Consider the following 461,373-nt stretch of genomic DNA (forward strand, 5'->3'; position numbering starts at 1 on the left):
GTGGGCTGGGGTACGCTTACTCAACCGTACTACGCGGCGGCTGAGCTTAACGTCAGCGGGAGAAAGTGTGTATCAGCAATCTTTGCAATTGAATGCTATTTCGCTAACGCTTCCTGTGCAGCAAAAACACAATACTAAAGATTTGGCAGGATTAGTGCGAATTAGCTGCTCTCAGTCAATTGCGCAAAGCGCGTTATCTCTGGCGATTAGCGAATTCCTTCAACTTTATCCTAACATGATGATCGATATGCAAATCTCCAATAAATCAGTGAATCTGATTGAAGAGCGTATTGATTTGGCGATCCGCATTACGAATCAACTTGAACCTAGCCTGATAGCGAAACCGTTATCTACCTGCCATTCTGTAATTTGTGCGTCTCCCGCTTTTTTGAAAAATAAAACGTTACCCACTCAACCCGAAGATTTGGCGCTATTAGAATGCCTGACATACAGCTTTTTTGGTCGTAGTTTGTGGAGTTTTGAAAAAGAAGGAAAAACCTCGACAGTATTGGTGGATGGCCGGTTAAGTGCGAATGAATCCGTATTCTTGATGGAGGCAGCGTTGAATGGTGCAGGCATTGCCATGCAACCTTATTATTCTGTTGCCAAGTATCTGCAATCAGGGGAATTAATCCAACTATTACCTGATTATACCCCTATGCCATTGGGTATTTATGGCGTGTATACCAGCCGCCAACATATGCCGACACCGCTCAGAGCGGTCATCGATTTTCTAGCGAATTGGTTTAATACTTCCTCCCATTGGCACTCATTGATGCAGCAGGGCTAAGGATAAATCCTGCTCAATTTGCGTAAATGATTGCTGCAAATGTTCCGTAAATATTTGGGTAAGTTGCGAAGAAGGTCGATGATTTGGCGTGATTAAACTCACTGTAAAAGGAATGGAGAAACTCAGTGGACGGATCACCAGTTTACCCGATGATTGCTGATGGAAATCCAACGCAGTTAATGGGTTAACAATCGAAACGCCAATGCCCTTTAATGTCATTGCACAGATTGACGAGGCGGAATGAGTTTCCATCACCATTTTTCGCGTCACATGATACTCAGAAAAAGTGGTGTCAATCAATTGGCGATAGCTATCTGTTAATGAAAGACTAATAAAGCGCTCGCCATGAAAATCATGGGGAGTGAGTACGGTTTTCTCTTCAAAAGGATGCCCAGCAGGTAATACACAGACTTCATTTAATGACCCTAATGTTAATTGTTCAGTACCCGGTGGGGTTTGTAAGTGCTCAGTTAATCCTACATCGTAGCGTTGGGCGGATAGCCATTCTTCAAGTACGGGGGATTCTTGGGGGATTACCGTTAAATTGACATCAGGGTAGCAACTCATAAAGGATTGGCAGACTTGAGGAAGCAAGGATTGTGCAAAAGCGGGTAAGCAAGCAATGGAAATTTGCGCATGTTCAAAACGACGAATGGTTTCTGCCGAGTTTCTGATGCGCTCTAAGCCATAGTAAGAGTGTTCAACTTCTTCATGAAAACGTAGCCCTTGGGCGGTGGGATGCAAGCGACCTTTCACGCGATCGAATAATTTAAATTGCAATAAATATTCAAGGCGAGCTAGCTCTCGGCTAATCGTTGGCTGAGAGGTATTCAGTAAAGCTGCGGCTTCCGTTAAGTTTGGGGTGGTCATTACTGCACGAAAAATTTCAATATGCCGCCAAGAAATTGCCTGCATCTCCATTCCTTTTAAATTCATATCAAATATGAATAGACTTTAGCAAAAAGGATATTTTTTTTCCCGATTTATTTGTCGAATAATCGAACGCATTATAATAAAGCTTGCTAACGAGGATTCGATGACAACATTCGCCAGCACGACCAGCCAATATCTTACCCCTGAACACCTACGTGCATTACCTGCTCAATTTGGTACGCCGGTTTGGGTATATGACAGTGAAGTGATTGTTGAGCGTATTAAGCAATTACAATTATTCGATACAGTGCGTTTTGCACAAAAAGCCAGCTCGAATATTCATATTCTTCGTTTGATGCGAACCCAAGGCGTGAAAGTGGATTCGGTCTCGTTAGGGGAGATTGAGCGTGCGTTAGTTGCTGGTTTTCAACCGGGGAGAGCGAAATCAGAGATCGTCTTCACCGCGGATGTATTAGATCCAGCAACATTACATAAAGTCACCGAATTAGATATTCCAGTCAATGCTGGCTCTATCGATATGCTGAAACAAATTGGCGAATATAAAGCGGGGCATCCTGTTTGGCTGCGTATTAATCCGGGATTTGGGCATGGTCATAGCCAAAAAACCAATACGGGCGGTGAAAATAGCAAACATGGTATCTGGCATCATGATCTGCCTGAAGCGCTAGCTATTATTCGTCAATATAATCTGAAGCTCGTGGGTATTCATATGCACATTGGCTCTGGTGTTGACTACCAGCATCTTGCGAATGTGTGTGATGCGATGGTGGAGTTAGTCATTTCCGCTGGCGTGGATATTGACGCTATATCTGCGGGCGGTGGCTTATCGACGCCATACCGTGAGCAGGATGAGCTGATTGATGTCGCGCATTATTACAGCTTATGGAACAGTGCCCGTCAGCGTATTGAGCAACATTTAGGGCATAAAATTGAACTGGAAATTGAACCAGGTCGCTATCTGGTTGCCGAGTCTGGCGTTTTATTAGCACAAGTCCGTGCGGTAAAAAATATGGGCAGCCGTCATTATGTGCTGGTGGACAGTGGATTTAATGATCTGATGCGCCCAGCGATGTATGGCAGCTATCACCATATTTCTGTTTTACCTGTGAATGGGAACAGTGTGGAAAATCAGCCACTTAAAGAGACAATTATAGCGGGGCCTCTGTGTGAATCAGGCGATGTATTTACTCAGTTAGAGGGTGGAATGGTAGAAACCCGTTTATTACCTGATGTGAAAGTCGGAGACTTTTTAGTTTTCCATGATACGGGGGCTTATGGTGCATCGATGTCTTCTAACTACAATAGTCGACCATTATTGCCTGAGGTTATGTTCGTTGACGGAAAACCCACATTAATTCGTCGTCGTCAGACCATCCAAGAGTTATTGGCTTTAGAGTTATAATATCATCATAAATTATTCAAGGGAGCCAATGGCCCCCTTGTTATTTTCCACGCTACAAATTAACTAAGCCGCTTTTTTCTTTTTCGGTTGAGATTCATCCTCTGACTCACAGTGTGGCTTTTTTGATGGGATAACCCCCAAGTCATCAAACTCAAACTCATCAACATTAATGGTGCGCAAGCGGCTATCCTCGGCTTTACGTAAAATATCCGCTTCTTCCTGAGTAATTGCATTCTCTTGCAACATTTGGTCAGCTAATTTATCTAAACGGGTAAAGCTAAAATGACGTTCTTTCAAGCGGCAAATACGTTCGAAAATTGGCTCTGCGGCAATAATGTCATACAGAGCTTGGTTAACGAGCCCATGTGGGTTGTGTTCAGTCGGTGTTAGATATTGACCGCGTCCGATTCTGTCTCGCGTTTCCGAAGGCTCCATAATTAATTGTGCCAGTTTATGATCCAGACGATCAGATGGCATTGACATCGCGCGACCTGTCGGGAATAACACAATTCTCAATACGCCAGCAATTAAGCGATTTGGGAAGTTTTTCAGTAAATCATCCATCGCTTTTTCAGATTGATATAGACAATCTTCTACTGCCCATTTCACTAAAGGTAAATCCGCTTTTTGGCGACCTTCATCTTCATAACGTTTCAAGGTTGCCGATGCGAGATACAGGTGGCTTAAAATATCCCCCAGACGAGCAGAGATACGTTCACGGCGTTTTAAACTACCACCCAGAACGCCCATTGAAACATCCGACAATAAAGCTAAGTTAGCACTGTGGCGATTTAACATTTGATAGTAACGGCGAGTTTCATCTTTGGTTGGTGCACTACTACCATGACCATTAGTAAGACCTAGCCAGAAACTACGGCATTTGTTGCTAATAACGTGTCCAATATGTCCAAAAACGGCTTTATCGAATTTATTCAGGTTATTGTCTTGAGCGGAGGCCATTTCATCAAGAACATATGGATGGCAACGAATTGCCCCTTGTCCAAAGATGATCATGCTGCGAGTTAAGATGTTGGCACCTTCTACCGTAATTGCGATAGGAGCCCCTTGATAGGATCTGGCCACGAAGTTAGAAGCACCTAAACAGATACCTTTACCGCCAGTAATGTCCATTGCATCAATGATGGAATGTTGGCCACGATGAGTGCAGTGGTATTTGACAATAGCTGATAGAACAGCGGGTTTTTCACCGAGCATTATGCCCGAAGTGATTAAGGTTGCTGCGGCATCCATCAGGTAAGCATTACCTGCGATACGTGCTAGAGGCTCTTCAATTCCTTCCATCTTGCCAATCGGCAGCTTGAATTGGCGACGAATATAAGCGTAAGCACCCGTTGCCATAGCCACACTTTTCAGGCTACCTGTCGAGTTAGATGGAAGTGTAATTCCGCGTCCAACAGAGAGGCATTCCACCAGCATTCTCCAACCTTGCCCTGCCATTTGTGGCCCACCGATGATGTAATCGATAGGCACGAAAATATCATTTCCGCGAGTTGGACCATTCATAAACGGCACGTTCAGAGGGAAGTGGCGATGGCCAATTTCAACTCCCGGGGTATTGGTTGGGATCAAGGCGCAGGTAATGCCGAGATTTTTTTCTCCACCCAGCAGCTTATCAGGGTCAGTTAATTTAAATGCCAGACCCAGTACAGTCGCTATTGGGGCGAGGGTAATATAGCGCTTATTCCATGTTAAACGCATGCCTAAGACTTGTTCACCCTGCCATTCTCCCATACAGACGACACCTGCATCTGGGATGGCACCAGCATCAGAACCCGCTTCAGGACTAGTCAGTGCAAAGCAGGGGATTTCTTCACCAGTAGCTAAGCCAGGTAAATAGCGTTTTTTCTGCTCATCAGTACCATAATGTTGCAGTAATTCACCCGGACCTAAGGAGTTTGGAACTCCGACGGTGATGGCTAGGATGCCAGAAACGCCCGCCAGCTTTTGTAATACTTGAGATTGGGCGTAAGCCGAAAACTCCAGCCCACCGTATTCTTTTTTGATGATCATGGCGAAAAAGCGATGATCTCGCAGGTATTGCCAGACTTCAGGGGTTAAATCTGCCAGTTCATGGGTGACTTCGAAATCATTCACCATGCCACAGACCGTTTCTACTGGACCATCGATAAAGGCTTGTTCTTCAGCAGTGAGTTGTGGTTTTGGATAATTGTGGAGTTTGTTCCAATTAGGAGCCCCACGGAACAGGTCACCCTCCCACCACGTTGTTCCTGCGTCAATTGCTTCTTTTTCGGTTCTGGACATTGGCGGCATGACTTTTTGAAATAAGGTCATGGCTTTTGCTGAGAAAAGAGATTGACGAACAGGGGTAAAGACAAATGGGAAAAGCACCAGAGCGACGGGTAATAATACCCAATAACTCCATATGTCGACTGCGCCCATGACGGCTGTGTAGGCAAGTAATAATATTGTGCTGAGAATTAATGAGCTTTTGTGGTAGCTCAGCACGCCGATTAAGGCGATAAATAAAACGATACTGAGAAGGATCATAGTGAAACTCCTGTCTACTTGTAAGAGGTCTGACCTGTTGGTTTCTTTAATCTATATCCGTTAATAAACAATTATCAAGATGTTTACATCTTAATTACAACTTGGCTCACAAAATAATCAAGTCATGCCGTGAATTATTGGGAATACCCGCAGTTTTGTATCGTCACAAATTGCCTAAATGTGTGGTTGATGGAGATTTCACCAAACTTGGCTGATACAACACAATCAGAAGTAGAAACAAAGTGTACCCTGTGCAACAATCGGGAAATCAAAGATTAATTACCTAGAAAGGCGTAATTATCTTCATCAAGTATTCGTTAAATTTAAGGGGAAACTCATGTACCAAGACTTGATCCGTGGTGAGCTGACGGAAGCTGCAGATACGCTATCCAATTTTTTAAGTGATGAAGCTAACCTGCAAGCTATCGAGAAAGCGGCAGTATTGCTGGCAGACTCTTTTAAAGCGGGCGGAAAAGTTCTCTCTTGCGGTAATGGTGGCTCCCATTGCGATGCGATGCATTTTGCAGAAGAGCTAACCGGTCGTTATCGTGAAAACCGTCCAGGTTATCCAGCAATAGCCATTTCTGATGTAAGCCATTTATCTTGCGTGAGTAATGACTTCGGTTATGAGTTTGTTTTTTCTCGTTTCATTGAAGCTGTTGGCCAAAAAGGGGATGTTTTATTAGGCATTTCAACGTCAGGAAATTCTGGCAATATCATCAAAGCAATCAGTGCAGCACGTGAAAAAGGTATGAAAGTCATTACTTTGACAGGTAAAGATGGTGGCAAGATGGCTGGTAGCGCTGATATTGAAATTCGCGTCCCTCATTTTGGTTATGCAGATCGTATTCAAGAGATTCATATCAAAGTGATCCATATCTTGATTCAATTAATTGAAAAAGAGATGGTTAAGTAACTTCTTTTGAGGCATCGGAGGCTTTAAATGTGCGAACTGCTTGGCATGAGTGCCAATGTACCCACAGATATTACTTTTAGTCTGAGTGGATTGATTTCCCGGGGTGGACAAACAGGTCCACATAAAGATGGCTGGGGAATTACGTTCTATGAAGGACTCGGGTGTCGTACATTTAAAGATCCTCAGCCAAGTTTTGTTTCTCCTGTGGCGCGGTTTGTGCAGGAATATCCAATCAAATCAGAATGCATAGTCGCACATATTCGTCAGGCAAATCGAGGCGATGTTTCTTTGGTCAATACGCACCCGTTTACTCGTGAGTTATGGGGGCGCAATTGGACATATGCCCATAATGGCCAGCTGAAAGGTTTTCGGTCATTGAAAACAGGTCATTATCGACCTATCGGTGAGACGGACAGTGAATGGGCGTTTTGTTGGATTTTGCATCAACTAAATCAAAAATATCCTCGAAAGCCGACAAATTGGCAATCAGTATTCCGGTTTATTGCGACTTTAGCTCAACAATTACGTGCAAAAGGCGTGTTTAATATGCTGCTATCCGATGGTGAGTATTTGATGGCATTCAGTTCAACGAAGCTTCACTGGATCACTCGAAAAGCCCCATTTGGTAAAGCAAAATTACTCGATCAAGATATCGAGATTGATTTCCAACAATGCACCACACCGAGTGACGTGGTGTCCGTGATCGCCACAACACCACTCACTGGAAATGAAACTTGGCAAAAAATAGAGCCTGGTGATTTTGTGCTATTTCACCGTGGTCAACGCATATTGTGACTTAGATCCCAATAACTGAGTCGGGCTTTCTGGCATGCTGTTAACATTATATTTACCTAATATTACAGAGACTTCGGCTGGTGTTTTTGTCCGCTCGAAGTAGTCATAAGCTGGCTGGAGTTGCTTCCAAAAAGCATAATGGCTGGAATTTCGGTAACGTAGCATATTTGTTTTAGTCATTCTAAAAGGATAGATGTTAACATCTATAATCGGCTGACCGTTTTGGAGTGCACGTTCGACGGTTTGGTAGATTTCTCCCATGGATTTATCTGTCATGGCATAGCATCCTGTCGATACACAGCTACCATGAATCATCAAATAATTACCGGTATACCCCTGCGCTTTATCAAAATCATTAGGAAAACCTAAGTTAATAGACCGGTAAAACTGGCTATTAGGGTTAAGTTGCTCGGCTGTAATCTGATAAAAACCTTCGGGACTTTTTAGGTCGCCCTCTATTTTTTTTGGGCCCAGCCCACCAGAAAACTTACAGATTGGATAAGTTTTGACTAATTTAAACTTTCCGTCAGACGCTTTTTGGTAGAGCTCAAGCACACCTTCTTGTTTAAATATTTGAATAAATATCGATGATTTCTGTTCGATATTCGCCCTTTCATTAAGATTAATTAATGTTTCTTTATTTTGGGCGTTAACAGTCGAAGATAAAGCAAACAGTAAGCTAAGACTGAGAATTGTACGTATACGCATAATTAAGCCGAATTTTGAAAAATAAATTGTTTAAAAATAGTACATGTTAGGGATATTTTAGACGAAGGAAATAAAATTTAATATAGAAAGTTAATAATTCTGTCTGAATGTTTGTTGATTACAAAATAATCAACAATCGATAAAGATGAATGCATAGGTAGGTAATTACGAGTTGTTACAACATAATTTTAAATTATATTACGATTTGCTTGAGCTACGTCACTTCTATAACCGGACAGAGGGAGAGGGAACTGATAAAATTATCGACGGCAGAAGAAGATAAAGTGTAGCAATATTGTGAAATTTACTTACTCAAGTGGCGAAAGTAACTTGGGTTATTTTTATTATTGAGTCGCTATCATTCATTGCTGAATCGTTAGCTTAGGGTTTAACTGATAAACTTGTGCAGATCTTATGATTAAAATTAAAAAAGGCCTTAACCTTCCAATCGCAGGTGAGCCAGCCCAAGTGATAGAAGACGGCCCGAAAATTCAACACGTAGCGGTGCTAGGTGAAGAATATGTCGGGATGCGTCCTTCCATGCTGGTTAAAGAAGGTGAGCGTGTAAAAAAAGGACAGATTCTTTTTGAAGATAAAAAGAATCCTGGAGTGGTATTTACTAGCCCTGCCTGTGGCAAAATTGTTGCCATTCATCGTGGTGAGCGTCGTGTTCTTCAGTCTGTTGTCATCGAAATTGATGGCGATGAACAAGAGACTTTTGAATCTTATGCAGCAGACCAGCTTTCAACGTTGACTAAAGAGCAGGTTGAACAAAATCTTTTAAGATCAGGTTTATGGACAGCTTTAAGAACGCGCCCATTTAGTCGTTCTCCAGAGCCTGGTTCATCCCCAGCTGCGATTTTTGTGACTGCAATGGATACGAACCCGCTTTCCGCAGATCCAACAATAATCATTGGTGAAAATTCGCAAGCTTTTAACGACGGTTTGGTGGTTCTGAGTCGTTTAACCGAAGGCAAAGTTCATGTTTGCCATGGTGCTGGTGAAATCCCAAAACAAGCAGCCAACTCACAAATTGTTTATACGCAATTTGCGGGACCACATCCTGCTGGGTTAGCTGGTACTCACATTCATTTTCTTGAGCCAGTTAGTCTCAAAAAAAGAGTGTGGAGCCTAAATTATCAAGACGTGATTGCGATTGGTAAGTTATTTACCACCGGTCATTTATATACTGATCGAGTTATTGCAGTTGCGGGACCTCAAGTCGAAAAACCGCGTCTGTTACGAACCCGTCTAGGCGCAGATATTTATGAATTAACTAAAGGGCAGCTTAAAGCCGGAGAAAACCGTTTAATTTCGGGGTCTGTGCTTTGGGGGGTGACCTGTGATGAAGCTCATCACTATCTTGGTCGTTTTCATAACCAAGTTTCTGTCTTAGCAGAAGGCCGTGATAAAGAATTGTTTGGCTGGATTATGCCGGGGGTGAATAAATTTACCATCACTCGTACAACCATCGGTCATTTTCTGAAAAATAAACGATTTAACTTCACGACAACCATGAATGGTGGCGAACGTTCCATGGTTCCAATTGGTAACTATGAGCGTGTTATGCCACTCGATATCATGATTACGCACTTATTACGTGATCTACTCGCGGGCGATACAGATACTTCTCAAGAGTTGGGCTGTCTGGAACTTGATGAAGAAGATTTAGGTCTGTGTACATATGTGTGCCCAGCTAAGTATGAATATGGTCCAGTGCTGCGTGATGTTCTGACCAAGATTGAGCTAGAAGGGTAATTCCATGGGTCTGAAAAATTTATTTGAAAAATATGAGCACCATTTTGAACCCGGTGGAAAGTTAGTCAAACTCTATCCATTGTATGAAGCTGTTGTGACAGTTTTTTATACTCCGGGCACCGTCACAAAAGGTCGTTCACACGTTCGTGACACAATAGACCTCAAGCGCATGATGATTTTAGTCTGGCTTGCGGTTTTCCCTGCTATGTTCTGGGGAATGTATAACGTCGGAAACCAAGCTATTCCTGCGCTGTACCACCTGTATAGCGGTGCAGAATTGCAGCAAGTACTGGCGAGTGATTGGCACTACAGTCTGGCTCAATTATTAGGGGCTTCATTAACTCCTGATGCGGGCTGGGGCAGTAAAATGTTGCTGGGGGCCGTTTACTTCCTACCGATTTATTTAGTGGTATTCCTTGTCGGTGGCTTCTGGGAAGTATTGTTCGCGATGATCCGTGGTCATGAGATCAACGAAGGTTTCTTTATCTCCTCTATCTTATTTGCCCTGATTGTCCCGCCAACCATTCCATTGTGGCAGGCAGCACTCGGTATCACCTTTGGTGTGGTTGTGGCAAAAGAGATTTTTGGTGGTACAGGGCGTAACTTCCTTAACCCTGCATTAGCGGGTCGTGCTTTCTTATTCTTTGCTTACCCAGCGCAGATTTCGGGTGACTTAGTTTGGACTGCGGCTGATGGTTTCTCTGGCGCAACTCCGTTATCCCAATGGGGTGCTGGTGGTCAAAGCGCACTGGTGAATACCATTACCGGTGAACCGATCACTTGGATGCAAGCTTTCCTAGGAAACATGCCGGGCTCAATTGGTGAAGTTTCCACACTGATGATTTTCATTGGTGGTGCATTCATCATCTTTTTCCGTATTGCCTCATGGCGTATTGTTGCCGGTGTGATGTTGGGCATGATTGCTATGTCTTACCTGTTCAACTTTATTGGTTCAGATACTAACCCACTATTTGCAATGCAATGGTGGTGGCACATGGTATTAGGTGGCTTTGCTTTCGGTATGATCTTTATGGCGACAGACCCTGTTTCAGCTTCCTTTACTGATAAAGGTAAGTGGGCATACGGGATTCTGATCGGTGTAATGTGCGTACTTGTTAGGGTTGTAAACCCTGCATATCCAGAAGGAATGATGCTAGCAATCCTATTCGCCAACCTGTTTGCTCCTCTGTTTGACTATATGGTCGTTCAAGCAAATATTAAACGGAGAAAAGCCCGTGGCTAATGATAAACCAGTAAATAAAGATGGCATTGGCAGAACCTTTATTGTTGTTTTTATTCTCTGCTTAGTGTGTTCCATCATCGTTGCCGGTGCTGCCGTCGGTCTCAAACCGAAGCAGCAAGAGCAAATTATGTTAGATGCTCAGCGTAATATTTTAAGTGTTGCGGGTTTACTCGAGCCTAAAATGAGCGCTGAAGCAATTCAGAAAACCTACAGTGAGCGTATCGAACCAAAACTGTTGAATTTCAAAACTAACGAATTATCCGATAGCATTGGTCGCTACGACTTAAACAGTGAATTACGCAGTGATGAAACCAGTATTGCTCTGTCTCCAGCAGAAGATATTGCCAAAATACGTCGCCGCGTAAATAGTGCTGAAATCTATCTGGTAAAAGATGAACAGGGAAAAGTTTCCCAAATTATCTTACCTGTTTATGGTTCAGGTTTATGGTCAGTGATGTACGCCTTTATCGCCGTTGATATTGATGGTGTGACCTCTCGTGGTATTACTTACTATGCACATGGTGAAACTCCAGGTCTAGGTGGCGAAGTCGATAATCCACAATGGAAAGCTCAGTGGCCAGGTAAAAAACTGTTTAATGAGCAGGGTGTTCCTGCAATTAAAATCGTGCGTAGCGGTGCTACCGATAGCCCCTATGGTATCGATGGCCTTTCAGGTGCAACACTGACATCAAACGGGATTCAACATATGTTTGATTTCTGGTTAGGCGATAACGGTTTTGGTCCGTTCCTGAAAAAAGTTCGTGAAGGAGCGCTGAATAATGGCTGATTCTAAAGAAGTAAAACGCGTCCTACTTGGACCATTGTTCGATAATAACCCAATTGCATTGCAGGTTTTGGGGGTATGCTCGGCATTAGCCGTCACCACCAAACTTGAAACGGCACTGGTTATGACTATCGCTGTAACCTTAGTCACAGCGTTCTCTAACTTTTTTATCTCATTAATTAGGAATTACATCCCAAGCAGTGTTCGTATTATTGTTCAAATGGCAATTATTGCATCGTTAGTAATTGTTGTTGACCAAATCTTACGTGCCTATGCCTATGAAATTTCAAAACAGCTTTCGGTATTCGTTGGCTTAATTATTACCAACTGTATCGTTATGGGACGTGCTGAAGCATATGCGATGAAAGCACCTCCAATTGAAAGTTTTATGGATGGTATCGGTAATGGTCTTGGGTATGGTGTGATCTTAGTACTGGTTGGCTTCCTTCGTGAGCTGTTCGGTTCTGGTAAACTGTTTGGTATCACGGTATTTGAATCACTGCAAAATGGTGGTTGGTACATGCCAAATGGCTTATTCCTGTTAGCACCAAGTGCATTCTTTATCATTGGTATGCTGATTTGGGGTTTACGTACTCTGAAACCAGCTCAGATAGAGAAGGATTAAGAGTATGGAACATTATATTAGTTTATTTGTTAAAGCCATTTTCATTGAAAACATGGCATTAGCCTTCTTCTTAGGGATGTGTACATTCCTTGCGGTATCGAAGAATGTAAAAACTGCGTTTGGACTGGGTATTGCCGTTACTGTTGTTTTAGGTATTTCTGTTCCTGCCAATAACCTTGTATACAACCTAGTGTTGCGTGATGGGGCTTTGGTTGAAGGTGTGGATTTATCATTCCTAAACTTCATTACCTTTATCGGTGTGATTGCTGCATTAGTTCAAATTCTGGAAATGATTTTGGATCGTTACTTCCCATCACTGTATAACGCACTAGGGATCTTCTTACCGTTGATCACCGTTAACTGCGCAATCTTTGGTGGTGTATCTTTCATGGCTCAGCGCGACTATAACTTTACGGAATCCATCGTTTATGGTTTTGGTTCCGGTATAGGTTGGATGTTGGCTATCGTCTTAATGGCGGCTATCCGTGAAAAAATGAAGTATTCAGACATTCCAGCGGGTCTAAAAGGGTTAGGTATCACCTTTGTTACGACCGGTTTGATGGCATTGGGCTTTATGTCCTTCTCCGGTGTGCAGCTATAAAGGCGAGAAGAATTCATGGATATTATTATTCTAGGCGTAGTTATGTTCACCCTGATTGTCTTGGCTTTGACAGGTCTGATCCTGTTTGCAAAGTCCAAGTTGGTCAATACAGGGAACATTAAAGTTGAAGTCAACGGCGATCCTGATAAGAGCTTTGATGCTCCAGCAGGCGATAAGCTGTTAGGTATGTTAGCAAATCAAGGTATCTTTGTTTCTTCTGCCTGTGGTGGCGGTGGTTCATGTGGTCAGTGCCGTGTGAAAATCAAAGAGGGCGGTGGTGACATCCTGCCAACTGAGCTTTCTCACATCAATAAACGTGAAGCGAAAGAAGGTTGCCGTCTGGCGTGCCAGGTTAACGTAAAACAAGATCTTAAGATTGAATTACCTGAAGAAATTTTCGGCGTGAAAAAATGGGAATGCGAAGTTATCTCCAATGATAACAAAGCGACGTTCATTAAAGAGCTGAAGTTAAAAATTCCTGAGGGAGAGGTGGTTCCATTCCGTGCGGGTGGTTTTATTCAGATTGAATGTCCTCCTCATGTGGTGAAGTACTCAGACTTTGATGTACCTGAGGAATACCGTGAAGATTGGGATAAATTCAACCTGTTTCGCTATGTTTCTGATGTTAAAGAAGAAACAGTTCGTGCTTACTCGATGGCGAACTACCCGGATGAGCACGGTATTATCATGCTCAACGTGCGTATTGCGACACCGCCTCCGCGTAATCCTGACGTACCACCAGGAATTATGTCATCTTACATTTGGTCATTAAAGCCGGGTGATAAAGTAACAATTTCGGGTCCATTCGGTGAGTTCTTCGCGAAAGATACTGATGCAGAAATGATCTTCATCGGTGGTGGTGCGGGTATGGCTCCAATGCGTTCTCACATTTTCGACCAGTTACGTCGTTTGAATTCTAAACGTAAGATTAGTTTCTGGTACGGTGCGCGTTCAAAACGTGAAATGTTCTATGTAGAAGATTTCGATCAGTTAGCTGCAGAACATGACAACTTTACATGGAATGTTGCCCTTTCTGACGCTTTACCGGAAGATAATTGGGATGGATACACAGGGTTTATTCACAATGTCCTGTATGAAAACTATCTCAAAGATCATCCAGCACCAGAAGACTGTGAGTTCTACATGTGTGGGCCTCCAGTGATGAATGCAGCGGTCATCAAGATGCTGAAAGATCTGGGTGTTGAAGACGAAAATATTTTACTGGATGATTTTGGTGGTTAATAAATAGGCCAAAACTATTCACCAAGCGCCCAGCTTACTGGGCGCTAATTGACTGTAAAGAGGAAAAAAACGGTTTTTTCCTCTTTTTGGTTGTAAACTTAAATAATCAAACTGGTATTTCTATTTTTAAACGTGAGTATTCTCTAGGTTTGTGAAATGTTGAGTTTTTTGGAAGCCTCAGCACCTCTCTAGTGGCGCTTACAATTAACGCTGAGAAAATTTATGCTAAACAGAAAAGTAATTGCCCCTGTGCTGTTATTCGCAGCCACTCTCTTTCTTGCAGCCTGTGGTGGACCTGAGCAACAAAATCTTCAGGGACAAACCATGGGTACCTATTATTCTGTTAAATATGTAACTGATTCTTCAGAGCCGACACCTGAAGCGATTCAAACTGAAATTGATAAACGTTTGGAAGAGGTTAATGACCAAATGTCGACTTATCGTCCGGGCTCGGAATTAAGTCGCTTTAATCAATCTACAGAAGTGAATGTTCCTTTCCCTGTCTCTGCGGCAACAGCAAAAGTTGTCAGTAAAGCGATTGAAATTAACAAATTAACGGATGGTTCATTAGATGTGACCGTTGGGCCTCTGGTTAATCTTTGGGGATTTGGTCCTGAAGGTCGAGTGACTAAAGCTCCGACAGACGAAGAGTTAGCTAAACGTCGTGCATGGGTAGGTATTGATAAACTTACAGTGCAAGATAACAACTTGATCAAAACTATCCCAGAGCTTTATGTCGATCTCTCTTCCATCGCAAAAGGCTATGGTGTCGATGTAGTCGCTGAGTACTTGGAATCTATTAATATCAATAATTATATGGTTGATATTGGTGGTGAGGTTCGAACTAAAGGTAAGAATGGTAAGGATACTCCATGGCGTATCGCGATTGAAAAACCGGCAACGGATGGTGTGAGCCAAACTGCTCAAGAAATTATCGAACCGGGTGATTTATCTATCGCGACTTCGGGTGATTATCGTAATTATTTTGAGCAAGATGGTGTGCATTTTTCTCATACTATCGACCCTAAAACAGGTAAACCTATTTCTCATAAGCTAGTTTCTATTACTGTACTGGCTGATGATTGCATGACGGCTGATGGTTTATCGACAGGCTTGAATGTACTGGGCCCTGAAGCTGGTCTAGCACTAGCAGAAAAAATGAATGTTCCTGTTTTTATGATAGTAAAGACAGATAAAGGTTTCGAAGAGCGTTACACTAAGGCATTCGAACCATTTTTACAGAAGAAACAGTAAATAGGAGAATAAAGGAATGCTGAATGTTTTTCTGGCAACCTTTGCCTTATTTTTGTTGGCATTTTTGGGTATGTCTCTTGGATACATTATTAAGCGTAAAAGTATTCAAGGAAGCTGCGGTGGTTTAAGCAGTATTGGTGTTGAAAAGGTTTGTGACTGCCCTGAGCCTTGTGATGCCCGTAAAAAACGTATGGCACGTGAAGAAGCCCGTAAAAAAATGTTAGAGAAAAATCGAATTATTTGATTTTTAAACTGACTATTTTATCTTCAGCCTTAGTCATGATGGATATCATCTGACTAAGGTTATTTTGTTATAAAATAAAGTGCATTTTTGTGTGAAAAAGCTCGGTGACTAAAACAATATTTTTACTACTTAGATTCATCAGACTACAAATAATTCAGTTGAGCAGGAGCTTGATGCCGGGAATGCTGCATATAAACGTTTAGATTCACCATTAATACCCAATATGACTTGATGATTATCTTCAGGCTTTATTTGGCAGGTAAAGTTAACGGAAGATCTCCAGTGCTTACCAGACTGGGTAACAAATTCAACTATCCAGTGATGGGGATCTTCAACGCGATAAAAAAAGGATAATGCATCAGGGGTAGTAGACAGATTTTTTACATTATATAGATACATACCTTGGACAGGAGAATGCAGCTCTGAAATATCATGAATGATTCTAACCTTATTTAAATCTTCTCCCCAAAAATTTTCAAATGTTATATGGCAACGTTCGATTGTCATTTTATTTCCTCTCGTTGCTATGGTTAAATTAATTGCATCTTTTTAGAGCATGAAATAGAGACAGGGTAATTAACAAATAAGCTCTTCACGTTACCATTAAAACTAATTTTGACTTTACCATTATCTCGTTCATTAATTTTACATGATAAAAAATCGCCACTATCCCAAGTTTCTCCACTCTTCGTTATGATTTTTCCTTTCCAACTACTCATTTCTGTGACAGAAAATTGAAATTCAAATATATCAGTAAGTGTTTGTTTATCTTTTAAATTATAAGAAATAAATGCACTTTCATACTCATTTGCATTATTTTGAAAAATAATTTCTACTTTTTTTATATCTTCATTCCACATGTTTTCAATTGATAATATACCTTTTGACATAGCCAAATTTTTTCCTCGATGAATATTTGGATTTTAAATATCATGGCATTTTAAATTGATAGTGTAATTAATATTGAATGTTATTGATTAATGAAAAGAGAGGGGCTAATAGAAATAAATTAAGCTACTTAAAATGGACATCATATGGTGCCAAATAAGTAGCTTAAAAATAAGGTTACTTCTTAAAGGCTTTAGGGGAATCAACCATCACCGCATCAGCGCCAATATCTTTAGCAAGCTGGTAGTCACTTTCATTATTTACGCCAAAGACAATAATATAAGCGTTACCATTTTTTCTAAAGCAATCAATCGCTTCTTTATCCCACGATAAAGTCGCAGGAGAGCGGGCTTCACCTAACGTATATTTCTCGACAACTTCGACTTTGCGATGTAGTTCAAAGCCATACCAACGAGTTGCTGATTTATCATTTTCTACCGAGCATTGGTGGCTCATTACGCTATTGGCTAACAGAGTGCGAGTTTCATCGCGACTTTCAAAGAGCTGAGTTTGGGGTGAAAGCGGTTTCAGTGCTTTCAAAAATGAATCATTAGTGGAATAGAAACGTACCTGATTAAAAGCTTTAGTCTTGTTTAACAACGCTAGAATTGCTTGAGCTTGAGTTTCTGGGTTCGCATCGGGGGACTTTAAATCAATATAAAAAGTCGTGTCAGGATATTGGGTTAATACGTTTTCTAATGTAGTAATCGTGGTTTGGCGAGCAGGTAATTTCGCGTTATTCTTTTGATTAAACTTATAGGCCGCATTAATTTGGCTCAGCTGTTTAGCGGTGTAATTTGAAACCATACCGTTCTTATCTGTTAGTGCATCTAAATCACTTGGGCGATAAAGCACCAGCTGATTATCTTGGCTTAATTGAACCGTTAACCAAATCGCATCGGCATTATTTTTCTTTGCTAACTCGATAGCATAGAGGGTGTTTTCTGGCGCATCTGCTGTCCCTGCACGATGGGCAACAATGTGTGGTGTTAAGGCAAAGGCTGATTGGCTAGCCAAAAGTAGTAACCCGATAACAGTAGATTTTTTGAATATTGATGTTGATATCATTGGCATGTGTATTATCCATAAAAATAGTGAATTCAAGAAACTAGAGAGAAATTAAATGAATACCTGTTTTAATGTTTTTAGTAGACTTTGTAAGTAGCGAGCCAGCAAATTAGGAGTAACTTTGAGTATTTAGGCTCATTAGTAGTGTCTCAGAAATTTATTTCAATCAGATGAATAAGTTGTGAGTGGAAGTTGTGTTATTACATTTATAATTATTGTCATCTTCAAAATGGTATTTTCAGAACTCATTGCATGGCTAACAAAATAACTGTATATTTAAACAGTTATTATTGGTGCGTAGGGCATCTATCATGCGTAAAATTATTCATATTGATATGGACTGCTTTTTTGCAGCGATAGAAATGCGTGACAATCCTGAGCTGCGCCATGTTCCCCTTGCTGTTGGTGGGAGTGCAGATCGTCGTGGTGTGATCAGTACAGCAAACTATGAAGCGCGTCGCTATGGGGTGCATAGTGCTATGTCTACGGGAATGGCTCTAAAGCTCTGCCCTCATCTTAAAGTGGTGCCCGGTAGAATGGCGGTTTATAAAGAAGCCTCGATTCATATTCGTCAAATATTTTCCCGTTATACAGATTTAATCGAACCGCTATCTTTGGATGAAGCCTATTTAGATGTGACAGATTGTTCACAGCTTCATGGCTCTGCCACATTAATTGCCGAGGCAATCCGTCAACAAATATTCGATGAGCTACAACTCACTGCATCAGCGGGAATAGCGCCAATTAAGTTTCTAGCTAAAATTGCATCGGATTTGAATAAGCCCAATGGACAATATGTTATTACTCCTCAAGAGCTACCTTCATTTGTTGCTTCTCTTCCCTTAAAGAAAATCCCAGGGGTGGGGAAAGTCACAGCTCAAAAACTCGCGGATATGGGGCTATTAACCTGCGCAGATGTGCAAAAGTATGACATGTTGTCGTTGATTAAAAGTATGGGGAAATTTGGTCAGGCTCTATGGGAGCGCTGCCATGGCGTTGATGATCGCCCTATTAATCCAGAAAGGATTCGTAAATCTGTGGGGGTTGAGCGCACATTAGCAAAAGATATTCATCATTGGGATGAGTGTTTGCCACTGTTAGATACTTTGTATGATGAGCTCTATTTTCGCTTAGAGAAAATTAAGCCGGATCTACGAATTGCTCGGCAAGGCGTAAAATTGAAATTTGAAGATTTTCAACAAACGACCCAGGAACATGTGTATCCCATCATTAATAAACAAGATCTCATTCAGTTAGCAAAACAGGCTTGGGACAATAGGCGATTAGGGCGAGGTGTCAGGCTGGTTGGCTTACATGTATCGCTTCAGAATCCTCAGTTAGAGAGACAGTTGTCTTTGATATTGTGAACATAGCCTAATGCATCATAGCCCATCAGCATATAATCGCTATTGCCATTCATATTCTTCAACTAATCTAACTTATTCATTTTTTTTGATTAACTATTGCAAATGTTTGGTGTTTCAAATGACGATGAATTGAACTACTCTTCTCAAATAAGGTAAGTTCATTGGTGGATCAGTGTATTCTAGAGGGTTGAAAATATTATTTTCATGGTCAAATTATTTGATTTTATTCTGGTTTATTTCAGTGCACACTACCACCGTGACAAGGAGAAAATTGAAGGTTTCACAGACTGATGCACAGTAGACATTAGTGATTAAGCGAACTTGCCTTGCCATTATTTGAGTTCGAAAATATGGGGTGAGTATTCATGAACTATAATAATTTTAGGTTTATACCTAATAACTGCGGTTTTATTTAAAAATAAATAATTGTTAATAATAGGTGATTTTATGAAGAATACTCTACTTTCCTCTATGATCCTGACGTCTTGTTTTGTTATGGCTACTGCTTCCCAAGCTGCTCAAAAAGAAGCAATTAAACTTGATTCAATTTTACAGGCAATTGATAGTATGGACCCGACTCAATTTGCTAAATTATTAACTGACGATTCAAAGTTTAAATTTGGTAATTTCCCTGAAGCAGTAGGGAAAGAAGCCATTGCAAAAGCTCAGACCGACTTCTATAGCAACATTAAAGGGTTAAAACATGAAGTTGTTCACTCTTGGCATGATAAGTCAAGTATTGTTGCTGAAATGAATGTCACCTATACCCGGCATGATGGTAGCACGGTCACGTTGCCAGTGACTGATGTATTTAAAATAAAAAATAATAAAGTGGCAGGTACATATATCTATATGGATATTGCTCCTCTTTATACGACTAAATAAGTACACAAGCAGTATCATTAATATGGATGAAGCTAAATCTTACGGTTGTTCACTTTATTTTCTAAATAACTCATTTAAGCAGAAAAGATCAGTTTCACTTTTTTCTTGTAATAAAAAACAAAAAAAGTGGGGTCATATGCCGATGACCCCAAATTTCATTGAATACGGGTTAGTTTTTAACGGGGATCGCTTTGAGGATCGCGGTTAATAACGTCCAGTATTGACCTACGCTTTCGATATGTACACGTTCGTCTGGTGAGTGAGCACCGCGGATAGTTGGTCCAATAGAAACCATGTCCATTAGTGGGTAAGGTTTTTTGAACAAACCACACTCAAGACCCGCATGGATCACCATGATATTGGGTGTTTTACCGAACAATTTTTGGTAAGTATCACTCACAATATGCATGACTGGCGAGTCAGCATCTGGCTGCCATCCAGGGTATCCACCTTCTGCGCGGAACTGAGCTTTTGCTAACTTACTTAAAGAGGTCAGCATGTTCACAACGTAGTTTTTACCTGTATCGATCAGGGAACGAACTAAGAAGATCACTTCAGCTTTATCTTCCGTCATTTTCACGACGCCTTCATTCAGCGAAGTTTCTACAACCCCTTTGACAACATCACTCATACGGATTACGCCGCTTGGTGCTGAGTTTAGGAAGAAAACCAAACGTTGTTGGCAATCATCAGTTAGTGCTTTTAACGCGCTGGAAGTTTCTTCTAAAACTAAAACTAAGTTAGGTTCTACAGCAGCCAATTCATTTTTCAGAATACCTTCGTAGCGAGTTCTTAATGCCGTTAATTCAGCAACTTTATCCGCTGGTACTGCAATGGTGGCATGACCTTCACGAGGGATAGCATTACGCAAAGTACCGCCAGTGAATTCCAACAGTTTTAAGTTTAATTCTTCAGCATGGCCAGCTAAGAAACGAGCTAATAGCTTGTTAGCGTTTCCTAAACCTAAGTGAATATCTCCACCAGAGTGACCACCTTTGAGGCCTTTTAACGTCATGGTGAACGTTTTATAACCTTGAGGTAAAGCTTCACGGGTTAAATCAAATGTTGCGGTGAAGTCTACGCCACCCGCACAACCCATGTAGATCTCGCCTTCTTCTTCTGAGTCAGTATTGATTAGAATATCAGCTTGTAGCCAGTTAGGTTGTAAGCCAAAAGCACCGTCCATTCCGGTTTCTTCTGTCATGGTTAGTAAGACTTCCAGTGGACCATGTTCAACGCTTTCATCAGCTAATACGGCAATCGCTGATGCCATACCGATACCATTATCCGCACCTAAAGTTGTACCTTCCGCAGTCACCCACTCGCCGTTGATATAAGGACGGATAGGATCTTTAGTAAAGTCGTGTTCAGTGTCGTTATTTTTCTGTGGCACCATATCTAAGTGAGCTTGCAATACAACTGGCTTGCGGTTTTCATAGCCTGGAGTTGCTGGCTTACGAATTAGAATATTTCCAACTTGGTCACGCTCAACGTGAAGACCTTTACCTTGTGACCACTCAATAATATGAGCAGCTAAGGCTTCTTCGTGTTTAGAAGGGTGAGGGATGGAACAGATTTTAGCGAAAATATCCCACAGCGGTTGTGGTTTTAGTGTAGCGAGTTGTGACACTGTTTTCTCCTTAGATCTTTTTCCCCGCCATATTTCAAGCTGTAGAGTTTACGAACACCCAAACAATCAACTGGCGAAGTTCACGGTTGAATTTTGTATTGTACTTAAGTGTGAAAACTCAAGTTTTAAGCGGTTTTATGTATTGAATCAGCATACCACTTTCTATCGAATAATGGAGAGTGCTAATAAGAATAATTCATTCTGAGGGATGGTTTTGCTGGTTTTTCCTGCGTCGAATCACTATAATCTCGCGCAACCTTTTTTCCGCAAGACACATTTCTGTTTTACTCAAGTCGGGACCCGAATTTTATGAGCGAAAAATATGTCGTAACGTGGGATATGTTGCAAATACATGCCCGTAAACTCGCACAACGTTTATTACCAGCAAAACAATGGACAGGCATCATCGCAGTAAGCCGTGGTGGTTTAGTCCCAGGCGCATTATTGGCGCGTGAGCTGGGTATTCGTCATGTTGACACCGTTTGTATCTCTAGCTACGACCATAATAATCAGCGCGAAATGCAAGTGATTAAGCGTGCAGAAGGTGATGGCGAAGGCTTTATCGTTATCGATGATTTAGTTGATACTGGCGGTACGGCACAAGCGATTCGAGATATGTATCCGAAAGCTCATTTTGTCACCATCTTTGCTAAACCAGCAGGTCGTCCATTAGTTGATGACTATGTGGTTGATATTCCACAAAACACATGGATTGAACAGCCTTGGGATATGGGGGTTGTTTTCATTGAGCCTCTGTGTGAACAAGATAAATAATCTGGTTGTGTTGTTCAAAGATTAGTGAGTGTTTATTTATGATAAACAACACATTAATACCTAAATGATTTGAACAAAACACGATATGATATAGGGGAGTGCAAATGCACTCCCCTTTGTTTTTTATGTGGCAGATTGATTGGTAAGATTAGGGAAGAAAAATGACTCAACAAAATTTATCCGAAAAACTGTTTAAACCTAGAGTTAGACAAGTCGAAACCTCGACATTAGTTTCCTATTCCTCCCATACACTGTCGCAATTCAAAAATCATAGTGTATTAAGTGGCTCCCAGCATACCCATTGGTATCGCATGATTAACCGTCTTCTATGGATTTGGCGTGGAATTGACGCTATTGAAATTGAAGAGGTTCTCAGCCGGATTGCGGTGGCTGATGCAAAACGTAGCAGTGATGAGTGGTTAGATACCATCATTGGTAATCGCCGAGGTAATTGGTGTTTTGAATGGTCAACGCAAGCAATGCATTGGCAGCAAAAAGCATTGAAATATGAAAAAGGGGATAAAGCGAGTGAAGCTTGGTTACACGCTGCTAATTTATATAGTATTGCCGCCTATCCATTTATTAAAGGGGATGAGCTAGCAGACCAAGCCATATTACTCGCTTGCAAAGCATACGATAGCGCTGCAAAATTCTCTGACTATCAGCTCAAGAAAATTGCATTCAAGGTTGATGGGGGAAAAGAAGTTTGTGGTTTCCTACATATTCCATCTGGAGTGCAAGGGCCATACCCTACGGTCATGGTTTGTGGGATGCTTGATAGCTTACAGATTGACTATAGCCGCTATTTTCGTGACTATTTAGAACCTCTGGGTATCGCAATGTTAACATTGGATATGCCATCTATTGGTTATTCTATTAAGTATAATCTATCCCAAGAAACCAGTACTCTGCATGAGCAGATCGTTCGCCAGCTCGACTCTATCCCATGGATTGACCATACACGGTTTGGGATAACGGGAATTCGGTTTGGAGCGAATATTGCTATCAGGTTGGCATATATGTGCCCTGATAAAATTAAAGCAGTGGCAACCATTGGCCCTATTGTTCATAGTTTATTACACGAAGAAAAATACCAAAAAAATATCCCTCGTATGGTTTTGGATGTTTTTGCGAGTCGATTAGGCATTTTTCAAGTTGATGGGCAATCATTACGCCATGAGCTAAGTTGTTATTCGTTAAAAACTCAAGGTCTATTAGGGCGTCGTAATCCAGTACCTATGATGTCCGTTTGTTTCAAAGATGATCCTTATAGCCCGAAAGCTGATTCTGATTTAATTATTCGATCATCTATGGATAGTCATTTATTAGTATTGCCGAATAGCCCTGTTTTCGAGGCTTTCGAGCGTTCTATGTCTGAAACGACAAAATGGTTAGAAAGTAAAATATTATAATTCTATTGAATAACTTGCTTATTTTTTAACATTTGTTAAAAAGGGATCTTCCCAAGAAGGAGATCCTTAATATGGCTTTACCGACTGATTACTCGAATGGAAAATATTTAAAGAAATTTGCTGCAATAGGTCCTTATTTACGAGAGAAACAATCTCTTAAAGATTGCTATTTTTTCGATAGTCTCGTGGTTTGTGTGAATGCGAATATCGCACCAGAGAAACGTGAGTTTTGGGGGTGGTGGTTAGAGTTGGTATCTACCCATGAAGGATTTGAATTCGCCTATCATCTTGGGATGTATGATAATCAGGGAAATTGGCAGGCAAAAACGCTAAAGAATTCAGAGACAACGAAAGCCGTAGAAAAAAATCTCGTTTCGTTTCATAAAAGTCTTTCTCAAAGATTATCAGAGCTTGAATTAACCTTATTCCCATCACCTTTAATGACAGAATTAAAACTGGAATTAAGCGCATAAAATTGTTTTAAGCCAACTTTTGTTTAATTTTGCGTTATGCCTGTTGGCATAACGCGCTTCTCCTGATAAAACTGATAGCTACGTTGTATTTATTAATCCTAATGGCAGAAAAATGATGAAAAATAGCCAAACGCTAGTGGTTAAACTTGGCACTAGTGTATTAACAGGGGGCTCACGTCGTTTAAATCAAGCTCATATTGTTGAGTTGGTAAGACAGTGCGCGCAGCAGTATGAAAAAGGTCACCGTATTATTATTGTCACCTCTGGCGCCATTGCTGCTGGTCGTGAACATCTTAATTACCCCGAATTGCCGGCTACCATTGCATCTAAGCAGTTGCTAGCGGCGGTCGGTCAAAGTCGTTTGATCCAACTATGGGAACGGCTATTTTCCATTTATGGAATTCATATCGGCCAAATGTTATTAACTCGCGCTGATTTAGAAGACCGTGAGCGTTTTTTGAATGCTAGAGACACTCTTCAAGCTTTGTTAGATAACGGGATTATTCCTGTTATTAACGAAAATGATGCGGTTGCAACAGCAGAAATCAAAGTTGGAGATAATGACAACTTATCTGCTTTAGCCGCTATCCTTGGGGATGCAGATAAATTGTTATTACTGACAGATATCGAAGGCCTGTATGATGCAGATCCTCGCAGTAATCCGGATGCGAAACTCATTCCAGAAGTACATGGTATCAATGATGATTTACGTCGGATGGCTGGGGATAGTGTCACTGGATTAGGAACGGGGGGGATGGCAACTAAACTACAAGCTGCAGATGTGGCGGGTAGAGCCGGGATTGATGTCATTATTGCTGCGGGAAATAAACCCGATGTGATCAACTCAGTGATCGAAAATATTCCTGTAGGCACACGTTTTTATGGGCAGAAAAACCCAATGGAAAATCGTAAGCGTTGGATTTTTGGTGCACCAGCCGCAGGAGATATCTATATTGATGATGGGGCGCAACTGGCTATCGTAGAAAAAGGTAGTTCGTTATTGCCAAAAGGCATAAAAAAAATCGAGGGTGATTTTTCTCGTGGTGCAGTAATCCGTATTCGCAATATGGCAGGTAAAGATCTAGCCCACGGAGTGAGTCACTATAATAGTGATGCATTAAGGATGATTGCTGGTCATCACTCTCAAGAAATTAGTAAAATCCTTGGCTATGAACACGGCTCTGTCGCGGTTCATCGCGACGATATGATAGTGAGTTAATTATGTTAGAGAAAATGGGTAAAGCGGCGCGTACTGCGTCATGGCAACTGGCTCAACTAAATACAAAACAAAAAAATACAGCACTTGAGCAAATTGCGGATCTGTTAGAACAAGAAAGTGCGGTGATCCTAGCGGCTAACCAACAAGATATGGCTCAAGCTAAACAAAGTGGCATGAGTGAGGCTTTACAAGACCGTTTACTGTTAACTGAAGCTCGTCTAAAAAACATTGCTGATGATGTCAGAAAAGTGTGCCAATTAGCCGATCCGGTTGGTCAGGTATTGGATGGTAGCGAGCTTGATAGTGGCTTGAGTTTACAACGTCGTCGTGTACCTCTTGGGGTTATTGGCGTGATTTATGAGGCGCGTCCTAATGTCACTGTCGATGTGGCATCCTTATGCTTAAAAACGGGTAATGCCGTGATCCTCAGAGGCGGTAAAGAAACACATAATACCAATCTTGCCGTGGTAAATGTTATTCAGCAAGCATTAAAAAACAGTGGGTTACCTGCTGATGCAGTTCAGGCAATCAATAATCCAGATCGTGAGTTAGTCACACAGTTGCTCAAACTGGATCGTTATGTTGATATGCTTATTCCGCGTGGGGGCGCTGGTTTACATAAACTGTGCCGTGAACAATCGACTATTCCTGTAATCACAGGAGGAATCGGTGTTTGTCATACCTTTGTGGATGAATCTATTGATTTTGATAAAGCACTCAGTGTGATTACCAATGCAAAAGTTCAGCGTCCAAGCGCATGTAACTCGCTTGAAACGCTTTTAGTGCATGAAAACATTGCTGCAGATTTCTTACCTCGCTTGAGTGAAAAAATGGCACAACAGAAAGTGACGTTACATGCGAGCGAGAAAGCCATGCCATTTCTTGAAAAAGGTGCAGCAAAAGTTGTGCCTGTAAAAGCTGAAGAATTGGTTGATGAATGGCTGTCACTGGATCTGAATGTAGAAATTGTTTCAGGTATCGATGAAGCAATTGATCATATTCGCCAATATGGTACTGCGCATTCAGATGCAATTTTGACAGAGTCTATTTCTCTAGCAGACGATTTTGTTAAACGTGTGGATTCAGCGGCAGTGTATGTCAATGCGAGCACTCGCTTTACTGATGGCGGTCAATTTGGATTGGGCGCGGAAGTAGCAGTAAGTACTCAAAAATTACATTCTCGCGGACCGATGGGTCTGGATGCACTGACTACCTATAAATGGATTGGTTATGGCGATTTTTTAAGTCGACCTTAATTGAGACATAATAATTGTAAGCCACACAGTGTTGTGGCTTTATTTTTTATATTGTTTGCCATTTTGGCTTACCTTCAAGAAGCATGAGTGCAGCTAATTTATAATAGTAATCATGATAATGGGATGATATCGATGTTTTACATTATTGGTCCAAGAGGCTCGGGAAAAACAACAATTGGTAAAAGACTCGCAGAAAAAACGGGATACCAATTTATTGATACAGACAAATGTATTGTCGAACAAGCGGGAATGAGTATTGCTGAAATTGTTGAACAGCACGGATGGGATTATTTTCGCCATCTTGAAAGCGATGTTTTGAAATCAATTCAATCTCAAGATGCGATTGTTTCTACAGGTGGCGGAATTATTTTGGCTCCTGAAAACCAGCAAGTGATGCGTGATAATGGTGTCGTTATTTATTTGCATTCGACGCCAGAGATTCTCGCTAAGCGACTCGCAGCTGAACCGCAAGCTGAGCAGCGACCAAGCTTAACGGGGAAATCATTGCTTGAAGAAATTGCAGAAGTCATGGAGCAGAGGGATCCCATTTATCTATCAACAGCCCATCACGTTATTGATGCCAATCAGTCTATTGATGCTATTATTAGCCAGATCGCAAATTTGACATAATTATTGGCTATATCGAGCGCTTTAGGAATAAACCGCTTAATGCTACGGAATGACCGCGACATAATTATTGCAGTATCTAATTGTTAGTTAATAAATAAAACAATCACCATAATAAAGAGAATCATTATGTTGGCAAAAATAATTAAAAAAGTACTTCGATTTTTATTTCGCGTCGAAGTTATTGGCGATGCGAAAGAATTCAATCAAGACAAATGCATAATTACGCCTAACCATGTTTCTTTCCTTGATGGTGTGTTAATTGCACTATTTTGCCGGTGAAGCCCGTCTTTGCTATGTACAGCACGGTGGCAACACCAAAAATGATCAAGCGGCTCAAGCCTTATGCGGATGTTGTGGCTCTCGATCCTAAAAACCCTTTAGGTTTAAGGCACCTTGTCAGAGAAGTTGATAAAGGGCGTCCGATCGTCATTTTCCCTGAAGGGAGAATATCTGTTCATGGCTCATTAATGAAAATTTATGAAGGGGCTGCCTTTATTGCGGCTAAGTCTGGCGCAAAAGTTGTCCCTATCCGAATTGATGGTCCAGAACGTAGCCACTTAGGTCGTCTGAAAGGCATTATGCCATTAAAGTGGTTTCCCAAAATCACACTGCATATTCTACCTGCTGAATCTATTCCTATGCCGGAAGCTCCTCGTGCGGTAGAGCGTCGTGCTTTAGCGGGTGAGCATCTGTATCAAATCATGAAATCAGCGCGTATGGCATCCCGTCAACCAATGACATTGGTGGAAGCGTTCCTTGATAGTATCGAACGTTATGGTCGTCGTTCCCCTTGCATTGAAGATATCTCATTTAAAGAAGATACCTACCAAGGGCTACTAAAAAAATCCCTAGGCGTCGGGCGGATTATCGAGCGTTATACTCATGAAAATGAGCGAATTGGCATTTTATTACCGAACACAACAGTAACCGCTGCGGCTATTTTCGGTGCGTTAATGCGAGGTCGTGTTCCTGCAATGCTGAACTATACAGCGGGTAGCCATGGAATTAGCAATGCACTTAAAGCATCAACAGCAAAAGTAGTCTTTACCTCCAGACAATTTCTCGAAAAAGGTAAATTAACCCATATTCCTGAACAAGTTCCTGAAGCAACGTGGATTTATCTTGAGGATTTAAAAGATACCGTTACTTTCCAAGATAAATTATGGATTGTGAAACACTTATTCTCCCCGCGTAAGGCGATTGTTCCTCGTAATATCGATGATGAGGCTATTGTATTATTTACTTCTGGCTCTGAAGGAACGCCTAAAGGTGTGGTGCATAGTCATGGCAGCTTAATGGCAAACGTCGAGCAAATTAAAACTATTGCTGATTTTACTCCGCGCGACCGCTTTATGTCCTCATTACCCCTATTTCATGCATTTGGTCTAACGGTAGGGCTGTTTATTCCTCTATTTTCGGGGAGTCGTGTATTCCTATATCCAAGCCCTCTGCATTATCGAATTATTCCTGAATTGGTTTATGACCGAAATTGTACCGTGTTATTTGGAACATCAACATTCTTAGGTAATTATGCGCGATTTGCGCATCCATATGATTTTGCTCGGGTTCGCTATGTAGTTGCTGGAGCGGAAAAGCTATCAGATAAAACTAAGAAGATTTGGTATGAAAAATTTGGTATTCGAATTCTTGAAGGTTATGGCGTTACTGAATGTGCGCCAATCGTGTCTATCAATGTACCAATGGCTGCAAAAGAGGGGTCTGTAGGACAAATTTTACCGTGTATGGAAGCGCGTCTGATTCCGCTGCCGGGGATTGAGCACGGAGGGAAATTACAGCTGAAAGGCCCGAATATTATGAAAGGGTATTTGCGTGTAGAAGCCCCTGGTATCCTTGAAGTACCTAAAGCAGAAAATGCTCAAGGAGAAATCGAAGACGGTTGGTATGACACTGGGGATATCGTCGAACTTGATAATAAAAACTTCTGTACGATTAAAGGGCGCGTGAAACGTTTTGCTAAATTAGCGGGTGAAATGGTTTCTCTGGAAAGTATTGAACAAATGGTGACTGAAGTTTCTCCGCAAAGTGACCATGGTGTGGTCACCAAACCAGACAGTAGTAAAGGTGAAGCACTGGTGCTATTCACTACGGATAAAGAACTGGATCGTAGTACGCTTTCTGCGGCAGCAAAAGCAAAAGGTTTAACGGAACTGGCTGTTCCTCGAGATATTCGTTGGGTGAAAGAATTGCCCGTGCTAGGAAGCGGTAAAACAGACTTTGTTACTCTGAAACAAATGGCATTGAAAGGGGATTAGTATGCAGGATAGCGCACCGAATACGCCATTAATGAGTACTGGAATGAAAGCTGTCTTGGCATCCCAATTCCTGTCTGCATTTGCTGATAATGCTTTACTTTTTGCAATATTAGCCCAGCTAAAAGCGGAGTTTTATCCAGAATGGAGCCACCCAATTCTGCAAATGGTATTTGTATTTACCTATATTATTTTGGCCCCTTTTGTGGGGCAAATCGCTGATCGATTCTCCAAAGGTCGCGTAATGCTGTTTTCCAATGTATTTAAATTTATTGGCGCGCTCGGGATCTGTTTAGGGCTTAATCCATTCTTATGTTATGGGTTAGTCGGCATTGGTGCTGCATCTTATTCACCTGCAAAATACGGAATTTTAGGTGAGCTTACGGGGGGAGAAAACCTTGTTAAAGCGAACGGATTAATGGAGGCCTCGACGATTGCAGCGATTTTAGTAGGATCCGTAGTTGGGGGGATGCTGTCGGATATCAACTTATTATTAGCACTTGGTACTTGTACTGTGTTGTATGCGTTGGCGGTTGGCGTAAACTTCTTTATTCCGCATCTTGTGGCGGCAAGGCCTGCAAAAGGTTGGAATTTTAAATTATTACTTAGTGATTTTTTCACCGCTTGCCGAGTTTTATGGGCAAATCAAGAAAGCCGATTCTCTTTAGTGGGAACGAGTATGTTTTGGGGAGCAGGGGTCACATTACGCTTTTTATTAGTGGCATGGGTACCCGTAGCGCTCGGTTTACAAGATAATACAACGCCAACTATTTTGAATGCGATGGTGGCTGTGGGGATTGTTGTTGGTGCTGGTTTAGCCGCCAAATTTATCACTTTAAAAACGGTATATCGTTGTATTCCTGCGGGTATTGTTATTGGGGTGATGGTGGTATTACTCTCATTACAAACTAATATTATTCCATCTTATTTTATCCTGATGGTGTTAGGGATTTTTGGGGGCTTATTTGTTGTGCCACTGAATGCTCTTTTACAGGAAAAAGGTAAAGAAACCGTTGGTGCAGGGAACGCAATAGCTGTGCAAAACCTTGGCGAAAATAGTGCAATGTTATTAATGCTAGGGTTATATTCACTCGCTATTAAGGTCGGATTCTCTGTAGTCGGCGTAGGCATTGGTTTTGGTGTGGTATTCGCAATAGGTATTGCGGGATTATGGATTTGGGATCGCGCTCGTAAGAAAACAGTATAATGGTGAATAACCAAATGATAGATGAGAAACAGCTCGAAATATTAAGTATTCAGCTAGGTGAATATTTACTAAAACAAGGTAAAACAGTGACAGCGGCGGAATCCTGCACAGGTGGTTGGATTGCGAAAGTTCTGACTGATATTTCTGGTAGCTCAGCTTATTTTTACCGTGGTTTTGTGACTTACAGTAATGAAGCTAAACATCAAATGATTGGTGTTAAAGAATCTTCATTAAACACATTTGGTGCGGTGAGTCAGCAAGTCGTTCAGGAAATGGCATTAGGGGCCCTCAGTGAGGCTAATGCAGATTTTGCTATGTCAGTCAGTGGCATTGCAGGTCCTGGCGGCGGAAGTGATGAAAAACCTGTGGGTACAGTATGGTTTGGTTTTGCTTTAAAACGGGATGATAATTCTGTCGATGTGGTCACAAGCCACCAAGTATTTGGCGGTGATAGAAATCAAGTTCGTCTACAATCAACGGGTTATGCACTTCAAATGCTTTTGCAGCTAATAACTGAAAAATTCTCTTGATACTGTATGATTATACAGTATACTTGATTTCAACAAATCGAATTCAATCGTTTTATTTGCAATGGTCAAGGCCATTGCCTGAAGGAGTCAACATGGCTATTGATGAAAACAAACAAAAAGCGCTTGCAGCGGCACTCGGTCAAATTGAAAAGCAGTTTGGTAAAGGCTCCATTATGCGTCTTGGTGAAGACCGTACTATGGACGTTGAAACTATCTCAACGGGATCTTTATCTCTTGACGTCGCTTTGGGTGCTGGTGGCTTGCCATTAGGACGTATTGTTGAAATCTACGGTCCTGAATCCTCAGGTAAAACTACACTGACTTTACAAGTGATCGCTTCCGCACAACGCAGCGGTAAAACATGTGCGTTTATTGATGCAGAACATGCCCTTGATCCTGTTTATGCTAAAAAGCTTGGTGTAGATATTGATAACCTGCTGTGTTCTCAGCCAGATACTGGTGAACAAGCATTAGAAATCTGTGACGCACTGACTCGCTCTGGTGCTGTTGATGTTATCATTGTTGACTCAGTTGCAGCTTTAACACCTAAAGCTGAAATTGAAGGTGAAATCGGTGATTCTCATATGGGTCTAGCGGCTCGTATGATGAGCCAAGCAATGCGTAAGCTTGCTGGTAACCTGAAAAACTCAAATACCTTACTGATCTTTATCAACCAAATTCGTATGAAAATTGGTGTGATGTTTGGTAACCCAGAGACTACCACTGGTGGTAACGCACTGAAGTTTTACGCTTCTGTTCGCTTAGATATTCGCCGTATTGGTGCAGTTAAAAACGGTGAAGAAATTGTTGGTAGTGAAACTCGCGTTAAAGTCGTGAAAAACAAAGTTGCTGCGCCATTTAAACAAGCTGAATTCCAAATTCTTTATGGCGAAGGCATCAATACCTTTGGTGAGTTAATCGATCTTGGTGTTAAACACAAGCTTATTGAGAAAGCCGGTGCTTGGTATAGCTACAATGGCGACAAGATTGGTCAAGGTAAAGCTAATTCAACGACCTATTTGAAAGAGCATCCAGATGTTGCCAAAGAAATTGATACAAAGCTGCGTGAAATGTTATTGAGCCATACTGGTGAACTTAGCAATACAACAACAGACTTCGTCAGTGATTCTGATGTAGAGGAAACGCCTGAGGAATTTTAATCTTCAGTTAGTTTCTTGAAAGTAAAGAGAAATATAAGCGTCATTCTGTATGGGATGGCGTTTTTTTATTTTTAGCTATCATAATAATAGTTTCTTGAACAGTTTTTTTGTGGAAAAATACCCTAGAGAGAAGTATAAACATACTTTCAGAAAATATTCAGACGCTTTACAATGAAAGCCACGAATGGATGTATCTATATTTTACTTCTACACAAAGAGACTTTATCTTATCAGTCACTTTTTAATCGGAGAGTTGATTAGAGGTGATGTTACATTCCATCTCAACAATTCGTAATTCTGTTTCCAGCTTGATATCGGGATAAATATGAGTAAAAGCACCGCTGAGATCCGTCAAGCGTTTCTCGACTTTTTCCATACGAAAGGTCATCAGGTGGTAGCCAGCAGTTCGCTAGTACCAAACAATGACCCAACACTATTGTTCACTAACGCAGGGATGAACCAGTTCAAAGATGTATTTCTTGGTCTGGATAAAAGAGCATATTCCCGAGCGACAACCGCACAACGTTGTGTGCGTGCAGGTGGTAAACATAACGACTTAGAAAATGTGGGTTATACAGCACGTCACCACACATTCTTTGAAATGTTAGGTAACTTTAGCTTCGGTGATTATTTTAAACACGATGCTATTCGATTTGCTTGGGAATTATTAACTAGCGAACAATGGTTTAACCTACCAAAAGAAAGACTGTGGGTAACTGTATACGCCACTGATGATGAAGCTTATGACATTTGGAACAAAGAGATCGGCGTTCCAGCAGAGCGTATCATTCGTATTGGTGATAACAAAGGGGCTCCTTACGCATCTGATAACTTCTGGCAGATGGGGGATACAGGTCCTTGTGGTCCATGCACCGAAATTTTTTATGATCATGGGGATCATATCTGGGGAGGACCTCCAGGAACACCAGAAGAAGATGGCGACCGCTATATTGAAATCTGGAACCTTGTTTTCATGCAATTCAACCGTCAATCCGACGGGACTATGGAACCGTTACCAAAACCATCTGTAGATACAGGAATGGGTCTGGAGCGTATTTCTGCGGTTCTACAACATGTCAATTCTAACTATGACATCGACATTTTCCGTGAACTGATTGCAGCAGCAGCAGAAGCAACTGGCGCGACCGACTTATCTAACAAGTCTCTACGTGTTATCGCTGACCATATTCGCTCATGTGCTTTCTTAATTAGTGATGGTGTAATTCCATCAAATGAAGGCCGTGGTTATGTATTACGCCGCATTATCCGTCGTGCTGTACGGCACGGTTATATGCTGGGTGCTAAAGATACATTCTTCTACAAATTAGTTCCTACTTTAATCAAAGTGATGGGTACCGCGGCAGATGAATTGCAGCGCCAGCAAGCGATAGTTGAGAAAGTTCTAAAAACTGAAGAAGAGCAATTTGCGCGTACTTTAGAGCGCGGCTTACAATTATTAGATGACGAGCTGGCATTACTGAAGGGTGACACTCTAGAAGGCGAAACTGCTTTCCGCTTATATGATACCTACGGATTCCCACTGGATTTAACTGCTGACGTTTGTCGTGAGCGTAATATCAAAGTGGATGAAGAAGGCTTTGAGCGTGCAATGGAAGACCAACGTCGCCGTGCGAGAGAATCCAGTGGTTTTGGCGCTGACTATAATGCCCTGATCAAAGTTGATAAGCGTAGCGAGTTCTCTGGCTATCAACATGATGAACAGCAAGCGACTATCACTGCACTGTATAAAGATGGCCAACCTGTTGACGCACTAAGCGTGGGTGAAGAAGGGCTAGTTATTCTTGATAAAACTGCATTCTATGCAGAGTCAGGCGGTCAAGTTGGTGATACAGGTGTGCTAACGAATGAAAGTGGAAACTTTGTCGTTTTGGATACTCAAAAGTATGGTCAAGCAATTGGTCATGTTGGCAAAGTGGAATCAGGTTCTTTGGTTGTTAACCACCGTATCTCAGCGAGAGTTAATAGCGAAAGACGTAATGCTATTCGTCTGAATCACTCAGCCACGCACTTATTACATGCGGCGCTACGCCAAGTACTTGGTGAGCATGTTTCTCAGAAAGGCTCATTGGTTAATGACAAATATCTACGTTTTGACTTCTCTCATTTTGAAGCCCTGACACAGCAGCAGCTGCGCCAAGTCGAAGATATTGTGAACGCACAAATTCGCCAAAACTCAGAAATTGAAACTGAATTGATGGATTTAGAGGGCGCGAAAGCGAAAGGTGCTATGGCATTATTCGGTGAAAAATATGAAGAGCGCGTACGTGTTCTGAGTATGGGGGATTTCTCCATCGAATTATGTGGTGGTACTCACGCTAGCCGTACTGGAGATATCGGTTTATTCAGTATTCTAAGTGAGTCAGGCACTGCTGCCGGCGTTCGCAGAATTGAAGCGACAACAGGTGCAACGGCAATTGAGCATCTTCATGCTCAATCTGAGCAACTTTCTGCAATTGCCCATTTATTAAAGGGTGATGCGAATAGCCTTGTAGAGAAAGTAAAAGCAGCATTGGATAAATCGCGTAATCTTGAAAAAGAGATTCTGCAATTGAAAGATCAGCAAGCTTCTCAAGAGAGTGCATCATTGGGTAGCAAAGCAAAAGATGTCAAGGGTATCAAGCTATTAGTTAGCCAATTAAATGATACAGATCCTAAATTATTGAGAACCATGGTTGATGATTTAAAAAATCAGCTGAAGTCCGCGATTATCGTGCTTTCAACCACGAGTGGTGATAAAGTCAGTATAATTGTTGGTGTGACTAATGATTTGACTGCTAAAATTAAAGCAGGTGATTTAGTATCTTATGTTGCTCAGCAAGTAGGCGGTAAAGGCGGCGGGCGACCTGATATGGCAATGGCTGGCGGTAGTGATGTAAAAGCATTACCTACAGCGATGGCAAGTGTTGAACAATGGGTTGATTCGAAACTGTAAGCGCTTATTGAGGTTGCCTTGCTTGATGTGAGGCAACTTTAATCTGTTGCAACATTGTTAATATGTTGCCGGTAGTGTTATATTTTGCTTGTAAATAACTAGAATTATTGCCTTGATGGCATCAATGCTTTAGGTGAATATCATTGCTTTACGTTTTCACGGTGTGTGATGGACAATAGCGGGGGATACCTAGAGACCCGACTCTTTTAATATTTCAAGGAGCAAAGAATGCTTATTCTGACTCGTCGAGTTGGTGAAACACTCATGATAGGCGATGAGGTAACAGTGACTGTATTGGGAGTAAAAGGCAACCAAGTTCGTATTGGTGTTAATGCCCCAAAAGAGGTTTCTGTTCACCGTGAAGAAATTTATCAACGGATCCAGGCCGAAAAGACTCAACCAGACAATCAATAATAATGAATAAGCGTCCAGTGAGTGATCACACAGCAATAATGGGCGCTTGTCTTCTATTCCCCTTTAAAAACCTCGAAAATTTCTTATTCCTATCTGTTTAATTAAGAATAATGGTACTAAAGGTACGTTCCTTTTCTCATTTGTTATTTTTATTCTGTATTATTTTTCTACAGTTAACCAATATGTTATGGTTTTGAAGTCAATATTACCCATTTTTTTGATGCAACTTTGGTTGATAAAATTCTTTAGGAAAGCACAGAAATATGGCTTTTTCGGTGTTAAACTAATCATCTTGCTTGTGAAATGTGCAAACGAACGCCAGAATGCAAAAAGTTTGGAAAAATTGTTTGACTTCTAAGGCTAGGAAAGTAATATGTGCGCCACACAGAGACGAGATGTTTGAAAAAACAAATCATGTGTAACTAAAATATGGTGAGGTGGCCGAGAGGCTGAAGGCGCTCCCCTGCTAAGGGAGTATGCGGTCAAAAGCTGCATCGAGGGTTCGAATCCCTCCCTCACCGCCATTTTAGGCTCTGCATCCGTAGCTCAGCTGGATAGAGTACTCGGCTACGAACCGAGCGGTCGGAGGTTCGAATCCTCCCGGATGCACCATTTTAAGTCCTATGAGTTAGACTGATAGGGTGATGTTTTAGTTTAGCAGGCTAAAACGAAGCAGTAGTTTTAGCTTGATGTTGAAGTAGATTTTGATAAGCAGTATTGAGAGAGAAGTACGATTGCACGAAAATGCATCCGTAGCTCAGCTGGATAGAGTACTCGGCTACGAACCGAGCGGTCGGAGGTTCGAATCCTCCCGGATGCACCATCTCTTAAACTCTTCTGTAAAGTATCAATAATCCCTTTTAATAATATTCAAACTGATAAATTACTGATTGCTGTAAATGCAATTGTCGATTGATAATCGAAGAATTTTGCATCCGTAGCTCAGCTGGATAGAGTACTCGGCTACGAACCGAGCGGTCGGAGGTTCGAATCCTCCCGGATGCACCATCATTAAGAAACTCCTCAATTTGAGGAGTTTTTTTTTGCCTAAAATTAGTCTTCTCTATTCAATTCTAAGTAGAATCATTCATTTCATAACTCTCTAAACCACACATCTAGACAGCGACAATTTCTGTGATTTAAGCTAAAGTAACCTCCTTAATAAAATAAATCTAAATCACAGGCGGGAGGTCAATTTGATCCCGGACGTATCAAAAGCGCTCTCTTGGTTAGAGGCGCACCCGGAAATTCTCAATGGTATTCAACGCGGTATTGAGCGTGAAACATTGCGTGTCACACCTCAAGGCGCAATTGCTGAGACTTTACATTCAGATGAGTTAGGTAAGGCACTGACGCATAAATGGATCACTACCGATTTTGCTGAGTCTTTACTCGAATTTATTACACCTGTAGATAAAAGTATCAGCCATAATTTGGCTTTTCTCAGGGACTTGCACCGATATACCGCTCGTCATTTACATGATGAAAGAATGTGGCCGTTGAGTATGCCTTGCTTTATTGAGGGTGAAGATAAAATCACTCTGGCACAGTACGGCACTTCTAATGTTGGCCAATTTAAAACTTTATACCGTGAGGGTTTAAAAAACCGCTATGGTGCTTTAATGCAAACCATCGCAGGGGTGCATTATAACTTTTCATTCCCGATTGAATTTTGGCAAGCTTGGGCTGGAGTGGAAGATGAACAAAGTGGTAAAGAAAAGATTTCTGAAGGCTATTTACGTCTGATCCGAAATTATTACCGTTTTGGCTGGGTGATCCCATATCTATTTGGAGCTTCCCCTGCAATCTGTGGTTCATTCCTGAAAGATAGGGAAACGTCACTCGATTTTAATAAAACTGAGTGTGGTACTTACTATTTACCTTACGCTACATCTTTAAGAATGAGTGACTTGGGATATACCAATAAATCACAGAGTGATTTAAATATTACGTTTAATCACCTAGATGAATATGTTGAAAACCTCAAGAAAGCTATCCATAAACCTTCAGCTGAGTTTGAAAAGCTAGGTGTTAAAAAAGATGGTAAATACATTCAGTTAAACACTAATGTGCTGCAAATCGAAAATGAACTGTATGCACCAATTCGTCCTAAACGTGTCCCGAAAGGTAATGAATCACCTTCTGATGCGTTACTGCGTGGTGGTATTGAGTATATTGAGGTTCGCTCTCTTGATATCAATCCATTTAGTCCTATTGGCGTTAATGAAACCCAAGCTCGTTTTGTGGACTTATTCTTAATCTGGTGTGTATTGGCAGATGCTCCTGAGATGAATAGTCAAGAGTTAGATTGTTGCCGTAAAAACTGGAATCGCGTGATCTTGGAAGGACGTAAGCCCGGACAAGTGATCGGTTTTGGTTGTGGTAGTGAGCAAAAGCCTCTTGTTGAAGTTGGGCAAACACTATTTAACGACCTGATCCGTGTTGCTGAAGTACTTGATACTTGTTGTGATGCCAAATACAAAGAAGTTTGTCATCAATTTGTGGCTATGTTTGAAGATCCGACCTTAACTTACTCTGCTCTTGTCATGGATGAGATGTTAGAGAAAGGTATTGGAGGTTATGGTCTTGAACTGGCTGAAAAATATTATCAGCAATTGATCAATGAGCCTTATGAAGTGATCACTGAAGAGCAATTTGAGCAAGCTCGTTTGGCTTCAATAGAGAAACAGAAATTGATGGAACAGGATAAAAGCGAGAGCTTTGAAGAGTATTTACGGATTCACGCAGGACGCTAAAAGAAGTGGCCACATTAAGTGGCCAAATAAAAAATCTCTTAGAGAATTAGGGATGATAACAATTTGCGCGTCTTTCATATATTCAGACTCTGCGTTTTTAGATTAGTTTCATTTTCTTCATAAATATTTTTTAGGAGGTCATGAAATGCCATTATTAGACAGTTTTACTGTAGATCACACGCGTATGGCAGCTCCTGCTGTTCGTATAGCAAAAACAATGAAAACACCAAGTGGTGATACAATCACTGTTTTTGATTTACGCTTCACAGTTCCAAATAAAGAAGCAATGACAGAAAAAGGCACGCATACCCTTGAGCACCTCTTTGCTGGATTTATGCGAGATCATCTGAATGGAGATGGTGTAGAAATCATTGATATTTCCCCTATGGGGTGTCGAACCGGTTTTTATATGAGTTTGATTGGTCAGCCAGATGAGGCACGTGTGGCAACAGCATGGAAGGCTTCGATGGAGGATGTGTTAAATGTCCAAGATCAAAATAAGATCCCTGAGCTCAATGTTTATCAGTGTGGAACTTATATGATGCACTCTTTAGAAGAAGCGCAGCAAATTGCTAGTCAGGTTCTTGCTAAAGAGATCGGTATCAACAAAAATGATGAGCTGGCTCTACCTGAAGAAAAATTAGCTCAATTACATATTTAGTGGGTTATGCCTTAATTTAAAAAGCCTTAAAATCATGCATACAGGCTGATTTTAAGGCTTTTTTGTTTTATAACTGACTAGAATTCAGGTTCTTGAGAATCAAAAGCTAAAGGGATAATTTTTACCTGTTTAATGGTATTGTCGTTCATCACTAAAACTTCGATGAGATAGCTCCCTATGGCTATTTGTTCTTTTGGTTGAGGGATATCCCCTAAAACCTCTAAAACCATCCCATTGACCGTTCTAGGACCATCTACAGGTAAGTTCCAATCGAAGGCTTTATTCAAATCTCGAATATTTGTTGTTCCATCAACCAATACGCTACCATCACTTTGTGGAATAACTTCTTCTGCTAGGGAAGGTGACATTGATGTGGTGAAATCGCCAACAATTTCTTCCAAAATATCTTCTACCGTGATTAAGCCTTGGATTTCGCCATATTCATCAACGATTATCCCCAATTTTTCTTTTTTATGTTGGAAGTTCACGAGTTGAATATTTAGGGGGGTGCTATCAGGAATGAAGTAGATATTATCGGCAGCTTTTATCAGATTTTGTTTGTTAAACTCCCGTTTTTCCATCATCAAACGATAGGCTTCACGCACTCGTAAAATACCAATAGAGTCATCCAAAGAATCTCGATACAGGACTATTCGACCATGAGGTGAGTGGGTTAGTTGCCTCACAATCGACTTCCAATCATCATTAACATCGATGCCGACAATTTCATTGCGTGGCAGCATAATGTCGCCAACCGTGACTTTGTCTAAATCGAGGATAGAAATCAACATATCTTGATTACGTCGGCTAAGTTTATTTTTAGATTCATTGACGATGGTGCGTAGCTCTTCTTTATTCACTGCATCGCTGCGTATAGTGGAAGGGCGGATCCCGCAGCAACGTAAAAACGAAGCTGAAATCGCATTGAATCCCAAAACAATAGGCATCATGATTTTTTGTAATGGATTTAATATTAGACTGCTCGGAAACGCAATTCGCTCAGGATAAAGTGCTGCAAGCGTTTTAGGCATGACTTCTGCGAATAATAGAATTACAAACGTTAGAATTCCCGTTGCTATTGCTACACCGGTATTGCCGTATAAGCGCATACCAATGATAGTCGCAAGGGCTGAGGCAATAATATTAATTAAGTTATTACCAATAAGTACTAAACTTAACAGTTTATCTGGATGCCTCAGTAATTTCTCAACACGCATAGCGGAACGATTACCTTGCTTCGCTAAATGTTTTAATCGATAACGGTTCAATGTCATCATACTGGTTTCTGATGCTGAAAAATAAGCAGACAAAAAGATTAAAACAATCAATATGATGATTAGAGTACCAGTGGATACATCATCCAAAACAAGGTTCCTTATAACAGGAGTTCAACGTTAACTTTCTGACTAAGAGACGGTCAGTTGTTGGACTAAACGATTACCGAAAAAAGCTAACGTGAGGATCAATGAGCCCCCTACGTGGAAAAATAACACGCGTTTTCCACGCCATCCGCCATGGAAGTGTCCCCATAGCAAAATAACGTAAACAAACCAAGCCACAACCGACAATATCGATTTATGGATATTTTCTTTATCAAAAATATTATCGATATAAATAAAACCGGTGCACAAAGTCAGCGTGAGTAAAATAACCCCCACCTGAGTAACGTGAAACATTTTGCGCTCAATGACCATCATTGGTGGCATATCAGGGCTAAACTTCAGAATTTTATTCTTTAGCTGATAATCGATAATCGCCACTTGAAACGCATATAATGCCGCAATTAAGAGTGTTGCATAGCTTAAAAGTGCTAAACCAATATGAACAAATAACGGAGTACTGGCTTCCAAGTGAGTTATAAATTCACCCGGCATTGTCGTTGATAAAATGAGGTTAATAATCGCGAAGCTATAGACAATGGGCGTTAAATACCATGCTCGCCCTAAATACCCCACAACGGTCATGATTAAACACATCAATAAACTGACGGAAGAGCCGAGATTCAATAAAGTTAAGTTTTGCCCGCTCACTTCACTGAAAATTTGTAATTTCAGTGTAATTGCGTGAGTAATCATCGCGATGATGGCTAATAAAATAGCTAATCTGCGATAGATTGCTTGCTTACGCACTTGACTGGGAACGATCAGCAGCAGACTGACCATGTATGTACAAACTGCTATGACTGCAAATACGGGCATAGTATAGTGTCGTTATTCATTTTTAGTGGATAGATACTTTATAGTATAACTCGTGCGCGTGTAGGCTCCAACCATTGGTATGGCGAATCCCTTGATATTCTTTATCGATAGCTCATTAGAGTTAGGTAAACAAGGCAGCGAAAAAGCATCAGATATGATACACTCCTCAGCCAATATCAGCGTTGGATTGTGTCGTGGCTATTTTTATTTGCCCTTGAAATATATAGCGCGAGTAACCAAATAAGGCTACATATAGGCCCATAACAGAATTGAGCTAAGACATATGTTTGATAATTTAACTGACAGACTATCGCGCACTTTGCGCAATATCAGCGGACGTGGACGTCTGACTGATGACAACATTAAAGATACATTACGCGAAGTTCGCATGGCGTTACTGGAAGCTGACGTTGCATTGCCAGTTGTCCGTGAGTTTATTCAAAAAGTCAAAGAAAGCGCTGTTGGTCAAGATGTTAATAAAAGCCTAACACCGGGACAAGAGTTCATAAAGATTGTTCAAAATGAACTGACCCGTGCCATGGGTGAAGAAAACCATCAACTGAATTTGTCTGCTCAGCCACCTGCCGTGGTATTGATGGCTGGCTTGCAAGGTGCAGGTAAAACAACCAGCGTTGCTAAGCTGGGTAAACTGTTAAAAGAAAAGCAAAAGAAAAAAGTGCTTGTGGTCTCTGCCGACGTATACCGTCCTGCGGCGATTAAACAGTTAGAAACATTAGCAGAAGCGGTTAGTATCGATTTCTTCCCTTCTGATGCACAAGAAAAACCTGCATCTATTGTCCAGAAAGCGCTAAAACACGCACAACTTCAATTTTATGATGTTCTACTGGTGGATACTGCCGGTCGCTTGCACGTTGATGAAGTGATGATGGAAGAAATCCAAGAAATTCATCGCATTATTAACCCAGTAGAAACGCTGTTTGTCGTCGATGCAATGACGGGGCAAGATGCTGCAAATACAGCTAAAGCCTTTAACGAAGCCTTGCCATTAACGGGTATCGTATTAACGAAAGTTGATGGTGATGCACGTGGCGGTGCTGCGTTATCGATTCGTGCCATTACAGGTAAACCAATTAAATTCCTCGGGGTCGGTGAAAAAACGGATGCCCTTGAACCATTCCACCCTGAGCGTGTTGCATCACGTATCTTGGGAATGGGGGATGTATTATCCCTGATTGAGGAACTTGAGCACAAAGTTGATCGCGATGAAGCAGAAAAGCTAGCTAAGAAACTCAAAACAGGCGATACGTTCGACCTAAATGACTTCTTAAACCAGTTAAAGCAGATGCGTAATATGGGCGGAATGACCAGCATGTTAAGTAAAATGCCAGGCATGTCCCAGATACCAGATGCAGTTAAATCCCAGATGGATGATAAAATAACTATCCGTATGGAAGCCATGATCCAATCAATGACGCGTAAAGAACGTGAAAAGCCAGAAATTATTAAAGGCTCACGCAAACGCCGTATTGCTGCGGGTTCTGGGACTACAGTTCAAGAAGTTAATAAACTCTTGAAACAGTTTGATGATATGCAACGCATGATGAAAAAGATGAAAAAAGGCGGCTTAGCCAAAATGATGCGCGGCATGAAAGGTATGATGCCTCCGGGATTTCCGGGGCGTTAAGCAGTAAAGCTTGAAACTAAAATGCACTTTTGATTGATTTTTGCGTCAAAGTGAGTAAACTTTTCGGGCTTTTTATATAACAACCGGACTCTATCCCTCGATGGAGTCTGGTTGTTTTGTTAACTAATGAGGATGTTATGGTAACAATTCGTTTATCTCGTGGCGGCGCTAAAAAACGTCCGTTCTATCAAATCGTTGTAACCGATAGCCGCAATGCGCGTGACGGTCGTTTCATCGAGCGTATCGGCTTCTTTAACCCGATCGCTACTGGTCAAGCAGAAGAACTGCGTTTAGACCTAGACCGTATCGAACATTGGGTTGGCTTAGGCGCAACTGTTTCTGACCGTGTTGCACAACTGGTCAAACAAGCTAAGAAAGTAGCTTAATCTGTCACGGTGGTAACAATGAGCACGCAAACTAAACTTCAGCCCCCAGCAAACCCAATTGTTTTGGGCAAATTAGGAGCTGCATACGGTATTCGTGGTTGGCTCAAAGTTTTTTCGTCCACCGAACATGCTGAAAGTATTTTTGATTATCAGCCTTGGTTTATCCAACGTTCTGGTCAATGGCAACATATTGAAATAGAAGATTGGAAACATCACAACAAAGATATCATCGTCAAGCTGAAAGGGGTCGAAGACCGTGATGCAGCGACATTATTGACCAACTTTGAAATTGCGGTTGATTCAACCCAACTTCCTGAGTTGGAGAATAACGAATACTATTGGAAAGACCTTATGGGTTGCCACGTAGTAACGTTAGATGGTTATGACCTTGGTACCGTTGTTGACATGATGGAAACCGGATCGAATGACGTTCTGGTGATTAAGGCAAATCTGAAAGATGCATTTGGCATCAAGGAGCGGCTGGTTCCGTTTCTTGATGGGCAGGTTATCAAGAAAGTCGATCTCTCCGCCCAAGTTATTGAAGTGGAGTGGGATCCTGGTTTTTAAATCTCCGATTAACGGTTTTTATGAGTGGGATAAATCATGTGGATTGGTGTAATTAGCCTGTTTCCCGAAATGTTCCGCGCAATAACCGAGTACGGGGTAACTGGTCGGGCAGTGAAAAATGGCTTGCTGACTGTTGAGTGTTGGAATCCTAGAGATTTTACGCACGATAGACATAAAACAGTCGATGACCGCCCATATGGTGGTGGTCCAGGCATGCTGATGATGGTGCAACCGTTAAAGGATGCGATTCGTACAGCAAGAACTGAGGCCGGTGATGGTGCAAAGGTCATTTATCTGTCACCACAAGGTCGCAAACTCGGTCAAGATGGGGTTTGTGAGCTGGCAACCAATGAGAAGCTAATTCTTGTTTGTGGCCGCTATGAAGGTATTGATGAACGGATCATTCAAACCGAAGTTGATGAAGAATGGTCAATCGGTGATTACGTTCTCAGTGGTGGGGAGCTCCCCGCAATGGTGTTGATAGACTCAGTCTCTCGGTTTATTCCTGGAGTTCTGGGGCATCAAGCTTCAGCTCAAGAAGATTCTTTTGCAGATGGCTTGCTGGACTGTCCTCACTATACTCGACCTGAAGTGCTAGATGGCATGCAAGTTCCTGAGATTTTACTTTCAGGAAATCATGCCAAGATTGATAGCTGGCGCATGAAACAATCACTTGGTCGTACCTGGCTTAGAAGACCTGAGCTTCTAGAAAGCCTAGCTCTGACTGACGAGCAGAGGATGTTGCTAGCTGAATTCCAACGGGAATATCAGGCTGAGCAATCAATGAATCCAGACAATTAATTGTCTACATATATCAGTTTACCTAGGGTAAGAGAGTTATTATGAGCAACATTATTAAACAACTTGAACAAGAGCAGATGAAGCAGGACGTACCTTCATTCCGTCCAGGCGACAGCGTGGAAGTTAAGGTATGGGTCGTTGAAGGCTCTAAGAAACGTCTGCAGGCATTTGAGGGCGTGGTTATTGCTATTCGTAACCGCGGTCTGCACTCTGCATTCACTGTTCGTAAAATTTCTAACGGCGAAGGTGTTGAGCGTGTATTCCAAACTCATTCACCAGTCGTAGATAGCATTACTGTTAAACGTCGTGGTGCTGTTCGCCAAGCTAAACTGTACTACCTGCGTGAGCGTTCTGGTAAGGCTGCTCGTATTAAAGAGCGTCTGAACGTTAAGTAATACGCTTTCGCTACATCCGAAAGTTGAGGCCCGCTTATAGCGGGCCTTTTTTATATTCGTCATATATTCGTCATATTTCGCGCTGTGGCGGTGTTGGCTTCATTCAGCCACACAGGTCACATACTTATGTATGCTCCCTGTGCTGTCTTCATTTTGCCGCCTAGCCACAACTCGAACTATTTAGAATATATCACCCAATAAAATTATTTTTGTAAATATATGTTTACTAATTTATTCATTATATTCTCTTGGATATAAAACTTACCTCTAACTATTGTTTTAATTACTTTAAATTCAATTGGATATCATTATGTAATTTTTTATGTACATCAAATTGAGTTATTTTACAGTTTTGGATTGAAATCTTTACGATGCATGATATGTTATCTCTCACGCACCAAACACAAGATCGATAAATAACATCACTAATAAATAATAAGCTAAATAGGTAATCAAATGATCATGCAAAAAGATGTACTCAATAATGTGAATATTCAAGACGAGCAGGTTTTAATTACTCCTGAAAGTCTGAAGCAAAAATATCCATTGAGTCACAGCAATCTGCATGCCATTGCGACATCGCGTAAAGTAATTGCTGATATTATTCATCAGCGTGACCCGCGCTTACTCGTGGTATGTGGTCCTTGTTCAATCCATGATGTTGATGCCGCCATTGAATATGGCGAGCGTTTGCAGAAACTAGCCGCTGAGTTAAGTGATAGCTTATATATTGTGATGCGTGTGTACTTTGAAAAACCACGTACAACGGTTGGTTGGAAAGGTTTAATCAGTGATCCATTTATGGATGGTAGTTTTGAAATGGAAAAAGGGCTACATATTGCTCGTGATCTATTAACTAACTTAGTCAATATGGGACTACCGTTAGCGACAGAAGCGCTCGATCCTAATAATCCACAATACCTAGGTGACTTATTCAGCTGGTCAGCCATTGGAGCGAGAACTACAGAATCTCAAACTCACCGTGAAATGGCCTCTGGTTTGTCCATGCCAGTTGGTTTTAAAAATGGTACAGATGGTAGCCTATCGACAGCAATAAATGCATTAAAAGCCGCTGCGATGCCACATAGATTTATGGGCATTAACCAATCTGGGCAAGTGTGCTTACTTCATACTAATGGTAATAAAAATGGTCATGTTATTTTACGTGGCGGAAAAACACCTAACTACGATGCTGAAAATATTGCAGCGTGTGAAGCTGAAATGAGAAAGGCAGGGCTTGAACCATCATTAATGGTAGATTGTAGCCATGGTAACTCAAACAAAGATTACCGTCGTCAGCCACTTGTTGTTGATTCAATTCTTGAACAAATTATTAATGGTAATGAATCAATTACAGGTATTATGCTTGAAAGCCATATTAATGAAGGAGGCCAAACATCTGAACAGCCAAGAGAAAACATGCAATACGGTGTTTCAGTTACAGATGCCTGCATTAACTGGGAAACAACAGAGTCCGTGCTGCGAAAATTGCATCAAGCATTATCACCAATGCTTGAACAGCGTGGGCAAAAATTAAGTAAAGTGAGCTGAGCAAGGTATTGGTATGTCTGTTGAATTATCCCATTTGAGGGAGCAAATTGATGAGGTTGATAAGTCATTATTAGATCTATTAGCTAAGCGGCTTCAGCTAGTTGCAGAAGTGGGTGAAGTTAAAAGCCAACATGGATTACCTATCTATGTACCAGAGCGTGAGTCCAGCATGTTAGCCGCACGCAGAGCTGAAGCTGAACGTATGGGGATCCCTGCTGACCTAATCGAGGATATCCTCCGAAGGATTATGCGGGAATCTTATGCGCGTGAAAATGATAAAGGTTTTAAAACACTAAATCCGGAAGCTGGTCCTATTATTATTGTGGGTGGAGAAGGGAAGATGGGGCGATTATTTAACCGCCTTCTGACGCTCTCTGGCTACCAAGTCAAGGTATTAGCTGAGCAAGATTGGCCTCATGCATCATCTATTGTTTCTGGTGCAAGTGTCGTGATCATCAGTGTTCCTATTCATTTAACGGTGGATGTGATTAACCAGCTGCCAAAATTAGATCCAAAAACGATTTTAGTCGATATCGCATCAGTTAAACAGAAACCACTGGAAGCTATGCTTCAGGTACATAAAGGTCCCGTTCTTGGTTTACATCCGATGTTTGGTCCCGATATTGGTAGCGTGGCTAAACAGGTATTTGCATACTGTGATGGTCGAGATGCTGATGTTTACCAATGGTTCCTTGAACAGTTGCAAGTATGGGGCGCTCGATTAAAACAGATCAAGCCTGAAGAACATGATCGCAATATGAGCTTCATACAAGCGTTACGCCATTTTACAACGTTTACTTACGGGAAAAATTTGGCGGATGAGCAAGTTGATTTACAACAATTGTTGGATCTTTCTTCTCCGATTTACCGTTTAGAACTAGCAATGGTAGGGCGGTTATTTGCTCAAGACCCCCAACTATATGCAGATATCATTATGTCCTCGGACGAAAATGTAGAGTTGATCCGCCGCTATTATCGACTTCTAGGTCAATCGATTGAAATGTTGGAACGTAATGATAAAACCGAATTTATCCGACAATTTACGCAAGTGAGCCAATGGTTCGGCGAAGATGCTCATCATTTTATGAAAGAAAGCCAATCTTTATTACAAAGAGCTAATGACAATCGTAAATAACGTAATTTCCCCTACTTCCTACTTGGCGGTAGGGGAAATCACTCAAGAGTTTTTCAAAAAAACATCATAAATATCAATATTTATTTAAAATAAGTAATTGTACTTATTATCTTAGTTTGTCCCAAATGAGGCTATTTCTCATTTAACTTGCACTATAATCTCTCGTGCAATCACAAATCAATCAGTTTTAAATATTCATATTTGTAAATTGAGCGATTTATGTGGTAAAGATCCCTTATATTCTACCGATAACTCTAATCATTAAATGATGAATAGAGTGGTAAGTATATGTCTTTTCGAAATCTCAAAATTAGTGTGAAGTTAACTGTCGCATTTGGAGTTTTTATCGCTCTGATTGTTTTAAGCTCCCTATTTTCATTAGTGAATATGAATCGCGCTAATGAAAGTATGCAGACTATTATTTTCAAAAGTTATCCCATCACGGCAAATGCTAACTCGGTCATGGATAATTTTTATTCTTATATTGGTATTCAAGAGCTCATTTTATTAGATGACAGAGGTAGTGAGAAGCGCAAGGATGAGTTGGTTAAAATCAGCCAAAATATTTCGGACTTACTGGATGAATTAGATCGAAGTATTACCGATAGTCGCTCTCGGGAAACCTTAGAAAATATTCATGAGGTGAGAGTTAAATTTCATGATTCGCAAAAACGAATGATGGAATTTATGAATCAAAACAATCGTCAAGCAGCGATAGAAGAAATGATGACCAAAACATCAGCAATCCAACGTGAGTATCGTGAACAGGTTCAAAATCTGATTGCAACTCAAAATATGCTGATGCAAGAATCGGGATACAAAGTTGAAGATGACTATAAACTGAATAGAACATTACTCGCTTTTCTTTCTATCATCAGTATTGTCGCGGGCTGTGTGATGGGCTGGTACATCACGATGACTATTACTCGCCCATTAGAACAGGCTGTTAATTTTGCAAAAGCGATTGCTAGTGGTGATTTAACACAGGATATCAAAGCACAATCTAAAGATGAAACCGGCATATTGCTAGATTCTCTCGGTAATATGAAAAAACATTTACTAGAGATCGTGCAAGAAGTACAAAATGGCTCTGAAAGCATCTCTGCAGCCGCTGGCCAAATAGTGGCAGGTAACCAAAATCTTGCTGCACGTACAGAAGAGCAGGCTGCTTCAGTGGAGGAAACGGCAAGCTCGATGGAGCAAATTACGTCCACAGTAAAAAACACCACTGAACATACCCATGAAGCAACTATGCTTGCGGATGATGCGGCTGTTATTGTTAAAAATAACGGCCAAATGATGAATCAGCTAACGGATAAAATGCGAACAATTAACGCATCTTCGCAGCAAATGACGGATATTATCAATCTTATTGATACGATTGCTTTTCAAACTAATATTCTTGCATTGAATGCCTCCGTAGAAGCGGCTAGAGCAGGGGAGCATGGACGAGGATTTGCAGTGGTAGCAGGAGAAGTTCGATTATTAGCACAAAAAAGTGCGGCATCAGCGAGCGATATTCGTGGCTTGATTGAAAATTCATCCTCCCAAACTCAAGAAGGAATGGAATTAGTTGAGCAAGCAAGTCAGCAAATCCATGGCATGATAGAGAGTGTTGATGAGATGAACGCGTTATTGCGTGAAATTGGTCAAGCCAGCCATGAACAGAGTGATGGTATTTCTCAAATCAATAGTGCGGTAGGGCAATTGGATTTAACGACTCAACAAAATGCGAGTTTGGTTGAAGAGTCGGTTGTTGCTGCGGGTTCATTGAACGAGCAAGCATTCCATCTACAGGAATTAGTTAATTACTTTAAACTCTCATCTTCTCCCCTCAAGTCATAGTAGATTAATAACTAACACGGGCAGATTGCCTGTGTTAGTTATCTGAAATTTTATGGTGCTATTTTTTCTGGCTCAACGGGAACCACGTTTTCTGATGGGTAACAGCCAAGGATTTTTATTGACCGAGTAATTTCTGCTAGCTCTTTTAACGCTTGTTGCAGATTATCCGAACGTAAGTTGGCATGAACATCCACATAAAACATTTCTTCCCAAGGCTTACCATTGATTGGGCGAGATTCTAATTTACTCATCACAATCTTATTATTTTTTAAGATAATTAAGGCATCGACTAAAGCCCCTGCTTGTTGACCGGTAGTCATTAATAATGTTGTTTTTGCAGGGACTTGCTCAGTTACGTCGATAGCTTTTGGTGCTACAACAATAAAACGAGTCATATTAATTTGCTGATTAGCAAGATTGTGTTCAAGTACCTCTAGGCCATATAGCAATCCACCAGCTTCGCTACCTAAAGCTGCAACATTCGGTGAGTTATGCTCTGCAACTTTTTGCATTGCAGTTGACGTACTATCGCAATATTCAATTTTCCAATGAGGAAATTGAGATAAATATTGGCTGCACTGCTGGAAAGGTTGGGGGTGACTATAAACAATTTCTATTTTACTCAGATCGCTATTTTTAGTGGTAAGTAAGCAGTGATTAATTGGAAGACGGATCTCACCAACGATTGATAAAGACGTATTTTGCAATAAATCGTAAACATCGTTAATTGCCCCGGAGCTGGTATTTTCAATAGGTAAAATACCGTAATCAGCTTGACCGCTTTCTACTAATGAAAAAATATCTTGGAATTTATGGCAGCTACATTCAACGAGTTGGTCAAAATGACGAGCAGAATACTGACGAGCAGCGACATGAGAGTAAGAACCTTTGGGACCCAAAAAGGCAAAGCGTGCTGTATCACTAGGCGTAAGATTTAAATGTTTCTGTAAAATAGTCTGCTGAGTGAGGACGGAATCCTCGATAATCATTTGGAATAATCGAGTGATATAGAAACCATCAAGGCCTAGTGGCTTGCCTTTATTGATCAAAGCATCGAGTAGCTGACGTTCACGCTCTTTATCGCGAATAGGTCGATTATCATCAATTTTGGTTTCTGCAACTTCAATGGCATAACCTCGACGTTTTGCGAGAAGTCCAAGGAGTTCGCTGTCTAACTGGCTAATTTTCTCACGCACTTTCAGTAAATTAGTACTATTTTTCATTCTGCGCCCCTATCAACATCAGTGAATAAAAAAAGCCCCCAAAAGAGGGGGCTTTAAAATTTTGTCTTCTTTTTTTTCTCGAACGACAAAAGCCCCTTAATAAGAGTGGCTAAAGAAGAAAAAGAAAACAAAATTTAAATTCATTACAAAATACCTTTAAATAGAAGTCACTCAAATAGACATGATAGTGAAGGGGATGTCAACAAAAAATAGCAATCAACGTAAAAACGCGCCCATGATGAGCGCGTTTGGAAAGTTTCAAGATAAGTGGATTGATAATATAAAAATACAACGTAACTACTTAAACGTAACTGATTATAACGTAACTAGATTCGCTTCTTTTACACTATTACATGCCCTTCTTGATTCTCCTTTATGTTGCACTTTATTTAACTGTCTTTCGAGCTTATTGATTAGTTCATTTATTGCAACGTACATATCTTCATGCTTAGCAGTTGCTACCAATTTTCCGGTAGCGGTTTTTATGTTGGCATCAACCATAAAACCTTGGGGCTCTTTTGATAACACCACATGAGTGTTAATTAGGGAAACTTGCCATTTATCGAGTTTTGTTAGACGGTTCTCAATGTGTTCACGAATTGCTGGGGTAATGTCCATTTGTTTGCTAGTAATATTAACTATCATATAGTTACCTCTCATTGTTTCCGTCTTTAATGACTTCAGAATACCGAGTTATAACAATAAAAAAATGACATAGATCACATTTAAATCATGGGGTAGGGATCACTCATCCGAAGTGTGATTTTGACTAAGAAAGGGGGCTAAAAGGATTGCCAAAATAGATAAATTGAGGGAAACTGACAGAGTTGACTATAGAAACGGTGAATAGTCGGTGCTTCTTTTGGGTTAAAAATTAGGGTGTTGATTATAAATGAAAAATAGTTAAATTTTTCATGAAGATAATACCCAAAAATGAAAACAGCAGCCTAGGCTGCTGTTTGTGATCTTAACGGAGCCTATTGGTTAGCCGCAAGAATGCGTCCTACTTTATTTGCTTCGTTATCTAAGCCCATTTCTTTATAAGCAATTTCCATGTAAGTCAGTGCCTTACGAGTTGCTTCAGTATCTGGGTAATCTCTTAGCATCTGTTGAACCCGATTAACAACCGCGACATAAGCCCCACGTTTGTTGTAATATTCAACCACAGAGAGATCGAATTTAGCTAAACGATCTTTTAAATAGACTAAGCGTTTACTCGCATCATTTGAATATTGGCTATTTGGATAATAACGGACTAATTGGCTAAGGTCTTTAAATGCAACTAATGCATGTTGAGGATCTCGGTCAGATCGGTCTATACCAAAGAAACCTTGTAACATACTGTCATCTAGCGCCATTGCTGTTAGACCGCGCATATACAGTACATAGTCAATATTTGGATGGGTTGGATTTAAACGCATGAAACGGTCAATGGTTGCTATCGCCATTGGTAGCTCAGCTGATTTATAATAAGCATAAATCAGGTCTAATTGTACCTGCTGGGCATATGGACCAAACGGGTAGCGGTTATCAAGCGCTTCAAACTGTTTAATAGCCGCGCTATAGTTACCGTCCTGTAATTTTTGCTGACCCGTACTATAAATTTCAGCTGGGGAGCTATCGGGGCTGACTTCGTTATTGCTGGAGCATCCGGCAAGAGCCAGGCTCAACGTGGCAGCTGCCACCAGATATTTCATACGTATCATCACGTGTAGGTTATCCTCTGACTGTATCAAGGGAGCCTATCCGAAGGCTCCCGGCAAAATTCGAGTTACAATAGCACACATTTTAAATGAAACGGCAGCGCCGTCAAAATACAAACACTAAAAAGTAGATTAATTTATGGCTCAACAAGTACAACTTAGTGCAACCATCGCTGAATCACAGCTTGGTCAACGTTTAGATCAGGCTTTGGCCGAATTGTTCCCTGATTATTCACGTTCTCGAATAAAAGAATGGATTTTAGACGATAGAGTGCAGGTTAATGGCAAAGTTATCAATAAGGCAAAAGAAAAAGTTTTAGGTGGCGAACAAATTTCAATCGATGCTCTTATTGAAGAAGATACTCGTTGGGAGCCTCAAGATATACCTCTTGATGTTGTTTATGAAGACGAAGATATCCTAGTTATCAATAAACCACGAGGTTTAGTTGTTCATCCCGGAGCAGGTAACCCAGATGGAACCATCTTGAATGCGTTGTTATACCGTTATCCTGAGATTGCGGATGTGCCGAGAGCAGGGATTGTTCATCGCTTAGATAAAGACACAACTGGCCTGATGGTTGTAGCAAAAACAGTTCCAGCACAAACGCATTTAGTTGACGCTTTGCAGCGTAGAGAAATAACTCGAGAATATGAGGCTGTTGCGGTAGGTCGTATGACCGCAGGGGGAATGGTTGAAGAACCCATTTCACGTCACCCAACGAAAAGAACTCATATGGCGGTTCACCCAATGGGGAAACCCGCAGTAACTCATTACAGGATTATGGAGCATTTCCGTGCACATACCCGTTTACGCCTGCGCTTAGAAACAGGAAGAACGCACCAAATTCGTGTGCATATGGCACATATTAATCACCCACTAATTGGTGACCAGTTATATGGCGGTAGACCTCGTCCATTGAAAGGTGCCACGGAAGAGTTCTTTGAGGTAATGCGCAAGTTTGATAGACAAGCTTTACATGCAACGATGCTGCGCTTATATCATCCAATTTCGGGGATCCAAATGGAATGGCATGCACCATTACCTGATGATATGGTAGAGCTAATCAACGCATTAAAAGCGGATGCTGAATTACATAAAGACAACATGGACTGGTAATGAATACATTGATTTTCCCTGAATGGCCACAGGCAAAAAATATTTCAACATGCAGTACTACTCGCTTAGGTGGTGTTAGTCAGCCACCTTTTGAGAGTTTAAATTTAGGCGATCATGTTGAGGATTTACCTGAAGCTGTCAGTGAAAATCGGCGTCGTCTCGAAGTGCTTGCTCAATTACCACAACAACCTGTGTGGCTTGAGCAAGTACACGGAACTCATGTTTTACATCTGAATGGTGAATATATTGAAAATCGCCAAGCGGATGCGGTGTATACCGATAAGGTTGGGCAAGTCTGTGCAATTATGACGGCTGACTGCCTACCCGTATTATTTTGTAGCCGTGATGGTAAAGAGGTAGCAGCTGCGCATGCGGGTTGGCGAGGGCTGTGTGATGGCGTACTCGAAAATACAGTGGCACAGTTTAAATCTCCACCCCATGAAATCATGGTATGGCTTGGGCCTGCAATTGGTCCTGAAAAATTTGAAGTTGGGGCTGAGGTTAAATTGGCATTTATTAATCAGTCGGCCGAATTAGTCGAGGCATTTGTTCCTCATCAAGATAAATACCTTGCAAATCTCTATTTATTAGCCCGTAAAAAGCTCGAAGCCGTGGGGATCTCCTCTATTTATGGTGGTACTTTCTGCACCGCTAGTGAAGAAAATAGATTTTTTTCCTACCGACGTGAGGGTAAAACAGGACGGATGGCATCACTTATATGGATAAATACTTAAATATTAGATTAATATTTCAAATTAAAAGATATTGCAAAAATAATCCATTCTAAAACTTGAATCCCCAAAAACAGACCGCATCTTATCTTCAGTAGCAAGTTTAACTTATTCTATTGGAGGTGTTATGCGTCTGGACCGTTTAACTAATAAATTCCAGCAAGCTCTCGCTGACGCCCAGTCATTAGCCCTTGGGCGCGAAAATCAGTTTATTGAACCAATTCATTTATTAAGTGCTTTATTTAATCAAGAAAATGGCACCGTTCGTCCATTGCTGACGACGCTTGGTGTTAATGCCATTGAATTTAAACAAAAAATTGAAGATGTATTATCTCGGCTGCCACAAGTACAAGGTATTGCAGGGGATGTTCAACCATCAAGTGATTTAATGCGTCATTTGAACCTATGTGACCAGCTGGCTCAGAAAAATGGAGATGAATTTATCTCCTCAGAATTATTTTTGCTCGCTGCTTTAGAAGCCAATACAACCCTTGCCGATATGTTGAAAGCGGCGGGTGTGAATAAAGATAATTTGAAAAAGGCGATAGAACAGATGCGTGGTGGAGAAAAAGTGAATGATCAAAGCGCTGAAGACCAGCGCCAAGCCTTGAAAAAATATACTGTCGATTTAACTGAACGAGCAGAGCAAGGCAAATTAGACCCAGTGATTGGTCGTGATGAAGAAATTCGTCGTACCATCCAAGTATTACAGCGTCGTACCAAAAACAACCCAGTGTTAATTGGTGAACCAGGTGTTGGTAAGACTGCAATTGTTGAAGGATTGGCTCAGCGTATTGTTAATGGTGAAGTTCCAGAAGGCTTAAAAAACAAACGTGTTTTATCACTGGATATGGGCGCTCTGATTGCAGGGGCAAAATATCGTGGTGAATTTGAAGAACGTTTGAAAGGTGTTTTGAATGACCTAGCTAAGCAAGAAGGTAATGTCATTCTGTTTATCGACGAATTGCATACGATGGTTGGCGCAGGTAAAGCCGATGGTGCGATGGATGCCGGTAACATGTTAAAACCAGCACTGGCACGTGGTGAATTACATTGTGTGGGTGCGACAACATTAGATGAGTATCGTCAATATATTGAGAAAGATCCGGCGTTAGAGCGTCGTTTCCAAAAAGTATACGTGGCGGAACCATCTGTTGAAGATACCATTGCAATTTTACGTGGTTTAAAAGAGCGTTATGAATTGCATCACCATGTGCAAATTACAGACCCTGCAATTGTAGCGGCGGCGACGTTATCCCATCGTTACATTACAGACCGTATGTTGCCAGATAAAGCTATCGACTTAATCGATGAGGCTGGTGCAAGCTTACGTATGCAAATGGATTCTAAGCCAGAATCTTTAGATAGACTAGAAAGACGTATTATCCAATTAAAGTTGGAGCAACAAGCTCTGAAAAAAGAGTCCGATGATGCGAGTAAAAAACGTCTTGAAATGTTAGAAGAAGAGCTGGCGGAAAAAGAGCGTGAATACTCCGCATTAGATGAAGAATGGAAAGCCGAAAAAGCATCATTAACAGGTACACAGCACATTAAAGCTGAATTAGAAAATACGCGTATTGAAATGGAAAAAGCACGTCGTATGGGTGATTTAGCTAAAATGTCTGAACTGCAATATGGTCGTATTCCTGAGTTGGAAAAACAGCTAGAAGCTGCGACTAAAGCAGAAGGTAAAAGCATGAAGCTTTTACGTAACAAAGTGACTGATGTTGAAATCGCGGAAATTTTAGCTCGCTGGACAGGAATCCCGGTCTCTAGAATGCTGGAAAGCGAAAGAGAAAAATTATTGCGTATGGAGCAGCAATTACATCAACGTGTAATTGGGCAGGACGAAGCTGTTGTTGCTGTATCGAATGCTATTCGTCGTAGTCGTGCCGGTTTATCTGATCCAAACCGTCCAATTGGCTCCTTTATGTTCTTAGGTCCAACTGGGGTAGGTAAAACAGAGCTGTGTAAAGCGTTAGCAAACTTCATGTTTGATAGCGACGATGCGATGGTTCGTATCGATATGTCCGAATTTATGGAAAAACATGCAGTCTCTCGTTTAGTGGGTGCACCTCCAGGATATGTTGGATACGAAGAGGGTGGCTATTTGACTGAAGCGGTAAGACGTCGTCCATACTCAGTTATTTTATTGGACGAAGTTGAGAAAGCACACCCAGATGTATTTAACATTTTATTGCAAGTGCTGGATGATGGACGTTTAACTGATGGTCAAGGTAGAACGGTAGACTTCCGTAATACGGTTATCATCATGACATCAAACTTAGGTTCTGATCTCATCCAAGAACGATTTGGCATGATTGATTATTCAGAAATGAAAAATATGGTGATGGAAGTGGTATCCCATAACTTCAGACCTGAGTTTATTAACCGTATAGATGAAGTTGTTGTGTTCCACCCATTAGGTAAAGAGCAAATTGCGAATATTGCAAATATTCAATTGGCTCGTTTGTATAAACGTTTAGAAGAGCACGGTTATGAAGTGACAGCAACGGCTGCAGCATTAGAAAAAATTGGTGAAGCAGGTTTTGACCCAATCTTTGGTGCCCGTCCGTTGAAACGTGCAATTCAGCAAGAGATTGAAAACCCACTGGCACAAGAAATTCTGTCAGGTAAATTGATTCCGGGTAAACCAATTACTCTGGATGTTGAAAATGATGAAATTGTGGCAAAACAGTAATTAGGTCATAGATATTATGTTCATCAATTCAAATTAAATCGAAAGGCGGCTGATAAAGCCGCCTTTTTTATCATTAAAACAGCCAAAAATGGCCTATCTTGGTGGATAATTGCTCTTAAAGTATAAACGGTGAGCAATTGAATGTTATTTTTCAAAAAACACTTGCCAGATTTTTCTGACTCCCTATAATGCGCATCCACTGACCGGGAACAAGCCAACGCAAAGCGCGATGGACACTGAACCGGCAGCGAGAGAATCTGAAAAGATTAAGCAAAAAAATGCTTGACTCTCACTGAGGAAAGCGTAATATACGCCACCTCGCGACAACGACCTAAGTTGATAAAAACTGAGTCGATTTCCAAAAGAAATGTCGCACTGCTCTTTAACAATTTATCAGACAATCTGTGTGGGCACTCACAAGACACTATCAAAAAATATTTGATTTTAAAGTCTTGAAGAGTGACTAACACGTTAATTCATATATATGAACTAATAGGTAATTTGGTTTCTTCGGAAATCAAACGACAGTAAACATTCTTTGAGCATCAGACACTTTTAATTGAAGAGTTTGATCATGGCTCAGATTGAACGCTGGCGGCAGGCCTAACACATGCAAGTCGAGCGGTAACAGGGGAAGCTTGCTTCTCGCTGACGAGCGGCGGACGGGTGAGTAATGTATGGGGATCTGCCCGATAGAGGGGGATAACTACTGGAAACGGTAGCTAATACCGCATAATCTCTCAGGAGCAAAGCAGGGGAACTTCGGTCCTTGCGCTATCGGATGAACCCATATGGGATTAGCTAGTTGGTGGGGTAATGGCTCACCAAGGCGACGATCCCTAGCTGGTCTGAGAGGATGATCAGCCACACTGGGACTGAGACACGGCCCAGACTCCTACGGGAGGCAGCAGTGGGGAATATTGCACAATGGGCGCAAGCCTGATGCAGCCATGCCGCGTGTATGAAGAAGGCCTTAGGGTTGTAAAGTACTTTCAGTTGGGAGGAAGGCGTTGATGCTAATATCATCAACGATTGACGTTACCAACAGAAGAAGCACCGGCTAACTCCGTGCCAGCAGCCGCGGTAATACGGAGGGTGCAAGCGTTAATCGGAATTACTGGGCGTAAAGCGCACGCAGGCGGTTGATTAAGTTAGATGTGAAATCCCCGGGCTTAACCTGGGAATGGCATCTAAGACTGGTCAGCTAGAGTCTTGTAGAGGGGGGTAGAATTCCATGTGTAGCGGTGAAATGCGTAGAGATGTGGAGGAATACCGGTGGCGAAGGCGGCCCCCTGGACAAAGACTGACGCTCAGGTGCGAAAGCGTGGGGAGCAAACAGGATTAGATACCCTGGTAGTCCACGCTGTAAACGATGTCGATTTGGAGGTTGTTCCCTTGAGGAGTGGCTTCCGGAGCTAACGCGTTAAATCGACCGCCTGGGGAGTACGGCCGCAAGGTTAAAACTCAAATGAATTGACGGGGGCCCGCACAAGCGGTGGAGCATGTGGTTTAATTCGATGCAACGCGAAGAACCTTACCTACTCTTGACATCCAGAGAATTTAGCAGAGATGCTTTAGTGCCTTCGGGAACTCTGAGACAGGTGCTGCATGGCTGTCGTCAGCTCGTGTTGTGAAATGTTGGGTTAAGTCCCGCAACGAGCGCAACCCTTATCCTTTGTTGCCAGCACGTGATGGTGGGAACTCAAAGGAGACTGCCGGTGATAAACCGGAGGAAGGTGGGGATGACGTCAAGTCATCATGGCCCTTACGAGTAGGGCTACACACGTGCTACAATGGCGTATACAAAGAGAAGCGACCTCGCGAGAGCAAGCGGAACTCATAAAGTACGTCGTAGTCCGGATTGGAGTCTGCAACTCGACTCCATGAAGTCGGAATCGCTAGTAATCGTAGATCAGAATGCTACGGTGAATACGTTCCCGGGCCTTGTACACACCGCCCGTCACACCATGGGAGTGGGTTGCAAAAGAAGTAGGTAGCTTAACCTTCGGGAGGGCGCTTACCACTTTGTGATTCATGACTGGGGTGAAGTCGTAACAAGGTAACCGTAGGGGAACCTGCGGTTGGATCACCTCCTTACCATTGAAGTGTTTTTGTGAAGTGCTCACACAGATTGTCTGATGAAATAGAGTAACGGTATCGATAGGCTTGTAGCTCAGGTGGTTAGAGCGCACCCCTGATAAGGGTGAGGTCGGTGGTTCAAGTCCACTCAGGCCTACCAAATCGAATAAATACTGCGTTATAGATTAACTCGTTTACTCATGTAAACGTCGTCAATCTATGCCTGGTCTTGATTCGATTAACTCTGAATTTCTTGCGAAAAGAAAAATCGATACTGGAATTACCTTTATGGGGCTATAGCTCAGCTGGGAGAGCGCCTGCCTTGCACGCAGGAGGTCAGCGGTTCGATCCCGCTTAGCTCCACCATAAATTTTTCTGATTATTCAGAATAGATTAGTCAAATAGTCTATTGCGAATAATTATGCTCTTTAACAATCTGGAACAAGCTGAAAATTGAAAACAACGCACATTGTTTTGCTTAAACAATGTGAGAGTCTCTCAAAAAATCTCAACTTGAAGATGTTCTCTGAACATTCGAGTCGACGAGCGACATGAGTTCAAGGCAGACAGCGCACAGCAAGCGCAGCGTACTTAAGGTACGTGAGCATTGCGAGCACTGACTAACGCCGAAATCATGAAGCACAGTCACTCGTTGTAAGAAGACACCTTCGGGTTGTGAGGTTAAGCGACTAAGCGTACACGGTGGATGCCTAGGCAATCAGAGGCGATGAAGGACGTGCTAATCTGCGAAAAGCGTCGGTAAGGTGATATGAACCGTTATAACCGACGATATCCGAATGGGGAAACCCAGTGCAATCCGTTGCACTATCGTTTGATGAATACATAGTCAAACGAAGCGAACCGAGGGAACTGAAACATCTCAGTACCTCGAGGAAAAGAAATCAACCGAGATTCCCCTAGTAGCGGCGAGCGAACGGGGAACAGCCCAGAGTCTTAATCAGCATTAGCATCAGGAGAACGGTCTGGAAAGGCCGGCAGTATAGGGTGATAGCCCCGTATCCGAAGGTGTTAGTGTTGTGAACTCGACGAGTAGGGCGGGACACGTGTTATCCTGTCTGAATATGGGGGGACCATCCTCCAAGGCTAAATACTCCTGATTGACCGATAGTGAACCAGTACCGTGAGGGAAAGGCGAAAAGAACCCCGGCGAGGGGAGTGAAATAGAACCTGAAACCGTGTACGTACAAGCAGTGGGAGCCTTGATTTATCAGGGTGACTGCGTACCTTTTGTATAATGGGTCAGCGACTTATATTCTGTAGCAAGGTTAACCGTATAGGGGAGCCGTAGGGAAACCGAGTCTTAACTGGGCGAATAAGTTGCAGGGTATAGACCCGAAACCCGGTGATCTAGCCATGGGCAGGTTGAAGGTTGGGTAACACTAACTGGAGGACCGAACCGACTAATGTTGAAAAATTAGCGGATGACTTGTGGCTGGGGGTGAAAGGCCAATCAAACCGGGAGATAGCTGGTTCTCCCCGAAAGCTATTTAGGTAGCGCCTCGTGAATTCATCTTCGGGGGTAGAGCACTGTTTCGACTAGGGGGTCATCCCGACTTACCAACTCGATGCAAACTACGAATACCGAAGAATGTTATCACGGGAGACACACGGCGGGTGCTAACGTTCGTCGTGAAGAGGGAAACAACCCAGACCGCCAGCTAAGGTCCCAAAGTCATGGTTAAGTGGGAAACGAAGTGGGAAGGCTCAGACAGCCAGGATGTTGGCTTAGAAGCAGCCATCATTTAAAGAAAGCGTAATAGCTCACTGGTCGAGTCGGCCTGCGCGGAAGATGTAACGGGGCTAAACCATGCACCGAAGCTGCGGCAGCGATATGTAAATATTGTTGGGTAGGGGAGCGTTCTGTAAGCCTGCGAAGGTGTGCTGTGAGGCATGCTGGAGGTATCAGAAGTGCGAATGCTGACATAAGTAACGATAATGCGGGTGAAAAACCCGCACGCCGGAAGACCAAGGGTTCCTGTCCAACGTTAATCGGGGCAGGGTGAGTCGACCCCTAAGGCGAGGCAGAAATGCGTAGTCGATGGGCAACGGGTTAATATTCCCGTACTGGTGATAATTGCGATGGGGGGACGGAGAAGGCTAGGCTGGCCGGGCGACGGTTGTCCCGGTTTAAGGATGTAGGTGGGTGAATTAGGCAAATCCGGTTCACTATACACTGAGGTCTGATGACGAGTCACTACGGTGGCGAAGTAGCTCATGCCCCGCTTCCAGGAAAAGCCTCTAAGCTCTAGATTATCATTAATCGTACCCCAAACCGACACAGGTGGTCAGGTAGAGAATACTCAGGCGCTTGAGAGAACTCGGGTGAAGGAACTAGGCAAAATGGTGCCGTAACTTCGGGAGAAGGCACGCTGGCATTAGGTGAAGTCCCTTGCGGATGGAGCTGAAGCCAGTCGAAGATACCAGCTGGCTGCAACTGTTTATTAAAAACACAGCACTGTGCAAACACGAAAGTGGACGTATACGGTGTGACGCCTGCCCGGTGCTGGAAGGTTAATTGATGGGGTTATCCGTAAGGAGAAGCTCTTGATCGAAGCCCCAGTAAACGGCGGCCGTAACTATAACGGTCCTAAGGTAGCGAAATTCCTTGTCGGGTAAGTTCCGACCTGCACGAATGGCGTAATGATGGCCAGGCTGTCTCCACCCGAGACTCAGTGAAATTGAACTCGCTGTGAAGATGCAGTGTACCCGCGGCAAGACGGAAAGACCCCGTGAACCTTTACTATAGCTTGACACTGAACATTGAGCCTTGATGTGTAGGATAGGTGGGAGGCTTTGAAGTGTGGACGCCAGTCTACATGGAGCCAACCTTGAAATACCACCCTTTAATGTTTGATGTTCTAACGTGGCCCCATTATCTGGGGTGCGGACAGTGTCTGGTGGGTAGTTTGACTGGGGCGGTCTCCTCCCAAAGAGTAACGGAGGAGCACGAAGGTTGGCTAAGCATGGTCGGACATCATGCGGTTAGTGCAAAGGCATAAGCCAGCTTGACTGCGAGAGTGACAGCTCGAGCAGGTACGAAAGTAGGTCTTAGTGATCCGGTGGTTCTGAATGGAAGGGCCATCGCTCAACGGATAAAAGGTACTCCGGGGATAACAGGCTGATACCGCCCAAGAGTTCATATCGACGGCGGTGTTTGGCACCTCGATGTCGGCTCATCACATCCTGGGGCTGAAGTAGGTCCCAAGGGTACGGCTGTTCGCCGTTTAAAGTGGTACGCGAGCTGGGTTTAGAACGTCGTGAGACAGTTCGGTCCCTATCTGCCGTGGGCGTTGGAAGATTGAAAGGGGCTGCTCCTAGTACGAGAGGACCGGAGTGGACGCACCACTGGTGTTCGGGTTGTCATGCCAATGGCATTGCCCGGTAGCTAAGTGCGGAAGAGATAACCGCTGAAAGCATCTAAGCGGGAAACTTGCCTTGAGATGAGTCTTCCCTGACCCTTTAAGGGTCCTAAAGGAACGTTTAAGACTAAGACGTTGATAGGTTGGGTGTGTAAGCGTAGCGATACGTTGAGCTAACCAATACTAATGAACCGTGAGGCTTAACCTGACAACACCGAAGGTGTTTTAGAGAGATGAAGTTGATTTTCAATAGCGAGTGAGAAGCCGAAAGGTGAGGGACACACAGCTTGTTCAGGATTGATATTCTGGTTTAAGGATAAAAACTTAAACGGGAATAAACAGAATTTGTCTGGCGGCAATAGCGCGGTGGTCCCACCTGACCCCATGCCGAACTCAGAAGTGAAACGCCGTAGCGCCGATGGTAGTGTGGGGTCTCCCCATGTGAGAGTAGGGAACTGCCAGACATTAAATTAAGATTGATTGCAACACGCAATGAGTCGCCGAAAGGCAAAGAAGAATAAGTGGAGCGGTAGTTCAGTTGGTTAGAATACCTGCCTGTCACGCAGGGGGTCGCGGGTTCGAGTCCCGTCCGTTCCGCCACTTATAGCAAGCCCCGTGATGAAAATCACGGGGTTTTTGTTTTTTATCTATTCTAAAAGTTATCTTTCATACTATTTTCTGTTTTTTCTTTTAAATCATTACTTTAAATTTTGATACAGAGTATAGCCAGCGACTGCACCTGCGACATCATAGGTAAAGTCATGCCAACTCCAACCTGTTCCAGCTGCTCGGCTATCATAAAGTTCTTTAACTGTACCAAGAGAGATAGAAAATAGTATTCCAAATTGAGCCGCTTGCTGATGAGACATATTTTGTCTATCCGCATAAGCATTTCCCGCCGCTGCCATTGCAGCTGAAAAAGCAAAATGCTGCGCTTTATCTTTGCCTTTCCAATTATCATTTGCCCAGTGAAAACCAGAACACCCCGTCACTACGCACAGAGATAAACTAAGCGTTAATGTTCTTAATTGAATAAATAACATGGAGGGTATACCTCTACAACAACCGATCAGGTTAGAGTACGTTAGATAATAAAAAGCGCCACATGAGCGGCGCTTTCTGATAGTCATTAATTATAATATTCGACTTATTAATCGGTCTACACGGATCCGTCTTAATCGCCGAATAAGTTTTTTTACTTTGACAGGGTAAGTCTGGATACTATCCAGTTCACTGTAGTGGTTAACGACTTTGGTATTTGTTCGAATACACTCTAACTCATGGCTACGTTGTTCTTGCAGCTCTTGTTTTGGATCGTGGATCAATACAGCATTTTCGAGATCTAATCCCCAAGCTCTAGGGTTTAAGTTATTACCTGTAATGAGTTGCCATTCATTATCCACCCACATCCCTTTTAGATGGTAAGTATTATCTCCATCTTTCCATAGACGTATAGTCAGCTGCTTACTATCAATAAAGCGTTGTAAGCGGCTCACAAAACGGCGTAGATTAATTTCATATAGATAAGGCAAGGCACCAATAATTTTGAATGGTTCTTCCGGGGGAATGTAAAAGTCATTAGCTGTTTTATCACCAATGATAATTTCCACTTGTTTTCCATCTCGCAATAATTTGGTGATGATCCTGACTAACACTGCGGGTAAATTAAAGTACGGTGTACAAATCGTTAATTTATTTGTTGTAGCCCCCATCAAGTGAGTGACCGTACGGTTTAATTCATTCTTTTTACCTAATCCAACAAATGGAGTAACCGCTAATTCATAGTTAGATGCATTACCTGTAAATTGGTAATTGATACCTCTTAAAGATAGGCGGAATTGTTTGATCAGGTTTTTAAATTCGGCTGTTTTCGGTCTACTTGCCGTATTTAGACGATGAATCGCGTCAGATGACAATAACGAGTCATCAATAAATTTTTTCATCGTTGTTGTTAATTGGCTATTTTTGATCAGATGATATCTATCATAGCGATACTTATCGTGACGATGTAAATAAACATCGTTGATACTCGCACCGCTATATAGCAGGGTATCATCGAATAAGAAACCTTTTAGATGTAATACCCCTAATGCTTCTCGCGTATTAACTGGAATTCCAAAAACAGGAATTTCAATATTAGGGTAACTCTGAGCAACTTCATAGTACCAGTCGGCATTGGTTAAATTGGCGGCTGCACCAATACGCCCACGCTGAGCACGGTGCCAATCAACTAGAATTTTAATATCTAGGTTAGGATTTGCTTGTTTAGCGGCATAGAGAGCATGAAGGATGTCTTTACCCGCATCATCTTTTTCTAAATACAGCGCTGTAATATAGACTGTATTTTTAGCTTGCGAGATTTGTTCAAGCAGAGCACCACGAAAATCTTCCGTCTTATAGAGCGTTTTTACATCAGCAACTGACTGAGACAATTTAGGCATATTTGCCAAGTGTTGTTGATGTTTTGCTTGTTTTAGTTTTGACAACATCACAGTGTGAATTTTCTCTTGTTAGTCCAATAGCAAATCGCTTTATACAAATATTTAAGCGAATGATCTGTCGATGATATCATATTTACCTCACTCATTAGGAATAAATTGAGTATCGGTTTAATCCATATACAGGTTATAAATTATTCCCTGCGCTGAGATTATTGATGTTAATTATAGATGCAGGGTTAGGTTTACGACACCATCCTCAAATTGAACATCAATTTGGAACCCCAGTTTTTTGGCTAGGCTGATCATATTACGATTTTCCGGCATGGTAATCGCTGTGAGCTTTTTAATTCCATGTGCTCGAGTATAATTTAAAAGTTTTTGCATCAACTTATAGCCTAGAGTCTGTCCTTTCATATCTGAGCGAACAAGTACCGCAAATTCAGCCTCTTGGTTATCTGGATCTGCCATCGCACGAGTTACACCAATAATTTCTGGATAAGAATCTGCATTTTTCACTGCGACGAATGCCATTTCTCGGTCGTAATCAATCTGTGTCATATTGGCTAGGTCGTCGTGGGTAAACTCACTAATTTCACTGAAATAGCGATAATAAAGATCCTCTTTAGTCACTTGTTCAATAAATGATTTTAAGAGCGGCTCATCTTCCGGGAGAATAGGTCTCAATAGGCACGTTAAATCATCTTTTAGATTAATGATTTCTTCTAATTCATTTGGGTAGGGGCGGATCGCTAATCGGGTACTCGGATTATTATCGATAGGGCTTAATGTCATCGAGACATCGAGCAGAGTAAATTCATCACCCGCTGCAAGTAGTGGGTGTATATCTAAACGTGTAATATTAGGGCAATCGATAATTAAGTTGGAAACCCTGACAAGTAAGCTAGCAAGCCCAGGAATATTTAGTGGCTCTAAGGAACTTCGAGCTTTAATTTTGGATCCTTTGATGGCATTGATAACTAAATAACGCGCCAATGCTAGGTTTAATGGTGGTAAAGCAACGGCAGCTTGACTCTCTTGCTGCCACTCAATACCCCCTTCTCCTAGCATGATTAACAAACCAAATACTGGATCGAGTTCAACTGCAATTCTTAGCTCTTGCGCTCCAGCTCGATTTGCCATGCTTTGAACCAATAACCCTTCAATACGAGCATGTGGAAAATTAGTAGATACCCTTTCTATTATGGCATTCGCTGCTTCAGCCACTTCATTGGCATTTCTTAAATACAGCATAACCCCTTGGACTTCAGACTTATGAACTATGTCTGGTGAACGCAATTTTAATGCAACTGGGTAACCGATTTTTTCTGCAATCTCAACAGCTTGTTCACTCGAATGGGCAATCCAGGTTGGTAGACTATGTAACCCATATGCCTTTAGGATAGGTTGAACCTCATGGGTATCTAAGTTCAGATTATTGTTTTGAATAGCCTGCATAATGCATGCATGAACTTGCTGAGTATTGGCGGTGATCCCAATAGGAAGTGCAGGCGTTTCTTTCAGTTGTTTTTGGTTACGGCGATATTCCACCATATGCATATAGGCAGTGATAGCCCCTTCAGGAGTTCGATAAGTTGGAATGCCTGCTTCACTAAATAGTTTTCGAGACTCTTGAGAGGAATACTCGCCACACCAGTTAGTTAATATAGTTAGCCATTTGCCTCTAGGGTGCTGTTTGATGGTTTTAATGATTTTAGCTGCCATGGATTTACTCTCAGTGATCGCACTTGGAGTATGGATTAGCAGTAAAGCATCATGGTCGTGGCTATCAAGCATCTTATTTAAGACATTGAGATAACGATCGACGGTAGAATCATCCCCTAAATCAATCGGGTTTTGAGTTGAAAGATCTAATGGTAGTAAGGCACTAAGTTCATTTTGTGTTTCAGTGCTGAGTTTTGCTAGCTTGCCACTGCGCAGTAGGAGTTCATCTAAAGCCATTGCAGCAGGTGCAGATCCATTACTTATGATCGATAACCGTTCCCCTCTAAGCGGTGTCATATAGCTTAATGTTTCTACAGCAGAAAACATCTCATGGGTATCTTGAACACGCAATAAACCAGCTCGCTGGATTGCGGCATCATAAGCCGCATCTAAGCTTGGTTTTTCACCAAGAAGTTCTTGTGCTTTACGGGTTCGCCCACTTTTGATCACGAGAATGGGTTTATTGCGGGAAGCACTGCGAGACGAAGATAAAAAGCGCCTCGCATCACTAATATTTTCTAAGTACAACAGGATGGCGCTGGTTTTACTATCCCGAGCAAGGTAATCAAGTAAATCATCGATATCGATATCGATACTATCTCCGAGGGCGATGAAGTAGGAAAAACCAATATCACGGTGCCTTGCCCAATCAAGAACGGTGTTAGACACGGCCGCGGATTGGGAAATAAATGCCAATTTTCCTTTTAAAATAGGGATTGGAGAGAAGCTGGCATTCAAGCCTTGCCATGGAGCCAAAAAACCTAAACTGTTGGGACCCAGTAACCGAATTTGGTATTGCTGAGCCACTTTTTTAAGTTCATTAAATTGGATTGATGGTGATGACAAGATAATGACGACATTACAGCCTGCCTCGCCGAGCTGACGCAAACACTCAACATTACGTGAGTAATGGGTACAGATCACCGCAAGATCAGGTTTTAATGGGAGCTTCTCTATTGACGGATAAGCCAAAACACCAAGGATTGAGTTTCGATTGGGGTTAACCGGCAGGATAGGACCTTTGAAACCGCTGCTAAGTAGGTTTTTCATCATGACTGAACCGGCTCGGTTTGGGTCTTCTGATGCACCAATAACCACAATTGATTTTGGTCTAAATAATGACTCTAACTGACTCACTAACCCCATGATGTCAAACCCTTTGCTTAGATGAGCATTAATACCGCTCAATTGATATTGATAACTTAAGCAATACTATGCCGCATCTTGAGAGAAGCGCCAGTTTATCAGAGGAATTTAATTGAATTATACAAGCACCCTCACGTTTTATTATGAAGGTGTTTTTTGCACCATAATGAGTTGGAAGCGGTTGCGAATAAAAATGACTGATAATCCCTATAAAGGGTTATTGAGGATCTTGGGATAGGATTCTCTGAGCCGTTGGATGATGAGGTTTCCCTTCAAGATATTTATGTTTAAATAAATTGAAATGGATAAATAATTGTTTTGAGGCCTCAATATCTCCAGCTTGTTCGAGCACAGTTGCTGCGACTTCTACAGTGCAATGTTGCTCTTCCCTTGAAGGAATTCGTAATAAATAGTCAGTTCTTGCCTTGTCATTAATGGATAACATGGGAATATTATCCAAATAAGGGCTTTTACGAAACATTTTACGGGCTTCAGGCCAAGTACCGTCTAATAGAATAAATAGAGCTGGTTTATCAGAAATTGAGGGCTGATTGACGACGATGCGGTCATTTTGTGCATAACTTTCAGGAAAAATAAGGTAAGGTTGCCTAGTTGTATCTTGCAGTACTGCAAGCAATTGGCTATCGGGTTCGGTTCGTGACCATTGATATGCTAACGTATCAGGCAGAATATCTGCGATTAATTTTCCTGTGTTGCTTGGTTTGAAAACTTCACCATCAAACATGATCAGGCAAAATTGGCTTTTCGCTTGCACCGATACTGTTTCATCACATAGACATTGTGGGATAGGTAATAAGCAATACTGGCAGCGCTTTACTCGACATCCTCTCGCTTTAAAAGGTTTTGTCGAAAGGGCTAAACGTTGTTGGCGAAGATGATAGACAGCATTCTGACTCATGGTTGATAAGATACTTTTCGTAGCAACAAAAATAAGGGACGTATTGTACGCAAAACGATTTGTATACGATAGAAGTATATTCAACAACTTTTCGGTGAGATAATAGCGCGAATCGGTAGCGTAGCTTTGCAACATCATGTAATCTTCGCGCCATAGCTTAGTAGGGGATAGCGATGAACGACACGAATGATTTTAGTGGTAAAAACGGCAAAGTAAAAGTGATGTATGTCCGTAGTGAAGGACAGGATAATAATAAAGGTAATGATAAACGCCGTGGCGGTCGCGATGGTGCCCGTGACGGACGAGATGATCGAAGAGGCGATAAGCGTAGTGGTGGTCGTAATGACCGCAATGACCGTTCTAGTCGCCCAGGTCGCCCTGAAGGTGGCCGCTCAGATAGACGTTCTGAAAATAGAGATGAAGCACCTCGTGATCGTTCTCCATGGCGTACTATTTCTAAACAAGATAGTGAAGAGTTAGAAAATGATCATGGCGGTATCTCTGGTAAAAGCCAAATCGATCCTGAACAACTGCGTAAGCAACGTCAGGAAGAGACGCGTATTTACGGTGAAAATGCGTGCCAAGCAATGTTTAAAAATCGTCCGGATGGTATTGTCCGTGCATGGTTCTTGCAATCAGTAACACCTCGTTTTCGTGATGCATTGAAATGGATGGCAGCAAACCGTAAAGCTTACCATGTAGTCGATGCTGAAGAGTTAGAAAAAGCATCAGGTACTGAACATCATGGTGGCGTCTGCTTTATTATTAAAAAACGTGGTGGTATGCAAGCTGAAGCTTATTTGCAAGAAGCAGCAGATACTGACTGTGTTTTAGCGTTAGAAGATGTGGGTAACCCACATAACCTTGGTGGGATCATGCGTAGCTGTGCCCATTTTGGTATTCAAGGCGTCATTTTACAAGATGCTGGCATGTTGGAATCAGGTGCTGCAATTCGTACCGCAGAAGGTGGTGCTGAACATGTCAAAGCCATTGATGCTGATGGTTTTACTCCGACATTAGAAAAATTCCGTCAAGCTGGTTACACCATCGTAACGACCTCTAGCCATAAAGGCAGCCAAGATATTGCGAAAGTCCAGTTGCCGAAGAAAATGGTATTAGTTCTTGGGCAAGAGAGTGATGGCTTAAGCGACAGTACATGGGATCAGGGAGATATGAGCCTATATATTGGCGGAACAGGTAAAGTGGAAAGCTTGAACGTTTCTGTTGCCACAGGGATTATGTTGTCCCAATGGTGGTCACAAAATAAAGTTAAGTCATAGTTTTCTATAATTAACTTAGCCATCGTAAAAACCATACACGAAAAGCCAATAAGCTGATAAGTGTATGGTTTTTTTATTAGTGGGCCCCGCCCCCATCTTTAGAGCCAGCCCCAAATGGTGGTTTAGCAAACCAGACGATCACCATCAATAAGATAAATATCCCTGCAGATATCCAAAAAATCTCATTGGCTGACAAAATTAAACCTTGTTCAGTAATTTCACGAGCAATATAAGCAGCACTTTGCTGCTCATTCATCCCGATCTTCGCCAATTCACTGTACATATGCTGAGCATTCGGATTGTATGGATTGACAAATTCCGCCAGATTTTCATGGTGCATGGATTCACGTTGGGTCCACATTGTTGTGGTAATCGACGTACCAATTGCACCAGCGAGTGTTCGAGTAAAGTTCGATAAACTTGAAGCTGATGCCATTTTTTCTGGGGGTAATCCCGATAATGTAATGGTTGTTAGTGGCATAAAGAAGCAGGCAATCGCCAATCCTTGAACAAATTGAGGCCATGCTGCGGCGGCAAAGCCCATTCCCGGTTCAAAGGTATAAGCTCGCCAATAGTAACAAACTGCGTACATAATAAAGCTGAATGTCACCAAGTAGCGCATATCAATGCGATTACCAAAACGACCAATAATTGGTGTAATTAACAATGGCAATAATCCAACTGGGGCGGAGGCTAAACCTGCCCAAGTTGCGGTGTAACCATAAACCTCTTGGAGTAATTGCGGTAGTAAGACGATCGTCCCGAAATAGAGCATATAAGCCAAACTCAGTGATAAACAGCCGATAGTAAAGTTGCGTTCTTTGAATAAGGAAAGGTCAATGACGGGATGCTCATCAGTTAATTCCCAGACAATTAAAAAGGCGATTGCCACAACGGCTACGACTGTCAGTACGATAATCTCTGTCGAGTTAAACCAATCAAGTTCTTTTCCTTGGTCGAGCATAATCTGTAATGCACCAATGCCGACGACTAAAAGAACTAACCCAATTGTATCAATTGGTTTAATGGATATTTTCGTTTCACGCCCTTTTAGTGTTTTCATTATGGCAAAGATAATTGCGACACTAAAAGGGACATTAATAAAGAATATCCAACCCCAATGGTAATTATCGCTGATATAGCCCCCAAGAATGGGACCACAGATAGGCGCTATAACGATGGTCATCGACCATAGCGCTAATGCCATATTTCGTTTAGCTGGCGGATAGTTATTAAGCAGCAAACTTTGTGATAATGGGATCAGGGGACCTGCAACTAAACCTTGTAGAACTCGAAATAAGATCAGCATTTCTAAGCTACCAGAAATACCACATAGCCATGAGGTGAGGGCAAATAACCCTGTAGACCATAAGAATAGTCGGACTTCACCTATGCGCTTTGCTAGCCATCCAGTGACCGGGATTGAGATGGCATTAGCAACGCCAAATGAGGTAATTACCCATGTCCCTTGTGAATTGGATGCACCAAGGTTTCCGGCTATTGTCGGAATTGCGACGTTAGCAATGGTTGAGTCCAAGACTTGCATAAAGGTTGCCAAAGACAGCGCAATGGTCATCCAAGCGAGTTTTGAGCCTGTTAATGGGGCATTAGTCACGCGGTTATCTCCGTTTATTTATTGCCAGAGTTATTATTAATAATCTCAGCAACAATTTTATCGGCAGGAGACATATCAACAGCTAAAGCTGACGTGTGATAAGCTGGTGTATCACGTAAGCCTTTAGATAACACTTTTCCATCTTTATTTTTGGTATCAACTTCAACTTCAGTGGATAATCCAATACGTAATGGATATTCATCCAGTTGAGCTGGGTCAAGGGCAATTCTTACTGGTAAGCGCTGAACAACTTTGATCCAGTTACCGCTGGCATTTTGTGCCGGTAATAAAGAGAATGCGCTACCAGTTCCCATATCAAGCCCAACAACGGTTCCTTTGAATACAATTTTTTTACCGTAAAAATCTGAGGTGACTTTGGCCGGTTGACCAATCCGCATATCAGCGAGTTGGGTTTCTTTAAAATTAGCATCAACCCACATACCGCTTGAAGGGACAATTGCCATCAATGGTGTTGAAGGTGTGATTTGTGAACCAATTTGCACACTTCGGCGAGAAACATAACCATCCACAGGACTGACAATTTTTGTTCGTTGCAAAGTGAGCCAAGCATTTCTCACTTGGGTGGCTGCTTGTTCGACCAGAGGTTGTTTTTCTAATGCCGTACCCAGGACGATGGCTTGGTTTGCGTTATACTGTTCAATTGCTACGTCTAAAGCTCCTTTGGCGGTGACAACAGCATCTCTGGCATGTTGAAGTTCTTCTTTGCCAATAAGGTTACTGCTACCAAGGACTTCACGGCGTTTTAAGTCATTTTGTAAACGTGCTAATTCCGAGCGTTTAACTTCAATATTGGCTTGATATTGGCGGCTATTAATAATGTGCTGACGAGATTGCCGAACGCTATTGGCTAATTCTGTTTTTGCTTTTTCTAAAGCGAGCTCTGCATCTCGAGGATCTAATTCGACAAGAACGCTACCGCTTTGAACAAAATCGGTGTTGTCGACATTAACCGTCATAACGCTACCTGAGATTTGAGCTTGGATTTGGACTTGATTCCCGGCGACATAAGCGTTGTCTGTTGACTCATAGTGACGTAAAACAAGATACCAGTAAGCCGCCCAGGCTATCCCAATAGCAACAAAAATAAAGGTTAGGAACATCAGGGCATTTCTGCGTTGTCTTTTTTTATTCAACGGCGGTGTTTGCGTTTCAGGCAGATCCTCGCGGGCGTTCATACTGGTATTTCCCCATATAGGATAATAAAAACTACAATCGTTTCCAGTAGTTAGTATCAACTACTGGAAACCAAGATATAAAATGATGTTATTGCTGACGGGTTGTAGCAAAGTATAGTCGGAAAGGATAATGAAATATTAGTAACTGGAAAATCTTTTTTTCCTTTTTAAACCTTAGAATGCCTCAAATACATTAACCATTCAAAGAGTAAGGTTATTTGTCATTGTTCCTTCATGTTATCCAGTTTAGATAGTAACTTACGCATTAGTTTATCAAGTTGTTGTTTTTCTTCGATATCTAAGCTTGACCAGATATCAATTAATGCTTTATGTTGTGGAGGTAATAACCCACTTAAAAACTCCGAGCCTTTCTCTGTTAGATGCAGGTGTAGGCAGCGTCTATCATTGTGACTCTCTTTACGTTCAATCCAACCATTTTTTTCTAGTTCATCAGCAATACGTGTAGCATTGGTTCGAGAAGAACCTAGGGCTGCACTTAATTCGGATGGCTGTATACTGTGAGATTCTTTGGTATCAAGGATCATTAAGGCCATAAATAGGGTTTCATTTACCCCTTGCGCTCTGAGCATATTATTGCGCGATTCCAATAATTTTCCATGAACATGCATACACAGGCGAGTTAATAAAATCTCTTGATAAGGAATTGGGTTTTCGAGTGAATCTTGTTGCGCGACGCGAGCGTTGAGTAATTCTTCTGTCGGTGTAAATGAACTTTCCATTATTTGGATACCTTATTCGTTTCAGTTGGTAAGATTTCAACTGTAATCAACCGTGTAAATGGTATATTAAAAGTTAGAATTAGCAATTATACTTAATTAATATCATCCAGTTTATTTTGATAATGATACATTAATCATAAATTTTATGAATGTATTTCACCAAAGTTAGTATAGTTCAATTAACAATGACTGCATTTTTACTATAAAATAGGCAAACTGACGATATAATAATTGCATTTTATACGACAAATAAAATCATATAAAACAATATATAATCACATTGTATTAACTCAATACCATTTTTTTTATTACTCAATAATTACAATATAGATGGTTATTTATCCGTTTGAGGAATAAATACAGATAAACCGCTTATAATTTATCATATAAAAACATATTTATTTCAGGCTGAACAATAATCATACCATTTTATCAAGATATACCTTTTGTTTAACTGTGTCACTTATTAACTTTTTCTATATAAACTATACCTTGGTTAAACTATTTATCATTGTTAGCTATTCGTAATAATAATTATTGTAATTTCTCAAAATAGAGATGAGGAATAACGATAAATTAACTGATTTAAATTTAACCAAGCCAGCCAATAACCATAATAATAAACGGACTGTTATAGTTATTGGAATGATAAGTAGATGGCTATTCAGGGGAGGTAACCTGTGGGTCAAATCGAAAACCTATTAACCAGATAATTAAACTGATGCCTGTTAATGAGGCTCCTGAGATAACAATTCCAATCCAACCTGCTTGCTCATAAGCATATCCAGAGAGTAAAGAACCAAGCGCCCCACCAATAAAATAGCTAGTCATATAGCCAGCAGTTAACCTGTTTCGAGCTTCCGGCATAATACGGTATAACGTACTTTGATTTGTTACATGAACGGCTTGGATGGCAAGGTCGAGAATTAAAATTCCGACAATAAATGCAATCAATGAGTATTTTGCTAATCCAATTGGAAACCAAGAAAGTAGCAATAATACTAAACCAACGGTAGTGACTAATTTGCCTTTGCCTTTATCGACTAAACGACCTGCTTGCGAGGCCATCAAGGCCCCCGCAGCGCCGACCAATCCAAACAATCCAATCGTCCCTTCTGAGTAGTTAAATGGTGGGCTGGCCAACAAAAATGCCATGGCAGTCCATAACAGTGCAAAATTGGCAAAAGTCAGGGCGCCCAGTAATGCGCGAGTCGCTAAAACTGGCGTGGTGAAAAATAGCCGCCCAATTGAACCAATCAGTTGAAAGTAATTAAGTGCCGATTTTTGATGGTATCGAGGAAGCTTAATGGCTAGCACGATAATAAGAATGAACATTAATCCAAAAGCAACCCAGTAAATTGCTCGCCAACCACCCACCATGGCGACAGCACCAGAAATTGTTCGAGCTAATAGAATACCGAGTAATAACCCACTCATAATGGTACCAACGGCTTTACCTCTTTGATGAGGTTTAGCAATAGATGCAGCCATTGGAACGAGTATTTGAGCGACGACGGAAAATAAACCAGTCAGGGCGGTACCGAGTAAGATTTGCCAAATACTATCGGAAACAGCGGTGATCAATAAGCCGCTAGCTGACAGTGATGTCATAATAATAATGAGTTTTTTACGCTCAAAAAGATCCCCTAAAGGGACTAAAAAGAGAAGCCCCGCCGCATACCCTAACTGAGCGGCAGTCACGATAAAACCTGCCATGTTAGTGGTTAAATTGAATTGTACAGCGATAGTTTCCAGTAGCGGTTGCGCATAGTAATTACTGGCAACAACTAAGCCAGTGGCAATCGCCATGAGTAAAGTGAGTCCAGTAGTGAGTTCCGTCGATGATGTTTTCATGCTCGCCATGCTTCAGAGGTCATTTTGTGATTCAGTGGGTTGGCCATAAGCCTAACCCACTGCGAAGGTTCATTGTATAAATGATTTCATTTATTTTATTATTTTTTTGAGGGATTTAATGCGGGATATTTTTGTTGGTGTTATTCAAAAAAGCCAATCATCATCTTCAGTACTCACGGCTTTGCCGATGACATAGGATGAACCTGAGCCAGAGAAAAAATCATGGTTTTCATTAGCATCAGGAGAAAGTGCCGATAAAATTTCAGGACTAACTTGGGTGATAGCTTCAGGAAACAATGCCTCATAGCCTAAATTCATTAATGCTTTATTGGCGTTGTAATGTAGGAAGCTTTTTACATCTTCACTCCACCCCACACTATCATAGAGCTCTTGAGTATATTTAATCTCATTTTCATATAAATCAAAAAGTAAGGAAAACGTGAACTCTTTAATTTCATTTTGCTGCTGTTCATTATAGGTGGCGAGAGACTTTTGAAATTTATAGCCAATATAATAACCGTGGATCGCTTCATCACGAATGATCAAACGAATTAAATCTGCTGTATTGGTGAGTTTTCCACGGCTAGACCAGTACATTGGTAAATAGAATCCAGAATAAAACAGGAAAGATTCTAAAAACACACTGGCGACTTTTTTCTTCAATGGATGGGAGTCACAATAGTAAGACAGAATGATTTTAGCTTTATTTTGTAGGGCACTATTTTCTTCGCTCCAACGATAGGCTTCATCAACATCTGGGGTAGAGCAAAGTGTTGAGAATATTGAGCTATAGGAGCGAGCATGCACTGCTTCCATAAAACTGATATTAGAGAGTACGGCTTCTTCATGAGGTGTTTGTGCGTCCGCCATTAAACAAGGTGCTCCCACCGTATTTTGGATGGTGTCTAATAGTGTGAGTCCCGTGAATACACGGATAGTCAGCTTTTTCTCTGTTGCTGTGAGAGTATTCCACGAATTTATATCATTAGACAATGGGACTTTTTCAGGTAACCAAAAGTTTGTGGTTAAGCGGTTCCACACTTCAAGATCTTTATCATCTTGAATACGATTCCAGTTAATTGCTTGAATAGGGCGATTTAATGCGCTGGTGGTCATAGCCTATTTTCCTTTTACAGTGAGCAAGAGACGCAGCCTTCCACTTCGGTACCTTCAAGTGCAGTTTGGCGTAATCGAATGTAATACAGGGTTTTAATACCTTTTCGCCATGCGTAGATCTGGGCGCGGTTAATATCTCGCGTGGTGGCATCACCATCAAAAAACAGCGTCAAAGATAAGCCTTGGTCAACGTGTTGGGTGGCTTCTGCATAGGTATCAATAATTTTCTCAGGACCGATTTGATAAGCATCCTGATAGAACTTGAGGTTCTCATTGGTCATGAACGGTGCTGGATAATAGACTCGACCAATTTTACCTTCTTTACGGATCTCAATCGGAGCAACTACTGGATGAATGCTGGATGTTGAATTGTTGATATAGGAAATTGATCCTGTCGGCGGGATTGCCTGTAAATTTTGGTTATAAATTCCATAGGTCATGACGGATTGTTTGAGTGCTAGCCAATCTGCTTGTGTCGGAATTTCGATACCCGAACGTCGGAATAATTCCTGAACGGTTTGTGTCTTTGGTGACCATATTTTGTTGATATATTTATCAAAGTACTCACCACTGGCATATTTTGATGCGGAAAAACCATCGAATGTTTGTTGGCGTTCAATCGCGAGTTGGTTCGATGTTTTTAATGCGTAGTAAGCGACGGTATAGAAATAAATATTGGTAAAGTCCAATCCCTGTTCTGAACCATAATAGATATGTTCCCTTGCAAGGTAACCATGTAAATTCATCTGCCCCAAACCAATAGCGTGAGATTGCTGATTACCTTGCGCAATAGAGGGAACTGAATTGATGTAACTCATATCCGATACAGCAGTTAATGCTCGTACAGCGGTTTCGATCGATAATGCAAAATATGGGGAATCCATGGTACTGGCAATGTTCATCGAACCTAAATTACAGCTAATATCTTTACCGACTGTTTTATAATTGAGGTCATCTTCATAAGTGCTAGGCTGATTAACTTGCAGAATTTCTGAGCATAAATTGCTCATGTTAATACGTCCTGCAATTGGGTTTTCTCGATTAGCAGTATCTTCAAATAAGATATAGGGATAACCAGACTCAAACTGTATCTCGGCAATTGTTTGGAAAAATTCTCGCGCATTGATTTTGAATTTTTTTATCGCCTTATTGTTTACCATTTCATGGTATTTTTCGGAGACACTAATTTCAGACATGGCGACACCATATTCCCGTTGAACGTCATAAGGGGAAAATAGGTACATATCTTCATTATTTTTAGCTAACTGAAAGGTGATATCAGGGATCACAACACCAAGAGAGAGTGTTTTGATACGGATCTTTTCATCAGCATTTTCGCGTTTGGTATCTAAAAAACGTAAAATATCGGGATGATGGGCATGTAAATAAACAGCCCCAGCGCCTTGTCTTGCTCCAAGTTGGTTTGCATAAGAGAAAGCATCTTCTAGCATTTTCATCACAGGAACCACACCAGAGGATTGGTTCTCAATATGTTTAATTGGCGCACCTTGCTCACGTAAGTTCGTCATTAAAAATGCGACACCGCCTCCACGTTTTGAAAGTTGGAGAGCTGAGTTTACTGAGCGACCAATGGATTCCATATTATCTTCAATGCGTAGTAAGAAGCAGGAAATTAATTCTCCCCGTTGTTTTTTTCCACAGTTGAGAAATGTCGGCGTAGCGGGTTGAAAGCGTCCACTAATAATCTCATCAACTAACCGTGAAGCTAATGATTTTGAGCCTTGTGCAAGGGTGAGGGCGACCATACAGACGCGATCTTCATAACGTTCAAGATATCGCTGCCCATCAAAGGTTTTAAGGGTATAGCTGGTGTAATATTTAAAGGCACCTAAAAAGGTTTTAAAACGGAATTTGTGAGCGTAGGCTTGCTTGAAAAGCTGCTTAATAAATTGAAATTCATATTGTTCTAAGACTTCAGATTCGTAGTAATTCTCATTCACTAAAAAATCGAGTTTCTCCTTTAGATCATGGAAAAAAACGGTATTTTGATTAACGTGCTGGCGGAAATAAGCATGAGCAGCTTGTTTATCTTTGTCTAATTGCAGGCGGCCTTCACTGTCATACAGGTTGAGCATTGCATTGAGGGAATGGTAATCAACATTGTGTATATCTTGCATTTTATCCATGGGGATGATTTCCGTTATAAACGCGTTGCCAGAAAGATTTCAGCCCTTGTTTGACTGATTGAACATCTTGCTCAGTACCCAATAATTCGAAACGATAAAGAAAAGGCACATGGCACTTTTGGGCAATAATATTGCCAGCGATGGCATACGCTTTACCAAAATTGGTATTGCCCGCTGCAATGACGCCGCGAATGAATGATCGATTAGTTTCGATGTTCAAAAAATGGATCACTTCTTTGGGAACCGCACCTTTACTGGTTCCTCCACCATAGGTTGGTAAAAGTAAAACATAGGGTTGTGAGGCGATGATAGGGCTCTGTGCTGTGTGCTCTATGGGGATTCGAGTCGCGGGTAGTTCAAGTTTTTCCACAAAACGGTGGCAATTCTCCGAACGACTCGAAAAGTAAATGAGAGATTTCGTACCCATAATGGGAGCCTAATCCGCTAAAGTGTTAATCATGTCGGGGCGAAAGCCTGACCAATGCTGTTCACCAACGATCACGACCGGTAGTTGTTGATAACCAAGTTTTTTAATAAATTCAATTGCTTGATTGTTATCGCTAAGATCAATGACTTGATAGGAAAGCTGTTTACGATCGAGCGCTTGATAAGTGGCATTACACTGAACGCAGTTAGGTTTACTATAAATGGTAATCTCAGTCATATTTTTCGCCTTTACATTTTCTATACGTGGTAGTTGTGGATTGAATAATGTTTAAATCCTATATATAGATCATTTTTATTTCAACCATACAATATATGGTGTTTTGTGTTATTGAATGATAATCATTCGAATTATTTGCTATGCTGTTATTAACATTGAAAATAAAAAAATAGAGGGGCAGATGATTCCTTTTGCCACACTGAGAAAAAATATCATTGCAAAGTAGAAATAATTTACTTTATAACTGTATATACAATCAGGTAAGTGAATCCTTTTAAGGAGATGTTATGTATCATCAATATTTGGCAGCACCAGAAAACTTTCCTAAACCGTGGATCCATATTACGGCTGATGATAACGGGGTAACGAGTATCTATTTTGTGGATGAAAAAACAGAAAAAGAATCTAAGAGTGAGCATTCCAAACAGTGTGCAAAAGAATTAAAGGAATACTTTAATCATAAAAGGACGGTTTTTTCAGTTGCCTTGAATCCTAATGGAACGGAGTTCCAGAAAAAGGTGTGGAAGCATTTGTGTGATATTCCTTATGGCGAGCGCTGGAGTTATAAAGATCTCGCCTTAAAATTAGGCTCAGTCAATTATTGCCGCGCAGTAGGAATGGCGAATTCTCGTAACCCGATTTCATTGATTATTCCTTGTCATCGAGTACTTGGGCATGATGGAAAATTGGTGGGCTATACTGGAGGATTAGATATTAAAGATTGGTTATTAATTCACGAGGAGTAATCTCTGAAAAATTAACCATCAGTAATACTTACCTTTGTATTAATGGCTATTATTAAGAATAATCGCCGTCTTAAGAGACGAAAATACGGATAAATAATAATTTTTTATCATTTAAATCAATTTTCGTGATCTAGGTTGTAGACAAGTAACTTATAGATCTGATGTACTGAGCTTGATACAGATGGTGTGTCTATTTTATTTTAAAGGTAATATTTGATGTCTAAAGTTAAAGGTAACGTTAAGTGGTTCAACGAGTCTAAAGGTTTTGGTTTTATTACTCCAGAAGATGGTAGCAAAGATGTTTTTGTTCACTTTTCTGCTATCACAAGCGATGGTTTCAAAACCTTAGCTGAAGGCCAAAGAGTTGAATTTGAAATCACTGAAGGTCCAAAAGGTCCATCTGCTGCTAACGTTATCTCTCTGTAATTAAACACTTAGAAACGAACAGCCTAAACTCGCACTAGCTTTGCTAGCGCGAGTTTTTTTATCTATTGCAGTTAAAGATTAGCGATTAAAACGCTATAGATAAATTAATAAAAAACCTCAATGGTTAAATGTAACCATTGAGGTCTATGCGGATAATATTTTATGAAAATCGTGAATATTATTTAACTTCTTCGCCTTTAGCTTGTAAGTCAGCATGGTAGGAAGAGCGCACGAACGGACCGCATGCAGCATGGGTGAAGCCCATATCCATTGCAGCCTGTTTCATTTCATCAAACTCTTCAGGGCTAACATAGCGTTTTACCGGTAAGTGATGGCGGCTTGGTTGCAAATATTGGCCCAGAGTTAGCATTGTTACACCATGACGGCGTAAATCACGCATAACCTCAATAATTTCTGCGTTGGTTTCACCTAAACCAACCATCAAACCTGACTTTGTCGGGATTTCTGGATGCGCTTCTTTGAATTTTTCCAACAGCTTTAATGACCACTCGTAGTTTGCACCGGGGCGAACTTGACGGTAAACCCGTGGAACGTTTTCAAGGTTATGGTTAAAGACATCCGGTGGCGTTGCTGTCAGGATCTCTAATGCGCGATCCATTCGTCCTCTAAAGTCGGGCACCAGCGTTTCAATTTTAATTGTTGGATTTTTTTCTCTGATTGCACTGATACAATCAGCAAAGTGTTGTGCACCACCATCACGTAAATCATCACGATCCACGGATGTAATCACCACATAGCGTAGCGCCATGTCTTTAATTGTTTGAGCTAGTTTAACGGGTTCATTGGCATCTGGTGCATTTGGACGACCATGAGCAACGTCACAAAACGGGCAGCGGCGTGTACAGATAGCCCCTAAAATCATAAAGGTGGCAGTACCATGGTTAAAACATTCAGAGAGGTTAGGGCAGGAAGCTTCTTCGCAGACCGAGTGCAAGCCATTTTTACGCATAGCAGCTTTGATGCCTTGAATACGCGTAGAGTCAGCAGGCAATCTGATTTTCATCCACTCAGGTTTACGTAGAATTTCTTCACGTTCCGTGACCACGTTTTTAACAGGGATCAGTGCCATTTTATCGGCGTCACGATATTTAATTCCACGCTCGATCTGAATTGGTTTACTCATAATGTGCCGGTTCCAGTTATCTTTTTGCCATTAAAATTTTTTTGAGAAATGTTAAAAAATTATAGCATTATTATTGAACAATATGAAATCCAAGTGTGTCACAGAACTGATTAATTAGCACTGGCTGAACATCGTTTAGTGTAACATTTGGAGACAGGGCTCTCATTTGGGTCATTTTTAATTCACTATAACCACAAGGATTTATACGGTTAAAAGGCTCAAGATCCATATCGATATTTAGTGCTAATCCATGAAATGAACAGCCTTTTCTGATGCGTAAGCCAAGAGAGCAAATTTTATCGCCATTAACATATACGCCAGGTGCATCAGGACGCGGGTAAGCCGAAATATTGAAATGTGCTAGCGTGTTGACCACGCTGGTTTCCAATGCACTGACAAGCTCACGTACACCAATGTGATTGCGTTTTAAATCGATGAGAACATACATAACCTGTTGGCCGGGTCCATGATATGTTACCTGACCACCACGATCGCTTTGGATCACGGGAATATCACCGGGAGCTAAAACGTGTTCTGCTTTACCCGCTTGACCTTGTGTAAACACGCGGGGATGTTGCACTAGCCAAATTTCATCACACGTCTCTGGTGTACGAGATTCAGTAAATTGGTGCATTGCATCTGAAACGGTTTGATAGGGAGCAAGCCCTAGCTGGCGCAGTATTATGCTTTTATCTGACAAAATTTCGATATCCACACGCTATAAAGATGAGTCGGCAGTATAACGCCACAGAAATGAGATCACCAGTTTGTCGTATTATTGGCAGGTGTTTTTTGTAGGTACAAAAAACCGAGCGTTATGCTCGGTTTTTCGGGATTAATTAAAGGACAACTTTAACTAATTCTAATGCACCTAACTCAGTGTAGAGCGTTTCAACTTGCTCAATATGAGTAGCATTAATGGTGATGGAGACGGAGTGATAATTGCCTTTACTGCTCGGTTTCACATCTGGAGAGTAATCACCCGGAGCATGGCGCTGAACCACTTCAATCACTTGATCAACCAATTCTGGTTGTGCTAAGCCCATCACTTTGTAGGTCAATGGACATGGGAACTCAAGCAGTTCACCTAATTTTGTTTTCATGGGCACTCCTAAAATAATGAATTAGCGCCTGCATAAAAATTGGCTGGGAGAAATAGAGATTTCACCAGCCAATTTATGATTCCATAATAGTTTATATTTCATCACAGGCTTTCTGATACAAACTATATGGGGATAACTAATTTCAATTTCAAGTATTAGCTAAACCAGCGATGGAATAACAATTTGATGTAATCAATTAAACGACTGAAGAATCCGCCTTCTTCAACATCTTTGAGTACCGTTAATGGGCGCTGTTCAATAGTTTTACCATCTAATTGGAAACTAATCACACCGACTTGCTGGCCTTTTTTCAATGGGGCTTCAATTTCAGTACTTGTTAGTTCATAGCTTGCTTTTAAGTCTTTTAAGCGACCGCGAGGAATAGTCAAATACAGGTCATCAACTACACCTAATTTAACTTCGCTTTCATCACCAAACCAGACGGGAGTCGTTGCAAATTCAACTCCAGCTTGCAGTGGTTTTACTGTCTCATAAAAACGAAAACCGTAAGTCAGCAATTTTTTACTTTCGGCATCGCGCCCTTTGCTGCTTTTGCCACCCATAACGACAGAAATTAAGCGCATATCGCCATCTTTAGCTGATGCGACTAAGTTATAACCCGCTGCATCAGTATGACCTGTTTTGATACCATCAACAGCGAGGCTTTTATCCCATAATAAACCGTTGCGGTTTGTTTGACGGATATTATTAAAGGTAAATTCTTTTTCTTTATAAATTTCGTACTCTTCAGGAACATCACGGATAAGCGCTTGACCAATCAATGCCATATCACGAGCTGAGCTATACTGACCTTCGGCATCTAAGCCATGTACAGTCTGAAAGTGCGTATTTTGTAAGCCTAATTTAGAGACATAGTTGTTCATCAAGTTAACAAAGCTAGATTGATCGCCTGCAACATGGTCTGCCATTGCAACACAGGCATCGTTACCTGATTGTAGGTTAATCCCACGGGTTAACTGAGAAACACTGACTCTATCACCCGGTTTTAAAAACATTAATGACGAGCCTTTGAAAATCGGGTTACCGGTTGCCCATGCATCTTCACCCACGGTGACCATGTCATTTGCCCCAATTTTCCCTGATTTTATTGCTTGACCGATAACATAGCTGGTCATCATTTTGGTCAAACTTGCTGGGTCTCGGCGTTGGTCGGCATTGCTTTCGGCGAGAACTTTACCTGAATTATAATCAATTAAGATGTAGGCTTCGGCGTCGATGGTTGGCGCTGCGGGTATGGATGTATTTGGAAATGCTTCATCAGCATTTGCAAAGTTAACAGTAGAAATAAGCAGTGCTGAAGCCAAGGCTGTCTGACGCACAATGCGTGATGGGAAGACATTTTTCATGGTTGTATCATTACATCCGATGTTCGGTTACTCAAAAAGCGCAGTGTAACAAAAGTTCAAAAGCAGAGAGAAGAGCTCTTGTACTGTGCCAACAAATTTACGTTATTTTATACCTGATAGATATTAAGTTGCAGAGGGAAAGTGAATTTAATTTTCCCTCACAACATAAGTTCTTAAGTGTAGACAACCCGTTACGGTGCAACCACCATGGATTGTTGATTTTTTTCTGACTGTAGACGACTTTGGATATCAACCGCTTGCTGTCTTGTCGAGAATGGACCTAACTGAACACGATAAATGCCATTATAAGGCTGTAGGCGCCCCGGAACATTGAACTGAGTTTTCAGACCGTCAAGCATGCTTTGGGCATTCGCTTTACTACTGATAGCGCCAGCTTGGACTAAAAAACCACGTTCGGGAACGGGTTGTTCAGCCGCAGCTTGTGGTGCCACTTCGGGTTCTGGGGTATTGACTTTCATTTCTGGCATGGTTGGTTGCATAGGCTCTACAGGCTGTTTCACCGGTAATGTATTTGCCGGAGCCGGAGATTCCTGCATTACAGGAGTCCCAAGAGGACTAGAACCTAATTGTGGTCGATCCGGTAGGGCATAGCTTTGTTTAACAAAGTTAGAACCGACGCTGCCGGGACCAGATAAACTACCATCTGGCGCCACTTGAATTGCATCAATTTTAATTTTTGTTGTTTGCATTAAATTTAAACGATCCGCAGCTGCCCGGGATAGTGCAATACTTTTCCCAGGTATATAAGGACCGCGGTCATTAACACGCACAACCATCATACGCCCGTTCATCATGTTAGTGACTCGGACGTAGCTTGGAATTGGTAGGGTTGGATGAGATGCCGTCAATTCTACAGGATTGACACGCTCACCAATCGCCGTTAGGTGCCCTGATGCTTCTTGACCATAAATAGCAGCATAACCGACTTGAGAGAACTGAGCTGGATCACGGACAATTTGATAGGTTTGGCCGTTGCGCTGGTAATCGTTATTGGCTGTTGGGTGGTAAGGCTCATAGTGTGGCTCAGCCCCTAACACGTCTTGTGTTGGAACATTGCTTGGCACAGTGGCAGGTTGTTTAACGTCTTCGTTAACACAACCACTGAGCAATGTGGCGGTCATGGCAAGCATAATCCATTGTAAACGCATACTAAGCCTCATTTTATAAACTCTTAGAAAGAAATTTTCTGTGGGTATGGATGGACATGATAATACCGAATCCCGCCATTAAAACAATCAAGGCGGAACCTCCATAACTGACCAATGGGAGTGGCACACCTACAACCGGTAAGATCCCACTCACCATACCGATATTCACAAATACATACACGAACAGGATGAGGATCAATCCTCCCACCATAACACGGCCAAACGTATTTTGGGCGCTAGCAGCGATATACAACCCTCGGACAATCAATAGGATATATAGACCTAGCAAAATGAGAACCCCGATAAGTCCGAGTTCTTCAGCCAATACCGCAAAGATAAAGTCTGTATGGCGTTCTGGTAAGAATTCTAGCTGAGATTGAGTACCTTGCAGCCAGCCTTTCCCCATTAACCCACCGGAACCAATGGCTATCTTAGATTGAATAATATGATAACCCGCCCCTAGAGGATCTGTTTCTGGGTCGAGTAGCATCATCACACGTGAACGTTGGTAATCGTGCATTAAAAAGAACCAAAGTAACGGGATGAAGGCCGCGAGTGCTACCGCCGCAATTGCAATCAATCGCCAGCTCATTCCGGCAAGAAATAGGACAAATAGCCCAGAGCAGGCAACGAGAATGGATGTTCCAAGGTCAGGTTGGGCTGCGACTAATAAAGTGGGTAAGAAAATAATAATTAGAGCAATAAAGGTATTCTTAAGTGTAGGTGGGCATTGGTCTCGATTCATAAATCGAGCCACCATTAATGGTACAGCAATTTTGGCTATTTCAGAGGGCTGAAAACGGACAAAACCAAGGTCAAGCCAACGTTGGGCGCCTTTACTAATTTGCCCAAATACATCGACAAAAATCAATAAAATAACGCAAAAAATAAACAGGTGGGGTGCCAAGCTTTCATACAGGCGAGGGGGAATTTGCGCCATTACTATCATGACAACGAAACCGGAGGCAATTTGCCCCAATTTTCGTTCCATCATTTCAGGATCTTGACCGCTAGCACTCCACATAATAAACGCGCTATAGGCTAATAGAGCAATAATGATCAATAACATCGGCACATCGATATGCAGACGTGTGGATAACGGTAATTTTTTCTTATCGTCAGTCATGGGATTAACGGTCTTCCTCTGCACTTACGCCTGCGCTTTCGACTTGGGTATTGTTATCACCTAATAGCACATGGTCAAAGATTTGACGTACAATATCACCAACAGCAGGACCTGCGCCGCCATTCTCAAGAATGATTGCAACGGCAATAGTTGGTTTGTCATACGGTGCGTAGGCAATCATCAGTTTATGGTCGCGTAGATGTTCTGCCAATTTACTTGCGTTATAGGTTTCATAACTAAATACTTGGGCAGTACCTGATTTGGCTGCAACCTTATAAGGTGTACCAACAAAGCTGCGTTTACCTGTTCCGTTTGGTGCATTCGCAACTCCATACATACCCGTTTTAGCCAGCTCCCAGTACCCGGAATGGATATCGCCAATCTGTTTGGTTTCTTTCTCTTCATAAGGCACCATCGCATTGCCTAATTTCGTCCCATAGAGCAAGTGTGGCGTTTTAATTTGCCCGTCATTAATCAAGGTCATTAACGCTTTAGACATCTGAATCGGTGTTGCTGTCCAGTAGCCTTGTCCTATACCTACAGGAATGGTGTCACCTTGATACCAAGGCTTTTTATAACGTTTTTGTTTCCACTCACGGGTTGGCATGATCCCTTGGCGCTCTTCGGAGAGGTCAATTCCCGTGTATTCACCAAAACCAAATTTTGTCATCCACGCCGATAAACGATCAATTCCCATGTCATAGGCTACTTGATAAAAGAAGGTATCCGCAGATTCAATAATTGATTTCACCACATTTAATTTACCATGACCCCAACGCTTCCAGTCACGATAACGTTTTTCAGAACCGGGCAGCTGCCACCAACCTGGGTCAAAGATAGTCGTGTTTGGCGTGATGACTTTTTCACTTAATGCAGCGACAGAAATAAAGGGTTTAACCGTTGATGCAGGTGGATATAGCCCTTGAGTTGCACGGTTGATTAACGGCCTATTCGGGTTATTTAATAGTGCTTGGTAATCTTTATTGGATATCCCGTTAACGAATAAGTTTGAATCGTAACTCGGCGTAGATACCAGTGCGAGAATCTCTCCATTACGAGGGTCAGTGACTACAACAGCCGCTCGGCTAGTGGTGAGGATTTTCTCGATATAAGATTGTAATTCAAGGTCGATAGTTAAATAGATATCACGACCTGCTTGAGGTGGTTGCTCATGTAGCTGGCGGATCACGCGCCCACGGCTGTTAACCTCAACCTCTTCATATCCCGTTTTTCCATGTAGAACGTCTTCATAATAGCGTTCAATACCTAATTTCCCGATATCATGGCTGGCAGCATAATTGGGTAGTAAACCTTCTTTATCGAGGCGTTCTACGTCTTTATCGTTGATTTTTGCCACATAGCCGATGACATGAGTTAATGCTGAACCATAAGGATATGAACGGCGTTGATAACTTTTAACTTCTAAGCCGGGAAAACGATATTGATTTACAGCAAAACGTGCAACTTGAACTTCATTAAGCTGTGTTTTTAACGCAATCGACGTAAAACGGCGAGAACGTTTACGTTCTTTTTCGAAATTGACAATATCTTCATCGCTAAGATCGACAATATTGCGCAGTTTATCTAGGGTATCCTGTAAGTTTTCAACTTTTTCAGGGACAATCTCAAGCTGATAAAATGCACTGTTTAAGGCTAATGGCGTCCCTTTACGGTCATAAATGATGCCGCGGCTTGGCGCGATGGGGACTAATTTTATGCGGTTGTCATTGGAGCGCGTCTGATAATCGTCATGACGTACAATTTGTAGATGATACAAATTGGTAATGAGGATTGAAGTAAGTATGACAATGACGCCGAAAGCAATTAATGCTCGGCGAATAAACAAAACTGATTCAGCGGTATGGTCGCGAAAAGGGGTGCGTTGTTGTTTCATCCCATTGCCATTATGTACAAATTAATACCTGACTATTCCCGATGATATGGGTGGTTAGTCGTAATGCTCCATGCTCGATAAAGACTTTCCGCGACAAGGACGCGAACGAGCGGATGGGGCAGTGTTAATGCCGATAATGACCAGCTTTGTTCCGCAGCCTCTTTGCAAGCAGGTGCTAGGCCTTCAGGACCACCAATCAATAAACTGACATTGCGACCATCTTGTTTCCATTTATCTAACTGAATGGCAAGTTGTGGGGTATCCCAACGATCACCTGGAATATCTAAGGTGACGATGCGATTTCCTTTACCTACAGCCGCGAGCATTAATTCGCCTTCTTTTTCAAGAATGCGTTTAATATCCGCATTTTTCCCGCGTTTCCCAGCTGGAATCTCGGTTAATTCAAACGGCATATCTTTTGGAAAACGATGGAGATAATCCATAAAGCCGGTCTGGACCCAGTCCGGCATTTTTGTACCTACAGCGATGAGTTGTAATTTCAAACTCAGCTCCAAAGCTTTTCAAGTTCATACATGCGACGGCTTTCGTCTTGCATGATGTGAACAATGGCATCGCCAAGATCGACAACAATCCAGTCAGAAATACCTTGTCCTTCAACACCTAGCGGCATTAAGCCTTGTTTACGGCAAGCATCGATCAAGCGATCAGCAACAGACATCAGATGACGGCTTGATGTTCCTGTGCAGATAATCATTTGGTCGGTAACACTCGATTTCCCATTAACGTCGATCGAAATGATGTCTTCAGCTTTAGCATCTTCAAGTTGATCGATAATAAATTTTTGGAGTTCAGTTCCTTGCAAAAGGTTCACCTTTTATTCAAATTGATAGAATATCTTGTTAAACACTATTTGTAGTTTTTCTTTCCTCGGGATTGCCCCCAGCAAAGCGATGCCATTTTACCCTAGATTTTCGGAAAAATCGGCTAAATTATTTTTTATTGGCGTAGGAGGGCAATTTATAGGGATATATCGCCCATTGAGCAACAAATTTGTATTAACTTTACAAAGTTACTCATCTTCACTACTCCAGAAGTATTTTAGGATAAGAGAGATAATGTGCAATTAATTAAACCAAAAGTTTTAATACTAGATGGAATCACTTATCCATCTAGTGAAATACAGCAATTAACCCATTCCATTGTGACGTGTTTTTCACCAGAAGAATTTAATCAAACCAGCGATGAAATTGTAGGAATTATTTTTCCGCACCGCCATGCTCAAAAAATACTGGCATTTTTTCCTGCGAGTTTACCGGTTATAACTGACACTCAATGGCAAAATGTGCAGCAACTTGACCATTTTTTTACACAATTGTATCTTTTACAACGGCTTGAAATATTGGCCCAGCAGTTAACGCACCATGGAATTATTCTATTTCATAGTCAGCATAAGTATCTCATCATGGCGTATTCACCGACTGGCTATCAATTGACTGGTAAGCTAGTTGCAGGGATTAAAAAAGGCGATGATTTGAAATTGTTTTTTGCACAATATAAAGCGAGCTTAATGGAGACCTTTGCATTAATGCCACCTAAAAATATTCAAGTTAATGCGCTTAGCCACATGCAAGGATATTTTAAACGTAGGGCTACAAAAGATGAGAAAAAGCATTTATTGGCGTTAATTAATGATTATCGTGACGGGAAAATACCGATAAACCAGCCATTATTGATGATGCGGCAGTTACTTATTCAATATCCTGATAGCTATTTAAGTGAACAATATTATTTTGAGCCATATCCTCATTGTGAGCAGGTCAGGGTATTACCTTATTCTTGATAAAGGTGATGAGCCTGAATATATTCTAAAACGGCATGAGGAATTAAATCATTACATGAATCCCCTGAGCTTAATTTTTGACGAATTTCAGTGGCTGAAATATTAACTAGAGGGGTGTCAGCAATAAAGATAAGCCCCTTTGCTTGCAGACTTAACTGGCGAGGATTATCCGTTTGATGTTGATTGAGCCACTGTTGCATTTGCGGATCAGCAAAGTGAGTAGAATATCCTGGTCTAGCACAAACCAATAAATGACATTTGTCTAAAAGTTGCTCCCATCCATACCAAGTATTGATAGATAGCAGTGAATCCTGCCCAATAATAAAGGCCAGTGGTTGAGTACTTCCCAACTCTTCACGTAATTCACTTAAAGTTTCAAGAGTATATGAGGGCGTGCTCTTTTGCAGTTCTCGAGTATCAATGGTAAATAAAGGGTTATTTTGAACCGCGAGTTGTACCATCTCCAAACGCTGCATTGGTGAGGCTTGAGGTTGTGGGCGATGGGGCGGAACATGATTAGGTAATAGAATGACTCTTTGTAAGCCGACTTGTTTGGCAAGGGCTTCGACTGGGCGCAAGTGCCCGTAATGAATCGGGTCGAAAGTACCGCCAAATAATGCCTGAAGGCCTTGAGGTTTACAGGTCATACACTTACCTATGTTGAATAAAATGTTCTGCGTCTGTTTTACCGCATAATAGCATGGACAAAGATTGTAGGTCTGACCAAGAGGAATTGGCAAAATCTTGTTTGGTATGAATTTCGGCTTGGGTCAGTAGCATCAATGCTGATTGTAATTGATATAGACTTAAGCGCTGTATTGCCTCCCCTAATAGACCGCGACGGTTTTGCCATACTTTATGTTGGTCAAATAAGGTTTTCAGTGGTGTCGTTGATGACTGACGTTTTAATGTAATCATCAGCATTAACTCGCGCTGAATAGCCCGCAGTAAAATAACAGGTTCGATATCTTCTCGTTCTAGTTGCTCTAAAATGTGCCATGAACGACGTGATTTGCCGGCTAAAACAGCATCTACCCAGTGATATGGTGTGAAGTGTGCAGAATCATTCACGGCACTTTCTACACGCGGATAGGTGAGCTTTCCATCAGGATACAGTAGTGAAAGCCGCTCAAGAGCTTGCGCTAAACCTAACAAGTTCCCTTCATAGCAGTAGCACAGTAATTGGTTAGCTTCGGTTTCCAACGTTAAGCGCATTTGGCTTGCACGTTTTGACACCCACTGAGGGAGCCGCTGATATTCAGGGGTTAAACAACTAATATAAACACCATCTTGGCTGATAGCTTTAAACCAAGCGCTGTTTTCTTGAGCTTTAGTTAGTTTATGTCCACGTAAGACTAAAAGTAGGTCTGGATGAAGTAACCCTGCGAGTTGCAGAAGTTTTTCTGCCATCGCAGCATTAGGGCCATTTTCAGGTAAAAATAGAGTAAGCATCTGGCGACTGGCAAATAAACTTAATGCCTGACAAAGGCTAAAAATTTCATCCCAATCGGTATTTTGCTCTAATGAAAACGTAAAATGCTCTTCAAAACCTTGCTGGAGTGCAGCTTGGCGAATAGCATCTTGGCTTTCCTGAATAAGGAGGGGCTCGGAGCCCCAAATGAGATAGCGGCCTCTTAGAGACTCTTGTAACGAAGAGGCCAGCTGTTCAGGATAAATGCGTATCATTGCTGCGCTACAGGCTTCTCAGCAGCTTGCGCTTTAGCTTTTTCAAGCTCAGCACTGTGTACTAGCAGTAACTTGCGCACAATACTGCGTGCCGCTTGTTCTTGCATTTCTTGTTTTACGATTTCGTTTTCCGCATCTTTTGCCAATGCTTCTAACGGGTTATCGAAGAAAGTACGAACAACTTTGGTTTCCAGCGGATAAATTGTGCCATCAGGCATTAAGACTTGCGCCTTCATGACCAACGTCAATTGTTTCTCTGCCGCTTTACCATCTTGATAAATAGAAACGGTGTCAGTACTTTCAGATGAACCGACTATTTTTAAGATAGGCACATCTGCGCGACCAGAATCTAAAATGGTCACGTTGTTTAGTCTGAGTTGTTCCCTGACCGCTCGTGTTTGGTAGCTATAAGGTGAACCAGAACTGAGTTGCAGTGTTTTCAATTCTTCCGGAAGCTGGGTTGTTCCTTGAAGACGAAAACCGCAACCTGCGGTGACAAGCACCGACAGGCTGAGGAATAAAGTTATCAGATAGCGCACTTGGGCTCCTTATCAGCCAACAACTAAGTTCAGTAATTTACCTGGAACGTAAATAACCTTGCGGATAGTCACGTCTTCAAGGTATTTGGAGACACTAGGTTCTTGAGATGCCATTTCCAATACGAATTCTTGGTTAGCATCAGCAGGAACGGTAATACGTCCACGAACTTTACCGTTAACTTGAACAACGACCAGCTTGGTATCGTCGATCATAGCTTGCTCATCAGCAACTGGCCAGTCAGCAAAATCGATATCGTCTTTATGACCTAGTGCTTGCCACATTTCGAAACATGCATGCGGAATAATTGGCGATAACATACGCACAATCGCATCCAATGACTCTTGAACTAAAGCACGATCCTGCTCGGTTTCTTGTGGAGCGCGAACTAATTTGTTCATGAACTCCATGATTGCCGCAATTGCAGTATTAAATGCGTAGCGGCGACCAATATCGTCAGTCACTTTAGCGATAGTTTTATGCAGGTCACGACGTAAATCTTTTTGTTCAGTAGTTAATGCGCTGATGTCTAATGGTTGAGTTGCACCTTTTTGTGAATGCTCGTGAACTAAACGCCATACACGACGTACGAAACGGTTAGCACCTTCAACACTAGACTCTTGCCATTCCAGAGTTAATTCTGGTGGCGCAGCGAACATCATAAACAGACGGACGGTATCGGCACCGTATTTTTCCACCATCAACTGAGGATCAATTCCGTTGTTCTTAGATTTAGACATCTTGCTCATACCAGTATAAACCAGTTCATGACCTTCGCTGTCTACGGCTTTAATAATACGATTCTTATCATCACGTTCAACAATCGCATCCGCTGGAGATACCCACACACGATGACCATCACTGCCGGTATAATAGAATGCATCCGCTAGCACCATACCTTGGCACAATAAACGTTTAGCTGGCTCATCTGAGGTAACTAACCCAGCATCACGCATTAATTTGTGGAAGAAACGGAAGTACATTAAGTGCATGATGGCATGTTCAATACCACCAATGTATTGATCAACTGGCAGCCAGTAATTTGCGGCTTCCGGATCTAACATGCCATCATCATATTGCGGGCAAGTATAGCGCGCGTAGTACCATGATGATTCCATGAAAGTATCGAAAGTGTCAGTTTCACGCAGTGCTGGCTGACCATTGATAGTGGTTTTTGCCCACTCTGGATCTGCTTTTATTGGGCTGGTGATGCCGTTCATGGTGACATCTTCCGGTAAAATAACCGGTAATTGGTCTTCTGGAATTGGAACTACAGTACCGTCTTCTAAGGTCGCCATTGGAATTGGTGCGCCCCAGTAACGTTGACGGGAAACACCCCAGTCACGTAAACGATAGTTGACTTTACGTTGACCTGCGCCGATAGAAACCAGCTTGTCAGCGATCGCATTGAAACCTTCATCATTGCTTAAGCCTGTGAATTCGCCCGAATTGATCAGCGCGTTTTTCTCAGTCATTGCTTCTTGCGATAAATCTGGAGTATTGCCTTCAGCATCGCCAATAACGGCTTTAATTGGCAGGTTATATTTATGTGCAAATTCCCAGTCACGTTGGTCATGAGCCGGAACAGCCATAACAGCACCTGTACCGTATTCCATCAAGACAAAGTTAGCGACCCAAATTGGTAGCTTCTCTTGTGTTAATGGATGGATAACATACAGACCTGTTGCAACGCCTTTTTTCTCCATGGTTGCCATATCAGCTTCCGCTGTTTTGGTATTACGGCACTCATCGATAAAATCGGCTAATTCAGGATTATTTTTTGCTGCTTGTTGCGCTAAAGGATGACCCGCAGCAACTGCAACGTAAGTTGCGCCCATAAAGGTGTCAGGACGGGTAGTGTAGACGGTTAATTTATCGTCACGCTCAGCAACATCAAATGTAATTTCCACACCCTCTGAGCGCCCAATCCAGTTACGTTGCATGGTTTTAACTTGCTCTGGCCAATCTTCCAGTTTATCCAAGTCATTCAGCAGCTCTTCTGCATAATCAGTGATTTTAATAAACCATTGAGGGATTTCTTTGCGTTCTACGGGGGTATCACAGCGCCAGCAGCAGCCATCAATTACTTGTTCGTTCGCGAGAACCGTTAAGTCATGTGGGCACCAGTTAACCGCTGAGGTTTTTTTATAAACTAAACCTTTTTCATACAATTTAGTGAAGAACCACTGCTCCCAACGGTAATATTCAGGGGTACAGGTAGTGACTTCACGGTTCCAGTCGTAACCAAAGCCCAGCATTTTCAGCTGACCTTTCATGTAATCAATATTGGCATACGTCCAAGGTGCAGGTGCAGTATTGTTTTTTACCGCAGCGCCTTCAGCAGGCAGACCAAATGCATCCCAACCAATTGGTTGAAGAACGTTTTTACCCAACATACGTTGATAACGGGAGATTACGTCACCAATGGTGTAGTTACGTACGTGGCCCATGTGTAGTCGTCCAGAAGGGTAAGGTAGCATGGACAGGCAGTAGTATTTCTCTTTGCTGTTGTCTTCAGTCACTTTGAAAGTTTGTTTTTCATCCCAGTGACGCTGTACTTTAGATTCTATATCTTCTGGACGATATTGTTCTTGCATGGCACCGATAATCCTATGGTGAATAGTGGCTACATTCAATGAGTAGCAGGTTAATGTCTTTTTCTATAAAGCGGAACCGCATAGCATAGCGGATCACACCCAGTAACAACAATGCTCAAAGCCGTTGTGTCTGTAAAAAACGATGAATCGTTGATTAGATGAATTTACAGGGACTTGGTCTTGCTGTTCGTCTTGTTTGTCATATTTTGTGCTACAAAATTGATGGCATTATAAATATATCGCCAAGGAGCCGCACAAAATAGTTAGCGTTCGCCTATCATAATTCAATTTACTACCTAAAACTTGAACTATTTAAGAGGGAAATTGCATTATTCAATATTTTATTTGAACTTAGAACACGTTAGAGAATTTTTTGAGAGATTTCAAGTGCAGATAAGGTTATCCATCATGAAAAAGGCGCGGGGATGAGTATCAATAAGAAAATGTTGCAAAAAGCCCTATTGGGCTTTCTGCAACATAGTTGATAATTAATGCAGGATTTTTGCTAAGAAATCTTTAGCGCGATCAGATTTAGGATTGGCAAAGAAGTCTTCTTTCTTAGTGTCTTCAATGATTTTTCCTTCATCCATAAAAATAACTCGGTTGGCTACTTTTTTCGCAAATCCCATTTCATGGGTCACTACCATCATGGTCATTCCTTCATTTGCCAGTTCGACCATGACATCCAGAACTTCGTTGATCATCTCTGGATCAAGGGCTGAAGTGGGTTCATCGAATAACATCGCGATGGGATCCATACACAGTGCGCGAGCAATCGCTACACGTTGTTGCTGCCCACCCGATAATTGTGCTGGGAACTTATTTGCATGATTAGATAACCCGACACGCTCCAGTAGTTTTACGGCTTTTTCCTCGGCAGCCTTTTTGCCACGGTTTAAGACTTTAACTTGGGCTAACGTTAAATTTTCTAGAATCGAAAGATGAGGAAAGAGTTCAAAATGCTGGAATACCATGCCGACTTTTGAGCGCAGTTTGGCAAGGTCAGTTTTTTTATTATTGACTTGGATATCGTTAACAAAAATTTCACCCTGTTGAATCGGCTCCAACCCATTGACTGTTTTTATTAATGTGGATTTACCAGAACCAGAAGGCCCGCACACAACCACAACTTCGCCTTTTTTGACTTCAGTTGTGCAATCGGTGAGCACCTGAAATTGGCCATACCATTTAGAGACATTTTTCAGGGTAATCATGAGACAGTCCTTTTCTTAAGATAATTCACTAACATTGAAGCGCCGAAACTAAAAATAAAGTAGATGAGTCCGGCAAAGAGTATCATTTCAACTTGCGTACCGTCACGTTCACCAATGTTGGTGGCTGTTCTGAAGAAGTCAGTTAACCCCAGAACATACACTAAAGAGGTATCTTGGAATAGCACAATACCTTGGGTGAGTAATAACGGAACCATAGCTTTAAAGGCTTGCGGTAAGACAATCAGGCGCATGGTTTGCATCTGTGTCATCCCTAATGCAAGAGAGGCATTTGCCTGACCTCTAGAGATACTTTGGATCCCTGCACGGATAATTTCCGAGTAGTAAGCCGCTTCAAAAAGGCAAAAGGCTACCACTGCGGATATCAAACGAATATCATTTTTGGGTGATAAGCCTAGAATATTTTGTAATAAGTTAGGCACAACTAAGTAGAACCAAAATAACACCATCACCAGCGGAACGGAGCGAAACATATTTACATAGAATGCAGCAAACCAACGCAGCAGTTTAATATTCGACAAACGCATCATTGCGAGAGCCGTTCCCCAGACAATTCCCACAACAATTGCTGCCGCAGTAATTTTGGCGGTGATAATAAATCCGTCTACTAAGAATGGGATACTTGGTGCGATAGAACTCCAATCAAATTGATAAGCCATCTTATCGCCCTCCTAATGTGCCAGGTAAGCGAACTTTACGTTCAAGCAAGCTCATCAGTAACATGATGATTAAGTTAATACCGACATAAGCTAAAGTAATTGCCGTGAATGATTCCCATGCATGAGCGGAATAATCCAACAACTTGCCAGCTTGTGCCGCCATGTCGACGAGCCCAATGGTGGATGCAATGGCAGAGTTTTTGACTAAGTTCAGCATTTCCGATGTCATTGGCGGTAGGATCACGCGGTAAGCATTCGGTAGCAGAACGTAGCGATACGTTTGCGGTAGCGTTAGCCCCATAGCTAATGCGGCACTTTTCTGGCCTCTAGGTAAGGATTGAATAGCTGCACGAACCTGTTCGGTCATCCGCGCGGCAGTAAACAAACCAAGGCATAACATAGAAGAGATAAAAAACTGGTAGTTAGGATCTAGCTCCATCTTGAACCAGTCACCAATTGATTGAGGAAGTAGTTCAGGGATCACTAAGTACCACGTGAAGAACTGCACAATCAGTGGAACATTACGAAATAATTCAACGTAAGCCGTACCTATAAACGCTAAAAAGCGATTAGGAACGGTGCGTAAAATACCGAAAAATGAGCCAACGAGAAAAGCGATGATCCATGCGCAGATAGAAAGCGTGACGGTAACTTCTAAGCCAGATATTAACCAACCTAAATAGGTGGTATTCCCAAATGGGGCATTCTCAAGGAATATCCCCCAATTCCAATTAATCGACATAATATGACTTCCTGTGGGCAATTTGATTGTCCCGAATACTGAGGATCAGAGAAAGCAAGGCGGGAACGACCGCCTTGCGATTCTGACTTCAGTAATACCCTGTTTGTCTTTTTTATTAGTTTAATGCTTTATCATTTGGTGATTTGTATAGCGCTTTCATTTCATCAGATAACGTAAAGTTCAAGTTTAGATTTTTTGGTGGGATAGGTTGGTTGAACCAACGATTGAAGGATTTCTCTGCTGTACCCGATTTTTGTGCCGTAGAGATAGTTTCATCAATCAATGCTTTGAACTGAGGGTCATCTTTACGCAACATGCAGCCATATGCTTCTTGGGTTTGTGGTTTGCCCACGATTTCCCAGATAGCAGGTTGTTTAGCTTTAGCGCGCTCGCCTGCGAGTAATGCATCATCCATCATAAAGGCAACTGCACGACCGGATTCCAGAGTACGGAAAGAATCACCGTGGTCTTTTGCACTGATAATGCGCATTTTCATATTTTTCTGATCATTTAACTGATTCAGGATAATTTCAGAGGTTGTTCCCGAAGTTACCACGACATTTTTCCCCGCTAAATCAGCAAAGTCTTTAATGCCGGCATCTTTCTTAGCCAGTAAGCGAGTCCCTACAACGAAAATAGTATTAGAGAAAGCCGCTTGTTTTTGTCTCTCTAAATTATTGGTCGTAGAGCCACATTCAAAATCGAATGTTCCGTTTTGCAGCAGTGGAATACGGTTTTGTGACGTAATAGGAATTAATTTTACCTGCAAATCAGGCATATTGAGTTTCTTTTTCACTGCGTCAACGATTTGGTTGGAATAATCCTGTGAGTAACCGACAACTTTCTGACTATTATCATAATAAGAAAAAGGCACAGAGGATTCGCGATGACCAACAACGATCACACCATTATCTTTGATTTTTTTCAGAGTACCGTTTAATTCTTCTGCTTGAACTGCACAGGTCGCACCCAAAAGCATCATTGTTAAAACAAGCTTGCTCATACGCATAATTACAGCTCCTTTAGAACATCGGTGTAAATCCGCCATATTTCGGGTGATTGCGCATGCCTTTCACGTGACACATTACTCGAATTATTTTGGTTTTGTGGTGTTGTGTTTGCAGATGTATCGTGAGGTTTGGATAAACACCAGATCATCAGCTGTATGTTTTATTATTGTTAAAAAGTAATTAAAAATTATGAGTTTTGAAAACGAAATGTTTTAAATTCGGGAGCTATCTCGCATATTATTTAGGCAGTTGTGAGCCGTAGCACTAATATGGTGAAAAATTGCCTAAATTTGATAATCGCGCACTGAAAGAGTGCAAAACAGTTCCGTATTTCATTCTTCAAAAATAGAGTTGCAAGTTTTATGCCGCTTTTATAGATAAAGGGAAAATTGCAGTGATTTTTCCGAATTTACGTATTTGTAAAGTTAAATGTAGCCTCTTGAATAGAATATTTTGCTGTGTAGTATGTAACCTCTATTTAACTTATTATTAGCTAATTATTGCGATTTCAGGACGATAAGCAGATACGCACATGAGCAGACCTTTAAAATTGGGTAATGGATTAGTGCTACTCGCCTGTCTGATGGTTTTACTTTGTATGAATCAAAGAGCCGTCGGAGAGCGTCTGTTCGCAACATTTTTAGTGCCTCACTCACTGAACACAGCTAGCTTCAATGCACCGGATGTCCTGATTGATTCAAATCAGATGGACTCTAAAGAAGTGAAACTTTCAACGTGTGAGTTAAGTTCAAAATCGTTGATCACCATAGTTCCCTCAGTGATTGAACCTTTCTTTTTTGTATTTCTTTCTTTAGCTGCATTCGCTATCTTTTGCACTAGACTATTTATATATAGAGCAAACCGTGAAGAGATACATGCCCCACCAAGTGTTAGGCGTCACCTACAATTCTGCAATCTTCGGGATTAGAAAGCCGCGGCGTATTGTTCGTTGCTGTCATTTATTCTGGAGGATTCATGCGTTTCTTTATTAACTGGTTATTTGTTCTATTCGCTCTATTTTCAAGCAGCTTACAGGCTGCGGATACTGGCTGGCTGCAACCCGCAAACACGGGATGGATGCCAAACAATACCCCTAATCATGTTCAAGTTCGTTTGCTCAGTTCTGCACAAGAAGAGGGCAAAATCGATATTTTACTCGACGTAAAACTCGAGGAAGGATGGAAGACTTACTGGCGTTCACCAGGGGAAGGGGGCGTTGCGCCTGAAATTACTTGGATCTCTCCGGTAAAAACTACGGATTGGTTGTGGCCTACTCCGGGGCGTTTTGATGTCGCAGGGGTATCAACTCAAGGCTATATGGGGGATGTTATTTTCCCTATTACGGTAACCAGCAGTGAAAAACTGGATAAGTTATCGGGAACCTTGACCTTATCGACGTGCAGTAATATCTGCATTTTAACGGATTATCCTTTTGAACTGGATTTAACTGAGCCTGCACCTGCTGATTTTAATTGGGCATTTAACCAAGCAAAAGGTAGTGTGCCAGCAACCAATGGCTTGATTGAGCAATCGAAAACCAGCTTCTCTGGAAAACAGTTGATTGTTGAGCTGCAAAAAGTTGCGGGTAATGAGTGGATAGCGCCCAATATTTTCACCGATATTGTCGATGGGGCCACATTAGGTGTACCCACCATTAACTCGTCGGGTGATAAGTTAACTGCAACTATTGATGTTAGCGATGATTGGGGAGGGGAGTCTCCTAATTTAGTTGGGAAAACCGTCTCCTTTGTGGTCACTGATGGAGAGTTATCTCAACAAGTTATTTCAGATGTAGTGCCATTTACAGGGGCACAGTTTATTAGTGAATCTAATCAACCTATTGATTTATGGCAAATTCTACTCTTTGCTCTCCTTGGTGGATTGATTCTCAATTTGATGCCGTGCGTCTTGCCAGTTCTGGCGATGAAATTAGGCTCTGTCCTATTGGTTCCTCAAGGGGAACAAAATACCATTCGCCGTCAGTTCCTACTTTCGTCATCCGGTATTTTGGTCTCTTTTTGGTTGCTCGCATTGTTAATTACATTATTGCGAGTTGGTCAACAAGCGGTAGGCTGGGGTATTCAGTTCCAAAGTCCTTGGTTTATTGGATTTATGGTTATTGTCACCGCCTTATTTACTGCCAATTTATTCGGTTTGTTCGAAATTAGTTTAGGAAGTAAAACCAATACCCGTCTAGCAACCGCTGGTGGGCATGGGAACAGTGGTCATTTTTGGCAAGGAGTTTTTGCAACATTGTTAGCAACTCCATGCTCCGCACCATTTTTGGGGACAGCGGTCGCCTTTGCATTGGCGGCACCGATGGAACAACTCTGGCTCATTTTTACCGCGCTAGGTATTGGAATGAGTTTGCCATGGCTACTCATAGCCGCTTTCCCTGTGATTGCTAAATTACTTCCGAAACCGGGAACATGGATGCTGAAACTGAGAGCCATTCTTGGGCTGATGATGTTGGTATCCTGTTTATGGTTGATTAGTCTATTAATTCCCCACTTTGGTGCAACTTACACCATCATTATTGCTGGGGTATTTTTATTATTGCTGGTGCTGTTTATCCTGAAAAATAAAGGAATTCGTGCAGCGATTTTCCCTTTTATCTTATTTTCATTGCTGGGGGCTGCTTTTACTTGGGTAGCGATAGACCAGCAACAGGGAAATCAGACATTAGCTCGTGATCGTGTTCAATGGCAGCCACTCTCTGAAGAGGGGATCACTCAGGCGTTAGCTGAAAATAAACGCGTATTTATTGATGTGACCGCCGACTGGTGTGTCACGTGTAAAGCTAACAAATATAATGTACTGCTCAGAGATGATGTCCAGCAATTACTTAGCGAACCGGATGTGGTTGCGTTTAGAGGGGATTGGACTAAACCGTCTCCTGAAATATCAGCTTTTTTACAAAAGCGTGGGCAAGTCGCAGTGCCGTTTAACCAAATTTATGGCCCTAATCTGACAGAGGGGAAAATACTGTCAACAATACTTGATCGTGAAGTTTTAATATCAATTATGAATGAGGCCAAAGGAGCCAAAAAATGAAAAAGACCATTCTAGCTGTTTTATTCTCTTCGCTAATGCTTGGAGCAACTGCGAACGCGGCTCCATTAACTGCAGACCAAGAAGCGCAAGTGCGTAAGTTAGTTCGCGATACATTGGTTGAAAACCCTGAAATTCTCGAAGAAGCGATTGTTGCTCTACAAGCCAAGCAAGGTGAGAAGCAGCAAGCTCAGATGAAACAGGTATTAAAAGATCAGCATAATGCTTTATTTAATGATCCAACAAGTCCACGTATTGGCTCGAAAGATGCCAAGCTTGTTTTAGTTAACTTTACTGATTTTAACTGTCCGTACTGCAAACGTTTCGACCCACTGTTAGAAGATATTGTGAAGAAAAATCCAGATGTTGCGGTTGTTATCAAATATCTTCCTTTTAAAGGAGAAACGTCCATGGAGTCATCTCAATTAGCGATGACTTTATGGAAAGAAAATCCAAAAGCGTTCCTTGCGTTGCACCAAAAATTAATGGCAAAACAAGGCATGCTGTCTGATTCAAATATCAAAGAAGCCTTGCAGGCAACGGGAAATGGCAAATTAAAAGCGAGTGATGAGAGTCGTGCGGCTATCCGCAAAAACTTAGAGCTGGCGAATATGCTACAAGTGAATGGAACGCCTGCAACATTGGTGGGCGATGAGATGATCCCAGGGGCTGTTGATGCACAGGAATTTGAGCGGATCGTTAAAGAACAACTCAGTAAGGTAAAATAATCATTCGATGGGGAGACTAAAAAAGTGGACCAAAGAACTTATTGTTTTAGCACTAATTTTATTGGTTGCTTTTACAGTAATGGATTTTTGGCGTAAACCACAAAGCTTAGCTCCTGTATTATTGGAGCCACAGACTCTGGCAACAGGAGAAGTGGTTTCTATTGCCGAGCTGAGTGAAAAACAGCCAGTATTAATCTATTTTTGGGCGACATGGTGTGGTGTATGCAATACCACATCCCCCAATGTTTCAGATTTAGCTAAATCTGGTGTTCCTGTCGTGACAGTGGCAATTCGTTCAGGAGATCCTCAGCGATTGCTTACTGGCATGGCAAATAAAGATCTAACCTTTCCTGTTATCAACGATATCAATGGCCAGTTAGCGGGGCTTGTTGGCGTCAGTGCAACTCCCACCTTTATGATAATAGATAAAGGTGAAATGGTGAGTTTCACTGCCGGTTGGACAAGTTATCTCGGGCTGAAAAGCCGTTTATGGCTAGCATCATTTTGAACCCTAAAAAGCCTTTGCCTGAAGTGTCCAGCTTTATGGGGGCACTTCAGATTTAGCGAGGCCTTGAATTGGCTTAATGTGACTAGGTATAGAATGTCCATTATTGGGAGCTAATAAGCCAATTTCGGACAAAATACAAGTGAATTACTTTCGTTGAATTGACTTTAACGCTGGAGTCAATGTAAATGTATACTCTAAAAGCACCCAAGCCTTTTCATCTGCCACCCATTCTTCGTTTTCTTTTCTCATCTCAAGGTTATAGTCTTTGAAAAACTTATTTCGAATTGGGAGAATTCTGTCTGGTTGGCTAACTATTATTTTTATTGGGCAAACGTAAACATTAGAACTAGCATCCTGTACTTTGCAGTTTTCTAGTTTTTCTATGGATTCTATTTTTATTGGGCTTTTACTATGCTTAATTAGATTATTTCGTTGCTCATATCTGTCGTTAAGAGCTTTAGTTATCTCTTTTTCTGATGGGCCATCATCACACCCAAATAGAACAAAACACGCTGAAAGAATTGTTATTACCTGAAATTTTTTTAGCATCAATACATTACCTTATCTCTAATAATTAAGCACAGGATGTTGTCTAATGTTTTATATTAACTATATTAAAATGGTTAGCGTAACTTTTTAAAATGCTTGTTTAACCATGTTTTCTACGATGCATTCCGGTGACTCCGAGCGGAGCATCTTCGAACTCGGTGATATGACCTCTCTGGGTAAAAGATCAGAGAGGCGGATTAACGAATTGTCGTTTTAAGGTCATCTTTCACGAGATTAAAAATATGTGTAGTACATTGTAAATGCTCCGAGAGCAATGAAAATAAATGTCAAACCAATGGCAATGTTAGCCTTGGTATTCAATGAGGCTTGCTCTGTATGATGTGATTCATCCTCGTCAATAGCATTAATTAGGTATTCCGTATAAAAGGTTAATATTTTGTTACTAAAAGGCATAAGCCTTTCGGGGTTATCAACTTCGTAAGCCATAACGTTGAAGGCTACTTGATGTCTTAAACTGATTAACTCTATACCTGACATAGACCGAAATGTTGTATCCTCACTTTTTTCATTCAGTAGTTTAGTTGGAGGGCTGTCTGCATTATCCATAACAATAGCTGCATTAATTACAGGGCCTTCATAACCATCCTGATTGTGGAAGCAAAGCTGAATATTTGATTCTGACACCTCTTTTATCTCTACCCAAAAATGGGTTTCTAAAAAAACCGATAAATATTGAAAGGTAAGTTCCTCGCTTTTATCTATATCATCGTTTTGATTATTGAATAACTCTTGACTTGCTTTAAAAAGTTTACTGCTCATTTTAATTCCTTATAAATAAACGAATGATTTGAAATTGAAATAATGACTATATAATTGAATTCAGCAAATTGACCTTCCAGGGTAAAAGGCAAGAAGGGCGAATTGGCTAGCTCGCATTATAAGAAGGTAATAAAAATTGTTAAAAAAATAAAATTAATACTAATAATACAAGCATGGCTCCTATGAGTGTAGACATACATAAAATCTGTGTCGTAGACCAGCTTGTCTTCAGTAGTTCAGAATTGGCAAGAATAGCTTTAACTTTAGCATCTTCATCTGAGCCCTCGGGGCTCAAAAGGTAGCCTACATAAGCCCCAAACATCGAACCGTAGATTGGAAATAACTCATCTTCGCTTTCTATTACTACCAAATTAAATTCAATCGATGATCTTAGGTATAAAATTTCAGCACCATTAAATTTACGAAACGTGGTTTTTTCATTAGTTTCAATCTTATTTAGGCTCTCAGGTGGAGACTCTGAATCGGGTTCTGTTATATAGGCATCAAGAAATGGCCCGACTCCGTCTTCCGTTACATAGAGTCCCACTCCCATCTTATCCACGTTCGAATCTATAACCTCTATCCAGAATACAGTTTCATTAAACACTTCAAATAGCTTAATAACGTTCGCTGAAATACTGTTGCAGTAAATGTCATTCTGTATGCTTTGAAAAATTTGGTATAACTCACTTTTTGCCATTAATAGTCCCTTATAGCTGTTTAACCAATTAAGTAATTTACATTTGAATGATTGTACCTAACATAAGTCAAATATGTGAGGTGTTTTTGTTATTAGGTATTTGCCTGTGGGTGGAGTGTGGTGAAACTGGTTGTAGGCAAAAAATAAACAATACGAAGGTTCCATCATGAATAATAACACTTCCGCTCAGCGTACAACTGCTCAGGTCAGCCAGATATCGCAATCCCGACTTCAGGTAAAACTACAGGTTTTATCTACGCTGCGGCCAAGATGGGTTTGTTCAGCGAGGAGGCCATTTCCGCCTACTAGGTGATGATTTTTAGTGTAAATAGCAATGCTTGTTGTTTTGTTTTATTCCGAGAATTATTTAATACTATTTATTAGCCATAATTTTTACTCGGTCAATGAGTCATTCTGTTTTTTGGTTGATTTTTCTAAATTAATTATTATTTTTGTTATATTGTTTTTTATAATAAAACAAATATCCCCATATCACTTGGATTGATAAAGAAAAATACGGTTTTTTACATATTTTCATTATCCTTACCTATGATTTTTATTTTGTTTTCAGTTGGGAAGTTAATTGGTGTTGAAATAGGTGTGGATAGATATGTCATGGGTAAATCAATATCTAATTCTAATTTTTTATTTGCATTTCTACTTTTGTTATTCAACCAATAATTCAAGAGGTTGTATTTCGTGGAGTTTTGTTTAATGTTTTGAAAAAAAATAATCAAAAATAGTTTTATTCGCTATCCCAATAAATTTCTTCATTATTTATAGTGCTTATGATGCTAGGTTTGGATTTAACTTATTTTATTGTTCTATTTTTTGTATGTGTATCAATAATATTATCAATGGCAAGAGTAAAAACTGGAGAGGTGCTTTTTCCTATTGTTTCGCATTCTATATTTAATGTTTTTAATTTTAATTTTAATTTTAATTTTAAAGTCTTAGATCTTAGTTATGGTCATTATCAATAATGAAACTCATCATCATTAAACTTTTATGGATTTTGTATGGATAAATAGTTGAATAATACATATTTTAAGTTTTTAATTTATCCTTATGCTATTTTTATGGTTGCTTATATAGTTGTTGTTTTTTTATGTATTTTAAATCAATCTAGTATTTCATTTCTTGATGTTATAATAATTAAGTTTATTATATTTTCGGTGGTCCCCTCAGTGTCAGGATAGTTGTCACCCCCTCTGAAAAATAAACCTGAGGGCGCGGAGTGACACATGAAACGTATTTCACCTGAACGAAAAGCCGCCATACTGGCTAAATTATTACCGCCGTACAACATGACCGTTTCCGCAGTTGCACAAACGGAAGGAATATCCGAAGCTACGCTGTATAACTGGCGTAATCAGGCTAAATCAGAAGGAAAACCCGTGCCCGGTGCAGACAAAAACAGTGAACAGTGGCCGGCGGAAGCCCGCTTTGCCGCCATCGTGGAAACCGCCACACTCAGCGAAGCGGAAGTGGCGGAATACTGCCGCAAAAAAGGACTCTATCCGGAGCAGCTGGTGCAGTGGAAACAGGGTTTTCTTCAGGTATCCTCTCCCGGAGATAAAGCCGCACTGAAGCAAAGCCAGAAGGAAAACAAACAGTTAAAGCGTGAGCTGGTCCGCAAGGAAAAAGCCCTGGCGGAGGCGGCGGCAATCCTGGTGCTGCGAAAAAAGCTCAGCGATTATTACGGGGAAACCGGCGGGGACGACTGACTCCGGCATCCGAACGCACCCTGTTTATCCGGTGGATTAATGAGGCGGTGAGCTCCGGCGCACGGCTGGCTGTTGCCTGCCGGGAAGTTCAGCTGAGTCTGCGGACCTGGCGGCGCTGGCAGATATCCCCGTCGGACGGCAGACCGGGCGCAGTGCGTCCGGTGCCGGTGAACAAGCTGAGTCCGGAAGAAGAAAAACAGATACTGACTGTCTGCCATCAACCTGAATACGCGAGTCTGCCGCCGTCCCAAATTGTCCCGAAACTGGCGGATAAAGGGATATATCTGGCGGGTGAATCCACCTTTTACCGGGTGTTGCGCCGCCACGGAGAACTTCATCACCGGGGGCGTCAGCAGCGCCCGAAAAAAGTACCGGTACCGACCACCTTTACCGCATCCGGGCCATGTCAGGTCTGGGTATGGGATATCACCTGGCTGCCGTCGGTGGTGCGCGGACGCTGGTTTTATCTCTACATGATACTCGATATCTACAGCCGGAAAATCACCGGCTACGAAGTGTATGAGACCGAAAGCGGCGAACAGGCGGCGGCGCTGATGCAGCGCACAGTCCTGCGTGAGGGGTGCTGGCGTCAGCCATTGGTACTGCACGCGGATAACGGGGCGGCGATGAAATCACAGACCTTACAGATGAAACTGCATGAGCTGAACATCACGCCATCCCACAGCAGACCGCGTGTGAGCAATGACAATGCCTATGCGGAATCCGTGTTCCGGACCCTGAAATACGTGCCGCAGTGGCCATCACAGGGCTTTAAAACCCTGACGGAAGCAAGGAAATGGGTGGGAAAAATTACCCGGTGGTACAACGACAGGCATCTGCACAGCGGCATCGGCTATGTCACGCCGTCGCAGCGGCATACCGGTGAGGATATTACCCTGCTGAAACAACGTGATGCAGTGTACAAAACAGCAAAAGCTACCCATCCCGAACGGTGGTCCGGAGATACCCGGAACTGGCAAAGAAAAGAGACCGTCACCCTGAATCCTGAGCGGGAAAAACAGGCTGCCTAAATTAACAAAGGGTGACAACTACCTTGACACTTACCGGGTCTTTCTTTTTTCTTTGCTTTTTTTTATAAAGGATAGGAGTTTTTTAAATCAGAATGGTTATTACTGTCCATCATTTGGTTGGTTTTTTTGTTGCCTATATACATATATAAGGCAAAAGAGCATTAATGAAGGGTTTGAATATTTCTGGGTTTTTTCTTTTGTTAACTTGTTTCTTCCAATTTACAGTAATGAAATATTGAAAGGTGTATTTTTATATCAATATAATTTCTGCGTTTATTTTATCGCAAAGCCAGAGGGGGCGTGAGAACATTGGGTATTCCGACGGTGATTGACCGATTGGTTCAACAAGCCATCGCCCCCGATTGTTGGTTCCACTTTCTCAAATACCAGCTATGGCTTCGGTTCAACACGTAACGCATGACAGGCAGTATGCCAAGTAAAGGCTAAAGGAGAAAATCCACAACCTGACGACGGGAGAGATCCCGCCTTCTATTCGATTCTCACCCTCGGAACTATATTTCCAAATTACGAACAAATCGATAATCTGCTGACTGGGATTTTAGCCGGTATAAATTAGCTGGGCGACCCCGTTCTTGGCGTTTTTCACCTGTATCAATCAATAAATCCGCTTGCTCTAAACGACGGCGAAATGATTTGTTTTGTATTGGTTTGCCAATCAAAACTTCGTGAACATGCTGGAGCTCTGCTAAGGTAAAAACTTCAGGTAGGGCAAATCCAGGGACAATCGAATACAATGATTTTTGTTGTAGACGTTCACGGGCTTGTAAATAAAGCTGATAGTGATCAAATGCTAATGGGATGCTATCGATTTCATCGATGGTGACCCACTTGACCGAGCTAACGCTTTCGATATGTGCTGCACATGCCTGATGAGCGATAAGTGCGGTATAACAAACAGTGACTGACCATCCTCGTGGATCTCGTTGAGCATTACCTACTGTGCAAAGTTGCTCAATATAAGGCGGGATCACCCCTGTTTTTTCTTTTAATTTTCTATACACCGTTTCTTCAAGCGTTTTATCACTCACTTCATTTATAAACCCACCGGGTAACCCCCATTTTCCTTTTTCTGGATGATTTGCTCGCTCAACGAGCAATACTTTTAGCGTATTTTCATGATAAGTGAATAACACCGTATCAATGCTAAACAGTGGCGATAAAAAATCATGGCGATTATAAGTAGATAAAAACTCTTTTTCAGTCATGGGGTTATTGACCTATTTTCTTTCATTCTCAATGAACAAACTATACGCGAAAAGATCATTATTGTCATTATGACATTTAAGTGTTGACTTGTTTGTGTCATTAAGACAATAATGATTTAAGGTCATAAAGACAATAACAAGAGAGGTCACTATGTTTCATTTTAAATATTTCAAATCAGATTCATCAACGTTTGTTATTCAGTCTGTAAATGGTGCTGTTCGTAAGCAGGGGAAAGGGATTAGTTTTTGGTATAACGCGGATAAAACATCAATTTCGGCGCTGCCATTAAATGCTCAAGAAGCGCCATTTATTTTTAATTTGCAAACAGCAGATTTTCAAAGTTTACGTATTCAAGGGCAAATTTCTTTTCAGGTGAAGTTTCCTGAAAAGACAGCAAATGTATTGAATTTCAACTTAGCTCATGATGGTAAAACCTACTTATCTGAAGATCCGTTAAAGCTTACTGATAGGGTCGTCCGTACCGCACAAACGTTGATTCAGGCTAAAGTACAAACAACGCCACTAAAAGAATCACTGCTGATGGGGCAAACATTGGTGATGTTAGTGACTCAACAATTGGCAATGCAGTCGTCGATTGAGTCGTTGGGAATTGAAATTTTAGAGGTTTCTATTTCTGGGATTATGCCGTCACCGGAAACTCAAAAAGCCTTAGAAGCGCAGGCCAGAGAGGCTATTTTAAAAGAAGCCGATGATGCGATTTATGCACGGCGAAAATTCTCTGTAGAGCAAGAGAGAACAATAAAAGAGGCTGAATTAGAAACTGATTTATCCGTGCAAGCGAAAGAACAACAAATTGAAGAGGCTCGTCTTGATAATGAGCGAACCCTACTGCGTGAACGTGCTGAAATTGAGCAAGAGGAGCTGGTTTCACAAGTGAGTTTAGAAGCTAAGCGTAATGAATTAGTCGCTCTTAGTGCAGAAAATCAGAGAACTCAATCAGATGCCGATGCTTATGCGATTGAATCTAAAATGAAAGCTTATAGCCAATTGCCGGTAGAAAATTTAAAAGCGATGGCGCTTGCGAAGATGAATCCCGAGCAATTGATGGCAATGGCTTTTGAATCCTTGGCTCAAAATGCAGGAAAAATTGGCGAAATTAACTTCTCACCAGATCTTTTTGGTCAACTGATGAAAAAGGGGGCTAAATCATGAGTCAATTCGACGATGCACGATTTGTATTAGTAACACGAAAAACACGGATGCAGGCGTTAATTGAGCGATTTAATACTTGGCCGCAAGCGAAGTTTTATCTTGAGCACAATCATGTTGAAGTGAGCGATTACTTACTTGAGCATGATCTTTACCAGAAGCAATTAATTCAGGCTGAAGGGATATTAAAGAAAATAGGACGCTTCCAATTACTCGAAAGACAATTATTGCCCAGTTATCAATTTTCATCGCGGGATATTATTGTGGTGATTGGGCAGGATGGCTTAGTAGCTAACACACTGAAATATTTAAATGGTCAGCCAGTCATTGCTATTAATCCAGATCCCTCTCGATGGGATGGCAAATTACTGCCGTTTGAAATCGGGCAATTATCGGAAGTAGTGACGAAAACATTAAGTGGCAAGATAGTCTCTAAATCGGTGACTTTTGCTGAAGCAAAAACCAATGATGGGCAGACAATATTAGCTGTAAATGATTTATTTATCGGTCCCAAAAGTCATACTTCTGCCCGTTATTTGGTGAAATGGCAAGGACAGCAAGAATACCAATCTTCATCTGGGATTATTGTTTCTACAGGGTTGGGATCAACGGGGTGGTTCCAATCTATTTTGGCGGGAGCTCAAGCAATAGCAGGCACTCACTCCCATCCACTGTCTCAAGGATTTGGTTGGGGAGAAAAGCGCCTACAGTTCAGTGTTCGAGAACCTTTTTTGAGTAAAACTACGGGAACTGAATTGGTGTTTGGCTCCATTGATTTGGGTCATCCATTGCTACTTGAATCATTGATGCCTGAAAATGGGATTATTTTTTCAGATGGTATAGAGGATGACTATTTAGACTTTAATGCAGGATGCATCGTTTCTATTGGGATTGCGAATGTACAGGGGCAACTAGTTGGTTAATATAAAAAATCCCCAATAGAATATTGAATCTATTGGGGATTACTAATTCGCATTATACGATATTACTGATGTTTTTGACGTCGACTGAAGATAAAGCCCATCACACCGAATACCACAACAGTTCCCCACATTGGCCAATTACTCCAGCGAGCATAAGGTGTTAAGCCCGTAGTTGGAGTGACTTGTGTTGCAAGAACCGCAGTTTGAAACTGAGGAAGCATATCTTGGATTGTGCCATCTGCATTAATTACCGCAGTGACGCCGTTATTGGTTGAACGCAATAATGGACGACCTAATTCAAGAGAACGCATTCTTGCCATTTGGAAATGCTGCCAAGGACCAATAGACTCTCCAAACCATGCATCATTGGAGATTGTCAGCAAGTAGTCACTATCTGGCTTGAAGTTATCTCGAACTTGTGTGCCCAAAATAATTTCATAGCAAATTGTTGCTGTCAGATGGATATTACCTAAAGCGAGTTGGGCTTGTTGGTAATCACCACGACTAAAACCAGACATTGGCAGATTAAAGAATGGCGCCAGTGGTCTGAGTAAGTCTTCTAGAGGGACAAATTCACCAAATGGAACTAAATGATGTTTGTTATAACGATTCTTGGATGGGTATAAATACGGTTTTTTCTCATCACCCAGCACAATAATCGAGTTATAAAACTCAAGGTGACCATCTCCTGGTTTTGCATCAACAATTCCGGTGATTAACCGTGTCTTGGTCTCAGCAAGTAATGTATCCAGCGCTTTTAACCATGCTTGGTTTTCTAATTCCACCGACGGGACGGCAGACTCTGGCCAGATAATCATATCGGCTTTGCCAATATAGGGGCTGGACAGTTTTACATACAAGTCTTTGGTGTGCTGTAAGAATCCGGCTTCCCACTTCATTGCTTGGGGAATATTGCCCTGTACTAGTGCCACCTCCATTTTTTTATCATCTAATGGGGTAAACCACTGGAAATTTTTTGCCAGCAGTGGAGCAAATAATAAAATGGCGGCGCAGGCGACAGCCATTAAGCTGCGACGGACTAAGGCGAAAACAAGTAAGCCGCTGATACAAAATAGCAGCAAAGTGATCATTTCCACACCGAATATGGGGGCTAATGATTTCATCGGACCATCAATTTGGCTATAGCCGAATTGTAGCCATGGGAAGCCAGTGAGTACCCATCCACGTAGAAACTCAGTGAATTGCCATAATGCAGGTGCAACAAAGGCTAGGCGCCAGAGTGTCGCATTGGGTGTGAGCTTAGCGAGTAATGCACCAAATAGTCCCGGATACAGCGAGAGATAGGCCGCGAGCAAGATAACAATAAAGACGTTAACCGCATCTGGCATTCCACCGAAATCAGCAATACTCACATAGACCCAATTAACCCCACTACCAAATAAACCGAATCCCCAAGCAAAGGCGATGGCAAAAGATTGCTTAGCCGTGCGATTAAGGGTGAGTAGTTGAAGAAATAAGATTGAGAGTAATGCGGCAGGCCAAAGATCAAAAGGCGAAAAAGCCAGCGTACCACTGGCCCCGAATAGTAAAGCCAGCAGTAATCGAGACCACTGGCTTTGAGTCATTGATGTTAAGTTCATTAACTCTGTTCTTTATCCAAAGTAGGAACCGGTGCATCGTCTGGAATTTTAACTTGTAGCAGTATAATTCGACGGCTATCGGCCATTGAAACTTTAAACTGGTAATTATCGATAGTGATGGTTTCGCCTCGAGAAGGCAAGTGCCCAAAGGCTTGCATCACTAAGCCACCCACAGTATCCACTTCTTCATCACTAAAATGGGTACCAAATGCGTCATTGAAGTCTTCAATTTGGGTTAATGCGCGGACAGAATAAGAGTGAAGACTCAATTGACGAATATCGACATCATCTTGGTCATCATATTCATCTTCAATTTCACCCACAATCAACTCTAAGATATCTTCAATGGTCACAAGACCAGACACTCCACCAAACTCATCGATGACGATGGCCATATGGTAGCGCTGGGAACGGAATTCTTTGAGTAAGCGGTCTACTCGTTTACTTTCAGGAACAACAACGGCTTGGCGTAACACTTTATCAATACTAAATGGTTCTGCGTCAGTACGCATAAATGGCAGCAAGTCTTTTGCCATTAATAACCCTTCAATATGGTCTTTATCTTCGCTGATAACAGGGAAGCGAGAGTGGGCTGAGTCAATAATGACATCAAGGCACTCATCAAGAGTTTGGTTACGTTTTAAGGTAACAATTTGAGAGCGAGGGATCATGATGTCGCGCACCCGCTGATCTGCGATATCCATAACGCCTTCCAGCATTTCACGGGTATCGGGGTCAATCAAATCGTTCTGTTCAGAGTCACGAATTAATTCGACCAAATCATCACGGTTTTTTGGCTCACCATGGAAAAGTTGATTTAAGAGGGAAAAAAAACCTTTCTTAGGTCCAGGGTTATCACTACTCGAAGAGTTATCGTCGCTCATGGCGTTTAATTTATTATTCCTCAGTTAATTAAAAAATATCGCTAACCCATATTACTAGGGTAGTTAATTGTTAGCTTAAAACATTTTATTTAGCTATACAATTTATGAGTTAGCGTTGGAAAACTACACTTTCTGTTAAAAAATTATAGAGATCTCACTCTTTTTCCGCAAGATAGGGATCTGCATAGCCCATCTCAGCGAGGATCTCGGTTTCTAACCCTTCCATTTCTTCGGCTTCATCATCTTCAATATGATCATAACCCAGTAAATGTAGGCAACCATGTACCACCATATGCGCCCAATGTTCTTCTTCACTTTTTTGCTGTTCAGTAGCTTCTTTTTCAACCACTTGGCGGCAAATAATCAGGTCACCTAAGAGTGGTAATTCAATCTCTGGTGGCGCTTCAAAAGGGAAAGAGAGCACATTTGTTGGCTTGTCTTTACCGCGGTAAGTCAAATTTAAATCATGGCTTTCGGCTTCGTCAACAATACGAATAGTGACTTCACTTTCAGCTTGAAATTTAGGTAATACGGCATTGACCCAGCGCTGGAACATTGCTTCAGAAGGTAAACCTTCGATATTTTCACTAGCAATCTGTAAATCGAGAATGACGTCACTCATTTAGTGGTTTTCCTGCTTTTCAAGCTCGCGTTGTTGCTCTTTTTCTTCTTTTAACTGTTGGCGACGTTTGCTGTCTTGCTCTTCCCATGCTTCATAAGCCATGACGACTTTTGCAACGACAGGATGGCGAACCACGTCTTCACTGTGAAAGAAATTAAAGCTTAAATCATCCACATTGGAAAGCACTTCAATGGCATGTCTTAAGCCTGATTTACTGCCTCTTGGTAAATCCACTTGGGTAATATCCCCAGTGACAACCGCTTTTGAATTAAAGCCGATGCGCGTCAAAAACATTTTCATCTGTTCGATGGTGGTGTTTTGGCTCTCATCCAAAATAATAAAAGCATCATTAAGCGTACGACCACGCATATAAGCCAGTGGCGCCACTTCAATGACGTTACGTTCGATCAGTTTTTCAACTTTTTCGAAACCTAACATTTCAAATAGAGCGTCATACAACGGGCGTAAATAGGGGTCGACTTTTTGACTTAAATCACCCGGTAAGAATCCCAGTTTTTCGCCCGCCTCAACCGCAGGGCGGGTAAGGAGAATTCGACGTACTTCTTGACGTTCTAAAGCATCTACCGCCGCTGCAACCGCTAAGTAAGTTTTCCCTGTACCCGCAGGCCCAATCCCAAATGTAATATCATGATCTAAGATATTGGCGATATATTGCGCCTGATTTGGGGTACGAGGCTTGATCACGCCACGCTTGGTTTTGATATTCACTGCTTTACCATAATCAGGTACGCTTTCTGCGGATTGTTCAAGCACTCGGCTATCGACAATGGCAAGGTGAATATTTTCTGGGTCAATATCAGGGATTACGCCACGAATTGGCGCGGTATCCACATACAACTGACGCAAAATTTTACTGGCAGCTTGGATATTAAGCGCTTTACCCGAGAGTTTAAAACGGTTATCACGGCGATTAATTTCAACGCCGAGACGACGCTCTAACTGCTTAATATTGTCGTCAAATGGCCCGCAAAGGCTCATCAAACGTTGATTATCTGCGGGCTCTAAAAAAATTTCTTGTGTGGCAATTTGCACAGGTTTGTTATCGGTCACTGAGTATCCTATCTTTAGGGTTGGAAATTACCAACACCAAGTTCATCTTCTTTACGAGTACGGGCAATTACAGATTCTGGGGATTCGTGAACACGCAGATCCATTTGATCTTCCGTACGAATCACTTTGCCGCGTAAAGAGTTAGTATAAACATCGACGATTTCGACATCGACAAACTTACCGATCATATCTGGGGTGCCTTCAAAGTTCACCACGCGGTTATTTTCGGTTCGGCCTGAAAGCTCCATCACATTTTTACGTGAAGTACCTTCCACTAAAATACGTTGCACTGTACCCAGCATGGCACGGCTGAAACTCATTGCTTGCTGATTAATGCGTTGTTGCAGCAGATACAGGCGCTGTTTTTTCTCATCTTCAGTCACGTCATCCGGTAAATCTGCCGCTGGCGTACCTGGGCGTGCTGAATAGACAAAGCTGTAGCTCATATCAAAATTCACGTCGGCAATGAGCTTCATGGTTTTTTCGAAGTCTTCTGTTGTTTCCCCCGGGAAACCGACAATAAAGTCAGAGCTAATTAAGATCCCCGGACGTGCTTCACGTAATTTACGGATAATGGCTTTGTACTCTAACGCCGTATGAGCACGTTTCATCATGGTCAGAATACGGTCAGAACCACTTTGAACCGGTAGGTGTAAGAAGCTCACTAATTCCGGAGTGTCGCGATAGACCTCGATAATGTCATCAGTAAATTCAATCGGGTGGCTGGTGGTGAAGCGTACGCGATCGATACCATCGATAGAGGCGACTAAGCGCAACAATTCTGCAAATGAGCAGATTTCACCATCAAAGGTTGCACCACGATAGGCGTTAACATTTTGGCCAAGCAAGTTCACTTCACGCACACCTTGGGCAGCCAGTTGGGCGATTTCAAATAAAATATCGTCACAAGGGCGGCTAACTTCTTCTCCTCGGGTATAAGGAACGACACAGAATGTGCAATATTTATTGCAGCCTTCCATAATAGAAACGAATGCCGTTGGGCCTTCTGCACGAGGTTCAGGAAGATTGTCAAACTTCTCAATTTCAGGGAAGCTAATATCAATAATTGGGCTACGATTACCTTGAATTTGGTTAATCATTTCAGGTAAGCGATGCAATGTTTGTGGTCCAAAAACAATATCCACACAAGGAGCACGCTGGCGAATAAAATCACCTTCCTGAGATGCGACGCAACCGCCAACACCAATGATGATGTCAGGTTTTTTATCTTTGAAAAATTTCCAACGACCCAGCTGATGGAATACCTTCTCTTGGGCTTTTTCGCGGATAGAACACGTGTTTAATAACAACAGATCTGCTTCTTCAGCAATGTCAGTCAGTTGATAGCCGTGGGTGCTTTCTAATAAAGAGACCATTTTAGATGAATCGTATTCGTTCATCTGGCAGCCCCAAGTTTTCATATATAACTTTTTATTTGTCGACATGTCGTATATCCGGTGTTTTCGAAGAGCTTAATTATGGACTTCGAAACGCGTTGTAAATCCAAAGTCCTACCCTATATTGTTGGTGATTTAACCACATTTTGATTAAGAACAGCGTTCTCTGATGGATTAAATGCAAAAATCACTCAGTAATAACATGCTAAAATAATATCATCACCAAATGCTTAAGGGCAGGCTATTTGCCTATTGTTTTAAAGATTGATGAGTATTGTATTCATTTGAGGCATCAGTGACCAGAGCTCAAGCGCAGATATTGCCTGCGGGGGTGAGAAAATTTCGGTATACTAAACAAATCAAATAGTTAATAGCAGCCACTATGATGAATAAACTAACAGAATTTTATGATGTTGTCGTTGTCGGCGCAGGTATGACTGGTGCAGCTGCGGCATTAGGATTCGCCCAAGAAGGGATGAAAGTGGCTTTGCTCGAAAAAGCCCAGCCTGTAGAGTTTGACTCCAAAACAGCTCCCGATGTGCGAATTTCTGCAATCAGTAGTGCTTCAGTTGAATTACTGAAGCAATTAGGTGCATGGAAACATGTGGAAGCCATGCGCAGTGCACCTTATCGCGAATTAGAAACGTGGGAAGATCCGGGTAGCAATGTCATCTTTGATGCCAAAAGCTTAGGCTTGCCTGAGTTGGGTTTTATGGTAGAAAACCGTGTTTTGCAACTTGCATTATGGCGAGAGTGTGAACAATACAGCAATCTCGACTTAGTTTGCCCAGCCTCGTTAATTAATTTATCTCAGCCACAAGGCCAAAAATTGTGGATGGTTGAGCTGGATGATGGGCGCATTCTTAACACGAAATTAGTGGTTGGCGCTGATGGCGCAAATTCCCAAGTGCGTAAAATGGCGGGTATTGGTAGTCGTGGTTGGCAGTATCGCCAGTCGTGCATGCTGATTACCATCCAAACAAATGAGCCGCAACAAGATCGTACATGGCAAAAATTTTACCCCTCTGGACCTCGGGCATTTTTACCGCTGTATGATAATTGGGCTTCGTTAGTATGGTATGACAACCCTGCCAAAATTCGTCGTCTTCAAAGTATGTCGATGGAGCAGCTCACGGGGGCAATTACTGAAGCATTTCCAGAGCGTCTCGGCGAGGTAAATGCCGTTGCCTCTGGGGCATTTCCATTAACGCGTCACCATGCTAGCCGTTATGTGATGGACGGGTTGGTACTGATTGGTGACGCTGCGCACACGATCAACCCATTAGCGGGGCAGGGTGTTAACCTTGGCTATCGTGATGTGGATGTTTTACTGAACGTGATCTACCAAGCTCGAGAATGCATTGAAGCTTGGGAATCTTTGGATGTACTCAAGCGTTATCAACGCCGTCGCTTACCTGATAACCTTGCAATGCAAGCTGGTATGGATGTGTTTTATATGGCATTCAGTGAAAATTTACCGGGTTTGAAAATGCTGCGAAACTTGGGCTTGATGACAGCCCAACGCGCCGGAGAAGCAAAAAAATTGGCACTGAAATATGCGCTGGGGCTGTAGAGTAAAGTATTAATTCGATTTAAATAAAACAAGCCGCAATAGCGGCTTGTTTTATTAGATGGTAGGCAAATTATTGTTTGTTCGCGACATCTATAGAAGCTGTTGGTTGAACAGCAACATCTTCTTCAGTGATGATTGAATCTAAAGACTCACTTTTAGTTGAGAATGCGTGAGCCAGCTTTTCTGTATCTAACTCTTTTTCCCAGCGAGCGACAACGATACAGGCACAAGCGTTACCGACTAAGTTAGTCAGAGCACGGCACTCAGACATAAAGCGGTCGATACCCAGAATTAGAGCCATACCTGCAACAGGCACACTTGGAACAACCATTAACGTTGCGGCTAAGGTAATGAAACCTGCACCTGTTACACCCGCGGCACCTTTAGAACTGATCATTGCGACTAACAGAAGAGAAACTTGTTCCCAAATAGTCAGGTCAATGTTGGTCGCTTGAGCAATAAACAGCGCTGCCATGGTCATATAGATGTTAGTACCATCGAGGTTAAATGAATAACCCGTTGGGATAACTAAACCTACCACCGATTTTTCACAGCCAGCGTGTTCCATTTTTCTCATTAAGCTGGGTAGTGCCGCTTCAGAAGAAGAGGTTCCTAAAACCAACCATAATTCATCTTTGATGTATTTGATTAAAGCAATGATGGAGAAGCCGTTGTATTTAGCTACGGCACCTAGAACAACCAGTACAAATAATAATGATGTGATGTAGAACGTCATAATCAGCATCATTAAGTTACCAATCGACGAAATACCATATTTACCAATGGTAAATGCCATTGCACCGAATGCGCCGATAGGTGCCAGTTTCATCAACATAGCAACCATTTTGAAGACGGGCTCAGAGAAGTTTTGCAGCAGTCTAACAATCGGTTCACCGTGCTTACCAGTTGAAGCCAATGCCAAACCAAAAATAATAGAGATAAATAATACTTGCAGAATATTTCCGTTTACCAGAGGGCTAATCACGGTATCTGGAATGATATTCATAAAGAAGCCAACGATGGACGACTCGTGAGCTTTCTCCACATAGCCAGCAACTTTTGAATTATCTAAAGTTGCTGGGTCAATATTTAATCCAGCGCCTGGCTGAATGACGTTACCGACGATTAAGCCAATAATAAGCGCAACGGTTGAGAAGGTAATAAAGTACAGCATGGCTTTACCCGCCACGCTTCCTACCGTTCTCATGTTAGTCATTCCCGCAATTCCTGTAACAACGGTCAGGAAAATGACAGGTGCGATAATCATTTTAACGATTTTGATAAATGCATCACCCAGCGGTTTTAACGACTCTCCGATATCTGGGAAAAAATGTCCAAGGGCGATACCTAAAGTGATGGCGACGATAACCTGCACATATAAAATTTTATATAGTGGTTCTTTTATTATGTTTCGCATAAATTTTCTCTGTAAAAATGTTGTGTTAGAGCAATTATAATTATTGGTTTTTACAACTGAGTTTGGTTGTTGATTGGAAAGTCGGACTGATAATTTAAGACGGGATGGGGGCTCACGTATTACTAATCTAATCTAACTACAATTCGTCGCAAGGTTATCACTTTCTCAGGTTACAAGAAAATGATGAGTATCACAGATCCGATATAAAAGTTACGCAAAAGTAAATGATGTGTATTAAATATTTCAGCAAGAGTTAAATTAAAATTTAAAGATGGGTTAAATCAAAAAACTAGGATTTAATAAATAATCGTAATCTGAGAATTTACTTAGATAGGGATAAATATTGAAGAAGAGATGGCTGGGGTACCAGGATTCGAACCTGGGGATGCCAGGATCAAAACCTGGTGCCTTACCGCTTGGCGATACCCCAACAAAAAAAGAAATGGTGGCTATGACGGGATTCGAACCTGTGACCCCAACATTATGAGTGTTGTGCTCTAACCAGCTGAGCTACATAGCCGTTTTAATTTCTTTACTGTGTGATTTTACTGCTTGGAAGGATAATAGATGGCTGGGGTACCAGGATTCGAACCTGGGGATGCCAGGATCAAAACCTGGTGCCTTACCGCTTGGCGATACCCCATCCGAGAATATCTATTATTAATTCTGAGTAACTTAATTGTCTTTAAGATGGCTGGGGTACCAGGATTCGAACCTGGGGATGCCAGGATCAAAACCTGGTGCCTTACCGCTTGGCGATACCCCAATATCTTAAATTCAATTTTAACCGAGAAGGAAATGGTGCGGGAGACAAGACTTGAACTTGCACACCTTGCGGCGCCAGAACCTAAATCTGGTGCGTCTACCAATTTCGCCACTCCCGCAAAAATATGGTGGCTATGACGGGATTCGAACCTGTGACCCCAACATTATGAGTGTTGTGCTCTAACCAGCTGAGCTACATAGCCATCTTTTTTTGCATTACCTTCATCGGCGTTGCGGGGCGCATTATGCTAATTACAGGCAGTACAGTCAACAGCTTTTTGCACTATTTTTTAGAAAATGCGTTCGTTTGTTTGATGAATAATCATTTTGTCGATAAAGTCAGCAAAAAACAACCCTGAATTTAGAAAAATGACATTTACTTTGATTAGATGACGATAAAACAGTCACGTATCAATAACAAAAAAACGAGAGAAACCATTTCAAGAAAGCCAATAAATTAGTTTTCTAATAACTTCTGTAGTAACTCACCGTTTAACATGGCGCGTTTAGTCAGTGCAAAAGCACCAATTGCTGAATTATGCACCAATTGCGAGGTAACAACGGGTAAGTTTTCACGAAAACCTTTGAGTGCTTGCGAGTCAATACAGCTTTGAATCGCGGGTAACAGAATATTTTCCGCCTCGATGATGTCCCCCGCGATAACCACTTTTTCTGGATTGAATAGGTTTATCGTGATCGCAATCGCTTTTCCTATCTGCCTCCCTACATGTTGAATCACTTCTGTTGCCAGAGCATCGCCTTTATTGGCGGCTTGGCAAATTTGAGTAATAGAGCAGGCATCAAGAGTGAGTTGGCTGGAGTAACCTTGCTCAAGACGTTGTTTGACTCGAGTTTCAATAGCTTGATTGGATGCAATAGTTTCTAAGCAACCGAAGTTTCCACAGTGGCAGAGCTCCCCGAGAGGGTCGACTTGAATATGCCCAATCTCTCCAAGATTACCTCGATGGTTAAGCAGTATCTCTTTATTGAGCACTAATCCTGCTCCAGCGCCTCTGTGAATGCGTACAAGGAGAGAGTCTTCACAATCTCGGGTTGCCCCAAAATAACTCTCAGCGAGCGCTAGGCTGCGAATATCATGCCCAACATAGCAGGTGAGGTTGAAATGTTGCTGTAGGTTATCAATTAAATGCCAGTTATCCACTTTGATGTGAGGCATATAATGGACAACACCGGAATGAGGATTCACTAAACCCGGCAAAATAACGGAAATCGCAATTAGTTCTTTAATACGCCGTTGGTGTAACCCAATAAAATCTTCTAAGGCAGCAATTAATTTTTGCTCAACAATTTGTTGTGAGGGCTCGGTAATCGGGTAGTGCCCATCAGCTAACATTTTTCCGCTGAGGTCGTATAAAGCGATGGTCGCATCGTAGCGACCAAGGCGCACACCGATGGTATGGAAATATTTATATTCGGAAACGATGGAAATAGCACGGCGGCCTCCTGTAGAGGCCTGTTGGTCAACTTCTTTAATTAAACCACGTTCGAGTAGCTGGCGGGTGATCTTAGTGACACTCGCAGGGGCAAGCTGGCTCTGTTCCGCTATCTGAATTCTCGATATCGGACCTTGTTGATCAATCAGGCTGTAGACGACAGCGCTATTTAGTTGTTTTACGAGATCAATATTACCAATTTGCTTTAGCGAGTGGCTTTGATTCATTAGCTATTTACTCATGCTTGTAGACTTCCTCTCCGTTAACGTAAGTTGCAAGGACTTGGAAGTCTTGGTTAAACGCTGTTAAGTTAGCGATTTTTCCTGTTTCAATAGAACCTAAGCTGGCATCAACCCCAATGGCTTTGGCGGGGTAAAGTGTTGCCATTCTTAAGGTTTCATCAAGTGGAATACCAACCTGTTCAACACTATTTTTCACGGCATTAATCATGGTAAGTGATGAACCGCTAAGGGTGCCATTTTCATCGACACATAGCCCATTACGGTAGTATATGGTTTTACCTGCGAAGATAAAATGATCCATTTCATCAGTTTCAGGATCTATTCCTGCTGGTGCAGTTGCATCAGTGACTAAAACGAGCTTATCGCCTTTCAGCTTTTTACTGTTGCGGATATTTGCCCATTGGACATGTAAGCCATCAGCAATAATGCCAGCGTACACTTCAGGGGTATCGTAAATAGCGCCAACTAAACCTGGACCACGGCCGGAAATATACGGCATCGCATTGAATAGGTGAGTAGACGCGCGAATACCCGCTCTGAAACCTTGTCGAGCTTCATCATAGGTCGCGTTAGAATGGCCCGCAGAAACCACAATACCTGCATCGGTGAGTTGGTGAATAAAATGTTCTTCAACCATTTCAGGGGCGAGGGTAATCATAGTGATTGCATCGGCATGATCAGATAAATAATCGATCATTTCTACGGATGGCTTACGAATAAATTCTGGATTATGGGTCCCTTTTTTAATTAGATTAATATATGGACCTTCAATATGTAAACCAAGCGCTTGGTTTTTATTGCTTTTTAGGAATTCACTCATGACATCAACGCCATGCTTCATCAGCTCATCGGAACAGGTAATCAAGGTTGGTAAGAAGCTGGTGCAGCCGGAACGCTCATTGGCCTTTTGCATTATTTCTAGGTTTTTCAATGTCACATTTTCTTTATTGTCATTGAATTGCACACCACCACAGCCATTAACTTGTAAGTCGATAAAGCCCGCAGAAAGGATTGCGCCTTGTAAATTTTTGCGTTCAATCGTGTTGGATAGCTCGGATTCTGGACAGACTGCCTTGATGATTTCACCTTCAATAATGACAGCGTGGTTTTCCAGTCTTTCGTGACCTGTATAAATAATGCAATTAGTTAGTGCATACATAGCTTAAAACTCCTGACCGCGAGTAAATGGGTCACCGATCAGCAGGATATTGCTGATCGGGTGTTCGATACTCAGTCTATTTTCGATAATAAATGTTGACTAAAATGACGTTGAGTATAAATCAATTAAATTTCTCAATATTTTCACATTCTAATTGTTTGAAATATTTGAGAGTTTTAACTTTTAATTCCAATGTTGCGGGTTCATCACACACAATGATGGCTTTTGGATGAAGCTGTACACAGCTGATAGTCCATAAGTGATTGACGGAACCTTCAACGGCGGCATAAACGGCATTGGCTTTATTGGCACCTGTTGCTAGAACCATCAGTTCTTTAGAATCCAGCAGCGTTGCAACACCCACTGTTAATGCAAACTTGGGAACTTGGTTGATGTCATTGTCAAAAAAGCGAGAGTTAGCTTGGCGAGTCTCAGGGGTCAGAGTTTTAATTCTGGTTCTGGAACTCAGAGAAGAACCAGGTTCATTAAAGGCAATATGACCATCATTACCTACGCCGCCCATAAATAAATCAATCTGACCGTAGGATTTGATTTTATCTTCATAACGTTGACATTCGGCATCAACATCCGGTGCGTTACCGTTCAATAAATTGATGTTTTCAGCTTGAATATCAATGTGATTAAAGAAATTCTGATGCATAAATGTATGGTAGCTTTGTGGGTGCTCTTTTGGAATACCGATGTATTCATCCATATTAAACGTAACCACATGCTTAAAGCTCACTTTCCCCGCTTTATATAAAGTGATTAATTCTTTATATGTGGCAAGTGGGGTACCGCCAGTGGGTAAGCCTAGAACGAAAGGGCGCTCAGCTGTCGGATTAAATGCATTGATTTTATCGGCGATGTACTGCGCTGACCATACGCCAACATCATGAGCATTATTTAATGGGATAAGCCTCATGTACTTTTACCTCTAGTGTCTCTTTAAATTTATACTGGTTAGTCCCCAAGCCCCAATAAGCTGAACATCATTAACTCTTTTCTTATGACTTGAGGTACTTGGAGTATATACAGCAAATAAAATAAAAAACTTATTTTTAATAATAAAATAAGTTTTAAATAATAGCTACTAATTTAGTCAATAATAGGATCCTTTCATTGACATTTATCACAGATTTTAGCTAATTATTTTGTATCGCGAAAAAATTCATCTAGACTATCGACTGCTATAATCTAACACTGTCAGTTATGATTCTGATGCGTGAAAATAAGATCCTGTAAATGGGACAAAAAATAAAGCGATACAAAGGGGGAGTTTGTGAATATTCTTAGCTACTTACAGCGGATCGGTAGGGCTCTGATGGTGCCTGTTGCTGTCTTACCAGCCGCCGCAATCCTGATGGGGATTGGTTATTGGATCGACCCAGATGGTTGGGGTGCCAATAGTGCAATCGCCGCGTTACTGATCAAATCCGGTGCAGCGATTATCGACAACATGTCAGTGTTGTTTGCAATTGGTGTTGCGTACGGAATGTCCAAAGATAAAGATGGCGCAGCCGCGTTAACCGGGTTTGTCGGATTCTTAGTGGTGACAACGCTATGTTCTCCTGCATCTTACTCTATGATTATGAATGTTCCTCTGGAATCCGTTCCAGCGGCATTCAATAAAATTAACAACCAATTTGTCGGTATCTTAGTCGGGGTTCTCTCCGCTGAGTTATATAACCGCTACAGTGGTGTTGAATTACCTAAAGCGCTGTCATTCTTCAGCGGTCGCCGTTTAGTCCCGATTTTAACCTCATTCCTGATGATCATCTTGGCTTTCATTCTGATGTATGTTTGGCCTGTGGTGTACAACGGATTAGTTTCTTTCGGTGAAAGCATTAAAGATATGGGATCAGTGGGTGCGGGTATCTACGCATTCTTTAACCGTCTATTAATTCCAGTTGGCTTACACCATGCCTTGAACTCGGTATTCTGGTTTGATGTGGCAGGAATTAATGATATTCCTAACTTCCTTGGTGGTGCTAAGTCAATTGATGCAGGCCTTGCAACTGTGGGTATCACAGGGCGCTATCAGGCAGGTTTCTTCCCAATTATGATGTTTGGTCTACCGGGTGCCGCATTAGCGATTTACCACTGCGCACGTCCAGAAAATAAAGCGAAAGTTGCAGGTATCATGATTGCAGGTGCGTTTGCTGCATTCTTTACCGGTATCACTGAGCCACTTGAATTCTCCTTTATGTTCGTTGCGCCAGTGCTGTATGTAATCCATGCAATATTAACTGGTATTTCGGTGTATATCGCAGCAACCATGGAGTGGATTTCAGGCTTCGGCTTTAGTGCTGGTTTGGTGGATATGTTCCTACAAACCCGTAACCCACTCGCTGTAAACTGGTACATGCTGATTGTTCAAGGTTTAGTCTTCTTTGGCATTTACTATGTCATCTTTAGTTTCATGATCCGTAAATTCAACCTGTTAACTCCGGGCCGTGAAGTCAGTGCTGGAGATGAAACTGCTGACGGTTATAACGAAAATATCAGCGATGCACATAGCGATGATAGCGAGATTCAAAAAGAAGCTCGTCAGTATATCGCAGCCGTCGGTGGTAGCGATAACCTCGTCAATATCGATGCTTGTATCACACGTTTACGTTTGGGTGTTAAAGATTCAGCCGTTGTGAATGAAGCGCTAGCCAAACGTCTTGGCGCATCGGGTGTTATTCGTCTGAACAAACAAAACGTGCAGGTGATTGTCGGTACGCGTGCTGAGTTGGTGGCTAAGGCAATGACGGAAGTCTTGGCTAAAGGCCCTGTCGCTGCATCTGTCTCTGCACCTGTTCCAACCGAGAGTAAACAAGCTGCACCAGAAAAAGCGAAAGGTAATGTGATATTATCTTTGGTGGCACCGGTCAGTGGGCAAGTTTATTCATTGGATAATGTGCCTGATGAAGCTTTTTCTAGCCGCATTGTTGGCGATGGTATTGCCATCAAACCAACCAGCAGCGAAGTATTAGCACCAGCGGCAGGTACGATTGTTAAAATCTTCCCAACCAATCATGCATTCTGTCTTGAAACTACCAATGGCATCGAACTGATTGTTCACATGGGTATCGATACAGTGGCTTTAAATGGTGAAGGTTGTGCGCGTTTAATTGAAGAAGGCGCTGAAGTTGAAGCGGGTACTCCGATTCTAAAACTCGACTTGCCATTCCTTAAAGCAAAAGCAAAATCAATGATTAGCCCAGTCATTATTAGCAACATTGATGACTTTGCTGGTATTGAGATTTTAGCCCAAGGTCAAGTGACTGCCGGTGAGACAGTGATTTATAACGTATTGAAATAGTCGCGTTATAGCTAACTGAAATAGTTAAATGCCAGCTACTGCAATAGCTGGCATTTTTTTATCTTGAAAAGACGATAGATATGCGTTTTGAAAAAATAAAGTAGGGGATCCAAATCACGGCACTGATAATGCTGGAGATCATTTGTTGGTAATCTGCATCAGTGAGTCTCACATGATAAGCTTGGGCAAATATGACGGTAGAATCTAAACTGATAATAATGCCAAACAGATAGTAAGGAATGACAAATTTACGAACGCCTTTTCTGTGGCTGAAGAAAAAATAGCACGTAATCAAAATTAGCAGTAAATAAGTCGAATTTAAAATAATGGTTCCAATGTAAAAGCGCGGAATGAATCCATTATTTTGATAGTAGTTGAACAAAACCTTGGCGAGCTCGTAACCCCCCATGACAGATAATACCAATGTAATAACTAGCCCTAAGGCGGGTAAATATAAAAATCCATTGATTTTATTTGCCTGTAAACTCTCGCACTGGCTACACCATCCTGATTCTTGATTCGCTTCATTTTCATGACAGTTGATGCATTTCATCTCTTACCTTCACTATTTTTTTGTGGTGATTAAGCTTCCGTGTCACTACTGCTAAAGTGAATAATTACAGTGTAGAGCAAATATGAAATTTGCGCCTAATTTGAGATTTTTTGTTTTTTATACTGCAAATATCTAGCAATCAATTTGGCAAAATCTCAAAGTTACTTGTCAAATCTGCGTAAGCCAAAGCGTACTCTGATGGATATGATAAATATTCAATTCATAATGGGGGTACAGCGGTGGAGCTTCTTCTGTGTTTATTTGGTTTTATTTCAGGCATCACTACGGCACTGTTTGGGTTTGGTGGTGGTTTTATCACTGTACCGCTTTTATATGCACTTATTACGTTGGTTTGGGGATCTCAGCTTGATGTCCGTGATATTGCAATGCAAATTGCGGTTGCCACATCGACCTGCGTGATGATTTTTTCATCCAGTGTTTCAAGCCGAGCCCACTATTTAAAAGGCAACTTGGATTGGAAAATGATTAAACCATTCATTTTACCTATTTCTATTGGGGGCGTTTTGGGGGCGCTGATTGCCTTATCAGTAGATAGCGAATGGATCCGTTGGATTTTTATCGGTTATTTAGTGGTCACTATTTTAGATTGCTTTATTCGTCCCGGTTTTATGAAAACTCAGCCAAAGGGAATAAATCTAAACCAAGGAAGTTATTTGGCAGAGGGCACCATTGGAATGCTAATTGGCACAGTCGCGGCGTTTCTTGGGGTAGGTGGCAGTGTGATGACGGTGCCATTAATGCGTCGTCGAGGCGCAAGTATGTTGCAAGCAGCTGCATTTGCGAACCCGCTGACATTGCCCATGGCAATCACGGGGTCGGTGATGTATTTCTACTTTGCGGTGGAAAAACACATTGAATTAGGCTCGGGGTTTTGGGGCATGATTTATATTAAGGGAGCATTGATTTTGATCGCCACTTCATGGCTCGGGATCCGTTTTGCTTCTTTTTTAATGCCGTATCTCAGCGATAAACGCCATGCACAAAGTTATCCAATCTTGTTAATGGTCGTTCTCGGGGTCATGTTATGGGTCTAAATAGACGTTTTTTTGTTAAAAAAATCCCTTTGCCATACCTTTTGTTGACTAACCTTAATCAAACGGTTGTTTCCTGACGTATTATAGTAGAATATATTTGGTTACTACGCGATTTTAGCGCGCTTTTGGCACTGAGGAATGATGACAATGAATGAGGCAGATGCTCGCCCAACAAACTTTATCCGTCAGATCATCGATGAAGATCTGGCGACGGGAAAACATACGTCAGTACACACACGTTTTCCACCTGAACCGAATGGCTATTTACATATTGGCCATGCGAAATCCATTTGCTTAAACTTTGGTATCGCAAAGGATTATCAAGGACAGTGTAACTTACGCTTTGATGATACTAACCCGGTCAAAGAAGATGTTGAGTATGTGAACTCTATTCAGAACGACGTCCAATGGTTAGGTTTCCAGTGGAGCGGCGATATTCGTTATTCATCGGATTATTTCGATATTCTTTATCAATATGCGGTTGAGCTGATCAAAAAAGGTCTGGCTTACGTTGATGAATTAAGCCCAGATGAAATTCGTGAATATCGTGGGACATTGAAAGAGCCAGGTAAAAATAGCCCTTACCGCGAGCGCTTAATCGAAGATAACTTAGCGCTATTTGAAAAAATGCGTGATGGTGGCTTTGATGAAGGTAAAGCGTGTCTGCGTGCAAAAATTGATATGGCATCACCATTTATGGTTATGCGTGATCCAGTGTTGTATCGCATTAAATTTGCAGAGCATCACCAGTCTGGTAACAAATGGTGCATCTACCCGATGTATGACTTCACTCATTGCATTTCTGATGCATTAGAGGGGATCACCCATTCTCTGTGTACTTTAGAGTTCCAAGACAACCGTCGCTTGTATGATTGGGTATTGGACAATATCACCATTGATTGTCACCCACGTCAGTACGAATTTTCGCGTCTGAATCTTGAATATACGGTGATGTCGAAGCGTAAGCTGAACCAATTGGTCATGGAAAAACATGTCGCTGGTTGGGATGATCCACGTATGTTAACCATTTCTGGTTTACGTCGTCGTGGTTATACTGCTGCGTCAATTCGTGAATTTTGTCGCCGTATTGGTGTGACCAAGCAAGACAATAACGTTGAAATGGCGGCATTGGAATCATGCATCCGTGATGATCTGAATGAATCAGCACCACGCGCGATGGCGGTTATCGATCCTGTCCGTTTAGTGATTGAAAACATGCCTGCTGGTGAGCAAATCTTAACGGCACCAAACCATCCTAATAAACCTGAGATGGGTACCCGTGAAGTGCCGTTCAGCAATGAGCTGTACATTGATCGTGCTGACTTCCGTGAAGAAGCTAACCGCCAATATAAGCGCTTGGTTTTAGGTAAAGAAGTTCGCCTGCGTAATGCTTACATTATTAAAGCTGAACGCGTAGAAAAAGATGCAGAAGGCAATATCACGACAATTTTCTGTACTTATGATGCGGATACGTTGAATAAAGATCCTGCGGATGGTCGCAAAGTGAGAGGCGTTATTCACTGGGTGAGTGTAGCACATGCTCTGCCAGCAGAAATTCGCCTATATGACCGCCTATTTACGGTTCCAAACCCAGCGGCAGAAGATGATTTCTTATCAACGTTGAACCCAGAATCCTTAGTGATCCGCCAAGGTTTCGTTGAGCCAAGTCTGCGTGATGCGCCGGCTGAAAAAGCCTATCAGTTTGAGCGTGAAGGGTATTTCTGCGCAGATAACAAACTGAGCAGCGCGGATAAACTGGTGTTTAACCGTACTGTAGGGTTGCGTGATACGTGGGCTAAGATTGAGTCTAACTAAGTTCTCGTCTCCTCGTCATACTTCGCGCTGTAGCTGCGTTAGCTGCACTCGCTAACCCTAGTCACATACTTATGTATGCTCCTAGGGATTAGCTCACTTGCCGCCTTGCTACAACACGAAGTATTTAGAGGACTAATCTTCGTTATGCTTCGCGCTGTAGCTATGCTGACTGCAATGCGAATTATTTAGAAGATTGGTTTAGAACGTTGTTTTAATTGTAAAAATTGGGTTGTGAAATGTCTTATAAAGTTGGATGTTTCACAACCCCATATCGAATGGATTCTTTGGCTTAATATTATTTAGTAATTCAGTAACAATATCGTTTACTTCAGTCTGAACATAAGCCCAATATTCAGGGTTATCAACTGTTCTCTCTTTAATTTGTTTAGGAATAAAACGACTCATTTCAGCATTAAAATCATTGCGTAGGTCATCTTCTTGCATCAATTTATTAAGCTGTATCGCAATGGCGTGATGAAAATCGTCTATTTCCTTATTTCTCGCAATCAATTTCTTTTCGACTAGCGTTTTTGATAGGCTAATACCACGTTGTTTTATCCAAACAATATCCCATATATCACGAGGTTTTATTCGTCTTGCTCGATAGGCTAAAGCAATCAGCTTATCTGCGAGCGTTTCTTGCAGTGATTGAACTGGAACTAAGATCCCCTCTGTCGGTACAACAATATCGTAGTGATTCAGTAAAGGGCGTTTTTCAATATCAAATGAAGGGATAGCACATACATCAATATGCATTTTTTGCCTTGGTAAATCAGGGCGATTAGCCTCTTTCACAATGCTGATTTTCCATGACACTGTATCCCCCTGTTTTTCCTCTGACGGCTTATTTACCCAAACGTCGGTTTCATATTTATTCTGAATATACTTTTGTATCTCAAATTCTAAACCGTCAAATTCAGTGGGTTTGAAATCATGTCCACCATTAAAGTCCAAGTCTTCTGATAAACGTGAACTGTTGTAGCACATCCGAAGAGATGTTCCGTCAATAAAGGTGAGCCGTTGCATAGCACCTTGTCTGATTAATACATCCATAATGTCATGATGTAAAATTTCTTTTTCTATTACTGGCGTGATCGCTGCATAGTCTGGATTTACTTGGATTATTTGTCTAATCTGTTGTTTTAACATATCGCTCTCCTCGTATTACAAATCCAGCATATGTATATTTCGCTGACAGTGTTTAAGGTCAATAATGGCTTGTGCTGTATTTGCTCGATACATTTTTATGTCAGAGTCATAGTACAAATTTGGAGCAATCTGCTCAATTGGCTTTTTTGTATGGATAAATTCAATCACGCCATAGGGTGTATCAAAGCGACCACTGCGGCCTTTAGTAATAACGGTGACTCGACCCATAATCACTTGTGAAATGTTTCCCGTATAACTTAGCTGACTTTCTAGGCTAATATAATTTAATACATTGCTACGTAGTTTTTTAATAATTTTATAAATCGCAGTTTCAGGTTCTGGTGGGGTAAGTACACTTTCATATAACCCTTTTACGACTCTTCTAAGCTGACCTTTTTTCACACTATCTGTCAGAAATTTTCTAAACGTTGGATTGCAAGGTTCACCTAACATAAATGCAAGCTCTGCCGCACTATGAATGCCACCACCAGCTTTTACCGCGCTAGCCAAGGCGCTTAATAATTTATCTATTTTTGCCATAGGTATACACTAAGTTAAGCAATAGGTAACTTAGTGTATACCTATGGAGTAAATTCCACAACTATAAGGTCTACAAAAAGTTACCATTAAAGTAATGTTTTGTAGACCTATTGGTTAAATAGATTCTGAAATGGTTCCATAAAATTGCAGTTTTTTATGGAATAAAGACGTAAGCTACTTGGCTTGTTTATCAACGTTATTTTTCAGTAAATCATGTAGATACTGATTGGCGCTAGTCACTTTTCCCTGAGCATCGGTCACTTGATACTCTTCCCCAGTAATGGACGATTTTGATGCTACGTTATCAATGAACTGTTCAGTGGTTTTTAAGCGTTTTTCGGTTTTACCTAATTTTAAGCGTAAATGTGATTCTGCATCAGCGGCGCTATGACCGGAGCCGTTACGGGTAAAGGTTAAATTCTGCTGTTTACCTAATTCGGCTAATAAAGCTTCAGTACGGGTTTTTTCTTCAGGACTTAACGCCAATGCGTTAGTTGTGACAAATACAGTGAGAAAAATTACTAACAGAGAAGCAAAACGGCGAGATAACAGGGAATATAGTGAAGACACAGGGGATTCTCCGATAAATTAAGATGGAGAAATTATAGGTAGCCGAGCCCAATAAACTATCAGTAAAAGTCCGAGAATGTAACTTTAAGAATAATCACAATGCGGAAACCTTAAGGCATAAACCGGTAACCAACGCCTGTTTCAGTAAGCAAATGCACCGGACGGGCGGGATCGGTTTCTAATTTCTGACGTAAATGCCCCATATAAATACGCAGATAATGGTTATGTTCTACATAACTTGGCCCCCACACTTGCAGTAACAGATGGCGCTGAGTGAGAACCTTACCACTGTTTGCCACCATTTCGCTTAACAGGCGAAACTCAATTGGCGTGAGATGGAGCTCTTCTTCTCCCTTGGTCACGACGCGATTAATAAAATCTACAGTGACATCACCAAATTGAAAGGTAGGGTTTTCTTGTCCTGCTTTACCGAAACGACGCAAAGCCACACGCACACGAGCAAGTAATTCACTAATACCAAATGGTTTAGTCAGGTAATCATCGGCACCAGCATCGAGAGCGGCTACTTTTTGCGACTCTTCCTCGCGAGCGGATAACACAATCAGCGGAATACTGCTCCACTTACGTAAATCGCGGATTAAATCGAGCCCATCACCGTCAGGTAACCCGAGATCTAAAATCACCAAATCAGGTTGGCGAGTACCTGCTTCAATCAGCCCTCGTTGGCAATTTTCGGCTTCAAAGACTTTCCAGCCTTCGCCCTCCAGCGCAAGTCGAACAAAGCGGCGGATCTCTTTTTCATCTTCAATGATCAGGATTTGATGGGGAGTCACAGTAAGCTAGATGCTCCTAAATATCGGTTTCAGTTTCAATTTCGGGTAATGGCTTTAAAGGTAAAACAAAGTGGAAGCTAGCTCCACCTTTATCATTGTTTTGTGCCCAAATTTCCCCTTCATGGATTTGAATAATCGCGCGACAAATGGCTAAGCCTAATCCAACACCGGGAATGGCGGACTCTTTCTGAGCACGGGAAAATTTATCAAAAATGGTTTTCTCTTGTCCATCAGGAATACCGTTGCTGGCATCCCAAATTTCGATATGCACTTTTTGTGACTCGGTGGTGGCTCGAATTCCCATTGGGGTATCCGAATCACTATATTTTACGGCATTTTCTAATAAATTAATCAGGACGCGCTCAATTAAGTTTGCATCGCAATACAGGAGTAAATCCGCGGGAATATCAATCTCAAGAGGGTGACTATGTAACGTGTAATCCAGCGTTCTTACTGCGCTGCTGGTGATTTCTTGTAGAGATTGCCACTCTAAGTTGGGACGAATTCCCCCTGATTGCAAGCGTGCCATATCCAGCAAATTATTCACTAAACGCGAAGTACTGAGAACTTGTTGGCGCATTTGACTGACTTGATCCGTTAGCGGTGAATTTTGGGCTGACAACTCCAACATCAAAATTTCACTTTGACCAAATAACACAGTCAGCGGTGTTTTTAAGTCATGGGAAAGGGCGGCAAGCAACGAATTTCTGAGCTGTTCCCGCTCGATATCTAATTTGGCACTTTCTGCTTGCTTAGTGAGTTGCAAACGAGACAGGCTGCTAGCAATTAACCCAGTGAAAGTTTGCAGCATGCGCTGCTGTTCTGGTACTAGCAGTTGGCGAATATTGCGAGGCTCAATGGCAAGCACTGCAAGGGTTTCATCGGCAGTAGTAATGGGTTGTAATTGATACGGCACACTGGGTAGAGTATCGGTACCCGCTCCAGCAGGTTGGCGTTTGTCAAAACTCCACTTGGCGATGGCTTTATCGATTTGTAATTGGCTACAGCCTTCACTTAGTAACGGTATCAGCTGATTATTTTCATCTGGCAGCAATAAGCACGTTTTGGCTTGAAAGGCATTATTCAGAAAATGGTAGCCCGTTTTTCCAATATCTTCCGTCGTCATCGCTTGCCCTAACTCTTTGGTCATTTCATATAAATGACGGGTACGTTGCTCTCGATAGCGAGCGACTCGGGCTTGATAGCGCATTCCGGCTGTCAAATTTCCCACAACAACCCCAACAATCAGCATCACGGTGAACGTGACTAAATACTGCATATCCATGATAGCCAAAGAAAAATGAGGCTGTACAAAGAATAAATCGAAACTGAGGACGTTGATTAACGCAGCAAAAATAGAGGGGCGACGACCGTAAAATAGGGCGACGAGTACCACCCCCAATAAATAGAGCGTGACTAAGTTAGCTTTATCGAGCGCTAATAAAAAGGCGCGGGAGAATAGGGTAATGGCGGCACACATAACAATGGCCATCAAAAAACCATTCATATCAGAACGCCATTTTTCGGTGAATGGTTTTCTTTCAGGTTCTTTTTCCCAATCACCTTTTTCTTCAAGTGCCACAATAATTAAGTCCAGATCGGGACCTAACTTGCCTAATCGGTCAGCGAAACCTGAGCGCAAATTGAATTTATACCATTTGCGGTGTTTATCCCGTCGCCCGATTAAAATCTTACCGAGGTTATGCTCTCGGGCGTAACGTAAAATGGCTTTTTCTTCACAGGGATCGGAAAGTGTGGCTGTCTCGGCGCCTAAATCTTGAGCCAGACGCAGTGCTTTTAAAATGGCTCGCCGTTGGTTTTCTGGAAGCTGGTGTAAGGTTGGAGTTTCCACATACACGGCGTGCCAAACGCTGCCAAATTTCGCGGCAAGTCGCGCCGCAGCGCGAACTAATTTTTCATTCCCCGTGTTGTGACCGATACACAGCAGCAAACCGTCACGAGTATGCCAAACGGGGGCTTCACCTTTTCCATCACGAAACTCGCGCATTTGGTCATCGACGCGATCTGCGGTACGCCGTAAGGCTAATTCTCGTAAGGCAATCAAATTGCCTTTACGGAAAAAGTGTTCGATAGCGCGTTCAGCTTGCCCTGGAATATAGACTTTGCCTTCTTTTAATCGCTGGCGGAGATCATCTGGTGGTAAATCGACTAAAACAACTTCATTCGCCGCATCGAATATATGGTCGGGCACGGTTTCTCTAACTCGAATTCCTGTAATACTTCCGACTACATCGTTCAAACTTTCAATATGTTGAACGTTGATGGTGGTTAGTACATCAATTCCAGCATCAAGGAGTTCTTCAACATCTTGCCAACGTTTAGGATGACGACTGCCACTGGGATTACTAAAAGCCAGTTCATCCATTAAAATGATGGCAGGATGCCTAGCGAGAGCCGCATCAATATCGAAGGCGTGCAATCGACGCCCTCGATGATGAAGTTTCATTGACGGTAACTGAGGGAGCCCATCGATCAGCGCAGCGGTTTCCTCGCGTTCATGGGTTTCGACAACCCCAATCAGCACATCGAGACCTTGAGCACGCAAGCGCTGAGCTTCTTGTAACATGGCGTAGGTTTTTCCGACGCCTGCACAGGCGCCGAAGAAAATCTTAAGTTTGCCGCGCCCATCTTCATTCGCCTTAACCAATAGTTCATCGGGATTCGGGCGGATAGGCTCCTGATTATTCATAACTAACCTCAGTGACTTTGGCTATTGGCTTCCCATGGATACTGGTCAAGGGCAATATTAAGTTCTAACACATTTACCACCGGTTCCCCTAAGAATCGAAACAGCGGCGTTTGGGTATGTTCAGCAATAAGCGATTTTACCTTGTCTAGCGGTAACTGTCTGTTTTTCGCTATCCGAGGGGCTTGATACAGAGCCCCAGCTACCGAAATATGAGGGTCTAATCCACTGGATGACGCCGTCAGCAAATCCTCTGGAATGGTTGAACCACCGTTCGGATTATGCTGTTTTAGTTCAGTGCTACGCTGAGTCAGTTGCTGCTCCAGTAACGGATTACTGATAGCCAAGTTGCTAGCGCCAGAGGCCAATGAATTATACGGTGTTTCTGCCGTTACCGATGGGCGACCGAAAAAGTAATTTTCATTTTTATAGTTCTGTCCGATTAATGATGAGCCGATAACGCGGCTATCTTGCAGGATCAGTGAACCCATGGATTGGGCTGGGAAAAGCACATTGGCAATCCCAGTCACGAAAAGTGGGTAAGCAATTCCCGTCATTAAGGTCAGTAAAAAGAGAATCATCAATGATGAGCGAAACATGTTCATAATGGGCTCCTTAAATACCAAATAAGCTGATGAACATATCAATAAGTTTGATCCCGACGAACGGTACGATCAATCCACCTAAACCATATAAACTCAGGTTGCGTTGCAATAATGCTTGTGAACTCATTGGGCGGTAATTTACCCCTTTTAGCGCTAATGGAATCAAGAAGATGATAATCAAGGCGTTAAAAATGACAGCGGACAGTAATGCCGATGCTGGTGAGTGCAGGTGCATAATATTCAGCGCATTTAACTGAGGCCACGTTACGGCAAATGCGGCAGGAATAATGGCAAAGTATTTGGCGATATCATTGGCGATACTGAATGTGGTCAGAGAACCACGGGTCATCAGCATTTGCTTACCAATGTGAACCACTTCAATCAACTTAGTTGGGTTAGAGTCTAAATCCACCATGTTACCGGCTTCTTTAGCCGCTTGAGTTCCCGAGTTCATCGCGACGGCAACATCAGCCTGAGCCAGTGCCGGTGCATCGTTAGTCCCATCACCGGTCATGGCGACCAGTCGACCTTCAGATTGATATTGGCGGATCAGCGCCAGTTTAGCTTCCGGTGTCGCTTCCGCTAAAAAGTCATCCACACCTGCTTCTGCGGCAATGGCAGCGGCGGTGAGATGATTATCCCCCGTGATCATCACGGTTTTGATCCCCATAGCACGCATTTGGGCAAAGCGCTCTTTCATGCCCCCTTTGACGATATCTTTCAGGGCAACAATGCCAAGCACCGTTTGGTTATCGACAACCACTAACGGCGTTCCCCCCAAGTGTGCAACTTTTTCGACTAACTTGTCGGCTTCTACAGGGAATTTACCGTGATTGGCTTCCACATAACGGCGAATAGCATCTGCTGAACCTTTGCGGATCATTCTTTCACCGACGTTAACACCGCTCATGCGTGTCATCGCAGAGAAAGGAACGAAGGTGGCGTTCATGGCGTGAATATCGCGTTCGCGCAAATTAAATTTTTGCTTAGCCAGAATGACAATACTGCGACCTTCTGGGGTTTCATCCGCGAGTGAGGATAATTGTGCTGCATCAGCCAATTGCTGCTCAGTGACACCGGTGAGCGGTAGAAACTCAGACGCTTGGCGGTTACCTAATGTGATGGTACCTGTTTTATCCAGTAATAAGACATCCACATCTCCCGCTGCTTCTACGGCACGTCCGCTGGTGGCAATGACATTCGCGCCGAGCATTCGGCTCATTCCCGCTACACCAATCGACGATAGCAAGCCGCCAATGGTGGTGGGGATCAAGCAGATAAGCAGGGCTATCAGGACAATAATGGAAACCGCGCTACCTGCTCCGGCGTATTCCGCGGCAAATAGTGTAAAGGGATACAATGTTGCACACACGAGAACAAAGATGATCGTGAGGGCAGTCAGTAAAATGGTTAGGGCGATTTCGTTAGGGGTTTTGCGGCGCTGAGCGCCTTCAACCATCGAGATCATCCGGTCGAGGAATGTTTCACCGGGGTTAACCGTACATTCAACAATCAGCCAGTCAGAAAGAACACGAGTTCCCCCTGTGACCGATGAGAAGTCACCGCCAGATTCACGGATCACCGGAGCTGATTCCCCGGTGATCGCACTTTCATCCACGGAAGCGCCACCTTCGAGAACTTCACCATCACAGGGGATCGTTTCCCCTGCACGGATTAACACGATATCCCCTTTGCGCAGTTGATCTGAACTGACGGCCTCTTGCGGGGCATCAAGGGAGGCTGCGGCGAGTTTTGTGGCGCGGCTTTGTTGTTTAACCCCTTTTAAACTTTGCGCTTGCGCTTTACTACGGCCTTCAGCTAAGGCTTCGGCAAAGTTAGCAAACAGTACAGTAAACCATAGCCATAGGGCGATCATTCCGCTGAACCATGCGCTACCTTCTGCGTAGCCTAATGCCATGCCCAGCCATAAAAGGGTGGTGATGGTACTGCCGATGTACACCACAAACATGACGGGATTACGCCATTGAGCTTGTGGGGTACATTTTTTTATTGAGTCAATAATCGATTGGCGAACCAGTTTGCTATCAAATAATTGTGTTTTTTGATTTTTCATTTTTTCACCCTCATTATGCCGCTAACCAAATTTGCAAATGTTCTGCAATTGGACCGAGTGCAAGTGCTGGAACAAAGGTCAACGCACCAATGAGAAGAACTGTCATGATTAATAAACCGATAAACAGCGGACCGTGGGTTGGTAATGTGGCAAGGCTTGCCGCTTGAGGTTTTTTGATTGCCATAGAACCTGCGATAGCAAGAACTGGGAAGATAACCCCAAAGCGACCCAAGAACATCGCCAGCGCCAACATAACGTTGTAGTACGGTGTATTGGCACTTAAACCGGCAAAGGCGCTACCGTTGTTATTGGCTGCGGAAGAAAATGCGTACAGCACTTCACTAAAGCCATGAGCACCCGGATTTAAAATGCCTGCTCGACCTGCTTCAGTCATCAATGAAATTGTCGTCCCAACGAGCACTAAGGTGGGGGTGACTAAAATGGCAAGTGCGACCATTTTCATTTCACGGACTTCAATTTTTTTACCTAGGTATTCAGGTGTACGACCAATCATTAATCCGGCTAAGAATACGGCGAGTAAAACAAACAGCAACATGCCATATAGGCCTGAGCCCACCCCCCCGAATACCACTTCACCAATTTGCATTAACCACATTGGCACCATGCCACCAAGAGCCGTGTAGGAATCATGCATTGAGTTGACCGCACCACAAGATGCAGCGGTAGTAACGACGGCATATAACGCCGAGCCTAAAATACCAAAGCGACTCTCTTTTCCTTCCATATTGGCGCTACTGTTAGCCTGAAGGTCGGATAAGAATGGATTTCCTACATATTCTTCGTGGATCACCACTGCCGCCGCAATCACGAAAATAATGCTCATTGCCCAAAGTAGTGCATGCCCCTGTTTGCTATCACTAACATGGCGACCAAAAGCAAAACACAGTGCCGCAGGGATCAGGAAAATAGCCAACATTTGTACAAAGTTACTCAGCGCAGTTGGGTTTTCAAAAGGATGAGATGAGTTAGCACCAAAAAATCCACCTCCGTTAGTTCCCAATAATTTAATGGCTTCTTGAGAGGCGACCGGGCCCATCGGTAGCAGTTGAGCTCCGCTATCAAGGTTATTGCTCAGTACATAAGGGGAAAAGTTTTGAATGACCCCTTGGCTGACAAAAAATAACGCAAAAATAATGGCGAGTGGCAGCAGTAAATATAAGGTAATGCGAGCGATATCGACCCATGCGTTACCGATAGTTTTACTGCCATGACGGGAAAATGCTCTGATCAGCGCAAATACCACGGCGATCCCCGTTGCTGCGGAAAGAAAATTTTGTACAGTCAGCCCAACCATTTGGCTTAAATAACTCAGCGTGTTTTCACCGCTGTAAGCTTGCCAGTTGGTATTTGCAACAAAACTGATGGCGGTATTGAAGGCTAAATCCCAGCTCATTCCCGGAAAGTGCTGTGGGTTTAATGGTAATGAACCTTGGCACATTAAGATCGTAAACAGTAATCCAAAGCCAAGAAGATTGAAGACCAAAATAGCGATGGCATATTGCCAGTAGTTCATTTCAGGGATTTCACGCCCCGGTTTTTTTATTCCGCTCAAACGCCAAAATAGCGATTCACTTTTGGTTATAGCGCGTGGCATATCGCCATCGATAAGATAAGCAATAAAGTTGCCTAACGGTTTTGCTAATAACAAAAGTACCAGTAAAAAACTTGCGATGAGTAAAAGCGCATTGATGGCCATATCAGAAATTCTCCGCATTGAGCAGGGCATAAATCAGATAAACCAGCAGTACAACAACGAGGACTGCACCAGTAATGGAAAGTAGTGACATTGTTATCTCCTTATTATTTCCATTGCGCTAGGTTAGGCATTTGCTTGTAAAGAAGCTGATAAAAAGAGCCGGAGGGATGTAAAAAAAGTATAAAAATGATCGACTAAGGTTGAGCCAGATGGGAACGAAGATAATCAAAGTATAGATTGTTAATGATATGTGGCAATTTAGTGTATTAATTACATATAAAGGTTAATAAATGTAATAAAGCAACGAAAATGGCACGATAAATCAATTTATTTTATGTTTAAGTGGTCAGATGAGTAGTTAAATTACACAAATTGCGGTATTATGTGTTCAGTTAATGAAATAATTAATAGGTTGTTCGATTTTAGCGCCTCTTTTTGTAACGAAGTGAAGTTCAAAGATAAAGAGCAAGACTGGAATCGGCAAAAAATTCGTGGCTACTGAAGGAGGATATCGATGTCCACATATCAAGAATACTCCCGTAATCAGGTCATTTTGCGCCGCACTGCTGCTGTGACAGCTGGCGTTATTGCGTTTCCGGTTATGGTGTTTTATCCAAAGAGAGCAAGATTTTATAGCTACTTGCATAAAGTCTGGGCAAAAACCAGCGATAAACCAGTATGGTTAGCAAGCTCTGAAGTTGCGATGGAAAGCCATCGTTAGTCAGTGATTGAGTTCACTAGAAAGATATCCCTGCAATTGTTTAATTGTGGGGATTTTTTATTTATAAAGACGTATTAATATAATTAAAACTTAGATATCAATGTTATTAAAAATAAAGATATGTTATTCAATAAAAAATTAATTAAATAATAATTATATTTAATTAAATCACACTGAGAAGTGAATCACGGTAATTGTATTAACCCCATTGCTAATATCTAGCCCCAGTAATATTTAAATTAATACTATAAATATCCACTAAAACTGTATTCGTTAATTTAATCATTAATATACTCTAAATAATTCGAGGTGCAGCTAGGCTTCAAACTAGCGAATCGCTGGAAGTCTTCATGAATGGCTGACTCCCGTGAATTAGCGACGTCAACAACACTGTATCTTGAAGTTTGATGAGTATAAATGGGGAATATCATGTTTTTATTTAAGAAATGTGTTATAGCATTGTCAATTAATGTCGCATTAATATCGTCTGGTTTTGCCTGTACAACACTTCTAGCGGGTTCTGATGCCACGACAGATGGCTCTTTAATTATTGCTCGAAGTGCGGATAGTAATGCACTAAAAGCACAACATTTTGTTATTCATCCAGCAAAAAAAAATCAATCAGGAATATATAGCACTAAAGAACATAATGGTGCTAATAATTTTACTTATCCATTACCGAAACAATCATTACGATATACAACCGTACCAAATTGGAAAACTCAATTACATGGTGCAACGGGATTTAATGAATTAGGTGTCGGTGTCAGTGGTACTGAATCTATATTTGCTTCACCTAAAGCATTGGCATTTGATCCGTATGTTGAAGAAACGGGAATTACGGAAGATGATATTCCGGACGTTCTACTTTCACGTGCAAAAACAGCACGAGAAGCAGTGGAGTTATTAGGGAATATTATTGAGACTCAAGGTGCGGGTGAAGGTTTTGGTGTGGCGGTCGTTGATAAAGATGAATTGTGGTATTTAGAAACGGGTACCGGTCATCAATGGATGGCACAAAAAATAGCTAAAGATAAATATTTTGCGACAGGAAATCAGGGGCGCTTACAAGCTTTTGATGTGAAAAATCCTGATGTTTTAGGATCTAAAAACCTGATTGAATTTGCGGTAGAAAAAGGGCTTTATAACCCAGCCACAGACGGTGAGTTTAATTTTTCTAAAGCCTATACCCGAGATGATGAGCGTGATCGCACATACAATGACCCGCGTGTTTGGGTTATTCAGCAGCAATTTAATCCTTCGTTAAAACAAGATGTGGCTGATGGCAGAAATTTTGCGCCTTTCTTAACGCCAGAGAAAAAAGTGTCGGTCGAAGAAGCCAAATCGATGCTGCGTAACCACTTTGAAGGCACTGAACATGACCCATATACCAATGGATTAAATGGAAAAGAACCATGGAGACCGATTAGTGTATTTAGAACCTATGAAGCTCATGTGATGCAAGTGCGCCCTGAGTTACCTCAAGAAATCGGCGAAGTAACCTATGTGGGGTTGGGAATGGCTGATTTGACCGCTTTTGTGCCTTATTACAGCGGGTTAGAAGCTTATCCAAAACATTATAGTGTCGGTTCAGATAAAGCAGATAGCAACTCTATTTATTGGAAATACCGTAAACTTCAAACTTTGGTAATGACGGACTACCCTAAACTGGCTCCGATCGTCAAAAAAGCGTATCAAGAGTGGGAAGCTAAAACGGCGTTAGAACAGAAAGACATGGAAGCTAAATATTTGAAAATGGCGAAAACGGATAAAGCGGCTGCCAATAAAATGCTCAATGAGTTCAATTTAAACGTGATGGCAAGTGCTGAGAAGCTGACTGAAGATTTGACGAATGAGCTGTTCACGATTCGGACTGAAGATATTCAATCTGATATTTTCTTTGCCAATAAGTCGAAGAAAGACTGAGTCGCGTGAATAACGTTTCTTAACGATAAATAGTCGAAAGGTTCTCAGGTTGAGAACCTTTTTTTCACTATGTTGGCTGACTTTTTGTATCAAAATCTGGATGAAATTTTAAAATAAATTAATAACATAGGTTTCTTATTATGATGAAACTATATAAATTATTCGTCATTTGTGGGCTGGTGGATAAATACCACAGAAAAAAATAATCTTTCCGTTTATGCTAGTGGTAGACAAGTTAATGAGAAATGAAGGCGTTAAGGACACAATTATGCATAATTTTAAGTTAGAAGAATTGATTAACGACGAATTGAACGTCAGTGAATTCCAAGACTTCGCGCCTAATGGGTTGCAAGTGGAAGGTCGTCCCCATGTCAAAAAAATTGTTACTGGCGTGACGGCTTGCCAAGCATTATTGGATGAAGCGGTAAGATTAAATGCGGATGCGGTGATTGTACATCATGGCTATTTCTGGAAAAACGAACCTGCCATCATCAAAGGTATGAAAAGAAATCGCCTAAAAACCTTATTAGCGAACGATATTAACCTTTATGGTTATCACCTTCCTTTAGATGCTCATCCAGAATTAGGTAATAATGCGCAACTCGCTCACATTATGGGAGTGCAAGTGAACGGCAGTATTGAGCCGTTAATGCCATTTGGTTTCTTTGATCAGCCGATATCACCCACAGAATTAACCGAGCGCTTAGAAACTCGCTTAGGGCGAAAAGTACTACATTGTGGCGATAATGCCAAAGATGAAATCCGCCAGATTGCGTGGTGTACCGGTGGTGGCCAAGGATTCATCATGCAAGCCGCAGAGTTTGGTGTCGATGCGTTTGTCACAGGGGAAGTTTCAGAACAAACTATCCATATAGCGAGAGAAATGGGGATCCACTTCTACAGTGCAGGGCACCATGCGACAGAGCGTTATGGGATTAAGGCGTTGACGAAGTGGTTGAATGATAGTCATGATGTGGAGGCTATCTTTATAGATATAGATAACCCGGCCTAAATTTTCGTCATATTTCGCGCTGTAGCGTTGTTGGCTTCACTCACTAACCCTAGTCACATACTTTTGTATGTTCCTAGGGATTAGCTCATTTGCCGCCTAGCTACAACGTGAACTATTTAGAAAATTGCTACGCAATAGAAAATAACCACACAATAGAAAATAGCTACGCAATAGAAAATAATTTTGTGATAGAAAATATCCCATACCCATAATAGAAAATATTCCAGTTGCGCTTGATGATAGAAATAGATCAAGTTCGATATTTTAGTGCGGTAAGAAGCAGTATTAGACTTGAAGTGATGAGCACTAGCCCTAGGTTTTGAATCTCACCTGCGACCATTAATCCGAGTCCTAATCCCATATAGTAAAACAGCCCTAAAATTGCGCCTGCGGTGCCTTTTCTATCCTGATAAGCATTAAGTGCATGGGCGAGAATATTGGGGATTGCAATTCCATATCCCACCACCACACCAATAACGGGAACAACAAACCAAACACTATCGATTAGCAAGTAAACCAAACAACCGCAGACGAAAGAGATCAAACTTGAAAGCCTAATAATTCGTTCGGTAGGTTGTTTTTTAGCCAATAAATAATGATTAATGATAGACCCAAGCCCAACGCCAAATGCTAATAAAATACCAGTCAAACCAAATTGTTGTTGATTGAGCATTAATCGTTCAAAAATAAAGGGGCCAAGTTGGTAATAACTGAATAAATTAATGTTGAAAAATGCAATCAAGATCACATTCCTAAGAATTAGTTTATCCCCCAACATGCGTAAAAAAGTGTGAAAAAATGGAGCTTTGATCACATTATCGGGTTTGGTCTCAGGGAGCTTGTAACAAGACCATAACAAAAGCACCATGGCCAGTAGGGCTAATCCGACAAATACGGCGCGATAATGACCAATCCAAACTAATATCGCCCCTAAAATCATTCCAAGCGCTGGGCTAATAGCGAGAGCAATCCCCATAATTGAGAAAACTTTGGCTAATTCATGACCTTGATAACAGTCGCGCATGGCCGTTTGAGTACCGATAGATCCTACAGCAGCACCAAATGCAGATAGCATGCGTAGAATAAGTAACCAATAAAATTGAGAGATAAAAAGAGCGCTAATTGAAGCAACGCCATATAGCAGTAATCCCGCTAAAATAGTCGGTCTACGGCCAATAATGTCACATATTCTTCCCCAAAAAATGACACCCAAAGCGAAGGCGAAGAAGTAGAGTGATAATGTTTGTGAGGCTTGTTGGGCATTGACGTGGAATGCAGCGGCAATATCGGTCAACGCGGGGCTATAAATGGTTTCGACAATTTGTGGAAACATCATTAAAGCCACAGCAAGCCATAAGGAAAGTGAGCGGTTCATTTGATTTACCTATATTCTTCTCTTTAATCTGTGGGAATGCTGAGAAGTTTATTGGCTTTTTACTTGTCTTATTACAATAATAAAGACAATAAATATCAAAAATGAGACATTTATGGCGTGGTTATTACAGACGGATGAATTCCAAACAGATTGGTATGATGCTCCAATTTTGGGGATTGCGGCGCAAATGGGGCTACATGATTCAGGAGAGCATACCCATGAAATGGGGCAGCTTTTATTTACCCAACAGGGCTGTATTCGCATTAGCTTGGAAAATAAAATCTCTTTATTGCCTCCGGGACGAGTGGCTTGGATCCCGCCATTTATCCAGCATAGAGCGCAAATGCGCGCATCTGTCGGTTATCGTTCGGTGTATCTCAATCAAGATTACTCGGCACAAATATCAAGTAACGTGAGTATTTTGAAGGTTTCGCCGTTATTAAGGGAATTACTAGAGATAATTGCACTAACATCATTTGATAGCGACTGGAAAGAAGGGCGTTTAGCGAATTTAATCCCTGTGTTTATTGATGAATTACAGAGTGCAACAACCGAGCCTACTTTACTGTCATTTCCTCAGGATCGACGTTTTAACGGTTTAGACATGGAATTATTACCACCGCCGTTAAATGTATTAGCTCAGACGATAGGGGCGAGTGAAAAAACAATTTCAAGGATTTTTCTGCGAGAAACGGGCATGACCTATCAAGCTTGGCGTCAACAATGGCGATTTATTAAAGCGCTGGAACTATTGGCTTTGGATAAACCATATTACTATATTACTCAAGAGCTTGGATTAGCCAGTGATAGCGCCTTTATTAGCTTTTTTCGCAAAATGAGCGGGTGTACTCCACGGGAGTATCAGCGATAATCATCGATAAAAAGCCCCGAAAAATCGAGGCTTATTCATCAATAATTGAGTGAGAATTCAACCATTATTTTTTGGCGATGTCAGAGCTAAATTCGCGCTTGTCATAACCAGTATACAGCTGACGAGGGCGCGCAATTTTCAGACCATCATCATGCATTTCGTTCCAGTGAGCGATCCAACCGATAGTACGGGCGATAGCAAAAATAACGGTGAACATTGAAGATGGAATCCCCATTGCTTTCAAAATGATACCCGAGTAGAAGTCAACGTTCGGGTATAATTTCTTCTCAATGAAGTACGGGTCGTTCAGTGCAATACGTTCTAATTCCATCGCCACTTCTAACAAACCATCGTTGAGGTTTAATTCTTTTAAAACTTCATGGCAAGTTTCACGCATGACGGTAGCACGCGGGTCATGGTTTTTATACACACGGTGACCAAAGCCCATTAGGCGGAAAGAGTCATTTTTATCTTTCGCACGTTCGATAAATGCTGGGATATGTTCAACCGTTTGGATCTCTTCAAGCATGCGTAAACAAGCTTCGTTAGCACCGCCGTGTGCAGGTCCCCACAGAGATGCGATACCCGCAGCGATACACGCAAATGGGTTTGCACCAGAAGAACCTGCGGTACGAACTGTTGAGGTTGATGCATTTTGCTCGTGGTCAGCGTGCAAAATTAAAATTCTGTCCATTGCGCGTTCAAGCACTGGATTAACAACGTATTCTTCACATGGAGTAGAGAACATCATGTGCAAGAAATTACCCGCGTAAGAAAGATCATTACGAGGATAAACAAAAGGTTGACCAATTGAATATTTATAACACATTGCTGCCACGGTAGGCATTTTAGACAGCAAACGGTACGCTGTGATTTCACGGTGACGAGGGTTATTAACATCCAGAGCATCATGATAGAACGCCGCTAATGCACCTGTTACACCACACAGAACAGCCATTGGGTGAGAGTCACGACGGAAACCATTAAGCATTCGGGTGATTTGCTCGTGGATCATCGTGTGGCGAGTTACCGTATATTTGAATGTTTCGTATTGTTCTTGGGTTGGTGCTTCGCCGTAGAGCAGGATATAACAAACTTCGAGGTAAGTTGCTTTAGTCGCAAGTTGGTCAATAGGATAACCGCGGTGGAGTAGGATACCTTGGTCACCATCGATATAGGTAATTTTTGATTCACATGACGCTGTCGAGGTAAAACCTGGGTCGTATGTAAAAAACCCTTTTGAACCTAAAGTTCGTACATCGATAACATCTTGACCAATTGTAGGGGTTAGAATGTCTACTTCAATAGTACCTTTACTCTCAGTCATTATCTTAGCTTTGTTATCAGCCATTAACGGTCTCCTTAGCGCTTGATAATCCACACTCAACAACCCTGAACTCAGCGTTATACTGTGTCTTTGCGCATTGTTCTATCGGTGAGGTGAGAAAGTTAGCCAGATATCACATAAAACGCTGAAATCTTGCGACCGATAACAATGTGTTAGGTTGTTTATGAGTGTATAGGGCGTTATGTTCTTTTTTTGTTGTTTTCTCTACAATATCATTATTTATGGTAAGGGAAACAACTTTCATAACTTTTGTTTATACTTGCATACTCATTCACACTACTTACATGACGTAGAGTCATCCGTAACGTATTCAGATAAATCTGCCAGCCCTATATGTAAGATAAATGTTGAATCATTGTCAAATAAGATAAGCACATTTATATAAAATGTTTAAATCGTGATCCTTCTCACTGTTCGGGCTAAATGTCTCCAAACCTTTTGTGTGGGAATTGTAATAACAATGTGAAGACTTTATACTGGCACCAGGTCTCCGGATTACCCTGTAGTAGGAGTTCCCAGCGTGATCAGTATGCAATTTTACTCAAACATGATGGATTAGAGTTTGCGTTAAGTTGCATTTTGTACCCCTGTCGCTGTCTGATTTCCACCCCAGGTCCGGAGGATGGAAAATAATAAAGAGCTGTGTGGGCAAAATTGTGAAAAAACAAAGACCTGTCAACCTTGATTTGCAGACGATACATTTCCCGATTACTGCAATATCGTCTATCTTGCACCGTGTCTCTGGCGTCATTACTCTCATCGCAGTTGGTATTCTGCTTTGGTTGCTAGGGACTTCTCTCTCCTCTCCAGAAGGTTTTCAATACGCGTCTGAATTAATGACTGGCTTTTTTGCTAAGTTCATTCTTTGGGGCATCTTGACGGCTTTGGCTTACCACATTTGTGGTGGTATTCGCCATATGCTGATGGATTTCGGCTGTGTTGATGAAACCCTTGCTGCTGGTAATTCATCTGCAAAAATTACATTTGTTATTACCGTAATTCTGGCAATTCTGGCGGGGATCTTAGTATGGTAAGTAATGCTTCAGCTTTAGGCCGTACTGGTATCCAGGACTGGCTGTTAATTCGTGGTTCAGCGATTCTTATCGTTCTCTACGTACTCTACATCGTTGGCTTCGTGGCGATCAATGATATTACCTACGAAGTGTGGCGTGGCTTCTTTGCCTCCTCTGTGACAAAAGTATTCACCATCCTCACATTGTTCTCAATTCTTGTACATGCCTGGATTGGTATGTGGCAAGTACTGACTGACTATGTTAAGCCGATCGCAATTCGTTTAGTCCTGCAACTCGCTATTGTTGTTGGTCTGCTGGCTTACTTAATTTACGGAACAATTGTTGTGTGGGGTGCATAAATGAATCTGCCAATCAGAGAGTTTGACGCTATTGTTATCGGTGCGGGCGGTGCAGGTATGCGCGCAGCACTACAAATTTCGCAACAAGGCTTATCTTGTGCTTTGTTGTCAAAAGTATTTCCAACTCGTTCTCATACGGTATCAGCGCAAGGCGGTATTACTGTTGCATTAGGTAACACCCATCCTGATAACTGGGAATGGCACATGTATGACACCGTTAAAGGTTCAGACTATATCGGTGACCAAGACGCTATCGAGTACATGTGTAAAACTGGACCAGAAGCTATCCTTGAATTAGAACATATGGGATTGCCTTTCTCTCGTCTTGAAGATGGGACTATTTATCAACGTCCATTCGGTGGTCAGTCTAAGAATTTCGGTGGCGAGCAAGCGGCACGTACTGCTGCGGCTGCTGACCGTACTGGTCACGCGCTGTTACATACGCTGTATCAGCAAAACCTAAAAAATCACACCACAATTTTCTCCGAATGGTATGCACTGGATTTAGTGAAAAACCAAGATGGCGATATCGTGGGTTGTACCGCAATTTGCATGGAAACGGGTGAACTGGTTTATTTCAAAGCCAAAGCCACGATTCTTGCAACGGGTGGGGCGGGGCGTATTTACCAGTCTACAACCAACGCACATATCAATACTGGCGATGGTGTCGGTATGGCCGTTCGTGCAGGTGTTCCATTGCAAGATATGGAAATGTGGCAATTCCACCCAACAGGTATTGCGGGTGCGGGTGTTCTGGTCACAGAAGGCTGTCGTGGTGAAGGCGGTTACTTGCTGAATAAAGACGGTGAGCGCTTCATGGAACGTTATGCACCAAATGCGAAAGACCTTGCGGGTCGTGACGTTGTTGCGCGTTCAATCATGATTGAAATTCGTGAAGGTCGTGGTTGTGAAGGTCCGTGGGGTCCTCACGCTAAACTGAAACTGGACCACTTAGGGAAAGATGTTCTGGAGTCTCGTTTGCCGGGTATTCTTGAGCTTTCTCGTACCTTTGCTCACGTTGACCCAGTTAAAGAACCTATTCCAGTTATCCCTACTTGCCACTACATGATGGGCGGTATCCCTACTAAGGTTACTGGTCAAGCTATTCGTTATAACGAAAAAGGCGAAGACGAAGTGATCCCAGGCCTGTTTGCGGTGGGTGAAATCGCTTGTGTGTCTGTACACGGTGCTAACCGTTTAGGTGGTAACTCACTGCTGGATCTCGTGGTATTCGGTCGTTCTGCTGGCCTGCACTTGAACGAATCCATTATGGAGCAAGGCCCAATGCGCGATGCGTCTGAATCAGACCTCGATGAAGCTATGGCTCGCTTCAACCGTTGGGAAAACGCACGCACTGGTGAAGATCCTGCTCAGATCCGTAAAGCTCTGCAATCTTGTATGCAGAACAACTTCTCCGTATTCCGCGAAGGGGATGCGATGGCGAAGGGCTTAGAAGAGCTGAAAGAAATTCGCGAGCGTCTGAAAAATGCACGTCTGGATGACACTTCAACTGAGTTTAATACTCAGCGTATTGAGTGTTTAGAGCTGGATAACCTGATGGAAACGGCTTACGCAACGGCGCAAGCAGCTAACTTCCGTACAGAAAGTCGTGGCGCACACAGTCGCTTTGACTTCCCAGATCGTGATGATGCAAATTGGTTATGTCACTCATTATATCTACCGCAATCTGAAACGATGACTCGTCGCGAAGTGAACATGCAACCTAAGTTGCGTGAGGCCTTCCCACCGAAGATTCGTACTTATTAATGCGTGGTGTTAATCCAGTTGCGGAGAAATAAATTATGAAATTAGAATTTTCGATTTATCGCTATAATCCAGATGTAGACAACGCACCACGCATGCAAGATTACACCCTTGAAGTCAAAGATGGGCGTGACATGATGCTGCTAGATGCGTTGATTCAATTAAAAGAACAAGACCCAACATTGTCTTTCCGTCGTTCTTGTCGTGAAGGGGTATGTGGTTCTGATGGCGTGAACATGAACGGTAAGAATGGGCTGGCTTGTATTACGCCACTGTCTGCTTTGACCCGTAATGGTAAAAAAATTGTGATCCGTCCATTGCCAGGTTTGCCAGTTGTGCGTGACCTGATTATCGACATGACGCAGTTCTATACCCAGTACGAAAAAATTCGCCCATATCTTCTTAATGATAATAAGAATCCACCGGCGCGTGAAAACTTACAGTCACCTGCACAACGTGAAAAACTCGATGGTCTCTATGAGTGTATTTTGTGTGCATGTTGTTCTACTTCATGTCCATCTTTCTGGTGGAATCCGGACAAGTTTATCGGTCCTGCGGGTCTGTTAGCTGCGTATAGATTCTTAATTGATAGTCGCGATACTGAAACGGATTCACGATTAGATGATCTGAACGACGCTTTTAGTGTTTTCCGCTGTCATAGCATTATGAATTGTGTCAATGTATGCCCTAAAGGACTTAATCCGACTAAAGCTATCGGTCATATTAAATCTATGTTGTTAAAACATAGCGCATAAAACCGGTATAGCCTGCGGTACCTGAGTACCGTAGGCTAAATGCGGATAGCACAAAATAAATACTTAAAGTAAAAAATAAGCGTAAAGTAAAATTCAGTGAAACAAGTGCGAAGTAAAAGTGAAAGTAAAAAGCCAACTGCAAAAAAAGATGAAGATGCATGTAAAAACAAGGAACCTTTAAAAACCGCAGCCAGTTTTTAAAGGTTCCTTAAAAGGGAAACCCTTAATTGATAAAAGGGACTCCCAAAGTGAGAACATGCAAAAAGCACGTCCAAGAGAACCTTTATCGAGGTCGCTTAAATGCGGCAATTAGTTAACCACGGCGAAAACTAAAGCTTATAAAGCTTAAGGGATCACAATGCAGAACGGCGTAATGAAGGACTGGCTGGATTCAAGCTTTCTGGCAGGCGCGAACCAGTCTTATATAGAACAGCTCTATGAAGATTATCTGACTGACCCTAATTCCGTAGATGCAGAGTGGAGAGAAATCTTCCAGCAACTACCTGGAGTAGGTACTAGTGGTGAGCAATTACATTCGCAAGCACGAGATTATTTCCGTCGCTTAGCAAAAGATTCCACCCGTTACCATACCTCTGTTAGCGATCCTACGATCGATGCAAAACAAGTCAAAGTTTTGCAACTTATCAATGCCTTCCGTTTCCGCGGACATCAAAATGCCAATCTCGACCCATTAGGACTTTGGAAGCGTGAAGCTGTTCCAGATCTGGACCCTACATTCCATAATCTGACCAAAGAAGATTTTGACGAGACTTTTAATGTGGGTTCATTTGCGATTGGCAAAGAAACCATGAAACTCAGTGAGCTATATGACCACCTGAAGCGCATCTATTGCGGTTCAATCGGTGCGGAGTATATGCATATCACTAATACCGAAGAAAAACGTTGGATCCAACAGCGTCTTGAATCCGTGAATGTTGCAGAACAATTTACTAAAGAAGAAAAACGTCGCTTCTTAGCTGAATTAACCGCAGCTGAAGGGCTTGAGCGTTATTTAGGCGCTAAATTCCCTGGTGCGAAACGCTTCTCTTTAGAGGGCGGTGATGCATTAATTCCAATGCTGAAAGACTTGATCCATCATGCCGGAAAACAAGATACCCGTGAAGTTGTTCTGGGTATGGCACACCGTGGACGCTTAAACGTTTTAATCAATATTCTGGGTAAAAAACCTGCTGAATTATTTGATGAGTTTGCGGGTAAACATAAAGACCACTCAAGTGCAGGTGACGTAAAATATCACCAAGGTTTCTCGTCTGACTTTGAAACCGCCGGTTCACGTGTTCATTTAGCGTTAGCATTTAACCCGTCTCACCTTGAAATCGTGAGCCCAGTGGTTATCGGTTCTGTTCGTGCTCGTCGTGATCGTCTTGATGAAGGTCGCAGCAACATGGTTCTGCCGATCACTATTCATGGTGACTCCGCAGTAACAGGTCAGGGTGTTGTTCAAGAAACATTGAACATGTCCCAGGCTCGTGGTTATGAAGTTGGCGGTACGATGCGTATCGTTATTAATAACCAAGTTGGTTTTACTACGTCGAACCCGAAAGATACACGCTCAACTGAATATTGTACTGATATCGTGAAAATGGTGCAGGCACCAATTTTCCACGTTAATGCTGATGATCCTGAAGCCGTTGCATTCGTGACTCGCTTAGCATTAGATTTCCGTAACACCTTTAAGCGCGATGTCATGGTCGACTTAGTGTGTTATCGCCGTCATGGTCACAACGAAGCTGATGAGCCAAGTGCAACTCAGCCAATTATGTACCAGAAAATCAAACAGCATCCTACACCACGTAAAATCTATGCAGATCGTTTAATTGAAGAAGGCATCGTTTCAGCGAATGAAGTCACTGAAATGGTTAACCTGTATCGTGATGCATTAGACCGTGGCGATTGTGTCGTTGATGAATATCGTGAAATGGGGCTGAATGCTTATACATGGGAACCGTATCTGAACCATGAGTGGCATGAAGAATATAAATCAAGCTATGACATCAAGCGTTTAACTGAGCTGGCGACTAAGCTAAGCACAATCCCTGAAGGTATTGTTGCTCAATCTCGAGTTGAGAAAATTTATGCGGACCGCGCTGAAATGGCGAAAGGTAATAAATTACTCGATTGGGGTGCAGCAGAAACGTTAGCTTACGGTACGCTAGTTGATGAAGGTGTTCCAATTCGTCTATCTGGTGAAGATGCGGGTCGCGGTACATTCTTCCATCGCCATGCAGTTGTACACAACCAAACCAATGGTTCAGTATATGTTCCTCTGCAAAATGTTCATAGTGGTCAAGGCGTATTCAACGTTTGGGACTCTGTTCTAACTGAAAACGCAGTATTGGCATTTGAATATGGTTATGCAACAACTGAACCTCGTGCTTTAACTATTTGGGAAGCTCAGTTTGGTGACTTTGCTAACTGTGCTCAGGTGGTTATTGACCAATTTATTAGCTCGGGTGAGCAGAAATGGGGTCGGATGTGTGGTCTGGTGATGTTATTACCTCATGGTTATGAAGGCCAAGGTCCAGAACACTCCTCAGCTCGTTTAGAGCGTTACCTGCAACTGTGTGCGGATCAAAACATGCAAGTGTGTGTGCCATCAACACCAGCTCAGGTTTATCACATGTTACGCCGTCAAGCGCTGCGCGATATGCGTCGTCCTCTGATTGTTATGTCACCTAAATCACTGTTACGTCATCCATTAGCGGTATCTAGCATGGATGAGCTGGCAAATGGAAAATTCCAACCAGTTATCAGTGAAATCGATGAAATCAATCCGAAAAATGTGAAACGTGTCGTTCTGTGTTCCGGTAAAGTTTATTACGATTTGTTAGAGCAACGTCGTAAGAACGAGCAAACCGATGTTGCGATCGTGCGTATTGAGCAGTTATATCCGTTCCCGCATGACGACATCCAAAAAGTATTGGCTCAATATGCTCATGTGAAAGATTTTGTTTGGTGTCAAGAAGAGCCGCTAAACCAAGGCGCTTGGTATTGCAGCCAACATAATTTCCATGAGGCAATCCCAGCAGGCGCAAGTTTACGCTATGCCGGTCGAGCAGCTTCTTCTTCTCCAGCTGTTGGATATAACTCCGTTCACCAGGAACAACAAGCGGCCCTGGTTAATGACGCTTTGAACATTGCATAATTAAAGGATAGAAAATGAGTAGCGTAGAAATTCTTGTTCCCGATCTTCCTGAATCCGTCGCTGACGCAGCGGTTGCCACATGGCATAAAAAACCAGGTGACAGTGTTCAGCGTGATGAAGTTCTGGTTGAAATCGAGACAGATAAAGTTGTTTTAGAAGTTCCTGCAAGTGAAGCGGGTGTTTTAGAAGCGATCATTGAAGAAGAAGGCGCAACTGTTTTATCTAAACAGCTATTGGGCCGTATTCGTTTAGGTGATAGTACTGGTATTCCTGCTGAAGTGAAAGAAGCGGCACCAGCACCAGCAGCTCGCCAAACTGCAAGTTTAGAAGAAGAAAGCAATGATGCTCTGAGCCCAGCAATTCGTCGTCTGGTAGCAGAGCACGGTCTGAACCCAGCAGATATTAAAGGTACGGGTGTTGGTGGACGTCTGACTCGTGAAGATGTTGACAAACACTTAGCCGCTAAACCAGCTGCGGCAGCCGCACAAGCGCCAGCTGCGCCACAAGCTCCGTTAGCTCACCGCAGTGAAAAACGTGTTCCAATGACACGCCTGCGTAAACGTATCGCGGAACGCCTGCTGGAAGCTAAAAATAGCACCGCAATGTTAACTACATTTAATGAAGTTAACATGCAGCCAATCAAAGATTTACGTGCTCAATATGGTGATGCATTCGAAAAACGTCACGGTGTACGTTTAGGCTTTATGTCTTTCTACATCAAAGCCGCAGTTGAAGCACTGAAACGCTACCCAGAAGTTAACGCTTCTATTGATGGCACTGACGTGGTTTACCATAACTATTTCGATATCAGTATTGCCGTTTCAACACCGCGTGGTCTGGTAACGCCAGTTCTGCGTGATGTTGATGCTATGAGCATGGCTGACATTGAGAAAAATATTAAAGAGCTGGCTGTCAAAGGTCGCGACGGTAAATTAACCGTTGAAGATTTAAGTGGCGGTAACTTCACTATCACGAATGGTGGTGTGTTCGGTTCTCTGATGTCTACTCCAATCATTAACCCACCACAAAGCGCAATCTTAGGCATGCATGCCATCAAAGACCGCCCAATGGCTGTTAACGGTAAAGTAGAAATTCTTCCAATGATGTATTTAGCGCTTTCTTATGATCACCGCCTAATCGATGGTCGTGAATCAGTAAGTTTCTTAGTTGCTATTAAAGATATGTTGGAAGATCCAACTCGTTTACTGTTAGACGTATAGAAACATAACAGGGCAGGGTACAACCTGCCCGGTCTGAGGTAACCGATGCAGCCAGTTTTCTGGCTGCTAAATCTGTAACAATTGCAAGGGGCGATACACGCTCCTCCAGACTCAATTATGGATAGAACATCATGAATTTACACGAGTATCAGGCAAAACAGCTTTTTACACGCTATGGCTTACCCGCTCCAACTGGCTATGCCTGTTCATCAGTAGAAGAAGCAGTAGCTGCAGCGAAAAAAATCGGTAATGGTCCATGGGTTATCAAATGCCAAGTTCACGCAGGTGGACGTGGTAAAGCTGGTGGCGTAAAAGTTACAAAAGATATCAATGACATCAGCGAGTTTGCTGAAAAATGGTTAGGTAAAAATCTGGTCACCTACCAAACTGATGCAAATGGTCAGCCTGTAAACCAAATCTTAGTTGAAAGCGCAACTGACATTGCTAAAGAGCTGTACTTAGGTGCAGTTGTTGACCGTGGAACACGTCGTGTTGTGTTCATGGCATCAACTGAAGGCGGTGTTGAAATTGAAAAAGTTGCCGAAGAAACACCAGAACTGATTCATAAAGCGGCTATCGACCCACTGACAGGGCCTATGCCTTATCAAGGCCGTGAATTAGCCTTTAAATTAGGCTTAACTGGAAAGCAAGTTAGCCAATTCGCGAAAATTTTCATGGGCTTAGCAACCATGTTCTTAGAGCGCGACTTAGCTCTGATCGAAGTTAACCCATTAGTTATCAATACTGAAGGCGACTTAATTTGCTTAGATGGTAAATTAGGCGTTGATAGTAACGCACTGTATCGCCAAGCTGAAATGCGTGAAATGCACGATCCATCTCAAGAAGATGCACGTGAAGCTCAAGCGGCTCAATGGGAACTAAACTACGTAGCGCTGGATGGTAACATCGGTTGTATGGTTAACGGCGCGGGTCTTGCAATGGGTACGATGGATATCGTTAAATTGCACGGTGGTTCCCCAGCTAACTTCCTTGATGTTGGTGGCGGTGCAACTAAAGAACGCGTAACTGAAGCATTTAAAATTATCCTTTCAGATAAGAGCGTTAAAGCCGTATTCGTAAACATTTTTGGTGGTATCGTTCGCTGTGACCTGATTGCAGACGGCATCATTGGTGCAGTAGAAGAAGTTGGCGTAAATGTACCAGTAGTTGTACGTTTAGAAGGTAACAATGCAGAGTTAGGTGCGAAAAAACTGGCAGATAGCGGTTTAAATATTATCGCAGCAAACAGCCTGACTGATGCAGCTAAGAAAGCAGTAGCAGCGGCGGAGGCTAAATAATGTCTATTTTAATCGATAAAAACACCAAAGTAATTTGCCAAGGTTTTACTGGCGGTCAAGGTACTTTCCACTCCGAACAAGCTATTGCTTACGGTACAAAAATGGTTGGCGGTGTAACGCCAGGTAAAGGTGGCACAACTCACCTAGGCCTACCCGTATTTAATACTGTGCGTGAAGCGGTAGAAGCAACAGGCGCAACAGCTTCTGTTATCTATGTTCCAGCACCATTCTGTAAAGATTCTATCCTTGAAGCCATTGATGCTGGTATCAAGTTGATTATCACTATTACTGAAGGTATCCCAACACTGGATATGCTGACTGTTAAAGTGAAATTAGACGAAGCTGGCGTTCGTATGATTGGACCAAACTGCCCAGGTGTAATCACCCCAGGACAGTGCAAAATTGGTATCCAACCGGGTCATATCCATATGCCAGGTAAAGTCGGTATCGTTTCACGTTCAGGTACGTTGACTTATGAAGCGGTTAAACAGACGACTGATGCTGGTTTAGGTCAATCAACCTGTGTTGGTATCGGTGGTGACCCAATCCCAGGCTCAAACTTTATCGATATCCTGAAATTGTTCCAAGAAGACCCACAAACTGAAGCAATTGTTATGATCGGTGAAATTGGTGGTAATGCTGAAGAAGATGCCGCTGCGTATATTAAAGAGCACGTCACTAAACCTGTCGTAGGCTATATTGCTGGTGTTACTGCACCTAAAGGTAAGCGTATGGGTCATGCTGGTGCAATTATCGCGGGTGGTAAAGGTACAGCAGATGAAAAATTTGCTGCTTTAGAAGCCGCAGGTGTTAAAACTGTTCGTAGCCTTGCTGATATCGGCGATGCAGTAAAATCACTGTTAAATAAATAAGCGAAACATGAGCTAATTGCTCAGGTAACGTAAGAGACAGAACCCGTGCTTGCAGAATGAAGCACGGGTTTTTTGTATTTATATATTAGGAATTTAATTCTGCAAATAGGGTTCTTTAAACTATATCAGCCAAGAATAAACCAGTCTAAAAAGTGATATTTAGAGAGTTTTTTATTTGCTTGCAAATAGCACATTACGCATATTAGTCAAATTTTGCAGTAGATCAATTTTTATATTTATAGTGATATTTGATTAACTGAATATAGGGGATTAACTACGATTATTCTCTTTATTTATAAATTAAGTAATAACTTAAAAATAAGCTGCTATTATAAAATAGACATTCTTTTTTAGAGGTATTAAAGAAGACGTTATAAGTTTGTTTTAATCTTATTAAAAAAGTAAAAAGTTATATATCAATGATAATAACAGGCGGTTAACAACTAACTAACTATTATTTGATTCGAGACGAATGAAATTAACAAGCTGGAAAAAATTGACTTAGATCAATCTATTACCACTGGCTTTATTTGTTTAAATTGCTTAAATTGGTGCTCGATCAAATACCTATTTTTCTATTAAAGGGTATAATTATTGATATAACTTCAGAATTCAAATCTGAATCACGTAAAAGAAGTTTATTGTATGTGAAGATAGGCGTACTATTATTATGGTAGGTTTTTTCCTTTACTTTTGTTAATTATTTGTTGTTTTGAGGCATTTTTTGCTGGTAGTTAAGAGGCTTTCCCGTTTAATACTGGAAGCTGGGTTGCCGCAAGTCGGTGTCTTCCTGCTAGGAGCAAGGAGTCAAGATGTTTGATATTGTCGAACTGTCACGATTACAGTTTGCCTTAACCGCGATGTACCACTTCCTATTCGTACCATTAACGCTAGGTATGGCGTTTTTGCTTGCGATCATGGAGACGGTATATGTGCTGTCCGGTAAACAAATTTATAAAGATATGACTAAGTTCTGGGGTAAGTTATTTGGTATTAACTTTGCCCTAGGTGTTGCGACTGGTCTGACTATGGAGTTCCAATTTGGTACTAACTGGTCATACTACGCCCACTATGTTGGAGATATCTTCGGTGCGCCTCTGGCAATCGAAGGATTGATGGCATTCTTCTTAGAATCTACCTTTGTTGGTTTATTCTTCTTTGGTTGGGATCGTTTAAGCAAAACTCAGCACCTTGCGGTGACTTGGTTAGTTGCTTTAGGTTCTAACTTCTCAGCACTGTGGATTCTGGTAGCGAACGGTTGGATGCAAAACCCAATCGCTGCAGACTTTAACTACGAAACAATGCGAATGGAAATGCTTAGCTTCTCCGAGCTAGTTCTTAACCCAGTCGCACAAGTTAAATTCGTACATACTGTTGCAGCAGGCTACTGTACTGGTGCTATGTTCATTCTGGGTATCAGCTCTTACTACCTACTTAAAGGTCGTGATGTTGCGTTTGCTAAACGTTCTTTTGCAATTGCTGCAAGCTTTGGTATGGCGGCGGTCTTATCTGTTATCGTTCTTGGTGATGAATCAGGTTACGAAATGGGTGACGTGCAGAAAACAAAGCTGGCCGCTGTTGAGGCAGAGTGGGAAACACATGCTCCTCCAGCTGCATTTAACCTAATCGCGTTCCCAAGCAATGAAAAAGAAGAGAATACATTCTCTATCTCAATTCCTTGGGCAATGGGTATCATTGCAACTCGCTCTATTGATACGCCAGTATTAGGTCTGAAAGATCTGATGAAGCAACACGAAGTTCGTATCCGTAACGGTATGGTTTCTTATGGTCAGCTACAACAATTATTAGCTGGTGATAAGAGTCCTGAACTGCGCGCTGCATTTGAAGCAAGCAAAAAAGACCTCGGTTATGGTCTTCTGTTAAAACAATATGCTCCAAACGTTGTTGATGCGACTGAAGAACAAATCCAAAAAGCTGTTAAAGACAGTATTCCAAACGTAGCGCCACTGTTCTGGGCATTCCGTATCATGGTTGCAGTTGGTTTCGCATTACTGTTAATCGTTGGTTGGGCATTCCTGTCAGTTATTCGTAACCGTATTGGTAAAAGCAAATTACTGTTACGCCTTGCGTTGTTCGGTATTCCATTACCTTGGATTGCAATTGAGTCAGGTTGGTTTGTGGCAGAGTACGGTCGTCAACCGTGGGCAATTGGTGAAGTGTTACCGGTTTCGGTTGCACACTCTAATTTAACACCTCAAGATCTGATCTTCTCTCTGGTACTGATCTGTGGTCTGTATACACTGTTCTTGATTGCTGAAATGTTCTTAATGTTCAAATTCGCTCGTAAAGGGCCTAGTAGCCTGAAAACCGGTCGTTATCATTTTGAACAAAAAAATAGTTCAGCACACGACGTTCAGTAAACAGGAGTCCACTTATGTTTGATTATGAAGTTCTTCGATTTGTGTGGTGGATCCTTATCGGCGTGCTGCTGATTGGGTTTGCTGTCACGGATGGTTTTGACATGGGCGTTGGCTTCTTATTACCTATCTTAGGTAAAACAGATACTGAACGCCGCGTTATGATTAATGCTGTTGCACCTCATTGGGATGGTAACCAAGTTTGGTTAATCACCGCGGGTGGTGCAATGTTTGCTGCATGGCCACAAGTTTATGCTGCTTCATTCTCTGGCTTCTATGTTGCTATGATTTTGGTATTAGCTGCATTGTTCTTCCGTCCGGTTGGTTTCGACTACCGTTCAAAACTGGAGAACCCAAAATGGCGTAGCATGTGGGACTGGGGTCTGTTTATTGGTGGTTTCGTTCCGCCATTAGTTATCGGTGTTGCATTTGGTAACCTGTTATTGGGTGTTCCACTGCAAATTGATAACCAGCAGTATCTGACTTATACAGGTAATCTGTTTGGTCTGTTAAACCCATATGGCTTGTTAGCTGGTGTTGTTGGTTTAATGATGATTGTTACCCAAGGTGCAACTTATCTGCAAATGCGTACGACAGGTGAACTTCACCTACGTACCCGTAAAGCCACGTATATTTGTGCGCTGATTACGTTAGTTGCTTTTGCGGGTGCTGGTGTATGGTTAGTTATGGGTATCGATGGTTATGTTGTGACTTCAGCAATAGACCCATATGCTCCATCTAACCCACTGAACAAAACTGTAGAAGTCGCTTCTGGTGCATGGTTAACTAACTTTAATACGTATCCAATCCTGTGGGCTTTACCTGCTCTAGGTGTTGGGTTACCGCTGTTAACGATGATTGCAACTAAAGCAGACAAAAATGGTTGGGCGTTCTTATTTTCATCATTGACTATCGCATGTATTATTTTGACATGTGGTGTTGCAATGTTCCCGTTCATCATGCCATCAAGCATCATGCCAAATGCAAGCTTGACCATGTGGGATGCGACATCTAGCTTGTTCACTCTGCAAGTCATGACTGTTGTTGCGATCATTTTTGTCCCACTCATTCTGTGCTACACCGCTTGGTGTTACTACAAAATGTTTGGTCGTTTGGACAAAAACTTTATCGAAAGCAACAAGCATTCACTGTATTAAGGAGCATAACATATGTGGTATTTCGCCTGGATCCTCGGCACTCTGTTAGCTTGTAGTTTTGCAGTGATTGCAGCATTAGCTCTTGAGCACTCAGAAAGTGCAAAAGAAGCTAAAACAGCTAAAGATGGTGAGTAAATAATATGCTGATGGATAAAACCTATCAGCTATTAGGAAAGGGCCCTATTAGGGCCCTTATCCTTGTATTAGCTTTAGTTACAGCTGGTACTGTTATGTGGGATCCATCCCTATTTGCAGCCAATACTAGCTCATTTCCTATCTGGCTAGGTTTCCTAATGATATGGGCAACTTGCAGCGCGATTATTTTTGGGGTGGGTTTCCTGCCTAATAAAATCATCTGGCGAGTGTTGTTCCATCCATTGCCTGCCATCATCATTCTTATCTGGGGACTAATTAAAGTCTTCAGTTAATCTAAATTCAGATTGTGGGTCATGAGATCCACAATTATTTTTGATATCTTTACCTGCAAAGTGATTCCAAAGCGTCACGGTCTTGCGTATAGTGGCACCGTTAATTAATTTAACCTAAGACGGAGTGATTTTTATGTTATTTCGCTGGCCTGTTCGCGTGTATTATGAAGACACTGATGCGGGCGGAGTTGTATATCATGCACGTTATCTGGCTTTTTTTGAGCGCGCAAGAACGGAAATGTTGCGAAATAAAGGTATCAATCAACAAAGTTTACTCGCAGAGAACCTAGGATTTGTTGTCAGAAATATGACAATCGACTTTATTAAGGGTGCTCGGTTAGATGACCTGCTGGAAGTTGAAACGGAAATCGTTGAAATAAAACGAGCTTCTTTAAAATTTCAGCAAAGGTTAGTTGATTCGCAAGGTAACTTGCTTTGTGGGGCGACCGCCCTAATTGCTTGTGTGGACATTTCTAAAATGAAGCCAAAAGCGCTTCCTGAGTCTATTGTCGCGGAGTTTAAACAGTGACTGACATGAATATCTTGGATTTATTCCTAAAAGCGAGCCTATTGGTTCAGATCATTATGTTCGTTTTGCTTGGATTTTCTATTGCATCGTGGGCCATCATTATTCAAAGAACCAAAATTTTAAACGCGGCAACCCGTGAGGCTGAAGCGTTCGAAGATAAATTTTGGTCAGGTATTGAACTGTCTCGTTTGTATAAAGAGAGTCAGGCACGCCGTGATGCACTAGGTGGCACAGAGCAAATTTTTTACTCTGGCTTCAAAGAATTTGTACGTTTACACCAAGCGAATATCCATGCACCGGATGCCGTCATTACTGGCGCAGCACGTGCAATGCGTATTTCCATGAACCGTGAATTGGAATCTGTAGAGTCACATATCCCATTTTTAGGTACAGTAGGGTCGATTAGCCCTTATATTGGTCTATTTGGTACCGTTTGGGGAATTATGCATGCATTTATCGCATTGGGTGCGGTAAAGCAAGCAACGTTACAAATGGTTGCACCGGGTATTGCGGAAGCGCTGATTGCAACTGCAATTGGTTTATTTGCGGCAATCCCTGCTGTTATGGCATTCAACCGCTTAAACTTACGCGTGAATAAACTTGAACAAAGCTACGATAACTTTATGGAAGAATTCCTAGCTATCCTGCATCGTCAAGCATTCTCTGCAGATAAGAAATAAGACGGGGAGAAAAGCGAATGGCGCGCAATAGTCGCAAACGTGAGCTGAAATCCGAAATCAACATAGTCCCATTACTGGACGTATTGTTGGTGCTTTTGCTGATCTTTATGGCAACAGCACCTATTATTTCTCAGAGTGTGGAAGTTGAATTGCCGGATGCTACAGATACTCAAACCGTATCATCAAGTGATAACCCCCCTGTGATTTTAGAAGTGGCAGGGGTTGATCAATATAATATGTTGATCGATGGTGAGCGTTTAGAGTTACTGCCACCAGAACAAATTTCAGCAGAGGCAAAAGCACAATTAGAGAAAAATCCTAAAACGGTTTTCTTAATTGGCGGAGCTAAAGAAGTTCCTTATGATGAAGTGATTAAGGCGCTGAATCTGTTACATGGGGCAGGGATCAAATCTGTTGGTTTGATGACTCAACCTATTTAATTTGTCCAGCCACTGTTCTTGTGGCTTGGATGTAGTTTGAAAAGAAACGATTCTTTTTTTGGAAACCAGAGTGGGAAAGACAAAAGAGAAACAGGATAACTTAAAGCGTTCATTAATGGTGTCGATTGGATTGCACATCTTATTGGTTGCTTTAATCGTTATAGGCTCTTTAGTGACAGTCGTTCAACTTGGCGGCGGTGGAGAAGAGGGAACGGTCATTGATGCAGTCATGGTCGATCCTGGTGCTGTTGTTGAGCAATATAATCAATCTCAACAGCAGCAAAAAAGTTCCCAACAAGCAGCTAAAGAACGCAAAGAACAACAACAGAAACAAGATGCTGAGCTGAGAGAAAAACAGGAGCAGGAACAAAAGCGTCTGCAAAAACTTGAAGAAGAACAAATTCAAACTCAGCGCGAAACTGAACAGCAGCAAAAACAAGCTGAAGAACAGAAAAAGCAAGCTCAAGAAGCAGCCAAAAAAGCGAAGGAAGAGCAAAAATTAGCTGAGGATGCCGCCGCGCAAGCCAAAGCTGAGAAAGAAAAGCTAATTAAAGAGCAGGCTATAGCGAAAGAGAAAGCGGAAGCGCAAGCTAAAAAAGAAGCCGAGGCTGCTAAAGCTAAAGCCGAAAAAGAAGCGAAAGAAAAAGCCGAATCTGATGCTAAATCTAAGGCTGAAAAAGAAGCTAAAGCAAAAGCTGAAGCTGATGCTAAGGCTAAAGCTGAGAAAGAAGCGAAAGCTAAGGCTGATAAAGAAGCCAAAGATAAAGAAGCTAAAGCTAAGGCCGCTAAAGCCAAAGCTGAAGCCGCAAAAAATGCATCATCCGTTGATGATTTGCTGGGTGATTTAACTGCATCAGGTCCAAGTAAGCAAGGCGGACAGACTGCTGCTGGCAGCGGAGGCGGTAAAAAATCAGGCGCATCTAATGCAGATGTTGATAGCTATGCAGGTAAAATAAAAGCAGCGATCCAAAGTAAATTCTATGACTCAGCGACGTATCGTGGACGGACTTGTGAGCTGCAATTAAAACTGGCACCAGATGGATTATTGGTCAGTATTACACCGAAAAATGGTCCAGCAAATGATCCCGCGCTATGTGAAGCGGCAATAAGAGCGGCAAAACTCGCAACTATGCCAAAACCACCTAGCAGAGAGGTCTATGAAACGTTTAATAAATCAGGCAGCACATTAGTATTTAAGCCTTAATTTTCAATAAGTCAGAGTAGTCTATATTGTAAATTTTTTGGCGATGTAATAAATAGTTTGTGTGCTATCTAGTTTTGTTAGTATACCTTTGTTAAAATTCAGCGAATTATTGCGGTGGTGAATATCGCAGTAAGGGAGATTAGGATGAAGCAGGCGTTTAAAATAGTTTTCGGGTTCCTGATGCTATGGGCTACTGTTGCTCAGGCAGAAATCCGTATTGAGATAACTGAAGGCGTTAACTCAGCTCAACCAATCGGTGTGGTTCCATTTAAGTGGGCGGGTGCAGGTGCGCCACCACAAGAAGTTGGACAGATTGTCGGCGCTGATTTACGTAATAGCGGTAAGTTTAACCCTATTGAGCCAAGCCGTATGCCTCAGCAACCGGGAACGGCTTCAGAAGTCATTCCTGATGCTTGGACTGCGTTGGGCATTAATGCTGTTGTCGTTGGTCAAGTTCAGCCAGCCGCAGATGGTAGCTTCGTAGTCAGTTATCAACTAGTTGATGTTGCTGCTAATCCAGGTGCAGTGTTAGCTCAGAACCAATTTAAAGTCACTAAAGATTGGTTACGCTATGCAGCTCATACTGCAAGTGATGAAGTTTTTGAGAAATTGACCGGTATTCGTGGAGCATTCCGTACGCGTATTGCGTATGTAGTGAAAACTAACGGCGGTCAATATCCGTTTGAATTACGCGTTTCAGATTATGACGGGTTTAACCAATTTACGGTTCACCGTTCACCTGAACCACTGATGTCACCAGCATGGTCACCAGATGGTCAAAAAATCGCGTATGTAACATTTGAAAGTGGTAGCTCTGCGTTAGTTATCCAGACGCTATCAAGTGGTGCAGTTCGTCAGGTTGCAAAATTCCCACGTCATAATGGGGCGCCTGCGTTCTCACCAGATGGTACTAAATTAGCATTTGCACTGTCTAAGACAGGTAGCCTGAATTTATATGTGATGGACTTAGCAAGTGGGCAAATTCGTCAAGTTACAGATGGTCGTAGTAACAATACTGAACCAAGCTGGATGCCGGATAGCCAAACTTTAGTCTATACTTCGGACCAAGCAGGACGTCCGCAAGTTTATAAAATGAATATTAATGGTGGTAGTCCAGTAAGAGTCTCCTATGAAGGAACTCAAAATCAGGATGCTGATGTAAGCCCGGATGGAACTTTCTTAGTGATGGTCAGCTCCGGGGGCGGTCAACAGCATATCGCCAAACAGGATCTGGCAACGGGTAACGTTGAATATTTAACGACAACGTTTCTAGATGAAACGCCGAGTATCGCACCTAACGGCACTATGGTAATTTATAGCTCCTCTCAAGGCTTGGGGACTATATTGCAGCTAGTTTCGACCGACGGGCGTTTCAAAGCGCGTCTTCCGGCAACCGATGGACAGGTAAAATTTCCTGCCTGGTCGCCGTATCTGTGATGCATAATAATAATGTGTGGCAAAAATATTAAGGATCAAAACGATGCAACTGAACAAAGTGCTTAAAGGGCTGATGATCGCATTACCAATCATGGCAGTCGCAGCTTGTAGCTCTAACAAAAACAATGACCAAAATGGTGCTGATTCTGCTGTGGATCAAACTAATACTGGTCTGTCTGCGGAAGAGCTGGCACGTCAGCAAATGGAACAACTGCAACAGAACAACACTGTTTACTTTGGTTTCGATAAATACAACGTATCTCCAGAGTACGCTGAAATGTTAGATGCACACGCAGCATTCCTGCGTAGCAACCCATCTGTACGTGTTGTTGTTGAAGGTCATGCGGATGAGCGTGGTACTCCAGAATACAACATCGCACTGGGCGAGCGTCGTGCTAACGCAGTTAAAATGTATCTGCAAAGCAAAGGTGTTTCAGGCGACCAAGTTTCACTGGTTTCTTACGGTAAAGAAAAACCAGCTGTGTTAGGTCACACTGAAGCAGACTACGCGAAAAACCGTCGTGCAGTCATTGCATACTAATAGATAAGAGAAATTATCTATTATGAACAGTAACTTCAGACAATTACTAGTCGGTCTGTCGTTATTGGTTGGCGTAGCGGCCCCTTGGGCCGCTATTGCCCAAGCGCCAATCAACAATGTCGGATCTGGTTCCTCTGCAGATCGCCTCACCCAACTTGAGACAGCCGTTAGCTCTCAAGGTCAAATTATTTATCAAATCCAGCAGCAATTAGCCGATAACCAGCGTGACATCGATATGTTACGTGGACAAATTCAAGAAAGTGAATATAAATTGAATCAGGTTGTTGAGCGCCAAAAAGATTTGTATATGCAATTGGACAAAGCGGGGGGCGGTGATTCAGCAACTCCTTCTGATGCAACAGATTCAAGTGCATCAAGTCCCGCGTCATCGACTTCAGATACCACCGCAGCGGCTCCAAGCTCCGGTGGTAATGAAAAAGATGATTATAATGCCGCAGTTCAGTTAGCCATGAACAGCAAATCAAAAGCACAAATTGATGAGGCTATTGGGGCATTGCAGGGGTTTATCAAAACGTATCCGAAGTCTGGATACCAATCCAATGCTAACTATTGGTTGGGGCAGTTAAACTACAATAAAGGCAGCAAAGATGATGCAGCATTTTACTTTGCAACCGTAGTTAAGCAGTATCCAAAGTCTCAAAAAAGCAGTGAGGCCTTATATAAAGTGGGTCTTATCATGCAAGATAAGGGACAGAAAGATAAAGCAAAAGCTGTTTACCAGCAGGTATTGAAACAATACCCCAATAGTGCAGGTTCAAAACTTGCAGAGAAGAAGTTGAGTGCCCTTTAATTATTAACCCCGAAGCAACATAACCAAACATTTCGGGGTTATCCGTATGATTAGTGCGCACTTAATTCATTTTTTCAAAAAAAGCGTTGCACCCCAGTCAGAAATCAGTAATATAAGCCGCCGTTGATACGAGAAACAGCAGGTTGAGAAATCTGAGTGGTATCAATGAGATTTAAATTTTAGATGGGTCGTTAGCTCAGTTGGTAGAGCAGTTGACTTTTAATCAATTGGTCGCAGGTTCGAATCCTGCACGACCCACCATCTAAAAGTAGTAAACAATTCAAGCAGTACAGATGGGTCATTAGCTCAGTTGGTAGAATTGTTAACTGTTAATAAGATGGTTGCAGGTTCAACCCGAAGGGTAAAGAACCAAAAAGTAAAGTTTTAAGATGGGTCGTTAGCTCAGTTGGTAGAGCAGTTGACTTTTAATCAATTGGTCGCAGGTTCGAATCCTGCACGACCCACCATCTAAAGTAGTAAACAATTTAAGTAATCTAGATGGGTCGTTAGCTCAGTTGGTAGAGCAGTTGACTTTTAATCAATTGGTCGCAGGTTCGAATCCTGCACGACCCACCATCTCAAAGAAACTCCCCAAGAATAAACAACTCTACCATTTACATATTGCACGTTGAGTGTAGGTGAGAAGCTGCGTTCAGGTTCGAGCCGAGCGAAGCGAGACAGCGTTGCGCTTGTCGCAACGACCCGAAGGGCGAGGGCAAAGCCCGAGTAATCCTGCACGACCCACCATCTAAAGTAAAACTCCAATAATTGAGCCATACCTCGACAAGATGGTTGCAGGTTCGACACGAAGTGTAAGTCCGAAGGACTTAAATCCTGCACGACCCACCATCTCAAAGAAACTCCCCAAGAATAAACAACTCTACCATTTACATATTGCACGTTGAGTGTAGGTGAGAAGCTGCGTTCAGGTTCGAGCCGAGCGAAGCGAGACAGCGTTGCGCTTGTCGCAACGACCCGAAGGGCGAGGGCAAAGCCCGAGTAATCCTGCACGACCCACCATCTAAAGTAAAACTCCAATAATTGAGCCATACCTCGACAAGATGGTTGCAGGTTCGACACGAAGTGTAAGTCCGAAGGACTTAAATCCTGCACGACCCATCATCTCAAAAATTTCTTCACATAAAATTCCATTAGTCTCCTCCTGCACATCCACGGTTTCGAACTCAGTCAAAGAACAATGAACACCAATAACCACTTTCAATTCTAAAAAAACAAAAACCAGCATTCCCTTGCTAGTTCTGCATTATTTATTTCATCTTTTCGGCTATTAGCCCGTTATCCTTTAATATCCCGATAACAATGTCCTGCATTTTTAAGCCCACAGATTGCTTCTCTTGATAGTTGAATAGACTCATAGACTCAGCACTAACCTTGAGAAAGCTTGCCATCAAGCAATGCAAGGATAAAGCGGCCTTATGTGCAGTTCCACAGTCAAAAATTATTTCTGTTGCTTTGATAAAGCTCTCCGGCATCCATTGTTGGTAGTGCTTGCCGTTGTACCAAACATCTTTAAATTCATTGGAATGTGATGCATTCAACTCAAGCAAACTGAGAAAAAATCGTTTCATATCCGTGCTTCTTGACCAAGCACTCCATAATTCATTTCGGGTCAGTGCGATAGCCACCTGATGGGCTTCAAACCAAAAATCAGTGACTAGCTCATCAAATTGACTTTGGCTTAATAATGGAGGTTGTAGAACACGGATATTGGCGGCTTCAGGTAGCTGGTCAGTTAACCCTGTTTTATCCAACAAAACAGTAAAGCCTCGGGTATAAATCGTATCTAATCCTTGTTGCATTTTTTTGAGCCTTATAGGCTCTGCAAACGTAAAATCAACTTTACGCCCTTCCTCGTAGATGACTAAACACGTGGGAAATTCTGGTTCATTTTCTCCACCATTTTGCAAATGCAAGGCAATAAGCGGATTGGCAATTAGGCTAACCCAATTTTTGTCGTTAAAAAGATCGGTTACACCATGGCCGATAAGTTCGATATCAATGTCTGAATAAGCATCAATATCCTTTTCTCTCCCACGAGAGCCAGTCAGTACAACTGCTTCGATTCTCGGTTCGAGTAATGAAATAGATATTATTTTATTTAATAAAGTTGCAGGTGATTCCATAACTAACCTATTGAAATTAACAGGAGTGGCTAAGATACCGATAAATGGGTAGAAAAGCGAAAGACAAATCAGAAAAACTGTCGATGAAATTTAAGGTAGAGGATATATGGGATTTTGATCGAGAAAAGGTTGGAGACTTCTTAGGCTAACTGGAGTATCGTGTTTAGTATATAAAACAAAAATATGACGATTTAGGGGTTTTATGAAAAATTTCAGCTATAAAACCACTTTCTGCTAAACAGAGGCAATCAATGAGCGTGTTTATCGATTTTGACCAGGCCGTTTATCCGTTTCCACCAAAACCAGCGTCCTTAGATGCAGATCAAAAGGCATTTTATCGTGAGCGAATCAAAGCGTTACTTGTTGAAAAAAATGCAGTCATTGTCGCGCACTATTATACCGATCCTGAAATTCAAGCCTTAGCGGAAGAAACCGGGGGATGTGTCGCTGATTCGTTAGAAATGGCTCGATTTGGTGCTCGTCATCACGCCTCAACCTTATTAGTTGCTGGGGTGAGATTTATGGGGGAAACAGCCAAAATCCTCAGCCCAGAAAAAAATGTCTTAATGCCAACGTTGGATGCTCAATGTTCATTAGATATTGGTTGCCCAGACGAAGAATTTGCTCGTTTTTGTGATGCTCATCCTGACCGTACCGTGGTGGTCTATGCCAATACGTCTGCGGCCGTTAAAGCTCGAGCCGATTGGGTCGTTACATCCAGTATTGCGGTTGAGCTGATTGAGCACCTTGATAGCCTAGGTGAGAAAATTATTTGGGCTCCCGATAAGCATTTAGGTCGTTATGTTCAGCAACAAACTGGGGCGGATATTCTGTGTTGGCAGGGGGCTTGCATTGTTCACGACGAATTCAAAACTCAGTCATTAGAAAAAATGAAAGCCATGTACCCTGACGCGGCGGTATTGGTTCATCCAGAATCTCCGCAGGCGATAGTGGATTTAGCGGATGCCGTCGGCTCAACCAGTCAACTGATTAAAGCCGCACAAAATTTACCGAATCAATCAATGATTGTTGCAACAGATAAAGGGATTTTTTATAAGATGCAGCAAGCCTGCCCTGATAAGGCTCTCTATATCGCACCAACGGCGGGAGAAGGCGCAACGTGCAGGACATGTGCTCATTGCCCTTGGATGGCAATGAATGGCTTACAAGCGATTGCAGCGGCTCTAGAAGGGGATGATGTCACGCACCAAATTCATGTCAGTGAGCAGTTACGTGAAAAAGCCATGCAGCCATTGAATAAAATGCTAAAGTTTGCTGAAAGTCTAAAATAACAGTTGTGATTTGACGGTTTAATTTAAATTCAGAATCGTCTGTGATATTGATGAGCAATGCTATTTTAACCATTAATGATAAATAGGATGTTGAGATGGAGTTCTTTAGCACCGCCAATACATTAGTTCAGATTCCAGTATGGGGAAGTGTTTACGATTTGTCGTATATTGAGGCAGTAGGCACTATTGCCGGCTTACTGTGCATTTTATTAGCGAGTTTTGAAAAAACGATTAATTACCTATTTGGTCTAATCAACGTCACTCTATTTGCGGTGATTTTTTTCCAAATTCAATTATACGCAAACCTGCTTTTACAACTCTTTTTCTTTGGTGCCAATATTTATGGCTGGTATGCTTGGAGCCGAATGTCCAGCTCTCAAGAGGCAGAATTAAAAATTCGTTGGCTAAGTTTACCGAGCGCATTAACCACATTAATTATTTCTGTCCTCGCGATTATTGTTCTGACGTTTAATATTGATGCTGTCTTTGGTTTATTAGCCAACTGGGCTGTGGCGGTATTAAATCTGTTTGGTGCTAATTTAGTGATGCCAGTGCTTGAACCCGATGCTTTCCCATTCTGGGACTCGACGATGACCGTATTGTCGGTTGTGGCAATGATCCTAATGACTCGCAAATATGTGGAAAATTGGCTGTTATGGGTAGTAATTAATGTCATTAGCATTGTGGTTTTCTTTATCCAAGGTGTTTACGCCATGTCGTTGGAATACCTACTGCTACTCGGTATTGCTCTAAATGGTTCTCGTCTATGGATGAAATCTGCGAAAGAAAATGGCTCTGAGCCAATGTCTCGTGGCTAGATAAGAAAAAATACAAAAAAACGGCTAAAGTAACATCCTCGTTGTTTAGCCGTTTCTATATGTTTTTACGCTATAAAACTCATCTAAAATCTAGTAATTGTGCTAGATATCAGTATTTGACCTCATTTTATAATCAAACCACAATTTAATGATGATTTTCTGGTCTGTTTGGTTGTTTACAGATGCTCGGGGAACGGTTAGATTAAAAATTCGATACCTGTCGCATTTCAAGTTATTTGTTAGCTATTGAGATTTAAAAGGTATGTAACTCAACTTCAGTAAAAAATAATAAACAGTGGATATACCGGTATGAACTATCAGAACGATGACGTCAGAATAAAACAGATAAAAGAATTATTACCTCCTATTGCTCTGCTCGAAAAATTTCCAGCAACCGATAAAGCTGCGTTTACCGTTCATGAAGCTCGCCACGCTATTCATAATATCCTTGTGGGAAAAGATGACCGTCTTGTTGTTGTCATTGGCCCTTGCTCGATTCATGATACAAAAGCCGCGTTGGAATATGCTCAGCGTTTGAATGAATTACGTGCTGAGTTAAAAGATACCCTTGAGATTGTTATGCGTGTCTATTTTGAAAAACCGCGTACAACAGTAGGTTGGAAAGGGTTAATTAATGATCCTCATATGGACCATAGTTTCAATATCAATGATGGTTTACGAATTGCCCGTGAGTTGCTCTTAACGATCAATGACCAAGGTTTACCGACCGCTGGTGAATTCCTCGATGTCATCAGCCCGCAATATGTGGCAGATTTGATGAGCTGGGGAGCTATTGGTGCGCGTACGACGGAATCACAAATTCACCGTGAATTAGCGTCTGGCTTATCATGTCCAGTTGGCTTTAAAAATGGGACTGATGGCACCATTAAAATTGCGATAGATGCGATTAATTCGGCACGTTCGGCACACTGTTTCTTATCAGTGACGAAATGGGGGCATTCTGCAATTGTGAATACCAGCGGAAACCCAGATTGCCACATTATCTTACGTGGTGGTAAAGAGCCAAACTATAGCGCTAAACACGTTAAAGAAGTGCGTGAAGGTTTGGAAAAAGCCGGTTTAGTGCCAAGTATTATGATTGATTTTAGCCACGCCAACAGCTGTAAGAAATTTGAAAAACAGATGGAAGTCGCTACGGATGTTAGCGCTCAAATCAGTCAAGGTGACCGTTCAATCACGGGTGTGATGATTGAAAGTCATTTAGTTGAAGGGAACCAAGATTTAGAATCTAGTGAACCTTTAGTTTATGGTAAAAGCGTCACGGATGCGTGTATTGGCTGGGATGATACAGAAAAAGTATTACGCCAGCTGTCAGATGCGGTAATTGCCCGTCGTAATAAATAAACTAAAATTTAAAGAAAAAAGCCAGTTCGCTATTTTAGGAACTGGCTTTTGTTTGCTTATTTTTTAATTCGGCTGAGTAATTTTTCTATATTAGCCTGATCGTCTGCGGTTGTACTGATTGGGGTGGCAGACAATGGAATTTCTGATTCTTCAACTTTAGCAGTGAAAAATAGTTTCCCTTTCTCTGTTTTTAGATAGGTCACATCCTTGAGTGGGATACGGTAGCAAAAGGCGAAGATATTAGGGCGAATATAAAAATGGTCACCTTTAACCGCTAAATAGGTGGTGGTACAGGCTTTTTTACCGAAATAACCTAAAAAGGCTGCCAGTACAAATAAAAACATTCCCATACTTTGGCTCAATACAATCAATGCAATACCCAAAATAGCCAGAGGGATCACGGTCATCGTATTACGGCGTTTATCCATGGTTAGGCGAATATCAAAATCTACGTTAATGGTCGTATCGAATGGTGTTAGTTGATGGTAGCGCCAACGGATAGCGGAGAAAATCATTCCCATTACAAATACAATAGTAATTGGCATTAATGCAACGCTGCTGATGATAGCGATAATAATCGCCAGTGTAGGCTTATAGTTGAGTACCATCATGCTGACGATTTGGGCTGGAAAACTCACACAGGCAATGATCATCAGAGTCTTCATTAATTCTGGATTAGAACTCCCAGCTGGTCCTTCAAGTGTCATTTCACCCGTTTGTAGCATATACAGCAACGCACCTAAAATACTGGCGCTGAGGATCAACCCCACCCAGACATAAAGATTAAATTTATTCATTATCTTGTTTTATAAACCTTTCAGTTAGTTTTCCCTATGATAGTCGGTTATGGGCTATTCCGACACTCAACGCGGCATCATTTTATAATGAAAGTGAATGAAGAAGGAATTAATGACAATAAAAAAGGGCTAAGCCATCAGCTCAACCCTTAATGTAATTTGCTAGGTATCAAAAAAGTAAGTGATTACTTTGCTTTACCTTGGTTAGCAACTGCTGCTTGTTTAGCGGCGATTTCGTCTTGATTACCCAAATAGTAGCGTTTGATTGGTTTCATGTTTTCATCAAACTCATAAACCAGTGGCACTGCTGTAGGGATATTCAGGTTCAGAATTTCTTCTTCACCCATGTTATCTAAGTACTTAACTAACGCACGCAGTGAGTTACCGTGAGCGGCGATAATGACTTTCTCACCGCTAGCTACGCGAGGCTTGATCACTTCTTCCCAGTAAGGAACAACACGGTCAATCGTTGTTGCCAGGCTTTCAGTAACAGGTAACTCAGACGGTTTTAAGTTCGCATAACGTGGGTCGTGACCAGGATAGCGTTCGTCATCTTTAGTCAGGTCTGGAGGCGTGATAGCAAAACCACGACGCCATAATTTAACTTGCTCATCACCATATTTTGCTGCGGTTTCTGATTTGTCCAGACCTTGCAGAGCACCGTAGTGACGTTCGTTCAGTTTCCAGCTTTTTTCTACTGGCAACCATTGCTGTTCAACTTGATCAAGAATGTTCCATAAGGTGTGGATAGCACGTTTCAGAACAGAGGTGTAAGCGAAATCAAAAACAAAGCCTTCATCTTTTAGCAGTTGGCCTGCATTTTTCGCTTCTTCGCGACCTTTTTCTGACAGTTCTACATCAGTCCAACCGGTAAAGCGGTTTTCTTTGTTCCACTCACTCTCACCGTGTCTTACTAAAACCAGTTTAGTTACAGCCATAGCTAAAACTCCTATCAGTACATTCAAATTAGAAATGAATTATTGCTGACCTACATTATAGGGATAGTCGTCCCGAACGCTAGTGACAACTTGCGTTTTATCAATGCCAAACTAAAAAAATCAACAACATCGAGATCTTAGTAATAAATATTTAACTTAAGATGGGATGAAACGATTTAGTTTATTGGACGATTTTCAGCTTGCTTCACTTGCTTAGTAAATCATAGGTATGGACTAGATTTAACCTCAAGTGAATCGATACAGCAAGAGAAAAATTCAATAATAATATGCGTTGGATTAAGTAATACAAAGATTCAATCAATTAATGCAAAAATGGCTAGTAAGTAAATACTCACCAGCCATTGGATGGTTATTCTGGCTCAACGATTTCGATGTCATAACGGTATTTATCACCATCAGGAACAAATTTTAATCGATGGGTAATACAGGAAGGTGCATCTTCTTGGTGATGAGAAACAAACAGTAATTGGGTATTACCGCGACTAAGCATAATATCAATAAAGCGGAGTACTAACAGGCGGTTGAGCCCATCAAGCCCTTGCAGAGGTTCATCAAGAATCAACATGGCAGGGTGTTTAACTAATGCTCGGGCAATCAATATTAACCGTTGTTGACCCCATGAAAGGCTATGAAAAGGTTGTTGAGCGGTTTGAGGAGCGAAGCCAAGTAGTGCCAACCACTCATAGGCTAATTGAACTTGGCGATCTGATGGGGTTTGGTATAACCCGATTGAGTCATGGAAGCCTGAGATAATCACATTGAGTACGCTAGTAGCAACGCGATATTCTTGATGAATACTGTTGCTGACGTAACCAATATGACGCTTAATATCCCAAATGGTTTCGCCACTGCCTCGACGGCATCCAAATAGTGTGAGGTCATTACTATAACCTTGAGGGTGATCTCCTGTAATCAGGCTTAGTAATGTGGACTTACCTGCACCATTTTCACCAATAATTTGCCAATGTTGGTGAGGGTCAACTTGCCAATTCAACCCATGTAAAATGGGTTTATCATTGTAGCTCACAATTCCATTTTTTAAGATGATACGCGGAGTCTCTGGATCTAAACTCTCATCCGTAGTTGGGTCTTCTTGTTCGGGGATTGTCAGCTGTTTTATTTTTTCACTGTGTTGTAGCTGACTAATTAGAGTGTCAGCAAGTACTGACTTTCTATCACCGGAAAGCGTGAGTTTACAGTCGGCGACGATGCCAATATTTGTGACAAACTCAGGGATTAAATCAAAACGATTTAAGACCAGCACCAAAGTGAGCCCTTGCTCATGTAAATCAAGTAATAGCTCACTTAAACTGTTGCGAGAGTACACGTCCAACCCATCAAAAGGCTCGTCGAGGATTAATAAATCCGGACTTCCCATTAATGTTTGGCACAATAAAACTTTACGGGTTTCCCCTGTCGAAAGATATTTGAAGCGACGAGAAAGCAGATCACTGATACCGAATTTAGCTGCCAGCGCTAAACAATATTCATTGTCTTTATGGTGGAGTTGTATGATTTCGGCGGCACTATATCCAGTGTCTTCTTCATCGTCACTGAGCAAATCGGTATTATTACGCTGCCACTCCTCGGCGATTATTTTTGTAGCTGTTCAAAGGAGAGGCGAACAGGGGACTTAAAATTGTTTTGGTTTATGCCAGAAAGTCGCTGTAATTCACCGGAAAAAACACGTGCTAGTGATGATTTGCCGCTTCCATTTGCGCCAATAAATGCCCAGCTATCACCAGAATGAATTTCAAGTTGTTGAATATCCAGTGTGTGTGTATCACTAAGCTTAAAGCACCCATTTTGTATTATTATTGAGCCCATCTAGCATCCTTATCATTGACCATGTCTTGTACCACAGATAATCAGGTTCGCAGACAAAGTCAATAAGTAGGCGTTAGGATAAGCTAAAAAAAACCGCAGGGTTATTTGTCATAAACAAGATAAATAACTAAAAATTTAGCAAAGGGTGGCAATAATTACTTGTTCGGCATTAAATAGTGCTGTAATTGAGTCGCCAATCGCCAATTTTAACGCATCAACTTCTTGATTCGTTAAGGTTGAGCACAGGGTTTCACCACCCGCTAAAGTGACTAAAATTTCACTATTTTCAGAACCACGTTCTAAGGTAGAAACAGTTCCCGCGAGTTGATTATCGTAGTGGCTGTGATTGGGTTGTTTGGTCAGTTTTACCCATGGTGCTTTAATTAGTGCGAGCACCTCTTTGCCTTCGATTAAGCCAAGACGATTAGCACTGGATTCCGTGAGGGCTGCATTAATCACGGTTTTCTGATCGGCTAATTTTACTTGAACGTGTTGTAAAACTTGGTTGTGATCCCGGGCAATCAGCGTACCGAAAAACTGATTACGGGCACTCGTTTGTAGTGAAAATCGTGAGATAGCAGCGAGTAAGCTGTCAAGAGGGAGGCTATCTTCTTTGAGGACATCGAATGCTTTTTTCTGAATTTGTCCTAGTAAATCATATAGCTGGATTAATCTTTCCCCATAATGAGTTAATGTCGTTCCGCCACCACCTTTGCCTCCAGTGGCTCTATCAACTAAAATGTCATCGGTGAGTTGGTTCATTTCGTTGATCGCATCCCAAGCACTTTTATAGCTAATACCCGCTAACTTAGCGCCTTGGCTAATTGACCCTGTCGTTTTTATCTGTTTGAGAAGCGCGATACGGCGAGGATCGGCAAATAAACTTCCTTGTAGTTTTAATGTGAGTAGAATTTCAGCCTGCATAGCTCTCTCCCCTAGGTTTTTGGCGGTATAGATAAAAAGCACGTTTAGTATGTCGCTAGTATAATAATTTGTCTAAAATAGTATGCAATATAATGCTATTGTGCGTTATTATTTTAGTTATAGTTGATTTTTCCTCGTCAGCGTATCAGAAGGCTGGTGAGCACAGTATCACTGAAGAGGTTTTAATGTTAGAACTCATAAAAAGTTTGGGCTTTGCTCTTTTAATGGTTCCTGTTGTGATGGCGCTGATCATGGGTCTTATCTATGGTTTAGGGGCTTTCTTTAACTTGCTGTCTAAAGCTCACGTACCGCACCATCATCACAATGAAAACAAATAGTCTCCTGTAGACCATTTAGTTTTCTCGCTAATTATTGCCCTCTGGCTACTCGATAGTTGGGGGGCAAGTCATTTTTACTCGGTGAAATAGTTAGTTTTGTGACTTTTTACTATCTTTCATCATTCAACAGTAAATAACGTTATTTTTATTGAATTGTCTTAATTAACACTATTTGCTGAACAATCATCATGACCATTCTAAATTCTTAGTGTTATAATTTTGATATTATTATTTTTATAAATATTTAAACACCAAATGTTATTCAAAGGATGGTTTATGATGATATTTCGTATTTTAATCGTATTTCAATTGTTAATAATGTCTTTTAGTAATACAGCCACGGCATCCACGCTGATAAAATCATTATCAAATTGTAATGCTGATTTTTTTAAAGATGCCAGTCAAAATAATCAAATAAAACCTATAATTAATGAGTTTTATCAACAAAAAATTATAGATGGTGAAGATTTCATGAAACCAATAAGTGTTAATGAAGGTTCATTAAAACTCGATAAATTTGTAGTGAAGTATTCAAATTTTAATAAATATAAAGATGTTGTTCCAAATGCACCAACAGGTGAATATTATTATTGGGGTTTTGAGTCTAGCCAACCACTAGATGAGATTGCTCGTATATTATCTAAAGAAATAAAATTAGTAAAAATTGCAGATGATTCGTATGTATATAACCCTGTATATCGTAATTCTCTATCAGATAAATGGCTGAAAAATAGTTCTCCGGCGGGGGATATTGCACCTGACGAAGAATCGGCAGAAAAATTATTTATCATCGAAGAGAGTAGTGATAAAACGGTTACGTTATTTTGTTCTATACAAGGGAATTTAGAACCTCAAGATTTACGTGAAGTAGGAATCATCAAATGAAACTTAAATTGATAATACTATCTTCCATCTGTATTTCTGTGATGGGCTGTCAAAGCCCTCAAAAGCTTCAAGAGAAAAATACGCTTAAATCTTCAGAGTTACCTGCCGGATATATAAAATGGATGGAAACTAAATCGGCAACCATGTATATGGCTAAGCCAGAAACCGATTATTACCAAGGTAACACTGATTTAATTCAAATTGATGTGGTGACATCATTAAAAGAAGAGAATGATTTAAAAGGAATTAAATTTAATTCGATAAAAGCGACACATATCTATGACTGTCGAAAAACTAATAAATATACTGAGCGACCAATAGGATTCTTCGCCAATAAATATGCAACGGGTAAGCCTACTATTCCATATCCAGACGTAAGTAGTCGCTGGGAAATTGCAGCCGAAAATAATTTTAATGCTATTTTTTGGCAAAAACTGTGTGAGTTGAAAAATGATTCACAAAAGACATCGGATGATTTTGTGAATAACCTAAATCAGCGTGCACCAATCAAACTTAATGATTGGTTAACGTTGATAGGAGCTCAAAAATCAGAGGGAATTATTCATATTTCATATCGAGCAGATGATATGCCAAAAGCAGATTTTCATCGAAAATTGAATAGTGAAATCAAGGAAAAGCAGCTTAATAAGATATGCGATATATTTGAAAATGGTTTAGGTTTGAGTAAACCTAAAGCCTTTGTTTTAGAGTATTACAATGGTAATTTACTCGAGTCTACTATCGAGATTAATGACCAGAAATGCCAATCTATTGTCCAGTAGTTTTTCTTTCTGCATCTCTATGGGATAGGCGACGAAAACATTAACGTTGTCTATCCTCCTGTCGATATTATTATTGAGCGCTTGTAAATCCTCCATTTGTTGAGCTAGCACACCTTTATGCATTGTTTAACTTTAAGTTAACGCTATATCTTGATATATATAGCGGATTAATTAATACAAGGGTGGATTAAAATGAAAAAAGGTTTGATATCACTGGTCGCTGGCGCCACATTAACGCTTTCAATGGTGGGTAACAGTTTTGCGGCTGAGAAAATTACGGTATTTGCGGCAGCTTCGTTGACCAATGCACTGAATGAAATTTCAGCACAATATAAAAAAGAGACCAATGTTGAAGTGGTTGCTTCATATGCATCATCCTCAACGTTAGCGCGCCAAATTGAGCAAGGTGCACCAGCGAATATGTTTATTTCTGCTGACCAACAGTGGATGGATTTTGCGATAGATAAAAATTTGATGGTGAACGATACGCGTTATACCTTACTGGGTAATGAACTGGTTTTGATCGCGCCAAAAGATTCTAAAATTGATAAAGTCGAAATCAATAAACAAACTGATTGGAAAAAATTGCTAGATGGCGGACGGTTAGCTGTCGGTGACCCAGATCATGTCCCTGTTGGTATTTATGCTAAAGAGGCTTTAACTTATCTCGGTGCATGGGAAACAGTTAACCCATTATTGGCTCGTACTAATAATGTTCGTAGTGGTATGGCGCTGGTTGAACGCCAAGAAGCACCTTTAGGTATTGTTTACGGCTCTGATGCGGTTGCGAGCCAAAAAGTCAAAGTCGTGGGTATTTTCCCAGCAGATACCCATAAACCTGTTGAATATCCAATGGGAATTGTTAAAGATCAGGATAATAAAGCGACCCGTGATTATTATGAATACCTGAAAACCCCAGTGGCTTCAGAAGTGTTCAAACGTTACGGTTTTACTACCAAATAGCGAAGAGAATATATCGTTGCAGATGTTAAGTGCTTATGAATGGGAAGCGATTTACCTAAGTTTAAAGGTCTCTAGTGTGGCTGTGGTTTTCAGTTTACCGCTGGGGATCTTGGTCGCTTGGATATTAGTTCGTTGCCATTTTCCCGGTAAAACATTGCTCGATAGTATAATCCACTTGCCACTGGTGCTACCGCCAGTGGTTGTGGGTTATTTATTGTTGATCAGCATGGGAAAACGTGGATTTATTGGCGAATGGCTGTATGACTGGTTTGGCTTCAGCTTTACATTTAGTTGGCGCGGTGCTGCATTAGCATCTGCGGTAGTCGCTTTTCCGCTAATGGTCCGAGCCATTCGCTTGGCGCTTGAAGCGGTGGATAGAAAATTAGAGCAAGCAGCCCGTACACTTGGGGCGACGCCTTTACGCGTCTTTTTCACGATTACTATCCCATTATCCTTACCGGGTATAATTGTCGGTACTGTACTGGCATTTGCACGATCTCTTGGGGAATTTGGTGCGACAATCACGTTCGTTTCCAACATTCCAGGGGAAACCCAAACAATTCCACTCGCCATGTATACATTGATTGAGACGCCGGGAGCTGAAACTGATGCAGCGCGTCTGTGTATTATTGCGATTGTTTTAGCGTTAATTTCGTTGTTGATTTCAGAGTGGTTGACCCGTTGGGGCAAGAAGCGCTTAGGGGTAGCCTAATATGTTAGAACTGAATTTCTCTCAAAAATTGGGTGACTTACAGCTAGAAGTTAATACTCAATTACCCACAGAAAGTATTACCGCCGTATTTGGTTTGTCGGGAGCTGGAAAAACTTCATTAATCAACGTGATTGGTGGACTCACTAAACCCAATAAAGGCCGGATTGTCCTGAATGGGCGTACACTGGTGGATATTGAAAAAGGAATTTGCCTGCCACCTGAGAAGCGCCATATTGGCTATGTTTTCCAAGATGCACGGTTATTTCCCCATTATCGAGTGAAAAGCAACTTGCGCTACGGTATGGCGCCGGAAATGAAAGAAAGATTCGATGATATTGTTGAATTGCTGGGTATTGAAAAATTACTTAACCGATTCCCGATTACGCTGTCTGGTGGTGAAAAACAGCGGGTGGCGATTGGTCGTGCGTTACTCACCGCACCTGAAATTTTGCTAATGGATGAGCCATTAGCGTCCCTCGACCTCCCTCGCAAACGTGAATTATTGCCGTACTTAGAAAAGCTATCAAAAGATGTGAAGATCCCAATCCTGTATGTGAGCCACAGTTTGGACGAAATCTTACGTTTAGCGGATAAAGTCATCGTGATGGCGCAAGGTAAAGTTAAAGCGTTCGGGCCTCTCGAAGAAGTGTGGGCAAGTAGTGCGTTACGACCTTGGCTACAACAAGAAACGCTCAGTAGCGTTCTTAATGTAGAGGTACACAGTCAGCATCCAGACTATCAAATGACCGCGGTTTTGGTTGGTGGACAAAAACTGTGGATCCCCCGTGTCAATGTGGATAAAAACAGCGAATTACGTCTGCGAATCGATGCTTCAGATGTGTCGTTAGTGCTCGAAAAACCCCTAGTAAGCAGTATTCGAAATATTATTTCCGCCGAAGTGGTGGAATGGGTTGAGGATGGTGAGCAAGTGGATGTGAAGTTAGATCTTGGTGATGAGCATTATTTGTGGGCGAGGATCACCCGTTGGGCGAGGGATGAACTTTCGATCCGTAAGGGGCGGAAGGTGTTTGCGCAGGTTAAGTCGGCATCTCTTTCTAAAACATTCTAAAGGCTCGTTGTTCTTCACACCGCAGTGTTGTTGACTTCATTAACTCTCCCTAGTCACATACTTGTGTATGCTCCTAGGGATAGCTTCATTTGCGGCCTAGTCACAACACCAATGACTTAGAGCCTTACATTGAGTCGTTTTACAAAACATATTTGCGGATCACATCGGCGATACCCGGTTCGGTATTCACGCGAGTGACAAGCTTCGCTTGCTGCTTGATTTCATCAACAGCATTACCCATAGCAACGCCTAGTCCTGCGGTGGTTAACATACTTAAGTCATTGAAATTATCGCCAAAAGCAACCACATCATTCATGCTCATACCTTGGGCTTCGACCCATTCTTTCAGGCGTTGACCTTTGCTATTACCTTTGCGGCCTACATCCACCTGATCTTCCCACGACCATTCGCAATCTAAGTCTAATTCTGACTCAATTTCACGAACAACATCGTGCAGGCGTTGATGGTCTGGCGAGGTGACGGCAAATTTCCAAATGTACTCATATTGGTTGAGTGCATGGGCGAAATCTTCGATAAATTCGAAGTTTGGACGTTGATGTTGAGGTAAAGATTGCGCCCAATTTAATGTGCGCGTCACACCTTCAGTTTTCGTGTGATACAGCATCGCATTATCAACATACATTAAGTGTTGAATATCAGAGCCACGCAGTTTATCAATCAGCAAAGCAGCGGAATCGACGGTCATTGGGTTGGATTTCAGGACTTTTTTACCTAAATAGTCATACAGGTAAGTCCCGTTACAGCAAATCGCTGGGGTATCTAAATCCAATTCCTGATAGAACGGATGGATAGCCACATGGTGGCGACCAGTCACAATAATGACTTTGACGCCTTGGCGACGGGCTTCATTCAGTACTTCTAAAGATTCAGGCAAAATTCTTTTCTGGTGATCGAGTAATGTTCCATCGAGATCGAGGGCAATAACGCGGTATGACATAAACGACTCCATATGATTTTTTCGGATTCATTTTAGAGCCTTATGATAACTGAAGTTGATTAGTGTTTATACATCAAACTGTGCGAGGCAGGATTTTAGGGGCATTTTCTATTATTCTAGGTAGAATCATTAATTCGCTAATTGCGCTCGAATTTATCATCACTCAAGGAGTCAGGATGGATCAGGTTGTTTATGTTGCCAGCCCAGAAAGCCAACAAATTCACGTATGGGCAATGAACCAAGTCGGTGAACTTTCGCTGCTACAAACCGTGAATACACCGGGACAAGTACAGCCGATGGTGGTCAGCCATGACAAAAAATATCTGTATATTGGTGTGGGACCTCACTTGAGCGTTGTGACCTATGAAATTGAAGCTCAAGGGACATTGCGTTTTAAAGCACAAGCTAGCGTGCCGGGAAAACCCGTGCATCTGTCGTTAGATAATAGTGGTAAATTCCTATTCGTACCCTCGTATCATCAGCATAATTTAGCTGTTTTACCTATTGGTAATGATGGTGTTGCGGGAGCGCCTATCCAAGTGGTTGAAGGTCTGCGTCATCCTCATTCTTCTCATATGGATGCACAAAATCAGCAACTTTGGGTACCTTGCCTCGGTGAAGATCATATTCGCCTGTTCGATTTAGCGGATAACGGTTATTTAACCGAAGCCACCGCAGAGCAAATCACCACGGCGGCAAAAGCGGGACCTCGCCATCTCGCATTACATCCTACCGAAAATGTGATTTATTGCCTTAATGAGTTGGATTCCACCATTAATGTGTATCATAAATTTACCCGCTATCGCGAAATGCAGAATGTTGCGTTATACCCTGCGGGTAACCAGAGCCAGCGTTGGGCTGCAGATATTCATATCACGCCGGATGGTCACCATTTGTATGCCAGTGAACGTTCCGAAAGTTATTTGAGCCACTATCAAGTCTCTGATAACGGTCGTGAACTGAGCTTAGTTGGGCGTTATCCAACAGAAACTCAACCACGCGGCTTTAATATTGATGGAACGGGGCGTTTTTTGATTTCTAGCGGACAAAAATCCGATCATATTTCGGTCTCTGAGATTGATCCGATTACAGGGAAATTAACCCTATTAGCTCGCTATAAAGTATCGGCTGGTTGTATGTGGGTGACGTTTAGATAAATGTATACTGTGTCGCTGAAAGGATAACTCAGCGACATTTTCCATTACGCGGTGAGAACTTTTTCCATGGCTTGGGTGATTTTTGTGAGTTGCTCCGGTGTAATGATATACGGCGGCATCACATAAATCAGTTTACCAAATGGGCGAACCCAAACACCTTCTGCAACAAAAATCTTCTGTAATTCAGCCGTGTTAACTGGCTGCTTCATTTCTATCACACCAATGGTTCCGAGAACTCGGACATCCTGAACGCTGTCATAGCGAACTAACGGCAATAACTCTGCGATTAATTGTTGTTCGATATCTGCGACAGTTTTTTGCCATGGACTTTCTAGGAGTAACTTCAGACTGGCATTTGCTACCGCACACGCCAGAGGGTTTCCCATAAAGGTAGGGCCGTGCATAAAGCAACCCGCGTCTCCGTTACTGATGGTTTCAGCCACATGGCGGGTAGTGATGGTTGCAGAGAGCGTCATATACCCTCCTGTTAAACCTTTTCCTAAGCACATAATATCAGGTGAAATATTAGCATGATGACAGGCAAATAATTTCCCCGTACGCCCAAAACCGGTGGCAATTTCATCGGCTATGAGCAGCAGACCATATTGGTCACATAACTCGCGTACACCTTTTAAATAGTTAGGGTGGTAAAAACGCATTCCACCTGCACCTTGAACGATCGGTTCAAGGATGATGGCTGCAATATCTTGATGATCCTCTGCCAGTTGTTGCTTCAGTGGTAATAAATCGGCGTCATCCCATTCATCATGAAAGCCACATTGAGGGGCATCCACAAAAATATGCGGTGGTAAATAGCCTTTATACAGCCCGTGCATGGAGTTATCAGGATCACAAACCGCCATCGCCCCAAAAGTATCCCCGTGATACCCGTGACGTAGCGTTAAAATACGCTGACGTTTCTCTCCACGAGCTTGCCAATATTGCAGTGCCATCTTGAGAGAAACTTCGACAGCAACGGAACCTGAATCAGCTAAAAATACACACTCAAGGGGTTCTGGTGTGATGGCTACCAATTGTTTGCAGAGTGCGATTGCGGGTGGATGGGTGATACCACCAAACATCACATGGGACATTTTTCCCAGTTGTTCCGTTACTGCTTGGTTAAGTACTGGATGGTTATAGCCATGGAGAGCTGCCCACCAAGAAGACATGCCATCAACTAGCCTTTTTCCATCTGCCATGATTAGCTCTACGCCTTCGGCAGCAACGATAGGATAGGCGGGGATAGGGTGGCTCATCGAGGTGTAAGGATGCCAAATATGCTTGGCATCAAAAGCAATGTCGGAACTGTCCATATAAATCACTCGTCAACTTTTTTAGATCAATTTAGTTGACATGATAATCTCAATATTTAAACTGGCAACAACTTTTTCAACTGGAGTATTTCCGTGAGCCAATTAAAACAGTGGACAATAAAACAAGCTAATGAACTGTTTTCAATGCCTTTTTTTGAATTATTATTTCAAGCACAGCAAGTACATCGCCAGCATTTTGATCCGCAACAAGTTCAAGTGAGCACATTGCTGTCGATTAAAACTGGTGCATGCCCCGAAGATTGTAAATATTGCGCCCAAAGTGCGCGCTATAAAACTGGACTAGAAACTGAGCGCCTGATGGAAGTTCAGCAAGTTCTTGAATCAGCGAAAAAAGCTAAGCATGCAGGCTCAACTCGCTTTTGTATGGGAGCCGCATGGCGTAACCCGAAAGAGCGCGATATGCCTTACCTGGAAATGATGGTGAAAGAGGTCAAAGCCCTCGGAATGGAAACTTGCATGACCCTCGGAATGATTGATGATTCTCAGGCAAGTCGTTTAGCGGAAGCTGGGCTGGATTACTATAACCATAACCTTGATACCTCCCCTGAATATTATGGAAATATTATTACGACACGCACTTATCAAGATCGTTTAGATACGTTGAATAATGTACGTAGTGCGGGGATCAAAGTCTGTTCCGGTGGAATTTTAGGTTTGGGTGAGAAAGTCAGTGACCGTGCGGCATTGCTCGTCCAGCTGGCGAATTTACCTAAACCACCAGAAAGCGTGCCTATTAATATGCTGATGAAAGTAGAAGGAACGCCAATGGCGGACAACGAAGATGTTGATCCATTTGATTTTATTCGCACTATTGCAGTTGCACGCATCATGATGCCTACCTCCTATGTGCGTTTATCTGCGGGCCGTGAGCACATGAATGAGCAAACTCAAGCGCTATGTTTTATGGCGGGTGCTAACTCGGTATTCTATGGTTGTAAGCTGCTTACCACACCAAATCCAGATGAAAACAAAGATATTGCCTTGTTCAGAAAATTAAATATTAACCCTGAGCGTATTGAAACTGATGAAGGGGATAATTTGCAAGCTGCAAATCTGGCAGAAGCGGTACTCACCGCGGATAACTCACAGTTTTATAATGCGGCAGTCTAATGAGCTGGCAATCCTTTATTGAAACTCAATTGGAGAAGCGTAAGCAAGCTTCTGCATGGCGAGAACGTCGCTGTATTGAGAAAAGTAATGGCAGAGAACTCACTTTTGAAGGTGAAAATTACCTTAATTTTTCTTCAAATGATTATTTAGGTCTTAGCCAGAATTCAAAGGTGATTGCCGCTTGGCAACAAGGCGCGCAAGAGTATGGTGTCGGGAGTGGTGGTTCGGGACATATTACAGGCTATACCAACGCTCACAAAGATCTTGAGCAGCAGCTCGCCGAGTGGCTTGGTTACCCTAAAGCGCTATTATTTATCTCGGGATTTGCAGCAAACCATGCACTGATCAGCGCGTTAATGACCCGCGAAGATCGCATATTGGCGGATAAATTAAGTCATGCATCACTCCTTGAAGGGGCGATGCATTCTCAAGCGCAGTTACGTCGATTTAGCCATAATAGCGTGTCATCTTTGGAAAAACTGATCAGTAAGCCATTCTCCTCTAAAACCTTGGTGGTCACCGAAGGGGTATTCAGCATGGATGGGGACAGTGCACCTCTGGATGAGCTGAATACAGTTGCTCATTCTCATGGCGCTTGGCTGATGGTGGATGATGCCCATGGAATAGGCGTGAGAGGACGGCAAGGGCGGGGTAGCTGTGATGAATATAGTATCAAGCCTGATATTTTAGTGGTGACGTTTGGCAAGGCATTCGGGGCTAGTGGTGCGGCGGTATTATGTGATGAGTCCATGGCAGATTTCTTGATTCAAGCGGCGCGTCACCTCATTTATAGCACATCAATGCCACCTGCACAGGCTGTCGCATTATCCGCTGCCGTACAACAAATTCAGCAAGCCGATGCGGCAAGAGCACAGCTTCAGAGTAATATTCACCATTTTAGGAATAATATAGATTTACCCGATATGCAGTTGGTGGACTCCATGACGGCTATCCAGCCATTGATTGTGGGGGATAATGCAAAAAGCCTACAACTATCAAAATTTCTGCGGAATAAAGGGATTTGGGTTCAAGCAATACGCCCGCCGACAGTGCCCCCTGATAGCGCGAGATTACGGATTACGTTGAGCGCAGCCCATCATCAAGAGGATGTTGATAAATTATTGGAGGCTCTCCATGAGTTTAAGTTTGTTTCATGAGGGCAGCACTCAAGATATTCATTGTCGTCAAAAACAAAAAAATCGACAAAAACAGAAAATAGCGTCGGCTTTTGGGCGTGCTGCGGCTCGCTATGACTCTTTGGCTAATTACCAGCAAAACACAGGATCACAATTACTACGGCTATTAGATCAGTATGCCAATCCAGCGAGTTTATCGACATGCCATCATATTTTAGATGCAGGATGTGGAACTGGTTTTTTTAGCCAAATTATGCAGCAACGTGGGGATCAGGTGACAGCACTCGATCTTTCTGTGGGCATGCTTAATGTGGCCAAAAGCAAGCAGTCTGCCAGCGATTATGTGTGTGCAGACATGGATGCACTTCCTTTCGACAATGCCTCTTTTGACGGTGTATTTTCTAATTTAGCCATTCAGTGGTGCGATGACCTTCAACATGCATTGGGGGAGCTCTATCGGGTAACCAAGCCGGGTGGCATGATTGGATTCACGACATTGGCGGAAAATTCGTTGGGGGAATTATCCCAAGCATGGAAAGTGCTGGATGATACACCCCATGTTAATCGTTTTTTAGCCTACCCGCAGATTACCAAAAGCTGCTTACCGTGGCGCCATCAGCTTTTTCAACAAGCGGATACGCTCTATTTTTCTAATTTGATTGAGCTTCTCAACTCAGTCAAAGGGATTGGTGCCACACATTTAACAGCGGGACGCCAATCGGGGCTGATGACTCGTCAGCGGTTGCAGCAATTGATATCGGTTTATCCTGATACCGACCAAGGGCTGCCATTAACTTATCAAACAGTGTTTGGAATTATTTATCGTGACTAAGACCTATTTTGTAACGGGAACCGATACTGAAATCGGCAAAACTATGTCGAGCTGTGCATTATTACAAGCCGCAAATTTACACGGTTTTAATACTGTGGGTTATAAACCAGTAGCATCAGGGAGTGAAATGACGCCCCAAGGTTTACGTAATAGTGATGCATTACAATTACAGGTGAATAGCCGCGTTAGTGTGCCGTATGAGCAGATCAATCCGATTATCTTTGAAGCGCCGACATCACCCCATATTGTGAGCGAGAAAATGAATCAACCCATCCAATTTTCAGTGATGAGCGACGGGTTAAGAAATCTGCAACAGCAAGCGGATTGGGTATTAGTAGAAGGTGCAGGTGGCTGGTATACGCCATTATCTTCAGAGCAAATGTATGCCGACTGGGTGGTTGAGCATCAACTTCCCGTCATTTTAGTTGTTGGGGTTAAGCTGGGTTGTATTAATCATGCAGTATTGACGGCTCAAGCCGTGATAGCCGCAGGTTTATCTTTAGTGGGATGGATTGCCAATGAGGTCGAGCCCGCAGGAATCTATCAGCAAGAATATCTCACGACACTAAAACGAATGATTGAAGCGCCCTGCTTGGGGATCATTCCGCATATCGAAAATCATTCCTTCAATGATCTTGGAAAATATCTAGACATTTCCGCACTATAAAATGAGCTAAAACTCTCTATATCATGGGGTATAGAGAGGGGGGTTCTCGATTCTTTTTTCATGGGATCTTTTTTAACGTATTAGATCCTTTTTTTGTCAAGTTTCACTCTGAAAATACTACGTAGTTTCCGTAAATAAACACAAAATTCCTATTTTGTCTAAAATTGAGCGTAAAAACATTTTCATCATTTCGTCATATTTTTGAAATTTAGCCCCTTGTTAACAAATATTGCACTCATCGCGAAAGCATGGGGGTAAAGGACTTACAGAGTTATCCACTATTTCTGTGGATAACCTTGTGAATTAGCATTCTAAAACTATCCTGATGCTAGGCGACAAGCGGGTTTGCCTTTATTTGATGTGATTCTGGACTTTTGGATAATATTATTTAAATACAAATAGTTAAATAAAATCAAGCGTTCCATTTATATTTGCATTAAAGGTAAAAAAGGCAAAAGCATAAAATATCTAGTTTCAAAAAGGTCAAGCTTTATTTGGGGATAACATTTTCGTAAATAGATTTCAACCTAAGAAAAAGGAAATTTATCATCAGCACTTGAAGCTGGTTTTTTATCCAGTATCATAGGTAGGAGATTATTGATGAGGCGTGATTATGAGCAAGGATTTTAAACTGTATTCTGATTTCCAGCCTGGGGGAGATCAACCCGAGGCAATTCGTAAACTAATAGAAGGGCTGGAAGATGGACTTGCTCATCAAACGTTATTAGGGGTAACGGGGTCTGGGAAAACATTCACCATTGCCAACGTAATAGCGCAAGAAAACCGCCCAACGATGCTGATGGCGCATAACAAAACATTAGCGGCGCAGCTATACAGCGAGATGAAAGGTTTCTTCCCTGACAACGCGGTTGAATATTTTGTCTCTTACTATGATTACTATCAACCTGAAGCGTATGTGCCAAGCTCAGATACTTTTATTGAAAAGGATGCCTCGATAAACGAACATATCGAGCAAATGCGTCTGTCTGCTACTAAAGCACTATTGGAACGCCGAGATGTGATTGTAGTAGCTTCTGTGTCAGCTATTTACGGGTTAGGTGACCCAGACAGTTACTTGAAGATGATGCTGCATCTTACGGACGGGATGATTATCGATCAGCGTTCGATTTTGCGCCGTCTTGCCGACCTACAATATACTCGTAATGACCAAGCGTTTACTCGCGGTACATTTCGCGTGCGTGGTGAGGTCATTGATATTTTCCCCGCTGAATCTGACGAATATGCGCTGAGAGTGGAATTATTTGATGATGAAGTTGAGCGTTTATCACTTTTTGATCCCCTCACTGGCGCTATTCAACATCGAATTCCTCGCTTTACGGTGTACCCAAAAACTCACTATGTGACCCCACGAGAACGTATTCTCGAGGCTATGGAGCAGATAAAAATTGAGTTAGCGGATAGACGTCGGGTACTGCTGGAAAATAATAAGCTTATTGAAGAGCAGCGCGTCGCTCAACGAACCCAATTTGATTTAGAAATGATGAATGAATTGGGGTACTGCTCTGGAATTGAAAACTACTCTCGTTATCTATCGGGCAGAGCACCGGGCGAGCCACCACCAACGTTATTTGATTATTTACCCGCAGATGGCTTGTTAGTGGTTGATGAATCCCACGTTACCATCCCACAAATTGGCGCAATGTATAAAGGCGATCGCTCTCGTAAAGAGACATTAGTTGAATACGGTTTCCGTTTGCCTTCTGCATTAGATAACCGTCCAATGCGTTTTGAAGAGTTCGAAGCAGCTGCACCACAAACTATTTATGTCTCAGCGACACCGGGTAATTATGAATTAGAGAAATCCGGTCATGAGGTCATTGAGCAAGTCGTCAGGCCAACAGGGTTACTTGATCCAATCATTGAAGTTCGTCCAGTAACAACACAAGTTGATGATTTACTGTCTGAGATTCGTCTTCGTGTGGAAAAACAGGAACGTGTTTTAGTGACCACATTGACTAAGCGTATGGCCGAAGATTTAACGGAATATCTCGAAGAACATGGGGAACGTGTTCGTTATCTTCACTCTGATATTGATACCGTTGAACGTGTGGAGATCATCCGTGATTTACGCTTGGGTGAGTTCGATGTGCTGGTGGGAATTAACTTGCTGAGGGAAGGTCTGGATATGCCAGAGGTTTCTCTAGTTGCGATCCTAGATGCCGATAAAGAAGGGTTCTTACGTTCCGAACGTTCATTAATCCAAACCATTGGTCGTGCTGCACGTAACTTGAATGGTAAAGCCATTCTCTATGGAGATAGAATTACCAATTCAATGGCAAAAGCGATTGCGGAAACAGAGCGCCGCCGTGCAAAACAGATTGAGTATAACGAAGCCCATGGTATTACCCCTCAAGGGCTGAAGAAGAAAGTCGGCGATATTCTGCAAATCGGTCATAAAGTCGGGGGCAAAGGTAAAGGGCGCGGCAAAGGGAGTAACAAAGAGGATCTGGCGCTTAATATTCAGTCAATGTCGACCAAAGAGTTGGAACAGCGTATTTCACAACTTGAAGCTCAAATGTACAAGCATGCTCAAGATCTTGAATTCGAAGCCGCGGCTCGAGTTCGTGATGAATTACAAACGCTACGTAATCAATTTATTGCTAATTCGTAATATACGATAGCTCATAAAAAACCATCAATATACCAAATTGCCCTTTAGCAGTTTAACTGCGTGTTGAAGGGCTTTTTAATTAAAAGGATAAGTTAATAATTCTATTTATAACAATCAGTTATATTGTCAAGCCATTGTCGTGAATTAGGATTAACTTTTTCACAGTCCCGTAAAAATATTGGTTAGTATCTTGCTCATCGGTAGCTTTGGATGACATAGGATATGGCAAATAATCTCAGTTCTACACCTCATGATTCAGCATTTAAAGGTTTTATGACCAAGCTGGATAATGCTCGGGACTTTTTTGATATTTATCTTCCTAGTCGTATTAAACGGCTATGTTATTTTGATACCTTATCATTGACCAGTGCTTCGTTTGTGGACAAAACCCTACGTTCGCGTTTATCGGATATGCTCTATTCGGTTGAAACTGAGCGAGGGGAAGGTTATTTGTACTTGCTAGTTGAACACCAATCTACCCCTGATAAGTTAATGGGTTGGCGTTTAATGCATTATGCATTTTCCGCGATGAATCAGCATTTACAGCAGGGTAATAAGACGTTACCACTGGTGGTACCCATTCTGTTTTATCATGGAAAGCAATCACCGTATCCATATTCTCAGTCTTGGACCGATTGCTTCCAATGGTCAGATTTAGCCTATGACTTGTATTGTAATCCACTGCCCTTGGTGGATATCACTATCGTTAATGACGATGAGATTGTGAATCATCGTAAAATTGCGGCGATGGAGTTGGTTTTAAAACATTCATCACAACGGGATAACCTTTTAGCTTTATCGGAACGTTTAACTCAGGTATTCAATAACAATCAAAATCATCAAGATGATGTCATTTTAGTTATAAATTACCTCTTTAGCGTTATGGACACCCCAACTTATACCCATATAGTAAAAACGTTGGTTAACCAAACGGGTGAACATCAGGAGATTGTAATGAATATTGCGCAGCGTTTAAGAAATGAAGGTATAGAAAAAGGCATAGAAAAAGGTAGAGAAGAAGAACGGATTATTGCAAGGCAGCAAATGAGGTTGAACCTACAAAAACAAGTGGTAACGAGTTTGAAATTAGGTTTAAGCATTGATGTTATCAGCCAAATAACAGGGTTATCACTTGCTGAAATCCAAGCACTTTGCTAGTTATCGAACTCATTGTCTTTCCCCTTATACAAATAGTGGAATGACGTATCAACATTACAATGAAAAAGACTGAGTTTAGCGAAAATACTAAACCCAGCCTTTTCGTAATCTAAGGTATTAAATTGATAACTACCTTATCAGAATTAAGCGTTAGCTAGCTTACCTTGTGCTAATACAGTTTGGCGATTGCGCTCTAACTCTAATGCACCGAAGTGAGACAGTACACAGAAGATAATGCAGCAAACAATCCCACCAAGCAGTAGATAGAAACCTGCATGCCAGCCCATACGGTCAACAACGAAGCCAAACAAACTTGTTCCTAACGTTGCTCCAAGGATATAGCTCATAAACCCACGTAGACCTACCGCCGAACCTACCGCAAAACTAGGAACGATTTCCATGGTTTGTACTGATGCTAGGAATTGAGGAACATAAATTAAACAACCGACAACAGCGGCGAAGAAGGTCACCATCGCCAGAGACTGGCTCTGCCAGTAACCAATCAGACAGAAGAAAATCAGCGTCATACAAACGATCGCTAATGGCATTCTACGACCTTTAAATAATTTATCAGTCAACCAACCCGCTAATAGCGTTGATGGAATTGCAGCCCATTCGAAGAACAGAAACGCGACACTCATCTGATCTTTAGAGAAGTTTTTCTCTGTTAATAAATAGATAGGCAGCCAGCTGATAACACCAAAGCGCACCATATAAACGAACACGTCAACAAATGAGATATACCAAGCATTTTTATTTTTCAGTACATAAGTACAGAAAATTTGGAATGCGGTCATATTTTCTGGAGATTGTTCTTTCTGAGCTGAAGTCAAAATTACCTTTTCTTCTGGCATCATTTGATCCAGTGCAGGTAAACCTTCTTGTTTTGGAGAACCTTTACCAAGAACTAACACAACTCCAGCGAATAAAATCGCAACACAAGCAGGAACCATATAGCTCGCACTTTGCCAATGTTCTGTTCCCAGAACAGCAAATGCTGCCCCAACGATAGGTGCAACAATACCGCCGCCCACGTTGTGAGATATATTCCAGAATGCGCCGATACGACCACGTTCACGACGTGGGAACCAGTTCGCAATCGTAATAAATGAAGGACCAACTCCCATACCTTGGAACAGACCGTTTAGTACGACAAAACCAACGAACAGCCAAAACGCATTACTGAAGCCCATCCCAAAGTTAACCACTGCGCATAAAATTAGACCAAAGGCCATAAATGCTTTTGGACTTGCCTTATCTGCAAGGCTACTCATGATCCCTTTACTAATACCATAAGCGATTAGCATACAGCTGGTTAATAAACCGATTTGAGTGGTGCTTAAATCTAAGTTTTCTTTTAGATATGGCGTTGATAGTGTGAAGTTATTACGCACAATATAGTAAGCCAAATAACCTAAAAAAACGCTCAGTAGTGCTTGAACGCGGTAACGCTTATAGGTTGCGGAGACTTGTTCCGTTGGAACTTGTTTTTTTGCCATGGCAGGTCGTAGAAATGACAGCATAGATTCACCTGTAAAATAGAGATAAAAAGAGAAAATTGCCCAATATATTTGTCGTTTTATTTCTGACAGGCTCATCATGTTCTTGTTAAAAAAATATCGCAATATTAATGGTTTGAGTCAAAATTGACTCAATTTAATATAGGTATGGGTCAAATCGACTCATCTGAAAAAGAGGTCGGATGGATTTCAAAAAATGAGTAACTAATGGTTGATTTAATCACGCAACAATGAGAATAAAGCGGGTGACGTCAGTCATATTGGCAGAAAAGCGAAAAGGGTAAGATTTGCCTCAAATGCACTTTTACACAAAATCTAACTATTGTTGCTTTCTTTGATATTAATCACATCTACCTGTGGGATGAACACTCTAATGAGATCAATAAAGCTATTTCGCCCGCTGATGGCGCTCGTTATTTCACTTTCAGCTATGACGAGTTTGGCTAAAAGTGATGAGCTAGTGATTGCAACGACATTTTCTCCAGAAGCGACACTGGCAATAGTGAACAGTTGGAATGCACGCCCTGATGCGGTACCGATCCGTACGATTAATCGCACGAGTGCTTCATTAGAACGGTTGCTGGATACCGAAGCTTTGGAGAATGTAGATTTAGTGCTGACGTCATCACCTATGCTGATGCGGCATTTACAGCAACATAATCGATTAGGAATGCTGAAAGGGATCCCAGAGTATTCTCAGCGGTTAACACCAACAATATTGACCGATTCTGTCGCTGCGGTGGCATTTTCTGGCTATGGTATTTTAGCTAACCGTAAGTGGATGGAACAGAGTCAGTTAGCTATTCCTAAAACATGGGATGACCTTACGGATAGCCAATATCAAGGAATGCTATTGATCAGCAGCCCATCCCGCTCGGATACTTATCATTTGATGATTGAGTCATTATTACAGCAGCGCGGTTGGGATGAAGGCTGGCGAATTTTACTAAGTATGTCGGGAAATTTAGCGACGGTTTCATCTCGTAGTTTTGGAGTGGCAGATAAAATCAAAGCAGGGCTTGGTGGAGCAGCACCAATCATTGATAACTATGCCAATATTTTACTCGCGGATCCTGAATTGGAATTTCACTATCTTCCTGACTCAGCGACATCCCCAACATTTATTGCCATCACTCGATATAGCTTAGCCCCAGAAAAAGCACGACAATTTATTGATTTTTTACTTAGTGAACAAGGGCAGCAAATTTTTGCAGAGAGTAGTACAGGAAAATACCCTGTGACGCCACTGGTGGAAAATAGCCCGCGCAAAGATCAGCAGAGCCAGCTATTAAATTCACCAAAGCCGCTGGACGTCCAATTGGTATTGAAGCGTCAGCGTTTAGTTCAGCAGCTATTTGATGCGGCAATTACTTTTCGTCTCACAGAATCTAAGGACGCATGGCGTGCGGTCTATATGGCTGAAGCAAAATTAAAACGTCAATTACCTGAGGTTCGAAGATTACTCACGGCAATGCCGGTGAGTGCGAAAGAGAGTGAAGATCCTGCATATTATTCACGCTTTGAAGATAACCGCAAAGCGGAAGAAGAATATATGCGTTGGCAACGTTTTTTCCAAGAACAGCAGCGTAAAGCGATTAATGCATTGGAAGCTATCAAATGAAAACGGCACTCATCAATTTAATTGGTCGTTTTAGCATTACCGCAATTTTACGCGGGGCTTTTATTGCCGGAACCATCATGACCTTAATTGTTAGCTGCGTCAGCTTATACGCATGGCAGGAGCAGAATAAACAAATTCGTTATGCCCTTGGGGATTATTTTCCAAGGATGCAAGCCTCATTTCTGATTGAAGGGCAGTTAAACACCTTAGTGAATGAGCTGAATGAGTTTTTAAAAGCGCCTAATACCTCAACACGCTTGCAATTACGCAACCAAATTACCGCACATTTAGCGCAGATCGAGACATTTAATCAGAAGTTAACAGGGCAAGATCACCAGCAAATCGCCCTGATTGTGACTCAGAGCCAAGATTTACTGCATCGTCTGGATAGAGCGCTATACGCTCTATTTTTAGCGAGAGAAAAGGTGAATACGCTCTCTTCGCGCATCAATTGGCTGCATGATGACTTCAATACTGAATTGAACTCATTATCTCAAGATATTAGCCTACAACAGGGTTCATTGTTGGATAAGATTGAACAAGACCCTCGCCAAGCAAAAGGGTTACAAAGCCGCCTGCGTAATGTGCAAGGGGAGCTGCAATTGATCTACACATTGGCGCGTCTAGAAGAGCAAATCACCAATGCTCTTACCGGGCGTTTAAATGATATTCAAGGGGAGCTAGCTCATGAAGAACCCGTGGATGTCGGGGGATATGCTCGTTACCTGCAATATTTGAAATCCAATTTACAGGCGAATGAGCCGGCATTTAATTTATATCCTAGTTCTGTGACGTTACGTCAAACCATTGATGAATTATTAGATATCGGATTATCCGATAGCCAGATGTTGGGCGTACTGCAAAATTATCAAATAGCGCAAGCTGAATTAAATGTCGTGACGGCAGAAAAAGACCGAATTCTTGCAGACTTTCGTTCCCAACTCGATTTACAGCTGGGCAGTAGCCATTTGCAATTACAGACTTTAAACCATCGACTAGCCAAAATTATGTCATGGAGTGGGACGACGATTATCATTACCGCAGGTTTAGCCTTATTGTTGGCATTATTATTGAATGTACTCTTTATTCGCCCAAGGCTAGTTAAGCGTTTTACGGCATTAAACCAAGCGGTTGCGAGGATCAGTATCGGTGATCTTACCACGACAATCCCAGTAGAAGGGCGTGATGAATTAGGACGAATTGCGATGCTGCTACAACGCAGTATTGACCAGATTAACCAGCAAAAAAGACAGCTTGAACAGGAAATCGCGGATCGTAAGGCAATAGAAGAAAATTTACGCACTATGCAGAATGAGTTGATTCAAACCGCTAAATTAGCGGTTGTTGGCCAGACAATGACCACGTTAGCGCACGAAATTAACCAGCCACTGAATGCACTTTCCATGCATTTATTTATGGCGAAAAAAGCACTACCAGAGCATGAGTGTGACACGGCATTAACCGCATTAAATAAATCCGAAAAATTAGTGACACGCATGGATGGCATTGTTCGCTCTTTACGCCAATTTGCCCGTAAACGGGATAATAATGAGCAATTACAACCAATTTGCTTGCGACAGTGTATTCAAGGTGCATGGGATGTATTGCTACTGCAACATAAAACTCGCAAGGTTGCGCTGCATTATCCAGAGGTGCTACCTAATGTTTTTGGGGATGAAATAGGCATTCAGCAAGTATTGGTGAATTTGTTGGCAAATGCTTTAGATGCAAGTCCGACAGAAGCAGAAATTACCATTGATTTCAGTGAAAACGGTAATATTCTCGAATTAACAATCAGTGATAATGGAAAGGGATGGCCACTGCATTTGGCTGATACGCTAATGAAGCCATTCACGACAAGTAAAGAGATTGGGTTGGGGGTTGGACTCTCGATTAGCCAATCTATCATGCAGCAAATTGGTGGTGAACTGCGTATTGCATCCACGCTTGCAGGTCATGGATGTGTGATTTTAGATTTTAAAAAGGTACCGCAAAATGCTTGATGACAGTTATGACATACTCCTCATTGATGATGATAAAGATGTATTAGAAGCTTATTGTCTATTGCTGACTCAAGCAGGATACCGAGTATATGAGTGCGATAACCCATTAATAGCTAAAGAATTAGTGCATCGAGATTGGTGTGGCGTCGTATTAAGTGATGTTTGTATGCCGGAATGTTCAGGTATTGAGCTGATGGCGCTTTTCTTAGAAAAGGATAAACATTTACCCGTGGTGTTAATTACCGGCCATGGGGATGTCCCGATGGCGGTGGAAGCCGTGAAAATGGGAGCTTGGGATTTTTTACAAAAACCAATTAACCCTGAATACCTACTGACTCAAGTTGAAAAAGCCTTGGCAGCCCGTAAGCAGCGGGTGTTACAGCGCCGCTGGGGTAAAAACCAATTAATGCTTAATTTTGTTGGATTAAGTGAGTGGTCTCAGCAGGTTAGAACACAATTGCAAGGGCTTTCTGAAACCTTGGTTGCGGTTTTTTTACAAGGGGAATTAGGGAGTGGGCGTACTTATTTAGCCCGTTATCTTCACCAAATTAGTACAAATCAGCAATCGCCATTGGTGATAAAAACCTTACTAAATGAGCAAGAAGTTCCCGTCGAAACGTGGGTTCACGAAGTGGGAGCGGGTACTTTGGTGATCAAGAATATTGAGTTATTACCGACGTCTCAGCAGCGCTATTTAGTTCAACATTTGCAGCAAGACCATCGGGGATTTCGTCTTATTGGCATTTCGGATCATCCATTGATAGCATTGACTAAGCAGCAACAGATTATCGCCGAGTTGTATTATTATTTCTCGTTAACTCAGGTCACTTGCTTACCACTGGCTCAGCGTAAAGCCGATATTTCCCCACTGTTTCATCACTATCTTGAGCTGGCTTGTACTCGCTTAAATCAGCCATTACCTTCACTGGATGACTCATTTTTGAAAAAGCTCAGTCGCCGCCATTGGCCGGGGAATGTAACTGAATTAGCCAATGCTGCTGAGCTATATGCGGTAGGGATTATGCCCATGGGGGAAACGGCAAACCCTCTGCTAGCACCAGTGGCTCCAACGGCACTGGATCAGCAAATTGAAAACTATGAGCGACAAATTATTACGGAGGCATTAAACATCCACCAAGGGCGGATTAATGATGTTTCTGAGTACTTGCAAATGCCACGTAAAAAGCTCTATTTACGGATGAAAAAGTATGGTTTGGATAAGCACCATTATCGGACCTAGAGGTAGGTATTGAGGAGTCAGTTACAGGAAGGCTGTAACTGACCAAAATAAAATTATTAAAGCAGTGGGATGGTATCTTCGATCGCTTGTAGAAGTAATTTTCTATCATGGCGATAGGGAACATCGTCCGCTTCCAAAACGCGCTGCACGATTTTACGCTCAAGACGAAGCTGACTAACATCTGTGCGGGGCCCAACAATCAGTGCATCAATTTTTTTGCGGCCAATATGCTTTTCCATCATTACCAATTTTTCTGCTAATGAAAGATTGGCTGCGGAAGTGCTGAGTTCTTTACCTAGATTACCGATATAAACCATAGGCGCGCGACTTTCTCTCAAGGCATCGGCAATATCATCGAGTAATAATAAAGGCATCAAGCTGGTAAAAAAGCTGCCGGGTCCGATCAAAATTAAGTCTGAGTGGTGAATAGCTTCTAGGGCTTCTGTCGTTGCTTTTACAGGAGGATACAAACGCAGTTCTTGGGGTAATACCTTCAAGGCATCTACATTGACTTCCCCGTAAACTTCGTTCCCCATATCATCAATCGCCATTAAATCTACAGGTGATTCAGACATTGGGATCAATTGAGCATCCACTTTGAGCATATTGCGGATGAGGTTGATGGCTTCCAAAGGACGTACACTGAGGTGATCCAATGATTTCAACATCAGGTTGCCTAGGTTATGCCCAGATAACTCCCCGGTACCTGCAAAACGATACTCAAACATTTTAGAGGCAATCGACGGTTCGGTGATCAACTGGTTGAGGCAGTTACGCATATCACCCCAAGCAATTCCCCCTTCTGAACGGCGAATACGCCCAGTTGAACCACCATTATCTGTAGTGGTGACAATTCCAGTTAAACGGGAGCCTAAAGATGAAAGTGAAGACATCACACGACCCAGTCCATGTCCGCCCCCAAGAGCGACAACATGCCTAAGATCTGTCAGACTGCTGTTCGGCATAGTGTTCCTATATCAGTAATCATGTTTCTAGAGTTATATCTAAAACAAATTTGGCGCTAATCTATCATAAAACCGCATTTGAAGTTCACTTACCGTGATAAAAAACAATAAAAAAGAAACTTTTGGATTTTTCAGATGTTTGCACCAAAAATACAGGTTGCTAGTTCCCATTTGATGTTAATAACTATAGTATGTAAATAATTCTCATTTACATTATTGGTGTTATGGCTTGATATGTCAGATTCAGAGTTACAATGCCTGTTTGCTCGTCACTCTTCCTCACTATGTCGTTATCTTAATGGTTATCTGAAAGACTATAATCTAAGTATGGATATCATGCAGGAAAGCTTTGTGCGTATGGCGGAATTAATGAAACATTCCCCCATTCAGGATGTGGATGCCTATCTTTATAGAACCGCTAAAAACTTGATGATTGACTATTTTCGTCAGCAGAAACGACACTCAGTCACCGCCATCAGTGAGGTACAGTGGGAGTCCGTGCCCTCTAAAACGAAAAGCCTTGAAGCTCAGACAATTCGAGAACAACAAATTCAGCAAATACAAAATATTATAGGGACATTACCCCTGCGAACTCAGGAAATTTTCCGGCTACACCGCGAAGATGGAATGACCCAAAATGAAGTGGCAGAAACGTTAAATATTTCGTTAAGTACCGTTGAAAAACATTTAGCCAATGCGTTAGCTATGCTCATCCATAAATGGAGAGATTAATGGAGAGTCAATATTCAAATAAACCTTCTGAAATTGAGGAAGTCGCCGCTTTCTGGGTTATCAAAACGACTCAAAAAAACTTAACCTCCCAAGAGGAGCATGAGTTTCAACAATGGGTTACGACATCAGAACAACATCGGAACGCCTATTTTAAAGCTCGGCAACTGTGGGGATTAACCTCTGGGATCGCATTATCCGTTCAAAAGGGATCCAGCCGAAAAACAGGCAATATAAAATTTGCTCCCCGTTGGATTGCGATGGCATCAGCCTTAATTTTAAGTGTGTTCTCATTCGCGATTTGGTCATTTTTAAGCCAAGAATCTGTAGATTATCAGGCTAAAAATGGTGAAATTTCACACATTATATTACCCGATGGTAGCCAAGTTGATTTAGACAGTGGAGCTGCGATAACGCTCGAATTTAATGAGGGTTATCGGCAAGTTAATTTACATTCTGGTCGAGCCTACTTTTCAGCGGCACCTATTTCAACTCAAGAGCCACGACCTTTTCGGGTGAAAGCAAAAAATGGAACAGTTCAAGCCTTGGGAACAGAATTTGAGATTGACACCCAAGAGAAGCAGGTCAATGTTGCTGTCTATGAACATCAGGTACAAATAACCTTGTTGTCTGGGGAGACTCAGCGGGTCATAGCGGGGGATCAGGCATCTTATCAGCAGCATATATCACCAATGGTACCTGCTAACATTCAGCATGGAGTTTCGTGGAGAAAAGGGCTGATTATTTTCCAGCAAAGCAGTGTTGATCATGTTATCCATGAACTGAGCCGGTATAGAGAAAAACCTATAATTTTATTGGGCAATCCACCCCAAGCCATGATTAGTGGCGTTTTCCAGATAGATTCTGTCGAAAATGCGTTATTAACTGTCACCAGTTCGAAAGGGTTATCAGTCTCTGAATTACCTTTTTTCACTCTAGTTTATTGATATTAAATGTTTTGGTTATTTTGATAACAAATTATTAAAAATTTATTTACGGGTTTTATGTTATTTGTCGTCTTAATCTAAGTGATTATGATTTTCATTACCATTATCATTTTTAGGATGAGAAATGACAAATAAAAAGTTCGATTATAAAAAAGCAGTACTGGGGATTCACCTTGCATTAATGGCGCTACCCGCCATCTCTTTTTCTAACTATGCGCACGCAGATAAATTGAGCCAGACAGCTTCACTTTCTATTCCTGCTCAATCCCTTGAGTCAGCTCTGCTCCAATTTGCCCAACAAGCTAATATGGAGATTTTTATTGATAGCCAAGAGATTAATGGACTGAACAGTCAAAAAATACAGGGCAATATGTCAATTCAAAAAGGGCTAAACCAATTGATTGGCGCTAATCCTATTCTGTATCAAATTGATGGAAACCGAATCTCGATTCAACGAGTTAATAAAGCAGCTGATGATAATTCGGTTATTGTATTGGATAAAATTACAGTCACTGCAGCGCCTCATCAACAAGGTGATTGGGTTTATAGCACTCCATCGTCCGTCAGTGTGATCAGTAAAAAACAGATTGAAGATAAACCGCCAAAACACATCGCTGATTTGCTGGAGTTAACAACTGGGGTCTATTCTAGCGTGAGTCAGCAAGATCCCTCACTGTCTGTCAATATTCGTGGGATCCAAGATTATGGACGGGTTAATATGAATATTGATGGGATGCGCCAAAATTTCCAAAAAAGTGGTCATGGGCAGCGTAATGGCACCATGTATATCGATTCAGAACTTCTTTCTGGGGTTGAGATTCAAAAGGGAAATAGTAGCGGAATGGGGAGTGGGGGCACATTAGGTGGCGTCGCAACATTCAACACGGTTAGTGCATCCGATTTTTTATCTAAAGATAAAACATTTGGCGGGAAGATCCATGCGAGTACGGGAACGAATAATACCCATTTTATTGGCAGTACCGCGTTAGCATTGGGAAATGAGCAGGCGGATCTTTTATTTGCTGCCAGTGAACGTCGATTAGGTGACTATAAACCGGGTGTGCATGGGGATATTGGCGATATTCGGATCAATAATGAAACTGGGCATTATGAGCAACTCGTTCATGACTTAAAGCATAGCCGTATTACGGACAGTAATTATCAAATGACGTCCTATTTGGCAAAAGCAGGTTGGAATTTTGGTGACTCGCAGCGTCTACAACTCAATTACCTTGAAACCAAAGTTGCGACACCAAATGCAGGCACACTCACCAATCTATCAGGAACATGGCCGTATAAATTAGGCTGGAAAAGTAGTGGGTTTAGTGATGTGACGACAAAAAATTACGCGCTGGATTATAGCCAATATAGCGAAAGCCCATGGAGTGTTGAATTAAAAGGAAAAGTGTATTTCGTTGATACTAATGACGACACCCAAACCTACTCAACCAGTAAAGTTTTTAACAATGGTTATCAAATGAATACCCGTGTGAAAACACTAGGATTACAGTTAGAAAATCACTCGGAAATTGAATTTAATTATAACCATGTTTTAAAAGCACACTATGGATTAGAAGCTTTTCAGGATAAGGCCAGCAGTGATTCCACCAAAGTGTCTGCAAATGGGGTGACACCAGACGGTAAGCGTTCCTTAAGCTCGTTATTTGCCACATTAACCTATGAACATGATGATTGGCTCACTCTAGAAGGTGGGCTGCGTTATGATTATTATCAGTTAAAAGGACAGACCAGTATGCGCTATCGAGTCTTTCCTTATACAAAAGACAACCCATGCAAAGCATCAAGCCTACGTAATTGTAAAAGTGTTGAAGTTAATCGCGTCTGGGATGTGGATGATGCCCAAGGGGAATTTTCACCCAACATCAAGTTAGCGATTCGGCCTAACGTCGAATGGTTGGAACTGTATTCAAGCTATGGGCGCTCTTGGCGTCCACCCGCTATCACGGAAACATTAACGTCGGGAAGTGCGCACAGCTCATCCACTCAATTCCCCAATCCTTATCTAAAACCTGAAAGATCGAATTCTTGGGAGGTTGGCGTCAATGTTAACTATCCAAATTTAGTGCTTGAAGAGGACCGTTTATTGGCCAAAGTTGCCTATTTTGATACGCGGGTTGATAACTATATCAATCTCGCGATTAACCGAACAAAACCGGGAATGGTGAGTCCGAGTATTGGTAATGCGGCGTACAGCAATAACCTTGTAGCGACCCGTTTTAGGGGCTTTGAGTACCAAGTTAATTATGATGCGGGCTTTGCTTATGCGGATTTAACGTTCACTCATATGATAGGAAAAAATGAATTTTGTGCTCGCCGTGCTTGGTTAGGGGGTGTTCAGACATTTACTAAAGAAAATCGCCCAGGAAATTGGTACGCAGAAGATGATGTTCAACAAAATGATCATGTGAATTGTGATGGCGCGGCAGTATTTAGTAGCGCTGCAAATTTACCAGGTGATAGAGGTTCCTTCACATTAGGTGGTCGCGCCTTTAATCGGAAACTCGATGGCGGAATGATTATTCGCTTTACACCGGGATTCCAAGACCATTCAGCACAAAGTAATCAGCCCTATTTGGCTGACTGGCCTAAATACACATTGGTGGATCTGTATGCGAGTTACGCGTTAACCGATGATTTAATTATTCGGGGGAATGTCGAAAACTTAACCAATAGGGCTTATGTTGTGAGCTACGGCGAAAGTCTTTCCAATACGTTAGGGCGTGGAAGAACGATTAGCGGTGGCATTGAATATCGTTTTTAATGCTGATATCAAGGTATGGGGAATTTCTCCATACCGATTTAGGAATGATAATTTGGTGAGTATGATTTATTAAATTAAATGTTATCAGGCACTAATCATTTTTGAACTCGCTGGAAATCAATTCATCCCGTACCTTTCTTTCTGTCATTTAACTTCATTTTTTATCTTACTTTTGGAGTCTATCGGGATTTTGATAACTCAATGTACCGTATTGATGTGAATGAAATTTGGTTCTATACAAAAGTGATCTACAACAAACAATGTGCATTGAATTAACGTTACTTTGACAGCAATTTGACACTTAACTCCCTATCATTCCAGAGAAAATAATAGAAAATTATCCATAATAATAAGGACTTCTGAGACTCCGGTTTATAAAACGCAAATCGTTGTATAATAAGATATATATCGTATTCGAGTTCGCTTTTTACTTTGCAATAGGCTAAAATCCTTACAGAAAATAAGTGAACCTAGTGACTATGATGTTTTTAACCATTTAAATTCAATTTAGTTACTAGGCTCCTGTAAAACTCCTAGCCTTTGCATCTAAGTTCAGCCACTGAATATGATGTTCAGGCCGTGACCTCAGAGTCGCCAGGGTGCAAGATAGAAATGTCTGCATCTCCCGTATTTGGAAAGGTGTGAATATGCAGCAACTTGTCGATCAATTTGACCGAAAATTTTACTATCTTCGTTTATCTATCACCGATGTATGCAACTTCCGTTGCACATATTGCCTACCTGATGGTTATAAACCAAGTGGCCGCCACGAATTTTTAACGCTGGATGAAATCCGTCGAGTAAGCCGGGCTTTTGCCGATTTAGGCACAGAAAAGGTACGTATTACGGGTGGTGAGCCGACAATGCGGAAAGATTTCAGTGATATCATTGCGGCTATCCGCGAAAACCAATCGATTAAGAAAATCGCGGTTACCACCAATGGCTACCGTATGGCGCGTGATATACAAACATGGCGCGATGCCGGACTGAACGCGGTGAATGTCAGCGTCGACAGTCTCGATCCTCGTCAATTTGCAGCGATCACTGGGCAAGATAAATTTTTTCAGGTTATGCAAGGCATTGATGCAGCCTTTGAGGCTGGCTTTGAAAAGGTCAAAGTCAATGCGGTCTTGATGAAGAATGTCAACGATATTGCCCTAAAATCCTTCCTCAATTGGATCAAGCATCGTCCAATTCAATTGCGTTTTATTGAGCTCATGGAAACAGGAGAAGGCAGCAGCCTATTCCAGCGTTACCATGTGTCTGGTGAAACCGTGCGTGACCGCCTGATTGCTGAAGGCTGGTACATGCTTCCTCGTTCTCGCAGTGATGGTCCAGCCCAAGTATTTAGTCACCCTGACTATCAAGGTGAAATTGGGTTGATCATGCCGTATGAGAAAGATTTTTGCCAAAGTTGTAACCGATTAAGAGTCTCTTCTTTGGGAAATCTACATTTGTGTCTGTTTGGTGAAAATGGCATTCCACTACGTGATCTACTGGGCGATGATAATCAAAACGAAGCACTGAAAGCCCGTCTTCAAAGTGGTTTGCGTTCTAAACGTGAGACGCATTTTCTTCATCAAGGCGACAGCGGGATCACCCCAAATTTATCCGTTATCGGCGGCTAATAATTTTTTGATATTCAGGAGATATGATGTCCCAACTGACTCACCTTAATGCGTCGGGCGAGGCGCATATGGTTGATGTTTCTGCTAAAGCGGAAACTATCCGCGAAGCCCGTGCAGAAGCTTGCATTACCATGAACCCAGAAACCTTAGCGATGATCGTCGATGGTAGCCACCATAAAGGGGATGTATTTGCGACGGCGCGTATTGCAGGTATCCAAGCCGCCAAAAATACGTGGCAGCTGATCCCCTTGTGCCATCCACTGCTATTGACCAAAGTGGAAGTGATGTTAGAGGCAGAACAAGCTCATAACCGTGTACGCATCGAAACTTGCTGCCGCTTAACGGGAAAAACCGGTGTCGAAATGGAAGCGTTAACGGCGGCATCAGTGGCTGCATTAACTATCTATGACATGTGTAAAGCCATCCAAAAAGATATGGTCATTGGTCCGGTACGTCTATTAGAAAAGTCTGGCGGTAAGTCTGGACATTTTAAGGTGGAATAATGATTACTGTATTATTTTTGCTCAAGTACGTGAGTTAGTTGGTACGGATCGTTTAGAACTGGAAGCGAAGTACCCGACAGTCGAGTCTTTACGTGAGGCATTAACACAAAAAGGTGACCGCTGGGCATTAGCTTTAGAAGATGGAAAATTATTGTCAGCAGTGAATCAATCGTTTGTTTCTGGCGAACATCCATTGACCTCGGGTGATGAAGTGGCATTTTTCCCGCCGGTAACCGGAGGCTAAACATGGAACAGACCCACATTGCGGTACAGACTGAGAATTTCAGCGTTGGTGAACAATACCAATGGTTAGCCGAATGCGACAGTGATGGCGCGGTAGTCACCTTTACCGGAAAAGTACGTAATCATAATCTGGGCGACAGTGTGGCAGCGTTAACCTTAGAACACTACCCTGGGATGACCGAAAAAGCATTAGCCGATATTGTGGCTCAGTCTAGATCCCGTTGGCCGTTACAGCGGGTGAGTGTGATCCACCGTGTGGGAACACTACAGCCAGGCGACGAAATTGTGTTTGTTGGGGTGACCAGTGCCCATCGTGACGCAGCATTTCAAGCCGCTGAATTTATTATGGATTACTTGAAAACTAAAGCACCATTCTGGAAAAAAGAGACGTTACCGGATAATGAACGTTGGGTTGATGCCAAACAGAGTGATGAGGAATCGGCAAACCGCTGGTAGTCTCAAGGAGTTAGGCGAAAAATGCGAATAAGCCGAATGGTAATGTCAAAATATTGTGATAGACTTTGGATAAATTTGTCCGATCACAGTATGGATTACTTTAATGGTGGTTTTGCTGGGTCGATTTTTCTTACAATGGAAGGGTAACCATCATGGGTCAATTTGATCAGCGTAATGATTCTCTTGTCCAGAATGCCAGTACTGGCGTTCAGGCATTTATGTCGCAAGTATACGGCTGGATGACAGTCGGATTATTGCTGACGGCTTTTGTTGCTTGGTATTCTTTAAGCAGCGGTTTATTTGTCACTATCGCAACTAACAAAGTGCTATTTTTCGGAATGATCATTGCTGAACTTGGTTTAGTGATGGGTCTGTCATTCTTACTGCCGAAAATGAGCGGTACCATTGCAACGGGTATGTTTATGCTGTACGCGTTGCTGACGGGTTTAACCATCTCCGTGATCCTCGCGGTATATACGGGTGAGTCAGTTGTCGGAACCTTCATTATTACTGCGGTTATGTTCGGTGCATTAAGTTTCTACGGCTACACTACAAAACGCAGCTTAACAGGTATGGGTAACTTCCTGTTTATGGCGCTGATTGGTTTAGTTGTGGCTTCGCTGGTTAATATCTGGCTGCAAAGCTCAATGATGTACTGGGTAATTACTTACGGTGGCGTTATACTGTTTGCTGCTCTGACTGCGTATGATACTCAAAAGCTGAAAGAAATGGGCGAGCAAATCAACCAAGATGACAGAGAGAATATGCGTAAATACTCAATTATGGGTGCGTTATCTCTGTATTTAGACTTCATCAACCTGTTCCTGATGTTACTGCGTATCTTCGGTGACCGTCGCTAGTCTTTGAGTTAAGTAGGCTGAATACATCCGTATTACGCCGTCTTTTTTACCTAAATCCCTCGTTTATTAGCGAGGGATTTTTATTTTATATTTCCCTTCTTTTTCATCAACTTTCAAATAAATCCCTTTAGATTAACAAGCCCTAATCTTCATCAGATATTTATATTTTGGATTTGACTCAAATTATTTTCACTTTTGACAAATGTCATAGGGAAATGGTTTCTTTTCTACTATTTTATGCCTCTAAATGAAAATGATAACCATTACTATTATTGGGGTGAATATATGTCTTATCCACTAAAGCAGCATAAATTAGCTCATTGTACTGCTCTGATTTTGGGGTTGAGCCCGTTTACTTTCTCGATAGCAGCGCCAACGGAACAAGATACGCTGATTGTGAACTCGTCAATGGGACACAGTCGTTTAACACCCACAGAGCAACAGGAAAAAGAAAAACTTGAGAAAGTGGCGGGAGGGACCAATCTAGTCATGATTGAAAAAGACGCGCGTCTTGCCACATTACAAGATGCGTTAGATTACCAACCTGGATTAGTGATCCAAAACTTTTTTGGTGGTATTGATCAACCTCGGCTAAATATTCGCGGCTCAGGGGTACAAAGTGCGCCATTAGCTCGAGGCGTTTTATTGTTACAAGATGGCCTACCTGCAACAGATGCTGATGGTAGTTTTCATATCAGTACATTGGAAATGCGTGATGCAAGGATGGTGAGTGTGCGTCGTGGAGCGAATAGCTTAAATCCACAAAGTAATAGCCTTGGTGGCGAGCTGGATGTTTTGTCCTATACAGGGCGAAATGAGCAGGGACGACTGCGCTATGAGTATGGATCTTATGGGCGAGAAGGACTACAAACTGCATTTGGGGGTGTTTCTGATGATGGATCACTTGATGCGCGGGTGAATTTTACTTATGACCACTTTGACGGCTACCGTAAACATTCTTCATCTCAACGAAAAACATTACGTAGCAATTTTGGCTATGTCACGGATAATTTTGAAAACCGCACATGGTTAAATTGGACGGATTTACGTTTTGATGTTGCAGGTCCTGTTTCTGAAGAAGTACTGAACAATAACCCAACAGATGTTTACCCGATGGTTTGGCTGCGAGATCCTCATCGTAATGTAGAGCAGTTTCGAGTAGCCAACCGGTCTGACTGGCAAATCGGCAACCAAGCAATTGGCGCGGGAGTATGGCACATCCGTACTCATGACAATTTTACGACGCCTGCATACTACCGGTTTAGTCATAGTCACAGTGAAGGATTGCAGTTCACTTATAATATAGAAACTGAGCCAGTGACTTATCGTACAGCGGTGGCGTGGGATCAAATGACGCTACAAACCGATTTAATGCAAAATCGAAAAGGGACACCAGCGGATAAGAAAAAAATAGGTAAATATGATGGGTATGCTGAAAACATATATGGCAGCGTAGGCGTTGATTTACATGTTACACCAACAGTGACCGTCAATTTTGATGTGAAAGCGACCCATGCTCGCCGTGATGTAGAGAAACGCCAAAGTTCCATATCATTAGACCAAAGTTGGACATTTTTGACCCCAAAAGCAGGTATTGTTTGGCGCCCAACGGAAAGCCAACGCTATTTTGCTAATATTAGTGCGAGTGAAGAACCCGCCACTTTTTGGGAAATTATTAATTCCAGTGATGGCAAATTGACTAAACTGTCACCACAAAAGGCTATTACTTATGAGATTGGTGGTGAAGGAGAGGTGACCGAAGGATTGAAATGGAATCTTGCTCTATATCGTAGCCAAATTAAAGATGAATACATTACAACCTATGATAGTGCTGGTACTGTCGTTGGTGTGTTTAATTATGCAGCTAAAACCCGTCATCAAGGATTTGAAGCTGGGCTTACAGGACGAATTGGCGCAGGTCCTGGGGATATTAACTACCGCGCATCTTGGACTTACAATGACTTCCGCTTTATGGGCGGGGAATATAACGGCAACTACATCGCGGGTATTCCTCGCAATATAGTGGCCGCCGAAGTGTTATATGAGCTAGGTGATTGGAGTTTTGGTCCTAATATTCATTGGGCGCCAACAGATATGGCTGTTGATCACCAAAACAACCTCGATATTCAAAAACGAAAACATTATGCAGTCTTAGGGCTAAAAGGCAGCTATAAGCCAACGGAACAATGGTCCGTTTATTTATCAATGGATAACTTAACGGATGAGCGTTATGCAACGACATCGGTGGCTAATCAAACCGTGACAGCCAAGGACAGCACATTATTCCCTGGTATGGGTTTTAATGTTAACGGCGGTGTCACTTTCAATTTCTAACAGATAATTAGCGCATTATTTCAATATAATGCGCTAACACTAAAAAGGACGCTGGGCAGAAATAGACAGTTGAGTGAGGTAATTTTCGTTATTAATTCGTACTGTATCTTTTTCGATATCAATAAACCCTTTTTGGCGCCAGCTGGAGACTAATCGACTCAAGGTTTCATAACGCATCCCCAATTTTGCAGCTAGTTGCCCTCGAGATAACGGTAAAATAATATTCGGTGTTAATTGCTTATTTTTTAAATCAAGAATGTAAGCTGCAAGCCGTTGTTCTGCTGAACTCGATGTAAGCCAATCAATATGGTTAATGTTTTCATACAGTTTAGTGCTAAACCGCATAAGTAATTTTTCCATAATCTGTGGACAAGCATGACAGAGCTGCAAAATATCGCGTTTATCCAGTAGCAGTGAGTCCCCGTCTGTTTTTGCGCGTAAGCTCATTGGATAACGGTTATGTGGCATAAAAACGGCGGCAATTGCCACAATTTCCCCACCTGTAAATAAACCAAAGATTTTTTCTTCACCTAAATAAGTGTGTCGATACACTTCCATCTGCCCATTGATAATTAAAGGGCAATACTTAAAGGTATCACCTTCATAGCTCACAATTTCGCCACTTTTAAATTGAATATAGCCACAATTTTCAAGTAATAACGCTAATTTTTGCTCTTCAATACCGGAAAATAATGGGCATTTTATAAGCGCTTCGATCGATTGAGTGTAGGGAAAAACATTTTTGACAAATGTCATAGGTCATCCTCTTCAGGCACCTTAGAATAGCTTGAGTATAAATGATAATCATACACATTATCAATTAAGTTATTGGCAGGGAGTTGAATAACCATATGATAAATAATGTTTTTAAAATAGCAGTAACATTTTCTATGTTCGGGTTAGTGGTTAATGCGAGTGCATCTCAAGCAGTTGATTTTACGGATATGTCCGGTGATAAAATTCATTTATCTGCCCCTGCAAAACGTATTGTTGTGATCCCCATTCCTGCGGCGTCAATGCTAGTGGGTATGGATGAAAGTAGTGAAAAATTAGTCGGTATGCACCCCTTTGCCAAAGTTGCAGCTCAGGAAGGAATGCTTGGAAAGATGTTTTCTCCTGTGTTACAGGTTAATTCGAATGTTGTTGGTAATAATTTCACACCGAATATTGAAGCATTGCTCAATGTTGAGCCTGATTTAGTATGGCAATGGGGGCATAGAGGCGACGATATTATTTCCCCGATGCGAGATGCGGGGCTGACTGTTGCAACACTCGGTTATGGGCAAGAAAGTTATACCCAAGAGTGGATCCGATTAATGGGACAAACTTTAGGGCATAACGAAAAAGCCAATGAAATGATCCTGTGGCGCCAACAAGTGGTGAACACGCTTTCCGCTACTACAGCGAAAATTCCTGAATCAGAGCAACCTAAAGTTCTTTATCTGTCCCACTTTAATCAAAGTATTCAAACGTTTGGTTCAACATCTCACAACAATGCCGATTTTGCATTAGCGGGAGGGGTGAGCTTAAATCGGGATTTAACGGGTCCAAGAACACTGAATATTGAGCAAATCCTACTTTGGGATCCCGATATCATTTTACTCGGTAATTTTGAAGAAGGTTTATCCCCTGCGGATGTATATGGTAACCCAATGTTGAGTGACGTTACCGCAGTTAAAAATCAACGAGTTTATAAACTGCCGATTGGCGGGTTTATTTGGGATGCACCAAACCAAGAAACCCCATTGTACTGGCAATGGCTATCAATGGTGTTTCACCCTGAAACCACCAATATTCCTTTACGCGAAGAAATTCGTCAACGTTATCAGCAGCTTTATGGTTATCACGTCACGGAAGATCAAATCGATGGGATTTTACAGATTGAGCTAAATAAAAATAGCCTGCATTACCTTTCTCTGATGGGTAAGCCAAATGCGTAGTCCTTATATGCTCTGGATGACTTTTGGGATGTGTTTCCTTTTTATATTTTTGTTGGCGTTGAGTCTTGGGCGTTATCCGGTCTCATTTTCTTCTGTATTTCATATTCTCTATGATGCAATTTTAGGGAACGAAAGCGGGGGAAATTATAGCCGTACGGAACAAAATGTGGTGCTGAGCGTTCGATTACCACGAGTTTTGATTGCCGGTATTGCGGGGGCTGGTCTTGCCGTTGCGGGAGCCGCTTTACAAGGTATCTTCCGTAATCCTCTTGTCGGGCCGCAAATTATTGGTGTTTCTTCTGGCGCTGCGTTAGGCGGAGCTTTAGCTATTTTACTGTTTTCCTCACTATTGATAACTATCTCATTTGCTTTTATTGGTGGGTTGGTGGCGATTATGTTGGTTTTTTTATTAGGTATGAATCGCCAAGGAAGCCCGCTACTGATGTTGATCCTCGCAGGCGTCATTATCAATGCCTTTTTTGCTGCACTCATTTCATTGATTACCTATTTTGCAGACCCTAATAACACGCTGCAAACCATTGTTTTTTGGTTGATGGGGAGCTTTGCTAGCGCTTCTTATCTAAAGCTCATGATTGTACTGCCAGTTGTTTTGTTTTCGATATTGATTATTTTTGCTTTGCGCTTTCGTATTAATGTGCTGTCACTAGGAGAAGAAAATGCACAGGCTTTAGGCATGAAAATCAATCGGACGCGTTGGGCAGTGTTACTCAGTGTCACATTGATCACCAGCGCTACAGTCGCAGTATCTGGCACTATTGGGTGGGTAGGGTTAATTGTTCCCCATATTGCGCGAATTGTAGTGGGGCATGATCACCGTATTTTGTTGCCTGCCAGTGCTGTGATTGGTGGGATTTATATGATTGGTGTAGATACCTTTGCTCGGAGTATTACCAATGCAGAAATTCCACTCAGCGTCATCACGGCTTTAATTGGAGCGCCTATTTTTGCGATTTTAATTCATGCGCTTAATAAAAAGGTGGCTGATTTATGATTGACGTAAAACATCTCAATTTTTCGATAGGTCAGCGTCAGTTATTCACTGATTTAAGTTTCAATCAGCCTAAAGGGAGTATTGGGGCTATTTTGGGTCCCAATGGGAGAGGGAAAACCACTTTATTGCGGTTATTGTTGGGGTTACAAAAAGGCATGCAAGGTCAGGTATCTCTAAATGCTCCCGTTGCGTATGTGCCACAACTTACAGGCTCTTTGTTTCATTACTCTGTACGTACTATGGTGAGCCTAGGGCGTATTCGCCATCTACCTTGGTATGCTTCACCCAGTGAACGCGATAATCAAATTGTTGAGCAATGCTTGGATTATTTAGGTCTACGTCGTTTTGCCAGCCAACAATTTAATCGATTGAGTGGCGGTGAAAAGCAAATGGTCATGATAGCCAGGGCACTTGCCAGCGAACCTCAAATTTTAATTTTGGATGAGCCTACCTCTGCATTGGATTTAGCCAATCAAGATAATGTTCTTAGTACGTTACGTGATTTAGCCCAACACCGTGAAATGACCATTTTATTTACTAGCCACTATCCACAGCATGCTCTGCATATTGCTGACCATTCGTTATTACTGTTTAACGAAGGGCACTGTTTATTTGGTGAATCTCAACACATTTTAACGGAACAAAACCTTTCTCAACTCTACCAATTACCGGTGGCAATTATGCCCATTCATGAGCAAAGCAGAGAGATACAAGGGGTTGTTCCACTGTTTAGATAATTTTTGAATGAGCATAAACAATCAATAGCATTAAGGAATGTGAAATTATGAGCGATAACACAATAACGCCTGCTGAAGCCTTAACTATCAGCACACTAATTAACTATACCGAACAAGGGATTGCCAGCCGAGTTTTAGCTAAAAATGGCGGGGGAAATATGACTTTATTTGCCTTTGATAAAGGTCAGGCATTATCTGAACATAGTGCTCCTTTTGATGCCATTGTGATGGTTGTTGAGGGTAGTTTGTTGCTGACGATTAACGGTGAATTGGTGACAGCTAAACCGGGAACTATAGTCAGAATGCCAGCGAATATTCCTCATGCTGTTGATGCGCCTGAGCCCGCCAAAATGCTGTTGGTGATGTTGCGTGAACCGAATCATGAGTGTAACCATTAGTTTGGAGATTATTTATGGAACAATCATTTACTGCGCATGAGGCAGGGCATAAATTTTTAGCCCGTCTTGGGAAAAAACGCTTACGTCCCGGCGGAAAAATTGCTACTCAGTGGTTACTGAGCCAATCTGGTTTAAATAAAGATAGTCAAGTACTTGAAATTGCATGCAACATGGGAACGACTGCCATTGAAATTGCTTCACAATATCATTGTCATATCACAGGTATAGACATGGATAAACACGCCTTGGAGAAGGCTCAAAAAAATGTAGACCAGCATGGTTTAACGGATTTAATCACTCTCCAAATGGCTGATGCGTCAAAATTACCCTTTGCTGATAATAGCTTTGATGTGGTGATCAATGAAGCCATGCTAACAATGTATGGAGATAAAGCGAAAGCAAAATTATTGCAGGAGTACTATCGTGTATTAAAACCCGGTGGTTGCTTATTAACCCATGATATTGCGTTTAAAGATGCGCAGGATCCACAAGATATTGCGGCAGAAATGCATCAAGCTATTCATGTAAAAGCACAACCGTTACCTCAAGCTCAATGGATTGATTTATTTAAGCAAGCAGGCTTTCAGAGCGTACTGTCTAGTACAGGACCAATGACCTTATTGTCACCAAAGGGGCTGATTTATGATGAAGGCTTACTTGGTACGATAAAAATTATTCGAAATGCATTAAAAAAAGAAAACCGACCTCAATTCTTACGGATGTTCCGCCACTTTCGAAAAAATCGTGGAAAATTAAACTATATTGCCGTTGCTAGCGTGAAATAAGGAAGCCCAAAAATACGCGCAAGGACGCGCTAAATTGTATCTAGCCTCCGTACTTTGAACAGAGAGCTTAAAACGTTAATCTGAGTACTATTAACTGCTTTCAATAGGCAATTTCTAACCGATAAGATTAAGCAATTTTCTTACGAAACAGATAATAGGCAAGATTACTGGTCACTAATGCAATAATTAGCAAAGGCCATAAACTGTGAAAAACCACTGAAAAATCTGCATCTTTGAGGTAAATCTGTTTAGTAATATCCGTAAAGTGACGAATAGGGTTTACCCAAGTAATGTCTTGCAGCCATACAGGCATATTCTCTACTGGGGAAATATAGCCGGACAGCAAAACGGCGGGCATCATAAATACAAACACCCCAATAAAAGCTTGTTGCTGAGTAGAGCAGAGCGCAGAAATTAATAACCCAAATCCTACCAACGATAATCCGTAAAATACCATTGTTCCGTAGAACAGTAACAGAGAACCGGCGAATGGAATTTGGTAGCAAAAAATCCCAATGATTAGCACCAAGGTTGCTTGAGCGGTCGCCACCACCAAGGCTGGAACCGCTTTTCCGATAAAAATTTGCCATGTGGTGAGTGGGGAAACTAATAGTTGGTCGAGCGTCCCTTGCTCCCGTTCTCGGGCAATCGACAGTGAGGTCACGATTAACACGCCAATCGTGGTGATCAAGGCGACCAGTGATGGCACGATAAACCATTTATAGTCTAAATTGGGGTTGTACCAGTTACGGACAATCAGCTCACTATTATTCGGTTGAACTTGTGTTTTGCTCAGCTCTTGCTGATATTGCATCACAATTTGCTCGATATAATTGGCCGCAATTTGCGAGCTATTTGAATTTCGTCCATCCAACAATAGCATCATATTCGCAGTATGGTGGCTGGCGATATTCGCACTAAAGTTCTGGTTAAACCTGACGACTAATAATGCTTTCCGGTTATCGAGAGTTTCGCGGATCTCATGCTCATTTTTTAACAGTAAAACATGGGAAAACGCACTGGCTTTAGCGAGACGCTGAGTAAGCTCAATGGAATGCTCTCCACTATCTTGGTCAAAAATCGCGATAGTGGTATTGGTGACTTCCAACGTTGCCGCAAGAGGGAATAAAATCATTTGAAAAATCACGGGCATAATCAAAATAATTCGAGTCTGTTTTTCTTGCAACAAAGATTGCAGCTCTTTCATTATTAAGGTGTAAAGGCGATAAAACATAGGCCCCTCAATCCAAGCGACGGCGAGTTTTTAATGCCGTTAAGCCGATAAATAAAATAGCGGATGCGATTAGCAATAAAAAGTCAGTGAGTAAAACTAAATAAATATCACCCGCTAAAAATAGGGTTTGTAGACTACTGACAAAATAACGAGCAGGGATAAAGTAAGTCACTACTTGAATGAATGCTGGCATGCTATCAATTTCGAAGATAAACCCAGATAACATGATTGCAGGTAAAAATGCCGCATTTAGTGCGACCATGGCTGCATTAAACTGATTACGAGTAATAGTAGAAATTAATAATCCCATCCCTAAGGCCGTGGCGAGATACAAACTGGTGATCACAAATAACACTAATAAAGATCCCCGATAAGGAATATTGAGTACAAAGGTTGTCACCAACATACACAAAATCATCACAAAAGAACCAAGCACTTGGTAAGGTAATAATTTTGATAGCAATAATTCAGTGCGTGTTATTTGTGTGGAGAGTAGCGCTTCCATCGTCCCACGCTCCCATTCCCGAGCAATCACTAGCGAGGTTAAAATCGCCCCCACCACTGTCATAATAATGCTAATTGCCCCTGGGATAATAAAGTGCTGACTCAACGCTGCTTCGTTAAACCAATAACGCATATTCAATTCAATCAATGGATCAGTGGGATAGCCTTTGTTCTCCCCCTGTTGCACGAGCCAAGTGTGCCAAACACCTTTGGTATAGGCTTGAACAAAATTGGCGGTATTGGGTTCGCTACCATCTGTGATCACCTGAATAGCGGCGTGTCCATCTGGGCGCAAGAGTTGCTCGGAAAAGTTCACTGGGATCACGACAATTCCACGAATTTCACCGGCTTGCATTTTATTGATCAGTAAATGGCGATCGTTGCTAATGGTCGCATCAATAAAGGGGGATCCCGTGAAGGTATCAACCAATTCGCGGGCTTCTTGGCTTTGCTGATCCATTAAAATACCCACACGCAATTTACTGGAGTCTAAATTGATTCCATAGCCGAAAATAAATAGCAGCATCAAGGGGATGACAATAGCAATTAACGCGCTGCTTGGATCGCGAACGATTTGTTTACTCTCTTTCCAGCATAAGGCTTTTAGCCTACGCCATGAAAAACGGGAGGCGGCAATACTCATTTTTCCTCCTGTTGCTTGTCATAGTTAGCAATCAGTTCGATAAAAGCATCTTCCATGGAAGGATTCGAATTTTCAGTACTCGCCACTTGTTGTTTCAGTTCGTCAGGGGTTCCTGCCGCAATAATTTTACCGTGATAAACCAGACCTATACGGTCACAATATTCAGCTTCATCCATAAAGTGAGTGGTCACCATCACGGTAACACCTTTATCAACCATTCCATTAATATGTAGCCAAAACTCACGGCGGGTGAGTGGGTCAACACCGGATGTTGGCTCATCTAAAAACAGAATATCGGGTTCGTGCATTAGGGAACAGGCAAGGGCAAGACGCTGTTTATAGCCTAATGGTAGTGAATCGGTAATTTGGTTAATGATCGGATTAAAGTTAAACGCATCGACCATCTCCTGTATTTTTTGGGTTTGTTTTTTATGATGTAAACCGTAAACACCTGAGAAGAATTTTAAGTTTTGTCCGACTTTAAGATTGCCATACAAAGAGAACTTTTGTGCCATATACCCCAGATGCTGGCGGGCTTTATTAGAGCTGGTTTTTAAATCCATCCCAAGCACTAATGCTTGCCCATCTGTTGGTTTCATTAAGCCGCACATCATTTTAAATGTCGTGGATTTTCCCGCGCCATTGGGACCTAATAAGCCAAAAATTTCCCCGCGTTTAACTTGGAAATTAACTGTATCGGTTGCGGCAAAGTCCCCAAATTTTTTGGTTAGATTACGGGCTTCAATCACCGTTTCGTTGGGTGCTGGTGGAATTTGGGGAACAATTGATGCCAATTCTGAACGATGTGATGGCCCACCGCCGAGCAAATCAATAAATGCATCTTCAAAACGCGGTTCGGCGGGCAGTAATTTTTGTTGCCCCATATTTAATGCGTTGAGTAAATTTTCTTGGGATGCATCGGGCTTCAGTATTAAACGGATATAGCGTCCTTGGATCACACCATCGGTGGTTTCAGGAAGAACGAGGGCATCCTGTAAAATTGTTCGTTTTTTAGTGGCTGGAACGTCCAACAAAAAGGAGCGTCCAGCCATGTGTTGTGTCAACTTTTCAGGTTCTCCGCTATACAGCAGTTTACCTTTATTTAGCAGAAGTACTTCCTTACACTGTTGTGCTTCATCCAAGTAGGAGGTACTCCAGAGGATCAACATACCATCATCAGCAAGGGTGTGAACCATTTGCCAGAGCTCCCGTCGAGCGATGGGGTCGACGCCGACACCAGGCTCATCGAGCAATAACACTTTGGGTTTGCCGAGTAAGGTGCAAGCGAGTCCGAGCTTTTGCTTCATTCCTCCTGACAGCTTTCCTGCCAGACGTGCAGTAAACGGAGCTAAGCTGGTGAAGGCTAATAATTGTTTATAAGTTTGTTGACGTTCTTCACCAATCACACCGCGCAAATCAGCATATAAATCGAGATTTTCTTGTACCGTTAAATCTTCGTACAATCCAAACTTTTGCGGCATGTAACCCAAGTTTGCACGCACCTCAATGCTATCTTTGATGGGATCTAATCCCATGATGCTAATGTTGCCTGGATCGGGTTTGAGTAGCCCAGCAAGCATGCGCATTAGGGTGGTTTTTCCTGCCCCATCTGGACCCACTAACCCTGTTACTGAGCCACCATGGATAACCGTGGTTAAGCTTTCAACAGCGGGGGAATCTAATCCTAAAAAGGTCTTTTCGACCCCTTGTAGGTGGATGCTGTAATCTTGAACCATAATCTGCCCTATTTTTGAGCATCAGTGAATTGGATAGTTACAGGCATTCCTTGGCGTAGTTTGTCATTGGGGTCATCAACAATGATGCGCAAGCGATAGACTAAATCGGTCCGTAGATCCGGTGTTTGTACACTTTTAGGGGTAAATTCCGCGGTAGGGGAAACAAACCCAATGGTGCCGTGATAAGGGGTATTGGGCTGGCTATCGGTATACAAGAGAACTTTGCTACCGGGAATCGCATCACCTAAATGTGCTTCACTGACGTAGGCTCGGACCCAAACTGGATTTGTTAACGTGACACTGAATACAGTATTGCCAGCACCAATGATCGTTCCTGGCTCAATAGCTCGCGTCAAAATTGTGCCATCAGATGGCGCAGTAAGAATGGTGTCTGCAAGATCTAATTCAGCTTGTGCTACAGCGGCTTCCGCTTGTAGCCATTCACCGCGTGCGGCCGCAATTTCCTCTTGGCGAAAACCACTTTGGTATTGATTGAGTTTATCTTGGGATGCTTTTAGCGCTGCAAGGGTTTGATTGCGATTATTTCTTGCATTATCAAGGTCATTTGCTGAAATTAATCGTTGAGCTGCTAGCCCTTGTTGACGTTTAAAAAAGCTGTCTGCGTATTGCCAAGCTGCTTGCCGTTGAGCCACTTCCGCTTCTACTTGCGCAATTTCTTGGGTACGGTATCCACTTTCTTTTAATGCTAATTGGGCTTTTGCACTATCACGAACCCCTTTAGCTTTATTGAGAGCGTTGATATAGGGGGCATCATCAAGTTTCCCTAATTGCTGCCCTGAGGTGACTTTAGCACCTTCATCCACATCTAAAGATGCTAGTTTACCGCCGACACGGAAACTAAGGTTAACGGTTCGCACATCCACATTACCATATAGGGCTAATGATGGGCTCTGCATTGATTGGTAGTAGTAGCCACCTGCAGCTGCGATTAATATGACAATAATAAGAATAATAACGGAACGGCGTTTATTGTTCATAGCTAACCTTAATAATGGATAAGTTTATAACTTAAAACTATGGTTTGACTTTATCCATGCATCATATCACTTTTCTGTCTGTTGGCGTTGACGTAATCCCAATAATAGAATGTCAATGTGTTCAATAAGGACTTGATTAATAATTTTAAATTCATCCTCGTTGATATGTTTCCAGCCGGTTTGCCTAAGCAGCGTTTCTCGCGCAATTCGGAAAGAGAGTGTTTCTCCTAGAATGGCGTGGGTATGAATCAACGTCGCTAAGTTATTGGGGTCTGCACCAATATAGATAGAAATTAAACGATTTAAACGTGAATGAATTGGACCAAGAGCTTGTTCATGGATGATGGCATAGGCTTCAGTAGGGTTGAGTTGCTCTCGGGCTAAAATACGTGAAAAGCTGAGATTTTCTTTTTTTAGTTGGAAAAAGTTATAGGAGATGATGGTTGTTTTAAGGAGGTCTAATGCCTCTTCGGGCTCTTGAGAGTTAACAGATAAGCTCAAAAAATCATCTATCTTAGATAAGGTTTCAGAGAAACTTTCTTTTATATTATTCGCAATTTCTTGCGCTACAGCGAGGTAAAGCCCTTCTTTAGAGCCAAAATAGTATGAAATGGCAGCAATGTTTTGCCCAGAGGCGTGTGCTATTTTACGAGTGGTTGCGCCATCAATACCTTGTTCTCCATAAACATCAGCTGCGGCAAGAAGAAGCTGATATTTGGCATTTTCCCCACGCAAAGTTGGCGATGAGTTTGTGTTCATAAACATTCCTTTTTAATACAGAATAAAATTATTTTCAGTATGCTCTTGATTGGCACTTACTATTTTTGAGATTCGTAAACTGATTTATCTCAGTTTTGTCTACGTATATATACTATATAAAGCAGATTTTGTATTAGTTTACTTATAAATCTAAATTAATATATTTATCACAGTCAAATGATGGTAGAATTTTTGCATATCGCATGGCAGTTTGCGCTTTTTCTTTTCTTAAATATCAAACCTTCCCCCTAGAGCTGCCCAAAAATTTGAAGCGGTGAAGCCCGGAGTAAATAACTTGACTAGTTTTTCTGACCTCGCGTTAAACGAGGAAATCTTGCGTGCCATTAATGAATTAGGCTACGACAGCCCTACGCCCATTCAACAACAAGCTATCCCAGCAGTATTGGCTGGCAATGACTTATTAGCCAGTGCTCAAACGGGTACAGGTAAAACGGCAGGTTTTACTTTACCTATTTTACAGAAGCTCGTTGATGCGCCACGCAGTGGAAATAATCGTCGACCAATTCGAGCATTAATTTTAACACCAACTCGAGAATTAGCGGCTCAAGTGGCTGAGAATGTTAAAGAATATAGCCGTCATTTAAATATTCGCTCTTTCGTCGTATTTGGTGGTGTCAGCATTAACCCTCAAATGATGAAACTTCGCAGTGGCGTGGATGTATTGATTGCTACGCCTGGTCGTTTACTGGATTTAGAGCATCAAAATGCGGTAGATTTGTCACAGGTAGAAATTTTAGTGTTGGATGAAGCAGACCGTATGTTAGATATGGGATTCATTCACGATATTCGCCGAGTGATCACTAAATTACCTAAAAAGCGCCAAAATTTACTGTTTTCTGCAACTTTCTCGGATGATATTAAACAGCTGGCGAGTAAATTGCTTAATAATCCAGTCTCTATTGAAGTGGCTCCGCGTAATTCGGCATCAGAGCAAGTGACTCAGTATGTTCACTTGGTCGATAAAAAACGTAAAGCTGAATTACTCTCGTTCATGATTGGACGTGAGAATTGGCAGCAAGTGTTAGTGTTTACTCGGACTAAACATGGTGCTAACCGTTTAGCAGAGCACTTGAATAAGGATGGAATAAAATCCGCTGCAATTCATGGTAATAAAAGCCAAGGAGCACGTACTCGCGCTTTAGCTGATTTTAAATCAGGGGATATTCGTGTATTAGTTGCGACAGATATTGCAGCACGAGGCTTGGATATTGAACAACTTCCACATGTTGTTAACTTTGAGCTACCGAATGTGGCTGAAGATTATGTCCATCGCATCGGTCGTACTGGGCGTGCAGAAGCAACTGGTCAGGCAATTTCATTAGTCTGTATTGATGAAGTTAAGTTACTTAAAGATATTGAAAAGTTACTGAAAAAATCCATTCCAGTTATGGCGATTGATGGTTATGAGCCAGATCCTTCAATCAAAGCTGAACCTATTCAAAAACCGTCTCAACGTAATGATCGCCGCCCTTCAGAAAATCGTGGTGGCAATGATAGAGGAAGCCGTGGCAATGACCGCCCTCGTCGCGGTAACGCTAATGCAGGCAAAGGTAAATCTGAGGCTTCTTCCGGTTCACCATGGAAAAGCGCACAAAAAAGAGTGAAACAGGGGCGCAGTGAAAGCTAATGCGTGTGTTATTAGCCCCGATGGAGGGGGTTCTTGACTCTTTAGTTCGCAGTTTATTAAGCGAAGTGAATGATTATGATTTGTGCATTACTGAGTTTGTGCGAGTCGTAGATACGTTATTGCCGGAAAAAACTTTCTATCGGTTATGTCCTGAGCTACGTCATGGTAGTCGAACACCTTCAGGAACGTTAGTTAGGGTGCAGCTGTTAGGGCAGCATCCTGAATGGTTGGCTGAAAATGCCAACCGCGCGATTGAACTGGGTTCATGGGGGGTAGACCTTAATTGTGGTTGCCCATCAAAAACGGTAAATGGAAGTGGCGGTGGTGCGACACTCTTAAAGCAACCAGAGTCCATATATCGCGCTGCAAAAGCGATGCGTGATGCCGTGCCTAAAGAGCTTCCTGTTTCTGTCAAAGTTCGTCTTGGTTGGGATAGTAGCCAATTTTCGCATGAAATTGCGGATGCTGCTCAACAAGCGGGGGTAACTGAGCTGACAGTTCATGGTCGAACCAAAGAAGATGGCTATAAAGCAGAGTGTATTAATTGGCAGGCAATTGGTGATATTCGCCAAAGATTGACTATTCCAGTGATCGCCAATGGGGAAATTTGGGACTATGAAAGTGCCAAACGATGCATGGAAATTACTGGATGTGATTCTATTATGATTGGTCGTGGCGCGCTAAATACCCCAAATTTAAGTCGAGTGATTAAGCAGAATGTTGCTCAAATGCCTTGGGAACAGGTTGGAAAGTTATTGTTTAAGTACACCGAGTTAGAAAAGCTAGGTGATACTGGACACTATCATGCCGCACGTATCAAACAGTGGTTAGGTTATCTGCGTAAAGAGTACCCGCAAGCGGATACGTTATTTTCTCAAGTAAGAGCATTAAAAAATGCGAGTCAAATTGCTGAAGTTATTGCTCATCATGTTGAATATGGCTCGATATCAGCCATCTAAAAAAGAACTAATTTGCCAAAATTTGAGATACAGTCTTTAATATAAAGTGTATGGCGGTGATTAAATGAATAATAGGTCATCACTGTATGCAACCAACTAAAGCATTTATTTAGTGCAACTTACATTTCGGAGGCGTCAAATGGGAGTTATTGCTTGGATCGTGTTTGGTTTAATCGCCGGTGTTTTAGCGAAATGGCTTATGCCAGGAACCTATCAGATGGGTTTTATCATGACGACAGTATTAGGGATCGTCGGTGCGGTTGTTGGGGGGTACATTAGTACTTTCTTTGGCAAAGGTAAGGTCGATGGCTTTAATTTTGGTAGTTTTATTGTCGCAGTGATTGGCGCAATAGTGGTGCTATTTTTAGCCGGAATGTTTATCAAATAGAGCACTGTATTTTCTCTGAATAACTAGATAATGATTAAAGCCGCATGTTATGAATTTTGCTAAATAACATGTGGCTTTAATTTTTTTGGCATGGAATCTCTTGATTATGCGAATTTTTGGATAGATGAAGCGTTTAGTGACATATGTTCAAATAGCTTTTGTATAAGAAACCCATTTTTTGAGTAGTGCCAAGTAATATAGTTATTTTCAATAAGGGAAAGAGACATTTTTCCAACATTAATATAATTTTCTAATACTGGGTCAAACTCTAATGTTCGATAAGAATATAGATAGAAAGTCATATTTTCTAAATTTATTGTATTAAAGCAACTTGTAATATATCGATTTGAATTCTTAAATATCACTGGATGTATATTAACTGTCTGTTGCCATTGGATTTCTTTTTTTAAGCTGTTCATTAATATATTACAGATTATTTTATTATCATTATAGTCCATTTGATGACCTCATATCTTTCTTGCCGAAATACTAAGGGTATTATTTATGCAATCCAGTAATATAGTAACTTCATCTAAATATCTTAAGTGAAGAAAGTAAGTTATTTCATCATAGTTTTTTATGGATAAAATACATTTAGTATTAATAATATATTGATTTATTAATGCCGATAATTTTTTATCTTTTGTGTCGATGAACGAAATGTAATTATGTAATGATAATATCTTTCGATGCAACATTATTTTATGTGAGTTTTCATTGTTGAATTGAGATTCTGATATCATAGTAAAATAATCATTTAGCAATCGGTTTAACTTATCTTTATGAAAATAAAAGGAAGCCTTTTGATTAAATTTAACTGTTAATTTTGTTGTTTGTAATAAAACCCATAATGTTGCTGTTGTACCAATAAAAGTGGATAAAGTACCTAGGTTTATAACCCATAAATCCCATGGTATGTTCATGAATACGGTGCTCCATTTAAATTGAAGCCGTTAATTATTTTATTAAATATTTATAATAAAAATATTTTAAAGTGGATAAGTAATAAATAGCTTCCTCATAGATAATTTTTAATATGAGGAAGCCAAATAATTAGGGTTCGATTGGGAGACCGTTATCTTGCCCCCATTGAGCCCAAGACCCATCATAAAGGCGTACATTATGATTACCGAGCAGAACCAGCGCCATTAATATGACAGCGGCTGTCATACCAGAACCACAGGTTGTTACTGATGGAGCATGGATATCTACACCGTGTTCAGCAAAAATAGCCGCGAGCTGTTCTGGATTTCGGTATTCGCCATTATCGACAAGTAAATCCCAAGGTACGTTTTTACTGCCTGGAATATGCCCCATTCTTAAGCCGGGACGAGGCTCTGGTGCTTGAGCTAAAAAACGAGCCGCTGCACGGGCATCGATAATTTGCGCTTGACCTTGGTTAACGATATCAAGCATTTGTTGCTGGTTTAATGCATTCGCATCTTGGCGGCTTGCAATAAACTGTTGTGCTGGTGGAGGAGTGACTTTACCTGATTGAGTCGCGAAACCAGCCTCTTTCCATGCCGTTATGCCGCCAGCAAGTATTTTGACCTGTTTACAGCCTAGCGTTGTGAATGTCCACCATGCTCGAGGAGAAGAAAATAAATTATTCTGAGCATAAATAATAACTTGGGTATCATTACCAATACCCATCAAGCTAACAGCTTGGCTGAAGGTTTTCTCATCTGGCAACATATGAGGAAGATCAATTGTCTTGTCAGCAACCTCATCTTGATTAAAAAATTGGGCATTCGGAATATGTTCGTCTAGATAATGTTGGTAACAATCATAAGGTGCAGTTGGCGGTGGAGTTGAAACGTCAAGTACCACAATATTGCTATCTGAAAGGTGTGTATTTAACCATTGTGGCGTAACAAAATAATCGTTGTACATAAGCGTTCTCCATCCCAGATTGATAATTAACTCGCTATTAATTGATTTGATTAGGCGCAGGTAATATAGATGATGATTGAGTTTGATTTTGCTCTAAAGGCGTGGTGGAGCGTGTATAGATATTCATGCCAGCTAACACAATTCCGCCAACTGAACTCAACGCGCACAGAGCGCAAAATGCGATGACAAACTTTTTCATTTTTTATTGCCTAAGTCATAATTTAAGAAACCAAAGTATAACTGGATGGTTGTTGCAAACAAGTTAAACGGGCTTTTTTCTTACGATGAAATTGGGGTTTTGCGAAAGGCTTTCCAAAATTTGTGTATAATGGGTATTAATACAGTAGTTTTGCGAACGGTTTCGCAAAAAGTGGATTAGGCTTTTTTCTTCCTGATCCTAATTAGTTATGTTATCTCCCTAACTTGGTCGCCTGCGTAATTTATGTCCCTATCAAATACAGTAAAACAGCAAATAACCCAATGGTATAAAGGGCTATCAGAACAAATAGATGGTTTTATACCCCGGGCTCCTCAGCGTCAAATGATTGCTGAAGTCGCTAAAAATTTAGCTGATGAAGATGGGCGGCATTTAGTCATTGAAGCACCGACGGGGGTAGGAAAAACATTATCTTACTTAATTCCGGGTATTGCTGTTGGGCGAGAAGAAGGAAAAACGTTAGTCGTGAGTACGGCTAACGTCGCGCTGCAAGATCAAATTTTTAGTAAAGATTTACCCTTGTTGAGTAAAATCATTCCCGACCTTAAATTTACAGGCGCTTTCGGACGTGCTCGTTATGTCTGCCCCCGCAATTTAGAAGCCATCTGTGCTGCTGAAGGGGAGCAAATAGACTTAATGTTATTGGTAGAGGACAAAACGGAAATCGCCAGTAGTGAAGAGCGGGCTATGTGTCAGCAACTGCGTAATGATTTTCACAGTTTTGCTTGGGATGGGTTAAGGGATCATCACAAACGGGCATTTAGCGATAGTCTCTGGCGCAAGGTAAGTACAGATAAAATGAACTGCCTTGGGCGTAACTGCCAGTTTTATCAGCGTTGTCCGTTCTTTATTGCTCGCCGTGAAATTGAAGATGCCGATGTGGTTGTTGCAAACCATGCTTTGGTGATGGCTGCAATGGAAACCGAATCTGTTTTACCTGATCCTAAAAAATTGCTATTAGTGCTTGATGAGGGGCATCATATCCCAGATGTAGCAAGGGACTCGCTAGAAGTTGAAGGGGAAATTACGTTAGTTCAAATTACGGCACAGGTGGATAATTTTCTCCATCATGTGGGGCAATATATGGCTCAATTTCGTCCAGCGAAGCCCCCTAAATTAGCTAATCCAGAAAAATTACAATTACATGCTGAAAAACTGAGAGAATGTTTTCGTGATTTTTCGTTATTAGCGAATGGGTTATTGCCGGAAACTGCAAAAGACCCTGAGTATTTATTTCCAATGGGCGTGTTACCTGAAGCGATGCAATTATGCTGCCAGGAGCTTTTTAAGTTAACCGATGCATTACGTGGTTTATCCGAATCTATTTTAAATGATTTAACCGAGCAAACCGCCAAGCAGGATATTGTCCGTTTACACCGTTCAATCTTAGTGACTAGCCGCGCCATGGGTTACTTTGAAAATATGGCAAAGTTATGGCGCTTAGCTTCCCTAGATCAAAGTTCTGGGGCGCCTATTTCAAAATGGCTCAGCCGACGTTACGAAAAAAATCAGTCACGGATATTTCTGCACTGTGCTGGGATCCGTGTTAGTGAACAATTACAGCATCTGCTGTGGCGAAATGTACCTCATATTGTTATTACTTCCGCGACATTGCGTTCATTAAATAGTTATTCTCGTTTTATGGAATTAACGGGGTTATCTGAAAAAAGTGATGACCGTTTTGTTACGCTTTCTTCACCTTTTAATCATGTAGAGCAAGGCAAAATTATTATCCCTAAAATGCAATATGAGCCAACAATGGTAACTGAAGCTCAGCATTTAGAAGAAATGGCCGCATTTTTTCGCCATCAATTTACGCAGGGAAATCATCGAGGTGTGCTGGTTTTATTCAGTAGCCAACGAGCAATGGACGGCTTTTTAGAACATGTAAAAGATTTACGTCTACAACTTTTAGTTCAAGGTGACCAGCCTCGATATCGTCTGGTTGAGACCCATTGTGAACGTATTAAGCAAGGGCAAACAAGTGCTTTGATTGGTCTACAGTCATTCTCTGAGGGGTTAGATCTGAAAGGTGAGTACTTGACTCAGGTGCATATCCATAAGATAGCTTTTCCACCAGTGACTAATCCTGTCATTATCACTGAAGGGGATTGGTTAAAATCACTAAAACGTTATCCATTTGAGGTACAGAGTTTACCCAGTGCTTCATTTAATTTGATTCAGCAAGCAGGGCGTTTAATCCGCAGTCATGAATGCTATGGTGAAATCATTATTTATGATAAGCGATTAATAACAAAGAATTATGGTAAACGCTTATTAAATTCATTACCTATTTTTCCCATAGAGCAGCCCGAAATGCCGAAAATAGATAAATAAAAAGAGACCACCGAAGTGGTCTCATGGTCAATTTATATGACTCTATTTTACGACACTACTCTATATTGGCTTCTAACATCCACAGGAATTTATCCAAATCACGGGATGCGGCAGTAAACATATCTGCTGTATTTTCATCTTCAACGTCATCAATCGCCTTACGGATATCATTAGCGACTACTGCATAACGATCGGCTAAGGCTTTTAAATGATCCTGAACTGAATGAATATCAAGAGGATAAGCTTCCAAAGCAGTAAATTTATTCACTTGCTGGACAGTTCCTGTTGCGATGCCTCCAAGTTGTACAACACGCTCTGCAAACTCATCAAGATGTTCAACAATCGTAGTTCTGAAACCATCTAACATTTCATGTATGGCGATAAAGTTACGACCACGCAGGTTCCAATGTGCTTGCTTTGTGATCAGCGAAAGATCAGTAAAATGGACGACCATCATGTTCAGTATATTGATAGTTTCAAGTTTTACGCTGTCTTCAATATCATTACGGCTATATAAAAGTTCACTTGAAGAGGTTTTAAATAATTTTGCAGTATTCATAAGGTTTCCTCTCTTAAATATAAATTTATTCAATTATTTTGTCTGTAGATAAATATAAAAGATTAAATTGAGTCTGTCATAAAGTAATAATCGATTACTTTAATAGGCGCGCTCGATAGATGATTTTTGAGGATCTTGAGATGAGGATAAAATAATTAATTTATATGTCAATTTGATGAATGAATATTTAATTATTCATGATGAGGAAATAAGGTCAGTAATTTCTTACTAACCTTATTTAAAATAAATAATCTATATTTTATAGGACACTATGAGATTTCTTTTATTTTAGATTTTGGTACCGCAGTAGAGGTCGAGCCAATAGAGGCGCATACAATACAGAGCAGAGCTAGCCATTGGGTCATGGTTAAGTGTTCTTGTAAGAATACGATACCTAAAAATGCACCCATACAAGGCTCTAGGCTCATCAATGTACCAAAAGTTCGCGCAGGGAGTTTAGTTAATGCGATCATTTCCAATGTATAAGGAAATGCCGTAGACAAAATAGCGACGGCAAGCGCAATGGGTAAAATAGCTGGGTCAAACATGGCCTCTACCCCAGTCTGCATTAAGCCGATCGGGAAGAAAATTAATGCGGAAATGAGTGAGCCAACCGCAACGGTTGCTGCACCATAACCGGCTCCTGCACGTTTTCCGAAAATAATATAAGTCCCCCAGCATACACCCGCACCTAAAGCATATGCTGCACCTAAAGGATCAATAGCGTTAATTTCATCACCAATAGGTAATAAGAAGAGTAGCCCAGCAATGACAAGTCCAATCCATAAAAAATCGATAGGACGGCGCGATGAGAACATCGCAACGGCTAAGGGGCCAGTGAACTCTAGGGCGACGGCAATGCCTAAAGGAATTCGTTCTAGCGCCAAATAGAATAGGTAGTTCATGGTTCCGAGGGACAAACCATAAGCGAGTAGAGGGACTAAAGAGCTTTTTCTGAAATTTAAGCGCCAAGGTTTAAAAATCACACATAGGATAATTGTGGCTAATAATAGACGTAAGCCTGTCACCCCTGGAGCGCCGATAAGTGGAAATAATGTTTTAGCCAAAGAGGCGCCACTTTGAATAGAGGCCATTGCAAGTAATAGTAACCCTATTGGCAATAATGGAAATGCACTCTTTTTAGTATCGGCAGACATGAATAAAGAAACCTCAAAAAACGATAAAACCCAGCAGTTTTTTACAGTCAAAGTGGGTAAATCTATAAATAAAGTACCACTTGCGAGTCTATTTACCCTAAGCAAGCATAATGTGGGCAATTATCTCATAGAACGTAAGTAGTTTATATTGCTTTATTCAATAGGTGTTTAATTGCGATTTATTATTTCATTTAAGATAATCAGTTAATAATATGATGCTAAAGATTGAGAGTTAAGCTTTCTTGTGGGAACCTTGTAAGTTCGCTCAGTAGAAAAATGAGAATAGGAAGAAAGAGAATAAGATGCAAAAAATTAAAAGTGTGGCGGTTTATTGTGGTTCAAGCTTGGGTTCTAACGAAATTTATAAAAAACAAGCTATTGAGTTTGCGAAAGAAATGGTTAAGCGTGATATTACGTTAGTGTACGGTGGCGCTAGCGTGGGCATCATGGGTATTGTTGCGGATACCGTTTTATCTTTAGGTGGTAAAGCGATAGGGGTGATCCCATCGTTACTTGAGCAGCGTGAAATTTCCCATAAAAATCTGTCTGAGCTGTATCGCGTAGAAACTATGCACGAACGTAAAAGCAAAATGATTGAGTTAGCGGATGCATTTGTTGCTATGCCCGGTGGATACGGGACATTAGAAGAATACAGTGAAGTGTTTACATGGAGCCAGATTGGCTTACATACTAAACCGTGTGGGCTATTTAATATTAACAATTTTTGGCAACCATTGATTGATATGACCAATAAAATGGCAGATGAAGGCTTTTTACATGAAAAATATCGTCATATGGCAATCGTTGAGTCCTCCCCTGCTAGCCTGTTAGACCAATTTGAGACTTATGTTGCTCCACCAGTGAAAACTTATGATTAATTGAGTTTATGGCTGTGGTGTAAATTCCTATCTTCATCAGTCCCCTATTTTTAGCTCGCGCATTAACAAAAACAGAACAAGATCTAAGCGTTCAATTATGGCATAATGCGCGGCTATTTATCCCTATCGTACTTCAAGTCACTGAAGGTCAGTCATCAACTGAGCTCATCAATGACGCTACAAAGATTAATTTAAGGCATCGCAGTGTTAACAACCAACAATATCACTATGCAGTTTGGCAGTAAGCCACTGTTTGAAAATATCTCAGTTAAATTTGGAACGGGCAATCGTTACGGTTTAATCGGCGCGAATGGCGCGGGTAAATCAACCTTCATGAAGATTTTAGGCGGGGATTTAACACCAACCGCAGGTAACGTGAGCACAACAGATCCTAACGAACGTATTGGTAAATTACGCCAAGACCAATTTGCATTTGAAGAGTTCACTGTCTTAGACACGGTCATCATGGGGCATGGCGAGTTGTGGAGCGTTAAGCAAGAACGCGACAGAATTTATGCGATGCCAGAAATGAGCGAAGAAGATGGCTATCGTGTTGCTGATCTGGAAGTTGCTTACGGTGAGATGGATGGTTACAGTGCTGAATCTCGTGCTGGCGAGTTATTATTAGGCGTTGGCATTCCCGTTGAGCAGCATTATGGCCCGATGAGTGAGGTTGCACCCGGCTGGAAATTGCGGGTCCTTTTGGCTCAAGCTCTGTTTTCTAATCCTGATATTTTATTGCTGGATGAGCCAACCAACAACTTGGATATCGATACGATTCGCTGGTTAGAGCAAGTACTTAATGATCGTAACTGCACCATGATCATTATTTCCCATGATAGACACTTCTTAAATACTGTTTGTACGCATATGGCAGATTTAGATTACGGTGAATTGCGTCTGTTCACCGGTAACTATGATGAATATATGATTGCAGCAACTCAAGCAAGAGAGCGTTTATTATCGGATAACGCGAAGAAAAAAGCGCAAATTGCCGAGCTTCAATCTTTTGTTAGCCGCTTTAGTGCTAACGCATCAAAATCAAAACAGGCGACTTCTCGTGCTCGTCAAATTGATAAAATTCAACTGGATGATGTAAAAGCTTCCAGCCGTCAAAACCCATTCATTCGTTTTGAACAAGAGAAAAAACTGTTCCGTAACGCCTTAGAATTAGAAGCGGTAACAAATGGTTATGACCAAGGACCCCTGTTTAAAAATGTGAATTTATTATTGGAAGTTGGCGAAAAAATGGCTGTCATCGGTGCTAACGGTATCGGTAAAACAACATTTTTGAAAACCCTTATGGGGGAAAAAGCCCCAACGAGCGGTATGGTCAAATGGTCGGAAAACAGCAGCATTGGTTACTATGCGCAAGATCATGCAGATGAATTTGAAACTGACCTGAATGTTTTTGATTGGATGAGCCAGTGGAAAAGTGAAGGCGATGATGAGCAAGCAGTACGCAGTATTTTAGGTCGCTTACTGTTCTCTCAAGATGATATCAAGAAAAAAGTATCTGTTTTATCCGGTGGTGAACAAGGGCGCATGTTATTTGGTAAGTTAATGATGCAACAACCAAATATTCTACTTATGGATGAGCCAACTAACCACTTAGATATGGAATCTATTGAATCATTGAACTTAGCGTTGGAACTCTACCAAGGGACTTTGATCTTTGTATCCCATGACCGTGAGTTCGTCAGTTCATTGGCAACACGCATCCTTGAAATTAGAGAAGATAAAATTATTGATTTCAAAGGTACTTATGATGAGTATCTGAAAAGCCAAGGCGTCACTCTCTAATATTTAAGTCATTAAAAAAGCCCCGTTGATAAAGACTATTCCTTAAAAATAGCCAATTAATGGGGCTTTTTAATTTTTAGGTAAAACTAGTTTTTCTTCACAAACTCAGATTTCAGCTTCATTTGACCGAAACCTTCGATTTTACAATCGATATTGTGGTCACCTTCGACTAAACGGATCCCTTTTACGCGAGTTCCGATTTTCAGCATAGATGAACTTCCTTTCACCTTCAGATCTTTGATGACAGTGACGGTATCGCCATCAACTAATAAATTACCATTCGCATCTTTTACGATCAGTTCATCAACTTCTGTGGCAGGCTCTGCATCATTCCATTCATGAGCACACTCAGGGCAGATATACATATCGTTGTCAGTATAGGTGTATTCAGACTGACATTTTGGGCAAGGAGGGAGTGACATATTCATGCTCTCAGTAATAGTTCAAATAGATAGGGACAACCAAGGCTTCCCGAAAGGGGGATAGTATAAGATGAAAGAAGAGAAAAATGAATTTTTAGGAATATTCCTAATTTTGATTTAATTAGTGGCGAGGAAAGCCCTCGCCATAAAAAGTTACTTGCAGACCTCACAATGAGGATCTTTACTCAGTTTAAATTGGCGAAAATCTAGTGTCATTGCATCAAATAGCAGCACTTTTCCAGTATTGACTTTCCCATATTGGGTGAGTAGTTTGATGGCTTCCATCGCTTCTAATGTACCGATCGTACCAACTAATGGCGCCATAACGCCAGCTTCAACACAGGTTAAGCTATTTTCACCGAAAAGCCGGCTAAGGCAGTGATAACAAGGCATTCCATCTTCATAGGTGAACACGGACAATTGACCTTCCATGCGAATTGCTGCACCAGAAACCAACGGTATTTTATGGGTTAAACAGAGGCGGTTGAGTTGCTCGCGAATAGCCACATTATCGGTACAATCCAGTACGACCTGATGTTGACTGACTAATGTATCAAGTTGTTGCTCGTCGAGTTGAGCATTGAATGTCTCGATCTTAATATGCGGGTTGATAGCAGCAAGTTGTGCTTTTGCAGAATCCACTTTTGGCTCGCCTATCGTGGCGTCACGATGCAGGATTTGGCGTTGTAAATTGGATAGGGATACCGTATCAAAATCCACTAATGATAAGTGTCCAACACCAGCAGCAGCAAGATATTGAGTCGCTGCACAGCCAAGACCGCCTAATCCGATAACCAGAACTTTACTTGCCTTTAGCTTTTCCTGCCCATCAAAATCAAACCCTCGCAGGATGATTTGGCGGTTATAGCGTAGCATTTCCTGATCACTAAGTTCTTGCACGGCGCTCACTCACTTTTTAATAAGTAATTGAACATTTCGACATCCACCATTTCACCCGCAGTGACTTTCCCACGCTCACGTTCTAATACAATAAAACAATTAGCTTGGCTGAATGAGCTGAAGATATGCGAGCCTTGGTGACCTGTCGTAGAGACCTGAAGTTGACCTTGTTCATTGGTGCTTAAAATACCGCGTTGGAAATCAAGTCGACCCGGTGATTTTTTTAGTGGGGTAGTGACTGGGACTTTAAAGCGTACAGGGGCTTTCCATTGACTATGGCCTGACAGTCGCGCAATTAATGGCTGTACTAATTGGTAGAAAGTGAGTGCTGCGGAAACGGGGTTGCCTGGTAAGCCGCAAAACCATGCGGAACTTAGTTTGCCGAATGCGAATGGTTTACCCGGTTTAATGGCTAGTTTCCAGAAGCCAATTTGCCCCAGTTCGTCAAGAATTTGTTTGGTATAGTCGGCTTCGCCAACAGAAACACCGCCACTGCTGATGACTAAATCAGCTTGCTGATTAGCTTCAATAAAGGTTTGTTTTAATCTCTCCGGTGAATCAGGGATCACGCCAAAATCTAAAACTTCGCAATTTAACTTTTCTAACATTAGGCGTACAGCAAAACGGTTAGTATCATAAATTTGCCCTTCGGCAAGGGGCTGTCCCACGGCTTGTAGCTCATCACCAGTTGAAAATACAGCGACTTTCAAGCGGCGTTGAACTTTCACTTTAGCGATACCCAAAGAGGCAATTAACGGTAATTGAGCGGTAGACAGTAGAGTACCTGAAGGGAACACTGCGCTGCCTTCAGTAATATCTTCTCCAGCTTTACGAATATTATTGCCTAGCTTAAAACTCTCCGTAAAAATAATACCTTGTTCAGTCTGTTCTGCCGACTCTTGCATGACGACGGTATCGACACCCTTAGGGATTGGCGCGCCAGTCATGATCCGCACGCAGCATCCTGCTGGTAACTCTCCAACCATTGGATTTCCTGCAAAGGATTTACCGGCAACAGGCATCGGCGTTTTTCCATCCCAATCCGCAAAGCGTAGGCCATAGCCATCCATCGCTGAGTTATCAAAAGGAGGAACATTGATGGGAGAAATCAGGTCTTCAGCAATAATTCGTTGGGCAGACTCAGTAAGTGGAATGATTTCTGTGCTAGTCACTGTGGTGGTTTGAGAAAGAAGTTTTTCTAGTGCAAGCTCTAGAGAAATCAAATCGTTAGTATGGCACTGGTCCATAAATAGTTACCCTCACTATAGTTATTGGCCTTGAGGCTGAGAATAGATTCGTTGGCGGTATTATGGCAGATATCGGGCATTGGGTGAATGAATAGAAATTGATTGCAGATAGCTTTTGGGCAGATTGTTTGGCGATTTAGATTCTTTCATTCGTGGGTACAGGGTTTTAGATAAAAAAGCTAAAATAAAGTGTGTTATTAAATGTATTTAAATAATGAAATAGTAATTTAAACTTAGATTAGTATTCTTAATCAATCCGTGCGGTAACCTGCAAATATTTCACACGACTTATTGATGTATTGCTGGATTATCTGCATCTGCTGTTTTAGAGTACCGCGCACACCTGCATTTTTATAATAAATAGATATACCATCTGTGGAGGATCACATGTCATCTCTGAGTAAAGAGGCCGAATTAGTTCATGCTGCTTTGGAAGCACGAGGACTTGAAACACCGTTGCGTATTCAACCAAAATCAGGTGAAGATCGTAAGCAACTGATTGAAGGGCATATGACAGAGATCATGAAGTTGCTGAATTTGGATTTAAGCGATGATAGCTTAGCGGATACTCCGCGCCGCATTGCTAAAATGTATGTCGATGAAATTTTCTCGGGATTAGATTACGCGAATTTTCCAAAAATTACTGTCATTGAAAATAAGATGAAAGTGGATGAAATGGTGACGGTGCGTGATATTACGTTAACCAGTACTTGCGAACACCATTTTGTGACTATCGACGGTAAGGCAACGGTGGCATATATTCCAAAAGATACCGTGATTGGTTTATCCAAAATCAACCGTATTGTTCAGTTTTTTTCCCAGCGCCCACAGGTTCAAGAGCGTTTAACTCAGCAAATTTTAGTCGCATTGCAAACGTTACTGGGAACAACTAACGTTGCTGTTTCAATCGATGCCGTGCATTATTGCGTAAAAGCTCGCGGTGTTCGTGATGCAACCAGCGCAACGACAACGACATCCTTAGGCGGGTTATTTAAATCAAGCCAAAATACACGCCAAGAATTCTTACGTGCGGTTCGCCATCTATAATCCATGATAAATACAGTTCCGGTTGCCCCTAAAAGCCGTATAGGGCAACTTGATACAGTGCGTGGCATTGCAATTCTCGGTATTTTACTCATGAATATCTTTGGTTTTGCATTGCCACAAGCGGCCTATCTCAATCCTTATTACACACCTGAAGTTGAACACTCAGATGCTGCTGTCTGGGTCTTTTTCAATTTATTCTTTCAAGGAAAATTCCTCGGTATCTTCTCGATACTTTTTGGCGCGACGCTTGGGTTATTACAATATCGCTCAATAAAGTGGAATCGCTGCCGCCTCACCGTACTCGCATTCATTGGACTGGCTCATGGTGTCGGTTTATGGGATGGAGATATTTTATTGGTTTATGCACTAACGGGGTTTATCGCAGTTGCATTTTTATCCCTATATGATGAAGACAAATTATTAAAAATTGCGATTGCATTCTATTTGATTGGACTCGTGATTTTGTTGATTATTGGTAGCATGGTAGCAGATACCAGCTTCTGGCAGATCACTGAGCCTCAAGCATTAATTGAAATGTGGCAACATCGAGTTGGCGGGATAGCTGGGTTTGCTTATCGTGCGAATGAGATGGCTACCATGGTTGAATTGCTGGTTATCCAATATGGTTGGCAATTACTGAGCATGATGATTATCGGTGCACTATTGATCAAAAATGGTTGGTTAAAAGGTGACTTTAGCCAACAACATTATCGCCGGATGGCATGGATGCTAATTGTTCCTTCGTTATTGGTACAAATCATCTCTTTATATCTACAAAGCCTTGTGGAATGGAGTTATTTTTCGACTTCAATTTTGGGGTATATTGTGAATGAATTGATGGTTCCGCTACAATCTTTAGGCTATATAGCCCTAATATATGGGTTTTGGAATATTCTAAGTCTCAGCTTGATCTCAAAATTAGTTCAAAATGTGGGGCGAATGGCGTTGAGTAATTATTTACTTCAGACGCTGATTTGTACCACGATTTTTTACTATTTAGGATATTTTTATCATTTTACTCGAGTGGAATTATTGGCGTTTATCTTGCCCATTTGGATTGTTAACTTACTATTTTCTTACTGTTGGTTGTTTTGGTTTAAGCAAGGCCCTGTTGAGTGGTGTTGGCGCCAATTATCAAATAAATTGGCGGCATTACTGGGGAAGGCGGTGTAAGCAAGAATTTAATTCAGCTTACTGATCTCATCTGGAGAGACGGCTGGATAACCTTTAGTTCCATCAGGCATTTTTATTGGCGCAGGAATGGATTCTTGTTCCCCTAAAAATTTTGGTTCGCGCTGTAAAATATATAAGTCTGCAAGGGCACCAAGGCGGGCAAAAACTTCGCGAATTCGTACCTTAAACATACCATCAGGCGTTGGAACGGCTAAACATTGGGCATCAATTCCTTTATGTTTAGCGATAAATAGCGCTCGCTCACAATGAAAACGCTGGGTAATAATGGTGAAGTTATCGGTATCGAAGACTTTTTTGGTACGCACAACAGAGTCTAGCGTTCTAAAGCCTGCGAAATCGAGCACAATTTTTGAAGCGGGAACTCCTGCTTTAATCAGGTCTTTGCGCATAGCGATCGGCTCATTATAGTTATGAGCACCGTTATCTCCACTGAGAAGTAAATATTTTACTTTTCCACTGTGATAAGCATCAGCGGCACCTTTGATTCGATTGGTATAATAGAGATTGGTTGCTCCTGATGCGTAATATTTGGAGGTACCAAGTACCATCCCCACATCCCGCGCAGGGAGTTGCTCTACATCTTCATAGATATAGGGTGCAGTATCCCAACTGATCCAACGGTCAAGTAAAATAACAGTGGCGAAAGCTATCCCTGCCAATATTAGTAGACCATAAAGCAGACGTTTCCTCATGTCCTCGCCTTGAATAATTAATGCCCATAATAATTACTGATAACAATTAATAGGCTACTTGACTTAATTTCGTGACGCAAGCCGCGTAACGTAAAATCATGTCAATATGGCTTATATTGTTTCGGTTGACGGCATAATATTGGAGATGCCATTTTTAGTTACTCACTCGGCATAGCCCCAAAACAGAGTAATGGGCTGATTGAGTTCCTATCGACAGATTTATGTTTATCAACCACATAAAATGATTTTGGATAGGTAACCACCCAAGCATTTTTCGTTTCTGCTAATCCTTGAATATATTCACCATTGGTTGGGATAGGTAGAACATTCTGGATATTTAATGTTTTTAGGCTCGTGGTAACTAATGGAACTTGAGCTTCACTGGGATATTGTGGCAAGTAGTAAGCTTGGTTTAAACCCGTATTAATGCCGTATTGTCCATATTGAATCTCGCTGTTATTGCCACACCAATGATATACAGTGACCGGGTTTGTTGGCGTATCAATATTGGCTAAAACAAAACGGCTGTCCGTGACCATCCAAATCGATTGGCCATCAGGTGTAAAATAGAACTCTCTAACGGCATTTTGGTAATCCTCTACTGTAAACCAAGGTTTTTCACTAAACGCCATGGTTTGGGTATCTAAAAGATAAGCCGCTTGAGTAACGTTATCATACAGCGCTAGCTGCTTTTCATCAGGAGATAATGCTGCTGGCATTTGAACACCAAAAGCGCCTTGGTACTCTTCGCTATTTGGGAAGGTTAATTTTTTCTCAACGGTATTATTTGTGAGGTTAATAACCACAATACTGTTTTCTACGCCACTGGTTACAAATGCACGCTGACTATTTTTCATCACATAAATTTGGCGTGGGAAAAAGCTCGTTTCAATGTTGGTTTCTACTTTTTGGGTATCAATATCAATGATACTGACGCTGTTTGGATACAGTGAGGCAACATACAGTTTTTTCCCATCCGCACTGAGTGCAGCACCAGAAGCCCCCATACCTCGGCAGCGATTAGAGCTGCATCCATTATCATTTTTGGGCAGGGCGAGTTTGATGGTAAACAGCAGTTTCCAATTTCCATCAGCAGAAGAGTATGCGCTAACAAGATTAGCCTCCTCATCAGTGATAAAGATCCGCTGGTGAGCATCATCACTGAGAATAAAGCGGGGCTCAATGAATTCAGGAGCTTGAACTCGAATACCAGCAATTTGCTCTTCAGATTGAGCGGTAGGGAGTGATGCAAGCTCCTCTTCGGCAGCTTTTTCCATTACTAGCTTAGCTTGCTCTGCCTTAGCTGAATTAAGCTCTTTATCCAGTTCTTGGTAGATAAATTCTCGTTCAGCAACAAGATCTTCATCGGTCGAAAATGATTGCTGATGGATAACTAAGGCTAAAACCCCACCAATAATCACAGTTAAAATGAAATCTAATAGGTACTTTTTCGCGGGAATAAGAACGAAAGTAAAACCAATCACTGCACCAGCCACTGCGCCGCCAATATGCGCTGCGTTATCCACTCCAGATTGCAACCCATTAATCAAGGTTAACGCTATCATGGCGATAATATTATACAACGGGCGTTTAAGGGCATCGCGAGCTTCTTTAGTGAGTTCAGGTTTGCTGAGTCGCTTTAAAAGTTCAATAACTGAGGCTGCGGCTAAACCCATGATTGCCCCAGAAGCACCTAAGCTCACCGTAATATAGACAGTATTATCATTTTGAAGCAGGCTTCCCCATGACATCATATCAAAGCGGCGTATGGCGCTATTAAGAGCCTCTTGGTATTGCCAGGCTGCACTAACAAATGCACCAACAATCCCTGCAAATAGATAAATGGCAAGGTAGCGAAATTTACCAAAGGCGCGTTCACATTCAATACCAATGACGAGTAGAGCAAGGGTATTTAACCCTAAGTGAACCCAGCCTGAGTGCAATACCATGCTAATAGGGTAACGCCACCAATCCCCAGTAAGGGATAACTGATAAACATTCGCCCCGAATAACAATAAATTATATTCCTGGGATTCTAATGGAGCCGCAAAATTGAGCTGGTAAAAATAGATAGCAATATTGAGAGTCACAATCAGCAGAGTGAGAGTGATAGCCCAAAGAGAAAATTTATGAGGTGATGTTGGTATTGTAGGTACTGAATCAGTTGGCTCTGACATGAGCGGATCCTATACAAATAAGGTATATTTGCATCTTAAAGAACTCTGGTTGCTATCTCAATTGCAAGTTATAGAAACGCGATACTTTCAGACAATATTGAAATAAAGAAAATACTAGAAAATAAAAAAGAGCACCGAAGTGCTCTTCAATGGGATAAAACAACTGATTAGAATGAGGTACGTTTGTATGTGCGGTATTCTGGTTGCCAGAAGTTATGCTCAATAGCCTCATCTAATGCACTGTCAGATGTCATCGTAGCAACACCCTGAACTTGCGCTTCTTTTGCCACCTGCTTGGCAATAATCCGAGAAACGTCTTGGATTTCCGATAGCAATGGCAGTAATGGACCTTCTCCATGTTGTGCTAGTGGTGAGCAGCTTGCTAATGCTCGGCTCGCGGCCATCAGCATTGCATCTGTCACACGTTTTGCACCAGATGCAATCACCCCCAGACCAATCCCCGGGAAAATATAGGAGTTATTACACTGGGCAATTGGGAAAATTTGGTCTTTATAAGAAACTGGTGGGAATGGGCTACCCGTTGCAACTAATGCTTGGCCTTCAGTCCAGTTAATAATGTCTTCCGGACGAGCTTCAACGCGTGATGTCGGGTTAGACAATGGCATGACAATCGGACGAGGACAATGCCTGTGCATCTCTTTGATGATCTCTTCTGTGAATAGACCCGCTTGACCTGACACGCCGATTAAGACGGTTGGCTTCGCATTACGCACCACATCTAATAAAGAAATTGCGTCACTGTTTACATCCCAATCTTGTAGATTGGCGCTGTTTTGCGTCAGTTTGCTTTGGAAATCTAATAGGTTTGGTAATTTATCAGTCAGTAATCCGAAACGGTCGACCATATAAATACGGGAGCGTGCTTCTTCATCACTTAGACCTTCAGATTTCATCTGAGCAATAATTTGTTCAGCAATACCACAACCTGCAGAGCCCGCACCTAAGAATGTTACCCGCTGGTCACTGAGTTTACTACCAGCTGCATGACTTGCGGCAATTAAGCTCCCTAAAGTGACGGAGGCAGTTCCTTGGATATCATCATTGAAACAGCACAGCTCGTCGCGGTAACGGTTCAATAATGGCATGGCGTTTTTCTGGGCAAAATCTTCAAATTGCAGTAATACATTTGGCCAGCGACGTTTTACAGCTTGGATAAATTCCTCAAGGAATTCATCATATTCTTCACCAGTAATACGAGGATGGCGCCAGCCCATATAAAGAGGATCATTTAAACGCTGCGGGTTATTGGTACCCACATCAATAACGACTGGCAGGGTGTATGCAGGGCTAATTCCACCACAAGCGGTGTACAGGGATAATTTTCCAATAGGAATACCCATGCCGCCGATACCTTGGTCACCAAGACCGAGGATACGCTCACCATCAGTGACAACGATGACTTTTACATTTTGTTTGGTTGCATTTTGCAGCATGTCATCGATGTATTCGCGATTTGGGTAAGAAATAAATAAACCACGCGCGCGGCGATAGATATCAGAGAAATGTTCGCAAGCCTCACCCACTGTCGGGGTATAAATTAAAGGCATCACTTCAGTAAGATGCGCATCAATCAGGCGGTAAAATAGGGTTTCGTTGGTGTCTTGAATATTACGCAGGTAAATGTGCTTATCAATATCGGTTTTAAAATCAATTAATTGACGATATGCACGTTCAACTTGTTCTTCTATAGTCTCAACTTGCTCGGGCAAAAGGCCGTACAGGTTGAAGTTTGCGCGTTCTTCTTCCGTAAACGCGCTTCCTTTATTCAGTAAAGGAAATTCGAGTAAAATTGGACCAGCATAGGGGATGTAGAGAGGGCGTTTTGTTTCGTGTTCATGTTCCATGAAATATCACTCTTCGAACGATTAAAAAACAACAGTCAGGAAAATTAGGTTAGATCCTAAGCTAAACAAAAAATATGTACAGTAAATAATGATACAAAACAGTTAAAAGTTTTGATGAGTATTATTATCTATATGCTAACAAAATTATAACAAGGTGAGGATTTTACTACGGAATCCCATCAAAATGACAGCGAGTGGATCACGCTTATTCAAAGTTATTTCTATCTCCAGAACAATATCAAGTTTTTCAAGGCTCGGTATCACTTTGATATGGATTAAATTTATTTAACTGTTTGGTGAGGTATTAGTCATTATTTAGAAATAAGTATTCTTATGTTGAGCATGCTAAATATATTTTTATATATCATATGTTGCGGCATGTTTTTAATTCATTTAGGTTTTCTTTCTTATTTAAATGGTAATTAAATGGTGGTGCTTATGAAATGGAAATATATAGTTATCTTATCAATGCTATTTTTATGCTCTTGTCAGGATTTTAAGTCATCAAATAAAGTTACATCCATTAAGCAGAATGAATTTTATACTAAAGATAAAAATAAAGTTACAGGAGGGGTTAGGCTTTTTTTTGTATTACAGTTTAAGTATTTATATGAATCAAAAATAAAATCAAACGTAATCAAAAAGAGTGATTACAGTAAATATAAATTTGGTGAAGTTATCTTTAATTTAATTGATCTAAATAAAAAATGCTTTAATGAAGGAATTGGTTATAAAGAAGCGATGAAACTTTATTATAAATCATTGGATGATGCGAATATACCTCATGATGCATGGTTTTTTCATTTTATTTTCGAGGCGTTAGATGAAGAGGATAGTGAGCTAATATGGAAAGGCTATCTTTATGCAACAAATAAAGGTGGAAAAAAAGAAGAAATAACCGTGTTAATGAAAATATGGTATTCCATGATGAGTGAAGCGACAAAGTTACCATCAGTAAAACAAGAGAAAAGTATGAGGTGGTTATCAATTGTTAGAAAAATTCCAGCAATAAATTATCTTGATAACAAAATTAATTTTATGTGGAATGAAAATATTATAGCCAAATTTGAGAGTGGTAAATAATGACTGCAATACTTTATAAATATAAAATAATTATTTTTACTTTAACTTTTTTGTTTTTCTCATTTCAATCTGTAGCAAATAATATAAAGAAAAATGAAGTATCTATTTTCACGATAATAATACTTGAGTATATGAAGGTGACTATGGAAGAGCATAATCAGCCATTATCAAAAGAAAAAATGGAAAAGTTTCATTTTGAATCTGCATTAGCTTATGCAACATATTTAAAAAATTGGCTTGAACTGAATAAAGGTCAGGAAGTTAGAACTGAAAGCATTAGTTTTCATGAGGCAGTGATTATTAATGAAAATGGATTTAAAGCATCAGGATTACCTTATGATGCATGGTTTTTCGCTGATATTTATAGTGTTTTTAATGAAAGTGAACGGGATGAATTTTGGAAAGACATAATTTCTAATCCTGAAAGAAAATCGGCAGAGAAAATATTTGTTGATTTGTGGTTTAAAATGAAGACTGAGGCAGAAAGCTCATCCATTAAAAAGCGGGAAAAAAGCCAACGCTGGTTAAGTAGAATGAGAAAAATCCCCCTAGTTATTGAAATGGAAAAAACCATGGCTATGGTTGAAGAGAGCTTTATTTATAAAAAATAAATCCCTGAAAATTTTAGGTGCATAATATGAAAATAAAATTTATTTTTTCTATGTTTATCTTATTAATTTCAAGTATATCAATGGCAGATAATCGGCCCGGTTTTGTTTGTGGGAGGTTTAATGGAAATATTGTTGAAGTAACTAGGAATTATGTTGATTTTATCGCTGAATATGAGGGTTATAGTTATTTTGACCGTAGATCAGTAAAAAATAAAAAAGGCTGTGACGCTAATTTTACAATATTACCTTTACGTATGACATGGCCAGAAATGCACCCCGTCGATAGAATGAAATCATATCAAAATGAAAAGGAGATACGCATATCGGTGAAACCAATAACGGATAATACAGCGTCAATGAACCAGTTTAGGGATAATTCAATAAATGACTCCTTTTTGGGAAAAAGGAGTGGTGTTTATTATGACGATGAACTTGATTTATATTTTGTTGAATATTTAAAAGAAAATGCAATGAATTATAACGGTGAAAACTATCAAAATAGAACACGAGTATATTGGTCTGAAAATAAAAATGAAGTAATAAGTATCATTACATGTCGTTGGTTAACTTTAAAAGGAGGTTATTACAGGTGTGATATAAATGGACAAATTCCTGAAATTGATGTTTATTTTCAAATAGATATTAAATGGAATCAAATGCATCAATGGAAGAAGATTTTATTAAAATCAAAAGGGTTTGTAATAATTCATCTTAAATAGAAAAGGATTTTTAATGTCAAATAATACAAGATATAGTGCAAGTAGAGTGTTTACAAAAAACGATCTTATTACGATTAAAAAATTATTAAGGGAAGATAAAAATCCAAAGGAGATGTATCAGTATCTAGCGAATAAAGGTGATAGATATGCTTTATTTGCAGGATTAAGTGGAAGTGAGTCTGGTTTTTGGGGTAAATATACATTATATGCACCTGATGATTTTTCATTTTTCAACTATGACGAGAAATTTCAGGAAAAAGAGTTTGAAAATATAGATTTTAGATTGGCAAACGAGTATCTCGTTTTACTAGAAAATAAGTTAAACCAATATGGTGGTGAATTAGTTGAAATTACTGATATTAGTTATGAAGAACTATTGGAAATTAATCGTAAGGCATGCATTGAAAGTTGGTTTAGTATTGAAGATTGGTATCTATATACTGTATTTGAATCACTTTCACAAAATGAAAAGCAGGGCTTTTGGACTCATAGGTTAAACTCTAGTACTGAGTTTAAAGAACAAGTTAATCATCATTATAAGACATTTGATATGATGATTAAAAAATATATTTTAAGCAGAGGTGATAATAAAGAGATAATAAAATCATGGCTAACAAATAATTTTTACATTTCAATGGGAAGGACATTGAGTGACTCGCAGTTTGATGAGTTTGCTAAGATAAGAGATTCTGAATCAGAGATATCTATAATAATGAAAGATGCCATGGGTAGTATAAAAACAAATGAAAGGGTATTAGGTGATGTCATTCCTTGGGTATTTGATGAAGTCGATGCTGATGAGATCCTGACTGAGGATGCTCTCTTATCAATGGGAAGTGAGGTAAATGAAAATATATTATTTTGGGAAACTAAAGAAGAAAAATTAAAATTTTTAATGAATGAAGTACATACAAATAGACATAATCGCAGAAGAAAGCGTTCTGTATCATTTGATAGTAGTGAAAAAAACGATTTAGAGTTACATCTAAAAGATATGCAGGATGTTTGTGATAAAGTAGAACGAGAGAAAAATCCTCAAATACTATATGACTATTTTGAAGTGAATAATGAACAGTATGGCATAATTCCTAACGGGCTTGTAAAAGGTGATTCATATGCAGGGAAAATGGCAACAAACTACTTAGTTGAAAAAGCTAGAAAAGATAATATTATATTAGATTCTAATATGTTGAAAAAGGTGCAGCTTACAGTAGCAATTAATACTTGTAAGGTAGAGCTTAGTAAGTTTAAGAATAAGAATACTGAAGTTTTAAGAGAAAGATTAACGGCTGAAGATGTTAAAAAAATACATAAAGACTCATTTGTTGAATTAGGCTTATCTGAAGATTACTGGACATTATCGATTCCATTTAAAATTATTCCCCCAGAGGAACATGATGAAATATACTATGAAATGTTATTAAACTCAGGAAATAATCAAAGTGAGGTTGAGTATGGTCTTTACTTAATGGATAAAATGATAATAAGCATTAAAAATAATCCTTCTAAAGAAAAGTTTAATATGTTTTTAGAATGGACTAATACCGTATCGACAGTCGATAATATGATAGAAACGGGATCTGTTTTCGGTGAATACCTTAAAGAAAGAAGTTCAACACTTACAGAGTATATGGGGATTAAAATAAAAGAACTAAGAGAAGTCATTCCTCAAAGCGATTTGGATATCTACGGGGTCGCGAATTTAAACTCAAATATAAGTAGTGGAGTAATGCCAATAAGCCATCCACTTGAAAATATGCCCTCTATGAGGAATTTATCAATTCCTTCTATCCCCCCTCAATCTACTGAATTTAATTTTAGCGAATACGATGTTTCATCGGATTTTCTAGAAGGTAGAGTACAAAGCAATCATCACCTTGAAAATATGCCTTCTATGAATCATTCATCAAATACTTTTGATCATGATATTAATATTCCACAATCTTCTCGTGGATCTGAATTTGACTTTAGTGGATACGATGTTTCATCAAGTTTTTTAGAAGGGAGGGTACAAAGTAGTCATCACTTTGAAAATATGATTGGGCACCTTAGTGATAACATGTCCACCATGAACCACTCATCAAGCTCTTTCAGTCGTGATTTTAACGTGCCACAAGTACCGAGCATGCCTGAATTTAACTATAGTGGTGGTTATAGCAGCTCATCATCCAGATTTTCATTCTAGTCTGTATCCACACTCAATAATGTTTTAATAAAAAACGGCGGTTATTGAAGTTGATAAACTCACAATAACCACCGTCTTAATTTTGAATATTTAATTTGTTTTCAATTAAATAACAGTTAAATGGACCCATCCAAATAAATACGTTCTACTTTTTGGCAACCTAAAGCGCGCAATGTATTTTCTGTTGTACACCACTGTTGCACAATCGCATCTTGCTTCTCAACCAGAGTCGCTTGATCAATCGATGTAATATCTTTACCTGCTAAATTCACCATAATCAGAGCGGCTTGTAGTGGCGGCAAGCTTGGGTTAAATGCAGCATTTTCTGCGTAGCGCCCGGTAAATAAAGAGCCATCTTTTAATTGCACTGCAATACCTGAATGAGAATTACTGTATGGTGCATGGGATTGATTTGCGGCATCAATTGCAGCAGATAATAAGCGATCACGACTTTGATTCGCATAGCCATGGTCAACAGTATCAAGCAGTAAGGTGGTGATATTCAGATCCGATGGACCAAATGAATCTGGTAAATAATCATGTAATGTTGCGGCTTGGCGCTGTGGTAAATGCACCATAATTTTACCGCCTTCACGAAGCTCATTCATAAATTGTCGGCAGTGACCACAAGGCGTGTAGTTAACTGTAATAGATGTCAGCTGTTTTTCGCCTTTTAACCATGCATGGGTAATTGAACATTGTTCAGCGTGAATGGTTTGACCAATAGAAACATGGCTAAATTCCATGTTAGCGCCGAAGTATAAATTACCGCTAACCCCGCAAGCGATTGCGCCCACATTAAAGTGAGAAATCGGTGTGACAGCATAAGCCGCTGCAAATGGTAGCAATAAAAATGCAAGCTCACTGTCCGTGCATCCACTTTCAGCTTTGATATGTTTGACTTGCTCAGCAGTTAGCATGGCTGAAAAGTCTGGCTTATCCATGATAGGTTTAAGTACAGACTGTAACTTTTCTGGAAGTTCGGACCAAGCGGACTTAAATCTTGAATGCATGAGTTACTCTCCCTATTTAATTGCTTTCATTCTATTCAATAAATCAGGGACGTTAATGTGATCATTATCACTTCATGAATGAAATCGATGAAACAAATTCAGTAAATGAGAGATGTATCTCAAGTTTTTGGTGTTTAATTGGCATAAGAGAGGTTAATTACCTCTCTTATTGATTCAGTTTAGCCAAATAAATGCAGAATGATAGGAAATAGGAATGGAGCGAGGAGTGAAGTAATGACACCGCATGTCATTAATGCGAGTGAACTATAGGCGCCTTCAATATAGTTAATTTCGGCGCAGCGGGCAGTTCCTAATGCGTGGGAGGCGGTTCCCATGGCTAAACCCCTTGATGCGTGAGTACGAATGCGCAGTACATCAAATAAACTGTGACCAAACATTGCTCCTAAGATCCCAACAAACAGCACGCAAGCTGCACTAATGGCGGGAATGCCACCAACAGAATCGGCGACAGCCATGGCAATCGGCGTAGTGACTGATTTTGGCAAAATAGAGCCAGCAATATCTGGCGTTGCGCCTAACCACAGCGCAATGGCAGCACCTGTAAACATGGCAACTAAGCTGCCCGCAAAGCAAATACTAAAGAGTGATTTCCATTGCGCTCGAATTTGGTGCATTTGCTCATAGAGTGGAAATGCTAGCGCAACAACCGCAGGTTGCAGTAAATCATTAAGGAGCTTACTGCCTGCGAAATAGTGCTCATAGGGGGTGCTAGTGAAAATCAACAGTGGGATAATCACCGCAATTGTTAATAATAATGGGTTTAAAATAGGTAGTTTGCACTTAATCGACAGTGCTCTTGCCAAATAAAAGACAATGATGGTGAGTGGTAGTGACCACCAAATATGCTCAAACATTATTCATTCCCCTTTGGTTTATTATCGGTAGTAACTGAAGAGATAGCATCTTCAGGGGGAAGGGGAACTTCATCTGGCTTAGCACCAACAATGGGACGTTCTTTATGGATATAGTTAGAGCTGACCGCGACCACAATCATGACGATCACCGTACTTGCTATACAGGACACAACGATCGGGATCATTTGTTGGCTGAGTAAATCATAGTAATTCATGATCCCTACACCAATCGGTACAAACAGTATCGTCATGTTTTTCAGTAAGATGCTACAACCTGGTTTTGCCCAATGTGCAGGAATGACTTGTAAGGCGAGTAGCACAAACAGTAATAACATTCCCACGATGCTACCGGGAATGGAGAAAGGAAGTAGTTTGGAAATTAGATTTCCAATAATGAGGCAGAGATAAAGTATTGCGAAGGCTCGCAAATATTGCCATCCGGTTATCAATACTTGTTTAAGTGACATGGGACTTGTCCTATAGCTCGACAGGCATTCATCATACAATTAACTTGCAAAATGTGCCATAGATCACAAATAAAAAGTCATAAAAAAACGGAGCGCACAAGAGTGGCTCCGTTATTTGCTTACAGTATTTAATGCCGTATTAGCAACAATAAGAATGACTTACTTAACTTGCATTCCTGGTTGTGCGCCATTATCAGGGCTCAGTAAGTAAATATCTTTACCGCCGGGACCCGCTGCCATCACCATACCTTCAGAGATACCAAAGCGCATTTTACGTGGAGCAAGGTTAGCAACCATAACGGTTAAGCGGCCTTCCAGCACTTTAGGGTCTGGATATGCAGAGCGAATGCCAGAGAAGACTTGGCGATTTTCACCACCAATATCTAACTGTAATTTTAGTAACTTATCTGAACCTTCAACAAACTCAGCTTGCTTAATTAAGGCAATACGCAGGTCAATTTTTGCGAAATCATCAAAATTAATTGTCTCTTGAATTGGATCATCTGCCAGAGGTCCTGTTAGCTGTTTTACCGGCTGGATAGTCTGTTTAGAGGCTTCCACCATTGCTTCAACTTTAGCCATCTCAATGCGGTTGAATAATGCCTTGAATGGAGCAACATCATGATTAAGTAACGGTTTGTTGATTGCATCCCACTCTAATTTCACATTTAAGAAATCTTCAGCGCGCTGAGTTAAGCTTGGAAGAACAGGTTTTAGGTAAGTCATTAATACACGGAACAGGTTGATACCCATTGAACAGATATCTTGCAATTCTTGATCTTTGCCTTCTTGTTTCGCGATAACCCAAGGGGCTTTTTCATCAACGTAGCGGTTTGCAATATCAGCCAGTGCCATGATTTCACGAACTGCTTTACCATATTCACGGTTAGTATAAGCGTCGCCAATCACTTGTGCGGCATCAACAAACTGTTGGTATAGCTTAGGTTCAGCCAGATTTGCAGATAATTTTCCGCTAAACCGCTTAGCAATAAAGCCCGCATTACGTGAGGCGAGGTTGACCACTTTATTGACGATATCACTATTCACGCGTTGAACAAAATCTTCTAAATTCAAATCGATATCATCGATTCGTGAAGAAAGTTTAGCGGCATAGTAATAACGTAGACAATCAGCATCAAGGTTATCTAAATAAGAACGCGCGGTAATAAATGTTCCGCGAGATTTAGACATTTTGGCACCGTTGACTGTCACATAGCCGTGAACAAATAGATTAGTTGGCTTACGGTAGTTACTGCCTTCTAACATTGCTGGCCAGAACAGGCTGTGGAAATAAACGATATCTTTACCGATGAAGTGATACAAATCGGTTTTAGAATCTTTATTCCAGAATTCATCAAAGTTTAGGTCTCCACGCTTGTCACAGAGGTTTTTAAATGACCCCATATAACCAATTGGAGCATCCAACCAGACATAGAAATATTTACCAGGAGCATCTGGGATTTCGAAACCAAAATAAGGAGAATCTCGAGTGATATCCCACTGATGTAAACCAGATTCAAACCACTCTTGCATTTTGTTCGCAACTTGCTCTTGCAGTGCACCTGAGCGAGTCCAGGCTTGGAGCATGTCGCTAAATGCAGGAAGGTCAAAGAAAAAGTGTTCAGTTTCACGCATAACCGGTGTGGCGCCAGAGACAACAGAACGAGGATTAATCAGTTCTGTTGGGCTATACGTTGCGCTACAAACTTCACAGTTATCGCCGTATTGGTCTTCCGCTTTACATTTTGGACAAGTTCCTTTGACGAAACGGTCTGGCAAGAACATGCCTTTTTCCGGATCGTAAAGCTGAGAAATGGTTTTACTCTTGATAAAACCATTATTCTTTAACTTGCCATAAATCATTTCAGATAACTGTTTGTTTTCTTCACTATGGGTTGAGTGATAGTTATCGTAGCTAATTTGGAAGCCAGCAAAATCGTTCTGATGCTCTTGGTTCATTGCCGCGATCATCTCTTCTGGAGAAATGCCTAGCTGCTGAGCTTTCAGCATGATCGGGGTTCCGTGCGCATCGTCAGCACAGATAAAATGAACTTCTTTGCCGCGCATTCGCTGATAACGGACCCAAATATCAGCCTGAATGTGCTCCAGAATATGACCGAGATGGATTGAACCGTTAGCATATGGTAACGCACAGGTTACCAGTAATTTATTCGCGACTTGAGACATAGTAACTTTCTTACTTCCATTATTAATAAAGGGTCTTTGATGTTAACCGATCAATAAAGATGTCGCTAGGGCAATAAAATATTAATCGGCGTTTAGCAGGAAAAAATTGAGGGTGGAAACAAATTTTTACTGTTTATGGTTTTTCATTCGCTAGGCGGTCACTATTTTTTTCGTTCTCTGCTATCATGCATCGTAGTCAAAAATCTGTAGTTAAAAAAGAAAATAAAGGAGCCGGGATGAACGATAAATCCCCCGAGCAGAACAAACCAGAACTGCTGACTGAACAAGTCTCCACTGTTTTGGCTTCATTTACACACCCAACACTCCAGCGCAATTTGATATCAATCAAAGCATTGCATCATTGTGCATTGTTGGACAATGTGTTGCATGTCGAATTAGTTATGCCATTTGTCTGGAAAGGACCATTTCAAACGCTGATCAGCGAAAAAACTGCTGAATTAAAGCAATTGACGGGTGCTCACGCCATTGAATGGAAACTTCGCCACGATATCACGACGCTTAAACGTGCCAATGATTTGCCTGGCATCAATGGCGTTCGTAATATTCTTGCTGTGAGCTCAGGTAAAGGTGGGGTGGGTAAATCCAGTACTTCCGTTAACTTGGCTTTAGCATTAGCGCAAGAGGGTGCCAAAGTTGGGATTTTGGATGCGGACATTTATGGTCCATCCATCCCAAACATGTTAGGAACTACGCTAGAACGACCAACATCCCCTGATGGTCAACACATGGCTCCTATCATGGCCTATGGTTTAGCGACCAACTCAATTGGTTATTTAGTCACCGATGACAACGCGATGGTATGGCGTGGCCCAATGGCAAGTAAAGCCTTAATGCAGATGCTGCAAGATACATTGTGGCCAGATCTGGATTATTTGGTCATCGATATGCCACCGGGAACAGGTGACATCCAATTGACTCTATCACAAAATATTCCTGTGACTGGGGCAGTGGTTGTAACCACACCGCAAGACATCGCATTAGTGGATGCGATGAAAGGTATTGTGATGTTTAAGAAAGTCAACGTGCCTGTACTGGGTGTTGTTGAAAATATGAGCGCACATATTTGTAGTAACTGTGGCCATATTGAGCCTATCTTTGGTACCGGTGGTGCAGAGAAATTGGCTGAAAAATACAATACAAAACTGTTAGGTCAGGTACCGTTACATATATCACTACGTGAAGACCTTGACCGTGGTCAACCGACTGTGATGCGTGACCCTGAAGGCGAATTTGCGGATATTTACCGTGAAATTGCCTCAAATATTTCAGCATTAATGTACTGGGAAGGGGATAAGATCCCAACAGAGATTTCTTTCCGCGCGGTATAATTAATCTGGACTGATAAAGGGCTATTTAGTTGTTAATGACTAAGTAGCCTTTTTTGTTGCAAAAAATCTTATTTTTCGATTGTTCTGATTTATCTCGAAACAGTTTCTTTATCATTAGATGCTGCGTAGAATGTCGGGTAATAAGTGTATTTAATCCTAATAAATGACTGTATTTATTCCGATGGCAAACCGCCTAAAAGGTGATTATGAAATTTTTAATTTTTATTGTCGTGCTGGTACTGATCGTTATCTATTTTTATAACCGTATCGTGGCACTACGTGAAGCAGTAATCTCCAGTGAAACTGAAATTTCAGTTCAATTGGATCGTCGCGGAAAAGTATTTGATAGCTTACTGGCAACGGTCAAAAAATATTTAAGTCATGAGTCGGAAGTTTTTAGCAAAATTACAGAATTAAGAGCGCAATCGCAAAATGCATCGGGTAACCAAGCTCGTGAAGCGGAAGATGCACTATCTAAAATGGTTAGCAGCGGGGCAATTAATGTCGCCGTTGAGGCTTATCCAGAGCTAAAATCTGATGCCATTATGGCAAATTTACAGGAAGAAATTGTTTCTTCAGAAAACAAGCTGTCTTTCGCTAAACGTGGCTATAATCGCTCTCTAGAAACTTATAATGCCTATATTGCATCGATGCCAGCAGCTCTGATTGTCGGCATTATTCCAAGTTTGAAAATTTCTAAAGAATATTGGCGTTTAGATGAAGCTGAAATTAAAGCTGAAGAATCTCGCCGAATTAATTTCGACTAAATTTATGTCGACTAAGTTAGTGTCGCTACTGGCAGGTTTTTATCATGGATTTTAGAAACGTCATTCGCAAAAATAACTTTCGTACTCGGTTAGTTGTGATGAGTTATATTTTTTTGATGCTGGTTATCGGATTACTTGCTGATACTGCAACTCATCCTGATGAGAGAATTGATTTTACCTCTAATCTGATTAGCTTTATGACGTTTCAACAGTTACCTGTAGCGACATTGATTATTTTAGGACTGACATTTCTTGGGTTGCTATATATTCATTTCTTCGGGCATAAATTGATGCTTGCGGGAATGAATGCCCGAGAAATTACTCAAGAAGGCGCATCAACTCCAGAAGAACGACAATTATTCAATATTCTCGAAGAGTTAAGTCTAAGTGCCACATTAGGCTATATTCCGCGTCTATATATTCTCGAAAGTGATGAACCTAATGCTTTTGCTGCCGGTTGGAGTTCTCGAAATGCCTTAGTTGGTGTGACTCGAGGATTGTTGCAAACCTTAAACCGCCAAGAAGTACAAGCGGTGCTGGCTCACGAAGTCGGACATATTATTCACGGGGATTCAAAGTTGACGCTGTATGTTGGGATCCTAGCCAACGTTATTCTGACCGTGACTAATTTATTTGCCCAAATCTTTATTCGCTCAGCGGGGCGTAGCCGCAATAATTCTGCTAATAAAGCACAAACAATTTTATTATTACTGAATATTTTATTACCGATTATTACCCAAGTTCTTTATTTCTATTTATCTCGAACCCGTGAATATATGGCAGATGCTGCGGCAGTGGATTTGACGTCAGATAACCAAGCGATGATCAGTGCATTGACGAAAATTTCAGGTAATCATCAGCAGCATGATTATGATGATCAAAGCACTGGTCAGGCGTACCGTAAGGCGGCCTATATTTTCAATAAAGGTGATTCGGTATTTTCAACGCACCCATCTATAGAAAATCGTATTGCAGCTTTAGAAGGGCGTAAACAGTTTTAATTATGCTGTAATACAAAACTGAAGATGTTTTTTTATCAGAGTTTGATGACTGAGGCTGGTACCGCGTGTCATTACCCCCTATAATTCCCGCCAACCATAACATTTTGCTGTTATGCATTTCATATCAAAATTTTTCAACCAGGTTACCATTTTATGACTGACACATCGCATCACTGTACCATTGTAGGTATATCGGGAGCCTCTGCATCTGGCAAAAGCCTAATTGCGAGTACCTTATATCGGGAATTAAGAGAAAAGGTCGGTGATCATAATATCGGTGTTATTCCAGAAGACTGCTACTATAAAGATCAAACAAATATTCCAATGGAAGAAAGACTTAAGGTTAATTATGACCATCCGAACTCCATGGATCACAGCTTACTCTATGAACACCTTAAGGCACTAAAAAGTGGCCAATCCGTAGAGATTCCTCAGTACGACTATGTTGCTCATACCCGTAAAGAACAAACTATTAGTTTTAAACCAAAAAAAGTCATTATTATTGAAGGTATTCTATTATTAACGGATAAGCGTTTACGTGAAGAGATGGATTTCTCTATTTTTGTGGATACGCCATTGGATATCTGCTTAATGCGTCGTATTAAACGTGATGTTAATGAAAGGGGCAGAACCTTAGATTCAGTGATTGACCAGTACAATAAAACGGTACGTCCAATGTTTTTACAATTTATTGAGCCGTCAAAGCAATATGCCGATATTATCGTCCCTCGTGGTGGTAAAAATCGTGTGGCGATTGATATTTTGAAAGCTAAAATTGGTGAATTCTGTCAAGAGTAATTGTGCCACACATAACCAACGATAATACTGTTATGGATACATAAAATAATGAAGGGGGAAAGTGATCATGCGTCTTTGTGACCGCGATATAATTCAGTGGATGGATGAAGGTCGATTAGTTATTAACCCGCGCCCACCAATTGAACGAATCAATGGTGCGACTGCCGATGTGCGGCTTGGAAATCAATTCCGTGTTTTTCAAGGCCATACAGCGGCATTTATTGACCTTAGTGGACCCAAAGATGAGGTTACTGCGGCTTTAAATCGAGTCATGAGCGATGAAATTATCCTTAAAGACGATGAGCCTTTCTTCCTCCATCCAGGGGAGCTAGCCTTAGCAGTGACCCTTGAGTCTGTAACACTTCCTGATAACCTTGTTGGTTGGCTGGATGGCCGTTCATCTTTGGCTAGACTTGGTTTAATGGTTCACGTGACCGCCCACCGTATTGATCCGGGTTGGTGTGGCCAGATTGTATTAGAATTTTACAATTCAGGTAAATTGCCTTTAGCCCTGCGTCCGGGTATGGTGATTGGAGCACTGAGCTTTGAACCACTGTCAGGCAGCGCCGATCGTCCTTATAATAGTCGACAGGATGCCAAATATAAAAACCAACAAGGTGCAGTTGGTAGCCGTATCAGCGAAGATTAATTGTTACGGTAAAGCGACAAGCGCTCCCCTTCTTAATGGAGTTGAAGGGGAAAACTTGCGTAAGCTTCAGGGACAGGTAGCTCAGGGTGTGACAAACAGAGTGAAAGAGAGGGAAGAATGAAACGTTTTTTGACGACACTGATTATTTTACTTGTTGTATTAGTGGCAGGACTTGCAGCTTTAGTGATGTTGGTTAACCCGAATGATTTTAGGGGCTACATAGTCGAACAAGTTGAGAAAAAAAGTGGTTATCAATTTGCCTTCAACGGTGATTTGCGTTGGCATGTATGGCCGACATTAAGCATTATTACCGGTCCAATCTCTGTTACTGCGCCTAATGCTACTCAACCAGTACTAAGTGCAGAAAATATGCGTTTAGACGTTGAATTATGGCCGCTTATCTCTCATCGATTGTCTGTAGAACAGGTAGTTATTGACGGTGCCGTCATCAGAAAAACGCCAGAAAGTGAAGCTGTCATCCAGCGTAAAGTGCCTATTGCCCCTGGCGGTAGTCAAGTTCCTGCAGAGCCATCAGATAAAAATCAATGGCTATTGGATATCAGTAAAATCGATATCACTAACAGTTTAGTTATCTGGCAAACTGCGAAAGATGAATACAATCTACGTAATATTAATTTGTCGTTGAAGAAAAATAATGACAAGCAAGTTTCGGTAAAATTCAGCGGTAATCTCAATAAAAATCAACAAGAACTGAATTTTGATCTTAATTCTGATGTGGATTTATCTAAATTATCTCAGCAAGTTAGTGGTCAGGTTACTCAGTTTGACTATCAGCTAAAAGGGGTTGACCTACCTGAAAATGGGATTACAGGAAAAGTCACAACAGATTTTCTATATACAAAGGCTGATACCAGCACGGTAAATCTCAATAATTTAATTATCCAAGCGAATGACAGTGAGTTGAAGGGGAATATCCATGTTGGTTTAACTGATATTCCTGATATCGTAGTCAATTTATCGTCGACTTCACTAAATCTCGATAGCCTATTAGGGCAAGCCCCAGCATCTGGAAATAGCACAACACTTAATAATGCATCGGAAGATGTGGTCAATAATAATGAGCGTATTGGTGTTAAACCGGTTATTTCTGGTTCTAATATGGATAAATACGATCTCACTGGGCTGAAATCGTTTACTGCAAATATTAATGTGGCAGTGGATAGTTTAATTTATCGTGGAATGACCGTCACGATGGTGCATTTTAATGCACAAAACCAATATCCTCGTTTAACTGTTTCTCAGTTAGAGGGACAAGCCTTTGGTGGGCAATTCTCTCTTCCTGTTACGGTTAATTACAGCGGAATTCCTGCGCAAGTTTCTGCAAAGCCGAACTTTAAAAATATTGATTTAACTCCATTATTGAAAGCTTTCCATATGCCTGAAAAGCTCAGTGGAATTATCTCGCTAAATGCTGAGTTATCTGGTTCTGGCTATGATGATTACGCAGTAAAAAATCAATGGCAGGGGCCTCTTAACTTCGAGTTGCGTGATGCCAAACTAGCAGATTTAAATATTCCTCAATTGATCCAACAGTCAATTTCTCGGGTGACCAATAAAATTAATGCACCAACCAATATGAATAACTTCACTGAAGTTGATTTATTTACGGTGTCTGGATATTTAAATAAAGGCAATATGAATATTGCCTCGCTACGCGCTACGTCTCCATTGTTAGGAATTACGGGGCAAGGGCGAGTGAATATTCCAAAAGAAACGATTGATGTGAATTTGGGAGTTAACATTCTAGGTGGTTGGGCTGGGGATTCTCGCCTAATCAAACAACTCAGTGGCGTAATTATACCACTGCGTATTTATGGCGGCTGGAATAATCTTCAATATCAACTAGATGTAGAGAAATTACTACGAAATGAAATTCGAACCCAAGCGAAAGAAGCAATAGGTAATTTTTTGAAAAAAGAAGAAGTTAAAGGGTTTGATGATTTACTCAATGCCTTGTAAGAATATTGCATAACCCGCTCAGAAGAGATTTTAATCGTTGAACAAATCAAATCTGAGCGTTTTTTATAAAGTAAACAATTATACTTGCAATAGTATATTGCATTAATAGTCAAATTTAGATGCGTCTTTTTTACCGTTAAGAAAATCCATGTGTCTACGGTCATGTCTTATTTTTATCTTTTCTTGTCCTCTTCGTTCACTTTGCACAATACTATCCACTTTAATAAGTTTATCTTGGATTTCTGAAAGGTCACCATTTAGTTTTGTCAGAGCTTCTTGCTTTGATTGATGATGATTATATGAAGAGTTATCCAATTTTTTTTGATACTCGTTGATTGAATTTTTCAATACAGATAAGTATTTATTTAAGTCCGAAGTATCGTGTTTCCATGCAGGTGTTTTGGGGTTCAACATATCGTTGATAGCAGAATGAATATTTTTTAATCCAGTTGAAATATTGTTTCTTAGTTTTGCAATGTCTTTAAGGTGAACAGTTTTTTTATCCGTTGTAACTTGTGGATGTTGCTGCGAATCATTCTTCACACTCTTTGCTGTACGAGTAAATTCTGTCGTTTTGCCTTGTTGATCTGTTACGCTCATACGGCGAATCTGAACTTGCGGTGAGGTATTTATAGCTTTCATCAGTAGAGCCTCAGTAAAAGTAAAATTATCAAATGAATTGAATTATTCAATGCGTAAATAATTTTTTCTTTTAAAAAACGCTACTGATTTGAAATAAAAAAATCTGCTCAGATTTAAAGCAAAAAAATACCAGCTCAATATAGGATAAAGGCTGGTATTTAATCTTATATTAATCGCGATTAGTCATCGACATAATCATAACCATCACCTTCAGGTGCTGGTGGAGTGATTAAGACTTTATTGATACGGTGGCTTATTACCTCAAGAGGCTGGAAAGTACAACCGTTAATCAGAACTTGCTCACCAACTTCAGGGACACGCTGTAAATGTTCCATCAATAGACCCGCGATAGTTTCATATTCACGTTTATCATCTAAAGGCATTGGAACATACATAATCAAATCTTCCAGCGGCATAAAGCCATTGGCAATCCAAGTGCCATCTTCTAGCTTTTGAATATCATGTCGTGAGTCATTTTCTTCATCACCCACGGGCAAGTTGCCTGCGATAGTTTCCATTACGTCAGTTAGCGTCACAATACCTTCAATTGAGCCAAACTCATCAACGACAAAGGCAAAGTGAGTATGAGCCTGACGGAACTGTTCTAATGCTTTTAACAATGACAAACCTTCAGGGAAGATCAGCGGTTGAGTGACTAAAGCACGTAAATCTAACGGGGCGCCACTGAGTTGCTGTTTCACTAAATCAAGGACATGGACAACACCGATAGGTTCATCGCTAATGGTTTCATCGACCATCACAAAACGAGAGTGAGGGTTCTTCTGCATCATTTGGAGTAAGTCGCTAGATGATTTATTAATATCTAAATAATCCACGTCATGACGGGAAGTCATAATACTTTCCACGTTACGCTGCGCCATACCTAATACACGGGCAATCATTAATCGTTCTTGAGGGTCAAAAACAGACTGATTGTCCGAGATTAAATCAGAAGTTCGATGGTCTAATTCACCGTGTTCTGTTTTGCCATTTAAAATACGTAATACCGCTTCAGCTGTACGCTCACGTAATGGGCGGGTACCGGTTAGGAATTTACGTCTGTTAAATTGAGCAAATTGGTTGAGTACCTCTATCATGATAGAGAAACCAATCGCGGCATACAGGTAACCTTTCGGAATGGCGTAACCAAAACCTTCTGCAACCAAGCTGAAACCAATCATCAATAAGAAGCTTAAACATAGGATGACGATGGTTGGATGCGCGTTAACAAAGCTGGTCAGTGGTTTACTTGCCCAGATCATTAACATCATGGCGATAGTGACCGCAGCAATCATCACTCCGATATGGTCAACCATACCGACTGCGGTGATAACGGAGTCAAGAGAAAATACCGCATCAAGTACGATGATTTGCGCTACAACCGCCCAGAAATTAGAGGTTTTGCGTTGATTATTTGTATGCTCGTCTTTACCTTCTAACCGTTCGTTTAGCTCCATCGTTGCTTTAAACAAGAGGAATATTCCCCCGAGCAACATGATAAGATCGCGGGCACTAAACGGGTGCTCAAAGAGGGTTAGGATAGGCTTGGTCAGCGTGATTAACCACGATAGACTGAATAGTAAAATAACACGCATAACAAGGGCACACATTAACCCTGTGATACGAGCTTTATCACGCAGCTTAGGTGGAAGTTTATCTGCCAGAATGGCGATAAAAACAAGGTTATCAATACCAAGAACGATTTCTAGAACGATAAGGGTAGCGAGACCAGCCCAAATCGAAGGATCTGCGATCCATTCCATACAGTTTGTTTTACCTTCTGATATGACGGCTTATACCGACCGATGAATAATGAGGTTTATTGGCATAAATATCAATAAAAAATCACCTAACTTAAGTAATAATTGGCAAAAAATGATTCTATTGCGTTATCGATTGCATCAATAACTACCATGGAGAACCATCCTGAGTTAACATGTGATCCCGTTAACAGAATGTCAGCACAATCGATGCTGACTTGGTCCTAATCAGACAGGAGTTTTTCATGTCAAAGCAGCAGATTGGTGTTGTCGGAATGGCTGTCATGGGTCGTAATTTAGCCCTGAACATTGAAAGTCGCGGTTATTCAGTCTCTATCTATAACCGTTCAAAAGATAAAACAGACGAAGTCATTGCCGAAAATCCAGGGAAAAAATTAGTTCCCAACTATACGATTGAAGAGTTTGTCGACTCTCTGGAGAAACCACGCCGTATCCTGTTGATGGTTAAAGCGGGCGAAGCAACAGATAAAACTATTGCTGCATTAACACCACATTTAGACAAAGGCGATATCTTAATCGATGGTGGTAACACCCTGTATAAAGATACTATCCGCCGCAATCGTGAACTGTCAGAGCAAGGCTTTAACTTCATCGGGACAGGTGTTTCTGGTGGTGAAGAAGGCGCATTGAAAGGTCCTTCAATCATGCCTGGCGGTCAAAAAGAAGCTTACGAATTAGTTGCTCCAATCTTAAAAGAAATTGCAGCTAAAGCAGAAGGTGAACCTTGCGTGACTTACATCGGTCCAGATGGCGCAGGTCACTATGTGAAAATGGTTCACAACGGTATCGAATATGGCGATATGCAGCTAATCGCCGAAGCGTACTCTCTATTAAAAGGTTCTTTGAACTTAAATAATGAAGAGCTGGCTGAAATCTTTGGTGAGTGGAACCAAGGGGAGTTGAGCAGCTACTTGATCGAAATCACAGCCGATATCTTTAAGAAGAAAGACGAAGAAGGCACTTATCTGGTTGATGTAATTTTAGATGAAGCCGCTAACAAAGGTACGGGGAAATGGACTAGCCAAAGTGCGCTAGACTTAGGTATTCCATTGACGCTGATCACTGAGTCTGTTTTTGCTCGTTATCTTTCTTTCTTAAAAGACCAACGTGTTGCTGCATCCAAAGTATTAACGGGTCCTGCACCGAAATCAGTTGAAGGCGATAAAAAAGTCTTTATTGAGAAAGTTCGCCGTGCACTTTACTTAGGTAAAATCGTCTCTTATGCACAAGGCTTCCAGCAATTAAAAGCGGCTTCAGATGAGTATAATTGGGATCTGAACTACGGTGAAATTGCAAAAATCTTCCGTGCGGGTTGTATCATTCGTGCGCAATTCCTGCAAAAAATCACTGATGCATACAATGACAATGCAAAAATTGCCAACTTACTGCTAGCACCATACTTCAAGCAAATTGCTGATGAATATCAACAAGCTCTGCGTGATGTGGTGTGCTACGGCGTGCAAAATGGTATCCCAACACCAACGTTCTCTGCGGCTATCTCATATTACGATAGCTACCGTTCAGCGGTACTGCCAGCGAATCTGATCCAAGCTCAGCGCGATTATTTCGGTGCTCATACCTATAAACGTACTGATAAAGACGGTGTTTTCCACACGGAGTGGATGGAATAAGTTATAGCCCCTCGGGGTTGATTCCATAACGTTAAAAAAAGGTGCCTCATTGGGCACCTTTTTTGTTTTTCTTTTATTATTTAGCCACTTTCAGATTGGTCGCGTTTCTATTTTCCCCGCTTTCACATTAAATATCGCCATATAACTCAATGCCCAATAACGACAAGACTCCGTAGAAAAATAATGAAAATCAAAACAATAAGCTTAATGGTGATTGGCTTTATCTTTTTAGTCTTGATTCTATTTATCTCGGGAATGCTGTTATCTATGAATAACGGCGAATCTTCCTATGAGATTGATCAGAATGGCGAAAAAGTAGGGCACAGCATCTATACCATTTATCACAGTAAGGTTTATGCCAGTGTTCCCAGCAACGGTAAATATGTAATTGATGAAGCGGACCCGGTTAGTTTTCAGTTACTCTCTGAAGAGTCTTACTATGAACGGCAGTTTGGTATCGATAAGAATCACGCTTATTGTGGCAACTTGATTATTTCTAGCTTTAATCCTAAAACGGCGAAATCGATAGGAAACAGTTATTTTACGGATGGAAATCAAACGGTGTATTGCGCAATGGGGTCGGTGATAAATGACGACCTTTCAACGCTTGATGAACTGGCTCAAACATGGCTACATGGTTGGGGTTTAGGAAAAAAGCCCCAAACCTATATTTATCCTATGATACCGTTACCTGTTTCTCCGACGCCTTATCGGCCATTACTCAAATTATATCTCGTGACTGATGGTCAGAGAGTATTTTATAAAGGCGAGTATATGCCGAATGCTGATCCACAACAGTTACAGGATATTGGGTCATTACAATACGATGATTCAGTACGGGGTAGTCATCAATTCTATCGTGATAATCTGAATGTGTATTTTCAACAATATCCATTGCCAATCAAAAGTCATTCTGGCCTATACACGTTAACATTAGATGGTTTACACCAAGAGGGATATTTAATCGATCCTGAGTCCGGGATAGTGTCGATGAATGATCTTGTTTTTCCTGAGATAAATGCGCCGTATCATTTAATCAGTCGGCATGGTAGCCATGTAAATCAAGCCTTATTTTTATCAAAAAATGGCGTATTTTTTTATCATCGAGAAAAAGAAATTATTGTTCGTGCGGGTGATAATCCGTTTGTCTCTGGGGAGTTGAAAGAAATAGCCCCCTCTGTGTTTACTCACCATAATCAAACCTATTATTTGCAAGACTCGGAGCTATGGGGAACCAATAGAAGCCCAGGGTTGATTTCCCGTAGCACGAAAATTTATCGACTTAATGAAAGTAATGCATCGCCTTGGGAAAAGGTTGGTAGCCTAGATAATCATTATTTCGGTGAGGTTTGGCGAAAGGGAAATGAGTATTACTATTTTGATAATCTAGGCTCGACTCAAGGTATTCGGCGTACTATTTATCGAATTGTTGACCAAAACATGGCGATACGCTTAGTGAATGAACGGTTTCTACCTCGAGATCTGCGTAAATTAATTGATGATGAGCAACTTGTGCCAGTACAAGGTACTGAGCTTGTTCAAGCGATCACTAAGTATCGATAAGATTCGATTTATAGGCAGACATTCTGATATTATCGTTAGCTATTTTAAAAATTGAATAAATAATATTCATCTGCTTAGAATCGGTCATATGCATAAATTTCTCACGCTCCTGCTTTTATTAGTTTTATTAGGCCCTTTGGGAATAGATTTATATTTACCTACTATTCCTAAAATTGCTGAAGACTTAAAGAGTAGTGAATCTGTCATTCAATCTACTATTGGGTTATTTATCCTCATACTTGGGATTGGGCAACTTATATCAGGACCGTTGGTTGACCGATATGGGCGAAAACCAGTCGCAATTATTGGTTTAGTTGTCTATTTAATCGGCGCAATCGTCGCTGCATTTTCAACGACCGCTGGAATGTTTATTGCCTCGCGATTACTGCAAGGCGCTGCGGTATGTTGTACATCAGTCGTGGCATTTAGCTGTGTTCGTGACCGAATGAATGGTACTGACGCAGCTCGTGCTTTTGGCTTTTTAAATGGCACATTGAATATCATTCCTGCACTTGCACCTTTATTGGGTGGGCTATTAGCCGAGGCATGGGGATGGCGAGCCCCATTTTGGTTCCTCGCACTTTATGCGGTGGTTATCTTTATTTTAATTATTATGTTCTTGCCCGAAACTCGACCTGCAAGTTTGCAGCAAATTAAAAAACTTCAGTTTAAAAATTATTTCCGCATTTTGACGAGTGAACATTTCTTTATTTTTTCGTTGGTCAATGCGGGGGCCATGGGAATGGCGCTCACCTATGTCTCTCTCGCCCCTAGCGTATTAATGGGGGATGCACAGCTCAGCCCATTAGAATTTTCGATTGTATTTGGTGTTAATGGTTTTTGGATCATGCTAGCAAGCTACTTTGCCAATTACTGTATTCGTAAAATGGGACGTCCGGCTTGCCTCTCTATCGGTAGTGTGATGATGGCATTAGGTTGTGCGGGATTATTGTTAGGCTTGACCTTGCTATCTCCGCAAACACAAACCCATTGGTTGGTGTATATGCTCCCAGTTGCTTGCGCTTGTACAGGATTAGCGTTCATGATGGGAACTGCAACCAGTTATGCCTTAGAGCCTTTTGGCAATGAAGCCGGAGCCGCTTCAGCGCTGGTGGGCTTCGTTCAAATGGCGGGAGGTGCTGCGCTTGGTTTATGTGCGATTGCATTGCCGATGGCACCGAAACTGTCACTGGCTTTAGTGATGCTAGCAGGATGTATTTTTGGCATTATCGCCAGAAAAACCAGCATCAAACAAGCCACTATTATTGAAAAGGTTGCATAGTAATGATGATAAGTAACCCTAGATTAAAACAGCCGAGGATCGGCTAAAGGTGATGTAAATGAACGCGATTACATCACCATAGACAGCGTTCTATGGTAACGAAACAGATTACAAGGTGACTTACCATGAAAAAGAAACATTGGTCTAAATATCAATTACTGCATGAAGTTGTGCAAAACCCGAATATTCATATTAATGGCTATCACAGCTATTACAGTGACTGCTGGGATAATGGGTTTGAGCAATCCGTTGTTCGCTATTTGCAAGGTGACGAGCAGAGCCGAGATTGGCAATTAGCCTGGAATGTAGACCAACTCTATATTGGCGATTATGTGTGTATTGGCAGTGAAGCCGTTATTTTGATGGGTGGAAATCATACCCATCGAATGGACTGGTTTTGTGTATATCCTTTTATTGAGCATATTGAAGACGCGTATGTCGGTAAAGGGGATACCGTGATTGCTGATGGAGTATGGATTGGGATGCGTGCATTTATTATGCCGGGCATTAATCTTGGTGAAGGTGCGGTCATTGCGGCGAATAGCATGGTCACCAAAGATGTGCCACCTTACACGATTGTTGGTGGCAACCCAGCAAAACCGATCGGCACTCGATTTTCGCCAGATATTATTGAACAGCTTCTTGCATTGAAAATTTATGATTGGAGTGAAACGAAGTTTTCAGCACTGAAAGCATTTATTTGCCAAACGGATTTTCTCGCATTGAAAAATGCCAGTGAAGAATATGATAAAGAAAACTAATTCTTCATGAATTACTGACTATGTGGGCTATCAATCGATAGCCCTTTTTTCGGAATAATCCTCATGAATGCAATGGTTATAAGGGTGTATTTATAGTCGTAAAAAGAGTAAATTGGTATTGAGTAAAAATAGCCGTTACCATCAATGCAGTATCAATTCGAGTAGGCCACTATGAGAAAATTGATAAGCAGATCTCTGAGTACCTTGGTTTTTATCGGTTATTTACTATCATCCAATCTCTATGCATCATCTGAAGTCTCCATTGCTAGCCCTGCACCAGTCAGTATTTTTAATGTTGAAGTTAAATATAATGATGAGCTTGATGAGTTTGAGCTAACTGGCGTTGTCACCAATATTTCGAATGTTGTTCTATATCAAATCTATATTGGCTTTGACTTACTTAAAGATGATATGTGGGTTGGTGAAATTAACTACAAAATTCAAAAATCTATCAAGCCTAATCAGAAGGTTTTTTTTATCCGAACACTTCCTCCAATGGAAATTACCCCAAATGGATTTAGCATTAACGAAACATTAGCAACTTATTACTTAGACTATCAACATTGATAATTGGTAGGGATGCCAATAGTTAGACTGTTGGCATCCAGCCAGACAAACTCACTCGACTTCAGTACGAATAAATTCCACTAGAGTAGGATTTGCAATTCTTTGATAATCATGGGTATTAAGAATAATTGATCGTTCAAGGCTGCCCGCATTGAAGGCTAATTCTTCAAATCGAGTAAAGAGATAAGGGTCTGCAATCAGTGTTAATGAAGGATGAAAACTGAAAGGAGGAATTGCACCAAAGACACAGTGGGTTAGCTCATCGACCTCTTTAGGGCTGGCGAGTGAGGCTCGCGTTCCACCCATAGCCTTTGCTATCTTGCTTAAATCTGCTTGCTGATCTGCTGGAAGAATCGCTAATACATGCTGGCGAAGACCGTTTCCTTTCACATGGCAAACGAGTCCTTTAGCCCCTTGCCCTAACTGAGTTCCCCGTATTTTGGCAACTTCTTCAGATTTACCCGCCGTTGGGTGCTCAATCACGCGATACTTTGCATGATGATTATCAAGTAACTGAGTTAATTGCGTAAAAATTCCATTATCAGACACAACATTCACCTTTTAAATCCACATCGAATGAGGGGAATGATAGCAAGTTCAAGAGGAGAAACAATGGCAGTTTGTGAAGAAAAAAGGTGCCTATAGGATTAGGCACCGGATAAAAATTATTGATGACGTTCTTTCAAGCGTTTTATTATTGCACTTAAATCTAAGTCTTGATCTTGCAATAAGACCATTAAGTGATACATCAAATCGGCCGCTTCATTGGTTAACTCTTCACGATCATTGACTGTAGCGGCAAGTGCGGTTTCAACACCTTCTTCACCTACTTTCTGCGCGATACGCTTAGTGCCGCTAGCGTACAGACGTGCAGTATAGGAGCTTTCAGGCGAGGCATTTTTGCGATCTTTCAATAGGGTTTCTAACTCATAGAGAAAGCCCCAATCGCTCTGAGCTGGTGCAAAGCAGCTAGTGGTGCCGTTATGGCAAGTTGGACCATCAGGTAGAGCCATGGCAAGTAGTGTGTCATTATCGCAGTCGGCAACAATATCCACTAAATTAAGGAAGTTGTTAGAGGTTTCCCCCTTGGTCCATAGACGCTGTTTAGTTCTGGAGAAAAACGTGACTTTACGGCTATCTAGCGTTACTTGTAGCGCTTGTTGATTCATATAACCCAGCATCAACACTTCGCCAGAAATTGCGTGTTGGACAACCACAGGCATTAAATTATCGACTTTCTGCCATGCAAGCTGGTTACATTGTTCTGTAGTTAACATACTCTAATTTGAACTCCATTTTCTGCTAGGTATTGCTTTAAGTCACCGATGTTGATGATTTGCTTATGGAACACCGAAGCGGCTAAAGCGCCATCGACTCCTGCCTCACTAAAAGCATCGAGGAAGTGAACTTTTTCGCCTGCACCGCCAGAGGCGATGAGTGGAACTTGGCAAACCTCACGAACTTTTTTCAGTTGTACCAGATCGTAACCTTGACGTACACCATCTTGGTTCATCATATTCAACACGATTTCACCTGCACCGCGTTGCTGGGCTTCTTTCACCCAATCAAGGGTTTTCCAGCGAGTTTGTGTGGTGCGTTTTTCATCCCCAGTGAACTGGTAAACCAGATACTCATTGGTTTCCGCATCAAACCAAGTATCAATTCCCACGACAATACATTGTACCCCAAAGCGATCTGCAAGGCGGCTAATTAGAGTTGGATCAGAAAGTGCAGGGGAGTTAATAGAAATTTTATCAGCGCCGAAAGAGAGAATTTGCGCTGCATCATCAACACTTTTAATCCCACCCGCCACGCAAAAAGGAATATCGATCACTTCTGCAACTTTAGCGACCCAACTTTTATCGACGACACGACCATCAGAGGATGCGGTAATATCGTAGAAAACCAGTTCATCCGCACCTTCTTGAGCATAGCGCTGTGCTAATGGAACGATATCACCGATAATTTCGTGGTTACGAAATTGGACACCTTTGACGACTTGCCCGTCACGTACATCCAAACAAGGAATTATGCGTTTTGCCAACATTTGATTGCCTCCGCAACGGTAAATTTACCTTCCAATAAGGCGCGCCCAACGATCACGCCAGCAGCACCTGAAGCTGGAATAGCGGCGATATCATCTAAATTACCAATTCCGCCAGAAGCTTGAATTTCAATATCAGGAAATTTTTGACTTATTTCACGGTATAAACTGACATTTGAACCTGACAACGTGCCATCTTTCGAGATATCGGTACAAAGGACATGTTTTAGTCCATAAGGACGATATATTTCAATGGCTTGCTCAAGGGTTAAATTCGAATTTTCTTGCCAACCACTGATCGCAATTTCTTTCACACCGTCAGCATTAATGCGTACATCTAATGCTAAAACAATGGCTTCTCCGCCATAACGTTGGAACCATGTTTTTACCAGCTCTGGTTTGGTGACGGCAGTTGAGCCAATCACCACGCGGGTTGCACCTGCGTCTAATAACGCTTTTACATCTTCTTCAGTACGAATACCACCGCCAACCTGTACCGGAACTGAAACCCCTGCAAGTAGCTTTTTCAGTAGTGGGATTTGGCGCTTTTGTGGATCTTTAGCTCCCGTTAAGTCGACTAAATGCAGGAGCTTAGCCCCTTGTTTTTCATAATCTTGTAAGCGCGGTAACGGGTCATTACCGTAATCTGTCTGTTTGGCGTAATCCCCTTGATGTAGCCGAACAACGGTACCATCGATTAAGTCTAAAGCTGGAATGATCATGGTTTTACATCTCCAAAAAGTTTTGGATCAAGCGAGCACCCGCGGCACCCGAACGTTCTGGGTGGAATTGCACGCCATAGAAATTATCTTTATTCACGGCACTGCTAAACCAATTGCCATATTGTGTTTGCGCGATGGTGTTGGCGGAAATAGGCATTGAATAGCTGTGTACGAAATAAAAATAGGCATCGTCGCTGATCCCTTTAAATAAGGAATTGCCCGCGAGTGCTTTCACTTGATTCCATCCACTGTGGGGAACGGGTAACCCATTAGCATCCATTTTACGCACTGGGCTATCGATTAATCCTAACAGTGGCACTTCGGTTTGACCTTCTTCACTTAAGCTACCGAGTAATTGCATTCCCAAACAAATGCCCAACACAGGCTGAGTTAATGCTTTAATCAATGGAATTAATTCGCGCTCTTCGAGTTTTTCCATCGCGGCGCTAGCCGTACCGACTCCGGGTAAAAAGACTTTATCAGCTTGTAGAATGGTGTTGGTATCACGGCTGATAATGGGGTCGTAGCCTAACCTTTTGACGGCATAAGCAACAGACGCTAAGTTTGCACAGCCAGTATCCAGAATAACCACGGTCATCACAGCACCCCTTTGGAGCTTGGTAAAGTATCCCCTTCAACGCGGATAGCTTGGCGTAGGGTACGACCGAACACTTTAAACAGGCTTTCTGCTTTGTGGTGATCGTTTTTCCCTTTGGTTTTCAGGTGCAGAGTGCAGCCCATCGCATAGGATAACGAACTGAAAAAGTGTTCAATCATCTCTGTGCTTAAATCACCAACGCGTTGATACTTGAACTCAGCTTTATATTCGAGGTGTGGGCGACCGGAAATATCCAGTGCACAACGTGCTTGGCATTCATCCATGGGTAAAACAAAACCGAAACGGGCAATGCCACGCTTATCCCCAAGAGCGACGCGTAATGCTTCACCTAGCGCTAAGCCGGTATCTTCCACGGAATGGTGGTCATCAATAAACAGGTCACCATTAACTTCAACGTTTAGGCGGAAACCGCCATGAGTCGCAATTTGGTCAAGCATGTGGTCAAAGAAACCCACACCAGTACTGATTTTGCTGCCACCTTCTTGGTCTAACCACACTTCAACTTGAATATTGGTTTCTTTGGTCGTGCGTTGAACGAGAGCATGACGATTACGTTTTGTTAGCTGGCTGGTGATGGCATCCCAATCGAGTTCATTAGCGTTGTAACGTAATCCCTTGATCCCCATATTTTGAGCCAGCTGAATATCCGTTTCGCGATCGCCAATCACATAGCTATTTTCAGTATCGAGTACGCCTTCGTTAAGGTAGCTTTCTACTAATTTCGTTTTTGGCTTACGACAGTCGCAATTATCTGCTGGCATATGCGGGCAAATGAGTATTTCATCAAAGCGGATACCTTGAGATTCAAACACCTGCATCATCAGATTATGAGGTGGCTCAAAATCCTCTGTTGGGAAACTGGCTGTGCCTAGACCGTCTTGATTGGTGATCATCACTAAGCGGTAGTTGGCTTTTTGTAATGCCAATAGGCTTGGGATCACATTATTTTCAAACGCTAACTTGCTTAAGCTATCTACTTGAAAATCAGTAGGTGGCTCAGAAATTAAGGTTCCATCACGGTCGATAAAAAGAATTTTCTGGCTCATAACTATTCCCTAATCAGCAAAGTGCTTTAATAGCTTCAATGACACGGACATTTTCAATTTCTGTCCCAATGGAGATCCGCAGGCAGTCAACCAACCCCGGCTGTTTGCTTTGGTCTCTTAAAATAATGCCTTGATCCCAAAGTGCTTTGAAAACACGGGCGCCATCTTTAAAACGCACCAAAATGTAGTTGGTTTCGCTGGGATAAACCGTTTCAACGACGGATAACTCACGCAGTGCTTCAGAAAGTGCGATGCGATTTTTTCTAATCCCTTCGACACGTTTTTTCATGGTGGTGACACCATCATTATTCAGTGCTTGCGCTGCGATAACCGCAACAGGTGTTGAGAGTGGGTAAGGCGCGATCACTTTCAGTAAAACTTCGATCACTTCAGGGGACGCTAAGGTAAATCCACAGCGTAATCCTGCCAGTGCGAAAGCTTTGGACAGTGTTCTTAAAATCACTAAGTTAGGATATTTTTCTAGCCAACTCGCGACGCTAAATTCAGGGCAAAATTCAATATAAGCTTCATCCACCACCACTAATGCACGTCCTGCCGCCATATCTAAAACTTCTAGCAGTGCTTTATTGTCGATGATATTGCCGGTCGGATTATTTGGGCTACAAATATAAATCAGTTTCGTGTTGGACAGATTTTCACGGATCGATGGGATATTGAGTGACCAATCTGGTAGTGATAGGATTTTTTTCTGTTCAACACCAAAGGTTTCTGCGCTAACACTGTACATGCCATAAGTTGGTGGACAAAACATCACGGCATCTTTTCCCGGTTCACAGAATGCGCGGATTAACAATTCGATGGATTCATCGGCTCCGCGACAAACAAGAACTTGCTCCGGAGAAATCCCTGCATAAGCGGCATAATTTTGAATCACTTCAGCAGGCTGTGCTTCAGGGTAGCGGTTCAAATTACGTTCGTTAAATTGGTAATCCGGTGCGGTCGGGTATTCATTGGCGTTAAGCCATACATCCCCGTTGCCCCCAAGGCGGCGCGCCGACATATAGGGGGTCATAATTTTTACATTTTCGCGTGCTAGGCTGGCGGCATTAAACGTCTGGCTCATGATTCACTCCTGATTTTGTTTTTTTAGTTCGGAGACTCGTAGGGTAACGGCGTTTTTGTGGGCGGTGAGTTGCTCAGCTTGTGCCAGCGTTTCAATGGTTTTAGCCAATCCTAATAGTCCCTGAGCAGAGAGTTTTTGCACGGTCATTCTCTTCATAAAGTCAGCTAAGCCTAGGCTCGAATAGGTGGCGGTATAGCCATAAGTCGGTAATACGTGATTGGTTCCTGATGCATAATCTCCCGCAGATTCTGGTGACCAATCACCGACAAACACAGATCCTGCATTGGTAATTAATTCTACGAGATCATCTGCATTGCGAGTTTGTAGGATTAAGTGTTCAGGTCCGTAGCTGTTACTGATTTCCACACATTGGTCAATGGAATCGGCAATAATCACTCGGCTGGCACTCAGGGCTTCACGTGCTATTGACGCACGAGACAGCGTCGCTAACTGTTTTTCAGTTTCTACGATAACTCGCTGAGCAAAATCTTCATCATCAGTCAGTAAAATAACTTGTGAATCTGGACCGTGTTCAGCTTGAGATAATAAATCAGAAGCAGTAAATGCAGGATTTGCTTGGCGGTCTGCAATCACTAAAACTTCAGAAGGTCCCGCTGGCATATCAATTGCTGCACCGTCGTAGCTTTGGCTCACTTGGCGTTTAGCTTCTGTTACATAGGCATTTCCCGGACCAAAAATTTTGTCAACACTAGGAATACTTTCTGTACCAAATGCCATTGCTGCAATGGCTTGTGCTCCGCCGACTTGGAAAATATCGGTGATACCACACAGCTTAGCGGCATATAAGATTTCATCTGCAATCGGTGGGGGGGAGCAGAGAATAATTTTACGGCAACCTGCAATATTGGCGGGAGTACCCAGCATCATCACGGTAGAAAGTAAGGGGGCTGAGCCACCGGGAATGTACAAGCCAACAGAATCGATTGGGCGAGTGACTTGCTGGCATACGACCCCTGCTTGAGTCTCTACAGTAATGGGTTCAGGTTTTTGCGCTTCGTGAAAACGACGGATATTTGCAATGGCCGTTTTCATCGCTGTTTTGATGTCATCACCAAGGCGAGCTTGGGCTTCTTCAACAGCATTCGGTGAAATACGAACAGACGAAATCTCTGTTTTGTCAAAACGTTGACTGAGTACTTTGAGGGCAATGTCACCCTCTTGGCGAACGTGATCAATGATTTGACTAACAGCAGCGCTAATATTGCCTGATGCGGCGATAGCAGGGCGCATCAGCAGGGTATTTTGCTGTTCTTCGCTGCAAGTTGACCAGCGAATTGGTTGATTGAATCCCAGTTCCATGGCGACTTACTCCATCATTTTTTCAATAGGTAATACGAGAATTGAGCTAGCACCCAGTGATTTTAGTTTTTCCATGGTTTCCCAGAATAGGGTTTCGGAGCTTACCATGTGCATTGCAACTCGGTTCTTATCACCCGCTAATGGCAGGATGGTTGGACGTTCAGCTCCCGGAAGCAGAGATATGATCTCTTCCAGTCTTTCTCCCGGTGCATGCAACATAATGTATTTTGATTCACGTGCTTGGATTACGCCTTGAATACGGGTCATCATGCGGTCAATAAGTTGCTGTTTATCGGATGACATTTCTCCATCACGCTGAATTAAGCAAGCTTTTGAACGGTAAATGACTTCCACTTCTTTCAATCCGTTAGCTTCGAGGGTGGCACCTGTGGAGACTAAATCACAAATCGCATCGGCTAAACCAGCGCGTGGCGCAACTTCGACGGAGCCATTGAGTAAGCAAGATTTAAATTTCACGCCTTTTTCATCAAAGTAGCGCTTCAGTAGGTACGGATAAGATGTTGCGACGCGAGAGCCATTTAGGCATTCAGCACCAGTGTAGTTAAAATCTAATGGTGCCGCTAACGATAAGCGGCAGCCACCAAAGTCGAGACGGCGTAAAGTTTTAAATTGTGGATTCTCGCCACGAGCTTGGCGGCTAAGTAACTCTTCTTCTAATACGTTTTCACCAATAATTCCGAGATCTACAACACCATCAATAACCAGTCCGGGGATATCGTCATCGCGAACGCGAAGTAAATCAATAGGCATATTTTCTGCATAAGCAATCAATCGCTGTTGTTGTAAGTTGATTTTTATACCACAGCGAGCCAGTAGTTCTCTTGATTCATCGCTCAAGCGTCCAGATTTCTGTATTGCGATACGTAAACGTGATTTGTCCAACATAATATTACCCCACACCCTAAAAATATCTTTTTGATTAATAATAAAAAAACCCTCGGAAGATTATCTTCCGAGGGTTCTCTTTATTTGCATTTCAGCCACCGGAAGAGTCGTTGATCGTCTTCCAGCACACATCGCCCAAAAGACTAATCAGGATGATGGTGATGATGATGGTTGCGTGAAATACGAGTCATAATAGCTTCCGTTTAGTTATTTAGATAATTGCTTAAACATTCAATACTTATCAACCTATCCGATTTCATACTATGAATGCAACCCTTTTTTTAAAAATAACTAATAATAATTAGTTCGCGGTTTTTTATAGTGATAAATTCCTTATAAAATAGCTTCGGAAGTTAAATGATTTTCAGCTAATCTAAGAGTTAGTGATTGGATGATTTATTTAGCCTCTAGGATAGCAACATGAAAAAAATTACTATTATTGGTCTTGGTTGGTTAGGACTGCCGTTAGCAAATGCACTAATGGCGCAAGGGATGCGCGTTACCGGAACCAAAACTCACGCTGATGGCGTTGAAGCCGCAAGGGCGGTAGGAATTGATTGTTATAAATTACAGCTAACGCCAAATATTCAGTGTAATTCAGAGGATCTCAATCAATTAATGAAGGATTCGGATGTGATGGTTATCTTGCTACCACCGTCCAAAGTCACGCTATCTGAATATGTGTTGGCGATTGAACAATTAGTGGATAGCGCTATTGCTTATAAAATTCCGAGAATTATTTTTACTTCTTCCACCTCAGTTTATGGGGATGTTAATGGCGTGATTGATGAAGAATCGCCTTTATTGGGGGAAACGGCATCGGCGAGAGCGTTAATTGCGGTTGAACATTGGATGCATGGCCTACCCAATATTCGCGTAGATGTATTACGCTTGGCGGGATTAGTTGGGGAAAAACGCCATGCAGGACGTTTTTTGGCAGGAAAACAGCAAGTCAAAGGTGGTAACCAGCCGGTCAATATGGTGCATCAAGATGATGTGATTTCAGCAATTATCTTGCTGATCCAACAATCGGAGGGGGGAAATACGTATAATTTATGTGCGCCAGAACACCCAACAAGAAAACAGTTTTATACTCATATGGCGCAGTCTATCGGTTTAGTGCCACCAGAATTTATGGTTGAAGAACATGAAGATGCTGGAAAAACGATTGATGGTGGGTGTATCAGTGCAGATTTAGGATTCGAATACCAATTTATTAACCCCCTTCAGATGCCGATGAGTTAATTGATAGAGAAATATTATCGTGGCGCTAAATAGCTAGTGCCACGATTAAATATTACTTAATTGGCAGTATCACTATTTCTTGGAATGCAGGGCGTTTGGTTAACGCTTGATACCAACGTTCTAAGTGAGGAAATTCAGGGCGTTCAGTTACAATTTCATGCCATGGATAGAATAATGGTGCAATGGCGATATCGGCGATACCAAATGCATTTCCACTAAAATAATCTTGTGTTGCGAGGGTATCATCGGCAATTGTCAGTAACTTCTCGATATTCTGATAAATCACTTTGGCTTGCGCTGGATCTCTATCAGCTTCCGGTACACGCACGATTTTATTCATCATCTGTTTGATGTGGTCAAACAAATTGGCACTGCTCCAATCCATCCATTTATCAGCCGCTGCTTTTTCTTGTAAATCACGGGCTAACAATAGGTGAGAATGATCATATTTTTCCGTAAGGTAACGTAAAATTGCATTTGATTCCCACAGCGTAAACTGATCATCCTGTAGAGTTGGGATGGTGCTGTTTGGGTTCATTTTTTTATATTCTGGTGTATCAAGTCCACCAAATGGACCACCAACATCTTTTTGATTATAAGGAATATTCAGCTCTTTCAAGCACCAGAGTACTTTTTTGACGTTTGAAGAGTTAGTGCGTCCCCAGACAGTTAACATTGGAATCTCCCATGATTGTGTTTGACCCAGTAAAGATAGATGAAATTACCGGAGAGAGAAACCTGTTTGTTGATTGTTGGTAGTCATATCAAACTATTTTGTTTAGGGTATAGGGATGCGTTCAACATTGTCGATATTTTGCTGTATCTGAGTGACTTTTAATTTATTTTTTATGGTTTCTAGTGGAAGAATGTTTGAGTGTTATGAAATGTTTTAATGGTTATGAATTGCAAGGAGTGACCGATGAGTAAGAATATGTTGTCGTTAAAAACTCGAAGTGCGGGAATTGGGTTGAGTATGTTAGTTGTCATGAGCAGTAGCGCGTATGCGGCTCAGACTCCGGTTGCTCCACAAATTGATGCTAAGGCATTTGTGTTGATGGATTATGACAGCGGTAAAATTCTTGCGTCAAGCCATCCTGATGAGCGTTTAGATCCCGCAAGTTTAACCAAAATTATGACGAGTTATGTGGTTGGGCAAGCGGTCAAAGCCGGAAAAATTACACCACAAGATATGGTGACCGTCAGTGAAGCCGCATGGGCAACAGGAAACCCAGTATTAAAAGGTTCTTCATTGATGTTTTTAAAACCAAAAGACCAAGTTTCAGTATTGGATTTAAACAAAGGGATCGTTATTCAATCAGGTAATGATGCCAGTATTGCGTTGGCAGAGTATGTTGCGGGAAGCCAAGAATCATTTGTTGATTTGATGAATAGCTATGTACAGAAAATAGGATTGACGAATACACACTTTAAAACTGTTCATGGTTTGGATTCTGAAGGGCAATACAGTACCGCGCGTGATATGGCGGTGCTAGCACAAGCATTGATTCGCGATGTGCCAGATGAATATATTTTGCACAAAGAGAAAGAATTTACCTTCAATAATATCCGTCAACCTAACCGAAATCGCCTATTGTGGAGCCAAAATCTAAAAGTTGATGGTGTCAAAACGGGGCATACCAGTGGTGCAGGTCATAATTTAGTGGCTTCAGCAACGGATGGTCCAATGCGTTTGATTTCAGTTGTTTTGGGCGCTCCAAGCGATAAAGTTCGTTTTTCAGAAAGTGAAAAATTATTGACGTGGGGATTCCGTTTCTTTGAAACCGTGACACCGATTAAAGGGGATGCGGTATTACAGAAACAGCGTGTATGGTTTGGCGATATTTCTGAAGTTCCTTTGGGGGTCGAAAAGGATGTTGCAGTGACAATCCCTAAAGGTCAACTACAGAACTTGAAAGTAGATATCAAATTAGATAGTGATTCCCTTGAAGCGCCATTAGCACTGAATCAAAAAGTAGGGACGATAAACTTTATCTTGAATGGTGAAGTGGTTGAACAGCACCCATTAGTGGCTAAACAAGCAGTGGAAGAGGCGGGTTTCTTTGGCCGAATTTGGGATTATGTGATGAAAACTATCACAGGCTGGTGGAATGCCATTTTTGGATAAGTCACCTCGAATAATTTAAATTTTATCTAAAGGTCTCGAATGAGGCCTTTTTTATTTGCACTGTATAATATTAGAGAAATTTACAGATAAACTTCAATTGAAATATTTCAAAATAGATTTAATAATCCTCCTAATCCTTTGACTATTAATTATTTAATTTTAATTAATAATTGATTTATCAATCGATGGCTATTTTGTTTTTGTATCAATTAAATTATTTATTTTTATCTATCAAGATGAGGGATTTATCTATGCGCATTTCCATGGAAGACAGAATGCAACAGTTACAAAATCAACCGAATACCAAAGGGATTGGTGAAAACAGTGTACAGGGTGGCCGCGCAGATAACCGTGGTGAAAATAGCGGGGTCATGAAGTCAGGTGATGCAATAGATTCCGGTAAAGGAGGGGGGACTGTCATCGGGGGGAACACCTTAAACTTGCATACTAATAATCATGTTATGCAGGGAGGAATTGCACGTAATGATGGGATAAATGAAGGGGGAATTGAAGGGGGGCATAGTACTAACTTTGGTTTAAATAATAATGAATTGAATGGGGGAGCGGCAAATAATGAACTGGGTTCAACAAACCATGAAAATTCGTTTATTAAAGGGGGTAATGCAGTCAGAGAATTACAAAGTGGTATTGAAAAATATCAAGGTATGCAGAAGCAACTATCTGAAGCTAATCAGGAAATCATTCGTAAAAATAAAGAGTTATTGGCACTTCAAGACAGAATTCAATTACAGCAAGCGGAATTGAAAGAACAGCAACAATTGCTGGCGGATCAAAGTCAACACTCTCAGGAAACTCAGCGTAGATTAAATGAGGCTCAGCAACTGCTAGCGACCAATGAACAAGAGAAACAACAGCTACATTCTGATTTAGCAAAAACCAAAGATCATGTGACACAGTTGCGTTCCGATATGAAGGAACAACGTACAGAAATTGAAGCGTTAAAAAAAGTCGTTGATGAAGGAAAACAGGAAATTGGTGATTTAGAATTTAAATTGGAACAAGCTAATGGAGACAAAAGCAAACTGGAAGAACGACTGAAAAATCAGCAAGAACGAAATAAAAAATACGAAGAAAAAATTTCACAAATTGAATGTAAAATTGATGCTAAAACCAAAGAAATAACGTCATTAAATAGCAAATTACAAGATGAAGATAAAAATCGCCAAGGACTAAATGAAAAAATTAATAGGCTAAATAATGATATTAGTAATTTAAAAAGTATTTTAGACAAGAAAGTGACCAAAGAGACGGAATGTAGCCAAAGAGTCTCTTATCTACAGGATAAACTAGGTAAACTAGAGGTAGAAAAACAAGGGTTAGTTGATTTATTACAACGTGAACTTGAATCATATCGAGATTTAGAAAGACAGTATCGTGAGTTTAAGTTGTCAGTGAAAACTGATCGTGAAATGTTTAGGGAGCTTAGACCTATGCTAGATCAAATTAATCGTTTGGCAACAGAAGGGAAAAATATCTTACACCTGCCAGAAAAATCAGCGACTACGATAACATTATCGGCCTCAGTCTCATCATTAGATGCGAATGAGCCTCCAACGACCGATAAAATCTCTGCTGGTTATGCTCAAAATCATGGGGATAACTCTGGTACCATCCGTGGCGGAGATAGTGTTAGCAACTCAATCGTAGTGAATGGTATGGTTATTGAAAATGAGCAGATTGCCGATAAATTAGCAGAAAGTATGAGTAGTTTAGCTCAAAGTGCTGAAATGATAGCGAAAGAAGCATCTGATTCGATACAGGGGACGGCTGGAGCCGTGGGTGTTTTTGTTCAAACACAAACACCATATCAAGTTTATTAATAAAAAAATGCCTGCAAATATGCAGGCATTTTTACTGAAAAGAATTAGAATAAATTATTCACAGCGTCCTAATTTAATCGCTAAGCCACCTTGGGAGGTTTCACGATATTTTGCATTGATATCTTTGCCAGTTTCATACATGGTTTCAATCACTTTATCGAGGCAAACACTCGGTGCGCTGACACGGCGTAGAGCCATTCGAGCCGCATTGACGGCCTTGACCGCCGCGATTGCATTGCGTTCGATACAAGGAACTTGAACTTGCCCACCGACAGGGTCACAAGTTAATCCCAAGTTATGCTCCATAGCGATTTCTGCGGCAATACAGACTTGCTCAGGGCTTCCGCCCATCAACTCAGCTAGACCTGCCGCAGCCATAGAACAAGCTACACCCACTTCCCCTTGGCAGCCTACTTCGGCACCTGAAATTGATGCGTTCATTTTGTACAGAGTGCCAATCACCCCGGAGACTAAGAAGTAACGGGTATAGGAGTTTTCGTTAACTGGACGAATAAATTTATCGTAGTAAGCCAGTACCGCTGGGATAATTCCACATGCCCCGTTAGTTGGCGCAGTAACAACACGACCACCGGCCGCATTCTCTTCGTTCACGGCTAACGCGTACATGTTAATCCAATCAATCACCGCCATTGGGTCGGTATTATTGACATCCGAAGTGACCAATTGGCGACGTAATGCCGCAGCGCGGCGTGGTACACGTAGTGGGCCCGGTAATAAGCCTTCAGTTGTGACGCCACGTTCAATACCTGCTTTCATGACCTCCCAAACCGATGAGAGATAAGCCGAAATTTCTTCTTTACTGTGTAGTGCTAATTCATTCTGCATGACTAAAGCAGATAAAGATAATCCGGTCTCTTTACAGTGCTTCTGTAAATCTGCTGCATATTTGTAGGGATAAGGAACTTGTACAGCATTTTCAGTTTCTTGACCGAAATGCTCTTCATCGACAATAAATCCACCGCCGATAGAATAATAATTTTTGGTATAAATGATTTTATCGCCTGCAAATGCAGTGATAGTCATACCATTTTCATGTAATGGAAGGTTGGTTGAATGGAAATTCATGCCCCCTTCAGTTGGGAAATCTACTTCATGCTGCCCTTGAGCCAGTAGTAATTTACCGGTTTGCGCAACATTTTTCATAAAGGCTGGGATAGCATCAATATCGATGGTGTCAGGTAAGTTACCTGCTAGGCCCATGATGATTGCCATATCGGTTGCATGGCCTTTACCTGTCAGAGACAGAGAACCATAAACATCAACAGAAATTCGTGTTGTAGAGGTGAGTAAATTCTGGTGGATGAGGTCATCGACAAACTGTTTACCGGCTTTCATTGGGCCGACAGTGTGCGAGCTGGAGGGTCCGATACCGATTTTGAAAATGTCGAATACGCTGATCATATTCTGTAATTCCTATATTAAAGAATCCCCATCATACTGTCATTTACAGGGCCTCTGTTGTCAGTATGGTGATGATATAACATCCCCCAATTAGCCAGATTGATATAGGTTAATTGGGGGCGTGATTTCAATTAATTACGCATTAATTCTTTAATTAGAAGAATAACTTGTAAGTTGCTGCTGAGATTGCGACTAGACCCATGATAACCACAAAAATATTGCTGAGTTTACCTGAGTATTTACGCATTGCAGGAACTTTGCTGATGGCATACATCGGCATTAAGAACAGTAAGATAGCGATAACTGGGCCACCAAGGCTTTCAATGATCTCTAGAACACCTGGGTTCCAAGTTGCCACTAACCAAGTTGTTATCAACATGAAGATCGCTGTACCACGGTTTAATTTTTTGATATTAACCGTTTTACCTTTCGCGCGGTATGCACGCTCAACTAAGCCATTGAAACCTTCACGAGCACCTAAATAGTGACCCAAGAATGATTTAATGATAGCGATGAATGCAATAATTGCTGCGGTATATTTAATGAAAGGCTGATCAAAGTAGCCAGACAGGTAGTCAAGGATACTGATGTTTTGTGCTTTCGCCGCAGCAAGGTCAGCTGAAGATAGCGTGAATACGCAGCTGATGACGAAGAACATAACAGTAAATACCATCAGAATGTGCGCTGAGGCTAGAATGCGTGAACATTTCTTTTCTGCGGCTTCATCATACTCTTCACGTTTTGCAACGGAGAATGCAGAGATAATCGGTGAGTGGTTAAAAGCAAACACCATCACTGGAATTGTTAGCCAGATAGTAATCCAAATACTTTGTCCACCGGTATTTTTTGCTGTTTCTGCTACGTTTGCTAAAGACAGCGTGTCCAGTGCATCAGCACTCCAGTGAGGGATCATATAGATAGAGAATGCAACCAGTACCGCAATGAATGGGAATACTAGGAAGCTCATCACTTTAACAATATATTTCTCACCAAAAGCCACAATTGCCATAACACCACCGACAAGGATCAAAGCTAGCAACCAACGAGGTGGTGCAGCAACGCCGATAAGTTCAGTCAGGAATTTGTTGACGTTATTAGTAATGGAAACACCATAAACTAATAGAATAGGATAAATAGCAAAGAAATAGAGCAGGGTGATCCAGTTACCTGCGGTACGACCAAAATGCTCTTCCACTACTTCAGTAATATCGCCATCTTTCTTTGAACCAGAAAGGACAAAGCGAGTTAAGCCACGGTGAGCAAAAAAGGTCATTGGGAAGGCTAATACCAACATCAGAAGTACGGGTAACAGTCCGCTCATACCTGCGTTGATAGGTAAAAATAAGACACCAGCACCGATCGCTGTACCATAAAGTCCAAGCATCCACACGGTGTCAGTTTTACGCCAAGCGGTCGATTTCCCTGTTTGCGAGGCTGTTGTGTTGATGGAACCAACTTTTGTTGCATCCATAATAGTCTCCAAAAATAAAAGTCAAAAATAAAAACTAGGTGACGAATAATTCGTCTAAACGTTGTAGTGCCTAAATAAGTAGGCTCTTAATCTTTTTGTACGATTAATCAATCGTTCAATAACAATGGCTTTATACGTAACAATCTGATTGGAAATAAAACTAAGATGAATATGAAATTCATTTTCAATCAGTTTTGTAATTTTATAAGTAATTTTTAAAGATGGTTTTTGAGTGTGAGAATCTACATTTTAACAGAACAAAATGCCGTGATCATTATCTCAAAAGAGAAATATCCCCTGCGTTTACCGGTTTGTGGTGAATTTTATAAAAATGTTAACTGAATTTGAGTTAGGTTTAGTTGGCGGGGGATATTCTTAATACCTTGAAAACGATTAACTGACATTTTTATTAATATAAAAATACAAAAGATGAATAATATTATTATATTAACGATTTTTTTATCATTGATTGAATTATAACCATATGCACTTATTTAATTTTAAAATTCTTGAAATTGACTATTTTCACTAGTAGTAAGTTTGATTTAACTAATTGTTTTTCATGTGATTATTGTTATCTTGGCAATTAGTTAATAACGCAATTAATTTTATGGCTGAATCGATGCCTATAAAAAATATGTTAATTAAATTTTAGTATTTGAGATTGGATAAGTAATACTTATTTTTCTTCGCGAAAAATAATGAAAAAGCGTTACAGAATATTTGTTAATTATTTGTGTCAATATTTAGTTGAAAAATTCAAATAAATTTAAATTGATAAAAAAGAAATAAAAACAAACTTTGATTTAGCGCAATATTTTTATGTGGGAGAAATGAGGAAAGGAAGTGCTGGCAATAACAAGTGCCAGCACATTAAATAAGATTATGGCTGCATCCAGCCTTTACGAATTAGTGAACCAAAGATGCGTTCATACAATTGAGTAATAGGTTGCTGGATTTTGTGGCCACCAAGACTCCAAATGAGTTGAGATATACCACAGGCAATAGCGGCAAGGATGAAAGCACCAACCATATCCAGTGGCCAGTGAACGCCAAGATAGATTCGTGACCAAGCGATAGCGATGGCTGGGATCATAAATACCATACCAACCCATGTTCTTAGCCAGAATAAGAAGGCGAATACAAAGGTAAAGACAATCGTGCCATGGTTACTTGGGAATGATGGGGTGGGTTCATGATCCAATAGCGCTTGACCGACTCCCATGACAAATGGGCGATCATGTGGGGCGAGGTAGCCAATCAGCCAAGAAATAGTCAGACCAATGACTAAGGCATAAGCTGTCTTACAGGCAAACGCTCTTTGTCGCATCATATTTTGGGGGGCTCCCCAAAACCAGCAAGCGACAGTAAATAGTGGAAATATGAGGATCATGCGCTTGGCAACAACAGTTGCTAAGGCAATTGTTCCACTTGCAGATTCAGATGTCGCAGTGATCAGGTTGAACAGGTCCAGATTCAATTGTTCCAGCACGATTTAAGTACCTCGGACATTAGTAACTCATGGGTATTAAAAACATAGCAATGGCAATAGGGAGGCGGAGTAAAACGTCATTATTGAGCCTTTGCTACTCAAGGTGACAAATTTACTTTTTGTTAATCATTTACTCAATCAATATTTATTAAATAGGATAGATTTATCAGCGTCATGGGTAAACGATAGAAATAAAAAACCCGATAGCATGAAGTAATCAAATGGCTATCGGGCTCCTCAATATGGGGACATCAAAGAAAAGCAGTGGCATAACTTAGGACTCTAATAAATGAAGAAAGTTCTTAAGGTGATTAGAAAAAAGTCATTTTTTGGTATGATAAATTTTAAATAGCACAAAATGAACAAAAAAAAGCCCCAAAACGACAGGAATCGTATAAGGGGCTTCTTGAAAAGAAAATTGAGATAAATTTATTTATATAGATTCAGATTTTCTTTTGCATAAGCTTCAAAATCAGTGCAACCACCGATATGTTTTTCATCAATAAAGATTTGTGGAACAGTTTCTACCGTTTTACCAACGGTTTTAGACAGGTCTTCTTTACTAATACCTTCAGCTTGAATGTCGACATAGCGATAATCAAAATCGTCACGTTCATTTTTCAGTTTTTCTGCAAGTTCTTTCGCACGAACACAGTATGGGCAACCAGGGCGACCAAATATAACAGTGTACATAATATCTCCTTAAATTTTAGAACTCAGATTCTAATAGTGACTCAAATATTAAAAACAATGCCCAATACTATGCCAACATCAGCTTAGAAATAAAAGTTGAATTTTCCTTTCATAGCTATAGGTAGCATATATAATTCGTAGCAGTGCTACAGATGTCTTAGTGCAGACTTGAATTACAAGGAATAAAAGATGAATAAGCAGGATCAACCTACTAAAAATACAAAAGGAACCATGCGTTCATTAGCGGATATGCCAAAACCTGTGTTGGTTTTGGAGGGAATTGGCATTATTTTATTAATGACCGTATTATTGGCAACCAATGGGTATATCACTCTACCAGAAATATTAGCCAGCTCGAGCGCGATAATTACCATGATATTGGTGGGAGTGGGATGCTTAGTGCCCGCCATGATCAACATTATTTGGCGAGCGGTTCATGGGTTAACTTTTTTGGGAATGGATAATAAATCTACGGGTTCTGACCGTGAGCGAAAAAATCACCAGAAAAAATCGACAAACACCGGTGACAAAGCAGACGAAAAGCAGGATTAAGCATGGTTTTACTGGTGTTTAACTATCAAATGTGTGAAGATTATCCGCTTTTCTATTAGTTATTTTGTTATTTTGAGTTGAAGAAGGTTATTGATCATGGACTCCATTTGTTCCCTAAATATCCCACAATTACGTGAATGGCTTGACCAACTCAAAACGTCCTATTTCGAGTGTGACTCTTGTTCCGCATTGCACCTACCTCATCTGCAAAATATTGAAGGTATTTTTGATGCAAAATTAGACATTGTTAATGATGTTTTGGTGTTATCGGCACTCGCGGAGTTAAAACCAACCGCAATTATTACATTGGTCGCAAATATTAGCCAAATTAACGCCAGTTCACTGACGGCTAAAGTTTTCCTCGAAATCAACAATGAAAATTTACCTAAATTAGTTGTTAGTCAATCTTTTCCTGCAAAAGCCGGGATGAGCTATGAGCAGTTTAAACTCTTTATGGAGCAGGCTGACGAGCAAATATCAGGGATTGTCTATGAGATTTTCAGCAATGATTTGCTGTATACAAACCAAGATGAGAGCGAAGAATCAGACGAAGAAGAGTTTGAATCTGACCCTGATGATAAACCCTCTGTAATTATTCACTAAATATCGTATGCATTGTGAAAAATATTTGGCGGGAGAATGTCACTCTTGCCAGTGGCTTGAACTATCGCCAGAACAGCAACTTTCCCGCAAACAAGATAATCTGCAATCTTTATTGCCATCCCTTGAGTCATCATTATTCTTGACGCCAGCGACGGGGCCTTCTGAAGGTTTTCGCAATAAGGCTAAAATGGTGGTTAGTGGGAGCGTTGAAAAACCAATTTTTGGTATAATTAATCGAGATGGAATTGCGGTTAGTTTAACTGATTGCCCATTATATCCAGCAGAATTTTCCCCTGTATTTGAACAATTGACTCCGTTTATCGCGAGAGCGGGGCTTACCCCCTATAATATTGAGCGTAAACGAGGGGAGTTAAAATACATTTTGCTAACGCAAAGCAGACAGACTGGGCAGTTTATGCTGCGTTTTGTTTTACGTTCTGAGAAAAAAATTGAGCAGTTAATAAACGCATTACCTTGGTTACAAGAAAAACTTCCAGAACTCTCGGTGATCACTGCGAATATCCAACCTGTTCACATGGCGATTCTGGAAGGGGAACAGGAAATTATGCTAACGGAGCAACATGCTCTACGTGAAGTATTTAACCAAGTTCCACTGTTTATTCGCCCTCAAAGTTTTTTTCAAACTAACCCCATAGTGGCAGCGAAACTATATCAAACTGCGAGAGAATGGGTTCAAGAATTAACTATCTCAAGTCTTTGGGATCTATTCTGTGGTGTCGGGGGTTTTGGTTTACATTGCGCTGATCAGAATATCAAATTAACGGGTATTGAAATTTGTGCGCCTGCGATTGAATGTGCCCGCCAATCAGCCCAAGAGCTGGGATTACAAAAAGTGGAGTTTCAAGCGTTAGATTCCACAAATTTTGCAACTAGCCGACAAGATATTCCAGATTTAGTGTTAGTGAATCCACCAAGACGGGGTATTGGTAAGAATCTGTGCAATTATTTATCGAATATGCACCCAGAGTATATTCTGTATTCCAGCTGTAATGCGCAAACTATGGCAGAAGATTTACAACAATTGTCAGGCTATCAAGTCTGTAAAGTGCAGCTGTTTGATATGTTCCCACATACTGCACATTATGAAGTGTTAAGTTTATTGAAGCTGAAATAAATAATTAAGCCGATTTTTTCGGCTTAATTTTTAAAAATAGTCAATGAGTTTAATATTTCATCATGAATATTATTATATAGATATATTATTGGCTTTCTGGATTTAAAAACCTGATTGAGTAATCATTGCCTTTTTCATTTTTTAAAAATCGATAGTAATTTTCATTTTCTTTGACAAAAGAATAAATAAATGTCTTGAAGTGTATTAAATTATCAAAATATTTAACTCCTTTGTTAGGATCAAAAAAGCTATATTCATATTTGCCATTTTTTTGTTTTTTCTTTGAGACTGCACAAGCATGGTTTTGGCTAATAAAAAAATAATAGTGTTCTTTAGGAATGGTGAATTTTGCTATGAAATCTGATAGATCTGTTCTATAAAAAAATAATTCGCTCATTTCATGTTGATGTTTGATATCATTTTTATTGTATTTATCCTGAAAAATAATGTTTTGAGCTAACCAATTTTTATAGCTAGAATTATTATAATATGCACAAGCTTGAATTAGGATTTTTCCTATATCTTGATTGGTGAATTTACCATTTTGTATATTACAAGAGTCTTTTATTTTTTTAACTGCTTCATTGAAATTATTATCTTTAATTTCTAGTTTGTTAGTGTTTTTTCTATGAAAAAACCGGAAAAAACCGCTATGATTTTTAGGTGGAATAGCGTAACGGTATAATTCTATTGCTGTTATATGTATATCATGGAGGGTTTTTATATTCATTTTTTTTTCATCATGAGAATATAATGAATCATTTTTAGCAATGTTAATTAATTCATCCACTAGTGTATTTAGGTGATCTTTAAATTTAATTTCTTTGTGTGTATTATTGCTGGCTGTTATTGAATGTATTGATTTTTTCAAGTCGTTTATGAAAGCGTACTTCATATTAAAACTTTGAGTGTTGATTACTTCGGTACTTAATTTTTCAAAGTATGATTTTTCGATGGCATTTTTTATAATTAATTCTTTATCGTGATTTTTAGCTTTGTTTTTTTCTACATTTTTTTTTAAATGGCTAGTGTCAAATATATCATGACGTATGTTGTTAAATGCATTAATGAATTTTCGTTCTTCATTTTTTAATTTTGACTGTAAATAAATATTTGATAGACCAAAACAATAACCACCAAATACATTGCCTTGATTAGCGACGTTAATTAACTTACTTTGAAATGGTGAGCTCTTTTGGTTGCGTAAAAATCGTCCAAACTGGTTTTGATTAAATGGAATGTCAAAATTGTTATTAATCATTATTTTCCCTATATTAAATGATATTTAATATAAGTATTACGTTTCATATTATTACTGTCTTTCAAAAATCAATTAGCTTGTAATTAATTAGCTATATATTTTTCATATACAAAAAAAACTTGGCGATTAAACCAAGCTTTTCATAAAAATAGCAAACTAAATAGGGGAGACTAGCTACGTTGTTCAAATGCCAGCGCTTTACGCTCAATCAGACGCATAACGATGGTAAGTATCGCATTGACAACAAGGTAGATAATTCCTGCTGCAACAAACGCCATAACATCCCAAGTTTGACCAAATACTTGGCTACTGTAGCCCATAATATCCAGCATGGTGATGGTACTTGCAAGAGAGGTACTTTTGAAGATCAATACCACTTCGTTGGAGTAAGATGAAAGTGAGCGCTTAAATGCATAGGGTAGAATAATCCGCATGGTTTGCAGTTTACTCATTCCTAATGCTTGGCAAGATTGCCATTGACCTGATGGAATGGCTTTCACCGCGCCATGGAATAATAACGTAGAATATGCCGCACTGTTTAATGCGAGTGCAACCATCGCACATACCCACGGTGTTGAAATAAACTCCCATAGTGCAGGGTAATCCTGTAAAGATTTAAATTGGCTAGGGCCATTATAAATCAAGAAAAACTGTACCAGTAACGGCGTTCCGGTAAACAGGGTGATATAAACCTTAACAGCCTGTGAAACAACGGGAGTTTTGAGAGATAGAATCAAGGTAAATAATATCGCGAGGATAAATGCCACCAATAATGCACTAAAAGTCAGAGATAAACTGGTTGGTAATCCGGGCAAAATTTTAATAATTAAATCGATCATTTTGATTCACTCCGCTCAAAACGAGTTGTGCGTAGTTCAATACGTTTTAACACTAACTGGCTTAATAAGGTGATAGCAAGATAGATAAGACCTACGATGGCATACCAAGTGAACGGCTCATGGGTGCGATTCACGATTGTTTTGGTTTGCAGCATTAAGTCATTTACGCTGATTAAGGAAACGAGCGCAGTATCTTTTAGTAAGACTAACCACTGATTACCTAAGCCGGGTAGGGCATGACGCCACATTTGCGGCATGATAAACCGGAAGAAAATCGTACGTTTTGTTAAACCTAACGCTAAGCCGGCTTCCCATTGGCCATAAGGAACTGCTTTTAAAGCACCCCGTAGAGTCTGTGAGGCATAGGACGCATACAAGAGTGCAAGTGCAATAACACCACAAACAAACGGGGTATAGTCGAATTGACCGCTATCAGCGAAGAAAATACTAGGGTCGACTTGCAATGTACCTTGCCAAAAACCAAGATTGATTGCGATCCCGTCACCAAGTAGGTTGATAAGCTGTAATGTACCGAAGTAAACAAACAGCACTACCAGCAGCTCAGGTAAACCACGGATCAGTGTGACCCAGCAAGTACCGAGAAAGGCGACAGGTTTAAATCGAACGGATTCCCACGCCATAAACAACATGGCGAGGATTAATCCAAGGATCAGCGCAGAAATAGCAAGGCCGACGGTGATCCCGGCGGCACTGATTAAAAATAGAAAGTCATTCATTAATTATATCGACTACTGTTGGAACCATTTTTTATGTATAGCATCGTAAGTGCCGTCAGCTTTTACTTCAGATAAGGCTTTGTTCATCTTATCCAGTAATTCTTTATTGCCTTTACGTACAGCGATACCTAAACCAATACCGAAATATTGTGGATCAGTGACTTTATTACCAACCGCAGCTAAATTTTCGTTACCTTTTGTTTTTAACCATTCATCAGCGACAGCAGTATCACCAAATACGGCATTAATACGACCATTTTGTAAGTCTAAAATTGCAGATTGGTAGTTATCGTATGGAACGACGGTCATATCTTTGTGTTGTTCCATGATGTATTTCTGGTGAGTGGTGCCGTTTTGTACACCGATTTTTTTACCTTTTAATTGGTCAATTCCAGTAATTTTATCTTTTACCGCAATAAATTCCGCTGAGTTTGGATAATATGTTTCGGTGAAGTCAACTTGTTGCTGGCGCTCAGGCGTGATGTCAATACCAGCCATTAACGCTTCAAAACGACGGAATTTCAGGCTTGGGATTAAGCTATCAAAGGATTGGTGCGTGAATGTACAGGTTGCATTCATTTTTTCGCACATCGCATTGGCGAGATCCACGTCAAAGCCTACGATTTGGTTGTTTTTATCAAACATTTCAAACGGAGCATAAGTCGCTTCGGTTGCAAAACGGATAGTGTCTTTTTCCGCAGCAGTCGCAGATAGGGTTACAGCGCCTAATAATGCAGCTAATAATAGTTTTTTCATTGCTTAATCCTATATCTATTAGTGGGACAGATAATTTGCAAATGCTTCAGTTTGCGGAGCAGAGAAATGGCTTGCATCCCCTTGCTCAACAATATGGCCGTTTTCCATATACACGACACGGCTAGCGGTTTTACGTGCAATTTCAACTTCATGGGTCACAATAACTTGGGTGATCCCTGTAGCTGATAATTCACGAATAATATCGACGACTTGGGCAGTGATTTCTGGATCTAGCGCTGCCGTTGGTTCATCAAACAATAAAACTTGTGGTTCCATCATCAGGGCTCGAGCAATTGCAACACGTTGCTGTTGACCTCCAGATAGATGCAACGGATAGCGGTCTGCGAATGGAGATAAACGCAGGCGCTCTAGCAGTTTAGACGCTTTTTCTTGAGCTTGTTGTTTGGATAATTTCAGTACTCGACAGGGGGCTTCAATTAAGTTGTCCATCACGCTTAAATGGGGCCACAGGTTGTATTGCTGAAAAACCATACCAACATTTTGGCGCAGGTCACGGATTGCTTTGGTTTCTGGAGCCGAAGCAAAATTGAACTGATGACCTGCAATGTTTAGCTGACCTGAACGTGGCATTTCCAGCAGATTTAGCACGCGCAATAAAGAACTTTTGCCCGCGCCGCTTGGTCCGAGTAATACCATGGTCTCACCAGCAGAGCACTCTAGATTGATATCAAACAGTGCCTGATGGTTGCCGTAGAAACAGTTTATGTTTTTTAATTGAATGCTCATGCTTACCAATAATATCTAAATTAACTACCTGAGATATTAATCCTGTAAGCATATTTATGCAATATTTTATGCATAAAAATTTGGTTTTTTACGCTGAAATTATTCAGACTTAGCGGTGGTATGCTCTGTATGTTGCTGGACAGCGAGTTGTTTATCTCGCTCGATAGCCAGTTCACTAATTCGCTTAGCCATTCCTTTAAAGATAAACAGGTGAGCTGGCATCATTGCAAACCAATAGAGTAGCCCACAGAAACCAGCTGGATGCCACCAAGCACGAACATCAATAGACCGTAAATTGCCGCTATCATGAATCGTAAAGGTTAATCGACCAAGCCCCGGCGCTTTCATACCGAATAGCAGACTGAGTTGTTTATTAGGCTCAATATTGATCACTCGCCAACCATCGACTTCATCTCCAAGCTGGAGTTCCTCACGATCGGGTCTGCCATATTTTACTTTATTGAACATCATGTCATCCATAATGGCGCGAGTTTTCCATAGACCATTGGCGTAAAAATAACCGTCTTTACCACCAATTTGCTGAACTACATGCCATAACGATTCCGCTGATGCGCTGGTTCCTAGCGTTGCGCCAGCTTGTTTTGGATAAAACCCATAACCAGGTTTCCAGCGTTTTCTGACTTCAGGATCATAACCCCAATCAGCATTATCTATTGCATTCGCTTCTTCTGCTAAAGTGCTGCGAACTGCATCATCGAATGAGATCAGTGTTTGTGGGATTAGCTCACGAATCGCTTTATCATCGGCAGGGAGGTCATGTTGTAATCCTTGAATTAACTCTTTAGCGATAGACGGTGGTACCGAGGTTATCAAGCTAATAAAGTGAACCGATATCATACTGACTGGAATGGGAATAGGGATCAGTAATCGGCGTTTTCCCGAGACTTTGATAAAGCGCTTAAAGAGCTCTTGGTAGCTAATGTATTCTGGTCCACCGGCATCTAAAATCTGGCTTTCAGTGATAGGTAATTGAGCCAATTGAGTCAAATAGTACAGAATATTTTCGAGGGCGATAGGAGACGATTTAGAACGCACCCAACGCGGGGGCGTTAAGATGGCAAGGTTATAAACCATATCACGCATGATTTCGAAAGCTGCGGAGCCTGAACCTACAATAATTGAAGCGCGTATTTCCGTCACAGGAATACCACTTTCACGTAAAATTTCTCCGGTTAAACGTCTAGCAATCAAATGGAGAGAATAGGTGTGCCCATGTTGTAAGGCGCTCAGGTAAATAACCTGTTTAACATTGGAATTTTGTAGAGCTTGCTGAACGTTACGTGCGGCTTCTCGTTCACGTTCAATGAGATTGGCTTGATCGGCCATACTGTGGACAAGGAAATAGACAATGTCTATTTCCTGCATAATATCGATTAGCGTCTCAGGTTGGTGTAAATCGACATAAACACAACGGGTATCAGACCAGCCTTGGGAGAGCATCCAGTCCACACGGCGTGCAGCGGCAGTAACTTTATGACCTTCTTGTAATAACTTTGGGATCAAATTTTGCCCAATATAGCCGCTGGCGCCCAACACTAAAACTCGCTGTTTAACCGTCATGTTAATTTCCTGTGATATGCAGATTAACGGCTATTGTGACTGAAATTTTACCTATGTAAAGAAGGCCATTAGAATTGGCGTAATTAGACTGAGCACGAACCCATGTACAATGGCGGCCGGAACAATGGCTACCCCACCACTACGTTGCAAAACGGGCAGAGTAAAGTCCATTGATGTTGAGCCACAGATCCCCAATGCGGTAGAACGATATCGATTGATTATCAATGGGATGAGCATAATGGCAGCGAGCTCCCTCATTAGGTCATTAAAGAAAGCGGCACTGCCCATAACCGGCCCATAAGCATCCGTGAGCAAGATACCGGTTAGTGAGTACCAACCGAATCCAGAAGCTAGTGCTAGCCCCATTTTTACCGGTAAGCCAAGGACAAATGCAGCAATAGCACCGCCAATTAGTGCACTCACTCCCATAACGAGGGCAATGGTCGTTCCTCGGCGATTAATTAAAATTTGTTTGATGTGCATTCCGCTGTTACGTAATTGAACACCGACTAATAATAGCAGTAGCATTAGGGCAATTTGACTGCCTTTATCCGCATAATGTAAAAATTCAAATCCAGTTAGCCCCACGACAAAACCAATCAATAAAACACCACACAATTGTAGGGATTCGAATACCATTTTGATGCGTGAAGGTGGTTTTTCTTGCTTGTGTTGAGGGACTTTCCAAGGATCGAGTTTATCGAGAATCACGAGGGAAATAATGTTCATTCCAAAGATACAACCAAAGAATGTCAGTGCATAAATTAAGATTGAAACAAGATGAACACTTAAATTTTCTAGTAAAGCGAGGGTAATACCCATTAAAAATAGAATCACATACACCATCGAGTTTAAAGTTTGGTGGACACGATGAAGCACATTTTTATTTTTGATAGGTATCAAGTAACCGAGAACTAACGGCAGAAGAATAATCAGCAAACCAGAATACATGTTAGTGCCCTTTTTGTTTTATCCCATGAACTACACGGATTACACCAATCTAAACAATTTATATTAACGCAAACAAAGGATTATATTTGAATTCTTGTGAACACCGCTATTTAAACACAAATAAATTTAGCCTGTGATGCTAAATATTGAATATACCATAAATATTTTTTATTGGTTATTAGCTTAAAAATAGGAGAAAAAACCCAAAAAATAAAGATAATTCTATCCATTTAACTAAGGTTCATAAGTGAATTTGGTGATTTATACGGATGTGTTCTTTTTTTGCTCAGCTCTCATTCGTATAGTAATCATTTGAGCAAATGAGTAAGCTTTTATTGGTGATAGTTTAAGTGAATTCACGGATCCTATTAGTATCATACTGTTACAATGGCAATCAGCTATCCACTGCAATTGGCATGACAATAAGTCGATAATACAATACTGCAAGGAGAGAGATATGTATCTGGAACGAGTGGAAATATATGGATTTAGGGGGATTAACCGGCTCTCTCTACAGCTTAATAATAATACCGTCTTAATCGGTGAAAACTCATGGGGTAAATCGAGTTTACTGGATGCCCTTGATATCATACTTTCTCCTGAAAATCGTGAGTACCAAATTACAGCTTCTGATTTTCACCATCCTACAGGGGACAACGAGGCATTAAATCGTTCTTTACAGATAGTCTTAAAGTTCTGCGAATCAGCACCTGGACGCCATCAATCTTATCGCTTTCAAAATTTAGCATCTGTTTGGGTTGATAATGGTGATGGGCTAAAACATATATTTTATCGTGTGAGCGCTGAATTAAAAGATGACAATACAGTAACGGTTGATAAGTGCTTCCTTAATTCAGGGGGAAATAAGCTTTCCCTTGATAATGTAGGAAAATACATCAAAGAAATCGTACGTTTATATCCCGTTATTCGTTTACGTGATGCGCGTTTTATTAATGATCTAAATCCAACTACAGTGACGGGGGGAAGCCCAAATTTCCGTGATACGCTGAATCAGCAAATTAAAGAGTTAACGCATGCCTTAGTGAATAATCCTGAACGTCTAAGTAATGAAGATCTCAAAGATGGGATCGATGCCATGCAGCAATTATTAAGCCACTATTTTTCTGGAAAAAGTGGTCATATGACTAAGTTGGGGCATTCGTACTCCAGTATTGAACCGCGCAAGCGAGGCTGGCAGGCATTAGATAATATCAATCGACTCATTGCCAAACCAAATCAGCGTAATATTCGCCTAATTATTTTAGGGGTGTTTTCTTCATTATTGCAGGCGAAAGGAAATATTGAGCTGGATAAACATGCCCGCCCAATCATTATTGTGGAAGACCCTGAAACACGGCTACATCCAATCATGTTATCTATTGCGTGGGGATTATTTAGTCTGTTCTCTTTACAGCGGATCACCACGACCAACTCGGGGGACTTATTGTCCCAAACGCCGATTGATAGCTTATGTCGGCTGGTTCGTGATACCAATAAAGTTTCAACATTCAGGATAGCACCGAATGATTTAAGTCCTGAAGAGTTGCGTAAGATATCATTTCATATTCGTTTCAACCGTCCTTCTTCTCTATTTGCCCGTTGTTGGCTATTAGTTGAGGGGGAAACCGAAATTTGGTTAATGAGCGAATTTGCAAGACAATGTAATTATTTCTTTGAAACTGAAGGCATTAAAGTCATTGCATTTGCTCAAAGTGGCCTAAAACCATTGTTAAAATATGCGAATAAAATGGGAATAGAATGGCATGTATTAACTGATGGGGATGAAGCTGGACGAAAGTATGCGGCAACAGCGACGCATTATGCGAATAAAATAAATTCACCAGACAGAGACCGACTTACCATGCTATCGGCACCGGATATGGAGCATTTTCTTTATCGTGAAGGCTTCAAAAGCTTATACCATGAAATTGCGGAGATTCCAGAGAATGCGCGAGTTTCTACTCGGCGAGTGATTTTAAAAGCCATTTCGCGCACGTCAAAACCTGACTTGGCGCTGGCGACAGTTAACCGAGCCGCAGAATTGGGGCCAGATTCGGTGCCATTAGCATTGAGAAATATGTTTTCTCGGGTGGCATGGCTGGCTCGTGGTAAGGCGTACTGAGTATATTTTGCAGTTAATCTGAAGCTTGTTTAGTGAAGTGAGATGATTATTCAGCTATCTTATTTTCAAGGGAGGGGAGTGCCCTCCTATTGAAAATAGGAACATCATTGATGCCGATTAAATCAAGGAAAAAATGGATTTTATCTTTACTTGTCCTAATGGTCGCTATTGGAGCAGGATGGTTTTTTCTTGGCAATCCACAGTCTGAGACCTTCCAAACAGTGGATGTTACGCGAGGCGACCTCAATAAGCAGGTGCTTGCAACCGGTAAGCTTGATGCTGTGCGCAAAGTTGATGTTGGAGCTCAGGTAAGTGGTCAATTACAGACTCTGTATGTCAAAGAAGGGGATGTGGTTAAAAAAGGTGACTTACTGGCAGTCATTGACCCACAAAAAGCCCAAAACGAAGTCACCGAATCCCAAGAAACAATTCATGAATTAGAATCTAATCTAGCTTTAGCCAAGGCTGAGTTAAGACTCGCTGAAATTACATATCAGCGGCATTTAAGCTTGTCAAAAGTTCAAGCCGTATCCCAACAAGATCTGGATAAAGCCAGAACGGACGTTGAAGTTAAAAAGGCGCAAGTGGCGACTTATCAGTCTCAAATTAAGCGTAACCAAGCGTCTTTAGATACTGCTAAAACAAATCTTAAATATACCCAAATTACCGCACCAATGGACGGTATCGTCACATTTATCAAAACGTTACAAGGGCAAACAGTAATCGCAGCTCAAGAGGCTCCAACGATTTTAACCTTGGCAGATATGGATACTATGCTGGTTAAAGCTGAAGTCTCTGAAGCAGATGTTATCTACTTGGAACCGGGGCAAAATGTGTCATTTACCGTTCTGGGTGCTCCAGATAAAAAATTTGCAGGAAAGTTGAAAGATATTTTACCAACCCCTGAAAAAATTAATGATGCTATTTTCTATTATGCACGTTTTGAAGTACCCAATCCCCAGCATCTGTTAAAGCTACAAATGACCGCTCAAGTGACTATCGATCTCGAATCACGTAACAATATATTATTACTGCCACTTTTAGCGTTAGGGAATGAAGTTTCGCCGCAAACTTATGAAGTGGAAATTCTTAAAGATGGCGTTCCACAAAAAACAACCATCGAGATTGGTGGGCGCAATGATGTGTCTGTTGAAGTGCTAAAAGGCTTGAGTGAGGGGGATAAAGTCATTATCGGACGTAACAGTGATATGGAGTCTTGATGATGGCGACATTACTCGAACTGAATAAAATTACTCGACGCTATCCCGCAGGTGAGCAAGAAATTACGGTCTTAAAAGATGTCTCCTTGAAAATTAATTCAGGAGAGATGGTTGCAATTATTGGTGCTTCAGGTTCAGGCAAATCCACCTTAATGAATATTTTGGGATGCTTGGATAAGCCTTCTGCTGGACAATATTATGTCGCAGGACAAAATATTGCAGAACTTGATAATGACCAACTTGCTCAGTTACGACGTGAACATTTTGGTTTTATTTTTCAACGTTATCATCTTTTAAGTCATTTAAGTGCTGAGCAAAACGTAGAAATTCCAGCTATTTATGCAGGAGTTGGTAAGTCTTCTCGACATGAGCGAGCCGCGCAATTATTACAACGTTTAGGGCTAGGGGAACGAGTCAATTATCGTCCTAGTCAGCTTTCTGGTGGGCAGCAGCAACGTGTCAGTATTGCTCGCGCCTTGATGAATGGCGGTCATGTTATTCTGGCAGATGAACCAACGGGAGCTTTGGATAGTCACTCTGGTGAAGAGGTAATGAAGATCTTAAAAGATCTCTGTGCTCAAGGCCATACGGTGATTATTGTGACCCATGACCCTAAAGTTGCCCAGCAAGCAGAAAGAATCATCGAAATCAAAGATGGCGAAATCATTAATGATTCGGGGGCTAAATCTGTAGTAGCTACCTCATTACCAGTAAAAGCTGCGGTTAGAAAATCATCAATTCCTCAAATTTATGGGCGCTTTAGTGAAGCTTTACTGATGGCATGGCGTGCGATGGTTGTCAATAAAATGCGAACATTGCTCACTATGCTGGGTATTGTGATAGGGATTGCTTCAGTGGTATCCATCATGGTGATAGGTGACGCTGCAAAAGGAATGGTGCTAAATGATATAAAATCAATTGGAACAAATACGATTTCAATTTATCCCGGAACCGATTTTGGTAGCGATGATCCAGAGAATCGGCAAGCACTAAAAGATTCGGATATCACTGCGATAGCCCAACAACCGTATGTGCAGTCAGTGACTGGTTCCATTGAATCTTCAGCTCGATTACGTAACGGCAATATTGATGCAACTGCACGAGTTTCTGGTGTGGGTACAGACTATTTTAATGTCTACGCCGAAAAATTTGCCGAGGGAATGGGATTCACGCCTGAAATGCAAAGTAGACGTGCTCAAGTAGTGGTGATTGATAGCAATACTAAGCGGCGTTTTTTTCCAAACAAACTGAATGTTGTGGGGGAAATATTATTAATTAATAATGTTCCAGCCACTGTGATTGGTGTACTTGGGGAGCAAAAATCCATATTCAGTGCGGGTAAAAATCTTCAAGTTTTTTTACCTGATACGACGGTTAACGGAAAATTATTAAACCGACCTTATTACGACACTATTGTGGTTCGAGTAAAAGATGGCACCGATGCACAGGTAGCAGAGCAGCAGTTAGTTCGTTTATTGACACTGAGGCATGGGAAAAAAGATATTTTTACCTATAACATGGATACGTTTGTTAAAACGGCGGAAAAAACGACACGTACAATGCAGTTATTCTTGACGTTAGTTGCGGTTATTTCTCTCGTTGTCGGTGGTATTGGGGTGATGAATATCATGCTGGTTTCCGTGACAGAGAGAACTCGTGAAATTGGTATTCGCATGGCCGTAGGGGCACGTACGAGTGATGTTATGCAGCAATTCCTTATTGAGGCGGTTCTGGTCTGTTTAATCGGTGGATTAATGGGGATTGGTTTGTCTTATGGGATTAGTTTGATTGCTCAAATTGCATTACCAGGATGGACATTCACGTTTGATCCCATTGCATTAGTGAGTGCTTTCGCGTGCTCGACAGCAATTGGTATTATTTTTGGTTTCCTCCCTGCAAGAAGCGCTGCTCGACTAAATCCTATTGATGCCTTAGCGCGAGAATAGTCTTTCAATGATCTCCATCTCCTCGACATTCGGTTGAGGAGAGCTTCACTCATCACCAATCTAAAAATTTTTTTCATTCTTAAAATTATCTTTATAAATAGAATTTTATTTTGGACTAGAAATAAATGGGATAAATGGGATTTTGTAACAGATTTTTAATGAGATTAACTGCAATGAAGAGCTTATTCGTTTCGGATTAATCCGTGAAAAACAGATTTATCTTTTGAAGATGGCACTTTTTGTGAAATATCTCTAATCTAAAATAGAGTTTTTAAGCCATTAATTTATAGCTTATTTTGTTTTTATTCCCACTATATCGCCCCTGAATTAAATAACCGATAATAAAAAAGGCTCTGAAAAAGATAAATTCTTCTTGCGATTGGGTACCGATCGTGGATATCATTCGCACTACAGAATAAATGAAACCTAGTTCCATTAAATGGAACTTCGCAGAAAGCCAATAAAATATAAGCAAAGACTCTTACACAGCAGGCGTTGAACATGGCAAATAAAGCAGGTGAAGATTATTCTCTGGCTCGAGTACCCCAAAGTGCTCGTCGACCGTTTTATGAAGTATTAATTCTTAGAATTGGCTCACTGGCTTGCGTTTCGCAAGTGATGTTAGGTGCAGCTCTTGGATATGGATTAACGTTTTGGCAGGCGTTTTGGGCGACCATGCTAGGCTCCGTAATTTTACAAGTTGTAAGTTGGGGTTTAGGGGCGGCTGCTTGTCGCGAAGGAATGTCAATCAGTCTACTGTCTCGGTGGGCTGGTTTTGGAAAGTTGGGCTCAGCATTAATTGGGGGAGCGATTGCTATCTCCTTAATGGGGTGGTTCGGCGTCCAAAATGGTTTCTTCGCAGATGGAATGTATAAAGCGACTAACGTGCTAACACCAGGGACCTGGTCGCTTATTACAGGTATTGCGGTGACAGTTATTACGGTATATGGGTATCGATTTTTATCTATTACCGCCAATATCTCAACACCGCTATTTTTATTCGCATTAGGCTGGGCAACTTATAATTTATTATCAGGTCAGGACATTAGCGCACTGATTAATGCCACTGAACCCGCCGGGCCGTTAATGACTATGCCAGCTGCAATCACCATGGTTGCTGGTGGGTTTATTATTTCAGCCGTCACGACACCAGACATCAGCCGCTTTATGCATAAGCCTAAAGATGTTTTCTGGATGACCTTGATCGGTACTTTCTGTGGCGAACTGTTCGTCAACATGATTGCGGTATTGATGGCTCTTGCACTACGCACTAGTCAAGTATTTGATTTGATGATGGCGTTAACAGGGTTGCTTGGTGCATCGATTGTTATCTTCTCAACAATTAAAATGAACGATATCAATCTCTATTCTTCATCCCTTGGTTTTACAACATTACTTAACGCTATTTTTAATAAACGTTTTGACCGCCGTTATTTAACATGGGTAATTGGTATTTTCGGTACCATCGCATCAATGCTAGGTATCTTGGATAACTTTATCAGTTTCTTAATTTATCTCGGCATTTCAATCCCACCGGTTGCCGGCATTATGGTGGTTGATTACTACATATTAAAACGCGAGAGAAAAGAGTTGGATATCACTCGTGAACAGGGGATTTTACCAACTCGTTGTGAAGCTTATAACCCAATTACCTTAATTGCATGGTGTTTGGCTGTGCTTGTCGGATGGGGAACCTCGGCATTAGGCCCATTTAGTGCAGATATTGGTGTTCCAGCACTTAATTCATTATTAACCGGTGCCATTGTTTACTGGGTTGCGATGAGTTGGTTCGCGAAGGCTCGCAAACAAGATAACGTCCATTTTCGCCAAGTATCTCACTTAGATTAAGGAACACAGGATGACAGATAACAGAGTTAAAGTGGCATTAGCCCAGTTTGATTCTGAGCTGGGTAACAAACAACGTAATTTGCAACGCATGGCTCAATTATGTGAGCAAGCGGCAGCTCAGGGGGCTAAATTAATTTGCTTTCCTGAATTGGCAACAACGGGTTATCGCGGCGATTTGTTATCCAATAAGTTATGGGATCTCAGTGATTCCGAAGGAAGCGAAACTTATTGTTTATTCAGTGAGTTAGCTTCCCGCTTAAATCTCTCTATTGTTGCTGGGTTTGCAGAACGAGGAAGTTACCTCGGCGAAGTTTATAACTCTGTTGGGCTATGGAATCCCGGTTGTAAAACGATTAGCGGCGTATTCCGTAAAGTTCATGCCTTTGGTATCGAAAAGCAGTGGTTTAAAAACGGGGATAGTTTCCCTGTATTTGATACCCCAATAGGCAAAGTCGGTATCATGATTTGTTATGACATGGGTTTCCCTGAAGTTGCTCGTATTCTTACCCTGCAAGGTGCTGAATTACTCATCGCACCATCTGCATGGTGTGTTCAGGATCGGGATATGTGGGATATCAATACGGCATGTCGAGCATTGGAAAATGGAACTCACCTCCTTGCGGTAAATCGTTGGGGGAGTGAAGAAGATTTACATCTATTTGGTGGCAGCAAAGTACTGGGTCCACGTGGACAAGTTCTATGCGAAGCGACCTGTGATGGCGAAGCGCTATTAATAGGTGAAGTTGATTTTCGTCTTCAGGCACATACTCGATTGAGTGTGCCTTATTTAAGGGATAGAAAGCCACAACGTTATGGCTTACTGATTCAGGAAACTCAGGTATGAGTATTTTATCTAGCGTCGTTGATGTTTATCGCCTGTTTTTACGCTCAGGTAATGAGCTAACGGTGACAACATTAGTGAATGAGTTGGGGATGCCAAAAAGCTCTGCATCTCGCTTATTAAAGCAAATGGCGGAGCTAGGGCTGTTAGAAAAAAAGAGTAATGCGCCGATTTATCGTCCCGGTTTATTGGTTATGGAGATTGCGCATCGAGCCAGAGGTATGAATCATCTGATTGATATGGCACTTGAAGCTCTTGATAGCCTGACGAAAGATTCCGGATTTACTAGCTATGTTTCGGCGTTAGATGAAGACAAAGTTCGTGTGGTTCATGCCAGAATCGGCAATAGCATGTTACAGGTAATTACTCAGCCAGGTACTCGTTTACCGATCGCTGGAACCTCAACAGGACGCGCTTTATTGGCGAGATTGCCTGTACATGAACGCGCAGAATTAATTAAGTTAGAGTCGGAAGAACAACAAGCTAGCCTCGATGAGCGCATGAATATTATTTTAGCGCGTGGCTGGGAATTTTCGGTCAATGAGTCAGTTGCTTCAGTTTCCAGTACAGTTTATGACCCATCACAAAGTACGTTATATGCTTTGTGCTTAAGTCTTCCAGCATCTCAAATGACCGAAGAGGTTATTGAGCAGCTATCTCAAGATCTTTGCCGTAAGGCTTCTTACCTAGGATGTATGGTTGGAGACCCTTATTGGCTAGAACGTAGTGCCAAGTAGTGAAAGACTGGTAATACTTGTAAGAAAAGTAGTAAAGACACCATAAGTATGTAGTGAGTACCCGCAGTAAATAATAATTAAATATCATTCAAAGTGCGTGAATACGCCTTCACCAGGAAATAAGGTTTTAACGCTTGTTAAAATCTTTCAGGGCGAACGGATACCCCTTTGGTATCTTAGTAGCCCTAAAACTATCTAAAAAAATAATTAGAATTAAAGGAAGTACAATGACTCTAAAGCAAACTCTGTGCGTTTATGAGCTGCTCGATTGTGCAAATGTTAGTGGGAATGATGTTGTTAAATTGTTCCAAGATTTTCCCGCCGTACAAGTCACCTCAACAACAGTGACAGACAGTAAAGGTCAAAGTGACTTTATCCGCATTACCATCCCCGGAACTCAAGGTAAATCCAAAGGTTATCAAGCACCAACATTAGGTATTATTGGGCGCTTAGGGGGAATTGGTGCACGACCTTCTCGTGTTGGTGTCGTCTCAGATGCTGATGGTGCAATTGCCGCGATCACCGCAGGATTGAAGCTTGCACAGATGCAGCAACGAGGCGATAAATTACTGGGCGATGTGATTATCACCACGCATATTTGTCCAAATGCACCGACCCGCCCACATACGCCAGTTGATTTTATGGATTCTCCTCTTGAAGATCAGACCATGAATCAATATGAAGGGATCCCTGAAGCGGATGCGATTTTGTCAGTCGATACCACCAAAGGCAATCGACTGTTAAATCATAAAGGCTATGCGCTTTCGCCCACCGTTAAAGCGGGTTATATCTTGCCTGTATCTGAAGATTTATTACGCTTAATGGAGTGGAGCAGTGGGCAAAATGCGGTGACTTTTCCATTGTCAATTCAAGATATTACGCCTTATGGTAATGGACTTCATCATATTAATAGCATCATGCAGCCTGCAGTTTCGACACTTGCACCAGTAGTGGGTGTTGCGATTTGTACTGAAACGGTTGTTCCTGGATGTTCTACCGGATCCAGTCACGAGGTTGATATTGCAGCTTCAGTGAAGTTTATCATTGAGGTAGCAAAAGAATTTGGCGAAGGTAAATGCTCTTTCTATGATTTGGAACAGTACCAATTATTGACCCAACTTTATGGGGATATGAAGCATTTACAGGATGCAGACCAATAATCGTTTATTTTGCAACTTATCTTAATACCTAATAGCCACAGTTAATTATTTACCCCTTAAAAATAATTAACTGTGCTCTATTACTCAATCATTATTCAACGAGTTGTTTGATTGCTTCATTACTTTCCACAACGGGAATAATGACGTTAGCATGGTTTCCTTTAGGACCGATGATTACACTGAAATTGACTTTTTGCCCTGCCTTGAGTGTGCGGTACCCCTCCATTTGAATGCAGGAGTAATGAGCAAAAATATCTTCTCCGCCATCTGATGGGCAAATAAAGCCAAAGCCTTTCGCATTGTTAAACCACTTAACGGTGCCTGTATCCATATTTTATCCTTTAAGTTTGCCAATCACTGTTTTATATACATGCATAAAATACACATGCAAACTAGGTATAAGTACGAGATTTATCGCTCGCAATTCATACTGTAGTAAATAGCTTTACTTGGTCAAGAGTCGGATTTTGGCATTTCAGCTAAACTGAAAATAATCCGATGAGCGTTTTAAGTTAATTTGTGTAATATTTGAAGTGGATCACAGAATATTGGTCATGTAAGTTATCGCACTTTACATGGTACACTGTCATAAACTGAGAGTTAGCTGACAAATAGCAGATAAAAACTCGTTGGGAGTCTAGCTTTATTGATCGTCCGTTTGACTAATGGATACCATTGATAATAAAGACTATGCTTAAATTGTATTTCCACACTGAGCAAGAATACTGAGCAATTAAAGTAATGAGCGATTTTCTGGGCACATTTAAAACTGACACGATTTTTAAAAATGAGGTCGAACAAACACTCCAGCCTCCATCGATGTATAAAGTACTGTTAAATAATGATGATTACACGCCGATGGATTTTGTTGTGGAAGTGTTACAAAAATTCTTTTCTTTTGATGAAGAACGCGCTACACAAATAATGTTAGATGTGCATTTTCAAGGCAAGGGCAGCTGTGGTGTTTATACGGCGGAAGTTGCAGAGACAAAAGCAGCTCAAGTTAATGCCTTTGCAAGGGAACATGAATATCCTTTATTGTGTACTATAGAGAAAGTCTGAATAGTCTTAATATCAATTTGGGGAGGTGCTTATGCTCAATCAAGAACTGGAGCTTAGTCTAAATGTCGCTTTTACTCGGGCGAAAGACAGTCGGCATGAATTTATGACTGTGGAGCACCTATTGCTAGCATTATTAAGCAATATTTCTGCACGGGAAGCCTTAGAGGCATGTAAAGTTGACCTTGTTGCTTTGAGGCAAGAACTCGAGCATTTTATTGCTCAAACTACACCTCTATTACCTGAAAATGATACTCGAGATACTCAGCCAACGCTTAGTTTCCAGCGAGTATTGCAACGTGCTGTTTTTCACGTTCAATCCTCTGGACGCAATGAAGTAACTGGCGCTAATGTGCTGGTGGCTATTTTTAGTGAACAAGAGTCTCAAGCGGCCTACTTATTACGTAAACATGATGTTAGCCGCCTCGATATCGTTAATTATATTTCCCATGGCACGGTTAAAGGTGAGGATTCGTCATCTTCAGAATCTGATGCATCTAATAATATGCCACCAAGTGAAGAACAGCCAGTCTCAGAAGACCATATGGACAACTTCACGACCAACCTTAACCAGCAAGCTAAGAAAGGTAATATCGACCCGCTGGTAGGACGACAGGCTGAATTAGAGCGTACTATTCAAGTACTGTGTCGCCGTCGCAAAAATAATCCGTTGTTAGTCGGAGAATCAGGGGTTGGTAAAACCGCTATTGCTGAAGGTCTGGCATGGCGCATTGAGCAGAATGATGTTCCTGATGTTATGAAGGAGTGTACGATCTATTCCTTGGATATAGGATCATTGTTGGCGGGAACAAAATACCGTGGTGACTTTGAAAAACGATTTAAAGCGCTACTGAAAATGTTGGAAAAAGATCCCAAAAGCATTCTGTTTATTGATGAAATCCACACTATTATCGGTGCTGGTGCAGCTTCGGGTGGTCAGGTTGATGCGGCGAACTTAATCAAGCCATTACTCTCGAGTGGTCGTATTCGTGTTATGGGTTCCACCACTTATCAAGAGTTCAGCAATATTTTTGAGAAAGACCGCGCATTAGCTCGTCGCTTCCAAAAAATTGATATTGTGGAGCCATCGCCAGAAGAGACGGTGAGGATTATTAATGGTTTGAAACCTAAATATGAAGCTCACCATGATGTTCGTTACACCGCGAAAGCTATTCAGGCGGCTGTCGATTTATCGGTTAAATACATTACAGACCGACATCTGCCTGATAAGGCAATTGATGTTATTGATGAAGCAGGAGCGAGAACGCGTTTAGTGGCGCCAAGTAAACGCAAGAAAACCATCGGCGTTCCTGAAATCGAAACGGTCGTGGCTCGTATTGCTCGTATTCCTGAAAAAACAGTCTCTTCTAGCGATAAAGATCGTTTGAGAACTTTAGATTCTCGATTGAAGATGCTGGTCTTTGGACAAGATAAGGCGATTGAAGCATTGACCGAAGCGATCAAAATGAATCGTGCGGGTCTTGGCTTAGATCACAAGCCTGTTGGCTCATTCTTATTCGCAGGACCAACGGGAGTTGGTAAAACTGAAGTTACGGTACAGCTAGCAAAAGCGCTGGATGTAAAGTTGCTGCGCTTTGATATGTCTGAATATATGGAGCGTCATACGGTTAGCCGATTAATTGGTGCACCTCCGGGATATGTCGGATTTGATCAAGGTGGCTTACTCACTGATGCGGTCATCAAACATCCACACTCTGTGGTGCTGTTAGATGAGATCGAAAAAGCGCACCCTGACGTGTTTAATATCCTGTTGCAGGTGATGGATCACGGTACGTTAACGGATAATAACGGTCGCAAGGCTGACTTCCGTAATGTGATTGTGGTGATGACGACGAATGCTGGTGTGCAAGAAACCCAGCGCCGTTCTATTGGTTTTGCGGATCAAGATAACAGCACCGATGCCATGTCTGAAATCAAAAAGACATTTTCACCGGAATTCCGTAACCGTTTAGACGGTATAATTTGGTTTAACTCGCTGTCACCTGAAATTATTACCCAAGTAGTTGATAAGTTTATTGTTGAACTTCAAGCTCAGTTGGATGATAAAGGGGTATCGATTGAAGTGAGCCAAAGCGCTCGTCGTTGGTTGTGTGAAAAAGGTTATGACAAGGCAATGGGTGCCCGACCTATGGCTCGCATTATTCAGGATAACCTGAAAAAACCGTTGGCAAACGAACTATTATTTGGCTCGTTAACGAATGGTGGCTCGGTGAGTATCGGGCTTGATGAAACAAGTAACACACTGACATACAGCTTCAATAGCGTGCACAAGGCCTCTCCGGAGGATGCGGTAATCTGACAAAATAATACCACAGGTGTCTTATGCACCTGTGGTCATGTCAGGCCTTGCCTGAAGAGAGAAATCAGCGGCTACGGAAAATAATGCGGCCTTTGGTCAGGTCATAAGGTGTTAATTCAACAGTGACCTTGTCGCCTGTCAGAATGCGGATGTAGTTTTTACGCATTTTACCTGAGATATGAGCAGTCACAACGTGACCATTTTCCAGTTCAACGCGGAACATTGTATTTGGCAGGGTATCCAAAACAGTTCCCTGCATTTCAATATTGTCTTCTTTGGCCATCTAATCCTCTAAAGTCTAATAACCGTGGTTTTTTACGGGCAAGATAATGCCCAAAAACCCACACTAAGTAAAGAAGTGTCGCATTTTAAAGCGATCTTTCTTTAGTGATAATGGGAATAAAGTTACTGAAATATCATCAAGTTTCACTTATAAAGTGGTGATATTTCAAATGATTTCGGCAAATCTATTGACTGCGGTAACCAGCAAGCTGGGTTGATCCGTTGGTCGCGCCACCGATAAAGAATATGCAAAAAATCCCTACGGGATATTTCTTTTGCGCCGAGTGAGGCGGTGTGGTGGTTAAGTACCTGACAATCAAAAAGTTGCCCATTATAGCGCAAAAAATGAAAATAGAATGTAATAAAAGCACATTTGGATGCATCATTCATTCTACTGAACATCGATTCACCACAAAATAGGTGTCCTACGTTAACGCCATACAGCCCACCGACTAACTTATCGCCATGCCAAGCTTCAATGGAGTGAGCGATACCTTCTTCATGTAATGCAATGTAACCTGCTCTAACGGAAGGTAAAATCCATGTTCCTTCTGCTCTAATTGCACAAGCTTCAATGACTTGCTGAAAAGCGTGGTTAATCGTAATCCGATACGGCGACTTTTTTAAGGTTTTTTTCATTGAGCGACTAATATGTAAGTCACCAACTTTTAAAACTGCTCGCGGATCGGGGGACCACCAGAGAGGAACTTCACCGGGGTTAAACCACGGAAAAATTCCATCATAGTATGCAGATTGTAGTCTTCTAGACGAAAGGTCGCCACCAATGGCCAGTAAACCATTAGGTTCCCGCATCGCTTCGGATACGGGAGGAAACAGATAAGAATCATCATCGAGTTGGTACATGGCTCACCTTAGTGGGTCTGTTGAACCAAATGACGCTGACGGAACTGATAATAACGACCTTGTGCAGTTAACAGTTGTTGGTGAGAACCTTGTTCAATGATTTCACCATTATCCATCACACAGATAGTATCCATCAGCTCTAAACCTTGCATACGATGGGTGATCACGATCAGCGTTTTATCCGCACATTTTTGTTTCAATAAGCTGAGTATTTGTTGCTCTGTTTGTGCATCTAAGCCCTCAGTTGGCTCATCCATTAAGATTAGTGGGGTATCATGCAGCAGTGCCCGGGCGATACCTAAGCGGCGTTGTTCGCCACCAGACAGTTGACGACCACCTTCACCCATCCAAGCGTTTAGTTTCAGCTGATTATCCAATAAATTATCTAAGCCAACCTGAGTTAACACATCAATGAGTTGCTCATCAGTCGCGCGTTCATTTGCGATTAGCAGGTTATTACGCAGTGTATCGCTGAATACATGGACACGTTGTGGAACCACCGACATGATGCTACGCAGCGCTAGCTCACTGTATTCTTGGATAGATTGCCCATTAATTGAAATTGTTCCGCTATCCACATCCCATGCACGAGTCAGCAGTTGAAGTAAGGTTGATTTACCACAACCCGTTTTCCCTAATAAAGCGAGATGTTGACCTTTATTTAATGACAGTGACACGTTTTTTAAAACAGCAAAAGGTTGCTCTGGGTAGGTAAAACTCACATTGTCGATAACTAAGCTTTCTAAATTATCGAGATTTTTACCGTCAGGCTTGAAGGTGACTTCAGGTTTTGCATGCATCAACTGGGAAACGCGGGTAGCAGAGGCAATAACTTGCCCCATATGTTGGAAAGCAACGGCAACCGGACCTAATGCTTCAAATGCGGCAAGGGCACAGAAGACGAAGAGGGCGATTAAGGCTCCAGGTTGAGTATTTCCACCCACATGTTCCGCAGCCATCCACATTAAGAGGGTTGCAGTGAACCCAGAGGCTGCCAAAATAATTGCCTGTGATAACCCTGTCAGCGCTGCTTGCTGTTGCTGACGAGCTTGCCAAGCGCTTTCAATGGCGAATAAATGCTGGCGGAAGCGTTCGGTTGCACCAAAGAGCGCCAATTCAGCTTGCCCTTGCAATGCGGATGTTAAGACGGTGCGATAATTGCTACGCAATTCAGTTAGCTCACGTCCAATTGGTTTTCCTGCACGATAAAATACCCATGGCATGGTGAACAGTAAAAATAGCATGACACCACCGAGCACCCATGCAAGACGAGGATCGAGGAAACTTAATCCAAAAATCAGGACAAAGGTGACGAAGAACGCGGTAATGATTGGTGATAATACGCGTAAATAGAGATGGTCGAGGGTTTCGACATCCGCCACTAATCTATTGAGTAGATCTCCTTGGCGAAAACGGCTGATCCCGCCGGGAGATAACGGTAGAACTTTACTGAAGGCGAAAACACGTAAATGAGCTAAAACTTTAAACGTTGCGTCATGGCTCACTAAACGTTCAGCATAGCGTCCCGCTGTACGGAATATGGCGGCTCCACGAACACCCGCGGCGGGGAGCATATAGTTAAAGAAATAAATTCCGGGGAAACCGACAATCGCTGTACCTGCTAAAAACCAACCCGATAGCGTGAGAAGCCCAATACTGGCGAGTAACGTGACAATAGCCAGAATGATCCCTAATGAAATTAAGAACCAATGGCGGCGATAAAGCGCTAAAAAAGGTAATAATACTTTCATTTTTAGAGCTCCTCATGACGGTGAGCAAGTAGTTGGGCAAAAGGCCCTTCAGATTGACTCAGTTGTTGATAATTGCCACGTTGAATTATTTGCCCATTTGCCATCACCCAAATTTGGTCATAGCCGACGGTTTCTTCCAATAGATGCGTGACTAACAAAGTAGTTTGCTGAGCAGATAACTGATTCAGAGTCTCCATAACGCGTTGTTCGCTGTGGGCATCTAAACTTGCCGCCGGCTCATCTAATAAGAGTAGACGAGAAGGTTTTAATAATACACGAGCTACAGCGACACGTTGAGCTTGCCCGACCGATAATCGAGCGGCATAGTCACCAAGGCGGGTATTTAAACCATCCGGTAGATTGGGTACAAATTCAGCTACGTAGGCTTTTTCAATCGCAGATTGAATTTCTTCGTCAGAAGCCTCCGGCTTGCCTAAACAGATATTCTCAACCAAAGTTTGTTCGGGTAAATGTGGATTTTGACCTACCCAGCCTACCAGTGCTCGCCATTGTTCAGGTTGCAGTTGGCTTAGCTCGTGACCATTAATGGTAATGGAGCCACGATAAGGTAAGAAGCCAAGTAATAAGTTAAGTAGGGAGCTTTTACCAGCACCACTTTGCCCTACTAAAGCAATACGTTGCTGTGGTTCGATAGTAAAATCGAGGGGACCAGCAAGGCATACACCATCATGGGATAAGACTTCTAATTGTTTGGCTTCAATACGAATGGGTTGGTCATCCAGAACCAAACTTCCCTGTTGCTGTTTTTCCTCACCATGGCTCTCAAGTAAAGTAACCAATGATTCGGCTGCGCCTACGGCTTGTGCTTTCGCGTGATAGTAAGTGCCTAAATCACGTAATGGTTGGAAAAATTCAGGAGATAAAATGAGCGCAAGGAAACCGGCAAATAAACTAACACCCAACCCATAACTACCGAAATTGATTTCCCCAAGATAGGAGAAACCAAAATAAACAGCCACGACGGCGATCGATATAGACGCAAAAAATTCTAAAACAGCGGAAGATAAAAACGCCATGCGCAAAACTTCCATTGTTCTAGAACGAAAATCTTCAGTGGATTCACGAATTTGGTTTACTTCAGCTTTCCCACGGAAAAACAGTCGTAGGGTATCTAAGCCTCGTAATCTATCGAGGAAACTACCACTTAAGCGGCTCAATGCTAAGAAGTTTCGGCGGTTAGCATCCGCGGCACCTAATCCAACCAGCGCCATAAACACGGGGATTAGCGGAGCTGTAACGAAGAGAATTAATCCGGCAACCCAGTTAAACGGGAAAATGGCAATGAGGATCATGATTGGGATGATCCCTGCTAAATACATTTGGGGTAGATAGCGAGAATAATAATCTTGCATATCTTCAATCTGTTCCAAAATGATGGTTGCCCAGCTGCCCGCCGGCTTACCTTTCACCCAAACTGGACCTAATTCTTGGAGTTTATCTAACACCATCCCTCGAACCTGTTGTCTGATAATTTGACCACAGTGAAAACCAACACGCTCTCGGATATAGTGAACAATAGCTCGTAGGGCGAATACGCTAATCAATAGAGCGAAGTCCGTGAGTAATTGTTCTCGGGGGATATGGTCCATCATTAGGGCTTGTAAGATTACAGCCAAGAACCAAGCTTGAGCAATAATCAGTAAACCACTTACAATGCCTAATAGCATAGAAATTCGGAGCCAACGTTTAGCCGGAGCGCTATGTTGTTTTAACCAACGCACCAATTCAGTCTGTCTTGATTTATCCATAATGATTTAGTTAGCAGGTGTAGTTTTAATGTTATTGAGTACTGTTAGACGAGGCAAAAAAAAGCCTAATCTAACGACATTTTTCCTTATCATAACAGCTTCTAAGAGATATGTTGCATAATAAAAACGGGTTATTTAAATAGAACAATTTTTGTTATCGATATGTTTTATAAAGGTAAATTATAATGAGGCCAAATATGAAGAGTTTTGAGTTAGCGGGGATGTTACCGTTATTATCGATGAAAAATAAGGTGGCTTAATTTAGATTTGTTAAGCCACCGACATTTTATTGAAGAAATAACTCTGAATAGGTAGAAAGTATTTCTATTAATTTATTCAGTTGTAATTTCTAACCACGCTTTGGGTTTTAACTGATATTGACCGTTAAGCAGTTTGTCCCATGCAGCCTTTTTGCTCGGAATATCATCAAAATGTGTTATCTGCTCTTCGATAACGTTCCAAGTGTCTGCCGTGGATTGCCAAATAATGCACTCATAGTTAGATATCTCAGCTTCACTATGGCACATCACAATGTCATCGTGACCATCTTGATTGACATCTGCCATAAATCCAAGACAACTCTGAGGGCTATAATAATTGGTGCAATACCAGCTGCCACTAATATCGTCTCCCATGGAAAACCAACTTTGAGGGATGGGTTTACTATTTTTCGCCATCACTAAAACATCTTTCAGCAACTTTTGATTTTCTGGTGAATAGTCACTGGTTTTCAATAGCATTTGATATTCAGGATTTTGGTTTAGTTTTGCGAGCGCGTCTTGGCCTCGTTTACCGAGGTTTTCTAGGTCGTAACCCAAGGTACGGTTAATCTTAATTTTTCCTTGCTCAATTGCAGACATCATACTGTTGACTGTGATCTTTTCGAAATTCGCAATTGGACTATTAATGATGAGGATAATGCCAATCAAGCTGCTTATTGCCACTTTGTTGATAGAACCTAAGGAAAGTGACCAACTCTGTCTTTTGCGAAGGATGGCAATACTGTAGGAGAGGATGATTAATGCTAGGAATATCGCGATGGTAAATGCATACAGGCGGCTCACACTCCAACTGTATTGATTCACACGAACTAAAATGCCATATAGCGAAAGGGCTGAAAATGCGTTTAATAACACAATGCTAGTCAGTACAAAACTATTAAAAATGACACCAAATTGGTGACGATGGGTTCCATCACCATAGACGGCATTAATAAAAATGACATTTAAAATGATAAAGCCAAGCATTGTGCCTGAACCTAATTCAGAAGAGGTAAAACGCACATTTGTTGCTAGCGATATAACGAAGCCAATTAAGAAAATAATGGCAACAACGCTGAGTAGTGGTAAGAAAAATAGAGAGAAATATCGGACTATATTATTTAACTGCATTACGAGCTTGGCACGAAGAAATAGCAAGCTGATGTTAAATCCCAATAAAAATGCCACCCAAAGTGTATATTCGCTGTCAAGAAGATGGCTGAGAGCAGACAGATTTACAATGGAAAATAAGAAGCTGGCTTGCTTCACAATAAGCGCTAATAATCCCCCAATGGCACATGACGTAATACCGAATAAGGTATTACGAAAATAGTAACCCACTAAACAACTATAATTCGCTTTCCATGTCCCTGTTGCTTGGTAGTTCTGCATCCAGGGTAACAAGAAAAAAATTAGCACAGTTAGCGTGACACCGACTAAAAAGGGGTCTCTACTGCTGGAATATTCCAAATCTACGCTTTGCCAAGTATTAATCCAACAAGCCAGAACAATCACGAGAATGATGTTTAGATAGAAAGCGGATTGTTTAGCATTGGTAATCAGGAAACTGATTACTGAGGGTACAAAGATAGCCAAGATCAGTGGTAGGTAAGCCAATGTTGGGCTTAATTCGATGCTGGTACGCGTGGAATAATCCAAATTGGCTGTAATGATGATGCCTTGAATGATGGCCAAGATCGAAATAATGACGTAAGCAAGCCGACTAATCGGCTCTTTTTGTGTTTGTGGGTCCATGCAATTCCCTTATTTAATTAGTATCGTTATCGGATTGAGTATAGGGAGTGGATTTAAGGCGTAATATAAACTTGCTCCTAATTAGGGAATAAAAAAAGCGCCTTAGTGGAATAAGGCGCTTGAGTATTCTAGAGGCAATAATTATTTATTGTCTGCTAATCCATCAAGATAACGTTCTGCATCTAATGCAGCCATACAGCCAGTTCCAGCGGAAGTAATTGCCTGACGATAAATATGATCCATTACATCACCTGCGGCAAAAATACCTTCAACAGAGGTTTGAGTTGCATTACCGTTAGTGCCGGATTGAACTTTGATGTAGCCATTATCTAATGCCAATTGACCTTCAAAAATCCCCGTGTTAGGGCTATGACCAATAGCAATAAATGCGCCCATTACGGCGACATCTTCAGTTTTACCTGTTTTTGTGCAACGTAAACGAACGCCAGTTACGCCCATATCGTCACCAAGAACTTCATCTAAGGTATTGTCAGTGTGCAGAACAATATTACCGTTTTCGACTTTATCCATTAGGCGATTGATTAGGATTTTTTCAGCTCTAAAGCTATCACGGCGGTGAATGAGATGAACCTCTGAGGCAATGTTGGACAGGTATAATGCTTCTTCAACCGCCGTATTCCCACCACCAACAACAGCAACTTTTTGATTGCGATAGAAGAAACCATCACAGGTTGCACAAGCTGAAACCCCACGACCTTTAAAGGCTTCTTCAGAAGGTAAACCGATGTAACGGGCTGATGCGCCTGTTGCGATAATCAATGCGTCACAAGTGTATTCGGTGTCATCGCCAAAAAGACGGAAAGGGCGTTGCTGAAAATCAACTTTAGTAATATGGTCATTGATGATTTCAGTTTCGAATTTTTCAGCATGAGCCTGCATGCGTTCCATGAGTCCTGGGCCAGTTAAGCCCTCAGGATCACCCGGCCAGTTTTCAACTTCAGTGGTTGTAGTTAATTGACCGCCTTTTTCCACCCCAGTAATCAGTGCAGGGTGTAAATTTGCGCGAGCGGCGTAAACCGCCGCGGTATAACCAGCAGGACCTGAACCTAAAATGATTAACTTGCGATGTGTGGTTGTGCTCATGAATTCCTCGTTTAGTCTCAAAAAAGCATATTCACGATTGTAGGAGAAATAGGGGGTTAACAAAAGTGATTTAACCAACCATTCATTGGAGGGGGGCAAATTTTTCTGATAGGCAATACCAATTAAGAGTTAAAAAATGAAAGGGAAAGTGCTCTAATCACGAAGTGATATTTTTAGGAATTATCCTGAATTGTGTCTGCGAAACGTTTTACTGGAAAAAAAACCGAAATCTTGTACTGATTTTTATTCATTTACTTTGACAATCGGCTGCGCATTTGCGAAAACATCTATCTAAGAGTTAATTATCTAGCAGGTCAATGGAAATGGCGCATTTTTGTTCTTACTGGAAAATTAACTTTACGTCATTCATTAACCTAAATAATGGTGATGATTGTGAACAAGGCTTCAGTTCACGGGAACTTCAGTATTACGAATAAAATAGGCCCACAGATGAATACTAACTTAAATTAGTAGGCGATCAGATGGTGCGGTTTTATAGATGTACAAAATAACAATTAGAGAAAGAGAGATAAGAGATGATTGACAATAAAAAGCGTCCTGGCAAAGACCTAGACCGTATTGACAGGAACATACTGAACGAATTACAGAAAGATGGGCGTATCTCTAACGTAGAACTATCTAAGCGTGTTGGTTTATCTCCAACACCCTGTTTAGAGCGTGTCCGTCGTCTTGAAAGACAGGGTTTTATTTCTGGTTACACAGCATTACTAAACCCTCATTACTTAGATGCATCATTACTGGTTTTTGTGGAAATTACGCTTAACCGTGGTGCGCCAGATGTCTTTGAACAATTCAATACGGCAGTTCAAAAACTTGAAGAAATTCAAGAGTGTCACCTTGTATCAGGTGATTTTGACTATCTGTTGAAAACGCGTGTGCCTGATATGTCCGCATATCGTAAATTACTAGGTGAAACCCTGCTACGTCTTCCTGGCGTAAACGACACTCGCACCTATGTAGTTATGGAAGAAGTTAAACAAAGTAACCGTTTAGTGATTAAAACTCGCTAATCTCACTTTGTTCCACCTATTCCTGCACAGCAATCCCTATTGTTGTCACACTGCAGTTTCAACGCTGAGTTTACTCAGCGTTGTTCCGTTTTAGGTTATTCATTTCTGATGAGTTATCCTGCGGATCTCTCTTTCGAACACTATCTAGTCATTTATCGTCTTATACTCAAAAATAGTCAGAAATTTTCATTTCAATTTATTGATTTTAAAGCTATAAACAATTAAGAATTTTGACCTTAAATAGAGTTTGAATCCTCATTCGTAAGATGAAATACTGAATCTTATGGGATCTATGATGTGTTAATTTGCCTTAATCTGCTTAAAGCAGGCGCATTAAGGGGATTAGTGGTAGAATAATCATAGAGTAACCCCTTACTCAGTAACAACATTAGCCTGTAAGAACATCAGTCAGTAAAGAAACAATAATGAGCCAAGAATATACCGAAGATAAATACATCAAATTTAAAAAGCTCAGTAGCGGCAGACGGCTATTAGAGGTCATTTTGCTGGCTATCTGTCTTAGCGCTATCTTTTTAATGGTGGCGTTATTGAGCTTTAGTCCTTCTGACCCTAGCTGGTCCCAAACAACATGGGATGCCCCTGTTAAAAATTTAGGGGGCAGTATCGGCTCGTGGAGCGCCGATATTTTATTTTCTGCTTTTGGCATACTTGCCTTCGCTATTCCGCCGATTTTGCTATTAGGCTGTTGGGCCATTTATCATTATGAGAGTCAACGCCGTTATATTGATTTCTTCTCATTATCTTTACGCCTTATTGGTGGATTAGCCCTAATCCTGTCATCTTGCGGTTTAGCTGCACTCAATTTCGATGATTTACCTAATTTCGCATCAGGCGGAGTGATAGGCAGTGTATTTAGTAATGCAATCATGCCGTGGTTTAATTCCTTAGGGGCAACGCTAGCATTACTATTTTTATGGGCGATTAGCTTTACTTTATTTACGGGATGGTCATGGTTGACCATCGCTGAAAAATTGGGCGCTGGAATATTACTACCAATTACATTACTCACGAATCGTGCTCGTGGGGATGATTTGGATGAGTATGATTATGATGTTGAAGAAACAGAGGACGCATTACAACGTGCTCAGCAGGCCGAACATCAAGCAAATCATGATGCTCAAAGTATTGATATGGATGATGTCCTATTTTCAGCACCGACTGTTGCTGAATTGGTTCATGATGATATCGAACCGCAAGTTGAAAAGCAGCCATTAGCTCAAGATGTACAAGCAGTGACTCCAAGCATCCATCAATCCCAGCCTACATCATTTGTTGTACAGCCGATGGATGATGAACCGTTACCGACTTTTTCTGCAACGGATGAACCTCAAACCTACCATTTTAATGCGCCTGAAGATGAGCAAAAACAGGTAGATAATCAATATCAACAACCTGCGGTAAGCCAGAATCAATATGAAGAACGAGCGGCTCATAATGAGATAAAGGAGCCGTCTGTATTTGCTCCGCAGAATGAGCTCACTCATTTCAATTCACAACCGTATAATCAACAGCCACAAGTGGCTCCGGCAGCACCTGTTATTGAGGAGCCTGAGGCTTCGCCATCGTTTACATCGTCTGTACCGCCATCGACACCTGTGGTTGGAATGGAAACTCCGGATTTGAGCAAGCCATTAGTCTCCGACCGAGTTGCTAACTCAGCGGCGTTGGCAGCGGCAGGTATCTCGATTGCAGCAATGGATCGTCATGCGCAAGTTAAGAAAAATATGGAGCCAGAGTTACCGCGTCCAAATCCGGTACGCTTGCCAACTCGTCGCGAATTATATGGTATTCGTATTCCTTCTCTGCGTGATGCTGAATTGCAGCGCCGCCAAGAAGAAGCATCTCAGCGTGAACAAACCTATCAGCAACAGACTTCAGCTGAAGAGCCTGGGAATGAAGAGGTAAAAACGGACGAAGAGTTAGATCAAGAACGATTACTAAGTCTTCAATTTATGGAGCAACAACGTCAGCGTTATGGTGAAATTGATTCTGATGACCATAGTTTAGAGACACCGCCTCATTCAGTACAGGCTGAGCCACAGCCGGAAATACCCCAGGTATATACGTCTTCATATACTCAACCTAACATTGAGCATCGTTGGCCATCTGCATCTGCATCTGAATCGGATGAGGTCACTGTAGCGCCAACAGCATATAGCCAGCCATCAAATATTCATCACTTTACTGCTCATGTAGATGATGAACCGACATTAGAAAGTGAATACGATGATTTAGAGCCAAAAATTGATTTAAGCTCATCATTTTCAGTTTTAGAAGATTTTTCTCCTGTGGATGATCTCATCGATGATGAGCCTACCACACCGATATTTATGCCATCATTTACTGCACCTCCTGTGTCTACCCCACCAGAGGCACCTGTAAATAATTTTAATGTTGCAAATACGGCTGTACCGGCTCAAACTTTTGCGCAGCCGCAACAGCCGCAACAGCCGCAACAGCCGCAACAGCCGCAACAGCCACTGCAGGATAGTTTATTCCATCCATTTTTAGTCCGTAACGACCAACCGTTGCCAAAGCCAACGACACCTATGCCTTCCCTCGACTTGCTAGCGAGCCCGCCAGAGCAAGAAGAGCCGGTGGATATGTTCAAGTTGGAGCAAACGGGAAGATTGATTGAAGCACGCTTAAATGACTATCGCGTGAAAGCGGAAGTCGTTGGCTTCTCTCCTGGTCCAGTGATTACCCGTTTTGAGTTAGATTTAGCACCGGGCGTAAAAGCGGCGCGTATCTCAACATTATCGCGAGATCTTGCTCGTTCGTTATCAACCACCGCTGTGCGTGTTGTTGAAGTGATTCCGGGCAAGCCGTATGTTGGTTTAGAACTCCCTAATGAAAAACGCCAAACTGTTTATTTACGCGAAGTCTTAGATTGCGATGATTTTAGAAAGAATCCATCGCCGCTGACTATCGTGTTAGGTAAAGATATTGAAGGCGACCCAGTCGTTGCCGATTTAGCTAAAATGCCTCACTTACTTGTCGCGGGTACAACGGGCTCAGGTAAATCTGTTGGGGTCAACGCCATGATCCTCAGTATTTTGTATAAAGCGAAACCTGAAGATGTGCGCTTTATTATGATCGACCCTAAAATGTTGGAATTATCCATCTATGAAGGTATTCCTCATCTGCTCACTGAGGTCGTAACTGACATGAAAGATGCTGCCAATGCCCTGCGTTGGTGTGTCAACGAAATGGAACGACGCTATAAACTGATGTCCGCGCTAGGCGTGCGCAACCTTGCTGGTTATAACGATAAAATCAAAGCAGCTGCAGAGATGAATCGCCCAATCCCTGATCCATTCTGGAAGCCGGGCGATAGCATGGATATTGAACATCCAACATTGAAAAAAGAGCCTTACATCGTGGTAATGGTGGATGAATTTGCCGACTTGATGATGACCGCAGGGAAAAAAGTGGAAGAGCTGATTGCGCGTTTAGCACAAAAAGCACGTGCTGCGGGAATTCACCTTGTTTTGGCCACTCAGCGCCCTTCAGTGGACATTATTACGGGGTTAATTAAAGCAAATATTCCAACGCGTATTGCATTCACCGTATCCAGCAAAATTGACTCACGAACCATACTTGACCAAGGTGGCGCGGAATCTCTGCTAGGAATGGGGGATATGCTTTATCTTCCACCGAACTCATCAATTCCAATGCGCGTACACGGTGCGTTTGTTCGTGACCAAGAAGTTCATGCTGTTGTGAATGATTGGAAAGCTCGTGGTAAACCTCAGTATATTGATAGCATCACTTCATGCAGTGACGACAGTGATGGTGCTGGCGGTTATGACAGTGGTGATGAAGAGCTTGATCCACTGTTTGACCAAGCTGTTGAGTTTGTTGTTGAGAAGCAACGGGTATCAATCTCCGGTGTACAGCGTCAGTTCCGTATTGGTTATAACCGTGCTGCTCGTATTGTGGAACAGATGGAAAACCAAGGAATTGTCAGTGAGCCTGGACATAATGGTAACCGTGAAGTATTAGCTCCTCCATCGATGGGACATTAATAAAGAAATCTCCCAATTGCTGGTTTAATTCAAGGGGTGTATAAAGATACAACGCTTCTTGAGGTATTAATTTAAAGGTCTCTGTTCGATGAAAAAAATGATGTTATTAGGTGCGTTAGCCCTAAGTTTAAACGTAGGCCAAGTATTGGCGGATGCGAGTCAAGACCTTCAGGATCGACTGAGTAAGGTCAATAGTTTCCAAGCCAGTTTCACACAGAAAGTCACCAGTCCTGAAGGCGACTTGATCCAAGAAGGTGTTGGTGACTTGTGGATAGAGCGACCTAATTTATTTAACTGGAATATGACATCGCCAGATGAAAGTGTCTTAGTATCAGATGGTAAAAACTTATGGTTTTATAACCCATTTGTTGAGCAAGTGACGGTCACTAATTTGTCGGATGCGACCCAAGATACGCCATTTTTACTGATTACACGTAACAATCCGCAAGATTGGAAACAGTATTCTATTATCCAGCAGGGTAATAATTTTGATTTAAAACCAAAACAGACTAATGGCACGCTGAAAAGCTTCTCTATTACAGTTAACCCACAAGGTACCATTGAGAAGTTTGCGGCAGTTGAGCAAGATGGGCAAACCAGTGCTTATCAATTAAAACAGCAAAAAAATGGTGCTGTTGATCCAAGCAAATTTAAATTTACGGTACCGAAAGGTGTCACATTAGATGACCAGCGTTCTAAGGCTCACTAATGAATAGGCAGTAAAAGGGGACATAGTGGGAAACCTCTCTCTCGATTTTTCACAAAATGAATTCCAACCTCTGGCCGCGCGTATGCGGCCAGAGTCTCTTGAACAATATATCGGCCAAAAGCATTTACTTGCTCAAGGTAAACCTTTGCCTCGAGCAATTAAGGCCGGTCATTTACACTCGATGATCCTATGGGGACCACCGGGAACCGGTAAAACGACGTTAGCTGAAATTATTGGGCACTATGCACAAGCTGATATTGAACGCCTTTCAGCGGTCACTTCAGGCATAAAAGAGATCCGAGAGTCTATTGAGAAAGCACGCCAAAATCTCAGTGCAGGGCGCAGAACTATTTTGTTTGTGGATGAGGTTCACCGCTTTAATAAAAGCCAGCAAGATGCATTTTTACCTCATATTGAAGATGGCACGATTACCTTTATCGGTGCGACGACAGAAAACCCCTCTTTTGAACTCAATTCAGCATTGCTATCGCGTGCGCGAGTTTATTTATTGAAATCATTGGATGAGAGTGAAATTGAAGAGGTTTTACTTCAAGCATTGAGTGATAGCACCCGTGGATTAGGTGGGCAAAACATTATCCTACCTGATAGCACCCGAAAGATGATTGCTCAGTTAGTCAATGGTGATGCTCGACGCTCGTTAAATCTGCTGGAAATGATGGCGGACATGGCTGAAGCTGATAGCCAAGGTCAACGAGTTTTAACCTCTGATTTACTCAAAGAAGTTAGCGGGGAACGGGCGGTTCGTTTCGATAATAAAGGTGATCGCTATTACGATTTAATATCGGCGCTTCATAAATCGGTGCGAGGCTCTGCTCCAGATGCTGCGCTGTATTGGTATGCAAGAATTATTACCGCAGGTGGTGATCCTTTGTATGTGGCGCGCCGTTTATTAGCCATTGCCTCTGAAGATGTTGGTAATGCCGATCCGCGAGCCATGCAGGTCGCGATTTCCGCATGGGACTGTTTTACTCGGGTAGGTCCTGCGGAAGGTGAGAGGGCGATTGCTCAAGCGATAGTCTATTTAGCTTGTGCACCGAAAAGTAATGCCGTCTATACCGCATATAAAGCGGCAATCAAAGATGCTCAGATGCAACCTGATTATGATGTCCCTGAACATTTAAGAAATGCGCCAACAAAACTGATGAAAGAATTAGGTGTGGGGAAAGAGTATCGCTATGCTCATGATGAAGCTAATGCTTATGCTGCCGGTGAAAACTATTTCCCAGAGCCGATGAAGACGACCCGCTATTACTATCCGACTTCTCGCGGATTAGAAACTAAAATTGCCGAAAAACTCGACTGGTTAGCCCAACAGGATCAAATTAGCGTAACAAAACGCTATCGCTAAACTGGGCAATGGGGTAAGGTTATAAAGCAAAAATAATTTATATATAATGCCGGAGCGCATTATATCAGGTCCCATTATTTACTAACAAAATCACAGGATAAGCATGCTCGATCCAAATTTACTGCGTACGGAGCTAGACGCGGTTGCTACAAAACTGGCTCGCAGGGGTTTTACCCTTGATGTGGAAAAGCTGCGTGAATTAGAAGAGCGCCGCAAAGTTTTACAAGTTGAAACTGAGACCCTGCAAGCAGACCGTAACTCGCGATCGAAAACGATTGGTGCTGCCAAAGCGCGTGGTGAAGATATTGAGCCATTACGCTTGGAAGTGAACCAATTAGGCGAAAAATTGGATACTGCTAAAGCAGAGTTAGAGAAGCTTCAACAAGAAATCCGTGATATTGCGTTGAGTATCCCGAATATTCCTGATGATCAGGTTCCAGACGGTAAAGACGATTCTGACAACGTAGAAGTTGCGCGTTGGGGTGAGCCTCGTCAATACGATTTCGAAGTAAAAGATCACGTTAGTTTAGGTGAATTAGCAGGTGGTTTAGACTTCCCAGCAGCGGTGAAACTAACAGGTGCTCGCTTTGTTGTAATGAAAGGTCAAATTGCGCGTATGCATCGTGCATTGGCTCAATTTATGCTGGATTTACACACTGAAAAGCATGGTTACCAAGAGCTGTATGTTCCTTATTTAGTGAACCACGATACACTATATGGGACAGGCCAATTACCTAAATTTGGTGAAGACTTATTCCACACTAAACCATTGGAAGAAGAAGCGGATAGTAGCACTTATGCACTGATCCCAACGGCAGAAGTTCCAGTGACTAACTTGGTTCGTGACGAAATTTTAGATGAAGATGCTCTTCCACTAAAAATGACGGCACATACACCATGTTTCCGTTCTGAAGCCGGTTCTTACGGTCGTGATACTCGTGGTCTGATCCGTATGCACCAATTTGATAAAGTCGAATTAGTGCAGATTGTGCACCCAGAAAAATCAATGGAAGCACTGGAAGAATTAACGGGTCATGCAGAAAAAGTTCTGCAATTACTGGAACTACCATACCGTAAAGTGATCCTGTGCACAGGTGACATCGGGTTTGGTTCACGCAAAACCTATGATTTAGAAGTTTGGTTACCTGCACAAAATACATACCGTGAAATCTCTTCTTGCTCAAATATGTGGGACTTCCAAGCTCGCCGTATGCAAGCGCGTTTCCGTGGTAAGAGTGACAAGAAAACCCAACTGGTTCATACATTGAATGGTTCTGGTTTAGCGGTAGGCCGTACTTTAGTCGCTGTGCTGGAAAACTACCAGCAAGCAGATGGTCGTATTCAAGTGCCAGAAGTATTACGTCCATATATGAATGGATTAGAGTATATCGGTTAACCGATATTAAGCTCTTTATTGAAAGCCGTCCCTGTTCGCAGTGGCGGCTTTTTTGTATTAAAGCTATTGAAAAATAGCAATAAAAAAGCGGGAAAGTTAATTTCCCGCTCATCGTTCATGATTCTCGATTGTGGAGCCAATACCTTGAATTTATCTAGGCATCAGATTATATCTTACTGGATCAGCGAATTTGTTTGAGACTGTTTTGCTTCAGAGAAGAACAGACTACGATACGAGCTGTAGTAAGTCGCGTACATAATTGGCATTGAGATTAATAAGCCTAAGCCGAATGGGATCACTGAGACAATGATTAAAATTGCCATGATGATAAAGAATAAAATTCCCGGTAACAGGTTTTTCTTCACCGCTTGCAGGCTAGCAGAAATAGCAGCCCCCACTTTAAAGTCATGGTTCATGACCAATGCAGGAGCAAACCAGGTTAATGCCGTACCGACCAAACCCGCAATTGCCATGATAATTGTTGCGAACATAATAGAGCCACTAGAGGCTAAAATTGCGGCATCAGATGCGCCACCGTATTGATTAGCTTGCATTGCTAAATTAAATAGCGCAGAGCCTGCGACTAAGAATGCCAGTATCATACCCACTAGATTAGCAGCAAAGTTAACCGCACCTACTGCGAATAGAGCGCCGAATTTCTGCTGAAAGCCTGCAAATAGCAGACCTAGCTCAGCTTGTCCGGTTTTACGTTGGTTTTCACAGATAGCAATAATTCCGCCAACGAAGATTGGAGTAATAAACGTGAGCAGTAAATTCACGAATGGGATCATTGAAATAACAATAATAATGGCAAATAGCACAATATTAATCAGGATCCACATACCTAATTTTTCTTTAATCAGAGACCATGCTTGACTGATCCAATTAACACCATCACCTGCATCTGCTGAACGAGGTTCTGGGTTAAATACGAGGGTATCAGAAGGAGTTTGTGCATTCATTGGCGGGGTAGTGTTATTTTCCGCGCTAAAGTTTTCATTATTCATGGTAGAAATAAACCTATTTGTAGTGATGAGTTAGCAATATTTTATTATAGATAAGTATTGGAGTTATGTTTGTAGTAACCAACCTTATACCCTGCATTATGCATAGAAACATATTTATATTAAAGCAGACTATTCTGGTTAAGTATTATTAAGTTATTTGATTCAATTTTAAGATAATCAAAACTGTGAGGGAATTTATAGAGCTAAATAGGATTAGCATTGAATAAATTTCTATTTTTTAGAATAGGGGCAATATATTGCGGGTAATAAAAGGCCCTATTTGAAATAGAGCCTTTTTATCATCAATAAATAACTTTTTTACCGTAGCTTTCTAGAATATTTTTCACACGTTCCATGACGTCTTTTGACGGTGGTTTTACACCATCAAGTTTATATTCTTCACCCATGGTTTCCCATTTATGCTTACCCAGCTCATGGTAAGGTAGAAGCTCAATTTTTTCGATATTATTCATATCTTTAACGAATTCACCTAGCATATGAACAGAGTGGTCATCATCGCTCCAGCCCGGAACAACCACATAACGGATCCATGTTTTTTGGTTACGTTTGGCAAGGTAACGTGCAAATTCTAAGGTACGATGATTAGAAACACCAACCAGTTTTTGGTGAATTTCGTCATCCAGCTGTTTCAGATCTAACATGACTAAATCGGTGACTTCCATCAGTTCATCAATCACGGGATCATAACGACGTACAAATCCGTTAGTATCTAAACAGGTATGGATATTCTCTTTCTGGCAAGCACGGAACCAATCACGCACAAATTCAGCCTGTAAAATGGCTTCACCACCAGATGCAGTAACACCGCCACCAGTTGCATTCATAAAATGGCGATAAGTGACCGCTTCCTTCATTAATTCATCAACGGTGACCATCTTACCGGTATGAGTATCCCAAGTATCGCGATTATGGCAATACAAGCAACGCATTAAGCAGCCTTGAAAAAAGACAATAAAGCGAATTCCCGGGCCATCGACGGTACCACAGGATTCAAAAGAGTGAATTCGCCCAAATGTTGCCGGTGGCGAAGTTGTTGAAATTTCAGTCATTGGTATGATTTGTTCGGTTGACATAGCAGGTACTCCAAAATATCCATCATACTTTCAGCTGTAGGAGACATTGAGTTACTTGGGTATATACTTCAGTATATTAACCCCCGATATCTTCACTTGCCGATTATCTACGACTTACGTTATTTAGGATATAACCCATTAATTGCTGGGCTATAGTTTCTTATTAACTAAGCTAGAAAGGCCCCAAGTGGAGGGGCCTCTAATTTATTTTACTTTATAGTCTTAGCTAATTATTACAGAGTACTAGTGAAAGTACGAGTAATAACGTCTTGTTGCTGTTCTTTAGTCAGAGAGTTAAAGCGCACTGCATAACCAGATACACGGATGGTCAGCTGTGGATATTTCTCTGGGTTTTCCATTGCATCTAGCAGCATTTCACGGTTCATAACGTTCACGTTCAGGTGCTGACCGCCTTCGATAGAAGACTCGTGATGGAAGTAACCATCCATCAGACCTGCTAAGTTAGTTTTACGAACTTCATCATCTTTACCTAATGCATTTGGTACGATAGAGAAGGTATAAGAAATACCATCTTTCGCGTAAGCAAATGGCAGTTTAGCGACTGAAGTCAGTGATGCAACAGCACCTTTCTGGTCACGACCGTGCATTGGGTTTGCACCTGGTCCGAATGGTGCGCCTGCACGACGACCATCTGGAGTGTTACCTGTTTTCTTACCATACACAACGTTAGAAGTGATGGTCAGAACTGACTGAGTCGGAACCGCGTTACGGTAAGTAGGCAGTTTCTGAATTTTCTTCATGAAACGTTCTACTAAGTCACAAGCGATATCATCAACGCGTGGGTCGTTGTTACCGAATTGTGGGTATTCACCTTCGATTTCGAAGTCGATAGCGATACCATCTTCGTCACGAATAGGTTTAACTTTCGCGTATTTGATTGCAGACAGTGAGTCAGCAGCAACAGATAGACCCGCGATACCACATGCCATTGTACGATAAACATCACGGTCATGCAGAGCCATCAATGCAGCTTCATAGCTGTATTTGTCATGCATGAAGTGGATGCAGTTCAGTGCAGTGACATACTGAGTCGCTAACCAGTCCATGAATTGGTCCATACGATTCATCACTGTATCGAAATCGAGAACTTCGTCCAGGATTGGTGCATGTTTAGGACCAACTTGCATTTTCAGTTTTTCATCAATACCACCATTGATGGTATACAGCATGGTTTTCGCTAAGTTAGCGCGAGCACCGAAGAACTGCATTTGTTTACCAACAATCATTGGGCTTACACAACAAGCGATAGCATAGTCATCGTTGTTGAAGTCTGGGCGCATTAAGTCATCATTTTCATACTGCACAGAAGACGTATCGATAGAAACTTTTGCTGCGAACTTTTTAAAGTTCATAGGCAGTTTTTCTGACCACAGGATAGTCATGTTAGGCTCTGGAGATGGGCCCATGGTATACAGTGTGTTCAGGAAACGGAACGTATTTTTAGTTACCAGAGTACGGCCATCAAGACCCATACCTGCCAGTGATTCAGTTGCCCAAATTGGGTCACCAGAGAACAGCTCATCGTATTCTGGAGTACGTAAGAAACGTACCATACGCAGTTTCATGACTAAGTGGTCAATCAGCTCTTGCGCTTGTTCTTCAGTCAGTTTGCCTTCTTCCATATCACGTTGGATGTATACGTCTAAGAACGTAGATACACGACCAAATGACATTGCAGCACCGTTTTGAGATTTAACAGCGGCTAAATAACCGAAGTAAGTCCACTGAACGGCTTCTTGAGCGTTGGTTGCAGGACCAGAGATATCGTAGCCGTATTTAGCAGCCATCTCTTTAATTTGACCCAGAGCGCGGTGCTGTTCAGCAATCTCTTCGCGCAGTTGGATGGTCATTTGCAGGTCTTCACCTTTCTCTAATCTTTCTTGCAGAGAAGTGAATTGGTTGAATTTGTCTTTCATCAGGAAATCAATACCGTACAGTGCAACACGACGGTAGTCACCGATGATACGACCACGACCATAGGCATCAGGTAAACCCGTTAAGATACCTGATTTACGGCATTTTAAGATGTCTGGAGTATAAACATCGAAAACACCTTGGTTATGAGTTTTACGGTAGTCAGTGAAGATTTTTTTCAGACTTGGATCTAAAGCACGATCGTAAGCTTTACATGAACTTTCAACCATTTTGATACCACCGAACGGGATAAGACCACGTTTCAGAGGCGCATCAGTTTGTAAACCAACAACCGTTTCTAATTCTTTGCTAATGTAACCAGCATCATGGGAAGTGATGGTAGAAGCCACATCTGTGTCAAAATCAACAGGCGCATGAGTGCGGTTTTCGATTTTGATCCCTTCCATGACTTTTTCCCACAGCTTATCAGTCGCTGGAGTAGAGCCTGCTAAGAAAGATTCATCACCTTCATATGGAGTGTAGTTTTTTTGGATAAAGTCACGGACGTTGACGTTATTCTGCCAGTCACCGTGGTTAAAACCTTGCCATGCTAAAGCGAATTTTTCATTTAATTCGGACATGATACTTTTACCTTTTAACAATGGATCTTTGAGGGATCTTAATAAATCTTTGTGTACTTGTAATCGCGATAGCCATTAATCAAGAGAGATTAATGCTGATCACTACTACGTAGATGCATTAACCAGTAAATCAGGCCGACTAACACTGCGCCGCCAATAATATTTCCGATAGTTACTGGTATTAAATTTTCGGTAATAAAATTCCCAACGGTTAAGTTAGAAAATTGTTCTGGTGCCATGTTGATATTTGACCAAAATTCAACAGGGGCGAATTCTTTAATCATGATAGCTAGAGGGATCATAAACATATTTGCAATGCTATGTTCAAAGCCGCTAGCGACAAACATTGCGATTGGCAGAATCAATACTACCAGTTTGTCAGTTAAGCTACGACCTGCATAACTCATCCAAACGGCTAGGCATACCATCAGGTTAGCTAAGATACCTAAAAACACAGCCTCAACAAAGGTATGGTGCAATTTATAGTTAGCTGTTTGTAGAACATTTAGACCCCACTGACCGTTTGCAGCAGCGTATTGTCCAGCAAACCAAATAATGAAAACAAAAAATAACGCACCGATTAAGTTACCTATATAGACGTTAAACCAGTTTAGGAACATTTTTCCCCAAGTGATTTTGCCCGTTGCTTTAGATACGATGGTAAGAACAGTGGATGTAAATAAGTCAGCACCGCATACAACAACTAACATTAATCCAAGGGAGAAGCAGATACCGCCAATCAGTTTAGTGAAACCGTAAGGAGCACTTGCTGCACCTGTTGTTGCAGTGATATAGAAAACGAAAGCGATAGAGATAAAGATACCAGCAGTGAATGCTGACAAGTAGGTAATAGCTGGGTGTTTGTTCGTTTTATAAACACCTACATCATCAGCAACTTGCGCCATGACAGCAGGAGATAATAAATTAAAAGGGTTGTCAGCTTTCATACTAACACTCTCTTACAAAGTTGATTAATTATAGCACGCAATTATAGTAACAAACGGGCGTTCTGATAAATTTGATGTGGATCATGAAGTGTTAAGAGAATGGGGTTTGAATAGCTCAAAAAACGTCAAAAATCGGTATAACTGATTGATTTTAATCATAAAAATATTTTTTAAATTTTATAAATTTTTTTTATAGAGAGCAGCTAAACACGTCTAATAAGTAAATTTATACAGAGGAATGTTAATTAATTTCGACAATTATTATGTGATTGAAATCAAATATTACTTAAGTAAAGATAAAGGCCCGAAGGCCAATATCGTATTTAGATATTTATGCGTTAGCTCGTTTTGCTTTTTGCAGCTTTTCATAAGCAGCTAATAGCCCTTGATGAGCCGGTAAAGCTTTTAAATTTTCATCAATTGACCATAGGCCGTAAAAACAAGATTCACCTGCAATCGCTGCTGATGCCGCATCGACCGCTTCTTGGCCATACATGCGAACAAATGCATTGTAATATTGCGCAGGATCTCTATCTTCTTCTAGGGAAAGTAGCAGTAGTGTTTGTAGGCAACGGTAATAGTTGGCTCGTTCAGGTGTAAATGCCGAACCATTAAAATCTTGAGTCCACTCTACCCACGCAAGAGCTTGCTCAAGATCACCACCAGCTAGTGCTAACATCGATTTTAATTCACCAATGCGTAGATTGCTCCAGCCATTATCTTTACCTACAGCCAAACCTAGCAATTCGCGTACACGGGTGAAGTCATCTAATCCATCATCATCTAATTGCTCAATCAGGGCCAGATAATCGGCTTTTTCCCATGTGCTATCAGGTAAGCTCATGATGGTGTCGCGTAAATAAGCCCCCATGGCATTGTTGGCAATGTGCAGGTCTTCAACAGGATAAATATCAGACATTCCCGGCACTAAAATACGACAAGCATAGACACCCAGATGATTGTAGTCAGCAATATATACTTCAGCATCTAGCTTATTGAAAATACTAATCAGAGTTGCAAACTCTTCAGTTGTAGAGCCTTTAAAACTCCAGTCCACGAATGGATAATCAGCGTCATCTTTGAATAGATCCCAGCTAACTAAACCGCTTGAATCAATGAAGTGAGTTTCTAAGTTAGTATGTTCTGCTACTTCTTCATCATCGAAAGTCGGTGCGTTGAAGACATCTAAATCTTTCAGGCCACGACCTTGCAGTAATTCAGTGACTGTTCGTTCTAATGCCACACCAAAGTCAGGGTGAGCGCCAAAGGAAGCGAAGCAGGTTCCGTTTTGTGGGTTAAATAGAACCACACAAATTACTGGAAATTGCCCACCCAGAGAGGCATCGTAACAAAAAATTGGGAAGCCTTCTTTTTCCAGTGTATTGATAGCTTCAACAACGCCAGGATAACGAGACATTACGTCATCAGGAATAGTTGGTAGGCTAATACTTTCAGCAATTATTTTGTTTTTTACGAAACGTTCAAAGACTTCAGATAGCCCTTGAACACGAGCTTCATTCGCTGTGTTTCCAGCAGACATACCATTAGAAACATACAGATTACCGACAATATTCATTGGTATATACACAGTGCTATTATCAGATTGACGAGTAAATGGTAAAGCGCAGATGCCGCGCTCTTCATTACCCGATTGTAAGTCGATTAATTGACTTGCAGCGAGCTCGTTATCGGGATCGTAAAATTTGACTAGACGTTCATCTAACAGGCCTTGTGGTAGGCTGTCATCTTCAGGCAGTGGGAACCATTTCTCATCAGGGTAATGAACAAAATCACCTTCAGCAATGGATTTACCTAAATAAAAATCTGCAAAGAAATAGTTTGTGGATAAACGCTCAAAATATTCACCTAATGCTGAGGCTAATGCCGCTTTTTTGCTAGCACCTTTACCGTTGGTGAAACATAACGCGCACTCTTTATCTCGAATATGAACCGACCAAACATTTGGCACAGGATTTAGCCAAGAGGCTTCTTCTATATCAAAACCTAACTTTTGTAGCTTAGTTTGGAATGCATTAATGGAGTCTTCGAGAGCGGCATCTTTGCCGGGAATAAATGTTTGGCTCATTGTCAGTCACTTGTAAATGGCATGTTTCAGATATTGACTATGATACGGGCTTTTCCTTTACTGCTCACGCTTTTTATTCAAGACAATGTCATAGTGGAAAATTAAAATTTATTAAAATGACAAAGTAGGTCACAACACTTTGAGATTAAATCCACATAATAACGTGAGTTTATTTAAATTAGAAAATGGCTATTTATTGAGTTAAAGGAAAATAGGATGAAAAACAGAAATAAAGCTCTACTAGCGACACTGGTTTCACTGTTTGCCGTATCTGCATTTGCACAGCCTAATATCACTGTATTGGCAACGGGAGGAACAATTGCTGGTGGTGGCGAATCGGCGACGGGGTCAAGCTACCAAGCGGGTAAAGTTGGGATTGATTCGTTGTTAAACGCAGTTCCTGAGACCAAAAAAATTGCAAATCTGAGTGGTGAGCAGTTAGTTAATATTGGCTCTCAAGACATGAATGACCAAGTTTGGTTGACCTTAGCTAAAAAAATTAACCAAGATTGTAATAAAACTGATGGATTTGTGATCACTCATGGTACTGATACCATGGAAGAAACTGCATTTTTCCTTGACTTAACTACATCCTGTAAAAAACCGATTGTGATGGTGGGGGCAATGCGACCTTCTACTGCATTAGGGGCTGATGGCCCTCTTAACCTGTATAACGCGGTTATTTTAGCATCAGACAAGTCAGCTGGAGATCGTGGCGTATTGATGGCAATGAATGACAAAGTGATCCAAGGTCGCAATGTCATGAAAATGAGCACCACGGAAGTTCAAGCGTTCGATGCCGTCAATGGTGGTGCGGAAGGGTTTATTCATGATGGAAAAGTGACCTACTATCAAGCGGCTCAACCTCGTAGTGATAAAGCCGCTTTTGATGTGAGTAAGTTAGAGAAATTGCCTGCGGTCGGTATTGTTTATAATTATGCCAATGCTTCAGCTGCTCCAGTTAAAGCATTACGTGAAGAAGGTGTGCAGGGGATCGTGAGTGCTGGTGTAGGTAACGGAAATATGTATAAAACTATTTTCGATTCTTTAGCCAATGCTGCTAAAGACGATATTGTTGTGGTGCGCTCAAGCCGAGTACCAACTGGCTATACAACGCGTAATGCAGAAGTTGATGATAATTTATATGGTTTTGTCGCATCAGAAAGATTAAGTCCACAAAAAGCACGAGTTTTACTTCAGTTAGCCTTAACTCAAACTAAAGATCCGAAAAAAATCCAGGAAATGTTTGAGCAATACTAATTTGTCTTAAAGTAAAGGCGACATTGATGTCGCCTTTACTTCATCAATATGAATGCGTTTCTATTAAGTAAGCATATTTTATCGAAATTAGAGTGAACCAACATCTGGCGTTAGGTTTTGAAGGTGTTCATCCAATTTTAATTTTTCTTTAAATACGGTGATATTATCGTTAGTTTTGGTGGCTGATTTTACTTCTGCATGACCGGAGAATACTCCCCCTTTTTTAATCGATAGACTCGAATAACGGATGGTTCCGTATATTTCACCATTAGTATCTATATTAATGGTTTCGGACAGGCACTCACCTTCAACTTTGCCGTTAACTAATAATTCACTACTAGTTATATTGCCGGTAACATGGCCGTTTTGCATAATTTTAACTGTGTTATTTTTACCTACGATATTGCCTATTACTTTTCCATAAATATGGACTTGTTCATTGGAGGTAATATTTCCTTCAAAAATAACATCGCGAGCAATAACGGTATTGGTTTTGTCTTCACTAATCACTGGCGTTGATGCTAATGATTTTTCCTCTATTACTTGGGATGTGATTTCTTCTCTATTGATAGTAGGGGTGGGTTCTGACTTACTTTGCTTTTTGTTGAACATGTGGCTAACCTTTTTATGATTGAAATATAAAGCTAAACAGATGATTGAAGATATGAACGCAATGATGGCAACCGTTGAATATCTAAAAAACCACGCTATCAAAGTAAGAAGCCAGAAGAAAAAACCAGTATTAAGAAATAGATATGTTTTTTTCATTCCATAATCTCTTACACATTAATTTGATAATAAGTTTAAATTAAAATAGTACAGAACAATTTAAAGAATAGAAGATAATTTCAGTTTTATCTGAGGAAATTAAGTTGTTTATTTTTTATAAATAGCCGTAGATACACAAATTTAGAATGGAAAGGAGAAGTTTACTGGCAGATATAAGTAAAAATACCCATTAATAAACATTAGATGGGTATTTTAATATTAAAGTGCTTATTGCAGTAATGAGCAGCTTTATTAGAAATTATTAATCACGAAGTGATTATTTTTCTTCGTGAGCATCCGCATTATCACGGCAGTCACCTTCAGCGCAGTGACCGTATAGATATAAACTGTGATTAGACAGTTTGATTCCGTGACGTGTTGCAATGTCTCTTTGGCGTGACTCAATCGACTCATCTGTAAACTCAATCACTTTACCACAATCTAAGCAGATTAAATGGTCATGGTGATGTTGTTGGGTCAATTCGAATACAGATTTGCCACCTTCGAAGTTATGACGAGTTACAATGCCTGCATCATCAAACTGATTTAATACGCGGTATACCGTCGCTAAACCAATTTCTTCACCGATATCGATCAGCTTTTTATAGAGATCTTCCGCGCTGACGTGATGGCACTCAGGCTCCTGAAGTACTTCCAAAATCTTCAATCTCGGAAGAGTGACTTTGAGTCCTGCATTTTTCAATGCTTTATTATTATCTGTCATGCGGGTTTGTCCTGTATCTTAAATCATAAATTTAACAATAATGAGACATTTTTAACAAAAATCCAGTTGTCTTCTAAACTGATTTACAATTATAGGCATGGAAAATAAAAATAGAAACCATGCATTGTCTCATTATTTTGATGATGTTCAAAAAGCGTGTCCATAATAGGATATCTAATCGACATCTTATCTGCTGGATCACGCTTTTAATTGGCAACTAATGTCATTCTTAACCAAGAATTTCAGCCAGAGACATTTCTTCAGAGATTTGTTTTACCCACGCGTCTACACGTTCTTCCGTTAACTCAGGTTGACGGTCTTCATCAATGGCTAAACCAATAAAGTGATTGTCGTCTGCCATTCCTTTAGAAGCCTCAAAATGGTAACCTTCCGTTGACCAATGGCCAACGATCACGGCACCGCGAGGTTCGATAATGTCACGGATAGTGCCCATCGCATCGCAGAAATATTCAGCGTAGTCTTCTTGATCTCCACAACCAAACAATGCAACTAGCTTGCCATTAAAGTCAATTTCTTCCAGAGTTGGGAAGAAATCATCCCAGTCACATTGTGCTTCACCATAGTACCAAGTTGGGATGCCAAGCAGTAGAATGTCAAAAGCTTCAATATCTTCTTTTGTGCATTTAGCAATATCGTGGACTTCTGCTACGTCTTTGCCTAATCTTTCTTGGATCATTTTGGCAATATTTTCTGTGTTACCTGTGTCACTTCCGAAGAAAATGCCTATAACTGCCATAAAGTGATTAACCTCTTGTTTTTCTAGCGGACAGAAAAATTTTCTGTTATCGCTAAAACTAAAATAGAACGAAAATAGGTACAATTTGCGCCTTATTTTGGCGAAAAACCCGGTGTAAGTCTGTCAAATTTGTGTGATTTATTCAGATGAAGCTAGCGGTTAACTATTTCACTAACCTGCTCAAGTTGAGCCATTAAAATTTCTTCAATTAACTCACTACGGCTTATGTTTTTCTCTTCAGCTAACTGATTTAAGACCGCGACAGCTTCTTCATTTAATTTTAACTCAACGCGACGTAATCCTTTGACTTTATCTCGTCTTAGTTGATTTCGCTTGTTGATTCGTAATTGCTCATCCCGCGATAACGGACTAGTTTTTGGTCGCCCAGGCCTGCGTTCTTCAGCAAACAAATCCAGTGTGGTGCGATCAGTTTGTTCTTTTGCCATATCTACTATTGCTAAAGGAAGGGGTGTGCCAGTAATTCAGCGCGCAATGATACCCTAGCTGAATCCCTAGTGCTATAGGTGTATGCTTAGCTAAGCTATTTAATAGATTAAAAAAAGAACTCTTTTATGAAAAAAGCATCACGAATATTGACTGTGATGCTTTTTTAATCTGATTAGTGGGTTTGCTGCCGCCATAAACTGGCATAAATTCCATTTCGTTTTAGCAGGTTTTGGTGAGTATCTGCTTCTGCAACTTCGCCATCGCGAATGACATAAATTTTATCAGCCCCCATAATAGTATTGAGCCGATGTGCAATACTAATGACTGTTCGCCCTTCAGTGATCATTGGCATATTTGCCATGATGGCAGACTCTGATTCATAATCTAAGGCTGATGTCGCTTCATCGAGGATCAATATATCGGGTTCAGTGAGTAGGGCGCGAGCTAAAGCAATCCGTTGTCGCTGCCCCCCAGATAAATTGAGTCCTTTTTCTGATAAAGGGTAATTAAAATTGTCAGGTAAAGACATAATAAAATCGTAAGCTCCAGCTAATTTTGCCGCTCGAATAATTTGCTCATCATTGGCTTGGGGTAGGCTTAATCGAATATTCTCTGCAATTGTTCCGACAAACAAAGTACTTTCCTGTAGTACCACGCTCATTCGTCGACGTAGTGCGACGGTATCTGCGACGGCTAAATCCATACCATCGACAATAACTTGCCCATGCTGTGGAATGTATAACCGCTGTAATAGTTTGGTTAGGGTGCTTTTCCCCGAACCAGAAGGCCCTGTTATCCCAATAAATTCTCCTGCTTTAATTGATAAGCTAAGATTATTTAATACTTCAGGGGTTTCTGGCTGATAACGAAAGCGAATATTTTGAAACTCAATTTGGCCTTGGATGGTAGCTGAGCTGGCAATACCTTTTCGCTCGTTCTCAATGGGTTTATCTAAAATGTCGCCAACTCGGCGTAGTGAAATAATGGTGTGTTGAAAATCCTGCCAAATTTGTGCGAAGCGTAATACAGGCTGAGTCACATGAGCGCTCAGCATATTGTAGGCGACGAGTTCACCTGGCGTGATGTTACCGTTGAGCACTTCTTTAACACCAATCCACAGTAACAGAGCCGTTGTGATTTTACTGACCAATGTCATCAACTGAGTGGCAATTACGCTGCGTATGGATACTTTGAAGTTTTGGGTTAATTGTTTACTGAGTATTTTTTGCCAGCGTTGATAAAAATATTTCTCAGTTGCTGTGGTTTTAATCGTCTCAATACCGCTAATGGATTCCGTTAGAAAAGTTAGTCCGTTTTCATCAGCTTGATAAGATTTCTCGGTTTGTTGGCGAATGACGGGGCCTAAAATCATCCAAAGAATAAAAAAGACACCCATCGAGCCAACTAATAGCCATGTCATTATGCTGCTATAAGAAAAGAGCACGGCAATAAATAAAATGACAAAGATAAAATCGATAAACAGCATGAGAGTTGAGCCTGTTAAAAATTGGCGGATATGGGCTAGCTCTCGAACTCGTGCAATAATTTTTCCCGTAGGTCTTAATGTAAAATAATTTAGCGGTAATGCCATCAGATGGCGATAAATCTTACCTGATAGTTCTGCACTAATTTGGGAACTAGTATGACTAAATATTTTATTTCGAATAAAGCTGTAGATGGGTTCTGCAATAGCAATAGCCAATATTGCTAGAGCGAGTATATGCAGATTTGGTAAGCTGCGCCCGACTAAAACTTTATCAATAAGATTTTGAAATAATAAAGGACTGATTAAGGCAAATAACTGTACAATTGCAGCTAATATGAAAATATTTTTTAGTTTAAAGCGTTGACGAATAATTGATGGGATAAACCAACCGATTCCAAAAGCTCTTTTTTGTTCCGGCTCAAGTTGCTCTTTAATAAGCAGTACGGGGTATTCTAATTGATTATTATCCTGCCATTGGACTATTTTACCTCCTTGCGCTGACATCACGGTCAATGGCTGGTTTTGAGTTAAAATATGCCATTGCTGATCGATAAAAATCAGTGCCGGCAGTGGAATTTGAGCCAATTGCTGGTAGGTTAGGGAAACTTGTTGAGTTTCATAGCCAATGACTTGAGCACATTCTCTGAGCTCTAAATCAGTCGGTGAAATAGTTTGCATACCAATGGCATGCATTAGTTGTTCTTTAGTCACGTTTTTTTGATAATGATTAGCTATCCACACTAAGGCTTCCAAGCCGTGATTATTTATCGCTTCCATCGATTATTTCTCTCTCATCGCAGTGGAGGTATATTCATTAATTGGACTGAGTAAGTAATCAATGATTCGACGTTTATCGGTTTTAATTTCAGCCACAATCGATAAACCGGGGGTTAACTCAATTTGCTTGCCTTCCACCAATAATTGTTTTTTGGTTAAACCAATTTGTGCTAAATAAACTAAGCCTAAGTTCTCATCCAAGGTGCTGTCTCTAGAGATAGAAAGTAGCTCACCCTCAATGGTGCCATAGCGAGTATATGGAAATGCATCGATTTTAACGTCAGCTTTTAGCCCTTCTTGAATAAAGCCAATATCTTTGTTAAGTATTTTTACTTCAGCCAATTGAACATGGTTATTTGGGACTATTACCATTAATTGCTGGGCGGGTTGTAATACAGCCCCAAGGGTATATGTTGTGATTTGTTGGACTGTTCCATCAACAGGCGCTCGGATCACTTCTAATTGATTCCGTTCTTGATTTTTAATCAATTCTTGTTCCAGTGAGACGAATTTAAATTCAGCTTGCTGTGCTTTTTCATGCCATTCTTGGTATTTTTGTGCTTTAATCCGCTCCAGTTTTTCTTGTAAAGAATGATGCTGACTATCTAATATAGATAGCTCAGATTGTTTGGTGGTTTTTTCTTTCTTAGCGATTAATAACTCGCGCTCTTGTTCTAAGAACTCTTTTTGGCTAATCAGCTGTTTTTGGCTAAGGGAATTATGAGCATTCAACCTTTTCCTAATATTCCCCATTAACGTATTCATATCTTTGAGTTCTCGTTCTCTAGCGTGATAATTAACACGGTTAAGTTGGAGTTCATTGGTAATTTCATTTAATAAGGTTTCATATTCTTTTTTTATTGTTTGATAACTGAGTTGAGTTCTCTTCTGTTCTGTTAGTGATAGCTGCATATATTGTGGCGTATCTTCAATATGTTGCTGGTGAATCAGTGCATGATGAATTAATTGTTCACTAGCATGAAAATTCTTTTGGTAATGTAAACTTAAAATATCTTGATCAACACCGAGTACTTTGACGCTCAGCAATGGGTCACCTTGCTGAACAAGTTGACCATCTTCTACATGAATTTGCTGTAAGCGGCTTAGTTCAAAAGCTTGGATAGTTTGGGTTCTTCCTGAGACAATTAACTTTCCTTGTGTTGTCGCTTGGATATCCAGCTTTCCAAAATAAGACCAAGCTAATGCAATGAATACGCCCATACTGATAGTAACCGCTAGGGTAAAAGCTAAATAAGAGGGAGGCGTTTTTAAAATTGCCAAATGGGAGGGTAAAAAACTGTTATAACAAGTTTTTGATGATTTTGGTTTCATATTTCACATCCATGTGATTATTTTAGGGACTGTTGTAATGTCCATAAATGCTTATAAAATTTATCGTTATTAATTAATTGTTGATGGCTACCTTGCTCGGTAATTTTACCTTGCTGCATGACGATAATTCGTTGGTGATTACGAATAGTTGATAAGCGATGGGCAATCGTGATAACAGTTCGGCCTTTTGCTATTTCTTGCATATTTTCTTGAATTACGGCTTGCGATTCATCATCAAGGGCGCTGGTGGCTTCATCAAAAATAATGATTTTGGGGTCAGATAATAATGTTCTGGCTATAGCGATACGTTGACGTTGTCCTCCTGATAGCGAAGAACCTCCTTCAGCCAATAGAGTGTCATAACCCATGGGAAGTTTAAGAATAAAATCATGAGCCCCTGCCATTTTTGCTGCATGGACGACTTGATCCATTGATGCATTTGGTGAAGTTTGTGCAATATTATGGAAAACAGATTGATTAAATAGAAAGTTTTCCTGCAGAACGATGCCTACTTGTTTTCTTAATATTTTCAAACTTATCGATGATATGGGCACTCCATTCAAGTAAATTGTGCCTTTTTCTGGCGTATAGAGACGTAAAATTAAGCGTGCTAATGTACTTTTCCCTGAACCAGATGTCCCGACTATTCCCAATGTTTCCCCGGCTTTGATCGATAAGCTAAAGTCATTCAGGATATACGGCATATTGGGTTGATAACGAAAATTAAGATTATGTAATTGGATATCGCCAGTGAGCTGAAGGTATTTTTCTTGTTTACTCTGTTCTATAGGTAAATTAATTATTTGGGATAGTTTTTCGATGGCAACTTTAGTTCGAATATAATCTCCCCATAATTTTACCAACTTAACTAATGGTTGATTAGCATGGCTGACCATCATATGAAAAGCAATAAATTGCCCTATAGTCAGCTGTAAAGCGAGAACCTCAGCGGCCCCAACCCATAAAATAATTGCGCTGGTGACTTTTTCGATAACCATCACAATATGCTCTGAGCGTGAAGATATTTGCCCTGAGACAAAATTAGTTTGGCTCATATCGGCTGTTTGCTGATCCCAACGACGGGTGAAGTTTGGTTCAATAGAGAGGCTCTTCGCTGTTTCAATTCCATTAATGCTTTCGGTTAAAAATGATGTATTTATAGCAATGTTTGCAAATTGCTGCTGAGCCGCAGCTTCAATCTTGGGTGTTAGCCACCAAGCGACAAGTAAATAGCAGGGAATTGAGCATAAAAATAGCCAAGTGAGGGAACTAGACAGTAGGCTCATCACATAGACAAAAACAAATAAAAACAAGACATCAACACATAAAGTAAAAAAGCTACTAGTCAAAAATTCTCGAATAGTTTCGAGTTCTTTAACTCGAGTAACGATAGCGCCAATTTGACGATTTTTAAAAAATGGAATAGGTAGATGTAATAAATGATTAACTAGCTTTAATCCTAATGTAATATCAATCCGATTAACTGTGTGATTATAAATATACTCTCGTAATCCTTTTAATATAACTTCAATTATCGCGGCAATAATCAAACCTAAAATTAATAAGTCGAGAGTCATTAAATTACTATGAATGAGTACCTTATCCATAATAACTTGCATAACAATAGGAGATGCTAAGGCGAGTATTTGCAAGATAAATGAAAAAACCAAGACAAAAATAATTATTTTACGGTACTTCATGAATTCAATTTGAAACCATGAAATATCAAACTTTCCTTGTTTAATTTTAACTTTTAACCAATCACCATTCCATATTTCTTCTAATTCTTTATAGGTTAAAATTTCTGGAGGACACTGTCCAAATCGCTGTATGAGGACTTGATCTTGATTATGATTGGCAAGAAGAAATGCTTGTCCATATGTATCGTATAAAATTGCAGGAGTAGATATTTTATTGATTAGCTTATTAGCTTGGTGTTTATTGATACATTTAATTGAATATTTATTTTTAATTAATTTAATATAATCATGATAATTTGAAATATTAGCTGTGGTTTGTTTAAACTCATCATAGTCTATTTCGTTAGAAAGTTTAGCTATGATCCCAATAAAATATGTTGTTGATTGTGCTTTAACACTGTCCATTGTGCTTAGTAGTCATCCTTGATATTTGATTTTACCGATATATTTATGGGCTTAAAAATAAATATTTATTCAAGAACGATAATACAATTATCATAATTACAAGTGTATTGAAGTTAGTCTTATTGTTGAGGGGATTCTCAATAAAGAAGGGAAATATCATCTGATATTGGATGAAAAAACACCACAATATCAGATGGGAATTTATTTGGAGATCGCTAAGAAACGGTGAATTGCGCGTAAGACATGCTCAGGCTTTTCTGCATGTACCCAGTGCCCAGCATCAGCCACAACCCATGCTTTGGCTTGAGGGAATTGTGTTGCAATTAACTCACGATGTTCAGCTTGAACATAAGGAGAGTTACCACCAGGAATTAAGAGTACGGGGTTATTCCATGCAGGTACAGTCTTCCAGCCAATAATTTTTTCATAATTCGCTTTTAAAGATGGCAGGTTAAATTTCCATTCACCTTGTCGGAATGATTTTAATAGAAATTGAATCACTCCATCTTCTGGTATAAATTCCCGCATAATAATACTGGCCTCTTGGCGGGTTTTAGCTTGACCTTGTGTTACGGCTTCTAGTGCTGCGATGATTTCATCGTGACGGCGTACTTGATAAGCAACAGGAGCAATATCAATGGCGACGATTTTTTCAATAAAATCAGGTGCAATTTCGCTAGCTGCCATGGCTATTTTTCCACCCATCGAATGACCGATCAAAATAGCATTGTGGTAACCAAGAGATTTAACTAATCGGATAATATCTTCTGCCATTTGCTGGTATTCCATGTCCGATGAACGGAATGAATCACCATGATTTCGTACATCCACTTGAATTGTATCGAAGTAATTCTGTAGGTCACGGCCTAAAACGCCTAAATTATTCAGATCACCAAATAGCCCATGGATCAGCACCACTGGGGTTGAAGTGATTGGTTCATTAGGTTTATGGATTGTGTAATTTAGTAACTCGGTCATATTTGGACTACGATAAACTTATCTGTCAGATGGGATGCCTTATCATGGCATGGTTGTATCTAAAAACCAAATTTCACTCACTTCAATAGGGTATAACTTACTGAAATTTCATAAAACTTAACCAGCTGTTCGTTTTAAGTTATTGAAATTTTAATTGTTTTGTTTTTTTCAAATCTGGCTTATAATCTGGCGCGAATTTTAGTTTAAAAAAGTACTGGGAAAAAATGAAAACGATAGAAGTTGATGAAGAGCTTTACCGCTATATTGCAAGCCATACAATGCATATCGGTGAAAGTGCATCGGATATTTTGCGCCGTATGTTGAATTTCAAATCCGCGCAGCAGCCAGTACCCGCAAAAGAAATTAATCTAGAGGCGTCAGCGCCACAGGCTGCACCGGTTTTGAATCCAAAAATTGTTGAGCAGAATCCAGTGAGAGTGATCAGAGAGTTATTACTTTCTGATGCATACGCGGAAAAAAATAAAGCGATTGATCGTTTTATGCTTATTCTGTCAACACTGTATAGCTTAGATGCTAAGAGTTTTGAAAGTGCAACAGAGTCAATGCATGGGCGTACTCGCGTATATTTTGCAGGGGATGAGCAAACTCTACTGGCGGCAGGTAAGCAATCTAAGCCTCGCCATATCCCAGGTACGCCATATTGGGTGATTACCAATACGAATACAAATCGTAAGCGCAGTATGGTCGATGCGATTATGCAAGAGATGAAATTCCCAGCGAATGTCATCGAAAAAGTGAGTAATACTATCTAAACATTGAGAAGTCACTGGTGTTTGACGCTGAGCATCAGTGCTTTGGGAGATAACAAGTGGCAATTCATGAACGTGCAGGGCAGCTTCCACTTCAAAGTGATTTGATTAATGTTGCACAACTGACAGCTCAATACTATACGCAGCAGCCAACACCAAGTGACGCCTCTCAGGTCGTCAAATTTGGGACTTCTGGACATCGTGGAAGCGCTCTACGTAAAAACTTTAATGAAAACCATATATTAGCTATCGCGCAAGCTATCGCTGATCTACGTAAGCAGCAAGGTGTAACGGGACCATGCTATGTAGCTAAAGATACTCATGCGCTATCGGAAGCTGCATTCATTACAGTGATTGAGGTATTAGCTGCTAATCAGGTTCATGTTGTAGTACAAGAAGAAAATGGTTTTACACCAACACCTGCAGTCTCCCATGCCATTTTAAGTTATAACCAAGCTCATCAAAATATTGCTGATGGAATTGTAATTACCCCATCTCATAACCCACCTGAAGATGGCGGGATTAAATATAATCCTGCAAATGGCGGTCCAGCGGATACAGATCTAACATCGGTGATTGAAAAGCACGCAAATCAGTTATTAGAAAATAGCTTAGAAGGCGTGAAGCATTTACGTTTTTCTGATGCGATGGCGAGTGGTTATATTACCGAACAAGATTTAGTCATGCCTTATGTTCGTGCATTAGGTGATGTTGTGGATATGCAGGCAATTCAAAAATCAGGGTTAAAAATTGGCGTTGATCCGCTAGGTGGCTCTGGTATCGAGTATTGGAAAAAAATTGCTGAATATTACCAGCTTGATATAGAAATAGTGAATGACCAATTGGATCAAACTTTCCGTTTTATGCCTCTTGACCATGATGGAGTGATCCGCATGGACTGTTCATCCCGTTGGGCGATGGCTGGTTTACTCGGAATGAAAGAGAAGTTTGATTTAGCCTTTGCTAATGACCCTGATTATGATCGCCATGGTATTGTCACACCGAATGGTTTAATGAATCCAAATCATTACCTAGCGGTTGCTATTGACTACCTGTTCCAACACCGTCCTCAGTGGGGCAAAGATGTTGCTGTTGGTAAAACATTAGTTTCTAGCGCGATGATTGATCGAGTGGTTAATGATATCGGACGGGAATTAATTGAAGTGCCAGTCGGTTTTAAATGGTTTGTCGAAGGGCTTTTTAACGGTAGCTTAGGATTTGGTGGCGAAGAGAGTGCAGGGGCTTCATTCCTCAAGTTTGATGGAACCCCATGGTCTACAGACAAAGATGGTATTATTTTATGCCTATTAGCTGCGGAAATTACTGCGATAACAGGGGAAAATCCTCAACAGCGTTATAATAAATTAGCTGAAAAATTTGGTGCTCCAATTTATAGCCGTATTCAAGCCAAAGCGACTCATGAGCAGAAAGCTAAACTCAGTAAACTTTCCCCAGAAATGGTAGCGGCAGATACCTTGGCTGGAGATAAAATTACTCAGCGCTTAACGACAGCTCCGGGTAATGGTGCACCGATCGGCGGGCTAAAAATCATGACAGATCATGGTTGGTTTGCGGCTAGGCCATCAGGTACTGAAGAAGCCTATAAAATCTATTGCGAAAGTTTTCGTGGTGAAGAGCATCTTCACTTGATTGAAAAAGAAGCTATTGAAATTGTTAATAAGGTTATCAGCTAATTATTTTCTCGATGTAGGAAAAAATCTGCCCATGATTTACTGATTAATCCCGAAGTGCCTAAAATAGGTGTTTCGGGATTTTCTGTCTTTTTTATTATTATTTTCCTCATAAAATTATGATAGTGGTTTATGTGACGCTATTAACAAAATTGTTCTCTTTTTCGCTCATCAAAAATGACCTTTTCTTTTTTTTACCTATACGTAATAACCATTGCAGCTGAGGACTCGTGATGATACAACTTTAAGTATCTGAGTGATGTTAACTAACAAAATTTAAGGTAGGTAAGGTCAATGAGTCAGGTCTATAATTTCAGCGCAGGTCCAGCAATGCTACCTGTTGAAGTCATGCGTCGTGCAGAACAAGAATTATGTAATTGGAAAGGTCTGGGTGTTTCTGTGATGGAAGTGAGTCATCGTGGAAAAGATTTCATTGCAGTGGCGAAAGAAGCAGAACAAGATTTACGCGACTTATTGAATATTCCAGATAACTATAAGGTTTTATTCTGTCATGGTGGTGCACGAGCTCACTTTGCGACTTTACCCATGAATCTATTAGGCGATAAAACAACGGCGGACTATGTTGTTAGTGGCTATTGGTCAGAATCAGCGGCGAAAGAGGCTCAAAAATACTGTACTCCAAATATTATTGATGTGATTCAAGATGATAACGGTGTTTTAAGTATTAAGCCAATGAGTGAATGGCCATTAAGTAAAGATGCAGCCTATATTCACTACTGCCCAAATGAAACCATTGGTGGCTTGGCTATTCATGAAGAGCCAAATTTCCCCGCAGATAAAATTGTCGTTGCAGACTATTCTTCATCAATCTTATCAAAGCCTATTGATGTTAGCCGTTATGGTGTTATCTATGCGGGCGCACAGAAAAATATTGGTCCTGCGGGCTTAACGATAGTGATCATCCGTGAAGACCTATTGGGAAAAGCATGGACTCAAACACCATCAGTATTTGATTACACAGTATTAGCTCAATATGAGTCTATGTTTAATACACCACCGACATTTGCGTGGTATTTAGCGGGTATGGTTTTCAAATGGCTTAAAGAGCAGGGCGGGTTGCAAGAGATGGCAAAACGCAATTATGAAAAATCTCAATTACTATATAGTGCAATTGATGATAGCGAATTTTATATTAACCGTGTAGCGGTAGAAAATCGCTCTTGGATGAACGTTCCGTTCCAAATGCAAAATCCTGAATTGGATGCGACGTTTATCGAGGATGCTAAGAATCAAGGTCTTTTATCATTAAAAGGCCACAAAGTATCTGGTGGGATGCGTGCATCCATTTATAATGCGATGCCACTAACGGGTGTTCAGGCATTGGTCGATTTTATGGCTGAGTTTGAGCGTCATCACGCATAAAAATATTAAGTACCAATTATTAAGTACCAAGTACCAAAAACCGATCAGCTCAGGATGGGCTGATCGGTTCCCCTAGTTCCAATCAAAATGAATTAAATAATGAGAACAGTCGGAAATCACATCGGAGAAAACACTTTTTATGCAATCCCTGACATTACAACCAATTTCTTCAATTAATGGCACGATTAACCTGCCAGGGTCAAAAAGTGTATCCAACCGAGCACTTTTATTAGCAGCTATGGCTAAAGGAACGACGGTACTCACTAACTTGTTAGACAGTGATGATATTCGCCATATGCTGAATGCATTAAGCCAGTTGGGTGTTAGTTTTCAGTTATCGGATGATAAAACCTGCTGTCGTGTGGAAGGGATTAATGGCTGTTTATTTCATCAAGGCGAACTTGAAATTTTTTTAGGTAATGCAGGAACGGCGATGCGCCCATTAACAGCTGCACTGTCGTTGAGTAACAATAATATTATCTTAACGGGTGAACCCCGAATGAAAGAGCGCCCAATTGGGCATCTCGTTGATGCTTTAAGAGAAGGCGGTGCTCATATTGAATACCTTGAGCAAGAAAATTATCCGCCAATGCGTTTAAGAGGCGGTCTTATGGGTGGCGAAATTTCGGTAGACGGCTCTGTCTCTAGCCAGTTTTTAACGGCGTTGCTCATGGCTGCGCCATTAGCGCAACAAGATACGGTCATTACTATTGTGGGTGATTTAGTATCGAAGCCTTATATCGACATCACGTTAGCACTGATGAAAACATTTGGTGTAGACGTCGATAATCAACAATATCAAAAATTTATGATTAAAGGTCAGCAACAGTATCAATCTCCAGGGGAATACCTTGTTGAGGGGGATGCCTCTTCAGCATCTTATTTTTTAGCTGCCGCTGCAATTAAAGGTGGGGTTGTTCGAGTCACGGGTATTGGCCGTAACAGCTTACAAGGTGATACCAAATTCGCTAATGTTCTAGAAAAAATGGGCGCAATAATTCGCTGGGGGGATGACTATGTTGAATGTGAGCGCGATACGCTTCACGGTATCGACATGGATATGAATGCCATTCCTGATGCAGCGATGACTATTGGGACTGTGGCTTTATTTGCGAAAGGCGAAACGGTGATCCGCAATATATACAACTGGCGTGTGAAAGAAACTGACAGGCTCTATGCCATGGCAACTGAACTACGTAAAGTAGGTGCTGAAGTTGAAGAGGGTCATGATTTTATTCGCATTGTTCCACCTAAACATCTTAAGCATGCAGACATCGAAACCTATAATGATCACCGAATTGCGATGTGTTTTTCATTAGTTGCATTGTCAGATACCCCAGTAACAATCCTTGATCCGGGTTGTACGGCTAAGACATTCCCTGACTATTTTCAGCAATTAGCGCGTTTAAGTTAATTTGTTATTCGATGGTTGGTGTACGACAAGCATATATTAACCATCGAAATCCTTTCTGTATTTTCTCTCAATCTCTACTATTTTTATTTCTAACATATCAACCTGCTTATTTCACAAAATCGATGAGTAGGTATAATGTCCCCACAGATTTTAATTGCGGGTAGCTAAGGCTATTTGCAGAAAAGGAGACTTTTTTATGGTGGCAATCGCCCCTGTAATTACCGTTGATGGACCTAGCGGAGCAGGCAAAGGTACACTTTGCCAAGCATTAGCAAATGAATTTGGATGGCAATTATTAGACTCTGGTGCAATTTATCGCGTTTTAGCATTAGCGGCTTTGCATCATCATGTTGATATCCAATCCGAAGATGCATTAGTACCTTTAGCTGCAAATTTGGACGTGCGCTTTGTCCCTGAAGAAAATAGTTTAAAAGTCATTCTTGAAGGGGAAGATGTTTCTAACGAAATTAGAACCGAAACAGTCGGAAATACAGCCTCACAAACTGCCACTTTCCCTCGAGTGAGAGAAGCATTATTAAGACGTCAGCGCGCATTTAGAACTCTTCCAGGATTAATTGCCGATGGTCGTGATATGGGAACAGTCGTTTTTCCTGACGCACCAGTGAAAATTTTTCTGGATGCTTCGGCTGAAGAGCGGGCTCATCGCAGGATGAAGCAGCTACAAGAAAAAGGATTTGATGTTAATTTCGAACGACTTTTAGCTGAAATACAAGAACGTGACTATCGGGATCGTAACCGTTCAGTGGCCCCCTTAGTTGCTGCGAAAGACGCGTTAGTGCTGGACTCGACAAGTATGTCCATTGAGGAAGTTATTGAAAAAGCACGTACCTACGCTAAAAAAATTCTACAATTATCGCAATAATAGGCTGTATTTTGGCTTATAATTAGATAATATACGCAATTACCTCCATGCTGGTTATTTTTCTAGCATGGCTAAAACCTTATGACATGGAATGTTGTTGGGTATGTGAAACAACCCCATTTGGCGGGAAGCTATGTGGACGTTAATTAAAAACACTTGAAGATCATTAATATGACTGAATCTTTTGCTCAACTCTTTGAAGAATCCCTGCAGAATATTGAAACTCGTCCTGGTTCTATTGTACGCGGTACAGTAGTTGCTATCGATAAAGACGTAGTACTGGTAGACGCAGGTCTTAAATCAGAATCTGCTATCCCAGTAGAACAGTTCAAAAATGCTCAGGGTGAGCTAGAAATCCAAGTTGGCGACGAAATCGATGTAGCGCTGGATGCAGTAGAAGATGGTTTCGGTGAAACTATTCTGTCTCGTGAGAAAGCTAAACGTCATGAAGCATGGCTGATGCTGGAAAAAGCTTACGAAGAAGCTGAAACTGTTACTGGTGTTATCAACGGTAAAGTTAAAGGTGGTTTCACTGTAGAACTGAACGGCATTCGTGCGTTCTTACCAGGTTCACTGGTAGATGTACGCCCAGTTCGTGATACTACTCACTTGGAAGGCAAAGAGCTTGAGTTCAAAGTAATCAAGCTGGATCAGAAACGCAACAACGTTGTTGTTTCTCGTCGTGCTGTAATTGAATCTGAAAGCAGCGCTGAGCGCGATCAACTGCTGGAAAACCTGCAAGAAGGCATGGAAGTTAAAGGTATCGTTAAGAACCTTACTGACTACGGTGCATTCGTTGATCTGGGCGGTGTTGACGGCCTGCTGCACATCACTGACATGGCTTGGAAACGTGTTAAACACCCAAGCGAAATCGTCAACGTTGGTGATGAAATCAATGTTAAAGTTCTGAAATTCGACCGTGAACGCACTCGTGTTTCTCTGGGTCTGAAACAACTGGGCGAAGATCCTTGGGTCGCAATCGCTAAACGTTATCCAGAAGGTACTAAACTGACTGGTCGCGTTACTAACCTGACTGATTACGGCTGCTTCGTGGAAATCGAAGAAGGCGTTGAAGGTCTGGTACACGTTTCAGAAATGGATTGGACTAACAAAAACATCCACCCATCTAAAGTTGTTAACGTTGGTGATGTTGTAGAAGTTATGGTTCTGGATATCGATGAAGAACGTCGTCGTATCTCTTTAGGCCTGAAACAATGCAAATCTAACCCATGGCAGCAATTCGCTGAGACTCACAACAAAGGTGACCGCGTTGAAGGTAAAATCAAGTCAATCACTGACTTCGGTATCTTCATTGGTCTGGACGGCGGCATCGATGGCCTGGTTCACTTATCTGACATCTCCTGGAACGTTACAGGCGAAGAAGCAGTTCGTGAATACAAGAAAGGCGACGAAATCGCAGCTGTTGTTCTGCAAGTCGACGCAGAGCGTGAGCGTATTTCTCTGGGCGTTAAACAGTTAGCTGAAGATCCATTCAACAACTACCTGGCAGCAACCAAGAAAGGTGCAATCGTTACTGGTAAAGTAATCGCAGTTGATGCTAAAGGTGCAACTGTAGAGCTGACTCTGGGCGTTGAAGGTTACCTGCGTGCATCAGAAGCTTCACGTGACCGTGTTGAAGATGCAACTCTGGTTCTGAACGTTGGTGATGATGTTGAAGCTAAATACACAGGTGTTGATCGTAAAAACCGTGTAATCAACCTGTCTGTTCGTGCTAAAGATGAATCTGATGAAAAAGATGCTGTCGCAGCTGTGAACAAACAAGAAGATACTGCATTTGGTAACAATGCAATGGCTGAAGCTTTCAAAGCAGCTAAAGGCGAATAATTAAGTGGGGGTAACTTCGGTTACCCCTTTGTGACGGTAGTTTAGGGAGGTACTATGACCAAGTCTGAGTTAATTGAAAGACTGGCTAGCCAGCAGTCTCATCTTTCAGCGAAAACCGTTGAGGAAGCTGTAAAGGAAATACTTGAGCATATGGCTGATACGCTGGCTAGTGGCGAGCGTATTGAAGTCCGTGGATTCGGCAGTTTTTCTCTTCACTACCGTGCTCCGCGTGTTGGCCGTAATCCAAAAACTGGTGATAAAGTGGAACTGGAAGGTAAATACGTTCCCCACTTCAAACCGGGTAAAGAATTACGTGACCGTGTAAATATTTACGGTCAATAATCGACTGTAAATCTTAATTATTACGACAAAACAGCGCTTATGTTTCATATAGCGCTGTTTTTTTATGTCAATCTTACGCTTACTTTGATCCCTTTACTGACTCTTTTCTCACTCATCCCAACCACTTTTCCTCTCGTCATTTGCCAACAAATAGTCTGTTTTACGAGCAGCTTCACAATCTATTTTTGCTAAACAGCAAAACACTCACTGACTTTGGAAACAGCTACACAGTAGCTTTTGTTCCGAATGTATAAACATCAATGCTGTCGTTACCCTATAAAAATAGAGCACGAAGGGAACGAGTTGACAATGAATAAAGGTTGGTTAACGCGAAAGAATCAAATAATACTGTCTTACTCAGAGGTGGCACTGGCAATTATTGGGGGGTATTACCATTACTGTTTATTCCTCAACTACCCCATATTACAAACAATATTGCCGTAATCATTATGCTATTTATGATTGCGTTATTTATCCGGGGAAACAAATCTATTCGCTTGTGTGTAGTCGTGGTTATTAGCTTTTCGTGGGGATGCTGGCATGGTGAAGACATAAGGAGAAAAATAGAATCTCTTTCTGGAACTTCACATCTATTACAAATGACTATTGTCAGTATTCCAGTCAATACGTCAGAAAAAAAATTCACAGTTAGTATTGATAAAATTGAAGGTAAAAGGGTCTTTCCACCGTTGTATGCAACGTGGAAATGGAACGGGAACCCCTCTATATCAGTATGTGCAGGACAGCGCTGGCTAATTAATGGAAAATTGAATCCACTGCACTCTTCTCTTAATGAAGGAGGTTTTAATCAGCAGCGTTACCTGCTATCTCAGAGGATAATTGGCTCATTAAAAAGTCAACAATTAGAGCTAGTAAATCCTCAATGTTCTTTACGACAAAAAGTAATAAATCATTTTAGTGATAAATTACATTTGCTCGCTAATGCGGGCATTATTTATGCATTGATGTTTGGTGAAAGAGGATTATTGACGGAAGGGCATTCTAAGTTATTACAGAATACGGGGCTAACTCATTTGATTGCAATATCTGGTTTACATATTGGTATTGCGTATCTGATCGGATATCGATTTATTTGGTTGGCACAATATTTTTTTCCGGCAAAATGGATTAATGAAAATATCCCGATGATTTCTGGACTACTCTTTGCATTTTTGTATGCGTGGATTTCTGACTTTGCTATTCCAGCGACTCGGGCTTTTCTTGCATTATTGCTATGGGCGTACATTCGGCAGCAGTCATTTTATTGCTTCCCATGGCAATGGGCATTATGGAGTGTTGCTTTTATTTTGTTGATTGACCCACTAGCCATTCTTTCGGATAGTTTTTGGTTATCGAGTTTTGCTGTATTAGCCATTTTATACTGGATTAAAATTTTCCCACTGTCTGATAATATTCGTTATCGCCCATTCATTGGCAAAATTGCACCTTTATTGCATTTACAAGTTGGCTTATTGATTTTATTGATGCCTATCCAGGTTTTATTGTTTGGCGGTATTAATTTGATGAGCCTATTTGCCAATTTATGGTTTGTTCCTATTGTGACCTGGATTGTTGTCCCGATAATTTTTAGCTTATTTCTCCTACCAATAAATAATTGGCAGGAGTTGGCTTTTCAACTCATTGATGAAATTCTTGTGTTTAGTTTACGACCATTAATATTCTTGGAAGGGTACTGGCTAGATATTAATTCGATTTCTTGGTATGTGATTTTTTTATTTTGGGGATTACTTTTCGCGATTTTATTTCATTGGCATAAAAATTACATTGGGCTGTTAAGCTGCATCGTGGCTTTATTATTTACGAATAAAACGGTGAGTAAACATGAATCTCATGATTGGTGCTTGACGTTACTTGATGTGGGGCATGGTTTAGCTGTTGTTATTCGACAAGGGGAATTTGCAATACTATATGACACAGGAAATCGTTGGCAAGGGGGAAGCAATGGAAAACGACAGATTATCCCCTATATTAAATATCACCAAATTACCCCTGTAGGAATAATATTAAGTCATAACCATTTAGATCATACTGGGGGAGTAGATGATCTTACTCAGCAATATCCATGGGTAAATATTCGAAGTAGTTTTGGTGAGAATCAGCATTTACCTTGCTATCAAGGGCAGAGCTGGAAATGGGGAAAACTGAAATTTGATGTCCTGTGGCCAGAAAAGTTATCAATTGAGTCCCATAATAATGATTCTTGCGTGATTCAACTTGATGATGGATATCAACGGATATTGCTAACAGGAGATTTAGAGAAAGAAGGGGAAAAAGCCCTTGTCGCGCAATATCAACATCAATTAGCTTCTGATATATTGCTTGCACCTCACCATGGTAGTAATACATCCTCAACCGCATTATTACTTAGAACAGTAAAACCACGGATAGCGTTAGTCTCCTCTGCGCGGTATAGCCCATGGAAAATACCCTCAGACAAAGTTTACTTCCGCTATACTAATGACAATATTAAATGGTTAAATACAGCAGAAGTTGGTCAGATAACAATTTGTTTTAAAAAAGAAAAAATGGAAATTCTACGATATAGGCAGGAAATACATCCCCGTTGGTATCATCTGTGGTTTGGCGATCGGCCATTTCCCTAGTAGAATAGTGCGCTTACATTAAGTCTGGTAATAAAAGAATGAATGATAAAGACCTTTCTACAAAACAAACATTTAGCCGCTTATGGCCAACCATAGCCCCTTTTAAAGCGGGATTAATTGTCGCTGCAATCGCTCTTATCATTAACGCTGCTGGTGATGCGTTTATGATTTCCTTATTGAAACCATTATTAGATGAAGGCTTTGGTAAAGCAGATAATGACACGTTAAAATGGCTGCCAATTGCAATCTTAGGTTTGATGGTGGTCCGTGGTGCTTCAAGCTTTGTCTCAACCTATTGTGTTTCTTGGGTTTCTGGGAAAGTGGTAATGAGCATGCGCCGTAAATTATTTGGTCATATGATGGGAATGCCGGTGAGTTATTTTGACCAGCAGTCTACAGGAACCCTATTATCCCGTATTACCTATGACTCAGAACAGGTCGCTTCTTCTGCATCGGGTGCGTTGATCACAATCATCCGTGAAGGTGCTTATATCATCGGCTTATTTAGTTTGATGTTTTACTATAGCTGGCAACTGTCGCTTATTTTAATTGTGATTGCTCCAGTGGTATCAATTGCGATCAGAATAGTATCTAAGCGTTTTCGTCGAATCAGTAAAAACATGCAAACAGGCATGGGACAGGTAACGACGAGTGCAGAGCAGATGCTAAAAGGCCACAAAGAAGTTTTAATTTTTGGTGGTCAGAAAGTAGAAACTGAACGCTTTGATAAAGTCAGTAATCATATGCGTCGCCAAAATATGAAAATGGTCAGCGCATCTGCTATCTCTGATCCTATCGTTCAAATGATTGCCTCATTGGCTTTAGCTTTTGTGTTATATGCCGCAAGTTTTCCTGAAATTATGGATACGTTGACTCCGGGTACTATTGGTGTGGTTTTCTCTTCTATGTTTGCTTTGATGCGTCCATTAAAGTCACTGACTAACGTGAATGCTCAATTCCAACGTGGCATGGCCGCTTGCCAAACCTTGTTTGCTATTTTAGATACCGAAAAAGAGAAAGATGAGGGCACTAAAGTACTGAGTGATGTTAAAGGCGATATTGAATTTGATTCTGTGACCTTCACTTATGCAACTAAGGAACACCCTGCATTAGAAAATGTGTCATTCACATTACCGGCAGGTAAATCAGTCGCTTTAGTAGGGCGCTCTGGCTCAGGTAAATCAACAATTGCGAATCTAATTACGCGTTTCTATGATATCGATAAAGGCAGTATCCGTATTGATGGTCATGATATTCGCGATTACACGTTAGAATCTCTGCGTAGCCAAGTCGCTCTCGTTTCACAGCATGTTTACTTATTTAATGACACCATCGCAAATAATATTGCTTATGCAACGGGTGGACGCTATAGCCGAGAAGAAATTGAAAAAGCGGCTGAAATGGCGTATGCCATGGACTTTATTAGCAAATTAGACAATGGGCTAGATACGGTTATTGGTGAAAACGGTGTGATGCTATCTGGTGGTCAGCGCCAGCGTATTGCGATTGCTCGCGCATTATTACGTGATGCTCCAATTCTAATTTTGGATGAAGCAACCTCAGCATTGGATACCGAATCTGAACGTGCTATTCAAGCTGCATTGAATGAATTGCAGAAAAATAGAACCTCACTGGTCATTGCTCACCGCTTATCAACGATTGAGAATGCGGATGAAATTCTCGTGGTTCAAGATGGTCATATTATTGAACGAGGCACCCATGCAATGCTATTAGCGGAAAATGGTGCTTACGCTCAGTTACATAGGATCCAATTTAAGAATGATTGAACGAATTTGGTCCGGTAAATCATGGCTATATATCTTGCTTCTGCCGTTATCTTTCCTATATGGGTTGATCACGAAAATAAGGCATGTTGGTTATAAAACTGGATTATTTCGTTCATGGAAAGCGCCTATCCCAGTCGTTGTGGTAGGCAACTTAACTGCAGGGGGCAATGGTAAAACCCCTGTGGTGATTTGGCTTGTCGAGTCATTAACTCAACAGGGTATTCGCGTTGGTGTAGTATCTCGTGGGTATGGTGGAAAATCAGAAAATTATCCTCTGATCCTTAAGCAAGATACAACAACTGAAGCTGCAGGTGATGAGCCCGTATTGATTTATCATCGCACAAAAGTCCCTGTCGCTGTTGCACCAAAGCGTAGCGATGCTATCAAAGCACTAATAAGTAATTTTCAGTTAGATATCATCATCACCGATGATGGTCTTCAACATTACGCCTTGCAGCGTGATTATGAAATTGTGGTTATTGATGGGCAACGTCGCTTTGGAAATGGATGGTGGCTACCCGCGGGTCCTATGCGTGAAAGAGCGGGGCGATTAGAAACTGTTGATGCTTTAATCGTTAATGGTGGGGTTCCACAAGAAAATGAAACCTTAATGTCTCTTCATGGAAATGTCGCGGTCAATTTACTCACTGGAGAGAAGCGTTCGGTTCAGGAGTTGCATTCAGTTATCGCCATGGCTGGTATTGGACATCCACCTCGTTTTTTTACCTCTTTGGCTGACAAAGGTATTTCTTTAGTTCGTACCTATGCTTTTTCTGACCATCAACCTTATAGTCAACAGCAATTGATAAGTTTAGCTGACGACTCCCATAATTTACTTATGACGGAAAAGGATGCAGTGAAATGCCAATCTTTTGCCCAAAGTAATTGGTGGTATCTTCCAGTGGATGCAAAATTGGAACAATTTGGCGAAAAAAGAATATTAAGTGAAATAAAATCACTTATCTGAAATAAAAACGCTTGCTTTCCAGATTTATTTCAGATAATAATACCCGCAATGTGATGCTGATCCACTTATTATGTATCAAGTTGCAATACATTAATAAATGGATTATTACTAACTGTACTTTTACGACCCGTTCTTGAGTTAGTCACTTATCCTCGCAATACCTACTTATACTACTATTGTATTGTCATCATAATGTCAAAATAGACTGTTAAGTTTACGGTTGTTGTGTGGTGTCTAAAATCCATACTTGGGTCGTTATATAATATGCATAATTATTTCATGCATAGATTGGTTAAGTTAATTACTCTTAATTGTGTTAATAGATCGGCAATATTAAATGGGGTAACAAGTAGAGAGTAATGATACAAATATAAAAATATTGTTCTCGGAACGAGAAGGAGTTTCAACATGAATTTTCAATTACATATGGGTCGAGTTAAATGGTTTGACGCAAAAGAAGGTTACGGTTTTATTTCACCATGCAATGGTGGCGATGATATTTTCGTGACAACTAAATCACTTGCGAACAAAAAAATCAAATCACTATCCGAAGGCCAAAACGTCGAGTTCTCTGTTACTCGTAATTCAGATGGTATAACGGCAAGAGACGTTATTACTTTCTAATTAAATAATTAACAGAACTATTTCTCCTGCACCTTATCCTCTCATCTTCCGCAGGAGATCTTAATAGTGCAAGATTAGAGTTAACGGTGATATCTGCATGTGATATCCTGACGCCAAGTGAGTTTAAATCCATTTGGGAGAAAGCATGGATCACCGTTTACTTGAAATCGTTGCCTGTCCTGCATGCCATGGCAAGCTAAGTTACAACAAAGAAAATCTCGAACTAATCTGCAAATTTGATCATCTCGCCTACCCAATTCGCGATGGGATCCCTGTCTTATTAGAGAATGAAGCTCGTAAAATCGCTCTAGACGAAGGACAGTAATAACATGTTTACCGTCATAATTCCTGCTCGTTACTCTTCAACACGCCTACCCGGTAAACCTCTAGCGGATATTCATGGTAAACCGATGGTTGTGCGAGTGATGGAGCAAGCGATTAAATCAGGAGCAAGTCGAGTGATCATTGCGACAGACCATCCTGATGTTGCTAAAGCTGTCATTAAAGCGGGTGGTGAAGCTTGTATGACGAATCCCGATCACCAATCTGGAACTGAGCGACTAGCGGAAGTTATCGATACCTATGGTTTTGCTGACGATGAAATTATTGTTAACGTCCAAGGTGATGAGCCATTGATTCCGCCAGAAATAATTCGCCAAGTTGCACAAAATCTTCAAGGTAGCAAAGCCAATATGGGTACACTTGCGGTACCAATTCATGACGCCAAAGAAGCTTTTAACCCGAATGCGGTGAAAGTTGTGATGGATAAAGACGGCTATGCCCTGTATTTTTCTCGCGCAACTATTCCTTGGAATAGAGACCAATTTGCCGTGAGTAAAGAGACCATTGGCGATACTTTCTTACGTCATATTGGTATTTATGCATATCGTGCAGGTTTTATTCGTCGCTATATTGGGTGGGAAGCTAGCCCATTAGAAAAAATAGAGATGTTAGAACAGTTGCGAGTACTGTGGTATGGAGAAAAAATCCATGTTGCAGTTGCTGAAAAAGCGCCAGGTGCGGGAGTTGATACCCCTGAGGACTTAGAAATAGTCAGGCAGCAATTTCAGGCATAATATTCTGCTTCAGTAAAATTAAAATAAAGGTGTAACTCAATGAGCTACACCTTTTTTGCTTTTTATTCAGCGGTATCCTCATCAAGAGGTTGAATATTGTCGGGTTTGATATGCCACCAAATTGAACCGAGTAATTCGTACCATGCGCGTTCACTGTGACTAAAATAGAAAGCAGAAGGAATATAACGTTCCCAGGGATTGATCTCACTAGTGATGACCAATTGGTTGGCGGGAGCTGGGTAAGGTTGCATTCCTCGGCTAGTAAACATTTTTAATGCCCTAGGCAAGTGGTTTGCTGACGTTACCAATAAGAATGGCTGTTTACCAATAATTTTTTCCACCTCAAAAGCTTCTTCTTGGGTATCTTTTGGCTCGGTCAATGGAAGGGTATCTTGTGCTGGGACCCCCAATGATTGTGCAACCATAGCGGCGACTTCTGCACTACTTTTTGAGCTACTGGCTTTCCCACCAGTAAAGATCAACTTACTTCCTGGATGCTGTAAATATAAACGAACACCTTCAGTAACGCGTGGCAGGCTATTACTGAGTAAGTTAGAGCTTGGGCTCCAATCAGGATTATAAGTAAAACCGCCCCCGAGAACGACAATGTATTTAACATCAGAGGGTGGGTTATCGGTGATTAGCTCATAACGTTTATCATACTGACTTTCAACGGGGGCAAGTAATCGGTCAGAAATAGGTTGCAGGCCGAGTAACGCAATCATCAATAAGCTGGCGGTGACCAAGGTTTTTCCACTTTTTTGCCAACGGGTAAGCCACAGTAAAATTAATCCAATTATCCCGATGATTAAAAGTAACGGCAATGGCATCAAGAGGGAGCCAATATATTTTTTGAGTAGAAATAGCATAAAAGTACCCGTATCAAAGGTATTGAAAGTCGTTTGGTAAAATGTAGTCGCATCAGTAATAAAATGCTATGCAAAATAAAGTACTATGCAAAAACAGGGCGATTATCTGTTATAATCGCCGCCTTGATCATCTGATTTTCTTCGGAATAAACATTATTCATTTTGTGGACCAATTCCCAGTTTGAACTATTTTCATCGTGATCATGATGAGAAGGAATTGATTTTTGATAATGTAGGATGATTAATCGGCTGATGAGATGTAGATAACAAATTATAGGTAATTGGATGGCCCATGGCAGACCGCAACTTTGATGATATTGTCGATAAATTTGCAAAAAATATTTATGGAACGACAAAAGGGAAAATCCGTGAAGCGGTGGTTTGGCAAGATATTAGCCAGTTACTTGAAACTCATTTTCACGGGCAACGCTTACGTATATTAGATGCGGGTGGTGGTGAAGGGCATTTTTCTCGAAAACTTGCTGCAATGGGCCATCAAGTTATTCTTTGCGATTTATCCGAAGAAATGCTGGAACGGGCATCGGTACTTGCTGATGAGCAAGGAATTAGCGAGAATATCAGCTTCATTCATTGTGCCGTACAAGATATTGCTCAACATCTCGATAAACCCGTCGATTTTGTACTTTTTCACGCGGTTCTTGAATGGATTAGCGATCAAAAATATGCATTAGAGCAACTGGCAGATATAATCAGACCAGAGGGCATATTTTCTGTCATGTTCTATAATGCAAATGGCTTGGTGATGCGCAATGCAATTTTAGGTAATTTCCATCTTGCAACTCCCCATATTCAACGTCGCCGCAAACGCTCGTTGTCGCCACAAAACCCACTTTTCCCTGTGCAGGTTGATGAGTGGCTAATCGGCTGTGGTATGGACATTTTAGGCAAAAGTGGTGTTCGAGTGTTTCATGACTATTTGCAAAGTAGACAATTACAACAAAAAGATTTTCCAGCGTTATTAGCGCTAGAACAACAATATTGTCGTGAAGAACCCTATATCAGCATGGGACGATATATTCATGTCATGGCACGCAAACAAACACAAAAGGACGATTTATGAGTGATTTTTCCCAGACCGTCCCTGAACTCGTGTCTTGGGCACGAAAAAATGATTTTGCGATTTCCCTACCTGCAGAACGCTTAGCTTTTTTGCTAGCGGTTGCTGTTCTTAACAGTGAGCGGGTCAATGGTGAAATGAGTGAAGGGGAGCTGGTGGATGCATTTCGTGAAGTCTGTAAAGGTTTCGAGCAGACCACAGAATCACTGGCTGTCAGAGCGAATAACGCCATCAATGACATGGTTCGCCAGAAAATATTCAACCGTTTTGCCAGCGACATTGTTGAAGGCAATGCGATTTATCGACTAACTCCCCTTGGTATCGGGATCAGCGATTATTATATTCGTCAGCGTGAATTTTCAACCTTAAGACTGTCTATGCAGCTATCAATTGTGGCGGGAGAGCTACAACGAGCAGCAGAATCAGCAGAAGAAGGTGGCGATGAATTCTATTGGCATCGCCATGTTTTCGCACCATTGAAATATTCAGTGGCTGAAATTTTTGACAGTATTGACCTTTCACAGCGCATCATGGATGAGCAGCAAAACAGTGTCAAAGAAGATATTGCATCCCTATTGAATCAAGATTGGCAGGCAGCTATTGCGAACTGTGAACAGTTATTGTCAGAAACATCTGGTACGTTAAGAGAGCTACAAGATACCTTGGAAGCAGCAGGAGACAAGTTACAAGCTAACTTGCTGCGTATCCAAGAGGCGAATATGAATGCGCCACAATTCTCTGAAATGGTTGATAGATTAATCTTTGATTTACAAAATAAATTAGACCGTATCGTGAGCTGGGGACAGCAATCTATAGATTTATGGATTGGTTATGACCGCCACGTACATAAATTTATCCGTACCGCAATTGATATGGATAAAAACCGTATATTTTCTCAACGCTTACGTCAGTCAGTGCAGCAGTATCTCGATAGCCCTTGGGCACTCACCTATACCAATGCGGATCGGTTATTTGATATGCGTGATGAAGAGCTGTCTCTGCATGATGAAGAGGTGATGGGGGAACTTCCACCTGATCTGGAGTTTGAAGAGTTTAGCGAACTCAATGACCAACTGGCGGCGTTAATTGAAGCGCAACTCGCGTTCTATAAAACCGACAAAAAACCGTTGGATATTGGCAACGTATTACAGAGTTACTTGAAGCAATACCCGTATAAACGTCACTTCGATGTTGCGCGTATTATTATCGATCAAGCTGTAAAATTAGGTATCGCAGAGGCTGATCTGGCGGGATTACCGGCAGAATGGCGAGCTATTAATGAGCACGGAGCCAAGGTACAGGCACATGTCATCGACAAATATTGAACAATATATGCCAGTTAAGCTGGCTCAAGCACTAGCTAATCCTATTTTCCCCGAGCTAGATAGCCAATTGCGTTCGGGTCGTCACATTAGTATTGATGACCTTGATAATCACGCATATTTAATGGATTTTCAGGAAGCCTTAGAGCAATTTTATTCACGTTATAATGTTGAATTGATCCGTGCTCCAGAAGGTTTCTTCTACTTACGTCCGCGCTCAACCACACTGATTCCACGTTCTGTACTTTCTGAACTGGATATGATGGTGGGTAAAATTCTGTGCTACCTCTATCTCAGCCCTGAACGCTTAACCAACCAAGGTATTTTTACGTCACAAGAGCTTTTCGAAGAGCTCTTATCACTGGCGGATGAAAACAAATTATTGAAATTTGTGAATCAGCGTTCTACGGGTTCTGACCTTGATAAGCAAAAATTACAGGAAAAACTCAAAACGTCCTTAAACCGGTTACGCCGTTTGGGAATGGTCTATTTCCTACAAAATGATTCAGGTAAATTTATTATTAATGAATCTGTATTCCGTTTTGGTGCAGATGTGCGCAGTGGCGACAGTCCGCAGGAAGCGCAATTGCGCATGATCCGTGACGGTGAAGCGGTATCCCTTGAAGGAGAATTATCTCTGCGTGATAGCGATGATGAAGATACCGAAGAGAGTCAAGATCTGGCTGAAAGTGATGAGGATGAACAAGAATGATTGAACGCGGAAAATTTCGCTCATTGACGCTAGTGAATTGGAACGGTTTCTTTGCTCGAACCTTTGATCTTGATGAATTAGTGACCACGCTATCAGGCGGGAACGGTGCAGGAAAATCTACCACCATGGCGGCATTTATCACCGCGATGATCCCTGACTTAACCTTGTTGCACTTCCGTAATACCACTGAGGCTGGGGCAACATCAGGTTCTCGAGATAAAGGCTTACACGGAAAACTACGTCCGGGTGTCTGTTATGCAGTATTGGATGTTCTAAACTCTAAACATCAGCGAGTTATGGTTGGAGTTCGCTTACAGCAAGTTGCTGGGCGTGACAAAAAAGTCGATATCAAGCCATTTATGATCCAAGGGGTACCGTTAGCAACTGTTCCAACTGAGATTTTAACGGAAGTCTTTGAAGGGCGTCAGGCAAAAGTCATCCCACTGAATGACTTAAAAGATCGCTTAGAAAAACAAGAGGGAATCCTGTTTAAACAGTTTCACTCAATTACCGATTATCACTCTGTATTATTTGAACTGGGTGTATTGCCTAAACGCCTACGCTCTGCGGGAGATCGTAGTAAATATTATCGTCTCATTGAAGCGTCACTGTACGGCGGTATTTCGAGTGCGATAACTCGTTCATTACGTGACTATTTATTGCCTGAAAATAGCGGGGTCCGTAAGGCTTTCCAAGATATGGAAGCGGCATTACGTGAAAACCGTTTAACGCTGGAAGCCATTCGCGTTACCCAATCAGATCGTGATTTATTTAAGCACTTGATTCATGAAGCCACAGACTACGTTTCTGCTGACTATATGCGTCACTCTAATGAGCGTCGTATTCATTTAGATAGTGCATTGGCCGCCCGTAGTGAGCTGTATAGCAGCCGAAAACAGTTGCGTATTGAGCAAGTGCGTAGCGTTGAAATGGCACGGGAGCTGAATGAACAGACTGAAGCATCGACAGAGATCGAAGCAGATTATCAGGCAGCTAGCGACCATTTAAATCTGGTGCAGGCGGCATTACGCCAACAAGAAAAAATCGATCGTTATCAAGCCGATATTGAAGAACTCACATATCGTCTTGAAGAACAAAGTGAAGTGGTGGCTGAAGCCACTGAGAAGCAAGAAGAATTAGATGCCCGAGCTCAAGCGGCTGAAATCGAAGTGGACGAACTGAAAAACCAGTTAGCCGATTATCAGCAAGCCCTCGACGTTCAACAAACCCGAGCGATTCAATATCAGCAAGCTCTACATGCGTTAAATCGTGCTCGAGAATTGTGCCAGTTACCTGATTTAACAATTGAAAATGCAGATGAATGGCTAGAAACGTTTGAAGCCAAAGAGCAGCAAGCGACGGAAAGTTTATTAGCTTTAGAGCAAAAAATGAGCGTGGCTGATGCCGCTCATAGTCAATTCGAGCAAGCTTATCAGTTGGTAAAAACCATGGTAGGCGATGTCAGCCGTTCAGAGGCTTATCAGCAAGCACGCACATTGCTGCGTGATTGGTCTTCACAACAGCACTTAGCTGAGCGTGTTCAGCCATTACGCATGCAGCTTTCTGAACTACAACAGCGTTTAGATAGCCAAAAAAATGCTGAAAAAGTACTCAATGAATTCTGTAAGCGTCATGGACAAAGTTATGAGCCGGATGAATTAGACGGGCTGATGGCTGAGTTAGAAGCATTACAAGAAGAATTGAGTCTTGGCGTCAGTGAAAGTGGCGAAAGACGTATGGAAATGCGTCAAGAATTAGAGCAAATTCGCCAAAGAATCAGTCAGTTATCCGCTAAAGCACCAGCGTGGATTATGGCGCAAGAAGCGCTCACTCAGCTGAATGAACAATCGGGTGAAACCTTTGAAAATAGCACAGAAGTGACTGAGTATATGCAGCAGCTTCTGGAGCAAGAAAGGGAGATCACCGTTGAACGTGACGAAGTTTCTGCACAACGCCGCGAACTGGAAAAGCAAATTGAACGTTTAAGCCAGCCGAGTGGTGCGGAAGATAGCAGAATGCTGGCATTAGCTGAGCGTTTTAATGGAATGCTGCTATCTGAAATCTATGATGATATTACCATCGAAGATGCCGCCTATTTTTCGGCACTGTATGGTCCAGCTCGTCATGGTATCGTGGTGCAAGATCTTTCCGTGGTACGTAGCCAATTAGAAAGCTTACAAGATTGCCCTGATGACGTGTATTTTATCGAGGGGGATCCTCAATCCTTTGATGACAGCGTTTTTGATGCTCAAGAGTTTGAAAATGCGGTACTCGTTCGTTCATCAGAGCGTCAATGGCGTTATTCTCGCTACCCTGAGCTGCCATTATTTGGCCGTGCAGCACGTGAAAGTCATTTGGAATCATTAAGTGCAGAACGTGATGAGTTATCTGAACGTTATGCGACATTATCGTTTGATGTACAAAAAATTCAGCGTGCTCACCAAGCCTTTAGCCGCTTTATTGGTCAGCATATCTCTGTTGCGTTTGAAGCTGATCCTGAAGCAGAAATTCGCACATTAAATCAAAGACGTACTGAATTAGAGCGTGCATTAACTCAGTTTGAAGAACAAACTCAACAGCAACGTCAGCAATTTACCCAAGGTAAAGAGAGCTTATTGACGCTCAATCGCTTACTACCTCAAGTTAATTTACTGATGGATGAAACGCTGGCGGATAGGGTCGAAGAGATCCGCGAAGAGCTTTCTGAAGCCGAAGAGGCGGCTCATTTCCTCAATAAATACGGTAATAATCTGGCAAAATTAGAGCCAATAGTCACTGTGTTATTGAGCGACCCTGAGCAACATGACCAACTACGTAAAGATTACGAGTTAGCAAAACATACTCAGCAGCAAGCCAAACAGCAAGCCTTTGCTTTAGTTGAAGTCGTTCAGCGTCGAGCTCACTATAGTTACAGTGACTCTACGGGGATGGTGAATGAAAATGCTGATCTCAACGAAAAACTGCGTCAACGTTTAGAACATGCCGAAGCTGAACGTACACGTGCGCGTGAACAGTTGCGTCAACATCAAGCTCAAAGTACCCAATATCACCAAGTTTTTGCTTCTCTGCGTAGCTCATTTGAGACAAAACAAGAGATGCTTAAAGAGCTTGAAGCAGAAATGCAGGAAATTGGCGTCAAAGCTGATCCTGATGCACAAGAGCGAGCAAGTATTCGTCGTGATGAACTGCATCAATCGGTGATGGCGAACCGTACCCGAATTAACCAATTAGAAAAACAGCTGACATTATGTGAAGCTGAAATGGATAATTTACAAAAACGCCTACGTAAGTTAGAAAAAGATTATTACCTAATCCGCGAGCAAGTTGTTTCTGCTAAAGCGGGTTGGTGTGCTGTAATGCGATTAGTGAAAGATAACGGTGTTGAGCGTCGTTTACATCGTCGCGAGCTAGCGTATACGGACGGTGATAGCTTACGTTCTATGTCGGATAAAGCGCTCGGAGCATTACGTTTAGCGGTCGCTGATAATGAACATTTACGCGATGTACTGCGTTTATCTGAAGATCCAAAACATCCAGAGCGTAAAATTCAGTTCTTTATCGCGGTATATCAGCACCTGCGTGAACGTATTCGCCAAGATATTATTCGTACCGATGACCCAATTGATGCAATCGAACAGATGGAAATCGAGTTGGCACGCCTGACGGAAGAGCTAACTGCCCGTGAACAAAAACTGGCTATTAGCTCGAAGAGTGTTGCGAACATTATTCGTAAAACAATTCAGCGAGAACAAAACCGTATTCGGATGCTAAACCAAGGTCTGCAAGCGGTATCGTTTGGTCAGGTGAAGGGGGTTCGTCTGAATGTCAATATTCGCGAAAGCCATGCATTGCTGCTCAGTGTGCTATCGGAAGAAAGCGATATGCACCAAGACCTGTTCACCAGTCAGCGTTTAACCTTCTCTGAAGCGATGGCGAAATTGTATCAGCGTTTGAATCCTCAAATGGATATGGGGCAACGTTTGCCACAGACCATTGGTGAGGAGCTGTTAGATTATCGTAACTACTTAGAGTTAGATGTTGAAGTCAACCGGGGTTCAGATGGTTGGCTGAAAGCAGAAAGTGGCGCACTCTCTACGGGGGAAGCGATTGGTACGGGGATGTCCATCTTGGTGATGGTTGTTCAAAGCTGGGAAGAAGAATCCCGCCGATTACGTGCGAAAGATATTACGCCATGTCGTTTACTGTTCTTGGATGAAGCGGCTCGTTTAGATGCAAAATCTATTGCGACGTTATTCGAACTGTGTGACCGATTGGAAATGCAATTAATTATTGCAGCACCAGAAAATATCAGTCCAGAGAAAGGCACAACCTATAAATTGGTACGTAAGGTAACAGGTAATACGGAGCATGTTCACGTAGTGGGTTTAAAAGGTTTTGGTCAAGATGTGCCAGTAGCACAGGCTTTGCCTCAATAACGCCCTTTATACTTTAAATAATGAAAACCGACATGGGAAACTGTGTCGGTTTTTTGTTTTTTATCATCAATAGTTGATGACTTGCAATGAGATTCAAATCTCATTTTTATGTAATGAAAAACTCTATGATTACACTCCGTGAGTAGTTAATCACGAAAATACATTATTATAAGGATCAACTATGAAGAAAATAACACTGACATTAAGCGCAATTGCATTGGCGCTGAGCTTTACAGCAACTTCTCAAGCTAAGCTACCAATGCCAGAAACAGTCAGTACAGGGGTGACTGTTGCTGAATTAGCCGCGCAACAGCCAGTGCATTGGGTGTCTATTGAGCAAATTAAAAAAAGCTTAGAGGGTAAGGCACCTATGGCAGTCGGTTTTGATATTGATGATACGGTTTTATTCTCTAGCCCAGGTTTTTACAGAGGTAAAATTGAATTTTCACCAAATGATTTTAGCTATCTGAAAAATCCTCAGTTTTGGGAAAAAATGAATAACGAGTGGGATAAATTCAGCATGCCAAAACAAGTGGGTGTTGATTTAGTCAAGATGCACTTAGAGCGTGGCGATGCAGTTTATTTCATTACTGGTCGTACTCAGACTAAAACTGAAACCGTAACTAAATATGTGCAAGAAGGGTTACATATCCCTGCTGATAAAATGAATTCAGTTATTTTTGCAGGGGATGAGCCAGGTAAAAATAATAAAGTAAGCTGGATGCGTGATCATAAACTAACTATCTATTATGGTGATGCAGATGCGGACATTGCTGCAGCTAATGAGCTCAATATTCGCGGTATCCGAATTCTTCGAGCGGCTAACTCCTCTTATCAACCATTACCAAAAGCAGGTCGTTTTGGTGAGGAAGTTGTGATCAACTCAGAATATTAATATTTTGAATTTTTAATAGTTAAAGGTGCGTGTTCACCTTTAACTATTTCAATTTATCCATTAATCAATTTAATGGTCACTAATTCGTTAAATTTAACTTATTTAACATTATTTACTTTGTAAAATTCTCAATTATCGTGATTTAATGGGTTTATCATTACATAACTCACTGGAAATAAAAATAATTCTATTTCTCACCTCGGTTTGTGAATATTGCTGTAATGCAATCACTTTTCGTCTCGGATAAAGACAAAATTAGTCTATTCCTATAACATTCTCGCCAAAATTAAATATAATCAAATAGTCACTATAATAAAAAATAATGTTATTCCTGTAGTAACTTAAGGTGGATGTATGGCAAAGAGAAGAGTGAAAGCTCTGCAGGTCTCAGTAATATGTGGGCTGATGGCACTACAATTTCCTGCTTTTTCTGAACAAGAAAATGCGCAGCAAAGCAATGTTGAAATTCAACAACCTCAAGCAGTTATTGCAGATGAGGTAAAAACGGTAATGCCAAAAGACAGCTTGGCAAAAATCACTGAATCATTACCTGCTGATACCAAGTTGGTATTTCCTGAACAACTGGCCAAGGTGTATGCCGATAATCAGATGAAATTGCTGTGGCAAGATGAAACGGCAATTAGTCAATTCCAACAACAATTAGCAGAACTCGCTCTCGCGGGGTTTCAGCCGCAGTTTAGTGAATGGTTGCTGTTATTAGAAAATAGTCAATTGAGTGAGCTGGGGCGTGATGCAATTTTGTCTGACGCTATGCTGGGTTATTTACAGTATCTGGCGGCTATTGATACTAATGGTCAGTATTGGCTATATACCAGCCGCCCTTATAAGATCATTGCACCGACAACATCTCAAATGAAACCTTGGCTCGATGCAATATCTGAACATCGATTAGCTGAGTGGGTTAAAGCGCAAGCTCCGAAACATACAATGTATCAGCCAATGCGTAAAGAAATGCTGAAGCAGCTTACATTGCCTGAAGACACATTAGAAATCACGAGCACGAAAGCCTTAAAACCGGGACAGGCAAGTGATGATGTTATCATATTGCGTGAAATCTTAGTGCGTGATGGGCTACTTGATGCTTCCGTTATCGGTGAAGCCATTGATGCATCTGCACCACCAGAAGAAATAGCGAAAGTGACAGCTAATGCTCGTGTTTATAACGACGAGTTAGTAGAAGCAGTAAAAAAATTCCAGCTTCAATATGGTTTAGAAGCGGATGGTGTTGTAGGGCGTGGAACGCGGGTTTGGTTGAATATGCAGCCTAAACAAAAAGCGGGACTAATGGCATTAAATATTCAACGATTACGGATTGTTCCTGAAAGTAGTGGAACGGGTATTTTGGTTAATATTCCCGCTTATACGTTAGATTTTTATCTTAATAATGAAATCATTTTAGATTCTAAAGTGATTGTAGGTCGAGCTGATCGTAAAACGCCTATAATGAGCAGTGCACTGAATAATGTGGTGATTAACCCACCTTGGAGTGTCCCAACAAGTTTAGCGCGTAAAGATATCGCGCCAAAAGGTAAGGTCGATCCGAGTTATTTTAGTCGCAAGGGGTACACAGTTTATTCTGGATGGGGACAGGATGCCTATGAAGTGGATCCTTATTCCATAGATTGGGAAAATATGAGCCCTGCTAATTTCCCATACCGAATTAGACAAGCACCAGGGCCAACGAATTCTTTAGGGCGTTATAAATTTAATATGCCGAGTTCGGATGCTATCTATTTGCATGACACGCCTAACCACAGCTTGTTTAACAAGAATGCTAGAGCAATCAGTTCTGGATGTGTTCGTGTAAATAAAGCGAGCGAATTAGCCACTATTTTGTTAGGGGATGCAGGTTGGGCGCAAACGCGAATTGATGGTGCATTAAAAGACGGTTCAACACGTTATGTGAATATTCCTGACAGAATCCCAGTCTACCTCTATTACCAAACCGCATGGGTAGATAAGGATCAGCAGCCGCAATATCGTGCAGATATTTATCAATACGATGGTAGCATTGATAATGCGGATAAGTATCTTCCAGCAATCAAGACTATTTTACGTTAATGATTTACTTCGTCAGGGAACTTCGGTTCCCTGAACTCATAAAGATTGTATTTCACAAGTATTCCAAATAATTCTTATTAATTATATTTTTCAAATGAATAATTTGTGCTTTTATATATATGTAATCGAATTGTTGTATTATTCTCATTGAGATTGATTTAAGTGATTTCACTCACCTTTCTGCATAAATGTGATGAATTTTCCTTAATTTACGCAATTCTTTACATAATTATACGTTTAAGCCAAATATCATTTGCTAGACTGATCAGGTTGAAATGTATTTTTGTCGAATTAATTAACACCTGAGTTATCACCTATGGATATGATTGACCAAAACCGCAGAAAATGGTTGGGAATTGGTGCTGCTGCTATCGGCTTAAGCCTATTACCAAATCATGTACTTGCTGCAATGAGTACCCCACGACCAAGAATTTTACGTTTCCAGAATATTCATACTGGAGAATTTTTAAAGACTGAATTTTTTGATGGTCGCCGTTATAACAAATCGGAGCTGGCTCGCTTGAATCACCTTTTCCGTGATCATCGTAGCGATAAAGTAAAAACCATCGATCCTAAATTGTTTGACCAAATCTATATATTGCAGATGATGATGGGCATCAATAAACCTGTTCAATTGATTTCAGGTTATCGCTCATTAGAAACCAATAATGAACTTCGCCGTAAGAGTTCTGGTGTAGCAAAACAGAGTTACCATACTCGTGGTCAAGCGATGGATTTCCATATCGAAGGTTTACAACTCAGCAATGTACGTAAGGCTGCGCTAAAAATGAGTGCAGGCGGTGTCGGTTATTATCCGAAGAGCAATTTTATTCATATTGATACAGGACCCGTCAGAACATGGTAATCTGTGTATAGGTGACACAGATTACGGAGTAATTGTTCGATGAAATACACTATTATCCCAGTAACGCCGTTTATGCAAAACTGCCATATTATTTGGGATGAAAATTCAATGGAAGCAGTTATCGTTGATCCCGGCGGTGAAGCTGAAAAGCTCATTAACGCGATTGAATCCCTCGGTTTAACGTTAACTAAAATTCTACTTACCCATGGTCATTCTGACCATATTGGTGCCTCAGCACCTCTCGCGAAGCATTTCGGTGTGCCTATTTATGGTCCACAAAAAGAAGATGCTTTCTGGATTGAAAATCTTGCTCAGCAAAATGCGATGTTTAATATTGGAGACTGCCCAGGCTTTACGCCCGACCATTGGCTAGAAGAAGGGGATAGTGTTTCTTGTGGCAACATTAAATTTGATGTTCTCCATTGCCCTGGCCATACGCCTGGTCACATTGTCTTTGTGAACCATGGGGATAAATTGATCTCTATGGGGGATGTGCTCTTCAAAGGTGGGGTTGGTCGTAGTGATTTTCCGCGTGGAAACCATCAGGATTTAATTTCCTCCATCAAAAATAAACTATTGCCACTCGGCGACGAATATCAATTTATTCCGGGTCATGGTCCCATGTCTACATTAGGACATGAACGCATTAGTAATCCTTTCTTGCAGGATGAATTGCCAGTTTGGTGATTATCCCATCGATGTTGACATTTTATTTCAATTAAAACCCCAACTAGGGGTTTTTTTATAGTTATCAAAAACACTAATCAGAATTGACGTTAAAGTCTGTCTTAATTTTATACTAGTTATCTAGCTAATTTTTATACATTTGATATTTTAAAATGGTTTTAAATTTAATTGTAATAAAATCATGTAATGCATCATTATTTTCCTTTTAATAAGGATGTTTATGAAAAAAATCATCTCGCCGTAAAACTTATTCAGAAAGAATTTATTGATTATTCTAATGATTATAGAAATAAATGGATGAAATTTCTTTTAAAAAAACAATGTGAAAATTTTAAATAAAATGACAACAGTAAATGGTATAAATTATTAAAATTCAGGCGGTTATTGTTATGGGTTTTCTTATGCTTTTTTAGCCTACAGTACGATAGATAAAAATTAAAAATATCTTCATAAAATAAATGGTTTGCCATCAATAATTAATAGTGATTATGAAGATGAAGTTCATATTAGTAAAGTAAAGAATAAAGCCTTAAAGATATATGACAAATTTGTATTCACTATCAACGTTATCAGGAGATATTGTGATTTCTAAAAATGATGAAAAAGTTTATTCTATCGGTAAAAAAACTGATGTTAATATATTAAATAATTTTTCACGAAAAGAAAGTAATATAGATTTAGTTAGCAAGGATTATAGTAGTGTTAATTTACATTTAAAGCCACTAATAGACACGAAACCTTCGATTATTTCAGGGATCCCCGTATCCCATCAACACTCCATCAATCAAGTTGCGAATGACGAAAATATTATTATTGGTATTCGCTCTATTGACCTTAAGTCTAGAAATTTAATTGAGTCAGGGAATTACAGTAGCAAAGGTTTATCTATCAAAGGAAAAAGTTCTGATTGGGGGCCTCATGCAGGGTTTATTCCTATTTCTCAACAGTTTGCTAAGAAATCAGCTAGAGAAGATGTTGATAAGTACAACCAATATATCCAAAAATCTCTTAACGAAGGAAGTGCTATTTCCGTTGTGCTTGAAATTTCTTCAGAACGAGTAAATGAGCTTTTACAGCATAAAGCTATTTTGCCTTCAAGAGGTATGAATGAGCTTGGTTATAGTGAAGTAATATCATTACTTGATGGGAAAGAGATAGTTTTTTATCTAAAAAAATCGCTCCACGGTGAGGGTGATTTTTGGCAACTTTATCATCAGGTGGAGGGAGAAATAAAGCCATTCTATGTTATTGGAGATCCAAAAACAGGAAAACCGATGACGGCTGATTATGATCTTTTTAGTATTATCTTCCCAATTTCGGAATTAGAGCACTACGCCAAAGTGACGGAAATGCCAAGCTGGGCAGAATGGAAGAGTGGTATTAATTATGATGAATTAACGGTATATCAGAAAGCGTTATATGAAAATGAAGCGGAATATAATAAACAAGAGGGGCGAGATAATGGCATTACAAATAGCAAAATTAAAGAAATAAAAAATAAACTAAATCGAAGGCTTGGTCGGACAGATGGTATGGAATTAATTCATCATGGAGCAGACGATGCGAACCCTGCGAGTGTGATGCACGACAATTTTCCTATTACTTTTTTCCTTCCTGACAAATTAAAAGGTAGAAATGTATTAACAGGGACATCGGAATCTATTTCCACTTATTTTCAGATGAATGTGCAAGGCGCTATTATCATCAATAGTGCAGAGCAACTATCTAATTTTCAACAACTGTTAATCAACCAGGGTTATCGAGCACCTTTAAATAAAAAATGGAGTGAAGGTGATAATGGGCAATATTTTGATCCTAAAAGAAAAATATCAGAAAGTTTTATTGAGGGGCGTATTGAGATTGCTAGAAAGAAAAGCCTGAATGATAGCTTTGAGGATGGAGGTATTCAGAAAAGTGACCGCAATTATGATAACGCAATGGAAAATATTCTCGGTAAACCAATATCTCAATTAGACGAGGGATTTGATGATATCTATTTGGATGAAATAAAACAACATAATGTGTCTTTATTGGCAGGGGAATCATCCATAGCAACCGACTCTATTGATACCTGGTTAGACCCAATGTTGAAATATCGTCTCGCTAAGGCGCTGGATGCTGAAATAGCAAGAACCATAAATCCTACAGAATATAGTTACAATGTGATCATTCAACTTGAAGGGGATAATGCATCAACAAATGCGGCGGCAAATGCATTTTCGAAGCACCCGGATGACTCAATGGTCATTCAGTTCAATTTGAAAACGAAACAATACAAAATTTTGCATGGAGATATTTCAAGATTAAATTCTGGGAAAGTAAGGTGGATAACAGTTGGTCATGGGAGTTATCTAGGGAGTAATCAGCCTACATTATATGCTGATGTGAATGCTAGACAGTTTTCTGATTCGATTCGTTATTTACAAAAGAAAGTCTTAAATAATACTCAACCATCAAAATTGGTATTAATGGGATGTAATTTAGGGCGTGGTGGAATCAATGAAAATTTTGCTCTGAGAGCAACCGCAGCATTATCTGAGCATAACTTGAATATGCCGATTACAGCTTATAATCGCCTACTTAAAAATATTTATTTAGGAAATAAATTTGTTAAGGCTGATGGAAGTAGCAATGATTCTGTAGGTACTAAAGGTTATAAATTTATCTATCAATTTAATGTTGATACCCAGCAAGTTAGAATTAATAAAAGTTCATCGACATTATATTTCATCAATGAACTACGCCGCGGTGAAATTACATTATCACAGTTAAATAATAGCCTTGAGCTTGACCCGCTAGGAGCATTTAGAGATTTAGGTACACGACAGCTCGATTTTGATTTGATCAAGAAAGTGGCTTATAACCCGAAGGCGTATGAGTTATTCGTCAGTGAATTAAAACGATATCAAGGTATTTTGCCTAATAGTTTTCATCGAAATTTTTCTACGAGACTCAATGAACTTGGTATGAAATCTATTCCAATATGGAAAATGGTGAACAGCACTAATATACAGCAGATTGCAGCAGCTAATGTCATGCCAGAGGATAATTCGGTATCTGTTGTTATTCGAGTGGTTGGTAGTCCTAAAGGGAGGCAAGTTGCAGAACAGATAGCCGCAAAGAATGCAAAAAATACCATTATTTTCCAGATGGATATCGATAATAAAAAGTGGACTATTGAATATGGTGAGTCAGAGATACCTTCGTTAATTGAAAGCCAAAAGCCCGTAAAATGGACGGTTATTGGGGATTCTGAGGTTATTAGAAAGCCAACACAAAATTTATTAGCAGGGTTGGTTGCGGTAAAACAAAAATACCCAGTGATGTCACCTGAGAGTATTTTCTTCCATTCTAGTGACCCTCACATGCTCACAACAAGCGCTGAACACCATCAGTTTGCAGCAGATTTATCTGCTCATTTAAAGCAGCATGGCGTGAATGCTTCGGTCATAACCCAGTTTACCCGTGAAACCGTTGTACCCACTAATAATAGGCCCTTTATCAATTCAGATAGCTCAGTGCTTAGCCAAACTAATCATCAAAAGGTGCAATCTTTACTCGAGCGCATTGCGTTAAAAGAAATTGATGTGAATAGAATTCAGCTCACTGAGCATCCTTATATGGCGACATATTTTATGGATGATACTGGGGGGATAGATGTTAATAAAATAAAAATTGTAGTTAATGATCCATTGCTCAATATGGAAATAAATCGTTATCTTTCCTATGAACTAACAGAAAATAAAGCACATTTTGATGCGTTGTTTGAATTACCACGAGCAGCTTCACTACAAGGACAAGCTGCGGATCTCAGAATAATTTTGCAAGGCTTACATCATGACCCAACGATGATAAATCATTTAAGTGAGCGCTCTATTGCGCAATTAAAAGTGTTATATCCTTCAATATATGGGGTTAATCGTAGCGAAATTATCGCATTAGTGACAAATGCTAATGCGTATACACGGCTTAATGATGAACTATTAATTCTTAGCGGCCTTTATATAGACAACATTGAGGAAAGCGGTTTAAAAAACTTAACTTTAGCGCAGGTATTGCAGATATATCGTGATGGTCAACGGCAAAAACATCAACAATTTAGACAGTTGCTCAATCAGCAAAATAATCAACCTGATGGTAGACAAATAAGCCTATTTCATCATGGCTGGATAAGGAACAGTGGCTATCCCTCGACATTTGATCAAAATATAGGATTGATTTTAGGTATAGAACACCAGTTATTTGGTGTTGATCAAGCTCGTGATTTAGTTGAGCTACGTGCTGAGTTCTTACAAAAACAGCAGCAAGGAACACTTTCTACCACTGAAGCTGAAGCATTACATCAAATTCAGCATTACATCTCTGAAGTGGAAAATCGCTATTCAAATAAAGGAATTTTATTGGCGGATCAATCTATTTTAGCGACGCTATCGATAAGTAATAACTATTACCATAATGATAACGATAGCCTATTGTTTATCAAAGGGAAAAATAGCACTTTCACTATTAGTCAAGTTACAAAAAATGGACTTAAACAATACAGCCTATTTGACCCTAATGGTCTGCAAATCAGCGTGTCACTGAGCGATTCATATGCAGCGAAGAAAAATTTCTTTCAGTTAGTGCGAGATTATTTCAATGAAGAGGTCATGTTAGCTGACGGTAAAAAAATAATTCGTGGGCAGCATGCGGGATTGAATAAAGATGAGAAAGGCCACTTTAGAGCTGACCTAGAATATATTGATATTGTTGATAAAAAGCTATTTGGCGATTTATCGGCTCAGCGAAATATCATAGCTCAGCATATCGATCCAGCTTTATCATCAAATGGTTGGGTGACGTTCTATGGCGAAAAAATTGCATTAGCAAGATTACAAAATCTAGGGGTAACCGTTGATGGAGAAGCGATTACTTTAGCACATACGAAACAAATAGGCTGGGATGCAAATGCTCGCATTAATGGCAATAAATTATCACTTGAATTGGCGATGCTTGAGGGCAGCCAGTCAGACCATGCGTTATTAAAAATAATTTATCGTGCCAAGCATGATAATAATCCGATTATCGATAATGAGATAGATTTTACGACGAGCGCTGTTTACAAAAAACAAATTAAAATAATTGAAGCAGCTCCGGATATTAATGATACACAACGGTTACCTGCATTAGTAGTTGACTTAAATACAACGGGGAAAAAATTATCGTTATTTCAGCGTATCGGATCTCGTGCAGGTCAAACGATGGGGGCAGCTGGAATGACTCAAGCGTTAATCAGTATTTCCAGCCTCTTGAATAAACTCAACAACCCGGATTTAACGGCGGAAGAGTACTCTGAATTAGAGAAACAGCTTTATATCACTTGCGGCTCAGCGTTCTTCAATTATGGCGATATGATTTTACAGCCTATTTTACTAAAAATAGCGGGCAATAATGGTGCTTCTGCACTTACCAAAAGTCGTATTGCTTCAGGAGTCGTGGTTGTATTCAACCTAGTTGGCATGGGGATTGATGCCTATCAAGCCTATGATAATTTATCTAAACTCGAGAGTGTGACCGATCCAAAGCAGCGCCAAGATTTGATTGTGAATGCCTCTTTCTCTATTGCGAGTTTTGTTATCAATGGAGTGACTGTTGTTGGCGTGCTGGTTTCTTCATCTACTATTCCTGTTGTTGGTCTGGTTATCGGGGGGCTTTTAATTGTCGGCGGCTGGATTTATAACGGACGGCGTGCTGTTGAAAATATTAAAGCAGAAATTGAGATTAGTTGGGATCGTGAGTTGGAGGAGGGGATTCGAGGAGCTTTAGGTTTAGACCCGACTCAGCGAACTCAACAAGAAATCATTATTAAGCGATACATTGATTCATTCAAGCATGCTGATTGGGAAATGGATCTTAATCATTTTGAACAAACATTACGTCAAGCAGGTTTTGACCATCATCTCAGTGTTATTGACAAGCCCACTTATGAAAAAACGGATCGTTATTATTTAGTGGATAATGATGGTAATTATTTCGGAGGAAAACGAGGTTATATAAAAGTCGATTTATTTACTAGGAAAGAACACTATACCAAACGAGGAGCTCCATCATATACATTACAAGATGCTAACTTATTATTGAATTCCTATGTATTAACTTATGATGGAATGGCAAGGCGTAAAATAGGGAGTGGACATATCCCTCTGTTTAAAAAGGAATTAAAAGAAACTTTTGAGTTAAAACGTATTGGTAGTGAATCTTCTGATGAGCGATATTCGTTGAATCCCAACTACTCAGATCCATTATTGACACAATTTAAAAATAGGCATCAGATTCAAGATGCAGATTTAATATTACCTATTGAAGCGCAATTAGGCATTTCTCATCCTGAGCAATTAAGCTTTTTCTCTAAGATGACTAAATTTGGACCTTTAGGACAAGTGGTCATTTCGGGTAATTACCAGCGTTATAGTGAACACTTAGTGGATGATAAACAAAAAATTAGTTGGTATTTGAACGACGCTGAAAGTCGCGGGAGCAGTTTTAATAGTGCCACAGGAAATGACCTTATTATTGGTTTCCAAAATCGTAAAAATGCATTCCAGATATTATCAGGAGAAAAGTATTTTGCGGGTGGTGAGCATGATGATTATTTTTATTTGCGGGATAACAGTCTTGCATCTTTACGTTATCGAGGAAATGAACCCACAAAGTTTTTGGATGGTCAGCAAGGCAATGATACGTTAATTATTGATAACTTACCTGATGAATATCGTGCCAAAGTTAATTTAAATGAGAACCAGATAAGTTATCAACGAGAGGATCATCAGGAGACTATTTATGTTGCACACTTAAATAGTATTGAGCATATAGTCGTTCGTGGAAACACTAATGATGAAGTACAAGGCGATGAAAATCATAATATTTTAGATGGTGGGTTAGGGATAGATACTCTATATGGTCACGACGGTGACGATAAGCTTATTTTGACCCAAGGCTATGCTAATGGTGGAAATGGCAGCGACAGTTATCAAATTAGGCGTTTTGCCTGGTTTCAGCATATTAATGATTTAAATTATAAAAAACGTAAATTTAATCATGAAACAAAAGCCATTGATAAGCAAAATGCGGTAAGACCTAAGTATTTAAAAGATGAGAAGCATTATAACGCAATGATCACAATTGATGAAACGACAGATTCATCTAGCATTGTGAGCCTAAATTACTCGTTAAAAGAAATACATGATGTGTATGTTGAGGGAAACCACTTATATATAAAAATCCAGTTACCGGCAGAAACAATCGATGGATACGTTTTCACTAATATTCATAGCCAAGTTACGCTGGAATTAAAAAATATTTACCGCTCAACGTCAAAAGGTCGAGAAGCTCGGCATCACTATCACTTACGTACACATGATGGGTTTATTTTAACGAGCCAATTACCCCATTTAGCGATAGAAACTCCGTCTGTTTATCGTGATAAGTTATTCAATATTCATTATTTGCAAGTTAATGATCAGCTCCATAGTTCAGATAACAAAACTCTTTTGATTGATGAGGCCAAAGGAGAATTAATCATTGATGGAAAACAAACCTATGTTTCTCCGTCATGGGGGACGTTATTGCCCATGGGGGCAGCAAAAAATTTAACCTATAGAGGTAATGAAAAAAATAATATTGTTTCTCATGTTAAGTCGGGTAGCCAAATAAAGGTGAGTTTAGGACAAGATGCTTATCAAATTAGCGAATTAGATTATGAGCATGGAGATATTATTTTTGATTTCTCAGAAGTTCATCACCAATACACCGATCAAGATAAAGTTATTTTATTGCTGTCAGTGGTGAATGGTTATCAATTAAAAATGGAAGGCTCTCGGTTGGTATTAAAAGATAGATTCTTGCAGACACAGTTAGCTATTCGATTTAATCAGGTTAATGAAAAAACACGTAATGCAGTTCTGATCCAAGATAAACATGGTCATTTATTTACCATAAACTGGAATGATGAGCAGGGAACCATTACGCCATTAATAACAGTGGCTGAATCCACTGACGACAATGACAAAATTATTATTCCCCATGGCTATTTATCTGAGCAAAAATTAATAGATGCTCAGGCTGGGGACGATATCATTATTGACAATAGCGCCATGAGCCATGTCCTACAGGGTGGTGATGGCGATGATACCCTTAGAGCAGAAAAAGGTCATAATGTGCTTTATGGTGGTGCAGGGGTCGATTTCTTGACCGGAGGAAATGGTCAAGATTTATTGCTATCGGATCTGGGAACGGATGTCTTGATGGGTGGCATTGGAGATGACCACTATCTTATTGACGGAAATCAAAAGGGCGAGACTTACATCGATGATAGTCAAGGAAATAATCAAATATATCTACTGAATTTTGATGCGCACTTTTTGACTGAAACCAATGATGATGGGCATAATTACCATATTTATTTTTCAAGTCACGAACATTTTGTACAGATTAAGCAACCTAAAGTGGGCTGTGATAGCTCGGTAAAAGTTCATTTACTCGATGAACCACCGGAAGCCTTTCAAGCTGTATTAGATAATGGATTCGAGTCATTGGCACAACATTTCGCCAATAAACTCACTACTGCACAAAAATTAGGCCTAGCGGATGATTGGAAGCCCGCTAATAAGTTATATGTTTTACAGAAAAACATTCCTAAGCCTATTCTGCTAACATCGAATGTCGATATTTTACATCTTACAAATGAAACCCCTAGAGGCCAATGGTTTATTGATGCACAAGCTGGTAATGATTTAATTAATGACCAAAGTAAACTTGGCCGTATTGTAAAAGGGGGCGATGGAAATGACGTATTACTGGCAGTTGGTGGGGAAAATATCTTGTGGGGCAATGATGGCAATGACCTTTTGCAAGGCGGTGAAGGGCAAGATGTTCTGATATCCACCCAAGGTGACGATACACTTAAAGGGGGAATGGGAAACGATCTTTATATCATTAATGGGAAGACACAAGGCAGTGTGACAATTGAAGATTACGATGGGGTGAATCAGGTGATATTGATTAATTTCAAGCAAGTACCGGAGTTTACTAATGCATCTAATGATCTTTCTAAAATGACGTTTGCATCAGAAAATGGACGAAAAGTCTCAATTTTATTTAAAGAAAACCCTATGAATGTTACCAGTCTTTTGGATGTGAAACATATCAATAATCATGCTGCTTTTTCTACCTCAGAGGCAGATAACATATTTGATCTCTTAGTTCAACGACTCGTTGAGCAGCGTATCGAATATGAGCACAATTTTGATCTAGTGGCATCTCCCGCGCATAGGCAAAATCGTTGGGATGGAGTTGCTCATACTCAGAATTTTTTAAATAATTGCTCTTAGAGTCAAAGCATAAAAAAACACCCCTATTGGGGTGTTTTTAATGTATATGCCTAAAAATAGAGTCTTACAGCACTTTTACGATGGCATCACATAATGGCACCATGTTTTCCAGCGTCAAGCCCGCTACGTTAATACGTCCGGAGCTAACTGCATAGATACCAAATTCGCTACGTAGACGCTCTACCTGCTCTTTAGTCAGTCCACTGAAGGAGAACATACCATTTTGGTTAATAATGAACGCAAAGTCCTGTTTAGCGCCTTTCTCTTCCAATGTTTTAACGAGTAGCTGGCGCATACGTTTAATACGTTCGCGCATTGCAGTCAGTTCTTGAATCCACTCTGCTTTCAACGCTTCATCAGACAGAATTGTTGTGACAACCGCAGCACCGTGTGCTGGTGGGTTAGAGTAGTTTGCACGAATAACGGCTTTAGCTTGGCTAAATGCACGCTCTGCATTATCACTGTCTTTAGCAATGATGGTACAAGCGCCGACGCGCTCATTGTATAAACCGAAGTTTTTAGAGAATGAGCTAGCCACAATCATTTCTGGGTTATTTTTGGTGAAGATACGTAAGCCTTCAGCATCTTCATCTAAACCTTTGGCAAAACCTTGGTAGGCAAAATCGAAAACCGGTAGTAAGCCTTTTTCCGCACACAGTTGTGACAGCTTAGTCCACTGTTCAGGTGTTGGGTCGATACCAGTTGGGTTATGGCAGCAGCCATGCAGGACGATCACATCCCCTGCAACCGCAGATGACAAGCTGTTGAGCATGCCATCAAAATCCATGTCATGGTTTGCAGCATCGTAATAGTTGTAGGTCAGAACTTCTAGACCAGCAGCTTCAAAAATATTTTTATGATTAGGCCATGTTGGGTTGCTGATCCAAACACGCTTAGCGTTAGTTTGTTTTGCAATAAAGTCGGCTGCAATACGCAGGGCACCGGTACCACCGGGTGCTTGTGCGGTACGCGCGCGTTTAGACGTCACGATTTCATGATTAGCGCCGAACAGCAGTTCTTGAGTAACACGACCAAACTCCGGCATTCCGCTAATCGCCAGGTAGTTTTTGGTATTTTCGTTTTCTAGCAGGAATTTTTCGGCTTTTTTGACCGTATCGAGAACTGGGGTTTTACCCGATTCATCTTTGTAGACACCGATACCGAGGTTAATTTTGTTATCGCGAGGATCAGCACGGAAAGTATCAGCAAGACCGAGGATAGGGTCAGCTGGGGCAGAAATGATTTTCTCAAACATATTGTCGATTCCAAAACTCTGTGGTTTAGCTGAAAAGAGGTGCAACGGATAATGTCGAGTCATCAGATTAACGTGGGAAAGCGTTTTTGCCAATCGTTTTGCTAAACATTGGTGTGATCTTGTGAGCTAGGCACTAATTACCTTAAATTTAACCATAAATTGAAGGTAAGCCAGTAACTTAGACCAATAAATTCAGAAAGTAAGGTGATTTATAACAATGATTTATAGCAATAAAAAAAGCAGCGCCGAAGCGCTGCCTTTCAAAAACATTGTTTACTGCTTTCAGATTATCCGTTAACGGATAATTAGAATTGGTAAACCAGACCCAGACCAACTACGTTGTCTGTCATCAGACCATTTTCGTTGGTGAAGTCGTTGTCTTTCAGCAGGTTGATTTTGTAATCAACAACTGCAGACATGTTTTTGTTGAAGTAGTAGTAAGAACCAACAGAGATATATTTAACTAAATCTTGGTTATCGTAGTCTTTACCATTGATAGTTTGACCTAAAGATTTACCTTTAGATTGGTTATAACCAATAGATGGTTTCAGACCAAAGTCAAACAGGTATTGAGCTACTAACTCAACGTTTTCAGTTTTGTTAGCGATGTCGTGATCTGAACCAAAGTGAGTTGTGTTCAGTGTTTGACCATACATAGCTGCTAAGTAAACGTTGTTAGCGTCAAATTTCGCACCAACGTTCCATGCTTCAGCACGTTTACCGTCAGCGGTAGAGTTTTCATATTTCTGTGCTTCAGTACGAGCAGAGTTAGAATAACCACCACCCAGAGTTACGCCCCAGCCTAAGTCATAAGCGGTAGAGAAACCGTAACCGTCACCGTTGTCTTTGTAACCGTTGCTCCATTCACCTTTATCAAACTTAGAAGCACCTGATTTGTTAGAATCAGTGTTTTTGCCTTGGTATTGCAGGGCAAAGCTCAGGCCATCAACATAACCGAACATATTGTTGTTACGGTAAGTTAACAGGTTACGGTTACGCTGAGTCATGAATGTGTCTGACTGAGCCATAGTGTCCGCACCCCATAATGGGAATACGCCGGTCCATGCGTTCGTGTCGTAAACAACACCGTAGTTACGGCCGTAGTCAACTGAACCGAAGTCTTTGAATTTCAGACCAGCATAAGCTAAACGGTTTTTGTTGTCGTTGTTGCCTTCAGTTTTGTTAGTCTTAGTTTCCCACTCGAAACGACCAAAACCAGTCAGTTGGTCAGTGATCTGAGTGTCACCTTTAACACCTAAACGAACGCGTGAATCGTCGCCGTCTTCGCCGCTTTCTGAGTTAGCGAAGTAGTGACGTACGTCAACTTTACCGTAAACGTCTAATTTGTTGCCATCTTTGTTATATACTTCTGCTGCGTTTGCTGCGCCTGCAGCTAACAGAGCTGGAATAACCATTGCAAGAATATTGCGCTTCATCATTATTATTACCCTCATTGGTGTTATTCGGACACCTGCCACTGCCAAAAATAATCCATAAATTTCTTTTGAACTATTTGTGAGAGATTAGTGTCGTCTTTAGTCGGCGTCCAGTGTTCCATTGGTAGACAAATTTATCTACCCCCAAAATGCTACAAAAACGAAGATTCTGAAACAAATGGTAACAAGGTGTTTCAAAATGTAAAAAATAGAGCAAAAAACAACCACTCATCGTACCAGTTTAATTTTTTTTACAAAAATGAGGGAACTTTTTTGAAAGACAAATTGAACTTTTTTCGAACTAAATGATTATCCGATGAGTAAAAAGTGCGCAGCTAAATAAGCGTGGTAAAGCTAGAAAAGCAGATTATTCTTAGATGGAATCTAGATTGTCGTTAAAAGCATAAGATATAAAGCTATAAACGAAAAAATGTGATTTAGATCTCAAATAAAGTGTGGTGATAAATTATTTTTTCAGAAATTATACCGCTTATAAATAATATCGGGCCAGTAACATCGACCCGATACGGATTGCCATATTATAAAGGCGATAAACTCAGCCGATTAGAATGAGGCATTTCTTGGGGTTCGTGGGAATGCAATCACTTCACGCACGTTGCCGACGCCAGTGACATAAGCAACTAAACGCTCAAACCCAAGACCGAAGCCTGAATGTGGCACGGTGCCGTAACGACGCAGATCACGGTACCACCAATAGTCTTCTTTATTCATGCCCATTTCTTCTAAACGTGCATCCAGCATATCCAAGCGTTCTTCACGTTGTGAACCACCGATGATTTCACCAATACCTGGCGCTAATACATCCATGGCGGCAACGGTTTTACCGTCTTCGTTAAGGCGCATATAGAAAGCTTTAATATCTTTCGGATAGTTTTTAACTACTACTGGCGCTTTAAAGTGCTGCTCTGCAAGGTAGCGCTCATGCTCCGAAGATAAATCCACGCCCCAGTAAACTGGGTTTTCGAATTTTTGGCCACAGGTTTCTAAGATTTTAACCGCGTCGGTATAGTCGACTTGAGCGAAATCAGAATTTACGAAACGTTCCAGACGGTCAATGACATCTTTATCGACACGTTCAGCAAAGAATTCAAGATCATCACGGCGCTCAGTTAATGCCGCTTTAAAGGCATATTTCAGCATTTTTTCTGCCAAACCCGCGATATCATCTAAGTTGGCGAAAGCCACTTCAGGTTCTAACATCCAGAATTCGGCTAAGTGACGGCTGGTGTTGGAGTTTTCCGCGCGGAAAGTTGGACCGAAAGTATACACTTTGCTTAATGCAGTAGCGTAAGCTTCACCGTTCAATTGACCAGAAACAGTCAAGAACGCTTCGCGACCAAAGAAATCTTGGCTGAAATCCACTTCGCCTTTATCGGTACGCGGTAAATTGTTGTAATCCAGCGTGGATACACGGAACATTTCACCCGCACCTTCAGTATCAGAAGCGGTGATTAGAGGGGTAGATACCCAGAAGAAGCCTTGTTCGTCAAAGAAACGATGCAGAGCTTGTGCCAAGGTATGACGTACACGGGCAACAGCACCGATTAAGTTAGTGCGTGGGCGCAAGTGAGCAGCTTCACGTAGGAACTCAACGCTGTGGCGCTTTGGTGCCATTGGGTAAGTATCAGGATCTTCAACCCAGCCAACCACTTTGATAGCCGTTGCTTGCAGTTCAAAAGATTGACCTTGACCTTGAGATTCGGCAACAACACCCGTGACCTCAACAGAGCAGCCAGTGGTCAAATGCAGGACTTCGTCATTATAATTAGGTAAATTATTATTGATGATAGCCTGTAATGGGTTAAAGCATGAACCGTCATAAACGGCGAGGAAAGAAAAACCAGCTTTTGAATCTCTCCTTGTACGTACCCAGCCTTGAACGGTGACTTCAGTGCCCACCGCCACACGGCCTTGCAGTACATCGACTACAGGCGCAACGATCATAAAAATTACTCTCTTTTAAATAATGTTAACAAGATGAGATGACGGGGTTTACTGCTTTAGTATCGTCAATAGTGACGTGCCATTATAGGAATAAAACCAGTAAACCCGACATCGGTTCCGAAATCCCATATTTCAGGGGTAATCTGCTATGTTACTTGCCATTCGACAGGAAACAAGTAAAAAATCGTTATCGGGCTATTAATTTGGTTTTAGCAGGCTTTTTCCATTTTAGGAAGGTCAAAAGCTTTACGTAGCTGATTAACAAATTCATCATCTTCACAGATGGTTTTACCGGGGCTATCCGATAATTTAGCAACGGGCTTACCATTACACTCCACCAGCTTAATCACGATATTAAGCGGGACCACATTGGGAATATTGCAGGTCAGTCTGGTGCCAATACCAAACACCAGATTAATTTGCTGATGGAAATAGCGATATAATTCTAATGCTTTTTGTAGATCCAAATTGTCAGAAAACACTAATGTTTTCGTATGTGGGTCAATGCCGAGTTTTTGGTAGTGAGCAATCGCTTTTTCTCCCCACTCGATAGGATCTCCAGAATCATGGCGCAGTCCTTGATAGCGTTTTGCAAATTCGCCATCAAAATCCCGTAAGAATGCATCCATCGTAATACAGTCGGTTAGTGCAATACCAAGATGATTTGGATATTCATCTAACCAACTTTGCAGCGCTTCACGTTGGCTATTGGCAAGTTCTGGGCTGATTTGCTGATGGGCTTGGAACCACTCATGGGCTTGCGTGCCTACAGGGGATAAGTCAAGTTCTCTCGCCAACTTGTAGTTGCTGGTACCAACTAAGTACGGAAACTCTTGCTTAAGCATGGCAACAATGGCGGATTGCACTTCATAAGAGAAACGGCGACGCGTACCAAAATCCATTAGCTTAAAGCCTGAAAGATCGAGGTGATGCCCTGAAGCTTCCTGATAAAACAGTGCTAATAATTTACGCAACTGATTCACAGCATCTTGGCTGGAAATTGTAGGGTGTCTATCTCGTTGGGCGATTTCACTGACCAATGCAAGAAGAGGAACTTCCCACATAATCACTTCACGCCATGGACCATGAATACGGATAGCAAGTTGCCCATCATTAGCAACACTGATTACCACCTGATCGGGATTAAAACGGAATGTTTTTAGCCATGCGAGATAATCATCGGTGAAAAATGGCAAAGTACGTAAATAGCCAAATTCGTCATCCGAGAGAGAAAGCTGAGCCATTAATTGAACTTGCTGTCTAATCTCGTTGGCATAACCACCTAAAATATCACTGCTACGACAGCGAAATTCAGCAACAACAGGGACTTGGTTGTATTGGTGAAAAACAGCTTGTTGCATGTGAAGCTTATAAGCATCAGTATCAAGCAGTGATGTAATAATCGGTGTTACGTCTAAATTCATGCGCGCAGAGTTCCTCGCGGAGCTTACTAATTGCTAAATCGTTAAAGTTGAAAAAGTATACCCGCTTTACCAAAAGATTGAAGTGTTATTCTATCTCTATGTTGTATGAGGATTATTCAACTTTAACCCACCCAATTAATTTTTGAGTTCAACGCTATAAATGGGATTATTGGTTTAAGGGCCGTCCCATTGATAATGGAATAACATGTTAAGAACAATAATCACTTAATGATACTAACATGTAAATTAATATTTGATAGGGCAATAGCACCAACAAGCAAACTCGTTTGCCACAAAGTTGGATACTCACGGTATAAATTTGGAAGAACATAATAGAAAAACATCGATTTTTGTGATGCAAATGTTTCTCAAATCCATTCACATTGCCACGTCTTATAGTATTGTATATAGCAATAAGAGACTATGACACGGATATAACGAACCAAAAAAGGTTATCTATGACTCAGTTAAGACAAGCAAAATATCGTCAGGATTATCAAGCGCCTGATTATACCATTACAGAAATTTCTCTTGATTTTGACCTTGATCCCGCCAAAACCATCGTTACAGCAGTGAGTAAGGTAAAACGCCTTAATCCTCAGTCATCAACCCTTGAGTTAGCGGGTGAAGATTTAAGCTTACTTAGCCTTGAAGTAGATGGGCAACCGTGGACACAATATAAAGAAGAGCAGGGTAAGCTAATTATTGAATCATTACCGGAAGCATTTACGCTCCGTATTGTGAATGAAATCAGCCCTGAGAAAAATAGTGCCTTAGAAGGGTTATATGTTTCTGGTGATGCGTTATGTACGCAATGTGAAGCTGAAGGTTTCCGTCACATTACTTACTATTTAGACCGTCCAGATGTTTTAGCTCGTTACACTACCACTATTACGGCAGATAAAGCTCGCTATCCTTATTTATTATCCAATGGTAACCGTATTGCTGAAGGTGAGTTAGACAATGGGCGTCATTGGGTTAAATGGGAAGATCCATTCCCAAAACCAAGTTACTTATTTGCGCTAGTTGCGGGTGATTTTGATGTTCTACGTGATGTCTTCGTGACGCGTACAGGACGTGAAGTTGCCTTAGAGCTGTTTGTTGATAAAGGCAATCTAGACCGTGCTCCGTGGGCAATGAAATCCCTACAAAATGCAATGAAATGGGATGAAGAGCGTTTTGGATTAGAGTATGACCTTGATATCTATATGATTGTAGCAGTTGATTTTTTCAACATGGGCGCAATGGAAAATAAAGGTCTCAATGTATTTAACTCTAAATATGTCTTAGCGAAGAGCGAAACGGCGACGGATAAAGATTATCTGAATATTGAATCAGTCATTGGCCATGAATATTTCCATAACTGGACGGGTAACCGCATTACTTGTCGTGATTGGTTCCAATTAAGCCTAAAAGAAGGGCTGACCGTATTCCGCGATCAAGAATTTAGTTCAGATTTAGGCTCTCGATCCGTTAACCGTATTAATAATGTTAAAGTGATGCGTGCGGCGCAATTTGCGGAAGATGCTAGCCCAATGGCACACCCAATTCGCCCAGAAAAAGTTATCGAAATGAATAACTTCTATACACTCACTGTGTATGAGAAAGGTTCTGAAGTCATTCGTATGATCCATACCCTACTTGGCGAAGAGATGTTCCAAGCAGGTATTCAGCTATATGTTCATCGTCATGATGGTAGTGCAGCAACCTGTGATGATTTTGTACAAGCGATGGAAGATGCATCGAATGTAGATCTTTCTCTATTCCGTCGTTGGTACAGCCAGTCGGGTACGCCAGTATTAACAGTGCTCGATGAATATTCACCAGAAAAACAACAATATACATTGCATGTCAGCCAAATGACACCACCAACAGCGGATCAAGCGGATAAACAGCCATTACACATCCCATTGGATGTTGAGCTTTATGGCGAAGACGGTTCAGTGATCCCGCTAATGCGTGAAGGTAGCCCCGTAAACTCAGTATTGAACGTGACTCAAGCATCGCAAAGCTTTGTTTTTGATCATGTAACCTCACATCCGGTGCCTTCTTTATTACGTGAGTTTTCTGCGCCAGTGAAGTTAGATTATCCTTATACCGATGAGCAATTAGCATTCTTGATGCAGCATGCTAGCAACGAATTCTCTCGTTGGGATGCAGCGCAACAATTAATCAATAACTACGCTAAAATCAATGTAGAAAGATTGCATAAAGGTGAAGCGTTAATTCTGCCAGAGCATGTTGTCGATGCATTCCGAGCAATCTTGCTCGATGAGCAAATCGATCCTGCATTAGCGGCATTGATTTTAACGTTACCATCGGAAAATGAGATTGCAGAGCTATTTACTGTGATTGATCCGGTAGCGATCCACACCGTTATTGATTTTATACATAGCACGTTAGCGAATGAAATGTTCGATGAACTGTTAGCAGTCTATCGTTCTATTAATATTGCAGAGTATCGTGTTGAGCATAAAGACATCGCTTTACGTTCATTGCGTAATACGTGTTTGCAATATTTAGCGGCAGCAGAAGATCATGCATTTGCGAATAAGCTGGTTGAAGAACAGTATCGTGGTGCGGATAACATGACTGATTCATTAGCGGCATTAACTGCCGCGAATGAAGCTGGCTTGCCATGCCTCGCAACGCTGATGGCAGATTTTGATGATCGTTGGCACCATGATGGTTTAGTCATGGATAAATGGTTTACGTTGCAAGGAACGAACCCATCCAAAGATACGGTCAACACAGTACGGAAACTGTTAAATCACCGTTCGTTTAGTATGACTAACCCGAACCGAGTTCGTGCATTAGTGGGGGCATTTACGTCAGGAAATCCTGTTAATTTCCATGCAGAAGATAGCAGCGGCTATCAGTTCCTGTATGAAATTTTAGTGGACCTTAATACACGTAACCCACAAGTTGCCTCTCGACTGATTGAGCCACTAATCCGTTTAAAACGCTATGATGCGAAGCGCCAAGGCTTAATGCGTGATGTGCTTGAAAAATTAAAAGGCTTAGAAAATTTATCGGGTGATTTGTTTGAAAAAATTAGTAAGGCATTAGAAAGCTAATTAAGTTTCTGAGCAGTTACAGCCCTTAGGTAGTGATACTTAGGGGCTTTTTATTGATAAGGGATCTCCCCAGATTGGATCGAAATCAATCAAATAGCACTTTTAGTGATATTTTCATGGATTATTACCCTGTATATCGGTTACCCTAGCAGGCGTTTTATCAAACCACTCTCATTTCATGCTCATAAACTTAGTTTAGTGAGTGTTTTTTCGCGCGCCAAGCATTTAAGTAGTCCGGCCCGCACTGAGAGATTTGTCTTCAATCGCACTTAGACAGAAAATAGGTTAATAGATATGCTATATCATCTTGCCCGAAAGGCACTCTTTCAGTTTGATCCTGAAAAAGCCCATGAGTTAACGTTCCGCCAGCTTCAGCGTTTAAATAATTCCCCCCTCCAATTTCTTCTCCGTCAATCTGTTGCTACCAAACCCGTTCAATGCATGGGACTTTCCTTTAAAAATCCATTAGGTTTAGCCGCAGGTTTAGATAAAGACGGCGAATGCATTGATGCATTTGGTGCGATGGGGTTTGGTTTTATAGAAATAGGCACGGTCACCCCACGCCCGCAAGTGGGTAATGATAAGCCACGGCTTTTCAGAGTGGTGGAAGCTGAAGGGATTATTAACCGAATGGGGTTCAACAATAAAGGTGTTGATAACCTCGTTGAGAATGTCAAAAAATCAACTTACGGTGGGATTCTCGGGATTAATATCGGTAAAAATAAAGACACGCCAGTTGAGCAGGGTAAAGATGATTATTTGATTTGTATGGATAAGGTTTATACCCATGCAGGTTATATTGCGATTAATATTTCATCACCGAATACTCCGGGCTTACGTACATTACAATATGGCGAAGCACTGGATGACTTACTCAGTGGTATTAAAGCTAAGCAACTTGAGTTGCAATCATTGCATCAAAAATATGTTCCAGTTGCAGTGAAAATAGCCCCTGACTTAACAGAAGAAGAAATTATTCAAGTGGCAGATAGCTTGGTAAAACATAATATCGATGGCGTTATTGCCACGAATACCACGCTAGATCGCTCATTAGTTCAAGGTTTAAATCACTGTAATGAAGCTGGGGGATTAAGTGGTCGTCCGGTACAATTAAAAAGTACCCAAGTGATTAAACTTATTTCTCGCGAATTAAATGGCAAGCTTCCTATTATTGGTGTGGGCGGAATTGATTCATTAACCGCGGCAAGAGAAAAAATGGAAGCGGGTGCTTCATTAATCCAAATTTATTCTGGTTTTATTTATCATGGACCAAAATTAATAAAGAATATTGTTAATCATATCTAAAAAATGATGATTTATTATACAAGGGGGTTTATTTATTCCCCCTTTTATCCTATATTAATATTAAACCTAGTTTTATATCCATGAAGTGACAGGTTACGCATATATTTTTTATTTAGTAATTTAATTTACCTACGTAGTTTGCCTATGTTAATCAGTCTGTCGTATGTCTTAATCTTTTAGGCGCTAGGATATAATTAAGTTTATGTTTAGGTAAGATCCTTATTAAGGATCAACTTAAAATTTTATTTGCCTATAAAATCGCTAAAGGATCGTTTATGAATATTAAACCTGATGATCATTGGCGTTGGTATTTTGATCGTGACCATGACAGAGTGATGTTAGATCTCGCCAACGGCATGATATTCCGGTCGTGTTTTCCTGCTAAAATGCTAACGTCCTTTGCACGTAATGAAATGCCTTTTAGTATTGAAGACGCTGGGGAATTTTATCTATTTGATGAGCAGGCAAAGAGGCTAAATATTAGTCATGAAGAACGCGCTGAATTAGTCTTAAATAGCCTTGTTGCTTATCGTTTTTTAAAACCTCAGATGCCGAAAAGTTGGTATTTTAAATCGTTTCATTATATTGATGCGCCAACTCAAGGTCAGTTAATTCAAGTTTGCTTAGAAAATACGAATACCTATTCAACATTTATTATTGCTGAAGCAGGTGCTTCTGCAAGTTTATGTTTATTAGCTGAGTCATCACTTGAATTACCCGATCGAACTTTACGGTTTTGCGATCCAATTAAGATCATGAATGATCGAATGGCGCATTATCAATCTAAGAGTAAGCGTCAGCTTTATGTGAATGCCATTTAATAGATCATGAATGATCATGGTCAGAAATAGATTATTTGAAAAAGAGATGGGTAGATAATATAAAGCTATAAAAATTGTTACTTATCTGTGATATGAAAATAGTAATATTTTTAATTTATCTCATTTTCTAATCCCATTAGAAAAATAAATTCTTTAATGGGATTATTGGGCATTAGATACTAGTTTTGATTTTTCATAAATGCCAACTTAATCGCACTTTTGGGGATACAACTGCAGGCGAGAATATCACCATTTTCCTTTATTGCACTTTGCTTTAACGGCGTGACTTCGCCCTCTATGAGCGAGATACGACAACGACCACAAATCCCAGCGCGGCAAGAATAAGGAATGGATAAACCATGGTATTCCAGCTGTTCAAGAATTACGTGCTCTGTATTGCCTTCATATTCAGTCTCTTCAAACATTAAACTAATTTTACTCGGCGATACTTGAGTGGTCTGCGCAACTGGAACCTCTCTTTCTCGTAGTGGATATTGCTTTGCAGATTTCGTTTCGAGTACAGTCAGAGTATCACCTACCCGGATCACGCCAGTATTTTCAATGAGTAAATTTTGACCAAAATCAACATCGCCACTGTCATCCATTCGGAATGTTTGCAAGGTTGCTAAAGGTTCTGCATTAGGATGTTTGATGCCTTTTTCTGGGCTGACTGTGGTTAAAATACAGCGGCTACAAGGCTTATCCAATGTAAAAATAATTTCGCCGATTTGGACTCGTTGCCATGTATCTTCTTCAAAGGGTTTAGCACCCGTAATAATTAAGTTTCCACGGAATTGCTCAAGTTTAATACTCGCTGGGCAGCGGCGTTGTAACTCTTGCACTGAGGCTTCATTGATTAATAAGAAAGGGTAACCATCGGCAAAAGAGAGGGGGACTTCATGGTGTTTTTTGACGCGGCGAGATAGCTCAGGACTTAGCCAACGTAATTGTACTGGCTCATCAAAAAAGGTACTTAACCAAGTATTTATTGCATCAGGAGCAATAAGTGCATGAAAATGATTCCCCCAAACTTCTGTGGGACTCTGTTTCTGACCAAAGTCCTGATACAATACGCTAGCACTTTCGCCATTTGGTGCTCTGAGATAGAGCCCATTATTGAGCATCGCGGGCGTAAATAGTAACATCTGCGGATATTTTCGCGCAGTGATAAACTTACCCTCTAATGTGGTGACCATAAAGTTACGATCGAATGTTAGCCCGCTTGTATCTGCAAATGCGTGGGATAAGCGGATGCCTCTCATTGATTTGACCGGGTGTGTATAAAGGCGCGAAAGCGTGATCATTTTTTAATCCTATAATTGTTGTTCAGCAACTTTATGACAAGTGCATGAGATTAGCTATAATGCGCAACAATTTTTCATCGAAATCGGTAATAAATACTATGAATTCTCTGTTTGCCAGCACAGCTCGAGGCCTGGAAGAACTACTGAAAACGGAATTGGAAGCTCTTGGAGCTAGCCAGTGCAAAATTGCACAAGGGGGTGTCTATTTTCAGGCTGATGACCGGGTGATGTATCAGAGTCTGCTGTGGAGCAGATTGGCATCCCGTATTCTATTACCTCTGAATGATTTTGATGTCTACAATGACCTTGATTTATATCTTGGTGTACAAGCAATCGACTGGTCAGAAATATTCTCTGTGAATGACACATTTGTGGTGCATTTTACGGGAACTAACGAAGAGATCCGCAACAGCCAATACGGTGCATTGAGAGTCAAAGATGCCATCGTGGATAGCTTTGTTCGCAAATTAGACCAACGTCCTGATGTGGCACGCCAAGAAGCAGATATTCGCGTTAACGTTTATTTGAATAAAGAACGCGCGAGTGTTGCATTAGACCTCAGCGGTGACTCGCTGCATATTCGTGGTTATCGCGATCTAGCAGGTCAAGCGCCATTAAAAGAGACATTAGCGGCGGCGATTGTTAACCGTTCGGGTTGGCAAAAAGATACCCCAATGATTGACCCAATGTGCGGCTCAGGAACGTTATTAATTGAAGCGGCGATGATGGCTGCGGATAGAGCGCCGGGTTTATATCGTCAGCATTGGGGATTCAATGCGTGGTTAAAACATAATCCTGAGTTATGGCGTGAAGTGGTGACCGAAGCACAAGTTCGTTTTCGTCAGGGCTTAAAAGAGACAACTTCACGTTTTTATGGCTTTGATATCGATAAGCGTGTGTTAGATATGGCGCGTGCTAATGCGCGTCGTGCAGGTTTACAAGATTTAATTACCTTTAATCATGGTGATGCCGCAGCACTGGAAAATCCAGTAAAAACCGATATTAAGGGAACAATTCTCAGCAACCCTCCATACGGAGAACGTCTGGAAAGTGAGCCTGCCTTAATTGCATTGCACAGCCAACTTGGTCGGGTTGCTAAAGCCCGTTTCCCTGGCTGGCGTTTGTCGATTTTTAGTGGGTCACCAGAGTTATTAAGCTGTTTACAGCTACGTTCAGAACGCGAATTTAAAGCGAAAAATGGTCCATTGGATTGTGTACAGAAAAATTACCAATTAGCCGATGTTCCTTCAGAAACAGTTGCTGAAATTTCCCCTGATTTTGCGAACCGTCTCCGTAAGAATTACAAAAAATTGAGCAAGTGGGCAAAACAACAGGGCGTTGATTGTTACCGTGTATATGATGCCGATTTACCTGAATATAATGTCGCGGTTGACATTTACGGTGACAAAGTGGTGATCCAAGAATATGCACCACCTAAAACGGTGGATGAGCGTAAAGCTCGCCAGCGTCTATTCGATGTGATCACTGCGACCATGAATGTGCTTGAGCTGACATCAAATCAATTAGTGTTAAAAACGCGTCAGCGTCAAAAAGGCAAGCAGCAATATGAGAAATTAGCACAGAAAGACGATTTCTTTTTAGTGAACGAGTATAACGCTAAGTTACTGGTTAACTTAACTGACTACCTCGATACAGGGTTATTCCTTGACCATCGAATTGCTCGTCGCCTATTAGGGGAAATGAGTCGCGGTAAGGACTTCTTAAATTTATTCTGCTACACCGGCACAGCAACGGTTCATGCTGGTTTAGGTGGGGCAAAAAGTACGACATCCGTCGACATGTCCCGTACTTATTTAGAGTGGGCAGAGAAAAACTTACAAGCCAACCAATTAACAGGTCGCCAGCATCGTTTAATGCAAGCGGATTGCTTGAGTTGGTTAGCGAATTCAGATGAGCAATTCGACTTGATCTTTATCGACCCACCTACGTTTTCTAACTCAAAACGTATGGATGGAACTTTTGACGTTCAACGTGACCATGTACAACTGATCACCCATTTAAAACGTATGCTACGTCGTGGGGGAACCGTTATGTTCTCAAACAACAAGCGTGGATTCAAAATGGATATGGATGCATTGAATGAGCTTGGCTTAAAAGCACAAGAAATCACGGCTAAAACACGTTCAGAAGATTTCGCACGTAACCGTCAAATACATAACTGCTGGTTAATTAGCCACGCAGAGTAAGGAATAGAATTAATGGCTTTAATTAATTTATCTGGTGCATATCTGGCATTCAGTGATGCACCCTTGTTAGATAATACTGAAATACATATTGAAGATAATGAACGCGTTTGTTTAGTTGGGCGTAATGGGGCTGGGAAATCAACTCTAATGCGCGTGTTGACCAAAGAACAACCATTAGATGATGGTCAATTGATTTACGAACAAGATCTGATTGTTGCTCGTTTACAGCAAGATCCACCGCGTAATGTGGAAGGAACTATTTTTGATTTTGTTGCCGAAGGTGTTGCTGAGCAGGCGAAATACCTCAAGGATTACCATCATCAACTTAAATTAGTGGAAACAGACCCAAGCGAAAAGAATTTAAATAAATTATCGGATCTGCAAGAAGTTTTAGATAATTTAAATTTATGGTTACTAGATTCTCGCATTAATGATGTATTGAAAAAACTGGGATTACCTGCAGATGCGGAATTATCTTCTCTATCGGGTGGATGGTTACGTAAAGCGGCATTAGGACGAGCGCTAGTGAGCAATCCTCGCGTCTTATTCTTAGATGAACCAACGAACCACTTAGATATCGAAACTATTTTGTGGCTGGAAACCTTTTTGAAAGATTTCCAAGGTAGCATCGTCTTTATTTCCCATGACCGCTCATTCATCCGCAATATGGCAACGCGCATTATTGATTTAGACCGTGGGCAGCTTGCTTCTTGGCCAGGTAATTATGACGATTATCTGATTAGTAAAGAAGAAGCTTTACGCGTTGAAGAGATGCAAAATGCAGAATTTGACCGCAAATTGGCCCAAGAAGAAACTTGGATCCGCCAAGGAATTAAAGCGAGACGTACTCGCAATGAAGGTCGAGTTCGAGCATTAAAAGCATTACGAAATGAACGTTCAGAACGCCGTGAAGTCATGGGAACTGCTCGTATGCAAGTGGGCGAAGCGGCTCGTTCAGGTAAAATTGTATTTGAACTTGAAAATGTTAATTATCAAGTTGATGGGAAAGTTTTAGTTAAGGATTTTTCTGCACAAGTATTACGCGGTGATAAAATTGCATTGGTGGGACCGAATGGTTGTGGTAAAACCACACTGTTACGTTTGATGTTGGGTGATTTACAAGCAGATAGTGGGCGCGTGCATTGTGGAACGAAATTAGAAGTTGCTTATTTTGATCAACATCGCGCAGCTTTAGACCCAGACAAAACTGTCATGGATAACCTTGCTGAAGGTAAGCAAGAAGTGATGGTTAATGGAAAACCTCGCCATGTATTGGGGTATCTACAAGACTTTATGTTCCCACCAAAACGGGCGATGACTCCGGTCAGAGCCTTATCCGGTGGTGAGCGTAATCGGCTATTACTGGCTCGTTTATTTTTAAAACCAAGTAACTTATTGATTCTTGATGAACCAACCAATGACCTCGATGTTGAAACGTTAGAATTGTTGGAAGAGCTAGTCGATGGTTATCAAGGTACTGTTTTGCTTGTTAGCCATGATAGAGAGTTTGTGGATAACAGTGTTACCGAGTGCTGGATTTTCGATGGTAACGGTGAAATTAAACGTTTTGTTGGTGGATATTTCGACGCTCAAAAACAAAAAGCACAAACCGTGAGTCTGAAATCTGAGCAAACAAGTAAAGTAGCGACGTCAGAAAAAGAGACAAAATCAAAAGAAGCACCGAAGCGCACAAATAAATTAAGTTATAACTTACTGCGTGAGCTTGAGCTGTTACCCGCAAAATTAGAGCAACTTGAAGGGGATATCGAAGCTCTTCAAGCTCAAATTGGGGATGCAGATTTCTTTAATCAGCCTCATGATGTGACTGAGAAGGCATTAAGTACTCTCGCCGCTAAAGAGCAGGAATTAGAACAGGCGTTTGATCGTTGGCAGGAGCTAGAGCTATTGAAAAATAGCTAATAAACGATAAAAAATATAAAGGAGAAAAAACACCTTGTGTTCCCATGCGTCCCATGAACATGTGCTCTGTCCTCAGTGTGACATGATGGTTGCCGTTCCTGAATTGGAACAGGGCAATAAAGCCACGTGTCCGCGCTGTGAAACGACGCTAATATCTAAGTGGCGGTATCCCTATAAACAGCCCGCAGCATATGCATTTAGTGCATTAATTATGCTGGTGGTTGCGTGTTTTTTCCCATTTGTAAAAATGGGGGCTGCGGGGATTGAAAATGAAATTTCGATGATTCAAATCGTCGAAATTATATTAGGCACTCGATATAGCGGTTTAGCACTGTTTTTTCTCCTTTTTTCCTTAATTATTCCTGCATTTTGCATGGTGACTATTATCCTTTTAGGGTTACAAGTTCACTTGCCCAAAATGGTAAAAGTAGTGATTACCCGCATTCTATTTCAAATGAAGTCTTGGTGTATGGCCGAGATTTTTTTGGCGGGTGTATTAGTCAGTTTTGTCAAATTAATCGCCTATGGTGATATTGGTATTGGGGCGAGCTTTTTACCGTATTGTGCATTTTGCATGATGCAAGTTCGTGCTTTCCAATGTTTGGATCGTCACTGGTTATGGAATCGCATTGAAGCTGCACCGAAGCTGCATAAGCCGCTGAAAGTCGGGCAGACTGGGATCAGTCAAGATGCAAGGCTATGTCTAGTATGCACAGCAATTCTGCCCGCCGACCAATCTCAGTGTCCTCGTTGCCATTCCCATGGTGGTGTACGTAAAAACCAAAGTATACAGTGGACGCTAGCGCTGCTATTCACCTCGATCCTGCTTTATATTCCGGCTAACGTATTGCCAGTGATGACGACTAATACGCTGGGGAGTGATATCCACTCTACTATCATGGATGGCGTATTGTTGCTTTGGGAAGATGGCTCATTTCCTGTTGCGATGATTATCTTTATTGCCAGTATTATGGTTCCAACATTAAAAATGATTGGGATTGCGTGGTTGTGCCTTGATTCAAAAGGCTTTGGAAATCGCGATCCTCATCGAATGCATTTTATTTATGAGCTAGTGGAATATGTCGGCCGCTGGTCAATGATTGATGTGTTTGTGATTACCATTTTGACTGCATTGGTTCAAATGGGGCAACTTATGAACATCGTCCCTGCACCGGGAGTGATATTCTTCGGTGTGGTCGTGATTTTAACGATGTTTTCGGCAATGACCTTTGATCCTCGCTTAACATGGGATCGTTGTGAGAAGAGAAGTGCAGTTAAGACTGTTGAACAAGAAGGAGCTACAGGGTGACAGATCAAGAAACACCACAGGGCAATGCCAAAGTGAGTAAGTTAAAAAGTTGGTCACCAGTATGGGTGATCCCGATTGTAACTTTATTAATTGGTGCTTGGATCCTGTTTTACCATTTTAGCCATCAAGGTCCTGAAGTGACGTTGATCACTTACAGTGCTGAGGGGGTTGAAGCGGGTAAAACAAAAATTAAAAGTCGCAGTGTTGATATCGGGGTCGTGGAAAGCGTTACCTTAGATTCTAATTTTAGTCGCGTTATCATTAAGGCAAGACTAAACAGTGGAATGGAAGACTTACTGCGTACAGATTCCGCGTTCTGGATTGTGAAACCGACCATTGGCCGTGATGGCGTTTCAGGTCTTGGAACCTTGCTCTCCGGTGCATATATAGAATTGCAGCCGGGACTTGCCTCAAAAGAACATTTCGAATTTACGCTATTGGATACACCTCCGTTAGCTTCACCAGATGCAAAAGGCAAACGGATCATTTTGTCGAGTGATAAGGCCGGGCAGCTTAATGCCGGAGACCCCGTTTTATTTCGCGGATATCGTGTCGGCTCGGTTGAAACCAGTAGTTTCGACATGGATAAGCGTGATATGCGCTACCAATTATTTATTAATGCTCCTTATGACAAATTGATTAGTAGCAATGTGCGCTTCTGGAAAGATAGCGGTATTGCATTCGATATGTCATCCCAAGGGGTTCATGTTTCCATGGGTTCTGTAGCGACATTATTGACTGGCGGCGTGAGCTTTGATGTTCCACAAGGTTGGATTCCAGGTGACGCTGTTAAAGAGAATGCTGAATTCCAGCTATTTGACAATCAAACAAGTATTCAAGATTCTCTGTACACGACATACCAAGATTTTGTCCTGTTTTTCTCAGACTCTGTTCGTGGACTGCAGCCGGGGGCACCCGTTGAATTCCGAGGCATTCGCCTAGGTACCGTAGCTCAAGTGCCTTTCTATACGCCGGGTCTAGATCAAACACTGGATAATAATTTCCGAATTCCAGTGCTAATTCATATTGAGCCGGAACGTTTTGCTCAAGATGTTGGCAAAGATTTCAATCTAAAAAATGAATTGAATCTGGCAATGAAAAATGGGCTGAGAGCGTCATTAAAATCAGGCAATTTATTAACTGGGGCACTCTATATTGACCTAGACTTTATTCCTGATGTTCCTGAATATAAAGGACCATATGTGATTGCCGGTTATAAAATCATCCCAACCCACAGCGGTGGCTTAGCGCAAATCCAACAGAAGGTTATTGCGGTTCTTGATAAGATCAACAATATGCCAATTGAGCCAATGCTGAAGCAAACGACACAAACATTAGCGGAAGGTCAAAAACTGGTTCAAGAAGCGAATCAGATGTTTACTCAGTTGAATAAACTGATGAATAGCAAAGAATTCCAAAGTTTACCGAGAGATATGCAAAGATCGTTGCAGGAAATGAATAAAACGATGCAAGGTTTCCAACCGGGTTCACCTGCCTACAATAAAATGGTCGATGACATGCAACGTTTAGATCAAGTTTTACGTGAAGTTCAGCCATTATTACGTACGTTAAATAACAAGAGCAATGCATTAGTTTTCGAAGCCGAGCCAACCAAGGACGTTGTGCCTAAAGGAGTGAAAAAGTAATGAGATATTTATTATCAATCGCTGTTTTACTGTTGGCTGCATGCAGTAGCACCCCAGAAAAAATGTATTACCAACTACCGATGAAAGCGCCTGAGGCACAACAAGCGGTGGTGATGGGCAAAGGTCAGGTTTGGTTACAACGAGTGACTTTATCTGATGTATTGACCTCTAATGGGATTACATATCAAACATCGGATGTTGCTTATACCAATGCGAGTGCACATTTATGGGCGAGTCCTTTAGAGCAGCAGCTAGGCCAGTCAATGGTTCGTGAATTATCGGCTGCATTACCTGACCGATTAATTTCATTGCAACCCTTACAAAATTCGCCTGAGACGTTAGATATTACGTTAACGGCATTTAATGGTCGCTATGATGGTAAGGTGTTAGTTCAAGGATTTTGGACCTTAATCCAAGGTGACAGTATTGTACGTCGTAATTTTGATATCCAATTAGACCAATCGGAAGATGGATATCCAGAATTAGTTCGCACTTTAGCGAGTGGTTGGCAACAAGTCGCCAGTGATATTGCTAAAGAGATTAGTAAGAAATAATTCTTATTGATTACTCGATTTGAATAAAATGCACTGCGCTAAAAACGTAGTGCATTTTTATTTTAATGGTTAAAAATAAAATATTTAATTTAGTATAACTGAATGATAAATAATGATTAAGATAGTATTTATTGAAATATCAGCCGGTTATAAATATCACTCTGCACACATCACATTTACAGTATTTATGACACTAATATAAAATTCTTTACTTGCTTTTCTCATCAACGAACGTTATTTGTATAGTGTATCTATTCTGAAAATAGATACTGTTTTCTTTTCCATTTTAATGATGAGGGAAGTAAGGCATGAAAAGACAGAAGCGAGACCGTTTAGAAAGAGCTTTATCTCGAGGTTATCAAGCAGGTTTAACGGGACGTTCTAAAGAGCTATGCCCATATCAGGCAATTGATGCGCGCTCGCATTGGCTCGGTGGCTGGCGAAAAGCGATGGAGGATAGAGCGGCAGTTGCCGTTTAGCTTACCAGTCATTATGATTTTTTAGATTAAAAACTTGAACCGTTTCGGGGAGTTAATTTAGAACAATCGATCCAATTATAAACCTCCGCATTTGCGGAGGTTTGCATTTTAGGGATAAGCGGATAATTAAAACGCGCTCGTATCCTTAAATAGACCGACTTTCAGGTCATTTGCGGTATAAATCAGTTTACCGTCAACAAGAACCTCACCATCAGCTAATCCCATAATCAATTTACGGTTAATCACACGTTTAAAATTGATACGGTAAGTGACTTTCTTCGCAGTAGGTAATACTTGACCGATGAATTTAACTTCACCAACGCCGAGAGCGCGACCTTTACCTTCTCCGCCTAACCAGCCAAGGTAAAAACCAACTAGTTGCCACATTGCATCAAGACCTAAGCAGCCCGGCATGACAGGGTCATTCGTAAAATGACAGCCAAAGAACCAAAGGTCTGGATTGATATCCAGTTCTGCTTCTACATAGCCTTTGTTGAATGTACCACCATCCTCGGTCATTTTGATGACACGATCCATCATCAACATATTACCTGATGGTAGCGGAGGACCATTTTCCCCAAATAATTCGCCTCTTCCAGAAGCCTCTAAATCTTCTTTTGTATAGGATTCGCGTTTATCAACCATGATCTTCAGATAGCCTTTATCTATGTGTAAGCCAACAGGATAGCTTACACTTGTACGCTGAACAACTCCGATCTGCTAAAATTTACTCAATATTTACTTAGCCAAGCCATTTTAAAAACCAAGGTAATCTTGCTTTATCAGGCGAGTTGGCTTGATTTATGCGTTCTTGAATTAAAGCTAACAGGTGTACATTATCACCTTCAACTTGCTGCTCAAAATAGGGCTGTTTAGTGAGAAGAGTGACTGCTTGAGCAACATGTTCCACAGGCCAAATATGAAATTTGCCTTCTTTCACTGCATCAATAACGTCTTCTTTTAGGCATAAGTGGCGAACATTAGACATTGGAATAATGACGCCTTGATTACCCGTTAATTCACGTTTGTCACAAATATCATAAAATCCTTCGATTTTTTCATTTACTCCCCCAATTGGCTGAACATAACCAAATTGGTCAACGGAGCCTGTTACGGCAATTTGTTGGTCGATGGGTTGTAATGATAATGCACTAATTAATGCGCATAGCTCAGCCAATGAGGCGCTATCGCCATCAACTTCACCGTATGACTGTTCAAAAACAATAGATGCGGAGAATGGCTGTGGTTGCTCCAATTTTAATTCATAGTTGAGGTAAGCTTGCATGATCATCATGCCTTTCGCGTGGATATTTCCACCCAATTCAGCTTTACGCTCTACATCGGTAAATTCTCCATCCCCGAGATGAACCACACAAGTGATCCGCGAAGGTTCACCAATAGCATCAGGATATCCTGGATATTGTAAAACGGATAAGCCATTAATTTGCCCAACCATTTCACCTTCTGTTTTAACGAGTACTTGTTCTTGCAGAATGTCATCCTGATTCCGTTCTACAAGGAAGCTATGACGCCATAATCGGTTTTCTTCTGCTTGAGCAAATGAATCGCGGGTCAATAAGCCTTCAGGGGAATAATGGGATGCATCTGTTAAACGTCGTGTTAACCAGTGAATATCAAGAGGAAGATTATATTTGTCTTCACAGCTACGAGCCGCTTGTATGACTAATGAAGGCCAGCCATCTGCAGCAATCTCAGGTAATTTATTTTTGTTGATAATTAATTTGACGAAGTTCATCCATAGACTTAATTGATCTTCATCTTCAAAGAACATTAATGGCTCATATTCACCATAAATGGCACTTTCAAATAATTCAGGTGCAGCCAGCTCAAACTCTTCAAGAGTCAGCCGATCTCCGACAATAATAACTTTCAGTTCCAGTGGATGAGGCTCAACATCAATCGGTAGGGTTTGATTCTCACTGTATGGTAGCCACTCTAGCTGACGGCGCATCACCATGTTTTTTAAGCGAGTCCACATTAATGGTTGAGTTACGAAAGCGCTCGCGGAGATGACTAGTACGCCCCCATTAATTTGATGTAGTAAACCAGGAACTAAATTCATCGTCGGAGTGATATAGCCAAACAGCTGCTCTGGTTCTATCCATTCACGATAGGCTATTTTGTCTCGGGTAGAGAAGCGGCTGTGAATATCATTTTTCCATTGATATGACTGCTTGTCCTCAGAGAGTTGATAATCTCCGTGTATCGTTTTAGTTTCAGTTAATAATGGCGTGATCGAGTCCGCGAAAAATTTTAAGTATTCTTCGCTTTCATCAGACTTGATGAACATAAAACGTGTTTGTGCATATTCGTGAACGAAACGCTGCATTCCATCAAATAATCTTGGCTGGATATCAGACAGCGTTGAAGGTGTTAAAGTCGCTGAAGAGACAAATTTTGTCTGGAAAGACGATAAGTTAGGCGTTAGGCCTTGCCATGTTAGTTCTTGACTGATCACTATAATTATCTGCTATTAGTATGGTTATCAATAATGCCTGCCAATTAGCTGGGCGCGTATACCTGAGTTTATTTCGATTTTGTCTGTTTTATATACGGTTTCAGGCAAATTAGTGACCTTAAGATACCTTAAAGTCAAGATTGTTATATTAGCCTTTAGGAGCCAATCTTGCAGCAATAATTGTTGAAATATCGACTAGAATAAAGAAAACATAAGTACGACTGGTAAGCTCATAGGCCATGTTAAGCCAATAAGTATGGCACTCAGGAGTCTCATATAAAAATTAGGATCTTTGGTTACCAGCAGGGTGAATAACATAGAACATACGCCTCCAATCCCATAGATGAGGAGTATGTGTTCAAAAGTGGACATGCGATTTTAGTAATTTGTTAACGTATGGATCCGAATTGTACACTACTTTTTTCAATTACTGTTATTTTCTTTATGTTGGCTTTTTGGCGCTAGGTTTAATGTCATCCACATTGAGCATTTTTCTTATAATATTGCTAATATAATGGTAAGTGTGATTTTCTTCAGGAAAAATTATGAAATATCAGCAGCTTGAAAATCTTGAATGTGGCTGGAAATGGGAATATCTGGTAAAAAAATCCAGGGGTGGAGAAACAATCACCCGCTATATAGAGAGAAGTGCGGAGCAAGAAGCTATTGAGCTGTTGTTGAAAATGGAAAATAGCCCAGTGTCTGTATTGAAGTGGATTACAGATCATATGGATCCTCAGCTTGATAACCGCATGAAACAAAGTATCAGGGCGAGACGTAAACGTCATTTTAATGCGGAGCATCCACATACGCGGAAAAAATCTATCGATTTAAATTATTCGGTATGGCAGCGGCTGTCAAATCTTGCCTCAAAGCGTAATAAAACGCTTTCAGAGACGATTATTCAGTTAATTGAAGATGCTGAGCATAAAGATAAATATGAAAGCCAAATGAGTTTATTGAAGAACGATCTACAGGCGATCTTAGGGGAAACCAAAGAGAAGTAATGTGTATGTTAGGAGCCATGTAGTAAAATAATAATAAAAAGAGCGATAGATAGGTTGGAATTAAAAATTTCAATCAAAAAAAAACCCCAATAAATTGGGGTTTTTTATATTCAGTTCAAAATTCAAACTAGGGCTATAAATTAAGCGCCTGGTTGAGCTACAACTTCAGTTGTACCTTGAATTTCGATTTCAACGCGACGGTCTGGTGCTAAACATTCGATCAGAGCTGCACGACCTTTAACTGCGTCACATTTGTTACCAGTTACTGGATCTTCTTTACCACGACCTTCAGCAGCGATTGCGCTTGCTGGAACGCCTTTAGCAACTAAGTAATCTACTACTGACTGAGCACGTTTTTGTGACAGTGGCAGGTTGTAGTTTTGTGAACCGATACGGTCTGTGAAACCAACTACTAACACGCGACCTTGAGTTGGATCGATGTTGCTCAGTTCGTTGTACAGTTCGTTCAGCGCTTGCTGACCTTCTGGTTTCAGAGATGCTTTGTTGAAGTTAAACAGAACGTCTGAACGCAGAGTGAAACGTTTATTTTCAACAACTGGCGCTGCTGGCTCAGCAACAACTGCTGGAGCTACAACTGGAGTTGCTTCTTGACCGAAACGGTAAGCAAGACCAACGCTCAGCATGCCGTTGTCTGGGCTAACACCGATGTTGTCTTTGTCGCCCATACCGCTAACCCACTGGTAGTCTAAACGAGTTGCTAATTCTGGAGTAATAGCATACTCAACACCCAGTGCGTAAACTGGAGAAACGCCAGTGTCAGTTTCTTTACCTGAATTGTTAACTTTAGCTTCTGTACGGTAAACCATACCACCCAGACGTGTATAAACGTCTAAGTCTTCCATGATTGGATAGCTCAGTTTAGTAGTTAAAGACACACCCATTGAAGACACGCTTCCTGGGTTTTCGCCTTTATACTTCATTTTACCAAACCAGTCATAGCCCATTTCGAAGCCCATGTACTGGTTGTATTGGTAACCTGCGTACAGACCCGCACCTAATTGGTCACGAGTTTTTTTGCCGGTACCAACAGTATCACCAGCTTCATCAGTAAATTTAGCGTGCTCATAATGAGACCAACCTAATTTACCACCAGTATACCAAGTGTTATCTTTTGGAGCTGCTTGCGCAACAGTTGCAAACGCTGCAACCGCTACTGCTACCGCGATAGCTGTCTTTTTCATTTTTACGCCTCGTTATCATCCAATATTGGCTTGGCCTCGTGAGCCTTATTATTTGCCATTGGTTTAATTTAATTGCTAGGTTCAGCTGGCATTATCCACAAAAATTTACGAAAAGTAAAAAAATAATGCCATAAGCTTAACAGGCTAAAGTCTACAACGAACTCCAAAAGATACAAGTAGAGCCAGCAAGAAAGGTTAAAAAAAGTCTTTTTTTAGTGTAAAAATCATAGAGATATATATATTTTGGCTATAATCCTAATGTATTCTATCCAATTGATCTACAATGCTTTTTAGTGTTGTTTTTACTTAAATATTACAAAAGGTAAAGTTTGGTAAGATAAATCTTATTCTGAATTAATGATAGCTTCTAGAATGAATCTTTAAATGATTTTGTGGTCTTAGCTCCGTCGTAGCCATATTATAATTTTTTTCTGGGCGCATGATGAATCCGATAGAATGACCTTCTTTGGCAGCGGCTTGCAAAAGAATAAAATCTTGTTCATTTATTTTTGGCAACCATCCTAATACGACGCTGTAATTACCACTTCTCAAAGCTTTTTCCATGGCATCAACAGAGTTAATTGAGTGTATTTGATTAAGTTGCATGATTTTATTAACCGGAAGACCTGCTTGTTCTAACCAATTCTTACTTAATTTCTTATTAGGGCTTAACCACAGTAACCAGCGTGATTGAATACCAAGCTGACGTAGCATTGGCAGCAGTATACAGTCCATAATTGGGTGCTGTTCATCATACACCAATTCACTAACCATACCTTGTTGCATTGAGTCGCTTACATTACCCGTAGATGGGATCGCTTGCGTATAACTATTAAGAGAATGTTCTGTAGTGTTGTTCCAAGAATAGATACTCATAATTCACCTCGTTACAATGCTGTATGAACATACAGTAACTGTATATTTATCCAATATCAAGGCTATTTTTACAAAGCGCTTCGCAACTTTGGGGTTTTTATCTGAGTTATGCTTGGCATTTATGACTGAAACTCTCAAAATTAAGAGGTCGTAATTGTTTGTAAAAGCAAAGAGTTTTATCGTTTATTTTTTCAAGGAAGATGGTGATTTTGGTAACAGAAGGAACTGAGAAATATGTCATTACAGAAGGAAAAAAATTCTCTTTTACAAGAAACGCTGAAGCAATTTGGTGAGTTAAAAAAGAGAAATCATTTTGGTGGATACTGCTTATGTATCAACAATATTTTAGTAGGACTGGTATTAGATGGGCAATTTTATGTGCGGGGATGTTTGTTTGCTCGAAGTTATTTTGAGTCAGTAGGCTTAAACCGTCTGATATACAGCAAAAAAGGGGTTCCATTAGAGTTACGTTATTATCAATTACCTGAGAATGCTTGGTCAAATGTGGAAATATTGAGTCATATTATTGAATTGGCTTATCGTTCAGCACATGAAGAAGCGCAAAAGAAAGCATCAGCAACGGTACGTATCAAAGATCTTCCCAATATGAATATGTCGATGGAGCGTGCATTAGGTAAAATAGGAATATTTCGTGCTGAAGAGCTCGTCATGATAGGGGCAAAAGCCTGTTTTTTAAAGCTTAAACAACATGGAAAACAAACTCTAAGTGTTAAGTTATTAATAGGATTAGCGGCTGCAATAGAGGGATGTCACAGCGAAGTTTTACCTGTTCGAGCAAAGCAAGAGTTGATCAAATGGTTTAATAACGTGAGTTAGTGCTTAGTAGGTACAAAAGGAGCGGGTATATCGTCTTATTAGGATTTTAATACCCGCTCATCAGTTTATTTTATGACAAACTAATTTGTTGAATCATGGATTTTATTTCAGGGATTAGCTCAACCAGTAGTTTGGTTTGTTCCATGATAAGTATAGTTTTTTCATCATCGTCACTGGAAATATGGTCAATCCTATTTAGCAGGCTTTGTCTCAAATGTTCTGATTTTTCATCCACAATCGCAGGGTCTAGAGAGGTCACTTGGATTGAGGATTCAATATAGCAAATCGCATCATTCAATAACGCTAAATTATCTTCATTGTGCATTTTTTCCCGATGGGCGCCGAGTGCAGAGATATAGCTCAATAGGGTATGGTTTAAGCATAATAAACGGAATGCTTGTTCTTGTGTGATTTGGTATGACTTAGGATCTGAAGCCATATTAGACACAATAGACGCAAATTCAGCATCGTTATTATGAGCATCACGTCTGGCAACACGGTATTCCAAGCTATTGTCTTTTCCTTGGTAATATTGTTGTAAAATGGCATCTAGATAGCGGCAGTTACTGTCCATGGTTTTTTGTACAACTTGGGGTAATTGGCGAAATTTCCAATCGGGCCAGATAAAGCTCACGGCAAGTAATGCAATAAAACAGCCAATAAGAGTATCAATGACTCTTGGAAGAGCGACGTCAAATCCTTCACCCAGCAAATTGAAGCAAAATAAAACCAGCAAGGTAATGAATAGGGTTGCTTGCGCATATTGGCTGCTACGAAACATAAAAAATAACAAACCGCTGACCACGATTAAGGTTAACTGACCTTCGATGGAAGGAACAATATTCAGAAGTGGTAATCCAATTAGAATACCTAATAGAGTACCAACAATCCGCATAGCAAGTCGCCGTTTAGTCGCACTATAGTTTGGCTGACAAACAAACAAGCTAGTCAGTAATATCCAATATCCTTTTTCAATATTAAATAACTGAATGATGGCGTAGCCTGTGCATAGCAATACTGACATCCTGACCGCATGTCGAAATAGCGATGATTTTGGCGTCAAGTGATGTTTAATTCGTGTGACTATATCCTTGAAACCAGACAGTGACTCATCTGAAAGTTGCTCGATTTGCTTACTGTTTTGCTGCCATTCAATTTGCCCTAAACTCAGTCCTTTTAGCTGGACGTCAATTCCTTTCAAATTATTGAGTAGATTCCGCAGAGCCTTAATTTCATGTAATTCAGGTGATTGCTTTTGTAATAGTTGTAATGAATTTTCAATATAAGCAAAAGTGCGTTCAAAACGTGGATTGTGTTGATACTGTTTGCGCCATAAAACGGACTGTGCGATTTGCTGGCATGCTCTAGCTTGCATCGTCATTAAGCGTTGAAATCGAAATAGAATATCGCAGTGACGTAAGCGGCGACTTAATTGTTGATACTGTATATGGGATGAGCTAGCTCGTTCATGAATATCTTGGGCAACAAAATAATATTGTAATGTAGTACGGGTTCCTTTTTGCCCTCTGTCACCTTTCAAACGACTTAATAGTGATATTTTAGCTTGATTCATTGTGCTGATAAGGGTGCTATTCACGAGCGCTAAATCATAGATAGATTGCTGGTAGTCATCTTCTAGATCAGGGTCAAATAAGTTAGCTTTTGCATCAAGATAAGCGGATAACTGTTGGTAACATTGTGCTATCGCATCCTGCAGTGGACGAACTGGAAATAGGATATGACCAATGAGCGTTAAAATGTTGAACCAAATTGCGCCTGTCAGCAATAAGATAGGCTGTTGATACCAAGTCTCAAATATGGGTACGCCCAACATGGTGTAGATAGCGATCAGCAATGCACCAAACGCGATAGTTGCATATCGTTGGCCAAGAGCACCGAGCAGAATAAATCCACAGGTGGAAACTGCTAATCCCAAAAAGAAAAACAGAGGATAAGGAAAGAGCAATTCAATAGAAACTGAGGCGATAAAAAAACAAAATAGCGTGATAATTAAATTCTTTATTCTACCTGTTAGTCTATCATCTAGATCTGTGAGTGCAGCAGCAACGACCCCTAACGTTAAAGGGATGGTCACTTTTGGCTCTAGCCCTAATAGCCATGGAACCAAGGTGGTGCCTGTCAGAGCTATTAGTATTCGGATATAATATAGAATATGGCTGTTATATAGCACACGGCGATAACTCGTCAGCAGCGTTAGCACAAAATACCTCAATGGTGAAACAAATCCCTAACTACATAGAATAACGTGTTTACGTAGAATAAAAAACTATTAGCAATTATGCTTTAATTATTTTCACAAATGATTTACTCAGGTGCAGAACGTATGGAACTGAAATCGACACAGATTGGACAGCGCCTGGCTCAGCATCCCTATAATCGGGTTCGCTTACTGAATGCAGGCATCGAAGTTAGTGGTGATAACCACAAATATCTCATCCCATTCAATGAATTAATTGATATTCGTTGTAAGCGAGGGATCGTTTGGGGGGAGTTAGAATTTGAGATTATCAATGAACAAGTTGTGCGCTTACATGGCACTGAATGGAAGCAAACTCAACACTTTTACCGTTTTTTGAATGAAAAATGGCAGCAGTGGAGTGCCGAAATGAGCGAGGTGAGTGCGCAAGTATTGACCCCATTAGCACAATCAATTTTACAACAAACACAGCAAGATTCATGGTTAAGTCTGCATGATCTCAACATAATCAAAGAAAAAATTACGCAACAATTTGCATCTCTTCCTCTACCTTTGGCTCGAATCCCACAATTTGACAATTGTGCTGAACATTATCAATTCTGTCGCCAATGGTTAAATAATAGCGAGCAATGTCGCCACCAAAATAATCAACAATGGTGCGAATCGGTTTTAACTCATTACTCTGATTTCTTTCAACATATAGAATCGTCTCCGCTTAATAATTCTCAGTCGTTATCAGTCATTAATGGTGAAGATAACGTTTTGGTATTAGCTGGAGCGGGAAGTGGAAAAACTTCGGTATTAGTGGCAAGAGCAGGCTGGCTTTTATTACGAGGCTTGGCAAAGCCTGAGCAGATATTATTGTTAGCTTTTGGGCGTAAAGCAGCTGAAGAGATGAATGAGCGAATTCAGTCTCGTTTACAGCAAGTGGAGATTGAAGCAAAAACTTTTCATGCTTTAGCATTACACATCATTCGCGAAGGGAGCAATAAATCGCCAGTGATCAGTGAGTTGGAAACGGACTCTTCAAAACGCCAATCTTTATTATTAACGGAATGGCGAGAGCAATGTTCAAGCAAAAAAGCACAGGCGAAAGGTTGGCGTGAATGGCTATCGGATGAACTGCAATGGACTATTCCTGATGGTGAATTTTGGCACGATGAAAAAATTAGCCGTAAGGTATTACCACGTATAGAGCGTTGGTTAAGTTTAATGCGGATGCACGGTGGAAGCCAAAAAGAGATGATTGATAATACGGCTGAAGACATTCGTGAATTATTCCAAAAACGAATTCGGCTGATGGCGCCTCTATTAAAAGCATGGAAAAGTGCATTAAAAGATGAAGGTGCGATTGATTTTTCAGGTTTAATTCATCAGGCAGTCAATCTCATTGAAAAAGGGCGATTTATTAGTCCATGGAAGCATATTTTAGTCGACGAATTTCAAGATATTTCGCCATTAAGAGCCAAGCTATTACAAGCATTGCGTCAACAAAATAAACGAACTGCACTATTTGCGGTGGGTGATGATTGGCAGGCTATTTATCGATTTAGTGGCGCTGAACTTAATCTAACGACCTCATTCCAGAATAATTTTGGTGAGGGAGAGATATGTGCATTAGATACAACATACCGCTTCAATGAACGTATTGGAGATATTGCCAATCATTTTGTGTTGCAAAACCCAAGCCAGTTAGATAAACCGTTAAATAGCTTAACAAAAGGAAATAAAAAATCGGTTGTTTTGCTGTATGAAGAGGCATTAGAGCGTTTGCTGGATAAAATGAGTGGCTATGTGCTTGAAGATGAAAATATTTTAATTTTGGCGCGCTATCATTACTTAAAACCAGAAGTCCTTAATAAAGCAGCTACTCGTTGGCCAAAACTTAATATCCAGTTTATGACTATGCATGCATCCAAAGGGCAGCAAGCGGATTATGTCATTATTTGTGGGCTCAATGGTGGGAAGGACGGATTTCCAGCCCCAGCAAGGGAGTCAATCATCGAAGAGGCTTTACTGCCGAAACCCGAAAATTTTGCCCACGCTGAAGAACGGCGACTGTTATATGTTGCACTAACGCGAGCCAAACAGCAGGCATGGCTATTATATAATCCAGAAAATCCATCCGAATTTGTTGATGAACTTCTGCAAATGGGTGTACCAAAACAGAAGAAACCATAGTGGTTGAAATTATCATGTGCCATTTGTGGTGTTTATTTGGCACATGATATTGAATTGCAAATTAACGAGTACGATTGTCTAAATAACGTTGATAGTCAGGAATGACAATGTCAATTTCACTATCAAAATAAGGTGACGTAATTAGAAAGTCAGCGGTCGCTGGATTGGTTGCCACAGGAATATTCCAGACGGTAGCTAAGCGTAAAAGTGCTTTGACATCAGGATCGTGTGGAACAGCATTTAATGGATCCCAAAAGAAAATTAATAAATCAATTTTTTTCTCGGCAATCATAGAACCAATTTGTTGGTCGCCCCCCATTGGACCACTAAGCATTCCTGTGACAGGGAGCCCAGTATTTTTATTAATTAATGTGCCTGTCGTACCAGTTGCAAATAACTCGTGAGATTCCAACCGGTTTTTATTTTTTTGAACCCAGTCCAAGAGTGATGATTTGCAATGGTCATGTGCCACTAAGGCAATATTTTTTGACGCAGCGATTTGACGAGTTGTAGATTCCATGGTGTTCCCTTAAACAAGATTGGTGTCACGTATCTGCAAAAATTGAGTGAGTATTGATATACAACATATATCATAATGCATATGAATAGTTTACAGGTTTTGGGAGATATTTTGATGAGAGATCAAGAAATTGCTGAAATACTAACGAGTATAAAGACCATTGCATTAGTTGGCGCGAGTGACCGAAAGGACCGACCAAGTTATGAGGTCATGGAATATTTAATTCATCAAGGTTATCAAGTTATTCCTGTTAGCCCTAAATTAGCCGGACAGCAATTATTGGGGCAGTTAGTCTACGGGCAGCTTAGCGATATTCCTTATCCTATTGATATGGTCGATGTCTTTCGTAATGCTGAAGCCGCAGTTGGCGTAGCTCAAGAGGCTGCTGCAATTAAAGCGAAAGTTTTGTGGTTACAAAAAGGCGTCATTAATGAAGAAGCTCAGAGGATTGCACTTGATGCAGGGCTTAAATGTGTAATGGACAAGTGTCCAAAGCAAGAAATCCCTGCTTTAGGTCTTGAAAAGTAATTGAGTTTTCACGCTTATAAAAATAAAGCAGCTTATTTGCTGCTTTACTGGTTGCGTTCATGATTAATTGCGTAGACGCGGAGCTTGTAACTGGGACCTTATGGATTCAGCCAGTTCATCCATGGAGGGTTGCTCCGGATGATCATCGGTCATCTCATAAGTAATTTGTGCTTCAGCTAAGTAAGTATGAACAGCTTCCCCATTATCATCTTCCATGACAACGTGATACCAAGGCAGATCGCGTAATGTACTATTAGATGCAATATCATCATCATGTGGTTGGTCGAGGGAGTACTCAGGGTCAACATCAACAACTACCCCTAGGTAGCCGAGAAGTTTATGTCTGACTTGTTGCCCGATTCCATATTTACTGGTGATCATCATAGCGACCTCCTTAAAAAGCCTTGCTTGTACTGTAAACTACATATGGGCAGTGCTGTGCGTTTTCAAGCCAATGTATGGACAATTACCAATAACGCAATACACTGTCTTTAGGTAATAACGAAAAGCAGTGCCTCAATTATCAGATTATCTGCTGAATGAAGAAAAAACAACTTATTACCAGAGATTTTAATAGATTAAGTGATGACATCGGAGGCTAACATGGCAGCATCAGGTCGTTCTTTCTATATTTATGGGCGAGTTCAAGGGGTTGGCTTCCGTTACCAAACCTTTCATTGGGCGAATCAAAACGGCATCAAAGGTTTTGTCTGTAATCGTGATGATGGTAGTGTGCAATTAGCCATTTATGGGTCGGAGCAGGATATTGATTTTGTGGATGATTGGCTGAAGGCTGGTGGGCCTCCGGGTGCAAAAATCGATCACTATTTTGCGGAAACTTGGCAAACAGAACCAATAGCGGACTTTTCTGTCCGCTATTAGCTGATTATTGAAGAATTAAATGCATTTTACGGGCTTAGGGAGACCCGCAAGCTTTGTCGCTTGCTTTGCTGGTCCTTTAGGGAATAGTCGATATAAATAACGGCTGTTCCCTTTTTCTTCCCCAAACTGTTGGGATACCGCCTTGACTAACATTCTGATGGCGGGGGAAGTATTAAATTCCAAATAAAATGCCCGAACAAAGCGAATAATTTCTAAATGCTCATCTGTAATTTCGATCTCTTCCTGTTCAGCAAGTAAAGGAATCAACGCTTCACTCCACTGTTGGCTATCAAGTAGGTAGCCTTGAGGGTCTGTCTCAATTTCTTGATTATTAAAAACCAACATGCTTATTTCAATCCAAACAAAAGTAGGCAGTAAATTTAGCAAAAAATGAGCAATAACCCAAGTATCGCGCATGAAAACAGTCATAGATGTTGATAATTTCGCCCATTGAACACGTCTGAGTATATTTTTAAAGCGAACGACCGAATTAGGGGTTTACATTGAAAGCTCAGATGATTATAGTGCACGTCATTGCGGAGGGGTGGCCGAGCGGCTGAAGGCAGCGGTCTTGAAAACCGCCGATGGGAAACCATCCGAGAGTTCGAATCTCTCCTCCTCCGCCATCTTCACTTCTAGTAACATCTTCCCAAGTATTCCAATTCTAAGTAAATCAAGCATTCTAACAAAATCTAAATCTCACGAAGCTTAAATAGTCATCTGCTCAACAGACCTGTCTTCAATATAATCAATTCCACTAACTTGATAGTTACCATTCTTAATTATTCAAATCCGATATTGCTTATCTATCTGAAGCTATCACTATCTTAAAACTCTTCGCTATTGATTGTTTTTTTGTCAAACAACCTTATAAACTGAATAACTATTCAATAAAAAACCATAAATAGATATAGATCCTATATCTATGAATTTCTCAGTCTTAAATTCCATTCTAATATAATTAAATAACTTTACTAATAGTTTACTAATAATTAACATATCATTATAAAATAAGTTGATTATTTAAAATGTAATTATTTTTTGTGTAAATTAGGGTGGTTTCAAAATGGCAATAAGTAGAAGAAAATTTATTATTGGTGGCTCTGTGGTCGCAGTAGCGGCTGGTGCTGGAATTTTAACGCCAATGTTAACGCGTGAAGGACGATTTGTTCCGGGCAAGCCAAGAGTCGGGTTTGTTGAAGGAACCGCTGGATTATTACCACAGCAAGCAGATGTTGTGGTTATTGGCGCGGGTATTTTAGGCATTATGACGGCCATTAATCTTGTTGAAAGAGGATTGTCGGTTGTTATTGTTGAAAAAGGCAATATTGCAGGTGAACAGTCTTCCCGTTTCTATGGTCAGGCGATCACCTATAAAATGCCTGATGAAACATTCTTGCTGCATCATTTAGGAAAACACCGCTGGCGTGAAATGAATGCAAAAGTTGGCGCTGATACTAGCTACCGTACCCAAGGTCGCGTTGAAGTTCCCCAAAATGAAGAAGATTTGGTTAACGCAAGAAAATGGATTGACGAAAGAAGTAAAAACGTTGGTTCAGATATTCCATTCAAAACCCGTATCATTGAAGGAAATGAGCTGGATCAGCGCTTACGCGGTGCCAAATCAGAGTGGAAAATTGCAGGATTTGAAGAAGACTCTGGTAGCTTAGATGCCGAAATCACCACTTTCATTATGGCTGATTACGCGAAGAAAATTGGCGTTAAAATTTATACCAATTGTGCAGCAAGAGGCCTAGAAACTCAGGCTGGTGTCATCTCTGACGTTGTAACAGAAAAAGGTGCGATCAAAACATCTCAAGTGGTCGTTGCTGGTGGTGTTTGGTCTCGTCTGTTTATGCAGAATCTTGGCGTGGATGTTCCAACATTACCCGCTTATCAATCTCAACAATTAATTGGTGCGGCGCCTAATGCACCGGGTGGAAACGTTGCTTTACCGGGAAATATTTACTTCCGTGAACAAGCCGATGGAACCTATGCCACTTCTCCACGCGTGATTGTCGCTCCAGTCGTGAAAGAATCCTTTACCTATGGTTATAAATATCTGCCACTGTTAGGTATGCCTGATTTTCCTGTACATATTTCATTGAACGAACAATTGATCGATTCATTCATGCAACCAACAAGTTGGAAACTGGATGAAGTTTCACCATTTGAGAAAAATCGTGATATGACAGCACTGCCTGATCTTCCAGAGTTAAATGCTTCTCTGGAAAAATTAAAAACTGAATTCCCAGCATTTAAGGATTCTCAGTTAATTGATCAGTGGAGTGGTGCGATGGCGATTGCGCCAGATGAAAACCCTATCATTTCTGAAGTAAAAGAATATCCGGGTTTAGTTATCAATACCGCGACAGGTTGGGGTATGACCGAAAGCCCAGTATCGGCAGAAATTACTGCGGATCTGTTACTTGGCAAAGCGCCTGTTATCGATGCTAAACCATTTAGTTTATATAGATTTTAATTTTTCTACTGAATAAACTGAAATAGAGCCCTCTTCACGGAGGGTTTTTTATTTTAGATGGTTTGATGATTGAGCCTCAGCTTGTAACCAATTCAGGACAATTTCGAGTTCTATCGGTCTTTCGGCATTTGGTGGTATCCACATAGAGTAATGGCTGCCGGGGATATTGATGGGCAGTGGTATATCAATTAATCCCTTGTTTAGTGCATTGGTAAGTGTTGGCATTCCACCGATACAAACACCCAATCCATCAATAACAGCCTGTAAACAAATATGGAAATGATCAAATCGCTGATAATGCAAAGGCGTCAATTCCTTAACGCCTGCCTTTTCTAACCAATTTTCCCATTCACCATTACGCGTTTTAGAACTGATAATAATGTGTTTCTCTAAGTCATTTAATGAGATTAACGGGGTTGATTTTAATAATTCAGGAGAGGCAATCAGTGTCAATTTTTCTTGGAATAAGCTAATTTTTCTGAAATGTGCCCATGGAAGCTTATTCATGGAATCTCGCCGAATTAAGATGTCAAAACCAAATTGAGTTAGTTGAGTATCAGTATCTGAGGTTTCAATTGCGATTTCAATTTTAGGATATTGTTCATAGAATTTAGGTAACAAAGGAATTAACCATCGGCTAGCAAGCGTTGTTTGAGCATTGATACGAATAACTTTCGCTGTGGGAGATTTACCAAAGCGTATTGTTGCATCTCCAATAAGATCAAAAGCCGAGCTAATTTCAGCTGCATAATATTTAGCGAACTCTGTTGCGACTAATCGTTGCCCATCACGAATAAATAAACTTTGCCCTAACCAATCCTCTAACAGCTTGATTTGACGACTCACTGCACCATGGGTTAATCCCAGCTCATGAGCCGCTTCTGAAAGGCTGTGGGATTTTGCTGCAATATCAAATATACGCAAGGCATTTAGTGGTGGAATATTATTTCGTTTCATTTGTGAGTTTTTCTATCATATATCGTGATTTTTAATCGATTGTATGATTTTTTCTAGCTAAATAGAATCACTCCAAACATAAATAAACAGAGTTGATATAGCATGCTAACAGGTGAAATTATTATCATTATAACCGCGGTGGTGGCTGGGGTGATTAGTGGGGTGACTGGGACAGGCTCATCATTGTTGTTATTGCCTTTATTAGTTCAAGCTTATGGGCCCAAACCAGCAATACAGGTTATGGCACTTGCCGCAGTTATTGGTAATCTTTCGCGATTTTTTGTTTGGTGGCGACAAGTGGATTGGAAAGTCACGCTTGTTTATTCAGTGACGGGTGTACCGTGTGCGGCGATTGGAGCATATTTATTGCTTATATTCCAGTCTACGCTTATTGACCTGCTATTGGGGGTATTTTTTCTATGTGTTGTTCCATTGAAGCGATTAATGGATCATTTTGAGTATAAAATTTCGCTGCCTCAAGTTGGGTTTTGTGGGGGGATTATCGGTATTTTGACTGGGATTGTGATGTCTACGGGGCCATTAAGTGTGCCTGTTTTTGTTTCTTATGGACTGAGAAAGGGCGCATTTTTAGGTTCTGAAGCGGCGAGTGCGTTACTGCTTTACTCCAGTAAGATAACCACATTTGCAGCACAGGGGGCATTACCAATGACAATTGTGATAAAAGGAGTTTTGTTAGGGCTAGGTATTTCAGTTGGTACTGTGATGAGTAAACATTTAGTCTTCAGGTTATCGGAAAAAGTCTCTACATTATTGATTGACATTATCTTATTTATATCTGGCAGTTTTTTTATTATTAAGTCGATATAATGATAAAAAAATAGCCCACCGTTCGATGGGCTTAAACTACATAATATGTTATTCAGGTTAATCATACCGAATAAAAATATAACAGTCTGTAAGAAAGTGAATTTTATTTCATTTGTGTAAATAAATTAATTGCAATTTTTAAAATGAAAAAATCACCTAAATTTTGGGGTGTTAATCATATTAAGAGTAATACTGATTTGTAAGAGTCATTCAATAATATTACTATTGAGAACATTTTTAGCTTCAGTAGGCAGTTTCAAAAATGCTAGCAAAATACATCTTACAGGCCGTCAGCCATAGTAAAATTTGTCACCTGATTTTAGATGAAAATAATAAAGATGCACTTTCTGAAGTTAATCAAAGGATTCGTAAATGGCAATTTCAAAATGGCGTCATTTTACAATGCCTAGAAGAAACTGAATTAAATATTGCTGAATGTGATAGTCAATGCCCAGAACATTGGATTATATGGGAGGTGATTAAAACAAATGGGGAGCCAATCTTGCCAGTACGAAAAGAATTTTTTAGCCTATGCCAGCAAAAATTTTGGTTAAAAATGCAGTTGAGTGAAGATACTTTAATTAAATACTAATTATTATAAGGTATTGGTAATTATGAAATTTTTTATTTTCATTCTTATTGCATTTATTTCAGGATGTACCTCTGAGCCTTCAAGAATATTACCTGAAAAGGAAATGGTCATAAAGGTAAAGTCAGATGGTCAGTTAGGCATCATTGCAGAATCTCACGATACTACGTATTTATTCATAGATGAAAAGGCTAAAAAACAATTTAAAATTTATGCCGAATTTTTGGCAGAATTTCAGGATGATATTAGTGGGGTTAGCATTACTTTTCTTCAATCAAGCATAGATGATACCGTATATGCAACATATGTTAATTATATTCCAGAAGAAAAAATTAAAGCTAAGAAACAGTTGTTTAGCAAATATCATGACCGAAGTCATACATCTGAAGGTATTACAACAGTAGGGTTCAATGCGGATGGACATTTTATAACACAATCAAATACCTTGCCTGAGCAATATCGACTGCCAAATCCTATAGAAATTAGAATTAAACAAGTAAAAAAAGGGGAGGAACATAATGATTTTCAGGGCATTGGTGTGGGGCTAATGTTGCCAATTATAATTCCCTTTATGATGATAGGTTGTATGACGGGACCTTGTTAAAATTAATTATCGGATTTATTCCGATAATATGATCCAGTCAATTGAATCACATCATCTGAATTACTATCATCACTTATTGTAATTTCCCATAACATGAGGTTTCGTATGTCAATTTCAGCTCGTAATCAGCTTGCCGGTATTGTGGAATCCGTAGTAGCTGGCGCAGTAAATGATGAGGTTGTTTTAAATCTAGGGAATGGGGAAACCATTTCAGCGGTGATTACTAGAAATAGTACTCAATTACTTGGATTAGAAAAAGGCAAACGGGCAGTCGCTATTATTAAAGCACCATGGGTAGTTTTAGTTTCGGATGAAAATGAATATCTGTTTTCTGCGCGTAACCAATTTAATGGGCGAGTAGAGTCTATCGAAACAGGTAGTGTCAATGCGGTTGTTCATATTAAAACTAATGCGGGCACTCAGTTATCTGCTGTTGTCACTAACAACAGTGTGGATGAAATGAAATTATCAGCAGGAAGTAAAGTTACTGCCATTGTGAAAGCATCTAGTGTGATTTTAGCAACCAAGAAATAAATTATTATTGTTTGGTAAGAAAGGTTCTATGTGACCTTTCTTTTTCTCGCATACTAATGTGAGTTTAAAGAACATTGTCTTATTTATGTTTATTATGTCGCGCATCTTAACGAGAAATCATTTTTTAAAATAAGATGCCGAGATAAAATGCAAAAAATGGAACTAATGTTAAATCGGTATTGACAAAAATAACATAAAGATTAGAATGATTCTCATTAGTCTTAAGGACTCGTAAGCGTTTACGTTAATCAACGCATATAACTTTGTTACATCAACAGTTATATGCTGTTGTGTATGCGTTTATCTATGGAGTCTTTATGTCGTATCAAGATCGTAATTATGTTTTAGGTATTCCTAAACTTCCTGTCAGAGCAATGTTTTTTCTTGTTCCCTTCTTTTTATCTCTGGTAATGAGCGGCATTGTTTCATTAATCAGTACAATCCGGGCGCTCGGTTTTACTTCTGAGATATTTTCGCCGTGGATCAGTTCCTGGGGAATTTCGTGGTTCATTGCTTTTCCAACAGTCTTATTTGTTTTACCTATTGCACGGCGAATTTCATTGTTACTTGTGAAGTCAGCCTAACTGAATATGCCACCCAAATTAGGGTGGCGAATATAATGATAACCTATTAAAAAATAAAAATTATGCCTATAAAGATTATTGGATTATTTATTATCACTGCCATTGCTGAAATTGCTGGCTGCTACTTTCCTTATTTATGGATGAAAAAGCAGGGTAGCCCATGGTTATTATTACCGGCTATTCTGAGCTTAATGCTGTTTGTGTGGCTATTGACGTTACATCCTGAGGCCAGCGGGCGAGTATATGCTACCTATGGCGGTATTTATATTGTGACCGCATTAATTTGGTTACGAGTCGTCGATGGTGTCACATTAGCGACTACAGATTGGATTGGTGCACTGGTTGTCTTACTGGGCGCCGGTATTATTATTAGTGGCTGGAAATAACATAAAAATAGTTATTCAATAAGAGCCTATTAAAAATCTACTGTAAAACATAAATTATATTATTTGTTATGGTGAAATAGGTATTTACCACAATATAACAATATTATTTTTATTAATTTAAATTTGTTAAAGTGTAGCTATATTGATTATTAATCCAATATTATCGCTCTTAATCTAAATATCCCTTCATTTGATCTGAATCAATTTAACAATAATTACTCACAAAGTGGTAATTTTAATTGATGTTTAACTACTCAGTTAATATTAATTAACCTTTATCTTCACTTTCATTGATTTTAGGCAATATCTGATTACAACTGACTGATATTCTTTCCGCGATTATACAAACAATAAAAAGAGGCTAATAATGAACGTCAGTCGCAGAAAGTTTTTTAAAATCTGCGCCGGCGGGATGGCAGGTACAACTGTAGCTGCGTTAGGTTTTATGCCAGGAATGGCAATGGCTAATGTACGTGAAAATAAATTACTTCGGTCTAAAGAGACCCGTAATACTTGTACCTACTGTTCTGTTGGTTGTGGATTATTAATTTATAGTATGGGTGACGGCGCAATGAACGCCAGATCTGCAATATTCCATGTAGAGGGAGATGCAGATCATCCAGTGAACCGAGGTGCTTTATGCCCTAAAGGTGCTGGATTACTCGACTATATTCGCAGTGAGAGTCGTTTGCGTTACCCTGAGTATCGTGCACCCGGCTCGAATAAATGGGAACGAATCAGTTGGGATGATGCTTTTACCCGCATTGCTCGACTCATGAAAGATGACCGTGATGCCAACTTTATTGAAAAAAATGAGCAAGGCACTACGGTAAACCGTTGGTTGTCGACAGGGATGCTCTGTGCATCTGCTGCGAGTAACGAAACGGGAATGTTAACTCAAAAATTCGCTCGATCGCTCGGTATGTTAGCGGTCGATAACCAAGCGCGTGTCTGACACGGACCAACGGTAGCAAGTCTTGCTCCAACATTTGGTCGCGGTGCGATGACCAACCACTGGGTTGATATTAAAAATGCCAATGTGATTATGGTGATGGGGGGTAATGCTGCTGAAGCTCACCCTGTCGGATTCCGTTGGGCTATTGAAGCGAAAAACAATAATGATGCAACGTTGATTGTGGTTGACCCGCGTTTTACGCGTACCGCATCAGTTGCTGACCACTATGTTCCTATTCGCTCAGGAACAGATATAACATTCTTATCTGGCGTTCTACTTTATCTTATTGAAAACAATAAAATAAATTCTGAATATGTTTATAATTATACCAACGCGGCATTAATTGTCAGGGATGATTTTGAATTTAATGATGGCTTATTTAGTGGCTATGACCCTGAAAAACGTCGTTATGACAAAACTACGTGGAACTATCAATTTGATGAGAATGGTTATGCACTTAGAGATGACACGCTGCAAAACCCACGCTGTGTTTGGAACCTCTTAAGAAAACACGTTTCTCGTTATACACCTGATGTTGTTGAGAATATTTGTGGTACGCCAAAAGCAGACTTTCTAAAAGTGTGTGAAATTCTTGCGACCACCAGCGCAGCAGATAAGGCAGGAACTTTCCTATACGCGTTAGGTTGGACTCAACATACAGTTGGCGCTCAAAATATTCGTACCATGGCAATGATCCAATTGTTGTTGGGGAATATGGGTATCTGCGGCGGTGGGGTGAATGCCTTACGTGGACACTCAAATATTCAAGGCTTAACCGACTTAGGTTTGCTATCAACTAGCTTGCCGGGATACTTGACTCTACCATCTGAAAAACAGTTGGATATCGAGAGCTATTTGGCCGCGAATACACCAAAAGCCACGTTACCCAATCAGGTGAACTACTGGAGCAATTACCCGAAATTCTTCGTCAGTCTGATGAAATCTTTCTATGGGGATGCGGCGCAAGCTGAAAACCAATGGGGATATGATTGGTTACCGAAATGGGATCAAGCTTATGATGTCATGAAGTATTTTGACATGATGAGCAAAAATAAGGTCAACGGTTATATCTGCCAAGGCTTTAACCCAGTGGCATCATTCCCAGACAAAAATAAGGTTGTTAGCTGCTTAAGTAAACTCAAATACTTAATCACCATCGATCCATTGACCACTGAAACAGCGAGTTTCTGGCAAAACCACGGTGAAATGAATGATGTGGATCCTGCATCCATTCAAACCGAAGTTTTCCGTTTACCTTCAACTTGCTTTGCTGAGGAAGACGGGTCAATTGCCAACTCTGGACGCTGGTTACAATGGCACTGGAAAGCGGCAGATGCGCCAGGCGAAGCCCGTAACGATGGACAAATTCTGACGGGGATCCTACATAAAATCCGCGAAATGTATGAGCAAGAAGGTGGTAAAGGTAGTGAACCACTGATGCAAATGCGTTGGAATTATAAGCGCCAATTCCATCCGGAATCGGAAGAAGTCGCGAAAGAAAATAACGGGATTGCTCTGGTCGACTTGTATGATGCAGATGGCAACTTACAAGCGAAGAAAGGTGAATTACTGAACTCATTTGCTCTCTTGCGTGCAGATGGTTCAACCGCATCGTCTTGCTGGATCTATACCGGTAGCTGGACAGAGAAAGGCAACCAGATGGCAAATCGCGATAACAGCGACCCATCGGGGATTGGTAATACATTAGGCTGGGCGTGGGCATGGCCATTAAACCGTCGGGTGATCTATAACCGTGCTTCTTGCGATACCAAAGGTAAGCCGTGGAATAAAGATTTGGTCTTGATTGAGTGGAACGGTAAAAAATGGGTTGGAAATGATGTACCTGACTTCAACGCATCTGCGCCAGAAGTGGGTACTAGTCCTTTTATCATGCAGCCAGAGGGCTTAGGTCGTCTATTTGCTATTGATAAAATGGCTGAAGGTCCATTCCCTGAACATTATGAGCCATTTGAAACGCCATTAGGGACTAACCCATTACATCCAAATGTGGTTTCTAACCCGGCGGCGAGAATATTTGAGGAAGACAAGCAGCGTCTTGGTGACCATAAAGAGTTCCCTTATGTGGGAACAACTTATCGCTTAACGGAGCATTTCCATACTTGGACTAAACATGCACTTTTAAATGCGATTGCTCAGCCAGAACAGTTTGTGGAAATCAGTGAAACTTTAGCGAAAGCGAAGGGAATTGCGCTGGGTGACAAAGTGAAAGTGAGCAGCAAGCGAGGTTTCATTAAAGCGGTAGCCGTGGTGACTCCTCGTCTGCAAACTCTGATGGTTGATGGTAAACCTATTGAAACGGTAGGGTTACCTATTCACTGGGGCTTTGAAGGTATCACTCAAAAAGGCTTCATTACAAACACGTTAACGCCATCCGTGGGCGACGCTAACTCTCAGACTCCTGAGTATAAAGCGTTTTTAGTTAACATTGAGAAGGCGTAAGGGAGGGAACTATGTCCATGCAATCTCAAGACATTATTAAACGTTCCGCGACCAACAGCATTACGCCTCCACCACAGGCGCGTGACGATAAATTTGAAGTCTGTAAGCTCATTGATGTGTCATCCTGTATTGGTTGTAAAGCTTGTCAGGTAGCATGTTCCGAATGGAACGATATTCGTGATGAAGTAGGGCACTGTGTTGGTGTTTACGATAATCCGACAGATTTAAGTGCGAAATCTTGGACGGTGATGCGTTTCAGCGAAGTGAGTGAACAAGGCAAGCTGGAATGGTTAATCCGTAAAGATGGCTGTATGCACTGTGCTGATCCTGGTTGTTTGAAATCGTGCCCATCTGCGGGCGCGATAATTCAATATGCCAACGGTATCGTGGATTTCCAATCTGAACACTGTATTGGCTGTGGTTACTGTATTGCGGGATGCCCATTTAACGTTCCTCGATTAAATCCAAAAGATAATCGTGTGTACAAATGTACTTTGTGTGTTGACCGCGTTGCGGTAGGGCAAGAGCCTGCCTGTGTGAAGACTTGTCCAACAGGTGCAATTCGTTTTGGTACCAAAAAAGAGATGTTGGAGTACGGTGCTGAGCGAGTTGGAAAACTGCAAAAACGTGGTTATGCCCAAGCCGGAATTTATGATCCTGAAGGTGTTGGCGGAACGCATGTGGTATATGTACTTCATCATGCTGATAAACCTCAACTTTATCATGGACTGCCAAAAGACCCTCAAATTGATACCCCAATTAATTTGTGGCAGAGCGTGTTGAAACCACTGTCAGTTGTGGGCTTTATAGCCACATTTGCCGGTCTCATTTTCCATTATGTGGGAGTCGGGCCGAACAAAGAAGTGGATGATGAAGAGGAGAAAGATGACCATGAGTAAAAAGAGCAAAATGATCGTTCGGACTAAATTTGTTGACCGAGCGTGCCACTGGACTGTTGTCATCAGCTTTTTCTTGGTTGCTTTGTCTGGTATCGCACTGTTTTTCCCAACTTTAAAGTGGCTAACCGAAACATTTGGTACCCCGCAAATGGGGCGAATTCTGCATCCATTTTTTGGTGTACTGATTTTCGTGGTGCTGATGTTTATGTTTGTCCGTTTTGTGAAACACAATATTCCCGACAGAAAAGATGTTCCATGGATCTTGAATATTGTTGAAGTTCTCAAAGGTAACGAACATAACGTCGCTGATGTTGGTAAGTACAATGCAGGTCAAAAAATGATGTTCTGGAGTATCATGAGTATGATTTTTGTACTCTTGATTACCGGCATCATCATGTGGCGTCCTTATTTTGCGCATTTATTCCCAATGTGGATGGTGCGTTGGAGTATTCTCGTCCATGCATTAGCCGCCATCATTCTGATCCACGCCATTCTTATTCATATGTATATGGCGTTTTGGGTGAAAGGTTCTATTGATGGAATGATTGAAGGTAAAGTCAGCCGTCGTTGGGCTAAAAAGCACCACCCACGCTGGTATCGTGAAGTTGAAGCAGAAGAAGCTAAAGCTGAAGCAAAGGCTGAAGTAGAAAAAAGTTAATAGCTTCCTACGGGATTATTAGCTGATAAAGCCACTGTGGCGAACCTACAGTGGCTTTTTTAATCGATAAAGTACGTGTTCGGCAAGAGGATGGTCATGAGGTAATAAGGGATGCATAAAGTTTGAGGTATCTTTCGTCATACCTAGCTTCTTCATCACACCTTCTGATGGGGTATTGGTTACTGTTGTAAAAGCCACTAATTCATCAAGATGTAATTGTTCAAATGCAAATTTAATCACTTCCCTAGCGGCTTCAGTGGTATAGCCATAGCGCCAAAATTTAGGAAGTAAGCGCCACCCTAGCTCTACACAAGGTGAAAAAGGCAATTGTGCTGTTGGAATATTTAAACCAACAAACCCAATAAATTCCCCTGATTCCTTTAATTCAATTTTCCAGAGACCCCAACCACCTTGCTCGGCAAATTTATCCATTACTGTCGTTAAGAATTGCGCATTTTGTTCTTTATTGAGAATAGAAGGAAAATATCGCATAACATCGGCAGAGCTATTGAGCTCATATAGCGAATTTATATCATTTTGTTCCCAGCCACTTAGTCGTAGACGAGAAGTTTCTAGCTTATATATTTTCATTATTGTCTGAGTCTCATATGTAATAGAGGAAAAGGATTTCCTTCCCCATCAATCTCTGAGCGAGCATATTGAACAAACCCCATATGTTGATAGAAGCCAACAGCTTGAGGATTCTGTTCATTGACATCAAGTTCATTAATGCCAAGCTGAGTAATTGCATATTGCAAAAGTTTTTTACCTATACCTATCCCTTGGTAATGAGGATCAATAAATAGCATTTCAAGGCGGTTTTCCCCAGTCCCTAAAAAACCCATTATTTTTTGCTGATTATCTAAAACGATAAAAATAGAAAGGTGAGGTAGATATTGTTCTCTAATAGGTTTTTTCAGCGCTTTTATATTTTCTTCGGGTAAAAAATGATGAGTAGCTCTAACGGAGGCTTCCCACACGTGAATAATTTCATCGTAATGTGATGCGCTGGCGGGTTGTATATTCATGACATTCTATCCTTGTTTGAAGGAAATATCTTAATTTATGAGTGAATAATGTCAATATTTGATGACTATTTAGCTTTAGCAAAATTTTGGGATATTACTCTCAGAAAAAAAAGATAACTTCTTCATTATTAGAAGATATGTTTCTGAATTTTTTATAAGCACTATACTTTGTTGGACATTGAAGCTTATTCATAACTCTTTCAATATTTCTATAAATTCGATATCTCTATAAATAATGGTAGGAGTAGGTTGATGAAATTTAAAATGCTAACAGTTTGTTTATCGGCGGCATTATTAACACCGATGGCCCCTGTATTGGCGAATACCGACAATGCTAAAAATATGGAGTTAAACCAAGTTTTAGTATTGAGTCGCCATAATTTACGTACTCCTATCGTGAATACGGGGATCTTGAGTGAGATAACGAATAAAAAGTGGCCGGGATGGGATGCTCAAAGTGGCTATTTAACAACCAAGGGTGGTGCGTTAGAAGTTTATATGGGCCATTATTTTAGGGAGTGGTTGGACAGTAAAAAACTGTTTGCAGATGAACTTTGTCCTACCAGTAGTGATGATATTTATGTTTATTCAAATAGTCTGCAACGGACTATTGCAACGGCACAATTTTTTAGCGTCGGCGCATTTCCCGGTTGTAAGGTAAATATTCATCACAAACCCGAAATTGGTAAGATGGATCCAGTATTTAATCCGATTGTGACAAATGGTTCTCCAGAATTTAAAAAGCAAGCGATTGCTGCGATGGAAGCGCATTTAAAAGGTTTGAATTTAAAATCAGGCTATGAAGAACTGGATAGCGTGCTGAATATTAAAGATTCCAAAAAATGCACTACTGAGAAACTGTGCAATCTAGCGACGCCTAAAAATAGTTTTATTATTGAAGAAGATAAAGAGCCAGGAGTGAGCGGTCCATTGAAGATGGCGAATTCAGCGGTTGATGCGATTGACTTACAATATTATGAAGGTTTTCCAAGCCAAGATGTTGCTTGGGGCTTAGTGAATACTGATGATAAATGGAAAAAGCTGAATACCCTGAAAAATGGTTACCAAGAAACGTTATTTTCACCAAAAATTATTGCTAAAAATGTGGCCCATCCTCTATTAAATTATATGAATAAAGGCTTTGTTTCAGTCAATAAAGGTGAGACGGCTAAATTCATTCTGTTAGTCGGACATGATTCTAATATTGCCTCTGTACTTTCAGCGATGGATTTTAAACCTTATCAGCTACCAGAGCAGTACGAACACACACCGATTGGCGGAAAGTTAGTCTTCCAACGCTGGACGGATAAACAAGACGCCAAAGACTATGTGAAAATTGAATATGTTTATCAATCTTCTGACCAGTTGAGGGATACGGCTTATTTATCACTCGAAACACCGCCGAAGCATGTCACACTCGAGCTGAAAAATTGCCCAATTGATAAAAATGGTTATTGTGCATGGGAAGATTTTGAAAAAGTCATGAAATCAGCACTGAGTCAGTAATCGTTATTTAGGCTGAAAATTTAACTTCAAAGTAGATAGCTCACTGTATGTGGGCTATTTTATGTTTGAGTAGGGGTAAAAAACCCTGCCCAGAAGAGCAGGGTGTGAAAATTCACGAAAATGTTTATGAGCCTCTAATTTACCTTAAAAATTGGTGATTAGGGGTTATAAATTGTATGGTTTTACCTTTTAGTGTAACAAACATTTAAGGTAAACCTCATAGAGGTTAAATGAGTTTTTTGTTTTGTGAAAAATAAAAAAACAAATTAACGCACTACGAAAACACTGGTTTTAGCATAGCGAACTACAGAGGCTGCGTTCGATCCAAGTAAATAAGTCGACATACTTGGTCGACGAGAGCCAAGAAGAATCACATCTGCTTTAATGTCTTCTGCCATGGCTAAAATTTCATCTTTAACGGAGCCAATAGTTGCCGTTGCTTGCACTTTATCCGCAGGAACAGAAAATAACTTAATTTTCTCGTTTAATTCATTAAGGATAATTTCAATCTGTTTTTGGTCATCCGGAAAATCACTTGGCAAAATGGTGCCGCCATAGCGTAGATAATTTGAAATAGGGGCTGTAACGGCAAGAAAATGCACTGTGGCATTATTCATTTTTTGCATCGCGTTAACATGAGGAACTAACATTTGAGTGAGCGCGTCTTCGGTAACATCAATAGGAACTAAAATTGTATTGTACATAAATTCTCCTTTTTTCTTTTATATTATAAGTTTAGTTCATTTCAATCAGTTTTTAAATTGATTGTTAATAAATTAATAGTAGAGCATTTTCGTGCCAAATGATGTGAGCGAGAATACGCTATTGATGATTTTAAAAGGGAATATGTGAAGTATAAACGATAACTTTATACTCAGAAGTTATCGTTTATCAGAATAAAATAAAGGGATTATTTTTTCGAACAAACGTCTTTTAGTCCACCCTTGCAGGCCTTTTCTATATACTCAGTACCTAGCTTTTCATTAAAGTCTGTTCCTTCCCCATTTTGGAGCATTTTCCCAACTTGATATTGAGCGGGAGGGAATTTTTTTTCAGCGGCTTTTTGGAACCATTCAAAGGCGGTAATATAGTTTTGTTTAACACCAACACCTTGATAGTAAAATTGCCCCATATAATTCATGGCTTCAACATTCCCTTTGCTGGCGGACTTTTCAATCCACCCATAGGCAGTTTCAAAATTGGCTTCAACCCCGTTACCATTAAGGTACATATCTCCCAAAAATAACTGGGCATCTGCATTACCTTTGTTTGCTGCCATGGTTAGCCATTTTTTTGCTTTAGGGTAATCTTGCTTAATTTCATTTCCTAAATAATAGCCAATTCCCAACATGACTTGAGCTTTTAAATCACCTTTTTGAGCTTGTTGCTCCACAAGTTTAATCGTTTCTGGTGGTACAGCAGCAAGACTTAAATTAATGGAGAAAAAAAAGAGAAATATAAATGTGATTATCCGCAACATGGTTTTTTTCGTCTTAAGTTGGTCATGAATATCCCTATTTCAAGATAAGCTCGAAACAGCATAACTGAAAAATTAATGACTCTTTATAACCCTTAAAGAATAAAGATACTCTACTGGCATATCGAGCAAATATCAATATCTTGCCAAAAATACAAACTATTTGAGTGAGTTACACATCTTATGGATGTTATAAAAAATACTAATTTTGTCGACATAACATAACAACAATTTTAATTTCAATAAATTAGATTAATCGGATAGGTATCGACTTTCCTTTAGATAAAAACTTGGGAATTAAATATTATATATAAAATACAGGTAGTGAATAATTTCAAAATTTTACAATTTTAGAACAAAATACAGAGTTATTAGTAATAACTGTACTTGGAATTATGCTTTCTTGTGATGTTTAGCACGAAATAAATAATCAATTGTTGGAATTGTTAATAAGGATTTTTAGAGATTTAAATTATTTATATAATATAAATCAAATAGTTGCATATATATTAAAGGTAAACTCCTACTAAGCGTTATTTATGTCGTTGGATAGAGATATTTCCGTCTTAATGCTCTTTTAATAGAAAAATATTCTCCAAATGTGGGGTTTTGTAGGCTAATAAAGAGATAATCTTTCTCCTGTATTTCCTCTATGATGACTTCATGATAATAGCCTGCAAATAATTAAGGTTATTGAAATAAATAACCACTTAAATCGCATCTAAAACAATAAATTTTATCATTAAGGCGTTCAACAATATTAAGTGAGTAATTATGGCAACGATTCCTACGATAGATAATCTTAACGACAAAAAAGGCTCTACCGCAGCATCACGAGCAGGAATGACTGACGAACAATGGCGTGTGGCAACGAAGTTTGATGGTACGGATGTAGGTTGGGTGATCATGAGTATCGGTATGGCTATTGGGGCTGGTATTGTATTTCTTCCTGTACAGGTCGGGCTAATGGGACTGTGGGTTTTCTTGCTCTCTTCGGTTGTCGGTTATCCTGCAATGTATTTATTTCAGCGACTATTTATTAATACGCTGGCTGAGTCTCCAGAATGTAAAGACTACCCTAGTGTGATCAGTGGGTATTTAGGCAAAAACTGGGGAATGCTTTTAGGGGCTCTTTATTTTGTCATGCTAGTGATTTGGATGTTTGTTTATTCCACTGCAATTACCAATGATAGTGCCTCTTATTTTCAAACTTTCGGTGTCACTGAGGGATTATTATCGGATAGCCCTTGGTATGGATTAGTTTTAATTTGCATTTTGGTTGCCATTTCTTCTCGTGGGGAAAAGTTACTATTTAAACTATCCAGTTTTATGGTTCTAACCAAATTATTTGTCGTCGCGGCTCTGGGGATTTCCATGGTCGGAATGTGGCATCTTTATAATGCGGGGTCGTTACCGCCGGTTGGACGCTTGTTCAAGGAAGCAATTATTACACTGCCTTTTACATTAACCTCAATTTTGTTTATTCAAACCTTGAGTCCAATGGTTATTTCATTTCGTAGCCAAAATGTGAATCGTGAAGTTGCGCGTTATAAAGCGTTGCGAGCAATGAATATTGCGTTTGTTATTCTATTTTGCACGGTATTTTTCTATGCAGTTTCCTTCACGCTAGCAATGGGGCATGAAGAGGCAGTGAAAGCTTATGAGCAGAATATTTCTGCTTTGGCTATCGCTGCAAAATTCTTCCCTGGTGGATGGGTTACGGTTGTTAGCGTAATGCTGAATATTTTTGCAGTCATGACGGCATTCTTTGGGGTTTACTTAGGCTTCCGTGAAGCCACTCAAGGGATTGTGATGAACATTCTTCAGCGCATGATGCCAGTTGAGCGCATTAATGAGACATGGGTAAAAAACGGTATCATGGTATTTGCCGTGCTACTGGCTTGGGGGGCGATTATTCTTAACGCACCCGTTCTCAGTTTTACATCAATTTGTAGCCCAATTTTTGGTATGGTTGGTTGTTTAATTCCCGCTTACTTGGTGTATAAAGTGCCAATGTTACACAAATATAAAGGCATCTCTTTATATTTGATTATTTTCACTGGAATTTTATTGTGCATCTCGCCATTCTTAGCGTTTGCCTAATTTGTGAGAAATAAAACGATAATATGCGCTCAATGTTGGATAATTGGGCGCATATTTTTATTTTACCTAACTAGATAGTTTTATAGGCAAATGGAGGGGAAAATTTTACTGCTCAAATAACGGGGTTGGTTTACCATTATCATCGATAGCGACAAAATTGAATTGTCCGTGAATCACTTCTTCACGCCCTTCGGCATACATATCTTCTAAAAAGATAGAAACATTAACAGTAAGGCTAGTTCTGCCTACTCGAATAACTTCACCCACTAATTCAACAATGGTGCCTGATGGAATCGGATGCGTAAAATTGATTTTTTCTGTAGAAACCGTCACGAGTCTTTTACGACAAAAACGTGTCGCAGTAATAAAGGAAACTTCATCCATCCATGCTAATGCAGTCCCACCAAATAAAGTGCTGTGGTGGTTTGTGGTGGTTGGAAATACAACTTTAGATACGTGGGTTACAGATTGTTCAATTTTTTGCTTGATGACATCATCAACGTCAGAACTCATATTTAAACCTTACTTTCTTTGAATTATCACTATTTAAAAACTTGAATCAGTAAAAATAATTACTTACCGGAACATTAATGCACATATTATTAATGTTGCGAATAAGTGTAATCTTGATCACAAATAAATACAGTAATTAATCAAACGTGAATCGTTCCGGCTAAAAAGAGTGTTGCTTTTCCCGTCAATTTGACGCGACTTTGGTCAACCAGACAGTCTATTTTTCCACCTCGTGCAGAAATTTGGTGACCAATTAATGCATTTTTTTGTAGTCGTTTAGCCCAAATTGGTGCGATAGCACAGTGGGATGTCCCTGTCACCGGATCCTCATTTACCCCTTTTGCAGGTGCAAAATAACGAGAAACAAAGTCAGCTTGGTCATCATGATTTTTGGCCGTGATCGTCAGGCCGGGTAATGGAAGCTGTGCAAGTTGAGCCATATTAGGTTGGCAATCTTGAACTTGTTCGGGTGAGTCGACAAAGCAGAGATAGCGATCTTTGGCTATCCACAATTCAGAAATAGGTGTATTCAGGATTGTCGATAATTGTGGATACTCGACCAAATCAACATGTTGGCTCTCTAAAATGGGGAAGTCGAGTGTAAAACTATCTTGATGTTTATGAACAGTGAGCTCACCGGATAGGGATTGAAATATGATGGGGTTAGTTGGGTGCCCTCTGAATTTATTTAAAATAAATGCTGCGGCTAAGGTCGCATGTCCACATAACTTAACTTCAACAACCGGTGTAAACCAACGAATATGCTCGTCCACCAAAAAAGCCGTTTCTGGCAAGTTAATTTCTGCAGCAATTGCAATTAACCTTTCATCAGGAAGCCATTCATCCAATAAAACCACCGCAGCAGGATTACCGTGAAATAGCCTATCAGTAAATGCATCGACATAATAAATTGGAATAGAAAGCGTTTTCATGGTGAGAAATCCTTGTTAGGTCTTTGAGTGAGGTTTGATAAAAATTGAGGATGAGTATAGCGGGAATTTAAACCAAGAGGAGTGTCGGCTCAATAATTTTTAATCACTTATTGAGCCGAGCAATTTTGCGTTAATTACTTCGCTTTAGCGTCGTTTTTATCTGCATTCTGTAGCATTTTTCTGACAGGGATAATCAGAGCGGCTAGCACGATAGCACAGATAACAAGAGCAATAGAGACGTGAGAGAATAAATCAGGCATTGAATCTAATTGGTCTTTACGGATATTTCCGCCCATGATCCCCGCGGCTAAGTTACCAAGTGCGCTTGCACAGAACCATAATCCCATAACCTGACCGCGCATTTTCTGTGGTGCGAGTAAAGTCATGGTTGCCAATCCGATAGGGCTTAAGCAGAGCTCACCTAACGTCAGTAATAAGATACTGCCCACTAACCAGAATGGAGAAACACCAGATTGAGTTGCCAGTACTTGGTTAGCAGCAACCATCATAATAGCGAAACCACCCGCGGCGAACAGAATACCAATAACGAATTTGGTCATGCTGCTTGGATTCATATTGCGCTTGGCTAATGAAGGCCAGAACCAGCTAAAGATTGGTGCTAATAGAATGATAAACAAGGCGTTGATTGACTGGAACCAAATCGTAGGGATTTCAAAATCACCCCATTGACGATCAGTATAATCACGGGCAAAGATATTGAACGAGGTTGGTTTTTGCTCAAATGCGGACCAGAAGAAAGCAGCTGCTACTAATAGAATTAAACAGGCCAGTAAGCGGGAGCGCTCACTACTGTTTAAACCTGCGCAGAAGAACATAAAGATAAAGTAGATACCCACACACGTTGAAATGATGTAAGCCGAGCTTTTGGCTATGACGGTTGGGTTGAACGGGATGGTTCCGTTAGTGATTAACGTGACAAGAACCGCCAGTGCAGCCAACGCAAGTGTTACCCATTTACCCACATTTTTACGCTGTACAGTAGGGTGATTCCATGTGGAGTCTAAACCCACTTCTTTATCATAACGACGCATTTGTGGAATGGCATAGAAGCGGAAAATCAGTAGGGCGATAACCATACCTAGGCCACCTAAACCGAAACCTAAGTGCCAGCCGTATTTTTCATGGAGTGGACCAATAATTAATGGGGCAATAAATGAGCCCATATTGATACCCATGTAGAACAGCGAGAAACCGCCATCACGACGAGTATCTTCTTTCTTATATAGAGTTCCTACCATCACGGTGATACAGGTTTTAAACAGACCTGTACCTAATACAATCAGTAATAAACCAACGAAGAAGAAGGTATTAGTAAATACGGCAGATAAAGCGATGGATAAATGACCGAATGCAATGATCAGTGAGCCATACCAAACTGCGCGGCGTTGGCCTAGCCAGTTATCGGCTAACCAGCCACCCGGTAATGAAGTGATATAAACACCACCAGCAAAGATACCGACAATAGCGGAGGCTTGATCAATCGGAAGCCCCATACCGCCTTGTAATAAGGCTGCGCTCATAAACAGGATAAGAAGGGGACGAACGCCATAGAAAGAAAAACGTTCCCACATTTCTGTGAGGAAAAGCGAACTTAGCGGGTAAGGATGCCCGAAAAAGGTTTTAGTTTTAGTCGCAGAATGACTCATGTGTAAACTCCAATACATGTTGTCTTGTGAGGTTGTGCCTGATTGTGTACATAGAGTAGAAAGCTCAAGTACTATTGTTTTGATATGTTAATGCAGTGTTGCAAACATATTTTCGGCATACATTATTATAAAATGGCTTATAAGCAGAATGAATTTATTGTAAAAAAGTTACTTTTAAGATGAATATTCGATGTAACTCTCATTTCTTACTATAAGATTGGGAAGGATAACGGATTTTGATTGACATTAAAAGAATGTTTTCTGAATCGATTAAGTTAATTAAAAACATGGAGTTATAAAAGTCTTTTGTGGGTTATAAACTTTTCGTTTAAAAGATAATAAAAAGTTATGTTTATGCATGGGGATCATACTTAATCGCTACTCTTCAGATGAGGTTGCTCTAAGCCCATCAGATTGCCTTTTTATGACTATCCAAGAGTAAATAAAATTGAAAAGAACTAAGGCTGCCGTAAAGAAAAATACGGCTCTAAATCCATAGGTTGCAGCAACAAATGACCCCATTAATGGTCCGGTTACATTTCCTACATCCCGTAGAGCTTGGTTATAACTAAATATCCGTCCAGTGACTTGGTGGGATATATTATAAATAATTAAGATTTGTACTGCGGGCAAGAGTGCCGCATTAAGAGCGCCGAGTACAAAACGTAATGCCCCTAATTCCCAGTAGTTACTGACCAATCCCATAGGAAATAGGACAAAAATGGAGGCGGCCAGTACCGCGAGTAATACTCGGTCTGGACCTATTCGGTCACTTAACTTCCCTAATAATGGCGCGCTAATCAGTGCGGCGACACCAGGAACTGAGGCAATGATCCCACTAATAAGCGCAAGGTTATCATGGGATTCGGCAAGCTCTCTAACGTACAGAGTGAGTACTGGATTGATTGAACCAATCGACGCCTGAATAATCATGGTGGTAAAAAAGAGGCTGATCACGAGATTTTTATTACGTAATGAAGCAAATACTTGTTTTCCCGTTAATGCATCTTTACGAGATACTGGGGTAAAGCGTTCGCGAACATAGAATAGGGTAACGAAAAAGCAGATAAACAATACGCTGGCGGTGATAAAAAACACAGGGCGCAAGCCATATTGGTCAGCGAGTAATCCACCAATTAAAGGACCGATAAGAGCACCACTTACCGCACCTGTTGCCAATATCCCCATTGCCCAACCACTTTTATTGACAGGAACTTGGGTGGCGATTAATGCATTGGCATTAGGGACAAATCCGCCTAATAAACCTAGCAAAGCGCGCAATGCTAGGAGTTGCCAAATATTCTGGGCAAAACCAATCAAAACCATCACAATCGCCATACCGAGTGCAGAGCGTAATAGCATGAGCTTACGGCCTTTACGGTCAGATAAACGCCCCCAGAATGGCGCCGCAATGGCAGAGAATAAAAAAGTGATACTAAAAACAGCACCTGTCCACAGGCTAAGAGATGCGTGGTCAGTAATGCCCAGCTCTTCGATATAAAGGGGAAGGAACGGCATGATTAGGCTAAAGGCTGCACCCGTTAAAAAGCAGCCGAACCAGACGACATATAGGTTGCGTATCCAATATGTGTTTTTTTTCATGCTCTCCCTTCATACTTCGCGCCGCAGCGTTGTTGGCTGCACAATCTAATCCTAGTCACATACTTTTGTATGCTCCTAGGTCTTATCTTGCTAGCCGCCTAGCTGCAACACGAATTATTTTGGGAGTACCCGTAGAGACTTCGCGCCGCAGCGTTGTTGGCTGCACAATCTAATCCTAGTCACAGACTTTTGTATGCTCCTAGGTCTTATCTTGCTAGCCGCCTAGCTGCAACACGAATTATTTTGGGAGTACCCGTAGAGACTTCGCGCTGCAGCGTTGTTGGCTGCACAATCTAATCCTAGTCACAGACTTTTGTATGCTCCTAGGTCTTATCTTGCTAGCCGCCTAGCTGCAACACGAATTATTTTGGGAATGCTCCGTTGATACTTCGCGCCGCAGCGTTGTTGGCTGCACAATCTAATCCTAGTCACATACTTTTGTATGCTCCTAGGTCTTATCTTGCTAGCCGCCTAGCTGCAACACGAATTATTTTGGGAGTACCCGTAGAGACTTCGCGCTGCAGCGTTGTTGGCTGCACAATCTAATCCTAGTCACAGACTTTTGTATGCTCCTAGGTCTTATCTTGCTAGCCGCCTAGCTGCAACACGAATTATTTTGGGGGAATTTTTACTTTATTTTCGTGTAACAGCCTAACGGTGATGAATTTTATCTAAATCGCCATATAAAGAGGGTTCCCCTTTAGGGCGAGTTTTAAACCGGCGGTGGAGCCACATATATTGTTCAGGAGCACGTAAAATCTCTTGCTCAATGACCTTGTTCATCATTGCTGCGGTTGCAACATTATCATCAACAGGGAAATCATCGATTGCGGGTTGAATATGTAATTCATAACCTTTTCCATCAGGTAAGCGATGGGCTGCAAATGGAACGACTAAAGCATTTCCGTGTTTGATTAACATGGCAGAACCATTGGTGGTTGCAGCGTGTTTTACGGCAAACAAGGGGACAAATGAACTATTTCGTGGGCCATAATCATGATCAGGTGCGTACCAGAGGACTTCGCCTTCAGTCAGTACCCTAATCATGCTTTTGACATCGCGGCGACCAATCATATATTTATTGGATTTCAAACGCCCGCGGGTTTGCAGCCAATCCATCAACTTATTGTCATTTGGACGGTAAACACCAATTCCTGGGTTATGCATACCAAAGGCACGTCCTGCAATCTCCAAGGTCAAAAAATGTACGCCAAGTACAATGACCCCACGGCCTGTAGCTTGAGCGGCACGCATATTTTCTAATCCGATGATTTTGAACCAACGGCGGATACGCCAATCAGGCCAGAACCAGGCCATTGCTGTTTCAAAAACGCCCATACCCACAGATTCAAAGTTCTTATCGATGTATTCTTGGCGCTGTTGCAAGCTCATATCCGGAAAGCATAATTGCAGATTACGATCCGCGATTTGTACGCGTTCTTTTAAGAATCGTTTAGAAAAACGCCCTAAACGAATACCGATCCAATAAATAACGGGATAAGGCAGCAGAACAAGAACATATAAAATGCCAATGCCTAGCCAAATTAGCCAGTAACGAGGGTGCAATAAGCTTTTGTTAAATTTTGGTGCTTGTATCATTGTTTTATATTTCTACCTAGTTGTATTCAATAGGAAAATAAACTCTTATTGAGGGTAATTATACCAAATTATTCATTGAATAACTGAGCTGATTGCAAAGTGCTCATCAATTCAGCAAGATTTCTGACCGCCATTTTTTCCATCACTCGGGAACGATGAACTTCTACAGTGCGTACAGACACACACGCAACATCTGCAAATTCCCGGTTGATCAATCCCTGAAGCACATAGCGACAAACATCTCTTTCTTTAGGCGTCAGAGTGTTATATCGCTGTTTCACTAAATAATCTTCAGTGGCTTTAATGGTGCGTATACGCGCTTGTTCAAGGGTTTGGGCAAGTTGTTGGCTATCAATGGGTTTCTGTAAGAAATCAATAGCACCAAATTTGACTTGCTCCACGGCCATTGGAATATCCCCATGACCAGAAAGAAAAATAACAGCGAGTGTACTTTGTTGTTCCTTGAGATATTGATGGATTTGACGACCATCTAATTTCGGCATCCGCATATCTAGCAATACAACGCCTTCCTCATGGAGAGGAGCATGGTGGATGAATTGTTCGCTGTCATTCCATACCGTGACAGTATAGCCTAATGTTTCGAGTAAAAATTGACAGGAATCAGTGACATCAGTGTCATCATCGACAAGGTGAATAACGGGCATCAACCATACCTCGAGGCTTGTTTAATATACATATTAATTGTTCGCATAGCATTGTCACATATAGTTATTGGGAATGTTATCATTTGTGTGGCAAAACATGCGCTATTTCCGCTTATTACGGATATTTAAAAATTAACGTCACATACAAACCATTGACGCCATCTTCATTAAGCTGATTTTCAATACGAATATCACCACCTTGGCTTTGAATTAACCGTTGGCAAATCACTAACCCTAACCCCAATCCACCCTGCTTTGTGGTAGCAAACGGTGTGATCCCTTGATTGAGTTGCTCAATTGGCATCCCACCAGCATCATCGTGTAAAACTAATAAAAAACGGTTTTCTGCAAAGTGAAAATTAAAGCGTAAATGATGAGCTCCCGCTTGCAGACTATTACTGATCAGATTTGATAGCAGTTGGTCGAGTAAGGTTTCAGGAAGATTAAGTTGAACATCCGGTGTTTCGGGGAGGGATAGCTGAGCCTGTGGATAATGTTGTTCGACCTGCAACAATTGCCATATATGATTAATAGTTTGTTTAACAGATTGTTGACGAAAGTTGAGTGTGGATTCTTGTCCCGGCTTTCCAGCCCATAAACGTAGATTACGAATGATATCGGCACCACGTTGAGCTTGTTCGTCAATTTTACCAATAGCCCCAATGAGCGGATGCGTTTCGGATTCTTTTTTCAATCGTAAAATGGAACCTTGAGCATAGTTGCGAATGGCCGACAAAGGTTGGTTAAGCTCATGAGCAAATCCAGAGGCCATTTCACCTAATATATTCAGTCGCTGGGCTTTTTGTAGATTCGCTTCTTGTTGGCGTAATCGGTTATGTGCCACTTCGAGCTGCCGACTACGACGTCGAACCAGAAAGGCAATCCAAACGTGATTAATACCAAGCAATAAAAAGACCAATGCAATAATACCAATGGTGATTTGGTGTTGGATAACCCAGCTCACCACATCTTGCCAAATTTCCCGTTGCTGGGGATGCTGATTGACGTCCCGTAATAAATTTTCGACTTGAGTCATCGAGGCTGGAGCCCCCCAACGCATATTCGAATTATCGTCGGAAAGTAAGGTCTTCGTGACTTTATCCACTAAATTATCAGGCACTTCACTTAATGCAGCAAATGACCAATTGGGGTATAGCTCGGTACTCGTCAAACATGGCAGGGAGCTCTCTTTTTGCAGTAATGGACGAAACTGATTTTTATCAATCAGCCCTTCGCTGTCCATATTTTCCAATAAGCAAACAGGCACAATGGTCGCAGAGAGTGAATTATCCCGCAGGGCATACAGCAAGGCGTCAGCAGGGAAGCCTAAAAATTGCATCCGAAAATCTTTTTCGGTGTCATATCCCATATCGCGCAGAACTTTATAACCCAACAAATACCCACCAAACGCATCGGGTGAAATAGCGCCCACCTTTTTACCTATGAGTTGATCCGCCGTATGAATATCGCTGTCTTTGCGTACCAATATCAGGCTGCCAATGACATTGCGAGTTGTACTGTTGGGTTCAACATCTGAACGTAATGAGAGTAACCAACGTAAGTGATAGCGGTTATCTAACTGAATAAATTGCGCAGGATTAGTCAGAAGAAAATCGATTTTGCGATTGAAGATAGCGTCTTTCATCTCTTCAAGGTTTAGCGGCTGGAGAGTGAAGCTTTCACCGGGGATGGATTCGTTTAACGTATCAATTAAGGGTTGCCAGTGTAATTGCGTAAAACTGGGGCCACGAAGAGCAAGTACGCCGATTGTCCATTGTGCGGCACTCGCTGGTATACACCATATCAGCAGTGTCATTAAAAGTATGTGATACAACGGCATAGACGATTTTTTTAACATATAGGGTTTATTCGTTGCGTTAGATCAATATCGCCTCGGGTATGTGGTAAACCACAATAGGGGCGCAGCGGTTTTCTTCTTACACTGGCTTCAGTGAAGTACAAGATAACACAGCGATTTTAAAGAGAAATAAGAATTTTGCAGTGACCAAATATAGGCAGCAGTAAGTTGCCAATAAAGTCTGAAAAACCAATAACATATTGATTATTAACTTTTATTTTCGCATAAGCAATGTCAATGCTGGAGCCAATTATGGATCTGAGTAAACGAAAATTCCTACAACAAATAGGGGCAGTGACTGCCGGCGCATCCTTGATCCCGATCGCCGAAGCGGGTCTAAGCTTCTCCCCAACTCGCCGAGAAGGTAACCCAGAGAAACGCTACGGAATGCTGATTGATCTGCGCCGTTGCGTAGGTTGCCAATCCTGTACAGTTAGTTGTTCCGTTGAGAACCAAACTCCGCAGGGTGAATTTAGGACTACTGTTAGCCAATATCAAGTTTCATTAAAAGGGAATGAGGGCTATACCAACGTTCTGCTCCCGCGGTTATGTAACCATTGTGATAACCCACCTTGTGTGCCTGTCTGTCCAGTTCAAGCGACCTATCAACGTGAAGATGGCATTGTCGTTGTGGATAATGAACGCTGCGTAGGTTGTGCCTATTGTGTACAAGCTTGCCCATACGATGCGCGCTTTATTAACCATTCTACACAAACTGCGGATAAATGTACTTTCTGCGCTCACCGCTTAGAAGTTGGATTATTACCGGCTTGCGTTGAATCTTGTGTCGGTGGGGCACGTATTATCGGTGATTTAAAAGATCCGAATAGCACTATTCGCAAGATGCTCAGCGAGCACGAAGCACAAATTAAAGTCTTAAAACCAGAAAGCGGCACGTTACCACAGGTGTTTTATCTCGGTCTAGATGATGCGTTTGTGGAACCTTTACAAGGTAAAGGGCAACCGGCGTTATGGCAGGAGGTATTCTGATGAGCGAGCAAGTGACTTATATTTCAGAAATTATGGCTCAACCGCAAGAATTTTTCTGGCTTCCTTGGGCGGTACAGTATTTCTTCTTTATTGGTATTGCGGCTTGCGCTGTGCTCTACGCTTGTTATTTGCATTGGCAGAACAAAAGCGAAAACGGACGTTTAGAAATGATCTCGGTGTTTATTGCTATCACTATGGGGATCACGGCGCCGCTAGCGTTAACCGCTGATTTGCACCAAACCGCACGTGTTTGGCATTTCTATGCACATCCAACTGTCTGGTCTTGGATGTGGTGGGGATCGGTATTATTGCCATTATTTACCGCATTTGTGGGGCTCTATTTTGTAGCGTTGCTAGTCAAGCTGATTTGGAAAAAAGAGTATAAAGCGACACGTTGGGTTGCACTCTTAAGTGCATTATCAGCACTGGGATTATTGCTGTATACCGGTCGTGAGGCATCTGTCCTTATTGCTCGTCCAATTTGGTTTAGCTGGTGGATACCGGTATTAATGTTCTTGAGTGCGATGCAAGTATTGCCAGCATTAGTTGCTCTGGGGGCACGTCGCGAACCTCAGTATCAAAATCGATTAGCCCGTTTCCAAGCGATCACATTGTTGCTATTTGCGGTTTGTTTTGCACTGTGGTTATCCGGTGATACCACGTCAGGGATTGCGGTTCGTCAGCAGCTCGATGTTGCTAGCCCAGGCTGGTGGATGTTGATGGGCGTTTGTGCGCTATGGGTTATCACGTTTGTGATGGCTGCGAGTAACTTAAAAATCAGACGTTCAGTGGCTTACATTACTATTTTAGCGGTGGTTTCTATGGCATTAGCGTGGACGCTACGTTGGATTTTCCTGATGGAAGTTCAAGCGGTGCCAAAATATAACATCATCACTAATCCATACCATTTCCCATTAGGTGATGATGGGTTACTGGCGATAATCGGTACATTTGGATTGTGGATTGCTTTAACAATTATTATTCGCGAAGGTGTTCGCTGGTTTGCGGGGAGAGTGCAACATGGCTAAATTCTCAAGACGTCAATGGCTTAAAGGTGGTTTAGTTGTCGGTGGTCTGGCTCTGTTCGGTGCAAGCTATCGTGAAGTAGCTAAACGTGCGGTCGATGGTTTAGTGGATGGCACCTCCGGCAAAGTGACACTTAGCCCAATTAACGGTAACTCGCTCATTCCTGAAGGAAATGCGATTGGTGGCTGGAAAGAAAATCCTGACCAAGTTGTGGCAATGACTCAATGTTTTGGTTGTTGGACTCAGTGTGGTATCCGTGCTCGTGTCGATACGGCAAAAAATGAAGTCTTACGAATTGCAGGCAACCCGTATCATCCGTTATCCCAAGAAAAGCATTTCCCATATGGTATGCCACTAACCACCGCGTTTGAAAAAATGAGTGGTGAAAGTGGATTAGAGAATCGCTCAACGGCCTGTGCTCGTGGTGCAACGCTAATGGAAGGCTTAACCAGCCCATTACGTATTCTTGAGCCAATGAAGCGTGTTGGTAAGCGTGGGGAAGGTAAATGGGAACGTATAAGCTTCGAACAGCTCATTAAAGAAGTTACTGAGGGGGGGGATTTATTTGGTGAAGGGCATGTTGATGGCTTAAGAGCGATTCGTGACCTCGAAACACCTTTAGATCCTTCTCAACCTAAATTAGGCCCAAAAGCAAACCAATTATTAGTGACTAATGCGGGTGATGACGGGCGTGACGGCTTTATCCGTCGTTTCGCTCAAAATGCGTTTGGTAGTAAAAACTTTGGAGCTCACGGTTCTTACTGCGGTCTTGCATACCGAGCGGGTTCTGGAGCATTGATGGATGACTTGGACAAGAATGCCCACGTCAAACCCGATTGGGATAATACCCGTTTTGCACTGTTTTTAGGCACATCGCCAGCTCAGTCAGGCAACCCATTCAAACGTCAAGGTCGTCAGTTAGCGAGTGCGCGGTTACGTGATTCTTTTAACTACGTGGTGGTATCACCCGCTCTGCCGTTAACAACGACATTGGCGAATGACCACGGTCACTGGGTGCCTGTGCAACCGGGAACGGATGCAGCATTAGTGATGGGAATGATCCGCTGGATTATTGAAAATAAGCGCTATAACGCAGCTTATCTCAGTGTTCCTAGTGAAAAGTCCATGGAAGCCGCTGGCGAGAAAAGCTGGACGAATGCGACCCATTTAGTGATTACGGATGATGAACATCCATTAGCAGGAAATTTATTGCAACAGACTCATCTCACGGGTGTTCCAAGTGAAGATGAAGAGAAGAAATTTTATCTGGTGCAAGATGCTTCTGGTGAGCTGAAGCTGGCGGATGAGGTGACAAATGCTGAGTTATTTGTCACACGCCAAGTGACTTTACATGATGGCAGTGAAGTGACGGTAAAATCCAGCTTCCAATGCTTGAAAGAAGCCGCTGACCGCATGACTCTCGAAGAGTATAGCCAGCGTTGCCAAGTACCCGTTAAAACGATTCAATCACTGGGTAAGGCATTAACGTCTTATGATAGAAAAGCGGCGGTTATTTCTCATGGCGGCATGATGAGTGGTAACGGCTTTTATACCGCTTGGTCCGTCATTATGTTGAATGCATTAATTGGTAACCTGAACCTGAAAGGGGGCGTTTCCGTTGGTGGCGGTAAATTTAATGGGGAAAATGATGGTCCTCGTTACAATATTTCTGGCTACAAAGGGAAGGTAAAACCTAAAGGTGTTGTGTTATCTCGCAGTAATGAAGTCTATGAAAAATCAGATGAATTTAAAGCTAGAATTGCTGCAGGTGAAAAACCGTATCCAGCCAAAGCCCCTTGGTATCCGTTTGCTAAAGGCCAATTAACTGAGCAGTTAGCCTCAGCTTTACTGGGCTATCCGTATCCATTGAAAGCTTGGATCACTAACATGACCAACCCTGTCTATGGTATTGCGGGTATTCGTCAGGTCATGGAAGAGAAACTGAAAGATCCAAAACATCTGCCACTGATTATTGGTATCGATGCCTTTATGAATGAAACCACCGCATTGGCGGATTATATCGTGCCAGATACCCATAACTTTGAAAGTTGGGGATTTAGCGCACCATGGTCTGGTGTGCAGGTGAAAGCCAGTACGGCTCGTTGGCCGATTGTGAGTTCACGTACAGCGAAAACAGCAGATGGGCAGCCGATTTCAATGGAAGCATTTTGTATCGCGGTTGCTAAGCAGCTTAATCTACCGGGCTTTGGTGATAATGTGATTGCCGATATGGATGGCAACATGTATCCATTAAATACCGCAGAAGATTATTATCTACGCGTAGCGGCAAACATGGCATGGCTAGGTGAAAAGCCAGTTCCTGAAGCTGCGACAGAAGATATTCAAATTAGCGGTGTAGCTCGAATCATGCCTGAAATTACTCGAGTCCTGAAACCGGAAGAAGTACGCCGAGTCGCTTATATCTTTACGCGTGGTGGTCGTTTTGCGCCGTATGAGAAATCATGGGATGGAGAGGCAACGGGTCCACAATGGAAAAAAGGATTACAGATCTGGAACCCAACGGTTGCAATTAACCGTCATGCCATTACAGGGGAGCGTTATAGTGGATGTCCAACCTACTATCCACCACGTATGGCAAATGGAGAAGATGTGAATGTGGTCTTCCCAGTGAAAGAATGGCCATTGAAAATGATGTCGTTTAAATCCCATGTCATGAGTAGTTCGACCACGATGATTGAGCGTTTACGTCATGTAAAACCAACAAATTTAGTCGCTATCCACCCAGATGATGCGGCGAAAATGGGGGTTAAGCACGGAGATTGGATCAAGATAACTACGCCAGGTGGTCATGGTGAAGCTCAAGTTAGTGTACTTGATGGTGTAATGCCAGGGGTTCTGGCTGTTGAGCATGGTTATGGTCATACCGAAATGGGCGCCAAACAACATTATTTGAATGGCGAACCTATGCCAATGAATGCGGCAAATGGTTCAGGGATTAACTTAAACGATTTAGGTTTTGCTGACCCAACTCGTGAAGTTGCCAATACATGGCTTGACTGGGTATCAGGTGCATCGGTGAGACAAGGTTTACCCGCACGTATTGAGCGAATTAGCTAATTCAAGTTTTGTTCAGTGAAGTTGTAAGTTGGTATGTAGTAAAAGTAGTAAGTGCAGTAAAGAGATTGCAAACCTATCCCGTTCTGCATAGCGGGATAGGGAACGCTTTCTCTGTTGTAAGCAGTTGACATTGCGCATATACGATGTAGCTAACCATCGTAACTTCGGCAAGTGCCTGGGAGGGGGAACCCTCCCTTTTTTATATTCCTCATATTTTAATCACATCAAATTATCATTTCGATACGTTCTCTAAACAATACCCCTTCAAATAAAAGGTTTTTTATTAACATAATAAAGGTGATAATAATCACAATTTACTCGCCAATACGCGATGAATGAAAACTCAAATTTAATATCAATGCGTTACAAAGGGAAAACGAACACCATGCCAGTGTTACATAACCAAGTCTCAAACAAAGTTCTGAAAGAACGTATGTTGGCAGAAACAGAGCCACGCACGACAATATCTTTTTATAAGTATTTTAATATTCAAGATCCTGTTGCTTTTCGTCATCAATGGTATCAACAGTTCCAAGCATTGAATGTTTTTGGTCGCGTATATATTGCGAAAGAGGGCATTAATGCTCAAATTAGTGTTCCTGCCTCTAATGTGGATGCCTTGCGCGAATTGATCTACAGCACAGACCCACGATTAGATAATTTACGCTTAAATATTGCTATTGATGATGACGGTAAATCGTTTTGGGTTTTACGGATGAAAGTGCGCGATCGCGTTGTTGCTGATGGGATTGAGGATGAAACATTTAATCCTGAGAATACAGGGCAATACCTGAAAGCGCACGAAGTGAATGAGATGATCGACGATCCAAATACGATTTTCGTTGATATGCGCAATCACTATGAGTATGAAGTAGGGCATTTTGAGAATGCGCTAGAAGTGCCGTCAGATACTTTTAGAGAGCAATTGCCAATGGCTGTTGAAATGCTACAGGATCAAAAAGATAAAAACGTGGTGATGTATTGCACGGGCGGTATTCGTTGTGAAAAAGCGAGCGCTTACATGCTGCATAATGGTTTCCAGAATGTTTATCATGTTGAAGGTGGCGTTATCGAATACGCCCGTAAAGCAAAGGAACAGGGATTACCGCTGCGCTTTAAAGGCAAAAACTTTGTTTTTGATAATCGGATGGGAGAGCGCATTACTGATGATACACTCGCGCACTGCCATCAATGTGGTGAGCTTTGCGACACACATACGAATTGCAAAAATGATGGTTGCCATCTGCTATTTATCCAGTGCCCAAGTTGTGCTGAAAAATATGAAGGGTGCTGTAGCGTTGAATGTACGGAAGAAATGAAACTCCCTGAAGATGAACAACGCTCTCGTCGTGCTGGACGTGAAGTCAGTAATAAAATATTTAATAAGTCGCGTCACCGCTTATCAGATGGATTATTAAATAGTCATAAATAATTTTTTTGATTGATAAGAAAGCCCTTTCAAAGGGCTTTCTTTTAATAAAGATATTTAAAAACATTATAAATAAAGAATAATTCAATTCTATTCTTCACGAAAACTTTAGACGTAATGTGCCGCTTTTGTGAGTATACGGTGCTATTACTGATCCCGAGCTTTCTGGATATAATATGATTCGGCGTTTCATTCATCCAGTTATTAATTATGTTTTGTTCTTTTATAGTGAAAATAGATGAGTCATTATTATTAGCAAGCTTAGTGATTTTTTCTATTTGTTCTGAATCATTAATGACTTTATCAAGTGTTTTGGCTATTATTTTCTTTGACATTATAAAGAAATTATCTTTAAGTAACAGAGGGTTATCTGTTAATGGATAAGCGGCATTAATATAAATATAAAATCTAATACTACTCGATGAATTTAATAGTGCTTTAAGTAATGGGCAATAACTAGAGTAGTGGCAGTAATAGGTTAAATTAACCAGAACAATACTGGGTGAATTATTTTTCACAAATTCAATACCATCTTTAATGCACCCTGTACTAATGAATTCTAATTTTTTATTAGAAGATAAATATTCAGTGATACCAAGGCGGGTATAATAACACTCATCAATGACTAATATTCTCATAGGGAACATCCTTGTCCGAAAAGAGCATTACAATAAATTGGAATTGATATGAAAGTCAATCAAGTAATAATAAAAACAATAAATTAACCGTTGTATTTGCAATTAATAAATAAAATTATAATTTTATTTATTACTATTTAATAGAGGGGTTGGTTTGGATAATAAATAAATTGGTAATGGATATTTGCAACAGTACAAATATCCATCCTTTATCTGTTACTTGCTAATGAGTCTTGAAGTTAGCTTCTACATATTCGCCAGACTCAATTTTATCAATTCCAGCCTGAAGAATATCAATCAGCTGCCTAGCAACATCAGTTGTTAACCACATGGTTTTATCCACGACGGCACTGTCTAAACTCTTATTTTGCTCTGGGAGGTAATGTAAACGAAGCATCATTGCGTCATAAGCGTCAACAGTGCTGATATCCCAACCAACAACAGGGTGGGTTTGGATGACATCATTTTTTCTATTCATTTAGACCTCCTAATCAAACATGGTGATAAATCAAACATGGTGATAATAGCGTATCAATGACTAAGAGCAGGTAACTCAGGACGAGCTATATGTAGTATATGAATATTTTGAAAATATGGTAGTGGTTGCAGCATTTTTTTACATAATTTTATGATTGTTATAAAAATATGTAAGTAATTTCTACTAAAAAAGAGTTATGGGAAGGCGAGTACCTTCCCATATATAGTTTATTGGCTTACGGCAATAGTCCAGCCTGAATCTTCGCCAGCTAAGAATGGAACAAGCTTATCATTAGCGCATTCGATGGAATCGCAGATGATATTTTGTGCTTTAGTTAGCGTGATATGACCTTCATTTACGGGCAGTCCATAAAATTTGGGTCCATTCAGGGAGCAGAATGCCTCAAAGTGTTCTAGGGCTCCGAGTTCTTCAAAAACAGTCGCATAGGCGGCTAATGCCGTTGGTGCATTAAAGACCCCCGCACAGCCACATGAAGTCTCTTTACGAGATTGAATATGTGGTGCTGTATCAGTTCCTAAGAAGAAGCGATCACAACCAGAAGCGACAGCTGCACGTAAAGCATCTTGGTGTACATTGCGTTTTAATATAGGTAAGCAATATAAGTGCGGACGAACACCACCGACTAGCATATGGTTACGATTAAACATCAAATGCTGAGGCGTTAATGTGGCTGCGGTGAATTCATTGGCATCCAGTACATATTGCGCAGCTTCCTTCGTTGTAATGTGCTCAAAGACTACTTTTAATTGTGGAAACTGTGCTCTCAGCGGCAACATGACTTGTTCTATAAATAAAGCTTCACGGTCAAATATATCAATATGACTGGCAGTAACTTCTCCGTGAATCAGTAATGGCATCCCAGCTTGTTCCATTGCAGCAAGAACGGGATAAATTTTCTTAATATCAGAAACGCCATGGCTAGAGTTAGTGGTCGCATTTGCAGGATATAATTTACAAGCCGTAAATACGCCTTCATTAAAGCCACGGATTAACTCTTGAGCATCAGTGGTGTCTGTTAAATAACAGGTCATTAATGGGGTAAATTGATGTCCATTGGGAACGGCTTTTTTGATTCGTTCACGATATGCTTTCGCGGCTTCTACGGTAGTAATCGGTGGGACAAGGTTTGGCATGACAATGGCGCGACCAAAAAACTGACTAGTAAACGGTACGACTGTTTTTAACATTTCATCATCGCGAAAATGAACATGCCAATCATCAGGGCGGCGGATCGTTAGAGTTGTTACTGTTGTCATTAAACCGGCTCCATAAAGGGGGGATGAGAGATGAGCAAGTGCTCAAGCCGGGACAGAATGATAAATCGAAAAAAATAAAATAGCTATGATAAATAGCAAATATTGACACAATAAATCTAGGGGTTTTAAAAAAACAATAGGGAAAAATAAGGGGGGAATAATACAGAGAAAAACGGAAAAATAGTATTAAGTTGGCTCCTCCAGCTGGACTCGAACCAGCGACATACGGATTAACAGTCCGCCGTTCTACCGACTGAACTATGGAGGAACTCCCCTAACACGCAGAGGATATTAGCTTTCCCCATCAGTAATGTCAAAGGGGAAAATAGCAAAATGAGTTCGTTTGCCTGTTATCTGTGCGAATTGAAAAAAATTTGCTCTAACTACCTATGTTTGAAAGAAAAAATAACGGTAATTGGAAAAATATTTAATAGAATTTAATCGAGGGATGAAATTTTTAGGAAAATAAAGATGGTTAAGCTGAGAAGCCTGGGAAGACAGAAAACAAAAAGCCCGCTTAGGTTTTACCTGAAGCGGGCTTCTTAAATTTGGCTCCTCCAGCTGGACTCGAACCAGCGACATACGGATTAACAGTCCGCCGTTCTACCGACTGAACTATGGAGGAATTGACTTGTTCCTGAGAACGAGGCGCATATTACCCAGCCAGTATTCACTTGTAAAGCATAAAATTGAAAAAAACGCTCGACAGGTTGTTAATTAAACAAATCGCTGTTTATTTATGCCTGAATCCAGTAGCTGTCGGATTTTTATGGTGTTACTAAGAGGGTAGCAACTTAAAAAATGATAGCAATAATGGGTAAGAGATTTAGTGGGCGTTAGCTAGAAGAGCGAATTAGCAAGGATATAATATTAAAAAACAAAAAGCCCGCTTAGGTTTTACCTGAAGCGGGCTTCTTAAATTTGGCTCCTCCAGCTGGACTCGAACCAGCGACATACGGATTAACAGTCCGCCGTTCTACCGACTGAACTATGGAGGAATTGACTCGTTCCTGAGAACGAGGCGAATATTAACGGCATCACCTCGAACTGTCAACGATAAAAATACAAAAAAAAACTAACTGCTCATTCACTGCTCATTCTGACTGGAATTTATTCTATATATTTGATATTGCATTAATTTTGAGTAGCTAAAGAAGTTCTTGTTGGCGCTGGGATCTCTGGATATGCAATATGATAAATATCATAAAAAGAGAGCATTCCTTTTAATGCTAATAAACGAGAGATTTCTTGCTTAATTGATGCTGGAACTTCTTTTGATTCAAGGATCTGATTCAGTGCAGTTTCAGATACAGGCTCTGTGACAAACCATTCGCCGTTATAACAGACTCGCAAGTCGAGAACACCAATATCATCAAAATGATAAACGGGTTTAACATCGAATAATAGAACACTGGCTAGCACGATAAATAGGATAGTGATCCCTGCCGTCCAATAAGGTCCAAAATAGGGGGCATACCAAAGAATAATAGCCAGTGGTAAGTAAGCGGCAATCATGCCTATACAGAGATATGGGTGATTGGCTAAAAATTGACTATTAAAGTGAGGTTTTCCATCTCTAGCTTCGCGTAGGTTAATAGCGTCTAAATCGTCGATAAGTATTTTTTTGATAATATCCATGGTAAGTGACTCTCTGTCAGATATCTATACTAGGAGGGTATCACGCGGCGAATGAATTGTTATATATCAGTTAAAAAAAATATTTAACTGGATTGTCATTGTTTCGAGTTTGTTTGCTAAATATTGATGAGTAAACAATCACGTTTCAACAAAGAAACCTTTACACTATCAATAAAGTGCAGCTCATTTGTTAGGCTTATATTCATCAAAAGTGACCTAGTCTAAAAAACGACAAAATTTTACATATTGGACGTATAAAATAGTTGCTATTATCTCAAAGTCATGAGTTAATGACAGTCGGCCTGTTTAGCAGTCCTATTTGATGTATGATTACTAAGTTAGTGTGTTCTAAAGAAGAAAGTTATCTTAGATAGCCTTTGACCTTAACGCTTCATCTTGGTGTTTCCCTGATTAAATAGCTGACTCTGGCCCATATATGCCAAAAGGCAAGTTTTTTGATGTTATATAGGAAAAAGTCAAATGTCCGACAAAATGAAAGGTCAAGTTAAGTGGTTCAACGAGTCTAAAGGCTTCGGTTTCATTACTCCAGCTGATGGTAGCAAAGACGTTTTCGTCCACTTCTCTGCCATTCAGGGCAATGGTTTCAAAACTCTGGCAGAAGGCCAGCAAGTTGAATTCACCATTGAAAACGGTGCAAAAGGCCCAGCAGCTGCAAACGTAACTGCAATCTAAGCTAATTGCTTAACTGATTTTCTAAAGCCCGTCATTATTTAATGACGGGCTTTTTCGTATGAGAAGCTAAAGCAGAAAAATAGAGATAAATAATTAACATTTTGAGCTTTACTTAACAATTCGCCACACCTATACTCAAGCCACATTTATTTTTGGAGATAATTACTTGGAAAGCCAGAGTTGTACTAAAAACTTAATTTAATTGGCAAGTAATTAATCGTCTATTCCATTAACTGCTTGCCACCATGGCGGGCGGTGTTTGATATCTCATCACACATACTCCTTAGTTTTAGATAAAGTCATATTTCATCTTTGTATGAATATTTCGCTGTTGCGGTGAGTGTGCATCATGTTGGTTTATATTTACTCTCTATTCCCTCCAGGTAATCGTTAATAACACCTGAATATTTTTATATTCAATTTTTAGTTGTGTTTTTTTAACGCAAATTTACCTTTATCCAAATCTTTTGGAGGGATCATTATGCTTTTTATTCCTGAAATTTTAAATTTAGTTGCAGCAATGTGCTTAGGGGCACTAATTGGTGCCGAACGTCAATGGCGCCAAAGAATGGCTGGCTTACGTACAAATGCACTTGTGGCAACAGGGGCGGCAGTCTTTATTTTAAGTTCGGTGACAACATCCCCGGATAGCCCAGGACGTATTGCAGCGCAAGTGGTATCGGGAATTGGATTTTTAGGTGCTGGAGTTATCATGCGGGAAGGCATGAATATCCGGGGATTAAATACCGCTGCAACATTGTGGTGCTCTGCAGGAATCGGTGTGTTATGTGGCTTAGGGCAATATGAACTAGCGACAATCGCGACATTATTGATCTTATGCGCCAATATTTTGCTAAGAGAAGCGGCTTCCAAAATTAATCGTCAGCCCCAGCAACAAGCTCTGGATGTTGAACAACGCTATAAAATTCGAGTTATGTGCCATCAAGGGGATGAAATTCTGGTAAGAACCCTTATTTTACAAGCCATTAATGGGTTACATATTCGCCTTCAATCACTCAGCAGTGCAGATACCCTGAAGACAGAACAGCTTGAAGTGTGTGCAGAATTTTTGGCGACACCCGCCGAACAAAAAGAAATCGAAGCATTGGTTTGCCGCATTAGCCTTGAGCAAAGCGTCAGTGCTATCAATTGGAAAGTGGCATCAGAGCTACCAGCTTAACTGCCGAAAATTAATTAATCAGAGGAGCCAAAATGGACGACCACCCTCCGTCATGGAGATATAAACGAGAGCTATCTGGCTAAAATAATTATTTTTCAGTCAGATAGCGTTAATAAAGCACTTTAATGCTGAATTAGAGATAACGTTATGACTGAAATAAGGCAACAGCGCAAAAGCGTAAAAACTTCCGCGCGTCAAAAATTCATTGTTGGTGAACAAGTCAATAAAAATATCGAACAGGTTTTAAACGAATACCAAACTAACCTATTAGGCTTATCCGAAAGTGAAGCATTGGATCGTTTAGTGTATGAGGGGGAGAATGAAGTTGCCCATGAAAAGGCACCTCCTGCATGGAAACAGTTAGTAGCCTCGTTCAAGAATCCCTTTATTTTCGTGCTCATCATATTAGCCATCGTCAGTTTTTTCACTGACTATTTGATACCTGAACGACAAGGAGAGGAAACGGACTTAACGGGTGTCATTATTATTGTCACCATGGTTTTATTAAGTGGATTACTTCGTTTTTGGCAAGAATATCGAACTAATAAAGCCGCTGAAGCACTGAAATCTTTAGTGCGAACCACCGCAACCGTTTTCCGCAGAGATAGCAAAACGGGGCGCTCAGTACGCAAAGAAATTCCTATCAAATGCCTAGTTCCGGGAGATATTGTTCTATTATCCGCTGGAGATATGGTTCCTGCAGACCTAAAACTGGTTGAATCTAGAGACTTATTTATTAGCCAAGCTATTTTGACGGGGGAATCCATTCCTGTTGAAAAATATGACACATTAGCAAATATTTCCGCAAAAAGTTTAGAGCCAGTATCCCCAACAGAAAATGAGTTATTGGAAATCTCAAATATCTGTTTAATGGGAACCAATGTGACGAGTGGAACCGCAAGAGGAATTGTCGTTGCTACCGGAGGAAAAACCTATTTGGGATCACTCGCTAAATCTATTGTTGGAACTCGGGCACAAACGTCATTTGACCGCGGTGTTAATAGTGTGAGTTGGCTGCTGATCCGTTTTATGGTTGTCATGGTACCCATTGTTTTATTAATTAATGGATTTACTAAAGGAGATTGGTTTGAAGCAACACTTTTCTCTCTTGCGGTTGCTGTGGGGCTAACACCAGAAATGTTACCGATGATTGTGAGTTCAAACCTTGCAAAAGGGGCGATAGCAATGTCCAAACATAAAGTCATAGTAAAAAGATTAAATGCTATCCAAAATTTTGGCGCTATGGATGTGCTGTGTACCGACAAGACCGGAACATTGACTCAAGATAGAATTATTCTTGAACACTATCTTGATAGTCATGGGCTGAAAGATAGTAAAATCCTCCAATTAGCTTGGTTGAATAGCTTCCATCAGAGTGGCGCCAAAAATATGATGGATCAAGCTATTATTCGGCGGGGGCGTGGTAATGACAAAATTGAACAATTGAAAGCCTATCAAAAAATTGATGAGCTACCTTTTGATTTTATTCGTCGAAAATTATCGGTCACAGTAAAAACCCCGGAAGGTAATGCGCTATTAATTTGTAAAGGTGCGGCTGAGGAGATGTTGTCCGCGTGCCAACATTACCAGCAAGATGGAAAAACAATTTTGTTGGATGACAATGCTAGAGCAAAGATTAGTGAACTTGTTAGTGATTATAACAGACAAGGTTTCCGTGTATTACTCTTGGCGACTCGATATTTAAATCAGGCAGAAGCATGCTTGCCTTTATCCGCTCAAGCAGAACAACAACTTGAATTACAAGGTATTCTTACTTTTTTAGATCCCGCAAAGGAGAGTGCAATTTCTGCAATTGCGGCTCTAAGAGAAAATGGCGTTACGGTTAAAGTGTTAACTGGTGACAATGCGGTAATCACTGAAAAAATTTGCCATGATGTTGGACTCAATGTTGATGAAATCATGACAGGGCTTGAAGTTGAAGCTATGAGTGATGATGAACTGAAACAAAAAGTTGAACAGGTTTCTGTATTCTGCAAGTTAACTCCGTTACAAAAATCACGCATTCTTAAGCAATTACAAGGTAATGGACATACCGTTGGCTTTTTAGGGGATGGCATTAATGATGCACCAGCATTACGTGATGCTGATGTGGGTATTTCCGTGGATACCGGCACTGATATTGCTAAAGAATCTGCGGATATTATTTTGTTAGAAAAGGATTTAATGGTACTTGAGCAAGGAGTGATTAAGGGAAGGGAAACCTTTGGAAATATTATTAAGTATTTGAATATGACAGCAAGCTCTAATTTTGGAAATGTATTTTCAGTCTTAGTTGCTAGCGCATTTATTCCATTTTTACCTATGCTTGCTATCCATTTGTTAGTTCAAAATCTGTTGTACGATATGTCCCAGTTAGCATTACCTTGGGATAAAATGGATAAGGAATTTTTGAAACGCCCGCGCAAATGGGATGCACAAAATATTCGACGCTTTATGATCTGGATAGGGCCAACATCCTCTATTTTTGACATCACAACGTTTGCATTGATGTGGTATGTTTTCCAAGCCAATAGCGTTGCTCATGAGGCACTCTTCCAGTCGGGGTGGTTTGTTGAAGGACTATTATCACAAACACTCGTTGTTCATATGTTACGGACACAAAAAATTCCATTTATTCAGAGTACTGCTGCATTACCGGTATTACTGGCTACGGGGATTATTATAGCGTTAGGCTTATATATACCATTTTCATCATTTGGTGAAATGATAGGATTACAGCCATTACCTATTGAATATTTTCCATGGCTAGTTTTAACACTGGTGAGTTACTGTGTGGTTGCTCAGCTAATGAAGCAATATTACATTAAACGTTTTGGTACGTGGTTGTAATATAAAATAGGGCGTTATGATGTAGAAAGCCCCATTGATAGATGAGATTAGAGCATTATTGTTTTACCACTGGATGGCAATTTGTAGAGTGCTTTCCAGTGGTCATATTTCATCTGATCCATTGATTTGTCAGTTAGAAATAAAAAAAAGAGCCATAAATGGCTCTTTTTAGATCACAGAAAAGGGGCTATTATTGCAGGCCCATCGCTGTTTTCATTTGTTTCATTGCATCGATGCCTTGCTGGCAAGCTTGGTCTTGTTGCTCTTTAGGTAAAGCTGCAACTTGTTTTTTTCCTTCTTCCAACTGGCCTTTCATCGCATCTAACTGCGCTTTGGCTTGTGGGTTTTCAGATGCTTTAGAAATTAAGCTATCAACTTCAGCGAAGTAAGCATTACAGGTTTCAGTTGCACCGGCAACTTGGCCTTTTTTATCTTCTTCTGAACATGCAGTGATTGTTAATGCCAATAGACCCATACCACAAGCTAAAATTATTTTTTTCATAATTAACCTTAATAGAATATTTTATTTATATAGCTAATTAAGTATATAAGAGAAGATTTTATTATCAAACGTAACAAATCCTAAAAGTATAATATTCAAATAATTCATATGGTTACTTATTAAGGGGGATGTCACTTCAGATAATGGGTAATCCGAATAAGATTAATTGATTTAATACTAAAAAATAAATGAGGGGGATAAAAATAGATATTTATCGCAATAATAATAAGTAAATAATCATATTCCTTTGAATGATAATGATACAAATCTAACCAGGATGCAGCATAAAATGCTGCATCCTGAGTACGCCATTATGGATACTTACGTTAGGTAAAAGTGACTAATTTTTTAATGGAAGATTCAAAGATAGAGATTGTTATAACTTTTCTAATGATGTTAATAACTTTTTTTCATATACAACGTAAATAATTAAAAATAGCGGACATTGTAAAAAATAATTTACACCTCAATTATAAAACTAGCTTATCAGATATTTGTAGAATTAACGGCTGTACATTTAAACTGCGATTATAGAATTGAAAGGTGAGGCATGTCACAAATTTATCAATAAAACCTTTTTATCTATATAATATTGATTTTTAAATTAAATTTCCTTTGTATGAATGAGGGGTTATCAGGTAAAGTCTCTGCTTCTAAGTCTTTCATGGGTAATATATTTAGTTTTTCGACCACAAAAAGTTGCTTTTATAGTTAACAATAATTAGGTTAATCAGGTTGACGCTATGCTAAATTTACCCTAAAAATTACTCTTCATAGAAATTCGCCAAAGTGTTTTAGACAGGTTAGAATGCTTCGTACAAAGGGAAATAAATTTTCTTACACGACATTCCTAGATGGATTAACCTCCTAAACGGAAAGTAAGGAAAGGAGATGTGGGTATTACTCGTATCTTGATATGCAACATAGCTAGAAACCAATAATGCTATGGGCATGATATGTATGTAACCTGAGTTATCTTGTTACTTTTTATTTTTATAATTACACACAGGGCTTTACCATTATGTCTGCTTCTATTGTAAAGAAACGGCCGTTGAGTCGTTATATTAAAGATTTTAAACACAGCCAAACGCATTGTGCTCATTGTAATAAAACTCTGGACCGAATCTCTTTAGTTTTCAACGACGCTATCTTGAATAAAGAAGCTATTGCTGAAATGACGGAATTGGTTGATGAGTCAACATGGAATGAACTACAAGGTAAATTTACGGCACTTTGCCGTTTTTGTAGTGAAATTTACTGTAATAGCAATACTGATTATTTCGACATTATGTCTTTCAAACAGTATCTATTCTTACAAACCGAGATGAGTCATAGCACTGTTCGCGAGTATGTTGTTCGCCTGCGCCGCTTAGATGAACTACTCTCTTCATCTAACTTTTCTATGAAAGGTTTTACTGCAAGTAAAGTACAAGAACAGTTAAGTGATAAAATGACTGATTCTGCATTTAGCAATTACAATATTGCACTGCGTAAGTATGAACAATACTTAAGCTGGCAGTCTGCAAGTAACTAATAATAGCTAAGACGATTAAGTATAGTTATTTATACGTACACGTTTAAGTCAGATGATAATGAAATAGGTGCCCAAATAGGCACCTATTATTTTTTGTAGCGAATAAAGTATATTAGATATAAATTATACAATTATAGATTTAATTTTATTCAACTGTTATAGGTGAATAAAAAATACTTAAATAGTATTAAATAAAGTAAGTAAATTAATTTTATAGATAATAAAAAATAGAAAAATAAAAATAGTAGTGAATTGAGTGGTAAGCAGATAAATAAAAGGAATATGGCAGCATAAAATGAAAAGATGTAATAAAAGTCTGAGCCCAAAGGTAGCTTGAGCTCAGACTTTTTTGCATTTTATCCGATAGTCATCAGGCTTGCATTACCTCCCGCCGCAGCGGTATTTACGCTCAGCGAGCGTTCATGAACTAAACGCTCAATCAGTAAGTTTGTTTCACCGCGTTCGAAGCCTTGTACGGAAATAATCGGCCCTTTCCGTTTAGCAATAGTTTCACAGACGTGTTTAAGTTGATCACAATCACCGTGGTAAATAACGCCCTCGATGGATTCAACATAATTTTGCCAATCTTTTGTGAAAGCGATAGTTTTACGAACCTTTTCTGGCAGCGACTTAAATAGTTTTTGGTGTAATTCACTATCAGACCACAGAGTCTGGCACCCACTGGCAAGAACAGCAGCAAGCTGAATTAAACAATCTCGCTCGTTATCACTGAGGCATAATATGGTGCCTCGAGGACGTAAAGTATAAGTGTTCCTTTCTCCCGTAGGTCCAGGTAACAGGCGGGATGTCCCAGCTTGAGTTAAACGTGCAAATTGCTCAATGATAGCTTGATCAATCCCAATTTGCTGTTTTTGTACCCATTCGGAGAATGCTTCAAATGGTGCTAATAACTCAGTTCGAGCACTCGCATCCATTGGTAGATGATTATCTTGTTGCTCTAGTGTTTTGCAGATGGCATTTTCTGGACGTTCACTCAGTAAACGGTATAAATATAGAGGGCCTCCCGCTTTGGGTCCTGTACCAGAAAGGCCTTCACCACCAAAAGGTTGTACACCAACAACCGCACCCACCATATTACGGTTAACATACAGGTTGCCTACTTTGGCTTTAGCGACGACTTTATTGATGGTTTCATCAATACGAGTATGTACACCCAATGTTAATCCATAACCCGCTTCATTGATTTGATCAACGAGCTGCCCTAGCTCATCTCTTTTAAAGCGAACCACATGCAGAACAGGACCAAAAATTTCTTTTTTTAACTCGCCAATATTATCGAGTTCAATTAGGGTTGGCTTGACATAGGTTCCTTCTGCTTGCTCTTGCTGATCTTGGCTATTATCAAAAGCTGCTTGGAATACCATCTTGCCTTTGCTGCGCATTTGTTGGATGTGTTGCTCGATATTTTCTTTCGCTTCACTATCAATGACCGGACCAATATCCGTAAAAATATGCTCTGGATTCCCCATACGACACTCTTCCATCGCACCTTTAAGCATACGAATGGTACGTTCTGCAACATCTTCTTGGACGCATAAAATGCGCAAGGCAGAACAACGTTGTCCAGCACTATCAAATGCAGAAGCAACAACATCAGTAACAACTTGTTCTGTTAATGCAGAAGAATCGACGATCATGGCGTTTAAGCCACCCGTCTCTGCAATTAATGGAGTAGGGCGACCTTGGGTATCTAAGCGCCCAGCAATATTACGTTGAAGTAAGCCAGCAACTTCCGTTGACCCCGTGAACATAACCCCACGAACACGCTGATCACCGACTAATTTTGCTCCGATAGTTTCCCCTTTACCCGGCAAAAACTGTAAAACTTCTCGAGGGATCCCCGCTTGGTGCATGATAGCGACAGCAATTGCACCAATCAGTGGTGTTTGCTCTGCGGGTTTAGCTAAGACCGTATTACCTGCCGCCAGTGCAGCCGCAATCTGTCCTGAGAAAATGGCCAGAGGGAAGTTCCAAGGGCTAATACATACAACCGGACCAAGGGGACGATGGGTATTATTATCGAAATCTTCGCGGACTTGTGTTGCGTAGTAATTTAAGAAATCAACAGCCTCTCTGACTTCGGCAATGGCATTGGCATAAGTCTTACCTGCTTCACGGACGAGAACATCTAATAAAGGTTGTAATTGTTGCTCCATGATGTCAGCTGCACGTAATAAAATAGCTGCACGTTCCGACGGCGGTGTAGCAAACCAAATTGCACCAGCATCGGTTGCCATATTCAAAGCATGCTCAGCTTCTTGTTCTGTTGCTTCTCGTACTTTACCTACAATATCGCGATAACATGCTGGGTTAATTACAGGTATTGCATCTGGAAGCGGCTGCTCACTCGTGAAGTTACCACCGAGTAGCGGTTCTGCTGTTTTATCTTGTGCTGCCGAATTAAGTAGGGCACTCGACAAAGAGGCTAGGCGATGCTCATTGGATAAATCAAGTCCCATGGAGTTGACGCGTCGAGAACCGTACAAATCTCGTGGTAATGGAATTTTTGGATGTGGTAAACCAATTTGTCCTTCCACTTTTGAAAGCTCACGGACATCTTTGACAGGGTCGGCAACCAATTCATCTAAAGGAATTGTGGCATCCGCAATTCGGTTTACAAAAGAGGTATTAGCCCCATTTTCTAAGAGTCGGCGCACTAAGTAAGCTAGTAGGGTTTCATGGGTTCCTACTGGTGCATAAATGCGGCAAGGGCGGTTGAGTTTGCCATCAGCGACTTTTCCAACCACTTGCTCATACAGCGGTTCGCCCATTCCATGTAAACATTGGAACTCATATTGACCTGGATAGTAGTTTTTACCTGCTAATTGGTAGATCGCAGAGAGAGTGTGCGCATTGTGGGTCGCAAATTGTGGGTAAATTAAATTAGGAACAGAAAGTAATTTGCGAGCACAAGCTAGGTAAGAGACGTCGGTATAAACCTTGCGTGTATAAACAGGGTAGCCTTCAAGGCCGTCAACCTGAGCACGTTTAATCTCGCTATCCCAATAAGCGCCTTTTACTAAACGGATCATCAGTCGGCGTTGGCTACGCTCAGCCAAGTTAATAATTGAATCAATAACAAATGGACAGCGTTTTTGGTAAGCCTGAATCACAAAGCCAATTCCGTTCCAGCCTGCTAATTTAGGTTCAAAACACAGTCTTTCTAGTAGGTCTAAAGAAATTTCTAAACGGTCGGCTTCTTCAGCATCAATATTAATTCCAATATCATACTGGTGAGCTTGTAAAACTAATGAGAGCAAGCGCGGGTAGAGTTCATCCATCACACGGGAATATTGCGCTCGGCTGTAACGAGGATGTAGTGCCGATAATTTAATTGAAATTCCCGGGCCTTCATAAATTCCGCGACCGTTAGATGCTTTGCCTATAGCGTGGATGGCCTGCTGGTAAGACACCATATAATCTTGGGCATCTTTTTCAGTCAAGGCCGCTTCGCCGAGCATGTCATAGGAATAACGGAAGCCTTTATCTTCTAATTTACGCGCATTGGCGAGAGCTTGGGCGATGGTTTCACCCGTAACAAACTGTTCGCCCA

The 461,373-nt window shown here is 41.1% G+C and carries 380 protein-coding genes, 20 tRNA genes, 3 rRNA genes, 2 other RNA genes, 4 pseudogenes, 1 riboswitch and 2 other annotated features (2 of these 412 running past the window's edge); of the genes and pseudogenes, 227 read left to right on the forward strand and 182 right to left on the reverse strand.

The genetic code is table 11. The annotated features are described in order from the left end of the window. On the forward strand, window positions 1-790 hold the 3' portion of the coding sequence (locus tag EL244_RS04385) for a LysR family transcriptional regulator (RefSeq protein ID WP_006815638.1). It extends 125 nt beyond the left edge of the window; the window shows 790 of its 915 coding nt (coding positions 126-915); its start codon lies beyond the left edge, outside the window; the stop codon is at window positions 788-790. Here EL244_RS04385 and EL244_RS04390 read toward each other — a convergent pair. Then, window positions 770-1,705, reverse strand: a complete 936-nt coding sequence (locus EL244_RS04390; protein ID WP_126459068.1) for a LysR family transcriptional regulator — start codon at window positions 1,703-1,705, stop codon at window positions 770-772. The two genes, EL244_RS04385 and EL244_RS04390, sit on opposite strands and share 21 nt — an antisense overlap. A 121-nt stretch (window positions 1,706-1,826) precedes the next feature. On the opposite strand from EL244_RS04390, the gene lysA reads away from it, so the two are divergent. Continuing rightward, window positions 1,827-3,086 carry a diaminopimelate decarboxylase gene (gene lysA / locus EL244_RS04395; RefSeq protein ID WP_126459071.1) on the forward strand — a complete coding sequence of 420 codons (1,260 nt, stop codon included), beginning with the start codon at window positions 1,827-1,829 and terminating at the stop codon, window positions 3,084-3,086. A 63-nt stretch (window positions 3,087-3,149) separates the two neighbouring features. Here lysA and fadE read toward each other — a convergent pair whose 3' ends face one another. Beyond that, complete coding sequence (gene fadE / locus EL244_RS04400; RefSeq protein ID WP_126459074.1) at window positions 3,150-5,615, reverse strand: acyl-CoA dehydrogenase FadE; 2,466 nt, start codon at window positions 5,613-5,615, stop codon at window positions 3,150-3,152. A 337-nt stretch (window positions 5,616-5,952) separates the two neighbouring features. Here fadE and lpcA point away from each other — a divergent pair, with 337 nt between their 5' ends. Both lpcA and EL244_RS04410 read left to right on the forward strand, forming a co-directional pair. Beyond that, a complete protein-coding gene (lpcA, locus tag EL244_RS04405; protein WP_006815634.1) occupies window positions 5,953-6,531 on the forward strand; it encodes a D-sedoheptulose 7-phosphate isomerase in 579 nt (192 codons plus the stop codon). Between the two features lie 27 nt (window positions 6,532-6,558). Beyond that, window positions 6,559-7,326 carry a class II glutamine amidotransferase gene (locus tag EL244_RS04410; RefSeq protein WP_006815633.1) on the forward strand — a complete coding sequence of 256 codons (768 nt, stop codon included), beginning with the start codon at window positions 6,559-6,561 and terminating at the stop codon, window positions 7,324-7,326. Here the strand turns inward: EL244_RS04410 and EL244_RS04415 are convergent. Further along, complete coding sequence (locus EL244_RS04415; RefSeq protein WP_006815632.1) at window positions 7,297-8,034, reverse strand: L,D-transpeptidase family protein; 738 nt, start codon at window positions 8,032-8,034, stop codon at window positions 7,297-7,299. The two genes, EL244_RS04410 and EL244_RS04415, sit on opposite strands and share 30 nt — an antisense overlap. Window positions 8,035-8,448: 414 nt before the next feature. Here EL244_RS04415 and EL244_RS04420 point away from each other — a divergent pair, with 414 nt between their 5' ends. The 8 genes from EL244_RS04420 to nqrM all read left to right on the forward strand — a co-directional run bounded on the left by EL244_RS04420 (window position 8,449) and on the right by nqrM (window position 15,785). Beyond that, window positions 8,449-9,792 carry a Na(+)-translocating NADH-quinone reductase subunit A gene (locus EL244_RS04420; RefSeq protein ID WP_006815631.1) on the forward strand — a complete coding sequence of 448 codons (1,344 nt, stop codon included), beginning with the start codon at window positions 8,449-8,451 and terminating at the stop codon, window positions 9,790-9,792. A 4-nt stretch (window positions 9,793-9,796) separates the two neighbouring features. After that, window positions 9,797-11,035, forward strand: a complete 1,239-nt coding sequence (locus EL244_RS04425; protein WP_006815630.1) for an NADH:ubiquinone reductase (Na(+)-transporting) subunit B — start codon at window positions 9,797-9,799, stop codon at window positions 11,033-11,035. Continuing rightward, complete coding sequence (locus tag EL244_RS04430) at window positions 11,028-11,822, forward strand: Na(+)-translocating NADH-quinone reductase subunit C (RefSeq protein ID WP_126459076.1); 795 nt, start codon at window positions 11,028-11,030, stop codon at window positions 11,820-11,822. The genes EL244_RS04425 and EL244_RS04430 overlap by 8 nt, the downstream gene beginning before the upstream one ends. Then, window positions 11,815-12,444 (forward strand): NADH:ubiquinone reductase (Na(+)-transporting) subunit D, encoded by a 630-nt coding sequence (locus EL244_RS04435; RefSeq protein ID WP_006657395.1) that lies wholly within the window; start codon window positions 11,815-11,817, stop codon window positions 12,442-12,444. The genes EL244_RS04430 and EL244_RS04435 overlap by 8 nt, the downstream gene beginning before the upstream one ends. Window positions 12,445-12,448: 4 nt before the next feature. Next, window positions 12,449-13,045, forward strand: coding sequence for an NADH:ubiquinone reductase (Na(+)-transporting) subunit E (gene nqrE / locus EL244_RS04440; protein ID WP_006657396.1), 597 nt, complete (start codon window positions 12,449-12,451; stop codon window positions 13,043-13,045). A gap of 15 nt (window positions 13,046-13,060) precedes the next feature. Beyond that, window positions 13,061-14,287 (forward strand): NADH:ubiquinone reductase (Na(+)-transporting) subunit F, encoded by a 1,227-nt coding sequence (nqrF, locus tag EL244_RS04445; RefSeq protein ID WP_006815628.1) that lies wholly within the window; start codon window positions 13,061-13,063, stop codon window positions 14,285-14,287. A gap of 222 nt (window positions 14,288-14,509) precedes the next feature. Further along, the gene (locus EL244_RS04450; protein ID WP_126459079.1) at window positions 14,510-15,541 is read left to right on the forward strand and encodes an FAD:protein FMN transferase; all 1,032 of its coding nucleotides are present in this window, start codon (window positions 14,510-14,512) and stop codon (window positions 15,539-15,541) included. Window positions 15,542-15,557: 16 nt separating this feature from the next. Next, a complete protein-coding gene (nqrM, locus tag EL244_RS04455) occupies window positions 15,558-15,785 on the forward strand; it encodes a (Na+)-NQR maturation NqrM (protein WP_006815626.1) in 228 nt (75 codons plus the stop codon). Between the two features lie 138 nt (window positions 15,786-15,923). Here the strand turns inward: nqrM and EL244_RS04460 are convergent, their stop codons facing one another. From EL244_RS04460 to EL244_RS04470, 3 genes are all read right to left on the reverse strand, one after another. Beyond that, on the reverse strand, window positions 15,924-16,292 hold the full coding sequence (locus tag EL244_RS04460) for a hypothetical protein (protein WP_126459082.1): 369 nt from the start codon (window positions 16,290-16,292) through the stop codon (window positions 15,924-15,926). 23 nt (window positions 16,293-16,315) lie between these two features. Further along, on the reverse strand, window positions 16,316-16,675 hold the full coding sequence (locus tag EL244_RS04465) for a hypothetical protein (RefSeq protein ID WP_126462730.1): 360 nt from the start codon (window positions 16,673-16,675) through the stop codon (window positions 16,316-16,318). A gap of 175 nt (window positions 16,676-16,850) precedes the next feature. Then, on the reverse strand, window positions 16,851-17,747 hold the full coding sequence (locus EL244_RS04470) for a glycerophosphodiester phosphodiesterase family protein (RefSeq protein ID WP_126459086.1): 897 nt from the start codon (window positions 17,745-17,747) through the stop codon (window positions 16,851-16,853). 305 nt (window positions 17,748-18,052) lie between these two features. Between EL244_RS04470 and dinB the strand changes: the two genes are divergently transcribed. Then, the gene (gene dinB / locus EL244_RS04475) at window positions 18,053-19,108 is read left to right on the forward strand and encodes a DNA polymerase IV (protein ID WP_126459089.1); all 1,056 of its coding nucleotides are present in this window, start codon (window positions 18,053-18,055) and stop codon (window positions 19,106-19,108) included. Window positions 19,109-19,555: 447 nt separating this feature from the next. After that, window positions 19,556-19,993, forward strand: a complete 438-nt coding sequence (locus tag EL244_RS04480; protein WP_126459092.1) for a nuclear transport factor 2 family protein — start codon at window positions 19,556-19,558, stop codon at window positions 19,991-19,993. A gap of 169 nt (window positions 19,994-20,162) precedes the next feature. Here the strand turns inward: EL244_RS04480 and pepD are convergent, their stop codons facing one another. Further along, on the reverse strand, window positions 20,163-21,623 hold the full coding sequence (gene pepD / locus EL244_RS04485; protein WP_126436448.1) for a beta-Ala-His dipeptidase: 1,461 nt from the start codon (window positions 21,621-21,623) through the stop codon (window positions 20,163-20,165). A gap of 309 nt (window positions 21,624-21,932) precedes the next feature. On the opposite strand from pepD, the gene gpt reads away from it, so the two are divergent. The 18 genes and pseudogenes from gpt to luxS all read left to right on the forward strand — a co-directional run bounded on the left by gpt (window position 21,933) and on the right by luxS (window position 39,338). Beyond that, the gene (gene gpt / locus EL244_RS04490) at window positions 21,933-22,397 is read left to right on the forward strand and encodes a xanthine phosphoribosyltransferase (protein ID WP_006815620.1); all 465 of its coding nucleotides are present in this window, start codon (window positions 21,933-21,935) and stop codon (window positions 22,395-22,397) included. Window positions 22,398-22,558: 161 nt separating this feature from the next. Next, window positions 22,559-23,809, forward strand: a complete 1,251-nt coding sequence (gene frsA, locus EL244_RS04495) for an esterase FrsA (protein ID WP_126459095.1) — start codon at window positions 22,559-22,561, stop codon at window positions 23,807-23,809. Window positions 23,810-23,880: 71 nt separating this feature from the next. Further along, window positions 23,881-24,282, forward strand: a complete 402-nt coding sequence (crl, locus tag EL244_RS04500) for a sigma factor-binding protein Crl (protein ID WP_115164037.1) — start codon at window positions 23,881-23,883, stop codon at window positions 24,280-24,282. 115 nt (window positions 24,283-24,397) lie between these two features. Further along, window positions 24,398-25,501 carry a glutamate 5-kinase gene (gene proB / locus EL244_RS04505; RefSeq protein WP_039855654.1) on the forward strand — a complete coding sequence of 368 codons (1,104 nt, stop codon included), beginning with the start codon at window positions 24,398-24,400 and terminating at the stop codon, window positions 25,499-25,501. Between the two features lie 2 nt (window positions 25,502-25,503). Then, window positions 25,504-26,757: a glutamate-5-semialdehyde dehydrogenase gene (gene proA, locus EL244_RS04510; RefSeq protein WP_006815616.1), complete on the forward strand. Its 1,254-nt coding sequence runs from the start codon at window positions 25,504-25,506 to the stop codon at window positions 26,755-26,757. A gap of 132 nt (window positions 26,758-26,889) precedes the next feature. Next, window positions 26,890-27,387: a shikimate kinase AroL gene (aroL, locus tag EL244_RS04515; protein ID WP_126459098.1), complete on the forward strand. Its 498-nt coding sequence runs from the start codon at window positions 26,890-26,892 to the stop codon at window positions 27,385-27,387. A gap of 126 nt (window positions 27,388-27,513) precedes the next feature. Further along, window positions 27,514-29,660 (forward strand): annotated as a pseudogene (gene aas / locus EL244_RS04520) (bifunctional acyl-ACP--phospholipid O-acyltransferase/long-chain-fatty-acid--ACP ligase). A gap of 1 nt (window position 29,661) precedes the next feature. Beyond that, entirely contained in the window at window positions 29,662-30,864 is a 1,203-nt protein-coding gene (lplT, locus tag EL244_RS04525; protein ID WP_126459101.1) for a lysophospholipid transporter LplT, read from the forward strand. A gap of 14 nt (window positions 30,865-30,878) precedes the next feature. Continuing rightward, on the forward strand, window positions 30,879-31,394 hold the full coding sequence (gene pncC, locus EL244_RS04530; RefSeq protein WP_172597538.1) for a nicotinamide-nucleotide amidase: 516 nt from the start codon (window positions 30,879-30,881) through the stop codon (window positions 31,392-31,394). A gap of 92 nt (window positions 31,395-31,486) precedes the next feature. After that, complete coding sequence (recA, locus tag EL244_RS04535; RefSeq protein ID WP_006815611.1) at window positions 31,487-32,554, forward strand: recombinase RecA; 1,068 nt, start codon at window positions 31,487-31,489, stop codon at window positions 32,552-32,554. A 325-nt stretch (window positions 32,555-32,879) separates the two neighbouring features. Next, a complete protein-coding gene (gene alaS, locus EL244_RS04540) occupies window positions 32,880-35,507 on the forward strand; it encodes an alanine--tRNA ligase (protein ID WP_126459106.1) in 2,628 nt (875 codons plus the stop codon). A gap of 228 nt (window positions 35,508-35,735) precedes the next feature. Beyond that, the gene (gene csrA / locus EL244_RS04545; RefSeq protein WP_004264815.1) at window positions 35,736-35,921 is read left to right on the forward strand and encodes a carbon storage regulator CsrA; all 186 of its coding nucleotides are present in this window, start codon (window positions 35,736-35,738) and stop codon (window positions 35,919-35,921) included. 431 nt (window positions 35,922-36,352) lie between these two features. After that, window positions 36,353-36,445: transfer RNA gene (locus EL244_RS04550), tRNA-Ser, on the forward strand. 11 nt (window positions 36,446-36,456) lie between these two features. Next, a tRNA-Arg gene (locus EL244_RS04555) sits at window positions 36,457-36,533 on the forward strand. A 134-nt stretch (window positions 36,534-36,667) separates the two neighbouring features. Further along, a tRNA-Arg gene (locus EL244_RS04560) sits at window positions 36,668-36,744 on the forward strand. A gap of 108 nt (window positions 36,745-36,852) precedes the next feature. Further along, window positions 36,853-36,929 (forward strand) — tRNA-Arg (locus tag EL244_RS04565). Window positions 36,930-37,117: 188 nt separating this feature from the next. Then, complete coding sequence (gshA, locus tag EL244_RS04570; protein WP_006815608.1) at window positions 37,118-38,677, forward strand: glutamate--cysteine ligase; 1,560 nt, start codon at window positions 37,118-37,120, stop codon at window positions 38,675-38,677. Between the two features lie 145 nt (window positions 38,678-38,822). Then, complete coding sequence (gene luxS / locus EL244_RS04575) at window positions 38,823-39,338, forward strand: S-ribosylhomocysteine lyase (RefSeq protein WP_006815607.1); 516 nt, start codon at window positions 38,823-38,825, stop codon at window positions 39,336-39,338. 77 nt (window positions 39,339-39,415) lie between these two features. On the opposite strand, the gene EL244_RS04580 is transcribed toward luxS, so the two are convergent. Both EL244_RS04580 and EL244_RS04585 read right to left on the reverse strand, forming a co-directional pair. Further along, window positions 39,416-40,702 (reverse strand): CNNM domain-containing protein, encoded by a 1,287-nt coding sequence (locus EL244_RS04580; RefSeq protein WP_126459108.1) that lies wholly within the window; start codon window positions 40,700-40,702, stop codon window positions 39,416-39,418. A 42-nt stretch (window positions 40,703-40,744) separates the two neighbouring features. After that, window positions 40,745-41,536, reverse strand: a complete 792-nt coding sequence (locus tag EL244_RS04585; protein ID WP_006815605.1) for a cytochrome C assembly family protein — start codon at window positions 41,534-41,536, stop codon at window positions 40,745-40,747. A 283-nt stretch (window positions 41,537-41,819) separates the two neighbouring features. Between EL244_RS04585 and ffh the strand changes: the two genes are divergently transcribed. The 8 genes from ffh (at window position 41,820) to EL244_RS04625 (ending at window position 49,861) form a co-directional block, all read left to right on the forward strand. Then, a complete protein-coding gene (gene ffh / locus EL244_RS04590) occupies window positions 41,820-43,181 on the forward strand; it encodes a signal recognition particle protein (protein ID WP_006815603.1) in 1,362 nt (453 codons plus the stop codon). A gap of 137 nt (window positions 43,182-43,318) precedes the next feature. Next, complete coding sequence (rpsP, locus tag EL244_RS04595) at window positions 43,319-43,567, forward strand: 30S ribosomal protein S16 (RefSeq protein ID WP_006815602.1); 249 nt, start codon at window positions 43,319-43,321, stop codon at window positions 43,565-43,567. Window positions 43,568-43,585: 18 nt separating this feature from the next. After that, window positions 43,586-44,134 carry a ribosome maturation factor RimM gene (gene rimM / locus EL244_RS04600; RefSeq protein ID WP_006815601.1) on the forward strand — a complete coding sequence of 183 codons (549 nt, stop codon included), beginning with the start codon at window positions 43,586-43,588 and terminating at the stop codon, window positions 44,132-44,134. A gap of 36 nt (window positions 44,135-44,170) precedes the next feature. Continuing rightward, on the forward strand, window positions 44,171-44,935 hold the full coding sequence (gene trmD / locus EL244_RS04605) for a tRNA (guanosine(37)-N1)-methyltransferase TrmD (protein ID WP_006815600.1): 765 nt from the start codon (window positions 44,171-44,173) through the stop codon (window positions 44,933-44,935). Window positions 44,936-44,976: 41 nt separating this feature from the next. Then, window positions 44,977-45,330: a 50S ribosomal protein L19 gene (gene rplS / locus EL244_RS04610; RefSeq protein ID WP_006815599.1), complete on the forward strand. Its 354-nt coding sequence runs from the start codon at window positions 44,977-44,979 to the stop codon at window positions 45,328-45,330. Window positions 45,331-45,786: 456 nt separating this feature from the next. Further along, window positions 45,787-46,881, forward strand: coding sequence for a 3-deoxy-7-phosphoheptulonate synthase (locus EL244_RS04615; RefSeq protein WP_126459110.1), 1,095 nt, complete (start codon window positions 45,787-45,789; stop codon window positions 46,879-46,881). Window positions 46,882-46,894: 13 nt separating this feature from the next. After that, entirely contained in the window at window positions 46,895-48,016 is a 1,122-nt protein-coding gene (gene tyrA, locus EL244_RS04620) for a bifunctional chorismate mutase/prephenate dehydrogenase (RefSeq protein WP_126459112.1), read from the forward strand. Window positions 48,017-48,304: 288 nt separating this feature from the next. Then, on the forward strand, window positions 48,305-49,861 hold the full coding sequence (locus tag EL244_RS04625) for a methyl-accepting chemotaxis protein (protein ID WP_126459114.1): 1,557 nt from the start codon (window positions 48,305-48,307) through the stop codon (window positions 49,859-49,861). 50 nt (window positions 49,862-49,911) lie between these two features. Here EL244_RS04625 and pheA read toward each other — a convergent pair whose 3' ends face one another. The 3 genes from pheA to bamD form a co-directional block, all read right to left on the reverse strand. Next, on the reverse strand, window positions 49,912-51,084 hold the full coding sequence (gene pheA, locus EL244_RS04630; RefSeq protein ID WP_006815595.1) for a bifunctional chorismate mutase/prephenate dehydratase: 1,173 nt from the start codon (window positions 51,082-51,084) through the stop codon (window positions 49,912-49,914). 25 nt (window positions 51,085-51,109) lie between these two features. Further along, window positions 51,110-51,229 (reverse strand) — a sequence feature (Phe leader region). 170 nt (window positions 51,230-51,399) lie between these two features. Continuing rightward, window positions 51,400-51,729 carry a ribosome-associated translation inhibitor RaiA gene (gene raiA, locus EL244_RS04635; RefSeq protein WP_039855530.1) on the reverse strand — a complete coding sequence of 110 codons (330 nt, stop codon included), beginning with the start codon at window positions 51,727-51,729 and terminating at the stop codon, window positions 51,400-51,402. 332 nt (window positions 51,730-52,061) lie between these two features. Continuing rightward, entirely contained in the window at window positions 52,062-52,790 is a 729-nt protein-coding gene (gene bamD / locus EL244_RS04640; RefSeq protein WP_126459117.1) for an outer membrane protein assembly factor BamD, read from the reverse strand. A 136-nt stretch (window positions 52,791-52,926) separates the two neighbouring features. Between bamD and rluD the strand changes: the two genes are divergently transcribed. The 9 genes from rluD (at window position 52,927) to EL244_RS04685 (ending at window position 63,395) form a co-directional block, all read left to right on the forward strand. After that, window positions 52,927-53,904, forward strand: coding sequence for a 23S rRNA pseudouridine(1911/1915/1917) synthase RluD (gene rluD, locus EL244_RS04645; protein WP_006815592.1), 978 nt, complete (start codon window positions 52,927-52,929; stop codon window positions 53,902-53,904). Beyond that, window positions 53,904-54,638 carry a purine nucleoside phosphorylase YfiH gene (yfiH, locus tag EL244_RS04650; protein WP_126459120.1) on the forward strand — a complete coding sequence of 245 codons (735 nt, stop codon included), beginning with the start codon at window positions 53,904-53,906 and terminating at the stop codon, window positions 54,636-54,638. The genes rluD and yfiH overlap by 1 nt, the downstream gene beginning before the upstream one ends. Window positions 54,639-54,762: 124 nt before the next feature. After that, window positions 54,763-57,336: an ATP-dependent chaperone ClpB gene (clpB, locus tag EL244_RS04655; RefSeq protein WP_126459123.1), complete on the forward strand. Its 2,574-nt coding sequence runs from the start codon at window positions 54,763-54,765 to the stop codon at window positions 57,334-57,336. A gap of 556 nt (window positions 57,337-57,892) precedes the next feature. Further along, a 16S ribosomal RNA gene (locus tag EL244_RS04660) occupies window positions 57,893-59,433 on the forward strand. A 65-nt stretch (window positions 59,434-59,498) separates the two neighbouring features. Further along, window positions 59,499-59,575, forward strand: a tRNA-Ile gene (locus tag EL244_RS04665). Between the two features lie 130 nt (window positions 59,576-59,705). Continuing rightward, window positions 59,706-59,781 (forward strand) — tRNA-Ala (locus EL244_RS04670). A 313-nt stretch (window positions 59,782-60,094) separates the two neighbouring features. After that, window positions 60,095-63,003 (forward strand): 23S ribosomal RNA (locus EL244_RS04675). Between the two features lie 140 nt (window positions 63,004-63,143). Further along, a 5S ribosomal RNA gene (gene rrf / locus EL244_RS04680) occupies window positions 63,144-63,259 on the forward strand. Together the 16S, 23S and 5S rRNA genes with 3 tRNA genes alongside form the textbook arrangement of a ribosomal RNA operon. Before the next feature lie 59 nt (window positions 63,260-63,318). Continuing rightward, window positions 63,319-63,395: transfer RNA gene (locus EL244_RS04685), tRNA-Asp, on the forward strand. Between the two features lie 98 nt (window positions 63,396-63,493). Here EL244_RS04685 and EL244_RS04690 read toward each other — a convergent pair. The 4 genes from EL244_RS04690 to EL244_RS04705 all read right to left on the reverse strand — a co-directional run bounded on the left by EL244_RS04690 (window position 63,494) and on the right by EL244_RS04705 (window position 69,023). Further along, window positions 63,494-63,838: a YfiM family lipoprotein gene (locus tag EL244_RS04690; protein WP_115164042.1), complete on the reverse strand. Its 345-nt coding sequence runs from the start codon at window positions 63,836-63,838 to the stop codon at window positions 63,494-63,496. Between the two features lie 90 nt (window positions 63,839-63,928). Further along, complete coding sequence (gene pssA / locus EL244_RS04695) at window positions 63,929-65,284, reverse strand: CDP-diacylglycerol--serine O-phosphatidyltransferase (protein ID WP_112836339.1); 1,356 nt, start codon at window positions 65,282-65,284, stop codon at window positions 63,929-63,931. Between the two features lie 174 nt (window positions 65,285-65,458). Further along, window positions 65,459-68,104, reverse strand: coding sequence for a bifunctional acetate--CoA ligase family protein/GNAT family N-acetyltransferase (locus tag EL244_RS04700; protein ID WP_126459126.1), 2,646 nt, complete (start codon window positions 68,102-68,104; stop codon window positions 65,459-65,461). A gap of 217 nt (window positions 68,105-68,321) precedes the next feature. Then, window positions 68,322-69,023 (reverse strand): tRNA-uridine aminocarboxypropyltransferase, encoded by a 702-nt coding sequence (locus tag EL244_RS04705; protein ID WP_126459129.1) that lies wholly within the window; start codon window positions 69,021-69,023, stop codon window positions 68,322-68,324. 173 nt (window positions 69,024-69,196) lie between these two features. Here EL244_RS04705 and EL244_RS04710 point away from each other — a divergent pair, with 173 nt between their 5' ends. Continuing rightward, on the forward strand, window positions 69,197-70,303 hold the full coding sequence (locus tag EL244_RS04710) for a tRNA/rRNA methyltransferase (protein WP_006812841.1): 1,107 nt from the start codon (window positions 69,197-69,199) through the stop codon (window positions 70,301-70,303). 76 nt (window positions 70,304-70,379) lie between these two features. Here the strand turns inward: EL244_RS04710 and emrB are convergent, their stop codons facing one another. The 8 genes from emrB to nrdH form a co-directional block, all read right to left on the reverse strand. After that, window positions 70,380-71,879 carry a multidrug efflux MFS transporter permease subunit EmrB gene (gene emrB, locus EL244_RS04715; protein ID WP_154600450.1) on the reverse strand — a complete coding sequence of 500 codons (1,500 nt, stop codon included), beginning with the start codon at window positions 71,877-71,879 and terminating at the stop codon, window positions 70,380-70,382. 53 nt (window positions 71,880-71,932) lie between these two features. After that, window positions 71,933-73,114, reverse strand: a complete 1,182-nt coding sequence (gene emrA, locus EL244_RS04720) for a multidrug efflux MFS transporter periplasmic adaptor subunit EmrA (RefSeq protein ID WP_126459135.1) — start codon at window positions 73,112-73,114, stop codon at window positions 71,933-71,935. Window positions 73,115-73,335: 221 nt separating this feature from the next. Further along, window positions 73,336-73,854 carry a transcriptional repressor MprA gene (gene mprA / locus EL244_RS04725; RefSeq protein ID WP_126459138.1) on the reverse strand — a complete coding sequence of 173 codons (519 nt, stop codon included), beginning with the start codon at window positions 73,852-73,854 and terminating at the stop codon, window positions 73,336-73,338. A 660-nt stretch (window positions 73,855-74,514) separates the two neighbouring features. Then, window positions 74,515-75,717: an MFS transporter gene (locus EL244_RS04730; RefSeq protein WP_172597500.1), complete on the reverse strand. Its 1,203-nt coding sequence runs from the start codon at window positions 75,715-75,717 to the stop codon at window positions 74,515-74,517. Between the two features lie 135 nt (window positions 75,718-75,852). Beyond that, window positions 75,853-76,824, reverse strand: a complete 972-nt coding sequence (gene nrdF, locus EL244_RS04735) for a class 1b ribonucleoside-diphosphate reductase subunit beta (protein WP_006812836.1) — start codon at window positions 76,822-76,824, stop codon at window positions 75,853-75,855. A gap of 14 nt (window positions 76,825-76,838) precedes the next feature. Beyond that, window positions 76,839-78,971 (reverse strand): class 1b ribonucleoside-diphosphate reductase subunit alpha, encoded by a 2,133-nt coding sequence (gene nrdE / locus EL244_RS04740; RefSeq protein WP_126459145.1) that lies wholly within the window; start codon window positions 78,969-78,971, stop codon window positions 76,839-76,841. Continuing rightward, window positions 78,964-79,398 (reverse strand): class Ib ribonucleoside-diphosphate reductase assembly flavoprotein NrdI, encoded by a 435-nt coding sequence (gene nrdI, locus EL244_RS04745; RefSeq protein WP_039854017.1) that lies wholly within the window; start codon window positions 79,396-79,398, stop codon window positions 78,964-78,966. Before nrdI ends, nrdE begins: the two co-directional genes overlap by 8 nt. Window positions 79,399-79,407: 9 nt before the next feature. Next, a complete protein-coding gene (nrdH, locus tag EL244_RS04750; protein WP_112836349.1) occupies window positions 79,408-79,635 on the reverse strand; it encodes a glutaredoxin-like protein NrdH in 228 nt (75 codons plus the stop codon). Between the two features lie 287 nt (window positions 79,636-79,922). Here nrdH and EL244_RS04755 point away from each other — a divergent pair, with 287 nt between their 5' ends. Together EL244_RS04755 and cspE (EL244_RS04760) are read left to right on the forward strand one after the other, a co-directional pair. After that, complete coding sequence (locus EL244_RS04755; protein WP_006812832.1) at window positions 79,923-80,381, forward strand: methylated-DNA--[protein]-cysteine S-methyltransferase; 459 nt, start codon at window positions 79,923-79,925, stop codon at window positions 80,379-80,381. Window positions 80,382-80,597: 216 nt separating this feature from the next. Then, the gene (gene cspE / locus EL244_RS04760) at window positions 80,598-80,807 is read left to right on the forward strand and encodes a transcription antiterminator/RNA stability regulator CspE (protein WP_006812831.1); all 210 of its coding nucleotides are present in this window, start codon (window positions 80,598-80,600) and stop codon (window positions 80,805-80,807) included. A gap of 178 nt (window positions 80,808-80,985) precedes the next feature. Here cspE (EL244_RS04760) and lipA read toward each other — a convergent pair whose 3' ends face one another. From lipA to rsfS, 9 genes are all read right to left on the reverse strand, one after another. Beyond that, the gene (gene lipA, locus EL244_RS04765; protein WP_006812830.1) at window positions 80,986-81,951 is read right to left on the reverse strand and encodes a lipoyl synthase; all 966 of its coding nucleotides are present in this window, start codon (window positions 81,949-81,951) and stop codon (window positions 80,986-80,988) included. Between the two features lie 70 nt (window positions 81,952-82,021). After that, window positions 82,022-82,666: a lipoyl(octanoyl) transferase LipB gene (lipB, locus tag EL244_RS04770; protein WP_126459148.1), complete on the reverse strand. Its 645-nt coding sequence runs from the start codon at window positions 82,664-82,666 to the stop codon at window positions 82,022-82,024. A gap of 124 nt (window positions 82,667-82,790) precedes the next feature. Then, window positions 82,791-83,054 (reverse strand): DUF493 family protein YbeD, encoded by a 264-nt coding sequence (gene ybeD, locus EL244_RS04775; protein ID WP_004257083.1) that lies wholly within the window; start codon window positions 83,052-83,054, stop codon window positions 82,791-82,793. A 155-nt stretch (window positions 83,055-83,209) separates the two neighbouring features. Continuing rightward, window positions 83,210-84,421 carry a D-alanyl-D-alanine carboxypeptidase DacA gene (dacA, locus tag EL244_RS04780; protein WP_126459151.1) on the reverse strand — a complete coding sequence of 404 codons (1,212 nt, stop codon included), beginning with the start codon at window positions 84,419-84,421 and terminating at the stop codon, window positions 83,210-83,212. Window positions 84,422-84,612: 191 nt separating this feature from the next. Further along, on the reverse strand, window positions 84,613-85,590 hold the full coding sequence (gene rlpA / locus EL244_RS04785) for an endolytic peptidoglycan transglycosylase RlpA (protein ID WP_039854014.1): 978 nt from the start codon (window positions 85,588-85,590) through the stop codon (window positions 84,613-84,615). Between the two features lie 13 nt (window positions 85,591-85,603). Next, a complete protein-coding gene (gene mrdB, locus EL244_RS04790) occupies window positions 85,604-86,716 on the reverse strand; it encodes a peptidoglycan glycosyltransferase MrdB (RefSeq protein WP_006812826.1) in 1,113 nt (370 codons plus the stop codon). A 4-nt stretch (window positions 86,717-86,720) separates the two neighbouring features. Beyond that, window positions 86,721-88,610, reverse strand: a complete 1,890-nt coding sequence (mrdA, locus tag EL244_RS04795; RefSeq protein WP_006812825.1) for a peptidoglycan DD-transpeptidase MrdA — start codon at window positions 88,608-88,610, stop codon at window positions 86,721-86,723. Between the two features lie 32 nt (window positions 88,611-88,642). Further along, window positions 88,643-89,113: a 23S rRNA (pseudouridine(1915)-N(3))-methyltransferase RlmH gene (gene rlmH, locus EL244_RS04800; RefSeq protein WP_039854013.1), complete on the reverse strand. Its 471-nt coding sequence runs from the start codon at window positions 89,111-89,113 to the stop codon at window positions 88,643-88,645. Between the two features lie 2 nt (window positions 89,114-89,115). Next, entirely contained in the window at window positions 89,116-89,442 is a 327-nt protein-coding gene (gene rsfS, locus EL244_RS04805) for a ribosome silencing factor (protein ID WP_112836351.1), read from the reverse strand. 246 nt (window positions 89,443-89,688) lie between these two features. Between rsfS and EL244_RS18270 the strand changes: the two genes are divergently transcribed. After that, the gene (locus EL244_RS18270; RefSeq protein WP_126459154.1) at window positions 89,689-90,411 is read left to right on the forward strand and encodes a YbgA family protein; all 723 of its coding nucleotides are present in this window, start codon (window positions 89,689-89,691) and stop codon (window positions 90,409-90,411) included. Here EL244_RS18270 and nadD read toward each other — a convergent pair. From nadD to EL244_RS04850, 8 genes are all read right to left on the reverse strand, one after another. Further along, window positions 90,402-91,058, reverse strand: a complete 657-nt coding sequence (gene nadD, locus EL244_RS04815; RefSeq protein WP_126459157.1) for a nicotinate-nucleotide adenylyltransferase — start codon at window positions 91,056-91,058, stop codon at window positions 90,402-90,404. The genes EL244_RS18270 and nadD overlap by 10 nt on opposite strands. Window positions 91,059-91,062: 4 nt before the next feature. Then, window positions 91,063-92,097 carry a DNA polymerase III subunit delta gene (holA, locus tag EL244_RS04820; protein ID WP_006812820.1) on the reverse strand — a complete coding sequence of 345 codons (1,035 nt, stop codon included), beginning with the start codon at window positions 92,095-92,097 and terminating at the stop codon, window positions 91,063-91,065. Continuing rightward, window positions 92,094-92,636, reverse strand: a complete 543-nt coding sequence (lptE, locus tag EL244_RS04825; RefSeq protein WP_039854010.1) for an LPS assembly lipoprotein LptE — start codon at window positions 92,634-92,636, stop codon at window positions 92,094-92,096. The genes holA and lptE overlap by 4 nt, the downstream gene beginning before the upstream one ends. 12 nt (window positions 92,637-92,648) lie before the next feature. Beyond that, window positions 92,649-95,231: a leucine--tRNA ligase gene (gene leuS, locus EL244_RS04830; RefSeq protein ID WP_126459160.1), complete on the reverse strand. Its 2,583-nt coding sequence runs from the start codon at window positions 95,229-95,231 to the stop codon at window positions 92,649-92,651. Window positions 95,232-95,719: 488 nt separating this feature from the next. Continuing rightward, on the reverse strand, window positions 95,720-96,445 hold the full coding sequence (locus EL244_RS04835) for an amino acid ABC transporter ATP-binding protein (protein ID WP_006812817.1): 726 nt from the start codon (window positions 96,443-96,445) through the stop codon (window positions 95,720-95,722). Further along, window positions 96,442-97,122, reverse strand: a complete 681-nt coding sequence (gene gltK / locus EL244_RS04840) for a glutamate/aspartate ABC transporter permease GltK (RefSeq protein WP_006812816.1) — start codon at window positions 97,120-97,122, stop codon at window positions 96,442-96,444. The genes EL244_RS04835 and gltK overlap by 4 nt, the downstream gene beginning before the upstream one ends. Window position 97,123: 1 nt before the next feature. After that, the gene (locus EL244_RS04845) at window positions 97,124-97,864 is read right to left on the reverse strand and encodes an amino acid ABC transporter permease (RefSeq protein ID WP_006812815.1); all 741 of its coding nucleotides are present in this window, start codon (window positions 97,862-97,864) and stop codon (window positions 97,124-97,126) included. A 115-nt stretch (window positions 97,865-97,979) separates the two neighbouring features. Further along, window positions 97,980-98,873 (reverse strand): glutamate/aspartate ABC transporter substrate-binding protein, encoded by an 894-nt coding sequence (locus tag EL244_RS04850; protein WP_039854009.1) that lies wholly within the window; start codon window positions 98,871-98,873, stop codon window positions 97,980-97,982. A gap of 533 nt (window positions 98,874-99,406) precedes the next feature. Between EL244_RS04850 and EL244_RS18365 the strand changes: the two genes are divergently transcribed. From EL244_RS18365 to EL244_RS04870, 4 genes are read left to right on the forward strand one after another with little or no spacing between them, the layout of a single operon-like run. Then, window positions 99,407-99,802 (forward strand): hypothetical protein, encoded by a 396-nt coding sequence (locus EL244_RS18365; RefSeq protein WP_006812813.1) that lies wholly within the window; start codon window positions 99,407-99,409, stop codon window positions 99,800-99,802. A gap of 47 nt (window positions 99,803-99,849) precedes the next feature. Beyond that, complete coding sequence (locus EL244_RS04860; protein WP_126459163.1) at window positions 99,850-101,928, forward strand: protein-disulfide reductase DsbD family protein; 2,079 nt, start codon at window positions 99,850-99,852, stop codon at window positions 101,926-101,928. Then, on the forward strand, window positions 101,925-102,653 hold the full coding sequence (locus EL244_RS04865; protein ID WP_006812811.1) for a DsbA family protein: 729 nt from the start codon (window positions 101,925-101,927) through the stop codon (window positions 102,651-102,653). The genes EL244_RS04860 and EL244_RS04865 overlap by 4 nt, the downstream gene beginning before the upstream one ends. Window positions 102,654-102,660: 7 nt before the next feature. Continuing rightward, entirely contained in the window at window positions 102,661-103,161 is a 501-nt protein-coding gene (locus EL244_RS04870) for a protein disulfide oxidoreductase (protein ID WP_115164049.1), read from the forward strand. 144 nt (window positions 103,162-103,305) lie between these two features. Here EL244_RS04870 and EL244_RS04875 read toward each other — a convergent pair whose 3' ends face one another. From EL244_RS04875 to EL244_RS04885, 3 genes are all read right to left on the reverse strand, one after another. Further along, window positions 103,306-103,710 (reverse strand): hypothetical protein, encoded by a 405-nt coding sequence (locus tag EL244_RS04875; RefSeq protein WP_126459166.1) that lies wholly within the window; start codon window positions 103,708-103,710, stop codon window positions 103,306-103,308. A 234-nt stretch (window positions 103,711-103,944) separates the two neighbouring features. After that, window positions 103,945-104,490: a hypothetical protein gene (locus tag EL244_RS04880; RefSeq protein WP_126459169.1), complete on the reverse strand. Its 546-nt coding sequence runs from the start codon at window positions 104,488-104,490 to the stop codon at window positions 103,945-103,947. 139 nt (window positions 104,491-104,629) lie between these two features. Continuing rightward, entirely contained in the window at window positions 104,630-105,190 is a 561-nt protein-coding gene (locus EL244_RS04885; protein WP_126459172.1) for a hypothetical protein, read from the reverse strand. A 680-nt stretch (window positions 105,191-105,870) separates the two neighbouring features. Here EL244_RS04885 and EL244_RS18370 point away from each other — a divergent pair. Together EL244_RS18370 and EL244_RS04890 are read left to right on the forward strand one after the other, a co-directional pair. Continuing rightward, window positions 105,871-106,173 (forward strand): annotated as a pseudogene (locus tag EL244_RS18370) (CPBP family intramembrane glutamic endopeptidase). 261 nt (window positions 106,174-106,434) lie between these two features. Beyond that, window positions 106,435-107,948 (forward strand): IS3 family transposase gene (locus EL244_RS04890; protein WP_126458315.1). Its coding sequence is split into 2 segments (ribosomal slippage): window positions 106,435-106,879 and window positions 106,879-107,948, totalling 1,515 coding nucleotides; the frame shifts between segments, so codons are not numbered across the junction. Window positions 107,949-108,460: 512 nt separating this feature from the next. Here EL244_RS04890 and EL244_RS04895 read toward each other — a convergent pair. After that, the gene (locus EL244_RS04895) at window positions 108,461-109,174 is read right to left on the reverse strand and encodes an NUDIX hydrolase (protein ID WP_126459174.1); all 714 of its coding nucleotides are present in this window, start codon (window positions 109,172-109,174) and stop codon (window positions 108,461-108,463) included. A 151-nt stretch (window positions 109,175-109,325) separates the two neighbouring features. Here EL244_RS04895 and EL244_RS04900 point away from each other — a divergent pair, with 151 nt between their 5' ends. Together EL244_RS04900 and EL244_RS04905 are read left to right on the forward strand one after the other, a co-directional pair. Then, on the forward strand, window positions 109,326-110,348 hold the full coding sequence (locus EL244_RS04900) for an SPFH domain-containing protein (protein WP_126459177.1): 1,023 nt from the start codon (window positions 109,326-109,328) through the stop codon (window positions 110,346-110,348). After that, entirely contained in the window at window positions 110,345-111,268 is a 924-nt protein-coding gene (locus EL244_RS04905) for a diacylglycerol kinase catalytic domain-containing protein (protein WP_126459180.1), read from the forward strand. The genes EL244_RS04900 and EL244_RS04905 overlap by 4 nt, the downstream gene beginning before the upstream one ends. 62 nt (window positions 111,269-111,330) lie before the next feature. On the opposite strand, the gene lnt is transcribed toward EL244_RS04905, so the two are convergent. The 5 genes from lnt to miaB all read right to left on the reverse strand — a co-directional run bounded on the left by lnt (window position 111,331) and on the right by miaB (window position 116,891). After that, window positions 111,331-112,869 carry an apolipoprotein N-acyltransferase gene (gene lnt / locus EL244_RS04910; protein WP_126459183.1) on the reverse strand — a complete coding sequence of 513 codons (1,539 nt, stop codon included), beginning with the start codon at window positions 112,867-112,869 and terminating at the stop codon, window positions 111,331-111,333. Further along, window positions 112,869-113,753, reverse strand: coding sequence for a CNNM family magnesium/cobalt transport protein CorC (gene corC, locus EL244_RS04915; protein WP_006812805.1), 885 nt, complete (start codon window positions 113,751-113,753; stop codon window positions 112,869-112,871). Before corC ends, lnt begins: the two co-directional genes overlap by 1 nt. A gap of 154 nt (window positions 113,754-113,907) precedes the next feature. Continuing rightward, a complete protein-coding gene (gene ybeY / locus EL244_RS04920; RefSeq protein WP_112836359.1) occupies window positions 113,908-114,375 on the reverse strand; it encodes an rRNA maturation RNase YbeY in 468 nt (155 codons plus the stop codon). Then, window positions 114,376-115,374 carry a PhoH family protein gene (locus EL244_RS04925; RefSeq protein ID WP_154600588.1) on the reverse strand — a complete coding sequence of 333 codons (999 nt, stop codon included), beginning with the start codon at window positions 115,372-115,374 and terminating at the stop codon, window positions 114,376-114,378. A gap of 86 nt (window positions 115,375-115,460) precedes the next feature. Further along, the gene (gene miaB / locus EL244_RS04930; protein ID WP_006812802.1) at window positions 115,461-116,891 is read right to left on the reverse strand and encodes a tRNA (N6-isopentenyl adenosine(37)-C2)-methylthiotransferase MiaB; all 1,431 of its coding nucleotides are present in this window, start codon (window positions 116,889-116,891) and stop codon (window positions 115,461-115,463) included. A gap of 337 nt (window positions 116,892-117,228) precedes the next feature. Between miaB and ubiF the strand changes: the two genes are divergently transcribed. Then, complete coding sequence (gene ubiF / locus EL244_RS04935; protein ID WP_115164854.1) at window positions 117,229-118,416, forward strand: 3-demethoxyubiquinol 3-hydroxylase; 1,188 nt, start codon at window positions 117,229-117,231, stop codon at window positions 118,414-118,416. 70 nt (window positions 118,417-118,486) lie between these two features. On the opposite strand, the gene EL244_RS04940 is transcribed toward ubiF, so the two are convergent. The 10 genes from EL244_RS04940 to nagB all read right to left on the reverse strand — a co-directional run bounded on the left by EL244_RS04940 (window position 118,487) and on the right by nagB (window position 124,378). Next, window positions 118,487-119,833, reverse strand: coding sequence for a dicarboxylate/amino acid:cation symporter (locus tag EL244_RS04940; RefSeq protein WP_006812800.1), 1,347 nt, complete (start codon window positions 119,831-119,833; stop codon window positions 118,487-118,489). A 355-nt stretch (window positions 119,834-120,188) separates the two neighbouring features. Next, window positions 120,189-120,263 (reverse strand) — tRNA-Gln (locus EL244_RS04945). A 13-nt stretch (window positions 120,264-120,276) separates the two neighbouring features. Then, window positions 120,277-120,353, reverse strand: a tRNA-Met gene (locus EL244_RS04950). Between the two features lie 48 nt (window positions 120,354-120,401). Next, window positions 120,402-120,476: transfer RNA gene (locus tag EL244_RS04955), tRNA-Gln, on the reverse strand. A gap of 48 nt (window positions 120,477-120,524) precedes the next feature. Further along, window positions 120,525-120,599, reverse strand: a tRNA-Gln gene (locus tag EL244_RS04960). A 33-nt stretch (window positions 120,600-120,632) separates the two neighbouring features. After that, window positions 120,633-120,717: transfer RNA gene (locus tag EL244_RS04965), tRNA-Leu, on the reverse strand. Window positions 120,718-120,724: 7 nt separating this feature from the next. Next, a tRNA-Met gene (locus EL244_RS04970) sits at window positions 120,725-120,801 on the reverse strand. A gap of 254 nt (window positions 120,802-121,055) precedes the next feature. Next, window positions 121,056-122,279, reverse strand: a complete 1,224-nt coding sequence (gene nagC / locus EL244_RS04980) for a DNA-binding transcriptional regulator NagC (protein WP_006812799.1) — start codon at window positions 122,277-122,279, stop codon at window positions 121,056-121,058. A gap of 7 nt (window positions 122,280-122,286) precedes the next feature. Further along, complete coding sequence (gene nagA, locus EL244_RS04985; protein ID WP_126459186.1) at window positions 122,287-123,453, reverse strand: N-acetylglucosamine-6-phosphate deacetylase; 1,167 nt, start codon at window positions 123,451-123,453, stop codon at window positions 122,287-122,289. A gap of 121 nt (window positions 123,454-123,574) precedes the next feature. Further along, window positions 123,575-124,378, reverse strand: coding sequence for a glucosamine-6-phosphate deaminase (nagB, locus tag EL244_RS04990; protein WP_126459189.1), 804 nt, complete (start codon window positions 124,376-124,378; stop codon window positions 123,575-123,577). Window positions 124,379-124,735: 357 nt separating this feature from the next. On the opposite strand from nagB, the gene nagE reads away from it, so the two are divergent. After that, window positions 124,736-126,763, forward strand: coding sequence for an N-acetylglucosamine-specific PTS transporter subunit IIBC (gene nagE / locus EL244_RS04995; protein ID WP_126459192.1), 2,028 nt, complete (start codon window positions 124,736-124,738; stop codon window positions 126,761-126,763). 58 nt (window positions 126,764-126,821) lie between these two features. Here nagE and EL244_RS05000 read toward each other — a convergent pair whose 3' ends face one another. Further along, window positions 126,822-127,316: a DUF2569 domain-containing protein gene (locus tag EL244_RS05000; protein ID WP_006812795.1), complete on the reverse strand. Its 495-nt coding sequence runs from the start codon at window positions 127,314-127,316 to the stop codon at window positions 126,822-126,824. 239 nt (window positions 127,317-127,555) lie between these two features. Between EL244_RS05000 and EL244_RS05005 the strand changes: the two genes are divergently transcribed. After that, complete coding sequence (locus EL244_RS05005; protein WP_126459195.1) at window positions 127,556-128,371, forward strand: sulfite exporter TauE/SafE family protein; 816 nt, start codon at window positions 127,556-127,558, stop codon at window positions 128,369-128,371. Window positions 128,372-128,518: 147 nt separating this feature from the next. Further along, a complete protein-coding gene (gene glnS / locus EL244_RS05010; RefSeq protein WP_039854007.1) occupies window positions 128,519-130,186 on the forward strand; it encodes a glutamine--tRNA ligase in 1,668 nt (555 codons plus the stop codon). 258 nt (window positions 130,187-130,444) lie between these two features. On the opposite strand, the gene EL244_RS05015 is transcribed toward glnS, so the two are convergent. From EL244_RS05015 to kdpF, 9 genes are all read right to left on the reverse strand, one after another. After that, a complete protein-coding gene (locus EL244_RS05015) occupies window positions 130,445-131,335 on the reverse strand; it encodes a nucleotidyl transferase AbiEii/AbiGii toxin family protein (protein ID WP_126459198.1) in 891 nt (296 codons plus the stop codon). 15 nt (window positions 131,336-131,350) lie between these two features. After that, window positions 131,351-131,875: a type IV toxin-antitoxin system AbiEi family antitoxin gene (gene abiEi / locus EL244_RS05020; RefSeq protein ID WP_006812791.1), complete on the reverse strand. Its 525-nt coding sequence runs from the start codon at window positions 131,873-131,875 to the stop codon at window positions 131,351-131,353. A gap of 174 nt (window positions 131,876-132,049) precedes the next feature. After that, window positions 132,050-132,445, reverse strand: coding sequence for a DUF5329 family protein (locus EL244_RS05025; RefSeq protein ID WP_115164056.1), 396 nt, complete (start codon window positions 132,443-132,445; stop codon window positions 132,050-132,052). A 110-nt stretch (window positions 132,446-132,555) separates the two neighbouring features. Beyond that, window positions 132,556-133,239 carry a two-component system response regulator KdpE gene (kdpE, locus tag EL244_RS05030; RefSeq protein WP_006812789.1) on the reverse strand — a complete coding sequence of 228 codons (684 nt, stop codon included), beginning with the start codon at window positions 133,237-133,239 and terminating at the stop codon, window positions 132,556-132,558. Window positions 133,240-133,255: 16 nt separating this feature from the next. After that, complete coding sequence (gene kdpD, locus EL244_RS05035; protein ID WP_126459201.1) at window positions 133,256-135,949, reverse strand: two-component system sensor histidine kinase KdpD; 2,694 nt, start codon at window positions 135,947-135,949, stop codon at window positions 133,256-133,258. Between the two features lie 8 nt (window positions 135,950-135,957). Then, window positions 135,958-136,551 (reverse strand): potassium-transporting ATPase subunit KdpC, encoded by a 594-nt coding sequence (gene kdpC, locus EL244_RS05040; RefSeq protein WP_039854006.1) that lies wholly within the window; start codon window positions 136,549-136,551, stop codon window positions 135,958-135,960. A gap of 10 nt (window positions 136,552-136,561) precedes the next feature. Then, the gene (kdpB, locus tag EL244_RS05045; protein ID WP_006812786.1) at window positions 136,562-138,625 is read right to left on the reverse strand and encodes a potassium-transporting ATPase subunit KdpB; all 2,064 of its coding nucleotides are present in this window, start codon (window positions 138,623-138,625) and stop codon (window positions 136,562-136,564) included. 13 nt (window positions 138,626-138,638) lie between these two features. Then, window positions 138,639-140,342, reverse strand: coding sequence for a potassium-transporting ATPase subunit KdpA (kdpA, locus tag EL244_RS05050; RefSeq protein ID WP_039854004.1), 1,704 nt, complete (start codon window positions 140,340-140,342; stop codon window positions 138,639-138,641). 1 nt (window position 140,343) lies between these two features. Further along, entirely contained in the window at window positions 140,344-140,433 is a 90-nt protein-coding gene (gene kdpF, locus EL244_RS18275) for a K(+)-transporting ATPase subunit F (protein ID WP_039854003.1), read from the reverse strand. 423 nt (window positions 140,434-140,856) lie between these two features. Here kdpF and EL244_RS05060 point away from each other — a divergent pair, with 423 nt between their 5' ends. From EL244_RS05060 to EL244_RS05070, 3 genes are all read left to right on the forward strand, one after another. Further along, entirely contained in the window at window positions 140,857-141,063 is a 207-nt protein-coding gene (locus tag EL244_RS05060; protein ID WP_115164058.1) for a YbfA family protein, read from the forward strand. A 429-nt stretch (window positions 141,064-141,492) separates the two neighbouring features. Beyond that, window positions 141,493-142,989, forward strand: coding sequence for a C69 family dipeptidase (locus tag EL244_RS05065; protein ID WP_126459204.1), 1,497 nt, complete (start codon window positions 141,493-141,495; stop codon window positions 142,987-142,989). A gap of 268 nt (window positions 142,990-143,257) precedes the next feature. After that, window positions 143,258-144,001, forward strand: coding sequence for a type 2 GTP cyclohydrolase I (locus EL244_RS05070; protein ID WP_126459207.1), 744 nt, complete (start codon window positions 143,258-143,260; stop codon window positions 143,999-144,001). Between the two features lie 250 nt (window positions 144,002-144,251). Here EL244_RS05070 and EL244_RS05075 read toward each other — a convergent pair whose 3' ends face one another. After that, window positions 144,252-145,376 (reverse strand): multidrug effflux MFS transporter, encoded by a 1,125-nt coding sequence (locus EL244_RS05075; protein WP_126459210.1) that lies wholly within the window; start codon window positions 145,374-145,376, stop codon window positions 144,252-144,254. A gap of 112 nt (window positions 145,377-145,488) precedes the next feature. Here EL244_RS05075 and EL244_RS05080 point away from each other — a divergent pair, with 112 nt between their 5' ends. Next, complete coding sequence (locus tag EL244_RS05080) at window positions 145,489-146,247, forward strand: AraC family transcriptional regulator (RefSeq protein ID WP_006812778.1); 759 nt, start codon at window positions 145,489-145,491, stop codon at window positions 146,245-146,247. Window positions 146,248-146,311: 64 nt separating this feature from the next. On the opposite strand, the gene EL244_RS05085 is transcribed toward EL244_RS05080, so the two are convergent. Then, a complete protein-coding gene (locus EL244_RS05085) occupies window positions 146,312-147,598 on the reverse strand; it encodes a citrate synthase (RefSeq protein WP_126459213.1) in 1,287 nt (428 codons plus the stop codon). A gap of 641 nt (window positions 147,599-148,239) precedes the next feature. On the opposite strand from EL244_RS05085, the gene sdhC reads away from it, so the two are divergent. The 24 genes from sdhC to EL244_RS05205 all read left to right on the forward strand — a co-directional run bounded on the left by sdhC (window position 148,240) and on the right by EL244_RS05205 (window position 168,667). Further along, window positions 148,240-148,629 carry a succinate dehydrogenase cytochrome b556 subunit gene (gene sdhC, locus EL244_RS05090; protein ID WP_006812775.1) on the forward strand — a complete coding sequence of 130 codons (390 nt, stop codon included), beginning with the start codon at window positions 148,240-148,242 and terminating at the stop codon, window positions 148,627-148,629. Then, window positions 148,623-148,967, forward strand: coding sequence for a succinate dehydrogenase membrane anchor subunit (sdhD, locus tag EL244_RS05095; RefSeq protein WP_006812774.1), 345 nt, complete (start codon window positions 148,623-148,625; stop codon window positions 148,965-148,967). The genes sdhC and sdhD overlap by 7 nt, the downstream gene beginning before the upstream one ends. Then, a complete protein-coding gene (gene sdhA, locus EL244_RS05100) occupies window positions 148,968-150,734 on the forward strand; it encodes a succinate dehydrogenase flavoprotein subunit (protein WP_006812773.1) in 1,767 nt (588 codons plus the stop codon). Window positions 150,735-150,769: 35 nt separating this feature from the next. Further along, window positions 150,770-151,486, forward strand: a complete 717-nt coding sequence (locus EL244_RS05105) for a succinate dehydrogenase iron-sulfur subunit (RefSeq protein ID WP_006812772.1) — start codon at window positions 150,770-150,772, stop codon at window positions 151,484-151,486. A 358-nt stretch (window positions 151,487-151,844) separates the two neighbouring features. Then, window positions 151,845-154,652: a 2-oxoglutarate dehydrogenase E1 component gene (gene sucA, locus EL244_RS05110; protein WP_006812770.1), complete on the forward strand. Its 2,808-nt coding sequence runs from the start codon at window positions 151,845-151,847 to the stop codon at window positions 154,650-154,652. 14 nt (window positions 154,653-154,666) lie between these two features. Continuing rightward, the gene (odhB, locus tag EL244_RS05115; RefSeq protein ID WP_112836372.1) at window positions 154,667-155,872 is read left to right on the forward strand and encodes a 2-oxoglutarate dehydrogenase complex dihydrolipoyllysine-residue succinyltransferase; all 1,206 of its coding nucleotides are present in this window, start codon (window positions 154,667-154,669) and stop codon (window positions 155,870-155,872) included. A 131-nt stretch (window positions 155,873-156,003) separates the two neighbouring features. Further along, entirely contained in the window at window positions 156,004-157,170 is a 1,167-nt protein-coding gene (gene sucC / locus EL244_RS05120) for an ADP-forming succinate--CoA ligase subunit beta (protein WP_006812768.1), read from the forward strand. Next, complete coding sequence (sucD, locus tag EL244_RS05125) at window positions 157,170-158,042, forward strand: succinate--CoA ligase subunit alpha (protein ID WP_006812767.1); 873 nt, start codon at window positions 157,170-157,172, stop codon at window positions 158,040-158,042. The genes sucC and sucD overlap by 1 nt, the downstream gene beginning before the upstream one ends. A gap of 812 nt (window positions 158,043-158,854) precedes the next feature. Next, window positions 158,855-160,423 carry a cytochrome ubiquinol oxidase subunit I gene (gene cydA / locus EL244_RS05130; RefSeq protein ID WP_006812766.1) on the forward strand — a complete coding sequence of 523 codons (1,569 nt, stop codon included), beginning with the start codon at window positions 158,855-158,857 and terminating at the stop codon, window positions 160,421-160,423. A gap of 14 nt (window positions 160,424-160,437) precedes the next feature. Beyond that, window positions 160,438-161,577 carry a cytochrome d ubiquinol oxidase subunit II gene (gene cydB, locus EL244_RS05135; protein ID WP_006812765.1) on the forward strand — a complete coding sequence of 380 codons (1,140 nt, stop codon included), beginning with the start codon at window positions 160,438-160,440 and terminating at the stop codon, window positions 161,575-161,577. Between the two features lie 12 nt (window positions 161,578-161,589). Next, the gene (cydX, locus tag EL244_RS05140) at window positions 161,590-161,712 is read left to right on the forward strand and encodes a cytochrome bd-I oxidase subunit CydX (protein ID WP_006660445.1); all 123 of its coding nucleotides are present in this window, start codon (window positions 161,590-161,592) and stop codon (window positions 161,710-161,712) included. 5 nt (window positions 161,713-161,717) lie between these two features. Further along, on the forward strand, window positions 161,718-162,005 hold the full coding sequence (gene ybgE, locus EL244_RS05145) for a cyd operon protein YbgE (RefSeq protein WP_006812764.1): 288 nt from the start codon (window positions 161,718-161,720) through the stop codon (window positions 162,003-162,005). A gap of 133 nt (window positions 162,006-162,138) precedes the next feature. Further along, the gene (gene ybgC / locus EL244_RS05150; protein WP_115164062.1) at window positions 162,139-162,534 is read left to right on the forward strand and encodes a tol-pal system-associated acyl-CoA thioesterase; all 396 of its coding nucleotides are present in this window, start codon (window positions 162,139-162,141) and stop codon (window positions 162,532-162,534) included. After that, on the forward strand, window positions 162,531-163,214 hold the full coding sequence (gene tolQ / locus EL244_RS05155; protein WP_006812762.1) for a Tol-Pal system protein TolQ: 684 nt from the start codon (window positions 162,531-162,533) through the stop codon (window positions 163,212-163,214). The genes ybgC and tolQ overlap by 4 nt, the downstream gene beginning before the upstream one ends. A gap of 17 nt (window positions 163,215-163,231) precedes the next feature. Further along, window positions 163,232-163,654, forward strand: a complete 423-nt coding sequence (tolR, locus tag EL244_RS05160; protein WP_006812761.1) for a colicin uptake protein TolR — start codon at window positions 163,232-163,234, stop codon at window positions 163,652-163,654. Between the two features lie 70 nt (window positions 163,655-163,724). After that, complete coding sequence (gene tolA, locus EL244_RS05165; RefSeq protein ID WP_126459216.1) at window positions 163,725-164,858, forward strand: cell envelope integrity protein TolA; 1,134 nt, start codon at window positions 163,725-163,727, stop codon at window positions 164,856-164,858. A 144-nt stretch (window positions 164,859-165,002) separates the two neighbouring features. Continuing rightward, window positions 165,003-166,295, forward strand: coding sequence for a Tol-Pal system beta propeller repeat protein TolB (tolB, locus tag EL244_RS05170; RefSeq protein WP_112836376.1), 1,293 nt, complete (start codon window positions 165,003-165,005; stop codon window positions 166,293-166,295). A 43-nt stretch (window positions 166,296-166,338) separates the two neighbouring features. Beyond that, on the forward strand, window positions 166,339-166,836 hold the full coding sequence (pal, locus tag EL244_RS05175; protein ID WP_006812758.1) for a peptidoglycan-associated lipoprotein Pal: 498 nt from the start codon (window positions 166,339-166,341) through the stop codon (window positions 166,834-166,836). A gap of 22 nt (window positions 166,837-166,858) precedes the next feature. Further along, the gene (cpoB, locus tag EL244_RS05180; RefSeq protein ID WP_126459219.1) at window positions 166,859-167,647 is read left to right on the forward strand and encodes a cell division protein CpoB; all 789 of its coding nucleotides are present in this window, start codon (window positions 166,859-166,861) and stop codon (window positions 167,645-167,647) included. Between the two features lie 185 nt (window positions 167,648-167,832). After that, window positions 167,833-167,908 (forward strand) — tRNA-Lys (locus EL244_RS05185). A 130-nt stretch (window positions 167,909-168,038) separates the two neighbouring features. After that, window positions 168,039-168,114: transfer RNA gene (locus EL244_RS05190), tRNA-Lys, on the forward strand. 33 nt (window positions 168,115-168,147) lie between these two features. Next, a tRNA-Lys gene (locus tag EL244_RS05195) sits at window positions 168,148-168,223 on the forward strand. Window positions 168,224-168,265: 42 nt separating this feature from the next. After that, window positions 168,266-168,394, forward strand: a non-coding RNA gene (locus tag EL244_RS05200) — RtT sRNA. Between the two features lie 144 nt (window positions 168,395-168,538). Continuing rightward, a non-coding RNA gene (locus EL244_RS05205) (RtT sRNA) lies at window positions 168,539-168,667 on the forward strand. A 248-nt stretch (window positions 168,668-168,915) separates the two neighbouring features. Here the strand turns inward: EL244_RS05205 and EL244_RS05210 are convergent. Beyond that, window positions 168,916-169,791, reverse strand: coding sequence for an aminoglycoside 6-adenylyltransferase (locus EL244_RS05210; protein WP_126459222.1), 876 nt, complete (start codon window positions 169,789-169,791; stop codon window positions 168,916-168,918). Between the two features lie 251 nt (window positions 169,792-170,042). On the opposite strand from EL244_RS05210, the gene nadA reads away from it, so the two are divergent. From nadA to aroG, 3 genes are all read left to right on the forward strand, one after another. Next, window positions 170,043-171,083, forward strand: coding sequence for a quinolinate synthase NadA (gene nadA, locus EL244_RS05215; protein ID WP_126459225.1), 1,041 nt, complete (start codon window positions 170,043-170,045; stop codon window positions 171,081-171,083). 95 nt (window positions 171,084-171,178) lie between these two features. After that, complete coding sequence (gene pnuC, locus EL244_RS05220) at window positions 171,179-171,901, forward strand: nicotinamide riboside transporter PnuC (protein WP_126459228.1); 723 nt, start codon at window positions 171,179-171,181, stop codon at window positions 171,899-171,901. A 309-nt stretch (window positions 171,902-172,210) separates the two neighbouring features. Continuing rightward, the gene (gene aroG, locus EL244_RS05225) at window positions 172,211-173,266 is read left to right on the forward strand and encodes a 3-deoxy-7-phosphoheptulonate synthase AroG (protein WP_006812753.1); all 1,056 of its coding nucleotides are present in this window, start codon (window positions 172,211-172,213) and stop codon (window positions 173,264-173,266) included. Window positions 173,267-173,322: 56 nt separating this feature from the next. On the opposite strand, the gene EL244_RS05230 is transcribed toward aroG, so the two are convergent. From EL244_RS05230 to modE, 4 genes and pseudogenes are all read right to left on the reverse strand, one after another. Further along, window positions 173,323-174,063: a hypothetical protein gene (locus tag EL244_RS05230; protein WP_126459231.1), complete on the reverse strand. Its 741-nt coding sequence runs from the start codon at window positions 174,061-174,063 to the stop codon at window positions 173,323-173,325. Between the two features lie 185 nt (window positions 174,064-174,248). Then, the gene (gene gpmA, locus EL244_RS05235; RefSeq protein WP_006812751.1) at window positions 174,249-175,001 is read right to left on the reverse strand and encodes a 2,3-diphosphoglycerate-dependent phosphoglycerate mutase; all 753 of its coding nucleotides are present in this window, start codon (window positions 174,999-175,001) and stop codon (window positions 174,249-174,251) included. Window positions 175,002-175,371: 370 nt separating this feature from the next. Further along, window positions 175,372-176,849 (reverse strand): annotated as a pseudogene (modF, locus tag EL244_RS05240) (molybdate ABC transporter ATP-binding protein ModF). Window positions 176,850-176,984: 135 nt separating this feature from the next. Next, window positions 176,985-177,773 (reverse strand): molybdenum-dependent transcriptional regulator, encoded by a 789-nt coding sequence (gene modE, locus EL244_RS05245; RefSeq protein WP_126459234.1) that lies wholly within the window; start codon window positions 177,771-177,773, stop codon window positions 176,985-176,987. A gap of 185 nt (window positions 177,774-177,958) precedes the next feature. Between modE and EL244_RS05250 the strand changes: the two genes are divergently transcribed. The 6 genes from EL244_RS05250 (at window position 177,959) to modC (ending at window position 182,522) form a co-directional block, all read left to right on the forward strand. Next, complete coding sequence (locus EL244_RS05250; RefSeq protein ID WP_039854347.1) at window positions 177,959-178,111, forward strand: AcrZ family multidrug efflux pump-associated protein; 153 nt, start codon at window positions 177,959-177,961, stop codon at window positions 178,109-178,111. A gap of 276 nt (window positions 178,112-178,387) precedes the next feature. Then, window positions 178,388-178,996 carry a hypothetical protein gene (locus EL244_RS05255; protein WP_126459237.1) on the forward strand — a complete coding sequence of 203 codons (609 nt, stop codon included), beginning with the start codon at window positions 178,388-178,390 and terminating at the stop codon, window positions 178,994-178,996. Continuing rightward, window positions 178,993-179,778 carry a surface-adhesin E family protein gene (locus EL244_RS05260; protein ID WP_126459240.1) on the forward strand — a complete coding sequence of 262 codons (786 nt, stop codon included), beginning with the start codon at window positions 178,993-178,995 and terminating at the stop codon, window positions 179,776-179,778. The genes EL244_RS05255 and EL244_RS05260 overlap by 4 nt, the downstream gene beginning before the upstream one ends. 192 nt (window positions 179,779-179,970) lie before the next feature. Continuing rightward, window positions 179,971-180,741: a molybdate ABC transporter substrate-binding protein gene (gene modA / locus EL244_RS05265; RefSeq protein ID WP_006812745.1), complete on the forward strand. Its 771-nt coding sequence runs from the start codon at window positions 179,971-179,973 to the stop codon at window positions 180,739-180,741. A 22-nt stretch (window positions 180,742-180,763) separates the two neighbouring features. Further along, window positions 180,764-181,453, forward strand: a complete 690-nt coding sequence (gene modB / locus EL244_RS05270; protein WP_006812744.1) for a molybdate ABC transporter permease subunit — start codon at window positions 180,764-180,766, stop codon at window positions 181,451-181,453. A gap of 1 nt (window position 181,454) precedes the next feature. Continuing rightward, window positions 181,455-182,522: a molybdenum ABC transporter ATP-binding protein ModC gene (modC, locus tag EL244_RS05275; protein WP_126459242.1), complete on the forward strand. Its 1,068-nt coding sequence runs from the start codon at window positions 181,455-181,457 to the stop codon at window positions 182,520-182,522. A gap of 139 nt (window positions 182,523-182,661) precedes the next feature. Here the strand turns inward: modC and EL244_RS05280 are convergent, their stop codons facing one another. Then, complete coding sequence (locus EL244_RS05280; RefSeq protein WP_126459245.1) at window positions 182,662-183,480, reverse strand: pyridoxal phosphatase; 819 nt, start codon at window positions 183,478-183,480, stop codon at window positions 182,662-182,664. Between the two features lie 176 nt (window positions 183,481-183,656). On the opposite strand from EL244_RS05280, the gene pgl reads away from it, so the two are divergent. After that, window positions 183,657-184,637 carry a 6-phosphogluconolactonase gene (gene pgl / locus EL244_RS05285; protein ID WP_126459248.1) on the forward strand — a complete coding sequence of 327 codons (981 nt, stop codon included), beginning with the start codon at window positions 183,657-183,659 and terminating at the stop codon, window positions 184,635-184,637. A 44-nt stretch (window positions 184,638-184,681) separates the two neighbouring features. Here pgl and bioA read toward each other — a convergent pair whose 3' ends face one another. Then, complete coding sequence (gene bioA / locus EL244_RS05290) at window positions 184,682-185,953, reverse strand: adenosylmethionine--8-amino-7-oxononanoate transaminase (protein WP_126459251.1); 1,272 nt, start codon at window positions 185,951-185,953, stop codon at window positions 184,682-184,684. Between the two features lie 93 nt (window positions 185,954-186,046). Between bioA and bioB the strand changes: the two genes are divergently transcribed. The 6 genes from bioB to EL244_RS05320 all read left to right on the forward strand — a co-directional run bounded on the left by bioB (window position 186,047) and on the right by EL244_RS05320 (window position 193,509). Beyond that, window positions 186,047-187,084 (forward strand): biotin synthase BioB, encoded by a 1,038-nt coding sequence (gene bioB / locus EL244_RS05295; protein ID WP_006812739.1) that lies wholly within the window; start codon window positions 186,047-186,049, stop codon window positions 187,082-187,084. Further along, on the forward strand, window positions 187,084-188,241 hold the full coding sequence (gene bioF, locus EL244_RS05300) for an 8-amino-7-oxononanoate synthase (RefSeq protein WP_126459253.1): 1,158 nt from the start codon (window positions 187,084-187,086) through the stop codon (window positions 188,239-188,241). Before bioB ends, bioF begins: the two co-directional genes overlap by 1 nt. Beyond that, complete coding sequence (gene bioC, locus EL244_RS05305) at window positions 188,219-189,052, forward strand: malonyl-ACP O-methyltransferase BioC (RefSeq protein ID WP_126459256.1); 834 nt, start codon at window positions 188,219-188,221, stop codon at window positions 189,050-189,052. Before bioF ends, bioC begins: the two co-directional genes overlap by 23 nt. Further along, window positions 189,045-189,719 carry a dethiobiotin synthase gene (bioD, locus tag EL244_RS05310; RefSeq protein WP_126459259.1) on the forward strand — a complete coding sequence of 225 codons (675 nt, stop codon included), beginning with the start codon at window positions 189,045-189,047 and terminating at the stop codon, window positions 189,717-189,719. The genes bioC and bioD overlap by 8 nt, the downstream gene beginning before the upstream one ends. Before the next feature lie 613 nt (window positions 189,720-190,332). Then, window positions 190,333-192,351 carry an excinuclease ABC subunit UvrB gene (gene uvrB / locus EL244_RS05315; protein ID WP_006812735.1) on the forward strand — a complete coding sequence of 673 codons (2,019 nt, stop codon included), beginning with the start codon at window positions 190,333-190,335 and terminating at the stop codon, window positions 192,349-192,351. 222 nt (window positions 192,352-192,573) lie between these two features. Further along, window positions 192,574-193,509: an Rpn family recombination-promoting nuclease/putative transposase gene (locus tag EL244_RS05320; protein WP_126459262.1), complete on the forward strand. Its 936-nt coding sequence runs from the start codon at window positions 192,574-192,576 to the stop codon at window positions 193,507-193,509. 143 nt (window positions 193,510-193,652) lie between these two features. Here the strand turns inward: EL244_RS05320 and pgtP are convergent, their stop codons facing one another. Then, complete coding sequence (gene pgtP / locus EL244_RS05325) at window positions 193,653-195,032, reverse strand: phosphoglycerate transporter PgtP (RefSeq protein WP_006812733.1); 1,380 nt, start codon at window positions 195,030-195,032, stop codon at window positions 193,653-193,655. Window positions 195,033-195,402: 370 nt separating this feature from the next. Here pgtP and EL244_RS05330 point away from each other — a divergent pair, with 370 nt between their 5' ends. Genes EL244_RS05330 through pgtA form a run of 3 tightly spaced genes read left to right on the forward strand, consistent with a single transcriptional unit; the run spans window position 195,403 to window position 199,893 of the window. Then, the gene (locus EL244_RS05330) at window positions 195,403-196,650 is read left to right on the forward strand and encodes an ABC transporter substrate-binding protein (RefSeq protein ID WP_269471786.1); all 1,248 of its coding nucleotides are present in this window, start codon (window positions 195,403-195,405) and stop codon (window positions 196,648-196,650) included. Continuing rightward, entirely contained in the window at window positions 196,647-198,653 is a 2,007-nt protein-coding gene (pgtB, locus tag EL244_RS05335; RefSeq protein ID WP_126459265.1) for a two-component system sensor histidine kinase PgtB, read from the forward strand. Before EL244_RS05330 ends, pgtB begins: the two co-directional genes overlap by 4 nt. After that, the gene (gene pgtA / locus EL244_RS05340) at window positions 198,646-199,893 is read left to right on the forward strand and encodes a two-component system response regulator PgtA (RefSeq protein WP_126459268.1); all 1,248 of its coding nucleotides are present in this window, start codon (window positions 198,646-198,648) and stop codon (window positions 199,891-199,893) included. Before pgtB ends, pgtA begins: the two co-directional genes overlap by 8 nt. 56 nt (window positions 199,894-199,949) lie before the next feature. Here the strand turns inward: pgtA and EL244_RS05345 are convergent, their stop codons facing one another. Then, window positions 199,950-200,858 (reverse strand): gluconeogenesis factor YvcK family protein, encoded by a 909-nt coding sequence (locus tag EL244_RS05345; protein ID WP_126459270.1) that lies wholly within the window; start codon window positions 200,856-200,858, stop codon window positions 199,950-199,952. A gap of 234 nt (window positions 200,859-201,092) precedes the next feature. Between EL244_RS05345 and EL244_RS05350 the strand changes: the two genes are divergently transcribed. From EL244_RS05350 to EL244_RS05390, 9 genes are all read left to right on the forward strand, one after another. After that, a complete protein-coding gene (locus tag EL244_RS05350) occupies window positions 201,093-201,590 on the forward strand; it encodes an RNA polymerase sigma factor (protein ID WP_126459274.1) in 498 nt (165 codons plus the stop codon). Next, entirely contained in the window at window positions 201,590-202,534 is a 945-nt protein-coding gene (locus EL244_RS05355) for a FecR family protein (protein ID WP_172597503.1), read from the forward strand. Before EL244_RS05350 ends, EL244_RS05355 begins: the two co-directional genes overlap by 1 nt. Window positions 202,535-202,658: 124 nt before the next feature. Then, a complete protein-coding gene (locus EL244_RS05360; protein ID WP_126459279.1) occupies window positions 202,659-205,316 on the forward strand; it encodes a TonB-dependent hemoglobin/transferrin/lactoferrin family receptor in 2,658 nt (885 codons plus the stop codon). A gap of 518 nt (window positions 205,317-205,834) precedes the next feature. Further along, window positions 205,835-205,974: riboswitch (molybdenum cofactor riboswitch) on the forward strand. After that, window positions 205,964-206,944 carry a GTP 3',8-cyclase MoaA gene (gene moaA, locus EL244_RS05365; protein WP_126459281.1) on the forward strand — a complete coding sequence of 327 codons (981 nt, stop codon included), beginning with the start codon at window positions 205,964-205,966 and terminating at the stop codon, window positions 206,942-206,944. It overlaps the preceding riboswitch by 11 nt. Window positions 206,945-206,970: 26 nt before the next feature. Beyond that, the gene (moaC, locus tag EL244_RS05370; protein WP_126459284.1) at window positions 206,971-207,447 is read left to right on the forward strand and encodes a cyclic pyranopterin monophosphate synthase MoaC; all 477 of its coding nucleotides are present in this window, start codon (window positions 206,971-206,973) and stop codon (window positions 207,445-207,447) included. A gap of 10 nt (window positions 207,448-207,457) precedes the next feature. Continuing rightward, window positions 207,458-207,691, forward strand: a complete 234-nt coding sequence (moaD, locus tag EL244_RS05375; protein WP_126459287.1) for a molybdopterin synthase sulfur carrier subunit — start codon at window positions 207,458-207,460, stop codon at window positions 207,689-207,691. A gap of 2 nt (window positions 207,692-207,693) precedes the next feature. After that, window positions 207,694-208,146 (forward strand): molybdopterin synthase catalytic subunit MoaE, encoded by a 453-nt coding sequence (gene moaE, locus EL244_RS05380; RefSeq protein WP_006812721.1) that lies wholly within the window; start codon window positions 207,694-207,696, stop codon window positions 208,144-208,146. Window positions 208,147-208,298: 152 nt separating this feature from the next. Next, complete coding sequence (locus EL244_RS05385; RefSeq protein WP_126459290.1) at window positions 208,299-209,006, forward strand: Bax inhibitor-1/YccA family protein; 708 nt, start codon at window positions 208,299-208,301, stop codon at window positions 209,004-209,006. Window positions 209,007-209,291: 285 nt separating this feature from the next. Further along, window positions 209,292-211,340 carry a TonB-dependent receptor family protein gene (locus EL244_RS05390; RefSeq protein WP_223844773.1) on the forward strand — a complete coding sequence of 683 codons (2,049 nt, stop codon included), beginning with the start codon at window positions 209,292-209,294 and terminating at the stop codon, window positions 211,338-211,340. Window positions 211,341-211,379: 39 nt separating this feature from the next. On the opposite strand, the gene EL244_RS05395 is transcribed toward EL244_RS05390, so the two are convergent. Then, on the reverse strand, window positions 211,380-212,096 hold the full coding sequence (locus EL244_RS05395; protein WP_126459296.1) for a Crp/Fnr family transcriptional regulator: 717 nt from the start codon (window positions 212,094-212,096) through the stop codon (window positions 211,380-211,382). 95 nt (window positions 212,097-212,191) lie between these two features. Between EL244_RS05395 and EL244_RS05400 the strand changes: the two genes are divergently transcribed. Genes EL244_RS05400 through EL244_RS05420 form a run of 5 tightly spaced genes read left to right on the forward strand, consistent with a single transcriptional unit; the run spans window position 212,192 to window position 216,212 of the window. Then, window positions 212,192-213,280: an ABC transporter substrate-binding protein gene (locus EL244_RS05400; RefSeq protein ID WP_006812716.1), complete on the forward strand. Its 1,089-nt coding sequence runs from the start codon at window positions 212,192-212,194 to the stop codon at window positions 213,278-213,280. Further along, window positions 213,273-214,292 carry a FecCD family ABC transporter permease gene (locus EL244_RS05405; protein WP_006812715.1) on the forward strand — a complete coding sequence of 340 codons (1,020 nt, stop codon included), beginning with the start codon at window positions 213,273-213,275 and terminating at the stop codon, window positions 214,290-214,292. The genes EL244_RS05400 and EL244_RS05405 overlap by 8 nt, the downstream gene beginning before the upstream one ends. Then, entirely contained in the window at window positions 214,289-215,029 is a 741-nt protein-coding gene (locus EL244_RS05410; RefSeq protein WP_006812714.1) for an ABC transporter ATP-binding protein, read from the forward strand. The genes EL244_RS05405 and EL244_RS05410 overlap by 4 nt, the downstream gene beginning before the upstream one ends. A 47-nt stretch (window positions 215,030-215,076) precedes the next feature. Then, complete coding sequence (locus EL244_RS05415) at window positions 215,077-215,427, forward strand: cupin domain-containing protein (RefSeq protein ID WP_006812713.1); 351 nt, start codon at window positions 215,077-215,079, stop codon at window positions 215,425-215,427. A gap of 14 nt (window positions 215,428-215,441) precedes the next feature. Continuing rightward, window positions 215,442-216,212, forward strand: coding sequence for a class I SAM-dependent methyltransferase (locus EL244_RS05420; RefSeq protein WP_126459299.1), 771 nt, complete (start codon window positions 215,442-215,444; stop codon window positions 216,210-216,212). A 127-nt stretch (window positions 216,213-216,339) separates the two neighbouring features. On the opposite strand, the gene EL244_RS05425 is transcribed toward EL244_RS05420, so the two are convergent. The 5 genes from EL244_RS05425 to EL244_RS05445 form a co-directional block, all read right to left on the reverse strand. Then, window positions 216,340-217,446 carry an ABC transporter permease gene (locus EL244_RS05425; protein ID WP_126459302.1) on the reverse strand — a complete coding sequence of 369 codons (1,107 nt, stop codon included), beginning with the start codon at window positions 217,444-217,446 and terminating at the stop codon, window positions 216,340-216,342. 7 nt (window positions 217,447-217,453) lie between these two features. Beyond that, window positions 217,454-218,593 carry an ABC transporter permease gene (locus EL244_RS05430; protein ID WP_126459305.1) on the reverse strand — a complete coding sequence of 380 codons (1,140 nt, stop codon included), beginning with the start codon at window positions 218,591-218,593 and terminating at the stop codon, window positions 217,454-217,456. Beyond that, on the reverse strand, window positions 218,590-220,329 hold the full coding sequence (locus EL244_RS05435) for an ATP-binding cassette domain-containing protein (protein WP_126459308.1): 1,740 nt from the start codon (window positions 220,327-220,329) through the stop codon (window positions 218,590-218,592). The genes EL244_RS05430 and EL244_RS05435 overlap by 4 nt, the downstream gene beginning before the upstream one ends. 8 nt (window positions 220,330-220,337) lie before the next feature. After that, the gene (hlyD, locus tag EL244_RS05440; protein WP_006812708.1) at window positions 220,338-221,327 is read right to left on the reverse strand and encodes a secretion protein HlyD; all 990 of its coding nucleotides are present in this window, start codon (window positions 221,325-221,327) and stop codon (window positions 220,338-220,340) included. Window positions 221,328-221,393: 66 nt separating this feature from the next. Further along, a complete protein-coding gene (locus tag EL244_RS05445; RefSeq protein ID WP_006812707.1) occupies window positions 221,394-222,092 on the reverse strand; it encodes a CerR family C-terminal domain-containing protein in 699 nt (232 codons plus the stop codon). A 289-nt stretch (window positions 222,093-222,381) separates the two neighbouring features. Between EL244_RS05445 and rhlE the strand changes: the two genes are divergently transcribed. From rhlE to EL244_RS05460, 3 genes are all read left to right on the forward strand, one after another. Then, window positions 222,382-223,734, forward strand: coding sequence for an ATP-dependent RNA helicase RhlE (gene rhlE / locus EL244_RS05450; protein ID WP_039853984.1), 1,353 nt, complete (start codon window positions 222,382-222,384; stop codon window positions 223,732-223,734). Further along, entirely contained in the window at window positions 223,734-224,693 is a 960-nt protein-coding gene (dusC, locus tag EL244_RS05455) for a tRNA dihydrouridine(16) synthase DusC (RefSeq protein WP_126459311.1), read from the forward strand. Before rhlE ends, dusC begins: the two co-directional genes overlap by 1 nt. A 139-nt stretch (window positions 224,694-224,832) precedes the next feature. Continuing rightward, window positions 224,833-225,081 carry a GlsB/YeaQ/YmgE family stress response membrane protein gene (locus EL244_RS05460; RefSeq protein ID WP_006812704.1) on the forward strand — a complete coding sequence of 83 codons (249 nt, stop codon included), beginning with the start codon at window positions 224,833-224,835 and terminating at the stop codon, window positions 225,079-225,081. Between the two features lie 104 nt (window positions 225,082-225,185). On the opposite strand, the gene EL244_RS18280 is transcribed toward EL244_RS05460, so the two are convergent. From EL244_RS18280 to EL244_RS17885, 3 genes are all read right to left on the reverse strand, one after another. Next, complete coding sequence (locus EL244_RS18280) at window positions 225,186-225,539, reverse strand: hypothetical protein (protein WP_126459314.1); 354 nt, start codon at window positions 225,537-225,539, stop codon at window positions 225,186-225,188. A gap of 595 nt (window positions 225,540-226,134) precedes the next feature. Further along, complete coding sequence (gene sseA / locus EL244_RS05470) at window positions 226,135-226,974, reverse strand: 3-mercaptopyruvate sulfurtransferase (protein WP_126459317.1); 840 nt, start codon at window positions 226,972-226,974, stop codon at window positions 226,135-226,137. 37 nt (window positions 226,975-227,011) lie between these two features. Continuing rightward, window positions 227,012-227,173 carry a hypothetical protein gene (locus tag EL244_RS17885; protein ID WP_006812700.1) on the reverse strand — a complete coding sequence of 54 codons (162 nt, stop codon included), beginning with the start codon at window positions 227,171-227,173 and terminating at the stop codon, window positions 227,012-227,014. Window positions 227,174-227,416: 243 nt separating this feature from the next. Here EL244_RS17885 and dinG point away from each other — a divergent pair, with 243 nt between their 5' ends. Beyond that, window positions 227,417-229,528: an ATP-dependent DNA helicase DinG gene (gene dinG, locus EL244_RS05475; protein ID WP_112836411.1), complete on the forward strand. Its 2,112-nt coding sequence runs from the start codon at window positions 227,417-227,419 to the stop codon at window positions 229,526-229,528. 55 nt (window positions 229,529-229,583) lie between these two features. Here the strand turns inward: dinG and dps are convergent, their stop codons facing one another. Further along, complete coding sequence (gene dps / locus EL244_RS05480) at window positions 229,584-230,087, reverse strand: DNA starvation/stationary phase protection protein Dps (protein WP_126459320.1); 504 nt, start codon at window positions 230,085-230,087, stop codon at window positions 229,584-229,586. Between the two features lie 269 nt (window positions 230,088-230,356). Beyond that, a complete protein-coding gene (gene rhtA, locus EL244_RS05485; RefSeq protein WP_126459323.1) occupies window positions 230,357-231,244 on the reverse strand; it encodes a threonine/homoserine exporter RhtA in 888 nt (295 codons plus the stop codon). 302 nt (window positions 231,245-231,546) lie between these two features. On the opposite strand from rhtA, the gene EL244_RS05490 reads away from it, so the two are divergent. Together EL244_RS05490 and EL244_RS05495 are read left to right on the forward strand one after the other, a co-directional pair. Continuing rightward, window positions 231,547-232,122: an LOG family protein gene (locus tag EL244_RS05490; protein ID WP_126459326.1), complete on the forward strand. Its 576-nt coding sequence runs from the start codon at window positions 231,547-231,549 to the stop codon at window positions 232,120-232,122. Window positions 232,123-232,350: 228 nt separating this feature from the next. Further along, window positions 232,351-233,925 (forward strand): ABC-F family ATPase, encoded by a 1,575-nt coding sequence (locus tag EL244_RS05495; protein WP_006812694.1) that lies wholly within the window; start codon window positions 232,351-232,353, stop codon window positions 233,923-233,925. A gap of 86 nt (window positions 233,926-234,011) precedes the next feature. On the opposite strand, the gene EL244_RS05500 is transcribed toward EL244_RS05495, so the two are convergent. The 3 genes from EL244_RS05500 to moeA all read right to left on the reverse strand — a co-directional run bounded on the left by EL244_RS05500 (window position 234,012) and on the right by moeA (window position 236,494). Beyond that, window positions 234,012-234,347 carry a zinc ribbon domain-containing protein YjdM gene (locus EL244_RS05500; RefSeq protein ID WP_126436536.1) on the reverse strand — a complete coding sequence of 112 codons (336 nt, stop codon included), beginning with the start codon at window positions 234,345-234,347 and terminating at the stop codon, window positions 234,012-234,014. 153 nt (window positions 234,348-234,500) lie between these two features. Continuing rightward, on the reverse strand, window positions 234,501-235,223 hold the full coding sequence (gene moeB, locus EL244_RS05505; protein WP_154600622.1) for a molybdopterin-synthase adenylyltransferase MoeB: 723 nt from the start codon (window positions 235,221-235,223) through the stop codon (window positions 234,501-234,503). A gap of 29 nt (window positions 235,224-235,252) precedes the next feature. Continuing rightward, a complete protein-coding gene (gene moeA / locus EL244_RS05510; protein WP_126459329.1) occupies window positions 235,253-236,494 on the reverse strand; it encodes a molybdopterin molybdotransferase MoeA in 1,242 nt (413 codons plus the stop codon). A gap of 387 nt (window positions 236,495-236,881) precedes the next feature. Between moeA and folE the strand changes: the two genes are divergently transcribed. Continuing rightward, window positions 236,882-237,541, forward strand: coding sequence for a GTP cyclohydrolase I FolE (folE, locus tag EL244_RS05515; RefSeq protein ID WP_006812689.1), 660 nt, complete (start codon window positions 236,882-236,884; stop codon window positions 237,539-237,541). 3 nt (window positions 237,542-237,544) lie between these two features. Next, complete coding sequence (yeiB, locus tag EL244_RS05520; protein ID WP_126459332.1) at window positions 237,545-238,714, forward strand: DUF418 domain-containing protein YeiB; 1,170 nt, start codon at window positions 237,545-237,547, stop codon at window positions 238,712-238,714. Between the two features lie 8 nt (window positions 238,715-238,722). Here yeiB and sanA read toward each other — a convergent pair whose 3' ends face one another. From sanA to EL244_RS05535, 4 genes and pseudogenes are all read right to left on the reverse strand, one after another. After that, window positions 238,723-239,427 carry an outer membrane permeability protein SanA gene (gene sanA / locus EL244_RS05525; protein ID WP_006812687.1) on the reverse strand — a complete coding sequence of 235 codons (705 nt, stop codon included), beginning with the start codon at window positions 239,425-239,427 and terminating at the stop codon, window positions 238,723-238,725. Window positions 239,428-239,585: 158 nt separating this feature from the next. Further along, window positions 239,586-240,704: a YncE family protein gene (locus EL244_RS17980; RefSeq protein WP_230084891.1), complete on the reverse strand. Its 1,119-nt coding sequence runs from the start codon at window positions 240,702-240,704 to the stop codon at window positions 239,586-239,588. A gap of 24 nt (window positions 240,705-240,728) precedes the next feature. Beyond that, a pseudogene (locus EL244_RS17985) lies at window positions 240,729-241,604 on the reverse strand (rhomboid family intramembrane serine protease); the annotation flags it as partial. 167 nt (window positions 241,605-241,771) lie between these two features. Continuing rightward, window positions 241,772-243,469 (reverse strand): NAD-dependent malic enzyme, encoded by a 1,698-nt coding sequence (locus tag EL244_RS05535; protein WP_006812685.1) that lies wholly within the window; start codon window positions 243,467-243,469, stop codon window positions 241,772-241,774. A 438-nt stretch (window positions 243,470-243,907) separates the two neighbouring features. On the opposite strand from EL244_RS05535, the gene EL244_RS05540 reads away from it, so the two are divergent. From EL244_RS05540 to EL244_RS05555, 4 genes are read left to right on the forward strand one after another with little or no spacing between them, the layout of a single operon-like run. Continuing rightward, complete coding sequence (locus tag EL244_RS05540) at window positions 243,908-244,552, forward strand: hypothetical protein (protein ID WP_126459339.1); 645 nt, start codon at window positions 243,908-243,910, stop codon at window positions 244,550-244,552. Further along, a complete protein-coding gene (locus EL244_RS05545) occupies window positions 244,552-245,163 on the forward strand; it encodes a hypothetical protein (protein ID WP_126459342.1) in 612 nt (203 codons plus the stop codon). Before EL244_RS05540 ends, EL244_RS05545 begins: the two co-directional genes overlap by 1 nt. Before the next feature lie 26 nt (window positions 245,164-245,189). Further along, window positions 245,190-245,882, forward strand: coding sequence for a hypothetical protein (locus EL244_RS05550; RefSeq protein WP_126459345.1), 693 nt, complete (start codon window positions 245,190-245,192; stop codon window positions 245,880-245,882). 13 nt (window positions 245,883-245,895) lie between these two features. After that, window positions 245,896-248,067 (forward strand): hypothetical protein, encoded by a 2,172-nt coding sequence (locus EL244_RS05555; RefSeq protein ID WP_126459348.1) that lies wholly within the window; start codon window positions 245,896-245,898, stop codon window positions 248,065-248,067. 116 nt (window positions 248,068-248,183) lie between these two features. Here the strand turns inward: EL244_RS05555 and cdd are convergent, their stop codons facing one another. From cdd to metG, 4 genes are all read right to left on the reverse strand, one after another. Further along, window positions 248,184-249,080: a cytidine deaminase gene (cdd, locus tag EL244_RS05560; RefSeq protein ID WP_112836420.1), complete on the reverse strand. Its 897-nt coding sequence runs from the start codon at window positions 249,078-249,080 to the stop codon at window positions 248,184-248,186. A gap of 179 nt (window positions 249,081-249,259) precedes the next feature. Continuing rightward, the gene (locus EL244_RS05565) at window positions 249,260-249,955 is read right to left on the reverse strand and encodes a CidB/LrgB family autolysis modulator (RefSeq protein WP_006812679.1); all 696 of its coding nucleotides are present in this window, start codon (window positions 249,953-249,955) and stop codon (window positions 249,260-249,262) included. Beyond that, complete coding sequence (locus tag EL244_RS05570) at window positions 249,955-250,422, reverse strand: CidA/LrgA family protein (RefSeq protein WP_006812678.1); 468 nt, start codon at window positions 250,420-250,422, stop codon at window positions 249,955-249,957. Before EL244_RS05570 ends, EL244_RS05565 begins: the two co-directional genes overlap by 1 nt. Window positions 250,423-250,581: 159 nt before the next feature. Beyond that, complete coding sequence (gene metG / locus EL244_RS05575; RefSeq protein ID WP_126459351.1) at window positions 250,582-252,609, reverse strand: methionine--tRNA ligase; 2,028 nt, start codon at window positions 252,607-252,609, stop codon at window positions 250,582-250,584. Window positions 252,610-252,845: 236 nt separating this feature from the next. On the opposite strand from metG, the gene apbC reads away from it, so the two are divergent. From apbC to asmA, 6 genes are all read left to right on the forward strand, one after another. Then, entirely contained in the window at window positions 252,846-253,958 is a 1,113-nt protein-coding gene (gene apbC, locus EL244_RS05580; protein ID WP_039854339.1) for an iron-sulfur cluster carrier protein ApbC, read from the forward strand. A 206-nt stretch (window positions 253,959-254,164) separates the two neighbouring features. After that, the gene (locus tag EL244_RS05585) at window positions 254,165-254,725 is read left to right on the forward strand and encodes a LemA family protein (protein WP_006812674.1); all 561 of its coding nucleotides are present in this window, start codon (window positions 254,165-254,167) and stop codon (window positions 254,723-254,725) included. 44 nt (window positions 254,726-254,769) lie between these two features. Next, entirely contained in the window at window positions 254,770-255,726 is a 957-nt protein-coding gene (gene htpX / locus EL244_RS05590) for a zinc metalloprotease HtpX (RefSeq protein WP_126459353.1), read from the forward strand. Window positions 255,727-255,879: 153 nt separating this feature from the next. After that, window positions 255,880-256,524 (forward strand): uridine kinase, encoded by a 645-nt coding sequence (gene udk, locus EL244_RS05595; RefSeq protein WP_006812672.1) that lies wholly within the window; start codon window positions 255,880-255,882, stop codon window positions 256,522-256,524. 67 nt (window positions 256,525-256,591) lie between these two features. After that, window positions 256,592-257,173, forward strand: coding sequence for a dCTP deaminase (gene dcd / locus EL244_RS05600; protein ID WP_006812671.1), 582 nt, complete (start codon window positions 256,592-256,594; stop codon window positions 257,171-257,173). A gap of 117 nt (window positions 257,174-257,290) precedes the next feature. Then, window positions 257,291-259,153 (forward strand): outer membrane assembly protein AsmA, encoded by a 1,863-nt coding sequence (gene asmA, locus EL244_RS05605; protein WP_126459356.1) that lies wholly within the window; start codon window positions 257,291-257,293, stop codon window positions 259,151-259,153. Between the two features lie 102 nt (window positions 259,154-259,255). On the opposite strand, the gene EL244_RS05610 is transcribed toward asmA, so the two are convergent. Together EL244_RS05610 and EL244_RS05615 are read right to left on the reverse strand one after the other, a co-directional pair. Beyond that, complete coding sequence (locus tag EL244_RS05610; RefSeq protein ID WP_126459359.1) at window positions 259,256-259,795, reverse strand: hypothetical protein; 540 nt, start codon at window positions 259,793-259,795, stop codon at window positions 259,256-259,258. Window positions 259,796-259,974: 179 nt separating this feature from the next. Further along, window positions 259,975-261,558, reverse strand: a complete 1,584-nt coding sequence (locus tag EL244_RS05615) for a TerC family protein (protein ID WP_126459362.1) — start codon at window positions 261,556-261,558, stop codon at window positions 259,975-259,977. A 242-nt stretch (window positions 261,559-261,800) separates the two neighbouring features. Between EL244_RS05615 and gndA the strand changes: the two genes are divergently transcribed. The 5 genes from gndA (at window position 261,801) to EL244_RS05640 (ending at window position 267,380) form a co-directional block, all read left to right on the forward strand. Further along, window positions 261,801-263,207 (forward strand): NADP-dependent phosphogluconate dehydrogenase, encoded by a 1,407-nt coding sequence (gene gndA / locus EL244_RS05620; RefSeq protein ID WP_126459365.1) that lies wholly within the window; start codon window positions 261,801-261,803, stop codon window positions 263,205-263,207. Between the two features lie 183 nt (window positions 263,208-263,390). Then, the gene (locus EL244_RS05625) at window positions 263,391-264,770 is read left to right on the forward strand and encodes a DKNYY domain-containing protein (RefSeq protein ID WP_126459368.1); all 1,380 of its coding nucleotides are present in this window, start codon (window positions 263,391-263,393) and stop codon (window positions 264,768-264,770) included. An 88-nt stretch (window positions 264,771-264,858) separates the two neighbouring features. Then, entirely contained in the window at window positions 264,859-266,052 is a 1,194-nt protein-coding gene (locus EL244_RS05630) for a multidrug effflux MFS transporter (RefSeq protein ID WP_126459371.1), read from the forward strand. A 125-nt stretch (window positions 266,053-266,177) separates the two neighbouring features. Further along, complete coding sequence (locus EL244_RS05635; RefSeq protein ID WP_126459374.1) at window positions 266,178-266,813, forward strand: CatB-related O-acetyltransferase; 636 nt, start codon at window positions 266,178-266,180, stop codon at window positions 266,811-266,813. Between the two features lie 171 nt (window positions 266,814-266,984). Beyond that, window positions 266,985-267,380 carry a hypothetical protein gene (locus EL244_RS05640; RefSeq protein ID WP_126459377.1) on the forward strand — a complete coding sequence of 132 codons (396 nt, stop codon included), beginning with the start codon at window positions 266,985-266,987 and terminating at the stop codon, window positions 267,378-267,380. Between the two features lie 51 nt (window positions 267,381-267,431). On the opposite strand, the gene EL244_RS05645 is transcribed toward EL244_RS05640, so the two are convergent. The 9 genes from EL244_RS05645 to hisG form a co-directional block, all read right to left on the reverse strand. Then, entirely contained in the window at window positions 267,432-267,929 is a 498-nt protein-coding gene (locus EL244_RS05645; RefSeq protein ID WP_126459380.1) for a YbaK/prolyl-tRNA synthetase associated domain-containing protein, read from the reverse strand. Window positions 267,930-268,045: 116 nt separating this feature from the next. Then, window positions 268,046-268,657 (reverse strand): bifunctional phosphoribosyl-AMP cyclohydrolase/phosphoribosyl-ATP diphosphatase HisIE, encoded by a 612-nt coding sequence (gene hisIE / locus EL244_RS05650; protein ID WP_126459383.1) that lies wholly within the window; start codon window positions 268,655-268,657, stop codon window positions 268,046-268,048. Then, window positions 268,651-269,427 carry an imidazole glycerol phosphate synthase subunit HisF gene (gene hisF, locus EL244_RS05655; protein WP_126459386.1) on the reverse strand — a complete coding sequence of 259 codons (777 nt, stop codon included), beginning with the start codon at window positions 269,425-269,427 and terminating at the stop codon, window positions 268,651-268,653. Before hisF ends, hisIE begins: the two co-directional genes overlap by 7 nt. Next, complete coding sequence (gene hisA / locus EL244_RS05660; protein ID WP_126459390.1) at window positions 269,409-270,146, reverse strand: 1-(5-phosphoribosyl)-5-[(5-phosphoribosylamino)methylideneamino]imidazole-4-carboxamide isomerase; 738 nt, start codon at window positions 270,144-270,146, stop codon at window positions 269,409-269,411. The genes hisF and hisA overlap by 19 nt, the downstream gene beginning before the upstream one ends. A gap of 4 nt (window positions 270,147-270,150) precedes the next feature. Then, window positions 270,151-270,744: an imidazole glycerol phosphate synthase subunit HisH gene (gene hisH / locus EL244_RS05665; protein ID WP_006812657.1), complete on the reverse strand. Its 594-nt coding sequence runs from the start codon at window positions 270,742-270,744 to the stop codon at window positions 270,151-270,153. After that, window positions 270,744-271,811, reverse strand: a complete 1,068-nt coding sequence (gene hisB / locus EL244_RS05670) for a bifunctional histidinol-phosphatase/imidazoleglycerol-phosphate dehydratase HisB (protein WP_126459393.1) — start codon at window positions 271,809-271,811, stop codon at window positions 270,744-270,746. The genes hisH and hisB overlap by 1 nt, the downstream gene beginning before the upstream one ends. A gap of 13 nt (window positions 271,812-271,824) precedes the next feature. After that, window positions 271,825-272,895, reverse strand: a complete 1,071-nt coding sequence (gene hisC / locus EL244_RS05675; RefSeq protein WP_126459396.1) for a histidinol-phosphate transaminase — start codon at window positions 272,893-272,895, stop codon at window positions 271,825-271,827. Between the two features lie 3 nt (window positions 272,896-272,898). Next, on the reverse strand, window positions 272,899-274,215 hold the full coding sequence (hisD, locus tag EL244_RS05680) for a histidinol dehydrogenase (protein ID WP_126459399.1): 1,317 nt from the start codon (window positions 274,213-274,215) through the stop codon (window positions 272,899-272,901). 6 nt (window positions 274,216-274,221) lie between these two features. After that, on the reverse strand, window positions 274,222-275,121 hold the full coding sequence (gene hisG, locus EL244_RS05685; RefSeq protein WP_006812653.1) for an ATP phosphoribosyltransferase: 900 nt from the start codon (window positions 275,119-275,121) through the stop codon (window positions 274,222-274,224). A gap of 40 nt (window positions 275,122-275,161) precedes the next feature. Next, window positions 275,162-275,289 (reverse strand) — a sequence feature (His leader region). 252 nt (window positions 275,290-275,541) lie between these two features. Here hisG and EL244_RS05695 point away from each other — a divergent pair. Continuing rightward, window positions 275,542-276,366 (forward strand): SDR family oxidoreductase, encoded by an 825-nt coding sequence (locus EL244_RS05695; protein ID WP_126459402.1) that lies wholly within the window; start codon window positions 275,542-275,544, stop codon window positions 276,364-276,366. A gap of 52 nt (window positions 276,367-276,418) precedes the next feature. On the opposite strand, the gene EL244_RS05700 is transcribed toward EL244_RS05695, so the two are convergent. Further along, window positions 276,419-277,042 carry a glutathione S-transferase family protein gene (locus tag EL244_RS05700; protein ID WP_126459405.1) on the reverse strand — a complete coding sequence of 208 codons (624 nt, stop codon included), beginning with the start codon at window positions 277,040-277,042 and terminating at the stop codon, window positions 276,419-276,421. 243 nt (window positions 277,043-277,285) lie between these two features. On the opposite strand from EL244_RS05700, the gene EL244_RS05705 reads away from it, so the two are divergent. Both EL244_RS05705 and EL244_RS05710 read left to right on the forward strand, forming a co-directional pair. Further along, window positions 277,286-278,491: a serine hydrolase gene (locus EL244_RS05705; protein WP_006812649.1), complete on the forward strand. Its 1,206-nt coding sequence runs from the start codon at window positions 277,286-277,288 to the stop codon at window positions 278,489-278,491. 251 nt (window positions 278,492-278,742) lie between these two features. Continuing rightward, entirely contained in the window at window positions 278,743-280,332 is a 1,590-nt protein-coding gene (locus EL244_RS05710) for a coiled-coil domain-containing protein (RefSeq protein WP_126459408.1), read from the forward strand. A gap of 54 nt (window positions 280,333-280,386) precedes the next feature. On the opposite strand, the gene EL244_RS05715 is transcribed toward EL244_RS05710, so the two are convergent. From EL244_RS05715 to EL244_RS05730, 4 genes are all read right to left on the reverse strand, one after another. Next, window positions 280,387-281,754, reverse strand: coding sequence for an L-serine ammonia-lyase (locus EL244_RS05715; protein ID WP_126459411.1), 1,368 nt, complete (start codon window positions 281,752-281,754; stop codon window positions 280,387-280,389). 154 nt (window positions 281,755-281,908) lie between these two features. Beyond that, a complete protein-coding gene (locus tag EL244_RS05720) occupies window positions 281,909-283,225 on the reverse strand; it encodes a serine/threonine transporter (RefSeq protein WP_006812646.1) in 1,317 nt (438 codons plus the stop codon). 883 nt (window positions 283,226-284,108) lie between these two features. Next, entirely contained in the window at window positions 284,109-284,717 is a 609-nt protein-coding gene (ybjG, locus tag EL244_RS05725) for an undecaprenyl-diphosphate phosphatase (RefSeq protein WP_112836439.1), read from the reverse strand. 429 nt (window positions 284,718-285,146) lie between these two features. Next, window positions 285,147-285,410, reverse strand: coding sequence for a GrxA family glutaredoxin (locus EL244_RS05730; protein WP_006812644.1), 264 nt, complete (start codon window positions 285,408-285,410; stop codon window positions 285,147-285,149). A gap of 189 nt (window positions 285,411-285,599) precedes the next feature. On the opposite strand from EL244_RS05730, the gene EL244_RS05735 reads away from it, so the two are divergent. The 3 genes from EL244_RS05735 (at window position 285,600) to rlmC (ending at window position 287,700) form a co-directional block, all read left to right on the forward strand. Further along, on the forward strand, window positions 285,600-285,962 hold the full coding sequence (locus EL244_RS05735) for a YbjC family protein (protein ID WP_006812643.1): 363 nt from the start codon (window positions 285,600-285,602) through the stop codon (window positions 285,960-285,962). A 96-nt stretch (window positions 285,963-286,058) separates the two neighbouring features. After that, the gene (locus EL244_RS05740; RefSeq protein WP_006812642.1) at window positions 286,059-286,565 is read left to right on the forward strand and encodes a YbjN domain-containing protein; all 507 of its coding nucleotides are present in this window, start codon (window positions 286,059-286,061) and stop codon (window positions 286,563-286,565) included. Window positions 286,566-286,572: 7 nt separating this feature from the next. Then, the gene (gene rlmC, locus EL244_RS05745; RefSeq protein WP_126459414.1) at window positions 286,573-287,700 is read left to right on the forward strand and encodes a 23S rRNA (uracil(747)-C(5))-methyltransferase RlmC; all 1,128 of its coding nucleotides are present in this window, start codon (window positions 286,573-286,575) and stop codon (window positions 287,698-287,700) included. 85 nt (window positions 287,701-287,785) lie between these two features. Here the strand turns inward: rlmC and EL244_RS05750 are convergent, their stop codons facing one another. From EL244_RS05750 to EL244_RS05780, 7 genes are all read right to left on the reverse strand, one after another. Beyond that, entirely contained in the window at window positions 287,786-288,961 is a 1,176-nt protein-coding gene (locus tag EL244_RS05750) for a hypothetical protein (RefSeq protein WP_126459417.1), read from the reverse strand. A gap of 170 nt (window positions 288,962-289,131) precedes the next feature. Beyond that, window positions 289,132-289,800, reverse strand: coding sequence for an arginine ABC transporter permease ArtM (gene artM, locus EL244_RS05755; RefSeq protein ID WP_006812637.1), 669 nt, complete (start codon window positions 289,798-289,800; stop codon window positions 289,132-289,134). Continuing rightward, window positions 289,797-290,537 (reverse strand): arginine ABC transporter permease ArtQ, encoded by a 741-nt coding sequence (artQ, locus tag EL244_RS05760; protein ID WP_126459420.1) that lies wholly within the window; start codon window positions 290,535-290,537, stop codon window positions 289,797-289,799. The genes artM and artQ overlap by 4 nt, the downstream gene beginning before the upstream one ends. Before the next feature lie 12 nt (window positions 290,538-290,549). Further along, entirely contained in the window at window positions 290,550-291,293 is a 744-nt protein-coding gene (gene artJ, locus EL244_RS05765; RefSeq protein ID WP_126459423.1) for an arginine ABC transporter substrate-binding protein, read from the reverse strand. An 18-nt stretch (window positions 291,294-291,311) separates the two neighbouring features. After that, window positions 291,312-292,040 (reverse strand): arginine ABC transporter ATP-binding protein ArtP, encoded by a 729-nt coding sequence (gene artP / locus EL244_RS05770; protein WP_006812634.1) that lies wholly within the window; start codon window positions 292,038-292,040, stop codon window positions 291,312-291,314. A gap of 99 nt (window positions 292,041-292,139) precedes the next feature. Next, window positions 292,140-293,621 (reverse strand): DUF2867 domain-containing protein, encoded by a 1,482-nt coding sequence (locus EL244_RS05775; protein ID WP_126459426.1) that lies wholly within the window; start codon window positions 293,619-293,621, stop codon window positions 292,140-292,142. Window positions 293,622-293,672: 51 nt separating this feature from the next. After that, complete coding sequence (locus EL244_RS05780; RefSeq protein ID WP_006812632.1) at window positions 293,673-294,572, reverse strand: LysO family transporter; 900 nt, start codon at window positions 294,570-294,572, stop codon at window positions 293,673-293,675. Window positions 294,573-295,029: 457 nt separating this feature from the next. On the opposite strand from EL244_RS05780, the gene EL244_RS05785 reads away from it, so the two are divergent. The 7 genes from EL244_RS05785 (at window position 295,030) to EL244_RS05815 (ending at window position 304,446) form a co-directional block, all read left to right on the forward strand. After that, window positions 295,030-296,694, forward strand: coding sequence for a DUF2813 domain-containing protein (locus tag EL244_RS05785; RefSeq protein WP_126459429.1), 1,665 nt, complete (start codon window positions 295,030-295,032; stop codon window positions 296,692-296,694). Window positions 296,695-296,804: 110 nt separating this feature from the next. After that, complete coding sequence (macA, locus tag EL244_RS05790) at window positions 296,805-297,914, forward strand: macrolide transporter subunit MacA (protein WP_126459432.1); 1,110 nt, start codon at window positions 296,805-296,807, stop codon at window positions 297,912-297,914. A gap of 2 nt (window positions 297,915-297,916) precedes the next feature. Continuing rightward, window positions 297,917-299,860 (forward strand): macrolide ABC transporter ATP-binding protein/permease MacB, encoded by a 1,944-nt coding sequence (gene macB / locus EL244_RS05795; RefSeq protein WP_126462736.1) that lies wholly within the window; start codon window positions 297,917-297,919, stop codon window positions 299,858-299,860. Window positions 299,861-300,361: 501 nt separating this feature from the next. Then, entirely contained in the window at window positions 300,362-301,708 is a 1,347-nt protein-coding gene (locus EL244_RS05800; RefSeq protein ID WP_126459435.1) for a purine-cytosine permease family protein, read from the forward strand. Window positions 301,709-301,718: 10 nt separating this feature from the next. Continuing rightward, entirely contained in the window at window positions 301,719-302,552 is an 834-nt protein-coding gene (locus tag EL244_RS05805) for a nitrilase-related carbon-nitrogen hydrolase (protein ID WP_006812625.1), read from the forward strand. Beyond that, on the forward strand, window positions 302,549-303,286 hold the full coding sequence (locus EL244_RS05810) for an IclR family transcriptional regulator (protein WP_126459438.1): 738 nt from the start codon (window positions 302,549-302,551) through the stop codon (window positions 303,284-303,286). The genes EL244_RS05805 and EL244_RS05810 overlap by 4 nt, the downstream gene beginning before the upstream one ends. A 227-nt stretch (window positions 303,287-303,513) precedes the next feature. Continuing rightward, window positions 303,514-304,446 carry a DUF1177 domain-containing protein gene (locus tag EL244_RS05815; protein ID WP_115164114.1) on the forward strand — a complete coding sequence of 311 codons (933 nt, stop codon included), beginning with the start codon at window positions 303,514-303,516 and terminating at the stop codon, window positions 304,444-304,446. 91 nt (window positions 304,447-304,537) lie between these two features. On the opposite strand, the gene cspD is transcribed toward EL244_RS05815, so the two are convergent. Further along, window positions 304,538-304,777, reverse strand: a complete 240-nt coding sequence (cspD, locus tag EL244_RS05820; protein WP_006812622.1) for a cold shock domain-containing protein CspD — start codon at window positions 304,775-304,777, stop codon at window positions 304,538-304,540. A 410-nt stretch (window positions 304,778-305,187) separates the two neighbouring features. On the opposite strand from cspD, the gene clpS reads away from it, so the two are divergent. Continuing rightward, window positions 305,188-305,508 carry an ATP-dependent Clp protease adapter ClpS gene (gene clpS, locus EL244_RS05825; protein WP_006813616.1) on the forward strand — a complete coding sequence of 107 codons (321 nt, stop codon included), beginning with the start codon at window positions 305,188-305,190 and terminating at the stop codon, window positions 305,506-305,508. A 31-nt stretch (window positions 305,509-305,539) separates the two neighbouring features. Beyond that, window positions 305,540-307,825 (forward strand): ATP-dependent Clp protease ATP-binding subunit ClpA, encoded by a 2,286-nt coding sequence (gene clpA / locus EL244_RS05830; protein WP_126459441.1) that lies wholly within the window; start codon window positions 305,540-305,542, stop codon window positions 307,823-307,825. 64 nt (window positions 307,826-307,889) lie between these two features. On the opposite strand, the gene infA is transcribed toward clpA, so the two are convergent. The 6 genes from infA to trxB form a co-directional block, all read right to left on the reverse strand. After that, window positions 307,890-308,108, reverse strand: a complete 219-nt coding sequence (gene infA, locus EL244_RS05835; RefSeq protein ID WP_006813614.1) for a translation initiation factor IF-1 — start codon at window positions 308,106-308,108, stop codon at window positions 307,890-307,892. Window positions 308,109-308,251: 143 nt separating this feature from the next. Further along, window positions 308,252-308,971, reverse strand: a complete 720-nt coding sequence (aat, locus tag EL244_RS05840; RefSeq protein WP_006813613.1) for a leucyl/phenylalanyl-tRNA--protein transferase — start codon at window positions 308,969-308,971, stop codon at window positions 308,252-308,254. A gap of 8 nt (window positions 308,972-308,979) precedes the next feature. After that, window positions 308,980-310,722, reverse strand: a complete 1,743-nt coding sequence (cydC, locus tag EL244_RS05845; RefSeq protein WP_126459444.1) for a heme ABC transporter ATP-binding protein/permease CydC — start codon at window positions 310,720-310,722, stop codon at window positions 308,980-308,982. Between the two features lie 2 nt (window positions 310,723-310,724). Next, entirely contained in the window at window positions 310,725-312,491 is a 1,767-nt protein-coding gene (gene cydD / locus EL244_RS05850) for a heme ABC transporter permease/ATP-binding protein CydD (protein WP_126459447.1), read from the reverse strand. A 332-nt stretch (window positions 312,492-312,823) separates the two neighbouring features. Continuing rightward, entirely contained in the window at window positions 312,824-314,506 is a 1,683-nt protein-coding gene (locus EL244_RS05855; RefSeq protein WP_126459450.1) for a DUF7057 domain-containing protein, read from the reverse strand. 141 nt (window positions 314,507-314,647) lie between these two features. Continuing rightward, window positions 314,648-315,610, reverse strand: a complete 963-nt coding sequence (gene trxB / locus EL244_RS05860; RefSeq protein ID WP_115164117.1) for a thioredoxin-disulfide reductase — start codon at window positions 315,608-315,610, stop codon at window positions 314,648-314,650. A gap of 536 nt (window positions 315,611-316,146) precedes the next feature. Here trxB and lrp point away from each other — a divergent pair. The 5 genes from lrp to serS all read left to right on the forward strand — a co-directional run bounded on the left by lrp (window position 316,147) and on the right by serS (window position 324,164). Beyond that, window positions 316,147-316,641, forward strand: coding sequence for a leucine-responsive transcriptional regulator Lrp (lrp, locus tag EL244_RS05865; protein ID WP_004918089.1), 495 nt, complete (start codon window positions 316,147-316,149; stop codon window positions 316,639-316,641). A 425-nt stretch (window positions 316,642-317,066) separates the two neighbouring features. Next, on the forward strand, window positions 317,067-320,690 hold the full coding sequence (locus EL244_RS05870; protein WP_126459453.1) for a DNA translocase FtsK 4TM domain-containing protein: 3,624 nt from the start codon (window positions 317,067-317,069) through the stop codon (window positions 320,688-320,690). Between the two features lie 88 nt (window positions 320,691-320,778). Then, window positions 320,779-321,399 carry an outer membrane lipoprotein periplasmic chaperone LolA gene (gene lolA / locus EL244_RS05875; protein WP_006813605.1) on the forward strand — a complete coding sequence of 207 codons (621 nt, stop codon included), beginning with the start codon at window positions 320,779-320,781 and terminating at the stop codon, window positions 321,397-321,399. A gap of 25 nt (window positions 321,400-321,424) precedes the next feature. Continuing rightward, a complete protein-coding gene (locus EL244_RS05880) occupies window positions 321,425-322,768 on the forward strand; it encodes a replication-associated recombination protein A (protein ID WP_126459456.1) in 1,344 nt (447 codons plus the stop codon). A gap of 103 nt (window positions 322,769-322,871) precedes the next feature. After that, complete coding sequence (serS, locus tag EL244_RS05885; protein ID WP_006813603.1) at window positions 322,872-324,164, forward strand: serine--tRNA ligase; 1,293 nt, start codon at window positions 322,872-322,874, stop codon at window positions 324,162-324,164. A gap of 173 nt (window positions 324,165-324,337) precedes the next feature. Here serS and EL244_RS05890 read toward each other — a convergent pair whose 3' ends face one another. The 5 genes from EL244_RS05890 to ycaO form a co-directional block, all read right to left on the reverse strand. Further along, complete coding sequence (locus EL244_RS05890; protein ID WP_126459459.1) at window positions 324,338-325,171, reverse strand: BPSS1780 family membrane protein; 834 nt, start codon at window positions 325,169-325,171, stop codon at window positions 324,338-324,340. A 302-nt stretch (window positions 325,172-325,473) separates the two neighbouring features. After that, window positions 325,474-326,241, reverse strand: a complete 768-nt coding sequence (gene pflA, locus EL244_RS05895; RefSeq protein ID WP_050767605.1) for a pyruvate formate lyase 1-activating protein — start codon at window positions 326,239-326,241, stop codon at window positions 325,474-325,476. A gap of 257 nt (window positions 326,242-326,498) precedes the next feature. Then, on the reverse strand, window positions 326,499-328,781 hold the full coding sequence (gene pflB / locus EL244_RS05900) for a formate C-acetyltransferase (protein ID WP_006813600.1): 2,283 nt from the start codon (window positions 328,779-328,781) through the stop codon (window positions 326,499-326,501). 89 nt (window positions 328,782-328,870) lie between these two features. After that, window positions 328,871-329,728, reverse strand: coding sequence for a formate transporter FocA (gene focA / locus EL244_RS05905; protein WP_006813599.1), 858 nt, complete (start codon window positions 329,726-329,728; stop codon window positions 328,871-328,873). 331 nt (window positions 329,729-330,059) lie between these two features. Next, window positions 330,060-331,814, reverse strand: a complete 1,755-nt coding sequence (ycaO, locus tag EL244_RS05910; RefSeq protein WP_112836453.1) for a 30S ribosomal protein S12 methylthiotransferase accessory factor YcaO — start codon at window positions 331,812-331,814, stop codon at window positions 330,060-330,062. Window positions 331,815-332,030: 216 nt separating this feature from the next. Here ycaO and ansB point away from each other — a divergent pair, with 216 nt between their 5' ends. Continuing rightward, a complete protein-coding gene (ansB, locus tag EL244_RS05915; protein ID WP_006813597.1) occupies window positions 332,031-333,074 on the forward strand; it encodes an L-asparaginase 2 in 1,044 nt (347 codons plus the stop codon). Window positions 333,075-333,161: 87 nt separating this feature from the next. Here the strand turns inward: ansB and EL244_RS05920 are convergent, their stop codons facing one another. From EL244_RS05920 to EL244_RS05950, 8 genes are all read right to left on the reverse strand, one after another. Next, on the reverse strand, window positions 333,162-333,842 hold the full coding sequence (locus EL244_RS05920; protein ID WP_112836457.1) for a bactofilin family protein: 681 nt from the start codon (window positions 333,840-333,842) through the stop codon (window positions 333,162-333,164). A gap of 277 nt (window positions 333,843-334,119) precedes the next feature. Then, window positions 334,120-334,566: a ferric iron uptake transcriptional regulator gene (gene fur / locus EL244_RS05925; protein WP_006813595.1), complete on the reverse strand. Its 447-nt coding sequence runs from the start codon at window positions 334,564-334,566 to the stop codon at window positions 334,120-334,122. 229 nt (window positions 334,567-334,795) lie between these two features. Continuing rightward, on the reverse strand, window positions 334,796-335,323 hold the full coding sequence (gene fldA / locus EL244_RS05930) for a flavodoxin FldA (protein WP_006813594.1): 528 nt from the start codon (window positions 335,321-335,323) through the stop codon (window positions 334,796-334,798). Between the two features lie 152 nt (window positions 335,324-335,475). Next, on the reverse strand, window positions 335,476-335,769 hold the full coding sequence (gene ybfE / locus EL244_RS05935) for a LexA regulated protein (RefSeq protein WP_006813593.1): 294 nt from the start codon (window positions 335,767-335,769) through the stop codon (window positions 335,476-335,478). A gap of 173 nt (window positions 335,770-335,942) precedes the next feature. Next, window positions 335,943-338,033, reverse strand: a complete 2,091-nt coding sequence (locus EL244_RS17890; protein ID WP_154600611.1) for a type I secretion system permease/ATPase — start codon at window positions 338,031-338,033, stop codon at window positions 335,943-335,945. Window positions 338,034-338,036: 3 nt separating this feature from the next. Continuing rightward, complete coding sequence (locus tag EL244_RS17895; protein ID WP_154600610.1) at window positions 338,037-339,365, reverse strand: HlyD family type I secretion periplasmic adaptor subunit; 1,329 nt, start codon at window positions 339,363-339,365, stop codon at window positions 338,037-338,039. A gap of 17 nt (window positions 339,366-339,382) precedes the next feature. Next, a complete protein-coding gene (locus EL244_RS05945) occupies window positions 339,383-341,470 on the reverse strand; it encodes a peptidase domain-containing ABC transporter (protein ID WP_126459464.1) in 2,088 nt (695 codons plus the stop codon). A gap of 201 nt (window positions 341,471-341,671) precedes the next feature. Continuing rightward, window positions 341,672-342,448 carry an alpha/beta fold hydrolase gene (locus EL244_RS05950; protein WP_126459467.1) on the reverse strand — a complete coding sequence of 259 codons (777 nt, stop codon included), beginning with the start codon at window positions 342,446-342,448 and terminating at the stop codon, window positions 341,672-341,674. A gap of 224 nt (window positions 342,449-342,672) precedes the next feature. On the opposite strand from EL244_RS05950, the gene seqA reads away from it, so the two are divergent. The 13 genes from seqA to kdsB all read left to right on the forward strand — a co-directional run bounded on the left by seqA (window position 342,673) and on the right by kdsB (window position 357,854). Continuing rightward, entirely contained in the window at window positions 342,673-343,221 is a 549-nt protein-coding gene (gene seqA, locus EL244_RS05955; protein ID WP_006813588.1) for a replication initiation negative regulator SeqA, read from the forward strand. A 56-nt stretch (window positions 343,222-343,277) separates the two neighbouring features. After that, on the forward strand, window positions 343,278-344,912 hold the full coding sequence (gene pgm / locus EL244_RS05960; protein ID WP_126459470.1) for a phosphoglucomutase (alpha-D-glucose-1,6-bisphosphate-dependent): 1,635 nt from the start codon (window positions 343,278-343,280) through the stop codon (window positions 344,910-344,912). 291 nt (window positions 344,913-345,203) lie between these two features. Beyond that, complete coding sequence (gene serC, locus EL244_RS05965; RefSeq protein WP_126459473.1) at window positions 345,204-346,292, forward strand: 3-phosphoserine/phosphohydroxythreonine transaminase; 1,089 nt, start codon at window positions 345,204-345,206, stop codon at window positions 346,290-346,292. Window positions 346,293-346,431: 139 nt separating this feature from the next. Next, the gene (gene aroA / locus EL244_RS05970; protein ID WP_126459476.1) at window positions 346,432-347,706 is read left to right on the forward strand and encodes a 3-phosphoshikimate 1-carboxyvinyltransferase; all 1,275 of its coding nucleotides are present in this window, start codon (window positions 346,432-346,434) and stop codon (window positions 347,704-347,706) included. A gap of 196 nt (window positions 347,707-347,902) precedes the next feature. Continuing rightward, entirely contained in the window at window positions 347,903-348,589 is a 687-nt protein-coding gene (gene cmk, locus EL244_RS05975) for a (d)CMP kinase (RefSeq protein WP_006813584.1), read from the forward strand. Window positions 348,590-348,760: 171 nt separating this feature from the next. After that, a complete protein-coding gene (gene rpsA / locus EL244_RS05980; RefSeq protein WP_006813583.1) occupies window positions 348,761-350,434 on the forward strand; it encodes a 30S ribosomal protein S1 in 1,674 nt (557 codons plus the stop codon). Between the two features lie 54 nt (window positions 350,435-350,488). Then, window positions 350,489-350,776 carry an integration host factor subunit beta gene (gene ihfB / locus EL244_RS05985; RefSeq protein WP_006813582.1) on the forward strand — a complete coding sequence of 96 codons (288 nt, stop codon included), beginning with the start codon at window positions 350,489-350,491 and terminating at the stop codon, window positions 350,774-350,776. Between the two features lie 320 nt (window positions 350,777-351,096). Continuing rightward, entirely contained in the window at window positions 351,097-353,400 is a 2,304-nt protein-coding gene (locus EL244_RS05990; protein ID WP_232004565.1) for a DNA internalization-related competence protein ComEC/Rec2, read from the forward strand. Between the two features lie 38 nt (window positions 353,401-353,438). Beyond that, window positions 353,439-355,187: a lipid A ABC transporter ATP-binding protein/permease MsbA gene (msbA, locus tag EL244_RS05995; protein ID WP_006813580.1), complete on the forward strand. Its 1,749-nt coding sequence runs from the start codon at window positions 353,439-353,441 to the stop codon at window positions 355,185-355,187. Further along, the gene (gene lpxK / locus EL244_RS06000; RefSeq protein WP_126459479.1) at window positions 355,180-356,154 is read left to right on the forward strand and encodes a tetraacyldisaccharide 4'-kinase; all 975 of its coding nucleotides are present in this window, start codon (window positions 355,180-355,182) and stop codon (window positions 356,152-356,154) included. The genes msbA and lpxK overlap by 8 nt, the downstream gene beginning before the upstream one ends. A 408-nt stretch (window positions 356,155-356,562) precedes the next feature. Beyond that, window positions 356,563-356,778, forward strand: coding sequence for a cold-shock protein (locus EL244_RS06005; RefSeq protein ID WP_006813577.1), 216 nt, complete (start codon window positions 356,563-356,565; stop codon window positions 356,776-356,778). A 145-nt stretch (window positions 356,779-356,923) separates the two neighbouring features. Beyond that, a complete protein-coding gene (locus EL244_RS06010; protein WP_006813576.1) occupies window positions 356,924-357,103 on the forward strand; it encodes a Trm112 family protein in 180 nt (59 codons plus the stop codon). Between the two features lie 4 nt (window positions 357,104-357,107). Next, a complete protein-coding gene (gene kdsB / locus EL244_RS06015) occupies window positions 357,108-357,854 on the forward strand; it encodes a 3-deoxy-manno-octulosonate cytidylyltransferase (RefSeq protein WP_006813575.1) in 747 nt (248 codons plus the stop codon). A gap of 62 nt (window positions 357,855-357,916) precedes the next feature. Here kdsB and elyC read toward each other — a convergent pair whose 3' ends face one another. Next, a complete protein-coding gene (gene elyC / locus EL244_RS06020; RefSeq protein WP_126459483.1) occupies window positions 357,917-358,723 on the reverse strand; it encodes an envelope biogenesis factor ElyC in 807 nt (268 codons plus the stop codon). A gap of 292 nt (window positions 358,724-359,015) precedes the next feature. Here elyC and cmoM point away from each other — a divergent pair, with 292 nt between their 5' ends. The 9 genes from cmoM to EL244_RS06065 all read left to right on the forward strand — a co-directional run bounded on the left by cmoM (window position 359,016) and on the right by EL244_RS06065 (window position 380,168). Next, on the forward strand, window positions 359,016-359,804 hold the full coding sequence (cmoM, locus tag EL244_RS06025) for a tRNA uridine 5-oxyacetic acid(34) methyltransferase CmoM (RefSeq protein WP_126459486.1): 789 nt from the start codon (window positions 359,016-359,018) through the stop codon (window positions 359,802-359,804). Then, window positions 359,801-361,126, forward strand: a complete 1,326-nt coding sequence (gene mukF, locus EL244_RS06030) for a chromosome partition protein MukF (protein WP_006813572.1) — start codon at window positions 359,801-359,803, stop codon at window positions 361,124-361,126. The genes cmoM and mukF overlap by 4 nt, the downstream gene beginning before the upstream one ends. Next, window positions 361,107-361,835: a chromosome partition protein MukE gene (gene mukE / locus EL244_RS06035; protein WP_006813571.1), complete on the forward strand. Its 729-nt coding sequence runs from the start codon at window positions 361,107-361,109 to the stop codon at window positions 361,833-361,835. The genes mukF and mukE overlap by 20 nt, the downstream gene beginning before the upstream one ends. Next, window positions 361,832-366,271: a chromosome partition protein MukB gene (gene mukB / locus EL244_RS06040; protein ID WP_126459489.1), complete on the forward strand. Its 4,440-nt coding sequence runs from the start codon at window positions 361,832-361,834 to the stop codon at window positions 366,269-366,271. The genes mukE and mukB overlap by 4 nt, the downstream gene beginning before the upstream one ends. Before the next feature lie 181 nt (window positions 366,272-366,452). Further along, window positions 366,453-367,166 carry an acid phosphatase AphA gene (gene aphA, locus EL244_RS06045; RefSeq protein WP_006813569.1) on the forward strand — a complete coding sequence of 238 codons (714 nt, stop codon included), beginning with the start codon at window positions 366,453-366,455 and terminating at the stop codon, window positions 367,164-367,166. Window positions 367,167-367,520: 354 nt separating this feature from the next. Further along, entirely contained in the window at window positions 367,521-369,248 is a 1,728-nt protein-coding gene (gene ldtD, locus EL244_RS06050; RefSeq protein ID WP_126459492.1) for a L,D-transpeptidase, read from the forward strand. Window positions 369,249-369,564: 316 nt separating this feature from the next. Then, complete coding sequence (mepK, locus tag EL244_RS06055; RefSeq protein ID WP_006813567.1) at window positions 369,565-370,113, forward strand: peptidoglycan L,D-endopeptidase MepK; 549 nt, start codon at window positions 369,565-369,567, stop codon at window positions 370,111-370,113. 39 nt (window positions 370,114-370,152) lie between these two features. Then, entirely contained in the window at window positions 370,153-370,800 is a 648-nt protein-coding gene (locus tag EL244_RS06060; RefSeq protein ID WP_126459495.1) for an MBL fold metallo-hydrolase, read from the forward strand. Between the two features lie 581 nt (window positions 370,801-371,381). Next, window positions 371,382-380,168 carry an anthrax toxin-like adenylyl cyclase domain-containing protein gene (locus tag EL244_RS06065; protein ID WP_172597504.1) on the forward strand — a complete coding sequence of 2,929 codons (8,787 nt, stop codon included), beginning with the start codon at window positions 371,382-371,384 and terminating at the stop codon, window positions 380,166-380,168. A gap of 64 nt (window positions 380,169-380,232) precedes the next feature. Here EL244_RS06065 and EL244_RS06070 read toward each other — a convergent pair whose 3' ends face one another. From EL244_RS06070 to pncB, 4 genes are all read right to left on the reverse strand, one after another. Continuing rightward, window positions 380,233-381,423: an amino acid aminotransferase gene (locus EL244_RS06070; RefSeq protein WP_039854302.1), complete on the reverse strand. Its 1,191-nt coding sequence runs from the start codon at window positions 381,421-381,423 to the stop codon at window positions 380,233-380,235. Window positions 381,424-381,728: 305 nt separating this feature from the next. Continuing rightward, window positions 381,729-382,862: a porin gene (locus EL244_RS06075; RefSeq protein WP_269471787.1), complete on the reverse strand. Its 1,134-nt coding sequence runs from the start codon at window positions 382,860-382,862 to the stop codon at window positions 381,729-381,731. A 561-nt stretch (window positions 382,863-383,423) separates the two neighbouring features. Further along, the gene (asnS, locus tag EL244_RS06080) at window positions 383,424-384,824 is read right to left on the reverse strand and encodes an asparagine--tRNA ligase (protein ID WP_006813561.1); all 1,401 of its coding nucleotides are present in this window, start codon (window positions 384,822-384,824) and stop codon (window positions 383,424-383,426) included. Window positions 384,825-385,033: 209 nt separating this feature from the next. After that, window positions 385,034-386,248: a nicotinate phosphoribosyltransferase gene (gene pncB / locus EL244_RS06085; protein WP_006813560.1), complete on the reverse strand. Its 1,215-nt coding sequence runs from the start codon at window positions 386,246-386,248 to the stop codon at window positions 385,034-385,036. A gap of 458 nt (window positions 386,249-386,706) precedes the next feature. Between pncB and pepN the strand changes: the two genes are divergently transcribed. The 3 genes from pepN to EL244_RS06100 all read left to right on the forward strand — a co-directional run bounded on the left by pepN (window position 386,707) and on the right by EL244_RS06100 (window position 391,451). After that, window positions 386,707-389,325 carry an aminopeptidase N gene (gene pepN, locus EL244_RS06090; protein ID WP_126459500.1) on the forward strand — a complete coding sequence of 873 codons (2,619 nt, stop codon included), beginning with the start codon at window positions 386,707-386,709 and terminating at the stop codon, window positions 389,323-389,325. 294 nt (window positions 389,326-389,619) lie between these two features. Continuing rightward, window positions 389,620-390,630 carry a quinone-dependent dihydroorotate dehydrogenase gene (gene pyrD, locus EL244_RS06095; RefSeq protein ID WP_126459502.1) on the forward strand — a complete coding sequence of 337 codons (1,011 nt, stop codon included), beginning with the start codon at window positions 389,620-389,622 and terminating at the stop codon, window positions 390,628-390,630. A gap of 275 nt (window positions 390,631-390,905) precedes the next feature. After that, entirely contained in the window at window positions 390,906-391,451 is a 546-nt protein-coding gene (locus tag EL244_RS06100; protein WP_006813557.1) for a cell division protein ZapC, read from the forward strand. Window positions 391,452-391,630: 179 nt separating this feature from the next. Here the strand turns inward: EL244_RS06100 and EL244_RS06105 are convergent, their stop codons facing one another. Then, window positions 391,631-392,755 (reverse strand): YcbX family protein, encoded by a 1,125-nt coding sequence (locus EL244_RS06105; RefSeq protein WP_039854300.1) that lies wholly within the window; start codon window positions 392,753-392,755, stop codon window positions 391,631-391,633. Window positions 392,756-392,853: 98 nt separating this feature from the next. Between EL244_RS06105 and rlmKL the strand changes: the two genes are divergently transcribed. The 6 genes from rlmKL to rmf all read left to right on the forward strand — a co-directional run bounded on the left by rlmKL (window position 392,854) and on the right by rmf (window position 400,870). Next, the gene (gene rlmKL, locus EL244_RS06110; RefSeq protein WP_115164127.1) at window positions 392,854-394,962 is read left to right on the forward strand and encodes a bifunctional 23S rRNA (guanine(2069)-N(7))-methyltransferase RlmK/23S rRNA (guanine(2445)-N(2))-methyltransferase RlmL; all 2,109 of its coding nucleotides are present in this window, start codon (window positions 392,854-392,856) and stop codon (window positions 394,960-394,962) included. Between the two features lie 12 nt (window positions 394,963-394,974). Further along, window positions 394,975-396,882, forward strand: coding sequence for an ABC transporter ATP-binding protein (locus EL244_RS06115; RefSeq protein ID WP_006813554.1), 1,908 nt, complete (start codon window positions 394,975-394,977; stop codon window positions 396,880-396,882). 34 nt (window positions 396,883-396,916) lie between these two features. Then, window positions 396,917-398,191: a membrane integrity-associated transporter subunit PqiA gene (gene pqiA / locus EL244_RS06120; protein ID WP_071599533.1), complete on the forward strand. Its 1,275-nt coding sequence runs from the start codon at window positions 396,917-396,919 to the stop codon at window positions 398,189-398,191. Next, window positions 398,188-399,837 carry an intermembrane transport protein PqiB gene (pqiB, locus tag EL244_RS06125; RefSeq protein WP_126459505.1) on the forward strand — a complete coding sequence of 550 codons (1,650 nt, stop codon included), beginning with the start codon at window positions 398,188-398,190 and terminating at the stop codon, window positions 399,835-399,837. The genes pqiA and pqiB overlap by 4 nt, the downstream gene beginning before the upstream one ends. Beyond that, a complete protein-coding gene (gene pqiC / locus EL244_RS06130) occupies window positions 399,837-400,391 on the forward strand; it encodes a membrane integrity-associated transporter subunit PqiC (RefSeq protein WP_006813551.1) in 555 nt (184 codons plus the stop codon). The genes pqiB and pqiC overlap by 1 nt, the downstream gene beginning before the upstream one ends. A 308-nt stretch (window positions 400,392-400,699) precedes the next feature. Continuing rightward, window positions 400,700-400,870, forward strand: coding sequence for a ribosome modulation factor (gene rmf, locus EL244_RS06135; protein ID WP_006813550.1), 171 nt, complete (start codon window positions 400,700-400,702; stop codon window positions 400,868-400,870). A 126-nt stretch (window positions 400,871-400,996) separates the two neighbouring features. Here the strand turns inward: rmf and fabA are convergent, their stop codons facing one another. The 3 genes from fabA to EL244_RS06150 form a co-directional block, all read right to left on the reverse strand. Continuing rightward, entirely contained in the window at window positions 400,997-401,515 is a 519-nt protein-coding gene (fabA, locus tag EL244_RS06140) for a bifunctional 3-hydroxydecanoyl-ACP dehydratase/trans-2-decenoyl-ACP isomerase (RefSeq protein ID WP_006813549.1), read from the reverse strand. A gap of 97 nt (window positions 401,516-401,612) precedes the next feature. Next, window positions 401,613-403,349, reverse strand: a complete 1,737-nt coding sequence (locus EL244_RS06145) for an AAA family ATPase (RefSeq protein WP_126459508.1) — start codon at window positions 403,347-403,349, stop codon at window positions 401,613-401,615. A 195-nt stretch (window positions 403,350-403,544) separates the two neighbouring features. Then, window positions 403,545-403,721, reverse strand: a complete 177-nt coding sequence (locus EL244_RS06150; RefSeq protein ID WP_071599532.1) for a GhoT/OrtT family toxin — start codon at window positions 403,719-403,721, stop codon at window positions 403,545-403,547. 173 nt (window positions 403,722-403,894) lie between these two features. Here EL244_RS06150 and matP point away from each other — a divergent pair, with 173 nt between their 5' ends. Then, window positions 403,895-404,356, forward strand: a complete 462-nt coding sequence (gene matP, locus EL244_RS06155) for a macrodomain Ter protein MatP (RefSeq protein ID WP_112836483.1) — start codon at window positions 403,895-403,897, stop codon at window positions 404,354-404,356. Window positions 404,357-404,496: 140 nt separating this feature from the next. Here the strand turns inward: matP and ompA are convergent, their stop codons facing one another. Continuing rightward, window positions 404,497-405,558, reverse strand: a complete 1,062-nt coding sequence (gene ompA, locus EL244_RS06160) for a porin OmpA (protein WP_112836485.1) — start codon at window positions 405,556-405,558, stop codon at window positions 404,497-404,499. Between the two features lie 354 nt (window positions 405,559-405,912). After that, a complete protein-coding gene (sulA, locus tag EL244_RS06165; RefSeq protein ID WP_126459511.1) occupies window positions 405,913-406,434 on the reverse strand; it encodes an SOS-induced cell division inhibitor SulA in 522 nt (173 codons plus the stop codon). 234 nt (window positions 406,435-406,668) lie between these two features. Here sulA and EL244_RS06170 point away from each other — a divergent pair, with 234 nt between their 5' ends. Next, window positions 406,669-407,271, forward strand: coding sequence for a TfoX/Sxy family DNA transformation protein (locus EL244_RS06170; RefSeq protein ID WP_006813544.1), 603 nt, complete (start codon window positions 406,669-406,671; stop codon window positions 407,269-407,271). A gap of 70 nt (window positions 407,272-407,341) precedes the next feature. Here EL244_RS06170 and yccS read toward each other — a convergent pair whose 3' ends face one another. Further along, the gene (gene yccS, locus EL244_RS06175; RefSeq protein ID WP_126459513.1) at window positions 407,342-409,492 is read right to left on the reverse strand and encodes a YccS family putative transporter; all 2,151 of its coding nucleotides are present in this window, start codon (window positions 409,490-409,492) and stop codon (window positions 407,342-407,344) included. Window positions 409,493-409,615: 123 nt separating this feature from the next. On the opposite strand from yccS, the gene helD reads away from it, so the two are divergent. Then, the gene (gene helD / locus EL244_RS06180; protein WP_126459515.1) at window positions 409,616-411,670 is read left to right on the forward strand and encodes a DNA helicase IV; all 2,055 of its coding nucleotides are present in this window, start codon (window positions 409,616-409,618) and stop codon (window positions 411,668-411,670) included. Window positions 411,671-411,731: 61 nt separating this feature from the next. On the opposite strand, the gene EL244_RS06185 is transcribed toward helD, so the two are convergent. Further along, window positions 411,732-412,190: a methylglyoxal synthase gene (locus tag EL244_RS06185; RefSeq protein WP_006813541.1), complete on the reverse strand. Its 459-nt coding sequence runs from the start codon at window positions 412,188-412,190 to the stop codon at window positions 411,732-411,734. 114 nt (window positions 412,191-412,304) lie between these two features. On the opposite strand from EL244_RS06185, the gene EL244_RS06190 reads away from it, so the two are divergent. Continuing rightward, on the forward strand, window positions 412,305-412,718 hold the full coding sequence (locus EL244_RS06190) for a CoA-binding protein (RefSeq protein ID WP_126459518.1): 414 nt from the start codon (window positions 412,305-412,307) through the stop codon (window positions 412,716-412,718). 63 nt (window positions 412,719-412,781) lie between these two features. On the opposite strand, the gene hspQ is transcribed toward EL244_RS06190, so the two are convergent. Then, window positions 412,782-413,102 (reverse strand): heat shock protein HspQ, encoded by a 321-nt coding sequence (gene hspQ / locus EL244_RS06195; RefSeq protein WP_006813539.1) that lies wholly within the window; start codon window positions 413,100-413,102, stop codon window positions 412,782-412,784. Window positions 413,103-413,321: 219 nt separating this feature from the next. On the opposite strand from hspQ, the gene EL244_RS06200 reads away from it, so the two are divergent. Continuing rightward, complete coding sequence (locus EL244_RS06200) at window positions 413,322-413,600, forward strand: acylphosphatase (RefSeq protein WP_230083625.1); 279 nt, start codon at window positions 413,322-413,324, stop codon at window positions 413,598-413,600. Window positions 413,601-413,615: 15 nt separating this feature from the next. Here EL244_RS06200 and EL244_RS06205 read toward each other — a convergent pair whose 3' ends face one another. After that, window positions 413,616-413,945, reverse strand: coding sequence for a TusE/DsrC/DsvC family sulfur relay protein (locus EL244_RS06205; RefSeq protein WP_039854453.1), 330 nt, complete (start codon window positions 413,943-413,945; stop codon window positions 413,616-413,618). A 193-nt stretch (window positions 413,946-414,138) separates the two neighbouring features. Here EL244_RS06205 and EL244_RS06210 point away from each other — a divergent pair. Next, window positions 414,139-414,226 (forward strand) — tRNA-Ser (locus tag EL244_RS06210). Between the two features lie 440 nt (window positions 414,227-414,666). Then, entirely contained in the window at window positions 414,667-416,082 is a 1,416-nt protein-coding gene (locus EL244_RS06215; protein WP_006813536.1) for an NAD(P)/FAD-dependent oxidoreductase, read from the forward strand. Between the two features lie 48 nt (window positions 416,083-416,130). Here EL244_RS06215 and EL244_RS06220 read toward each other — a convergent pair whose 3' ends face one another. After that, the gene (locus tag EL244_RS06220; RefSeq protein WP_126459521.1) at window positions 416,131-417,039 is read right to left on the reverse strand and encodes a LysR substrate-binding domain-containing protein; all 909 of its coding nucleotides are present in this window, start codon (window positions 417,037-417,039) and stop codon (window positions 416,131-416,133) included. A gap of 102 nt (window positions 417,040-417,141) precedes the next feature. On the opposite strand from EL244_RS06220, the gene EL244_RS06225 reads away from it, so the two are divergent. The 9 genes from EL244_RS06225 (at window position 417,142) to fdnI (ending at window position 425,536) form a co-directional block, all read left to right on the forward strand. Continuing rightward, window positions 417,142-417,867 carry a sulfite exporter TauE/SafE family protein gene (locus tag EL244_RS06225; RefSeq protein WP_126459524.1) on the forward strand — a complete coding sequence of 242 codons (726 nt, stop codon included), beginning with the start codon at window positions 417,142-417,144 and terminating at the stop codon, window positions 417,865-417,867. A gap of 262 nt (window positions 417,868-418,129) precedes the next feature. Further along, complete coding sequence (locus EL244_RS06230) at window positions 418,130-418,459, forward strand: hypothetical protein (RefSeq protein ID WP_126459527.1); 330 nt, start codon at window positions 418,130-418,132, stop codon at window positions 418,457-418,459. Window positions 418,460-418,481: 22 nt separating this feature from the next. After that, window positions 418,482-419,060: a hypothetical protein gene (locus EL244_RS06235; protein ID WP_126459530.1), complete on the forward strand. Its 579-nt coding sequence runs from the start codon at window positions 418,482-418,484 to the stop codon at window positions 419,058-419,060. Between the two features lie 105 nt (window positions 419,061-419,165). After that, window positions 419,166-419,594, forward strand: a complete 429-nt coding sequence (locus EL244_RS06240; protein WP_126459533.1) for a TOBE domain-containing protein — start codon at window positions 419,166-419,168, stop codon at window positions 419,592-419,594. 317 nt (window positions 419,595-419,911) lie between these two features. After that, window positions 419,912-420,178: a DUF2798 domain-containing protein gene (locus tag EL244_RS06245; protein WP_071599531.1), complete on the forward strand. Its 267-nt coding sequence runs from the start codon at window positions 419,912-419,914 to the stop codon at window positions 420,176-420,178. Window positions 420,179-420,240: 62 nt separating this feature from the next. Continuing rightward, window positions 420,241-420,564, forward strand: a complete 324-nt coding sequence (locus EL244_RS06250; RefSeq protein ID WP_126459536.1) for a YnfA family protein — start codon at window positions 420,241-420,243, stop codon at window positions 420,562-420,564. Between the two features lie 367 nt (window positions 420,565-420,931). Further along, window positions 420,932-423,979, forward strand: coding sequence for a formate dehydrogenase-N subunit alpha (fdnG, locus tag EL244_RS06260; RefSeq protein WP_148668980.1), 3,048 nt, complete (start codon window positions 420,932-420,934; stop codon window positions 423,977-423,979). 11 nt (window positions 423,980-423,990) lie between these two features. Then, window positions 423,991-424,878 carry a formate dehydrogenase subunit beta gene (gene fdxH, locus EL244_RS06265; protein ID WP_164717570.1) on the forward strand — a complete coding sequence of 296 codons (888 nt, stop codon included), beginning with the start codon at window positions 423,991-423,993 and terminating at the stop codon, window positions 424,876-424,878. Further along, window positions 424,871-425,536, forward strand: coding sequence for a formate dehydrogenase-N subunit gamma (gene fdnI, locus EL244_RS06270; protein WP_112837538.1), 666 nt, complete (start codon window positions 424,871-424,873; stop codon window positions 425,534-425,536). Before fdxH ends, fdnI begins: the two co-directional genes overlap by 8 nt. Before the next feature lie 45 nt (window positions 425,537-425,581). Here fdnI and EL244_RS06275 read toward each other — a convergent pair whose 3' ends face one another. Next, window positions 425,582-426,127 carry a GNAT family N-acetyltransferase gene (locus EL244_RS06275; RefSeq protein WP_006813524.1) on the reverse strand — a complete coding sequence of 182 codons (546 nt, stop codon included), beginning with the start codon at window positions 426,125-426,127 and terminating at the stop codon, window positions 425,582-425,584. Beyond that, window positions 426,127-426,564 carry an acetyltransferase gene (locus EL244_RS06280; RefSeq protein ID WP_126459542.1) on the reverse strand — a complete coding sequence of 146 codons (438 nt, stop codon included), beginning with the start codon at window positions 426,562-426,564 and terminating at the stop codon, window positions 426,127-426,129. Before EL244_RS06280 ends, EL244_RS06275 begins: the two co-directional genes overlap by 1 nt. A 252-nt stretch (window positions 426,565-426,816) precedes the next feature. Here EL244_RS06280 and agp point away from each other — a divergent pair, with 252 nt between their 5' ends. Further along, the gene (gene agp, locus EL244_RS06285) at window positions 426,817-428,070 is read left to right on the forward strand and encodes a bifunctional glucose-1-phosphatase/inositol phosphatase (protein ID WP_126459545.1); all 1,254 of its coding nucleotides are present in this window, start codon (window positions 426,817-426,819) and stop codon (window positions 428,068-428,070) included. Between the two features lie 266 nt (window positions 428,071-428,336). Here the strand turns inward: agp and EL244_RS06290 are convergent, their stop codons facing one another. Further along, on the reverse strand, window positions 428,337-428,774 hold the full coding sequence (locus EL244_RS06290) for a universal stress protein (RefSeq protein WP_006813521.1): 438 nt from the start codon (window positions 428,772-428,774) through the stop codon (window positions 428,337-428,339). 206 nt (window positions 428,775-428,980) lie between these two features. Beyond that, window positions 428,981-429,463 (reverse strand): tetratricopeptide repeat protein, encoded by a 483-nt coding sequence (locus EL244_RS06295; RefSeq protein ID WP_232004566.1) that lies wholly within the window; start codon window positions 429,461-429,463, stop codon window positions 428,981-428,983. Between the two features lie 858 nt (window positions 429,464-430,321). On the opposite strand from EL244_RS06295, the gene EL244_RS06300 reads away from it, so the two are divergent. Then, a complete protein-coding gene (locus EL244_RS06300) occupies window positions 430,322-431,650 on the forward strand; it encodes an SLC5/6 family protein (protein ID WP_006813519.1) in 1,329 nt (442 codons plus the stop codon). A gap of 105 nt (window positions 431,651-431,755) precedes the next feature. Here EL244_RS06300 and EL244_RS06305 read toward each other — a convergent pair whose 3' ends face one another. The 7 genes from EL244_RS06305 to ttrS form a co-directional block, all read right to left on the reverse strand. Continuing rightward, a complete protein-coding gene (locus EL244_RS06305; RefSeq protein ID WP_006813518.1) occupies window positions 431,756-432,163 on the reverse strand; it encodes an acyl-CoA thioesterase in 408 nt (135 codons plus the stop codon). Between the two features lie 140 nt (window positions 432,164-432,303). After that, window positions 432,304-433,095 (reverse strand): PhzF family phenazine biosynthesis protein, encoded by a 792-nt coding sequence (locus EL244_RS06310; RefSeq protein WP_126459550.1) that lies wholly within the window; start codon window positions 433,093-433,095, stop codon window positions 432,304-432,306. 134 nt (window positions 433,096-433,229) lie between these two features. Next, window positions 433,230-434,762, reverse strand: a complete 1,533-nt coding sequence (locus EL244_RS06315; protein ID WP_006813516.1) for a peptide MFS transporter — start codon at window positions 434,760-434,762, stop codon at window positions 433,230-433,232. Window positions 434,763-435,140: 378 nt separating this feature from the next. Further along, on the reverse strand, window positions 435,141-436,364 hold the full coding sequence (gene mdtG, locus EL244_RS06320) for a multidrug efflux MFS transporter MdtG (RefSeq protein ID WP_126459552.1): 1,224 nt from the start codon (window positions 436,362-436,364) through the stop codon (window positions 435,141-435,143). 651 nt (window positions 436,365-437,015) lie between these two features. Further along, window positions 437,016-437,963 carry a Kdo(2)-lipid IV(A) acyltransferase gene (locus EL244_RS06325; protein ID WP_112836529.1) on the reverse strand — a complete coding sequence of 316 codons (948 nt, stop codon included), beginning with the start codon at window positions 437,961-437,963 and terminating at the stop codon, window positions 437,016-437,018. 68 nt (window positions 437,964-438,031) lie between these two features. After that, a complete protein-coding gene (gene ttrR / locus EL244_RS06330) occupies window positions 438,032-438,628 on the reverse strand; it encodes a tetrathionate respiration response regulator TtrR (RefSeq protein ID WP_126459555.1) in 597 nt (198 codons plus the stop codon). Between the two features lie 115 nt (window positions 438,629-438,743). Further along, window positions 438,744-440,486: a tetrathionate respiration histidine kinase TtrS gene (ttrS, locus tag EL244_RS06335; protein ID WP_039854289.1), complete on the reverse strand. Its 1,743-nt coding sequence runs from the start codon at window positions 440,484-440,486 to the stop codon at window positions 438,744-438,746. Between the two features lie 252 nt (window positions 440,487-440,738). On the opposite strand from ttrS, the gene ttrB reads away from it, so the two are divergent. The 4 genes from ttrB (at window position 440,739) to trhO (ending at window position 447,012) form a co-directional block, all read left to right on the forward strand. Next, window positions 440,739-441,476 (forward strand): tetrathionate reductase subunit TtrB, encoded by a 738-nt coding sequence (gene ttrB, locus EL244_RS06340; RefSeq protein WP_039854287.1) that lies wholly within the window; start codon window positions 440,739-440,741, stop codon window positions 441,474-441,476. Next, window positions 441,458-442,504, forward strand: a complete 1,047-nt coding sequence (gene ttrC / locus EL244_RS06345) for a tetrathionate reductase subunit TtrC (RefSeq protein WP_006813509.1) — start codon at window positions 441,458-441,460, stop codon at window positions 442,502-442,504. Before ttrB ends, ttrC begins: the two co-directional genes overlap by 19 nt. Then, entirely contained in the window at window positions 442,497-445,580 is a 3,084-nt protein-coding gene (gene ttrA / locus EL244_RS06350) for a tetrathionate reductase subunit TtrA (RefSeq protein ID WP_126459558.1), read from the forward strand. Before ttrC ends, ttrA begins: the two co-directional genes overlap by 8 nt. 385 nt (window positions 445,581-445,965) lie before the next feature. Beyond that, window positions 445,966-447,012, forward strand: a complete 1,047-nt coding sequence (trhO, locus tag EL244_RS06355; RefSeq protein WP_039854447.1) for an oxygen-dependent tRNA uridine(34) hydroxylase TrhO — start codon at window positions 445,966-445,968, stop codon at window positions 447,010-447,012. A 41-nt stretch (window positions 447,013-447,053) separates the two neighbouring features. On the opposite strand, the gene EL244_RS17990 is transcribed toward trhO, so the two are convergent. From EL244_RS17990 to EL244_RS06390, 7 genes are all read right to left on the reverse strand, one after another. Continuing rightward, a complete protein-coding gene (locus EL244_RS17990; RefSeq protein ID WP_230084887.1) occupies window positions 447,054-447,647 on the reverse strand; it encodes a LuxR C-terminal-related transcriptional regulator in 594 nt (197 codons plus the stop codon). Between the two features lie 223 nt (window positions 447,648-447,870). Further along, window positions 447,871-448,125, reverse strand: coding sequence for a biofilm formation regulator BssS (gene bssS / locus EL244_RS06365; RefSeq protein ID WP_006813504.1), 255 nt, complete (start codon window positions 448,123-448,125; stop codon window positions 447,871-447,873). Between the two features lie 227 nt (window positions 448,126-448,352). After that, a complete protein-coding gene (gene pyrC, locus EL244_RS06370) occupies window positions 448,353-449,402 on the reverse strand; it encodes a dihydroorotase (protein WP_126459561.1) in 1,050 nt (349 codons plus the stop codon). Window positions 449,403-449,594: 192 nt separating this feature from the next. After that, window positions 449,595-449,670 (reverse strand) — tRNA-Asn (locus EL244_RS06375). A gap of 281 nt (window positions 449,671-449,951) precedes the next feature. Then, window positions 449,952-450,027 (reverse strand) — tRNA-Asn (locus EL244_RS06380). Between the two features lie 297 nt (window positions 450,028-450,324). Beyond that, window positions 450,325-450,400, reverse strand: a tRNA-Asn gene (locus EL244_RS06385). A gap of 136 nt (window positions 450,401-450,536) precedes the next feature. Beyond that, window positions 450,537-451,040: a YlaC family protein gene (locus EL244_RS06390; protein WP_126459564.1), complete on the reverse strand. Its 504-nt coding sequence runs from the start codon at window positions 451,038-451,040 to the stop codon at window positions 450,537-450,539. A 480-nt stretch (window positions 451,041-451,520) separates the two neighbouring features. Between EL244_RS06390 and cspE (EL244_RS06395) the strand changes: the two genes are divergently transcribed. The 3 genes from cspE (EL244_RS06395) (at window position 451,521) to mgtA (ending at window position 455,763) form a co-directional block, all read left to right on the forward strand. Beyond that, window positions 451,521-451,733, forward strand: coding sequence for a transcription antiterminator/RNA stability regulator CspE (cspE, locus tag EL244_RS06395; RefSeq protein ID WP_004909801.1), 213 nt, complete (start codon window positions 451,521-451,523; stop codon window positions 451,731-451,733). A gap of 481 nt (window positions 451,734-452,214) precedes the next feature. Then, a complete protein-coding gene (locus EL244_RS06400; protein WP_006813501.1) occupies window positions 452,215-452,913 on the forward strand; it encodes an MgtC family protein in 699 nt (232 codons plus the stop codon). A gap of 147 nt (window positions 452,914-453,060) precedes the next feature. Further along, window positions 453,061-455,763: a magnesium-translocating P-type ATPase gene (mgtA, locus tag EL244_RS06405; RefSeq protein ID WP_126459566.1), complete on the forward strand. Its 2,703-nt coding sequence runs from the start codon at window positions 453,061-453,063 to the stop codon at window positions 455,761-455,763. A 190-nt stretch (window positions 455,764-455,953) separates the two neighbouring features. Here the strand turns inward: mgtA and EL244_RS06415 are convergent, their stop codons facing one another. Next, window positions 455,954-456,265 carry a DUF5339 domain-containing protein gene (locus EL244_RS06415; RefSeq protein WP_006813498.1) on the reverse strand — a complete coding sequence of 104 codons (312 nt, stop codon included), beginning with the start codon at window positions 456,263-456,265 and terminating at the stop codon, window positions 455,954-455,956. Window positions 456,266-457,286: 1,021 nt separating this feature from the next. On the opposite strand from EL244_RS06415, the gene fliZ reads away from it, so the two are divergent. Next, entirely contained in the window at window positions 457,287-457,799 is a 513-nt protein-coding gene (fliZ, locus tag EL244_RS06420) for a flagella biosynthesis regulatory protein FliZ (RefSeq protein ID WP_006813497.1), read from the forward strand. Window positions 457,800-458,155: 356 nt separating this feature from the next. Here the strand turns inward: fliZ and putA are convergent, their stop codons facing one another. After that, window positions 458,156-461,373, reverse strand: the 3' portion of a protein-coding gene (gene putA / locus EL244_RS06425; protein WP_126459569.1) for a trifunctional transcriptional regulator/proline dehydrogenase/L-glutamate gamma-semialdehyde dehydrogenase. 766 nt of this gene lie beyond the right edge of the window; only the last 3,218 of its 3,984 coding nucleotides appear in the window; its start codon lies beyond the right edge, outside the window — the gene reads right to left on this strand; it ends in the stop codon at window positions 458,156-458,158.

This window comes from Providencia rustigianii (assembly GCF_900637755.1).
Classification (GTDB): Bacteria; Pseudomonadota; Gammaproteobacteria; order Enterobacterales; family Enterobacteriaceae; genus Providencia; species Providencia rustigianii.

Coding starts and splice junctions, on each gene's coding strand:
- EL244_RS05345 (WP_126459270.1), bottom strand. CDS start 200,858: ATGCCGAACAGCAGTCTGACAGATCTTAGGCATGTTGTCGCTCTTGGG.
- EL244_RS06105 (WP_039854300.1), bottom strand. CDS start 392,755: ATGATCACGCTTTCGCGCCTTTATACACACCCGGTCAAATCAATGAGA.
- EL244_RS05330 (WP_269471786.1), top strand. CDS start 195,403: ATGAGATCAATAAAGCTATTTCGCCCGCTGATGGCGCTCGTTATTTCA.
- aroL (WP_126459098.1), top strand. CDS start 26,890: ATGTTTTACATTATTGGTCCAAGAGGCTCGGGAAAAACAACAATTGGT.
- mrdB (WP_006812826.1), bottom strand. CDS start 86,716: ATGACTGACGATAAGAAAAAATTACCGTTATCCACACGTCTGCATATC.
- EL244_RS04710 (WP_006812841.1), top strand. CDS start 69,197: ATGAACGACACGAATGATTTTAGTGGTAAAAACGGCAAAGTAAAAGTG.
- tolR (WP_006812761.1), top strand. CDS start 163,232: ATGGCGCGCAATAGTCGCAAACGTGAGCTGAAATCCGAAATCAACATA.
- EL244_RS05360 (WP_126459279.1), top strand. CDS start 202,659: ATGACAAATAAAAAGTTCGATTATAAAAAAGCAGTACTGGGGATTCAC.
- EL244_RS05775 (WP_126459426.1), bottom strand. CDS start 293,621: ATGACGGTTAAACAGCGAGTTTTAGTGTTGGGCGCCAGCGGCTATATT.
- EL244_RS04905 (WP_126459180.1), top strand. CDS start 110,345: ATGAGTCAATTCGACGATGCACGATTTGTATTAGTAACACGAAAAACA.
- focA (WP_006813599.1), bottom strand. CDS start 329,728: ATGAAAGCTGACAACCCTTTTAATTTATTATCTCCTGCTGTCATGGCG.
- mdtG (WP_126459552.1), bottom strand. CDS start 436,364: ATGAAAAAAAACACATATTGGATACGCAACCTATATGTCGTCTGGTTC.
- nqrE (WP_006657396.1), top strand. CDS start 12,449: ATGGAACATTATATTAGTTTATTTGTTAAAGCCATTTTCATTGAAAAC.
- elyC (WP_126459483.1), bottom strand. CDS start 358,723: ATGCTATTTCTACTCAAAAAATATATTGGCTCCCTCTTGATGCCATTG.
- pflA (WP_050767605.1), bottom strand. CDS start 326,241: ATGACTGAAATTTCAACAACTTCGCCACCGGCAACATTTGGGCGAATT.
- EL244_RS04470 (WP_126459086.1), bottom strand. CDS start 17,747: ATGCCAATGATATCAACATCAATATTCAAAAAATCTACTGTTATCGGG.
- artP (WP_006812634.1), bottom strand. CDS start 292,040: ATGAGCATTCAATTAAAAAACATAAACTGTTTCTACGGCAACCATCAG.
- mepK (WP_006813567.1), top strand. CDS start 369,565: ATGGATATGATTGACCAAAACCGCAGAAAATGGTTGGGAATTGGTGCT.
- frsA (WP_126459095.1), top strand. CDS start 22,559: ATGACTCAACAAAATTTATCCGAAAAACTGTTTAAACCTAGAGTTAGA.
- EL244_RS05495 (WP_006812694.1), top strand. CDS start 232,351: ATGCAGTTTGGCAGTAAGCCACTGTTTGAAAATATCTCAGTTAAATTT.
- cydA (WP_006812766.1), top strand. CDS start 158,855: ATGTTTGATATTGTCGAACTGTCACGATTACAGTTTGCCTTAACCGCG.
- nqrF (WP_006815628.1), top strand. CDS start 13,061: ATGGATATTATTATTCTAGGCGTAGTTATGTTCACCCTGATTGTCTTG.
- clpB (WP_126459123.1), top strand. CDS start 54,763: ATGCGTCTGGACCGTTTAACTAATAAATTCCAGCAAGCTCTCGCTGAC.
- ybeY (WP_112836359.1), bottom strand. CDS start 114,375: ATGAGTGACGTCATTCTCGATTTACAGATTGCTAGTGAAAATATCGAA.
- clpA (WP_126459441.1), top strand. CDS start 305,540: ATGCTCAATCAAGAACTGGAGCTTAGTCTAAATGTCGCTTTTACTCGG.
- hisG (WP_006812653.1), bottom strand. CDS start 275,121: ATGTTGGACAAATCACGTTTACGTATCGCAATACAGAAATCTGGACGC.
- folE (WP_006812689.1), top strand. CDS start 236,882: ATGTCATCTCTGAGTAAAGAGGCCGAATTAGTTCATGCTGCTTTGGAA.
- lipA (WP_006812830.1), bottom strand. CDS start 81,951: ATGAGTAAACCAATTCAGATCGAGCGTGGAATTAAATATCGTGACGCC.
- hisH (WP_006812657.1), bottom strand. CDS start 270,744: ATGACCGTGGTTATTCTGGATACTGGCTGTGCAAACTTAGCGTCTGTT.
- EL244_RS05950 (WP_126459467.1), bottom strand. CDS start 342,448: ATGACCGAGTTACTAAATTACACAATCCATAAACCTAATGAACCAATC.
- EL244_RS06060 (WP_126459495.1), top strand. CDS start 370,153: ATGAAATACACTATTATCCCAGTAACGCCGTTTATGCAAAACTGCCAT.
- EL244_RS05260 (WP_126459240.1), top strand. CDS start 178,993: ATGAAACTTAAATTGATAATACTATCTTCCATCTGTATTTCTGTGATG.
- mukE (WP_006813571.1), top strand. CDS start 361,107: ATGTCATCGACAAATATTGAACAATATATGCCAGTTAAGCTGGCTCAA.
- nrdF (WP_006812836.1), bottom strand. CDS start 76,824: ATGACCACCAGCGCATTAAATCGCCCTATTCAAGCAATTAACTGGAAT.
- EL244_RS05640 (WP_126459377.1), top strand. CDS start 266,985: ATGAGAAAATTGATAAGCAGATCTCTGAGTACCTTGGTTTTTATCGGT.
- EL244_RS04755 (WP_006812832.1), top strand. CDS start 79,923: ATGTATCATCAATATTTGGCAGCACCAGAAAACTTTCCTAAACCGTGG.
- rhtA (WP_126459323.1), bottom strand. CDS start 231,244: ATGTCTGCCGATACTAAAAAGAGTGCATTTCCATTATTGCCAATAGGG.
- EL244_RS06170 (WP_006813544.1), top strand. CDS start 406,669: ATGTCATTACAGAAGGAAAAAAATTCTCTTTTACAAGAAACGCTGAAG.
- EL244_RS05350 (WP_126459274.1), top strand. CDS start 201,093: ATGTCAGATTCAGAGTTACAATGCCTGTTTGCTCGTCACTCTTCCTCA.
- mprA (WP_126459138.1), bottom strand. CDS start 73,854: ATGGAAAGTTCATTTACACCGACAGAAGAATTACTCAACGCTCGCGTC.
- EL244_RS05855 (WP_126459450.1), bottom strand. CDS start 314,506: ATGGACCCACAAACACAAAAAGAGCCGATTAGTCGGCTTGCTTACGTC.
- bioF (WP_126459253.1), top strand. CDS start 187,084: ATGAGCTGGCAATCCTTTATTGAAACTCAATTGGAGAAGCGTAAGCAA.
- cmoM (WP_126459486.1), top strand. CDS start 359,016: ATGGCAGACCGCAACTTTGATGATATTGTCGATAAATTTGCAAAAAAT.
- aat (WP_006813613.1), bottom strand. CDS start 308,971: ATGTACCAACTCGATGATGATTCTTATCTGTTTCCTCCCGTATCCGAA.
- EL244_RS05750 (WP_126459417.1), bottom strand. CDS start 288,961: ATGATTAATAACAATTTTGACATTCCATTTAATCAAAACCAGTTTGGA.
- pgtP (WP_006812733.1), bottom strand. CDS start 195,032: ATGCTGTCATTTCTACGACCTGCCATGGCAAAAAAACAAGTTCCAACG.
- lysA (WP_126459071.1), top strand. CDS start 1,827: ATGACAACATTCGCCAGCACGACCAGCCAATATCTTACCCCTGAACAC.
- pncC (WP_172597538.1), top strand. CDS start 30,879: ATGATAGATGAGAAACAGCTCGAAATATTAAGTATTCAGCTAGGTGAA.
- moaC (WP_126459284.1), top strand. CDS start 206,971: ATGTCCCAACTGACTCACCTTAATGCGTCGGGCGAGGCGCATATGGTT.
- EL244_RS04435 (WP_006657395.1), top strand. CDS start 11,815: ATGGCTGATTCTAAAGAAGTAAAACGCGTCCTACTTGGACCATTGTTC.
- EL244_RS05065 (WP_126459204.1), top strand. CDS start 141,493: ATGTTTTTATTTAAGAAATGTGTTATAGCATTGTCAATTAATGTCGCA.
- EL244_RS05615 (WP_126459362.1), bottom strand. CDS start 261,558: ATGGAATGGATCGCAGATCCTTCGATTTGGGCTGGTCTCGCTACCCTT.
- pflB (WP_006813600.1), bottom strand. CDS start 328,781: ATGTCCGAATTAAATGAAAAATTCGCTTTAGCATGGCAAGGTTTTAAC.
- EL244_RS05425 (WP_126459302.1), bottom strand. CDS start 217,446: ATGTTTTATCGCCTTTACACCTTAATAATGAAAGAGCTGCAATCTTTG.
- bamD (WP_126459117.1), bottom strand. CDS start 52,790: ATGATACGTATGAAATATCTGGTGGCAGCTGCCACGTTGAGCCTGGCT.
- mrdA (WP_006812825.1), bottom strand. CDS start 88,610: ATGAAACAACAACGCACCCCTTTTCGCGACCATACCGCTGAATCAGTT.
- kdpC (WP_039854006.1), bottom strand. CDS start 136,551: ATGAACATGTTTCGCTCATCATTGATGATTCTCTTTTTACTGACCTTA.
- EL244_RS05250 (WP_039854347.1), top strand. CDS start 177,959: ATGTTAGAACTCATAAAAAGTTTGGGCTTTGCTCTTTTAATGGTTCCT.
- seqA (WP_006813588.1), top strand. CDS start 342,673: ATGAAAACGATAGAAGTTGATGAAGAGCTTTACCGCTATATTGCAAGC.
- rpsP (WP_006815602.1), top strand. CDS start 43,319: ATGGTAACAATTCGTTTATCTCGTGGCGGCGCTAAAAAACGTCCGTTC.
- bioC (WP_126459256.1), top strand. CDS start 188,219: ATGAGTTTAAGTTTGTTTCATGAGGGCAGCACTCAAGATATTCATTGT.
- fur (WP_006813595.1), bottom strand. CDS start 334,566: ATGACAGATAATAATAAAGCATTGAAAAATGCAGGACTCAAAGTCACT.
- ybeD (WP_004257083.1), bottom strand. CDS start 83,054: ATGAAAACAAAATTAGGTGAACTGCTTGAGTTCCCATGTCCATTGACC.
- EL244_RS04925 (WP_154600588.1), bottom strand. CDS start 115,374: ATGAGCCTTTGCGGGCCATTTGACGACAATATTAAGCAGTTAGAGCGT.
- mukF (WP_006813572.1), top strand. CDS start 359,801: ATGAGTGATTTTTCCCAGACCGTCCCTGAACTCGTGTCTTGGGCACGA.
- proB (WP_039855654.1), top strand. CDS start 24,398: ATGAAAAATAGCCAAACGCTAGTGGTTAAACTTGGCACTAGTGTATTA.
- sucA (WP_006812770.1), top strand. CDS start 151,845: ATGCAGAACGGCGTAATGAAGGACTGGCTGGATTCAAGCTTTCTGGCA.
- ubiF (WP_115164854.1), top strand. CDS start 117,229: ATGAATAAACTAACAGAATTTTATGATGTTGTCGTTGTCGGCGCAGGT.
- EL244_RS06205 (WP_039854453.1), bottom strand. CDS start 413,945: ATGTTGGTTTTTAATAATCAAGAAATTGAGACAGACCCTCAAGGCTAC.
- mgtA (WP_126459566.1), top strand. CDS start 453,061: ATGACTGAAATAAGGCAACAGCGCAAAAGCGTAAAAACTTCCGCGCGT.
- EL244_RS04425 (WP_006815630.1), top strand. CDS start 9,797: ATGGGTCTGAAAAATTTATTTGAAAAATATGAGCACCATTTTGAACCC.
- EL244_RS05700 (WP_126459405.1), bottom strand. CDS start 277,042: ATGTTAACTGTCTGGGGACGCACTAACTCTTCAAACGTCAAAAAAGTA.
- EL244_RS05945 (WP_126459464.1), bottom strand. CDS start 341,470: ATGGACAGTGTTAAAGCACAATCAACAACATATTTTATTGGGATCATA.
- EL244_RS04690 (WP_115164042.1), bottom strand. CDS start 63,838: ATGTTATTTATTCAATTAAGAACATTAACGCTTAGTTTATCTCTGTGC.
- EL244_RS05635 (WP_126459374.1), top strand. CDS start 266,178: ATGAAAAAGAAACATTGGTCTAAATATCAATTACTGCATGAAGTTGTG.
- nrdH (WP_112836349.1), bottom strand. CDS start 79,635: ATGACTGAGATTACCATTTATAGTAAACCTAACTGCGTTCAGTGTAAT.
- ycaO (WP_112836453.1), bottom strand. CDS start 331,814: ATGAGCCAAACATTTATTCCCGGCAAAGATGCCGCTCTCGAAGACTCC.
- EL244_RS06325 (WP_112836529.1), bottom strand. CDS start 437,963: ATGATACAAGCACCAAAATTTAACAAAAGCTTATTGCACCCTCGTTAC.
- fdxH (WP_164717570.1), top strand. CDS start 423,991: ATGTCCATGCAATCTCAAGACATTATTAAACGTTCCGCGACCAACAGC.
- EL244_RS05085 (WP_126459213.1), bottom strand. CDS start 147,598: ATGGCTGATAACAAAGCTAAGATAATGACTGAGAGTAAAGGTACTATT.
- dcd (WP_006812671.1), top strand. CDS start 256,592: ATGCGTCTTTGTGACCGCGATATAATTCAGTGGATGGATGAAGGTCGA.
- ttrC (WP_006813509.1), top strand. CDS start 441,458: ATGGCAGGAGGTATTCTGATGAGCGAGCAAGTGACTTATATTTCAGAA.
- nrdI (WP_039854017.1), bottom strand. CDS start 79,398: ATGGGTACGAAATCTCTCATTTACTTTTCGAGTCGTTCGGAGAATTGC.
- EL244_RS05625 (WP_126459368.1), top strand. CDS start 263,391: ATGAAAATCAAAACAATAAGCTTAATGGTGATTGGCTTTATCTTTTTA.
- sucC (WP_006812768.1), top strand. CDS start 156,004: ATGAATTTACACGAGTATCAGGCAAAACAGCTTTTTACACGCTATGGC.
- aroG (WP_006812753.1), top strand. CDS start 172,211: ATGAACTATCAGAACGATGACGTCAGAATAAAACAGATAAAAGAATTA.
- asmA (WP_126459356.1), top strand. CDS start 257,291: ATGAAACGTTTTTTGACGACACTGATTATTTTACTTGTTGTATTAGTG.
- emrA (WP_126459135.1), bottom strand. CDS start 73,114: ATGAACGCCCGCGAGGATCTGCCTGAAACGCAAACACCGCCGTTGAAT.
- serS (WP_006813603.1), top strand. CDS start 322,872: ATGCTCGATCCAAATTTACTGCGTACGGAGCTAGACGCGGTTGCTACA.
- moeA (WP_126459329.1), bottom strand. CDS start 236,494: ATGGACCAGTGCCATACTAACGATTTGATTTCTCTAGAGCTTGCACTA.
- EL244_RS06010 (WP_006813576.1), top strand. CDS start 356,924: ATGGATCACCGTTTACTTGAAATCGTTGCCTGTCCTGCATGCCATGGC.
- sseA (WP_126459317.1), bottom strand. CDS start 226,974: ATGTACAACGATTATTTTGTTACGCCACAATGGTTAAATACACACCTT.
- EL244_RS04615 (WP_126459110.1), top strand. CDS start 45,787: ATGATCATGCAAAAAGATGTACTCAATAATGTGAATATTCAAGACGAG.
- ttrB (WP_039854287.1), top strand. CDS start 440,739: ATGGATCTGAGTAAACGAAAATTCCTACAACAAATAGGGGCAGTGACT.
- EL244_RS06150 (WP_071599532.1), bottom strand. CDS start 403,721: ATGTCCACTTTTGAACACATACTCCTCATCTATGGGATTGGAGGCGTA.
- leuS (WP_126459160.1), bottom strand. CDS start 95,231: ATGCAAGAACAATATCGTCCAGAAGATATAGAATCTAAAGTACAGCGT.
- clpS (WP_006813616.1), top strand. CDS start 305,188: ATGAGCGATTTTCTGGGCACATTTAAAACTGACACGATTTTTAAAAAT.
- EL244_RS05555 (WP_126459348.1), top strand. CDS start 245,896: ATGTCAAATAATACAAGATATAGTGCAAGTAGAGTGTTTACAAAAAAC.
- gpmA (WP_006812751.1), bottom strand. CDS start 175,001: ATGGCTGTAACTAAACTGGTTTTAGTAAGACACGGTGAGAGTGAGTGG.
- EL244_RS05000 (WP_006812795.1), bottom strand. CDS start 127,316: ATGAAATGCATCAACTGTCATGAAAATGAAGCGAATCAAGAATCAGGA.
- fadE (WP_126459074.1), bottom strand. CDS start 5,615: ATGATCCTTCTCAGTATCGTTTTATTTATCGCCTTAATCGGCGTGCTG.
- abiEi (WP_006812791.1), bottom strand. CDS start 131,875: ATGGCAAAAATAGATAAATTATTAAGCGCCTTGGCTAGCGCGGTAAAA.
- apbC (WP_039854339.1), top strand. CDS start 252,846: ATGAACGATAAATCCCCCGAGCAGAACAAACCAGAACTGCTGACTGAA.
- EL244_RS04700 (WP_126459126.1), bottom strand. CDS start 68,104: ATGGGGTTAGTGAGTCAGTTAGAGTCATTATTTAGACCAAAATCAATT.
- cpoB (WP_126459219.1), top strand. CDS start 166,859: ATGAACAGTAACTTCAGACAATTACTAGTCGGTCTGTCGTTATTGGTT.
- EL244_RS06240 (WP_126459533.1), top strand. CDS start 419,166: ATGTCAATTTCAGCTCGTAATCAGCTTGCCGGTATTGTGGAATCCGTA.
- dinB (WP_126459089.1), top strand. CDS start 18,053: ATGCGTAAAATTATTCATATTGATATGGACTGCTTTTTTGCAGCGATA.
- EL244_RS05710 (WP_126459408.1), top strand. CDS start 278,743: ATGCGCATTTCCATGGAAGACAGAATGCAACAGTTACAAAATCAACCG.
- nqrM (WP_006815626.1), top strand. CDS start 15,558: ATGCTGAATGTTTTTCTGGCAACCTTTGCCTTATTTTTGTTGGCATTT.
- nagB (WP_126459189.1), bottom strand. CDS start 124,378: ATGAGGCTTATCCCATTAAATAATGCTCATGATGTTGGCGTATGGTCA.
- EL244_RS05385 (WP_126459290.1), top strand. CDS start 208,299: ATGGGTCAATTTGATCAGCGTAATGATTCTCTTGTCCAGAATGCCAGT.
- EL244_RS06200 (WP_230083625.1), top strand. CDS start 413,322: ATGGCAGCATCAGGTCGTTCTTTCTATATTTATGGGCGAGTTCAAGGG.
- EL244_RS05550 (WP_126459345.1), top strand. CDS start 245,190: ATGAAAATAAAATTTATTTTTTCTATGTTTATCTTATTAATTTCAAGT.
- EL244_RS18365 (WP_006812813.1), top strand. CDS start 99,407: ATGAGCAGACCTTTAAAATTGGGTAATGGATTAGTGCTACTCGCCTGT.
- udk (WP_006812672.1), top strand. CDS start 255,880: ATGACTGACACATCGCATCACTGTACCATTGTAGGTATATCGGGAGCC.
- gndA (WP_126459365.1), top strand. CDS start 261,801: ATGTCAAAGCAGCAGATTGGTGTTGTCGGAATGGCTGTCATGGGTCGT.
- cydX (WP_006660445.1), top strand. CDS start 161,590: ATGTGGTATTTCGCCTGGATCCTCGGCACTCTGTTAGCTTGTAGTTTT.
- EL244_RS05535 (WP_006812685.1), bottom strand. CDS start 243,469: ATGGAACATGAACACGAAACAAAACGCCCTCTCTACATCCCCTATGCT.
- EL244_RS05500 (WP_126436536.1), bottom strand. CDS start 234,347: ATGTCACTCCCTCCTTGCCCAAAATGTCAGTCTGAATACACCTATACT.
- macB (WP_126462736.1), top strand. CDS start 297,917: ATGGCGACATTACTCGAACTGAATAAAATTACTCGACGCTATCCCGCA.
- EL244_RS05105 (WP_006812772.1), top strand. CDS start 150,770: ATGAAATTAGAATTTTCGATTTATCGCTATAATCCAGATGTAGACAAC.
- artQ (WP_126459420.1), bottom strand. CDS start 290,537: ATGAATGACTTTCTATTTTTAATCAGTGCCGCCGGGATCACCGTCGGC.
- EL244_RS05785 (WP_126459429.1), top strand. CDS start 295,030: ATGTATCTGGAACGAGTGGAAATATATGGATTTAGGGGGATTAACCGG.
- EL244_RS04860 (WP_126459163.1), top strand. CDS start 99,850: ATGCGTTTCTTTATTAACTGGTTATTTGTTCTATTCGCTCTATTTTCA.
- EL244_RS05720 (WP_006812646.1), bottom strand. CDS start 283,225: ATGGATGCAACAAAAGTTGGTTCCATCAACACAACAGCCTCGCAAACA.
- EL244_RS06100 (WP_006813557.1), top strand. CDS start 390,906: ATGAATATTAAACCTGATGATCATTGGCGTTGGTATTTTGATCGTGAC.
- EL244_RS05920 (WP_112836457.1), bottom strand. CDS start 333,842: ATGAAAAAAACATATCTATTTCTTAATACTGGTTTTTTCTTCTGGCTT.
- EL244_RS05735 (WP_006812643.1), top strand. CDS start 285,600: ATGAATAAGCAGGATCAACCTACTAAAAATACAAAAGGAACCATGCGT.
- EL244_RS06225 (WP_126459524.1), top strand. CDS start 417,142: ATGCTAACAGGTGAAATTATTATCATTATAACCGCGGTGGTGGCTGGG.
- dusC (WP_126459311.1), top strand. CDS start 223,734: ATGCGTGTGTTATTAGCCCCGATGGAGGGGGTTCTTGACTCTTTAGTT.
- fldA (WP_006813594.1), bottom strand. CDS start 335,323: ATGGCAGTTATAGGCATTTTCTTCGGAAGTGACACAGGTAACACAGAA.
- EL244_RS04850 (WP_039854009.1), bottom strand. CDS start 98,873: ATGCGTATGAGCAAGCTTGTTTTAACAATGATGCTTTTGGGTGCGACC.
- modE (WP_126459234.1), bottom strand. CDS start 177,773: ATGCAGGCTGAAATTCTACTCACATTAAAACTACAAGGAAGTTTATTT.
- kdpA (WP_039854004.1), bottom strand. CDS start 140,342: ATGGCCATCAATGCGCTTTTACTCATCGCAAGTTTTTTACTGGTACTT.
- EL244_RS18280 (WP_126459314.1), bottom strand. CDS start 225,539: ATGGACTATAATGATAATAAAATAATCTGTAATATATTAATGAACAGC.
- uvrB (WP_006812735.1), top strand. CDS start 190,333: ATGAGCAAGGATTTTAAACTGTATTCTGATTTCCAGCCTGGGGGAGAT.
- msbA (WP_006813580.1), top strand. CDS start 353,439: ATGAATGATAAAGACCTTTCTACAAAACAAACATTTAGCCGCTTATGG.
- EL244_RS04410 (WP_006815633.1), top strand. CDS start 6,559: ATGTGCGAACTGCTTGGCATGAGTGCCAATGTACCCACAGATATTACT.
- cydC (WP_126459444.1), bottom strand. CDS start 310,722: ATGAAAGTATTATTACCTTTTTTAGCGCTTTATCGCCGCCATTGGTTC.
- EL244_RS05210 (WP_126459222.1), bottom strand. CDS start 169,791: ATGGAATCACCTGCAACTTTATTAAATAAAATAATATCTATTTCATTA.
- EL244_RS05570 (WP_006812678.1), bottom strand. CDS start 250,422: ATGTCACTTAAACAAGTATTGATAACCGGATGGCAATATTTGCGAGCC.
- EL244_RS04845 (WP_006812815.1), bottom strand. CDS start 97,864: ATGTCGATTAATTGGAATTGGGGGATATTCCTTGAGAATGCCCCATTT.
- trhO (WP_039854447.1), top strand. CDS start 445,966: ATGCCAGTGTTACATAACCAAGTCTCAAACAAAGTTCTGAAAGAACGT.
- EL244_RS05060 (WP_115164058.1), top strand. CDS start 140,857: ATGTCCACATATCAAGAATACTCCCGTAATCAGGTCATTTTGCGCCGC.
- EL244_RS06215 (WP_006813536.1), top strand. CDS start 414,667: ATGGCAATAAGTAGAAGAAAATTTATTATTGGTGGCTCTGTGGTCGCA.
- cdd (WP_112836420.1), bottom strand. CDS start 249,080: ATGCATTCAAGATTTAAGTCCGCTTGGTCCGAACTTCCAGAAAAGTTA.
- sucD (WP_006812767.1), top strand. CDS start 157,170: ATGTCTATTTTAATCGATAAAAACACCAAAGTAATTTGCCAAGGTTTT.
- sulA (WP_126459511.1), bottom strand. CDS start 406,434: ATGAGTATCTATTCTTGGAACAACACTACAGAACATTCTCTTAATAGT.
- EL244_RS17980 (WP_230084891.1), bottom strand. CDS start 240,704: ATGGAAAAAGCTGCCGAAGAGGAGCTTGCATCACTCCCTACCGCTCAA.
- modA (WP_006812745.1), top strand. CDS start 179,971: ATGAAAAAAGGTTTGATATCACTGGTCGCTGGCGCCACATTAACGCTT.
- EL244_RS05705 (WP_006812649.1), top strand. CDS start 277,286: ATGAGTAAGAATATGTTGTCGTTAAAAACTCGAAGTGCGGGAATTGGG.
- odhB (WP_112836372.1), top strand. CDS start 154,667: ATGAGTAGCGTAGAAATTCTTGTTCCCGATCTTCCTGAATCCGTCGCT.
- EL244_RS06415 (WP_006813498.1), bottom strand. CDS start 456,265: ATGAAAAAAATAATTTTAGCTTGTGGTATGGGTCTATTGGCATTAACA.
- lpcA (WP_006815634.1), top strand. CDS start 5,953: ATGTACCAAGACTTGATCCGTGGTGAGCTGACGGAAGCTGCAGATACG.
- EL244_RS06275 (WP_006813524.1), bottom strand. CDS start 426,127: ATGAAAATATATAAGCTAGAAACTTCTCGTCTACGACTAAGTGGCTGG.
- EL244_RS06400 (WP_006813501.1), top strand. CDS start 452,215: ATGCTTTTTATTCCTGAAATTTTAAATTTAGTTGCAGCAATGTGCTTA.
- ybgE (WP_006812764.1), top strand. CDS start 161,718: ATGCTGATGGATAAAACCTATCAGCTATTAGGAAAGGGCCCTATTAGG.
- htpX (WP_126459353.1), top strand. CDS start 254,770: ATGGATTTTAGAAACGTCATTCGCAAAAATAACTTTCGTACTCGGTTA.
- glnS (WP_039854007.1), top strand. CDS start 128,519: ATGAATGAGGCAGATGCTCGCCCAACAAACTTTATCCGTCAGATCATC.
- modB (WP_006812744.1), top strand. CDS start 180,764: ATGTTAAGTGCTTATGAATGGGAAGCGATTTACCTAAGTTTAAAGGTC.
- rmf (WP_006813550.1), top strand. CDS start 400,700: ATGAAAAGACAGAAGCGAGACCGTTTAGAAAGAGCTTTATCTCGAGGT.
- lrp (WP_004918089.1), top strand. CDS start 316,147: ATGATTGACAATAAAAAGCGTCCTGGCAAAGACCTAGACCGTATTGAC.
- EL244_RS04390 (WP_126459068.1), bottom strand. CDS start 1,705: ATGCAGGCAATTTCTTGGCGGCATATTGAAATTTTTCGTGCAGTAATG.
- hisC (WP_126459396.1), bottom strand. CDS start 272,895: ATGAGCCAGACGTTTAATGCCGCCAGCCTAGCACGCGAAAATGTAAAA.
- csrA (WP_004264815.1), top strand. CDS start 35,736: ATGCTTATTCTGACTCGTCGAGTTGGTGAAACACTCATGATAGGCGAT.
- EL244_RS05280 (WP_126459245.1), bottom strand. CDS start 183,480: ATGTCATACCGCGTTATTGCCCTCGATCTCGATGGAACATTACTCGAT.
- hisA (WP_126459390.1), bottom strand. CDS start 270,146: ATGATCATTCCAGCTTTAGACTTAATCGATGGTACCGTTGTTCGGCTA.
- lpxK (WP_126459479.1), top strand. CDS start 355,180: ATGATTGAACGAATTTGGTCCGGTAAATCATGGCTATATATCTTGCTT.
- EL244_RS06280 (WP_126459542.1), bottom strand. CDS start 426,564: ATGAATATACAACCCGCCAGCGCATCACATTACGATGAAATTATTCAC.
- EL244_RS05780 (WP_006812632.1), bottom strand. CDS start 294,572: ATGTATTCTGGTTTGCTGATTATTCTTCTGCCGTTAGTTCTCGGTTAC.
- nagA (WP_126459186.1), bottom strand. CDS start 123,453: ATGTATGCACTAACTAATTGCATTATTTATACAGGTCACGAAAGACTG.
- hspQ (WP_006813539.1), bottom strand. CDS start 413,102: ATGATGATCACCAGTAAATATGGAATCGGGCAACAAGTCAGACATAAA.
- yfiH (WP_126459120.1), top strand. CDS start 53,904: ATGAATACATTGATTTTCCCTGAATGGCCACAGGCAAAAAATATTTCA.
- EL244_RS05400 (WP_006812716.1), top strand. CDS start 212,192: ATGATAAATAATGTTTTTAAAATAGCAGTAACATTTTCTATGTTCGGG.
- mukB (WP_126459489.1), top strand. CDS start 361,832: ATGATTGAACGCGGAAAATTTCGCTCATTGACGCTAGTGAATTGGAAC.
- EL244_RS05890 (WP_126459459.1), bottom strand. CDS start 325,171: ATGAATAATGAAAACTTTAGCGCGGAAAATAACACTACCCCGCCAATG.
- corC (WP_006812805.1), bottom strand. CDS start 113,753: ATGAGCGACGATAACTCTTCGAGTAGTGATAACCCTGGACCTAAGAAA.
- rplS (WP_006815599.1), top strand. CDS start 44,977: ATGAGCAACATTATTAAACAACTTGAACAAGAGCAGATGAAGCAGGAC.
- EL244_RS04880 (WP_126459169.1), bottom strand. CDS start 104,490: ATGAGCAGTAAACTTTTTAAAGCAAGTCAAGAGTTATTCAATAATCAA.
- sdhD (WP_006812774.1), top strand. CDS start 148,623: ATGGTAAGTAATGCTTCAGCTTTAGGCCGTACTGGTATCCAGGACTGG.
- EL244_RS05415 (WP_006812713.1), top strand. CDS start 215,077: ATGAGCGATAACACAATAACGCCTGCTGAAGCCTTAACTATCAGCACA.
- sdhA (WP_006812773.1), top strand. CDS start 148,968: ATGAATCTGCCAATCAGAGAGTTTGACGCTATTGTTATCGGTGCGGGC.
- EL244_RS04420 (WP_006815631.1), top strand. CDS start 8,449: ATGATTAAAATTAAAAAAGGCCTTAACCTTCCAATCGCAGGTGAGCCA.
- asnS (WP_006813561.1), bottom strand. CDS start 384,824: ATGATCGTTGCGCCTGTAGTCGATGTACTGCAAGGCCGTGTGGCGGTG.
- dacA (WP_126459151.1), bottom strand. CDS start 84,421: ATGAAAAATGTCTTCCCATCACGCATTGTGCGTCAGACAGCCTTGGCT.
- EL244_RS04835 (WP_006812817.1), bottom strand. CDS start 96,445: ATGATTACCCTGAAAAATGTCTCTAAATGGTATGGCCAATTTCAGGTG.
- pheA (WP_006815595.1), bottom strand. CDS start 51,084: ATGAAAAATAGTACTAATTTACTGAAAGTGCGTGAGAAAATTAGCCAG.
- EL244_RS05435 (WP_126459308.1), bottom strand. CDS start 220,329: ATGGTTCAAGATTACAGCATCCACCTACAAGGGGTCGAAAAGACCTTT.
- EL244_RS04705 (WP_126459129.1), bottom strand. CDS start 69,023: ATGAGTCAGAATGCTGTCTATCATCTTCGCCAACAACGTTTAGCCCTT.
- EL244_RS17890 (WP_154600611.1), bottom strand. CDS start 338,033: ATGGAAGCGATAAATAATCACGGCTTGGAAGCCTTAGTGTGGATAGCT.
- EL244_RS17895 (WP_154600610.1), bottom strand. CDS start 339,365: ATGAAACCAAAATCATCAAAAACTTGTTATAACAGTTTTTTACCCTCC.
- EL244_RS06115 (WP_006813554.1), top strand. CDS start 394,975: ATGGCTTTAATTAATTTATCTGGTGCATATCTGGCATTCAGTGATGCA.
- ttrS (WP_039854289.1), bottom strand. CDS start 440,486: ATGTTAAAAAAATCGTCTATGCCGTTGTATCACATACTTTTAATGACA.
- cspE (WP_006812831.1), top strand. CDS start 80,598: ATGTCTAAAGTTAAAGGTAACGTTAAGTGGTTCAACGAGTCTAAAGGT.
- kdpF (WP_039854003.1), bottom strand. CDS start 140,433: ATGTCACTACTTTCCATTACTGGTGCAGTCCTCGTTGTTGTACTGCTG.
- EL244_RS04940 (WP_006812800.1), bottom strand. CDS start 119,833: ATGCGAAACATAATAAAAGAACCACTATATAAAATTTTATATGTGCAG.
- EL244_RS06230 (WP_126459527.1), top strand. CDS start 418,130: ATGCTAGCAAAATACATCTTACAGGCCGTCAGCCATAGTAAAATTTGT.
- cspE (WP_004909801.1), top strand. CDS start 451,521: ATGTCCGACAAAATGAAAGGTCAAGTTAAGTGGTTCAACGAGTCTAAA.
- emrB (WP_154600450.1), bottom strand. CDS start 71,879: ATGACCATTGCGCTGTCTTTGGCAACCTTTATGCAAGTCTTGGACTCA.
- trxB (WP_115164117.1), bottom strand. CDS start 315,610: ATGAGCACAACCACACATCGCAAGTTAATCATTTTAGGTTCAGGTCCT.
- raiA (WP_039855530.1), bottom strand. CDS start 51,729: ATGATAGTTAATATTACTAGCAAACAAATGGACATTACCCCAGCAATT.
- cmk (WP_006813584.1), top strand. CDS start 347,903: ATGGTGGCAATCGCCCCTGTAATTACCGTTGATGGACCTAGCGGAGCA.
- EL244_RS05730 (WP_006812644.1), bottom strand. CDS start 285,410: ATGTACACTGTTATATTTGGTCGCCCTGGTTGCCCATACTGTGTTCGT.
- pqiC (WP_006813551.1), top strand. CDS start 399,837: ATGAGATATTTATTATCAATCGCTGTTTTACTGTTGGCTGCATGCAGT.
- pncB (WP_006813560.1), bottom strand. CDS start 386,248: ATGAATTTAGACGTAACACCGATTATTACATCACTGCTTGATACTGAT.
- tolB (WP_112836376.1), top strand. CDS start 165,003: ATGAAGCAGGCGTTTAAAATAGTTTTCGGGTTCCTGATGCTATGGGCT.
- hlyD (WP_006812708.1), bottom strand. CDS start 221,327: ATGAACAATAAACGCCGTTCCGTTATTATTCTTATTATTGTCATATTA.
- ybgC (WP_115164062.1), top strand. CDS start 162,139: ATGTTATTTCGCTGGCCTGTTCGCGTGTATTATGAAGACACTGATGCG.
- cydB (WP_006812765.1), top strand. CDS start 160,438: ATGTTTGATTATGAAGTTCTTCGATTTGTGTGGTGGATCCTTATCGGC.
- rlmC (WP_126459414.1), top strand. CDS start 286,573: ATGCATTGTGAAAAATATTTGGCGGGAGAATGTCACTCTTGCCAGTGG.
- agp (WP_126459545.1), top strand. CDS start 426,817: ATGAAATTTAAAATGCTAACAGTTTGTTTATCGGCGGCATTATTAACA.
- EL244_RS06310 (WP_126459550.1), bottom strand. CDS start 433,095: ATGAAAACGCTTTCTATTCCAATTTATTATGTCGATGCATTTACTGAT.
- EL244_RS05430 (WP_126459305.1), bottom strand. CDS start 218,593: ATGAGTATTGCCGCCTCCCGTTTTTCATGGCGTAGGCTAAAAGCCTTA.
- kdpD (WP_126459201.1), bottom strand. CDS start 135,949: ATGAATAATCAGGAGCCTATCCGCCCGAATCCCGATGAACTATTGGTT.
- rpsA (WP_006813583.1), top strand. CDS start 348,761: ATGACTGAATCTTTTGCTCAACTCTTTGAAGAATCCCTGCAGAATATT.
- EL244_RS06315 (WP_006813516.1), bottom strand. CDS start 434,762: ATGAGTCATTCTGCGACTAAAACTAAAACCTTTTTCGGGCATCCTTAC.
- bssS (WP_006813504.1), bottom strand. CDS start 448,125: ATGAATAGAAAAAATGATGTCATCCAAACCCACCCTGTTGTTGGTTGG.
- rlmKL (WP_115164127.1), top strand. CDS start 392,854: ATGAATTCTCTGTTTGCCAGCACAGCTCGAGGCCTGGAAGAACTACTG.
- pnuC (WP_126459228.1), top strand. CDS start 171,179: ATGGAGTTCTTTAGCACCGCCAATACATTAGTTCAGATTCCAGTATGG.
- EL244_RS04625 (WP_126459114.1), top strand. CDS start 48,305: ATGTCTTTTCGAAATCTCAAAATTAGTGTGAAGTTAACTGTCGCATTT.
- EL244_RS06190 (WP_126459518.1), top strand. CDS start 412,305: ATGAGAGATCAAGAAATTGCTGAAATACTAACGAGTATAAAGACCATT.
- aphA (WP_006813569.1), top strand. CDS start 366,453: ATGAAGAAAATAACACTGACATTAAGCGCAATTGCATTGGCGCTGAGC.
- pgtA (WP_126459268.1), top strand. CDS start 198,646: ATGCTTGATGACAGTTATGACATACTCCTCATTGATGATGATAAAGAT.
- artJ (WP_126459423.1), bottom strand. CDS start 291,293: ATGAAAAAACTATTATTAGCTGCATTATTAGGCGCTGTAACCCTATCT.
- lolA (WP_006813605.1), top strand. CDS start 320,779: ATGAAAAAAATGATGTTATTAGGTGCGTTAGCCCTAAGTTTAAACGTA.
- pssA (WP_112836339.1), bottom strand. CDS start 65,284: ATGTTGTCAAAACTAAAACAAGCAAAACATCAACAACACTTGGCAAAT.
- moaA (WP_126459281.1), top strand. CDS start 205,964: ATGCAGCAACTTGTCGATCAATTTGACCGAAAATTTTACTATCTTCGT.
- EL244_RS05230 (WP_126459231.1), bottom strand. CDS start 174,063: ATGAATAAATTTAATCTTTATGTCTGGGTGGGGTTGATCCTCAGCGCC.
- proA (WP_006815616.1), top strand. CDS start 25,504: ATGTTAGAGAAAATGGGTAAAGCGGCGCGTACTGCGTCATGGCAACTG.
- EL244_RS05390 (WP_223844773.1), top strand. CDS start 209,292: ATGTCTTATCCACTAAAGCAGCATAAATTAGCTCATTGTACTGCTCTG.
- EL244_RS06305 (WP_006813518.1), bottom strand. CDS start 432,163: ATGAGTTCTGACGTTGATGATGTCATCAAGCAAAAAATTGAACAATCT.
- EL244_RS05070 (WP_126459207.1), top strand. CDS start 143,258: ATGCATAATTTTAAGTTAGAAGAATTGATTAACGACGAATTGAACGTC.
- kdpB (WP_006812786.1), bottom strand. CDS start 138,625: ATGAAAAATCAAAAAACACAATTATTTGATAGCAAACTGGTTCGCCAA.
- yeiB (WP_126459332.1), top strand. CDS start 237,545: ATGATAAATACAGTTCCGGTTGCCCCTAAAAGCCGTATAGGGCAACTT.
- ttrR (WP_126459555.1), bottom strand. CDS start 438,628: ATGCCCGTTATTCACCTTGTCGATGATGACACTGATGTCACTGATTCC.
- fliZ (WP_006813497.1), top strand. CDS start 457,287: ATGTCTGCTTCTATTGTAAAGAAACGGCCGTTGAGTCGTTATATTAAA.
- dps (WP_126459320.1), bottom strand. CDS start 230,087: ATGAATACTGCAAAATTATTTAAAACCTCTTCAAGTGAACTTTTATAT.
- EL244_RS06185 (WP_006813541.1), bottom strand. CDS start 412,190: ATGGAATCTACAACTCGTCAAATCGCTGCGTCAAAAAATATTGCCTTA.
- rimM (WP_006815601.1), top strand. CDS start 43,586: ATGAGCACGCAAACTAAACTTCAGCCCCCAGCAAACCCAATTGTTTTG.
- gpt (WP_006815620.1), top strand. CDS start 21,933: ATGAGCGAAAAATATGTCGTAACGTGGGATATGTTGCAAATACATGCC.
- fabA (WP_006813549.1), bottom strand. CDS start 401,515: ATGGTTGATAAACGCGAATCCTATACAAAAGAAGATTTAGAGGCTTCT.
- EL244_RS05870 (WP_126459453.1), top strand. CDS start 317,067: ATGAGCCAAGAATATACCGAAGATAAATACATCAAATTTAAAAAGCTC.
- pgtB (WP_126459265.1), top strand. CDS start 196,647: ATGAAAACGGCACTCATCAATTTAATTGGTCGTTTTAGCATTACCGCA.
- nadD (WP_126459157.1), bottom strand. CDS start 91,058: ATGACCTGTAAACCTCAAGGCCTTCAGGCATTATTTGGCGGTACTTTC.
- EL244_RS05630 (WP_126459371.1), top strand. CDS start 264,859: ATGCATAAATTTCTCACGCTCCTGCTTTTATTAGTTTTATTAGGCCCT.
- nrdE (WP_126459145.1), bottom strand. CDS start 78,971: ATGGATAAAATGCAAGATATACACAATGTTGATTACCATTCCCTCAAT.
- EL244_RS05075 (WP_126459210.1), bottom strand. CDS start 145,376: ATGAACCGCTCACTTTCCTTATGGCTTGCTGTGGCTTTAATGATGTTT.
- EL244_RS17990 (WP_230084887.1), bottom strand. CDS start 447,647: ATGAGAATATTAGTCATTGATGAGTGTTATTATACCCGCCTTGGTATC.
- EL244_RS04870 (WP_115164049.1), top strand. CDS start 102,661: ATGGGGAGACTAAAAAAGTGGACCAAAGAACTTATTGTTTTAGCACTA.
- EL244_RS06235 (WP_126459530.1), top strand. CDS start 418,482: ATGAAATTTTTTATTTTCATTCTTATTGCATTTATTTCAGGATGTACC.
- trmD (WP_006815600.1), top strand. CDS start 44,171: ATGTGGATTGGTGTAATTAGCCTGTTTCCCGAAATGTTCCGCGCAATA.
- EL244_RS05810 (WP_126459438.1), top strand. CDS start 302,549: ATGAGTATTTTATCTAGCGTCGTTGATGTTTATCGCCTGTTTTTACGC.
- bioA (WP_126459251.1), bottom strand. CDS start 185,953: ATGGACAGTTCCGACATTGCTTTTGATGCCAAGCATATTTGGCATCCT.
- hisF (WP_126459386.1), bottom strand. CDS start 269,427: ATGTTGGCAAAACGCATAATTCCTTGTTTGGATGTACGTGACGGGCAA.
- fdnI (WP_112837538.1), top strand. CDS start 424,871: ATGAGTAAAAAGAGCAAAATGATCGTTCGGACTAAATTTGTTGACCGA.
- EL244_RS05320 (WP_126459262.1), top strand. CDS start 192,574: ATGGCAAATAATCTCAGTTCTACACCTCATGATTCAGCATTTAAAGGT.
- EL244_RS04730 (WP_172597500.1), bottom strand. CDS start 75,717: ATGGCGAGCATGAAAACATCATCGACGGAACTCACTACTGGACTCACT.
- EL244_RS05695 (WP_126459402.1), top strand. CDS start 275,542: ATGAAAAAAATTACTATTATTGGTCTTGGTTGGTTAGGACTGCCGTTA.
- EL244_RS05815 (WP_115164114.1), top strand. CDS start 303,514: ATGACTCTAAAGCAAACTCTGTGCGTTTATGAGCTGCTCGATTGTGCA.
- miaB (WP_006812802.1), bottom strand. CDS start 116,891: ATGTCGACAAATAAAAAGTTATATATGAAAACTTGGGGCTGCCAGATG.
- EL244_RS04885 (WP_126459172.1), bottom strand. CDS start 105,190: ATGGCAAAAAGTGAGTTATACCAAATTTTTCAAAGCATACAGAATGAC.
- EL244_RS05255 (WP_126459237.1), top strand. CDS start 178,388: ATGATGATATTTCGTATTTTAATCGTATTTCAATTGTTAATAATGTCT.
- modC (WP_126459242.1), top strand. CDS start 181,455: ATGTTAGAACTGAATTTCTCTCAAAAATTGGGTGACTTACAGCTAGAA.
- EL244_RS04450 (WP_126459079.1), top strand. CDS start 14,510: ATGCTAAACAGAAAAGTAATTGCCCCTGTGCTGTTATTCGCAGCCACT.
- pyrD (WP_126459502.1), top strand. CDS start 389,620: ATGCTATATCATCTTGCCCGAAAGGCACTCTTTCAGTTTGATCCTGAA.
- EL244_RS04900 (WP_126459177.1), top strand. CDS start 109,326: ATGTTTCATTTTAAATATTTCAAATCAGATTCATCAACGTTTGTTATT.
- EL244_RS04415 (WP_006815632.1), bottom strand. CDS start 8,034: ATGCGTATACGTACAATTCTCAGTCTTAGCTTACTGTTTGCTTTATCT.
- cydD (WP_126459447.1), bottom strand. CDS start 312,491: ATGGATAAATCAAGACAGACTGAATTGGTGCGTTGGTTAAAACAACAT.
- EL244_RS04895 (WP_126459174.1), bottom strand. CDS start 109,174: ATGACTGAAAAAGAGTTTTTATCTACTTATAATCGCCATGATTTTTTA.
- EL244_RS05565 (WP_006812679.1), bottom strand. CDS start 249,955: ATGTTTGAGCATATTTGGTGGTCACTACCACTCACCATCATTGTCTTT.
- EL244_RS06245 (WP_071599531.1), top strand. CDS start 419,912: ATGTCGTATCAAGATCGTAATTATGTTTTAGGTATTCCTAAACTTCCT.
- pgl (WP_126459248.1), top strand. CDS start 183,657: ATGGATCAGGTTGTTTATGTTGCCAGCCCAGAAAGCCAACAAATTCAC.
- EL244_RS06390 (WP_126459564.1), bottom strand. CDS start 451,040: ATGGATATTATCAAAAAAATACTTATCGACGATTTAGACGCTATTAAC.
- EL244_RS05715 (WP_126459411.1), bottom strand. CDS start 281,754: ATGATCAGCGTATTCGACATTTTCAAAATCGGTATCGGACCCTCCAGC.
- serC (WP_126459473.1), top strand. CDS start 345,204: ATGAGTCAGGTCTATAATTTCAGCGCAGGTCCAGCAATGCTACCTGTT.
- EL244_RS05610 (WP_126459359.1), bottom strand. CDS start 259,795: ATGAAAGCTATAAATACCTCACCGCAAGTTCAGATTCGCCGTATGAGC.
- crl (WP_115164037.1), top strand. CDS start 23,881: ATGGCTTTACCGACTGATTACTCGAATGGAAAATATTTAAAGAAATTT.
- EL244_RS06220 (WP_126459521.1), bottom strand. CDS start 417,039: ATGAAACGAAATAATATTCCACCACTAAATGCCTTGCGTATATTTGAT.
- cspD (WP_006812622.1), bottom strand. CDS start 304,777: ATGGATACAGGCACCGTTAAGTGGTTTAACAATGCGAAAGGCTTTGGC.
- pal (WP_006812758.1), top strand. CDS start 166,339: ATGCAACTGAACAAAGTGCTTAAAGGGCTGATGATCGCATTACCAATC.
- artM (WP_006812637.1), bottom strand. CDS start 289,800: ATGATCGATTTAATTATTAAAATTTTGCCCGGATTACCAACCAGTTTA.
- EL244_RS05490 (WP_126459326.1), top strand. CDS start 231,547: ATGCAAAAAATTAAAAGTGTGGCGGTTTATTGTGGTTCAAGCTTGGGT.
- EL244_RS05015 (WP_126459198.1), bottom strand. CDS start 131,335: ATGTTAAAACAACAGATTAGACAAATAATCCAAGTAAATCCAGACTAT.
- holA (WP_006812820.1), bottom strand. CDS start 92,097: ATGATACGCATTTATCCTGAACAGCTGGCCTCTTCGTTACAAGAGTCT.
- aroA (WP_126459476.1), top strand. CDS start 346,432: ATGCAATCCCTGACATTACAACCAATTTCTTCAATTAATGGCACGATT.
- EL244_RS05395 (WP_126459296.1), bottom strand. CDS start 212,096: ATGACATTTGTCAAAAATGTTTTTCCCTACACTCAATCGATCGAAGCG.
- ansB (WP_006813597.1), top strand. CDS start 332,031: ATGAAAAACAGAAATAAAGCTCTACTAGCGACACTGGTTTCACTGTTT.
- ffh (WP_006815603.1), top strand. CDS start 41,820: ATGTTTGATAATTTAACTGACAGACTATCGCGCACTTTGCGCAATATC.
- EL244_RS04585 (WP_006815605.1), bottom strand. CDS start 41,536: ATGCCCGTATTTGCAGTCATAGCAGTTTGTACATACATGGTCAGTCTG.
- rluD (WP_006815592.1), top strand. CDS start 52,927: ATGGCTCAACAAGTACAACTTAGTGCAACCATCGCTGAATCACAGCTT.
- EL244_RS05805 (WP_006812625.1), top strand. CDS start 301,719: ATGACAGATAACAGAGTTAAAGTGGCATTAGCCCAGTTTGATTCTGAG.
- helD (WP_126459515.1), top strand. CDS start 409,616: ATGGAACTGAAATCGACACAGATTGGACAGCGCCTGGCTCAGCATCCC.
- EL244_RS05080 (WP_006812778.1), top strand. CDS start 145,489: ATGGCGTGGTTATTACAGACGGATGAATTCCAAACAGATTGGTATGAT.
- EL244_RS06075 (WP_269471787.1), bottom strand. CDS start 382,862: ATGATGAAGCGCAATATTCTTGCAATGGTTATTCCAGCTCTGTTAGCT.
- pyrC (WP_126459561.1), bottom strand. CDS start 449,402: ATGACAACAGTAACAACTCTAACGATCCGCCGCCCTGATGATTGGCAT.
- dinG (WP_112836411.1), top strand. CDS start 227,417: ATGTCCCTATCAAATACAGTAAAACAGCAAATAACCCAATGGTATAAA.
- EL244_RS04875 (WP_126459166.1), bottom strand. CDS start 103,710: ATGCTAAAAAAATTTCAGGTAATAACAATTCTTTCAGCGTGTTTTGTT.
- EL244_RS04480 (WP_126459092.1), top strand. CDS start 19,556: ATGAAGAATACTCTACTTTCCTCTATGATCCTGACGTCTTGTTTTGTT.
- lplT (WP_126459101.1), top strand. CDS start 29,662: ATGCAGGATAGCGCACCGAATACGCCATTAATGAGTACTGGAATGAAA.
- kdsB (WP_006813575.1), top strand. CDS start 357,108: ATGTTTACCGTCATAATTCCTGCTCGTTACTCTTCAACACGCCTACCC.
- hisIE (WP_126459383.1), bottom strand. CDS start 268,657: ATGTTAACTACAGAACAATGTAACCAGCTTGCATGGCAGAAAGTCGAT.
- matP (WP_112836483.1), top strand. CDS start 403,895: ATGAAATATCAGCAGCTTGAAAATCTTGAATGTGGCTGGAAATGGGAA.
- EL244_RS05460 (WP_006812704.1), top strand. CDS start 224,833: ATGGGAGTTATTGCTTGGATCGTGTTTGGTTTAATCGCCGGTGTTTTA.
- EL244_RS06300 (WP_006813519.1), top strand. CDS start 430,322: ATGGCAACGATTCCTACGATAGATAATCTTAACGACAAAAAAGGCTCT.
- sanA (WP_006812687.1), bottom strand. CDS start 239,427: ATGAGGAAACGTCTGCTTTATGGTCTACTAATATTGGCAGGGATAGCT.
- moeB (WP_154600622.1), bottom strand. CDS start 235,223: ATGCTACGCTATAACCGCCAAATCATCCTGCGAGGGTTTGATTTTGAT.
- pepN (WP_126459500.1), top strand. CDS start 386,707: ATGACTCAGTTAAGACAAGCAAAATATCGTCAGGATTATCAAGCGCCT.
- EL244_RS05585 (WP_006812674.1), top strand. CDS start 254,165: ATGAAATTTTTAATTTTTATTGTCGTGCTGGTACTGATCGTTATCTAT.
- rlpA (WP_039854014.1), bottom strand. CDS start 85,590: ATGCGTTTACAATGGATTATGCTTGCCATGACCGCCACATTGCTCAGT.
- EL244_RS04865 (WP_006812811.1), top strand. CDS start 101,925: ATGAAAAAGACCATTCTAGCTGTTTTATTCTCTTCGCTAATGCTTGGA.
- EL244_RS06290 (WP_006813521.1), bottom strand. CDS start 428,774: ATGTACAATACAATTTTAGTTCCTATTGATGTTACCGAAGACGCGCTC.
- EL244_RS05540 (WP_126459339.1), top strand. CDS start 243,908: ATGAAATGGAAATATATAGTTATCTTATCAATGCTATTTTTATGCTCT.
- EL244_RS05445 (WP_006812707.1), bottom strand. CDS start 222,092: ATGTTTATGAACACAAACTCATCGCCAACTTTGCGTGGGGAAAATGCC.
- hisD (WP_126459399.1), bottom strand. CDS start 274,215: ATGGAACTGGGATTCAATCAACCAATTCGCTGGTCAACTTGCAGCGAA.
- nadA (WP_126459225.1), top strand. CDS start 170,043: ATGAGCGTGTTTATCGATTTTGACCAGGCCGTTTATCCGTTTCCACCA.
- alaS (WP_126459106.1), top strand. CDS start 32,880: ATGAGTAAAAGCACCGCTGAGATCCGTCAAGCGTTTCTCGACTTTTTC.
- luxS (WP_006815607.1), top strand. CDS start 38,823: ATGCCATTATTAGACAGTTTTACTGTAGATCACACGCGTATGGCAGCT.
- nagC (WP_006812799.1), bottom strand. CDS start 122,279: ATGAATCAAAGCCACTCGCTAAAGCAAATTGGTAATATTGATCTCGTA.
- EL244_RS05420 (WP_126459299.1), top strand. CDS start 215,442: ATGGAACAATCATTTACTGCGCATGAGGCAGGGCATAAATTTTTAGCC.
- moaE (WP_006812721.1), top strand. CDS start 207,694: ATGGAACAGACCCACATTGCGGTACAGACTGAGAATTTCAGCGTTGGT.
- ompA (WP_112836485.1), bottom strand. CDS start 405,558: ATGAAAAAGACAGCTATCGCGGTAGCAGTAGCGGTTGCAGCGTTTGCA.
- tyrA (WP_126459112.1), top strand. CDS start 46,895: ATGTCTGTTGAATTATCCCATTTGAGGGAGCAAATTGATGAGGTTGAT.
- EL244_RS05740 (WP_006812642.1), top strand. CDS start 286,059: ATGGACTCCATTTGTTCCCTAAATATCCCACAATTACGTGAATGGCTT.
- EL244_RS05410 (WP_006812714.1), top strand. CDS start 214,289: ATGATTGACGTAAAACATCTCAATTTTTCGATAGGTCAGCGTCAGTTA.
- EL244_RS04465 (WP_126462730.1), bottom strand. CDS start 16,675: ATGTCAAAAGGTATATTATCAATTGAAAACATGTGGAATGAAGATATA.
- metG (WP_126459351.1), bottom strand. CDS start 252,609: ATGTCTCAAGTCGCGAATAAATTACTGGTAACCTGTGCGTTACCATAT.
- lnt (WP_126459183.1), bottom strand. CDS start 112,869: ATGAACTTAACATCAATGACTCAAAGCCAGTGGTCTCGATTACTGCTG.
- gltK (WP_006812816.1), bottom strand. CDS start 97,122: ATGGCTTATCAATTTGATTGGAGTTCTATCGCACCAAGTATCCCATTC.
- ihfB (WP_006813582.1), top strand. CDS start 350,489: ATGACCAAGTCTGAGTTAATTGAAAGACTGGCTAGCCAGCAGTCTCAT.
- EL244_RS05355 (WP_172597503.1), top strand. CDS start 201,590: ATGGAGAGTCAATATTCAAATAAACCTTCTGAAATTGAGGAAGTCGCC.
- ybfE (WP_006813593.1), bottom strand. CDS start 335,769: ATGGCAAAAGAACAAACTGATCGCACCACACTGGATTTGTTTGCTGAA.
- EL244_RS04460 (WP_126459082.1), bottom strand. CDS start 16,292: ATGACAATCGAACGTTGCCATATAACATTTGAAAATTTTTGGGGAGAA.
- EL244_RS06005 (WP_006813577.1), top strand. CDS start 356,563: ATGAATTTTCAATTACATATGGGTCGAGTTAAATGGTTTGACGCAAAA.
- EL244_RS17885 (WP_006812700.1), bottom strand. CDS start 227,173: ATGAAAAAGTTTGTCATCGCATTTTGCGCTCTGTGCGCGTTGAGTTCA.
- macA (WP_126459432.1), top strand. CDS start 296,805: ATGCCGATTAAATCAAGGAAAAAATGGATTTTATCTTTACTTGTCCTA.
- ttrA (WP_126459558.1), top strand. CDS start 442,497: ATGGCTAAATTCTCAAGACGTCAATGGCTTAAAGGTGGTTTAGTTGTC.
- EL244_RS06250 (WP_126459536.1), top strand. CDS start 420,241: ATGCCTATAAAGATTATTGGATTATTTATTATCACTGCCATTGCTGAA.
- EL244_RS06070 (WP_039854302.1), bottom strand. CDS start 381,423: ATGTTTGAGAAAATCATTTCTGCCCCAGCTGACCCTATCCTCGGTCTT.
- EL244_RS05405 (WP_006812715.1), top strand. CDS start 213,273: ATGCGTAGTCCTTATATGCTCTGGATGACTTTTGGGATGTGTTTCCTT.
- infA (WP_006813614.1), bottom strand. CDS start 308,108: ATGGCCAAAGAAGACAATATTGAAATGCAGGGAACTGTTTTGGATACC.
- EL244_RS05545 (WP_126459342.1), top strand. CDS start 244,552: ATGACTGCAATACTTTATAAATATAAAATAATTATTTTTACTTTAACT.
- recA (WP_006815611.1), top strand. CDS start 31,487: ATGGCTATTGATGAAAACAAACAAAAAGCGCTTGCAGCGGCACTCGGT.
- hisB (WP_126459393.1), bottom strand. CDS start 271,811: ATGAGCCAGAAAATTCTTTTTATCGACCGTGATGGAACCTTAATTTCT.
- EL244_RS05800 (WP_126459435.1), top strand. CDS start 300,362: ATGGCAAATAAAGCAGGTGAAGATTATTCTCTGGCTCGAGTACCCCAA.
- ldtD (WP_126459492.1), top strand. CDS start 367,521: ATGGCAAAGAGAAGAGTGAAAGCTCTGCAGGTCTCAGTAATATGTGGG.